The 434892-nt window shown below is 67.3% G+C and carries 363 protein-coding genes, 12 tRNA genes, 1 other RNA gene and 6 pseudogenes (1 of these 382 only partly in view); 140 read left to right on the forward strand and 242 right to left on the reverse strand.

Translation table 11 applies throughout. The features are described 5' to 3' along the window. The 4 genes from E0E18_RS05390 to E0E18_RS05405 form a co-directional block, all read right to left on the reverse strand. Positions 1 to 175, reverse strand: partial view of a TetR/AcrR family transcriptional regulator gene (locus tag E0E18_RS05390; RefSeq protein ID WP_066583785.1) — the 5' portion only. Its footprint begins 464 nt before the window's first position; the window shows 175 of its 639 coding nt (coding positions 1-175); its start codon is at positions 173 to 175; its stop codon lies off the left edge, out of view. An 18-nt stretch (positions 176 to 193) separates the two neighbouring features. Beyond that, positions 194 to 1948: an ABC transporter ATP-binding protein gene (locus E0E18_RS05395; protein ID WP_130839617.1), complete on the reverse strand. Its 1755-nt coding sequence runs from the start codon at positions 1946 to 1948 to the stop codon at positions 194 to 196. Further along, positions 1945 to 3696 (reverse strand): ABC transporter ATP-binding protein, encoded by a 1752-nt coding sequence (locus E0E18_RS05400; protein WP_130839620.1) that lies wholly within the window; start codon positions 3694 to 3696, stop codon positions 1945 to 1947. Before E0E18_RS05400 ends, E0E18_RS05395 begins: the two co-directional genes overlap by 4 nt. Before the next feature lie 169 nt (positions 3697 to 3865). After that, a complete protein-coding gene (locus tag E0E18_RS05405; protein ID WP_130839623.1) occupies positions 3866 to 5203 on the reverse strand; it encodes an adenosine deaminase in 1338 nt (445 codons plus the stop codon). A gap of 36 nt (positions 5204 to 5239) precedes the next feature. Here E0E18_RS05405 and E0E18_RS05410 point away from each other — a divergent pair, with 36 nt between their 5' ends. Beyond that, positions 5240 to 6649, forward strand: a complete 1410-nt coding sequence (locus tag E0E18_RS05410) for a D-alanyl-D-alanine carboxypeptidase family protein (RefSeq protein ID WP_130839625.1) — start codon at positions 5240 to 5242, stop codon at positions 6647 to 6649. Between the two features lie 66 nt (positions 6650 to 6715). Here E0E18_RS05410 and yhjD read toward each other — a convergent pair whose 3' ends face one another. The 3 genes from yhjD to E0E18_RS05425 all read right to left on the reverse strand — a co-directional run bounded on the left by yhjD (position 6716) and on the right by E0E18_RS05425 (position 10023). Beyond that, complete coding sequence (gene yhjD, locus E0E18_RS05415) at positions 6716 to 7870, reverse strand: inner membrane protein YhjD (RefSeq protein WP_227871193.1); 1155 nt, start codon at positions 7868 to 7870, stop codon at positions 6716 to 6718. Positions 7871 to 8044: 174 nt separating this feature from the next. After that, positions 8045 to 9082 (reverse strand): tryptophan--tRNA ligase, encoded by a 1038-nt coding sequence (gene trpS, locus E0E18_RS05420; RefSeq protein WP_130839627.1) that lies wholly within the window; start codon positions 9080 to 9082, stop codon positions 8045 to 8047. A gap of 11 nt (positions 9083 to 9093) precedes the next feature. After that, a complete protein-coding gene (locus E0E18_RS05425) occupies positions 9094 to 10023 on the reverse strand; it encodes a LysR family transcriptional regulator (protein WP_066583804.1) in 930 nt (309 codons plus the stop codon). Between the two features lie 96 nt (positions 10024 to 10119). Between E0E18_RS05425 and E0E18_RS05430 the strand changes: the two genes are divergently transcribed. Further along, complete coding sequence (locus E0E18_RS05430; RefSeq protein ID WP_237559641.1) at positions 10120 to 11097, forward strand: SLAC1 family transporter; 978 nt, start codon at positions 10120 to 10122, stop codon at positions 11095 to 11097. Between the two features lie 11 nt (positions 11098 to 11108). On the opposite strand, the gene E0E18_RS05435 is transcribed toward E0E18_RS05430, so the two are convergent. Beyond that, positions 11109 to 12083 carry an exodeoxyribonuclease III gene (locus E0E18_RS05435; RefSeq protein WP_130839629.1) on the reverse strand — a complete coding sequence of 325 codons (975 nt, stop codon included), beginning with the start codon at positions 12081 to 12083 and terminating at the stop codon, positions 11109 to 11111. Between the two features lie 134 nt (positions 12084 to 12217). Beyond that, the gene (locus E0E18_RS05440) at positions 12218 to 13474 is read right to left on the reverse strand and encodes an MFS transporter (protein WP_066583813.1); all 1257 of its coding nucleotides are present in this window, start codon (positions 13472 to 13474) and stop codon (positions 12218 to 12220) included. A 383-nt stretch (positions 13475 to 13857) separates the two neighbouring features. Here E0E18_RS05440 and E0E18_RS05445 point away from each other — a divergent pair, with 383 nt between their 5' ends. From E0E18_RS05445 to E0E18_RS05470, 6 genes are all read left to right on the forward strand, one after another. Then, positions 13858 to 16119, forward strand: a complete 2262-nt coding sequence (locus E0E18_RS05445; protein WP_130839631.1) for an NADP-dependent isocitrate dehydrogenase — start codon at positions 13858 to 13860, stop codon at positions 16117 to 16119. A gap of 281 nt (positions 16120 to 16400) precedes the next feature. Then, complete coding sequence (locus E0E18_RS05450; protein WP_130839633.1) at positions 16401 to 17186, forward strand: ABC transporter ATP-binding protein; 786 nt, start codon at positions 16401 to 16403, stop codon at positions 17184 to 17186. A gap of 118 nt (positions 17187 to 17304) precedes the next feature. Continuing rightward, positions 17305 to 18471 carry a SufD family Fe-S cluster assembly protein gene (locus tag E0E18_RS05455; protein ID WP_078057062.1) on the forward strand — a complete coding sequence of 389 codons (1167 nt, stop codon included), beginning with the start codon at positions 17305 to 17307 and terminating at the stop codon, positions 18469 to 18471. A gap of 171 nt (positions 18472 to 18642) precedes the next feature. Beyond that, positions 18643 to 19983, forward strand: coding sequence for an O-acetylhomoserine/O-acetylserine sulfhydrylase (locus E0E18_RS05460; protein WP_110481085.1), 1341 nt, complete (start codon positions 18643 to 18645; stop codon positions 19981 to 19983). 9 nt (positions 19984 to 19992) lie between these two features. Then, positions 19993 to 21156, forward strand: a complete 1164-nt coding sequence (metX, locus tag E0E18_RS05465; RefSeq protein ID WP_130839635.1) for a homoserine O-acetyltransferase MetX — start codon at positions 19993 to 19995, stop codon at positions 21154 to 21156. A 99-nt stretch (positions 21157 to 21255) separates the two neighbouring features. Continuing rightward, a tRNA-Leu gene (locus E0E18_RS05470) sits at positions 21256 to 21341 on the forward strand. Between the two features lie 65 nt (positions 21342 to 21406). Here E0E18_RS05470 and E0E18_RS05475 read toward each other — a convergent pair. From E0E18_RS05475 to E0E18_RS05520, 10 genes are all read right to left on the reverse strand, one after another. Continuing rightward, positions 21407 to 22402, reverse strand: coding sequence for a sulfate/molybdate ABC transporter ATP-binding protein (locus E0E18_RS05475; protein ID WP_130839638.1), 996 nt, complete (start codon positions 22400 to 22402; stop codon positions 21407 to 21409). Beyond that, positions 22399 to 23208 carry a sulfate ABC transporter permease gene (locus E0E18_RS05480; protein WP_066583832.1) on the reverse strand — a complete coding sequence of 270 codons (810 nt, stop codon included), beginning with the start codon at positions 23206 to 23208 and terminating at the stop codon, positions 22399 to 22401. Before E0E18_RS05480 ends, E0E18_RS05475 begins: the two co-directional genes overlap by 4 nt. Further along, positions 23205 to 24014, reverse strand: a complete 810-nt coding sequence (gene cysT, locus E0E18_RS05485) for a sulfate ABC transporter permease subunit CysT (protein ID WP_130839640.1) — start codon at positions 24012 to 24014, stop codon at positions 23205 to 23207. Before cysT ends, E0E18_RS05480 begins: the two co-directional genes overlap by 4 nt. Then, positions 24011 to 25168: an extracellular solute-binding protein gene (locus E0E18_RS05490; RefSeq protein ID WP_110481083.1), complete on the reverse strand. Its 1158-nt coding sequence runs from the start codon at positions 25166 to 25168 to the stop codon at positions 24011 to 24013. The genes cysT and E0E18_RS05490 overlap by 4 nt, the downstream gene beginning before the upstream one ends. A 192-nt stretch (positions 25169 to 25360) precedes the next feature. Further along, a complete protein-coding gene (locus E0E18_RS05495) occupies positions 25361 to 25735 on the reverse strand; it encodes a DUF3017 domain-containing protein (RefSeq protein ID WP_078057063.1) in 375 nt (124 codons plus the stop codon). Positions 25736 to 25748: 13 nt separating this feature from the next. After that, positions 25749 to 26606 carry a bifunctional methylenetetrahydrofolate dehydrogenase/methenyltetrahydrofolate cyclohydrolase gene (locus E0E18_RS05500; RefSeq protein ID WP_110482435.1) on the reverse strand — a complete coding sequence of 286 codons (858 nt, stop codon included), beginning with the start codon at positions 26604 to 26606 and terminating at the stop codon, positions 25749 to 25751. A 48-nt stretch (positions 26607 to 26654) separates the two neighbouring features. Next, on the reverse strand, positions 26655 to 27143 hold the full coding sequence (locus E0E18_RS05505; protein ID WP_066583845.1) for a tRNA (cytidine(34)-2'-O)-methyltransferase: 489 nt from the start codon (positions 27141 to 27143) through the stop codon (positions 26655 to 26657). A gap of 1 nt (position 27144) precedes the next feature. Next, entirely contained in the window at positions 27145 to 28593 is a 1449-nt protein-coding gene (locus E0E18_RS05510) for a M18 family aminopeptidase (protein WP_130839642.1), read from the reverse strand. 77 nt (positions 28594 to 28670) lie between these two features. Beyond that, entirely contained in the window at positions 28671 to 30482 is a 1812-nt protein-coding gene (locus tag E0E18_RS05515) for an alpha/beta hydrolase family protein (RefSeq protein WP_130839644.1), read from the reverse strand. A gap of 10 nt (positions 30483 to 30492) precedes the next feature. Continuing rightward, the gene (locus E0E18_RS05520) at positions 30493 to 31956 is read right to left on the reverse strand and encodes a circularly permuted type 2 ATP-grasp protein (RefSeq protein WP_130839646.1); all 1464 of its coding nucleotides are present in this window, start codon (positions 31954 to 31956) and stop codon (positions 30493 to 30495) included. 144 nt (positions 31957 to 32100) lie between these two features. Between E0E18_RS05520 and E0E18_RS05525 the strand changes: the two genes are divergently transcribed. Together E0E18_RS05525 and E0E18_RS05530 are read left to right on the forward strand one after the other, a co-directional pair. After that, positions 32101 to 33501, forward strand: coding sequence for a C1 family peptidase (locus tag E0E18_RS05525; RefSeq protein ID WP_130839648.1), 1401 nt, complete (start codon positions 32101 to 32103; stop codon positions 33499 to 33501). Further along, a complete protein-coding gene (locus tag E0E18_RS05530) occupies positions 33498 to 34991 on the forward strand; it encodes a C1 family peptidase (protein WP_130839650.1) in 1494 nt (497 codons plus the stop codon). The genes E0E18_RS05525 and E0E18_RS05530 overlap by 4 nt, the downstream gene beginning before the upstream one ends. Before the next feature lie 38 nt (positions 34992 to 35029). Here E0E18_RS05530 and E0E18_RS05535 read toward each other — a convergent pair whose 3' ends face one another. Continuing rightward, positions 35030 to 36106, reverse strand: coding sequence for a CE1 family esterase (locus E0E18_RS05535; RefSeq protein ID WP_066583849.1), 1077 nt, complete (start codon positions 36104 to 36106; stop codon positions 35030 to 35032). A 101-nt stretch (positions 36107 to 36207) separates the two neighbouring features. Between E0E18_RS05535 and E0E18_RS05540 the strand changes: the two genes are divergently transcribed. After that, positions 36208 to 37707: a lipase family protein gene (locus E0E18_RS05540; protein ID WP_130839652.1), complete on the forward strand. Its 1500-nt coding sequence runs from the start codon at positions 36208 to 36210 to the stop codon at positions 37705 to 37707. A 167-nt stretch (positions 37708 to 37874) separates the two neighbouring features. Beyond that, positions 37875 to 38825 (forward strand): MinD/ParA family ATP-binding protein, encoded by a 951-nt coding sequence (locus tag E0E18_RS05545; RefSeq protein ID WP_130839655.1) that lies wholly within the window; start codon positions 37875 to 37877, stop codon positions 38823 to 38825. A gap of 36 nt (positions 38826 to 38861) precedes the next feature. Here the strand turns inward: E0E18_RS05545 and E0E18_RS05550 are convergent, their stop codons facing one another. Continuing rightward, complete coding sequence (locus tag E0E18_RS05550) at positions 38862 to 42161, reverse strand: error-prone DNA polymerase (RefSeq protein ID WP_130839657.1); 3300 nt, start codon at positions 42159 to 42161, stop codon at positions 38862 to 38864. Positions 42162 to 42274: 113 nt separating this feature from the next. Between E0E18_RS05550 and E0E18_RS05555 the strand changes: the two genes are divergently transcribed. From E0E18_RS05555 to E0E18_RS05570, 4 genes are all read left to right on the forward strand, one after another. Further along, positions 42275 to 42880 carry a helix-turn-helix domain-containing protein gene (locus E0E18_RS05555; protein WP_110481078.1) on the forward strand — a complete coding sequence of 202 codons (606 nt, stop codon included), beginning with the start codon at positions 42275 to 42277 and terminating at the stop codon, positions 42878 to 42880. A gap of 105 nt (positions 42881 to 42985) precedes the next feature. Next, entirely contained in the window at positions 42986 to 43876 is an 891-nt protein-coding gene (locus E0E18_RS05560; RefSeq protein ID WP_130839659.1) for a MetQ/NlpA family ABC transporter substrate-binding protein, read from the forward strand. A gap of 2 nt (positions 43877 to 43878) precedes the next feature. Then, positions 43879 to 44952 carry a methionine ABC transporter ATP-binding protein gene (locus E0E18_RS05565; RefSeq protein ID WP_130839662.1) on the forward strand — a complete coding sequence of 358 codons (1074 nt, stop codon included), beginning with the start codon at positions 43879 to 43881 and terminating at the stop codon, positions 44950 to 44952. Then, the gene (locus tag E0E18_RS05570) at positions 44949 to 45659 is read left to right on the forward strand and encodes a methionine ABC transporter permease (RefSeq protein WP_066583867.1); all 711 of its coding nucleotides are present in this window, start codon (positions 44949 to 44951) and stop codon (positions 45657 to 45659) included. Before E0E18_RS05565 ends, E0E18_RS05570 begins: the two co-directional genes overlap by 4 nt. Before the next feature lie 100 nt (positions 45660 to 45759). Here the strand turns inward: E0E18_RS05570 and E0E18_RS05575 are convergent, their stop codons facing one another. The 7 genes from E0E18_RS05575 to guaB form a co-directional block, all read right to left on the reverse strand. Then, positions 45760 to 46761, reverse strand: coding sequence for a sucrase ferredoxin (locus E0E18_RS05575; RefSeq protein WP_130839664.1), 1002 nt, complete (start codon positions 46759 to 46761; stop codon positions 45760 to 45762). Positions 46762 to 46770: 9 nt separating this feature from the next. Continuing rightward, the gene (locus E0E18_RS05580; RefSeq protein WP_130839666.1) at positions 46771 to 48375 is read right to left on the reverse strand and encodes a Y-family DNA polymerase; all 1605 of its coding nucleotides are present in this window, start codon (positions 48373 to 48375) and stop codon (positions 46771 to 46773) included. Positions 48376 to 48452: 77 nt separating this feature from the next. Beyond that, complete coding sequence (locus tag E0E18_RS05585) at positions 48453 to 49229, reverse strand: hypothetical protein (RefSeq protein ID WP_237559794.1); 777 nt, start codon at positions 49227 to 49229, stop codon at positions 48453 to 48455. Between the two features lie 251 nt (positions 49230 to 49480). Beyond that, positions 49481 to 51070: a glutamine-hydrolyzing GMP synthase gene (guaA, locus tag E0E18_RS05590; protein ID WP_130839669.1), complete on the reverse strand. Its 1590-nt coding sequence runs from the start codon at positions 51068 to 51070 to the stop codon at positions 49481 to 49483. A gap of 95 nt (positions 51071 to 51165) precedes the next feature. Further along, positions 51166 to 53073, reverse strand: a complete 1908-nt coding sequence (locus tag E0E18_RS05595; protein ID WP_227871190.1) for an amino acid transporter — start codon at positions 53071 to 53073, stop codon at positions 51166 to 51168. A 126-nt stretch (positions 53074 to 53199) separates the two neighbouring features. Further along, positions 53200 to 54357: a GuaB3 family IMP dehydrogenase-related protein gene (locus E0E18_RS05600; protein ID WP_066583874.1), complete on the reverse strand. Its 1158-nt coding sequence runs from the start codon at positions 54355 to 54357 to the stop codon at positions 53200 to 53202. A gap of 35 nt (positions 54358 to 54392) precedes the next feature. Further along, entirely contained in the window at positions 54393 to 55922 is a 1530-nt protein-coding gene (guaB, locus tag E0E18_RS05605) for an IMP dehydrogenase (RefSeq protein WP_066585961.1), read from the reverse strand. A gap of 168 nt (positions 55923 to 56090) precedes the next feature. On the opposite strand from guaB, the gene E0E18_RS05610 reads away from it, so the two are divergent. Next, a complete protein-coding gene (locus E0E18_RS05610) occupies positions 56091 to 56510 on the forward strand; it encodes a DUF5319 domain-containing protein (RefSeq protein WP_419866042.1) in 420 nt (139 codons plus the stop codon). Positions 56511 to 56532: 22 nt separating this feature from the next. Here the strand turns inward: E0E18_RS05610 and E0E18_RS05615 are convergent, their stop codons facing one another. Next, positions 56533 to 57537 carry a hypothetical protein gene (locus E0E18_RS05615; protein ID WP_130839671.1) on the reverse strand — a complete coding sequence of 335 codons (1005 nt, stop codon included), beginning with the start codon at positions 57535 to 57537 and terminating at the stop codon, positions 56533 to 56535. Continuing rightward, positions 57534 to 58133: an RNA polymerase sigma factor ShbA gene (gene shbA, locus E0E18_RS05620; protein WP_066583885.1), complete on the reverse strand. Its 600-nt coding sequence runs from the start codon at positions 58131 to 58133 to the stop codon at positions 57534 to 57536. The genes E0E18_RS05615 and shbA overlap by 4 nt, the downstream gene beginning before the upstream one ends. Before the next feature lie 446 nt (positions 58134 to 58579). Between shbA and E0E18_RS05625 the strand changes: the two genes are divergently transcribed. Next, positions 58580 to 58897 (forward strand): WhiB family transcriptional regulator, encoded by a 318-nt coding sequence (locus tag E0E18_RS05625; RefSeq protein ID WP_066583888.1) that lies wholly within the window; start codon positions 58580 to 58582, stop codon positions 58895 to 58897. A gap of 201 nt (positions 58898 to 59098) precedes the next feature. Here E0E18_RS05625 and groL read toward each other — a convergent pair whose 3' ends face one another. The 6 genes from groL to glmS all read right to left on the reverse strand — a co-directional run bounded on the left by groL (position 59099) and on the right by glmS (position 67539). Continuing rightward, positions 59099 to 60715, reverse strand: coding sequence for a chaperonin GroEL (groL, locus tag E0E18_RS05630; RefSeq protein WP_130839673.1), 1617 nt, complete (start codon positions 60713 to 60715; stop codon positions 59099 to 59101). Between the two features lie 7 nt (positions 60716 to 60722). Further along, a complete protein-coding gene (groES, locus tag E0E18_RS05635) occupies positions 60723 to 61022 on the reverse strand; it encodes a co-chaperone GroES (RefSeq protein WP_066585967.1) in 300 nt (99 codons plus the stop codon). A 123-nt stretch (positions 61023 to 61145) separates the two neighbouring features. Further along, positions 61146 to 63635 carry a tRNA (adenosine(37)-N6)-threonylcarbamoyltransferase complex transferase subunit TsaD gene (tsaD, locus tag E0E18_RS05640; RefSeq protein ID WP_130839675.1) on the reverse strand — a complete coding sequence of 830 codons (2490 nt, stop codon included), beginning with the start codon at positions 63633 to 63635 and terminating at the stop codon, positions 61146 to 61148. Positions 63636 to 63914: 279 nt separating this feature from the next. Next, entirely contained in the window at positions 63915 to 64481 is a 567-nt protein-coding gene (locus tag E0E18_RS05645) for a tRNA (adenosine(37)-N6)-threonylcarbamoyltransferase complex ATPase subunit type 1 TsaE (protein ID WP_237559642.1), read from the reverse strand. Positions 64482 to 64488: 7 nt separating this feature from the next. Continuing rightward, entirely contained in the window at positions 64489 to 65595 is a 1107-nt protein-coding gene (gene alr / locus E0E18_RS05650; protein WP_130839677.1) for an alanine racemase, read from the reverse strand. 60 nt (positions 65596 to 65655) lie between these two features. Then, positions 65656 to 67539, reverse strand: a complete 1884-nt coding sequence (gene glmS, locus E0E18_RS05655; protein WP_066585970.1) for a glutamine--fructose-6-phosphate transaminase (isomerizing) — start codon at positions 67537 to 67539, stop codon at positions 65656 to 65658. A 274-nt stretch (positions 67540 to 67813) separates the two neighbouring features. Between glmS and E0E18_RS05660 the strand changes: the two genes are divergently transcribed. Then, on the forward strand, positions 67814 to 68758 hold the full coding sequence (locus tag E0E18_RS05660; protein ID WP_237559643.1) for a dienelactone hydrolase family protein: 945 nt from the start codon (positions 67814 to 67816) through the stop codon (positions 68756 to 68758). A 131-nt stretch (positions 68759 to 68889) separates the two neighbouring features. Here E0E18_RS05660 and E0E18_RS05665 read toward each other — a convergent pair whose 3' ends face one another. The 11 genes from E0E18_RS05665 to E0E18_RS05715 form a co-directional block, all read right to left on the reverse strand. Next, positions 68890 to 69219, reverse strand: coding sequence for a hypothetical protein (locus E0E18_RS05665; protein WP_130839682.1), 330 nt, complete (start codon positions 69217 to 69219; stop codon positions 68890 to 68892). Further along, the gene (locus E0E18_RS05670) at positions 69213 to 70316 is read right to left on the reverse strand and encodes a hypothetical protein (RefSeq protein ID WP_130839685.1); all 1104 of its coding nucleotides are present in this window, start codon (positions 70314 to 70316) and stop codon (positions 69213 to 69215) included. Before E0E18_RS05670 ends, E0E18_RS05665 begins: the two co-directional genes overlap by 7 nt. Before the next feature lie 89 nt (positions 70317 to 70405). Further along, positions 70406 to 70726 carry a hypothetical protein gene (locus tag E0E18_RS05675; RefSeq protein WP_110481067.1) on the reverse strand — a complete coding sequence of 107 codons (321 nt, stop codon included), beginning with the start codon at positions 70724 to 70726 and terminating at the stop codon, positions 70406 to 70408. Positions 70727 to 70851: 125 nt separating this feature from the next. Further along, positions 70852 to 72198 (reverse strand): phosphoglucosamine mutase, encoded by a 1347-nt coding sequence (glmM, locus tag E0E18_RS05680; protein WP_066583908.1) that lies wholly within the window; start codon positions 72196 to 72198, stop codon positions 70852 to 70854. A gap of 274 nt (positions 72199 to 72472) precedes the next feature. Then, the gene (rpsI, locus tag E0E18_RS05685) at positions 72473 to 72985 is read right to left on the reverse strand and encodes a 30S ribosomal protein S9 (protein ID WP_066583910.1); all 513 of its coding nucleotides are present in this window, start codon (positions 72983 to 72985) and stop codon (positions 72473 to 72475) included. Next, complete coding sequence (rplM, locus tag E0E18_RS05690) at positions 72982 to 73425, reverse strand: 50S ribosomal protein L13 (RefSeq protein ID WP_066583912.1); 444 nt, start codon at positions 73423 to 73425, stop codon at positions 72982 to 72984. Before rplM ends, rpsI begins: the two co-directional genes overlap by 4 nt. 181 nt (positions 73426 to 73606) lie before the next feature. Beyond that, positions 73607 to 73888, reverse strand: coding sequence for a WXG100 family type VII secretion target (locus tag E0E18_RS05695; protein ID WP_110481066.1), 282 nt, complete (start codon positions 73886 to 73888; stop codon positions 73607 to 73609). Positions 73889 to 73937: 49 nt separating this feature from the next. Further along, entirely contained in the window at positions 73938 to 74222 is a 285-nt protein-coding gene (locus tag E0E18_RS05700) for a WXG100 family type VII secretion target (protein ID WP_078057072.1), read from the reverse strand. Positions 74223 to 74346: 124 nt separating this feature from the next. Further along, positions 74347 to 75141: a FadR/GntR family transcriptional regulator gene (locus tag E0E18_RS05705; protein WP_078057073.1), complete on the reverse strand. Its 795-nt coding sequence runs from the start codon at positions 75139 to 75141 to the stop codon at positions 74347 to 74349. Positions 75142 to 75198: 57 nt separating this feature from the next. Next, a complete protein-coding gene (locus E0E18_RS05710) occupies positions 75199 to 76587 on the reverse strand; it encodes a type VII secretion-associated protein (RefSeq protein WP_130839687.1) in 1389 nt (462 codons plus the stop codon). Next, positions 76580 to 80017 (reverse strand): FtsK/SpoIIIE domain-containing protein, encoded by a 3438-nt coding sequence (locus E0E18_RS05715; RefSeq protein ID WP_130839689.1) that lies wholly within the window; start codon positions 80015 to 80017, stop codon positions 76580 to 76582. The genes E0E18_RS05710 and E0E18_RS05715 overlap by 8 nt, the downstream gene beginning before the upstream one ends. A gap of 250 nt (positions 80018 to 80267) precedes the next feature. Between E0E18_RS05715 and E0E18_RS05720 the strand changes: the two genes are divergently transcribed. Continuing rightward, entirely contained in the window at positions 80268 to 81623 is a 1356-nt protein-coding gene (locus E0E18_RS05720) for an EsaB/YukD family protein (RefSeq protein ID WP_130839691.1), read from the forward strand. Positions 81624 to 81661: 38 nt separating this feature from the next. Continuing rightward, entirely contained in the window at positions 81662 to 82804 is a 1143-nt protein-coding gene (locus E0E18_RS05725) for a S8 family serine peptidase (protein ID WP_237559644.1), read from the forward strand. A 3-nt stretch (positions 82805 to 82807) separates the two neighbouring features. Here the strand turns inward: E0E18_RS05725 and eccB are convergent, their stop codons facing one another. After that, positions 82808 to 84007, reverse strand: coding sequence for a type VII secretion protein EccB (eccB, locus tag E0E18_RS05730; RefSeq protein ID WP_130839695.1), 1200 nt, complete (start codon positions 84005 to 84007; stop codon positions 82808 to 82810). A gap of 179 nt (positions 84008 to 84186) precedes the next feature. Between eccB and E0E18_RS05735 the strand changes: the two genes are divergently transcribed. Together E0E18_RS05735 and E0E18_RS05740 are read left to right on the forward strand one after the other, a co-directional pair. Further along, a complete protein-coding gene (locus E0E18_RS05735; protein WP_237559645.1) occupies positions 84187 to 84972 on the forward strand; it encodes a hypothetical protein in 786 nt (261 codons plus the stop codon). Between the two features lie 44 nt (positions 84973 to 85016). Further along, complete coding sequence (locus E0E18_RS05740; protein ID WP_130839700.1) at positions 85017 to 86015, forward strand: arsenic resistance protein; 999 nt, start codon at positions 85017 to 85019, stop codon at positions 86013 to 86015. 15 nt (positions 86016 to 86030) lie between these two features. Here E0E18_RS05740 and E0E18_RS05745 read toward each other — a convergent pair whose 3' ends face one another. After that, positions 86031 to 87917: a siderophore-interacting protein gene (locus E0E18_RS05745; RefSeq protein WP_130839702.1), complete on the reverse strand. Its 1887-nt coding sequence runs from the start codon at positions 87915 to 87917 to the stop codon at positions 86031 to 86033. Positions 87918 to 88187: 270 nt separating this feature from the next. Here E0E18_RS05745 and E0E18_RS05750 point away from each other — a divergent pair, with 270 nt between their 5' ends. Further along, positions 88188 to 88958 (forward strand): helix-turn-helix transcriptional regulator, encoded by a 771-nt coding sequence (locus E0E18_RS05750; RefSeq protein ID WP_130839704.1) that lies wholly within the window; start codon positions 88188 to 88190, stop codon positions 88956 to 88958. 94 nt (positions 88959 to 89052) lie between these two features. Here E0E18_RS05750 and E0E18_RS05755 read toward each other — a convergent pair whose 3' ends face one another. The 17 genes from E0E18_RS05755 to rpsH all read right to left on the reverse strand — a co-directional run bounded on the left by E0E18_RS05755 (position 89053) and on the right by rpsH (position 100382). Continuing rightward, complete coding sequence (locus E0E18_RS05755; protein WP_187119882.1) at positions 89053 to 89895, reverse strand: tRNA pseudouridine synthase A; 843 nt, start codon at positions 89893 to 89895, stop codon at positions 89053 to 89055. Between the two features lie 77 nt (positions 89896 to 89972). Beyond that, on the reverse strand, positions 89973 to 90791 hold the full coding sequence (locus E0E18_RS05760; protein ID WP_227871186.1) for a hypothetical protein: 819 nt from the start codon (positions 90789 to 90791) through the stop codon (positions 89973 to 89975). A 104-nt stretch (positions 90792 to 90895) separates the two neighbouring features. After that, a complete protein-coding gene (gene rplQ / locus E0E18_RS05765) occupies positions 90896 to 91450 on the reverse strand; it encodes a 50S ribosomal protein L17 (RefSeq protein WP_066584168.1) in 555 nt (184 codons plus the stop codon). Positions 91451 to 91552: 102 nt separating this feature from the next. Next, the gene (locus E0E18_RS05770; protein ID WP_110481054.1) at positions 91553 to 92566 is read right to left on the reverse strand and encodes a DNA-directed RNA polymerase subunit alpha; all 1014 of its coding nucleotides are present in this window, start codon (positions 92564 to 92566) and stop codon (positions 91553 to 91555) included. A gap of 73 nt (positions 92567 to 92639) precedes the next feature. After that, entirely contained in the window at positions 92640 to 93245 is a 606-nt protein-coding gene (rpsD, locus tag E0E18_RS05775; RefSeq protein ID WP_066584173.1) for a 30S ribosomal protein S4, read from the reverse strand. 21 nt (positions 93246 to 93266) lie between these two features. After that, positions 93267 to 93671 (reverse strand): 30S ribosomal protein S11, encoded by a 405-nt coding sequence (gene rpsK, locus E0E18_RS05780; protein WP_066584182.1) that lies wholly within the window; start codon positions 93669 to 93671, stop codon positions 93267 to 93269. Positions 93672 to 93674: 3 nt separating this feature from the next. Beyond that, the gene (gene rpsM, locus E0E18_RS05785) at positions 93675 to 94043 is read right to left on the reverse strand and encodes a 30S ribosomal protein S13 (protein ID WP_066584184.1); all 369 of its coding nucleotides are present in this window, start codon (positions 94041 to 94043) and stop codon (positions 93675 to 93677) included. Positions 94044 to 94250: 207 nt separating this feature from the next. Next, positions 94251 to 94472, reverse strand: a complete 222-nt coding sequence (gene infA, locus E0E18_RS05790) for a translation initiation factor IF-1 (RefSeq protein WP_014010831.1) — start codon at positions 94470 to 94472, stop codon at positions 94251 to 94253. A gap of 209 nt (positions 94473 to 94681) precedes the next feature. After that, entirely contained in the window at positions 94682 to 95476 is a 795-nt protein-coding gene (map, locus tag E0E18_RS05795; protein WP_110481053.1) for a type I methionyl aminopeptidase, read from the reverse strand. A gap of 7 nt (positions 95477 to 95483) precedes the next feature. Beyond that, positions 95484 to 96029 carry an adenylate kinase gene (locus tag E0E18_RS05800; RefSeq protein WP_066584189.1) on the reverse strand — a complete coding sequence of 182 codons (546 nt, stop codon included), beginning with the start codon at positions 96027 to 96029 and terminating at the stop codon, positions 95484 to 95486. Then, positions 96026 to 97357, reverse strand: coding sequence for a preprotein translocase subunit SecY (secY, locus tag E0E18_RS05805; protein ID WP_066584192.1), 1332 nt, complete (start codon positions 97355 to 97357; stop codon positions 96026 to 96028). Before secY ends, E0E18_RS05800 begins: the two co-directional genes overlap by 4 nt. A gap of 374 nt (positions 97358 to 97731) precedes the next feature. Further along, positions 97732 to 98178, reverse strand: a complete 447-nt coding sequence (rplO, locus tag E0E18_RS05810) for a 50S ribosomal protein L15 (RefSeq protein WP_066584194.1) — start codon at positions 98176 to 98178, stop codon at positions 97732 to 97734. Positions 98179 to 98182: 4 nt separating this feature from the next. Then, a complete protein-coding gene (rpmD, locus tag E0E18_RS05815; protein WP_066584197.1) occupies positions 98183 to 98368 on the reverse strand; it encodes a 50S ribosomal protein L30 in 186 nt (61 codons plus the stop codon). 2 nt (positions 98369 to 98370) lie between these two features. Beyond that, a complete protein-coding gene (gene rpsE / locus E0E18_RS05820; protein ID WP_066584199.1) occupies positions 98371 to 98991 on the reverse strand; it encodes a 30S ribosomal protein S5 in 621 nt (206 codons plus the stop codon). Between the two features lie 40 nt (positions 98992 to 99031). Beyond that, complete coding sequence (rplR, locus tag E0E18_RS05825) at positions 99032 to 99433, reverse strand: 50S ribosomal protein L18 (protein WP_066584201.1); 402 nt, start codon at positions 99431 to 99433, stop codon at positions 99032 to 99034. Further along, positions 99433 to 99969 (reverse strand): 50S ribosomal protein L6, encoded by a 537-nt coding sequence (gene rplF, locus E0E18_RS05830; protein WP_066584203.1) that lies wholly within the window; start codon positions 99967 to 99969, stop codon positions 99433 to 99435. Before rplF ends, rplR begins: the two co-directional genes overlap by 1 nt. A 14-nt stretch (positions 99970 to 99983) precedes the next feature. Continuing rightward, positions 99984 to 100382, reverse strand: coding sequence for a 30S ribosomal protein S8 (gene rpsH / locus E0E18_RS05835; protein ID WP_066584205.1), 399 nt, complete (start codon positions 100380 to 100382; stop codon positions 99984 to 99986). Between the two features lie 420 nt (positions 100383 to 100802). Here rpsH and purF point away from each other — a divergent pair, with 420 nt between their 5' ends. From purF to E0E18_RS05865, 6 genes are all read left to right on the forward strand, one after another. Then, complete coding sequence (gene purF / locus E0E18_RS05840; protein ID WP_130839706.1) at positions 100803 to 102296, forward strand: amidophosphoribosyltransferase; 1494 nt, start codon at positions 100803 to 100805, stop codon at positions 102294 to 102296. A 108-nt stretch (positions 102297 to 102404) separates the two neighbouring features. Further along, positions 102405 to 103127, forward strand: coding sequence for a nucleosidase (locus tag E0E18_RS05845; RefSeq protein ID WP_237559647.1), 723 nt, complete (start codon positions 102405 to 102407; stop codon positions 103125 to 103127). Positions 103128 to 103178: 51 nt separating this feature from the next. Beyond that, positions 103179 to 104345, forward strand: coding sequence for a heme/hemin ABC transporter substrate-binding protein (locus E0E18_RS05850; RefSeq protein WP_130839709.1), 1167 nt, complete (start codon positions 103179 to 103181; stop codon positions 104343 to 104345). A gap of 28 nt (positions 104346 to 104373) precedes the next feature. Further along, positions 104374 to 104670 (forward strand): DUF6457 domain-containing protein, encoded by a 297-nt coding sequence (locus tag E0E18_RS05855; RefSeq protein ID WP_066584209.1) that lies wholly within the window; start codon positions 104374 to 104376, stop codon positions 104668 to 104670. A 69-nt stretch (positions 104671 to 104739) separates the two neighbouring features. Then, complete coding sequence (locus E0E18_RS05860) at positions 104740 to 107070, forward strand: FdhF/YdeP family oxidoreductase (RefSeq protein ID WP_161972244.1); 2331 nt, start codon at positions 104740 to 104742, stop codon at positions 107068 to 107070. A gap of 24 nt (positions 107071 to 107094) precedes the next feature. Then, complete coding sequence (locus E0E18_RS05865; protein WP_130839713.1) at positions 107095 to 108141, forward strand: formate dehydrogenase accessory sulfurtransferase FdhD; 1047 nt, start codon at positions 107095 to 107097, stop codon at positions 108139 to 108141. 102 nt (positions 108142 to 108243) lie between these two features. Here E0E18_RS05865 and E0E18_RS05870 read toward each other — a convergent pair whose 3' ends face one another. From E0E18_RS05870 to moaC, 4 genes and pseudogenes are all read right to left on the reverse strand, one after another. Continuing rightward, a complete protein-coding gene (locus E0E18_RS05870; protein ID WP_227871185.1) occupies positions 108244 to 109419 on the reverse strand; it encodes a ThiF family adenylyltransferase in 1176 nt (391 codons plus the stop codon). After that, positions 109419 to 109898 (reverse strand): molybdenum cofactor biosynthesis protein MoaE, encoded by a 480-nt coding sequence (locus E0E18_RS05875; RefSeq protein WP_066584220.1) that lies wholly within the window; start codon positions 109896 to 109898, stop codon positions 109419 to 109421. Before E0E18_RS05875 ends, E0E18_RS05870 begins: the two co-directional genes overlap by 1 nt. Next, the gene (locus E0E18_RS05880; RefSeq protein ID WP_066584222.1) at positions 109891 to 110370 is read right to left on the reverse strand and encodes a MogA/MoaB family molybdenum cofactor biosynthesis protein; all 480 of its coding nucleotides are present in this window, start codon (positions 110368 to 110370) and stop codon (positions 109891 to 109893) included. The genes E0E18_RS05875 and E0E18_RS05880 overlap by 8 nt, the downstream gene beginning before the upstream one ends. Before the next feature lie 98 nt (positions 110371 to 110468). After that, positions 110469 to 110918 (reverse strand): annotated as a pseudogene (moaC, locus tag E0E18_RS05885) (cyclic pyranopterin monophosphate synthase MoaC); the annotation flags it as partial. Between the two features lie 337 nt (positions 110919 to 111255). Here moaC and E0E18_RS05890 point away from each other — a divergent pair. From E0E18_RS05890 to E0E18_RS05905, 4 genes are all read left to right on the forward strand, one after another. Continuing rightward, positions 111256 to 111534, forward strand: coding sequence for a MoaD/ThiS family protein (locus E0E18_RS05890; protein WP_130839715.1), 279 nt, complete (start codon positions 111256 to 111258; stop codon positions 111532 to 111534). A 132-nt stretch (positions 111535 to 111666) separates the two neighbouring features. Beyond that, positions 111667 to 112020, forward strand: coding sequence for an RNase H family protein (locus tag E0E18_RS14320; protein ID WP_272914258.1), 354 nt, complete (start codon positions 111667 to 111669; stop codon positions 112018 to 112020). After that, entirely contained in the window at positions 112017 to 112418 is a 402-nt protein-coding gene (locus tag E0E18_RS05900) for a glycosyltransferase family protein (RefSeq protein ID WP_130839720.1), read from the forward strand. Before E0E18_RS14320 ends, E0E18_RS05900 begins: the two co-directional genes overlap by 4 nt. A gap of 3 nt (positions 112419 to 112421) precedes the next feature. Next, positions 112422 to 113762, forward strand: a complete 1341-nt coding sequence (locus E0E18_RS05905; RefSeq protein WP_237559648.1) for a molybdopterin molybdotransferase MoeA — start codon at positions 112422 to 112424, stop codon at positions 113760 to 113762. A 17-nt stretch (positions 113763 to 113779) separates the two neighbouring features. Here the strand turns inward: E0E18_RS05905 and E0E18_RS05910 are convergent, their stop codons facing one another. The 5 genes from E0E18_RS05910 to modA all read right to left on the reverse strand — a co-directional run bounded on the left by E0E18_RS05910 (position 113780) and on the right by modA (position 118614). Beyond that, positions 113780 to 114592 carry a formate/nitrite transporter family protein gene (locus tag E0E18_RS05910; RefSeq protein ID WP_066586006.1) on the reverse strand — a complete coding sequence of 271 codons (813 nt, stop codon included), beginning with the start codon at positions 114590 to 114592 and terminating at the stop codon, positions 113780 to 113782. A gap of 80 nt (positions 114593 to 114672) precedes the next feature. Further along, positions 114673 to 115602: a LysR family transcriptional regulator gene (locus E0E18_RS05915; RefSeq protein ID WP_130839722.1), complete on the reverse strand. Its 930-nt coding sequence runs from the start codon at positions 115600 to 115602 to the stop codon at positions 114673 to 114675. A 74-nt stretch (positions 115603 to 115676) separates the two neighbouring features. After that, the gene (locus E0E18_RS05920; RefSeq protein ID WP_130839724.1) at positions 115677 to 116885 is read right to left on the reverse strand and encodes a molybdopterin molybdotransferase MoeA; all 1209 of its coding nucleotides are present in this window, start codon (positions 116883 to 116885) and stop codon (positions 115677 to 115679) included. Between the two features lie 4 nt (positions 116886 to 116889). Beyond that, positions 116890 to 117723, reverse strand: a complete 834-nt coding sequence (locus E0E18_RS05925; RefSeq protein ID WP_130839726.1) for a molybdate ABC transporter permease subunit — start codon at positions 117721 to 117723, stop codon at positions 116890 to 116892. Positions 117724 to 117744: 21 nt separating this feature from the next. Then, positions 117745 to 118614 (reverse strand): molybdate ABC transporter substrate-binding protein, encoded by an 870-nt coding sequence (gene modA, locus E0E18_RS05930; protein WP_130839728.1) that lies wholly within the window; start codon positions 118612 to 118614, stop codon positions 117745 to 117747. Positions 118615 to 118851: 237 nt separating this feature from the next. On the opposite strand from modA, the gene moaA reads away from it, so the two are divergent. Continuing rightward, positions 118852 to 119934: a GTP 3',8-cyclase MoaA gene (gene moaA / locus E0E18_RS05935; RefSeq protein WP_130839731.1), complete on the forward strand. Its 1083-nt coding sequence runs from the start codon at positions 118852 to 118854 to the stop codon at positions 119932 to 119934. Between the two features lie 145 nt (positions 119935 to 120079). Beyond that, positions 120080 to 120370: a hypothetical protein gene (locus tag E0E18_RS05940; RefSeq protein ID WP_130839733.1), complete on the forward strand. Its 291-nt coding sequence runs from the start codon at positions 120080 to 120082 to the stop codon at positions 120368 to 120370. Positions 120371 to 120376: 6 nt separating this feature from the next. On the opposite strand, the gene E0E18_RS05945 is transcribed toward E0E18_RS05940, so the two are convergent. After that, positions 120377 to 121828: an MFS transporter gene (locus tag E0E18_RS05945; RefSeq protein ID WP_237559649.1), complete on the reverse strand. Its 1452-nt coding sequence runs from the start codon at positions 121826 to 121828 to the stop codon at positions 120377 to 120379. 290 nt (positions 121829 to 122118) lie between these two features. On the opposite strand from E0E18_RS05945, the gene E0E18_RS05950 reads away from it, so the two are divergent. From E0E18_RS05950 to E0E18_RS05970, 5 genes are all read left to right on the forward strand, one after another. Next, on the forward strand, positions 122119 to 125919 hold the full coding sequence (locus E0E18_RS05950) for a bifunctional nitrate reductase/sulfite reductase flavoprotein subunit alpha (protein ID WP_130839735.1): 3801 nt from the start codon (positions 122119 to 122121) through the stop codon (positions 125917 to 125919). A gap of 231 nt (positions 125920 to 126150) precedes the next feature. Then, positions 126151 to 128757, forward strand: a complete 2607-nt coding sequence (nirB, locus tag E0E18_RS05955) for a nitrite reductase large subunit NirB (RefSeq protein WP_130839737.1) — start codon at positions 126151 to 126153, stop codon at positions 128755 to 128757. Between the two features lie 188 nt (positions 128758 to 128945). Beyond that, complete coding sequence (locus tag E0E18_RS05960) at positions 128946 to 129368, forward strand: nitrite reductase (NAD(P)H) small subunit (protein ID WP_066584268.1); 423 nt, start codon at positions 128946 to 128948, stop codon at positions 129366 to 129368. Positions 129369 to 129553: 185 nt separating this feature from the next. After that, a complete protein-coding gene (locus tag E0E18_RS05965) occupies positions 129554 to 130393 on the forward strand; it encodes a precorrin-2 dehydrogenase/sirohydrochlorin ferrochelatase family protein (RefSeq protein WP_130839739.1) in 840 nt (279 codons plus the stop codon). Then, positions 130390 to 131577 (forward strand): uroporphyrinogen-III synthase, encoded by a 1188-nt coding sequence (locus tag E0E18_RS05970; RefSeq protein WP_066584282.1) that lies wholly within the window; start codon positions 130390 to 130392, stop codon positions 131575 to 131577. The genes E0E18_RS05965 and E0E18_RS05970 overlap by 4 nt, the downstream gene beginning before the upstream one ends. Before the next feature lie 158 nt (positions 131578 to 131735). On the opposite strand, the gene E0E18_RS05975 is transcribed toward E0E18_RS05970, so the two are convergent. The 4 genes from E0E18_RS05975 to rplN form a co-directional block, all read right to left on the reverse strand. Further along, on the reverse strand, positions 131736 to 132749 hold the full coding sequence (locus E0E18_RS05975; protein WP_130839741.1) for an SGNH/GDSL hydrolase family protein: 1014 nt from the start codon (positions 132747 to 132749) through the stop codon (positions 131736 to 131738). A 597-nt stretch (positions 132750 to 133346) separates the two neighbouring features. Beyond that, positions 133347 to 133916, reverse strand: a complete 570-nt coding sequence (gene rplE, locus E0E18_RS05980) for a 50S ribosomal protein L5 (RefSeq protein WP_130839743.1) — start codon at positions 133914 to 133916, stop codon at positions 133347 to 133349. Further along, entirely contained in the window at positions 133916 to 134230 is a 315-nt protein-coding gene (rplX, locus tag E0E18_RS05985) for a 50S ribosomal protein L24 (protein WP_066584301.1), read from the reverse strand. The genes rplE and rplX overlap by 1 nt, the downstream gene beginning before the upstream one ends. Positions 134231 to 134233: 3 nt before the next feature. Then, positions 134234 to 134608: a 50S ribosomal protein L14 gene (rplN, locus tag E0E18_RS05990; protein WP_066584307.1), complete on the reverse strand. Its 375-nt coding sequence runs from the start codon at positions 134606 to 134608 to the stop codon at positions 134234 to 134236. 355 nt (positions 134609 to 134963) lie between these two features. On the opposite strand from rplN, the gene E0E18_RS05995 reads away from it, so the two are divergent. Genes E0E18_RS05995 through E0E18_RS06010 form a run of 4 tightly spaced genes read left to right on the forward strand, consistent with a single transcriptional unit; the run spans position 134964 to position 138984 of the window. Further along, positions 134964 to 136064 (forward strand): FecCD family ABC transporter permease, encoded by a 1101-nt coding sequence (locus E0E18_RS05995; protein ID WP_078057083.1) that lies wholly within the window; start codon positions 134964 to 134966, stop codon positions 136062 to 136064. Continuing rightward, positions 136061 to 137173 carry a FecCD family ABC transporter permease gene (locus E0E18_RS06000; protein WP_202616700.1) on the forward strand — a complete coding sequence of 371 codons (1113 nt, stop codon included), beginning with the start codon at positions 136061 to 136063 and terminating at the stop codon, positions 137171 to 137173. Before E0E18_RS05995 ends, E0E18_RS06000 begins: the two co-directional genes overlap by 4 nt. Continuing rightward, positions 137170 to 138084, forward strand: a complete 915-nt coding sequence (locus tag E0E18_RS06005; RefSeq protein ID WP_130839746.1) for an ABC transporter ATP-binding protein — start codon at positions 137170 to 137172, stop codon at positions 138082 to 138084. The genes E0E18_RS06000 and E0E18_RS06005 overlap by 4 nt, the downstream gene beginning before the upstream one ends. A 3-nt stretch (positions 138085 to 138087) precedes the next feature. Then, entirely contained in the window at positions 138088 to 138984 is an 897-nt protein-coding gene (locus E0E18_RS06010; RefSeq protein ID WP_110481034.1) for a siderophore-interacting protein, read from the forward strand. A gap of 74 nt (positions 138985 to 139058) precedes the next feature. Here E0E18_RS06010 and E0E18_RS06015 read toward each other — a convergent pair whose 3' ends face one another. Beyond that, a complete protein-coding gene (locus E0E18_RS06015; RefSeq protein ID WP_130839748.1) occupies positions 139059 to 140300 on the reverse strand; it encodes an MFS transporter in 1242 nt (413 codons plus the stop codon). An 87-nt stretch (positions 140301 to 140387) separates the two neighbouring features. Beyond that, complete coding sequence (locus E0E18_RS06020; protein ID WP_161972245.1) at positions 140388 to 141452, reverse strand: esterase-like activity of phytase family protein; 1065 nt, start codon at positions 141450 to 141452, stop codon at positions 140388 to 140390. A 247-nt stretch (positions 141453 to 141699) separates the two neighbouring features. On the opposite strand from E0E18_RS06020, the gene E0E18_RS06025 reads away from it, so the two are divergent. The 6 genes from E0E18_RS06025 to E0E18_RS06050 all read left to right on the forward strand — a co-directional run bounded on the left by E0E18_RS06025 (position 141700) and on the right by E0E18_RS06050 (position 148696). Then, the gene (locus tag E0E18_RS06025; protein ID WP_130839752.1) at positions 141700 to 143130 is read left to right on the forward strand and encodes an FAD-dependent oxidoreductase; all 1431 of its coding nucleotides are present in this window, start codon (positions 141700 to 141702) and stop codon (positions 143128 to 143130) included. Continuing rightward, complete coding sequence (locus E0E18_RS06030; protein WP_066586022.1) at positions 143127 to 144530, forward strand: LLM class flavin-dependent oxidoreductase; 1404 nt, start codon at positions 143127 to 143129, stop codon at positions 144528 to 144530. The genes E0E18_RS06025 and E0E18_RS06030 overlap by 4 nt, the downstream gene beginning before the upstream one ends. Beyond that, entirely contained in the window at positions 144527 to 145714 is a 1188-nt protein-coding gene (locus tag E0E18_RS06035) for an acyl-CoA dehydrogenase family protein (protein ID WP_110481031.1), read from the forward strand. Before E0E18_RS06030 ends, E0E18_RS06035 begins: the two co-directional genes overlap by 4 nt. Positions 145715 to 145779: 65 nt before the next feature. Further along, on the forward strand, positions 145780 to 146355 hold the full coding sequence (locus tag E0E18_RS06040; protein ID WP_130839754.1) for a flavin reductase family protein: 576 nt from the start codon (positions 145780 to 145782) through the stop codon (positions 146353 to 146355). Further along, positions 146355 to 147449 (forward strand): dimethylsulfone monooxygenase SfnG, encoded by a 1095-nt coding sequence (sfnG, locus tag E0E18_RS06045; protein WP_130839756.1) that lies wholly within the window; start codon positions 146355 to 146357, stop codon positions 147447 to 147449. Before E0E18_RS06040 ends, sfnG begins: the two co-directional genes overlap by 1 nt. Positions 147450 to 147547: 98 nt before the next feature. Next, on the forward strand, positions 147548 to 148696 hold the full coding sequence (locus tag E0E18_RS06050; protein ID WP_237559650.1) for an acyl-CoA dehydrogenase family protein: 1149 nt from the start codon (positions 147548 to 147550) through the stop codon (positions 148694 to 148696). A gap of 109 nt (positions 148697 to 148805) precedes the next feature. Here E0E18_RS06050 and E0E18_RS06055 read toward each other — a convergent pair whose 3' ends face one another. Further along, the gene (locus tag E0E18_RS06055; protein WP_130839760.1) at positions 148806 to 149543 is read right to left on the reverse strand and encodes a GNAT family N-acetyltransferase; all 738 of its coding nucleotides are present in this window, start codon (positions 149541 to 149543) and stop codon (positions 148806 to 148808) included. Between the two features lie 109 nt (positions 149544 to 149652). On the opposite strand from E0E18_RS06055, the gene E0E18_RS06060 reads away from it, so the two are divergent. Both E0E18_RS06060 and E0E18_RS06065 read left to right on the forward strand, forming a co-directional pair. Next, positions 149653 to 151056 carry a SidA/IucD/PvdA family monooxygenase gene (locus E0E18_RS06060; protein ID WP_110481027.1) on the forward strand — a complete coding sequence of 468 codons (1404 nt, stop codon included), beginning with the start codon at positions 149653 to 149655 and terminating at the stop codon, positions 151054 to 151056. Beyond that, positions 151053 to 152765 carry an amino acid adenylation domain-containing protein gene (locus E0E18_RS06065; RefSeq protein WP_066584331.1) on the forward strand — a complete coding sequence of 571 codons (1713 nt, stop codon included), beginning with the start codon at positions 151053 to 151055 and terminating at the stop codon, positions 152763 to 152765. The genes E0E18_RS06060 and E0E18_RS06065 overlap by 4 nt, the downstream gene beginning before the upstream one ends. 57 nt (positions 152766 to 152822) lie before the next feature. Here the strand turns inward: E0E18_RS06065 and E0E18_RS06070 are convergent, their stop codons facing one another. Beyond that, complete coding sequence (locus E0E18_RS06070; RefSeq protein ID WP_161972246.1) at positions 152823 to 153179, reverse strand: phosphopantetheine-binding protein; 357 nt, start codon at positions 153177 to 153179, stop codon at positions 152823 to 152825. A gap of 103 nt (positions 153180 to 153282) precedes the next feature. Between E0E18_RS06070 and E0E18_RS06075 the strand changes: the two genes are divergently transcribed. Next, entirely contained in the window at positions 153283 to 160581 is a 7299-nt protein-coding gene (locus E0E18_RS06075) for a condensation domain-containing protein (RefSeq protein ID WP_130839764.1), read from the forward strand. Further along, a complete protein-coding gene (locus tag E0E18_RS06080) occupies positions 160578 to 162266 on the forward strand; it encodes a (2,3-dihydroxybenzoyl)adenylate synthase (RefSeq protein WP_237559651.1) in 1689 nt (562 codons plus the stop codon). The genes E0E18_RS06075 and E0E18_RS06080 overlap by 4 nt, the downstream gene beginning before the upstream one ends. Before the next feature lie 209 nt (positions 162267 to 162475). Here the strand turns inward: E0E18_RS06080 and rpsQ are convergent, their stop codons facing one another. The 12 genes from rpsQ to E0E18_RS13855 all read right to left on the reverse strand — a co-directional run bounded on the left by rpsQ (position 162476) and on the right by E0E18_RS13855 (position 168035). Then, positions 162476 to 162757: a 30S ribosomal protein S17 gene (gene rpsQ / locus E0E18_RS06085; RefSeq protein WP_066584335.1), complete on the reverse strand. Its 282-nt coding sequence runs from the start codon at positions 162755 to 162757 to the stop codon at positions 162476 to 162478. Next, positions 162754 to 162987, reverse strand: coding sequence for a 50S ribosomal protein L29 (gene rpmC, locus E0E18_RS06090; RefSeq protein ID WP_014010886.1), 234 nt, complete (start codon positions 162985 to 162987; stop codon positions 162754 to 162756). Before rpmC ends, rpsQ begins: the two co-directional genes overlap by 4 nt. Then, positions 162987 to 163403, reverse strand: a complete 417-nt coding sequence (rplP, locus tag E0E18_RS06095; RefSeq protein ID WP_066584337.1) for a 50S ribosomal protein L16 — start codon at positions 163401 to 163403, stop codon at positions 162987 to 162989. The genes rpmC and rplP overlap by 1 nt, the downstream gene beginning before the upstream one ends. Positions 163404 to 163406: 3 nt before the next feature. Continuing rightward, positions 163407 to 164153, reverse strand: a complete 747-nt coding sequence (gene rpsC, locus E0E18_RS06100) for a 30S ribosomal protein S3 (protein WP_110481022.1) — start codon at positions 164151 to 164153, stop codon at positions 163407 to 163409. After that, a complete protein-coding gene (gene rplV, locus E0E18_RS06105) occupies positions 164153 to 164515 on the reverse strand; it encodes a 50S ribosomal protein L22 (RefSeq protein ID WP_066584349.1) in 363 nt (120 codons plus the stop codon). Before rplV ends, rpsC begins: the two co-directional genes overlap by 1 nt. 2 nt (positions 164516 to 164517) lie before the next feature. Further along, entirely contained in the window at positions 164518 to 164796 is a 279-nt protein-coding gene (rpsS, locus tag E0E18_RS06110; RefSeq protein WP_066584351.1) for a 30S ribosomal protein S19, read from the reverse strand. A 15-nt stretch (positions 164797 to 164811) separates the two neighbouring features. Next, positions 164812 to 165654: a 50S ribosomal protein L2 gene (rplB, locus tag E0E18_RS06115; RefSeq protein ID WP_066584354.1), complete on the reverse strand. Its 843-nt coding sequence runs from the start codon at positions 165652 to 165654 to the stop codon at positions 164812 to 164814. Between the two features lie 38 nt (positions 165655 to 165692). After that, a complete protein-coding gene (gene rplW / locus E0E18_RS06120) occupies positions 165693 to 165998 on the reverse strand; it encodes a 50S ribosomal protein L23 (protein ID WP_066584360.1) in 306 nt (101 codons plus the stop codon). Then, positions 165995 to 166645 (reverse strand): 50S ribosomal protein L4, encoded by a 651-nt coding sequence (rplD, locus tag E0E18_RS06125; protein WP_066584363.1) that lies wholly within the window; start codon positions 166643 to 166645, stop codon positions 165995 to 165997. Before rplD ends, rplW begins: the two co-directional genes overlap by 4 nt. Beyond that, a complete protein-coding gene (gene rplC / locus E0E18_RS06130; protein ID WP_066584369.1) occupies positions 166642 to 167298 on the reverse strand; it encodes a 50S ribosomal protein L3 in 657 nt (218 codons plus the stop codon). Before rplC ends, rplD begins: the two co-directional genes overlap by 4 nt. Positions 167299 to 167337: 39 nt before the next feature. Further along, positions 167338 to 167643, reverse strand: coding sequence for a 30S ribosomal protein S10 (gene rpsJ / locus E0E18_RS06135; protein WP_010120790.1), 306 nt, complete (start codon positions 167641 to 167643; stop codon positions 167338 to 167340). 224 nt (positions 167644 to 167867) lie between these two features. Continuing rightward, positions 167868 to 168035, reverse strand: a complete 168-nt coding sequence (locus E0E18_RS13855) for a hypothetical protein (RefSeq protein ID WP_161972247.1) — start codon at positions 168033 to 168035, stop codon at positions 167868 to 167870. A gap of 425 nt (positions 168036 to 168460) precedes the next feature. On the opposite strand from E0E18_RS13855, the gene E0E18_RS06140 reads away from it, so the two are divergent. Genes E0E18_RS06140 through E0E18_RS06165 form a run of 6 tightly spaced genes read left to right on the forward strand, consistent with a single transcriptional unit; the run spans position 168461 to position 171913 of the window. After that, complete coding sequence (locus E0E18_RS06140) at positions 168461 to 168970, forward strand: Asp23/Gls24 family envelope stress response protein (RefSeq protein ID WP_130839766.1); 510 nt, start codon at positions 168461 to 168463, stop codon at positions 168968 to 168970. A 9-nt stretch (positions 168971 to 168979) separates the two neighbouring features. Beyond that, positions 168980 to 169468 carry a hypothetical protein gene (locus E0E18_RS06145; RefSeq protein WP_066584374.1) on the forward strand — a complete coding sequence of 163 codons (489 nt, stop codon included), beginning with the start codon at positions 168980 to 168982 and terminating at the stop codon, positions 169466 to 169468. Further along, positions 169465 to 169653 carry a hypothetical protein gene (locus E0E18_RS06150; RefSeq protein WP_066584380.1) on the forward strand — a complete coding sequence of 63 codons (189 nt, stop codon included), beginning with the start codon at positions 169465 to 169467 and terminating at the stop codon, positions 169651 to 169653. The genes E0E18_RS06145 and E0E18_RS06150 overlap by 4 nt, the downstream gene beginning before the upstream one ends. A gap of 6 nt (positions 169654 to 169659) precedes the next feature. Beyond that, the gene (locus E0E18_RS06155) at positions 169660 to 170715 is read left to right on the forward strand and encodes an Asp23/Gls24 family envelope stress response protein (protein ID WP_130839768.1); all 1056 of its coding nucleotides are present in this window, start codon (positions 169660 to 169662) and stop codon (positions 170713 to 170715) included. Further along, positions 170712 to 171353, forward strand: coding sequence for a DUF6286 domain-containing protein (locus tag E0E18_RS06160; RefSeq protein ID WP_227871180.1), 642 nt, complete (start codon positions 170712 to 170714; stop codon positions 171351 to 171353). Before E0E18_RS06155 ends, E0E18_RS06160 begins: the two co-directional genes overlap by 4 nt. Beyond that, complete coding sequence (locus E0E18_RS06165; protein ID WP_130839770.1) at positions 171350 to 171913, forward strand: hypothetical protein; 564 nt, start codon at positions 171350 to 171352, stop codon at positions 171911 to 171913. Before E0E18_RS06160 ends, E0E18_RS06165 begins: the two co-directional genes overlap by 4 nt. Positions 171914 to 172092: 179 nt before the next feature. On the opposite strand, the gene tuf is transcribed toward E0E18_RS06165, so the two are convergent. The 9 genes from tuf to rplJ all read right to left on the reverse strand — a co-directional run bounded on the left by tuf (position 172093) and on the right by rplJ (position 187127). Further along, positions 172093 to 173283: an elongation factor Tu gene (tuf, locus tag E0E18_RS06170; protein WP_130839775.1), complete on the reverse strand. Its 1191-nt coding sequence runs from the start codon at positions 173281 to 173283 to the stop codon at positions 172093 to 172095. 376 nt (positions 173284 to 173659) lie between these two features. Next, entirely contained in the window at positions 173660 to 175786 is a 2127-nt protein-coding gene (fusA, locus tag E0E18_RS06175) for an elongation factor G (RefSeq protein ID WP_130839777.1), read from the reverse strand. A 23-nt stretch (positions 175787 to 175809) separates the two neighbouring features. Further along, a complete protein-coding gene (gene rpsG, locus E0E18_RS06180) occupies positions 175810 to 176280 on the reverse strand; it encodes a 30S ribosomal protein S7 (protein WP_066584397.1) in 471 nt (156 codons plus the stop codon). Between the two features lie 3 nt (positions 176281 to 176283). Beyond that, positions 176284 to 176655 carry a 30S ribosomal protein S12 gene (gene rpsL / locus E0E18_RS06185; protein WP_014010904.1) on the reverse strand — a complete coding sequence of 124 codons (372 nt, stop codon included), beginning with the start codon at positions 176653 to 176655 and terminating at the stop codon, positions 176284 to 176286. A gap of 464 nt (positions 176656 to 177119) precedes the next feature. Next, positions 177120 to 181091, reverse strand: coding sequence for a DNA-directed RNA polymerase subunit beta' (locus E0E18_RS06190; RefSeq protein WP_110481019.1), 3972 nt, complete (start codon positions 181089 to 181091; stop codon positions 177120 to 177122). 104 nt (positions 181092 to 181195) lie between these two features. Continuing rightward, positions 181196 to 184705, reverse strand: a complete 3510-nt coding sequence (gene rpoB / locus E0E18_RS06195; protein WP_066584404.1) for a DNA-directed RNA polymerase subunit beta — start codon at positions 184703 to 184705, stop codon at positions 181196 to 181198. A gap of 288 nt (positions 184706 to 184993) precedes the next feature. Further along, positions 184994 to 186052 carry a cell envelope lipid trafficking protein PgfA gene (pgfA, locus tag E0E18_RS06200; RefSeq protein ID WP_237559652.1) on the reverse strand — a complete coding sequence of 353 codons (1059 nt, stop codon included), beginning with the start codon at positions 186050 to 186052 and terminating at the stop codon, positions 184994 to 184996. 94 nt (positions 186053 to 186146) lie between these two features. Further along, the gene (gene rplL, locus E0E18_RS06205; RefSeq protein WP_110481017.1) at positions 186147 to 186527 is read right to left on the reverse strand and encodes a 50S ribosomal protein L7/L12; all 381 of its coding nucleotides are present in this window, start codon (positions 186525 to 186527) and stop codon (positions 186147 to 186149) included. Positions 186528 to 186608: 81 nt separating this feature from the next. Continuing rightward, complete coding sequence (rplJ, locus tag E0E18_RS06210; protein WP_130839781.1) at positions 186609 to 187127, reverse strand: 50S ribosomal protein L10; 519 nt, start codon at positions 187125 to 187127, stop codon at positions 186609 to 186611. Positions 187128 to 187482: 355 nt separating this feature from the next. Between rplJ and E0E18_RS06215 the strand changes: the two genes are divergently transcribed. Continuing rightward, a complete protein-coding gene (locus tag E0E18_RS06215; protein ID WP_130839783.1) occupies positions 187483 to 188553 on the forward strand; it encodes an esterase/lipase family protein in 1071 nt (356 codons plus the stop codon). A 74-nt stretch (positions 188554 to 188627) separates the two neighbouring features. Here the strand turns inward: E0E18_RS06215 and rplA are convergent, their stop codons facing one another. The 9 genes from rplA to E0E18_RS06260 all read right to left on the reverse strand — a co-directional run bounded on the left by rplA (position 188628) and on the right by E0E18_RS06260 (position 193311). Continuing rightward, positions 188628 to 189332, reverse strand: a complete 705-nt coding sequence (rplA, locus tag E0E18_RS06220; RefSeq protein WP_066584423.1) for a 50S ribosomal protein L1 — start codon at positions 189330 to 189332, stop codon at positions 188628 to 188630. A gap of 116 nt (positions 189333 to 189448) precedes the next feature. Next, positions 189449 to 189892, reverse strand: coding sequence for a 50S ribosomal protein L11 (gene rplK / locus E0E18_RS06225; protein WP_066584425.1), 444 nt, complete (start codon positions 189890 to 189892; stop codon positions 189449 to 189451). A gap of 157 nt (positions 189893 to 190049) precedes the next feature. Beyond that, positions 190050 to 190859, reverse strand: a complete 810-nt coding sequence (nusG, locus tag E0E18_RS06230; protein WP_110481015.1) for a transcription termination/antitermination protein NusG — start codon at positions 190857 to 190859, stop codon at positions 190050 to 190052. Positions 190860 to 190983: 124 nt separating this feature from the next. Then, positions 190984 to 191298 carry a preprotein translocase subunit SecE gene (gene secE / locus E0E18_RS06235; RefSeq protein WP_078057090.1) on the reverse strand — a complete coding sequence of 105 codons (315 nt, stop codon included), beginning with the start codon at positions 191296 to 191298 and terminating at the stop codon, positions 190984 to 190986. 82 nt (positions 191299 to 191380) lie between these two features. Further along, positions 191381 to 191453, reverse strand: a tRNA-Trp gene (locus E0E18_RS06240). 164 nt (positions 191454 to 191617) lie between these two features. Next, positions 191618 to 191694: transfer RNA gene (locus E0E18_RS06245), tRNA-Met, on the reverse strand. A gap of 19 nt (positions 191695 to 191713) precedes the next feature. Beyond that, positions 191714 to 191789 (reverse strand) — tRNA-Thr (locus E0E18_RS06250). A gap of 256 nt (positions 191790 to 192045) precedes the next feature. Continuing rightward, positions 192046 to 192127: transfer RNA gene (locus E0E18_RS06255), tRNA-Tyr, on the reverse strand. Between the two features lie 143 nt (positions 192128 to 192270). Further along, on the reverse strand, positions 192271 to 193311 hold the full coding sequence (locus E0E18_RS06260) for a polyprenyl synthetase family protein (protein ID WP_066584431.1): 1041 nt from the start codon (positions 193309 to 193311) through the stop codon (positions 192271 to 192273). Positions 193312 to 193430: 119 nt separating this feature from the next. On the opposite strand from E0E18_RS06260, the gene E0E18_RS06265 reads away from it, so the two are divergent. Then, entirely contained in the window at positions 193431 to 194816 is a 1386-nt protein-coding gene (locus tag E0E18_RS06265) for a geranylgeranyl reductase family protein (RefSeq protein WP_130839785.1), read from the forward strand. A 118-nt stretch (positions 194817 to 194934) separates the two neighbouring features. Here the strand turns inward: E0E18_RS06265 and E0E18_RS06270 are convergent, their stop codons facing one another. The 5 genes and pseudogenes from E0E18_RS06270 to E0E18_RS06285 all read right to left on the reverse strand — a co-directional run bounded on the left by E0E18_RS06270 (position 194935) and on the right by E0E18_RS06285 (position 199307). After that, complete coding sequence (locus E0E18_RS06270; protein ID WP_130839787.1) at positions 194935 to 195624, reverse strand: demethylmenaquinone methyltransferase; 690 nt, start codon at positions 195622 to 195624, stop codon at positions 194935 to 194937. Positions 195625 to 195635: 11 nt separating this feature from the next. After that, positions 195636 to 196235 (reverse strand): DUF3592 domain-containing protein, encoded by a 600-nt coding sequence (locus E0E18_RS14150; protein ID WP_237559654.1) that lies wholly within the window; start codon positions 196233 to 196235, stop codon positions 195636 to 195638. After that, positions 196232 to 197284: a hypothetical protein gene (locus tag E0E18_RS14450; protein ID WP_419866065.1), complete on the reverse strand. Its 1053-nt coding sequence runs from the start codon at positions 197282 to 197284 to the stop codon at positions 196232 to 196234. The genes E0E18_RS14150 and E0E18_RS14450 overlap by 4 nt, the downstream gene beginning before the upstream one ends. A 556-nt stretch (positions 197285 to 197840) precedes the next feature. Further along, a pseudogene (locus tag E0E18_RS14455) lies at positions 197841 to 198191 on the reverse strand (thiamine pyrophosphate-binding protein); the annotation flags it as partial. A 45-nt stretch (positions 198192 to 198236) separates the two neighbouring features. Continuing rightward, positions 198237 to 199307, reverse strand: coding sequence for an o-succinylbenzoate synthase (locus tag E0E18_RS06285; protein ID WP_066584449.1), 1071 nt, complete (start codon positions 199305 to 199307; stop codon positions 198237 to 198239). Positions 199308 to 199329: 22 nt separating this feature from the next. Between E0E18_RS06285 and E0E18_RS06290 the strand changes: the two genes are divergently transcribed. From E0E18_RS06290 to E0E18_RS06315, 6 genes are all read left to right on the forward strand, one after another. Next, positions 199330 to 200280, forward strand: a complete 951-nt coding sequence (locus E0E18_RS06290) for a 1,4-dihydroxy-2-naphthoyl-CoA synthase (RefSeq protein ID WP_066584451.1) — start codon at positions 199330 to 199332, stop codon at positions 200278 to 200280. Between the two features lie 345 nt (positions 200281 to 200625). After that, on the forward strand, positions 200626 to 201972 hold the full coding sequence (locus E0E18_RS06295; RefSeq protein ID WP_161972248.1) for an inorganic phosphate transporter: 1347 nt from the start codon (positions 200626 to 200628) through the stop codon (positions 201970 to 201972). A 3-nt stretch (positions 201973 to 201975) separates the two neighbouring features. Continuing rightward, a complete protein-coding gene (locus tag E0E18_RS06300) occupies positions 201976 to 202260 on the forward strand; it encodes a hypothetical protein (protein ID WP_066584458.1) in 285 nt (94 codons plus the stop codon). A 286-nt stretch (positions 202261 to 202546) separates the two neighbouring features. Further along, positions 202547 to 202828, forward strand: coding sequence for a hypothetical protein (locus tag E0E18_RS06305; protein ID WP_066584461.1), 282 nt, complete (start codon positions 202547 to 202549; stop codon positions 202826 to 202828). Positions 202829 to 202890: 62 nt separating this feature from the next. Continuing rightward, positions 202891 to 204267, forward strand: a complete 1377-nt coding sequence (locus E0E18_RS06310; protein WP_237559655.1) for an AMP-binding protein — start codon at positions 202891 to 202893, stop codon at positions 204265 to 204267. 23 nt (positions 204268 to 204290) lie between these two features. Further along, positions 204291 to 205190, forward strand: coding sequence for a 1,4-dihydroxy-2-naphthoate polyprenyltransferase (locus E0E18_RS06315; protein WP_130839792.1), 900 nt, complete (start codon positions 204291 to 204293; stop codon positions 205188 to 205190). Positions 205191 to 205233: 43 nt separating this feature from the next. Here the strand turns inward: E0E18_RS06315 and E0E18_RS06320 are convergent, their stop codons facing one another. After that, a complete protein-coding gene (locus E0E18_RS06320) occupies positions 205234 to 205635 on the reverse strand; it encodes a DUF4229 domain-containing protein (protein WP_227871174.1) in 402 nt (133 codons plus the stop codon). A 118-nt stretch (positions 205636 to 205753) separates the two neighbouring features. On the opposite strand from E0E18_RS06320, the gene E0E18_RS06325 reads away from it, so the two are divergent. Further along, positions 205754 to 206149, forward strand: a complete 396-nt coding sequence (locus E0E18_RS06325) for a hypothetical protein (RefSeq protein ID WP_130839795.1) — start codon at positions 205754 to 205756, stop codon at positions 206147 to 206149. Positions 206150 to 206208: 59 nt separating this feature from the next. Here E0E18_RS06325 and rfbA read toward each other — a convergent pair whose 3' ends face one another. From rfbA to E0E18_RS06440, 23 genes are all read right to left on the reverse strand, one after another. Further along, on the reverse strand, positions 206209 to 207084 hold the full coding sequence (gene rfbA, locus E0E18_RS06330) for a glucose-1-phosphate thymidylyltransferase RfbA (RefSeq protein WP_130839797.1): 876 nt from the start codon (positions 207082 to 207084) through the stop codon (positions 206209 to 206211). Beyond that, positions 207084 to 207830, reverse strand: a complete 747-nt coding sequence (locus tag E0E18_RS06335; protein WP_078057220.1) for a dTDP-4-dehydrorhamnose 3,5-epimerase family protein — start codon at positions 207828 to 207830, stop codon at positions 207084 to 207086. Before E0E18_RS06335 ends, rfbA begins: the two co-directional genes overlap by 1 nt. A 37-nt stretch (positions 207831 to 207867) precedes the next feature. Next, positions 207868 to 208947 (reverse strand): dTDP-glucose 4,6-dehydratase, encoded by a 1080-nt coding sequence (gene rfbB, locus E0E18_RS06340; RefSeq protein ID WP_066584471.1) that lies wholly within the window; start codon positions 208945 to 208947, stop codon positions 207868 to 207870. Beyond that, positions 208947 to 210056 (reverse strand): c-type cytochrome biogenesis protein CcsB, encoded by a 1110-nt coding sequence (gene ccsB, locus E0E18_RS06345; RefSeq protein ID WP_110481011.1) that lies wholly within the window; start codon positions 210054 to 210056, stop codon positions 208947 to 208949. Before ccsB ends, rfbB begins: the two co-directional genes overlap by 1 nt. Before the next feature lie 199 nt (positions 210057 to 210255). Then, a complete protein-coding gene (gene resB, locus E0E18_RS06350) occupies positions 210256 to 211983 on the reverse strand; it encodes a cytochrome c biogenesis protein ResB (RefSeq protein ID WP_130839799.1) in 1728 nt (575 codons plus the stop codon). Between the two features lie 94 nt (positions 211984 to 212077). Next, positions 212078 to 212866, reverse strand: a complete 789-nt coding sequence (locus E0E18_RS06355; protein WP_110481010.1) for a cytochrome c biogenesis CcdA family protein — start codon at positions 212864 to 212866, stop codon at positions 212078 to 212080. 24 nt (positions 212867 to 212890) lie between these two features. Further along, positions 212891 to 213493, reverse strand: coding sequence for a TlpA family protein disulfide reductase (locus tag E0E18_RS06360; protein ID WP_078057092.1), 603 nt, complete (start codon positions 213491 to 213493; stop codon positions 212891 to 212893). A gap of 1 nt (position 213494) precedes the next feature. Further along, the gene (locus E0E18_RS06365; protein WP_066584479.1) at positions 213495 to 214121 is read right to left on the reverse strand and encodes a histidine phosphatase family protein; all 627 of its coding nucleotides are present in this window, start codon (positions 214119 to 214121) and stop codon (positions 213495 to 213497) included. A 63-nt stretch (positions 214122 to 214184) separates the two neighbouring features. Continuing rightward, positions 214185 to 215309, reverse strand: coding sequence for an iron-siderophore ABC transporter substrate-binding protein (locus E0E18_RS06370; RefSeq protein ID WP_110481009.1), 1125 nt, complete (start codon positions 215307 to 215309; stop codon positions 214185 to 214187). A gap of 42 nt (positions 215310 to 215351) precedes the next feature. Next, positions 215352 to 216668 (reverse strand): glutamate-1-semialdehyde 2,1-aminomutase, encoded by a 1317-nt coding sequence (hemL, locus tag E0E18_RS06375; protein WP_419866043.1) that lies wholly within the window; start codon positions 216666 to 216668, stop codon positions 215352 to 215354. A 142-nt stretch (positions 216669 to 216810) separates the two neighbouring features. Then, positions 216811 to 219549, reverse strand: coding sequence for a heavy metal translocating P-type ATPase (locus E0E18_RS06380; protein WP_237559656.1), 2739 nt, complete (start codon positions 219547 to 219549; stop codon positions 216811 to 216813). After that, positions 219546 to 220004 carry a hypothetical protein gene (locus tag E0E18_RS06385; protein ID WP_110481008.1) on the reverse strand — a complete coding sequence of 153 codons (459 nt, stop codon included), beginning with the start codon at positions 220002 to 220004 and terminating at the stop codon, positions 219546 to 219548. Before E0E18_RS06385 ends, E0E18_RS06380 begins: the two co-directional genes overlap by 4 nt. A gap of 2 nt (positions 220005 to 220006) precedes the next feature. Then, positions 220007 to 220687 carry a hypothetical protein gene (locus E0E18_RS06390; RefSeq protein WP_237559657.1) on the reverse strand — a complete coding sequence of 227 codons (681 nt, stop codon included), beginning with the start codon at positions 220685 to 220687 and terminating at the stop codon, positions 220007 to 220009. Positions 220688 to 220870: 183 nt separating this feature from the next. Then, positions 220871 to 221971: a porphobilinogen synthase gene (gene hemB, locus E0E18_RS06395; RefSeq protein WP_110481007.1), complete on the reverse strand. Its 1101-nt coding sequence runs from the start codon at positions 221969 to 221971 to the stop codon at positions 220871 to 220873. A gap of 40 nt (positions 221972 to 222011) precedes the next feature. Next, the gene (locus tag E0E18_RS06400) at positions 222012 to 223904 is read right to left on the reverse strand and encodes a uroporphyrinogen-III synthase (RefSeq protein ID WP_130839801.1); all 1893 of its coding nucleotides are present in this window, start codon (positions 223902 to 223904) and stop codon (positions 222012 to 222014) included. A 216-nt stretch (positions 223905 to 224120) separates the two neighbouring features. Further along, positions 224121 to 225182, reverse strand: a complete 1062-nt coding sequence (hemC, locus tag E0E18_RS06405) for a hydroxymethylbilane synthase (RefSeq protein WP_130839803.1) — start codon at positions 225180 to 225182, stop codon at positions 224121 to 224123. After that, positions 225179 to 226591, reverse strand: coding sequence for a glutamyl-tRNA reductase (locus tag E0E18_RS06410; protein WP_066584507.1), 1413 nt, complete (start codon positions 226589 to 226591; stop codon positions 225179 to 225181). Before E0E18_RS06410 ends, hemC begins: the two co-directional genes overlap by 4 nt. A gap of 177 nt (positions 226592 to 226768) precedes the next feature. Continuing rightward, entirely contained in the window at positions 226769 to 227062 is a 294-nt protein-coding gene (locus tag E0E18_RS06415) for a glutaredoxin family protein (protein ID WP_130839805.1), read from the reverse strand. Positions 227063 to 227226: 164 nt separating this feature from the next. Then, positions 227227 to 227328 carry a 30S ribosomal protein bS22 gene (locus tag E0E18_RS06420; RefSeq protein ID WP_003855542.1) on the reverse strand — a complete coding sequence of 34 codons (102 nt, stop codon included), beginning with the start codon at positions 227326 to 227328 and terminating at the stop codon, positions 227227 to 227229. A gap of 270 nt (positions 227329 to 227598) precedes the next feature. Continuing rightward, entirely contained in the window at positions 227599 to 227799 is a 201-nt protein-coding gene (locus tag E0E18_RS06425) for a helix-turn-helix domain-containing protein (RefSeq protein ID WP_066584510.1), read from the reverse strand. A gap of 245 nt (positions 227800 to 228044) precedes the next feature. After that, on the reverse strand, positions 228045 to 228890 hold the full coding sequence (gene proC, locus E0E18_RS06430; RefSeq protein ID WP_130839807.1) for a pyrroline-5-carboxylate reductase: 846 nt from the start codon (positions 228888 to 228890) through the stop codon (positions 228045 to 228047). A 71-nt stretch (positions 228891 to 228961) separates the two neighbouring features. Then, the gene (locus E0E18_RS06435; protein WP_110481003.1) at positions 228962 to 229933 is read right to left on the reverse strand and encodes a hypothetical protein; all 972 of its coding nucleotides are present in this window, start codon (positions 229931 to 229933) and stop codon (positions 228962 to 228964) included. Between the two features lie 215 nt (positions 229934 to 230148). Then, entirely contained in the window at positions 230149 to 231102 is a 954-nt protein-coding gene (locus E0E18_RS06440; protein ID WP_066584515.1) for a Ppx/GppA family phosphatase, read from the reverse strand. A 75-nt stretch (positions 231103 to 231177) separates the two neighbouring features. On the opposite strand from E0E18_RS06440, the gene E0E18_RS06445 reads away from it, so the two are divergent. Next, positions 231178 to 232167, forward strand: a complete 990-nt coding sequence (locus E0E18_RS06445; RefSeq protein ID WP_110481001.1) for a DUF3109 family protein — start codon at positions 231178 to 231180, stop codon at positions 232165 to 232167. Positions 232168 to 232234: 67 nt separating this feature from the next. Here the strand turns inward: E0E18_RS06445 and E0E18_RS06450 are convergent, their stop codons facing one another. The 6 genes from E0E18_RS06450 to E0E18_RS06475 form a co-directional block, all read right to left on the reverse strand. Further along, on the reverse strand, positions 232235 to 232951 hold the full coding sequence (locus E0E18_RS06450; protein ID WP_066584521.1) for a response regulator transcription factor: 717 nt from the start codon (positions 232949 to 232951) through the stop codon (positions 232235 to 232237). 119 nt (positions 232952 to 233070) lie between these two features. Next, complete coding sequence (locus E0E18_RS06455) at positions 233071 to 234441, reverse strand: sensor histidine kinase (protein WP_130839809.1); 1371 nt, start codon at positions 234439 to 234441, stop codon at positions 233071 to 233073. A gap of 15 nt (positions 234442 to 234456) precedes the next feature. Further along, positions 234457 to 235212 (reverse strand): phosphoglyceromutase, encoded by a 756-nt coding sequence (locus tag E0E18_RS06460; protein ID WP_110480999.1) that lies wholly within the window; start codon positions 235210 to 235212, stop codon positions 234457 to 234459. A gap of 138 nt (positions 235213 to 235350) precedes the next feature. Further along, positions 235351 to 235989, reverse strand: coding sequence for a type III secretion system chaperone family protein (locus tag E0E18_RS06465; protein ID WP_202616701.1), 639 nt, complete (start codon positions 235987 to 235989; stop codon positions 235351 to 235353). 112 nt (positions 235990 to 236101) lie between these two features. Further along, the gene (gene mshA / locus E0E18_RS06470; RefSeq protein WP_130839812.1) at positions 236102 to 237442 is read right to left on the reverse strand and encodes a D-inositol-3-phosphate glycosyltransferase; all 1341 of its coding nucleotides are present in this window, start codon (positions 237440 to 237442) and stop codon (positions 236102 to 236104) included. Positions 237443 to 237467: 25 nt separating this feature from the next. Beyond that, positions 237468 to 238730 (reverse strand): UDP-N-acetylmuramate dehydrogenase, encoded by a 1263-nt coding sequence (locus E0E18_RS06475; protein WP_419866044.1) that lies wholly within the window; start codon positions 238728 to 238730, stop codon positions 237468 to 237470. 158 nt (positions 238731 to 238888) lie between these two features. Here E0E18_RS06475 and E0E18_RS06480 point away from each other — a divergent pair, with 158 nt between their 5' ends. Together E0E18_RS06480 and E0E18_RS06485 are read left to right on the forward strand one after the other, a co-directional pair. Continuing rightward, positions 238889 to 239389, forward strand: coding sequence for a DUF2505 domain-containing protein (locus tag E0E18_RS06480; protein WP_066584541.1), 501 nt, complete (start codon positions 238889 to 238891; stop codon positions 239387 to 239389). A gap of 127 nt (positions 239390 to 239516) precedes the next feature. Then, the gene (locus E0E18_RS06485) at positions 239517 to 240416 is read left to right on the forward strand and encodes an LmeA family phospholipid-binding protein (RefSeq protein ID WP_237559658.1); all 900 of its coding nucleotides are present in this window, start codon (positions 239517 to 239519) and stop codon (positions 240414 to 240416) included. Positions 240417 to 240479: 63 nt separating this feature from the next. Here E0E18_RS06485 and deoC read toward each other — a convergent pair whose 3' ends face one another. The 10 genes from deoC to E0E18_RS06535 all read right to left on the reverse strand — a co-directional run bounded on the left by deoC (position 240480) and on the right by E0E18_RS06535 (position 253212). Beyond that, positions 240480 to 241142, reverse strand: a complete 663-nt coding sequence (gene deoC, locus E0E18_RS06490) for a deoxyribose-phosphate aldolase (protein ID WP_130841258.1) — start codon at positions 241140 to 241142, stop codon at positions 240480 to 240482. Positions 241143 to 241189: 47 nt separating this feature from the next. After that, entirely contained in the window at positions 241190 to 241495 is a 306-nt protein-coding gene (locus tag E0E18_RS06495; RefSeq protein WP_066584543.1) for a DUF2516 family protein, read from the reverse strand. Between the two features lie 39 nt (positions 241496 to 241534). Then, entirely contained in the window at positions 241535 to 242836 is a 1302-nt protein-coding gene (locus tag E0E18_RS06500; protein WP_066584545.1) for a DUF445 domain-containing protein, read from the reverse strand. Between the two features lie 151 nt (positions 242837 to 242987). After that, positions 242988 to 243326, reverse strand: coding sequence for a hypothetical protein (locus E0E18_RS06505; protein WP_066584548.1), 339 nt, complete (start codon positions 243324 to 243326; stop codon positions 242988 to 242990). Between the two features lie 154 nt (positions 243327 to 243480). After that, positions 243481 to 244230 (reverse strand): succinate dehydrogenase/fumarate reductase iron-sulfur subunit, encoded by a 750-nt coding sequence (locus tag E0E18_RS06510; protein WP_066584552.1) that lies wholly within the window; start codon positions 244228 to 244230, stop codon positions 243481 to 243483. Then, positions 244230 to 246263 carry a fumarate reductase/succinate dehydrogenase flavoprotein subunit gene (locus E0E18_RS06515; protein WP_110480993.1) on the reverse strand — a complete coding sequence of 678 codons (2034 nt, stop codon included), beginning with the start codon at positions 246261 to 246263 and terminating at the stop codon, positions 244230 to 244232. The genes E0E18_RS06510 and E0E18_RS06515 overlap by 1 nt, the downstream gene beginning before the upstream one ends. A gap of 29 nt (positions 246264 to 246292) precedes the next feature. After that, positions 246293 to 247033 carry a succinate dehydrogenase cytochrome b subunit gene (locus tag E0E18_RS06520; RefSeq protein WP_066584557.1) on the reverse strand — a complete coding sequence of 247 codons (741 nt, stop codon included), beginning with the start codon at positions 247031 to 247033 and terminating at the stop codon, positions 246293 to 246295. Between the two features lie 227 nt (positions 247034 to 247260). Continuing rightward, the gene (locus E0E18_RS06525) at positions 247261 to 250005 is read right to left on the reverse strand and encodes a glycoside hydrolase family 65 protein (protein ID WP_130839814.1); all 2745 of its coding nucleotides are present in this window, start codon (positions 250003 to 250005) and stop codon (positions 247261 to 247263) included. Continuing rightward, positions 249998 to 250825 carry an HAD family hydrolase gene (locus E0E18_RS06530; protein WP_130839816.1) on the reverse strand — a complete coding sequence of 276 codons (828 nt, stop codon included), beginning with the start codon at positions 250823 to 250825 and terminating at the stop codon, positions 249998 to 250000. Before E0E18_RS06530 ends, E0E18_RS06525 begins: the two co-directional genes overlap by 8 nt. Before the next feature lie 182 nt (positions 250826 to 251007). Beyond that, entirely contained in the window at positions 251008 to 253212 is a 2205-nt protein-coding gene (locus tag E0E18_RS06535) for a malate synthase G (protein ID WP_110480990.1), read from the reverse strand. Positions 253213 to 253648: 436 nt separating this feature from the next. On the opposite strand from E0E18_RS06535, the gene aceA reads away from it, so the two are divergent. Beyond that, positions 253649 to 254941, forward strand: a complete 1293-nt coding sequence (aceA, locus tag E0E18_RS06540; protein WP_110480989.1) for an isocitrate lyase — start codon at positions 253649 to 253651, stop codon at positions 254939 to 254941. A 183-nt stretch (positions 254942 to 255124) separates the two neighbouring features. Here aceA and E0E18_RS06545 read toward each other — a convergent pair whose 3' ends face one another. Both E0E18_RS06545 and lpdA read right to left on the reverse strand, forming a co-directional pair. Beyond that, positions 255125 to 256276, reverse strand: a complete 1152-nt coding sequence (locus tag E0E18_RS06545; RefSeq protein WP_237559659.1) for a hypothetical protein — start codon at positions 256274 to 256276, stop codon at positions 255125 to 255127. Between the two features lie 54 nt (positions 256277 to 256330). Further along, positions 256331 to 257755 carry a dihydrolipoyl dehydrogenase gene (gene lpdA / locus E0E18_RS06550; protein ID WP_110480988.1) on the reverse strand — a complete coding sequence of 475 codons (1425 nt, stop codon included), beginning with the start codon at positions 257753 to 257755 and terminating at the stop codon, positions 256331 to 256333. A 490-nt stretch (positions 257756 to 258245) separates the two neighbouring features. On the opposite strand from lpdA, the gene E0E18_RS06555 reads away from it, so the two are divergent. Together E0E18_RS06555 and E0E18_RS06560 are read left to right on the forward strand one after the other, a co-directional pair. Next, entirely contained in the window at positions 258246 to 259589 is a 1344-nt protein-coding gene (locus E0E18_RS06555; protein ID WP_066589794.1) for an alpha/beta hydrolase, read from the forward strand. Between the two features lie 83 nt (positions 259590 to 259672). Next, positions 259673 to 260881 carry a hypothetical protein gene (locus tag E0E18_RS06560; protein WP_237559660.1) on the forward strand — a complete coding sequence of 403 codons (1209 nt, stop codon included), beginning with the start codon at positions 259673 to 259675 and terminating at the stop codon, positions 260879 to 260881. On the opposite strand, the gene E0E18_RS06565 is transcribed toward E0E18_RS06560, so the two are convergent. Continuing rightward, positions 260868 to 262163, reverse strand: coding sequence for an MFS transporter (locus tag E0E18_RS06565; RefSeq protein WP_130839821.1), 1296 nt, complete (start codon positions 262161 to 262163; stop codon positions 260868 to 260870). The genes E0E18_RS06560 and E0E18_RS06565 overlap by 14 nt on opposite strands. Before the next feature lie 98 nt (positions 262164 to 262261). Between E0E18_RS06565 and E0E18_RS06570 the strand changes: the two genes are divergently transcribed. Beyond that, positions 262262 to 264478 carry an acyl-CoA dehydrogenase family protein gene (locus E0E18_RS06570; RefSeq protein ID WP_130839823.1) on the forward strand — a complete coding sequence of 739 codons (2217 nt, stop codon included), beginning with the start codon at positions 262262 to 262264 and terminating at the stop codon, positions 264476 to 264478. Next, positions 264475 to 264906 carry a YccF domain-containing protein gene (locus E0E18_RS06575; RefSeq protein ID WP_130839825.1) on the forward strand — a complete coding sequence of 144 codons (432 nt, stop codon included), beginning with the start codon at positions 264475 to 264477 and terminating at the stop codon, positions 264904 to 264906. The genes E0E18_RS06570 and E0E18_RS06575 overlap by 4 nt, the downstream gene beginning before the upstream one ends. 80 nt (positions 264907 to 264986) lie before the next feature. On the opposite strand, the gene E0E18_RS06580 is transcribed toward E0E18_RS06575, so the two are convergent. The 4 genes from E0E18_RS06580 to E0E18_RS06595 form a co-directional block, all read right to left on the reverse strand. Continuing rightward, a complete protein-coding gene (locus E0E18_RS06580) occupies positions 264987 to 265586 on the reverse strand; it encodes a TIGR03086 family metal-binding protein (protein ID WP_130839827.1) in 600 nt (199 codons plus the stop codon). Between the two features lie 129 nt (positions 265587 to 265715). After that, on the reverse strand, positions 265716 to 265964 hold the full coding sequence (locus E0E18_RS06585) for a hypothetical protein (RefSeq protein ID WP_066588000.1): 249 nt from the start codon (positions 265962 to 265964) through the stop codon (positions 265716 to 265718). Between the two features lie 216 nt (positions 265965 to 266180). Next, a tRNA-Thr gene (locus tag E0E18_RS06590) sits at positions 266181 to 266256 on the reverse strand. A 151-nt stretch (positions 266257 to 266407) separates the two neighbouring features. After that, positions 266408 to 267742: a DNA polymerase III subunit delta' gene (locus E0E18_RS06595; protein WP_130839830.1), complete on the reverse strand. Its 1335-nt coding sequence runs from the start codon at positions 267740 to 267742 to the stop codon at positions 266408 to 266410. Positions 267743 to 267821: 79 nt separating this feature from the next. On the opposite strand from E0E18_RS06595, the gene E0E18_RS06600 reads away from it, so the two are divergent. After that, positions 267822 to 269474, forward strand: coding sequence for an adenylate/guanylate cyclase domain-containing protein (locus E0E18_RS06600; RefSeq protein WP_130839832.1), 1653 nt, complete (start codon positions 267822 to 267824; stop codon positions 269472 to 269474). 28 nt (positions 269475 to 269502) lie between these two features. On the opposite strand, the gene E0E18_RS06605 is transcribed toward E0E18_RS06600, so the two are convergent. After that, positions 269503 to 270780: an Nramp family divalent metal transporter gene (locus E0E18_RS06605; protein WP_272914259.1), complete on the reverse strand. Its 1278-nt coding sequence runs from the start codon at positions 270778 to 270780 to the stop codon at positions 269503 to 269505. A 237-nt stretch (positions 270781 to 271017) separates the two neighbouring features. Between E0E18_RS06605 and E0E18_RS06610 the strand changes: the two genes are divergently transcribed. Beyond that, the gene (locus E0E18_RS06610) at positions 271018 to 272337 is read left to right on the forward strand and encodes an acid phosphatase (RefSeq protein WP_202616702.1); all 1320 of its coding nucleotides are present in this window, start codon (positions 271018 to 271020) and stop codon (positions 272335 to 272337) included. Between the two features lie 5 nt (positions 272338 to 272342). Beyond that, complete coding sequence (locus E0E18_RS06615; RefSeq protein WP_130839834.1) at positions 272343 to 274031, forward strand: alkaline phosphatase D family protein; 1689 nt, start codon at positions 272343 to 272345, stop codon at positions 274029 to 274031. Between the two features lie 50 nt (positions 274032 to 274081). Here the strand turns inward: E0E18_RS06615 and topA are convergent, their stop codons facing one another. Together topA and E0E18_RS06625 are read right to left on the reverse strand one after the other, a co-directional pair. After that, positions 274082 to 277060: a type I DNA topoisomerase gene (gene topA, locus E0E18_RS06620; RefSeq protein WP_130839836.1), complete on the reverse strand. Its 2979-nt coding sequence runs from the start codon at positions 277058 to 277060 to the stop codon at positions 274082 to 274084. Between the two features lie 229 nt (positions 277061 to 277289). Continuing rightward, complete coding sequence (locus E0E18_RS06625; protein ID WP_066588036.1) at positions 277290 to 277931, reverse strand: NAD(P)-dependent oxidoreductase; 642 nt, start codon at positions 277929 to 277931, stop codon at positions 277290 to 277292. Between the two features lie 207 nt (positions 277932 to 278138). Here E0E18_RS06625 and E0E18_RS06630 point away from each other — a divergent pair, with 207 nt between their 5' ends. Next, complete coding sequence (locus E0E18_RS06630) at positions 278139 to 278507, forward strand: winged helix-turn-helix transcriptional regulator (RefSeq protein ID WP_130839839.1); 369 nt, start codon at positions 278139 to 278141, stop codon at positions 278505 to 278507. Positions 278508 to 278754: 247 nt separating this feature from the next. Here the strand turns inward: E0E18_RS06630 and E0E18_RS06635 are convergent, their stop codons facing one another. Next, positions 278755 to 278958, reverse strand: coding sequence for a cold-shock protein (locus E0E18_RS06635; RefSeq protein WP_010120999.1), 204 nt, complete (start codon positions 278956 to 278958; stop codon positions 278755 to 278757). A gap of 283 nt (positions 278959 to 279241) precedes the next feature. On the opposite strand from E0E18_RS06635, the gene E0E18_RS06640 reads away from it, so the two are divergent. Continuing rightward, positions 279242 to 281845, forward strand: a complete 2604-nt coding sequence (locus E0E18_RS06640; protein WP_237559661.1) for a DEAD/DEAH box helicase — start codon at positions 279242 to 279244, stop codon at positions 281843 to 281845. Between the two features lie 57 nt (positions 281846 to 281902). Here E0E18_RS06640 and E0E18_RS06645 read toward each other — a convergent pair whose 3' ends face one another. The 6 genes from E0E18_RS06645 to E0E18_RS06670 form a co-directional block, all read right to left on the reverse strand. Next, a complete protein-coding gene (locus E0E18_RS06645) occupies positions 281903 to 282295 on the reverse strand; it encodes an Rv3654c family TadE-like protein (protein WP_078057499.1) in 393 nt (130 codons plus the stop codon). Positions 282296 to 282300: 5 nt separating this feature from the next. Further along, positions 282301 to 282690, reverse strand: a complete 390-nt coding sequence (locus E0E18_RS06650) for a hypothetical protein (protein WP_237559662.1) — start codon at positions 282688 to 282690, stop codon at positions 282301 to 282303. Positions 282691 to 282709: 19 nt separating this feature from the next. Beyond that, positions 282710 to 283066 carry a DUF4244 domain-containing protein gene (locus E0E18_RS14460; RefSeq protein WP_419866045.1) on the reverse strand — a complete coding sequence of 119 codons (357 nt, stop codon included), beginning with the start codon at positions 283064 to 283066 and terminating at the stop codon, positions 282710 to 282712. Positions 283067 to 283224: 158 nt separating this feature from the next. Beyond that, positions 283225 to 284490 (reverse strand): hypothetical protein, encoded by a 1266-nt coding sequence (locus tag E0E18_RS06660; RefSeq protein WP_237559663.1) that lies wholly within the window; start codon positions 284488 to 284490, stop codon positions 283225 to 283227. Continuing rightward, positions 284478 to 285716: a TadA family conjugal transfer-associated ATPase gene (locus tag E0E18_RS06665; protein WP_237559664.1), complete on the reverse strand. Its 1239-nt coding sequence runs from the start codon at positions 285714 to 285716 to the stop codon at positions 284478 to 284480. Before E0E18_RS06665 ends, E0E18_RS06660 begins: the two co-directional genes overlap by 13 nt. A 29-nt stretch (positions 285717 to 285745) precedes the next feature. Beyond that, positions 285746 to 286813: a CpaE-like family protein gene (locus E0E18_RS06670; protein WP_237559665.1), complete on the reverse strand. Its 1068-nt coding sequence runs from the start codon at positions 286811 to 286813 to the stop codon at positions 285746 to 285748. 166 nt (positions 286814 to 286979) lie between these two features. Between E0E18_RS06670 and E0E18_RS06675 the strand changes: the two genes are divergently transcribed. From E0E18_RS06675 to E0E18_RS06685, 3 genes are all read left to right on the forward strand, one after another. Further along, positions 286980 to 287870 (forward strand): HAD family hydrolase, encoded by an 891-nt coding sequence (locus E0E18_RS06675; RefSeq protein WP_237559666.1) that lies wholly within the window; start codon positions 286980 to 286982, stop codon positions 287868 to 287870. 162 nt (positions 287871 to 288032) lie between these two features. Next, positions 288033 to 288548: a phage holin family protein gene (locus E0E18_RS06680; RefSeq protein WP_130839843.1), complete on the forward strand. Its 516-nt coding sequence runs from the start codon at positions 288033 to 288035 to the stop codon at positions 288546 to 288548. A 25-nt stretch (positions 288549 to 288573) separates the two neighbouring features. After that, positions 288574 to 289473 (forward strand): alpha/beta fold hydrolase, encoded by a 900-nt coding sequence (locus E0E18_RS06685; RefSeq protein WP_130839846.1) that lies wholly within the window; start codon positions 288574 to 288576, stop codon positions 289471 to 289473. Between the two features lie 15 nt (positions 289474 to 289488). Here the strand turns inward: E0E18_RS06685 and E0E18_RS06690 are convergent, their stop codons facing one another. From E0E18_RS06690 to nth, 4 genes are read right to left on the reverse strand one after another with little or no spacing between them, the layout of a single operon-like run. Further along, positions 289489 to 290694 (reverse strand): MarP family serine protease, encoded by a 1206-nt coding sequence (locus E0E18_RS06690; protein ID WP_130839848.1) that lies wholly within the window; start codon positions 290692 to 290694, stop codon positions 289489 to 289491. Beyond that, on the reverse strand, positions 290691 to 291545 hold the full coding sequence (locus E0E18_RS06695; protein WP_078057363.1) for an NUDIX hydrolase: 855 nt from the start codon (positions 291543 to 291545) through the stop codon (positions 290691 to 290693). The genes E0E18_RS06690 and E0E18_RS06695 overlap by 4 nt, the downstream gene beginning before the upstream one ends. Before the next feature lie 57 nt (positions 291546 to 291602). Further along, positions 291603 to 292298 carry a TlpA family protein disulfide reductase gene (locus E0E18_RS06700; protein WP_130839851.1) on the reverse strand — a complete coding sequence of 232 codons (696 nt, stop codon included), beginning with the start codon at positions 292296 to 292298 and terminating at the stop codon, positions 291603 to 291605. Next, on the reverse strand, positions 292295 to 292996 hold the full coding sequence (gene nth, locus E0E18_RS06705) for an endonuclease III (RefSeq protein ID WP_110480973.1): 702 nt from the start codon (positions 292994 to 292996) through the stop codon (positions 292295 to 292297). Before nth ends, E0E18_RS06700 begins: the two co-directional genes overlap by 4 nt. A 190-nt stretch (positions 292997 to 293186) precedes the next feature. Here nth and glxR point away from each other — a divergent pair, with 190 nt between their 5' ends. Together glxR and E0E18_RS06720 are read left to right on the forward strand one after the other, a co-directional pair. Then, a complete protein-coding gene (glxR, locus tag E0E18_RS06710) occupies positions 293187 to 293870 on the forward strand; it encodes a CRP-like cAMP-activated global transcriptional regulator GlxR (RefSeq protein ID WP_066588060.1) in 684 nt (227 codons plus the stop codon). A gap of 425 nt (positions 293871 to 294295) precedes the next feature. Beyond that, positions 294296 to 297487: an FAD/NAD(P)-binding protein gene (locus E0E18_RS06720; protein ID WP_130839855.1), complete on the forward strand. Its 3192-nt coding sequence runs from the start codon at positions 294296 to 294298 to the stop codon at positions 297485 to 297487. A gap of 69 nt (positions 297488 to 297556) precedes the next feature. On the opposite strand, the gene E0E18_RS06725 is transcribed toward E0E18_RS06720, so the two are convergent. The 4 genes from E0E18_RS06725 to E0E18_RS06735 all read right to left on the reverse strand — a co-directional run bounded on the left by E0E18_RS06725 (position 297557) and on the right by E0E18_RS06735 (position 299715). Next, positions 297557 to 298393, reverse strand: coding sequence for an MBL fold metallo-hydrolase (locus tag E0E18_RS06725; protein ID WP_066589822.1), 837 nt, complete (start codon positions 298391 to 298393; stop codon positions 297557 to 297559). Between the two features lie 141 nt (positions 298394 to 298534). Further along, on the reverse strand, positions 298535 to 298999 hold the full coding sequence (locus E0E18_RS06730) for a RidA family protein (protein WP_130839857.1): 465 nt from the start codon (positions 298997 to 298999) through the stop codon (positions 298535 to 298537). 2 nt (positions 299000 to 299001) lie between these two features. Further along, on the reverse strand, positions 299002 to 299154 hold the full coding sequence (locus E0E18_RS13985; RefSeq protein ID WP_174217089.1) for a Sp36 family protein: 153 nt from the start codon (positions 299152 to 299154) through the stop codon (positions 299002 to 299004). 138 nt (positions 299155 to 299292) lie between these two features. Continuing rightward, entirely contained in the window at positions 299293 to 299715 is a 423-nt protein-coding gene (locus E0E18_RS06735; protein WP_066588070.1) for a WhiB family transcriptional regulator, read from the reverse strand. Positions 299716 to 300201: 486 nt separating this feature from the next. On the opposite strand from E0E18_RS06735, the gene E0E18_RS06740 reads away from it, so the two are divergent. From E0E18_RS06740 to E0E18_RS06750, 3 genes are all read left to right on the forward strand, one after another. Continuing rightward, entirely contained in the window at positions 300202 to 302322 is a 2121-nt protein-coding gene (locus E0E18_RS06740) for a transglycosylase domain-containing protein (RefSeq protein WP_130839859.1), read from the forward strand. Between the two features lie 84 nt (positions 302323 to 302406). After that, positions 302407 to 303366, forward strand: a complete 960-nt coding sequence (locus tag E0E18_RS06745) for a metallophosphoesterase (RefSeq protein WP_237559667.1) — start codon at positions 302407 to 302409, stop codon at positions 303364 to 303366. A gap of 117 nt (positions 303367 to 303483) precedes the next feature. Beyond that, positions 303484 to 303557, forward strand: a tRNA-Pro gene (locus tag E0E18_RS06750). A 120-nt stretch (positions 303558 to 303677) separates the two neighbouring features. Here E0E18_RS06750 and E0E18_RS06755 read toward each other — a convergent pair. Both E0E18_RS06755 and E0E18_RS06760 read right to left on the reverse strand, forming a co-directional pair. Further along, positions 303678 to 304802, reverse strand: a complete 1125-nt coding sequence (locus E0E18_RS06755) for an HtaA protein (protein WP_237559668.1) — start codon at positions 304800 to 304802, stop codon at positions 303678 to 303680. Between the two features lie 111 nt (positions 304803 to 304913). Further along, positions 304914 to 305765 (reverse strand): aldo/keto reductase, encoded by an 852-nt coding sequence (locus tag E0E18_RS06760; RefSeq protein WP_066589828.1) that lies wholly within the window; start codon positions 305763 to 305765, stop codon positions 304914 to 304916. 399 nt (positions 305766 to 306164) lie between these two features. On the opposite strand from E0E18_RS06760, the gene E0E18_RS06765 reads away from it, so the two are divergent. From E0E18_RS06765 to E0E18_RS06790, 6 genes are read left to right on the forward strand one after another with little or no spacing between them, the layout of a single operon-like run. Beyond that, entirely contained in the window at positions 306165 to 309332 is a 3168-nt protein-coding gene (locus tag E0E18_RS06765) for a DUF4040 family protein (RefSeq protein ID WP_237559669.1), read from the forward strand. Beyond that, positions 309329 to 309754 (forward strand): cation:proton antiporter subunit C, encoded by a 426-nt coding sequence (locus E0E18_RS06770; protein WP_110480969.1) that lies wholly within the window; start codon positions 309329 to 309331, stop codon positions 309752 to 309754. Before E0E18_RS06765 ends, E0E18_RS06770 begins: the two co-directional genes overlap by 4 nt. Continuing rightward, entirely contained in the window at positions 309754 to 311442 is a 1689-nt protein-coding gene (locus E0E18_RS06775; RefSeq protein ID WP_130839861.1) for a monovalent cation/H+ antiporter subunit D family protein, read from the forward strand. The genes E0E18_RS06770 and E0E18_RS06775 overlap by 1 nt, the downstream gene beginning before the upstream one ends. Beyond that, positions 311442 to 312683 (forward strand): Na+/H+ antiporter subunit E, encoded by a 1242-nt coding sequence (locus tag E0E18_RS06780; protein WP_130839863.1) that lies wholly within the window; start codon positions 311442 to 311444, stop codon positions 312681 to 312683. Before E0E18_RS06775 ends, E0E18_RS06780 begins: the two co-directional genes overlap by 1 nt. Beyond that, positions 312680 to 312958 (forward strand): monovalent cation/H+ antiporter complex subunit F, encoded by a 279-nt coding sequence (locus tag E0E18_RS06785; protein WP_066588078.1) that lies wholly within the window; start codon positions 312680 to 312682, stop codon positions 312956 to 312958. The genes E0E18_RS06780 and E0E18_RS06785 overlap by 4 nt, the downstream gene beginning before the upstream one ends. Positions 312959 to 312963: 5 nt before the next feature. Further along, complete coding sequence (locus tag E0E18_RS06790) at positions 312964 to 313395, forward strand: Na+/H+ antiporter subunit G (RefSeq protein WP_066588080.1); 432 nt, start codon at positions 312964 to 312966, stop codon at positions 313393 to 313395. 87 nt (positions 313396 to 313482) lie between these two features. Here E0E18_RS06790 and E0E18_RS06795 read toward each other — a convergent pair whose 3' ends face one another. After that, positions 313483 to 315132, reverse strand: a complete 1650-nt coding sequence (locus E0E18_RS06795) for a catalase (RefSeq protein ID WP_237559670.1) — start codon at positions 315130 to 315132, stop codon at positions 313483 to 313485. A gap of 143 nt (positions 315133 to 315275) precedes the next feature. Here E0E18_RS06795 and E0E18_RS06800 point away from each other — a divergent pair, with 143 nt between their 5' ends. Beyond that, positions 315276 to 315956 (forward strand): RNA polymerase sigma factor, encoded by a 681-nt coding sequence (locus E0E18_RS06800; RefSeq protein WP_130839865.1) that lies wholly within the window; start codon positions 315276 to 315278, stop codon positions 315954 to 315956. Between the two features lie 103 nt (positions 315957 to 316059). Here E0E18_RS06800 and E0E18_RS06805 read toward each other — a convergent pair whose 3' ends face one another. Then, on the reverse strand, positions 316060 to 316422 hold the full coding sequence (locus tag E0E18_RS06805; protein ID WP_066588082.1) for a VOC family protein: 363 nt from the start codon (positions 316420 to 316422) through the stop codon (positions 316060 to 316062). A 167-nt stretch (positions 316423 to 316589) separates the two neighbouring features. After that, positions 316590 to 318374 carry an FAD-dependent oxidoreductase gene (locus E0E18_RS06810; protein WP_130839867.1) on the reverse strand — a complete coding sequence of 595 codons (1785 nt, stop codon included), beginning with the start codon at positions 318372 to 318374 and terminating at the stop codon, positions 316590 to 316592. Positions 318375 to 318461: 87 nt separating this feature from the next. Here E0E18_RS06810 and E0E18_RS06815 point away from each other — a divergent pair, with 87 nt between their 5' ends. Beyond that, complete coding sequence (locus E0E18_RS06815; protein WP_066588086.1) at positions 318462 to 319547, forward strand: ferrochelatase; 1086 nt, start codon at positions 318462 to 318464, stop codon at positions 319545 to 319547. A 96-nt stretch (positions 319548 to 319643) separates the two neighbouring features. On the opposite strand, the gene E0E18_RS06820 is transcribed toward E0E18_RS06815, so the two are convergent. From E0E18_RS06820 to E0E18_RS06830, 3 genes are all read right to left on the reverse strand, one after another. Continuing rightward, complete coding sequence (locus tag E0E18_RS06820) at positions 319644 to 320681, reverse strand: aspartate-semialdehyde dehydrogenase (protein ID WP_130839869.1); 1038 nt, start codon at positions 320679 to 320681, stop codon at positions 319644 to 319646. Between the two features lie 12 nt (positions 320682 to 320693). Then, on the reverse strand, positions 320694 to 321968 hold the full coding sequence (locus E0E18_RS06825) for an aspartate kinase (protein ID WP_066588097.1): 1275 nt from the start codon (positions 321966 to 321968) through the stop codon (positions 320694 to 320696). Positions 321969 to 322160: 192 nt separating this feature from the next. Then, positions 322161 to 324233: a siderophore-interacting protein gene (locus tag E0E18_RS06830; protein WP_130839871.1), complete on the reverse strand. Its 2073-nt coding sequence runs from the start codon at positions 324231 to 324233 to the stop codon at positions 322161 to 322163. Positions 324234 to 324360: 127 nt separating this feature from the next. Here E0E18_RS06830 and fepB (E0E18_RS06835) point away from each other — a divergent pair, with 127 nt between their 5' ends. The 3 genes from fepB (E0E18_RS06835) (at position 324361) to E0E18_RS06845 (ending at position 327799) form a co-directional block, all read left to right on the forward strand. Next, a complete protein-coding gene (fepB, locus tag E0E18_RS06835; protein ID WP_130839873.1) occupies positions 324361 to 325458 on the forward strand; it encodes a Fe2+-enterobactin ABC transporter substrate-binding protein in 1098 nt (365 codons plus the stop codon). Between the two features lie 255 nt (positions 325459 to 325713). After that, positions 325714 to 326832 (forward strand): Fe2+-enterobactin ABC transporter substrate-binding protein, encoded by a 1119-nt coding sequence (gene fepB, locus E0E18_RS06840; RefSeq protein WP_066588104.1) that lies wholly within the window; start codon positions 325714 to 325716, stop codon positions 326830 to 326832. Between the two features lie 112 nt (positions 326833 to 326944). Beyond that, positions 326945 to 327799: a DMT family transporter gene (locus tag E0E18_RS06845; protein WP_130841287.1), complete on the forward strand. Its 855-nt coding sequence runs from the start codon at positions 326945 to 326947 to the stop codon at positions 327797 to 327799. A 47-nt stretch (positions 327800 to 327846) separates the two neighbouring features. On the opposite strand, the gene E0E18_RS06850 is transcribed toward E0E18_RS06845, so the two are convergent. Beyond that, positions 327847 to 329127 carry a glycosyltransferase family protein gene (locus E0E18_RS06850; protein WP_237559671.1) on the reverse strand — a complete coding sequence of 427 codons (1281 nt, stop codon included), beginning with the start codon at positions 329125 to 329127 and terminating at the stop codon, positions 327847 to 327849. Positions 329128 to 329638: 511 nt separating this feature from the next. Here E0E18_RS06850 and leuA point away from each other — a divergent pair. From leuA to trpS (E0E18_RS06885), 7 genes are all read left to right on the forward strand, one after another. Then, the gene (gene leuA / locus E0E18_RS06855; protein ID WP_066588115.1) at positions 329639 to 331468 is read left to right on the forward strand and encodes a 2-isopropylmalate synthase; all 1830 of its coding nucleotides are present in this window, start codon (positions 329639 to 329641) and stop codon (positions 331466 to 331468) included. 235 nt (positions 331469 to 331703) lie between these two features. Then, on the forward strand, positions 331704 to 333035 hold the full coding sequence (locus E0E18_RS06860) for an FAD-dependent oxidoreductase (RefSeq protein ID WP_237559672.1): 1332 nt from the start codon (positions 331704 to 331706) through the stop codon (positions 333033 to 333035). Between the two features lie 12 nt (positions 333036 to 333047). Further along, on the forward strand, positions 333048 to 334577 hold the full coding sequence (locus tag E0E18_RS06865; protein ID WP_130839880.1) for an aspartate ammonia-lyase: 1530 nt from the start codon (positions 333048 to 333050) through the stop codon (positions 334575 to 334577). A gap of 33 nt (positions 334578 to 334610) precedes the next feature. After that, complete coding sequence (locus E0E18_RS06870; protein WP_130839882.1) at positions 334611 to 336524, forward strand: DNA polymerase III subunit epsilon; 1914 nt, start codon at positions 334611 to 334613, stop codon at positions 336522 to 336524. Positions 336525 to 336535: 11 nt separating this feature from the next. Further along, positions 336536 to 337831, forward strand: a complete 1296-nt coding sequence (locus tag E0E18_RS06875) for a MurT ligase domain-containing protein (RefSeq protein ID WP_130839884.1) — start codon at positions 336536 to 336538, stop codon at positions 337829 to 337831. Next, positions 337824 to 338666, forward strand: a complete 843-nt coding sequence (locus tag E0E18_RS06880; RefSeq protein ID WP_130839886.1) for a type 1 glutamine amidotransferase — start codon at positions 337824 to 337826, stop codon at positions 338664 to 338666. The genes E0E18_RS06875 and E0E18_RS06880 overlap by 8 nt, the downstream gene beginning before the upstream one ends. Positions 338667 to 338854: 188 nt before the next feature. Next, entirely contained in the window at positions 338855 to 339937 is a 1083-nt protein-coding gene (trpS, locus tag E0E18_RS06885; RefSeq protein ID WP_066588130.1) for a tryptophan--tRNA ligase, read from the forward strand. Between the two features lie 613 nt (positions 339938 to 340550). On the opposite strand, the gene acpS is transcribed toward trpS (E0E18_RS06885), so the two are convergent. The 12 genes from acpS to ffs all read right to left on the reverse strand — a co-directional run bounded on the left by acpS (position 340551) and on the right by ffs (position 361799). Further along, positions 340551 to 341045 carry a holo-ACP synthase AcpS gene (acpS, locus tag E0E18_RS06890; protein ID WP_110482401.1) on the reverse strand — a complete coding sequence of 165 codons (495 nt, stop codon included), beginning with the start codon at positions 341043 to 341045 and terminating at the stop codon, positions 340551 to 340553. Positions 341046 to 341095: 50 nt separating this feature from the next. Further along, positions 341096 to 350506, reverse strand: a complete 9411-nt coding sequence (locus tag E0E18_RS06895) for a type I polyketide synthase (protein WP_130839888.1) — start codon at positions 350504 to 350506, stop codon at positions 341096 to 341098. A 57-nt stretch (positions 350507 to 350563) separates the two neighbouring features. Further along, entirely contained in the window at positions 350564 to 352102 is a 1539-nt protein-coding gene (locus E0E18_RS06900; RefSeq protein WP_130839890.1) for an acyl-CoA carboxylase subunit beta, read from the reverse strand. Continuing rightward, complete coding sequence (locus E0E18_RS06905) at positions 352103 to 354037, reverse strand: acetyl/propionyl/methylcrotonyl-CoA carboxylase subunit alpha (protein WP_066588157.1); 1935 nt, start codon at positions 354035 to 354037, stop codon at positions 352103 to 352105. Positions 354038 to 354440: 403 nt separating this feature from the next. Beyond that, complete coding sequence (locus E0E18_RS06910) at positions 354441 to 354851, reverse strand: DoxX family protein (protein WP_078057371.1); 411 nt, start codon at positions 354849 to 354851, stop codon at positions 354441 to 354443. Then, positions 354824 to 355408 (reverse strand): HutD family protein, encoded by a 585-nt coding sequence (locus tag E0E18_RS06915; RefSeq protein WP_237559674.1) that lies wholly within the window; start codon positions 355406 to 355408, stop codon positions 354824 to 354826. The genes E0E18_RS06910 and E0E18_RS06915 overlap by 28 nt, the downstream gene beginning before the upstream one ends. Before the next feature lie 51 nt (positions 355409 to 355459). Beyond that, positions 355460 to 356104 (reverse strand): recombination mediator RecR, encoded by a 645-nt coding sequence (recR, locus tag E0E18_RS06920; RefSeq protein WP_066588167.1) that lies wholly within the window; start codon positions 356102 to 356104, stop codon positions 355460 to 355462. Positions 356105 to 356114: 10 nt separating this feature from the next. After that, positions 356115 to 356429 carry a YbaB/EbfC family nucleoid-associated protein gene (locus E0E18_RS06925; protein WP_066588170.1) on the reverse strand — a complete coding sequence of 105 codons (315 nt, stop codon included), beginning with the start codon at positions 356427 to 356429 and terminating at the stop codon, positions 356115 to 356117. 80 nt (positions 356430 to 356509) lie between these two features. Continuing rightward, positions 356510 to 359389, reverse strand: coding sequence for a DNA polymerase III subunit gamma and tau (locus E0E18_RS06930; RefSeq protein WP_130839894.1), 2880 nt, complete (start codon positions 359387 to 359389; stop codon positions 356510 to 356512). 110 nt (positions 359390 to 359499) lie between these two features. Further along, the gene (locus E0E18_RS06935; RefSeq protein WP_130839896.1) at positions 359500 to 360165 is read right to left on the reverse strand and encodes a hypothetical protein; all 666 of its coding nucleotides are present in this window, start codon (positions 360163 to 360165) and stop codon (positions 359500 to 359502) included. A 10-nt stretch (positions 360166 to 360175) separates the two neighbouring features. Next, positions 360176 to 361489, reverse strand: coding sequence for an aspartate aminotransferase type Ic (locus E0E18_RS06940; protein WP_110480953.1), 1314 nt, complete (start codon positions 361487 to 361489; stop codon positions 360176 to 360178). A gap of 213 nt (positions 361490 to 361702) precedes the next feature. Next, an RNA gene (ffs, locus tag E0E18_RS06945) (signal recognition particle sRNA small type) lies at positions 361703 to 361799 on the reverse strand. A 258-nt stretch (positions 361800 to 362057) separates the two neighbouring features. On the opposite strand from ffs, the gene E0E18_RS06950 reads away from it, so the two are divergent. After that, positions 362058 to 362146: transfer RNA gene (locus E0E18_RS06950), tRNA-Ser, on the forward strand. Positions 362147 to 363301: 1155 nt separating this feature from the next. Beyond that, positions 363302 to 364186, forward strand: a complete 885-nt coding sequence (locus E0E18_RS06955) for a GDSL-type esterase/lipase family protein (RefSeq protein ID WP_078057372.1) — start codon at positions 363302 to 363304, stop codon at positions 364184 to 364186. A gap of 73 nt (positions 364187 to 364259) precedes the next feature. Here E0E18_RS06955 and E0E18_RS06960 read toward each other — a convergent pair whose 3' ends face one another. From E0E18_RS06960 to E0E18_RS06990, 7 genes are all read right to left on the reverse strand, one after another. Continuing rightward, the gene (locus tag E0E18_RS06960) at positions 364260 to 366335 is read right to left on the reverse strand and encodes an NAD(+) synthase (protein WP_130839899.1); all 2076 of its coding nucleotides are present in this window, start codon (positions 366333 to 366335) and stop codon (positions 364260 to 364262) included. 63 nt (positions 366336 to 366398) lie between these two features. Continuing rightward, the gene (locus E0E18_RS06965; RefSeq protein WP_130839901.1) at positions 366399 to 367985 is read right to left on the reverse strand and encodes a carboxylesterase/lipase family protein; all 1587 of its coding nucleotides are present in this window, start codon (positions 367983 to 367985) and stop codon (positions 366399 to 366401) included. Between the two features lie 84 nt (positions 367986 to 368069). Beyond that, entirely contained in the window at positions 368070 to 368882 is an 813-nt protein-coding gene (locus E0E18_RS06970; RefSeq protein WP_066588190.1) for an ABC transporter ATP-binding protein, read from the reverse strand. Continuing rightward, positions 368879 to 369847: a FecCD family ABC transporter permease gene (locus E0E18_RS06975; RefSeq protein WP_227871243.1), complete on the reverse strand. Its 969-nt coding sequence runs from the start codon at positions 369845 to 369847 to the stop codon at positions 368879 to 368881. The genes E0E18_RS06970 and E0E18_RS06975 overlap by 4 nt, the downstream gene beginning before the upstream one ends. A 122-nt stretch (positions 369848 to 369969) precedes the next feature. Continuing rightward, complete coding sequence (locus E0E18_RS06980; protein ID WP_227871157.1) at positions 369970 to 371043, reverse strand: FecCD family ABC transporter permease; 1074 nt, start codon at positions 371041 to 371043, stop codon at positions 369970 to 369972. Between the two features lie 27 nt (positions 371044 to 371070). Then, positions 371071 to 372102, reverse strand: coding sequence for an iron-siderophore ABC transporter substrate-binding protein (locus tag E0E18_RS06985; protein ID WP_066589847.1), 1032 nt, complete (start codon positions 372100 to 372102; stop codon positions 371071 to 371073). A 192-nt stretch (positions 372103 to 372294) separates the two neighbouring features. Next, the gene (locus E0E18_RS06990; RefSeq protein WP_066588198.1) at positions 372295 to 373116 is read right to left on the reverse strand and encodes a helix-turn-helix domain-containing protein; all 822 of its coding nucleotides are present in this window, start codon (positions 373114 to 373116) and stop codon (positions 372295 to 372297) included. Between the two features lie 98 nt (positions 373117 to 373214). Between E0E18_RS06990 and E0E18_RS06995 the strand changes: the two genes are divergently transcribed. The 3 genes from E0E18_RS06995 to E0E18_RS07005 all read left to right on the forward strand — a co-directional run bounded on the left by E0E18_RS06995 (position 373215) and on the right by E0E18_RS07005 (position 375749). Next, positions 373215 to 374264, forward strand: coding sequence for an ABC transporter substrate-binding protein (locus E0E18_RS06995; RefSeq protein ID WP_227871156.1), 1050 nt, complete (start codon positions 373215 to 373217; stop codon positions 374262 to 374264). Positions 374265 to 374317: 53 nt separating this feature from the next. Further along, complete coding sequence (locus tag E0E18_RS07000; protein WP_066588200.1) at positions 374318 to 375088, forward strand: siderophore-interacting protein; 771 nt, start codon at positions 374318 to 374320, stop codon at positions 375086 to 375088. A gap of 64 nt (positions 375089 to 375152) precedes the next feature. Next, complete coding sequence (locus tag E0E18_RS07005) at positions 375153 to 375749, forward strand: TetR/AcrR family transcriptional regulator (protein WP_110480949.1); 597 nt, start codon at positions 375153 to 375155, stop codon at positions 375747 to 375749. 7 nt (positions 375750 to 375756) lie between these two features. Here the strand turns inward: E0E18_RS07005 and E0E18_RS07010 are convergent, their stop codons facing one another. Further along, on the reverse strand, positions 375757 to 376617 hold the full coding sequence (locus tag E0E18_RS07010; protein WP_130839903.1) for a siderophore-interacting protein: 861 nt from the start codon (positions 376615 to 376617) through the stop codon (positions 375757 to 375759). Between the two features lie 80 nt (positions 376618 to 376697). On the opposite strand from E0E18_RS07010, the gene E0E18_RS07015 reads away from it, so the two are divergent. Next, positions 376698 to 377552 carry a crotonase/enoyl-CoA hydratase family protein gene (locus tag E0E18_RS07015; protein WP_110480947.1) on the forward strand — a complete coding sequence of 285 codons (855 nt, stop codon included), beginning with the start codon at positions 376698 to 376700 and terminating at the stop codon, positions 377550 to 377552. 48 nt (positions 377553 to 377600) lie between these two features. On the opposite strand, the gene gluQRS is transcribed toward E0E18_RS07015, so the two are convergent. Next, positions 377601 to 378539 carry a tRNA glutamyl-Q(34) synthetase GluQRS gene (gene gluQRS / locus E0E18_RS07020; protein ID WP_130839905.1) on the reverse strand — a complete coding sequence of 313 codons (939 nt, stop codon included), beginning with the start codon at positions 378537 to 378539 and terminating at the stop codon, positions 377601 to 377603. A gap of 155 nt (positions 378540 to 378694) precedes the next feature. Here gluQRS and E0E18_RS07025 point away from each other — a divergent pair, with 155 nt between their 5' ends. Together E0E18_RS07025 and E0E18_RS07030 are read left to right on the forward strand one after the other, a co-directional pair. Then, entirely contained in the window at positions 378695 to 379444 is a 750-nt protein-coding gene (locus E0E18_RS07025; protein WP_130839907.1) for a PadR family transcriptional regulator, read from the forward strand. Between the two features lie 56 nt (positions 379445 to 379500). Then, entirely contained in the window at positions 379501 to 381189 is a 1689-nt protein-coding gene (locus E0E18_RS07030) for an ABC1 kinase family protein (RefSeq protein WP_130839909.1), read from the forward strand. On the opposite strand, the gene E0E18_RS07035 is transcribed toward E0E18_RS07030, so the two are convergent. Continuing rightward, positions 381125 to 382024 carry an MOSC domain-containing protein gene (locus E0E18_RS07035; protein WP_130839911.1) on the reverse strand — a complete coding sequence of 300 codons (900 nt, stop codon included), beginning with the start codon at positions 382022 to 382024 and terminating at the stop codon, positions 381125 to 381127. The two genes, E0E18_RS07030 and E0E18_RS07035, sit on opposite strands and share 65 nt — an antisense overlap. Before the next feature lie 99 nt (positions 382025 to 382123). On the opposite strand from E0E18_RS07035, the gene tgt reads away from it, so the two are divergent. Then, on the forward strand, positions 382124 to 383431 hold the full coding sequence (gene tgt / locus E0E18_RS07040; RefSeq protein ID WP_130839913.1) for a tRNA guanosine(34) transglycosylase Tgt: 1308 nt from the start codon (positions 382124 to 382126) through the stop codon (positions 383429 to 383431). Between the two features lie 22 nt (positions 383432 to 383453). On the opposite strand, the gene E0E18_RS07045 is transcribed toward tgt, so the two are convergent. The 3 genes from E0E18_RS07045 to E0E18_RS13860 form a co-directional block, all read right to left on the reverse strand. Continuing rightward, the gene (locus E0E18_RS07045; RefSeq protein ID WP_130839915.1) at positions 383454 to 385943 is read right to left on the reverse strand and encodes an MMPL family transporter; all 2490 of its coding nucleotides are present in this window, start codon (positions 385941 to 385943) and stop codon (positions 383454 to 383456) included. 82 nt (positions 385944 to 386025) lie between these two features. Then, the gene (locus tag E0E18_RS07050) at positions 386026 to 388143 is read right to left on the reverse strand and encodes an acyltransferase family protein (RefSeq protein ID WP_130839917.1); all 2118 of its coding nucleotides are present in this window, start codon (positions 388141 to 388143) and stop codon (positions 386026 to 386028) included. Positions 388144 to 388441: 298 nt separating this feature from the next. Next, a complete protein-coding gene (locus E0E18_RS13860) occupies positions 388442 to 388885 on the reverse strand; it encodes a hypothetical protein (protein WP_161972249.1) in 444 nt (147 codons plus the stop codon). Here E0E18_RS13860 and E0E18_RS07060 point away from each other — a divergent pair. Beyond that, positions 388850 to 389527: pseudogene (locus tag E0E18_RS07060) on the forward strand (SDR family oxidoreductase); the annotation flags it as partial. The gene E0E18_RS13860 and the pseudogene E0E18_RS07060 sit on opposite strands and share 36 nt — an antisense overlap. 114 nt (positions 389528 to 389641) lie before the next feature. On the opposite strand, the gene E0E18_RS07065 reads toward E0E18_RS07060, so the two are convergent. From E0E18_RS07065 to E0E18_RS07080, 4 genes are all read right to left on the reverse strand, one after another. Beyond that, a tRNA-Ser gene (locus tag E0E18_RS07065) sits at positions 389642 to 389728 on the reverse strand. Between the two features lie 39 nt (positions 389729 to 389767). Beyond that, a complete protein-coding gene (locus tag E0E18_RS13990; protein ID WP_110480942.1) occupies positions 389768 to 390010 on the reverse strand; it encodes a hypothetical protein in 243 nt (80 codons plus the stop codon). A 39-nt stretch (positions 390011 to 390049) separates the two neighbouring features. Further along, positions 390050 to 390487 carry a nucleoside deaminase gene (locus tag E0E18_RS07075; protein ID WP_130841289.1) on the reverse strand — a complete coding sequence of 146 codons (438 nt, stop codon included), beginning with the start codon at positions 390485 to 390487 and terminating at the stop codon, positions 390050 to 390052. A gap of 73 nt (positions 390488 to 390560) precedes the next feature. Further along, on the reverse strand, positions 390561 to 391094 hold the full coding sequence (locus E0E18_RS07080; protein ID WP_110480941.1) for a tRNA adenosine deaminase-associated protein: 534 nt from the start codon (positions 391092 to 391094) through the stop codon (positions 390561 to 390563). Between the two features lie 125 nt (positions 391095 to 391219). Here E0E18_RS07080 and E0E18_RS07085 point away from each other — a divergent pair, with 125 nt between their 5' ends. After that, the gene (locus E0E18_RS07085; RefSeq protein ID WP_130841291.1) at positions 391220 to 392257 is read left to right on the forward strand and encodes a prephenate dehydrogenase; all 1038 of its coding nucleotides are present in this window, start codon (positions 391220 to 391222) and stop codon (positions 392255 to 392257) included. Positions 392258 to 392331: 74 nt separating this feature from the next. On the opposite strand, the gene E0E18_RS07090 is transcribed toward E0E18_RS07085, so the two are convergent. The 4 genes from E0E18_RS07090 to E0E18_RS07105 form a co-directional block, all read right to left on the reverse strand. Next, positions 392332 to 393420: a serine hydrolase gene (locus E0E18_RS07090; protein ID WP_237559675.1), complete on the reverse strand. Its 1089-nt coding sequence runs from the start codon at positions 393418 to 393420 to the stop codon at positions 392332 to 392334. 41 nt (positions 393421 to 393461) lie between these two features. After that, a complete protein-coding gene (locus E0E18_RS07095; protein ID WP_237559676.1) occupies positions 393462 to 394493 on the reverse strand; it encodes a hypothetical protein in 1032 nt (343 codons plus the stop codon). Further along, on the reverse strand, positions 394477 to 395316 hold the full coding sequence (locus E0E18_RS07100; protein ID WP_130839921.1) for a hypothetical protein: 840 nt from the start codon (positions 395314 to 395316) through the stop codon (positions 394477 to 394479). Before E0E18_RS07100 ends, E0E18_RS07095 begins: the two co-directional genes overlap by 17 nt. 116 nt (positions 395317 to 395432) lie before the next feature. Continuing rightward, complete coding sequence (locus E0E18_RS07105; RefSeq protein ID WP_130839923.1) at positions 395433 to 396041, reverse strand: hypothetical protein; 609 nt, start codon at positions 396039 to 396041, stop codon at positions 395433 to 395435. A gap of 209 nt (positions 396042 to 396250) precedes the next feature. Between E0E18_RS07105 and E0E18_RS07110 the strand changes: the two genes are divergently transcribed. Both E0E18_RS07110 and E0E18_RS07115 read left to right on the forward strand, forming a co-directional pair. Continuing rightward, on the forward strand, positions 396251 to 397393 hold the full coding sequence (locus E0E18_RS07110; RefSeq protein WP_237559677.1) for a sensor histidine kinase: 1143 nt from the start codon (positions 396251 to 396253) through the stop codon (positions 397391 to 397393). Between the two features lie 57 nt (positions 397394 to 397450). After that, positions 397451 to 398116: a response regulator gene (locus E0E18_RS07115; RefSeq protein ID WP_066588266.1), complete on the forward strand. Its 666-nt coding sequence runs from the start codon at positions 397451 to 397453 to the stop codon at positions 398114 to 398116. A gap of 26 nt (positions 398117 to 398142) precedes the next feature. Here the strand turns inward: E0E18_RS07115 and E0E18_RS07120 are convergent, their stop codons facing one another. Further along, positions 398143 to 399612, reverse strand: a complete 1470-nt coding sequence (locus tag E0E18_RS07120; protein WP_227871151.1) for a condensation domain-containing protein — start codon at positions 399610 to 399612, stop codon at positions 398143 to 398145. Positions 399613 to 399667: 55 nt separating this feature from the next. Here E0E18_RS07120 and E0E18_RS07125 point away from each other — a divergent pair, with 55 nt between their 5' ends. Then, positions 399668 to 400537 carry an alpha/beta fold hydrolase gene (locus tag E0E18_RS07125; protein ID WP_110480936.1) on the forward strand — a complete coding sequence of 290 codons (870 nt, stop codon included), beginning with the start codon at positions 399668 to 399670 and terminating at the stop codon, positions 400535 to 400537. A gap of 159 nt (positions 400538 to 400696) precedes the next feature. Here E0E18_RS07125 and E0E18_RS07130 read toward each other — a convergent pair. The 4 genes from E0E18_RS07130 to E0E18_RS07145 form a co-directional block, all read right to left on the reverse strand. Beyond that, positions 400697 to 400769, reverse strand: a tRNA-Arg gene (locus E0E18_RS07130). Positions 400770 to 400937: 168 nt separating this feature from the next. Continuing rightward, the gene (locus E0E18_RS07135; RefSeq protein WP_130839927.1) at positions 400938 to 401756 is read right to left on the reverse strand and encodes an SDR family oxidoreductase; all 819 of its coding nucleotides are present in this window, start codon (positions 401754 to 401756) and stop codon (positions 400938 to 400940) included. A gap of 75 nt (positions 401757 to 401831) precedes the next feature. After that, positions 401832 to 401904 (reverse strand) — tRNA-Arg (locus tag E0E18_RS07140). A gap of 176 nt (positions 401905 to 402080) precedes the next feature. Next, positions 402081 to 402172, reverse strand: a tRNA-Ser gene (locus E0E18_RS07145). 88 nt (positions 402173 to 402260) lie between these two features. Between E0E18_RS07145 and E0E18_RS07150 the strand changes: the two genes are divergently transcribed. Together E0E18_RS07150 and E0E18_RS07155 are read left to right on the forward strand one after the other, a co-directional pair. Next, complete coding sequence (locus E0E18_RS07150) at positions 402261 to 403427, forward strand: aminotransferase class I/II-fold pyridoxal phosphate-dependent enzyme (protein WP_110480926.1); 1167 nt, start codon at positions 402261 to 402263, stop codon at positions 403425 to 403427. A gap of 34 nt (positions 403428 to 403461) precedes the next feature. After that, a complete protein-coding gene (locus tag E0E18_RS07155) occupies positions 403462 to 404070 on the forward strand; it encodes a hypothetical protein (RefSeq protein ID WP_066588306.1) in 609 nt (202 codons plus the stop codon). 57 nt (positions 404071 to 404127) lie between these two features. Here the strand turns inward: E0E18_RS07155 and E0E18_RS07160 are convergent, their stop codons facing one another. The 3 genes from E0E18_RS07160 to E0E18_RS07170 all read right to left on the reverse strand — a co-directional run bounded on the left by E0E18_RS07160 (position 404128) and on the right by E0E18_RS07170 (position 407968). Then, positions 404128 to 404916, reverse strand: coding sequence for a septum formation family protein (locus E0E18_RS07160; protein WP_130839929.1), 789 nt, complete (start codon positions 404914 to 404916; stop codon positions 404128 to 404130). A 49-nt stretch (positions 404917 to 404965) separates the two neighbouring features. After that, complete coding sequence (locus tag E0E18_RS07165) at positions 404966 to 406342, reverse strand: class I SAM-dependent methyltransferase (protein WP_130839931.1); 1377 nt, start codon at positions 406340 to 406342, stop codon at positions 404966 to 404968. 105 nt (positions 406343 to 406447) lie between these two features. Next, the gene (locus tag E0E18_RS07170; RefSeq protein WP_066588308.1) at positions 406448 to 407968 is read right to left on the reverse strand and encodes an FAD-binding oxidoreductase; all 1521 of its coding nucleotides are present in this window, start codon (positions 407966 to 407968) and stop codon (positions 406448 to 406450) included. A gap of 40 nt (positions 407969 to 408008) precedes the next feature. Between E0E18_RS07170 and E0E18_RS07175 the strand changes: the two genes are divergently transcribed. The 4 genes from E0E18_RS07175 (at position 408009) to xdhC (ending at position 415612) form a co-directional block, all read left to right on the forward strand. Then, a complete protein-coding gene (locus E0E18_RS07175) occupies positions 408009 to 410621 on the forward strand; it encodes an ATP-dependent RNA helicase (protein ID WP_130841295.1) in 2613 nt (870 codons plus the stop codon). A gap of 175 nt (positions 410622 to 410796) precedes the next feature. Continuing rightward, on the forward strand, positions 410797 to 412344 hold the full coding sequence (locus tag E0E18_RS07180; protein ID WP_237559679.1) for a xanthine dehydrogenase small subunit: 1548 nt from the start codon (positions 410797 to 410799) through the stop codon (positions 412342 to 412344). Further along, positions 412341 to 414791, forward strand: coding sequence for a xanthine dehydrogenase molybdopterin binding subunit (gene xdhB, locus E0E18_RS07185; protein ID WP_130839933.1), 2451 nt, complete (start codon positions 412341 to 412343; stop codon positions 414789 to 414791). The genes E0E18_RS07180 and xdhB overlap by 4 nt, the downstream gene beginning before the upstream one ends. Further along, positions 414788 to 415612, forward strand: coding sequence for a xanthine dehydrogenase accessory protein XdhC (gene xdhC, locus E0E18_RS07190; RefSeq protein WP_130839935.1), 825 nt, complete (start codon positions 414788 to 414790; stop codon positions 415610 to 415612). The genes xdhB and xdhC overlap by 4 nt, the downstream gene beginning before the upstream one ends. An 11-nt stretch (positions 415613 to 415623) precedes the next feature. Here xdhC and E0E18_RS07195 read toward each other — a convergent pair whose 3' ends face one another. Together E0E18_RS07195 and E0E18_RS07200 are read right to left on the reverse strand one after the other, a co-directional pair. Beyond that, on the reverse strand, positions 415624 to 416034 hold the full coding sequence (locus tag E0E18_RS07195) for a DUF488 domain-containing protein (protein ID WP_130839937.1): 411 nt from the start codon (positions 416032 to 416034) through the stop codon (positions 415624 to 415626). Positions 416035 to 416078: 44 nt separating this feature from the next. Then, complete coding sequence (locus tag E0E18_RS07200; RefSeq protein WP_337189539.1) at positions 416079 to 417026, reverse strand: NAD(P)H-dependent flavin oxidoreductase; 948 nt, start codon at positions 417024 to 417026, stop codon at positions 416079 to 416081. A 342-nt stretch (positions 417027 to 417368) separates the two neighbouring features. On the opposite strand from E0E18_RS07200, the gene E0E18_RS07205 reads away from it, so the two are divergent. Further along, the gene (locus E0E18_RS07205; protein ID WP_066588331.1) at positions 417369 to 417689 is read left to right on the forward strand and encodes a hypothetical protein; all 321 of its coding nucleotides are present in this window, start codon (positions 417369 to 417371) and stop codon (positions 417687 to 417689) included. 45 nt (positions 417690 to 417734) lie between these two features. On the opposite strand, the gene E0E18_RS07210 is transcribed toward E0E18_RS07205, so the two are convergent. Further along, the gene (locus E0E18_RS07210) at positions 417735 to 418250 is read right to left on the reverse strand and encodes a flavodoxin family protein (protein ID WP_130839941.1); all 516 of its coding nucleotides are present in this window, start codon (positions 418248 to 418250) and stop codon (positions 417735 to 417737) included. Positions 418251 to 418612: 362 nt separating this feature from the next. On the opposite strand from E0E18_RS07210, the pseudogene E0E18_RS14155 reads away from it, so the two are divergent. Then, positions 418613 to 419812: pseudogene (locus E0E18_RS14155) on the forward strand (IS3 family transposase); the annotation flags it as partial. 106 nt (positions 419813 to 419918) lie between these two features. On the opposite strand, the gene E0E18_RS07225 reads toward E0E18_RS14155, so the two are convergent. Continuing rightward, positions 419919 to 420185, reverse strand: a complete 267-nt coding sequence (locus tag E0E18_RS07225; protein ID WP_130839945.1) for a hypothetical protein — start codon at positions 420183 to 420185, stop codon at positions 419919 to 419921. 5 nt (positions 420186 to 420190) lie between these two features. Next, a complete protein-coding gene (locus E0E18_RS07230; protein ID WP_130839947.1) occupies positions 420191 to 420823 on the reverse strand; it encodes a recombinase family protein in 633 nt (210 codons plus the stop codon). A gap of 528 nt (positions 420824 to 421351) precedes the next feature. Here E0E18_RS07230 and E0E18_RS07235 point away from each other — a divergent pair. From E0E18_RS07235 to E0E18_RS07255, 6 genes and pseudogenes are all read left to right on the forward strand, one after another. After that, positions 421352 to 422332, forward strand: a complete 981-nt coding sequence (locus E0E18_RS07235; RefSeq protein ID WP_130839949.1) for an LGFP repeat-containing protein — start codon at positions 421352 to 421354, stop codon at positions 422330 to 422332. Then, positions 422293 to 422385: pseudogene (locus E0E18_RS14565) on the forward strand (IS6 family transposase); the annotation flags it as partial. The gene E0E18_RS07235 and the pseudogene E0E18_RS14565, both read left to right, overlap by 40 nt. Positions 422386 to 422430: 45 nt before the next feature. Next, a complete protein-coding gene (locus E0E18_RS07240; protein WP_130839952.1) occupies positions 422431 to 423153 on the forward strand; it encodes an IS6 family transposase in 723 nt (240 codons plus the stop codon). 421 nt (positions 423154 to 423574) lie between these two features. Beyond that, the gene (locus tag E0E18_RS07245; RefSeq protein WP_130839954.1) at positions 423575 to 424300 is read left to right on the forward strand and encodes a sporulation delaying protein family toxin; all 726 of its coding nucleotides are present in this window, start codon (positions 423575 to 423577) and stop codon (positions 424298 to 424300) included. A gap of 25 nt (positions 424301 to 424325) precedes the next feature. Continuing rightward, positions 424326 to 424865, forward strand: coding sequence for an SdpA family antimicrobial peptide system protein (locus tag E0E18_RS14465; RefSeq protein ID WP_419866059.1), 540 nt, complete (start codon positions 424326 to 424328; stop codon positions 424863 to 424865). Then, positions 424862 to 425833 carry a sporulation-delaying protein SdpB family protein gene (locus E0E18_RS07255; protein ID WP_130839959.1) on the forward strand — a complete coding sequence of 324 codons (972 nt, stop codon included), beginning with the start codon at positions 424862 to 424864 and terminating at the stop codon, positions 425831 to 425833. The genes E0E18_RS14465 and E0E18_RS07255 overlap by 4 nt, the downstream gene beginning before the upstream one ends. Positions 425834 to 427123: 1290 nt before the next feature. Here the strand turns inward: E0E18_RS07255 and E0E18_RS07260 are convergent. Further along, a complete protein-coding gene (locus E0E18_RS07260; protein WP_130839961.1) occupies positions 427124 to 428635 on the reverse strand; it encodes a phytoene desaturase family protein in 1512 nt (503 codons plus the stop codon). A 929-nt stretch (positions 428636 to 429564) separates the two neighbouring features. Next, positions 429565 to 430287 carry an IS6 family transposase gene (locus E0E18_RS07265; RefSeq protein WP_130839963.1) on the reverse strand — a complete coding sequence of 241 codons (723 nt, stop codon included), beginning with the start codon at positions 430285 to 430287 and terminating at the stop codon, positions 429565 to 429567. Between the two features lie 41 nt (positions 430288 to 430328). Here E0E18_RS07265 and E0E18_RS07270 point away from each other — a divergent pair. Further along, positions 430329 to 430445 (forward strand): annotated as a pseudogene (locus E0E18_RS07270) (IS6 family transposase); the annotation flags it as partial. Positions 430446 to 430748: 303 nt separating this feature from the next. Here the strand turns inward: E0E18_RS07270 and E0E18_RS14470 are convergent. Next, complete coding sequence (locus tag E0E18_RS14470) at positions 430749 to 431654, reverse strand: helix-turn-helix transcriptional regulator (protein WP_419866046.1); 906 nt, start codon at positions 431652 to 431654, stop codon at positions 430749 to 430751. A 20-nt stretch (positions 431655 to 431674) separates the two neighbouring features. On the opposite strand from E0E18_RS14470, the gene E0E18_RS07280 reads away from it, so the two are divergent. Next, positions 431675 to 433945: an excinuclease ABC subunit UvrA gene (locus tag E0E18_RS07280; RefSeq protein WP_130839965.1), complete on the forward strand. Its 2271-nt coding sequence runs from the start codon at positions 431675 to 431677 to the stop codon at positions 433943 to 433945. Positions 433946 to 434108: 163 nt separating this feature from the next. Beyond that, positions 434109 to 434892: IS256 family transposase (locus tag E0E18_RS07285; RefSeq protein WP_130841304.1), on the forward strand; the 784-nt coding region annotated here is incomplete at its 3' end.

Here is a 434892-nt window from a genome sequence, read left to right on the forward strand (position 1 = left end):
CGTCACGGGAGTCGAAACGGCGGTAGACGGCGGAGGTGACCACCCCGATCTTCGTCGCCACCTCGGCAAGGGTGAAATCAGCTATCCCGGCGTCCAGCGCCGCATCAATGACATCATCCCTGGTGAATGAGGGTTTCGGTCCCGTCTTCTTTCCTGCTGTTCTGCCGGTTCCCATGGGCACACCCTATCGTGGCTACCGTTCGACCAGTCGCCATCCCCGGGCATCGTGCAGCCGACTCCAGAACCTGGTGTAGGTCCCCCCGGAGGCGAGGAGCTCCTCGTGGGTCCCCTCCGCCTCGATGGTCCCGTCCGCGGAGAGAAGGACGATCTTGTCCGCGCGGGAGATGGTGTCCAGCCGGTGGGCGACGACAAGTACGGTCGCCTCCCTGCGCAGCTGCTCGACCGAGGCGACGATGTGTGCCTCGTTCTCCACGTCGAGGGCCGAGGTGGCCTCGTCGAGCAGAACTGTCGGTGCCTTCTTCAGCAGTGCCCGGGCAATGGCGACGCGCTGCCTCTCACCGCCGGACAGTGCCCTGCCACCCTCACCCACTCTGGTGGACCAGCCGTCGGGAAGCCTTTCTGCAATGTCCGTCACCCCGGCCAGGTCGGCAGCGTGGCGGATCTCCGCGGCCGGGGCGTCCGGACGTCCCACGGCAATATTGGCCTCCAGGGTGTCGTCGAAGAGATAGACGTCCTGGAAGACCATGGACAGTTGTGACATGAGCTGGGTGGTGGTCTGCCGGGTGACAGGGACACCACCGACAAGCACCTCGCCGGCGTCGGTGTCGTAGAACCGTGAAATCAGTTTCTCCACCGTAGTCTTGCCTGACCCTGAAGGACCGACCAGAGCGACCATGGTTCCCGAGGGCACGGTGAACGAGATATCGCGGAGCACCGGGGTGTCCCCGTAGCCGAAAGTGACGTCGCGCAGCTCAATCGAGCCCGTATCGTCCAGCTCGGCCGCCTGTTCAGGCTCAGGCAGAGGTTCGGCGGTGAGAACCTCGTCAATGCTGTCGAGGAGGGGGCGCCGGGTCTCCAGCCCCATGGCACTCTGGGTGATGGAACTGAGCGTGGAGGTGAACTGCAGTGCCAGGCCGATGAACGCGAGCGCGGGAACAGGGTCCAGGGCACCGGAGACTGCGAGCGAGCCTGTGGCCGCGATCAGCGCGACGATCACTCCCTGGGTCACGGCTCCGGAGAGCATCATGCCCAGGATCTCGCTCCACATCGAGCGTTTCTTCGATCTGAGAGCGTTGTCCATGGCCTCCGTGAGCGGGACGAAGTTCTCGCTGCGTCCACAGGAACGAAGCGCCCCCTGGCACTGGGCGTACTCCACGATACGGTTAGCGAGAGTCTCCTCGTCCGGTTCGTGCATCCTGTCCCCGTGCCTGGCCAGCGCGGTCGAGCACAAGGTGATGAGGATGAACACGGGAACGGAGAGGGTGAGGACGAGTCCGAGCAGCGGATTCCAGAACCAGGCTGCGACGATGACGACCACTGCGGTGGCGAGTTTCTGCACCAGGGGCCCGATCATGTGCGCGAAGATCTCACCGGTGGTCATCAGCTCCGCCGAGACCATCCGGGACAACCGTCCCGCCAACGGGCGTGCGAACCATCCCAGCGGCTGCCTGGACACCCTGTCCCCGACCAACCGGTGGATACTACGCAGGAAGTCCAGGGCGACCGCGTAGTTCAGCTTGTTCATCAGGAAGTTGCATCCCACGCTGCACAGGGACAGGACGGCTAAGACGATCAGCCAACCGCCCGTGGACAGCCCCCACCATGCTTCGTCCGCGGCGAGCGACGAGATGGCCGGAAGTACTGCAGCCAGCGCCAGACCCTCGATCAGCCCTGCCACGGCGCTGACGCCCAGAGCGGGAATCATGGCCTTCGGTTCGGACACCATCCGGCTCATCCGGGGGACAATGTCAGTCAACGGGAGTTTCATGCGTTCACCTCGGTGTCTGTGATGCGTCCGTCGGCGACGCGGATGATGCGGTCCACCCCGGCGACAGCTTCAGGACGGTGGGCGATGACCAGGACGGTCCGCCCTTCGGCGAGCGCCGACAGTGCCTGCTGGATCTCGTACTGGGACTCAGGGTCGGTCAGCGCGGTGGCTTCGTCGAGGATGAGGACCGGGGCGTCCACCAGCAGGGCCCGGGCGATGGCGATGCGCTGGGCCTGGCCGCCCGACAGGCCCGTGTCCGATCCGTAGATCGTGTCGAAACCGTCGGGAAGCGCCTCGATCTCGTCGAGGACATGGGCCGCGCGGGCTGCCGCCCGGACCTGCTCGTCGGTGGCGTCCGGCCTGCCGAGTGCGATGTTGTCCCGGATACTCACGGACACCAGCTGCGGGTCCTGGAGCACGAAGCCCACCCGGGAATAAAGGTCGGCGATGTTTCGAACAGGGACTCCCCCGATGCTCACGGATCCGGAGTCCAGGTCGTCGAACCGGGCCAGGAGAGTGGCGATGGTTGACTTACCCGAACCGGACGCACCGACCAGAGCGGTGACCTTCCCTTCCGGAAGAGTGAAGCTCACGTCATCGACGGCAGGTTCCCGGGAACCGGGATAGGTGTAGGTGACATGGTCGAAGACGACATCTCCCGATGCGGGGACTCTCCTCTCACCCTCCTCCGCATCCTCCAGGACAGGGGTCTCCAGCAGCCCGAGCAGGCGCAGTGCCGCCGCACCGGCGATCTGGCGTGACCAGGTCGCACTCATCATGGTTTCCAGGGAATAGGGGACGAGCAGCGCTATCAGCGTTGTGGCCAGGACATCCGCTGCCCCGACCTGCCCGCCGTGGACGAGCAGCATACCTCCACCGAGGTTGACGAGAAGGATCAGGGGAATCGCCAGGAAAGACTGACCAAGTGCAGACACCCGGATCAGCGGTTGACACCAGCGCCAGTAGAAGTCGTAGAACTCGTCCGCCGACCGCTGGTAGGCACTGTGGGCACGACCGACCCTGCCGAACGCCTTGACCACGGAGATCCCGGTGACGAACTCGACCATCCGTGCCGAGACGTCACCGAGCTTCCGGTCCATCTCGACGGTCTTCTCCCCCATCCCCTTCATGGTCACCGACATCGCGCCCATGTACAGGGGAATCACCGCGACCGACAGAAGCCCCAGCCGCCAGTCCACCACGAAGGCGTACACCATCAGCGCGAGAGGCATGACGATCGCACTGGTGCCGTCCACCGGCTGATGTGCGATCAGGTAGTGGACGGTACCGATGTCATCCTGGAGGCCTTTCCTGACCCTGCCGGAGTTCGTGGAGGTGAACCAGCTGAGCGGGACCTTCGAGAACCGCCTGACCATACGGAGCCTGATGTGGTGGCCGAGCGCGATATCCGCGAAATGGGTGATACCCAGGGCCAGGAAGTAGGCGACGAGCCGGCCGGTGAAAGTCCCGACGAGGATGAGAAGCCAGCGGTTCACGGCATCCTCGTCCACACGGTCACCTTCCCCGCCGGCCTCGATGAGCAGGGCCCCGATCTTCACCAGTGCAACGTAGGGGAACACGGCCAGGACCGCAGAGACCACGGAGAGCAGACGCCCTGCCAACAGCCTTCCGGAGACGGGTCGCAGCAGCTCCTTGAGCGCGGCCGCCCCCGCCTTCTGTTCCTGCCGGTTGTCCTCCACCGTCGGCGCCGCCGGCTCCGGAGCCGGGTCTTCTGTGTGACCGGACATGGTCCTCCTCAAAGGGTTGCGGTACCTAACCGAGAATCCCAGTCACAATAGATCGTCGCTGGCCTCCCCGCAATACCCGAGACCCCTGTCCACCCCTCCGCCGTGCCCTCTGCGGTTCCGGGACGTCGCTACGGCACCACGACCGTCGACGTCCGGCCCCTGAGACCTGCTACCGTCCGGCGTCCGCCCCGCCGTCACTGCCGGCATCCCCGTCAGCATCCCCGTCACCGTCATCGAAACTGAGCCCCAGCTGCTCAAGCTCCGCCCTGAGGTTCTCCATCGACAGCTCGACCTCCTCTGCCCCCACCCCGTGAGAGTGCACGTGCTCCCCGTGCAGGGCATCGATCCCCGCGGCCGCGGCCGCGGCCGACCCCTCGTCGACGGCGAGATCCATCGCGTCACCCAACTCGGCGTAACCGGGGTAGATGACCTCCCTTTCCAGAGACTCACGCAAGGGCTGGTCACAGAACGCGTTCTCCAGGGCATTCGTCGTCAGTTCCAGCAGCTGCCAGTACTCCAGGTCGAAGGCCTCGGCGAGCTTGACCATCTCACCACTCATCGTGCACCCGGAGACCAACCGGTTGTCGGTGTTGACAGTGCAGGTGAAACCCAGCTCATAGAGCAGGTTGAACGGGTGGTCCTCCACAGAGTCGCAGACCCCGGTCTGGGTGTTGGAGGTCGGGCAGATCTCGAGTGGGATTCTCCTGTCACGGACGAACTTGGCGACCTTACCGAGCTCCAGGCCGGACATCTCCGCCTCAATGTCCTCGTAGATTCGGACTCCGTGACCGATGCGCACGGCACCCTGCCGGAGCCCGTCCGCGACAGACTCCACACCCGCAGCCTCGCCCGCGTGCACGGTGACCGGGATGAGACTGCTGCGCAGCAGGTCGAAAGCCGCCACATGGTTCGACGGGGGGAAACCGTCCTCCGCGCCGGCGATGTCGAACCCCACGACGTAACCCTCCCCCGGGCTGTGTTCGCCGTAGTTGTCGACGAGCAGCTGGGCGATCTCCAGGGCACGGTCGGCGTGACGCATCGCGCACAGCAGCAGTCTCGCGTGGATCCGGTGACCCGCCTCCGCGGCAGCCCTCTCCCCCTCCTTGGCACCCTGGACCGTCGCCTCGACGACCTCCTGCAGGGTCAGGCCACCTGCGAGATGCTGTTCGGGGGCATAGCGCAGCTCGGCGTAGCACACACCGTCGGCGGCGAGATCCTCGACAGCCTCCCGGGTCACCCTGACCAGGGCGTCCCTCGTCTGCATCACAGCGGTGGTGTGGTCGAAAGTGGTCAGGTAGGTCGGCAGGTCCCCGGAGTTCGCGGCATCGAAGAACCACTGCTCAAGTTCACCGGGGTCAGTGGTCGGCAGACCATCGTAGCCTGTCTCGGCGGCAAGCTCGACAATGGTCCGGGGACGCAGCCCACCGTCCAGATGATCGTGGAGCACGACCTTCGGCAGGGTGCGGACGATCTCGGGATCGACAGAGGAGTACGAGGGTTCAGTCATGGTCCCCCACGATACCGCCGGTATGCTGATCCCACGATGAACACTCCCCGGCTCCCCCGCCGACACTCCCGCACCGGCCCGACCCCGCTGGCCGTCGGAACGGGGACCGTGCTGGCTTTTCTGTCCCTGGCTGCCGTGCCCGCCGTCATTCCCGGCACTGTGCCGTACCTTGTTCCCGCAGCCGTGGCGGAGACCGGTCTCAACGGGATGCCCAGGGAGGCGTGGCTTCCCCTGACCGTCGACGCAGGGACACCTCTGCCCCGCGACCATGCCCTGTGGACCGACGACTGCCGCTACGATCTCAGACTGCCCAGGGCGTTCGACCGTGACGCCGCCCGGACCGCGGACACACCCCCGGTGGTCACGGTGCAACGTCCCGGACCCGGAGGTCCCGGCATGGAGAGCTGCGGAGCCGTCGCCGCCACCGGGGTGGACCTCCCGGGACGACTGAGTATCGGCAGCTACGTCCTCTACGACGTCGACACCGGTGACGTCCTCGCGTCCAAGGACCCCTACGGCCTGTACCGCCCCGCCTCGGTCATCAAGATCCTGCTGGTCATGGTCGCCTTCGACGAACTCGACCCGGACCAGACCGTGCCGGTCACCGGGGAGATGGCGAACGTGGACGGGTCAAAGGTCGGCGTGGGCCCCGGCGGCAGGTACACCGCACGGCAGCTGCTGCAGGGACTGGTGATGAACTCCGGCAACGATGCCGCACTCGCCCTGGCCGGAGCCCTGGGAGGAGAGGACGCCACCGTCACGAAGATGCAGGCACTCGCCAATTCCCTGGGCACCCGGGCCACCCGCGTGACCACCGTCGACGGACTGGACACACCCGAGAGCCAGACCACCGCCTACGATCTGGCCCTGGTCTACCGCGCCGCATTTCTCCGGGAAGACGTCCGCACCCTCCTCGGTACACGGCAGGCGACGTTCCCCGGGTTCGGAGAAAACCCCGCCTTCCAGATCTCCAGCGACAACGGACTCCTCCACGACTATCCCGGCACCATCGGCGGCAAGACCGGATTCACCGACAATGCCCGGCACACCTATGCCGCCGCGGTCTCCCGGGACGGCCGGACCTACGGGGTGGTGATGCTGAACGCGACACTGGCCGCAGGACGACCGTGGGTACAGGCGGAGGGATTCTTCGACGCCGCCTTCAGCGCCGCAGAGAAAGGCACAGGGTCAGGCACAGAGTCAGGCACAGTCGGACAATTGTCCGGTCCGGACAGCGGAGGTTCCCCGCCAGAGGTATCCGCTGCCACCTCGTCAGGCGCAGATCCCACCCCGGGATTTCCGCCGGCCCCGGGCACCTCCGCAGGAGGGTGGGCCGACACCGGGACTGCGGTGGCAGCCGTCGTCGGGGCGGTCCTCGTCACGGGAATGGCGGCAATCACGGGGCTCCGGTGGATGCGGCGGCGACGGATCCGCGCGGACGACTGAACCGGCCGGGGCCCACGCGGGTACGTAAAGCGTGAAGGTCCCGCAGTCAGGCAGCCCCCGGCGTCCTCACTTCCTGCGGGACAGGCCGGCAAGAAAGCGTCCCACCTTCACCACCGTGCCACCGAGAAGGACCCCCGCCACGGCACCGACACCGACCAGTCCGGCCCTGCGGACGGCATCCTCCTCGCCCTGCTGCCGCACCGCACGTGCGCGCACCTCGATCACGGCCGGTTCCGGGGCGTCCGGAACCTCCTCGGCGAGAGCCTCCGGCGTGGTCGCGATCCAGGCGGAGCAGTACAGGGTGATACGCCACAGCAGGTACATCAGGACCATCACCCCGATCACCGGACCGAAAGCAGCACCTGCAGGATTCGACATCGTCGTGTTGAAGAACACCGTGGCGAACTGCTTGAAGATCTCCAAGGCCACAGCACCGATCACCGCCCCGCGCGCCGCCGCCTTCCGCGGGACATGGACCCGGGGGAAGAATGCGAGCATCCAGAACATCACGACCCAGTTGGCGACCAGGGCGATGAGCAAAGCGATGAACCATACGACGACCCTGATACCGGTGACGTGCTCAAGGTTGAGAACCTCGATGATCCGCCAGGTGAACCCGCCGGAACCCACAGCGGTCACTGCGAAAGCGATGACAAGGGCGAGCAGAAGACCGACCAGCCCCACGAGGTCGCTGATCTTGCCTTTCAGGAAATTGTCCGCGTTCAGCGGAGCCTTCCAGACAGAGGAGATCCCGGCACGCAGGTTGCCGATCCAGCCCAGACCGGTCCACAGGGACAGCACGATACCGATACTGAAGAGGCTTCCGCGCTGAGAGATCGCCTGGTTGAGAATGTCGGTGAGAGTGTCCCCCAGACTGCCGGACACCGAATTCCGGATCCGGTCGATGATATCGTCCAGAAGATCACCGTTGCCCGCCAGAACCGTGGCGATCGTGGCGAAAACGACCATGAGCAGCGGGAACAGGGAGAGCACGGAGAAGTAGGTGATACCTGCCGCGTAGTGGTTGCCTCCCTGGTCCCCGTAGCGCTCGTTCATGTGCATCAGGTGGTCGAACCAGGGCCACCTGTCGCGGAGCTTCTCCACCGGGGAAGGACCACTGCCGTTGTCCCCACTGTCTCCTCCCCCGCTGCGGGACACCGTGTTCCGGGAATCGCCCTCACCGGTCTTTCGGTCGTCGGTCTTCGTCGTAGTGGCGGCCATCGGATGTCCTCACGGTCGTCGGGTAGGTTGCTGAAGCGTCACACCCACATTAGGTGCCGGCGCCGCTTTTCGACGGATGTCCCGCATCTCGTCGCGTCGACGTCTTGGTCCGGCACCTGCCTGTACCGGCCCACAACCGTGCCGTCTGCACCTCACGGCCGGCCTCGTATCCCCTTACCGCAGCAGACCCATCCGCTCGTAGACTTTCGCGACCAGCGGCTCGGCGACTGCCTTAGCCTTGTTCGCACCCCGGTCGAGGATGCGCTGCAGCTCCGCGGGGTCAGCCATGTACCCGTCGTACCGGGCTTTCAACGGGGTGGTGAAAGCTTCGAGAGCGTCCGCGGTGTCCGCCTTCAGTGCACCGTATCGCGCCCCTGAAGCCTGGTAACCCTCCACGATCTCATCGATTGTTCGGCCGGTCAGCGCGGACTGGATGACAAGAAGGTTGGACACACCGGGCTTGGCGTCCCTGTCGTACCTGATCTCGTCGTCATTGTCCGTCACAGCGGACCGGATCCTCTTCGCGGAGGTTTTCGGCGGGTCGAGCAGGTTGACGATGCCTTTCGGGTTCGTCCCCGACTTGCTCATCTTCGCCGTCGGTTCCTGCAGGTCGTAGATCTTCGCGGCACCGGAGGGAATGAATCCCTCGGGCACCACGAAGGTTTCCCCGTACCGGGCGTTGAACCGCTCCGCGAGGTTGCGGGTGAGCTCCAGGTGCTGTCTCTGGTCTTCCCCGACCGGAACCAGCTGGGGGCTGTACAGGAGGATGTCCGCGGCCATGAGCATCGGGTACATGAACAGTCCTGCGGAGGTCCGCTCAGCGCCGCGTCTGGCAGACTTGTCCTTGAACTGGGTCATACGTGACGCCTCGCCGAAGCCGGTGAGACAGGTCAGCACCCATGCCAGTTCCGCATGCTGCGGAACCTGCGACTGCACGAATATGGTCGACTTCTCCGGGTCGATGCCGAGGGCGAGCAACTGGGCGACACCTGCCGTCGTCCTGGCACGCAGAGCCTCCGGGTCCTGGTCGACAGTGATGGCGTGGAGGTTGGGGATGAAGTAGAAGGCGTCGTAGTCGTTCTGCAGTCCGATCCACTGCTTCACCGCCCCCAGGTAGTTCCCGAGGTGGTAGGAGTCTGCGGTGGGCTGGATTCCGGACAGGACACGCTGCACAGCGCCACTGGTGTCCGCGCTGACGACATCATCACTCATGGGCGGCCATTCTACAGGCCGGGAACAGTCGCTCCGCCGACTCCCTCCCGCGCGATGTCGAGCAGGGCTGCGGCGTCCCTGTCAAGGTTGCCGTGACGGGGAAACACCGCCCTGATCAGCCTCCGGAAGGTCACGTCCCGGACCGGCACCCGCACCAGCTCACCCGTCCTGAGTTCCCGGGACACCGCCCGCGCCGCGATCACCGTCGGTTCACCCATCCCGGTCACCGCCGCCCTCTGCGCCGACAGTGACCCGAAGACCCCGGCAGGTTCGGCGACTGTCCCGAGGACGCCCTCGACAACGTCCCGGGAGCCGGAGCCGCGCTCACGCATGATCAGGGGGGTTCGCCGCAGTTCTGCGGCGGTGACACCCACCCCGGTCCGTGCATCCCTGTGCGCCCAGGGATGTGAGGCAGGGACCACGAGAACAAGATCGTCGACGCCGACCACCGCCGAATCCAGGCCGTGGCTCACCGTGGTGCCCTCGACGAATCCCAGGGGGCATTCGCCGTCGGCGACGGCGTCCCCCACCGCCGCCGAGTTACAGGGGTGGAGAAGCACCCTGACCTGGGGGTTCTGTCGGTGGAACCGGGCAGCCCACGAGGGGAAGTACAGTTCGGCGACCGTGTTGGACACGGCGACGGTCAGGGAACGGGCGGCGTCTGGTCTGGCGGCCCCGGCGACCACCCGGGAGAAGGTCCCCGCGGCGTCAAGGTAGCTGTGGGCGGCGTCGAGTACGGTTCGTCCCCTTTCGGTCGGTTCGGAGCCTCCGATTCCCCGCCGGAACACCTTCACCCCGAGGGTCTTCTCCGCGGACGCCACCCGTGCACTGACCGTCTGCTGGCTGAAGCCGAGGGCCCGCGCGGCGGAGGCGATACTGCGGTGCTCGTCTACTGCGATGAGCGTCACCAGTTGGTCGACCGGGGGGACATTGGGGTACATACCGGCATTGTATCCCCGGTCACAAAGCTCTCCTGTACCTCCGACAGCAGATCTCGTTACCCCAGGTCAACGCATATCTGTCCTAGCGTCGAACGCATGTCGTCACGGCACAGACTCACCCCGGCAGGCCCGGTAGACTCCACCACACCGAACTCCGGTCCCACACGGATGCCACGACCGGCCACGGAAACCGCACCACCTCTGCCCGGTCCCGGAGCAGCCTGGGGCGGTGCGGTCATGGGCCTGTCCGTCACCGCTTCCCTGCTCGGCGTCCACGTCTCCACCGGTGTCGGTACCGCGGTCACCGCAGTCGCCGCAGTGGTCTTCATCTCCCTGGTGACCGGGACAGTCCGAGCGCCGATGTTCGATGACGTACCAGCCTGGTCGATGATGACGATGGGGGTGCTGGCCCTGGGGTCCGCGGCAGACACCAACCTCGGGTGGGCCGGTACGCACGCCGCAACCTGGATGATCGGTTCCGCCGCCGCACTCGTCGTCTTCGCCGTCCAGTGCACCCGTCTGGTCCGCAGGAAGGTCTCCGCAGTTTTTCCGGGAGTCCTGCCGCTGGTCACCCCGATGGTCGCGGCGACGAACGCCGCACAACTCGGTCACCCCCTCCCAGGCTCGGTCTTCTTCTTCGCCTCGCTGCTCACCGCCCTGCCCGCCTTCGCCCGGGTCTATAACTCGGCAGGGCGCAGACCTGCCACCGGGCTCGCCGCAACGGCGTGGATACCATTGGGGGTGGTCGGGCAGAGCTCTGCCGCGGCACTGCTGCTCACCGACGGCCGTACCGTCGGTGTGGTCTACGCCGTGGCGATCCTGTGTCTCGGGGTCCCGGCCGGGATCTGGGCGATCGTGAACCACTGGGGTGCGCTGCGGCACCTGCCGGCAGCGAACCCGTCCTGGTGGGCGGCGACCTTCCCGGTCGGCACCTGCAGCCTGGGCACCCACACACTGGCCGCCGCCACCGGGGAGGGGTGGATTGACGTGGTCAGTGCCGTCCTTCTCGTCCTGCTGTGCATCCACGTGGTGGCGGCCACCGCAGGTGTCGCCTTTCGTCTGGTACTGCAGTAGGGCACCTCACCCTACCGGTACTCCGCCATCACCGGAGAGTGGTCGCTCCACCGCAGGTCGTAGTCCGGGGCCTTGTCGACCCATGCCCGGACCGCCCGCTCCATCAGTGGTGCGGTGGCCGCCTGGTAGTCGATGCGCCAGCCGGCCCCGGTGTCGAAGGCCTTGCCTCTCCAGGTCCACCACGAGTACGGTCCCTCGGTCTGCTCCGGGTGCAGTCTGCGCAGGACGTCGAACCACCGGGGGTCCCGGGCAGGGCCGGCGGTGAGCCGGGCGCGGGCGACCTCTGACGGGGTGTAGTCCACCGCCCCGGCGAATGCCCCGACCGGGCCCGCCGGATTGCCGGTGCGGCCGGAGTCCGTGGCGTCCCCGATCTGGCTCACGGCATCAGGGTAGGTGCCGAAGACCGAGTCCATGAACGCCCGCTCATCCGGCAGGAATCCCGACTTCTTACGGTTGGGACGCCAGTTCTTCAGGTCCGCCCGACGGTGGCAGATGTTCCAGTCGCCGCCGACGACCATCTGGTCGCCCGTGGACGCGCACTCGTCGAGCCAGAGACCCATCACGTCGAGGAAGCGGTACTTCTCGTCCTGTCTGACGGTGTTCTCCGTCCCGGACGGGAGGTACACGCTGGCCACCGTGATGCCCGCGGTCCGCGCCTGGATCCACCTGCCGGAGTCCCGGAATTCCCCGGCACCGGGTACGTCACCGAAACCGATGCGGACGTCGGTGATCGCGTGGCGGGAGAGAACTGCCACCCCCGCGCGTCCCTTCGCCGCGGCCTCCGCCTGGACGAGGTTCCAACCGGACGCCAGGGCCGGCGCCAGGGCCTCCTCCGTCTGGGCTTCGCTGGCGCGGACTTCCTGGAGCAGGACCACGTCGGCCGGAGTCTCCTCCAGCCAGGGCAGCATCCCGTGGTTGTTCTCGTTGCGGTGCTTGACGGCGGCTCGGATGCCGTTGACGTTGACGGTGGCGACAGTGAGGCTCATGGAGCACAACCATAACGCCACCCCGGACGCCGCGGCCGGCACCTCCCGGTGCGGGCTTCCCGCACAGACCTCCGTAAGCAGCCCGTGTTACCGGTTTCACTCCTGGGTACCGGTTTCACTCCTGGGTACCGGTTTCACTCCTGCGCGGCATGCCGCCGGTAGAGCAGGTGCGCCGGTATGAACACGGCAAGCCCCGCCAGGGCCAGACCGGCACCAGCCAACGCCGGCGCGGAATAGGAGTAGCCGTGGTCGATCACCAGGCCGCCGATGGCGGCACCCGAGGCGTTGGCGATGTTGAAGGCCGACTGGTTCATCGCCGCGGCCAGGTTCTGGGCCCTGCCGGCGACTTCCATGAACCTCGTCTGCATCACGATGACGAGAATTCCGCCACCCACCGACACCAGTCCGAAGAGCAGGATCGCCAGCGGAGCCACGGTGCTGCCGAAGTAGAAGGCCACGAGCATGCACGCCATGACGAGGAAGGCGAAGACGATAGACCGGTCGATGTTACGGTCCGCCAGTCTGCCACCCACCATGTTTCCGACGACCATTCCGATGCCGTACACCATCAGCACGAACCACATCATGTTCTCCGGGTAGCCCGCACGGTCCGTCATCGTCCAGGAGATGTAGGTGTACACGCAGAACATTCCGCCGAATCCGACGGCCCCGGACAGGAGGGTGAGCCAGACCTGGGAGTTGACGAGGGCCCCGGCCTCGGTCGCCGGCCTGGTCACGGGCATGAGTGTCATGTGGGGCATGGACACCCACAGTCCGACGAGGGTGGCCAGACCGATCAACGCGACGACGCCGTAGGCCGCCGACCAGCCGAGCACGGATCCTGTCCACTGGGCTGCCGGCACCCCGATCACCGTTGCGGTGGCCAGGCCCAGTGATATCCGTGCTATCGCCTGACCCCGGCGTCCCGGTTCCGCCATGGACGCCGCGATGAGATTCGCCACCGCGAAGTAGGCGCCGTGGGGGAAGCCCGCGATGAACCGCGACACCATGAGAAGTCCGTAGGAGTGTGCGAACATGCTGAGTCCGTTGCCGACGGTGAACGCGACCATGAGCAGGATGATGAGCCGGCGGCGCGGTATGTGACCGGTCAGGGTGGTTATCAGCGGCGCGCCGACGACCACCCCCATGGCGTAGGCGGTGACGACGTGGCCGGCCTGGGCCTCGGTGATCCCGAAGTCGTCGGCGATGTAGCTGAGCAGGCCCATGGAGACGAACTCGGTGGTCCCGATCCCGAAGCCGCCGAGGGCCAGGGCGGCCATCGCCACCGGGCGTCTCCTGCGCCCCATTTCGGTCTGCCGGGGCATGGGACGTCGTTGCGGATGAGGTAGACGGAGAGGGGTACGGTGCAGTGAAGCCATCGAATCAAGCATTCTTTCATCACCTTTTTAGGGTGTCGGGCGGGGCGGGGAACCTGGTTCCGGGTTCCTCTCCTCTGTTCGGGGCAGTCCGGTGAAGCACCTATGCGACCACGGACGGCGCCGGACCGCAAACTCTGGAACACCACATGTGACCGGCGTATCACCGCTCGGCCGTCATCGCATTCCGGGCACTGTGACCTGCATGACAGTCCCCTTCGCCTTCCCGGCACTGCCACACCCTCGACACGTGGATGACACTGCTTTGCCGTATCATCGTCCACGTAGATTCCGGCGACACCGCGCGCCGCAGAATGACGAGACGACTACACCGGACGTGCACCGAAGACCGTGTCGGCGACCGTCCACAGCGAGAAGACATAAGGGAGTACCTGCCCATGGCCAGAATCATCTACACACGTACCGACGAGGCACCGCTCCTGGCGACCTATTCTCTACTGCCTGTCATCCAGGCTTTCACCGGCACCGCCGGCGTCGAGGTCGAGACCCGTGACATCTCACTCGCCGCACGCATCCTCGCCGCATTCTCCGATCTCCTCCCGGAGGACCAGCGTGTTCCCGACACTCTCGCGGAACTGGAGCAGATCACCCGGTCCCCCGAGGCCAACATCATCAAGCTCCCGAACATCTCGGCGTCCGTCCCGCAGCTCAAGGCCGCAGTCGCCGAACTGCAGGCCGACGGTTACGCACTCCCCGACTACCCGGACGAGCCGGTCACCGACGAGGAGAAGGACGCCCGGGCCCGCTATGACTCGGTGAAGGGGTCGGCGGTCAACCCGGTCCTGCGCGAAGGCAACTCCGACCGTCGTGCCCCCAGGGCCGTCAAGAACTTCGCCCGCAAGCACCCGCACCACATGGGCGCCTGGAGCAGTGACTCGAAGACGAACGTCGCCACCATGTCCGAGGGTGACTTCCGCCACAACGAGAAATCCGTGATCATCGACGGAGACGACACCCTCCAGATCCGTCTCGTCACCTCCGACGGCAGCGTCACCGTGCTCAAGGAGTCCCTCCCGGTCCTGGACAAGGAGATCGTGGACGCCACGGTGCTGCACGCCGCAGCGCTCGACGGTTTCCTCGCGGCCCAGGTCCAGCGCGCCAGGGAGGAGGGCGTCCTGTTCTCCGCCCACCTCAAGGCCACGATGATGAAGGTCTCTGACCCGATCATCTTCGGCCACGTCGTCCGCGCGTTCTTCGCGGACGTCTTCGACCGCTACGGTGACACGCTCCTGCCCCGCGGCCTCAACGGGGAGAACGGACTCGCCGCGATCCTCTCCGGTCTCGACAACCTGGAGGACAAGGCGCTCGCTGAAGAGATCCGCGCCGCCTTCGAGAAGGGCTTCGCCGAAGGACCGGCCATCGCGATGGTCAACTCCGAGAAGGGCATCACCAACCTGCACGTACCCTCCGACGTCATCGTCGACGCCTCGATGCCCGCCATGATCCGCACCTCCGGGCACATGTGGAACAGGGACAACCAGGAGCAGGACACCCTCGCCGTCATCCCGGACTCCTCCTACGCGGGTGTCTACCAGGTCGTCATCGACGACTGCCGCCGCAACGGCGCCTTCGATCCCACGACGATGGGCACCGTCCCCAACGTGGGTCTCATGGCACAGAAGGCCGAGGAGTACGGCTCCCACGACAAGACCTTCAGGATTCCCGCCGACGGCACCGTCGAGGTCGTCAACAGTGCCGGCGAGGTCCTCATGTCCCACACGGTCGCCACCGGTGACATCTGGCGCGCCTGCCAGGCCAAGGACATCCCCGTCCGCGACTGGGTGAAGCTCGCGGTCACCCGGGCCCGTGCCACCGGTGACCCGGCCGTGTTCTGGCTGGACCCGACCCGCGCCCACGACCGCAACATCCGCAGCAAGGTCGAGGAGTACCTCGGGGACACCGATCTCGTCGGAGACACCGAGGGCCTGGACATCCGGATCCTCTCCCCCGAGGAGGCGTGCCAGCTGTCCGTGGACCGCATCCGCGCCGGGAAGAACACCATCTCGGTCACCGGCAATGTGCTGCGTGACTACCTGACCGACCTCTTCCCGATCATGGAGCTGGGGACCAGCGCGAAGATGCTGTCCATCGTTCCCCTGATCGCAGGTGGTGGACTGTTCGAGACCGGTGCGGGCGGATCCGCCCCCAAGCACGTCCAGCAGCTCATCGAGGAGGACTACCTGCGGTGGGATTCGCTGGGCGAGTTCCTCGCACTGGCTGAGTCGCTGCGCAAGCTCGGCGAGACCGACGACAATCCCCGGACCCCGATCCTCGCCGACGCCCTGGACGCCGCCACCGAGAGGGTCCTCAACGAGGACAAGTCCCCGGCCCGCAGGATCGGTGACATCGACAACCGTGGCAGTCACTACTACCTGGCGTCCTTCTGGGCCAGGAATCTCGCCGACCAGACCACTGACCCGGAGCTGGCCGAGATCTTCACCCCGGTCGCCGAAGCTCTGGAGAGCAACCTGGAGACAATCAAGACCGAGATGCGTGGCTGCCAGGGCCATCCGGTCGACCTGGGAGGCTACTACCTTCCGGACGACGAGAAGACCTCGGCGGTGATGCGTCCGTCAGGCACGTTCAACGACATCATCGACGGTCTGGCCGCCCGCCGCAGGGAGCTCGCCGGCAGCTGAGTCCGACCGGCACACCCGTCGAGGTGACAGCGCGCCCCGGGGTCCGGGACCAGGAGACTGGTCGCGGACCCCGGGGCATTTCCCTGTCCTGCGGCAGGGGCACCGACAACAGGCGTCAACAGTATTCACGGTTTTCCGTAACTACCCTCCATGCGGGGGTGTCAGACGTCCACCGTGGCAGTGGGCGGGGGTAAACGATCGTATGATCAGGGGTGAAGGGCATTCCGCCCGGACAGTACCCACACCACACCCCACCAACTGAAAGCCGGGTGTCCGTCACCATGACCAACTCCCAGACAGACCGCCAGACCAACGCCGCCGAGACCCCGCGGGAAGCCCCTCTCCTCGAGCTCAGAGGCGTCGACATCGCGGCCGTCGCCGACGACGGCGCGGAGACCACCATCTGCCACGACGTCACCCTCACCGTCAACGAGGGTGAGCGTCACATCCTGCTCGGCCCCAACGGTTCCGGGAAGTCCACGCTCCTCGCCGGGATAATCGGGCTCCACCCGTTCCGGATCACCTCGGGCACCGCCACCCTCCGCGGCGAGGACATCACCACCATGGAGCTGGAGGAACGCGCCCGGGCGGGCATCGGCCTGGCCTTCCAGCGTCCGCCCGCACTGGCCGGCGTGTCCGTCGAAAGACTGGCCGCAGCGGTCGGGGCCTCCGACAGGCTGGAGTCCGTGTCCTCGGCTCTGGGCCTCGACCATCTCGACGACCGTGACGTCAACTGCGGTTTCTCCGGAGGGGAGGCGAAACGTTTCGAGGTCATGAAGCTTGAGCTGCAGGGACCTCAGCTGTGCCTCTTCGACGAGCCGGAGTCCGGAGTCGACCTGGAGCAGGTCAACGTCGTCGGTCGGGCGGTCAACGATCTGCTCAGCTCCACCGATGACCGGGGCCGCCGCCGGGCCGGGCTGATCATCACCCACACCGGGTTCATCCTCGACAGTCTCGACGCCACTGAAGCGCATCTCATGGTCGACGGCACGATCGTCAGTTCCGGGGACCCCCGGGAGATGTTCGACCGCATCCGTACCGACGGCTACCACCATGAGCCTCAGTGAGCGTCCCTGAAGGCGCCTCCACCACCTGACAGTCACCGCCCGACAGTCACCGCCTGACAGTCACCACCGGGGCCCGCACCGGGTCCCACCGATCATCCACCGAAAGGACGCGATCGTCATGACCGCCCCCGCCACCACACCCACCACCGCGGACACCGGAACGACCGCCGCCGAATTCTCCGCCACCGTCGGCCCGGATGCCGCGGGCCCTGAACTCCTCGCCCAGGTCGGGTGGGAGGACCCTGCCCGTCGCTCGTCCACCACAGTGGTGCTCGACCACGGATACTCGACCATGGACTCCAGTGACCCGGACGTCATCGTCCTCCCCCTGGCGGAGGCACTGACCACCTATCCGTGGGTGCAGGACCTGATGTGGAGCCTGATCAGTCCCGACGACGACGACACCCTGCGCCGGGCATTCGAGTCGACCAGGACACCTCTGGGCACGTTCACCTGGGTCAGAGACAATGCGCGGGTCGAACTGCCCCGCCAGTCCTTCACCGTCATGACGGTGCCCCAGGAACGGCAGTTCGTCCACGACATCACCGTGATCGGCCGGAACGCCGAGGTGGACTCGGTGTCCGGTTCCGCTGTCGCCCCGGGACTGACCCGCGGCACCCATGTCTCCGTCGGTGAAACGTTCATCGGGGAGGGAGCGCGCCTGCGCAGCGTGGATGTCGACCGCTGGGGCCCGGAGATGACCGTGTACACCTACGACCGCACCAGGGTCGGCGAGGGCGCGGTGCTGAGTTCGGTGTCTGTCGCCGTCTCCGCCCTGAAGAAGGCCCGGTCCAGTTCCGTGACGGAACTGGGGAAGGACGCCAGGTGCACCTCCCACAGCATCGTGTTCGCGCCTGAGGGTACTGACCGGGGCATGGAGGACCTCACCGTCATGACCGGCCCCGGAGCCCAGGCCGAAATGGTGGCCAGGATGGTCAGTGACGGAGGTCGCATCCGCAATGCGTCCACACTGACGTCGACGGCGCCGGATGTCAGGGGATTCCTGGAGTGCGACGGCCTGCTTCTCCGCGACGGGGGCGGCATCAACTCGGTGCCTTCCCTGGACGCGAGGGTCGCGAGGGCACAGCTGTCGCACGAGGCGTCGGTCGGCATGATCGACGACGAGAAGCTCGACTACCTCAAGGCCCTCGGCATGGACGAGGACGCCGCCAGGGACCTCATCGTGCAGGGCTTCCTCAACCTCGAAGATGACCGTATCCCGGCCTCGGTCCGCGACCGGGTCACGGAGCTCGTTTCCGCCGCCCGCGGTGCAGAGAAGTTGTGACACTGTCCGGCAACTCACTGGTGAACAGCTTGGTCTACCCCCTTCACCACTTCTGAACAGGGATAATACGAAGAACTAGACCGAGCTGTTTGCCATTTTCCCGCACCGTCCACTACTGTTCTGTCCCAGCGAAACATCACGTTCCCGAACCTGATCCTGAAGGGGCAGTACATGACCACCAAGTACGACAACAGCGACGTCTCCAACTGGGGATTCGCCTCCCGCGCCATCCACGCCGGCCAGACCGTGGACTCCGACACCGGTGCCCGTAACCAGCCGATCTACCTCACGGCCTCCTACGTGTTCAACTCCGCCGAGCACGCCAAGCAGCGTTTCGCCCTCGAGGACCTCGGCCCCGTGTACGGACGTCTGACCAACCCCACCCAGGAAGCCCTGGAGAACCGGATCAACTCACTGGAGGGCGGCGTCCACGCCGTGGCCTTCGCCTCCGGACAGGCCGCCGAGACTGCGGCGTTCCTCAACCTCGCTGACGCCGGTGACCACATCGTCACCTCCGCCCGGCTCTACGGCGGCACCGAGACCCTGTTCGCCGTCACCCTCGCCCGTCTCGGCATCGAGGTCACCTTCGTCGAGGACCCGGACAACATCGACGCCTGGCAGGCGGCCGTCCGTCCGAACACCAAGGCCTTCTACGGTGAGACCTTCGCCAACCCGCAGGCCGACGTCCTCGACATCCCCGCTGTCGCCGAGGTCGCGCACAGGAACAACGTCCCCCTGATCGTCGACAACACTCTGGCAACCGCCGCCCTGGTCCGTCCCCTCGAGCTGGGCGCCGACGTTGTCGTGGCGTCCCTGACGAAGTTCTACACCGGCAACAGCTCAGGCCTCGGCGGCATCCTCGTCGACGGCGGCAAGTTCGACTGGACCGTCGAGCGCGACGGCAAGCCGGTCTTCCCGCACTTCGTGACCCCGGACCCCGCCTACCACGGCCTGAAGTACGCTGATCTCGGTGAGCCTGCCTTCGGCCTCAAGGCCCGTGTCGGTCTGCTCCGCGACACCGGCGCAACGCTCTCCCCCTTCAACGCCTGGGCCACCATCCAGGGCCTGGACACCCTGGCGCTGCGCGTCCGCCGTCACAACGAGAACGCCAGGGCGGTCGCGGAGTTCCTCGACGCCAACCCCGCCGTCGCCAAGGTCAACTACGCCGGCCTGCCCTCCTCCCCCTGGTACGCCGTGAAGGAGAAGCTGGGACTGGAGTTCACCGGTTCGGTGCTCTCCTTCGACCTCGCCGTCGACGACGCCTGGTCTGACGAGGCCCAGGACAAGGCCTGGACGTTCATCGACGCCCTCAAGCTGCACTCCGACCTCGCCAACGTCGGTGACGTCCGCTCCCTGGTCGTCCACCCCGCCACCACCACCCACTCCCAGTCTGACCAGCACGGGCTGGAGAGGGCCGGCATCAACCGGGCAACCGTCCGGCTGTCCGTCGGTATCGAGGACGTCGACGACATCATCGCCGACCTCAAGCTCGGCTTCGCCGCACTGGCGTAGGGCGGCACAGTGACCGCCGACCCCGCCCTGCTCCCGGAAGCGTACAGCTCCACGACACTGTCGATCGGAGATTTCACGACCGAGGCCGGCATCGACATTCCGGGAGCACAGCTGAGACTGTTCGCCTTCTACGACCCGGCGGACGCCCGGGCGGACCACACGGGCTCCGACAGTCCCCTGTCCCCGGCCGACGTCGTCGACCGCCCGGTGATCCTCATCGAGCACGCACTCACCGGGGACGGCAACGCCGTCGACTGGTGGCCGGGCATCATCGGTCCGGGCCTTGCCCTGGACACCACCCGGTACCTCGTGCTGTGCGCCAACTGTCTCGGCGGCTGTCAGGGGTCCACCGGCCCGTCCTCCGAACATCCTGACGGAGGACGGTGGGGTTCACGTTTCCCGGCGCTGTCCATCCGCGACCTGGTGGTCGCGGAGAAGCAGCTGCTTGTCGACGTCCTCGGCATTGAACGGCTCCGGGCCGTCATCGGCGCGTCCATGGGTGGTGCGCGGGTGCTCGAATGGTCGCTGATGTACCCGGGCATGGTCGAGGCGGCACTGCCCGTCGCCGTGTCCGCCCGCGCCTCTGCCTGGCAGATCGGTATGCAGTCGGCACAGATCCGGTTCATCACCACCGATCCGGACTGGCAGGGCGGCGACTACCACGGCACCGGTCGTATCCCCGCCCGTGGACTGGGGCAGGCCCGCCGTATCGCACACCTGACGTACCGGGGCGAGCTCGAGTTCGACGAGCGCTTCGGTACCGACCCCCAGGAGGGCGAGAATCCCTACGGTCCGTACTGGTCCCCGGACCAGCGGTTCTCCGTCGAGAGCTACCTTGACCGACAGGCGGAGAAGCTCGTCGGGAGATTCGACGCCGGCAGTTACGTCATCCTCACCGACGCACTCAACCGGCATGATGTCGGACGTGGCAGGGGCGGCATGAACAGGGCCCTGGGTTCCTCGGAGGTTCCGACGATGGTGGCCGGCGTGGACACCGACATCCTCTACCCCTACCACCAGCAGGAGCATCTCTCCCGGAATCTCGGTGACTTCATCGGACTGTCGAAGATCACCTCCCCTACCGGGCATGACGGATTCCTCACGGAGACCCGTCAGATGAGCCTGATCCTCGAGAAGTTCCTGACCAAGGCGGAGCTCCTGGCCCGCCGCTGACACCGTCGCCGGGGGCAGGTTACAGACTTGCCATTCCGGCGGCGGCCGCGGTAGGCTAACCGGGTCTTCAGCGCAGTTCAACGCTGAATGTCCATCCATGTCCGGGTGGCGGAATGGCAGACGCGCTAGCTTGAGGTGCTAGTGTCCTATTAACGGACGTGGGGGTTCAAGTCCCCCTCCGGACACAGTGAGCGGTTCACGAACCGCACCGGCCGGAGGTCACAGACCCGAGAGAGTCTGTGACCTCCGGCTAGGCTCCGTGTCCCAGTTCGGTGGCCCGGGCGTAGAGGTGCGAACCTGCGCTGTCCTCGGACAGTCCGAGGGCGTTGGCGTCCCCCCTGGTGATCTGCGCGGTGAACGGCACACCTGTCACGGCGTCCTTCAGTTCGACCCGCACCTCGAACCCCAGCACGGCGACACGGTCGATGACTGCCTCCCGGACGGCGGTGGCGGGCACTTCATTGCCGGGTACGGCGAGATCCGAGGTCAGGCCGAGCCGGATGTCGTGCGGTCGCACCGTCTGCCCGTCCAGTTCGGTGACGTGGCCGAGGAAGGACTGCACGAACGGTGTCGCCGGCCGGTCGTAGAGTTCGGCGGGTGTCCCGGTCTGTTCGATGTGTCCGGCGGAGAGGACGGCGATGCGGTCCGCGACGTCGAGGGCCTCCTCCTGGTCGTGGGTGACCAGGACCGTGGTCACGGTGAACTCCTCGTGCATGTGACGCAGCCAGGTCCTCAGGTCCTCCCGGACCTTGGCGTCCAATGCACCGAAAGGTTCGTCGAGGAGAAGGACGCCCGGATTCGGCGCCAGAGCCCGGGCCAGGGCCATTCTCTGGCGTTGGCCACCGGACAGTTGGGCGGGATAGCGGGTCTGGTAGCCCGCCAGTCCGACAATCTCGAGGAGCTCGTCGACCCGGGCGGTGATCTCGGCCTTGGGTCGTCTGCGCACCGTCAGGCCGAAGGCGACATTGTCCCGCACCGTCATGTGTTTGAATGCGGCATAGTGCTGGAAGACGAAACCGATACCACGGTCCTGGGGGCTGAGGCGGGTGACGTCACGGCCGTCGATGGTGACGGTCCCGGAATCGGGAGTCTCCAGACCTGCGATGGTGCGCAGCAGGGTGGACTTGCCGGATCCTGACGGGCCGAGGAGGGCGGTGAGGGATCCTTCCGGTATCTCGACGGAGACATCGTCGAGGGCCCTGAAGTCACCGTAGCGTTTCACTGCGTGGGACACGGAGATGGTCATCGGTTCACCTTCTGCTGCTTCTGGAGTGCGGTCATGATGACCAGGACAATGACGGCGACGGCCATGAGGAGGGTGGCCGCCGAGTAGGCGCCGTAGACGTTGTGGTCGTCGATGTAGCGGGAGTGGACCAGCAGGGTGAGTGTCTGCCCGCCTCCGGCGAACCCGGAGGCGACCATGATCACGGCACCGAACTCCCCGAGGGACCGGGCGACGGTCAGTGCCACACCGTAGGACAGCCCCCACCGGATCGAGGGAAGGGTGATCCGCCGGAATGTCTGCCACCGGGACGCTCCCAGGGTGGCGGCTGCCTGCTCCTGGTCCGTGCCGATCTCGTGGAGAACCGGCTCGACCTCCCGGACGATGAACGGCAGGGTGACGAAGATGGTCGCCAGGACCATGCCGGGCAGGCCGAAGATGACCTGGAACCCTGTCGACTCGATTCCGCCGAACCAGCCCCCGTGACCCCACAGGAGGATCAGGGACACCCCCACGATCACCGGGGACACGGAGAAGGGCAGGTCGACGACGGCCTGGATGATGTTCCTGCCGGGCAGGTTTCCGCGGACCAGCCCGAGTGAGACGACGATCCCGAAGATCACGTTGAGAGGTACGACGATGATCACGATGAGCAGTGAGGTCTTGAGTGCCGAGATCGCCGCCGGGGTGGTGATCCACGCCCAGAACTGGTCGAGTCCCGGAGACAGGGCGCGCCACAGGATGGTGCCCACCGGGAGGACGACGAGGACGCCTATCCACGCCAGTGCGAGGATCCGGAGGGTGAGGACAGTTCTGCGTGACAGCGTCATATGCGCTGCTCCTTCCGTGATTTCGCTTCACCGGCGAACCGGAGTCCCAGCAGCACCAGGAAGGTGACGGCAAGGAGCACGACGGAGACCGCTGCCGCGGCATGGGGGACGTCGGACTCGATCTGCTCCTGGATGTACTGGGAGGCCACCTGGGTCTCGCCTGGGATGTTGCCTCCGATGAGGACTACCGACCCGAATTCTCCGAGTGCCCGTGCGAAGGCGAGGCCGGTACCGGAGAGGATCGCCGGGACCAGGGCCGGCAGAATGATGCGACGGAAGATGGTGGCGTTGTTCGCGCCGAGTGAGGCCGCAGCCTCCTCGACATCACCGTCGAGTTCCATGAGAACCGGCTGGACCGCACGGACGACGAAGGGGAGGCAGACGAAGGCGAGGGCGATGACCAGTGCCGGTCGGGTCGCGTTGAGTGTGATGTGCAGGGGACTGTCCGGGCCGTAGAGGCTGAGCAGCACCAGGGAGGCGACGATGGTCGGCAGTGCGAAGGGCAGGTCGATCAGGGCGTCGACGACCTTCTTTCCCGGGAAGTCGTCCCGGACCAGGACCCATGCCACCAGGGTTCCGGTGACGGCGCTGATGACGCCGACCACCGCGGAGACGACGATGGTGACCCGCAGGGCGTCCAGGGATCCGGTGGCGGTCACCGCTTCCCGGAAACCGGACCATCCCTCACCGAACGCCTGGGTGGTCAGGGCAGCCAGCGGGAGGAGGACGATGACGGACAGCCACAGTACCGCTGTGCCCATGCTGAGCTTCGAGGCCTGTGCAGGCCGGCTGAGTACGGTTGTCATGACTGCCCTCCGTATATCCCGGTGACCGCGCCGTCGGTGCCGAAGAGCACGGCGTCGACGAGAGGCCAGCCCTTCTTCGCGTTCTCACCGGTGGCGAGGTCGGGGAAGAGACCGGTGAACTGTTCGGAGAGGTCGTCGATGCTCCACACGTTGCGGGTGGGACGGAAGGCGTCACGCTGGTCGGCGGGCAGCGAGTCGATCACCGGTGTCGTCCCGGAGAAGAGGTCGGGTCCGGGGCGGAAGCCCTGGGACGCCCACCGGGTTTCGGCGTCCGGACTGAACAGGTAGTCGCGGAACGCCGTGGCCGCGGCGTCGTCACCGACCTTGTCCCCGGTGACGACGGCGACCGGGTTCTCGATCCGGAAGGTGTCGGTGGGGTTGAGGTAGGTGATGTCGTCACCGTCGCGGGCGAGCAGGATCGCCTCGTTCTCGTAGGACAGCAGGACGTCGCCCTGACCCTGTTCGAAGGCGCTGGTGGCTTCCCTGCCGGACTTGGGCCGGACATGGATGTGCCCGGTGACCAGTTCCGTGACCTTCTCCAGGGCGGTGGCGTGGGCGGCTGCGGCATCTCCGCGGTTGTCCTCGAGCGCCTGGAAGTACCACCCTGCGTAGGGTGCCAGGAGGTTCCATTTCGCCGACCCTGAGCTCGCGGGGTTGGGGGTGATGATCTCGATTCCCGGGGCGAGGAGGTCGTCCCAGTTGGTGAGGTTCTTCGGGTTGCCGGCTCGGGTGACGAAGGAGACCACGGAGCCGAAGGGGACCGACCGGCCTGATTCATCGCCGGGGATGTCCTTCTTCCAGTTCTCGTCGACGAGGCCGGCCTTCACCAGCCGGGTGATGTCGGGTTCCAGGGAGAAGTTCACCAGGTCGGCGGGCACGTGCCGGGCGACTTTACGGGACTGGTCGCCGGAGGCTCCGTAGGATTCGGCGAATCCGGTGTCCCGACCTTCGTCGGTCTGGCGGTAGCCGGCGATCACCGCTTCGAATCCCGGTTTGGGCACCGAGTAGGCCACCAGGTTGACCCGGTGGGACCCGGAGGAGACGTCAGTGCCGTCCGGGTCGTCCGTGGTTCCGCCGGGCAGCGCGAAGATGACGCCGAGGGCGACGACCCCGAGCCCGGCGAGCACCACCCCCGGACCTGTCCCTGTGTTCATCCGTTCTCCTGCGGGTTGATCGACCGGAAACTCAGACAGACTGCTCTGTCTATAACAGGTTGACACGTTATCCCCGGCCCCGGCGCAGGCCCGGGTATTCGGAAGTACGTGAATGAAATACTTGACACAGGACGCCACGGCACTCACTGAAATGCCGCGGCCCACCTCCCCCGGCCGTGACCGACTGCCCCCTCAGCTCCCCAGTGAGTCGATCGACAGCGCCGTGAAAGCCAACAGGACGCCCACAATCACACAGAACCAGGAGTCGAACTTCCTCGAACGGACGGCGAAGACCCCCAGGATCCGGGAATCGACCCACCACCGGATCAGCCCCAGCCACACCATCCCCGCCCCCACCGCCACCGTCCCCTTGCGCCAGTGGTCGGTGAAGATGAGCACGGCCCCGGCCGTCACCACCACCAGGAACAGCACCACCGACAGCATCTGGAGGTTCCGTGTGACCCTCGAGGGCGGAGTCGCGGCGTCATGCGGATTCGCCAGCAGCTCACGACGTTCGGCGTCGCTCAGCGGCACCACGTCAGCCTGGTCGTCCGTCCCGGAAGCCACCTGGTTCTCCCCGCTACGCCAGACCTGCGAGCCGCTCAGCGCGCTCGACAACGTTACGCACCAGGAAAGCCCTCGTCAGAGGACCGACACCCCCCGGATTGGGAGCGACAGCACCGGCGACCTCCCACACGTCGGGGTGCACGTCCCCCGCGAGCCTGCCGTCGACCCTGGACACCCCGACGTCAAGCACCGCCGCCCCCGGCTTCACCATGTCAGCGGTGAGCATGTGCGCCCGGCCCGCGGCGGCGACGATAATGTCGGCGTCACGGGTCTCCCGGGCGAGATCCCTCGTCCCGGTGTGGCACAGAACCGTCGTCGCATTCTCGGTCCGACGGGTCAGCATCAGTCCGATGGGCCTGCCCACCGTCACGCCCCGGCCGATGACCACGGCCTTCGCCCCGTCGATCTGCACCCCGAACCGGCGCAGCAGCGAGATCGCACCGTTGGGGGTGCAGGGCAGCGGCGCGGGTTCATTGAGGACCAGTTTGCCCAGGTTCACCGGGTGCAGACCGTCGGCGTCCTTGGCGGGGTCGATGCGCTCCAGCACCTCGTTCTCGTTGAGGTGACCCGGAAGCGGCAGCTGGACGATGTACCCGGTACAGGCCGGGTCTGCGTTGAGCTCGTCGATGACCCCGAGAAGTTCCTCCCTGGTCACGTCGGCGGGAAGATCCTTCCGGATGCTGTTGACCCCGATCTGCTCGCAGTCACGGTGCTTCATCTTCACGTACGACCGGGAGGCCGGGTCGTCCCCGACCAGCACCGTCGCCAGCCCGGGAGTCACACCCCGTTCCTTCAGCGCGGCCACCCTGGTGGTGAGATCGGCGAAGATCTCGTCCCGGTACAGTTTTCCGTCCAGCTTCATCGCAGTCACGGCGTCCATCCTATCCGCCGCAGACACCGTGGGAAGAGCCGGACCTGCTCACACCGCCCCCGGGAACCCCGCCTGCCGCCACGCCTCGTGGGCGGCGACAGCGGCCGCGTTGGACAGGTTCATGCTGCGCCGCCCCGGCAGCATGGGAATCCGCACCTGCATGGTCACCCGGGGATCCTCGAGTGCGGCGTCCTCCAGGCCCGTCGGCTCCGTACCGAACATGAGCACATCCCCCGGCTCGTACCTGACATCGGTGTACCAGGTCCGCGCCCGGGTCGTGAACGCGTAGACGTGCCGTGCCCCGTGGCGGAGGAGGTGGCGCAGGGCGGCGTCCCGGTCGTCGTGGAGGGTGACCGACGCCAGGTCGTGGTAGTCCAGCCCGGCGCGGCGCACATGCCGGTCACTGAAGTCGAACCCCAGCGGGCCCGCCAGGTGCAGTGCCGCACCCGTCCCGGCGCACATGCGGATCGCGTTGCCCGTGTTCGGGGGGATCACAGGCTGGTCGAACAGAACCCGGCAGAACGGGGTACCGGGCATCTCACATCCTCCAGAAGGCGCGGAGTGCGTCCGTGAACCAGACAAGGTCCCTCACCCCGGCCATCTCCCGGGCCGAGTGCATCGACAGCAGGGGAATCCCCACGTCAACGGTGGGGATCCCGAGCCGGGTGGCCGTCACAGGTCCGATCGTGGAACCGCAGGGGACGTCATTGCTGGAGGCGAAGACCTGGCACGGCACACCGGCAGCCGCACAGGCCCTACGCCACAGTGCCGCAGTCACCGCGTCCGTCGCATACCTCTGGTCGGCGTTGACCTTGAGCACCGGACCCGAGTTCATCACCGGGTGGTTGAGCGCGTCGTACCGGCCGACATAGTTCGGGTGGACGCTGTGTGCCGCATCTGCCGACACACAGACCGAACGTGCGTACATCGCCCGGGTCAGATCGGTCGATGCCCCGAGACCTGCGGCGATGCGGACCAGCACATCCTCCAGGACCGGGCCGGCGGCACCGGACGCCGACGCTGACCCGACCTCCTCGTGGTCGAAGGCCGCGAACACACGGATGTCTGCGCCTCCTGTCCCGCGGTCCTCTCCCCCGCCGCCGGACGCCACGGTCAGTAACTCCGACGACCCCGACGACTCCGACGACTCCGACGAGCCCGTCGACCCCGGAGACCTCAGGGCTTCCAGACCGGCGAAGACACTGCTGAGGTTGTCCATCCGGCCGGCGGCGATGAAGTCGGACTCCGCACCGAAGATCTCACCGTGCTGGGCGTCGACGGTGATGAGGTCGTGGGAGACGATGTCCTGTGCCGTCACCTCCGTCCGTGTTCCTCCCGCCGTCCCTTCGCCCCGGTCGACAGCGGCCCGGGCGACGACATCGAGGACCGTGGGAGTGTCCGCCCCCACCGCGAGGACCGGCTGCATGTGTCGCTGACGGTCGAGGGTCAGACCGGTGTTGACGCTGCGGTCCAGGTGCACGGCCAGATGCGGGACCCGCAGGACCGGGCCGGTCGCCACGAGCAGTTCCCGTCCGTCGGCCAGGACTATCCTTCCGGCGATACGCAGTTCACGGTCCAGCCAGGACGGCAGTATCGCACCGCCGTAGATCTCCACGGCAGCCTGACGCCACCCCGCAGGACCTGCCAGGTCACCGACCGGCTTGAGCTTCAGCCCGGGAGAGTCCGTGTGCGCCCCCACAATCCGGAAACCGGACGTGGCGGGGGCCGCCCCCCCCGGGATCTGCCAGGCCACCACTGCCCCGCCCCGGACGATGAAGTGACCTCCCGGTGCCACCGCACCGGTGCCCCCGTCACCGTTCCACGGCGTCCTCTCGTCTTCACGGGTGAATCCCGTCTGCTCCAGACGTCGGGCCACCTCCGCGGCGGCGTGGTAGCTGGACGGCGACGCGGCGATGAAGTCGGTGAACCGGCGGGCGAAGGCCACGGCGGAATCAGACGGCACAGAGTCGGGCGAGGGAGAGGTCATGTCCCCCAGTTAACCACCGGTGCGGACACGTCGGCCCCACCCACCTTCCGGGCCCGCCCGGTGTACCGTCCCCCGGCTCAGTCGGCCACCCCGTGCCGCCGCAGCCACCCGACCATGGCCTCGGCAATGCGCTGACGGTTCACCTCACGGACGAAGACGTGACCCTCGTCCTCCAGTTCCAGGGCCTGTGTGAGAACCCCACGGTCGTCCAGGGCGGCCTTCATCTGCCGGTACTCGCTCGGCGGGACGTTCGTGTCGTGGAGACCGTGGATGAACAGGACCGGCGTCCTCACCTCCCCACCGTCAAGGACCCGGCGCAGGGGTGAGACGGACCGCAGCAGTTCACCGTCCTGGATCGGGTACCCGTACTTCGGATACGCGGCGGAGGCGATCCACGGTTCGGTGTTCCGGTAGAAGGTCTCCAGGTCGCTCATCCCGCAGGCACAGACCGCGGCGCGGAACAGGTCCGGAAACCAGGTGACCGCGATGTTGACCAGGTAGCCGCCGTAGGAACGACCACTGACGGCCAACCGCGCCGGGTCAGCGAAACCGGCGTCCACCAGGAAATTCGCCGAGTCCTCCAGGTCCCTAATCCCGGAGAACCTGCCGTACCTGTTGTCTGCGTGCTGAAAGACCCGGCCACTGCCGGACGACCCCCGGATGTTCGGGGTGAACACACTGACCCCTGCCGAGATCACCGCACGCAGCACATCATGGTGCTCGGGCCTGGACTGCCCCTCCGGACCACCGTGGAAGTGCACGAGCGTCGGCTGCGGACCCGCGGCGGTGCCCCCGTCGGCGCCGGCCGCCCGGTACAGCCAGCCGGACAGTTCCACCCCGTCGCGTGCCGTGTAGTGCACCAGCTCCGGTTCACCGGGACGGGCCCCGGAACCGCCCTCCCCCGCCACAGCGGTCGAATGACCGGTACGGGTGTCCACCAGGTGCACCGTCGGAGGTGACCCGGGGCTCTCCACCGTCAGCGCCAGCACCGACCCGTCGTCGGTGAGTCTCGGCCCGCGGGCGACGAGGCCGGGGAGCGGGACCGCACGCCGGACCAGCACCCGCTGGTCCCGGTCGAGCTGCAGGAGTTCCAGGGAGGACCTGCCGGACCTGTTCCACAGGACCGCGGCGGTCGCCTCGTCCCTGCTGACACAGAACTCGTCGACGTCAGCCTCACGGTGGGCGATGAGGTCCCGGCTGCGCATCACACCGTTTTTCGCGTGGACCCGCAGCACCCGTCGCCGGTCACTGTGGTGGTCACTGCACACCAGCAGCACCGGCTCACCGTCACTGCGGGGAGGGAGGATGCAGCCGGCGTCCGTCGTCGCTCCGGGCTGGGGGGGCAGCAGAGGACGCCACGAGCCGTCCGGCCCGATGAGCAGCAGTTCACGGTTGGCCCGGGGCCCCACCCTCATCAACGCGTGTCCGGCGTTCGCCGCGACGAGCTTCCCGTCCACCCGTCGGTCGATGACCTGCGTGGACCCGTCGTCCGGGGAGACCAGACGCCCCTCGGCCATACCGTCGTCACGGACCGCGTCGACCGCCAGCACACCGGAGTTCCATTCCACCAGGGACGTCTTGGCGTCCGAGATGTCGCGCAGCAGGACCGCGGAATCGTCACCGGGATCGGTGGACACCAGCCAGATCTCGGTGCGTTCGGTCCCGCTCGCAGCGATTTCCACGGCCAGCCAGTGGGCGTGCGGGGAGTACCTCACCGCCACCGCCGGTCCGTCGGTGGGGATCCTCACGGGACGAGCCGGCCCCAGGACCCCGTCGACCAGCGGTGCCTGCATGGCCACGGGGAGACCGTCGGGGACGGCGTCATCCCGGAGAACGAACGCGAGTGCCGAACCGTCCGGGGCGATGTCGACGGCGGTGGTGTGCTTCACGCCCTGCAGGCTACCCGACCGGGGCGGCGCGGCCGACGGCACCGTCGGTGCTGCCGGGGTCGTCGGAGACTCCGGAACCCACGGACAGTTCCTCCGGTGAGGACGCCACAATCCAGGTGTCCCGTCCCCCGCCGCCCCGGGAGGAGTTGACGATCAGCGACCCCGCCCGGGCCACCCGGGTGAGCCCCGCCGGCACGGTCGAGGCCCCCGAACCGGTGAGAAGACTGAACATCCGCAGGTCCACGTGCCGACGGGTACCGTCGAGCGCCGGGAGGGTCGACAGTTCCACCCGTTCCTGGGCGATGAACGCCTCAGGTCTGGCGAGGATCTCCGCCCTCCGCTCCGCCAGGCGGGCACCACTGCATTCGGGCCCGATGGTGATACCGGCCCCTCCGTAACCGTCGACAGGTTTGACGACGAGTTCGTCCAGACGGTCCAGAACCTCCATCCGCTGCGAAGGATCCGCGCACAGCCAGGTCGGCACCTGCCCCAGCCGGGGCTCCTCGCCCAGGTAGAAACGCACCATCTCCGGAACCGAGGCGTAGACCGCCTTGTCGTCGGCCAGCCCGTTGCCCGGCGCATTCGCCATGCCCACCGTGCCCGCGGCAAGGGGCCCACCGATCCCCGGCACCCCTTCCGCCAGCCGGTTCTCCTCGACCCGCAGGTAGATCACGTCGACCCGCTTTCCCGAGGCAAGATCGACCACGACCGGCACTCCCCCGTCCTGTTCGACCCGCAGCAGGTCACAGGTCCTGATGTGGAATCCGCCCGCCTCGGCGACCGCCCGCTGCTCCGCCCTCGTCGGGTCGTGGTCACCTTCGGAGACGATGACGACATGGCGGGACGCCGCGTCGGGTCCGGACGGCAGATCCGGATGAGGTGGTGGCGCGGCGTCCTCCACTGTCGCGCAGAACATCTCCAGGGCACCGGTCACGGGCCGCAACCGGTCCCGGACCCCGGCCAGGAGCTCCGGCCAGTGGTCACGGGTCACAGACCTGGCCGCCAGTGCGAAGGTCAGACCGGAGGGCATGCGGACATTGTCCTCCAGCACCGCCCACCTGCCCCGGTCGTCGCAGACCAGGTCCGCACCGGCGACACGGGTGCGCACAAGGCCTGCGGGGAAGCTGCGTCCGAGGGGGGTGTACCCCGGTGACCGGGCGATGATTGCGGCGTCCATGCGACCGGCCCGGACGATGGCGGCGTCCTCCGGGGAATCCACGGTGTAGACGTCGTCGAGAAAGCGGTCGAGGGCGCGGGTCCGCTGTTCCACCCCGCGGGCGAGCCGGTCCCACGTCGCTGCTCCGATGACGCGGGGCACGGGTTCGATGTCGAAGACTTCGTGACCGTGCAGTTTCCCGTCGGCGTCCTTGACCCCGAAGGTGACGCCGCGGGCGACGAGGTCGGAGTCTGCGGCGCGGCGACGGGACGTCACGTCCGAGGGGTCCAGGGTGTCGATGATCTCCAGGGGCTCCATCTGCCCAGGGTAGACCGAGGTTCTCCGATCCGCAGCGCAGCCGGGGAACCGGACCGGGGAACCTGACGGGTGTCCGGCAGGGACGGCGGCCGGAACCTCCACCGCGTCCGTCCACCGCGTCCGTCCACCGCGTATAACAGACTCATGCCTGATTTCACCCTCACCTCCGGCGTACTCGCCGGGCTGCGCAGTGCGGCCGACGACCCCGCTCTACGGATCGCCACCAATGCCGTCACCTCGACCGACGTGGACGGTGTCACCCTCAACCGGGCCGCGGTCACCTCGGTCGACCCGACGACCGAGGTGAAACTCGACTCACTTTCGGTGACCGACCAGAAGCAGTCCGGCCGGTGCTGGATGTTCGCCGGCCTCAACGTGTTCCGGCACCGTATCGCCGGGTCACTGGGCACCTCGGACTTCGAGTTCTCCGAGACCCACCTCCAGTTCCACGACAAACTGGAGAAGTCCTACCGGACACTGCGCAGACTTGACGAACTGTTCCGCTCCGGTGTCACCGACCTCGACGACCGGCTCGTCGCCGCTCTGCTGGCCCACCCCGCCGACGACGGCGGCCAGTGGAACTACCTGGTGAACCTGATCGGGAAGTACGGGGTGATGCCGAAGCAGGCCATGGGTGAGACCTACGCCTCCGGCCTGACCCGGCAGCTCGACTCCGCCCTGTCGACCACGGTGAGGGCCACCGCCTGGAAGCTGCGGGAGGCTGCACTCGGCGGGGCCGGGGCATCGTCCACCGAACCCCTGGTCCGTGCGGGAATGCGGGACGTCCACCGGGTCATCTCCGTCCACCTGGGAGTTCCCCCGGCCACCTTCACGTGGAAGTACCGGGACAAGGACGGGGAGTTCCACGACGAGGGCACCCTCACCCCGCTGCAGTTCCGCGACCGGGTCCTGGGAGACGACCTCACCGGAGGTCTGGACAACTACATCAGTGTCGTCAACGACCCCCGCGGGGAGAATCCCTACGGCGCGGCCTACACCGTCGCCGAAGAGACGAACATGTGGGGCACCCCGGACTTCTCCTACGTCAACGCCGACATCTCCGACCTGCGACGGATCGCGAGGGCGTCCCTGGACGCCGGGGAACCGGTGTGGTTCGCCTGCGACGTCAACAGGCAGTTCGCCGCGGCCCTGGGAATCTGGGACAGGGACCTGTATGAACGGGACGCCCTGTACGGCACCGACTCTTCCCGGGGAACCGGATCGTCGAAGGCGGAGCAGATGCGCAGCCGGGAGTCCCTGCTCACCCACGGTATGGTCCTCACCGGACACGACCCCGCCGCGGGTACCTGGAGGGTGGAGAACTCCTGGGGGACGAAGAGTCACGGTGAGCACGCGAAACTCGCCGGAGCCGGTTCGATGAAGGGCTACGGGACGATGACTGACGCCTGGTTCGACGACAACGTCTTCCAGATCGTCGCACACCGCAGGTTCATCACCACCGCCACCGGCGACGACCTCCCCGGCCTGTCCGCACTGGACCGTGGTGACACCACCGTCCTCCCGGTCTGGGACGCGATGGCATGACCGTGACCACAGACGCGACAGGCAGCAGGAGCACCACAGACACCGGAGACACCGGAGACTCCGGAGACAAGGAGAGCAGCGTGACAGTCACCGACACCGCCGGCACCACCGGCACAGTCACCACCGGCCCGGCCGGCATCAGCCCGGAATTCCTCGACGGGCTCAACAGCTCCGTGGAAGCCGATCCTGCATGGCGGACCGCACGTAACGCCGCGACCGCGACGGACATCAGCAAGATCACCCTCGACCGCAGCATTCTGGCGTCCACTGACCCCACCACCTCGGTTAAGGTCGACACGTGGTCGGTGACCGACCAGATGCGTTCCGGCCGGTGCTGGATTTTCGCGGGCCTGAACTCGCTGCGCGGGAACATCATCGCCGACACCGGGGTGAAGGACCTGGAACTGTCCCAGGCATGGCTGCACTACTGGGACAAGCTGGAGAAGGCCAACTACTTCTTCACCGCGATGGTGGAACTCGCCGACAGGCCGACTGACGACCGTACGGTCCAGCACCTCCTCGACCATCCCGCCGAGGACGGGGGCCAGTGGAACATGTTCGTCGCGCTGGTCGAGAAGTACGGTGTGGTGCCGAAGTACGCCATGCCCGAGACCTGGTCGTCGTCGCACACCGCGAAGATGAACCGTGACATCGCCACAGCCACTCGGACCGGTGCGCTCCGTATCCGCGAGACCGTCAACACCGGAGCCGGGGACGCCGAGGTCAGCCGTGTCCACCGTGAGGCCCTGGGGTCTGTGCACCGGATCCTCACCGCCCACCTCGGTGTCCCCCCCGAGGAGTTTGTCTGGCAGTACCGCGACTCCGACGGTGAGTTCCACCGGGAGGGCACCGTCACCCCGCTGCAGTTCGCGCGGCGTTACCTGCCGGACGATCTCGGGGAGTACGTGTGTCTCGTCAACGACCCCCGGGACTCGTCTCCCTACGGCGAACTGTTCACGGTGGATTACCTGGGCAATGTTGTCGGAGCTGATCCGGTGACCTACCTCAACGTGCCCCCGGAGGTTCTCCGGACGGTGGCGGTGGACGCCCTGGGAGACGGCAGGCCGGTGTGGTTCGGTTGCGACACGGCCGCCCAGTGTGACCGTGAGCGGGGGGTGTGGGACGCCCGGCTGCACGACTACACCGGTTTCTACGGGGTGGAACTGGGTACGGACGCGATGGACAAGCAGCAGCGTCTGCTCACCGGGGAGTCGCTGATGACCCACGCCATGGTCTTCACCGGTGTCGACCTGGATGAGGCGGGAAACCCGGTAAAATGGAGGGTGGAGAACTCCTGGGGGTCGAAGAACGCCGACAAGGGCTTCTGGACGATGAACGACTCCTGGTTCGGCGAGTACGTCTTCGCGCTCGCCGTCCACCGCGACCGGCTGCCTGAGGAATACCGGTCAGTGCTTGACAGTGGCACTGACGGGGCCCCTGCCCCGCACGTCCTGCCCGCCTGGGACCCCATGGGGGCACTGGCGGACTGACCTCCCGAGAAGACCGGCACAGAAGTACCGGGCTTTCCTCACCCCTGGAGCCGGTGGGAGCTGACGAACGCCCAGACCTCGGTCGTGGCGTCCAGCGAGTAACTGGTGGCCCGGGCGGCGTTGCTCGCCGCCCTTCTGCTGCCTGCCTCTGCACCGCCGGACGTGCCCGTGGCGTCCCCCGGCCAGGTATGTCCGCCGTCGCCGACGCGCAGGTGGACGACGTCACGGTCCCCGTCACACATGGGCCACTGGACCCTGCGGACGTCATCGGCGAGCGCGGTGGTCACCGGGTCCGGCGCACATCCGTTCCGGTCCGCGACCACCTCGGCGCGCTCCCGGGCCGGCTGGTAGACCGTCCCGTGCCGGCTGCCTCCGTTGTAGCCGATGACCGGGTCCTGTACACCGTGGATCTCGAGGAACGAGGTGGACGGCGTCCTGCAGTCCTTCCCTGTCCCCGGGTAGTATGCGCCGGCGACCGACGCCACCGCGGCGAAGGTCTCCGGCATCCGGCAGGCCAGCTTGGCCACGAAACCGCCCCCGTTCGACATGCCCGTCGCGTAGATACGCGAAGAGTCCACGTTGTAGGTGCTGTTCAACGCGGCGAGCATGTCACGGGTGAACCTGAGGTCATCACCGTCGGAGGTCTGCGAGTACGGTGCACCCTCCCAGGTGTTGCCCACCCCCTGCATGAACACGACTATCGCCGGCAGGTCGTCGAGGCGGGAGAAGGTTCGCATCTCCGAAGGGGTCTGTCCGTACCCCGGATATGCGAGGAGGACCGGGGTCGGGGTCCCCGGGTGGTAGTCCTCCGGCAGGGCCAGTATCGCCGACCGAGTCACACCCGCACTGTCCACTGTCACCCGTCCGGTCTCCCCGGGGGCGGGGCCGGTGAGTAGCTCACCCTTCCCGAGGTCGGCGGACACGGAAGCGGTGTTGTCGACAGCCGTCCGTGCCACCGTGCCGTGCCGGTAGGCTTCGAGAACCTCCGGTGCCTCACCGACCGCGGCACGGGAGGAGTAGACCGCGACACCGGCTGTCACCGCGAGCGCGACGACAGTGCCGGTGAGACGCAGACGATTCTTCCGGTGTGGGGTGGTCGGGTCAGCGTGTCGCACTCCCCCGTTCTATAGGCTCCAGGGACGGGGGTCAATGTGGCGTACATCAAAATGTTGATTATGAGGACAATGTTGTTTGGAAAGGTATATCGTCTTGGTCCATGACGTTTCTCCGATTCCGATCTGCCCCGGGTCACACCGGTACCCTCACCCGGGTTCTCGCCCGCCGTCACCCACGCCGGTCGGCACACCTGCACACGCACCGCTCCCCGACCGCTCCGCCGGTCCTGACCACCGCGCTCGCGGTGGCCACCGCACTCGCCGTGACAGTCTCGACCGTCACCCCCGCCACCGCCGGGGACGCCGGGGACGCCACGGTTCCCGGCGTCCCCCCGTCGCTCACAGCTTCCGACCCGACCATCGCGCTGCCCGCGGACGACCCGTTCTACACTCCGCCGGACCGGATCCCGGCAACCCCCGGATCCCTGATCCGCAGCCAGTTCGCCCCCCAGCTCCTCGACGCCTTCGACACCGGTGACGCCCCCGGCAGGGCGGACCGGATCCTGTACACCTCCACCACCCAGGACGGGGTGAAGGTCGCCACCAGCGGGGTGGTTCTCCAGCCCTCCGGGAAGTGGAACGGTCCCGGCCCGACCCCCACCGTCGTCTTCGCTCCGGGGACCCGCGGTGCAGGAGACCACTGCGCCCCGTCCCGTTCCGGTGCCCTGCTCGCCGGGGTCGGGACGGACAACGGAACCCTGAACCTCAACATCAACTACGAGTACCCTTTCCACGCCCTGGCTTCCGCACTGGGCTACCGGGTCGTCGTCGTCGACCTCATCGGCCTCGGAACCCCCGGTCAGCACACCTACGTCAACCACACCGAGGAAGGTCACGCCGTACTCGACGGTGCACGCGCAGGACTGGAGTTCGCCGGAGCACCGGCGGACTCACCCGTGGCGTTCTTCGGGTATTCCCAGGGCGGCGGTGCCGCGGCAGGGGCCGCCGAACTCGCGGCGTCCTATGCGCCGGAACTGAATGTGCGTGGCACGTTCGCCGGAGCTCCCCCCGGAAGGCTCGACACCGTCGCCGGGGCCGTCGACGGCAATCTCATCGCGGGTGTGCTCGGCTACGCCCTCAACGGCGTGTGGGCCCGACACCCGGAACTGGTCTCCCTGAAGGACGAGTACTTCAACGAGGAGGGCCACCGCTACGTCTCCTCCACGGCAGACGAGTGCATCATCACCTCAGTGCTCAACTGGGGTCTGCGGGACTCGCGCACTCTGACCCGGGACGGCAGGTCGTTCCCGGAGATCATCCGGGAGGATCCGCGCCTGCGCGACGTGCTGTCCGACACGAACCTGCGGCTGGGTTCACGCAGGCCCGCCTCCCCGGTTCTCATCGTCAACGGCAGAAACGATGACACGATCCCCTGGAGCCAGGCCCGGGACACTGCCGCCGACTACTGCTCGCTGGGAGCCACCGTGCAGTTCACCACGGAGGAGACCGCCTCGCTTCTCCCCCGCTCGGCGATCAACCATGCTGTGCCGTTGCTCACTCAGGCGGGCACGGCGTTCCGGTACATCAACGACCGGTTCAACAATGTCCCCGCCCCCTCCAACTGCGGGGAACTGACGGAGTCTGCCGGGTCCGTGGACTGAGTCCGTGGACTGACGGCCCGGCGGCGGGCCGGGGCTGCAGGGTCGGCGGTGGGCCGGCCTGTCGGACCGGCTTGTCGGACCGGATTGTCGGGGCCCGCAGGACCTCTGCCCCTGCCCGGGGGGTCTGAGCCTTCCGCCGTCGCGGACGGTACTGTACGGTCGTGCCCATGAACGGGGGAAATGACTGGGGAGAACTGGGACCGGATGATCTGCGGGGGGCGGTGGAAGCTGCGCCTCCGGGGGGATGGCGTCGTGTCGTGCACCGGCTGTCACGTGGGAGGGTGAATCCCGGCGAATCCCCACGGCAGGCGGCGGAGCGCGGGCTCCTCGACAGGATCAGGACGCCGCTGCGCGGCGACCACAGGATCGCCGTGATGAGCCTGAAAGGTGGTGTGGGCAAGACCACCACCACTGTCACTCTCGGCGGGGTCTTCGCCTCACTGCGCGGTGACCGGGTCGTCGCGGTGGACGCCAACCCGGACCTGGGGACACTGGCACGCAGGGTGGGGGAACCCCCGGACGCCCCGACCGTCAGGGATCTGCTGGCCGTGCCCGACTTCTCCCGTTACCCACAGGTGAAGGCGTGCGCCAGTCAGTCCTCCAGCAGGCTCGAGGTCATCGGGTCGGACCGTGACCCGGCGGTGTCGGAGGCGTTCAGTGAGGACGACTACCGCCGCGCCGTCGACATCCTCCAGCACCACTACAACATCATTCTCACCGACTGCGGCACAGGACTTCTCCACAGTGCGATGGCCGGGGTACTGGACCTGGCGCACACCCTGGTCCTGGTCACCTCCCCCGCCCTCGACGGGGTGCAGTCTGCGGAGGCCACCCTCGACTGGCTGGAAGCCCACGGGCGAGGTGCTCTTGCTGCGAATGCTGTGGTCGTGGTCTCCGGCGCCCGCCCCGGGCAGGCTGCGGTGGATCCGGCGCTGCTTGTCAGTCATTTCGGTTCCCGGACCAGGGCGGTGTGCCCGGTCCCCTTTGACCGCCACCTGTCCGAGGGGGCGGTGGTGGATCTCGCCAGGTTGAGGCCCGCGACCCTGCTGGCGTACCGGGAACTGGCGGCGACCGTGGCGGAGGACTTCACTTCCTGGCACCGCCACGCCGCCGTCTGAGGGCACCCCGTTTCCCGCTACCGGCGCCCTCACCTGTCACCGGAAGTCCCGGGAGCGTCCTGCCAGCACCTCGGCGGTCTCCAGCGCCGACAACTGGTCCGCGCGGACTGTCGCCGCCCCGTTCGCGTTCTCCACGATGCCCCGGACCATCAGCATCCCCGCCCCGGAAGCCACCGCCCTGCGTGCCCGCCACAGTCCCGGGGAGACCATCACGTTGACCAGACCTGTCTCGTCCTCCAGACCGAGGAAAGTCACCCCACCCGCCGTCGCGGGCCGCTGACGGTGGGTCACCACTCCGGCGACGAGGATGCGCCGCCCGTCCTCCACCGACAGCAGGGATTCCGCCGGAACCACCGGAAAGGGTCCGGGCCAGGCGTCGAGTGTCCTGCGCAGCAGTCGGACGGGGTGACCGTCAGTGGTCACCCCTGTTTCGGCGATGTCCGCGGCCGCCAGTTCAAGGGCACTCATGCCGGGCAGCGCCGGTGTGGAGACCACGGAGATGCCGGGGAGCATCCCGGGTCTTTCCGTGGCCGCCTGGCCCGCCGCCCACCCCGCCCGGCGACGCGTCAGCCCCAACGAGTCGCAGGCTCCTGCACGTGCCAGCGCCTCACCCTGGTCGCCCCCGAGCCCGGCCTCCCTGGACAGGTCCGCCGCCGTGCGGAACCGCCCCACCTTTCTCCTCGCCTCCACCAGCGCTTCAGCAACCCCGGTACCGATGCCGCGGACGGAGGTGAGCCCCGGGCGGATGCCGCGGACGAGGGCACCGGGCTCCCCCTCCTGTCCCCGGCCGTCAGCGTCACGGACCGTCTCGACCGTCGCCCCGACGCCCGAGAAGTTCACCTCGACGGGCAGGACGGGGACACCGTGGCGTCGGGCGTCGGCGATGAGTGACTGAGGGGAGTAGAAGCCCATGGGCTGGGCGCGCAGCAGTGCCACACAGAACTCCGCCGGATAGTGGTACTTGAACCATGCGGAGAAGTACACCAGTGAGGCGAAGGACTGGGCGTGGGACTCCGGGAAACCGTAGGAGGCGAAGGCGACGACTTTCTTCCACAGACTGTCGGCCACCTCCCCGGTCAACCCGTGGAGCCGCTCTGCCCCGGAGAGGAACCGTGAACGCATCCGCTCCATCTTCTGCGGTGAGCGTTTCGACCCCATGGCCCGGCGGAGACTGTCCGCCTCGGCGGCGCTGAATCCGGCGACGACCACCGCGATCTGCATGAGCTGCTCCTGGAACAGGGGGACGCCCAGGGTCCTCCTGAGCACCGGTTCCAGACAGGGGTGGTCGTAGGTGACGGGTTCCTCACCGTTCCTGCGTCGTATGTAGGGGTGCACGGACCCTCCCTGGATCGGCCCCGGACGGATGAGCGACACCTCGACGACCAGGTCGTAGAAGGTCCGTGGCCTCAGCCGGGGAAGTGTCGCGAGCTGGGCACGGGACTCCACCTGGAAGACGCCCACGGCGTCCGCCCTGGCGAGCATGGCGTAGACCTCCGGGTCGGTGGGAGCGAGCTGCCACAGTTCGATCCTCTTGCCGGTGGTCTCCTCCACCAGGTCGACACAGTGGTGCAGTGCCTCGAGCATGCCGAGTCCCAGCAGATCGAACTTCACCAGTCCGACTGCCGCGCAGTCGTCCTTGTCCCACTGCACCACCGAGCGGTCCGCCCGGCGCGCCCACTCCACCGGGACGACATCGGAGACAGGGCGGTCACAGATCACCATTCCACCGGAGTGGATGCCGAGGTGGCGAGGTTGTCCGAGCAGCCGGGAGGCCAGGTCCGTGACCGGCGCCGGCGGGTCCTCCACCCCCCGGGACCAGGCGTCCACCCGTCCAGGGTCGTGTCCCAGGGCGCGCGCGGCATCCCTCAACGCACCTTTACGCCGGTAGGTGATGACATTGGCGACCTGGGCGGCGTAGTCCCTGCCGTACCTGTCGTAGACGTACTGGATCACCTCCTCACGTCGGGTGGACTCGATGTCCAGGTCGATGTCCGGAGGACCGTCCCGCTCCGGGGAGAGGAACCGCTCGAACAGCAGGTCCGCTGCGACGGCGTCGACGTTGGTGATGCCGAGGGCGAAGCAGACGGCGGAGTTGGCCGCCGAACCACGACCCTGGCAGAAGATCCCCGATCTGCGGCAGAAGTCGACGATGTCGTGGACGATGAGGAAATACCCCGGGAAGTCGAGCTGCTCGATGATGGCCAGCTCATGGTCGATGACTTCCCGGGCCCGCGGGTTGGTCTCCTGCGGGCCGTACCGTCGGTCCGCTCCTCTGCGGGTCAGTTCCCTCAGCCACTCCATGTCACTCCAGCCGTCGGGGACGTCGGCGTGGGGCAGGCCGGGAGCGACAAGGTTGAGCGTGAAGGCGCATCCTGCGGCTATCTCCGCACTCCTGACCACGGCGTCCCTCAGCCAGGTGCAGTCACCTGCGGCGTCCAGCATCTCCTCCCCCGACCGCAGCCACGGCCCGCCGAGCGGGTGGGTTACCGGGGATGCGGCGGTGACGTCGGTCCTGCCGTTCAACGCGGCCTTCGCCCCCGCCAGCCGGGAGGACGCCGGGGTCGGGCAGGTCACGGCACCGCTCACCGTCTCCCTGACACCGTGTGCCTGTGCCAGCCCGTGGAGGGCCAGGTTCCGGTCGACGTCCTCCGGGCTCATGGTGAGCTGCAGTTCGATGACACAGCACTCCGCTCCGAAGGCCTCGATGATGTCCGTCACCCCGGCTCCGCTGTCCAGGTGACCGTGGTCGATGAGCACGGTCCAGTGGCCGCCGGCGGCGTCAGCCAGTTCCGACAGTCCCGGGTAGGTGACGGTGGCTTTGTCACGGTGCCCGCCCGGGCCGAGTCTGGCCCGGGTGATCACGTGGGACAGTCTGCGGTACCCCTCCGGTCCCCGGCAGAGCACGGTCAACGGTGCCGACCCCGGACCGTTGACACTGAGCTCCGCTCCGAAGACCGTGGCGGGGCCGCAGCCGGTCCGGGAGATGTACCCGGCGGCCGCGGTGGCGAAACGGGCGGCACCGTACAGGCCGTCCCTGTCGACCAGTGCCAGGGCGGTGAGGCCGAGGGACGCCGCGGTGGCGACCATCTCCTCCGGGTCTCCTGCACCGCGGAGGAAATTGTAGGATCCTGCGGCGTGGAGTTCTGCGAAAGGCACCGGTGCTGCCGCACCGGTGTTCCGGCGGGCAGGGCCGGTCAGGTCGGCGGACACGTCGGAGTTCCAGAGGGTGTCGCGTCCGCTCTCCCCCACGCCGACGGCATGCAGTGGTCCGGCGTCCTTCCCCGAGAGCAGTCTCTCCAGACGTGACCAGTTGAGCGGACCACCACGACTGAACATATGTTCGAATATAGCATATGTGCGGAAGCCTTGGCGCGAACCGCTTCTCCCGGCGCTGCCGGAGATACGGGAACGGGGGACAGGAAGAGAGGAAAGCAACTAGGGTTGCCGGAATGGCACAACAGCACCGCACCGACCACCTGCTGGACCGTGTGGGACCCCGCCTCCGGGCGACCCGCACCGCCCGCGGGCTCACCCTCGCCGACGTCTCCGAGGGCACCGGGATCTCACGCAGCACCCTGTCCCGGCTCGAATCCGGGAAACGTCGCCCCTCCCTCGACCTTCTCCTCCCCCTCGCCGAACTCTTCCGGGTCTCCCTCGACGACCTCGTCGGCTCACCCGGGACCGGGGACCCGAGGATCGACATCCGGCCACTCACCCGTGGCGGAGTGGTCCACCTCGACCTGGGAGGGGAGGGACCGGTCTCGGCACACAAGACGGTGATCCCCGGGACCCGTCGCCCGCAGGACCGGGTTCCGGACATGCGGTCCCACCCGGGACGGGAGTGGATCTACGTCCTCGCCGGCACCCTGAGACTGGTCCTCGACGGCCATGAATACACGGTGGAGCCCGGGGAATCCGCGGAGTTCGACTGCACCCTTCCCCACTGGTTCGGCGCCGGCGGCCCGCAGGCCGTGGAATACCTCGGCCTCAGCAGTCGCAGCGGCGAACGGGTGCACCTGAACGCCACCGTGCCGGACCCCTCAGAATCAGCGTGAAAGGAACTCGACTAGACAGAGCGGTCCGTTAAACGGTAGTACTACTACAATCATCCGGACACTTCCGGATCTGACGTCCAGGCACCACCCAGCACAGGAGAATCCATGCATATCCGCCGTACCCCGCTGTTCCGCAAGGCCGCAGCCGTCGCAGTCACCCTCGGTCTCGTCGCCGGCATCACCGCCTGCGCCTCAGACGGATCCGACGACGACGTCATCACCATCGGCTCCACCGAAGCGGACAAGAGCCAGTGGAAGGTCTTCCAGGAGAAGGCCAAGGCAGCAGGTCTCAACGTGGAGGTCAAGGGGTTCACGGACTACAACATCCCGAACAACGCCCTGTCCGAGGGCGAACTGGACGTCAACCAGTTCCAGCACCTGCTCTTCCTGGCCGACTACAACGTGAACTCCGACGCCGATCTCGTCCCCTTCGGCGCCACCGAGATCTTCCCGCTCGGCCTGTACTTCAAGGACGGCAGCACCGTCGCCGACGTGGAGAAGGCCGGGGAAGTTGTCATACCCAATGACTCGACGAACCAGGGCCGTGCAATCAATGTCCTGGTCCAGGCAGGACTCGTCACCCTGAACAAGGACGGTCTGCTCACCCCCACCCCAGCTGACGTGGACGCCGCGAAATCCAAGGTCAAGATCACCGCAGTTGACGCATCCCAGACCGTCGCCGGGTACCAGGACGGCAAGCCTGCCGTCATCAACAACAACTTCCTCGAGGGCGCGGGAGTGACCGCCCAGGAAGCCGTCTTCAAGGATGACCCGTCCAAGCCCGAAGCACAGCCCTACATCAACGTGTGGGTCACCACTGCGGACCGGAAAGACGACGAGAACTACCGGAAGCTCGTCGAGATCTTCCACGACCCGGAGGTTCAGGAGGCGGTCCAGAACGACACAAACGGTTCAGCTGTCGAGGTGAACAACTCCGCCGAGGAACTCCAGCAGATCCTGACTGACACCGAAGCCAAGATCAAGGAACAGAACTGACCATGAGCGACGCCGTGGCCACACCCCCGGACACTGCCGCAGCCCGGACCGGCACATCCGTCGAGTTCCGGCACGTCAACAAGACCTTCCGCCAGGGAAAGAAACAGATCGTCGCTCTCGACGACGTCTCCATCGACATCCCCGGCGGGTCGATCGTCGGCATCATCGGCTACTCCGGTGCCGGCAAATCGACCCTGGTCCGCCAGATCAACGGACTGGACGTCCCCGACAGCGGCGAGATTCTCCTTGACGGGAAGAACATCGTCGGATACTCGGAGCGGCAGCTGCGGGACATCCGCCGCGACATCGGCATGATCTTCCAGCAGTTCAACCTGCTGACCTCCCGCACAGTTGCAGGCAACGTCGCCTACCCGCTGAAACTGCAGGGAATCTCCCGTCAGGACCGGGAGACACGGGTCGCGGAACTCCTCGAGTTCGTCGGACTGGCGGACAAGGGGAAGTCATGGCCTGAACAGCTCTCCGGCGGGCAGAAGCAGCGCGTGGGCATCGCCCGTGCCCTGGCCACGAACCCCTCCCTGCTCCTGGCGGATGAGGCGACCTCCGCACTCGACCCCTCCACGACCCGCGAGGTTCTGGAACTGCTGCGCAAGGTCAACGAGGAGTTCGGGATCACCATCGTCGTCATCACCCACGAGATGGAGGTCGTGCGCACCATCGCGGACACTGTTGTGGTGATGCAGCAGGGCAAGGTTGTCGAGAAGGGCAGCGTCTACGAGGTCTTCTCTTCACCGAAGACCGACGTCGCCGCCAACTTCGTGGCCACCTCACTGCGCAACACCCCGGACCTCATCGAGGCATCCGACCTCAACACCGGGGTGGGTCGCCTGTTCACCGTCACGATGAAGGAGGGGGCAGGGTTCTTCCACGCCGTGTCCGAAGCTGAGCGTGCCGGCGTGAGCGTCAACATCGTCCACGGCGGTGTGACAACGCTGCAGCAGCACTCCTTCGGCCGTCTCACCGTGCGGATGACCGCCACGGACGACGCCGGAGAACGGGCAGTCGACGAGTTCCACCGCTCCCTGTCCACCACGACCGAGATCGAGGAGATCCGATGACCGGCACAGACACCTCCGGTGTCCTCGACACCCTCATCCTCGCCAAGGACACCGACTGGGACTACCTCAGCCCCATCTTCCGGGACGCCATCGGGCAGACGCTCTACATGGCGATCTGGGGACTGGTCGGCGGTGGCCTGGCCGGTCTCGTCATCGGTCTCCTGCTCTACACGACCCGCAGCGGCGGGGTGCTGGCCAACCGCCCGGTGTTCTGGATCCTCAATCTGCTGGTCAACATCGTCCGTCCGGTCCCCTTCATCATCCTGCTGACCGCCCTGGGACCACTGACGAAGATCGTCGTCGGCACGATCCTCGGGATCAACGCCGCCACGTTCGCCATCATCATCGCAGCAGCCTTCGGCGCCGCCAGGATTGTCGAGCAGAACCTTGTCGGCATCGACCCGGGGGTCATCGAAGCTGCCCGTGCGATGGGCGCGTCACCGCTGCGGATCATCTTCACGGTGATCATCCCTGAAGCGTTGGGCCCACTGATCCTTGGCGCGACATTCATGTTCATCGCCATCGTCGACATGTCCGCGATGGCCGGTTACGTCGGTGCCGGCGGACTGGGCGACTTCGCCATCCAGTACGGTTACCGCGCCTTCGACAACAACGTCACCTACGTCACCCTGGTCGCGATCATCATCATCGTCCAGGTTGCCCAGCTCTTCGGCAACTGGCTGGCCCGGAAGATCATGCGCCGCTAGGTGCGTCAGTCTTCCCCGGAGATGTTCTCCGGGCCGGGGCTTTTCCGGGATTGATCCCGCTCCTGCCCCCCATTCAGAACAGCTCAGACGCCCGGCGGAGTCACCGCCGGGCGTTGTTGTCGTCCACGTCGCCGGCAACTGAGACAGCCACCCAGGACTTCCCTTCCTTCGGCCTGTCACCACAGGAGGAGACGACAGGGTAACACCTCTGTGATTCCAGGGTGACCGACCAGGTGCGTGCCTGCCCGCCACTGTCCGGCACAGCAGGTCTGGTCACGTGCACCACCTTCGTCGCCGCGCGTCCTCCGCTCTTCCCGGCCGAGGACGACTGTGGACTGTCCGGACCCGGTTCGACGACCAGTTCACCCGGGGCGGCGGGGCGTCCGGCGTCTCTGAGGACTTCGGCGACAGCGAGCTCCGCGACCTGACCCGGAGCTCCCAGGGTTCCCCGTCCCCGGTTCCCCTCGACCGGCAGTTCACCGGCGAGGACGGTGGCGAACATGTCCACGGCCCGGTCGGCGTCGAGGGTCCCGAAGGAGTAGTTCCACGGCAGAAGGATCATCGACGGAGCGAAGCGGTGTCCTTTCGTGTGTGAGGACTCCCAGACCAGCCCGGGGAACTTCCGTGCCAGTGCCGCCGCCGTCGGGCGTCCTTTCACCGCACAGCACCGGTCCCTCCTGCCGTGGGTGCAGACGAGCAGCAGAGGGTCACTGACTTTCTCCGCCCCGGGGGTGTGACCCGGTGTGGAGAGATCAACCTGCGTCAGCTCCTCCGGACCTGCCAGCTCCATCTTCTCCAGCACCGGCACCGCTGTGGAGGCGTCTGCGATGAAGAGTGTGACACTGCCGTGGTCCTTCTGCCCCTCCCGTCCGGGCCTGCGGATGAACTGCAGCTGTGCCCTGTTCGCCTTGAGCCAGCTCTTGATCTGTGCGGAGAGCTCTGCCCCCAGTGCTTCACCGTCGAGGATGTCCCTGCCCCAGCCTCGTGGATGCTCCAGTGCGAGGGTACGGGCCCCGGTTCTGGCTGTCCCCGGCAGGGGTTCCCGGGTCTGGTCGGAGCACAGTGCGGGGATTCCTGACCGCGGGTTTCGCGTTGTGGACATATCTGCACTCTAGTAGCTCGCCTCGATGATCCACTCACTTCCCCGACAGCGCAGAAGATGCGCCGCCGGCTCGTCGGTGGCGACCTGCAGCCGCGCGCACCGGTCCGCCTCCTGCGGGTTCCACCACCGCTCGTCGACAGGCCAGGGACCCGCCCAGCCGGTGACGGCACAGTCCCGGTCCCGGACGCGCAGCACTGCAGGCGGCGAACTCACGGCACCACGCCCGGTGACGACAATGTCCCGGCCGTCCACCCCGAGCAGGCGGACCGGTGTCTCTGCAACAAGTCCCGGCAGAGGGGCGGGAAGCTCCCCCTCCCACCTGCGTGTGGGCAGTGAGCGGATCTCCTCCGGATCCTCCTCCCCGTACGGTACGGTGACCACCCTGCCGACAACCCCGTGACCTCCCCGGAGAACCGGCCGCAGGACCGCCCGGGTGCCGATGAGTGCCTGGGCTCTGGCGGCGGCGGCACGCGCGGACCGGAGACCGTCGTCGGTCCCTCCCCACAACGGCTCGGCGATGCTTCCTGCAGGAACACACTCCACCGGGGTGAGCGTCACCGCACGTACCCCGTAGAGTCCCTCTCCCCCTTCTTCTGCCCCGTCATCTCCGGCAGACAGGATGCCGGGAATCTCTCCTGCGCGGGTACGGCCCCGGGAAAGACCCCGGGTCAGCCAGCCCTCCAGCTGCCACCGCACCCTCTGTGCCGTGTCCTCCTCGGTCAGCGGTTCCCTGCACCGCCAGAGTCTCTCCACCGTGTGTGGCCCGGTCCAGCCTGGAGGCGGGGCGAGGACAGCGGTGACCGCCAGACGCAGGCAGGCAGTTCCGGTGTCCGCGAGCGAGGAATGCAGTCCGGCGGCGGCCCGACGGGCGAGAAAGGCGGCCGTCTCCGTGGAACACACCGGCTCCTCCGGCTCCACCGTCACCCGGGGAGGGCCGGAGACGTGCACGGGTGACACGGTCCTTTCCGGCTCCCCTGCGGCGGCACGGTGCCAGGCCGCGGCCACTGCCCCGAATCTTCCGACGACATCCCGTCGGGGAAGGGCCGCGAAATCCGCCAGAGTCCGGATCCCCAGACCGGAGAGGGTCTCCACCATGGCCACGGGCGCCCCGAGCACCGGTTCCGAGACCAGTACACCGAGCGGCAGTCCCGCAAGCCAGGACGCTGACCCTCCCCGAGGGACGTTCACCCCCTCAGCTGCCGCCCATACGGCTGTGACCAGTTCGTCCGCCACCCCGGCGAGACAGTCCGCCCCGGCGCGGGCGGCAGCGTCCACCAGCAGTTCCACGGCCCGGCTCTCCGAACCGTAGTAGCGGGTCAGGGACCGGGCAGGGACCGCGACCAGTCCCGGCCGCAGGGTCTCGACCGAAGCAGTGACCTGCTCCAACCCGGCGAGAACCTCCTCATGCGCCGCCCCTTCGGCACTCCGGTCGACGTCCCCGATGTTCAGCGAGGGGCAGATACCCAGGGCATGACGGGCCTTCATCCCGGTGACCACGCCGCTGCGCCGGGCGGCACCGTTGGCTGCGATGATCCGGTGGTCTTCCACGACCGCAGCCGGCGCGAGCAGGTCCCATCCCCTGGCACACGCGGCCACGTACACCTGCCAGTCCATGAACCGCAGGACAATGGTCCGGTTCCCGGGGCCTGTCACAGAGCCGGGACCGGTACCGCGACCTCTCCCCTGTACGTTCACTGCGCCCTCTCCAGCACTCCGGGTTCCTGCACTCCGGGTTCCTGCACTCCGGGTTCCTGTACTCCGGGTTCCTGCACTCCGGACAGTGCCTCATCCTGGACACCGGTCCGCTGTGCCGGGGTACCGACGCACTCCCGGAACGTCACGGGCGGCTGCCCCTGTCCGTGGGCGCTGCCGGACACCGTGACCCCACGGATCCGGCCGGACCCCCGTCCCAGTCCGGTCACCCCGTCGATCCTCCAGTCCAGATGGAGCCTGGCACCCGGCCATCCCCCACAGACCACCAGGGCACACCGGCTTCGCCGCAGCCTCGCCTCCACCGGGCGTGCCGCTGTCGGGGTGACAGGCATTTCCGTGCGGTGCACAACCAGGTCGAGCCCGTCGACGAGGGTTCCCAGCACTGCTCCGGTGTGGGGGGCCGGGTCCGGTACGACCACGGTCCGGTCCAGGTCTCCTCCGGCAGCTGCGACCGCGGCCAGTGCCAGACGGGGCCAGCCGACGACAGCCGCACATCCGCCTGCCGCGGTCACCGCAGAGACCAGTTCCACCAGGGCGGTGGGGCAGGCGGTCACGTCGGTGACAGCACCGCGTGGCAGGCCGCCCCTGACAAGGTGACGGCCCAGCCACTGCGGTACCACCAGTGAATCCTGCTCCTGCAGGGGGGCGACGGCGGGTGCCGGGGCGACCCCCTGCCCTCCCCCGGCGATGAGCGTGATACGACGACGCAGGTCATCGACCACATCAGCGATCGGAGAGGTTCCGTAGTCGGACATTGCAGCCACGGAGAAGACCTCCCTTCATCCCTGTTGAACTGGTGTTTCACGTCCCCTTTTTCTACACCGGGAACCGGAGGGGAGCGTCCCGACTCTCCCCAGTTATCAAACACCTGTTCTATAATATGGTCAAGCTGTCTCCTCCGGCTGTCTGTCGTTCCCCGGCACGGAACCGGAAAGACCCGGCCGGAGACGTCCTGCAGTGCAGAGACGATCCGACCGGGCCTCACCCCGGACGACGCCGGGAGGCGTCACTCCCACTCGATGGTTCCCGGCGGCTTGCTTGTCACGTCCAGGACGACACGGTTGATCTCAGCGACCTCGTTGGTGATCCGGGTGGAGATACGCTCCAGCGTGTCATAGGGGACGCGGGTCCAGTCGGCGGTCATGGCGTCCTCACTGGTCACCGGCCGCAGCACCACAGGATGCCCGTAGGTACGGCCGTCGCCCTGTACGCCCACGGAACGGACGTCGGCGAGCAGGACGACAGGGCACTGCCAGATCGTGTCGTCCAGCCCCGCAGCTGTGAGCTCCTCACGTGCCACGGCGTCCGCCGCCCGCAGGATCTCCAGCCGCTCAGCGGTGACCTCACCGATGATGCGGATCCCCAGACCCGGGCCGGGGAACGGCTGACGGTTCACGATGACCTCGGGCAACCCCAGCTCACGCCCCACCGCACGGACCTCGTCCTTGAACAGCAGACGCAACGGCTCGACGAGGGTGAACTCGACATCGTCCGGCAGTCCGCCGACATTGTGGTGGCTCTTGATGTTCGCGGTACCGGAGCCACCGCCGGACTCCACGACATCCGGGTACAGGGTCCCCTGCACGAGGAAGTCGACGCTGGAACCCTCGGGGGCGTCGGCGAGCACACCGGCGACAGCACGCTCAAAGGAGCGGATGAACTCCGCGCCGATGGCTTTGCGCTTGGCCTCCGGGTCAGTCACCCCCGCCAGCTTCGACAGGAACGCCTCCCGCTCATCCACGGTGACGAGCCTGGCTCCGGTGGCGGCGACAAAGTCATGCTCGACCTGCTCCCGCTCTCCCTGCCGCAGCAGACCGTGGTCGACGAAGACACAGGTCAGACGGTCTCCGATGGCGCGCTGGACGATGGCGGCGGCGACAGCGGAATCCACACCGCCGGACAGGCCGCAGATCGCACGGCCGGTCGGACCGACCTGCTCACGGACAGATTCGATGAGCTGCTCGGCGATGTTCCCGGCGGTCCACGTGGGCTCCAGGCCCGCGATGTCATAGAGGAAGCGGGTGAGGACCTCCTGGCCGTGCGGTGAATGCAGCACCTCCGGGTGGTACTGCACCCCCGCCATCTGCTTCGCCACACATTCGAAGGCCGCGACCGGGGCACCCGCGGAATGCGCGGTGACCTCGAAGCCTTCGGGAGCCTCCGAGACCGCGTCCCCGTGGCTCATCCAGACCTTGTGGGTCTTCTCGAAACCGGAGTGCAGTCTCCCGCCGTCGACGGTGACGTCGGTACGGCCGTACTCACGGTCACCGGTACGGGAGACCGTCCCCCCGAGGGCGTGCGTCATGGCCTGGAAGCCGTAGCAGATACCGAATACGGGGACGCCGAGATCCAGCAGCCCCGGCTGCAGGGCGGGGGCACCGTCGGAGTAGACGGAGGAAGGCCCTCCCGAGAGAATGAGCGCCGCGGGATTCTTCGCGGCGATCTCCTCGGCGGACATGGTGTGCGGGACAACCTCGGAGTAGATCCGGGCTTCACGGACGCGACGGGCGATGAGCTGCGCGTACTGGGCACCGAAGTCCACCACGAGAACCGGACGGGGACTGCCCGGGGAACCGGGATTCTGCGAGTGTGTCACGCCGCTCACCTTACCTGACGCCCGCCCGCCGCCCGCGCGGGCTCCCTCCCGACGGTGGACCGGCCGGTGGACCGGCCGACAACCTGGGCGGCGGACTACCCGACATGGACCCGGGGACGCCGGGATTCGTCCGGCTCCGCCCTGCGAAGGATCTCCCGTGTCACCGCCGCATTCTCACCCCGTCCGACGGCCAGGAAACGCAGCATCTCCCGTACCGGCGAACCTGAACCCCACCCGAAGTAGAGGTCCGGGACAACCCCGGTGAACTCCCGGATGTCCAGGGCGAGCGCCGCGACAGCGTTGGGCACCGCCGTGGCCGCGACCCGCAGCACCGGCACACCGTCGACAGAACTCCCGCTGACCTCCAACGGCCGGGAGAAGGCGCTGGGGTCGCGGACAGTGATCTCCAGGAAGACCAGCGGACGGTCGTCGACCAGCCGGTTGACACTGCGCACCTGCCGGTCGCAGCGACCGTAGCCGCCGTCACCGCCGTCATGGGTCACCGCGTGAGGGACCAGCCGCAGCTCCCCGGAACCGGCGACCGTGGCACGCAGGATATTCTCCGCGGCGCGGTCGTAGCGGACCTCGTTGCCCCGCAGCTCCAGGGACCGGCCCACCCGGGACACCGCGGAGACCAGGAGGATACCGAGGATGAACCACACCGCCACCCGGACGCCGTCCGGACGCTCAAGGACATTGGCCACCAGGGTGTACCCCAGGACCACCGCGACCACGGAGAACAGGCCCCGGAGCCGACGTTGGCCCGCGCGTGAGGCGGACAGGGTCACCGCCACCGCTCCCGAGGTCAGCAGGACCAGGACCCCGGTAGCGTACGCACCCGACTGGGCGTCGACGTCCGCCCGGAAGACCAGAACCAGGACCACCGCCACAGCGCTGAGCACCACCACCATGGGGCGCGACCTGCGGGCCCACTCCGGGGCCATGCCGAACGCAGGAAGATACCTGGGGATGAGTGCGAGCAGCCCCGCCATCGCCGACGCCCCGGCGAACCAGAGGACCGCGATGGTCGCGGTGTCGTAGACATTGCCCACCACGTCTCCGTACTGTTCATGCGCCAGCCAGGCCAGTGCCCTGCCGTTGGCGTCCCCTCCTGCGGCCAACTGCTCACCGGGCACCAGCATCGTCACGCACAGGGACGAGGCGATGAGGAAGGCGCTCATGACAAGGGCGCTGACGAGCACGAGCCGCCGTCCGAGCCGGATCCGGGACTCCCGGGGACGGTCCGGGTCCGTCGGACGGATCAACGGCATCACCGACACACCGGTCTCGAATCCGGACAGTCCCAGCGCAAGCTTCGGGAAGACGATCACGGCGACAGCGATCATCGCCCAGGGAGACGAATGACCCGCCTGCAGTGCACCGGTCCAGTCCGCGACATGGCCGGGTTCAGTGACGATCCGCCACAGCCCGCCGACCAGCACCGCAGCAGTCAGCCCCAGGTAGACGGTCACCAGCACCACGGAGACCCTCACGGCCTCGCGGAAGCCCCTGAGGAACACGGCCGCCAGGGCGGCGACGAGTGCGAGACTCACCGGTATGACCCACGGATCCGAGGAACTGCTCAGCAGATGGGTCGCCGCGTCCGACGCCGACAGTGACACAGTGATCATGAAGTCGCAGGCGGCGAAGCCCAGGAGAACCAGGATGAGCAGTTTCCCCTTCCACCCCGTGACCATGCGCGCCAGCATGCCGATCGAACCGAGTCCGTCCGGCGACTCCCTGGCTATGCGCCGGTAGACCGGGACAGCCCCGCACACCGTGACGACAACCAGGATGACAGTGGCGACCGGGGCGAGCGCGCCGGCGGCCGCGACGGCGATGCCGGGTTGGTAGCCGAGGGTCGAGAAGTAGTCCACACCGGACAGGCAGAGCACCTGCCACCAGGGATGACGACTGTCCCTGGCGGGGGTACGGAGAGGCCCGGGATTCTGCGCCGTGAAGGCGTCGAGGCGCATGGGTGACGCGCCCTGTGCATTCTGCATGAGCGGAAAAAGTACGCCGCTCACGGTCACCGGACAAGATACCGGAGACAGTGAGCGGCATAAACAACCGAAAGGTGGAGGGCACCGCCCTGAAGAACGATCGTGACCTGCAGGAAGAAGGTCAGATCAACGGACGACCAGAGGTGCTTTCTGGAAGCTCTTGAGGTCGGTGTACCCGCACTTGGCCATGGAGCGGCGCAGACCGCCGACAAGATTCTCCTCACCGTAGGGGTTGTCCGTCGGGCCGAAGAGGAGCTTCTCCAGCGGAACGGTCTCACGGGTCAGCGAACCGTAGGCACCGGAGACCGAGTCCACCTCCCCGCGGGGCAGCTGGGGGTGGGCGGCGACAGAAGGCCAGAAGAATCCCTGACCACCCGAGTTCTCCGCGGACGCCAGGGGTGCACCGAGCGCGACCGCGTCCGCACCACAGGCGATGGCCTTGGCGATGTCACCGGAGGACATCAGCTGGGAGTCGGCGATGACGTGGACGTACCGCCCGCCCGTCTCGTCGAGGTAGTCCAGCCGGGCGGCCGCGGCGTCCGCCACAGCGGTGGCCATCGGCACATCGATCCCCAGGGTGGTGACGTTCGTCGTCGTGCCCGCACCGACGATGACACCGGCCACACCCGTGCGCATCAGGTGCATGGCGGTGGTGTAGTCCACCACACCGCCGGCGATGACCGGTGCGTCCAGTGAACCGACGAACTCCCGCAGGTCCAGGGGTTCACCGTCAGAGTAGACATGCTGGGCGGAGATCAGTGTGCCCTGGATGACCAGCAGGTCGAGGCCTGCCCGGATCAGCGCGGGCGCCAGTTCACGGGCGTTCTGCGGCGAAACCCTCACACCGAAGGTGACCCCGGAGTCCCGGACCCGGGCGATCCGCTCCGCCAGCAGCCCGTTGTCGACGGGGGCGGCATGCAGCTCCTGCAGAACCGCCTGCGCCGCGAAACCCGGCTCCGGCAGACCCAGGGGATCATCTCCCCCGGCGGCGGCACGGACCTTGGCCAGTGCCCCCTCAAGATCCGGCTGACGACCCCACAGGCCTTCGGCGTTGATGACGGGGAGACCACCGAGCCTGCCGAACTCCACGGCGAGCTCCGGGGTGACCACGGCGTCCGAGGGGTGGGTCATCACGGGGATGTCGAAGCGGTAGGCGTCGATCTTCCAGGTGGTGTCGACGTCATGGGACGAGCGGGTGCGACGGGAGGGGACGATGTCGACCTGGTCGAGTCCGAAGACCCGTCGGGCCGACCGACCCATTCCGATACTGACCTGATCCTGCATGTGTGTGTTCCTTCCCGAGCGCTCCGGGGACCGGTCTAGCGCTGGTAGTAGTTCGGTGCCTCGACGGTCATGGTGATGTCGTGCGGATGGGACTCGCGCAGCCCTGCTCCGGTGATCTGCACGAAGTGCGCGTCGTTGAGCTCGTCGATGGTGTGGGAACCGGTGTAGCCCATCGCCGCACGCAGCCCACCGACCATCTGGTAGACGATCCCGTCGACGTTGCCGCGGAAGGGGATCCGTCCCTCGATCCCCTCCGGAACCAGCTTCTCCTCGTTCTTCACGTCGGCCTGGAAGTACCTGTCCTTGGAGTAGGAACGCTGTTCCCCGTGCAGTCCACGGCCCTTCATCGCCCCGAGGGACCCCATACCCCGGTACATCTTGTACTGCTTACCGTTGACCACGGTGATCTCACCCGGGGCTTCCGTGGTCCCGGCGAGAAGTGAGCCCAGCATGACCGACGAGGCACCCGCGGCGAGGGCCTTGGCGATGTCCCCGGAGTACTGCATTCCTCCGTCGGCGATGATCGGGACACCAGCCCTGCGGGCAGGGACGGCCGCCTCCAGGATCGCGGTGATCTGCGGTGCCCCGACGCCGGCGACGACACGGGTCGTGCAGATCGAGCCCGGCCCGATACCGACCTTGATCGCGTCAGCGCCCGCCTCGATCATCGCCTCGGCCGCACCCCGGGTGGCGAGATTGCCGCCGATGACGTCGATCCGGTCACCGAACTCCTTCTTCACCCGCGCGACCATCTCCAGGACGCCGGTGTTGTGGGCGTGTGCGGTGTCCACGACCAGGGCGTCGACCCCGGCGTCCACCAGTGCACCTGCACGCCGCCAGGAATCCTCACCGGTTCCGATGGAGGCGCCGCACAGCAGCCGTCCCGAGCCGTCCTTTGCCGCGTCCGGGAACTTCTCACGCTTCGCGAAGTCCTTCACGGTGATCAGGCCGGTGAGCTTCCCCGCCCCGTTGACGATCGGAAGCTTCTCTACCTTGTTCTCACGCAGCAGGCGCAGGGCGGCGTCGGCGGAGACGCCCTCCTGGGCGACCACGAGCGGCATCGGGGTCATGACATCGGCGACCTTCACGGAGAAATCCTCCTCGAAGCGCATGTCACGGTTGGTGCAGATGCCGACGAGCATGCCGTCACCGTCGACGACCGGAAGCCCGGAGATACGGTACCTGGCGCACAGGGCGTCCACCTCGGCGATGGTCATCGACGGGGTGCAGGTCACGGGGTCGGAGACCATGCCGGCCTCACTGCGCTTGACGATCTCGACCTGCTCGGCCTGGTCCTCCACCGAAAGATTGCGGTGGAGGATACCCATTCCCCCCTGCCGTGCCATGGCCACTGCCATCCGACCTTCGGTGACGGTGTCCATCGCCGCTGAAATAATCGGCACGTTCAGCGTGATGTTCCTGGTCAGCCTGGTCTTCGTCACCACATTGGAGGGGATGACGTCAGACGCCGCGGGAAGAAGAAGGACGTCGTCGAAGGTCAGGCCGACAAGTTCCACCTTCCTCGGGTCGTCGCCTCCGGTGGTCACGTACTGAACGTCGCTCATGCCCTTGAGATCCTCCTGCATCCGTGGATACCGCCCTTGTCTGGGTCGTGTGCACCCGATGTCGCGCGCCGGTCCAGCGCGACCGTGTACGGATCAGGATAACCCCCCGCCGCCGGTGGGCCGACATCAGCGCCGACATCCCGGCTGCGGACCTGTACGGTGGAGTACGTGAACTTCGATGACGCCCTGATGCCGCCGGACCCTTTCGCCGGGGACCCGAACGACCCGGCATCGTTCCTCGAAACGGACGACGACGGTCCTGCGGGACCGGTCTCCGAGGAGGAACGCCTCATGCTGCAGGAGGACCTGGCGAATATCCGACGGTTCCGTACCCTGCTGGAGCCCCGGGGGGTACGGGGGATCTCGATGCTCTGCGAGGACTGCGACGAGCTCCACTACTACGACTGGCCGATCATCACGGCGAACATCACCACCATGCTCAACGGGGACACGGTCCCCGTCCACGAGCCCGGCGCCGACCCGGACCCGGACTTCTACGTGTCCTGGGAATACTGCGCCGGCTATGCGGACGCCGTCGACTGGATGAACCGGGGACGCCGGGGACACAACCCGCGGTTCGGGCACTGAGACCTGCGGGCCGGAGGCCCGGTCAGAGGTACGGGATCCGCAGCCCTGCCGCCTGCTGCACGGCAGGTTCCGGCAGTCCCGGTGCACCGTCAGCGCCGGGGACCACCGGCTCTGCCGAAGGATCCGCCGGGCCGGCGGGTGCGGTGGTCGGCTGCGGTTCCCCGGTACCGTCCGGGGAGGTCGTCACGGTGGGATCATCCGTGTCCGTCGGGTCGGTCCCCGGATCCGTCGTGGGCTCCGCGGACGGGGTGGTTTCGGTGGGCTCCGCCTGACCTGACGTCTGCCCGGGGAGCTCTCCCGGGTCCTCCGGAAGTCCGACCGGTGAACCGTCAGCCGCACCGGCGGGCTCCGACACAGGTGCGGTGGTCGTGGTGGTGGCGGACTTCCGCGCCGTAGAGGTTCCCCGGGAGCTGCCGGCGTCGCCGTCGGAGGTGGGTGTGCCGGACGTCTCCTCCGGTCCGGTCACCTCACTGTGCCCGGGGATACCCGGAATCGCACCGTGGTAGGCGGCGACTCCGAAACCGCCCACAGCTATCGCTGCAGCGACACCGCCGGCGATCACCATGCCGGTGACGGACAGTCCGCCTGCGGCTGCGGCTCTTCCGGTCAGTCCCAGACCCCGGCGTCCCTGCCGGTGACGTCCGGTCGCCGTGGCGAGCGGGACGACATCTGCCTCCTCTTCGGGGGACACTGCGGCCTCCGGACCCGGGACGCGCGCGGGGACGGGAAAGATTTCGGTGGCGGTGTCGTCACCGGACGCCGTGTCCGGCAGCACCGAGGTGACATCCGGCGGGAGCACGGGGTGGAGCCGGGCGGCGCGGTCAAGCTCACCCCTGGCAGCAGCGAGGAGTCCGAGGAGCCTGTCGCCGTCCTCCGGTACTACGCCGGCGGCGATGTCGTCGATGAGCCGGTCGACTGCGTGAAGGGCCGCGGTGTCCTCGCCGAATCCGGGTTCCGACACCCGGGTCCCCTCCCCCGGTTCGGGCACAGAGGATTCGCCGAACTGGTCCGGGTACCGGTCGCTCATCGCTGTGTCCTCACATCCTCGTGCCCGCTGTCCCGTTCCTCGAGTACCGAGCGCATCTTGGCCAGGGCCCGGAACTGTGCGACGCGCACAGCACCAGCCGTCGAACCGACGATTGCTGCGGTCTCTTCGGCGGAATATCCGCCGAAGACTCTGAGGGTCACGATCCTGCGTGCCTTCTCGCCCAGCACATCGAGGAGTTCGGAGACTTCGTTACACGCACTGCCCTCAATTGTGAGGGATTCCGGAGTGTCGGTAGTCACTTCACTGTCCGGCACGTCGTCAGTGGGAACGGAGAGGTCGCGGCTCTGGGAACGGCGGGCGTCGACGATCTTGTTCGCGGCTATACGGTACACGAACGCCATGAACGGACGACCCTCCTCCCGGTATCCCGGCAGCGCCCGGGCGACGGCGAGGCAGATCTCCTGCGCAAGGTCCTCCGGAGTCGGGTACCGGGTGGGCTGGACCCGGAGCCGGCAGTATCGCAGCACCTGGGGATGGACGACATTGATGACCTGCTGGACCGCAGACCGGTCCCCTGCCACGGCGGCGGGAACCAACCGGGACAGCTGCTCGTCAGTGTCGTCAGTCGTCTTCATCGTCCCGTCTTCGTCAGTTTCCTGCCGGCCTTCTCCGGCGCCTGCCCTGGTACCCGCTCCGGTATATGGATGTGTCGGTCCAGACCTCTCCAGACCGATCCAGACCGATCCAAGTACCGGGCCATTCGGAAATTACCACAGGTCCGACCGCCGTCCCGCACTGATCGAACGGTGTTCGAAATACATTCATGTTGTAGCAGCATCTCTACTTCACCCCCTTACGGGGGTTCTTTTTCCCGGTTCACCCTGCCGTCGGCAACTTTCTCCCCTAATGTCTGTTCCCGGGAGAAATACGGGACGAACAGGGGATCCACGTTCCGGGACACACGGACAGAACATTCGACATCTGCCGCACAAAAGGCTGTTACCTGGCGTTCACGACCGCAGGCGATGCTGTGGTCAACGGATCACAAGACGGTGATCCACTGTCACGAGGAGAACACAGCATGCCGCAGCCGAGCCAGCTTCCGGGTCCGACAGCCGATTTCTGGGAGTGGCAGCTCCACGGCTCATGCCGAGGTGCAGACTCCTCGGTGTTCTTCCATCCCGACGGGGAGCGGGGACGCGCACGTGCCATGCGCGAGCACCGCGCCAAGGCCATCTGCCGGGAGTGCCCGGTACTGGAGAAGTGCCGCGACCACGCCCTGGCCGTCGGTGAGGTCTACGGCATCTGGGGCGGGATGAGCGAGTCCGAGCGGGCCACCGTCGACCGCCGTAACCGTGCCGCCAGAATCAGCCGCACCGCCACCAGGGTCTCCGCGTAGGATCCACAGGACTCCCGCGAAACGGGTCGGTGTCTGCCGTCAGGACACCTGCGCGTCCCCGGACCCGCCGGAACCCCGGCGGCAGACACCGGAACAACACACGAGGGGCCCGGTTCCGTGAACGGAACCGGGCCCCTCGTCGAACAGTCCGGGACAGCTGTCCCCGAGAATCTGCCGGGGAAAACCTGCCCGGGAAAACGGTCAGTGCTGGTGGCCGTGGCCGGCTGCCGACGGAGCGGCCTTCTCCGGCTTCTCCACGACAGCGGTCTCGGTGGTAAGCACCATCCGTGCCACCGAGGTCGCGTTGACCACGGCGGAGTGGGTGACCTTCACCGGGTCGATGATCCCCTGTGCGACGAGGTCGCCGTACTCCCCGGTGGCGGCGTTGAAGCCCTCACCGTTGGGCAGGTCGGAGATCCGCGAGACGACGACGGCACCGTCAAGTCCGGCGTTCTCCGCGATCCAGTACGCCGGACGACGCAGGGCACGGGCCAGGGCCTTGACCCCGAGAGCCTGGTCACCGTCGAAGGAACCGGCGAAGTCCTCGAGTTCCGCGGCGATCTGCACCAGGACGGAACCGCCACCGGCGATGACGCCCTCCTGGGCGGCGGCGCGTGCGGCGTTGATGGCGTCCTCGATGCGCAGCTTGCGCTCGTTGACCTCGGTCTCCGTCGCACCTCCGGCGCGGATGACGGCAACGCCGCCGGACAGCTTCGCGAGACGCTCCTCGAGCTTCTCACGGTCCCAGGTTGAGTCGGTGCGCTCGATGTCGGCACGGATCTGGTTGCGCCGCGCCTCGAGCGCCTCGGCCGTGCCGGCACCGTCGACGATGACGGTCTCGTCCTTGGTGACCGTGATCCGTCGGGCGGTACCCAGCTGGTCGAGGGTCACGTCGGCGAGGTTTCCACCGACCTCCTTGTCGACCACGGTGCCTCCGGTGACGACGGCGAGGTCGTCCATGAAGGCCTTCCTGCGGTCACCGAAGTACGGGGCCTTGACCGCGACTACCTTGATCGACTTCCGGATCGAGTTCACCACCAGCATCTGCAGCGGTTCACCCTCGACGTCCTCGGCGACGATGAACAGCTGCTTGCCGGACTTGGCGACCTGCTCGAGAACCGGAAGGAAGTCCGGCAGCGAGCTGATCTTCTCCCTCACGAGGAGGACGAGGGCGTTCTCCAGGACCGCGTGGCCGGTCTCCTCTTCGGTGACGAAGTAGGGGGACAGGTAGCCCTTGTCGAAGGAGACACCCTCGGTGACGACGAGTTCGTCGGCGACCGACTGCGACTCCTCGACGGTGAGCACGCCGTCCCTGCCGACCTTCTCCATCGCCTCGGCGACCTTCCCACCGATCTCAGCGTCGCGCGAGGAGACGGTGGCGACATTGGCGATCGAGGAGCTGTCCGCCACCGGGGTGGCGCGCTCGCGGAGCAGTTCGAGGGCCTTGTCGGCGGCCGCGGAAATGCCTTTGTTGAGCTCCAGCGGGTTACCCCCGGCGGCGACTATCCGCAGTCCTTCGTTGATCAGTGCCCGGGCCAGCAGGGTGGCCGTCGTGGTGCCGTCACCGGCGATGTCGTTCGTCTTGATGGCGACCGACTTCACCAGCTGGGCCCCGAGGTTCTCGAAAGGATCCTCGAGATCGATGTCCCGGGCGATGGTGACGCCGTCATTGGTGACGGTCGGGCCACCGAAGGCCTTCTGCAGCACGACGTTCCGGCCCTTGGGGCCGAGGGTGACGCGCACGGAATCCGCCAGCGTGTCGACACCGCGCTGGAGACCTTCCCTGGCCTCCTGGTCAAATGCGATGAGTTTCGACATGGGGCTCCTACTTCTCGATGACGGCGAGGATGTCGCGCTGGCTGAGGAGCAGGTACTCCTCGCCGTCGTACTTCAGCTCGGTACCGCCGTAACGGGAGAAGACGACGGTGTCGCCCTCCTTGACGTCCATCGGAATACGGTCGTCGTCATCGGCCCAGCGGCCCGGACCGACGGCCACGACGGTGGCCTCCTGCGGCTTCTCCTTGGCGGAGTCGGGGATGACCAGACCGGATGCGGTGGTGGTCTCAGCCTCGACGATCTGGACGAGAACCCGGTCCTCGAGCGGCTTGATGTTGACGTTGGCCACGATGAATACCTCCGTGTATTCGGTTCGGATGAAGAGCATGTGCCGGTTGGTGCCTGCACAGCCGTCGTCGCGGGTGAACAACTGTGTGTCAATCAACCAACTGGCACTCTACCCCTCCAAGTGCTAGCCCTCAACCCTTTCGACTGCCAGACTGTCCGCCCGCCCCGGCGCCACGGCGGGCCGCACAAGCGGAACCTCGACATCCAGGGACGGGTCCGTGGCCGCACCCAGGCCACTGGGGGCCGCACCCGCCCTGATCAGATGGGCGGCCAGCGTCGCCGTCATCACCCCGTTGTCGGTGCACAGGGCAGGTTCGGGCACGTGCAGGGTGATCCCGGCGTCCGCACACCGCTGCGCCGCAAGTTCCCTCAACCTCCGGTTCGCCGACACACCACCACCGAGCAGCAGCACCCGGGCACCGGTGTCACGGCACGCCCGCACGGCCCTGGCGGTGAGCACGTCGACCACCGCCTCCTGGAAGGACGCACACAGATCCTGCACAGGCACGGTCTCCCCGCGACGTCCCGCCTGCTCCACATACCGTGCCACCGCGGTCTTGAGACCGGAGAAGGAGAAGTCGTACTCCTGCCCGGACGTCCGGGACAGTCCCCGTGGGAACCTGACAGCCTCCGGGTCGCCCCCTGAGGCCAGCCTGTCGATGACCGGACCGCCCGGATACCCGAGCCCGAGGAGCCTGGCCACCTTGTCATAGGCCTCCCCCGCCGCATCATCGAGAGTCGAGCCGAGCTCCTTCATCGGCCGGCCCGTTCCCCGGACCTCGAGAATCTGCGTGTGCCCGCCGCTGACCAGCAGTGCCACCGCATGCGCAAGATCACCGGGCACACCGGCGTCATGTCCGGGGTCACCGGTGTGCAGCGTGTCCACCGCAACATGCCCTCCCAGGTGGTTGACCCCGTAGAAGGGAACCCCCCACGCCGCGGCGCACGCCTTCGCCGCCGCCGCACCGACGAGCAGGGCCCCGGCCAGGCCCGGCCCCACTGTCGCGGCCACGGCGTCCGGCCGGGTCCTCCCTGTCGCAGCCTCCAGGTCCGCCCTCGCAGCCTGCAGGGTCGGGACGAATGCCTCCAGATGCGCCCTCGACGCGATCTCCGGGACCACCCCACCGAACCTCGCATGCTGTTCCATCGACGAGGCGACCCGGTTGCTCACCATCGTGACCGTGCCGTCCGAACCCAGTTCGACAATCCCGACACCCGTCTCGTCACAGGAACTCTCCACACCCAGGACCGTCAGCACGCCCCCGTCCGGGACAACAGGCGCGACGTCATCCCGGAGAGCTGCCGCGTTGCCGTCCACCCCGGAGGACGCCGACCTTCCCGGGACCTCACGGGTCCCGCGGGCCGGACGCCGCATCGTGTACGCGTCCGCTCCCGAGGGCTGGTAATACCCCTTCCTGACGCCCGTGACCTCGAACCCGTAGCGACGGTACAGTCCCACCGCAGGAGCATTGTCGGTACGGACCTCCAGGAAAACCGGGCCGCCGTGGCGGTCAGCCAACTCCATCAGCGGGTCCATGAGCAGCACCGACCAACCGTGGCCGCGGGCAGGAGGGGCGAGCGCGATGGTGTGGATCTCGAACTCCGGGTCAGACAGGGGCCCCGTCATCGCCATTCCCGCGAACCCCAGCAGCTCACCCTCCCGGAACAGTCCGATGTACCTGGTGTGCCCTGCGGTGATCTCCGAGCGGAAGGCATCGGCGGACCAGGGTGAGTCGCCCTCGAAACTGAGCGCCTCGATCCCGGCGCACGCCTCGGCGTCCTCCACCGTCAACGCGGTGACGACCGGGGTGCCGACCGCCTCATCCAGATCCACCCCGCTGAAGTCCAGGGCCTCGGAAACGGGCCTGCGCACCGGCACCACCGCATCCGGACGTCGCAGGTAGAGAGCACGAAGAGGGGTGCCGGGACGCGTCAGCCCAGCTGCGGTGACGCGGTGGAGCGCGGCGGCGACCAGTCCCTCCGGCGTCGGATAAGCGTCACTGTCCACGCAGTTCCAGCCCTCCGGAACCGCGACCTTCCCTCCGGCGACCTCCCGGGTCACTGCAGCAGTCGCCGACGGATGTTCTGCGGTGAGGACGCCGGGTGGAGTGACCGCCGGACCCTCGACCGTCCGCCCGGAACGGGTGTCCACCACCGACCAGTACCACTCCCGGCGACGGGCGTCACTGACGACGAGGACGGTCGGGTCAGCCGCTCCGACCGCAACCGGGCCCACCACTCCCCCCGAAGCAACGGCGACATGACTCTCCACTCCGTGCCCCGGCACCGAAAGTGCCTCCCCGAAAGCCGCCGCCGTCGCCATCCCCACCCTCAGCCCGGTGAAGGGGCCCGGGCCCGTACCGACCACGACGGCATCCAGGTCGGCCGGAGACAGGCCGGCCTCGGCGAGACACTCGACGATACCGGGGGTGAGAATCTCCATATGCCCCCGAGGACTGTGGACGCAACGCTGCGCAAGGGTGCGCAGCTCCCCCTGACGGCTCCCCGAAACGGCCCCCGTCCCACTCCTGCTCCCGGCCGTGTCCGGGGCCGGGACGTCGACCACCCCGGCGACGACATAGGAGGTGGAGGTGTCTACCGCGAGAACATGCATGGGGACGAAGTCTAGTCTGCGGCGGCGGCGAGATAGAACCGCCGGCCAGTCGCGTCCACTCCCCCGAACCTTGCTGAAGATAAGGCGGAACCCCGCCGCACTCTCCATTTGCGGCGGGGTTCCTGTTGGATACACCCCTCACAGTGATCCAAGGCCCATTATGCACGCCCCCTCCCTGACACGCAACAGTCATCGGAGGAAAACCTGTGTTCTGTAATGTTCAGGGGTGAAACCGGGGGTGGCGAGCACGGGCAGACGCGGCACAGAGCCGGCACGCGCTCAGCTGGACCAGGCCCACCGGAGAATCCGGGGGGGCTCCTCCGCCAGATCCCCCACACCCGGACCCTCCTCTGGGTCGGACCGCAGGATCTCCACGTCGATCACACGGGACGACAGTGCCTCCACCACGCCCCGACCCCATTCCGCGACGAGTACCCGGTCACTGAGATCATCGTCGATGTCCAGGGACTCCAGCATGTCCAGCACAGTCTCACGAGGAAGGTCCGCGCCCTGCGGCCCCACCGCCGTGTCCACGGCGTCACCGAGGAGCCGGTAGGCGTCCATGGGCAGCATGCCGGTCCCCGCCGACCCGTCCGGCCTGATACCCGGCCGGTGCTCCCGGACCACGGTGAAGGTCGGGGAACGGACCTTGCCCGCAGCCCCGAGACCACGGGCGATCCCCTGGGTGAACGTGGTCTTGCCCGCGCCCAACGGGCCGGTCAGCACCACCACACTTCCCGGCTCCAGGACAGAACCGAGGTCCTCCCCCAGACTCCGCATGTCGGCAGCCGACTGCGCCGTCACCTCCCCCGAAGGTCCGGTGAAGTCGGCGCGCAGATCATTCACGGCAGAATCACTCCTGCACCGGAACTGTCCTCCGCGCCACCCTGGGTCCGCGCGGCATGGTGAGAATCTCGTAGTCGATCGTGTCCGCGGCGTCCGCGATCTCCCGGACAGGGCGTCCTCCCTCACCGAAGATCACCGCCCAGTCACCGGGGCGCACCCTGCTGCCCGGGCCGTCGGTGTCCGCAGCGGGGCCCAGGTCGATGACGATCTGGTCCATGCACACCCGGCCGATCTGCGGGAACCACGTGCCGTTGACCGTCACCCCGAACTTCCCGGACAAGGCCCTGGGAAGACCGTCGGCATATCCGAGTGCGACCACTGCCGTCCTGGTGTCCACCGGGGCGGTCCAGTGGTGCCCGTAGCTGACGCCCTCACCTGCTGCGACAAGCCGGGTGGTCACCACCCTCGCGCGTAGTGTCATGGCGGGCCGGAGGTCGACTCCACTGGGGATCGCGCACGGGTCCACCCCGTACATCCCCACGCCAGGACGCACCATCTCATGGCGCAGATCCACCCGGGACAGTGCCGCAGGAGTGTTGGCGATATGGTTCACCGGCACGTCCAGGCCACGGGCCCGACACTCCTCGATCCGCGCAGAGAACCGCCGCTCCTGCAGGTCGGTGACCGGTGAGATCGGGTCATCGGCACTGGCAAGGTGAGAAAACAGTCCGGTGACCTCGATCTTTCCCGAATCCACGGCAGCGTCCGCGCGATCGAGGGCAGTCGGCCACTCCGCAGGGCTGATACCGGACCGGGACAGGCCGGTATCCACCATCAGTCCGACCTTCACTGTTCTGCCGGCGGCCGTCGCCGCAGCAACGACCGAATCGAGGTGCGCCACCGAGGGAATCCCGAAGGTGATGTCACGTGCGACAGCGTCACCGAGATCCTCGCCCTCCGCCAACCAGATCCATGCGGTGACCGGTGCTGCGACGCCGGCGTCACGCAGTGCCACAGCTTCGCCGAGGGTCGCGACACCGAGAGCGGACGCGCCGGCGTCCACGGCAGTACGCGCGATGTCGACCATTCCGTGGTTGTACCCGTCCGCCTTGACGACAGCCATCAGGCCCGCCGGGGCGACATGTGCGGCGAGTGTCCGCACGTTGTGGGCCACCGCCCCGAGATCGACGACAGTTTCTGCGAGAACGTGGGTGTTCGTGGTTCCGTTCCTTACCTATTCGACCGTGACCGATTTGGCCAGGTTACGGGGCTTGTCAATGTCGGTGTTACCACACTGCCGGGCGATCTCGGCGGAGAGGAACTGCAGAGGCACCGTCGACAGCAGCGGCTGCAGCAGAGTTCCGGACGCCGGGATCTCCAGCAGGAAGTTCGCGTAGGGCCGCACAGACTCGTCGCCCTCCTCCGCGATGACGATCGTCCGCGCGCCCCGTGCCCGGATCTCCTGGATGTTCGTCACGATCTTCGAGTGCAGGATCTCCCTGCCCTGCGGCGACGGAACCACGACGACGACCGGGAGGTCCTCCTCGATCAGGGCGATCGGGCCGTGCTTGAGTTCCCCGGCAGGGAAACCCTCCGCGTGGATGTAGGCCAGCTCCTTGAGCTTCAGCGCACCTTCCAGGGCGACCGGATAGCCGACGTGCCTGCCGAGGAAGAGCATCGTCGGAATAGGTCCGAGCTCCTCGGCAAGCTCGTGGATCTGGCCCTTGAGGCCGAGAACCCGCTCGATCTTCGCGGGGATCTCCTCCAGCTGGTCGAAGATCGACTCGATCTCGTCCGGGTACTTCGTGCCGCGGGCCTGGGCGAGCGCGAGACCGACAATGTAATTCGCGGCGATCTGCGCGAGGAAGGCCTTCGTGGACGCCACGCCGATCTCCGGGCCCGCGTGCGTGTAGAGCACGGCGTCCGACTCCCTCGGAATCTGGGAGCCGTTGGTGTTGCACACCGCCAGTACCCGGGCTCCCTGGGTCTTCGCGTGCCGCACAGCTTCGAGAGTGTCGGCGGTCTCACCGGACTGGGAGACCGCGACGACGAGTGTCTGCTTGTCCAGGACCGGATCCCGGTACCGGAACTCGCTGGCGACCTCGATCTCGACAGGTAGTCTCACCCAGTGCTCGATCGCGTACTTCGCCAGCAGGCCGGAATGGTAGGCGGAACCGCAGGCGACGACGAAGACCTTGTCGACCTGCCGGAGGTCGTCGTCGGAGAGACGCTGCTCGTCGAGAATGACCCGGCCGTCGACGAAGTGGCCGGCCAGGGTGTCACGGATGGCTGCGGGCTGCTCGAAGATCTCCTTCATCATGAAGGAGTCGAACCCGCCCTTCTCCGCGGCGGCCAGATCCCAGTCGATGGTGAACGGACGTCCCTCGGCGGGGGTCCCGTCGAAGTCCATCACCCGGTAGGAGTCCCTGGTGATCACGACAACGTTGTCCTGACCGAGCTCGACAGCCTGACGGGTGTGCGCGATGAATGCCGCCACATCGGAGCCGAGGAACATCTCGTCGTCGCCGACACCGATGATCAGCGGGGTGGACCGCCTGCCGGCGATGATCTTCCCCGGCTCATCGACATGGGTAAACAGGAGGGTGAACGCGCCTTCCAGTCGCCTCAGGACCGACAGGGCGGACGCCTCGAAATCACCTGCGGTAGGGCCTGCGTTGTATGCCAGCGCCAGGAGATGGGCGGCAACCTCGGAGTCCGTCTCGCTGGTCAGTTCGATACCGGCGGCCTCAATCTCGGCACGGAGTTCGGCGAAGTTCTCGATGATGCCGTTGTGGACGATCGCGGCCTTGCCGTCGAAAGAGACGTGGGGGTGAGCGTTGACGTCGTTCGGTCGTCCGTGGGTCGCCCATCGGGTGTGACCGATGCAGGTCGACCCGGCGAACCGGGAACTGTCTCCGCCACCGTCGGCGGCTATCTGGTCCAGCAGGTTCGCCAACTTGCCGGCCTTCTTCTCCACCACAAGCTCACCGGGTCGGACGACCGCGATCCCTGCGGAGTCGTATCCCCGGTACTCCATCCGCGCCAGTGCGTCCAGACCGATGTCAAGGGCACTGACGTTGCGTGCCGCGTCTCCGACGTAACCAACGATTCCACACATGCGCACTACCCTACCGAGAGCGACGCCGCGGGGTTACTCCGGTGTGCCCGGAGACGTCCCGACCACGGTGCTCCACCGTCACAGTAGGTCGGTGGGCGCTGTCCGGCCCGGGCGGGGGAGGTACGGAGCAGAGAGCGGGGACGCCCGGGGCGGAGGAAGTCGTCGGCGTCGGCCGGGCTGACGCTGAACGAAAGCCGGGGAATGCCGCCGCAGGTCGCAGCGATCCCGGGTTGCCGCAGGACCGGCAGGGGCCTGTTCCCCTACTATTGGGAACGTGGCTGTCAAAGTGAAGAATCTCGTCGATCAACTGGGCAGACCGGGCCCCTACGATGTGAAAGTGGGTGACCTGGGTGTGACCGGCCTGCCCGGCAGGATCTACGTGCCGGTGGAGGGTTCCGGTGGCGCAGGCCGTGTCGGACGCCGTGGCCGTATCTCTGTTCCGGGTCTGGTATTCGGACATGACTGGTGCACCGGGGTGGACGCCTACCATGTGACACTTCGTCATCTCGCCAGCTGGGGTATTGCGGTCGCTGCCCCGGACACGGAGACCGGTTTCGTCACCGACCACGCCGGTTTCGCTGCAGACCTTGAGTCCTCACTGCAGGTACTCACCGGGGTGAAGTTCGGGTCGGGCACCACTGTCACAGACCCGGACCGCCTGTACCTGGCCGGACACGGCATGGGGGCCGGGGCTGCTGTGCTCACCGCAGCAGGACGGGCGCCTGCCGGGCAGGACCGGCAGAACAGACCGTCCCTGCGGGGTGTGATCGCGGTGTACCCGTCGGACACCACCCCGAGCTGTTACGGGGCAGCCCGCAGGGTGGAGACACCGGGACTGGTGCTCGACGCCGGACGCCCCGGAACCGTTCCCGCCGGAAACGCCTCCCGTCTTGCGGCGAACTGGCGGGGTCCGGTGGTCTACCGCCGCATCCTCAAGGGTTCCCCCGCCGGTTTCAGCGAACCGATCCTCCGCAAGGCACTCCTGGGTGGAGCCGGCCCGGAGTTCGGAGTGCAGGATCTCCTGAGAGCACTCATGGTCGGATTCATCACCGGTGACGGTGCCCTGGACTCCTCGTTGTCCCGTGACTGCGCCACATTCCACAACCCGGAGACCGCTGTCAAGGGCACGGCCACCGCAACGCGCAGAGAATTGTTCGAGTCTCTGCCGGAATTCGGCGATCCGGTGGACAAACTGCAACAGGCGCTCCTGAAGCTCTGACCGTCAACGCCGGGAATGCGGACACCGTCGATCCGGCGTACGTCCACCTGTTGACGTGTAGCCGTCTCCGCAGTCGCCTCCGGATGACGGGTCAGCCCACCAGGCACAGCCCGTTTTCCGGGCACCGGGTCCTATCTTCCTCCCTCGTTGAAGATCTCAGGGCCTGACAACGTTCTGCCACCACGCGGCCGCAGCTGCCCCCGGTTTCCGCTGACATCATGAAGCACAGCCCGCCCGGCCCCCGGCACCTTTTCCTGTTCGTCGACGGCGGTCCGGGCGCTGACCTGCTCCGCCAGTTTCTGCAGTATCTCCGTCTGTGCACGGAACGCGGCGAGGAACTCCTCGCTGAGTGCGTGTACCGACCCCATGTACTTCTCCACGGCGCGACGGTGACTGTCCGTGAGCTCTGCCCCGTGACTCTGCCTCTGTTCACTGCGGTACCACGCCGTCCCACTCACCATTCACCTGCCGTCTCCGGGGCTTCCGCCTGCACCCCGTCAGCGGTGACCCACACATCCGGACTCCAGCTCTCTCCCGCTCCGACGCTGCTGTCCTGCATCGACTCGCCCCTGCCCGGTTCTCCGTTCCCACCGGCCGCGTCGGCTCCCCCGACGCCTCCCCCGTCGCCTCCGGGCTCCACCCCTGCAGAGAGGACAGCCGGAACCTCCCGGGAAGGTGTGCGTCCGGTCTTGTCGAACCCCTCGACGGGGTCCACGCTGCCTGTCCCACCCGTGTCCGGAGACGGTGACCCGCTCTCTGAGGTCCCGGTACCGCCCCGTTCCGACGGCTCCGATTGCTCTGACTGCTCTGGCACCCCGGCATCACCAGGGGTGGGTTGGACCGGTACCTCCGAACAGGTGGCGACCGTGTCATCCTGTTCGTCCCCGCACATCCCGCCTGCACCGTCATTGCCGTCGGTGCCGTCGGTGCCGTCGGTGCACTCTGCGACGGAGGTGCCGCAGATGTCAGCATCACCCTGTTCCCCAGGTTGCGGGCATTTTTCGGGCGCACAGGCCTCGTGCTCCGGAACCGGGCAGACCGCCTCCGCTGCGGAGCTGCAGTCACCCGCCGTAATCTCTACGACAGCCTCAAGACTGCAGTTGCGTTGCTCCAGCAGTCCGGTCACCGCGTCCACGGCACCCCTGGCAAGCTCTCCCGCCAGTTCGCAGGACAGTGGTCCCCCGGCAACCGAACCCGTGCCGGAGACTGCGCCGGACACGGAACCGATCAGCCCGCACACATTGTCCACCAGAACAGCAACGGCATCCGCGCATCCCGTGGTGATCTGTTCCATCGAAGCGCCGCAGCTCGCCAACGAACCTGCAACTCCCCGCCACGCCTGATCGACTGTCGCGAGAACATCGCCGGTCCGGCACAACTGTCGACAGGGTTCCCCCCCTGCTATCCCCTTCACGGCATCGGCAGCCTCGGTGACGAGCCCGCTGACCCCACAGTCACCGACGGCTCCCGCCTGCAGGGCCAGGTCAACGGTCCCTGACGCACTCCCTGACAGGGTGAGCGTGTCGAGCCCCCTCGTGTACTCGGAAACCTCACACATCCGATGAACCTGGGACTGTGGACACCCCGTGGCCGCCGCTGTAGCAGCCAGACTGCCCAGAGCGGTGTCGATACGCTGCTGCGCTGTGCTCACCGGAGGCCACCTCCACCGCGACCGCTCGCGGCGACGGCAGCGGAGGAGGCGTCATCTGCTGCCGATACCTGGGCCAGGGAACGGTCCACCGATTCCAGCATCCGGCCCAGGAGTGCAAGCAACCTGCGCCTCTCCTCCTGCACTGCTCCGACAGCCGCGAAAACTGTCGCCTGACGCTCTGCAAGACCGGTTCCGAACACCCCCGGGGGAATATCCGGGGAGCGGCCACCCGCTTCCGCCAGCCTCAGCGCCACCGCATCAGCGGCGGCCGCGACAGCTCTCCTCCCTCTGTCCGAATCGACATACATTCTGTCCACGGGTCTCCCTCCCCCAGTCATGTCCCGGCGGCGTCCGGCTCACCCCTGTTAGACTCCGCGGAAGACCTGCGGGTTCCCTCGGCGTCCCCACCCGGATTCCGGAACTCCCGGGAGACCGTGGCCGGTCACCCCTCCGATATCACCACGGCAGCGAGGCCACCTGCCACACGCTTGGCTTCGGCTGCCGTTGTCGCCTCGACCATCACCCGGTAGACCTGCTCCGTTCCACTGGGACGCAGCAGCACCCTTCCCGAGTCCCCCAGTTCCTTCTCCGCCGCGGCGACCGCGTCAGCGACAACCGGGGAGGAGTGAATCTTCTCCTTGTCCTCGACCGGAACATTGACGAGGGTCTGCGGAAGCACGGTCATCACAGACGCCAGTTCTTTCAGGGATTCCCCGGTCTCCGCCATGCGCGCCATGATCGACAGCCCCGTGAGGGTCCCGTCCCCGGTTGTACCGTGGGCCGGGATGACGACGTGACCCGACTGCTCTCCACCGAGAGAAAGGTCGTGGGCATTGAGTTCGGCGAGAACGTAACGATCCCCCACCCTTGTCCTCCTCAGTGCGATGCCGTGTTCCTTCATCGCCAGGGCGAGCCCGAGGTTGGACATGACCGTGGCGACAAGGGTGTTCTTCCGAAGCTCCCCCTCCTCTTTCATCGCTACAGCGAGGATCGCCATGATCTGGTCACCGTCGACGACGTTGCCCTCGGAATCGACCGCCAGGCAACGGTCGGCGTCACCGTCATGGGCCAGACCCAGATCCGCATGGTTCTCCAGAACTGCGGTGCGGAGTACGTCGATGTGCGTGGAACCGCAGTTGTCGTTGATGTTGTAGGAGTTCGGATGATTGTGGATCGCGACCACGTCCGCCCCTGCCTGTGCATAGGCCTTCGGAGCAGCATCACTGGCAGCACCGTTGGCACAGTCGACGACCACCCTGATCCCGTCGAGGGGGGCGGGCACAGACGAGGCGAGATGGAACAGGTAGCGCTCCAGACCGTCCCCGGACTCCTCGATGATCCGCCCGATCCCCGCACCTGTCGGACCGGTCTCCGGCAGCTCCAGCATCGCTGCCTCAATCTCGTCCTCGACGGTGTCGTCAAGTTTCAGCCCACCTGCCGCGAAGAACTTGATCCCGTTGTCGGGCATCGGGTTGTGGGAGGCGGAGATCATCACACCCATGTCTGCCCCGTAGTCGTCTGTGAGGAAAGCGACCGCCGGAGTCGGGAGCACGCCGACATCGAGGACGTCCACCCCCTGTGACGCCATACCTGCGGACAGTGCCGACGCCAGCATTTCGCCTGATGCCCGAGGGTCCCTGCCGATCACGGCCACCGGTCGGCGCTGTGAATTCGGGGAGGTCTCGGTGAGTACCCGCGCTGCCGCCGCCCCCAGCCGTAGTGCGAGTGTTGCGGTCAGGGTCCGGTTGGCCAGACCGCGTACCCCGTCAGTTCCGAAGAGTCTGCTCATGGGCAGCAAGTCTAGTGGGTCCGAAGCCGTTGACTGTGTTCCGGGACAGGCCGACAGGACAGGAGTCTCCTCCGGGTGACGGCGTTCACACCCGTGGCGCCGGGCAGTTCCGCCGACCGGAGCCGCCGTACATGGGCAGTGCAGGACCATTGGAAAAAGCAACGCCGTCCCGGTTCCGGACACATGGTCCGGTGCGGGACGGCGTAAGTGCGGTGGCAGTTCCGGAGAACCGGACCACCGCGAACAGCCGGTACGGGGCACAGGCCCCGCCCAGTCAGCGCTTCGAGTACTGGGGAGCGCGACGGGCCTTGTGCAGACCAGCCTTCTTGCGCTCGACGGCACGGGCGTCACGGGTGAGGAAGCCGGCCTTCTTCAGGGCAGCCCGCTCCTCCGGGTTGTACTTGTTCAGGGCACGGGCGATGGCCAGACGCATGGCGCCCGCCTGACCGGAGGGTCCGCCACCCTTGAGGTTGACCTGGAAGTCGAACTGGTTCTCACGGTCCAGGAGGACCAGAGGAGCCTTGATCAGCTGCTGGTGCAGCTTGTTCGGGAAGTAGTCCTCCAGGGTACGGCCGTTGCAGGTGAACTGGCCGGAACCGGCGACCATGCGGACGCGGACGACTGCTTCCTTGCGGCGGCCGACAGTCTGGATCGGGCCTTCGTAGAGGTCGGCGACGACCGGAGCGGCCTCGTCGAACTCCTCGACCTCGGCGACGGAGTCACCGATGGTGGCGACGAACTCCTCGCTCACGGCTTCAGCGGCCTCGTAGTTCTCGTTGTCGCTCACTGGGCCACCTTCTTGATCTCGTAGGTCTCGGGCTGCTGAGCGGCGAACGGGTGCTCTGCACCCGCGTACACGCGCAGCTTCTTCACGGACTGGCGGGAGAGACGGTTGTGCGGCATCATGCCGGTGATCGCCTCTGCCACGACACGCTCCGGGTGCAGCTCCAGGGAGCGACCCAGGGACATGGTCTTCAGTCCGCCCGGGTATCCGGAGTGGCGGTAACGGAACTCACGGTCACGCTTGTTGGCCGAGATGGCGACCTTGTCGGCGTTGATGATGATCACATTGTCGCCGCAGTCGGTGTTCGGGGCGTAGATGGCCTTGCCCTTGCCGCGCAGCAGGTTCGCTGCATGGGTGGCGAGACGACCCAGAACCACGTCAGTGGCGTCGATGACATACCACTTACGGGTGATGTCACCGCTCTTCGGGTGGAAAGTAGTCACATGGACTCCTTGTTCTTCGTGGAGCTGCCGGCCCGTGCCCTGACCGGGTGCGCCCCGGTCACGTCCGCGGCGGCCGGTTGGGACCCGCGGACCGGCCACACGAGTGCACGTCATGACGCGCACCGGTGTGACCGCAACCCTGGAAATGGTACCGGAGCTGCCGTTGAGGCCCAAATTCCGGTCAGGCCCAGCTGTTCGCCGCGCTTGTGTTGATCTGACTCATCCGCGAGTTGGCGTCCTCAACTGCCCTCGCCACAGACTGCAGCACCGTGTTGAGTTCCGCGGCCGCGTTGTCCCACCTGCGTTGGGCGTCCTGGTATGCGGCGGAGGATTCCCCCTCCCATTCCGCAGTCATCGGCGCAATATCTGATTTGAGCTGGTCAAGTGTGCTGTTGATGTTGCTGCTCGTGGTGCGAATGTCCACCGACGCCTGAGCGATGGTTGCGAAATTGTACTGGATCATTGATTGACTCCCCGTGTCTGCTGCTGTTGTTGACGACTTCCGGACGATCTCACCGGAATGCGGCGGTGTTGTCGTCCTCGACCTGCTGGAATGCCCGCGCGTTGGAGCGGATGTTCTCGGAAATGCTCACCAACGCGCTCCTCAGTTCCCGGGCAGAGTCATTCCACCTCACCATGAGGTTCGCGAACGCCGCCTGTGCCTCCCCTTTCCATACTCCCCGGAGAGAGTCGACCACCCCCTGAAGCCGGTTCAGCTCTGCGTGCACCTGCTCATTGACGTTGTCCACCTTGCCTGCAGTGGAGTGCATTACGTCAGTTGTTGTCCTGAAGCTCACGGATTCCCCCTGGATAGTTGTTCCGGATCTGCCGGGGAGGTCACAGTTTCACGACGTCCCTGCCCCGCAGCGGCCCCTGGTCGGGACCGTCCCTGCAGTTAGACTCCGCCGGTGCCCGCCAGGTTCATTCCTGTCCGGTGTCGCCTGCCCCGGGGGCACCCGCCCCGGTGATCAGCTCCTGTTCGTCACTGCACAGACCGGGCAACGCGCGGTAGGAGGTCCGTATATGCTCGCGGGCGAGTTCCGCCGCCTGCTCGCCGTTTCCGGCGGCCACCGCCTCGAGCAGTGACCTGTGCTGTTCCTGGAGCAGATCCCGCAGACCGTCCCAGTCCAGGTGGGCACGGTAGCCTTCCAGCAGAGGCGCTCTCAGGGACTCGCGTATCGCCTGTGTCATGTCTGCGAAAAGCCTGTTCCCTCCTCCTCGCGCCAGTGCGACATGGAAGCGGGTGTCGGCGTCCCCGAACTCCTCCCTGCCGATGTCCTGTCGGTCCATGACGGCCAGCTCCTCCCCCATACGGTGCAGCACTTCCGGATCACCCCGGCGCGCCGCCATTGCGGCACTCTCGACCTCCAGGATCAGTCTGGTCTGGACCACTTCCTCCAGCGCGAAATTGTTGAGCGCCACATGCAGTTTCAGGAAGCGGCTCAGTGCGACAGTCGGTGTGGCGGCGATGAATGTACCGGCCCGGGTCCCGGAACCTACATGGGATTCGAGAACTCCGTGGCTTTCCAGGACCCGGATGGCTTCACGGGCGGCGGCCCTGCTGACCCCGAGTTGTTCGGCGAGCTGGCGTTCAGGTGGCAGTGCGTCTCCGACCCCCAGTTCGCCTGACAGTATGCGGTTCTCGATCGCCTCGACCACCAGCGAATGAGTGCTGGTCCGAGGCGCGGAGCGCTCTGGGTCGGAGTGTTCATTCATGGCTCCGGTTCTACCACCCGATGACCGTTGCTCCGGATCCGACGCGTCCCCCCGTCCTCACCCCACCCTCACGGTGGCCGTGAAACGGTCGCAGACCGCAGTACGGTCTGCGGTGACATCACCGGACGCCGGACGGTACTGACATCCCACTGAGACCTGGTGGCCGTCGATCAGTCTCACCTGCCAGCGGGTCACCGACCGGCTGGTCGACTCCTCGTAGTCGACCGGTGACCGTGAGAGCACGCGAACTCCCGGCACTTTCTCAAGCGCTGTGAGCATCCGGGCGTCCAGCTGGTCCTGGGTACCCACCGGTGCCGGTTTAGCGGCCACGAGGATCCTCATGTCCGGGTCCTCCGACATCCAGATCTCCCGGTTCCTCGTGGCCTCACTGATGGTCCAACCTTCCAGTCCCACGGTGACAGGCACATCTGCGCGGGACACCCGGGGGTCGTCTCCGTGACTGCCGTGCCGGACGGGGTCATTCCATTCCCCGGGCGTGACACTTTCAGCAGACGCAGATGTCGGGACCAGTCCTTCCCCGTCCCCCCGGGGTTGTTCTCCCACTGTCGTGGAACCGACCGTTCCCGCCGGCGGCCATGTTGATCCTGCCTGTGTCTGCACACCGTCCGGTAGCGCACGGTCACCGCTGGTGGCCTGTCCGCCTGTCGCTGACACCACGCCGAAGACGCAGAGGACCAGGACCACCAGTCCTGTCATCACAGCGGCCACTGTCCGCACACGGTGTCCGGCACTCCCGTCGTCGACGCTGACATCCGGGTCTGACGGTCTGGACAGGTAAGCCGGGCGGACGTGTGCGGTGTCCCGGTCGGCGGACCTGCTGCCGGAGCGCGATCCATCGGAGACGGAGGCCTCGATTTCCTCGAGTTCGGCGCGTGCCATCGCCAGGTCCGCGGCGATTTTCACGGCGTCGGTGGGGTCCACGACCCTGGCGCGCAACCCGACCGATCTCAGGTAGGACGCCGTGACCGCTGCCTCATCTCCGACGACGATGATGTCGGTGTGGGGTTCTCCCACTCCCCAGGGGAACCTGGTCCGTGGGACAAGTGGGTTGGGACTGGTCAACTCGGGGTCGGCGGCGCGGGCCGTGAGAACCTCCGACACCAGTTCCCGCACCGCCTCCAGCCGGGTCAGCGCTATACCGGTTCTCCTCCATTCCGGTGAGTCACGAGGCACAGCACCGGGGCTGACGGCCGTGCCGTCGATGTCACCACTGACGGCCGTGCCGTCGATGTCACCACTGACGGCCGTGCCGTCGATGTCACCACTGACGGCCGTGCCGTCGATGTCACCACTGACGGTGAATCCGCTGAGCAGGTCAGTCACGGCCGATCCGTTGACCAGGATCCCTGATTCCACCAGTGCCAGTGCCCGGAAGACTGTCCCGGTCTGCGACCCTGTGGCTCCGGACGGACACTGTTCAGACATGCTCGTCCTTCCCTTCTGTTTCCGGTTCCAGTTCCGACCGCCGGTCCGCTGAACTCCGGTCTGCCCCGGGGATGTCGCCCGTTCCGGGGACGGCGATCTGCAGCTCCTCCACCGTGTTCTGTACGAGGAGTCCGCGTCCCGGTGGCCGGGGACACAGGGCCTGTCCTGCGACTGGCCCGTCCTCTCGCGGCGCGGACAACAGGATCCAGGCTGTACTGTCGCGGATGCCCTGGAACAGGGGTGTGTAGGTGCTGCGGCCCAGCACAGCGCTCCGTCTGGCGGTGACCAGATGCAGGCCGATGTCTGCGGCGTACGGGAGCAACGGGACGACTGTTTCCAGCGCCGCGGCCAGCTCCGTGGAGTGGTCCAGGTCGTCGACGACGACAATGTAGTCGGGTCCGGACCACCAGCTCCGGTTTCTCAGGGACTCCGGACTCAGCTCGGTGACGTCGCCGGGAATCCTTGCGGTGAGGACGGCCGTCACCTGCTCCAGTTCAGTGACGAAGCCCACCGGGGACCGGTATCCGGGAAGGCCTAGGAGTCCTCTTCGAACGTCGGTCACCAGCAGCTCAACCTGGTCGGAGCGGTGAAGGTTCCGGGTTGCAAGATCGGTGACCACAGTGCGCAGGGCGGTCGTCGCCCCGGAACCTGATCTCCCCGCCACAGTCAGATGAGGCAGGGTCCGCAGATCCCAGTACACCGGTCCCAGGTCGGCGCCTCCGAGCCCGAGGAGAACCCCGTCCGTACGCCTGTCATCACCGTGTCCGTCTCCCCGTCTCTCCACCGCTTCCGCAGTTTCCACCGCCTCCGAAGCCTCTGCCACCACGGCACGGTAGGTGACTGACGCCGGCAGTACCCGCATGGTTCTGACGGTGTCCCCACGGGCCGCGCTGACGCGGCGGGCGTGTTCCACGGCTTCAGCGTCCGACCACGCCATCTGTACCTGATGTCCGGTCCAGGACACACCCCTGCCCGGGGCATCCGGAAGACTGCGTTGGATGTCCCTGTGGTTGGACTCTCCCGGAGGCAACCGAAGTTCCAGCTGCCCGACGAGCAGGTCACGCAGACTAGGCCGGAAGGTCCACCGCAGTGCGGTGACGACGACATGGACACCTCTCTCCAGACCCCCTGCGACGAGTGCGGAAAGCCGCCTGTCTGCCTCCCCGAGAGCGTCGACCCCGTCCACCAGCAGTATCCGGTGGGTGACCCCTTCCGGAGGATCCTGCTCAAGCTCATCGAACATTCTGTCGACCAGATCAACCCCGACAACCGCAGCAACTTGCGGTAACCGGGCCAGACCGGCCAGTGAACCACCCGGGTCGAAGACGTAGACGACCACTCCCGGGTTGCCGAGGACGAAACCGACAGTCAACGTCCGCAGCACGGTTGTTTTCCCGGTCCCCGGTGATCCGACGACCGCCCAGTGGCGTCGTCGCAGGTCAACTTCACAGGGTTTCTGCACACCGTCGAAGGGAAGGTCTTCCAGACCGACAGGTACCGGTCGGAGATCCGGGCCCGTGCCGTCGGTTCCGGTACCCCAGGTTCGGTTTTCTCCGAGCAGCAGACTGGCCGGCAGGTCGACAGGCAACGGTTCCAGCCAGATCGGGTTGAGGTTGGGCCCCGCGAGACGGTCGATGACCAGTTCCATCACCGTTCCCGTCGATTCCTGCCCGGCCCCCAGCTCTCTGACCGGTCCCCGGTCCGCCGGAGTCTGCGGCCCGGACACATAGGCGGATCTGAAGCGTATCTGACCTGCTCCTCCCGCCGATTCGGCGAGAATCGCCTCCCCCGGGGAGGCGGGAAGCTCATAGGCTGCCGGTGAACCGATGAGAGCCCGTGACTCCGCCGCCGAGAAGGTCCGCAACGCCACCCGGTAGCTCAGGTGCGACTCCAGACCACGTAGCCTGCCTTCCTCCAGGCGTTGGCTGGCGAGGAGGAGGTGGAGGCCGAGGGAGCGTCCCAGTCTGCCGATCGCCGCGAACACCTCGGCGAACTCTGGTCTTGTAATCAGGAGTTCGGAGAATTCGTCGACCACGACCAGCAGCGACGGCATCTCCCCGGGGCTGGTGCCGTTGAAGTCCGTGGCCGTGGTCATTCCCGCCGCCCGGAGCTTCTCCTGTCGCCGGTGCATCTCGCCGAGCAGGGCGTCCTTCATCCGGTCGACGAGCAACGCCTCCTCCGAAAGGTTGGTGATCACCGCTGATGTGTGGGGCAGACGCTCCATTCCGGAGAATGCTGCCCCTCCCTTGAAGTCGACGAGCACGAAGTTCAGTTCGCTCGGCGGATGATGGTGCGCGAAGCTGGTGACCACGGACCGGAGGAACTCGGATTTCCCCGACCCGGTGGCGCCGATACACAGTCCGTGGGGGCCGATCCCGCCTTTCGCGGCTTCCCTGATGTCGAGGTAGACCGGGGCACCTCCCGACGTACCGACCGGTGCCCGTAGCTCTCCTCCGGGCAGGTCGAGCAGCGACCTCTCCTGCCGGTGACGGCACCGGGACCTGCACAACGCCGCCAGTTCCACATCGCTGAGACTGTCGGCGACGGCGAAAGGACGCCACCCGTCGACTGTCCATGCAGACAGCACCCCGTCCTCGGCGCGGAGAAGCAGACCCCCGTCGCGGGCAGCGTCCTCGGTCGCCCGGTCGGGGTGGGCTACGACGGCGCACCCCACTTCTCTGCCGGCGGCAGTGTCCTTGTTCTGTCCCACCGGCGTGGCCGGCGGTCCACCGTGCAGGAAGCAGACGGACAACGGACCATGGTGCGGCAACCAGCGGTCGTGCGGACCTGTGACAGTCACAGTGTCCTCGTCCTGCATGACCAGTGCACCCTGCACTGCCCTGACCAGCCCGGACGCGTCCTTACCGGTGACCGCCACCACAGGAAACTCGCGCAGGTCGACGGCGACCGGAGCCTCGACGGTGGCATGGCGGATCGCCAGGTCTCTCAGGGACATCGCGCACACAGGTTCAAGGTCCTCGGGCGGGGCGTCCACAGGAATGTCGAGCGGGTCGTCCGGAGCCTGGACCGCTGTCCCGATGCGCACGACCCCCGGCTCCCGGTCCGTCCCGTTGATCCTCTCGTCGTCCCCTGTGACGAAGGTCCAGAGGGCCCCAGGGTGGGGGTGCCTGGCGAGTGCCTGCTCCACCTGTTCTCTCCTGGAGCGTCGGAGCCCGTCGGAGAGAGCGTCAAGATGACGGTGGTAGCTGCGACGGGTCTCGTCGACATCCTGACCGCCCGGTTGGAACATCATCAACATGCTCCCCACGAGCATCAACGGGAAAAGGAATGTGGTCGGATTCCTCGCCATGCCAGACAGCACCATCGCCGCGACCATGCCCAGCACGGCGACAAGCATCACCGCAGGCATGAGTACGCGGAGGAAAGGCTGCCGGCTCTTCGGCAGGGACGGTGGTGGCTGGGTCTGCACCTGTGTTCCCCCTTGTCACAGATCCCCGTCGCCGGACGGTCCCCTGCACCCCTCGCGCAGCCCCCCGACGAACTTCTGACCGGAACTGTACCGGAAAAACGGCTGTACGGTAAGGGCCGGCTCGCCTACACTCGTCGTCGTACGTCGCGTCACGGGGGCCGCAGCGGATCACCGCAGGGGGTCGGGAGAAGGGGACGCGGAAGTCCGTACCGCGGTACACGTCGCGGACAGTTCAGGGGGAATATCACGGATGATCGCAGTCAGCATCACAGTTGTCACCGACGGAGGGGACGCACGGGGACGGGTCGTGGAGGCCACGGTCTCCGACGTTCTCCCGGTCGCCGAACTACTGCCGCACCTGGTGGACGCACTGCCCGGGGAGCGCTGGCGGCTCGTCGGTCCGGGAGGGGTGCTCAGACCGGAGCTCGGTCTGGGGGAGGCGGGGGTCAGACCCGGGGAACGTCTCGAACTGACGCGGGACGCTGTTCCTGCACCTCCACCGGACACGGTGGAACAGCTGAGCACTGTCATTCCTCCCAGCCCCGCGGTACATGTGGCTGCCGTGGCCGCGGCCGGGTTGACGGTAGCCCTGCCACCGCTCTGGGCGGGGACGCCGGCGTGGCACCCTCTGGAGGTCACTGAACGCGCCCGGTCCGTCTTCGACGGTACCGGCGATCCCGGGGGTGTCACTGCCACGGTCTGTACGGTCTTCACCGTCTTTGCCGCGGTGGCGGTGGCGGCGTGCAGTCTGCACGACCGTCGTCTGACCCCCGTCGCTGCACTGCTGGCCTTCGGGAGCGGGCTGCAGGTCAATGTGCTCACTGGGTGTGTTCTCGCGGCATGCGCGGTGTGGCGGTCCGGGCCGGAGCGGGTGTTCACGGTGTGTCTGGCCCTGGCGGCCGCGGTCAACTTCTGGCCGGGGGTGACTGTGTTGGCCGGGATGGTCGTCCTCGTGTTCTCCGGACAGCTCGCCCTGGGCGTGGCAGGGGTTCCCCTGCCACGCATACCGGCGACCGGACTGTTCCACGGGTCAGAACAGGCTGGGCCAGTACAGGCTGGGTCAGTGAAGGCTGGGCCCGGAGGCCACGGCGAAGCTGGCCGACACGGGATCCACGACAGATCCGACAGATCCGGCAGATCCGGTGGACGCCACGGCCAGGCCGTGGAAGAGGGTGGACCGGGGAATGACGGACACCCCACCACGGCGTCCGCCCTGACCACCCACGCCTCGCTTGTCCTGGCGGCATGCACCGTGATCTGTGCCGGCGTGTTCCAGTTGATCCCGCCGGGCTCGCGTCCGGACTGGCAGACAGTGGCGGGCGGTCTGGCCGTCGCTGCCGCCGGACTGTCCGCGCGGGGCTGCCGTCCGGTCCACGCCGTGTCCGTGACGCTCACCGCCACGCTGGTGTTCAGCTGGACGTTGATGCACTGCCCGGGTCTGTGGCCGGTGCTGGCGCCACTTCCTGTGGTGCTTCCCCTGATCCGGGTCCGGTCCCCTCTTGTCGGCCGGGTCACCGATGTCGTGGAGACGGTCGCCTTTGCTGTGGCCGTACCCCTGCTCATCTCGACGACCGGAGTCTTCGGTCTGGTCAGGGGGCTCGGATGACCAGGGGCCGGCGGAGCCGCCGATCCTGTGTCTCGGGAGTGCCCCCGGTCGGTGCTGTCGCCCTCGCCCTGACCGTGGTCACCTCTCTGGCAGTGGTGCCGACGGCGAATCCCCAGTCTGTCCGGTGTGCGGTCGCCGCCGAAGGCGGCACTCTGCCGGTGGACGTCCCCCTCCCCCACGACCGGGCCACCGGTGCCGGGGTGGCGGTGGCGGTGGTGGACACCGGGGCGTCCTCCCCGGGAGTGGTGGCCGGTGACGGCCGGGAAGGGTCGGGGGACCTGGACCACTGCGTACTCCACGGCACAGCAGTGGCGGGGGTCATAAGGTCGGTCGCTCCGGACGCGCTCGTTGTGTCGCACCGCCAGCTCACCGACCATGGTGGCGGTACCGTGGCTGGGCTCGTCGACGCACTTGACCGCGCTGTAGCGAATTCCGGAGGTCCCGGTGCACCCGGTTCTCCCCGCGTGCGGGTCGTCAACATGTCGCTGGTTGCCTGTCAGGACACCGCGGAACTGCGTCGGGCGGTCGCCGACGCGGAGAATGCGGGACTTCTGGTTGTCGCCGCAGCGGGGAACTCCGGACAGTGCGGTGCAGACCAGCAGCCCTTCCCTGCTTCTCTCCCGGGGGTCCTGGCTGTGGGCGGGGTCGAGATGCGGCACCCGGATCCGGCGACCCTGGATGATCTGGGGAGGGGACGCCGCACCGCGGAGTATTCACTCCCGGGCCCCTGGGTGGAGATCGCTGCGCCCGGCGGTCCCGTTTCCACGGTCCTGGACACCGGCGGCAGGGCCGTGTCAGTGGTAGGCGACCCTGAACCGTTCATCGGCACGAGTTTCGCCGCTCCGGTGGTGGCCGCCACAGCTGCGCTGGTGTGGCAGGTCCGGCCGGAGCTGACCCCGCAACAGGTCAGAACTCTGCTGGTGGAGTCCGCCAGTCCGGGCCCGGTGCCCGTGGTCGATCCGTCTGCTGCGGTGACCGCAGCATCCGCCGGGGAACCGGTCCGGACAGACGGGGATGCACGACCTGCTCCCGCTGTGCCTGCAACGATGCCGGCGACGACTCCCCCTCACCTGCGTGATCCGCGGGTTCCCACCGCGCTCGCACTGCTGGTCTCAGCCATTGTGGTGGGAACCGTCATCCGCCGGCGTCCCCGCGCGGTACCGGACATGCGTACACGGTGAAGTTCAGTCCGTGCCCCGCGCGCGTGCGGCTGACAGTTCCCCTCCGTCCGGCAGGGCGTCGATGACTCTCCAGGGCACGACCACAGGTAGCTCCCCGTCGCCGAGAACACCGAGAGCGTCCAGTTCTTCCTGCGAAGGCACCGAATACCGGATTCCTGATGCACTGACCAGTGCGAACCCCCGCTCGGTGGCAAGTGCCGCGGTGCCGCGGGGCCCGTCGTACAGTCCGGTGCCGGCGGAATGCTCCGCACGGGATTCTCCCAGGGACGGTCTCTCCACGAGGCGCACACCTGCACAGACCTCGCCCACCTGCCGGAACACGAGCCCGGCCGGGACATGTTCGAGCGCCCGGGCACCCGGGAGTCTCAGCACCGTACCGAGGTCTGATGCCACCGGAGGCGACGGTGACAGGGCTTCGGCGACCGCCCGGCGCGCCCCGTTGACCTCAGCCATTCCGCCGGCGGTGGCGACAAAGGCACGGTCTCCGGCGGTGACCAGGGTGCCGGGGGCGAACGGGGTATCCTGGGCGGCCGGATCCGCGCCCGCGGGCCCCGCGGGAAGGACAACGTCGGGTCCCCTGTCCAGTACGGCGACGACAGTGTCCGCGGTCTCCACCGGTACTGCGCCGAATGCACGCGCCACGGTGTCCCCCTTGTCAGGGATCAGCATCCGTCGTCCGTCGACGGCCAACCACCACCCGGACGGTGCGACGAGGATCTGGGGCCCGGCATCGACCGAGGCGTCCGTGGCTACGACGGTGTCTGCACAGTAGAACCAGTCTGTGGCGGATCCTCCGGGCACCGGTGACAGGCCCGGTACATCGGGGATACCGACCGGGGGACCGGCCGGCAGATCTGCCAGTTCCGATGCGGTGGCCTTGTCCACGTTCTCCGCGGAACCGAGCAGCAGACGTGCGGAGGCTACGTTGGTGACCGGGTGGAATCTCTCCCCGAGCCGGACATGCAGGGTTCCGGTCTCATCTGTGACCAGGAGAGCGTCTCCGACCGAGGGTGCGGGACGCAGAAGAGCCGTGAGCGCCACACCGCCTGCGACCAGGAGTGCGAGCAGGACTCCGACCCCGGTCGCACGGCGCTGGGTTCGCAGCGGGTCATGCGCCATTCGTGGGTCTCCGGTGACCAGTGCAAGTTCGGTGCGACGCAGGATGAACGAGTATCCGGACACCTGCAGACCTGTTGTTCTCATGTGTGTTCTCCCCCCCCGGCGGGTCCCCGGTGATCCCCTGACGCACCACCCCCTGACACTGCGGCACATCGTCATGTACATTCTGATCTGAAAGATACATCAGGGGAGGCTTTCAGGGGAGGCCTGCCGGGGACTGCCTCGGGGGAAGGGGTGCAGGGGTGTTGGGTACGGTGACAGCCGTGACAGCTGCGGTCGGTACAGGTGTGCTGGCGGGTCAGGGGGACAGGCGAGGGCAGGACGCCGCAACAACCGCGGAGGCACGTCCGGGGTGGGTCCATGTGCATCCGCCCCATGTGTCGCTGTGGGGGGCGCGCGGACCGGTGAGCATTGACCGGTCGCTTGTCGACAGGTTGTCCGCGGGGATGCGGTCGGAGTCGCGTCCTGTCCTGGCGACGGCTCCTCCTCCCCGGCCGGTGGGGCCGGTGCAGCGGACGTATGCGGGACTGGCGGCGTTGGGACGCCCGTCAACGCGTTGTCTGGTCGGGGTTTCCGGGCCGGGCGGGGCGCTCATGCCGTGGGCGGCGGCGGGATGTGGTCTGCTCGCCAGGGAGATTCCGGTGCTGCCGGCGGCTGCGCAGGTGGTGTCCGGGACCGTCGTCGCTGATCCGCTGCCGGGGTGGATGGTGGGGACCGACGGTGGCGGGATCCCGGTGACCGTCAATCTTCCACCGGGGTCCACGGTGGTGGTCTGCGGTGAGGGAGGCCCGGGGCTGGTGGAGACACTTCCCGCCACGGGCCGCTGTGAGGGCGGTGACGTGACCGTTGTAGACGGTACCGGGCAGCGTGTCGACGATCTGGTCTCCCGGTGGAGGGACGCCTGGCATCCCCAGTCGTGCAGGGTAGTCCTGGCACCCTCACCGACCGTCCCTGTGGGGGTGTACGCGGACGTCGTTGTCGACGTGGACGTCGGGGAACTGCGTTGCGGGCACCGGGTGACCGGGTTCCGGCCACTTCCGTTGTTCTGAGTGCCTGCTGCAGACACACTGCCTGCCCCATAGACTGTGACCCCATGCTGACCTCCCTGTCGACCACGATGGAGCGCCGTCAGGTCGGCCTGTACCTGACCGCCCTGACTGTCGGCGCTGCAGCAGGGTTGATCTCACCGGGAGTTCCGGAGGCCGCCGGACTCGTCGTGGAGCCGGTACTGGGGCTGCTGCTGTTCACCACTTTTCTTGCTGTCCCTTTCGGCAGACTGGGGGCGGCTGTCCGGGATCTGCGGTTCCTGTGTGCGGTCACGGCAGTCAATTTCCTGTGTGTCCCACCGGTGGTGTGGCTCCTGACCCGGCCCCTCTCCTGGACAGAAACGGGCATCGACCACGTCGACCACGTCGCCCTTGTCGTGGGTGTCCACCTGGTGCTGCTGGCGCCGTGCGTCGACTACGTCATCGTTTTCACGGGACTGGCGGGAGGAGCCGCTGACCGGTTGCTGACCGCCACTCCCCTGCTGATGCTCACACAGATGCTGCTGCTTCCGGTGCTGCTGGGGCTGTTCACCGGTCCAGAGGTGGTGGAAGCGCTGGATCCCGGTCCGTTCATCTCGGCGTTCCTGTGGTTGATAGTGGTGCCGATGACTGCTGCTGCGGCAACCCAGTGGCTGGCTGCGAGGCCGGGTGGTCCGGGCAGGGCAGGTCACTGCATTTCAGAGGCGGGGGGGGTGCTGACTGTGCCGTTGATGATGCTGACCCTGACGGTGGTTGTGGCGTCCCAGATCGGCGCCGTCCTCGCCCACTGGCGGGAACTGGCGGCGGTCATCCCGGTTTTCGTGGCATTTTCGGCGGTGATGCCCGTCATCGGCGCGATGGTGGGCAGGGTTGCGGGGTTGGGTGTGGCGTCACGGAGGGCCGTGGTGTTCACGGCGGTGACCCGTAATTCTCTGGTGGTCCTGCCCACGGCGCTGACGTTGCCGCCGGTGTTCTCTGCTGCGCCTCTGGTGGTGGTCACCCAGACCCTGGTCGAACTGGTGGTGATGGTGGTGATGGTCCGCGTGGTCCCGCTGCTGGTCAGGTAGGTCCGGTGGAGGTGTCTACGGTGCGAGGTGGTAGAGGGTGAGACCCCATCCGACGGTGGACTGTCCTACAACGTCCAGGCCTGCCTGACCGAAGAGGACACGGTGTGCCGCATCGGTCCGTGAGCCTCCACCGTAGAGGGTGAAGTCAAGGAGATCCTCCTCATAGTCGTGGTCGTGCGCGAGCCGTTCATCGAGAACTCTGCCGAACAGCAGCACTGTCGCACTGGTGCCGGCCGCCCGACTGAGGATGTGCACTGCATCGGCGTCAGGATACCGGGACAGTCCGCCGGTGATGAGGGTGGCGTCGACCCGGCGGGACGGCGGACTGAGCGGACTTCCCGGCTCGAAGGTGATCCGGTCATCGGCGTCAAGGTCGGGCCTGACGGCGGATGCTGAACTGATCTCGGCCGGTGTTGCGAGCACGACCACCTCCAGTTCCGGATGTCGGCGGGTGAGCGCTCCGGCGACGTCGACGGCTGCCCTGCCGGTGACACGCAGGGTGCGGATGTCCCCGAACACGGGTTCTGCCGCGAGGGGGGAGGTCGACCAGGAACTGTCCTCGGATTCTGCGGTCATCTGCTCGTTGATCAGTTCCGGGGTGGACTGCAGCAGTTCGTGGAATTCCGTGCCGAACCAACGGGGATAGTCACCGGTTCCGGTTCTGACCGCTGCGGGCAGCGCCAGCAGGCCTGCCTCTCTGCGGGAATGGACTCCCCCGAGTCTGAGCCGGTCGATGAGGGTGTCATCGTCGAGGGCCGCCCCGGCGCGGGTCAGCCGGTAGCTTCTGCCCGCAGGACCGGAAGCGGAAGCGGGGCCGGGGGACGCCGGAGTCTCCGCAGGTTCGTCCGGACCGACAGTCTCCACGAGGTCCAGTGAGCTGAGGTACCTGAGCAGCTTTCCCAGACCGACCGGGTCGGCACCTGTGGCGTCGACGAGTTCCGGCAGAGTCCGGTCCCCGGATGCGAGTGCGGGGCCGAGTCCGAGTGTGGCGGCGACACGGACAGCGATTCCCGGGAAAATCTCGGTGAGTTCGTGGAACTTCTCTGCGGAGTTCTCGGCGGTGTCGTCGACGACCTCTTCCCGCCCCCAGTAGCCGGAAATGTCCACCTGCTCACGCGGCAGACTCTTCTCCCGTCTCAGCCAGCGACGGATAGGCACGAGTGTGAGGGTTTCGGCCGCCACCCAGGCGAAGACTCTGCCGTCCCACCATTCGCAACCGGTGATGGCGTCGTAGAGCGCCGTGGTGGTCCCGGCTTCTGCCCCGTTGCGGGGCAGCCAGGTGACCTCCACCCCGACCGGGTGATCCAGTTCCTGGATGTGGTCGTCCCGGTCCACTTCGATGAACACCTGTCCGCGGGTGTCGGGGGACATCTCCTCGAGCCATCTCCCGATGGCGGGCAGAGCTGTCTCGTCACCGCCGATGAGCAGCCAGTCAGCTCCTTCAGGCTGCAGTGCGCACGCTTTGGGGCCGGCAATCTGGATCTGTTCCCCGGGTTGCACGGTGTACGCCCACCGGGTAGCTGGACCGACACCGTGCCGGACGAAGTCCACGTCGATCTCACCGTGGTCACCGGCATCGGGACGCCACTTCCGGATCGTGTAGCTCCGGTTCACCGCCAGCTCGTCGGTGGGCCAGTTGAGGACGCCGTCTGCCTGTGTGGGGGCTGGTGTCGGGGCGTCCGCGGGAAGGTCGGGGTGTCTGAGAATGAACTTGCAGTGGTCGTCGAATCCGTCGCAGTGGATCTCTTCGACGGGGTACCCGTTGGCTGCGGTGTGTGCCCTGAGCCCGGGGCCGCCGAGGGTGATCCGTCGCATCCCGGGTGTCACGTCGGCGACGCGCAGCACCTCGAGAGTGCGCGTGGTGATCGGGTGGATCGTCATGGGGCGCAGGGAGCGTGGCATGTGTCACTGTCCTTCACTGTCAAGGGCTTCTGCCGGGGCAGCTGTCGCTTTCCGTGAACGCCGTTCCGGCCGCGTCCACGTACCGCCGGTCAACGCCGGGGAGTATGCTCACTGTGGTTTACCAGCAGCTTCACGCCGTTGTTCCGGCACCCGGACTGACAGAGTAGGTTAGTCAGCAGGAACTGTGACGGGTGTGCGTAAAGTGACATCCACTGTTCCCGCCACGTCTGTCGACAATGACCACCACACCTCGACCACAGGATTTCACCGATGCCACTTCCCCGGTCGGCGGACACCGCCGCGGCGCTCGTCCACATTCCCGCCACCGATCTGGCTGAGCGCGTGCACACCGGGGAGCACCTGCTGCTCTGGCAGGTCCGGGGAGAGTCCGACTTCCGTCTCCGGACACCGACGGACAGCACAGCCGAGCACCGGCAGCTCACCGCGGGACATGCGCTCTGGCTGCCTGCCGGCGTCCTTCACTCGGTCCACGTGAACGCGAACTCGACGATGATCCCCACCTTCTACCCGGTCGCGTCGACGGCGACACGGTTGTCCGGACCCGTGGTGGTTCCGGTCGATCCGGTTCTGCAGGTGCTCATCCTCGCCCAGCTGCAGCAGACCACCACCGCCATCAGACCCCGGGCGGACATCAGCCGTCAGGTGCTCTCCCTTCTGGAGGACGCCCCGAAGATCATGGACTCGCTGCCCACGCCAACCAGTTCTCCGGCCCGCACCATCGCCGAGGCGATCAGGTTCAACCCCGGCGACGAACGCACTCTCGCTGAACTCGCAGAGTCTGTACACACTTCCCTGCGCACCGTCCAACGACAGTTCACGGCAGAGACGGGAATCAGCATCCGGCAGTGGCGGACGCGGGTCCGTCTGACGGCCGCAGCCCAGCTGCTCCGCGCCGGGGGCACCCTCGCAGCGGTCGCCAACAGGGTGGGCTACGCGGATGTCTCCTCATTCTGCCGGGCATTCAAGGCCCACCATTCCATGACGACCGGGGAATACCTGCGCAGGTACGGCAGAAACTGACGGTCGGGCCCAGTCAGGCGGTCCCGGTCAGGCGGGCCCAGTCAGGCGGACCCGGTCAGGCGGGCCCGTCCGGCACCTCACATGGCTGTGCCTCTCACACCACCGGTTCCCGCTTCACCCGGGTCTCCAGGGCCCGCGCCGCGAGCTCCCCGTCCGCGGGGTAGTCCACGGCCACGAGGTTCAGCCCGCACGCCGGAGCCACCGGCACCTGCGGGCTGCGCGAGCGTTGACCCAGCAGTTCACCGGTGAACCCCGCGTCGCGGCGTCCTTCCCCCACCGTCAGCACCGCGCCGACCAGGGAGCGCACCATGGACCAGCAGAAGGCGTCGGCTACGACGGTCGCCTCGAAGGTCTCCGGCTCCGTCCCGCTGGACACGTCCCGCCAGGTGAACTCCTGGAGGTCCCGAACCGTCGTCGAGCCTTCCCGGTACCGGCAGAAGGCGGCGAAATCGTGAAGCCCCACCAGGATGTCGGACGCCGTCTGCACTGCCCCGAGGTCGACGGTGTGACGCCACCTGGCGGTGTCCCGTACGCGCAGCGGGGACGGGCCCGTCAGAGACGTGGTGACCCGGTACCGGTAGTGACGTCGCAGCGCCGAGAACCTGGCGTCGAAACCCTTCGGCGCCTCCACAGCCCCGTGCAGCCTCACATCGGCCGGCAGGATTCTCGACAGCCGCCGCACCAGGTCCCCGGGACTCTGCAGCGAACGTTGACCGAACGACGACACCGGGACGTCGACATGTGCGACCTGGCCCTCGGCGTGCACGCCGGCGTCCGTCCTCCCCGCAACCACGAGTTCGACCGGGGTGCGCAGCACCATCGAGAGACTGTCCTCCAGGACAGCCTGGACCGTACGCAGTCCCGCCTGTGGGCCTTTCTGACGGGCCCATCCGTGGAAGTCGGTGCCGTCGTAGGCGATGTCGAGGCGCACCCTCACCGTTCCGCCGGCTGCGCGTTCAACTCGGTTCTCACGATCAACACGATCGACACGATCAACACTGCTGTCCCGTGATGTCAACGTTCGCTCTCCTCCCGCCCGAATCCGTCGAGTGATGCGCTGCTCGGCTGCCCGGCCCTGGCCTCCCTGTGCATCCTCTCCATCTCCACCACCCGGAGCCGTTCCCGGTCGGCGGCCCCGCCCAGACTGAACATGCCGAGCCCGAATACGACGGTCCACAGGGTCAACGTGTCCAGGGCGACCCGTTCGAACGCCCCGGGCATCACGTCGCGTCCGGAGAACACCAGTGTCAGCGCACCGACAATGGACAGAAACTCCATCACCCGCGTGACCGGAACATACGCCCCGTAGATCAGCGGGTGGGCGTCCCCGGTCGTCTCAGCGTGACGGGTCGCCGAATCGACGAGGACCTCCATGGCCCCCCACACCGACAGGAGGTACAGGACCAGGAAGACATCGTGCGCCACCGGGTACCTGTCCACGGTCACGACCCCGGACGCGCAGGTCATCAGTCCGGAAAACGCCAGCAGCCCGGAGGTTCCGTAGACCCCCCGGTCACCGTCCCTGCGGGCCGCGAAAACCATCACCGCTGCGGCGACGAGGACCGCGACACCCGACAGGACAACTGTCAGGGCGGTGAACCCGTGGACCGGATTACAGACGAAACGTGTTCCGTAGGAGTCCCGGAGTACGCCACACGTCGACGCGACCAGGTCAGAGGGTCGGTTGTCCATCAGGGAGAACATTCCGCGCCACCGCAGCATCCCCACAATCTGGCCGACCAGCAGCAGCACGCCGCTGACGACGAGAAGGACGCCGGCAGTTCGGTACGAGACGGGACTGTGCAGTGTTGACCGCGGAGACAGCGGGGACATTGTCCCGATTCTAGCAGCGCACGTGCGAGCGCCCGCCCCCGGTCATCCGGGGACGGGCGCACACGTACACGGAGCCCGGGCCTGAGGTCAGGCCCCGGACCGGGTCACTTCTTCTCTTCGACCTTGTCGTCGTTCTCGGCGGGAGCTTCCGCGGTCTCGGCAGCGTCCTCAGCCTCGACCTCGGCGGCCTCGGCGGCGGCGTCGGCGTCGGTGGACTCCTCAGCCTCAACCTCGGGAGCGTCCTCGACCGGCGCGGTCTTGGCGGCAGCCCTGGTCGCACGCTCTGCCTCGGTGGAGGCGAGCTCCTCGAGGACCAGCGAGATCTGGCTCACCGGAGCGTTGTCGCCACGGCGGTTCTCCAGCTTGATGATCCGGGTGTAGCCACCGGGACGACCTTCGAACTTCGGGGCGAGCTCATTGAACAGGTAGGTGACAACCGGCTTGTTCGGGATGAGCTTGAGCACGTTGCGGCGGTCGGCCACGGTGCCCTTCTTCGCCTTGGTGATGATCTTCTCGACGTACGGGCGCAGCAGCTTGGCCTTGGCGTCCGTGGTCTTGATGGCGCCGTGCTCGATGAGCTGAGCTGCCAGGTTGGCGAGAATCTTCTTCTGGTGGGAAGCAGATCCGCCTAGGCGGGCACCCTTCTTCGGGGTAGGCATAACTTCTCCTCGTGAATTTCTTGTGAGCGCTGTGCGGCGGTCAACCTGCGGGGCCGACCGACGCGGAAAGCTACTTCAGGTTCCGGGGAACCCGGTTCAGCCCTATTCGGCGATGTCCTCGCCCTCGGTGTCCAGGAACTCACCGGACTCCGGGTCGTAGCCCTCGATATCGTTGATGTCGAAGCCCTCCGGCGCGTCCTTGAGACCCAGGCCCAGCTCGGCGAGCTTGACCTTGACCTCGTTGATGGACTTCTGACCGAAGTTCCGGATGTCCAGCAGATCGGACTCGGTACGGCTGGCAAGCTCACCGACCGTGTGAATGTCCTCACGCTTGAGGCAGTTGTACGAGCGGACGGAGAAGTCGAGGTCCTCGATGGGCAGGCTGTAGGCGGCGATGTGCTCCGTCTCCTGCGGGGACGGGCCGATCTCGATACCTTCAGCCTCGGTGTTGAGCTCGCGCGCCAGGCCGAACAGCTCCACCAGGGTTCCGCCGGCGGACGCCATGGCGTCCCGGGCGGTGATGGAGTTCTTCGTCTCGACGTCGATGACCAGCTTGTCGAAGTCCGTGCGCTGTTCGACACGGGTGGCCTCGACCTTGTAGCTGACCTTGAGCACCGGGGAGTAGATCTGGTCGACAGGGATCCTGCCGATCTCCCCCGTCGTCGGGGCGGCCGGGACGTAGCCGCGACCGCGCTCGACGACGAGCTCGATGTCCAGCTTGCCCTGCTCGTTCAGGGTGGCGATGTGCAGGTCCGGGTTGTGGACCTCCACGCCGGCGGGAACGACCACGTCAGCACCGGTGACGGTACCGACGCCCTCCTTGCGGATGTACATGGTGACCGGTTCTTCAGAATCCGAGGACAGGACCAGGGACTTGATGTTCAGGATGATGTCGGAGACATCCTCCTTGACACCCGGGATGGTGGTGAACTCGTGGAGCACACCCTCGATCCGGATGGAGGTCACCGCAGCGCCCGGGATGGACGACAGCAGGGTACGGCGCAGCGAGTTGCCGAGGGTGTAGCCGAAGCCGGGCTCCAGAGGTTCGATGACGAACCTGGAACGCGACGGGCTGATGTACTCCTCGGTGAGCTGGGGGCGCTGGGAAATCAGCATCGGGGAACTTCTCCTTCTCGGCGTCCGCTATTTGACGCCGCATGAGGTGAACAGGTGAACCGGACGGTCCCTTTTACTTGGAGTAGAACTCGACGATGAGCTGCTCCTGCAGCGGAACGTCGATCTGGGCGCGCTCGGGCAGCTGGTGCACGAGGATGCGCAGGGTGGACGGCACGACCTGCAGCCAGGCCGGGACGACGGAGTCAAGCAGGTTCTCCTGGGCCTCCTCGAACCACAGCATCGACCGGGAACGGTCCCGGACGTCGATGATGTCGTACTGGGAAACCTGGTAGGAGGGCACGTTGGTCTTCTTGCCGTTCACGGTGAAGTGACCGTGGGAGACAAGCTGGCGGGCCTGGCGACGGGTACGCGCCAGCCCTGCACGGTAGACCACGTTGTCCAGCCGGGACTCCAGCAGGATGACGAGGTTGTCACCGGTCTTGCCGGGACGACGGTTCGCCTCTGCGTAGTAGCGGCGGAACTGCTTCTCCATGACGCCGTAGGTGAAGCGGGCCTTCTGCTTCTCCTGCAGCTGGGTGAGGTACTCGGACTCCTTGATGCGGCCGCGGCCGGCCTGTCCGGGCGGGTACGGGCGACGCTCGAAGGAGCGGTCTCCACCGACGAGGTCGACGCGGAGACGGCGGGACTTGCGGGTTGCGGAACCGGTGTAACGGGCCATTTCTCTTCCCTATCCTTTCTTCTAGACGCGACGACGCTTCGGCGGACGGCAGCCGTTGTGGGGCTGCGGCGTCACGTCGGAGATCGTTCCGACCTCAAGGCCGGCGGTGGACAGGGAACGGATGGCGGTCTCGCGGCCGGAGCCCGGCCCCTTGACGAAAACGTCGACCTTCTTCATGCCGTGCTCCATCGCCTTGCGGGCGGCGGACTCGGCGGCCATCTGGGCGGCGAACGGGGTGGACTTACGTGAGCCCTTGAACCCGACATGCCCGGAGGACGCCCACGAAATGACGGCGCCCTTCTCGTCCGTGATGGAGACGATGGTGTTGTTGAAGGTGGACTTGATGTACGCGGCGCCGTGCGCCACGTTCTTCTTGACGACGCGGCGGCCGGTACGGCGCGCGCCCGAGCGTGCTTTCGGGGGCATCTCTTACTTCTTCTTTCCTGCGATCGTCTTCTTCGGGCCCTTACGGGTGCGAGCATTGGTCTTGGTCCGCTGGCCACGGACGGGGAGACCGCGACGGTGGCGGAGTCCCTGGTAGCAGCCGATCTCGATCTTGCGGCGGATGTCGGCGGCGACCTCACGGCGGAGGTCACCCTCGACCTTCCAGGAGGACTCGATGACGTCCTTGAGAGCGGAGACCTGCTCGTCGGTCAGGTCCTTTGAGCGCAGGTCCGGGGAGATGCCGGTCTTCTCCAGCAGCTCGGCGGCACGGGCGGGGCCGATGCCGTAGATGTAGGTGAGTGCGATCTCCATACGCTTGTCGCGGGGGAGATCAACACCAGCAAGGCGTGCCATGTGGCAGGTTCCTTCCGGATGATTGGCGGCGGTTTGCTCCGCACACATCCCGACGTCCCACGGTGGGGTCGTCCGGGCTCCGGCCGCCGCGGCCGGAGGTGGGCCCTGTGTCAGCACCGTCGGCGACGGTCACAGGATGGTGGACGGAGGCGAATGTTCTGACTGCCGAACCAACGGCAGGAGAAAGACTGAGGATCCGCTGTCGGTCTACTTGTAGCGGTAGACGATGCGGCCGCGCGTCAGGTCGTAGGGCGACAGCTCCACGACCACACGGTCCTCGGGAAGGATACGGATGTAGTGCTGACGCATCTTGCCGGAGATGTGGGCGAGCACCTTGTGCCCGTTGTCCAGTTCCACGCGGAACATTGCGTTCGGCAGGGGCTCGACAATCTTGCCCTCGACTTCGATGGCGCCTTCCTTCTTAGCCATATCCTCCACTTTTCCAGGTCAGGGCAGCTCACCGACATCTTGCCGGGGCCGGAGCCTCACCACACGTTCTGGTTCGGACGGCGTCCACGCCTGAGAAACCGCGACCGCTGAACGATCAGGGAATCCACGTGTACACCAGAGGAAGAGCTTACGGCATGACGCCCCGGCACGCCAACCCGCCGGGGCGGCGCCGGCAGCGCGCAGGGATGTCAGTGGCGGGCGGTGAGGATGCGGGGCCCCTCCGCCGTCGCTGCCACGGTGTGCTCCCAGTGGGACGCCGGCGAGCCGTCGAGTGTCTTGACCCCCCACTCATCGGGAAGCACGTAGGAGTCCACCGTACCGAGTGCGAGCATCGGCTCGATGGCGAGTGTGGACCCTACCTCGATCAGGGGGCCCTTACCGGGGCGTCCCTCATTGGACAGGTACGGGTCCTCGTGCATCTCGTGCCCGATGCCGTGTCCACCGTAGCCGTCGACGATGAACAGAGGCACACCGAATTTCTCGGACGCCGCGGTTGTCGCGGCCTCCAGTGCCCACGAGATGTCGGTGAGGCGGTTGCCCGGGACCATGGCTCTGATCCCCTCGTAGAGCACGTACTCTGTGGCCTCGTTCAGCCTTCGTGTGTCATCGGCGAGTTCGCCGATACCGAAGGTCCAGGCGGAGTCCCCCACCCAGCCGTCAAGGGTGGCACCGCAGTCGATGGAGACCAGGTCACCGTCCTTCAGGACGGTTTCCCTGTCCGGGATACCGTGGACGATCATGTCATTGACGGAGGAACAGATGCTCCCCGGGAATCCGCCGTAACCCTTGAAGGTCGGCACCGCTCCCGCGTCCCGGATCGTGGCCTCTGCCACCGCATCAAGTTCCAGGGTTGACACTCCCGGCCCGGCGGCGGCTCTGACCGCCTGCAGGGCACGGCCGACGATTTCGCCGGCGGCCTGCATCGCGTCGAGCTCGAGCGGGGTCTTCCCCCGGATGACCTTGTGTGAACGGCGGAAGCCCACGGTGCTCCTAGCGGTCGAGGGCGTCCAGGGTGGCGGAGGAGATGTCCTCCACCGTTCCCTCGGCGTCGATGTTGACGATGATGTCGGAATAGAAGTCGATCAGCGGTGCGGTCTCCTCGCGGTAGACCTTGAGCCGGGTACGGATCGTGTCCTCGTTGTCGTCCTTACGGCCACGGGAGAGCATGCGCTCCACGACGACGTCCTCAGACACCGAGTAGTTGATGACGGCGTCCAGCTTCTCACCGGACTCGTCGAGCATACCGGCGAGGATCTCTGCCTGCTCGACCGTGCGGGGGAACCCGTCGAGGAGAAAACCGTCGGCCGCGTCATCCTGGGCCAGACGGGAGCGCACCATGTCAGCGGTGACGGAGGTGGGCACCAGCTTGCCGGCGTCGATGTAGGACTGTGCCAGCTTGCCGAGCTCGGTCTCCTTGCCGATGTTCTCGCGGAACAGGTCACCGGTGGAGATGTGCGGGACCTTCAGGGCATCCGCGAGGATGGCCGCCTGGGTACCCTTGCCCGCACCGGGCGGGCCGAGGAGAACGAGTCTCATTTGAGGAATCCTTCATAGTTGGCTTGCATGAGCTGGGACTCGATCTGCTTCACTGTCGTCAGCGCGACCGAGACCATGATCAGGATAGCTGTACCGCCGAACGCGCCGAGGCCGCTACCCCCTCCGTTGGAGGTGATACCCGCGGTCAGGGCCAGGTTCGGAATGATGGCGATGACAGCAAGGTAGACGGAACCGACAGCCAGGAGGCGGTTCATCACCCACCCCAGGTACTCGGCGGTGGGACGCCCCGGCCTGATGCCCGGGATGAACCCGCCGTACTTCTTCATGTTGTCGGCCTGGTCGTTCGGGTCGTACTGGATCGACACGTAGAAGAAGGCGAAGAAGATGATCAGCACCGCCATGATGATGATGTAGACCCAGTCCGACGGGTCGGACAGAATCCGCATGACGTCCCGGTTCCACCAGTTGTCCGACTGACCGTCGCCCCCGGACTGGATGATCTGGGTGATGAGGATCGGTACGGTGAGCAGTGATGAGGCGAAGATCACCGGGATGACTCCGGCCTGGTTGACCTTCAGCGGCAGATAGGTCGAGGTCTCCCCGTACTGGCGGCGTCCGACCATTCTCTTGGCATACTGCACGGGGATTCGGCGCTGCCCCTGTTCGACGAAGACCACGAGGACGACGAGGACAAGCATGGCCACGACCACTCCGGCGAAGACGAACCCGCCGGATTCCCGCAGGATACTCATGCCCTGCGCAGGCAGGTGGGTCGCCATGCCCGCGACGATCAGCAGGGACATGCCGTTGCCGATGCCGCGGTCGGTGATCAGCTCACCGATCCACATCACCAGCACCGCACCGGCGGTCATGATGACCACCATCGTGATGATGCCGAACATCCCGGTCCCGTCGCGCAGGACCTGCTGGCCGGAGCCGAGCAGCTGGCGGTTGTTCGCCAGCGCCACGATCCCGGAGGACTGAAGCAGTGCCAGGGCCACGGTGAGATACCGGGTGTACTCGGTCATCTTCGCCTGCCCGGACTGCCCCTCCTTCTTCAACTGCTCGAACCGGGGGATCACCACCGTGAGCAGCTGGACGATGATCGACGCCGTGATGTAGGGCATGATGCCGATCGCGAAGATGGACAGCTGGAGCAACGCCCCTCCGGAGAAGAGGTTGATCAGGCTGTACATGCTGGTCTGGCCGTCCGAAGTCAGGTTACGGACCTGCTCTGTGACTTTCGCATAGTCAACGCCGGGCGTCGGGATCTGAGAGCCGATCCGGTACAGGATGATCATCCCCAGGGTGAAGAGGATCTTCCTGCGCAGATCAGCATCCCGGAACGCCGAGAGTATGGCGGTCACATTTGCCTCCTGGCTCGAGCACGACGCGTTCCGCCGGCGCCGGTGCGTAGCGGGCGCACGCCGTGTCGATGGGTCTACTTGTGTATACGACTCCTGCTGGTCAGCCGGTGACTTCGGCACACCGTCCCAGGTGGACGCACCTGGAAGACATGACCGGACGCACATGGCCGCGGCGGAGAATGGACAACTGTAACAGGATAGCAGGGACGCCCCCGGACGCGGCGACCCGTGGGGTGTGTGGGGGCGGTCCGACAGTTCCGGGCCACACTCCGGGCCACACTCTGGGCTTCAGCCCGGCCCTCAACCCGGGCCGGACACGGAAGAACCCCGCCCTCCTGCAGTCGCAGGACGCGGGGTTCATTCCACAGTGGGGATCAGGCTTCGGTGGTCGTGCCGCCGGCTGCCTTGATCTTCTCGACAGCCGACTTCGAGAACTTGTCGGCGGTGACATTCACCGCGACGGAGATCTCACCGTCGCCGAGAACCTTGACCGGCTGCTTCGGCCGGACGAGGCCGGCGGCCACGATGTCGGCCACGGTGACGTCGCCACCGTCGGGGAATGCCTTCCCCAGGTCGGCGACGTTGACGACCTGGAAGACGACCTTCGCAGGGTTGCGGAAGCCCTTGAGCTTCGGCAGCCGCATGTGCAGCGGCATCTGTCCACCCTCGAAGGCGGCAGAGACCTGCTTACGTGCCTTGGTACCCTTGGTACCCCGACCGGCCGTCTTACCCTTGGATGCCTCACCACGACCGACACGGGTCTTTGCGGTGTTCGCACCCTTGGAGGGACGGAGGTCGTGGAGCTTGATGGGTTCGCTCATGATACTACTCCCCTGCAACTTCCTCGACCTCGACCATGTGGCGCACGGTGTTGATCTGACCGCGGACCACCGGAGTGTCCTCGCGGACGACCGAGTGTCCGATACGCTTCAGGCCGAGTGAGCGCAGCGACTCGCGCTGCTTCGGCTTGGTGGCGACTGTGCCCTTACGCTGGGTGATCTTCAGTGCCATGGTTACGCTCCCTGTCCTGCGGCACGGGCACGGAGCATCGCGGCCGGAGCGACCTCTTCGAGGGTCTTACCACGGCGTGCGGCGACCTCTTCGGGCCTGACCAGCTGCTTGAGGGCGTCCACGGTGGCGTGGACGACGTTGATGGCGTTGTCGGAGCCGAGAGACTTCGACAGCACGTCCTGGACACCGGCGCATTCAAGCACCGGACGGGCGGCACCACCGGCGATGACACCGGTACCGGGGGCTGCCGGAGCCATCCACACGACGCCGGCGGCCGCCTCACCCTGGACAGGGTGGGTGATGGTCCCGGCAATCATCGGGACGCGGAAGAAGTTCTTGCGGGCTTCCTCGGCACCCTTCTGGATCGCGGCCGGAACTTCCTTGGCCTTTCCGTAGCCGACGCCGACCATGCCCTGGCCGTCGCCGACGATCACGAGAGCGGTGAAGCTGAAACGCCGACCACCCTTGACGACCTTGGACACGCGGTTGATGGTGACGACGCGCTCGATGTACTGCGAGCGCTCGTCATCCTGGTTGCGACGGTTGCCGCCACGACGGTCGTCACGACGACCGCGGTTGTTGCTGTCGGCGGTGCGTCCGCCGTTACGATCACGTTCCGACATCACGCAGTCCTTCCGTCGGTGATAACTCTGTCAATGCGCATTAGAACTTCAGACCACCTTCACGGGCTGCCTCGGCCAGGGCCGCGACGCGGCCGTGGTACTGGTAGCCGCCGCGGTCGAAGACCACGGTCTCGATACCGGCGGCCTTGGCGCGCTCGGCGATGAGCTCGCCGACCCGGGCACCACGGGCCTTCTTGTCACCGTCGAGCGCACGGACGGAGGCTTCCATGGTGGAGGCCGCCGCCAGGGTGTGACCGGCGACATCGTCGATCAGCTGGGCGTGCATGTGACGGGAGGTGCGGTGCACGACGAGACGCGGGGTCTCGGCGGTGCCGGAGATGTGCTTGCGCAGACGTTCGTGACGGCGCTGACGCGCGATGCGACGGCGGGTGGAGATGTCCTTGCCGACCGGGAGACGCTTGTTGTCGTTGCTCTGAGACATTACTTACCCGTCTTTCCGACCTTGCGACGGATCTGCTCACCCTCGTAGCGGATGCCCTTACCCTTGTAGGGGTCGTCCTTCCGCAGACGGCGGATGTTGGCGGAGATCTGTCCGACCTGCTGCTTATCGATACCTGCGACAGAGAACTTGGTGTTCCCGTCCACCGCGAAGGTGATACCCTCCGGAGCCTCGATGAGGACCGGGTGGGAGTAGCCGAGGGCGAACTCGAGGTTCTTTCCCTTGGCCTGGACGCGGTAGCCGACCCCGAAGATCTCCATCTTCGTGACGTAGCCCTCGGTGACGCCGATGACCATGTTGTTGATCAGCGAACGTGAGAGACCGTGCAGGGAACGGTTCTTACGGTTGTCGTCAGGACGGGAGACGATGATCTCGTTCCCCTCCTGGGCGGCGGTGATAGGGGCCGGGATCTGCTGGGTCAGGGTCCCCTTGGGTCCCTTGACCTCGATGCTCTGGCCGTCGATGGTGACGGTGACGTTGGCGGGGACGGCCACGGGGGCCTTACCGATACGTGACATGTGGAGTCCTCCTTCTACCAGACGTAGGCGAGGACTTCCCCACCTACGCCCTTCTCGGTCGCCTCACGGTCGGTCAGCAGCCCCTGGGACGTGGAGATGATCGCCACGCCCAGGCCGCCGAGGACCTTCGGGAGGTTGGTGGACTTGGCGTACACACGCAGACCCGGCTTGGAGACGCGGCGGACACCGGCGATGGAACGCTCACGCGAGTTGGAGTACTTGAGCTCCAGCGTGAGCTGCCTGCCGACCTTGGCGTCCTCGACGGTGTAGTCGGCGATGTAGCCCTCCTTCTTGAGGATCTCGGCGATGTTCGCCTTGAGCTTCGAAGAGGGCATGGACACGCTGTCGTGGTACGCGTTGGACGCGTTCCTCACGCGGGACAGCATGTCCGCGATGGGATCAGTCATCGTCATGACGAAATGACCTTGTGCCTTTCTCGTCACGGTTCCCGTTTCCACCCGGGCGTCACCGCGTCCTTGTCGGCAACTTCACGCTCCCCGGACTCAGTAACCCGGATTGCTCGCTACCTGGTGACGACGCGGCCGCATGAGGGCGGAGGGCCTGCGACAAAGTGGTTGAATGCTTCTGTCCGACATGCCTCGACGGCCCCCTCACCAGGGGACCGGACGCGCAACTGGACCTGTCCACGCTAGCAACCTGGCAGAACAGGGTCAAACCGGCCCACGGCGTCCCCACCCCGACTCGGTCTCCGGACGGTCGGCGGCGTAATCTCTGGGAGTCAGTCCGGCCCGAGAACTCGCCCGCGGACGCACACCGTCCACGACGGTACCGTCCTGCGGGAGTCTCCGTCAGTGAGGAAAGCCCCAGAAACCATGTGCGGTATCGTCGGCATGATCGGCAACAGCCCGGTCAACCAGGACATCTACGACGCCCTCCTGCTCCTGCAGCACCGGGGACAGGACTCGACCGGCATGGCCACGGCCGAAGCCAGCGGTCATCTCCACCTTTTCCGCGCCCGGGGCCAGGTGCGGGAGGTGGTGCGCACCCGTGACATGAGGGCACTGCCGGGCGCGGTCGGCCTCGGTCATGTCCGGTACGCCACCAGGGGTGCAGCGTCCTCGGAGGAGGAGCAGCAGCCCTTCTACGTCAACTCCCCCTACGGCATCACCCTCGTTCACAACGGTAACCTGACGAACACCCGCGAGCTCACCGATGAACTGCGCAACCGGGACCGCCGTCACGTCAACTCCAGCAGTGACACCGAACTCCTGCTCAACGTGCTCGCCAGCGAACTCCAGGACACCACCGGCCCCACCGACCTCACCACCGACGGTATCTTCAACGCGGTCGCAGCGACCCACCACCGCATCGACGGCGCCTATGCGGTGGTCGCGATCATCGCCCACCACGGACTCCTGGCCTTCCGCGACCCCTTCGGGATCCGGCCCCTGGTCCTGGGACGCCGCCGCCCCACCCCGCAGCAGCTGGAGGAGCATCCGGACGCCCATGACGAATGGGTCGTGGCGTCCGAATCCCTCGTTCTGGAGAACGGCAACTACGAGCTTGTCCGTGAGGTCGCCCCGGGCGAAGCGGTGTTCATCACCGCGGACGGGAAACTGTACTCGCGGCAGTGCGCCGAGCACCCGGTCCTGGAACCCTGCTCCTTCGAGTACGTCTACCTCGCACGGCCGGACTCGGTGATGAACGGCATCAGTGTCTACGATTCACGGCTGCGCATGGGGGCCCGGCTCGCCAGGACGATCGCCGAGCACATGCCCGTGGAGGACGTCGACGTGGTCATGCCCATCCCCGACTCCGCCCGACCCGCGGCCATGGAGGTGGCCCGGGTCCTCGACATCGAGTACCGGGACGGCTTCTTCAAGAACCGCTATGTCGGCCGTACCTTCATCATGCCGGGCCAGGCCGTGCGCAAGAAGTCCGTCCGGCAGAAGCTCAACGCCATGTCCACCGAGTTCAGCGGCAAGCACGTCCTGCTGGTCGACGACTCCATCGTCCGGGGCACCACGAGCTCCCAGATCATCGAGATGGCCCGCGCCGCAGGTGCCAGAAAGGTGACCTTCGCCTCCGCTGCCCCGCCCATCCGGTACCCGCATGTCTACGGGATCAACATCCCCACCGAGTCCGAACTCATCGCCGCCGGCAGGACTATTCCGGAAATCTGTGAACTGCTCGGCGCCGACCACCTCATCTACCAGGAGGTCGAGGATCTGGAGGCGGCGATCCTCGACGGACAGACCGACCAGAAGCTCGACGGCCTCGACCTCAGCTGCTTCACCGGTGAGTACGTCACCGGCACTGTGACCCAGGAGTACCTCGACTGGGTCGCGGGGGCTCAGGAGAGCTGAACGGCCCGGCAACGGCGGCCCCCGGTGAACGGCGGCCCGCGGGAGACCTGACACCTGTCCGGGGGAACTCCGGTGCCGGCCGGCACACACGGTCCTAGGCTGGTCTGCGTGAACCACTCAACGCCACACAGACAGCTGCCCGCCACCGCCGCTCTGCACCACGGAGAGATCACCCCGGGGCGTCCCCTGCTGGTCGTCGCCACCGCAGGGGAGGCCGCCGAACTCACCTCCGGAGACCCCCGGTTCGACGACCTCCCCGTCCTGCTCTCCGGTATCGGCCGGATCAACGCCACCCTCGCGCTGACCGACTGCCTGCACCGCTACCTCGCCGCCGGCGGACTGCCCGCCGCGGTGATCAATCTCGGCACCGCCGGGGCACTGCGCCCGGGCCTGACCGGGGTGCACCGGATCAACCGGGTCAGACTGCACGACTTCTCCCATGCCTCGGTTGCCGCACTGACCGGTGCCGACGAGTACCCGTTGATCGACCTCGACTCCGACCTGCCCGGGGAGCGCGCCGAAATCGACACCCTCGACGGGGTCGACCGGGATGCGGCAGTGACGGTGACCCTCGCCACCGGCGACGTCTTCGTGGAGTCCGCGCCACTGCGGGACCGGCTGGCGCAGGACGCCGACCTCGTCGACATGGAGGGCTACGCGGTGGCACGGGTGGCACGGTGGTTCGGCGTCCCCGTGCAGCTGATCAAGGTCGTCAGCGATGACGCCGGTGACGCGGCGGGAACCATGTGGAGGGATGAGCTCCCCCGGCTGGCCGTCGAGATCGCGGCCCACGCCCGACAGGCCCTCTCCCCGGGCGACGGTGCGGCCTGACCGGCAGCACCACGCTTAGCCTGGCCTCACAGCCGTGATACATTCATCCCTATGAGTGTCTCGACTGCCGGCCGTCGGGCCCGGCCCGCCTTCCCCGCTGTTCTTCTGTCGTCGGTCCTCTCCACCATGCTGGCCTTCGGACTGTCCGCCTGCGGCGTCGGCGCCGGCAACAGCGGCGGCGTCGGTGACGCCCGCGAGACCAGCTTCGACACCGCCCTGGACGCACTGCCGAAGGCGGACGCCGTACCCCCTGCCGCGGACGCCCGTGACGTCTCCTTCGCCGGCTACGTCGGAGACGTCACTCCTGTCACCACCGACGCCGCCCCTGCACTGCCGGTCAACCTGACCGACGCCGACGGTGAGGACGTCACCGTCACTGACGTCTCCCGGATCGTCCCACTCGACATCTCGGGCACGATCTCCCGCACCCTGGCCGGTCTGGGTCTTCGGGACAACATCGTCGGCAGGTCCGTGTCCTCGATGGAACCGAGCCTGGCGGACCTGCCCGTGGTGACCCACGGGGGTCACTCGATCAGTGCGGAGGCGGTCCTGAACCTCGACCCCACGCTGATCATCCTCAATGACTCGATCGGCCCGGAGGACGCCGTACAGCAGATCCGGGACGCCGGCGTCCCGGTGGTGAAACTGGAGGACCCCGAGTACACGGAGGAATCGGTCAGGGAATCCATCACCACCGTCGCGGACGTCGTCGGGCTGTCCGGGGAAGGCAGGACGCTGGCGGACCGTGCGGCAGACGAGGCCGACCGCGCCCGCAGCGCCATCGGAGACCTGGCCTCTGGCGCCACCGGCGGCACTCCCCTGCGCGCCGCTTTCCTCTACGCCCGCGGGGACGGAGGGGTGTTCTACATTCTCGGCCCCGACTCCGGCACCAGTGAGCTCATCGAGGGGCTCGGGGCGGTCGACGTGGCCAAGGAGAACGGCATCACGGACATGGCTCCGGCGAACGCGGAGGCACTGGCGAAACTTGACCCCGACATCTTCGTGATGATGTCGGCGGGTCTGGAATCCACGGGCAACATCGACGGGCTGCTCGCCAGACCCGGGATCGCGCAGACGAAGGCCGGGCAGCACCGTCGGATCCTCGCGATCCCCGATTCCCAGGCACTCAGCTTCGGACCCCAGACCGGCGAAATGCTGCTGTCCGCGGCGTCCGCACTGTATGACCCGGACGCCCACCGTGAGGCCACCTCCTCGTGACGGCCCGGGCCGACATAGGCTGGACACCATGAGCGACACAACACCCGCCAAGGGTTCACCGGAAGAGATGCAGTCCGCCCACGCCTGGCTTGAAGAGGTCGCGGACCTGCTGGGGCTCGACCGTCAGGAGTCCCGGTCGTATGTGGGGGACGTCCTGAAGCTCACCTCGGCGGTGGCACACAACCGGTCCCGCCCGGCAGCCCCGGTGACAGCATTTCTCATCGGCCTGGCGGCTGGCAGGTCCGACCTGGACCCCTCCCAGATTCTCGGGGACGTCACCGCCCGCGCCGGGGACACCGGTGCGGCCGGTCGGACGGAGAAGTGAAACACCCGTTCGGCAGAAACTGATGCGTCTGACATGACGCAGGTCACACCTCCGACTACCATCGGCGACATGACGAATGTGCAGGGACTCCCACCGGTCACCGACCAGGTCAATCCGGTGGCCAACCGATTCGACCACCCGCGGGTCAGCGAGAACGAGCATGTCGCCACCGGCATCCCCGCGGTTCTCCACGCCATGCAGTACGCGGTGCCGAACCGCGCCCTGCCCTCACTGCTGACCATGAACAAGCACAAGGGGTTCGACTGCCCCGGCTGCGCGTGGCCGGAACCGGACCAGCACGACCTCAACATCGTCGAATTCTGCGAGAACGGTGCGAAAGCCGTCGCCGAGGAGACCACCCCCGTCACCGCGGGAGCAGACTTCTGGGCCAGGTACACCGTCGAGGAACTCCGCGAGAAGACGGACCACTGGCTGGGCCGACAGGGCCGGATCACCCTCCCCCTGCTCTACGACCGCGACTCCGGAGACGGACACTACAGGCCCGTGAGCTGGGAGGACGCCTTCCGTATCATCGCGGACGAACTGCGTTCCATCGAACCGGACGAGGCGGTCTTCTACACCTCCGGCAAGGCGGTCAACGAATCGGCCTACGCAGTCCAGCTGCTGGCACGACGCCTCGGCACCAACAACCTCCCGGACTGCTCGAACATGTGCCACGAGTCCACCGGCACCGCCCTGTCAGCCACCCTCGGCCTGGGCAAGGGGTCGGTGACCATCGACGACTTCCACACCACCGATCTGCTCATCTCCGTGGGACAGAATCCCGGGACCAACCACCCCCGTGCACTGACCGCATACTCCCGGTGCAAGGAGAACGGCGGCCAGATCGTCGCCGTCAACCCCATGCCCGAGGCCGGTCTCATGGCCTTCCGCGAACCGCAGGCCGTGAAGACCTACCTCGGAGCCAAGCAGAAGCTCGCCGACGACTACCTCCAGGTCCGGCTCGACGGTGACCGCGCCCTGTTCCTGGCCATCAACAAGGAACTGGTCAGACGCGACCGGGCAATCGACCACTGGTTCATCGAGACCTTCACCACCGGCTTCGAGGAACTTCGCGACCACCTCCTCTCCCTGGACGACGACGAACTCGCCGCGGCACACGGAATTCCCCGTGAACAGGTCCTCGCCACCGTCGACCGCATCGAAGCGGCACCCACCACCATCATCACCTGGACCCTCGGTGCCACCCAGCACAAGAACGCGGTCGCGACCATCCGGGAGATGACCAACACCCTCCTGCTCACCGGTCGAATCGGCAAGCCCGGCTGCGGCACCGCCCCACTGCGCGGACACTCCAACGTCCAGGGCGACCGCACCATGGGTGTCTGGGAGAAGATGCCGGAGAGTTTCCTCTCCGCCCTGGAACGTGAGTTCGGGTTCGACGTCCCCCGTGAGCACGGCTATGACACTGTCGCCTCCCTGCAGGCCATGCGGGACGGCAAGGTGAAGTTCTTCCTCTCCCTGGGCGGCAACCTCGTCCGCGTCGCCTCGGACACCTCCGTCCTGGAACGGGGCATGGAGTCCAATGAGCTGACGGTCCACCTGTCGACCAAACCCAACGGTTCCCACGCCTGGCCCGGCCGCCGCTCGCTGATTCTCCCGGTCCGGGCTCGTACCGACCTGGACATGCAGAAGTCGGGCCGGCAGTCCGTCACCGTCGAGGATTCCGCGGGCAAGGTCCACGCCTCCACCGGCAAGCGCCGTGCCCACCGGAACTCCGACCTGAAGAGTGAGGTCGACATCCTCTGCTCCATCGGCAGGGAAACTTTCGGCGACGATTTCTGGCAGCCGATGATCGACGACTACGGCGTCCTGCGCGACCACATCGCCAACACCATTCCCGGCTTCGGGAACTTCAACGAGAAGATCCTGCATCCCGGAGGTTTCTACCTTCCCAACGGGCCCCGCGAACGCCGGTTCACGACCCCCGACGGCAAGGCGCACCTCACCGTCAACGAGATCAGCCCTGTGGAACTCAAGCCGGGCGAGCTCATGATGAACACGGTCCGGACCCACGACCAGTACAACTCGACCATCTACGGCATGGACGACCGCTACCGGGGTATCCGGGGAGGACGCCGAGTTGTGCTCATCAACCCGGAAGACTGCCGGGAGCTGGGCGTCCGCGACGGGGACATGGTCGACCTCGTCTCTGAATGGTCGGACGGGGAACGACGCGCCCCGGATTTCCGGGTGGTCGAGTACGACCACTCCCGGGGCGGTTGCACCACCTACTTCCCGGAGACCAACGTTCTGATCCCCCTCGACCACTCCGCCGTCGGCTCGAACACACCGGTGTCCAAGTCCATGCCGATCCACCTCGAACCGACGGGCCGGCGCGCCGAGGACATGCCCCCGATGCCGGCAGACGAGAAGTAGGGACCGGGAGTACGCTGCACCCACATGGGCAGGTTGACGGAGAACGCACGGGTCACGAAAGTCCGGCTGCACGCCGGGGAGATCTCGGTGGACACCCGGGCAGACACCCTTGCCGTCGAGGAGCCCCTGCAGATCCGGGTCGACGGTACCGACCTCACCACCACGATGAGGACACCGGGCAATGACATCGAACTGGTCCACGGTCTCCTGCACGCCGAGGGCGTCATCACCGGACGGTCGGACATCACGGAGGCGCGCTACTGCGCCGGTGCGGTGGGGCCGATGGGCGAGAACACCTACAACACCCTCGACGTGACGCTGAGTGACGGCGACGGCGTCAGCGTCGCCGACGTGGGTGTCCCGGGTGCGGGCGTCTCAGGGTCGGGATTTTCAGGGTCGGGTACCGCCGACACAGGTGTGCGGGCAGTTCCGGCCGCGGTCGGGGCGTCCTGCCCTTCTCTGCCTGTCGGCGGAGTCACCGTCCCGCGCGGCGGCCGTGTACTGCCCGTCCGCAACCTGGTCACGAACTCCGCGTGCGGGGTGTGCGGCACGACGACCATCGATGACCTCATGAAGGAGAAGCGGTACACGCTCACCCCGGTCCACCCAACCGCCGAGCTCATCGTGGCCATGCCACGGCTGCTGGCGTCCGGGCAGAAGACCTTCCGCAGGACAGGTGGGATCCACGCGGCCGGTGCCTTCACGGCGGACGGGCGGCCGCTGGTCATCCGGGAGGATGTCGGACGCCACAACGCCGCCGACAAGGTGATCGGCGCTCTGCTGCTGGAGGACCGTCTGCCCGGTGAGGTGCGGCGACGTGCCGTCAACTCCGGACTCGGCCCGGACGGTGACCCGGACACCCCCGTGTACCTCGTCATGAGTTCGCGGGCGTCCTTCGAACTGGTGCAGAAAGCGGTGCTGGCCGGATTCTCAGGACTGGTCGCGGTCTCCGCGGCGACATCACTGGCGGTCAACATGGCCCGAGAGTCCGGGCTGCTGCTCACCGGTTTCACCAGGGACGACCGTTTCAACCTCTACAGCGGTGACCTGTCGTCACCGTCCGGAGCGTGACAGTTCCACCTGCGCCCGCAGGGCTTCGACCTCCTGTTCCAGCTGCCTGATTCGCCGGTCCCCCGGGGCATTCCGTCCCCCCACATGGTCCCGGACACCGGCCTAGCGCTGTGCGAGCCAGGCTTCGATACCTCCGGGGTAACTGACCGCGGTGATACCGCCACCGGCGAGGAGTTCGACGGCACGTGCCGAGCGCACACCGGATGCGCAGTAGACGACGAGAGGACGCCCGGACTCGCGTGCCTCACGGGCAAGTGCGGTGACCTCGTCGCCCGCAGCGGCCGTTCCCGTCCGCAGCACGGACAGGGGGACGTTCACCGCACCGGGGATGTGGACTGCCGTGTACTCGTCGGGTTCCCGGACATCCATGAGCACTGCACCGTCCAGGTCGGGCAGGCCTGCCACACCGGGCACACCGGGCTGGCCGGGCCGGTCCCTGCCGTCGGGTTCTGCACCCTCCGACGGCTCCGCCGCGAACTCCCCGGGGACAGGCGTCGGCGCGTCCTTCACGCGTTGTGCCACCGCAGGGTCCGCGGACACGGGAATGTACTCCCACCTGCCCGACAGCCCGTCGAAGTAGCCGATCTGCCCCGACAGTGGCGTCCCCACCCCCGTCAGGACCTTCACCGCCTCCAGTGCCATGGCTGTGCCGACGACCCCGACGACCGGGCCGAGGACGCCTGCAGTCGAGCAGGAAGGTACGGTGCCGGCCGGCGGCGGGGACGGGAAGACGTCCTCGTACACCGGGCCGGCGGTGCCGTCCGCCCCGGGGACGCCGAACACGGAGAGCTGGGCGTCGAAACCGAGGATCGACGCCCAGACGTGGGCGGTCCCGTGGACGGCGCAGGCGTGTGATGCTGCGTACCGTGCCGCGAAATTGTCCGTGCCGTCGACGACGACATCGGCGTCACGGAGCAGTTCCACGGCATTGCCGACGGTGAGCCTGTCCTCGACGACGTCGACCTGCACGCCGGGGTTGCGGGCGAGGATCTCCCGGCGCGCCGAACGGGCCTTGCGGTACCCGACCGCGGCGTCGGTGTGGATGACCTGGCGGTGAAGGTTGCTCAGTTCGACGGTGTCGTCGTCGATGACGGTGAGTGCGCCGACACCGGCGGCGGCGAGGTACAGCAGGGCCGGCGAGCCCAGTCCTCCCGCACCGATCACCGCGACCCGTGAGGCGGCGAGTTTCTCCTGGGCTTCCATACCGAACCCTGCGAGAGAGATCTGGCGTCGGAACCTGGGGACGTCCACCGGGGTTCCCGGGGTGCGGTCCTGCATCACAGTCCCACCCATCCGGTGGAGCCGTCGGTGTGTTCCTGTTCCTTCCAGATCGGCACCTGCGATTTCACCCTGGAGGTGAAGGACGCCAGAGCTTCGAAGGCGGGGCCGCGGTGGGCTGCCGCGACGACGACCAGGAAGGCCAGGTCCCCGATGTCCAGTGTCCCGGTACGGTGCTCCGCCCACAGCCGGATCTCGGGGAACTCGTCGACGGTCTCGGCCGCGATGCGTGCGAGCACCTCGGGCGCGGTCGGGTGGTGGGTGTAGTTGAGCCGTGTGACCCCAGAGCCGTTGTCGTGGTCGCGGACTGTTCCCTCGAAGGTGACGACGGCACCCATGGCCGGGGTGCCCGTCACTTCCCTGGCTGAGGCGATACGGTCCTCCAGCGGTGAACCGCAGACGGCGGTGTGGACGACGACACCGGTCTGTTCTGCGACATAGGCGGGGTCAGGGCCGGTTGTACTGCTGCGGTCACTCATGGTCGCCTTCTCCTTCCAGCTGGTCGATGAGGTGGCTGAGCACCGGGTCGAGCACGGCGACGCCGTCCGCCACACCGCCGGTGGAACCCGGCAGGGTCATGACGAAGGACCGGCCGACCACTCCGGCGACCCCGCCGGACAGCAGGGCGGTGGGGACGCCGGCGTCCTGCCCCCGACGCCAGACTGCGGCCGGGAGTCCGGGAAGCTCGTGGGTGAGGTGGGGCTTCACTGCGGCGACCGTGCGGTCGCCGGGGCTGATGCCCGTACCGCCGGTGGTGAGGATGACCGTGGGTGGGTCACCGGCGAAGAGGTCGCCGAGGAAGCCGGGGATGTCCCGGTCGGCGACGACGACCGGGTCCGGGGTCGTCAGGCCCCGGCCCCGCAGCCACTCGACCAGCACCGGACCGGTGCGGTCGGTGTATTCTCCGGCGGCTGCACGGGTGGAGGCGACGATGACGAGGGCGGTGGTCATGCACCCTCCCCGTGGGGGCCGCTGACCGGACCGCCGGTCGGACCGTCAGTCGGACCGTAAGCCGAACCGTCACCCCAACCGTCAGCCGGTGCATCACGGACATCCCACGACCCGGACTTTCCCCCGGACTTCGCCAGCACCCGGACATCGTCGATGACGCCGTGCCTGTCCACGGCCTTGATCATGTCGTAGACGGTGAGTGCGGCTGTGGTCACCGCGGTGAGCGCCTCCATCTCCACTCCGGTGACCCCGCGGGTCTTCACTGACGCCCGGATGCGGACCGCGTCGGCACCGTGGGTGGCGGCGTCCTCCCGCCGGAAGTCGACGGTGATCTTCCCCAGTGGCAGTGGGTGACACAGGGGGATGATCTCCGGGGTCTTCTTCGCACCCATGATCCCGGCGACGCGGGCGACGGGAAGGGCGTCACCTTTGGGCAGTCCTTCACTGTCGTCGGCGAAGACCATGTCGAGGACGTCCGGCCGGGTACGGACCCTGCCGGTGGCCACGGCGGTGCGGCTGGTCTCGTTCTTGCCGGTGACATCCACCATGTGGGCGGAACCGTCCTCACGGACGTGGGTGAGACCACCGGTCCCCCGGTCGTCAGGGGCCCCGGAGACGGTCCGGGAAACGGCCGTGCCGCCGGGCACTCCGGGATCTCCGGGATCTCCGGGCCTGCCGGGCTCTCCGGAAGTGACGTCACTGAGGGAAAGGTCTGCCGTCGGGTCTGCCATGTCAGTCGAGCCTACGCGGTCGCCACCGGCTCCGGAACACGTGGAGGCGGGTCGACCGGTCCACCCACCACCCACGCCGGTGAGCTGCACAGGGGCATGATCTGCGGGGTACCGGCCCCACGGAACTCCGGCGTCCCGCCTACACTGGACGACCATGGTTGAGATCCGTTACTTCGCCGCCGCCCGGGCCGCCCGGGGGGTCGCACGGGAGGAACTCGACGGGGCCGCTGTGCCGGCCACACTGGCGGAGCTGCTGGACATCCTCGGGGCAACGCACACCGGTGCGACTGCCGGCGGCATGACGCTCGGACAGATCTTCGACCGGTGCAGTTTCCTCGTCGACGGGCGGACGGTCACCCGTGACGCCGCGGCGTCCGTCGACCTGGGTAAAGTTGCCAGAGTCGATGTCCTTCCACCTTTCGCCGGAGGGTAGGTCCCCGTGTTCGCAGTGATCGTCGCCGGCGGCACCGGTGAACGCCTCCGGGCCTCCGCCCCCGCCCCGGTCCCCGTCAAGCCNTGGAAACGACGGGGCTGGAAGAAACGTGACGGGCGTCCTGTGCTCAATGTGGAGCTCATGCAGGCGATCGACGCCGCGCTCAAGGGCAGGCGGGTCCGGGTCGAGTGGGTCAAGGGGCACGCGGGGCATCCGTTGAATGAGGCTGCTGATCGCCGGGCGAACGCCGCGGCCACGGCGGTCCGGGGGGGGGGGGTTCCCCACGAGGGGCCCGGCCTGGGGGGGCACCCGCCGCCGGGGGCCCGGGCGGCGGGGGAGGGGACGGGCCCGGGGGGGGGCCCCCGTGGGGGGCCCCCGTCCGGGCCGGGGGGGGGGGCGCCCGGGGGGGGGGGGGCCGCGGCGGGGGCACAAGCTGCCGTGGACGCATCGTCGTCTCCGGACCCGTACCGCTGCCGGCGGACGTGACCCTGGTGCGTGAGGATCCGCCGTTGGCGGGGCCGGCGACGGGAATCGCGGCGGGTGTCGGCGCTCTGCCTCCGGACTTCACCGGCGACGTCATTGTCCTGCCCGCCGACCTGGCCCGCCCGGAGGCGGTGGTGGCGGGCCTGACCGGGCCCGGGGTGGTGTCGGCGGACGGGCACCTCCAGCCGCTGATCTTCCGGGCACCAGCCGGGCAGTTGAGGGCAGCCTGCTCCGGGAACCTCGTCGATGCCCCTGTCATGCGGATCATCAGGGCACTCGACCTCCCGGTCATCCGGATGTCTGCCGCGACCGTCGCGGATGTCGACACCTGGGAAGACGCCCTGGAGCACGGATTCACCCACCGCCGCACGCACGGGCACACGCCCGGAAAGGAAGGGTAGGTCGTGACGGAGTCACCGGACAGAATTCTGACCTGGTTCGACGCGCGGGACGCGGTGGTGTCCGCGGTCCTGTCACACGGCCGGCGCGGTACCGCCACGGTCGGGGTGGATGAGGCTGTCGGCAGGACCGTCGCGTCCCCCGTGCTCTCCCCCACTGACGTCCCCCACTACACGTCCTCGGCGATGGACGGGTACGCCGTCCGAGGTGCCGGACCGTGGAGGCTGCTCGCCGCACCGGTGGAGGGGCCCGCGGGGCGGAACATCCACCGCGCCGGCGGAACCCTGGGCCCCGGTGAGGCTCTCCCGGTGCTCACCGGTTCCCTGCTCCCCGACGGGGCGGAGGCGGTGGTCCGTCCCGAGGACGCCGAGGTCCCCTGCGACGGCAGGATCCTCCATGCCGCGCACCCGGAACCGGGCCGGGACATCCGGCCCGCCGGTCAGGAACGTTCCGCGGGGTCACTGCTCGTGGAACCGGGCACGAGGCTCACCGCCCGACATGTCGCGATGCTGTGCACCGCCGGTGTCGACACAGTGGAGGTCACACGTGGACCGCAGGTGGTCTGTGCCTTCACCGGTAACGAGGTGGTGCATTCAGGGGTCCCGGGGCCGGGTGAGGTGCGTGACGCCTTCTCCGTGTCTTTCCCCGCCCTGCTGCGGTCCTGGGGGTCGGGAGCGGTGACGACCGAGTCCGTCGCCGACGACCCGGTGGCGGTGGAGTACCTGCTGCGCCGTCCGTCGACCCTGGATGCCGACATTGTCGTGGTGACCGGGGGGTCCGGGCATTCCGGCCAGGATTTCGCACGACGTTTCATCACCCGGTCGGTCAGGGACGCGGGGGCGGACGGGCAGATCCTGTCCACCGAGGTCCGGTGCCGGCCGGGGCACCCGACGCTGCTCGCTCGACGGGGCTCCCAGCTGATCGTCGGCGCTCCCGGGAATCCTTTCGCCGCCCATGTGGCCCTGCACTCCTTCGTCGCACCCGCGGTCGCAGCATTCATCGCCGCTGGTACGGAGGGGTTTGAGGAGGGGACTGCGGACGGGACGGGAACAGCTGGTGCGGGGGTACCGGGCGCCGGCACGCCGGAGGGCCGGGACACCGTCACCCCGTCCACCCGGTTCGCCCCGGCCGCCCTGTCGACCGGGGTGTGCGCCGTGGAGCTTCCCCCACTGAACCGGGACCGGATCAGGCTGGTCCCCGCCCGGATCGGAGCCGACGGAGTCTGTTCACCTGTCGCCGGGGCGCACTCGCACATGCTCACCGGGTACGCGACCGGGGATGTCCTGCTCGTCGTCCCGGCGTCCGGGCTTGCAGCCGGTGCCGAGGTGCAGTTCCTCCGGTTGTGAGCACCGGGTGTCCCGGCTCAGTCCCGGTAGAGCCGTGCCCCCTGCGACGAGCCGTGGTTGAGCCACGAGTAGAGTCCGCCGATGATCAGTCCGCCGCCGATGAAGTTGCCCAGCAAGGCCATCCCCCAGTTGTCCAGCACATTCGACCAGGTCAACGACGGCAGGACGTCGGCGCCTGAGGCGAAGCCGTCCCCGAGGCAGAACAGGGAAAGAGTGAACAGGGAGAAGTTGGCGATGACGTGCTCCAGTCCCAGCACGACGAATGCGCCGATGACGAACTGGATGAAGAGGAACTTCCCGGCGTAGTCCTTCATTGTCAGGCCACCGAGGATGGCCACGTTCACCAGACAGTTCGCCAGGATCCCCTCTGAGAGGACGCCCCACGGTCCCTTGTGCAGTTTCCCGTCCGAGAGGGTCGCCAGCAGATGGTCCGCCCCCAGCCCGCCCATTTTCCCGGACTGTCCGAGGATCACGGCGACAAGTACGGCGCCGACCAGGTTGAGCACGACCGTCCACATGATGATGCTGACGGCACGCCCCCAGCTCAGGTGCCCGCGGACCGCGCCGAACACCATGAACATCATCGTCCCGGTCGCCAGTTCCGCCCCCACCTGGAGGATCATCGCCAGACCGATGAAGAAACACATCCCGAACACCACGGGGCCGAGTCCCGGTGCCACGTCGTTGACCGCGTCTCCGGCGACGACCGCGAAGGCGGTCCCGAGTGTGAGGTACGCTCCTGCGAGTACCGCCCGGACGCCGTAGCGCAGGGGGTCGTCAGCGAACAGTCCGGATTTCTTCCGGATCGCGGCGTCTGCCGCCGTGTTCATCGCACCGTCCGGGGAGGACGGCTTCTCGGTCTGTGCTGTACCGGTTGAAACGTCATGGTTCACGCCCAGTGACCGTACCCTCACCCCACCGGGGGATGTGAACAGGGGTCGGACGCCACAGCGTCGCCGGTCTCCTCCGCCGCCAGGTCCACGGCGGTGGCGATACCCGGTACCGGCCTGGTGTCCAGCCTGGCTACGGCTGTGCCGAGACGGACCTCGGGGTCGACCAACGGGACCCGGCACAGTCCGTCCCCCTGCCCGTCACCCTCGGGCACGACGGAGAACCACTGCCCCGTCGCGGCACATGACAGCAGTGACCCGACGGAGTCCGCGTCGACCACCGGCGTCACCGTCACCCCACTGTCCTGCACGGCCCGGTCGAACTCCTCACGGGCGAGCATCCGGGGCGACAGCAGAGCGACCGGCAGACGGGAGAGTTCACTGCCGGTGATGCGGGACGGCACCTGCCCGAACTCACGCTGAAACGCGTGTCCGGTGCCCACCACGGAGAATCGCACCGTGCCCAGGGCGGTGACGTGCAGGCCCCGCACCCCTCCGGGGGCTGTGTGGATGATTCCTGCATCCAGCTGGTGGGACCTGAGGTCCTCGATGATCTCCTCACTGCGGACCCCGGACCGGATGTCGAACCGGACACCCGGGTGTCTCCGGCCGAGTCTGGCGAGCACCTCGGCGGCCCACCCCGAGCCGGCCGGGACGACCCCCACCCGCAGAACTGTGACAAGCTGACCGCGGGCCGCTGCCAGATCCTCCTCCAGATGTCGCTGGTCCGCGGTGATCCGGCGGGCGTACCCGAGGACGAGTTCGCCCTCCGGGGTCAGACCCTGGAACGACGAGCGGCTCCGGTTCACCAGCGGAGTACCGACCTCTGCCTCGAGTTTCCGGACGGCCTCGGACAGTGTCGACGTCGTGACGTAGCAGGACGCCGCCGCCCGGCCGAAATGCCGTTCGCGGGCCAGCGCCTCGAAGTATGCGAGCTGGGTCAGGAGCATGGGCTACACGCTACATTCCGGCCGGGCACACCGGCCCACGCACACCGGCCCAGTCACAGCGGCTGGCGGCAGGGTCACAGTCCGAGAACGGTGACCACGTCACCGGGTCGCGGAGGCGGGCCCGCCGGCACGTGCAGGAGACAGTCCGCGGCCACCGACTGTGCCAGCAGGTGGGATCCGGCCCCTCCCACCGGCCGGACCCGCACCACGCCGTCGACGACCGTGCGGACCGCCCTGTGGTAGCAGTCCCGCTCCGGAAGCCCTGACACCGGGGCGTCCAGGACCGCGGTCGCGGCCTCCGGGGCCACCCCGCACACCGGGGCGACGAAGAGGCGGAAACTCACGGCGGTGGAGACCGGGTTGCCCGGCAGACACACCACCGGGGTGCCGTCGAAGGACGCCAGACCCTGCGGGCCTCCCGGCTGCTGGGCGACATGCCCGAACCAGGCGTCCGGCCCGTCGGAGAGCAGCTGCCGCACCACCTCGAACCGCCCGTGACTGATCCCCCCGCTGGTGACGACCAGGTCAGGCCCGTGACGGCGGACCGCCGCCCGCAGCAGGACGCCGAAGGCCACCGGATCATCGGTGGTGCGCACATGTCCGGCGACCGTGATCCGGTGGCGGGCACACAGGGCCTCGAGCATCGGACCGTTGGCGTCCCTGATCATCGCCACGCCGGATCCCGCACCCCCTCCGTCGCCGACCTCGTCACCACCGGTGCAGATGAGGACCCGGGCGGGCCTGCGCACCGGCAGACGGGTGATCCCCTGCGCCGCGCACACCCCGACGGTGCGGGCGTTGACGACATGACCGGCCCGCAGCAGCACCGACCCGGCGGCGATGTCCGATCCGCGGGGCCGGATGAACCTGCCCCCCACCGTCGGCGGTACCGTCACGGTCCCCACGCCGAACTCTCCGGGGACGCAGTCCTCCACCGGCACGACCGCGGCAGTGCCGGCGGGAAGTTTCGCACCGGTCATCACAGGCACCACGGCGTCCTCCACCCCGGCGGGGACGACCAGGCCCGGGTCCGCCCCCGCCGCAACGGTCGGCCCCACACCGAAAGTCCCCCCGCCCAGATGCGCCGTCCCGAGGGCGTAGCCGTCCATCTGGGAGTTGTCGAACCGGGGCGAGTCCTCCGTGGCGGGGACGTCCGCGGCGAGCGGCAGTCCGACGGCTGACGCGACAGGCATGTCCACCACCGGCGTCAACCTCGCGGGGTCGAGCAGTGCGCGGACGGCGTCCACATGTTCACGCGTGGTTCTGGTGCGGCCTTTCTCCATGGTCTCAGCGTCTCCGTCCCAGCAGGGTGGTCGTGGCGATCCCGCCGACAACCAGCACATAGATGCCGAGAAGCAGGATGCAGGCGCCCAGGGCCTGGTCCATGTCGTTGGAACTCAGACCGAGTTCGATGAGAAGGGGGATCGTCCTGGTCTCCCCTGCGACGTTACCCGCGAAGGTGAGGGTTGCGCCGTACTCGGACAGGGCCCTGGCGAACCCCAGGACGGTGCCTGCCGCGATCCCCGGGCCCGCCAGCGGTACCGTGATCCGGCCGAGGACCTGCCAACGCGAGGCGCCGTCGACACGTGCGGCCTCCTGGACGACAGCGGGAACAGCCCGCAACGAGGTGACCGTGGTGGAGACGAAGAAGGGGAGGGAGACGAAAACCTGCACGACGATGACTGCGAGCGGGGTGAAGGCGACCCGGACGCCGGCGACCGTGTCCAGCCATTCTCCGATCAGTCCGTGCCGTCCCCACAGGAACACCAGCGACAGCCCCGACACCACCGGGGACAGGACCAGTGGCGCGTAGACGACCAGGGTCACCGCGTCGCCGAGTGGGGGACGCCGGCGGATCAGCTCGACCAGCCAGAGGCTCAACGGAAGTCCGAGGACGATACACAGGACGGTCGACACTGCCGCGGTCGTCAGCGACAGTCCGAAAGCCTCCACTGCCCCGGCACCGGTGACCAGTTCCACCGCGCGGGCCCACGGAATGTTCAGCAGGAGTGCGACCAGCGGCCCGAGCAGGAACAGCACCGCGACGAACGCCACGACGACGAGGGCCGCAGGCACCGCTGTCGCAGCCCGGGGCCCGTCACCGGAACGGTTGTCCTTCATCGCCGTGACACAGTCCCGTCGCTACGCGGCACCGAAACCGTAGCCGGCGAGGATACTGCGGGCGCGGTCGGTCGTCAACCAGTCGAGGAACTCCTGTGCGGTCCGGTTCTGCGAGCCCCCGGTGGTCAGGGCCGCCGGGTAGCGGTTGTCCTCGATTCCGGGGATGTCGAAGGTCTCGACCTTCCCCTGGTCCGGGCGGAGGTTCTTCTGCAGTGCCTGGGCGTCGGTGGAGTAGATGAACCCGGCGTCGACGTCCCCTGCCGAGACTTTCGTGGACACGTCGGAGACATTGGCCTCTTCCGTGGGGGACTCCAGGGTCACCCCGGCGGAGTCGAGGTAGCGGTGCGCCAGCGTGCCGCAGGGCACCCCGTCGGCGCACAGGGCGATGCGCAGCTCACGGTCCGTCTTCAGGTCGTCGAGCGAGGTGAGTGAACCGGGGTTCCCGGGGGCGGTGGCCAGCACCAGCCGGTTGGTGGCGACGACGACCGGGTCGGCGTCCCGGAACTCGTCGAGCTTCCGGGCCTCCGCCATGTTTTCCTCGTCGGCACTGATGAACAGGTCGGCTTCCGCGCCCTGCCCGATCTGCTGCACCAGCTTGGACGATCCGGCGTAGTTCCAGGTGATCCGGGCTCCGGGGTGCCCGTCGGCGACGAAGGCGGCGGCGAGTTCGTCGCCGACGTTCTTCAATGACGCAGCGGCGAAGACGGTGACGGCGGCGTCCTCCTGACCGTCCTGACCGTCCTGTGCCGCGGACGCCGGGCTCGTGCCGCTGCTGTCACGCTGCGAGTTCGTGCAGCCTGACAGCAGCAGGACGACAGCGGCGCACAGTGCGACGACGACGGCGGCGGTTCGTGGCAGACGGACGGATCTGAACGCGACGGATCTGAACATGGGAGGCCCTCCGGATGTCATCTCGGGAAACTGACTGGAAAATTCGCTCCCGTTGTCGCTTTCGCGGCCGGGGGTTACAGTGGCCTACTGTATCCGCAGGGCGGGACGAGTTCCCGTCGGACCCACCGGTCAGACCCCCTGACCAGCGAACGGAGACGCCTGACGACCGTTCGGCGCAACCGGAGACCACGGCCGTGCACCACCGGTGCCCGCCAGAGAAGGGAGAGTGACTTCCCCGTGACCACAGTTCTCCCGACCCCTGTCCCGCCGGCGACCGGCGCCCCGGCCCGGCAGCTGTCCGACCGGTGGGGACGGGTCGCCGACGATCTCCGGATCTCCCTGATCGACAAGTGCAACCTGCGCTGCACCTACTGCATGCCCGCAGAAGGCATGACCTGGCTGAAGAAGGACGCCCTGCTCACCGCCGACGAGGCCGTGAGGATCGCCGACATCGGCGTCCGGGTGTTCGGCGTCCGCGACGTCCGCTTCACCGGCGGAGAACCGCTGGTCCGCCGCGACCTGGCCGACATCATCGCCGGTTTCCGCTCACTGCACCCCGATGTTCCGGTGTCCCTCACCACCAACGGCATCAACCTCGACAAGCGCGTCGACGAACTCGTCGCCGCCGGACTGACCCGGGTCAACGTCTCCCTCGACACGGTCGACAGGGAGGTCTTCGCCCGGGTGACCCGGCGCGACCGTCTCCCCCAGGTCATCCGGGGTCTGGCGGCGGCCAAGGCTGCGGGCCTCGACCCGGTGAAGGTCAATGCCGTGCTCATGCGGGGGGTCAACGACACCGGCGCCGCCGACCTGCTCGCCTGGTGTCTCGAGCGCGGCTACCAGCTGAGGTTCATCGAACAGATGCCCCTGGACGCGGACCACAACTGGGCCCGCCGCAACCTCATCTCCGGTGCCGAGGTGCGTGGAAGGCTGTCGGAGCGGTTCGACCTGACCCCCGATCCTGCACCCCGGGGATCGGCACCCGCCCAGCTGTGGGAGGTTCGGGAGAAGACCACCGCCGGGCAGGACGCCCCGGTCCTCGGCAAGGTCGGCGTCATCGCCTCGGTAACAGAGTCCTTCTGTGCGTCATGTTCACGTACCCGTGTCACCGCCGACGGCCGGGTTCGCAGCTGCCTGTTCTCCAGACAGGAGACCGACCTGCTGTCGGTCATGCGCTCCGGTGCCTCTGACCGGGAGATCGCCGACGTGTGGGCGGGCGCCATGCGGCTGAAGCCACGGGCCTACGGATCCGACGGGGTGACGCTGGACGATCCCGGATACGTGCAACCGGAGCGGACGATGAGCGCCATCGGCGGATAGCCGGCGGCGCCCTGCCGGCGCTGCGGTCTGCCGGCGGCGCCCTGCCGGTGCTGCGGTCTGCGTGCCCGTGGGCCTGCTCCGACTGCGGAGAGGAGTGTGTCCCACCGGTTGCACGCCCCCGGGCACCGACGTAAGACTGGGGTGCATGACCACACCGTCTGCCCCACTGCCCCCCGAACTGCGTGGAATCGTCTCGGACTACATCGACGCGACGACAGCTGCGGCGGACTCGACCACGGACGCCGCGCTCGTGCTCGACGACGACGCCCATCTGATCACCGCACACCTGTCCGGTGACTGGGACGACGAGGACCGTGCCCACCGGGGCCGGGCCCACCAGACGATCATGACCCTCCTCGACACGGCCACGGACCGGGATCTTGCCGCGGTACGGGACGAACTCACCGCCGCCGCGGAACTGCTGCTCACCCGGTGAGACCGGTCAGACATTCTCCGCGGCGAATCGGGTCCCGGGCCGGTGGTACACCGCCCAGGTGACGCCCGCCATCACCAGGTAGGCCGCGGCGAACACCCAGAACGCGGTGCTGAAACTGCCCGTCGCGTTCTTGGACAGGTTCAGCACCTGCGGGATGACGAAGCCCCCGAAACCACCGACCGCACCGATGTACCCCAGGGCCGCCGCACTCTTGCGTTCATGGCCGACCGGATCGTCGGCGGGTACGGACAGCTCGAAGACTGTGGGGATCATCCGGTAGACGGACCCGTTGGCCAGTCCGGTGAGGGTGAACAGAACCAGGAAGAGCACCAGATACACGGCGAAGCTGATGCTGTCGAGGGTGAGCACCATCACCGTGGTGACCAGGGCCATGCAGAGGAAGACGACGATGCTGACCTTCGCCCCGCCCACCCGGTCGGCGAGCCTTCCCCCGTAGGGCCGGGACAGGGATCCGACCAGCGGCCCGAGGAAGGCCAGGGTCAGACTGGCTCCGAGGACCGTGAAGGAGGAGAAGTCGGGGAACTGGTTCTTGATCAGTGTGGGGAACACCGAACCGAAGCCCATGAAGGATCCGAAGGCACCGACGTAGAGGAAGGAGATGATCCACAGGTGCTTCTCCTTCAGCGCCGAGAGGGACCCGCGGATGTCGTTCCTGGCGTCGGCGATGTTGTGCATGTACCGGTGGGCACCCCAGGCCGCCACGAGGATCAGTGGAATCCAGATCAGCCCGGCCATCGGAAGGTTGGGGTCGAAGGTCCCGAACGCGAAGACCGAGACAGCGACCGGGATGACGAGCTGCGCGACGGCGACACCGAGATTGCCTCCGGCGGCGTTGATGCCGAGAGCCTGCCCCTTCTCCGACTTCGGGTAGAAGAAGGTGATGTTCGACATGGAGCTGGCGAAGTTACCTCCCCCGAGTCCCGCCGTGGCGGCGATGACGAAAAGCAGCCACACCGGAGGGTTGCCCGCCGCCAACGCCAGTGTCGTGGACACCGTGGGAATGAGCAGGAGCAGGGCGGAGATGACTGTCCAGTTCCTCCCGCCGAACACCGGGACGGTGAAACTGTAGGGGATCCTGGCGGCCGCGCCGATGAGCGGCGGCAGGGACACCAGCCAGAACTGCTGGGACGATGTCAGGTCGATGCCTGCCCGGGGAAGGAAGATGACGGTGACCGACCACATCTGCCACACCGCGAAACCGAGGAACTCACAGAACACGGACCAGATGAGGTTCTGTCTGGCGGTTGGACGCCCCGGCCCGTTCCAGAAGTCGGGGTCCTCGGGACGCCAGTCGGTGATCCACCGTCCCCCGGAGACCTCGAGGTCCGGTCGGGACGTGCCTCCGGCACCGGGCCGGATAGTGGCACGGGCAGTGGCACGGGCACTGGCACGGGTGCTGTTGGCGGTACTGGGCGGGACTCGGGATGACACAGCCACGGGAGACTCCTGTCTGAGAGGGAGATGATGACGGTTTCTGATGACGATTTCCAGGTATAGGCAGTCACCGACACCGCAGGAAACTCGGAAACAGGAACTTCACCGCAGGTAGGACAGTGTTTCCTGGGTTTGACACCCGGGTGCGGCACAGATGTCGACCTCCGCACACCGGCGCCGGTCTCCGGGTGCGGCGCCTCTCGCCGGACACCGTGGGGCAGTGAGATCCTTTTCCCGTCCCGGTAACCCGGACCAGACCGCACCGCAACACCGGCGACTTAGCGTCCGGGTACATGAGCGCAACCAGAACAGTGGACACCGTCTGCGGATACTGCGGGGTCGGCTGCGGACTGACCCTCGACATCGACGCGCACGGCGTCCTCACCTCACGGGGCACACCGGACCATCCCGCCAACCACGGCAGGTTGTGCACCAAGGGAACCACCACCGCGGATCTGTTGCGCGCCGGCGGCAGGCAGACCACGGCCCTCCTGCACGGTCGACCGGTCAGCACCGACGAGGCCGTCTCGGAGATCGCCGCCCGTTTCACCGACATCAGACGCGCCCACGGTGACGACGCCGTGGCCCTCTACGTGTCCGGACAGATGTCCACCGAGGCCCAGTACCTCGCCAACAAGCTGGCCAAAGGTCACTTCCGCACCAACCTCATCGAGTCCAACTCGCGGCTGTGCATGGCCAGCGCCGCCACCGGATACAAACAGTCACTCGGTGCCGACGGGCCTCCCGGCTCCTACGACGACATCGACCACGCCGACGTGTTCCTCGTCGCAGGCGCGAACATGGCGGACTGTCACCCCGTCCTTTTCCTGAGACTCATGGACAGGGTCAGACAGGGGGCGAAACTCATCGTCGTGGACCCCCGCCGTACCGCCACGGCAAAGAAGGCCGACCTCCACCTGGCCGTGCGCCCCGGCACGGACATGGCCCTGCTCAACGGCCTGCTCAGACTGGTCGTGGACGCCGGGGACACCGACCGGGCCTTCATCGACGAGTTCACCGACGGGTGGGAGGACATGGCCGGGATCCTGGCCGACTATCCGGCGGACACCGTCTCGGAGATCACCGGGGTGCCCGTCGAGGATCTGCGGACCGCGGCGTCCTGGATCGGCGGGACCCGGAAGTTCGTGAGCCTGTGGACCATGGGGCTCAACCAGTCCGTCCACGGCACCTGGCACACCACCGCCCTGTGCAACCTCCATCTGGCGACCGGGGCAATCTGCCGTACCGGTGCCGGGCCCTTCTCCCTGACCGGGCAACCCAACGCCATGGGTGGTCGGGAGATGGGGTACATGGGCCCCGGTCTGCCGGGCCAGCGGACAGTACTCGATCCCGGGGACCGTGCCGAGGTGGAGAGGATCTGGCAGCTGCCGCCGGGCACCCTGCACACCAGGCTGGGGGGCGGGACCGTCGACCTGTTCCGTACCCTGGACAGTGGAGACGTCAGGGCGGTGTGGGTGATCTGCACCAACCCTGCCGCGTCGGTGGCCAACCGCGACCGCGTCACCGCCGCCCTCGACGCCGCCGACTACGTTGTCGTCCAGGACGCCTACGCCGGAACGGAGACGGCCGCACACGCCGATGCGGTCCTGCCCGCGGCGATGTGGTCGGAGACCCCCGGGGTGATGGTCAACTCCGAACGGGGCCTGACCCTGACCCGGCCGGTGGCCGACCCCCCTGGGGAGGCTCTCGCGGACTGGGAGCTGATCTGCCGTGTCGCACGTGAGATGGGGTTCCCCGGTTTCGACTTCTCCTGCGCCGCGGAGGTGTTCGACGAGATCAGGAAGTTCCACAATCCCCGTACCGGGTGGGATCTGCGGGGCGTGGACCACCGCCGCCTGTCCGACGGGCCGGTGCAGTGGCCCGCCGCACCGGGGTGCGGTCCCCGTAATCCGGTGCGTTACCTCAACAACGGTGTCAGCCAGCGCCTCCACGTCACCCCCGACGGCAGGGTCCCCCGGCTGGCCTTCCCCACCCCGGACCGGCGGGCGCGGTTCATCCCCCGTCCCTTCCTTCCCCTGCACGAGGAGCCGGACGCCGACTTCCCCTTCATACTGACCACCGGGCGGCTCCCTCACCAGTGGCACACGATGACCAAGACCGGGAGGGTGTCGAAGCTCATGAAGCTCAACCCCTCCAGTTTTGTGCAGGTCAGCAATGTCGACGCCGGATCGGCAGGTATCTGCGACGGGGATCTGGTGGAGGTCACCTCTCGCAGGGGGAAGGTGTCCGCCCGGGCGCTGGTCTCCGACGACACCGCCCCGGGGACCCTCTTCATCCCGATGCACTACCGGGACACCCCGGTCAACACGGTGACCAGTGACGCCGTGGACCCGGAGTCCCTCCAGCCGGCGTTCAAGGCCTGCGCCGTGTCGGTGAAGGTCATCGAGACTGCCCCGGCACCGGGCGGGGGCAGGCAGGACGCCACGGAACCCGGTGCCAGGTCCGGGCAGGACGGCGATGCGGATGACGGAGCTGTGACGGTGGTGTGGGCCTCCCAGACCGGAACCGTCGAGGACCATGTCCCCGCGGTGGTCTCCGCACTGTCCGCGGCGGGGATCCCGGCGCGGGCACGCTGCGCGGAGTCGGTCGGTGTCCGTGACCTCGCCGGAACTGTCCTGTTCATCGTCTCCTCCACCGGTGACGGCGAGGCCCCCGACAATGCCACCGCCCTGTGGGACCTGCTCACCTCCGCTGACCATGACCTGTCGTCCACCCGGTACTCCGTCCTCGGTTTCGGTGACTCCTCCTACGCCGATTTCTGCGGCTTCGCCCGACGCCTCGACACGCGGCTCGCCGAGCTCGGCGCAGAGGCGACAGTGCCGAGGGCGTCCTGCGAACCGGATTTCGAGACCACAGCGTCAGAGTGGGTGGCCCGGGTCATCGGGGCGCTGGGCGGGGACGCCGGGGCGGTGACCTCCACCGGTCCCCGGGCCACCGGTGCGGCCACGACCACCGGTGCGGCCACGACCGCCGGGACAGGACAGTGGTCCAGGAGGAACCCGCTGACCACCAGGTTGAGCGCGTCAACGAGACTGACCGCAGGGACACTGGAGGAGACCGGGCGGGAGGTCCGCAGGTACACCTTCGACCTGCCACCTGGAACACTCACCTACAGTGTCGGGGACGCCCTCGGGATCTGGCCGCGCAACGACCCTTCCGTCGTCGCGGAGTTCCTCGCCCGTACCGGCATGACCCCGACCCCGGACCTGGTGGAGTCACTCACCGGCGAACTGGACATCACCTCGGTGTCACCACAGGCACTGAGGTTGATCGACAGACACTGTCCCGCTGCCGGGCTGGGGGCTCTGGCCGGTGACGCGCAGGCACTCCGGACGTTCTCCCACGGACGTCAGCTCTGCGACGTCCTGGCGTCCTTCCCCGTCACGGCCGGTGACGCAGAGTGGCTGGAAGCGCTGCCGGCCCTGCGCCCCCGGCTCTACTCCATCTCCTCGTCACCGTTGACGGACCCGGGCAAGGTGGAGGTCACCGTGTCGACCGTCGGGTTCACCTCCACCGGCGGCTACCGCCGCGGCGTGTGCTCCGGGTGGCTTGCCGGACTCTCACCCGGTGACCCGGTCCGTCTGTTCATTTCGCCGAACCGCAGGTTCTGTCCACCGGAGCGTCCCGACGCGCCGATGATCATGATCGGTCCAGGTACCGGTGTCGCCCCGTTCCGCGGCTTCCTCCACGAACGCCGCGGCTCGGGTGCCACCGGGAAGAACTGGCTGTTCTACGGGGAACGCCACGAGGCCACGGACTTCCTCTACCGGGACGAGTTCACCACGATGAACCGTGACGGTACGCTGACCAGGTTGTCGACCGCGTTCTCCCGGGACCAGGCGGAGAAGGTCTACGTCCAGGACAGGATGCGGGACCAGGGCCGTGACCTGTGGGAGTGGATCGACCGCGGCGCCCACGTCTACGTCTGCGGGGACGCCGCGCGGATGGCACGGGACGTCGACAGGACCCTGCGCCGCATCATCGCTGAACAGGGCGGGATGGGCGAGGGTGAGGCCGGGGAGTTCGTCGCCCGCATGTCCGCCGAGCACCGCTACGTCCGTGACGTCTACTGACGGTCACGCGTGCCTGCGGCGACGTGTACCCCCCAGCAAGGTGCACCCAGCAAGGTGCACCCAGCAGGGTGCCCGGAGAGGTGCACCGGACCGGGCCCGACATTTCCGTCCCGGGCACCGTGTTTCGGGGCTGTGTCGGAGTTCCCGCACCCCTCCCCCCGCCGTGAACCGACCGTAAAACACTGCTCTCATCTGTGCCGTTCCTGATCTGAGAAGCCTAGCGTCCCAGACATGACCACAGCTGAGACGACTTCCCCGGTGAACCCGCACACAAACCCCCGGACCGTCATCGTCGGATTCGGGATGGTGGGTCACCGCACCGCCACCGAACTGCTCGACCGGGATCCCACGGCGCACGTCACCGTGATCTCCGGGGAACGGTGCCACGCCTACGACCGGGTGGCGCTGTCCAGCTACGTCGGCAGCTGGGACCGGGAGCTCCTCGAGCTTCCGCCGCTGCCTGACCTGCCGGGACAGGTCGAGGTCCTGCACACCCGCGCCACCGGAATCGACCGCACCTCGCAGACCGTGACCTGTGAAGACTCCCGCACCGTGGAGTACGACAACCTGGTGCTCGCCACCGGTTCCTACGCCTGGGTCCCCCCGGTGCCCGGTCATGAACTCCCCGGGTGCACCGTCTACCGGACCATCGACGACATCGACGACATCCGCCGCATGGTGGAGGACGCCCGGGCCCGGGGACTCTCCCCCCGCGGCGCGGTGATCGGCGGCGGACTGCTCGGACTCGAGGCAGCCAACGCCCTGCGGCTGCTCGGGGCAGAAGCCCACATCATCGAACGTTCGCCCCGGCTCATGCCGTTGCAGGTCGACCCGGACGGCGGCGTCCTGCTGGCGGAGAAGGTCCGGGACCTGGGCGTCCGGGTCCACGTCAACACCGCCACCGACCTCATCTCCGATGAGGGGGGACGCCTCGCCCTGACCCTGTCACCCTCCGCCTCCGCGCAGGATTTCCCCGACGCCGCCCCACCTGTCACCCCGCTCACTGTCGACGTGGTGGTCTTCTCCACCGGAGTCCGCCCCATCGACACCCTCGCCGACGCCGCCGTACCTGAACCCCTGCCCCGGGGACCCCGAGGCGGTTTCCTCGTCGACAGGATGTGCCGCACACCCGACCCTCACATCAGCGCCGTGGGAGAGTGCGCCGCCGTCGACGGCATGTGTTACGGACTTGTCGCCCCCGGCTACTCGACCGCGGAAATCGTCGCAGACCGGCTCACCGGCAGACAACCCGAACCGTTCCGCGACCCCGACATGTCCACCAAACTCAAACTCCTCGGCGTCGACGTCGCGAGCTTCGGCGACGCCCACGCCACCACCGAAGGTGCCCGCCCCCTCACCGTCAATGACCCTGTGGGCGGCATCTACGGCAAGCTTGTCATGGACAGTACAGGGTCGGTGCTGCTCGGTGGCGTCCTGGTCGGTGACTGCTCCTCCTACGCCATGCTGCGTCCCATGGTCGGCTCCCCCCTGTCCGACCCGCTGACCTTCATCACCCCGGCCGGCGACGGGGCCCCCGCCGGAGTGGGGGTGGCGGCTCTCCCGGACGACGCACAGATCTGCTCCTGCAACAACGTCACCAAGCGCGACATCCGCAGTGCGGTCAGCGACGGTGCCTGCTCCGTCGCCGACCTGAAGACCTGCACCCGGGCCGGCACCAGCTGCGGATCCTGCGTAGGACTGCTGTCACAGCTGCTGGACGCCGAAGGCGTGGAACAGTCCAAGGCCCTGTGCGAACACTTCCCCCAGTCGCGGGCCGAACTGTTCGAATGCGCGGCCGCCACCCGGATCAGGGACTTCCCCCGCTTCATCCGGCGTTTCGGTACAGGCCACGGTTGTGAGATCTGCAAGCCGACAATGGCCTCCATCTTCGCCATCCTCGACTCCTCACACCATGTCCTCGACGACGGCCACGCGGCTCTGCAGGACACCAACGACCGCTTCCTCGCCAACATCCAGCGCAACGGTTCCTACTCGGTCGTGCCCCGGATGCCGGGAGGGCAGGTCACCCCGGAGCAGCTCATCGTCATCGGTGAGATCGCCCGCGACTTCGACCTGTACCTCAAGGTCACCGGGGCCCAGCGCCTCGACCTGTTCGGCGCCCGGGTCGAACAGCTGCCCGCGATCTGGCGACGGCTGGTGGACGCCGGCATGGAGTCCGGACAGGCGTACGGCAAATCCCTGCGCGCTGTGAAGAGCTGCGTCGGCACGGACTGGTGCCGCTACGGTCAGCAGGACTCGGTGAGGATGGCCGTCGACCTGGAACTGCGGTACCGGGGCCTGCGCAGTCCACACAAACTGAAGATGGGTGTGTCCGGGTGTGCGCGGGAGTGCGCCGAGGCGAGGGCCAAGGACGTGGGCGTCATCGCCACCGAGCACGGGTGGAACCTCTACGTCGGCGGGAACGGTGGAGCCACCCCACGGCACGCCGAACTCCTGGCCGCCGACCTCGACGAAATCACCCTGGTGCGGTACATCGACCGGTTTCTCGGGTTCTACGTCCGCACCGCCGACAGGCTGCAGCGCACCGCCGCCTGGATCGAGGCGACCGAGGGCGGACTCGACCACATCCGTGACGTGGTCTGCGAGGATTCCCTCGGCATCGCAGCAGACCTCGAGGCGTTCATGGCCAGGCATGTGGCGGACTACACCGACGAATGGAGGGCAGTCCTGGACGACCCGGAGAAGCTGCGTCGATTCGTCTCCTTCGTCAACGCACCGGAGTCCCCTGACCCCACTGTCAGATTCGGTGAGCAGGACGGCCGCAAGGTCCCGCTGCCGCTTCCCGGCCTGCCGCCGCTGGCCCGGAAGTCCGCCTAAGCGCCCCGACGACGCGCCTGCCCGTGACCCCGGATCCACCCCTCCCGCCTCGACCCCACCTATCCTCTTCGTCGGCAGCGTCAGATGTGTATAAGAGCCACCCCCCCCCCGCACCAGCCCGGTACGCGACCACAGACCACGACCACAGGCAACGACCACAGGCAACGACCACAGAGAAGAGCCTCCCCATGACCACTGCACCTGCCACCGACCGTAGCGTCACCGTGTGCCTCCTCGACGACCTGGAGGACAATCTCGGTGCGGCTGTCCTGCTCGACGACGGGACACAGGTCGCACTGTTCCGGATACCTGCCCCGGGACGCCGACGTGCCGGCAGAACCACCGGTGACGACAGTTCCCCCGGCAGCAGCGACCTCCCCACCGTCTACGCGGTGTCCAACATCGACCCGTACACGGGTGCGGCGGTGATCAGCCGGGGTATCGTCGGCGAGCACCACGGGGAGTGCACCGTGGCGTCCCCCCTGCTCAAGCAACGCTTCGTGCTCAGCGACGGACGTTCCCTCGAGGATCCCGACCATCACCTGGAGACATTCACGGTGACTGTCACCGACGGCACCGACAGCCCTCGACGGGTGGTCCTGGTCCGCTGACACCGGCGAGCCCCCGACGGAAATCTCACACCGCCGTCGCCACGGTTGTGCGGAGTCTGTCGCCGTTCCGTAGCGCAGGTGACCGGGCAGTGTAATCCGGGGTCCCTACCGTCGTAGTCGACGACCCACAGCGACTACCCCTCACTGCAGACCGCACTGCGGTTCAACGACCCCGGAGGAACACCGTGACTTTCCTGATGACCGGACTCGACGTCCGGGACAGACTTGTCGTCCTGGTCGGCGGTGGTGACGTCACCGCCCGACGTGCCGAACGTCTCCTCGGCGAGGGGGCGGTCCTGCGCATCATCGCCCCGGAGATCACCACCCGCACGGCAGCACTCGTCCGGGCCGGGTCCCCCGGGTCCCCTGGGTCCCCCGGAGACCACGGGGCATGCCGCACACTCCGGGGACGCCCTCCCCTTTCACCCGGACGATCCGGGTGCACCGTCACATGGATTCCCCGCGGCTTCCGGGAGTCCGACCTCGCCGGGGCGTGGCTGGTCCACACCGCAACCGGTGATCCGCAGGTCGACGAGATGGTGGACCGGGCCTGCCGCGAGCGCCGGATATGGTGCGTGGACGCCGCGAGCGCCCCACGTGGATCTGCCCGAATCGCTGCGACGGTCAGCCGGGCCGGGGTGAGCATCGGAACCCTGTCCTCCGGGGAACCCGATCCCCGACGTACAGCCGGCGTCAGTCACCGCATCCGGGACCTGCTGGACAAGGGTCTGCTGCCGACGGCACCGGTGCGTCGGTCGGGCTCCGCCGGGGACCGCTCCGGCAGCACCGAGGTGACACAGGTCGGTCAGGCCGCTAGCGTCCAGGCTGTGAACCCTCACCTCCGTCACCCCGCCGCAGTACCTCCGGCAGTGCCCGGGCCCGGAGGCCCCGCACAACCCCGGGAATCCGCCGAACCCGGGGTGCCCGGGGTGCCCACAACTCCTGCGCTGCACGCACGCCCGGGTCGGATGCCTGAGGTCCCGGACCTGCTCCGCGTGCCGGATACCCGGGGGGTGGCGGTGTGACCGGCGCCCGCCAGCTCTCCCATGCCCTTGACGGTTGCCGGATCCTGTTGCCGGTCGACCGACGTTCCGGGGAGTTCGCCTCCGCCCTTGAACGGCACGGTGCCGAGACCACGGTGGCACCGTCACTGACCATCACCCCCCATTTCGATGACGCCGAGCTTCTCGACGAGACCCACCGACTTATCGCGGATCCGCCCGACAAGGTCGTTGTGACCACCGGTGTCGGCTTTCGTGGCTGGATGGACGCCGCCGAGCAGGACGGCACACAGGACCAGCTGATCGAGGCCCTGGGCCGCGCGCAGATTCTGGTCAGAGGTCCGAAGGCCCGCGGGGCTGTACAGCAGGTCGGGCTGGACATCGACTGGGTCGCCGAATCCGAGACCTCCGCGGAGATCATCGAGTTCCTGCTGGCCGAGGGCGTCCGGGGGATGCGGGTGGTCATCCAGCACCACGGGGAGGGCGATCCTGCGATGGAGAGAACCCTCGAGGACGCCGGGGCCCGGGTGCGCGGTCTGGTCGTCTACCGCTGGGGGCCGCCGCCGGACCCCGAACTGGTCGCGAGGACCACCGGCATGGTCGCCTCAGGTTCGGTTGACGCGGTCCTGTTCACCTCGGCACCGGGGGCACGGGCCTGGCTCCGGACGGCGGAGAAGATCGGAACTCTTCCCGCGGTCCGTCAGATGGCCGGTGAGCGAACCATGTTCGGTGCGGTGGGTCCGATCACGGCGTCCCCGCTCCGGGCCCGGGGCATGGAGGTTGTCGTCCCCGAGAGATTCCGGCTCGGCGCTCTCGTGCGGGAGACGGTGCAGCAGCTCGCCGGACCTGAGACCGCCACCCCCACTGCCTACGGACCGTTGCATGTGCGTACCGGTGGAGCGCTTCTTGACGGTGCCTTCCACGCCCTGGGAAGGTCCGGTTCCGATGTCCTGAGGATTCTCGCGGCCCGTCCCGGCCGGGTGATGTCACGGTCGGAGATCGCCGAGGAGCTGTCGTCGGGCATCCACGGTGGACGTCCCGAGGGATGGGGCGACGGTCCGACGACTGAGCGGGCGGTGGAGGTCACGGTCGCCAGGGTCCGCAGTGCAGTCGGCGAGCCGGACCTGATCCAGACCGTGTACAAGCGTGGCTACCGTCTGGCCATGGACAGGGACGATCTCGCCGCCGTCCGTCCGCGCGGGGCGTGACCTGTTACTCCCCCGCACGCCCTCGGCTACAGAGAACACCGCCGTCAGCCCCTTGTGAGGGCCGGCGGCGGTGTCATTCAGCGCGTCGCGGACTTCCCCTCCCCGCTCCCCCTGGTGACCGGGGAAGCTGACCGGGGAAACTGGTCGGGAAGCCGGTGCTAGCGGTTGTAGACCTGCTGGGCGAAGATCTTGCCCATCGCCTCGGAACCGGTGAAGGTCGGGTGGTTCGGCATGGTGCTCACCTGCGTGTCGACGACGCCGACGGTGTAGCGTTCCGCCGGAACAGGGTTACACGGACCGTGACCGATGGTGGCCTGGTACATGTCGACGAAGCCCAGTCCGTTGACGTCGGCGGCGTGCTTGATGTTGTCACGCAGGGACTCCTGGATGTGCTTCGCACCCGGGACCGTGACCTTGGCGGTGATCTCGGGGAAGTCGGGGACGGTGACGCCGGGCAGGTAGCGCTCGATCACGGCGGGGGACACGTTCGCGAAGCAGATGTCGTCGCCGTTGGCGAGTTCCGGGTAGGACAGCAGCGTGACCTTGGCACCGGGCGCGACCGTCTCGACACGCTGCTTGACGTAGGCCATCATCGCGTCGAAGACCGGGGTGGTGGGCTGGGAACCGAAGACCAGTCCGGCGGTGTCGATCCACTGGAAGGTGTCCATCCCGCCGTACATGAGCGCGACGTCCTTGGTGCCGGGGCCGATGTCACCGTAGAAGATGGCGGACTCCAGGTAGGCGACCAGCTGGACCAGCGGCGCCCCGCCCATGCCGTTGCAGGACCAGTCGCCGAGGCTGACATTGGCCTGACGTGCCGCGACCTTGGGCCAGTTGTCCATGTCGGTGGAGCAGTTGAAGGTCCAGGGCAGCTGGCCCGGCTCTTCGCCCCGGGACCCGTTCTTTCCGGCGATCGCGGTGAAGGAGTCACCGAAGGTGACGAGCTGCTTGGGGCCGCTTCCCTGCAGCGGATTGGTGAAGCTGACCGGAGGAGCGTACCGGCTGATCTGCTCGAGCAGCTGTTCGGGCGTCGTCGGCACCGGAATGTCGGCGGGGGCGGGGGCAGGGGCCGGAGCGGGGTCAGCGACAGCAGGGCCGGAACCGAGACCGAGGCTGAGTGCGGCGGCCGCGGCGACAGCTGCGGCGCTCACAGAGCGGAAGAGCTTCTTCATATCGTTGTTGACCTTAATCCTGAAGCGTCGTTGTCATGGTGAGACAGTCCGGGCAGGTCGCTGGCTCGGCCCGGGTCTGCGGCCGGCAGCGGCGCAGAAGCCTCATCATGTATATCTATCACAGTTGTCGGGCGTTACGTCCAGACCGGAGAAAAATCCCCCCGCCCGCATCTGTGCAGTTGAGAGCGGGTTCAGTACAGTCGCCTCCCGGAGCGGAACGCCTGCTCATGCGCCGGTGGGACGCCCGGACCAACCCGGGACGCAGCTGTCCTTCACCTCATGACATGCCGGCGTTCACCACCACGTCACTCCCGTGCACCAGACTCTTCATCACAGCCGGGGACTCCGGACTGTGATGCAGAACTCTCTGGTAACACCAGTCACATTAGCATCATGCTTAACATGTGCAACAGGGATTATCTGAGAGCCCCTTACATCCACCCCTCTTCCGGCATATCCGGCGTCTACCCGTTCCGGCCGGGGACACACGGGCCCCGACGGAAGCGGACACACGAAAACCCCGCACCGGGAAACCGGTGCGGGGTCAGGGTCCAGGCACTCCGGAGCCGATCGAGCCGGCTCCGCGAGATCCCTGTGCTAGTCGTGGTGCTCCGCGGTCTTGAACGGGAAGCCGAGCTTCCTCAGCAGGGCACGGCCCTCATCATCGTTCGTGGCGGTGGGCACCACAGTGATGTTCATGCCACGCGGTCGGTCGATGGAGTCCACGTCGACCTCGTAGAACATGGACTGCTCGGAGAGACCGAAGGTGTAGTTGCCGTGTCCGTCGAACTGGCGGTCGGACAGACCACGGAAGTCCCGGATTCGGGGCAGAGCCACCGTCAGCAGACGGTCCAGGAACTCCCACATACGGTCGCCACGCAGCGTGACGCGGGCACCGATGGGCATTCCCTCACGCAGCTTGAAGTTCGAGATGGCCTTCTTGGCCACCCTGATCTGCGGCTTCTGACCGGTGATGAGGGTCAGGTCACGGATCGCACCGTTGATCAGCTTGGAGTCACGGGCAGCTTCGCCGACACCCATGTTGACGACGACCTTGGTGACACCGGGGATCTGCATGACGTTGTCGAAGTGGAACTCGGTGCTGAGTTCGTCGCGGATCTCGGACTTGTAGCGGGCCTTGAGGCGCGGAGTGTAGTTCTCGCTCATCAGATATCCTTCCCGTTCCGTCGCGAGATGCGGATCTTCTTGCCGTTCTCGTCGAAACGGTAGCCGACACGGGTCGGGTTCCCGTCGGAGTCGAGGACCATCACGTTGGACACGTGAATGGGAGCCTCCTGGGTCACGATGCCGCCGGACTCGGCACCGCGCTCCGGAGCAGAGTTCACGACATGCTTCTTGATGCGGTTCACACCTTCGACAAGCACCTTGTCACGGGCCGGGTAGGCCTCGATGACGCGGCCCTTGGCACCCTTGTCGGGGCCGGAGATGACGAGGACGTTGTCGCCCTTACGGATCTTCATGGGTCAGAGCACCTCCGGAGCGAGAGAGACGATGCGCATGAAACGCTTGTCGCGCAGCTCGCGGGCCACAGGGCCGAAGATGCGGGTACCGCGCGGGTCGGTGTTGTCGGCGCCCTTGATCAGGACAGCGGCGTTCTCGTCAAAGCGGATGTAGGAGCCGTCCGGACGACGGGTCTCCTTCTTCGCGCGGACGATGACGGCCTTGACGATGTCGCCGGCCTTCACTGCGCCGCCGGGGGCAGCTTCCTTGACGGTTCCGACGACAATGTCACCGATACCGCCGGAACGTCGGGTGGATCCGCCGAGCACGCGGATGACCAGGATTTCCCGGGCACCGGTGTTGTCGGCGACCCGCAGACGTGATTCCTGCTGGATCACTTCGAGTCTCCTTGTAGACCTAGTGGTTCTGTGCGCGTGTGGATTTCCGTCCCGCACGCACCGGTCCGTGCCTTCGACGTGGCTCCTCCACAGCGGAGTCCCGGAGGTCTCCGTTCCGTTACGGCACCCCCCGACGGAGGGACCACCGTCCACGGCACGGACACAACGGGCCGGAGCTGCGGGACCACAGGCAACCGCCCAAGTATGCCACCACCCCACCGTCGGCACCAAAACGTTGCACCGGCCCCCGCACCAGAGTTCCTGCAGGGCCGTAGACTGCAGCGGTGATTGCACCCGTAATCACCGCTACGTAAGGTTAACCTGTCCTGCCGTCGACGAAAGAACCTGCGAACCCATGACAACCGGTACCACCACCGGGGATGTCCCGCCCGGGACGACAGCCCCGGGACCCGGCGGCCTCAGCGCCACCGCGGCTCTGCACCGCCGACGACTAGCCGGTCTGGCCGTACTGACCGTGCTGCTGGTCGTCGGTTTCGTGCTCAGCCTCGCCCTCGGATCGAGAAACATCCCGCTCTCAGACATCTGGGGTCTGCTCAAGCAGGTTCCGGGCACTCTCGGCGCCACCGACATCGAGAACACCGACCTCCAGGTCATCGTCGAGTACCGGTGGCCCCGGACCCTGATCGGCATCATCGTCGGCGCCGCCCTGGGTGTCGCCGGCGCCCTGATACAGGGCCACACACGTAACCCGCTGGCAGACCCCGGAATCCTCGGTATCGCCTCCGGTGCGGCACTTGCCGTCGTCATCTCCTTCGCCGTGTTCAACGTCTCGGGGACCTGGGCGACCTCCCTCTGGGCGTTCGGAGGCTCCTGCCTGGCCACCGTAGCGGTGTTCGCTCTGGCATCTTTCTCCGGAGGCAACGTCAACCCGATGACTCTCATCCTCGGAGGCGCCGCCATGAATGCGGTCCTCCAGGCCATCATCTCGGCGTTCGTCCTCACCGACAGCAACAACCTCGACAGAATGAGGTTCTGGACCGTCGGTTCCATCGCCGGACGGGACATGAGCGTCTTCTGGACCGCCCTTCCCGTGGTCCTCATCGGTCTGCTGCTCGCCTTCATGACCGGTCCCACACTCAACCTGCTCAACCTGGGTGACGACGTCGCCACGGCACTCGGCGTCAACACCGGTCGGGCCCGGGTGCTCGGCATGGTCATCATCGCACTGCTGGCCGCGGCCGCTACCGCAGCCGCAGGCCCGGTGAGCTTCCTCGGTCTGGTGATTCCCCACCTGGTGCGCTCCGTCACCGGCCCGGACTACCGCTGGATTCTCCCCTATTCCGCGCTCGGAGGCGCCGTCCTGCTCATCTACGCCGACGTGCTCGGCCGCATCATCACCCGTCCCGGGGAACTTGAGGTCGGCATCGTCCTCGCCTTCGTCGGCGCACCGATCTTCATCTGGATGATCACGAGGAGAAAGGTGGTGGAACTGTGAGCGACACCCGCACCCGCGGTCTGTACCGCTACGTCTCGGACGCCACTGTCCCCGCCCGACCCGCCTTCCGGATCGGTCCGATCTCCACTGTCTGGAGGCCGCGGCAGTTCTTCGCCACCGTCAGCCTCATCATTGTCCTGCTCGTCCTCGGTGCAGTGTCCCTCGGACTGGGTGACTACCCGATCAGTCCCCTGCGTGTGGCCGAGATTGTCGCGACCAACGGTGGAACCCGGATCGAGCACCTCGTCGTCTTCGACTGGCGTATGCCGCGCACTCTCACCGCCGTTCTCGTCGGATCCGCCCTGGGTATCTCGGGGGCACTGACACAGTCCGTGACCCGCAATGCGCTGGCCAGTCCCGATATTCTCGGCATCACCACCGGCGCCTCGGCTGCGGCGGTCGCCGTCATCGTGCTCGGGGGCGGTTCGACCGGGGTCGTCGGATGGCTCTCCGAGATCGGTATTCCCCTGGCCGCGCTGGTCGGCGCCTTCCTCACCGGCGCCGTGATCTGGATGCTCGCCTACCGTCGCGGTATCGACCCGTTCCGTCTCGTCCTCGCCGGTATCGTCATCTCCGCCCTGTTGTCCGCGGTCATCAACTACCTCATGACCCGGGCGGACCTGAACGACGCCACCAGCGCACAGATGTGGCTCGCCGGTTCACTCAACTCCGCCGACTGGTCCCGCGCCCGTCCGGTTCTCGCGGTAATCGTGCTGCTCACACCGTTCTTCGTCTGGATCACCTTCCAGCTCTTCGCGAACGTGCTCGGCCCCGACGTCGCCAGAGGTCTCGGCCAGAACGTCACCGTCGTGCAGGCCCTGCTCCTGGTCCTGTCGGTTATTCTCGCGGCGATGGCTGTTGCCGCGGCCGGCCCGATCGGGTTCGTCGCCTTCGTCTCTCCCCAGATCGCCCGGCTCATCTGCGGCCGTGACACGCCGCCGGTGGTGGCGTCCGGACTGTTCGGGGCGTCCCTGCTGCTGGCAGCGGACGTGATCACACAGACCTGGCTGCCCGTCGAACTGCCCGTCGGCCTGCTGACCTCCGCCGTCGGCGGCCTCTTCCTCATCTACCTGCTCATCAAGACCAACCGGAAGACGACGACCTCATGACCAACATCCCCCGCCCCGACAACTCTTCCTCCACCACGGCCGTCCCGGCGACCGCAGACGCCGCAAACGCCGCAGACCCCACCGCCGGTGGGGACCTGCCCGCCCACGCCCACGCCCTGACGGTGTCCTCGCTCAAGGTCGGATATACGCCGGACAACCCGGTCATCACCGATCTGTCCGTCCACATCCCCGGAGGAAGAGTCACCACGGTCATCGGACCCAACGGCTGCGGCAAGTCCACGTTCCTGCGCGCCGTCGGCCGTCTCATCCCCTCCCAGGCCGGCACAGTCACCCTCGGAGCGACGGACATCAGCTCGATGAGGCGCAAGGACATCGCCAGGACCATCGGGGTACTCCCCCAGGCGCCGATCGCCCCTCCCGGGCTCATCGTCTCCGACCTCGTCTCGCGGGGACGCCACCCCCACCAGTCCTGGATCAGGCAGTGGTCCTCCTCCGACGAGAAGGAGGTCATGGCAGCCCTGGAGATGACGGACGTCGCAGACCTTGCTGACCGGCCCGTGGACTCCCTGTCGGGCGGTCAACGGCAGCGGGTGTGGATCTCCATGGTGCTCGCCCAGCACACCGAGATCCTCTTCCTCGACGAGCCCACGACCTACCTTGACCTCGCACACTCCATCGAGGTCCTGGACCTCGTCAACCGTCTGCGGCGTGAACTCGACCGCACGGTGGTGATGGTGCTTCACGACCTCAACCTGGCAATCCGCTACTCCGACAACCTCGTCGTCATGCGCGACGGAGACCTCATCGCCACCGGTACACCAGAGTCGGTGATCACCCCGGAACTTCTCATGGACGTCTTCGACCTCGACGCCACCGTCATCGAGGACCCGGTCGTCGGCGGTCCCCTCATTGTCCCCAACGACCCGCACGGGCTCAGGAACAGGAGCTGACCGGTGACGACAATCCCATCCTCCGCCGTCGCCGACACCGCCCTGCGCACCCATCCCGGCCGGGATCTCGCCGGCCCCGGGCGACTGGTACCCGTGTCCGTCACCGCAGTCACCCAGGTGGCACCCTCGCTCAGGAGGGTCACCCTGCAGGGCCCCGGACTTGCCTCACTCGTTCTCACCGGCCCTGACGAGTACTTCGGACTGCTCATGCCCGAACCCGGGGCCACGGTCCCTCCGTTGGAGACCGGTGGCATGAACATCCGTGCCGCCGTCGCGGCCCTGCCCGAGGAAAGCCGCCCGGGTCTGCGCTGGTACACGGTCCGCCATTTCCGGCAGGAGGTACACCGGAACGACGGTGGAACCGTCGGTGAGATAGACCTGGATGTCGTCATGCACGACGACCACCCCGGGCCCGGGGCCCGGTGGATCGCCGACGCCACCGTCGGAGACAGTGCAGCCGTCTGGCTGTGCAACGCCATCTGGATCCGTCATGCCGAACGACCCCTGTTCGTCGCAGACGCCTCCGCGGTCCCCGCCCTCCGCGCGATCCTGGAGTTCACCGAGGACCACCATCCTGACGACCTCTCCCTCTACCACGTCAGAGTCGTCGCCCACACCCCTGATGAACTGGAACCCGGACTGGCGGAAGAGTGGGGTGAACGGGTCGGCTCCCTGTCGATCGTCTACGCCTCTCCCGGCATGGAGGCAGAGGCGGTGTGTGCGGCCCTGCGCCGTGACCGCGGGGCAGGGCACCCGGCCGCGTCGCCCGAGTACGTGTGGGCGTCCGGGGAGGCGGGGATGACCAAGGCAGTGCGGGGAGTCGCCGTCGACGAGTGGGACGTGGACCGTGACTTCGTCGACTGGGTCGCTTACTGGATCGAGGGACGCCCCCGCCCGTAGGCCGTAGGCGTCCGGACTGACCGGGACAACGCCGGTCAGGGCCGGTCAGGGCCGGTCAGGGCCGGTCAGGGCCCTCAGTGACCTGCCAACTCCCGCCAGTGGGTGTCCGTCAGCTCGTCGTCGATGACGGTCTGCTTCCCGGCCCGGATCCCGGCGGCACCCATGACCACAGAAATCACCGCCAGTGCGACGAGAATGCCGTCCCACGAACCGACCTGTTCATGGACCACCCCGAGCAGGAACGGGCCCACCCCGGCGATGAAGTACCCCACAGGCTGGACGAACCCGGACAGTCGCGCCGTGACCAACGGCGCCCTCGACCGGGCAGGAATCAGCGCAATGGCGGTGGGGAAGCAGCAGCCCCCGATCCCCAGCAGAACCGACCACAGCAACGGAACCGTCGACGGGGCCACCCACAGCCCCACGTACCCCGCAGCAGTGACCGCGGCAAAGACGGCGGGGAAAGGCCGCAGGTCCCTCACACGCTCAATGACCACGGGCATGAACAGGCCACCGACGATATTCAACGCACCGATGACAGACAGTCCGATACTGGCGGTGGAGGAACTGACGCCGTTGTCCGTGTAGATCTTCGGCAACCACCCCATCTGGATGTAGGCGTTCATGGCCTGGAGTCCGAAGAAGAGCATGAGGAACCGGGCCGTCGGGGAACGCCACAGGGAGGTCTCCTTCAGTTTCGTGGCAGTCTCGGCGTCAGCCACAACCTCGGACGGGCCCGCCCCGGGAACGTCGCGCCCCACCTTCGGAAGCACCACCGCCCAGACCAGTACCTGGACCACCGCGAGCACCGTCCACACCGCCAGGGCCCACCGCCACGCATCTCCACCGGAGAACCACATCGCAGACAGCGGCCCCAGTGCCCCCGAAGCGCCCAGCCCCACGGAATAGAGTGTCATCAGTACCACGGCGTGGCGTCCCCCGTGGCTTTTCACCCACGCCGGAAGCAGGACGTTCCCCAGTGCGATTCCGCCGACCACACATGCGGTGAGCACGAGGAACAGGGAGATGTCACCCACCCAGGGCCGCAGCGCGAGACCCACCAGGGTCAGCACCATTCCGCCGAACAGGGCCCGGCTCAGTCCCACCCGGGTGGCCAGGGGCACCGCCGCAAGTCCCATGACCCCGAAGAGGATCCCCGGCATCGCCGTGATCGCCCCCGCCAACGAGCCGGACGCACCGAAGGTGTCGAGAACGGCGTCGAGCACCGGCCCCAGCGAGGCTATTCCGGCACGGAGATTCACCGCGGCGGCGACAACCGCCGTGACAAGAAGAAGGAAAGTGAGGTTCTTACGCACCCGACCAACCTACTCTGAGACGTCGACACCGGTCGCGGCAACCGCTTCCCGGTGACCGGTGTCAGAAAAGACTGTCCGAAAAGACTGTCAGAACCGACTGTCAGGGGCGCCGAGGAGGAGAGAGTGGACCACCGCCCGCTGCGTACCCTCCGGCGGTGCACTGAAGTTGTCGTCTGTGCCCGCATAGAGAACCCGGCGCCCGTCCTGCCCACGGGGACCCCACGCCAGGGCCTCCACATTGCCGACACGACCGGCACCGAAGAGGACGCCCAGGTCGGCGACAGGTCGGCGGACGAGCACCCGGTCACCGCCGGCGTCCGTCTTCCAGTCCGTGCGCCACAGCACGGCGGAGTTCCCCTCACCCGCCGAGTAGCCGCGTTCCAGCACCAGAAGACTGCCCTGCGGTCCGTCAAGAATTTCGGAGATACCCCGCCCCGGCCATTCGAAGACGGTCGGGCCGTCCTGCCCGTGAACGGTGACGACAGGATGACTGCGGCCCGCCGGGGCCGCTTCCGTGGCAGTGACCACCGACACCCCACCGCCCTCCTGCGGGACGACGGCCAGCCCCTCCAGGCCCTGCGCCGGACGGGTCCCATCCGGAACCGGCAGAGTGTACCGGGCACGACCGGACCTGTCCGCGACCGTGACCGTGGCGGACCTCTCCGCCGACCAGACCATCCCTGAAACAGGGCCGGGGCCGGTACGGAGGAGACGGATACTCTCCGGTTCAACTGTGCCGGGACGGTAGGGAACGCCCGCGGAGTCGGTGAGTACCACCGGGGTGCCCACCGTACCGGTCACCGGATCCAGCGGGTATGCGCGGACCGGTCCGCGGTTTCCCGGATCATCACTGACCGCGAGACAGGTCACCGCCGTGTCCCCGGAAGTGTCCCAGAAAGTGTCCCCGGAAGTGTCACAGTCGAATCCGGACAGTCCGCCGACCGGTACACGCCCGTAGATTCCCTCACGGGTCTTCGGTGACGCGGAGATCTCCACACTGCCCAGGGCAGTCACGTTCCCGGTGACCCCTCCCGGGCCCGGTTGCCGCGGAGTGTCACCCCGCAGCGCCGCGAGCTGGGACACCCCACCGGTGACCGGTACGAGGAGCAGGGACACCACGACCGCCACCGTAGCCACGACGGCGGTGGACACCCCGGTGAGGGAAGGGGCGCCACGTTCACCTGGGGCGCACCCCTGCGAACCTGTCGGCGTCCTCCACCGTCTCCCCTGCATTCCCTGCCACCCTCTTCCTTCCCCTGCTGTCCCCTGTTCTCCCCGACCGTTCCCGACCGTTCCGACCGTCACCCCACCCTACGTTCCGCGCGCTCCGGCGTCCTTTTATTTCACTGTGCTCCGATACATGGCCGACCCGACAGACCGACTGGTCTACTTGTGGACCATGACCACAGATACCCCAGACCAGCACCAGACCAGTCACGGACCGGGCACAGACCTCCCCCGGCGCAGCATCGCCGTCATCGGCGCCGGTCTCGCCGGAGCCGGAGCGGCTCTCGCCCTCACCCGGGCCGGGTTCCGGGTCGACCTCTACTCCGACCGCACCCGGGACGCACTGCTCAACGACGTCCCAGCCACCGGCACGGCAATCCTCTTCGGAGCATCGAGACAAGCCGACGCGGAGATCATCGACGACCTCTACGCCGGTGTCCCCACAGCCCACTTCGGCGCCAGCGCCGCCGGACTGGCGAACCCGGACAGCAGCACCGGTGTCGACAGTTTCCCGGCGTCCTACAACTACGAGGCACAGTCCGTCGACGCCAGACTCCGCGCCGATGACCGGATCGCCGAGTTCCAGCGGCTCGCCGACACCGGAGACACCCCCGGCAGCCGCTTCCACGTCGGCACTGTCACACCCGCCGACCTCGACCGGATCGCCGCCGAACACGACCTGACACTCGTCGCCACCGGAAAAGGAGGACTCGGCGACGCCTTCGCCACCGACAACGAACGGACCCCCTACACCGAACCTCAGCGCTACCTGCTCACCGTCACCACCACCGGGCTGCCCGCAGACCACGTCTTCACCGGCAGAACCGGTTCCGGCCGGCTCACCGACAGCTCCGGACGCCCCGTCAACAACGCCCTGCTGTCCCTCCACGAGGAGGGGGAGGTCTTCGTCGGACCGTACCTCCACAAGGACCTCGCCCGTTCGACCGACGGGCAGGACGCCTGGGTCCTGCTCGCCTGGGCCAGGCCCGGAACGGACACGGAGGCAGCATTCCGTTCCGCCACCGACTCCGCCTCCGCACTGCGTGTCCTGCAGGAGCTCCACCACCGGGTACTCCCGGACGTCGCCGGAGACCTCGACCGGCTCAGGACCATCCCGTCGGACCCGCACTCCTGGCTGAAAGGTGCCGTCACCCCCCGGGTGAGGCGTCCCGTCGGGTTCACCGACGGCGGCCACCTGCTCGCGGCACTCGGCGACACCGCCGTCGCCGTTGATCCGATCGCCGGCCAGGGGGCGCAGCTCGGCGACCGGCAGGTCGCCGGACTGGTGCGCGGGCTCACCGCCGCAGCCTCCGCCGGACGCGACTGGGACGCCGACCTGCTCACCGAACTGTTCGAACAGCACTGGTCGGACCACGCCGCCGCGGGAGTTGCCGTGACCTCCCTCTTCCTCGGAGATCCGCTGTACACCGACGTCGCCGGAGCCTTCTTCGGCGGTGCCGCCACCGACCCCGCCTACGCCACCGCGCTGTTCTCCCTGTTCTCCGAACCGGCCCCCGCACTGACCCTGCGCACCGCACAGGACGTCGCCGACCTGGCCGGAACATTCCGCGTCTCCCCGGCGTCCTCGGAGGTTCCTGCATGACCCGCCGCATCAGGTTCAACGCCTTCGACATGAGCTGTGTCGTCCACCAGTCCCCGGGTCTGTGGCGTCACCCCGAGGACCAGTCCCACCGTTACACCGACCTGCGCTACTGGACCGACCTGGCGCAGCTGCTGGAGCGCGGGATCTTCGACGGCATCTTCATCGCCGATGTCCTCGGACTCTACGACATCTACGGCAGTTCCCCCGACCAGGCGCTCCGCTCCGGGGCACAGGTACCGGTCACTGACCCGCTTCCCCTGGTCAGCGCGATGGCTGCGGTCACGGACAACCTGGGGTTCGGACTGACCACCGGCACCGCCTTCGAGCACCCGTTCCCCTTCGCCCGCCGGATCAGCACCCTCGACCACCTCACCGACGGCCGGCTCGGATGGAACGTCGTCACGGGATACCTCCCCTCCGCCGCAGAGAACCTGCAGTCCCGGGGACAGCTCGACACTTTCGACCACGACGCCCGCTACGACCACGCCGACGAGTACCTGGAAGTCCTCTACAAACTCTGGGAAGGCTCCTGGGAGGATGACGCCGTGATCGCCGACCCGTTGACCGGGGTGTACACGGACCCGTCGAAAGTCCACCCGGTCAACCACCACGGGGCCCGGTACACGGTCCCGGGAATCCACGTCACCGAGCCCTCCCCGCAGCGGACGCCGGTGATCTTCCAGGCCGGGGCGTCCTCACGTGGCAGCGCCTTCGCCGCGACCCACGCCGAAGCTGTGTTTGTCGCGGCCCCCACCCGGGAGAAGCTCGCCGCGGTCGTCAACACCCTCACCACGAAGCTGGAGGAGGCCGGAAGATCCCGCTCTGACGTGGTGATCTACGCGTTGCTGACCGTCATCACCGGTGCCACCGAGGAGGAGGCACAGGCCAAGGCCGCAGAGTACCGCAGCTATGTCGACCCGGAGGGTGCGCTGGCACTGATGTCAGGGTGGATGGGCGTCGACTTCTCCCGTTTCGACCTGGACGACCCTGTCGCCGGGATCGAGTCGAACGCGATCCAGTCGGCCGTGGCGGCCTTTCAGCGTTCCGCCGGGGAGGACGGCCGCGAGTGGACGGTCCGAGAACTCGCCGAGTTCGGCGGTATCGGAGGTACCGGTCCGGTGGTCGTCGGTTCCGGCGAATCGGTCGCCGACCAGCTGGAGGAGTGGGTCGACGCCACCGGTGTCGACGGTTTCAACCTCGCCTACGCGGTCACCCCGGGTACTTTCCGCGACATTGTGGAGTACGTCGTCCCGGTTCTCCAGGCCCGGGGCGAATACCCGGAGGAGTACACCCCGGGAACGCTGCGCCGGAAACTCTTCGGCTCAGACCGGGTCCCCGACAACCACCCGGCCGCCGCCTACCGTACCGCCGTCCCCGCCCAGTCAGGAGAAACCCTGTGACCACCGTATCCCCCACCCCGACAGACTCCGATCTCACCGACCGCTTCCGCCCGGTGTTCGAGGGCATCGCCCTGGGCGCCGCCGACCGCGACCGCAACCGTGAACTGCCCCGGGAACAGATCCGGCAGCTGAGGGACGCCGGGTTCACCGCCCTGCGTGTCCCGGTGGAACTGGGGGGTCTCGGGGCGACCGTACGACAGAGCTTCGCCCTCCTCACCGACCTCGCCGCCGCCGACTCCAACCTCACCCAGGCACTGCGCGTGCACTTCTTCACCGTCGAAGGCTTCATCTCCTCCGGTGACGAGGCGGGACTGCGCAGCGTCGCCGGGGGGAAGATCTTCGGCAACGCCATCTCCGAGAAGGGGACAGGGGCGGTGGAGCGCTACCAGACCCGGCTCACCCCGGGACCGGACGGCGGCTACCTGCTCAACGGCACGAAGTTCTACTCCACCGGCACCCTCTACGCTGACGTGGTCAGTGTGGCTGCCGACCTCGACGGACAACGCGCCACGGTGCTGGTCGACGCCGATGCCGAGGGGGTGCACCAGTTCGACGACTGGGACGGGTTCGGGCAACGTCTCACGGGCTCGGGCACCACCGTCTTCGACGACGTGTCCGTACCCGCTTCCGCCGTGACCGTGGGCGGCTACGGGGATGCGGGGCATGTCCCGGACACCGCCTATCTGCAGCTGTTCCATCTCGCCGCACTGGCCGGCATCGCCCGGCGCGCCGCGGACGACGGACGTGACAGGGTGGCCACCCGGGAGCGGACCTACAGTCACGCCTCCGCCGACCTGCCACGCGAGGATCCTCTGGTGCAGGCCGTGCTGGGCCGGGCGTATTCCGCTGCCTCGGTGGCCCGCGCCTCGGTCCTGGCGGTGGCCGACGCGGTGGCTGTGGCTCTGGCGTCACCCGACGACACAGCGGCTGTGGACGCCGCGGAACTCGCCGCAGCGGAGGCCCAGGTCGTGCTGGTCCCGCTGGTGCTCTCAGCGGTCTCGGAGGTGTTCGAGACCGGTGGATCATCGGTGGTCTCCGAGAAGCTGGACTTGGACCGGCACTGGCGTAACGCCAGGACCCTTGGTGTGCACAATCCTGTGGTGTACAAGCAGCGTGCGGTGGGCGAGTTCCATCTCACCGGGGAGGGCCTGCCTTTCGCCTGGAGTGCCGGAGTACGTCGCTGACCCTTCCATTCAGGGGTTTGGCGAACCCTGGCGGCAGTCACAGACCGAGTGGTCTACTCGTGGTCATGACAACGACAACCACACAAACCGCCCGAACCGACAGCACGACCGGCACGACCCTGACCGGTGTAGCTGCGCCGACAGCACCGGAACTCTCCGCCGCCCCGCTCTCCCCCACCGAACTCCGCGCCGCCTGGGCGTCCATCCCCACACCGATCACCACCGTCGCCGCCGTCGTGGACGGCGCTCCGGTCGGGCTCATCGTCGGATCATATGTCGGTCTTTCCCTCGAACCGGCTCTCGTCGCGGTGAGTATCCAGAAGAGTTCACGGTCGTGGCCCCTGATCCGCCGCGCAGAACACATCGGGGTCTCCGTGCTCACCACCGACCACGCGCCGCTGGTCCGGCAGCTCGCCGGCCCGCAGGACGACAGGTTCACCGGGATCGGGTGGGAGGACGACCGCGGGGCGGTCCTGCTCGAGGACGCCGTGGTCCACCTCACCGGACAGATCACCGAGGAACTCGAGACCGGTGACCACGTCACCGCCATACTCCAGGTCGACCGGGTCATCTCCCGTGCCCCGTCCGCCGCGCCGCTGGTCTTCCACGGCTCCCAGGTGTCGAGCGTGGGAGGGATCTGATGTCCACCGCACGCGTCACCGACAACATCAGCTTCGCCTACTGGGTACCCAACGTCTCCGGCGGTCTGGTCGTCTCGGACATCGAGCAGACCACCGACTGGGGCATCGACTACAACCGGCGTCTCGCGCGCACCGCTGAGCAGGTCGGCTTCGACTACGCACTCACCCAGGTCCGGTATCTCGGCTCCTACGGTGCAGAGTCTCAGCATGAATCAGTGAGTTTCTCCCTGGCACTGCTGGAAGCCACCGAAAGGCTCAGGGTCATCGCCGCCGTACACCCCGGTCTCTGGCATCCTGCGGTCCTGGCCAACCTGGCGACCACGGCCGGTGAACTCTATGACGGTCGTTTCGCACTCAACGTCGTGTCCGGCTGGCTTCGCGAGGAGTTCCGGAAGTTCGGGGAGCCCTGGCTGGAACACGATGAACGCTACCGCCGTTCGGCGGAGTTCCTCCAGGTTCTCCGGGCAATTTTCTCCGGCGACCATGCGGAGTTCTCCGGTGACTTCTACCGTCTCCACGACTATTCGGTCAGTCCCCGACCGACGACCGCCCCCGAACTGTTCCAGGGGGGAAACTCCAGCGCCGCCCAGGTCAACGGGGGACGCTACGCCGACTGGTACTTCCTCAACGGTGCCCCGGTCGATGAACTTGCCGACCAGATCGCCCAGGTCCGCCGCCATGCCGAGCAGGCCGGCAGGGAGACGAAGATCGGGGTGAACGCCTTCGTCATCCTCGACGACTCCGAGGCCGGAGCCCATGCAAGGCTGCGTGAGATCATCGACCGGGCCGACCGGGACGCAGTCGAAGGCTTCGCGGAATCCGTGCGCCAGGCCGGACAGTCCTCCTCCGACGGCAAGGGAATGTGGGCCAACTCCTCTTTCGAGGATCTTGTGCAGTACAACGACGGTTTCCGCACCGGTCTGATCGGGACGGCGGAACAGATCACCGACAGGATCAGTGAGTTGCGTGAGATCGGGGTGGACCTGGTACTGACCGGGTACCTGAACTTCCAGGAGGAGCTGGAACGCTTCGGCCGGGAGATCATCGCTCCTCTCCGAGCCTCGGAAACCCCCGTCCCCTCCCCGGTCCCGTGACGGTGCGCACAGCGCCGGATCCACGTCATCACCCCAGTGGCACGACCGGCACAAACGGCACAGCCGATCCCGTCGACGGGGCTCGCTCTGTGGCCGAGGTGGTCGACGCAGCCGGTCCCGGTGCTGACCGGGCAGAGGTCGTGGCCGGGGCGGTGAAGGCGTTGAAGACCTCAGGCCTGCTCGCCGCCACGGTACCCCGACGTCTCGGAGGACCCGGCGCGCCACCTTCCCGTATCGCCGAAGCTCTCCGCGTCCTGGCGTCCGCGGACGGCTCTCTGGCACAGATCCCCCAGTCCCACTTCACGTTCAGCCGGTGGCTGTTCGACGGTGAGCATCCGGAGAGTGAACAGTACTGGGCGGACAGGCTGATCTCGGGGACACTGGTCGCCAACGCCCAGGCAGAGCGTGACCCTGTCACCGTCGGCGACACCGTCGACGGGGTGAAGGTGTTCTGCACCGGGTCACCGTACGCCGACGTCCTCGCGGTGACCGGTCGTCCGGCGGCGGAGACCGCCCCGGCGGACGGACAGACGGTTGCGGTCTTCGTCGAAGCTGATGCCCCGGGAGTGACGGTACACCACGACTGGGACGCCCTGGGCCAGCGTTACACAGGCTCCGGCACGGTGTCCTTCCACAGGGTGCCGGTCCCCTCCGGGCGGGCGTACACATTCGGGCGTGCTCTCGCCCTGCCCGGCTACGGGGCGTTCGCACAGCTCCTCCACGCGGCAATTGACGTCGGTGTGGCCGGGGCCGCACTCGACGCCGCCCTCGCACTCGTCACAGGCAGCCGCACCGGTCCCGGCGCCCGGCCCGTACATCGACAGCCGGGGGCCCTGCAGTCACCCTCCGCTGGACAGGAGGACGCCGACCCCGACGATCTGACCGCCCACCTGGCCGGTGAGCTTGTCGCGCGGCGTTTCGCCGCCGAAGCAGTCGTCGAGAAGGCCGGACGTTCCCTCGACGCACTGTGGGCGGCTGACGACCCCTCCCCCGATCTGCGCACCCGGGTCGCCCTGCAGACCGCCGCCGCGAAGGTGACGACCGGCGAACTCACCGTGGATCTGGCGTCCCGGGTCTACGAACTGACCGGAACCCGCGGGGCCGCGGTCCACGGGGAGAACGGACTCGACCGGTACTGGAGGGACCTGCGCACCCACACCCTGCATGAACGGCGGCGGGACAAACTTGCCGTCCTGGGTCGTGAGGCTCTCACGGGCAGGTCCCCCGTGCTCGGCCCCCAGTTGTGACGGCAGCTACGGTGCCGGTGTTCCGGGGCCTCGCGTCCCGGCGGGGTCAGCTGCGGCCGCCCCTCCGGGTCAGGGGAGGCCCGAAGCGGGAAATCCTCAGGTTCCCCTCTCAGTCCTCCCTGTCGTACAAGCGGTTCTCAGCCACTTCTCCGCGCACCGGCCAGAGGAACAGGCGGACACGGCGGTCCGCGCGCTGCTGCCACTCCCCTGCGTCCACTGCCCCGAAGGCCCGCAGTCCGTGGTGGACACGCCCGTTGGAGGCGTCCGGTTCAACGATCACCAGCCGGCACAGGGGGTCGGCGTCAACCAGCGCCTGGGTCAGCCCGAGCAGGAACGGGCCGAAGATTCCCCTGCTCGTCAGCGAGGCGTCCCCGACTGCCACATGCCAGCCGAAATCATGCGGGTCAGAGCGGTAGATCTTGCCGATTTCGTCCCGGTGGGGACGGTAGATCTCCATGTATCCGACATCTCTGCCGTTGTAGGAGACGATGACGGGCACAGAGTAGGTGGTCGACAGTTTCGCCCGCCAGTCCGCGGCCCAACGCTCCGGCTCCCAGGGCTGCTCCCAGGCCGCCTCCAGCTCAGGGGTCTTCATCCACCTGCTGACCATCTCGGCGTCACGGTCCGGGTCGGCGGTCCGGACGGCGAAGCTGTCGTCCAGGCCGTAACCGAGGGTTTCCGGCACAGGAGGGGGATCCGGAAGGAACTCTGACTCAGGAATATCTGTGCGCAACCTGTGCAGGACGCTGAGATCCACAGTTCCGTTGTCGCCGGGGACGAGACCGTCGTCTCCGGATCCGGCCGCACCGGGGCCGGTCACAGGACCCGGGATTTGATTGTCGGTCACAAGAATTCACTTTCTCTGTACATAAGTGATCCTACCCTTTGATCAGGGTGGTCAGCACAGGGTAGCCTGTCCGTCGTCATCCGCAAAGCCGTCAGGAGTTCGCCCTACCGTGAAGTCACTCGCCATCCTCGGTGCCGGCCCGAAGGCCGTCGCCGTGCAGGCCAAGGCGCACGCACTGCGCCGTCTCGGGCTGCCTTCCCCCGACATCACCGTCATCGACTACCAGGGCATCGGCGGTAACTGGAGGTCCGGTGGAGGCTGGACCGACGGTCGCCATCAGCTCGGAACCTCACCCACCAAGGACGTGGGATTCCCCTACCGCACGCGGATCGCCGCTGCAGCGGACACCGACCCTCTCAACCGTGCCGTCGACCGTGAGCTCATGTCGGTGTCGTGGCCGGCCTTCCTGGTGGCCACCGACCGTTACGCCGCATGGGTCGACCGGGGGCATCCCGCCCCCCGCCACTACCTCTGGGCCGACTACCTGCGCTGGGCGGCCGTGAACACCGGAATGGACCTCGTCAACGGACAGGTCACCAGGATCGGTCTGAGAAACGCCCGACGCACCGGACGTCGCGACGCCGACGGATGGTCACTCTCGGTGGATCTGGCGGACGGGTCAACCACCCGGATCACCGCCGACGCCCTGCTCGTGACCGGACCCGGCCGCTCCGACCGGCGCATCGCACCACTTCCGACCGTGATGTCCGTCTCCGGCTTCTGGTCCGCCGTCGGATCCGGCAGTCTTCCCGCCGCCAGCCGGGTCGCCGTCATCGGCGGAGGGGAGACCGCGGCGTCGGTGACCGACGAGATCATCCGTCACACCGTCGTGGACATCTCCGTGATCTCCCCCACGGCGACCATCTTCTCCCGCGGGGAGGGGGTGTTCGAGAACGAGATCTACACGGACCCGCGCAAGTGGGTCGAGCTCGACGAGGACGCCCGCCGTGACGTGATCGCACGGTGCGACCGTGGAGTGTTCTCCGGCCGGGTCCAGACCAGTCTCATGGCCGAGGACCGGGTCAGTCACCTGCGAGGACGCGTCCTCTCCGTCAATGACCACCACGGCTCGGCGGCAGTCCACGTCGCCCGCAGTCTTCCCGGGGGGCAGGTCGCGGAGCACACCGAGATCTTCGATCTCGTCATCGATGCCCGGGGGAACTCCCCGCTGTGGTTCACCCGCATGATGGACGACAGGGTCGTCGCCTCGCTGATCTCCGCCTGCGGTGGTCCTGTGACCACCGCCGCCGTCGAGGACCGGATCACCCCCGACCTGAGCCTGGGCGGTATGCGGCCCACCCTGTTCCTGCCCGCCCTCGCAGGCTTCCGACAGGGACCCGGTTTCGCGAACCTGAGCTGCCTCGGCGAACTGTCCGACCGTGTCCTCGCCGGTCTCGGCGTCAGCCCGGCACAGCCCCCCGCCGCCGGCCCGGCACAGCCCCCCGCCGCCGGCGGAGTGCCGACGGACCTGTCGACCGGCACCTTCCCCTCCTCCGAAAGGATCACCCAGTGAGCGCCCCTAGTCCCGTCTACACCGGTCGCCGCGACGACCTGCGCTTCGGCCCGGCACACCCGGTCGAACCCGGGACCCTCGACGAACTTCTCGCCCGGACCGCCGCCCGGGTCCCGGAACAGACGGCGGTCGTCGGCGACGGCGGTCCGCTCACCTTCGCGGAGGTCGACCGTCGCGCCACCGCCGTGGCCCGCTATCTGAGGGACCGGGGCATCGGAACCGGTGACAGGGTCGTCGTCGTGGCCAACCGCTGCGGCTGGATGTCCGCCGTCGTCACCGGAATCATCCGCGCGGGCGCGGTGTACGTCCCCGTCGATGCGTCCTACCCTGCGGAGAGGGTCAGCTTCATCTTCTCCGACTGTGAACCGGCCGCCGCATTCGCCCTCGGGGGCGCCTCCCTGCCGGAGGACCTCGCCGAGAGACTGACGAAGTCGGGGGTTGTCACAGCGACCGTCACGGACGATTCCCCCCTGGGCAGGGCCCTCATCGACGGTTCCGCCGACCCCGCATGGTCCACCGTCGGCACTTTCACCCGCGCCGAGCAGTCCCGTCCGCTCACCGGGGAGGACCCCTGCTACATCATCTACACCTCAGGTACCACGGGGACGCCGAAGGGTGCGGTGAACACCCACCGGGGTGTCAGTGCACACATGCAGTGGATGGGACGGGCCCTGACAAGTGTCGGTGACACCACCACCCCCATCCGTATGCTCCAGAAGGCCCCGGTCAGCTTCGACGTGGGCGTCGGGGAACTCATCGGCCCGCTGGCCACCGGTGGTGCCGTCGTCGTCCCGCCACCGGACTGGTGGCCCGGGGACGTCGACGCCCTGGTGAAGATGATCGCCGGATATGACGTCACAGTCATGTCGATGGTCCCCTCGTTGATGCGGGTACTCTTCGACGTCCTCGACGACCTCGGGGTCCCGCTGTCCACCTTCTCCAACATCCGTCACATGATCTTCGGCGGTGAGGCGGTGCCCGCCGACATCGTCCGACGCTCCCTCGACGAGATCGGCTGCCGGGTCTACGGACTCTACGGCCCCACCGAGACCGCCATGGACGTCACCTGGGTGGAGTACACCCACGACCTGGTCGGAGCCTCCGACTTCGACGACACCGCCAGCCTGCTCGGACTTCCCGAGGACAACGTGGCCTGCTACGTGGTGACCGAGGAAGGAACGGAGGTGGCCCCGGATGACGGGGACATCCCCGGCGAGCTCTGCCTGGCCGGACCGCAGGTCGGCCTGGGCTACCTCAACCGGCCGCAGCAGACCGCCGCGGCGTTCGTCCCCTCCCTGCACCCGGAAGTTGACGGTGGGCGGATGTACCGGACCGGCGACATCGTCGCCTGGACGACCGTGGGAGGACGCCGCGTGCTGAAGTTCCTCGGCCGTATCGGCGACCAGGTCAAGATCAGGGGCAACCGCGTCGAGCTCGGTGAGGTCGAAGCGCACCTGCGGGACCTGCCCGGTGTCCGGCAGGCCGCCGCCGTCGCCGTCGACCAGGACGGTTCCCGGGCACTGGTCGCCTTCGTCGTCGCCGAAGAGGACGCCACCCCTGACGTCACCGCACTGGCCGCGCAGCTCGGCGGTACCGTGCCCGAGTACATGGTGCCGTCGCAGATCTCGGTCATCACGGAACTGCCCGTGAACGCCAACGGCAAACTGGACCGGAGAGCGCTCGCAGATCTGGTCCAGAACCCCGGGTGATCCGCAGCACCGTCCGTCGACCTGCCGGCCCGGCCGGTGCCCGCCGGTCTGCCGGGCTCAGTCCCCCAGATCCTCCCCCAGATCCTCCAGGAGTTCACGCCAGGCGGACAGTGAACTGTCCTCGGCGAGGTCGGCGAAATCCGCCCGGTACCCCTGTTCGCGGAGGAAGGAGACTACCTCGACCAGCCGGACCGAATCCAGTCCCTGGTCCATGAGCTCCTCCTCCGGGTCGATCTCGGAGACCCCGATGTTCATCAGCCCGGCAACTTTCGCGGTGAGCCGATCCATCACGGCGTCCAGCTCCGCTGGGCCCGCCCCCGGAGTCCCCGCACCGGCCGGAACTGCACCCCCGGCGTCCCCGGTCGTCCCGGTCGTCCCGGTCGTCCCGACTGTCCTGTCGTCCTGTTCAGACATAGTTCCCTTCTCCATCCAGTTCTCTGCGTGCACGCGGACGTACCGCGCGCACTCTACCATCCGGATCAGCTAAGCCTCACCAGACCTGAAAGGTCACCAGACCGTGTCTTCACCCGCACACCTCGAACTCGGAGCCGCCCAGCGCGGCATCTGGAACGCCCAGTTGCTCGACCCCGCATCCCCGTACTACGTCGTCGGTGAGGTCCTGGAACTGGAGGGACTGACCCCCGGAGCAGACGGAAGGTCACCCGTCGACATCCTGGCGGAGGCGGTCCGGCTGACCGTCGACGAATCGGAGACACTGCGACTGCGTTTCACGGACACCCCGGACGGGCCACGCCAGTACGTCGACGACACCCCCGCACCGCTCCCCGAGGTCCGGGACCTGTCAGACGCACCCGACCCGCGACTGCTGGCCTCGGCCGTGATCGACGCGGAGAAGGCGTCCTGCGGGGAACACTGGTGCACGATGACCGGTGGACAACTGCACCGGTACCTCATCCTCGACCTCGGCTGGACCGGAGGTGACCCGGACAGGGGCCGCACCGTGTGGTGCATCCAGCTCTACCACCACATCATCGTCGACGGGTACAGTGCCGCCCTGCTCACCCGTCGTACCGCCGTCCACTACACAGAGCTTGCCGGAGGACGCCCCGCGCGCCGGAACAGGTTCTCCCCGGTCGCCGACATTGTCGCGGCAGACCGCGACTACACCACTGACGAGGGCCCCTCCGGCCGTGACGCCGACCGTGCCTTCTGGCACGACTATCTCACCCCCGCCCCGGACACCACCGGGAGGGAGGACCACGTCCACGGAGCCGGCACGTCATCGACCACCACCACACTCCGGATCACCGCGGCGGAGATGGACGCCCTGCGCACCCGAGCCCAGTCTCAGGGACTGGTCTGGTCCGACCTGGTCATGGCCGCGTACGGGGCGTGGCTGCGCAAATTCGGCCTCATCCCTTCCGTCCCTTCCGTCAGCTCCACCGGTTCTGACGCCGAAGCCCTGCTGGCGATGCCGATGATGGCCCGGACCAGCGGAGTGCTGCGCCGTACCCCGGCGATGCTGGTGAACATGCTTCCGGTCCGCTTCCCCGTCCGAGGTGACGCCACCCTCGACGAGGTCGCCGCCGAGGCCGGGGCCGCGCTCGACACCGTCCGGCCCCACCAGCGTTTCCCCGGCTCTGAGCTGGCCCGGGACCTCGGACACCCTGCCGTCCTGCACGGCATCGGGATGAATCTCAAGACCTTCGACTTCTCCCTCTACTTCAACGGCACGGTCGGCGTCCTGCGCAACATTGCCGGCGGTCCTCCCGAGGACCTCGTCCTCGTGGTCACCCCCGCCGCCGACGGTGGCACGGACATCGCCTTCGAGACCGATCCACGCAGTGTGGACGCCCCGACGGCACTCCGGCGTCTCCGGGACATCCACGCCCTGCTCTTCGACGTCCCCGGGTCGACCCCTCTGTCACAGATCCGACTCCGGGACGCAGAGACGTGGGCACGGACCGCGGCCGCGCGTGCCGGTGAACCGCTCCCCCGACCGGTTCCCGGACTCGACGGGAGGATCGACTCCCTGGCCTCCCGGGACGGCTGGGAGGATGAGACCCGTCCCCTGCTCGTCTCCGACGACGGGGCCACGGAACTCACCGCGGCGCAGACCGCTGCCCGGGTCGCCGCCCTGGCCCGCACTCTGTCGGCGGACACGCCCCCGGGCTCGGTCATCGCACTGGACCTTCCGAAGTCCCCGGAACTGGCGGTGGCCGTCCTCGCCGTGTGGAGGGCACACCGGGCCTTCGTCATCCTGGACCGGGAGCATCCGCAGGCCCGGCGCGCCAGGATCCTCACCGACTCCGGGGCCGTCGCCGTCCTCGGGGAGTCCGCCGTCCTGCGGCCCACCGGGGTCCGCGCCCCCTCCGCCGACGACGTCGAGGTCCCTGACCTGGCCTATCTCCTGTACACCTCCGGGACGACCGGTACGCCCAAGGGGGTGCAGATCACCAGGTCCGCCGTCGAGGCACTGCTGGCCGGTCATTCGGTGCACCTGTGGAAGGACGCCTGGTCCCGCTCCGTCGACGGCAGGCTCGATGTCGCGCACACGGCGTCCTTCTCCTTCGACGCCGCACTCGACCAGCTGGCATGGATCTTCACCGGGGCCACCGTCCACCTCTACGACAGGGACACCGTCGGGGACCCCGCCGCGATGCGGGCCGCACTGCTGCGCGACCGTATCTCGGTGCTCGACGCCACCCCTTCACTGGCCGGGGCGCTCATCGACTCCGGTGCCCTGGGAAGTGCACTGGAAAGCTCGGACGTGTCGACGGTGATCCTGGGAGGAGAGGCTGTACCGCAGTCACTGTGGGACCGCCTGGTGTCGGTCGGCGGGGACTCCGGCGCACGTCCGGGCCGGTTCGGTGCCTGGAACGTCTACGGTCCCACCGAATCCACCGTCGACGCCCTCATGGCCCGGGTCGCCCCCGGTCCGGTGAACATCGGCCGCGCCGTGCCCGGTACCGTCGCCGAGATCCTCGACGTCGACGGTGAACCCGTCCCTGACAACGAGACCGGTGAACTGTACCTGTCCGGTCCCCAGACCGCTGTGGGCTACCGGGGGATGCCGGAACGGACCGCCGAGGTCTTCGACACCGTCCGTCCTGCCCGACCGGACCCGGACGGCTCTCAGGAGGGGAAGGACGCCACGGGCGGGGTGCGCCGCTACCGTACCGGCGACCTCGTCCGGTGGGTTCCCGGCCGAGGCGGTTCGGAGGACTCCGGGGCGACCCTGTTCCTCGGCCGGGCGGACGACCAGCTGGAGATCCGCGGACACCGGGTGGAACCCGGGGAGGTTGAGGCAGCCCTTCTCGCACTGCCCGAGGTCACCGCGGCGGCGGTGGGAACCTTCGGTGAGCCTGGCGCGCTGCGGCTGGTCGCCCATGTCTGCCTCACCCGGGAGGCGTCCTCCCAGGTGCCCCCGTTCGACGTCCGTTCCGCTGTCGCCGCCACGGTGCCCTCCCACCTGGTCCCGACGAGGGTGCGGGTCCATGACAGGCTTCCCCTCACCGTCGGCGGAAAAGTCGACCGGCGGGCACTGGAGGAGTGGGAGGCCCTGAACGGCAGTGCCGGTGGTGCGGCAGGTCCCGCCGGTACCCCTGCTGCTGACGCCCCCGGCCTCCCCGCCGACCCCGGTCCCGGAGACACCGTGGAACCTGCAGGTGCGGGTCCTGTGCTCGCCGATGTCCTCGCCCCGCTGCTCGGTCTCTCCGACGCGGCGCAGGTTCCCCTCGACCGCGACTTCATCTCCCTCGGCGGCGACAGCATCGCCGCCCTCACCGCCTCCGGAAGACTACGGATGCGCGGCTACGCGGTGCCCGCCAGGGAGTTCCTCACCGGGACCCTGCTCTCGGACATCGCCACGTCCGCGGAACCTGTCACACCCGCCGGAGCCCTGTCCGCCCCCACCTCCGGTGCTGTCTCCGGGACACGCCCGGCCGGAGAGGCCGGCGGCGGTACCGCCGTCGCCACGGGGGCACTGCCGACCGTGCCGCTCCCCGCTGACACCGCCCTGTGCGGCACCCTCCACGGAATCGACCCGGAACTGGGCCTGCCCGGAGGTCGTGCCGGACTCCTCGCCGCGGTGCAGAACATGATGACCACCCACGGGGCACTGCGGGCCGTCTTCGACCCCACCGGCGACGACGGCCCCCGGTTCATTGTCCCGCGGACCCCGCTGACCGTCCCCGACGCTGTCATCTGCGAAGCCCCGGCCGGCCCCGGACAGGACGCCGCGCTCACCGCGGCACTGCAGCCGGAACGTGGACTCGTGTGGCAGATCACCCCACCGGACGCCGAGGGTGAGGTACGGGTCTGCGTCCACCGTGGCGTCCTCGACCCCGGTGCAGCGGACATCTTCCTCGGGGAACTGCACCGGGCGCTCACCGGACTGCCGCTGCAGCCCTCCCCCGGCTCGTGGCGGGCAGCCGCACAACTCCCGGTGCGGGTCGCCCCTGTCACCGGGTCGGCCGCGTCACCGCTGGTCTTCGACCTTCCTGATCCGGAGGCTCTCACCGAACTGCTCCCGGAGCAGTACGGGACGGGTGTCGGGGAAGTTCTCACCGCGCTCGCCTCCCTTGCCACCGGGGCCCCGGTGGGCCTGCGTGACAGGCCGTCCGCTGCCCGGGGCGTCCTCGGTTCCCTGACCCGGACCCGGGTCGTCCCTGCAGCGGCAGGAGCCTCCGACCTGGACGGACGGGAAGGAAAATCAGACAGGGCGAAGTCTGTCCTCCTCGGGGTCAAGGAGGCCTTCAGAACCGGGCGACCGGCTGAGGACACCCCCGCGCTCACAGTGTCGTCCGTCCCGGGAAGCCTGCTGCCCGCCGGGCGGGTACTGCTCACCGCAGGTGCACCCCACCTGCTCGTCAGCACCGGAACCGGGGACGCCCCCGACACGGGGCAGACGACGGTGCTCACCGCCAGGCTCTACCAGGGCTCCCCCGAACTCGTGGAACGACTCACCGGGGCCGCTGTCGCCCTGGCCGTCCTCGCCCGGACAGGTCAGGGGGGCTGCAGCCCCTCCGACCTGGTGCACCTGCCGCCGAACCTCCGGCCGGTCAGCCGGGACCTCATCGACCTCTGGGAGGGTACGCACGGCCCCCTGGCCGATGTCCTCCCCCTGTCCCCCCTGCAGGAAGGACTCCTCTACCACGCGGTCGCGGGAGGGGACGGGTACGTCCTCTCCGCCGGTATCGACCTCGCGGGGGAGGTCGACGTGGACCGTCTCCACGACGCGTTCCGGGCGGTCCTCCGCCGCCACGGTCTGTTGCGCGCCCGCATCGACTCCGACTCCCTCGACGAACCGGTGCAGCTCATCCCCCGCCGGGTCACACTGCCCTGGCGGACGGTGGCCTTCTCCCACCTGCCCGCGGACGCCGCCGCAGGAGCCGTGAAGGACCGGTTGCGGGCCATGGCTGCCCGCAGGATCGATCTCGCCACCGGTCCGCTCGTCGCGGCAGCGCTCATTCTTCTCCCCCGGCAGCCCCTCCCCGACAGCAGGCCCGGAAACAGCGCCGGCCAGCCTGCCGGCCCCAGCGCAGGCCCCGGTGCAGGCCCTGGTGCCGGGGCGGCCGGCGCGGCCGGCGCCTCCTCCGCGGTACCGGAGCAGGACCTGCTCACCGCGTCCGCCTGTCTCGTCCTCGGCAACCACCACCTGCTCACCGACGGATGGTCCACCCCGGTCATGGTCCGCGACCTCCTGGCCCTCTACCACGGTGACCCCCTCCCGGAGACCGCCCCGTACTCCGACTACCTCGACTGGCTCGCGTCCAGGGAAGACTCCGGGGAAACGGCCGCCGACGAGGACGCCTGGCGTGAACGCCTCGCCGGTCTCGACCACGGCACCCTGATCCGCGACATCGCCCCGGCCACCCCTGACGACCTCGAAAGGGCAGGCAGGGTCACCGGAGAGTCCGTCGACGAACTGACCGTCCCCGACTCCCTCGCGGCCAGGGCACGGCACGCCGGAGTGACCGTGAACACCCTCCTGCAGACGGCCTGGTCCCTGACGCTGGCTGCGCTGACCGGTGCGGACGACATCGTCTCCGGGACCACGGTCTCCGGGCGTCCCACCCAGCTGCCCGGTATCGAGGACACTGTCGGACTGTTCATCAACACACTGCCTGCACGGGTCACCCTCGACCACTCGCAAACCCTCACCGACACACTCCGCAACGTCGGACGTATCCAGGCCAGGATGACCGCACACGACCAGGTACCGCTCAGCCGGATCGAGCAGCTCGCCGGTGCCGGTGCACTGTTCGACTCCCTCGTCGTCGTCGACAACTTCCCCTCCCTGCCGCCGGTCACCGGAGAACAACTGTCCCGGGGCAGGATCGGGGTCACCGACGTGCAGGTCGACGGCATGACCAGTTTCCCGGTGTCAGTGGTCTCACCGCCGGCGGCCCCGGGTGAACCGGTGCGCGTGGTCCTGGCCCACCGCCCCGATCTGGTGGACTCCCGTTTCGTCGACGCGGCACGGACAGTCCTGACCCGGGTACTCGGCTACTTCGCGGACGCCGGTGCCGGGAGCGCCGGGAGCACCGGAGAGGTCACGGAGGCGGCGGAGCCCACCGTCGGCGATGTTCTCGCCGGGCTTCCCCGGTGGACACGGGAGGACGCCACCACCGCACCTGCCCCCGCCCGCTCCACGCTTCCCGCGCACACCACAGCCGTCACCTCCCACTCCGGTGGCCGCCCGGCCGCCGACGGTACCGCCGACGGTACCGCCGACGTGCCTGACCCGGGCGAAGTCAGCTCGACCGTCGCCCGCGTCATGGCGTCCCTCCTGAAGAAGGACCACGTCGGTGAGCACGACAACTTCTTCGACATCGGCGGCCATTCCCTCCTCGCCATGCGACTGCTGGGCAGACTGCGACGGGAGGGGCTCGAGAACGTCACCATCCAGGACATCGTGGAGACCGGTTCACCGGCTGCCCTGGCAGCACGACTGAGCGGGGGCGGGAGCAGTCAGATCCTGCCCCTCGGCCCGGGAACCCGGACACCCCTGTTCGCCGTCCATCCCGGCGGAGGTTTCGCCCTGCCTTTCCGTGGCCTCGCCGACCGGCTTTCGGCCGAGGACGTCCCCGTCACCGGCCTGCAGCTCCCCGACCCCCACCCGGAGGTCACCGATCTCTCCGAACTCGCCTCCGGCTACGTCGACTCCGTCATGCAGGTGCAGGACCACGGCCCCTACCGGCTGCTCGGTTACTCTTTCGGCGGTGTCCTCGCCCAGGCGATGACGGCCGAACTTCTCCGCCGGGGTGAACAGGTCTCCTGGCTCGGGATCATGGACGCCTACCCCGCCGGTCACGGTCCCGTCACCCGGAGCACGGCAGACGCGGTGAACGCGGCGAACGCGGCAGGCACGGCAGACGTGGCAGACGCGGCAGACGCGGCAGGCCGGGGCGGCAACCTCACCGCCGCCCAGATCGCCGCTGTGGCCGGGGTTCCCGACATCGACGACCTCCCCGGGGGCGCAGAGGCCGCCGACGCGGTCACCCGCACCCTGGGCACGAACCTCGCCTACTGCGACGGTCTGCTTCGCTCGGCATCACCCGTCGACCTCTCGGGATTCACGGGCGTGGTGCAGCTCATCGTCGCCACCCGTGCCGACCCCCGGGTCGCAGGACTCCACGGAGCACCCGGTGGCTGGGATCCGGCCACCGCCTGGGCCGGTGTCTGGGATCCGGCCACCGCCTGGGCCGGTGTCTGGGATCCGGCCACCGCCTGGGCCGGTGTCCTGGACACTCCTCCCCGCGTCCTCGAACTCGACCTCACCCACGCCGGACTGGCCACCGATGCCGGCTGGGACGCCTCGACCCCCTCGATTCTGAAAGGACTGCAGTGAACCCGAACCCGTCGACTGTTCCCGGGACTGATTCCCCCGCCGACCCCCGTAACGCCCTGGAGGCGGCGACTGATCCCGGCGTCCTCGCCAACGGCATCCCCGTACAGGACGCCGAACGCTACCGGTCCTGTGGTGCCTGGACCGGGGACACGCACTGGAAACTCTTCCGACGTGCCGTCGACGCGTGGCCCGGACGGCCCGCCGCCGTCGACCGTCACCGCAGCGTGACCTGGGCCGAACTCGACGACGGTGTGTCGCGGGCAGCCGCAGTCCTCGCCGACGCCGGGGTGGGCCGCGGTGACGGCGTCATCATCCAGCTGCCGAACTGCGTCGCCTACCTCGAGGCCGTGTTCGCCCTCTGGCGGATCGGTGCGGTCCCCGTGTTCTCCCCCCCCGCGCCCGGCTCCTCCGAGATCCTCCATTCCGCGTCCCCCGCGCCGGCCCGCCACTACCTATCCACAGCCCGGCCCGACCGCCATCTCAGCCGGGTACACGCCACCGTGGCCGCCAGGACGGACATCACCGGCATCTACGTCGACACCTGGGCCGAAGACCCCTGGAACTCCGGTGACCTGCACGCCGACGACCTCGCCGTCCCCGCGCCCGCCGAAGTACCCGCCGACGAGCTTGCCTTCCTCCAGCTCTCGGGCGGGACGACCGGGGTACCCAAGCAGATCCCCCGCACCCACGACGACTACCTCTACTCCGTCCGCGCCTCCCTGGAGGTCTGCGACCTCCACCACGGCGACGTGCTTCTCGTCGCACTGCCGGCGTCCCACAACTTCACGATGAGTTCCCCCGGCATCCTCGGCGCAGTGCACGTCGGGGCGACAGTGGTCTTCTCCCCCGACCCCATGCCCACCGAGGTGCTACCCCTCATCGCCGAACACCGGGTCACCCACCTGGCCCTGGTCCCTCCTGCGCTGATCAGCCTGCTGAACTTCCCCGACCGTGACGACCATGACCTCTCCACTGTCCGCACAGTGTGGGTGGGAGGGGCGAAACTGTCTGAGGCGGCGGCACGCCGGGTCACCCCGGAACTGGGATGGAAGCTCCAGCAGGTGTTCGGGATGGCTGAGGGCCTGGTCAACTACACCCCGTTGGACGCCACGGTCGAGGAGACCGTCTCCACACAGGGCCGGCCCATGAGCCCGTGGGACGAGATCCGGGTCGTCGACGACCATGACGAGGACGTCCCCGAGGGTACGCCCGGCAACCTGCTGACCCGCGGACCCTACACCATCCGGAGGTACCACCGCGCCCCCGAGGTCAACGCCAGGTCATTCACCCCCGACGGGTTCTACCGCACCGGGGACATCGTCGTGTTCAAAGACGGTTGCCTCACCGTCGTCGGCAGAGCGAAAGACCAGATCAACCGGGGTGGGGAGAAGATTGCGCCGGAAGCTGTCGAGAATGCGCTGCTGACCCACCCCGCCGTGCACGACGTCTCCGTCGTCGGCGCCCCGGACGAGGTACTCGGAGAAAAGATCCACGCCTTCATCATTCCCCGGCCTGAGTTCCGTGCGGACCCGCACGCCGCGGGCCTGACCGCGACAAAACTGCGGAAGTTCGTCAGGGCTGCCGGCCTCGCCAGCTTCGCCGTGCCTGACATCATCGACATTGTCGACAGTTTCCCGTTGACGGGTGTGGGAAAGGTGTCGAAGAAGCAGCAGCAGACCCGCTGACACGCGCTCAGTGCCCGGACATCCGGCGCCGGTCAACAGCGGGCCGGTACGTGGTGGGGCGGGGCACGGCCCTGCCCACGTCCGCCGGATATGCCGAAGGTCCCCGCCCCGGAACTCTCCCGGGACGGGGACCTGTGACACGGTGCGGGGCCTGCCGGCCACCGCAGAGAACCAGCCGGGCCCTGCCGGGCCGGCTTGTCCTGTACGGCCTACTTGGCCTTCTCGACGATTTCGACGAGACGGAAGTGCTTGTCCTTGGACAGCGGCCGGGTCTCTTCGATGCGGACCAGGTCGCCGATACCGGCGACGTTGTCCTCGTCGTGCGCCTTCACCTTGGTGTTGGTACGCATGATCTTGCCGTAGAGGGCGTGCTTCTTACGGTCCTCGAGCTCGACGACGATGGTCTTGCTCATCTTGTCGGACACGACGTAGCCGGTCCGGACCTTGCGGGCACCCTTGGTGTTCTGGTTGGTCACGTTGGTCTCACTCATGCTGCGTCACCCTCCGGAGCGGTGGACAGGCCCAGCTCGCGCTCACGGAGCACGGTGTAGATCCGGGCGATGTCGCGCTTGACGGTGCCGAGGCGACGGTTGTTGGTCAGCTGACCGGTGGCGTTCTGGAAGCGCAGGTTGAACAGCTCCTCCTTCGCCTCCTTCAGCTTGGTGGTCAGCTCATCGTTGCTGAGGTCACGGAGCTCGTGGGCCGGTGTACCGGTAGCCATCAGAACTGATCCTCCTTCTTCACGATTCGCACCTTGCAGGGGAGCTTGTTGCCCGCACGACGGAGCGCCTCGAGGGCAACTTCCTCACTCGGGTAGCTCATCTCGAACAGGATACGGCCGGGCTTGACGTTCGCGACCCACTTCTCCACGGGGCCCTTACCCGAACCCATACGCACGCCGAGCGGCTTCTGGGTCAGGGGGCGGTCCGGGAAGATGTTGATCCACACCTTGCCACCACGCTTGACGTGGCGGTTGATGGCGATACGGGCAGCCTCGATCTGGCGGTTGGTGATGTACGTCGGCTCCAGGGCCTGCAGGCCGTAGTCGCCGAAGGTCACGCGGTTGCCGCCCTTGGACACACCGGAACGGTGCGGCCGGTGCTGGCGGCGGAACTTTACCCGCTTGGGGATAAGCATGGGTTAACCCTCCTGCTTCTGGTCGGCACGCGGACGCCGAGCTCCTCCGCGACGCGGACGCTCGCGACGGTTGCCGCGGGCACCGCGGTCCTCGCGGGCGTTGAGCAGGGACTCGCGGCGGCCACCGACGACGTCGCCCTTGTAGATCCAGACCTTCACGCCGATGCGGCCGAAGGTGGTGTGGGCTTCAAAAGTACCGTAGTCGATCTCGGCCCGCAGCGTGTGGAGCGGGACGCGACCTTCGTGGTACCGCTCGGTGCGGCCCATCTCGGCACCGCCGAGACGACCCGAGCAGACAACCTTGATGCCCTTGACCTGGGGCTGACGCATGGCGGACTGGATCGCCTTGCGCATTGCCCGGCGGAAGGCCACGCGGTTGCTCAGCTGCTCAGCGATGGACTGGGCCACGAGCTGGGCGTTGGCGTCAATGTTCTTGACTTCGAGGATGTTGAGCTGCACCTGCTTACCGGTGAGCTTCTCCAGACGGCCACGGATCCGGTCCGCCTCGGCGCCGCGGCGTCCGATGACGATGCCCGGGCGGGCGGTGTGGATGTCCACGCGGACCCGGTCGCGGGTGCGCTCGATGACGACGTCGGCGATGCCGGCGCGATCGAGGCCCTTGGACAGGAACTCGCGGATCTTGATGTCCTCGGCGAGGTAGTCAGCGTACTGCTTGTCGGCGTACCAGCGGGAGCGCCACTCGGAAGTGATACCCAGCCGGAGGCCGTGGGGGTGAATCTTCTGGCCCACTACTGAGCACTTCCCTTCTGGCTCTCGACAACCACGGTGATGTGGCTGGTGCGCTTGCGGATCTGGAAGGCCCGACCCTGGGCGCGGGGCTGGAACCGCTTGAGCGTCGGTCCTTCGTCGGCGAAAGCCTCGGAGACGACGAGCGTGCGGGGGTCCAGGCCGAAGTTGTTCTCGGCGTTCGCGGCGGCGGATGCGACAACCTTCGCGACCGGCTCAGAGGCCGACTGCGGGGCGTAGCGCAGGATCGCCAGCGCGTCCTCCACGGACTTGCCGCGGATGGTGTCGATGACGCGACGTGCCTTCATCGGGGTGACCCGGACGAACTTGGCGGTGGCGCGTGCGGAATTGATGGTGTCGGACATGACTATCGCCGACCCTTCTTGTCGTCCTTGATGTGACCCTTGAAGGTCTTGGTCGGGGCGAACTCGCCCAACTTGTGACCGACCATCGAGTCGTCGATGAACACCGGGACATGCTTCCGACCGTCGTGGACGGCGAAAGTGTGGCCGATGAAATCGGGGAGAATGGTCGAACGGCGCGACCAGGTCTTGATGACCTTCTTGGTGCCGGCGTCGTTCTGGGCGTCCACCTTCGCGAGGAGGTGTTCGTCCACGAACGGGCCCTTTTTGAGGCTGCGTGGCATTCTCAACTACCTCCTTTAGCGCTTCTTGTTCTTGTTGGCACGGCGACGGCGGACGATCAGCTTGTCGCTCGGACGGTTGGGCTTGCGGGTACGGCCCTCCGGCTGGCCCCACGGGGAGACGGGGTGGCGGCCACCTGAGGTCTTGCCCTCACCACCACCGTGCGGGTGGTCGACCGGGTTCATCACGACACCGCGGACGGTCGGGCGGACGCCCTTCCAGCGCATACGACCGGCCTTGCCCCAGCGGATGTTGATCTGGTCGGCGTTACCGACCTCACCGACGGTGGCACGGCAACGGATGTCGACGCGACGGATCTCGGAGGACGGCATACGCAGGATCGCGTACGGGCCTTCCTTACCGAGCAGCTGGATGCTGACACCGGCGGACCGGGCGAGCTTGGCGCCGCCGCCCGGCTTGAGCTCCACGTTGTGGATCGTGGTACCGGTCGGGATGTTGCGCAGGGGAAGGTTGTTCCCCGGCTTGATGTCGGCCTGTGCCCCGGTCTCGACGACAGCGCCCTGCTTCAGACCCTTCGGAGCGATGATGTAACGCTTCTCACCGTCGGCGAAGTGCAGCAGCGCGATGTTCGCGGTGCGGTTCGGGTCGTACTCGATGTGCGCGACCTTGGCGGGCACGCCGTCCTTGTCGACACGACGGAAGTCGATGACGCGGTAACGGCGCTTGTGACCGCCACCCTTGTGACGGGTGGTGATGTGACCGTGCACGTTACGGCCACCGGTCTTGGACAGCGGGCGCAGCAGAGACTTCTCCGGGGTCGAACGAGTGATCTCGTCGAACTCGGACACGGAACTCTGGCGGCGACCCGGCGTAGTCGGCTTGTACTTGCGAATAGCCATACTTCTGCTCTCTCTTTACCTGTCGGTGACGACTGCCCTCAGGCGGTCGCACCACCGAAGATGTCGATGGGCTCGCTGCCGGCGACCAGGGTGACCATGGCGCGCTTGGTGGCCTTGCGCCGCCCGAAACCGGTGCGGGAACGCTTACGCTTTCCCGGACGGTTCAGAGTGTTGACGCTGGCGACCTTCACACCGAAGATCTCCTCGACGGCAATCTTGATCTGGGTCTTGTTGGAATCGGGCCTCACCAGGAACGTGTACACGTTCTGCTCCATGAGACCGTAGGACTTCTCGGAGACGACGGGGGCGATGATGATGTCCCGGGGATCGGCGACAGTGCTCACTTTGCCTCCTCCTTCCTGCTGGACTGCTCGACGAAGGTGTTGAGAGCCTCGACAGAGAAGATGACGTCGTCCGCGTTGAGGACGTCGTAGGTGTTCAACTGGTCGGCCGCCAGAGCGTGGACACCGGAGAGGTTGTTCACGGACTTCCAGGCGGTGACGTCGTCACGGCCGAGAACCACGAGGACGGACCTGCGGTCAGTGAGCCGCTCGATGAACGTACGTGCCGACTTCGTTGACGGGGTCTGGCCTGCGACCAGCTCCTCGACGAGGTGGATCCGCTCGTTGCGGACACGGTCGGTGAGGGCTCCGCGCAGCGCGGCGGCCTTCATCTTCTTCGGGGTCCGCTGGTCGTAGTCACGCGGCTGCGGACCGTGGACCGTGCCACCACCGGTGAAGTGGGGGGCGCGGGTGGAACCCTGGCGGGCACGACCGGTGCCCTTCTGACGGAACGGCTTCCTGCCGCCACCGGAGACCATGCCACGCGTCTTGGTGGCGTGGGTACCCTGTCGCTTCGCGGCGAGCTGGGCCACGACGACCTGGTGCATCAGCGGCACGGACGGCTCGACGTCGAAGATCGACGCCGGAAGCTCGACGGTGCCGTTGGTGGATCCGTCAGCGGTGTGGACGTTGAGGGTCAGATTGCTCATGCGTGTGCACCGCCCTTCACTGCGGTCTTGACGGTCACGATGCCGCCGTTGATTCCGGGAATCGCACCCTTGATCAGGAGCAGGTTGGACTCGGCGTCCACCCGGGCGATCCTGAGGTTCTGCAGGGTGACTCGCTCGTTGCCCATCCGGCCGGCCATCCGGGTGCCCTTGAAGACACGACCGGGGGTGGCGCAGGCGCCGATGCCGCCGACACGGCGGTGGGCGGCCTGGTTACCGTGGGAGGCACCCTGGCCGGCGAAGCCGTGGCGCTTCATTGCGCCGGCGTAGCCCTTGCCCTTCGAGGTGCCGGTGACGTCCACGTAGGTGACGTCGGAGAAGAGCTCGGCGGTGATGTCCTGGCCGACCTCGTAGGCGGACGCGTCGTCGACGCGGAACTCCACCATGTGACGGCGCGGGGTGACTCCGGCCTTCTTGTAGTGACCGGCCTGCGGCTTCTTGACCTTGCGAGGGTCAATGTCGCCGAAGGCGATCTGGACGGCTTCGTAGCCGTCAGTGTCCTTGGTGCGCACCTGGGTGACGACACAGGGCCCAGCCTCGACGACGGTGACCGGAACGACCCGGTTGTCCTCGTCGAAGATCTGGGTCATGCCGAGCTTCTTGCCCAGGATGCCCTTGATCTCGTTTTCGCTCATTATTCTGCTCCGCTGCTCAGTTCCGACTCAAGCCCAGGGTTACTGGATGTTCACGTCGACGCTGGCCGGAAGATCGATGCGCATCAGGGCGTCAACGGTCTTCGGCGTCGGGTCGAGAATGTCGATGAGCCGCTTGTGGGTGCGCATCTCGAAGTGCTCGCGAGAATCCTTGTACTTGTGCGGCGAACGGATGACGCAGTACACGTTCTTCTCGGTGGGCAGAGGCACAGGGCCGACCACGCGGGCACCCGTGCGGGTGACCGTCTCGACGATCTTCTTGGCAGAAGCGTCGATTGCCTCGTGGTCATAGGCCTTGAGCCTGATGCGGATCTTCTGTCCCGCCACGCTAGTCCTCTTCCTCGTTCCCCGTTCCATGACGGGTCGGTGTCCTTGTCCCGGCCCGATGGCGTGGGAACTTTCAATTTTCTTGGTTAACGCTGTCCGGCTGATGAAGCTGGCACAGACGCCAGTGTCTTCATGACCGCACTGGTTCCGACGTCTGGCCCGGTCGACGGAGGGGAGGCAAATCACCGCTGCACCGTCGTGCCGGACGACGGTCATGAACCGAGTCATCCGAGGAAGAGCCCCATGATCTGGCGTACGGGACCCTCGCTTAACTGCCGCTGTTTATTTGCCATGCCCCACTCCGGCTCCCGCAGGACGACCACCGACGAATCGACGACCGTGACCCTGCTTCGGAACCCGTGGACGGTCGTGGGACCGCCTCCGTGGTTCATGATCACTTCACCATCACCCCCGTCTTGCCCCCGGAAGCGAGTTCCGGGCACGCAGGAGGCATGTCAAAGCAACGTCGATGATTTAACCACGTCGCCTGCGCACAGGACAAATCCTGCACGCGACCGGTTCCGCGCGGTCCACCCGGTGCCGGATCACCTCCGCGACACCGCCTCTGTACAACAGAGATCCGGGACCCGGACCGCAGCACCGATCACAGGACAGATCACGCGAAGGATCACAGGGGCGATCACAGGTCCTGTCAGGAGACCGGCGGACTCCTGCCCGGGCGTTTTCGGGATCTCCACCGGTGAGAACGTCTACCATGGGTCGGGAACACCCGGGCCCGGACAGGAGAACCTGACGGCCCGTTGCCCCATCCGACCAGCAACCGTCCCGCATCACCGAACCTGGAAAGGACTCGCCCATGACCAGCAATGTCCCCGAAAGCACCACGAAGACGGACACCGGGGCGGACGCCACCGGCGGCACCTCCCCCGCTGTCCCGGAGAGCACCGGCTCCGACCTCGTGACCGACCACGGTCGCACCTCCGTCGCCGACGTGGTGGTCTCCAAGATTGCCGGCATGGCCGCCCGGGAGGTCACCGGGGTCCATGATCTCGGTGGCTCCACCGCACGTGCACTGGGAGCACTTCGCGAGCGCATTCCCGGTGGTCGGGTCAATGTCCAGCAGGGCATCTCGGTGGAGGTCGGCGAACGCCAGGCGGCCGTCGACATCTCCATCGTCGCCGAATACGGTGTGGCCATCCACGAACTTGCCGAGGCGATCCGCCGCAACATCATCATCTCCGTCGAAGAGATGACCGGACTCGAGGTGACCGAGGTCAACGTCACTGTTCACGACGTGCACCTGCCCGGTGACGACGAGGAGGACGATCCGGAGCCTGTCGCCGAGAAGAACCCGCGCGTCCAGTAGGGACACACCATGACCCACTCCTCCAGGTCCGCCGGGTCTTCCGGATCATCCGGTTCATCCGGATCCTTCCGGGACGATCCTGAGTATCTCCGCGCGCGTCGCCGGATCATCCGGGACAACCACCCCGATGTGGGCGGGTCGGACGAGGCACTCATCGCTGCACTCGCTGACCTTGACGAGCGCTGGAGCCGCCGTGTCCGGCACCGTGCGGAGCTCGGGGACATCCGGCTTCCGGGATTCATCCCGGACGATGTCGCCCGTCAGGCCACAGACCTGGCCGAGCAGTACACCGATGAAGTCCTGAGACGTGCCGGGGAAATGCAGGAGCGTGCACGACGTGTGGTGGAGGCCCAGACTCCCCGGCTCCGGAAGCTCAGACGGGAAGCCGGCAGAACCGCCGGCACTGTCGTCCGCTCGGTCCAGGAGCACCTGCCCCGACGGTTCCCGGGGGCGCGAAGGTACACCTCGACCGGAACCAACAGAACGGAGAAGAAATGAAGTATGCGACAGTTCTCGGCGTGCTCTTCGGTTTCCTGCTTGCAGTGGGGGCACTGTGGGCGGGCGTCACCGGATTCCTCGTCGTCGCCGTCCTGTGCACCGTCGGCGGAGTCGTCGGAGCACATCTCGAAGGCATCATCGACCTGCGGGCCGTCTTCAGCTCAGGGCACCGCGGACGCGGGTGACCGGCCGTGTCTGACTCCCCCGTGACCGTCGACGACCGTGTGGTCCGAGCCTATGCGATGCAGGCGGCGCTGAGCGTCCCCGGCGTCATCGACCACGCGTCCGGGATCAACAGGATCACCGGTCGTCATCTTCCCCGGGCCGACGTGCGGTGGAACGCAGCCAGGACAGGTGTCTGGGTGGACATCCAGATCGCCGTCGTCTGGCCGGCACCGGTGGTGGATGTCGCCGCCACCGTGCGCGCGACCGTGTCCACCTGGATCACCGCGGCCGTCGGAGTGGACGCCGCCGTAGTCAACGTCGACGTCGCCGCGGTCGTCCCCGTTCCGGGACAACGCGTCACCGGCGGGGACCTTGACCGGGTGAAACCCGCACCGCACCTCACACCCGTCACCGCCGTCCCACCTGCCGTCTCGACACCGCAGGTCAACAGGGCCGTCGTCAACCCACTGCGACCTGCAGCACCGGTCCGCCCCCGTCCTGTCCGGGTGCGCGCAGGTCGCCCGGTCCGTCCGGAGCATGTCCCGGTACCTCCGCCTCCGCAACTGCGCCCTGTCGGTACGCCCGTACCACCCACGGTTCTGGGAGTGCCGGTACCTCCACCGCACCTGCCGGTGCCCGTCACTGTCCCCTACCATGGCGCGTTGGCACCGGTGACGGTGAGTCCGCGACCACCGGTACAGATCCCGGAGACCCCGGCCACCCCCCGACCGACGCCCGTCATCACCGTGCACCGACCGCCCCGGTCACCGGATGTTCCCCCGCACCGCCCCGTACTGCACGATATCCCCACTCCCCCGGGGCCGCGGATAGAGAACGTTCCCACCCCCGACGGCCTTCCTGTGTCCAACATACCCACACCGGAAGGACTGCCTGTGACTGTCTTTCCCCAGGTGACGCGGCGCGGTCTCACGCCGGTCACGGTCAATCATCCCCCACTCACCCCGGTCACCGTCAACCGCAGGAGTAGGACGGGCAGGAGGGGCGCAGTGGATGCCGGCGATCGCGGAGACACCCCGGGTCCCGGCGCAGCACAGGCGTCCCAGCAAGGAGATCAACCGTGAGCCGCACCGAGATCACTGACACAGGAACCCGACCGTCGTCCACTGACCGGGCGGTCACGGACAACCGGGACACTCCCCCTTCTGCCGACCCGGCTCCCCGTCCCGCGGCGTCCCCCCGTGCCCGGTGGCTGACCATGCTGCTCGGTCTTCTGCTCGTCGCTGCCGGGGCAGCTGCCGTCCACGATCTGCTCGTCGTCCGCGGATCGCTCTCGGACAGCCAGTGGCTCACCCCGGCGTACACGTGGATCGCCGACCTGCACTACGCACCCTGGATCCTTCCTGCGTCCGTTGTCAGCGCCGTACTGGCGCTGCTGCTGCTGGTCGCTGCCTTTCGGCCACGCACCCGGACCCATCTCTCGTTCGCGGGAGATTCGGCACTCCATGCGCGTCCCGTGGACATCGCCCGTCTCAGTACCGCCGCAGCTGAACGGGCGCGGGGCGTACTCAGGGCCTCGACGGTGGCGACCAGGAAGAAGATCACGGTCACCGTCACGAGTGCGGCCCGGGACACCGCTGACAGGGACGCCGTGACCACCGCCGTCACCCGGGAGGTCGGAAACGTCGCCTCTCTACTCGACCCGACGCCCACCGTCACCGTGAAAATCACCTCACCCACCACCGGAGGAGACAAGAGATGAACAGAGGCAGGGCCGCCTTCGACAGACTGGTCATTTTCATCGTCGCGCTTGTTTTCGCGTTCCTCGCGGTATGGGGTATCGGAACGGCAGCGGGGGCGCCGTTCGCCTCACGCATCTCCGACCACGCCGACAGGGACTTCTGGCGGGAGCTGCCGCTCCGGGACAATTACGACGACATTCTGCGTATCGCCGCCGTCGTCCTCGTCACCGTCGGACTGCTGCTCATACTCGTCAACGTCGGACGCCGCAGGCTCGGCCGGATCACCTCCCCATTGTCCGACCCCTCGGGGGAACTACGCCTCCACCCCGCAGACCTGGGGTCCGCCGTCGCCCAGACCTTCGAGAACCGGCCGGACGTCACCTCGGCCACCTTCCGCGCCCTGCGGGACCGTGCCACGGACGTCATCGAGATCCGTGTCCGGTCCGCGGCGGAAACAGACATCACCGCACTACGGGACGCCTGTCGCCTGGCCGCGGCCGACATCCGCGCTGCTTTCCCGGACCAGGACATACGGCCGCGTTTCCTGCTTCAGGTCGAACAGGTCCGGCACCGGAACTGACCCCCTCAGCGGGGCCTCCCGGTGAGTCCGACCCTTCCCCCGGCTGTGAAGCTACGGCAAACCCCCGCCCGTCCCTCTGAAAGGGACGGACGGGGGTTCCCACGTCCTGCCATGCCGGTGCTACCGGCGATCACCCGCCGACAGTCCGGAAACCCCGGACTGTGCAGGTGGAGCAGAAACTAGTCGTTGATCTTGGTCACACGACCGGCACCGACGGTGCGTCCACCCTCACGGATGGCGAACCGCAGACCCTCGTCCATGGCGACCGGCTGGATGAGCTCGACGGCCATCTCGACATTGTCGCCCGGCATGACCATGTCAGTGCCCTCAGGCAGCTTGACGACACCGGTCACGTCGGTGGTCCGGAAGTAGAACTGCGGACGGTAGTTGTCGAAGAACGGGGTGTGGCGGCCGCCCTCGTCCTTGGACAGGACGTAGACGGAACCCTCGAAGCTCTTGTGGGGGGTGTAGGCGCCCGGCTTGGCGACGACCTGGCCGCGCTCGACATCCTCACGCTTCAGACCACGCAGCAGCAGAGCGGCGTTGTCGCCGGCCTCAGCGGTGTCCAGAAGCTTGTTGAACATCTCGATGGAGGTGACAGTGGTCTTCTGGGCCTTCTCGCGGATGCCCAGGATCTCGACCTCCTCGTTGATGTTCAGGACGCCACGCTCCACACGACCGGTGACCACGGTACCGCGGCCGGTGATGGTGAAGATGTCCTCGATCGGCATGAGGAACGGCTTGTCGGTCTCGCGCACCGGATCCGGGATGGAGTCGTCGCAGGCCTGCATGAGGTCGAGGATCGACTGGGTCCACTTGGGATCGCCCTCGAGAGCCTTCAGGGCGGAGATGCGGATGATCGGGGCGTCCTCGTCGTACTCCTGCTCGGCGAGGAGCTCCCGGACCTCCATCTCGACGAGCTCGATGAGCTCCTCGTCATCAACCATGTCGCACTTGTTCAGGGCGACGAGGATGTAGGGAACGCCGACCTGGCGGGCCAGGAGCACGTGCTCACGGGTCTGCGGCATCGGGCCGTCGGTGGCGGCGACCACGAGGATGGCACCGTCCATCTGAGCCGCACCGGTGATCATGTTCTTGATGTAGTCGGCGTGACCCGGGGCGTCCACGTGGGCGTAGTGGCGCTTCTCGGTCTGGTACTCCACGTGGGAGATGTTGATCGTGATACCGCGCTCACGCTCCTCCGGCGCCTTGTCGATGGCGTCGAAGGCGAAGGCCTTGTTGAGGTCCGGGTAGGTGTCAGCCAGAACCTTGGTGATGGCGGCGGTCGTGGTGGTCTTGCCGTGGTCGACGTGACCGATCGTGCCGATGTTAACGTGGGGCTTCGTACGCTCGAACTTAGCCTTCGCCACTTTTGTCCTCCTGGACTTCTCGGTGGCCACGACTCTCGCGACCACTTGACTGAAACTCCCGCTACAGGGGTGCACCGCCGGTTGCGGTGATCTGTTCCGGGCCTTACTAGTGCCGGTTACAGCATCTGACAGTGTGCTGTCGGGCGGATTACACCCGGCCCTTCCGACCGAACCGAGGTCGGTCCCACCGGACACACTGCGGCTGGGTAACGGCCAGCACCCAGCATCCTAACGCACTTCCCCCGACGGTGAAAAACGGGGTGGACGTGAGGTATACGGAGTGCAGGCCCCTACCCCCCCGCGGACCCGACGGCGGCGGAAAACCGCGCCCGACCGGTCCACGGGAGACAAGGTGACAGGACAACGTGACAGTATGTCAGGCGTTGCCGTTGCGCTCGGCGATGATCTCCTGCGCCACGGAGGAGGGGACCTCTCCGTAGGAGTCGAAGATCATCGTGTAGTTCGCGCGACCCTGGGTCTTCGACCGCAGGTCACCGACATACCCGAACATTTCGGACATCGGAACCTTGCCCTTGACGATCTTGGCGCCCGAACGGTCCTCCATCGCGGAGATCCGACCGCGACGGGAGTTGATGTCGCCGATGACCTCACCCATGAACTCCTCGGGTGTGGTGACCTCGACAGCCATCAACGGCTCGAGCAGGACCGGCTTCGCCTTGGCGACAGCGGCCTTGAGAGCCTGGGAACCGGCGATCTTGAACGCCATCTCGGAGGAGTCGACCTCGTGGTAGGCGCCGTCGATGAGCGTCGCCTCGATGTCGACCAGCGGGAACCCTGCCAGGTAGCCGTACTGCATGGCGTCCTGGATACCGGCATCCACCGACGGGATGTACTCGCGGGGGATGCGGCCACCGGTCACAGCGTTGGTGAACTTGTAGTTCGGGTTCTCACCCTCCTCAAGCTCCTCGGGATCCGGGTTGTACGGGGCGATCCCGATGATCACCTTCGCGAACTGGCCGGAACCACCGGTCTGCTTCTTGTGGGTGTACTCGACCTTGTCGACAGCCTTACGGATCGTCTCACGGTAGGCCACCTGGGGGGCGCCGACGTTAGCCTCCACCTTGAACTCACGCTTCATCCGGTCGACGAAAACGTCGAGGTGCAGCTCGCCCATGCCACCGATGATGGTCTGGCCGGTCTCCTCGTCGAGTTCGACGGTGAAGGTCGGATCCTCCTCGGTGAGGCGCTGAATGGCCACACCGAGCTTCTCCTGGTCAGACTTCGTCTTCGGCTCGATGGACACCTTGATCACCGGATCCGGGAAGTCCATGGACTCCAGCTGGATCGGGTTCTGGATGTCGCACAGGGTGTCACCCGTGGTGGTCTCCTTCAGACCGATGAAGGCGTAGATGTTGCCTGCATGGGCCTTGTCGACCGGGTTCTCCTTGTTGGCGTGCATCTGGAAGAGCTTCCCGATGCGCTCCTTCTTGCCCGTGACGGCGTTGAGGACCTGCTCACCGGGCTCGACGCAACCGGAGTAGACACGCACGAAGGTGAGCTTGCCGAAGAACGGGTGGGCGGCGATCTTGAAGGCGAGCGCGGAGAACGGCTCGTCGTCAGAGGGCTTCCGGGTGAGGATCTCGTCCTCGTGGCCGGGCTTGTGGCCCTCGATCGCCTCGACGTCCAGCGGGGACGGGAGGAAATCGACGACGGCGTCCAGAACCGGCTGGATACCCTTGTTGTGGTACGCGGTACCACAGAACACCGGGTAGATTTCCGACGCGATGGTCATCTTCCGGATGGCGGCCTTGATCTCCTCGAGGGAGAGCTCCTCACCGGCGAAGTACTTCTCCATGAGCCCTTCATCGGACTCGGCGACCGTCTCGAGCAGCTTCTCGCGGTACTCGGCGGCCCGGTCGGCGAGATCGGCGGGGATCTCCTCGATGGTCGGCTCAGCACCGACCTCGACCTTGCCGCGCCAGGTGATGGCCTTCATCTGCAGGAGGTCGACGACGCCGTCGAAATCATCCTCGGCACCGATAGGCAGCTGCATGACCAGCGGCTTCGCACCCAGCCGGTCGATGATGGTCTGCACGGTGAAGTAGAAGTCCGCACCGAGCTTGTCCATCTTGTTGACGAAGCAGATGCGCGGGACGTCGTACTTGTCCGCCTGGCGCCACACCTGTTCCGACTGGGGCTCCACGCCCTCCTTGCCGTCGAAGACGGCGACAGCGCCGTCAAGGACACGCAGGGAGCGCTCAACCTCGACGGTGAAGTCGACGTGACCGGGAGTGTCGATGATGTTGATCTGGTTGCTGTTCCAGAAACAGGTGACGGCGGCGGAGGTGATGGTGATACCACGCTCCTTCTCCTGCTCCATCCAGTCGGTGGTGGAGGCTCCGTCGTGAGTCTCTCCGACCTTGCGGTTGATACCGGTGTAGAAGAGAATGCGCTCGGTGGTCGTGGTCTTACCGGCATCGATGTGGGCCATGATGCCGATGTTGCGGACCTTGCTGAGATCCTTCTGCACTTCCTGTGCCACTGTGGTTCCTTAAGGTCTGTGTGTTACCAGCGGTAGTGGGCGAAGGCGCGGTTGGCCTCGGCCATCTTGTGGGTGTCCTCACGACGCTTGACGGAGGCACCGAGACCGTTGGACGCGTCCAGGATTTCGTTGGCCAGACGCTCAGTCATGGTGTTCTCGCGACGCTGACGGGTGAAGGTCACCAGCCACCGCAGTGCGAGGGTGGTGGCACGACCCGGGCGGACCTCGACCGGGACCTGGTAGGTGGCACCACCGACGCGACGGGAGCGGACCTCGAGGGCCGGCTTCACGTTGTCGAGTGCCTTCTTGAGGGTGAGGACCGGATCAGTGCCGGTCTTCTCCCGGCAGGTCTCCAGAGCGCCGTAGACGATGCGCTCGGCAGTGGACTTCTTGCCGTCCAGCAGAATCTTGTTGACCAGCTGGGACACGATGACGTCGTCGTACACCGGATCCTTGACGATCGGGCGTGCGGGGGCGGGACCCTTACGAGGCATGCTCTACTTCTCCTTCTTCGCGCCGTAGCGGGAACGGGCCTGCTTGCGGTCCTTGACACCCTGGGTGTCGAGGGAACCGCGGACGATCTTGTAGCGGACACCCGGGAGGTCCTTCACACGACCACCGCGGACAAGCACCATGGAGTGCTCCTGGAGGTTGTGGCCCTCACCGGGGATGTAGGCGGAGACCTCGATACCCGAGGTCAGCCGGACACGCGCAACCTTACGGAGCGCGGAGTTCGGCTTCTTGGGGGTCGTGGTGTACACGCGGGTGCACACACCCCGGCGCTGCGGGGAACCCTTCAGGGCGGCGGTGGCCACCTTCGCCGTCTTGTCGTGGCGGCCCTTACGGACCAGCTGCTGGATTGTAGGCATGAACCGACTTTCTTGTTCTGTTCAGTACTTCGGTCGACGGTGCCGTCGACACTGCCGGCCAACGAGACCTCTCCCCGGAACCTCGGCGCACTTTATTTTAAACGTGCCGAAACCCCTCAGCCGCTCTCGCTGGCCTACGGGGTGAGTTTCATCCTGCTGAATTTTCTCGGCGATCCAGGGATCGCACCGCCTCCCGGCGGCCGGATGGTCCTGATATACGGGGACTGAGTGCCGACACTACCGCATCACACGTACGCAGCCAAATCAGGACTGAACCGTCCCGGCTGCCGGCGTCCCCCTGCCCGACGAGACGCACTGCTGACAATGTGGCTGTGCAGACTGTGCAGGGAAACGAAAAGGAGGTGCCCGCACGGTGAGAAGTTCCTCACCGCACGGACACCCCCTCACGGATGACCGGACGACACCGGGAGCGGCCTCAGAGCCCTCACCCCGGTGACACGGGATCAGTTCATGTCGATGTCGTCCAGCGGCACCGCGGCACCGGTGAAGTCACCGAAACCGTCGTCGCCGTAGAAGCCGGAGCCGTAGCTGTCAGGCATCTGGAACGCCGCGGCACGGGCCTCGGCAGTCGGTTCCACGGAGATGTTCCGGTACTTCGCGATACCCGTACCGGCCGGGATCAGCTTACCGATGATCACGTTCTCCTTGAGACCGATGAGCTTGTCGGACCGCTTGTTGATTGCGGCGTCCGTCAGAACCCTCGTCGTCTCCTGGAAGGAGGCGGCCGACAGCCACGAGTCGGTTGCCAGTGAAGCCTTCGTGATACCCATGATCTCCGCGCGCACCTCGACCGGACGCCCGCCCGCCTGCACGGCAGCCTTGGACGCGGCGACCGCGTCGGCGTGATCGACGAGAGAACCGGGCAGGTACTCCGTCGAACCGGAGTCGATGACCGTCACGCGACGGAGCATCTGACGGACGATGATCTCGATGTGCTTGTCGTGGATGGCCACACCCTGGTCGCGGTAGACCTTCTGCACCTCGTTGATGAGGTGCTGCTGCACACCGCGACGACCGAGGACCCGGAGGACCTCATGCGGGTCGGCGGAACCCTTGAGCAGCTGCTGACCGACCGAGACGTGGTCACCCTGCCTGATCTGGCGCTCGAAGTCACCGACCTTGATGACGGCGAGACCCTGACGCTTCGACAGCTTCTCGTACACGACCTCGTCGGAACCGTCGTCGGGGACGATGGTGAGGGTGTAGAAGTTGTCGTCGTCCTCGATACGCACGGTACCGTCCACGGACGCGATCGGCGCCTTTGCCTTCGGCACACGGGCCTCGAACAGTTCCTGCACACGGGGCAGACCACCGGTGATGTCACCGCCGACACCGCCCTGGTGGAAGGTACGCATGGTCAGCTGGGTGCCGGGCTCACCGATGGACTGGGCGGCCACGATACCGACGGCCTCTCCGATGTCGACCTTCTTGCCGGACGCCATGGAACGGCCGTAGCAGGTCGCACAGACACCGGTCGAGGTCTCACAGGTCATGACGGACCGAAGCTTGACTTCACGCACACCGGCCGCGACAAGCCGGTCGATCTCCGGGTCGCCGAGGTCGACACCTGCAGGAATGATGACCTCGCCGGCGTCGTTGACGGCGTCCGCAGCCAGGAACCTGCCCTGTACCGCGGTCTCGACGAACTCCGCCCGGCGGAAGGAGCCAGTCTCTTCACCCTCGGCGTCCAGCACCGGGGCTGCCAGAGGCATGGTGACCCCGCGTCTGGTGCCGCAGTCGTCCTCGCGGACGATCACGTCCTGGGCGACGTCGACGAGACGCCTGGTCAGGTAACCGGAGTCTGCGGTACGCAGGGCGGTGTCGGCCAGGCCCTTACGGGAACCGTGGGAGTTGTTGAAGTACTCGAGCACCGACAGGCCCTCACGGAAGGAGGTCTTGATCGGGCGGGTGATGTAGTCACCCCGCGAGTTCGTGACCATGCCCTTCATACCGGCCAGCGTCCAGATCTGACGCATGTTGCCGGCCGCGCCGGACTTCACGATCATCGGGATCGGGTTGTCGTCCGGGTAGAGCTTCTCCACAGACTCACCGACGAAGTCCGTGGCTTCCTTCCACAGGTCCACGAGGGAGTTGTAGCGCTCGGCGGCGTTGATCTTGCCCCGCGCCATCTTCTTCTCGATGACCCTCGCCCGGGCCTCGTACTTGTCGAGGATCTCCTTCTTGTTCGGCAGGACCAGCACGTCGTGCATGGTGATGGTCACACCGGACCGCGTGGCCCAGTAGAAGCCGGCGTCCTTCAGCTTGTCCACCGTCTGTGCAACAGTGATCATCGGATAGCGGGCGGCCAGGTCGTTGATGATCGCGGCCTGCGGCTTCTTCGCCATCACACCGTCGACGAACGGGTAGTTCCACGGCAGCAGCTCATTGAACAGCACACGTCCCAGAGTGGTGTGCGCGGTCCACGTGTCGCCCTTCTTCCAGCCGTCAGGGAACTGCTCCGCCTCAATCTCCGGGGTCGGACGCAGGTGGCTGATGCGCACCTGGATAGGTGCCTGGAGTCCGAGGACGCCGCGGTCGCGGGCCATGATCGCCTCGGCGAGGGAAGTGTAGACACCTCTGGCCGGACCGTTCTCGTCCGCCGGGGTGTACCTGCCCTGCCCCCCGAGCTCGTCGGGCTTCTTCTCCAGGGTCAGGAAGTACAGACCGGTGACCATGTCCAGACGGGGCATGGCCAGCGGCTTTCCGGACGCCGGGGAGAGGATGTTGTTCGAGGCGAGCATGAGGATGCGCGCCTCGGCCTGCGCTTCGTCGGACAGCGGCAGGTGCACGGCCATCTGGTCACCGTCGAAGTCGGCGTTGAAGGCTTCACAGGCCAGCGGGTGCAGCTGGATCGCCTTGCCCTCGACGAGGATCGGCTCGAACGCCTGGATACCCAGGCGGTGCAGAGTCGGTGCACGGTTGAGCATCACCGGGTGCTCGGAGATGGCGTCCTCGAGGACGTCCCACACCTCCGGACGCTGACGCTCCACCATGCGCTTGGCGGACTTGATGTTCTGCGCGTACTGCTTCTCGACCAGCCGCTTCATCACGAAGGGCTTGAACAGCTCCAGCGCCATCTGCTTCGGCAGACCGCACTGGTGCAGCTTCAGCTGCGGACCCACGATGATCACGGAACGACCGGAGTAGTCGACACGCTTGCCGAGCAGGTTCTGACGGAACCGGCCCTGCTTGCCCTTCAGCAGGTCAGACAGCGACTTCAGCGGCCGGTTACCCGGCCCGGTGACCGGGCGGCCACGACGGCCGTTGTCGAACAGGGCGTCAACGGACTCCTGCAGCATGCGCTTCTCGTTGTTCACGATGATCTCGGGGGCACCGAGATCCAGCATGCGCTTGAGGCGGTTGTTGCGGTTGATGACGCGACGGTAGAGGTCGTTGAGGTCCGAGGTCGCGAAACGGCCGCCGTCCAGCTGGACCATCGGACGCAGCTCCGGCGGAATCACCGGGACAGCGTCGAGGACCATGCCGGCAGGATCGTTGCCCGAACGCAGGAACGCGGCGACGACCTTCAGCCGCTTCAGGGCACGGAGCTTCTTCTGCCCCTTGCCGGAGCGGATCGTCTCACGGAGCTTCTCCGCTTCGGCCTCGAGGTCGAAGGACCGGATCAGGGTCTGGATGGCTTCCGCGCCCATACCGCCGGTGAAGTAGTCCTCGTAACGGTCGACAAGTTCGTTGTAGATGCCCTCGTCGACGATCATCTGCTTCGGTGCGAGCTTGACGAAGGTGTTCCAGATCTCGTCGAGGCGGGCGACCTCACGCTCCGCACGCTCACGGATGTGACGCATTTCCCGCTCAGCGGCGGTCTGCACCTTACGCTTGGCGTCGGCCTTGGCGCCGGCGGCCTCGAGCTCTGCCAGGTCGGCCTCGAGCTTCTCGGAACGCTCGGCCAGTTCGGCGTCGCGGTCGTTCTCGACCTCCTTCTTCTCGAGGAGCATCTCAGCCTCGAGGGTGGACTGGTCGTTGTGACGACCTTCCTCGTCCACCGAGGTGATGATGTTCGCCGCGAAGTAGATGATCTTCTCGAGATCCTTCGGAGCCAGGTCCAGAAGGTAGCCGAGGCGCGAGGGCACGCCCTTGAAGTACCAGATGTGGGTGACCGGCGCGGCCAGCTCGATGTGGCCCATACGCTCACGACGGACCTTGGACTTCGTCACCTCGACGCCGCAGCGCTCACAGATGATGCCCTTGTAGCGGACACGCTTGTACTTGCCGCAGGCACACTCCCAGTCCCTGGTCGGGCCGAAGATGCGCTCGCAGAACAGGCCGTCCTTCTCGGGCTTCAGGGTGCGGTAGTTGATCGTCTCGGGCTTCTTGACCTCGCCGTGGGACCAACGACGGATGTCGTCGGCGGTGGCGAGACCGATGCGGAGCTCGTCAAAGAAGTTGACGTCCAGCACGTGGACTCCCTTTCCCCTCCGGTGTACGGAGGGCGGTAGTGCGGTGAAAAGTGGGAAGGTGTCTGGGGGTCCCGTCGGCGGGGCGGCGGGACCGGGGCTGGGAGCTAGATCGCGTCGCTCTCGGCGTCAGGACGCTCGTCCCGGGACAGGTTGATCCCGAGAGCAGCATTCGCGTGGTCGAGTTCGTCGTCGTCGGTCGAGCTCAGCTCCATCGGAGTTCCGTCAGCCGCGAGAACCTCGACGTTGAGGCACAGGGACTGCAGCTCCTTGAGGAGGACCTTGAAAGACTCCGGGATACCCGGATCCGGGATATTCTCGCCCTTCACGATCGCCTCGTACACCTTCACGCGGCCGACGACGTCATCGGACTTGATGGTGAGAAGCTCCTGGAGGGTGTAGGCCGCACCGTACGCCTGCATGGCCCACACCTCCATCTCACCGAACCTCTGGCCACCGAACTGTGCCTTACCACCGAGCGGCTGCTGGGTGATCATGGAGTACGGACCGGTCGAACGGGCGTGGATCTTCTCGTCGACGAGGTGGTGCAGCTTCAGCATGTACATGTAACCGACCGAGATCGGGTACGGGTACGGCTCGCCGGAACGGCCGTCGATGAGCACGGCCTTGCCGAACTCGTCGGTCAGTGCCATGCCGTCGGAGTTGGGACGGACCGAACGCAGCAGACCGGACAGCTCCTCGTTCTCGGCACCGTCGAACACGGGTGTCGCCACGAGGGACTCCGGCGGAACATCGTAAAGCTCCTCCGGAAGGGTCTCCAGCATCGCACGGACCTTCGGGTCCTCGGACTGGGTGTCGACCTTCCAGCCGTTCTTCGCCAGCCAACCGAGGTGGGTCTCCAGGACCTGACCGATGTTCATACGACGCGGCACACCGTGGGTGTTGAGAATGATGTCGATCGGGGTACCGTCCGGCAGGAAGGGCATGTCCTCTGCCGGCAGGATCTTGCCGACGACGCCCTTGTTGCCGTGGCGTCCCGCCATCTTGTCGCCGTCCTGGATCTTGCGCTTCTGGGCGACGTAGACGCGGACCATCTGGTTGACGCCGGGGGCGAGATCGTCGTCGTCCTCGCGGGAGAACACGCGGACGCCGATGACCTTGCCGGTCTCACCGTGGGGAACCTTCATGGAGGTGTCACGGACCTCGCGGGCCTTCTCACCGAAGATCGCGCGCAGCAGCCGCTCCTCCGGGGTCAGCTCGGTCTCACCCTTCGGGGTGACCTTGCCGACCAGGATGTCGCCGTCGCGGACGTCGGCGCCGATGCGGACGATACCCCGGTCGTCGAGGTCCGCGAGCACGTCGTCACCGACATTGGGGATGTCACGGGTGATCTCCTCGGGACCGAGCTTGGTGTCCCGGGCATCGATCTCATGCTCCTCGATGTGGATGGAGGTGAGGAGGTCCTCCTCCACCATCCGCTGGTTGAGGATGATGGCGTCCTCGTAGTTGTGACCCTCCCACGGCATGAAGGCGACGAGGAGGTTGCGTCCGAGGGACATCTCCCCGTTGTGGGTGCCGGGACCGTCGGCGATGGCCTGACCTGCCTCGACTCGCTGGCCCTGGTCGACCAGGGGCTTCTGGTTGTAGCAGGTGCCCTGGTTGGTGCGCTCGAACTTGCGCAGCATGTAGGTGTCACGCACGCCGTCATCGTCCATCACGGTGATGTAGTCGGCGGAGACGTACTCGACGACACCGGCCTTCGGGGTGATGACGACATCACCGGCGTCGTAGGCGGAGCGGAGCTCCATACCGGTTCCGACGTACGGGGCCTCGGAGCGGAGCAGCGGCACGGCCTGCTTCTGCATGTTCGCACCCATGAGGGCACGGTTGGCGTCGTCGTGCTCCAGGAAGGGAATCATGGCGGTACCCACGGAGACCATCTGCCGCGGGGAGACGTCCATGTAGTCCACCTCGCCGGCGGGAACGACCTCGACGTCACCGCCGCGCAGACGGACCTCGATCTCGTCGTCGACGAAACGGCCCTCGGAGTCCACCGCGGTCTTCGCCTGCGCGATGATGTGACGGTCCTCCTCGTCAGCGGTGAGGTAGTCCACCTGGTCGGTGATCACACCGTCGACGACCCTGCGGTACGGGGTCTCGATGAATCCGAAGGGGTTGACCCGCGCGTAGGTGGCGAGGTTGCCGATCAGGCCGATGTTCGGCCCCTCAGGGGTCTCGATCGGGCACATACGGCCGTAGTGGGACGCGTGGACGTCACGGACCTCGAGGCCCGCGCGTTCACGGGACAGGCCGCCGGGACCCAGCGCCGACAGACGCCGCTTGTGCGTCAGGCCGGACAGTGAGTTGTTCTGGTCCATGAACTGCGACAGCTGCGAGGTGCCGAAGAACTCACGGATCGCGGCGGAGACCGGGCGGACGTTGATCAGGGAAGTCGGGGTGATCGACTCGGCGTCCTGGGTCGTCATCCGCTCGCGGACGACGCGCTCCATGCGGGACAGTCCCACCCGGATCTGGTTCTGGATCAGCTCACCGACGGTACGCAGACGCCGGTTGCCGAAGTGGTCGATGTCGTCGACACCGAGCGGGATCTCCACCCCGTCGGGCGAGGTCATGGACTTCTCGCCGGCGTGCAGGCGCACCAGGTACTCGATGGTGGTGAGGATGTCCTGCTCGGTGAGGGTCATGGCACCGGTGTCGCCGTCGAAGCCGAGCTTCCGGTTCACCTTGTACCGGCCCACCTTGGCCAGGTCGTAGCGCTTGGCCTTGAAGAAGCTGTTCTCGAGCAGTGCCTGGGCGGAGTCACGTGTGGGTGACTCACCCGGGCGCTGCTTACGGTAGATCTCCAGCAGGGCTTCGTCGGTGTTGGCGACGCCGTCCTTCTCGAGGGTGGACATCATGATCTCGGAGAAACCGAAACGCTCGGTGATCTCTTCGGTGGTCAGGCCGAGTGCCTTGAGCAGGACGGTGACGGGCTGACGACGCTTGCGGTCGATACGGACGCCGACGGTGTCACGCTTGTCGACGTCGAACTCGAGCCATGCACCACGGGACGGGATGACCTTCACCGCGTGCAGGGGACGCTCCGTGGACGGGTCGATGGACTCGTCGAAGTAGACGCCCGGGGAACGGACGAGCTGCGAGACGACGACACGTTCCGTGCCGTTGATGATGAACGTGCCCTTGTCGGTCATCATCGGGAAATCACCGATGAAGACGGTCTGGCTCTTGATCTCACCGGACAGCGCATTGGTGAACTCCGCGGTCACGTACAGCGGCGCGGAGTAGTTGATGTCCTTGTCCTTGCACTCGTCGATCGTGTTCTTCACGTCGTCGAAGCGGGGCTCGGACAGGGTCAGGGACATGTTCTCGGAGTAGTCCTCGATCGGGGACAGTTCGTCGAGGATGTCCTCGAGACCGCTCGTGACGCGGGTCCCCTCCTCTGCCTCTGCCTGCCGGCGGGCACGCCACTCGGGCGTGCCGACGAGCCAGGCGAAGGACTCTCTCTGAACGTCGAGAAGACCGGGTACCTCGATCGGGGCATCGATCTTCGCGAAGGAGTAACGATGTGAAGCCCCGGGGATTCCGGCCGTGGAACTGGTCTGGCGGGAGACTGCCAAGATGGGTCCTTCCAGCACCTCACGTGTCCGCCGGGACTGACGTCGCGACGGGGCACGGTTGCTTGAGCGTACGGTCTGTGATGGTCTGTGAGGGACTGACGTCCCGTCGGGTCTGCGGGCAGCGGGAGTCAACCCGCAGGCAGAGACAACTGATGGACCTTGTCAAGTGGTGTTTTCACAAGCATCACCCGCCAAGGTCGTCGGTGTTCTCCGCAGAACCGCCGGAAGTCAGTCCAGCGCAAACGTCAACCCTATATCACATGCGCGCGAAAGTCCACCCGCCCCGGTCTGCCCGGTCCCCTCCGGTCAGTCCCCGCTCCCCCGTCCCCGCGGGCCCCCTGCCCGTTCGTCTCTCCGCTGCGGTCGGAGAGCCGCAATTCCTGCAGCGACAGTCACGATAGCACCGATCGCCGCCAGCGCAATACCCCACGCCCCGACGTGTCGCTCCCCGCCCACCGACACCGCCTGTTCCAGCAGCGCCGTCCTCTCGTCCCCGGGCGTCTCACCGTGCATGTCCAGAAGCAGCCCGGTCTCGGTGCCGTCCGCGGCCGCGTAGTAGTCGTGGAGGTCCTCCCGCACCGAGACGATGAGACCGCTCGACGGCTCCACAGTGATCTCGCGGGTACCGCTGCGGTGGAGGGTGGAGACAGTCGAGGTCGCCGGAGCGGTCTCCCTGCCCTCGGCGTCCCTGCGCACAGGTGTGACGACAGTGCTGGTCAAGCGCGCATACCCGGGGTGGGCGGTCAGTACCGGTTCCGCCGTCATCTCCTGGCGGTACACGTAGACCCGGTGGCCGTCGACCTCGTCCTCCCTGCTGAAGGACGCCGGGACCGCCCGCCTCAGCAGCGGATCGAAGTAGCGGTAGTCGCGCTTCTCAGGGTCGGCGGGAAACTTCAGCCACTGCCCCTCCACGGTCGCGTCCTGCGCCGGAGACCCCAGTGTCTCCGCGACCTTGGTGTCCCCCTCCCCCACGGCCTCCCCGGTCCGGCGGTCCACACGCATGGTCCAGACCTCGGCGTCCAGCAGCCCGGCCTGGTCCCCGAACGACTTCGCCATGTCGTCACGCAGGGTCGAGACACCCACGGTCGCCGCCGCTTCGTCACCGTCGACCGGCTCGCCGAAGGTCACCGCGAAGTTCCGGGACACTTCCCCGGTGACAGTCTCCGGGTCCCGGTCACCGGCACCCGCCAGATAGGCCCTGCCGATGGTGGCCGCCGGGTCCGTCACCGACAGGGACGTCTCGGCGAGATCCAGCGGCACCGGACCCCTGGCGTCCACGAACCGCGGAAGGAGCAGTCCCACCGCCAGGAGGACACAGCCCAGGCCGAGAACGAGCACTGCGGTGATACGGGACTTCGGGAGCATGCGGACCATCGTATATGCGACAACCCCCGCCTCCGCACTCGTGGTGCGGTGGACGGGGGTCGGAGGGGTACGGCGGAGCCGTTCCCGTGCAGAGCTACTTCAGGGTGACCTTGGCGCCGGCCTCTTCGAGCTTGGTCTTGGCGGCCTCGGCGTCATCCTTGTTGGCGCCCTCGAGGATGGCCTTGGGAGCGGACTCGACGAGCTCCTTGGCCTCCTTCAGACCCAGGCCGGAGACGATCTCGCGGACGACCTTGATGACGCCGATCTTCTTGGCGCCGGCGTCCTCGAGCACGACGTCGAACTCGTCCTTCTCTTCCTCGGCGGCGGCAGCGGGGCCGGCGGCGACAGCGACGGCGGCCGGAGCGGCGGCGGTGACGTCGAAGGTGTCCTCGAAGAGCTTGACGAACTCAGAGAGCTCGATGAGGGTCATTTCCTTGAAAGCCTCGAGGAGCTCGTCGTTGGTGAACTTAGCCATGATGGCTTCCTTTCGTTCATGTGACCCGCCGGTCGGCGGGGCAGTGGGGTGTGGAACAGGTCTTCTGCCGAAGGACGCCGCTTACGCGGCCTCCTTCTTCTCCTGGAGCGCGGCAGCGAGCCGTGCGACCTGGGAAGCCGGGGCGTTGAACAGCTGCGCGGCCTTGGTGAGGGAGCCCTGCAGGGCGCCCGCCAGCTTGGCCAGGGTGGTCTCGCGGTTGTCCAGCTCGGCGATTGCCTCAACCTGGGCGGCGGACAGCGTGTTGCCGTCCATGTTGCCGCCCTTGATCACGAAGCTCTTGTGCTCGCCACCGAAGGCCTTCATGGCCTTGGCGGCGTCGACAGCCTCGCCACGGACGAACGCGATAGCGGTCGGTCCGGTCAGCTGCTCATCGTCGAGCTCCACGCCGGCCTGCTTCGCGGCCAGCCTGATCATGGTGTTCTTGGCGACGGAGTAGGTCACGTCGGCACCCAGCGCCTTGCGCAGCTCGGTGGTCTCGGCGACCGTCAGTCCGCGGTACTCGGTGAGGATCGCGGCGGACGCGTCCTCGAAACGTGCGGTGAGCTCCGCCACGGACTCGGTGTTCTTCGCGTTTGCCATACTCTCGCCTCCTTCCTGATGTCTGTCAGTGTCGTGACCGCCGGGCCACCGGAACGACGACGCGCCCCGTGCCGCAGAGGCACGGGGCGCGTCGGAGGTCGTCTTCCCCGGGCGTGACCCGGCTGACCGACCTGACGTTCCTCGTGTTTCTCCTGCGCGGGCCGCCATCACTGTCGATGGTCCTTCGCCGCTGTCCCCTGGGGGACGGCGGTGACCGACGGTCTTCGGTGAAACTTGAACGTCCGCGGGTGTACCCCGCGGTCAAACTTCGTGCTGAACTCTAGACCCTCCGGGCCGGAAGTCAAAATTGCGGCATCACGCCCCCGACATCCGGTCGTACGGTATGGTGCGGAAAATGAAATCGTCGACCCGGACAACCACCGGCGCACACACCGACGCCGGATCACACAGTTTCCTGCGCGCCTTCCTCCAGTCCCGACGACATCCGGGACTGATGCCCCGGGGGATCAACGACTGGGACACCCCGCTGGACCCCGACGGACCCGGATCAGTCCCGGTCATCCTCATCCACGGCACCTGGATGAACAGCTACTGCACATGGTCCGGACTGGTACCGGAACTGCTCGCCGCCGGCCACCGGGTCTTCGCCCTCGACTACGGGCGTGACCCCTCATGCCTCCTCGGAAGGTCACCGGCCTGTTTCGGCAATGCCGCGCTCCTGGACTCTGCCCCTGAGGTCGCGGAATTCATCGACTCCGTCCTGGAGCGGACCGGTGCCCGCCAGGTCGACCTGGTCGGTCACTCCCAGGGGGTGGCCCAGGCCAGGCTCTACCTCACCGATTTCGGTGGGGCCGGTAGACCCGGCGACGGCGTCGCGCCGAAAGTACGGCGACTCGTCGGATTCGCGGCGTCCCATCACGGCACCACCGCCTCCGGGGTCGGGACCCTGGGAAAGACGCTCCTCGCACGCGGATGGTACGCACCCCTGCGCAGGATCCTGGGACGGTGTGCCGAAGACCAGATGACAGGCTCCGCCACCATGGCCCACATCAACCGCGACGGCGACACCGTCCCCGGTGTCGACTACACCATGATCTGCTCACGTTACGACGAGGTCGTCACCCCGTGGCGGACCCAGCAGATGGACGCCGGAGAGGGAGCGGTGGTTCGCAACATCCTCGTCCAGGACGAGGGCAACGGGCGGGACTTCAGCGAACATCTCGCGCTGCTCTACTCGCCCCGTGCCCTCGACATCGCGCTGGAGGCACTCGACCACGGCCCCGAGGGGGACTACCGCAGACGTCGTCCGACGGTCAGGGGCGCCGTGGTACCGCTGTGGGGGGCGGTCGGGAAACGGAGGAAAGCGGCGTCCTCCACCGTCTCCGCCACCGCCCCTGCGGGCACAGGGGCGACTGCCGCCGGAAACTCCCCCGCGGACGCGGAAAGCCCCGCCCTGCGTCAGTGAACGCGGACGGGGCCTGTCGGAGAAGCAGTCAGGTCAGACCGGAGCCTGGCCGGAGCCGGGCCGACCGGGCAGAACTACTCTGCGTACGCCTTGACCACGGTCGGGTCCACGGGGATGCCCGGACCGGAGGTCGTGGAGACGGTGATCTTCTTCAGGTAGATGCCCTTCGACGCGGAGGGCTTCAGGCGGAGAAGCTCGTCGACGAGGGCGCCGTAGTTCTCTGCCAGTGCCTTCTCGGAGAAGGACGCCTTGCCGATGACGGCGTGCAGGTTCGCAGCCTTGTCGACGCGGAAGGAGATCTTGCCGCCCTTGATCTCGGTGACGGCCTTGGCGACGTCGGTGGTGACGGTGCCGGTCTTGGGGTTCGGCATCAGACCACGCGGGCCGAGGACGCGTGCCACACGGCCGACCTTGGCCATCTGGTCCGGGGTCGCGATGGCGGCGTCGAAGTCCGTCCAGCCGCCCTGGATCTTCTCGATCAGCTCAGCGGTTCCGACGGCGTCGGCCCCGGCCTCCTCCGCGGCGGTGGCGTTCGGGCCCTCGGCGAAGACGATGACCCGGACATTCTTGCCGGTGCCGTTGGGGAGGGAGACGGTACCGCGGACCAGCTGGTCAGCCTTGCGGGGATCGACTCCCAGGCGGACAGCGACGTCGACGGTGGCGTCGAAATTGCTGGAGGAGGTCTCCTTGGCCAGCTTCGCTGCCTCGAGAGGACGGTAGAGACGATCGGAGTCGATCTTCTCGGCGGCGGCCTTGTAGGCCTTCGAGTTCTTGCTCATTTCAGGTTCCAATCAGTGTGGACGGGAATGTGGTGCGGGCCGGAGCGGGCCCTGCCACGGTGACGGTCCTGTGGCCCACCTGCATGGTGGACCACCGGACGTGACCGGAGACGGCCTTACTTGGCCGGGATTCCGGTGACGACGATGCCCATGGAGCGGGCGGTGCCGGCGATGATGCGGGCGCCGTTCTCCAGGTCGTTGGCGTTGATGTCCTCGAACTTGGTCTGGGCGATCTCACGGCACTGCTCCCAGGTGACCTCACCGACCTTGTCGGTGTGGGGGACGCCGGATCCCTTCTGGATGCCGGCTGCCTTGAGGAGCAGCTTGGCGGCCGGAGGGGTCTTCAGCTTGAAGTCGAAGCTGCGGTCCTCGTAGACGGTGATCTCCACCGGCACGACGTTGCCGCGCTGCGACTCGGTCGCCGCATTGTAGGCCTTGCAGAACTCCATGATGTTGACGCCGTGCGCACCGAGCGCCGGGCCGACCGGAGGAGCCGGGTTCGCGGCACCTGCCTGGATCTGCAGCTTGATCAGGCCTGTGACCTTCTTCTTCTTCGCCATGTTGCACCTCTTCACGTGGTATCAGACTCAGCGTGTCCGGTCGTGGCGACGACGGGACGGTCTGACCGGATGCCGGATTGTGTACCGGCCACCGGGTGGGAATGTCATGTCATGCCGACTGCACGGTCTCTGAACCGTGCAGGCAACCTGCCAGATCTTAGTTGAGCTTCTCCACCTGATCAAACTCCAGCTCCACGGGGGTCTCGCGACCGAAGATGGACACCAGTGCCTTGAGCTTGCTGTTGGCCGCGTCGATCTCCGAGATGGTCGCCGACACAGAGGCGAACGGTCCGGAGAGCACGGTCACCGACTCCCCCACCTCGTAGTCGACCTCGACCTGGTTGGCGGCCGGGGTCGGTGCCATGGCGACACCCGTGGACGAGACGTCCACACCGGACGCGGAATCGGTCCCGGCGTCCGGGGAGACCGTCGCGGTCTCCGGGGGGAGAAGGAACTTGGCGACCTCGCGGATACGCACCGGGGTCGGTTCACCGGCATTGCCGACGAAGGACGTCACACCCGGGGTGTCACGGATGACGGACCAGGAAGGGTCGTCGAGTTCCACGCGGACCAGCACGTAGCCGGGCAGGAGCTTCTGCTTGACCTGCTTACGCTTGCCGTCCTTGACCTGGGTGACCTCCTCGATCGGTACGACCACCTCGTGGATCTGCTGGTCGACCCCGAGGGTCTGCGCCCTCATCTCGAGGTTCGTCTTCACCTTGTTCTCGTAACCGGAGTAGCACTGGATGATGTACCACTGGCCGGGCAGCTTCTTGAGGGCCCGCATGAACTCCCGGAGCCGGGTCTTGTACGCCTCGAGGGCGGCGTCCTCGGGACTGACCTCGGCCTCTTCTCCCTCCGGTGAGGACTGCAGTTCCGTCACGGACTGCTGGACGTCCTCCTGCGCGGCTGCCGCGAGACCCTCCGCGCTGAGCTTCTCGGCCGAAGCCTCGTTCTGCTCACTCATGGCTTGCTCCTTTCGACATTCTGCGGGGGCGTGTGCGACCACCTGCCGGTCAACGGTCCCGCATGAAAAATCCGCCTCGCCGGAGTGGCGGAGGCGGTCGTGATCTGCGCCGATTCTAGCACGGTCAGAAGCCGAAGATGAACTCCACGCCCTCGTGGGTGAGGAAGTCGACGGAAGCGCACAGCGCGACCATGATGACGAGGAAGATCACCGTGATGATGACCGAGGAGACCATTTCCCGGCCGGTGGGCCAGATGACCTTCTTCATCTCCCTGCCCACCGAACTGACGTAGGCGACCGGTCCGCGGGAGCCGCGGGCGTCTGCGTCATCGGTGGCCCTGGAGGATGCGACCCTGTCGGTCCTCCCCTGCTCTGCACCGGTGATCTGCCGCTTACCGGCAGGCCGCAGACGGGTGTTGGTGGTGTTCTCGTCGGACACGGGCGGTGCTCCTTAACGTAGTAGTCCCCGACCCAGGTTAGCCGATCATGTTCTTCGGCGTCCCCCGGGCCGGGGATCAGTGCAGGGGCGACAGGACTTGAACCTGCAACCTGCGGTTTTGGAGACCGCTGCTCTGCCAATTGAGCCACGCCCCTAGACGGTGCCACTCACTCCTGCCGGGGTGAGCACCCGGAAAGTGTAGCAGTAGCCCGGGCGGGAGGACAAATGGTCCGGCGCACACGGACTCCTGCCCCGGGCCCGGACAGAGCAAAGCCCCGCGGCCGTCTGTGACGGACGCGGGGCGTTCCCCGGCCAGATCTGGTAGCGATGCGGAGGATCGAACTCCGGACCTCACGATTATGAGTCGTGCGCTCTAACCATCTGAGCTACACCGCCACGGTCATCGCAAAATGACTGGAGCCCCCTGACAGAATCGAACTGTCGACCTTTTCCTTACCATGGAAACGCTCTGCCGACTGAGCTAAGGGGGCATGCTCACAGACACCCGGCATATGCCGCTCGTCTGAAGCCTGGGATAGCATAACCAGCTGCTCCACAGTACACCAAATCCACAGGTCACGGCAGAGAACGGCAGAGAACGGCAGAGAACGACGCGCGAGGAGCCCGGCGCAACTCCGGACAGCCCGGCACAGCCTGACCAGACCCGGCACCGCCTAAGCGACCGCAGACGAAAAACCGCCTCCCGGAAAACTTCCGGAAGGCGGTTGTTCCTGGTGTCTCAACCAGTGCCAGGTAGAGGATTCGAACCTCTGAAGGCAATGCCGGCGGATTTACAGTCCGCTCCCTTTGGCCGCTCGGGCAACCTGGCAAGCACTTGTCGTTGCGCCGGATACGTTACTACGAACCCTGTAGTCCTCCGCAAACCTGCAGGTAACGACCTACAAATCAGAGAATGAGAGGACCCGTCCGGCAGGGACGGCAGGGACTGCCCCGCCCACTCCGGTGTCCCCGCTAACCCAGCCGCTCCAGCGAGAAGTCCATGAGCCTGCGCAGTGCGGTCGTGACGGCCCCCTCAGGCAGCCGGGACAGTTCCGCCTCCCCGCGCCTGCGGTAGTGCTCCACGTCCGCCAGAGAGCGCTCACGGCCCTGCGACGCCCGGATGAGCTCCAGCGCCTCGTCGACGAGAGCGTCCTCCGTCACCGGGCCGGTGAGGATCTCCCGCAGCCGGGCACCTCCCGCACTGTCCTCCTTCAGCGCGTAGAGCACCGGCAGGGTGAACACGCCCTCCCGCAGGTCGGTGCCGGGGGTCTTCCCCGACTCCTCCGGGTCGGACCACACGTCGATGATGTCGTCGACGATCTGGAAGACCTGTCCGAGGTTGCGGCCGAAGTTGAACAGCGCGTCCCGGGTGTCCTCCGTGGCCCCGCCGTGCAGGGCTCCGAGGAACCCGGCCGAGGCGATGAGCACCCCGGTCTTCTCCTGGATCACGGTCATGTAGTGCTCCACCGGATCCTCGTCGGGCGGGCAGCCGACGGTCTCGCGCATCTGACCGGTGACGAGTTCGCCGAACGTCTCGGAGAAGTGCCTGACCGTGTCGGTGCCGAGGTCCGCCATGATCGAGGACGCCACCGCGAAGATGTAGTCGCCTGCGAGAATCGCCACCGAGTTGTCCCACCGTGCGTTCGCGCTCGGTGCGCCCCGTCTGCGGTCCGCCTCGTCCATCACGTCGTCGTGGTACAGGGTGGCGAGGTGGGTCAGTTCGACGACCACGGCGGCGTTGATGACCTGCCCGGGCGCCGGTGCCGGGGCGCCGTCACCCGCGGAACCCGCACTGTCGCCGTAGCGTGACGCCAGCAGCGCGAACATGGGGCGGAACCTCTTGCCGCCGGCGAGAGCCAGATGCCGCACCTTGTCGGTGAGGAAGCTCTCCCCCGTCGACAGGGATGTCTGGAGGGTCGACTCGACACGGGCCATCCCTTCCGTGATGAAGTCGTTGAGGGCAGCGTCCCCCAGATCCAACCCCATCTGTTCACCGGAGTTAGTACGTGCCATGAATTCCGTAGCCTCTGTCCGTCGTCCGTCAGTCACCGTGCCGCCCGCGCACGGTCGCACACTGAGGAACAACCATATCCCAGCGGAGCCCGGTGTTCCTATACCGCGGTGCCTGCCGCATGCGACAATGGTCCGCTGTGAACACCACCCCCCTTCCGTCCGACTGCAGCCTCCTTGTCATCGGCGGGGGCCCCGCCGGATCAGCGGTGGCGGCCTCCGCGGCTCTCGCCGGGATGGACGTCACTGTTGTCGACATGCAGGAGTTCCCCCGGGACAAGACCTGCGGTGACGGCCTGACCCCTCGCGCCGTCCACGCGCTGACCAGGCTGTGGGGAGGTGACCCCGGCGAACCGTCGCCCCGCACCGGCTCTCCGGGGATTCTCTCCGGCCGCCCCGAGATCCGGGGACTGGCTCTGCACGGTTTCGGCGGTTCGGTCCGCACCCCCTGGCCCGACCACCCGTCCTTCCCTCCCCGGGGTTCCGCGGTACCCCGCACCACCCTGGACGCGGCCCTGCTCGACTTCGCGGCCGCATGCGGGGCCCGGGTCGTCACCGGGTGGAAGGCGGTGGACGTCTCACATGTCGGGGCGTCCACCGCCGGAACTGTCGGCTCGGTGACCTTCCGTTCCACGGAACGTGACAGGAAGGAGACCTGCACGGTGCGCTGCGACACCCTCGTGCTCGCCGAAGGGGTGCGCAGCGGTGTCGCCCGGCTGCTGGGTGTGCGGTGGCTCCGGGGTCTGGTCCACGGCGTCGCCGCCCGCTCGTACTGTCCCACCCCGTACGGTGACGAGCCGTGGATCCACTCCCACCTGGAACTGAGGGACGCCGAGGGGGTCGCGCAGCCCGGTTACGGCTGGATCTTCCCCCTGGGACCGGAGGAGGACGGGGAGGGGACGCGTGGAGTCAACCTGGGCTGCGGTGCCCTGTCGACCTCGCGGCGTCCTGCCAAGGTCAACGTGAAGAAACTGCTCGGCGAGTACGCGGACCTGGTCCGCGGGGAGTGGGAGCTCGGTGAGCCGCGGGAGGTCACCTCCGCCCTGCTGCCCATGGGCGGGGCGGTGACCCGGGTGTCCGGGGTAAACTGGGCGGCGGTCGGGGACACCGCGGCCCTGGTCAACCCCCTCAACGGTGAGGGGATCGACTACGCCCTCGAGTCCGCCCAGGATCTTGTCGAACTGCTGCCGGACGCCGCGGCCTCCCCCGACGGGCTGCGTCACATCTGGCCCGCCCACCTGCGCCGGCAGTACGGTGACGCCTTCTCCCTGGCGCGGCGTCTGTCGACCCTGCTGACGATGCCGGGACTGCTGTCTGCCGTGGGTCCTCTGGGGATGCGCGGTCCGCTCTCCGACCGGATGATGGCTGCGGCGACACGGCTCATGGGTAACCTTGTCACCCCTGCCGACCGTGATCTCACCGCCCGGGTGTGGCTGGCCGCCGGCCGGCTGTCCGTCGGCCATGACCGGTACCGTCACCCTGATTCCCGGCCTTTGTTCGGCGTGTGACGCCCGGCAGGGGACGGGGTCCGGATCCGGGCGTCAGCCCCGTGTGTCAGACCCTGATGTCAGGACCTGGCGTCAGGACCCAGTCACAGTGGAGTCCCCCGACAGGTCCTCCTCTGCCTCACAGGGGTTTAGTCGCACTGTGCAGCGCGGTGATGCCGAGGGTGAGGTTCTGCCAGCCGCAGTCCTGCCAGCCGTTGTCATTGATGATTCCGGCGAGGGACTCCTGGTCCGGCCAGGCACGGATCGACTCGGCGAGGTAGACGTAGGCCTCGGCGTTCGAGGACACCGCCCTGGCCACCACCGGCAGGGCCCGCATGAGGTACTCCTTGTAGACCGTGGAGAACACGGGGACGACAGGGGTGGAGAACTCGCAGACGGTCAGGCGTCCGCCCGGTCTTGTGACCCGGGCCATCTCCCTGAGACCGGCGGCCGGATCGACGATGTTCCGCAGTCCGAAGCTGATGGTCACCGCGTCGAAGGTGTCGTCGGGGAAGGGCAGCTCCATGGCGTCACCGCACACCTTGGGCACGTCCCGGTCGGCCCCGGCGGCGAGCATCCCCTGCGAGAAGTCACAGGCGACACACCATGCCCCGGACTCGGCAAGCTCGACGGTGGACACCGCGGTACCGGCCGCAAGGTCGAGGACGACATCTCCCGGGGCCAGCCCGAGGCGGCGTCTGGTGCGTCTGCGCCACAACCGGTCCTGCCCGAAGGACAGGACGGTGTTGGTGAGGTCGTAGTTCTTGCCGACGGCGTCGAACATCGTGGCGACGTCGTGCGGGTCTTTCTCCAGGCTGGCTCGCGACATGTCAGCCCACTCTAGTGCCCGGACGGGGCAGACCCCTCTTCCCTGCCCGCTACCCTGCCCTCCTCCCGCAGCCCTGCACTGCCCGCCTCCCGCAGTTCTGCACTTCCCTCCTCCCGCAGTTCTGCACTTCCCCGCCTGAACGACCGGCCCACACCTGCCAGGAGCGCGCCAGCGACGACGGTGCACACCAGCCAGGTCGAGGCGGCGGGCAGCAGGGACAGTGTCCACCCCCGTCCCGCGACCTTGACGTTGTCCGGGTCGTCGCGCCGGTACTCCACCTTGACCCGGTCACCGGCCTCCAGTCCCCCCGGATACTTCAGTCCGGTCCCCGGTGAGTGGTAGTTCCCCTCCGCGTCGGGGAACCGTACCAGGGTCTTCTTCCCGGTGGAGACCACCTCGGCGGTGGCGGTCCCCCGGTCGGAGGAGATCCTCCAGTCGTCGACAGCTGCGGTGACGACAAGAGAGACACAGATGACGCACGCGATCAGGTAGACGGTGACCAGGATCTGGACGAGACGGCGTCGGACGGTCTCCCCGGTCAGACGGGGCATGTCGAGCAGGACAGCCGGCGGGTTCCTCCACCGGCCCACAGTCCGTCCACGACGGGTCATCCCGGTTCCCCCGCTGTCGTCCTGTCCCTCAGGGTCGCGTGGAGTGCCGCCCGTCCGGACCTCTGTACCACTGCCTCGATGACGAGGAACCCCTCCGTATATCCCTCGGCGTGTTCGTCCAGCGCCACGGTCAGTTCATCCAGTGACTCCACCCGGCGGTGTGCGACCCCGTGGCCGGCGCACAGTGCCCCGAGGTCGACCCCGGTCGGGGTGCCGAAGACTCTGTCGAAGGCGTCGGTACCGTCGTCGAAGTTGCGCAGTCCGGGGCGTCCCGCCTCCAGTCCCTCGAAGATGGCACCGCCGTTGTCGTTGGGGACCACGACCACGAGGTTGTCGGGGCGGGGTTCGGAGGGGCCCACGGTGAACCCGTTCATGTCGTGAAGGACGGTGAGGTCGCCCATCAGTGCGACGGTGCGCGGGGCGCGGACCAGGTCGGGCTGCTCGGCGGCATGGGCCAGTGCCACCCCGGCCGCGGTGGACACGGTGCCGTCGATTCCTGCGGCTCCCCGGTTCGCGACCGCCCAGACACCGGGGAAGGGCAGGCCTGTCAGTGAAGCGTCCCTGACCGCCGAGGACGCCCCGAGCACCAGGGCGTCACCGTCGCGGAGAGCGTCGGTGACGGCGGCTGCGACATGCAGCCCGGTGAAGCCCTCACCCGCCACGAGATCGCGGACCACGGCGACAGCGACGTCGCTCGCCGCCCGGCAGGTCTTCACCCACCCCGTGGGGTGGGTGCCGGTGAGTGAGACACTCCGTCCCCACTCGCGCACGGTTCCGGCGACGTCGGGAACCAGGTCGCGGTCGGTGAGCGCGATGACGCGGATGTCCGGGTCGGCGAGCAGTGAGGCGAACCCGCGGTGCAGGGTGGGGCGTCCCACCAGCACGATCTGCTGCGGGTGCAGGTCGGCTGTCCGCCCGTCCTCCGCCCGGACTGTGCCGCTGAACAGTCCCGCTGCGGCGGGATGGACAGGTGTCGCCGGCGCGGGTGCGGTGGGCTCGGCCAGCGTCGGTACGTCGGCGAGGATGTCGAGCATGCGGGTGGCCCACACCCGGTCCCGGACGTCCCCGACGACGACGAGGGTGCGCAGCGACAGGTCGACGGTGACGACCGGGGTCTCCGGCAGGACCGCGCGAGGGGGTGCCGAGGNCTCGGTATCCGGGGCCGATGCCGGAAAAATCTCCGGGGGAGGAGGATCGCCCTCCCCGGGGGGGAGGAGGGGGGGGGCGGCCGGCGGCGCGCCACGGGGCGTCCCGGGCGTCCTCCGCCCGACCGGTGGTGACGCGGGCGGCGGCGTCCTGCATCTCTTCGGCCGCCATGAGGGCGGCGAGGGAGACGTCGGCGGTCGACCCCGGTACAAGAGGTTCGACGAACGGTATGTTGACCTGCACTCCCCCGGCGCGGACACCGCCTCCGAACAGGTCGAGGGCCGCGGTCACCGCCCGGTCGACCGTGGTGCGGATCTCCCGGTGGTCTCCGGCGGACACCTCATGACGCAGCGCGGTCCCGAGTGATGAGGAGGAGACGGCGTGGACACCGAAGATCCCGGCCTGCGCGATGGTCTGGTTGGCCCCTGTGCCCTGGTAGCTGTCCGGCCGGTCGGCGGAGAGGATGAGCAGGGGAACCCCCGAGGCCGTGGCCTCCACCATCGCCGGCAGGCAGTTCGCCACGGCAGTGCCGGAGGTCATGACCACCGGCACCACCCGTCCGGACCGGCGTGCCATGCCGAGGGCGAGGAAGGACGCCGAACGTTCGTCCGTGCGCACGTGCAGACGCAGGTGACCGGTCCGGTCCGCCTCGGCGAATGCGAGGGCCAGCGCCGCGGAGCGGGAGCCCGGGCAGACGACGGCCTCACGGACCCCTGCCCGGACGAGTTCATCGACCAGTACCGCGGCGACGGTCGTCGAGGAGGCGAGGATTCCCCGGTCTGTACCGGATCGTTCGTCAGTCACCCCCACGACGCTACCCGTCGCCGGATGCGCCGGGGGTTGCCGGGGCAGGTGTCAGTCCCGGTTCCCCCACCGGTCCGCGAGCACCGCATAGGACGCCGCGAGCCGTGAGAACCACCAGTCCCGGCGCGTGGCCGGGGACCCCAGTTCATCGAGCCTGGCCTGTTCCGGCTCCACCCGTGTGACGGTCATGTGACCGTCGATGATCTGCCGTGGCGCGCAGACGTCCACGGCATAGAGTGAGCCGGTCGCCAGGCCGGCCGCCTGGGGGAGCACCTGCATGTCCTCGTCGTCGGTGTGGTCGGGCAGGCTTGCCGCCGCCAGCAGTCCGGCGTACATGCCCACCGCGGACTCCAGTGCCGAGGACACGGTCACGGCCACACCGTAGTGTCCGACCTCCCGGGCGATCTCCCGGACGTGGTCTACCCCGCCGAGCGGGGCGGCCTTGAGCACCGCCACGTCGCATGCCCCTGCCTGGACCACGGCGAGCGGGTCGGACGCCCGGCGTATCAGCTCGTCGGCGGCGATGCGCACCATCATCCCCCGTGATCCGAGCCGTCGCCGGAGTTCGGCGAGTTCCTCCACGGTCGCGCAGGGCTGTTCCATGTAGTCCAGCGGGCCTCCGCCACGCGAGGGGTCTGTCAGGGCGACTGCCGCGTCGAAGGCCTCTTCGACGCTCCACCGTGCGTTGGCGTCCACCCTCACGGCGATGCCGGGCCGGGCCTCGCGGACCGCCCTGACCCGTGCCACGTCGTCGGCCAGTGTCTGGCCGCTCTGTGCCACCTTCACTTTCACGGTGGTGCACCCCGGGTACCTGTCGAGGAGGGCCGGGACAGTCTCGGGGTCCGCGGCGACGTCGACGGCCGGGACGGTGGCGTTGACGGCCACGGTCTGTGCTGTCGGTGCGGGCAGTGAGGGGGAGTTCCATCCGAGAAGGAGTGCCGACCTGAGCCACAGTGAGGACTCCTCCGGCCCGTACTCGGTGAACGGTGACCATTCCACCCACCCGTCGGGGGCGTCGACGAGCATCATCTCCCTTTCGGTGACGCCGCGGAACGGAACCCTCAGCGGGCATGTCACCACGTGGGCGCGGTCGGTGATCTCGGTAAGGGAAGGAAGCTGCATGCCCACAGCCTACGATGGGCCCATGACTGATCAGAACAACCCGTTCAGACCCGAGCTGTGGCGCGAGGTCCCGGGATTCGACTTCGACGACATCACCTACCACCGTCATGTCGGCGAGGGGCGTGCGAACGGTATCGTCCGTATCGCCTTCGACCGGCCTGAGGTGCGCAACGCCTTCCGTCCCCACACCGTCGACGAGCTCTACCGGGCTCTCGACCATGCCCGCCGCTCCCCGGACGTGGGCACGGTTCTTCTCACAGGAAACGGTCCCAGTCCGAAGGACGGTGGGTGGGCTTTCTGTTCCGGCGGTGACCAGCGGATCCGTGGCCGTTCGGGGTACCAGTACGCGAGCACGCACGATTCTGACGTGGAGCATGCGGATGCGTCGTCGGTCGATGAGGCGAGGGCCAGGGTCGAGGGCGGGCGTCTGCACATTCTCGAGGTACAGAGACTGATCCGCACCATGCCGAAGGTGGTGATCTGCCTGGTCAACGGATGGGCCGCCGGGGGCGGTCACAGCCTGCACGTGGTGTGCGACCTGACCCTGGCCTCCCGGGAGCACGGGAAGTTCAAGCAGACGGACGCGGACGTGGGGTCCTTCGACGCCGGGTACGGGTCGGCCTACCTGGCCCGGCAGGTCGGTCAGAAGTACGCACGGGAGATCTTCTTCCTCGGACGGACCTACTCGGCCGAGCGGATGATGGAGATGGGCGCGGTCAACGAGGTGGTGGACCACGCTGATCTGGAGGACACGGCTGTCGAGTGGGCACGGGCGATCAACACGAAGTCCCCGACAGCCCAGCGGATGCTGAAGTTCGCCTTCAATCTCGCCGATGACGGCCTGACGGGCCAGCAGGTCTTCGCCGGTGAGGCGACGAGGCTGGCGTACATGACCGATGAGGCGGTGGAGGGCCGCGACGCCTTCCTCGAGAAGCGCGAGCCGCGGTGGGACGATTTCCCGTACTACTACTGACCCGTTTCTCTTCCCCTGCCTGACCGGTCTACCGGTCGACACAGACCCCGGGACAGGGCGGGGGTCCCCGTCGACCCGCAACCGTCCCTGCCACCAGTCTGCGGGTACTGAGTGAACCTGAGATGAACACGGCGTGGCTTCGGGGGGAATTTTTCCGTGAAAGTGGAAACCGCTGACCTGCGGAAACTTTGTGGGCTACCCCCACTGTCGTAACGACCAGCGGAATAATGCCCGGTTCCCGTGGCCGTGACCTGCAGATACACCGTCAGGTGCCCGTTCCCCGGCAGCAACGTTTCCACACGGTTAACTACGCCACCCCCGACTACCCCCGCTTGCGGGGTGACAATGGAGTTTCCGACTCAGGGGAGGGATTCTTCTTGGGTGACTACTGAAGTACTCATCCTGATCCTCGTGGTCGGCACAGCCCTCGCCTTCGACTTCACCAACGGATTCCATGACACGGCCAACGCGATGGCCACCTCCATCGCGACCGGCGCACTGAAGCCCAAGGTCGCGGTAGCCCTCGCCGGCGGACTCAACCTGGTCGGAGCCTTCCTCTCCGTCGAGGTGGCGAAGACGGTCGCCAAGGGGATCGTCGACCTCGACGCATTCGACCTCGACAATGTCGTCGACGCCGACAAGCTTCTCCTCGTGGTCTTCTCCGGACTGATCGGGGGAATCCTCTGGAACCTCATCACGTGGCTGTTCGGACTGCCGTCAAGCTCCTCGCACGCCCTGTTCGGCGGTCTCATCGGCGCCGCGATCGGAGCTCTGGGTTTCTCCGGTGTCGAGTGGGGCGGAGTTCTCGACAAGATCGTCATCCCCGCTCTCGCCGCCCCGGTCATCGCCGGGCTGGTATCCGCCATCGGAACGTACGGTATCTACCGGTCCACCCGACGTACCCGGGAAACCGAGAGGGACAACCTCTTCCGCCACGGCCAGATCGCCTCGGCGTCACTGGTGGCCCTCGCACACGGCACGTCTGACGCCCAGAAGACCATGGGCGTGATCTTCCTCGCACTCGTGGCCTCCGGTCACCTGGATGCCGCAGCAGACATGCCCTTCTGGGTCACCGCCTGCTGCGCCCTCGCCATCGCCGCCGGCACCTACTCCGGGGGCTGGAGGGTGATCAGGACCCTCGGAAAAGGCCTGGTGGAAATCTCCTCGCCGCAGGGCATGGCGGCCGAGGCGTCCTCCGCAGCCATCATCCTCACCTCCGCACACTTCGGTATGGCCCTGTCCACGACGCACGTGTCCACCGGTTCAATTCTCGGTACCGGCCTCGGCCGTCCCGGCGCGGAGGTGCGCTGGGGGGTCGCCGGTCGCATGGTCATCGCGTGGGTGACCACGATCCCTGTCGCAGCGCTCGTCTCCTACGTCATCTGGCAGGTCTCCCACGGCACCGCGGCCCTGACCAGTACGGCCGGGGGTGCGCTGACCGCCTTCATCATTCTCGTGGCGGCCGTCACGGCGATCTTCGCGAGGGCACGCAGGCAGCCCGTCCACGCGGACAACGTCAACGCAGACTGGGACGAGCACGGGCTCACTCCCCCCGCTGAAGCGCCCGCCTCCCCCGACCTCGCGACCTCTGCTGCGATGGCCCTCTCCGGATCCAGCGCCGGGGTCAACGATCCCGCCCACTTCGTCGACACCACTGTCGGCGCTGACAACCACCACCGTAAGGACAGGTAGGTCATGGAACTCCTCAGCGATCTCTTCCAGGTCACCCTGGTCGGTATCATCCTCGGTGCCGGTCTCCCGATTCTCTTCGGACTCGCCATACGGTTCAGCGTGCCCGCCCAGGGACTCGAAGGTCATCCCAGCGAGCACATCCCCGCCTGGCAGCGCGCTCTGGCCGGCCTGCTCTTCCTCATCATCATCGCAGCCGTGGTCCTGGGCCTGCTGTGGATCACCCAGGGGCGGCTCTACGACACCTTCGGCTGGGACATCTTCGGGACCGGCGGCACCAGCGGCCACTGACAGCCGTCGAGGCCGTCGTCGACACGGTCGTCGAGGCGGGCAACAGAGGTCACACCACAGAGATCACACGGTACCCGGCAGTCACGTACAGTCCGCTACAGTCCGCGTAAACCGGTCCCGGAGCACTTCCACGGGACCGGTTCTCAGCGTTCCAGCACTCAGGAAACGCCGGTGTGCTGGCTTTTTCTGTCTAATGCTTGACGTTTCCCACTATAGGCCCTACCCTCGATAGATCAACATCCACCGATCACGAGCTTTACTGCCGTCAGTGCGGAAGGAGTAGTTCATGTACAACCCGCTGACCAAGTTCCTCGACTGGTACCTGTCCCCGGTCCAGGGGATCTCCGAAACGACAGCACAGACAGGCCTGGGCGTCCTCCCGTCCCGCACGGAACCGACCGACGCCTCCACCGACATCGTCGCCCGGCTCATCGAATCCGGGCACACCCCGGCCACCGGCGAAGATGTCCTGCAGGAGTTCACCGCAGTCCACGACCGTCACCCCTCCCCGTTCGAGGAACTGGCAGTCCTGGACTATGTCGGCAGCTTCGGCCTGCTCGCCAACTGACACGCCACATAGACAGCCGCTGAACCGACCGCTGAACCAGCGACGGAGTACGGTCAGGGACCGTGCGTTCCACCGACCAGGTCCCCCTCGAAGCGGTCACCGTCGCCACCACCCGCGCCGGCGTTGACCGGGTACTGCCCGCCTACCGTGGTTTCCTCCGGGGAAGCCGGTCGATCCTCCCCGTCGCCCCCGGGCCCGACGGGCGCAGGCTCTGCACTCTGATGGCTGCCGGGGACGAAGACGCCCCCGTCTCCCCGGGAACCCTCGTGGCGTGCACGTCCGGATCCACAGGGACCCCCAAGGGCGCGATGCTGCAGACACACGGCGTCCTCGCGGCTGTCACAGCCTCCGCGGACTACATCCGCGACCGTACCGGCGCAGACCCCGGCCCCTGGCTGCTCGCCCTGCCCGCCCACCACATCGCCGGCACCATGGTCATCCTGCGGAGCCTGGAGGCAGGTCATGTCCCCGAGGTCATGGACCTCACCCGCGGACACTTCACCTCGGAAGGCTTCGTCGACGCCACCCGTCGACTCGTCTCCCGTCACCCCGACCTCCCTCGGTACACCTCCCTGGTCCCGACCCAGCTGGCACGGCTCGTCGACGCCGTACCCGGCAGTGTTTCCGGCAGTGTTTCCGGCAGTGTTTCCGGTAATGTTTCCGGCACAACTGCAGGGGACGCCGTCGATGCGCTGCGCAGTTACGCCGCAGTCCTCGTCGGAGGCGGTGCGGCACCAGAGGCGCTCGTCAGACGGTGCCGCAGACTCGGCGTCACCCTCATGCTCACCTACGGCTCCTCGGAGACCGCCGGCGGCGTGGTCTACGACGGGGAGCCGCTTCCGGGGTACAGCGTCCGGATCAGCACAGACGCCGGTGACCGCAGCAGCGGACGCATAGAGTTGACCGGCCCCTCCGTTGCAGAGGGCTACCGTCAGACGTCCTCACTGCCAGCGGAAGCGACCGCCGACGCCTTCCCCCGACCCGGGACCTTCCGCACCTCCGATCTCGGTTCGCTGACGGGCGGCGTCCTCACCGTCCGCGGGCGGGCGGACGGTGCCGTCAACAGTGCCGGGCTGAAGATCCTCCCGGAAGAGGTCGAGAAGGCCCTCGCCGGTGCCGGATACTCCGCCTGCGCCGGCGGCGTCCCCGACGATGAATGGGGTGAATCCGTCGCCGCCCTGGTACAGGACCCCACCGTCCCCGCCGGAACGGACCTGACCACCGGCGTCCGCGCCACGCTGAAGAACACGGGCACACCTGCCCACCTCATTCCACGTCACAGCTACTCCTTCCCGGACATCCCGGTCACCGGTCCCGGCAAACCTGACCGGGTGGCGGTGACAGAGATACTGCGGGACCTCGCTGCGGGACCGCGCTCCGGGAGCACGCTCCGGGCTGCGGGAACCTTCCGTCCCGACCGTGGATGGCAGCGGGGCTGACAGTGCTGACTACAGTGAGCACCATGGCTGACCGACCCTCCACCGCCACTGACACCGCCACCGCCTCTGACTGGCTCACCGGCGCACGCCCCCACACCTGGGCCAACGCTGTCGCCCCGGTACTCGCCGGCACCGGGGCCGCCGCCTGGGACGACGGGGCGTCCTGGTGGAAGGCCGTTCTCGCCGGCATTGTGGCCATGGCGCTGATCATCGGCGTGAACTACGCCAACGACTACTCCGACGGGATCCGCGGGACCGACGACGACCGCACCGGCCCGCTGCGCCTCACCGGATCAGGCCTGGTCCCCCCGACCAGGGTGAAGAAAGCGGCGCTCCTCTGTTTCGCGGTCGCCGGCGTGGCCGGTGTGATCCTGTCGCTGGTGTCCAGCTGGTGGCTGATCCTCATCGGAGCACTGTGCATCGTGTCCGCCTGGTTCTACACCGGCGGGAAGAACCCCTACGGCTACCGGGGTCTGGGAGAGGTCTCCGTCTTCGTCTTCTTCGGACTCGTCGCCGTCCTCGGCACCGAATTCACCCAGTCCGGTAAAGTGTCCTGGGTGGGGCTCGCCCTGGCGGTGGGAATCGGGTCACTGTCCGCGTCCGTGAACCTGACGAACAATCTGCGGGACATTCCGACCGATTCAGCCGCAGGTAAGACCACCCTCGCCGTGCTTCTCGGCGACAGAGGCACCCGTAAGCTCTACGTGGGGCTGCTCATCGTCTCCGTGGTGATGACGCTGGTGCTGGCCGGAGCAGGGGTCGCTGCCCTCATCGGACTGATCGCCGTGCCGCTGCTCATCGTCGCAGCACTGCCGGTGGTGCAGGGGGCGACCGGCAGGGACCTCATTCCGGTACTCGGGCTCACCGGTCGGGCGATGCTGGTGTGGTCGGTCGCGATGTTCGTCGCAATGCTGCTGGTCTGACCCGGCTCCACACTGCCGGCACGCTGTCAGGACCCGGAACCGGTCAGTCCAGACGTTCCTCCAGCTGTGCACGCATCTCCGCCCTGTGCTTCTGACGTCCGGCATCCCAGACGGCGATCTGCGCGTTCACCCGCTGCCTCAGTCCCCTGAACACGAACATCGAGAGCGGGAAGGCGATGATCAGTGCCAGCAGCGCGCTGATCGCCAGGGGGAAGGACTGTCCCATACCCAGCAGGATGGCGACGGACTGGATCACCACCGTCAGGACCACGAACAGCAGGAGGCGGGCCAGACCGTAGAGCAGAATGTCCCGCCAAGGCCTCCGCGCCGGAGAGTCGTCTGCCGCTCCGGAACTGCCGGCGGCCGCCTGAACTGTGTCAGAGACGTCGGCAGGGCGGTCACTGCCGGCGGTCGGGGCGGATTCTGCACGGTCGTTCTCATTCACGACTGCCACTGTACGTTCGACGTGGCGTCCTTCCCAATCCCGGTAAGCCCCTCCCCCGCCACTGTTCCCGGTAGGGTGGAGGGTCACATCGACCAGCATTTCAAGGAGGGTCCCCACCGTGGGCCGGCTCATCATCCTCATTCTCGTGATCGTCACCGTGGTCGTTCTGTGGCGGGCTTTCGGCCCCGGATCGGCCGCCCGGGCAGCGAAAGGTCGTGACCGGGTCGGCGGAACAGAACACAGGCAGGTCGCCGGTCCGGAGGACGACCCTGACTTCCTCTGGGAGATCAGGAAGCGGCGGTTCAAGGAGCAGCGGGAGAAGGAACGCCTGGCAGCCGAAGAGCTCCGCAGTGCCGAGGCCCGTGCGAGGGACGCCGAACGACGGGCCGCCGAGGCGGAACAGAAGGCACGGGACGCCGAGAAGAACACCCGTCCCCGGCAGGACGAGACACTGCGGGACAGGCATGACTCTGACGGGGAGTCGTCCGGGGAGACCGGCAGATCCGGGGCCTGACCCCCGGTCAGCCGGTCCGGATTCCGGAGGCTCAGTTCCGGCACTCCGGTTCCGGCGATTCAGCGGTCCTTGCCTCGTCGCAGCAGTCCACGCAGATAGTCCGCGTAGGCGGAACCACCGTGGGCGTCCGCCTGAGAGGCCAGTATGTCATCCCCGATGAACCCCATCCGCCAGCCCACCTCTTCAGGGCATCCGATCTTCAGCCCCTGACGTTCTTCGATGGTGCGCACGAAGTCCCCCGCCGCCATGAGATTGTCGACCGTCCCCGTGTCCAGCCAGGCGGTCCCCCGGGGGAGAATCTCGACCTGCAGTTCTCCCCTTTCGAGGTAGGCCCGGTTGACGTCGGTGATCTCCAGCTCCCCCCGCTCCGAGGGCACCAGCCCACGGGCGATGTCCACGACATCCGGTGCATAGAAGTACAGACCTGGCACCGCGTAGTTCGACCGTGGATGAACAGGCTTTTCCTCGAGAGATGTCGCCGTTCCCGCGGAATTGAAGTCCACGACACCGTAGGCGGTCGGATCAGAGACCCAGTACGCGAAGATCGCCCCGCCGCGCACGTCATGGAAACGGCGCAGCTGGGAGCCCAGGCCGGCACCGTAGAAGATGTTGTCGCCCAACACCAGGGCGACGGACTCGTCGCCGATGAAATCCGCCCCGAGGATGAATGCCTCAGCCAGGCCGTTCGGAGCCTCCTGCACGGCGTACTCCAGTGACACCCCGAACTGGGAACCGTCGCCCAGCAGGCGCCGGAACTGTCCGTTGTCCTGGACCGTGGTGACCACGAGAATCTCACGGATCCCAGCGAGCATGAGGGTCGTCAACGGGTAGTAGATCATCGGCTTGTCGTACACAGGCACAAGCTGCTTGGACACGCCGAAGGTGATGGGACGCAACCTGGAACCGGTACCTCCGGCAAGGATGATTCCTCTCATCACTCGCCCTCCCAGTCCTCTGCCTCAGCATTGGCCAGCTCCCACCCGTGACGCATCTCCTGCTCCCAGCCACGGCACTCGGAGTACAACGGCAGCGTCGCCTCCACCTCGTGCAGGCCCGGCGCGGCACGGTCCTTGTCCGACAGGACGAGAGACTCCGGGTCCAGCCCGGCCACCGACCAGTCGATGCCCAGGCCGGGGTCGGTCGGGCAGACACCGTGCTCGGCCCCGGGATTGTACCCCTCCGAGACCAGGTAGCAGACGGTGGCGGGACCGGCCCCTGCCGGGACCACGAACCCGTGCCCGACCCCCACCGGCAGGAAAAGTCCGCGACGGTTCACGTCGGAGAGCTCTACGACGATGTGGCGTCCGAACGTGGGGGAACCCCGACGGAGGTCCACGATGACGTCGAGGATCCTTCCTGCCACGCAGGTGACGAACTTCGCCTGTCCCGGGGGAACGTCGGCGTAGTGGATGCCCCTGACCACCCCCTCCCGGGAGGTGGAGAGGTTCGCCTGCGGAATGACGAAAGGATATCCGAGGATGTCGGTCATCTCGTCCCCCCGGAACCATTCCAGGAAAGTGCCCCGGTCGTCCGGGAAGATCCGGGGGGTTCGGACCCAGGTGCCGGGAAGAGGAAGGTCCCGGACACCTGGCCCGTCCGGCACAGCGACGACGCTGCCACGCAGGCTGGCAGGAACCGGGTCAGAAGCCGGGTCAGGCAGGGAATCAGGCTGGACGCTCATGGTCACCGAGTCTAGCCGCCCTCCGGACGCCGGACTGTCAGCCCAGGACTTCCTCACGGTCACGGTAGGCGGACTCGGCGTCCTTCCTGCTGGTCTCCCACCAGCCCCGGTGGTCGCGGTACCACCGGACGGTGGCGGCGAGCCCCTCCGGAAAATCGGTGTACCGGGGCGTCCACCCCAGTTCCCGGACCGAAGACGGGTCGACGGCGTAACGCAGATCATGCCCCGGCCGGTCCGTGACGCGTACGAAGTCATCGGCAGGACGCCCGAAGAGGACATTCAACGCGCGGACACAGTCCACATTTGAACGCTCACCGTCAGCCCCGATGAGATAGGTCCCACCGGAGACCCCACGGTCCAGGACCGCCCAGACGGCGTCATTGTGGTCGTCGACATGTATCCAGTCGCGGACGTTCTCACCGCTCCCGTACACCCTCGGGCTCTCCCCCTCGATCAGACCGGTGATCTGCCGCGGCAGGAACTTCTCCGGATGCTGCCTGGGACCGTAGTTGTTGGAACAGTTGGAGATCGTCGCACTCAGTCCGTGACTGCGCACGAAGGCCCTCACCAGATGGTCCGCCGAAGCCTTCGACGCCGAGTACACCGATGACGGCCGGTAGGGTGAGTCCACGGTGAAACGGTCCTCCGCCCCCGGCAGGCCCGAACCCCGCAACGGCAGGTCACCGAAAACCTCGTCCGTGGACACATGGTGGAGGTGAACTCCGTGGCGGACGCACGCCTCCGCCAGCACCGCGGTGCCCTCCGTGTTGGTGTGCACGAAACGCAGGGGGTCCCGTAGGGCGTTGTCGTTGTGGCTCTCCGCGGCGAAATGGACCACCGCCGCTTCACCGCGGTCCGCGGAGGACGCCAGCTCCCGGATCAACCTGTCGACCAGGTCAACGTCACAGACGGAACCCTCGACCACGGTGACCCCGTGGTCCTGCAGTCCGGCCAGGTTGGCGGGATTCGCAGCATAGGTCATCGCATCGAGAACGGTGACCTCCACCTCCGGACGGGTTCCGACGGTGCGGTGGACGAAGTTCGAGCCGATGAAGCCTGCCCCGCCGGTCACCAGTACGCGGGTGATCCGGCGGAGCCGTCGGGGGGACGCCACCATCAGTTCAGGCCGGCGTAGGAGTGCAGACCGGAGACGACGATGTTGATGAAGAAGAGGTTGAAGACCATCGTCGCGAAAGCCAGGACATTGATCCACGCCGCAGGAAGGCCACGCATGCCCGGGGTCGCGCGGGCGTGCAGGTAGGCGGCGTAGAGGATCCAGGTGATCAGGGAGACGGTCTCCTTGGGGTCCCAGCCCCAGAAACGTCCCCAGGCCGCGTGGGCCCAGATCGCACCGAAGACAACCCCCAGCCCGAAGACCGGGAGCGTCCAGATCGCTGACCGGTAGGCCAGGGCGTCCAGCTTGGAGGCGTCCGGGAGCGGCGAGACCATCTTGCCGAGGATACCGTGCTCCTTCCCCTTCGGCTGGGCGCGCCGCAGCACGTAGAGCAGGGACGCCATACCGGAGACCAGCCCGATCGAACCACCGAGGGACACGGTCGTGACGTGGATGTAGTACCAGTTCGACTTCAGGGAGGGAACAACCGGGGCCACGTCAGCGTAGAGCTCGGTGCCGGCGTAGAACAGCAGCATGATGATGGGGGTCAGGATCCAGGGCCACATCACCCTCATGGCCTTGCGCCTCAGGACGACGCAGGCGATGAGGATCGCCATACCGGTGACGATGGTCACGTACTCGAACAGGTTCCCCCAGGGGAAACGCTGGGCCGCGATACCCCGGGTCACGATGAAGAGCACGTGCACCGCCGCGGTCAGCCAGATCAGGGTCTGGGTCATCCCGCCCCACTGGTCGGCCCTGCGGAACTTCGCCTTGATCGCCTCGACCTGGAAGGTCTTCGGCAGATCCGACTCACTCATGGAGCCTGTGGCGATGCCGGAGACGTCGTTCTTCTCGTCCTTCTCGTCGACCGGGCTGTCGACGTCACTGCCACCGGCACCGACACTGACCCTGGTCTTCTGCGCCGAGGTCTTCTCCGCCGAGGCCGCCTTCGCGGCACCGAGGATGCGGGACCGTTCCCGACGGGCCTCCGTCGCCGAACGCAACATGCCGTAGTACATGAGTGAGACAGCGAGGCTGATCAGGTACAGCACGACCGCGGTCTTGAAGGCGAGATCAGAGAACTCTGCCATCCCCTGGTTGACGTACATCCGTCGGTTCCTCCGTTGGGGTCCGTGCCCGTAGCCGCAGTAAGGCGGCCTGAGGCTGTGTCAGTGCTCCACGCTACCGCCGACTGCACCGGACAACCAAGACGGAGGGGCCGGACAGGACACGGGGCCGGCCCGGGGCAAGCCCAGGGCGGGACACAGAGCCGGTCACAGGGTGGGAGCCCCCGCGCTCAGCCGGTGGTCAGCGGGAGCCGGTGTCCCCGTCACCGCTCTTTCCGTCGCGGTGGTCGCTGATCTCACCGTCCCGACGTTCCCTGGCCAGCTCCCTGTCGAGCTCGTCCTCCCAGTCCTCCCAGCCTGCGTCCGTCTGGTCGAACTCCTCGTCGAGTTCCTCCTCGTCCAGATGCAGGAGTTCCTCGGAGACACGGTTGAACTCACGACCCCAGCCGGCAGAGTCGGTCCGCGCCAGGCCGGCGATCTCCAGGGTCGAGGTACCGTCGCCGTTGTCGGTGACCCGCACCCAGAACCGGCGACGCTTGATCGTCAGTGACCCGACCAGCCCTGCGAGCATGAGCAGTGCGAAGAAGAGCACCCAGACTTCACTCCGGTCACGACTGACCTGGAGGTTGACGAACTCCTTGGCACCGTCGAAGGAGATCTGTGTGCCGTCGTCGAGGGTCACGGACTCCCCCTGCATGAGGTTCACCCTGTCAAGCTTCTGCAGGGAACCGTTGTGCAGCTGGGTCTGGGAGAGACTGAAGATGTCCTGGCCGGTTCCGGAGTCCAGCCCGGTGTCACCACGGTAGATGTCGATGGCGACCGCAGGGTTCTCCATGGCCGGGAAACTGGAGGACAGCAGGGCGTCATTCTCCCCGGAGAACTGCGCGGTCGGCGCGAAGAGTCCCTGGATGGCCAGCTGGTGCTGACGTCGGTCCAGCAGGTCCGGGTACATTCCCGCGGGCGGATCCATCTTCACCGCTCCGGAGGAGAGGAAGTAGGTGAGATCGTCCGGGCGGAACTGGATCGTCTCCGTCCTTTTCTCCCCGTTGGGCCAGGTCACCGTGAATGTGGGGGCGTAGCCGTGACCCTGCAGGTACACGCGGTCACCGTCGATGGTCAGCGGATGGTTGACCCGCAGCGTGGTGTGGTCCCACTCCTCGGTCGGTTTCATGGCGTCCTGCCCGGAGGCGTAGTCGATGTCGGAGGAGAAGTCCGTCGCCTGGCCGGAGGGAAGATACTCGGCATTGAAGTTCTTGACGTTGACACAGAAGGGCGTCAACGTGGTGCCGTCGAAGGTCGGACCGTTGCGCAGGGAGTCGAAGTTCGCCACGGCGGTGTTGCAGAACTGGGAGTTGTCCGTCCCCGCGATCACGATGACCTGACCCTCGTAGTAGACCATCCGTCCGACCAGCACGGAAACCAGGATGCCGACCAGGGACAGGTGGAAGACCAGGTTGGAGGCCTCCCGGAGGTAGCCCTTCTCCGCGGAATAGGACCACTTCCCCGCCCTGTCCTCCTCAGGCTCGGTCGCACCACCCTGCCACCTGCTGAAACGGGCGGCGATCTCGGACCGGGCCTGGTCGGCCGGTACGTCGACCGTCCCGGAGACGTAGTTGGGCATCCTGTCGAGGCGCCTCGGCGCCGCCGGAGGACGCTTACGCAGGGCCTTCCAGTGGTCGATCGACCGTGGCAGGATGCAGCCGATCAGGGAGATGAACAGGAGGACGTAGATCGCCGCGAACCAGGTTGAGCCGAAGACGTCGAACAGGCCGAGCCTGTCGTAGATCCGGGCGATCCGGCCGTTGGCGGCGAGATACTCCTCGACGTTACCGGCGTTGAGGGAACGTTGCGGGAGCAGCGCCCCGGGGATCGCGCCGAGCGCCAGGAGGAACAGCAGCACCAGTGCCGTCCGCATCTTCGTCAGCCACTGCCACGCCTTCTTCGGCCATCGGAGGATACTGCGGAGCATGGGGACCTTTCGTGGACTGCCGGAGTCACCGGCGGGGACAGTGCGGAAGTCTAGATTCTGAAACTGTGAACGCCCCTCGGGCGTCGGCCGGGAGTCACACCGGCAGGGTCGTGTCGGATATCAGCCACTGGCGGATCCAGTCGACGAACAGTGCCCATTGCCCGGTGACCAGCAGAATTCCGACGAGTACGAGAAGTGCGCCGCCGACGATCTGGATCGTCCGGGAATGACGCCGCAGCCATCCCACGCCACGGAGAGCCTTCGCGGACCCCAGGGCGACAAGGATGAAGGGGACGCCGAGGCCGAGACAGTAGGCGACGATGAGCACGACACCCCTCGCTGCGGTCATGCCCTGGGTACCGGCGGACACGGAGATGATCGCGGCCAGGGTCGGCCCCAGGCACGGCGTCCACCCGAGGGCGAAGACCGCGCCGAGCAGCGGTGCGCCTGCCAGGGTCGACCAGCGGCGCGGCGCCATGCGGGTGTCGGTCTGCAGCGGTCGGATGAAGCCCATGAAGATCACCCCCATGAGAATCGTCACCACCCCGCCGACCCTCATCAGCAGCTCCTGGTTGAGCTGGATGGCCCGGATGGCCCCGAAGACCGTCGCCGTGGCCAGGCAGAAGACGACGGTGAAGCCCGCGACGAAGAGCAGTGCCGCACCGCCGGCGCGTCCCCTCCGCTTGGTCACCACGGTGCCCTCAGCGGTGTACTCCGCCTCCGCACCGACGACGCCGGCGAGGTAGGAGACATACCCGGGCACCAGCGGGATCACGCACGGAGAGGCGAAGGAGACCAGTCCCGCCGCGAGCGCGGCGAGCATGCCCAGCAGCAGGGGGCCGGAGGTCACGGCATCGGCGAAAGCTGTCCCGAGGTCACTCATCGTCGTCCGTCCGTTCCACCGTCATCAGCCGAGCAGAGGTTCCACAGCCGACCAGAGGTCGTCCGCGGTGATCTCCCGGAGGAACACCTTGGCCGGACGGTGCTGCCGGTCCAGGACGATCGTGGTGGGGATGACGGACGCGGGGAGTCCGCCGAGCGCGAGGGCGGACTTGAACGGCGGGTCGTAGATGGACGGGTAGGTCAACCCGTTGTCCTCGTGGAAGTCCTGGGCCTTCTCCCGCACCGAATCCCGGACATTGATGCCGAGGATCGTTCCCCGGCCGTCCTTCTCCAGCTTCTCCTGGACGGTCTGCAGGTCGTCCGATTCACTGCGGCAGGGGCCGCACCACTGGCCCCAGGCGTTCAGGACCACGACCTCGTCCTTGAAGTCGTCGAGGCTGATCGTCTTCCCCGGGTCCATGAGGGAATCCCCGCTCAGGTCACCGACAGGCTCACGGTCCGCCTCGTCATAGGTGATCACGGTCTGACCGCCCGGCGAGACGAACTGGAAGGTTCCGCCGACGGCGACGGCGTCCGTCCCCGCGGTGCTGTCCTCACCGCAGGCCACGGCTCCGCAGAGCACACCGGCTGCGACAGTTGCCGCCGTGACGGTCCTCAGGATGCGCATCTCAGATCTCCTGCGCGGGTTCGGAGTAGACCATGTCGGTGAGTTCGTCCCCGTCGAAGACCAGGGAGGTCACCGAAGCGAGTTCGCATCGTCGTGACGCCGGGCTGTGCTGCAACGGCAGCCCCCGGACATCCCTCTGGACACAGACCACGGGAAGCTGGTGGGAGACGCAGACCGCCTCGTGCCCTTCGGCGGCGCGCCTGGCACGGTCGACAGCCGACCACATACGGTCGAGGATCCGGCTGTAGGGCTCACCCCAGCTCGGCACCGACGGATCCTTCAGCAGGGGCCAGAGGCGGGGATTCCACAGTGCCGAGCGCGGACCTTTGATGTGGAGCCCTTCCAGCCGGTTCCCCGCCTCGATGAGGTCCTCGTCGGTGACCAGTTCCAGGGGGGCGGTCGTCCTGCCGGCGTTGAGTGCCCCGATCACCGGCTCCACGGTCTCCTGGGCGCGTTGCAGAGGTGAGGCCGCGACATAGGTGATGTCGTGGTCGGCGAGGTCGGCGGCGACCGCCGCCGCCATCTGCCGGCCCCTCACGCTGAGGTGCCAGCCGGGGAGGCGGCCGTAGAGGATCCGGTCCGGATTGTGGACCTCGCCGTGGCGGACGAGGTGGACGATCGTGCTCATGGGTTTTCAGCGTACCTGTCATGGTGCTGACGGCATAAGCGCACGGTCATGCCGTGCCCGGGATCACGCGGCGGCGGACAGGGCGTCCCGGATCATGGGGACGTAGCGGTCGATCGACCACGGCACGGTCAGCGGGTTGATGATCGAGGACGCCGTGACAAAAGAGTTGTCCGTCGGGGCTACCACGGCGCCCTTCCGGATCGCCGGCACGGCACCGTAGGTGGGCACATCCTCCATCTCTGCCCGGTTCGCAGGATCCGAGTAGAAGGTGAAGATCACGTCCACGTCATCGAGGATGTCAGCGTTCTCCAGGGAGAATGTGGCGGAATCGGTGCCCTCTTTCTCCCGGGACTTCATCTGCTCGACCACCGGGGCGACCCGCAGGCCGAGGTTCTCCACCATCGCGGCCCGCTGCTCCGAGGGGAGGAAGACCCCGAGCTCCCCGGCGGGGCCCTGGTTGTAGATGAAGGCGAAGTCGTGTTGGGCGAACTCCGGGTGAGCTGAACGGACCTCGGCGAACCGGCCCTCGATCCCGTCGATGAGCCCGGCTGCCTTCTCCTTCTCCCCCAGGGCTGTGGCAACCGTCGTGATCTGGTCCTTCCAGTCGATCGTCCAGGGCTTCTCCGGGTACGCCACCGTGGGGGCGAGGGCGCTGAGGGCGGCGTACTGTTCTTCGGTGATTCCGGACCAGGGGGCGAGGATGACGTCCGGGTCCAGGGCGGCGACCTCCTCCGGTGAAACTCCGGAGTCACCGGCGTCGATCAGTCGGGGCCATTCGTCCTCGGGTACCTGCTTTTTCTCCAGCTCCTCCCTGATCCACGGGAGCTGGCCGGAGTCGTCGGCGCCCCACTCGTATTCCTCGGTGCCCACCGGGATGACTCCGAGAGCGACCGCTGTCTCTGCCGAACCCTGCCCGAGGGTGACGACGCGTTCAGGTTTCTCGGTGATCTCCGCTGTTCCGAGGGCGTGGGTGACGGTGACAGGTTCGAAGTCGGCTCCTGCGGCGGAGGTGGCGTCCCCGTCCCCGTCAGTTCCGCAGGCCACCAGTCCTGCGGCGAGGACGGTCGCGGTGAGTACTCCGGTTGCGCGTCGCAGGTGCGACCACAGGCTGGCACCAGTCCCGGCGGTCGCGGGGGCGTGGTCCGCGGCAGGGCGGGCTGGTCTCCTGTTGAAGATCGGTTCAGTCATGTTGCCCTACCCTACACAGGACGGCCACCGTCCCGGACGCGTCTACGGTCTGCGGGCTGCGGCGGCAGCCTTCGCAGCAGGGCCCAGTGCAGTCTCAATCCGGGCGAAGTCGTCGTCGGTGAGTGCGGTGGAGACGAACCAGGTCTCGAAGACGCTCGGCGGAGCGTACACCCCGGCGTCCAGCAGCGCGTGGAAGAACGGTGCGTAACGGAAGGTGTCCGCGGCCTGCATGTCGTCGAAGTTCCTCCCCTGACCTTCGGCGAAACGGACAGACAGCATCGACTCCGCCCGCTGGATGTGGTGGACCACCCCTTCCGCCGACAGTGCCGCGGAAATCAACGACGACAGCCTGTCCGCGTTCGCGTTCAGGGTCCGGTAGACACCCTCGTCGGCGAGCTGCAGTGACGCCAGCCCCGAAGCCATCGCCACCGGGTTCCCTGACAGGGTACCCGCCTGGTACACCGGCCCGACCGGAGCGAGCATGTCCATGATCTCCGCCCGTCCACCGAAAGCAGCGGCGGGCATCCCGCCGGAGACGACCTTGCCGAAGGTCGTGAGGTCGCCTGCCACCCCGTCAACCCCGAACCATCCCTGACGCGAGGTACGGAAACCGGTCATGACCTCGTCGACGATCAGAAGTGCCCCGTCAGAGTGCGCGATATCCCTCAGAGCTGCGTTGAATCCCGGGTCCGGACGGACCGACCCCATGTTCCCGGCGGACGCCTCGGTGATCACCGCGGCGAACTCGCCGGGATGCTCCGCGAAGGCGGCACGCACGGCGTCGAGGTCGTTGTAGGGCACGGCGACGGTCTCGGCGGCGGCCGCGGCGGTGATACCCGGCGAATCCGGCAGCCCCAGGGTCGCCACCCCGGAACCGGCCGAAACGAGAAGCGAATCGACATGTCCGTGGTAGCACCCGATGAACTTCAGGATCCGGTCACGACCGGTGTAGCCGCGGGCCAGACGGACGGCGGACATGGTCGCCTCGGTACCGGAGTTGACCATCCTGATCTTCTCCACGCTGGTCCTGCCGATGATCTCCTCGGCGAGGGCGATCTCCCCGAGGGTGGGCGCCCCGTAGGAGACACCCTTCGACACGGCCTCCTGCACCGCGTCAACCACGACCGGGTGGGCATGACCGTGGATCATCGGCCCCCAGGAACACACCAGGTCGACGTAGTCGTTGCCGTCGATGTCGGTGAGCCGGGACCCCGACGCCGAGGCAATGAACGGGGCGGTGCCCCCGACCGAGCCGAAAGCACGGACCGGGGAGTTGACACCCCCGGGGATGACCCGACGCGCCTCCTGCATCGCTTCGGTGCTGGCCGCCAGATTCTTCTCGGTGTGTTCACTCATCACGTCGACCAGCATAACGCCGGCCGGTCGGGTTCCGCCCCCGCAGGGCACCCCGCGGTATTCCGGGGACGCCCGGGGCTGCAGCTCCTGGTTCCGCTGGGTCTGTCCGCTGTGTCTGTCCTCTGGGTCTGTCCGCTGCAGCAGGCTACTCCGTCTGCCAGGGCAGGAGATTCTCACCTGCCCACGACCGGAACCTGACCCACCGGGGACGCCAGTCCGCGTTGACAGTCGTCCGTGTGGTGTAGTCACGGTGGGTGATACGGGCGGAACGCCACTCGATCAACAGCGAAGACAGCAGCATCGGCACCGTGGCGACGAGGGGGTTGAGCAGCCCGGTGACGCTGAGCAGCAGGGCTGCGATGTTGTAGCCCCAGGACAGCCAGAGGTTCCAGTCGACGGTCGCCCGGACATGCCGGACAAGGTTGATGACCTCCGGGATCGCGGAAATGTCCTCCCTGATGATGACGACGTCACTCTCCGCGTTGTCGATGCGGTCCGCCGACCCCATGAGCATGCCCACGTCGGCGACCCGGAGACAGTCGAGGACGTCCTGGTCACCCACCATCGCCACCTTCGCCCCCTGGGCATGGACGCTGCGGACGGTCGCCGCCTTCCTCCCCGGGGCGATACCGGCGAGCACAGTGGAGATACCGATCATGTCCGCCATGCGCCGGGCCACCGGGTAGGTGTCACGCGCGATCATGGTGGTCTCGATGTCCATCTCCTCGAGAGTCTCCACCGCGGCTGCGGCGTCCCCCTTGACCTGGTCGGACACGTTGATCACGCCCCGTGCCCGGTCCTTCCAGCTGACCACCAGCGGAGTTCCGCCGCTCACCGCGGCGTTGGCGAGAGCAGGGTCGGAGAGTTCCGACAGGTCCCGGGGACGCCACAGTGCGACCGGAAGGTGACGTGTGGCGGTCTCGCCGGTCTTCGGGTCCTTGACCGGAATCTCGACAGTGGAGGTGAACGACCCGAACTCGTCGACGACGACCGGTCCGGTCTCCAGCCAGTGTGGTACCGAGTCTCCCCCGGTGCCCGCGTCGCGTGCCTCCCTGTCAGCCCGGACGATCGCCCGCGACACCGCGTGGTTCGATTCCAGCGACAGTGCCCCGGCAACACGGAGCACCAGCTCAGGGTTCTCCCCCTTCGCCGCGGTGATACCGGTCACGGTCATAGGCCCGTGTGTGAGAGTTCCGTTGCGGTTGAAGATGACCGTGTCGACGTCCGCGAGCTGGTGGATGGTGTTCGCGTTGCGCAGCAGGGTTCCCCCCGCCGCCGCACGCGCCAGGCCGAGGCGCAGGGCCAGCGTCGTGGACACCGCGAGAGCCAGCGGGGCCACAGAGATCAGCACCGCAAGTGCTGCGGCGACGGCCGAGGCCGGGGAGTCGGTGACGAGGAGCCAGACGGCGGCGGCGCCCACGGCGACGACAACCGCCCAGGGGACGAGCAGTGACGCCGACCTGGTGGCGAGCTGGTCGAGGCGGTTCTCGTCACGCTCGGCCGCGGCGATCCACCTGTTGACTGCGGCGAGGCGGGTCCGCGACCCGGTACGTTCCACCCGGATCTTCAGGGTGTCACCGCAGTTACGTGCACCGGCGTACACGGGTGAGTTCACCGTGACCTCGATCCGGCGGTCGCGCCCTCCGAACGGCCCGGCGTCCACCATCGCCCGGCCTCCGACCACCTCTCCGTCTGAGGGGACTATTCCACCCGGGGGGACGAGAATGTCGTCGCCCACCCGGATCTCGCCGACGGTGATGGCCGACTTGACCGGCTTGCCACGGCGGTCGTTGCGGACCACGGTGACGGTGTCCGAACCGGGCAGTCTGAGAGTCCCCAGGGCCAGTGAGGACCTGAGACGTGTCCGCCGGGAGGCCAGTCGTCCGAGCAGGAGCAGGATCGTCACACCGCAGGCGACGTCGAGGAAGACGGACCCGTTACCCGAGTCGTGGTAACCCGCCGTCCAGCCGGGACTGTTCCGCCATCCCGCGTCCCCTACGTCGCTGACCAGCATCGTCACCAGCGAGTAGATGAAGGACACCAGGATCGCCACCGATGACGCCGTGTCCAGGGCGGACATGCCCCGGCGCAGGCCGGCGAGCATGGCGCGGTGGAAGGGCCAGGCGCACCAGGTGACCACGGGAAGCGACAGTGCCAGGCAGAGCCACTGCCAGCGGTCGAACTGCCAGCCCGGCATATGCTGCAGCACCACGACCGGCAGCCCCAGCACAACAGCCACAATGAGCCGGGGGATGGTGATGAGGTCCCGGGCCGTGTACAGGACCTCCGTCGCCGCAGAAGACTGAGAGCCTCCGGTACCGGCACCGTACCCGCGTCTGCGCAGGCGCTTCTCACGCCGGATGTCGGCGTAGGTGGTGGCGTGGCGCTCCCTCTCCTGAAAACTCCGGGGGCGCTGACGGGAACGCCGGGCGCGCCGCATCCGGCGCCGACGTTCACTGATGTTCAGCCGCTCCGCACGACGGCGCAGGGACGCCGTGGTCAGCCAGGCGTCCACCCCCATACCCGCCATGAGGTCACGCAGCACGTCGGGGGAAAGATCGTCGGGGGCGGTGACCCAGGCCATCGACGTGGAGTACACCACCCGGGCCTGTACCCCGGGCACGGCACAGAGCGCCGCCTCCACCTGTCCTGCCTCCACCGCGGACTCCAGTCCGGACAGATGCCAGGTGAACGACGTCAGGGGGCCGGCGGATTCCTGGGCGTCGTCCGCCCGGTCCTCTGCACCGGAGCCGCTGTGACGGTCGAGCAGGCCAGCCGCCCGGGCCGCGTCACGAGCCTCCTCGATCGCCCGGGAGGCCGCGGAGACCTGACCGGTACCCCGGTGTCCGCCGTGGACCTCCCGGTGCTCGTTGCCGCCGGTCACCACGTCCCCCTCCCCGGGCGGAAGTGGAAACGCACGGCCGGTCGGTACACCGCGAGCACAGCTCCGGCGAGAATGAACGCCAGCAACGGCTGCACCGGTCCACCTATGCCCAACGCCCAGATTCCGAGCGCGGTGAGTGCCGCGACGCCGGCGGCCACCGCGGTGACCGTCCGTCGTCGCGGATCCCCCAGGAGCAGTCCCGGGCTCGCGACACTGAGAACCACCGCTGCCAGGATCTCGATGCCTCCCGTCCACCGCAGGGCGGTCACCACGGCGTCGATGACCCGCCGCTGTTCCGGACCCGGGTCCGTGGGAGGCTCGGCGGTCCACATCAGTATCCCGCTGAGCAGCAGACCGACGGCGCCGAGGACGACGAGGACGAATCCGGTGCGGACCAGACGCGGAGCCTTCCGCCACGGCCCTGCCGCCTGCGAGGCGGGCTGTGTGGTGGACACTGTCAGCGCCCCTTCCTTCCGGAACCGCCGGAGGTGCCGTCACCGTCGTCGCGACGGTCCCGCCGACTGTTCTTCCGCTCTTCCTGGCGCTGTTTCCTCAGGTCAGCCGACCTTCGGTCGAGTGCAGCGGTGAACTCGGCCAGCTCTTTCTCCCCCGGCAGACCGAACCAGTCACGGTTCTCGGGCCGGGACATCAGCCACCAGCCGACGGGCGCGAGAACTCCCGAGACAATGGTCCCCGCCCCGATCAGCACGATGAGTACCACCGACCCTGTCTCCGGTGCTCCGGCGAAAGTCTGCATGAGTGCGGTCATCGCCAGGTAGACCGAACCCAGGCTGAGGAAGAGCCGGGACCGGTAGCCGCCGCGCCCGGCACGCGAGATCAGCCACACGCAGACCACGACGGACAGCAGGGTCAGCAGGAACTGGGCGACCGCGTAGCCGGTCACCAGTTCGCCGACGGTGACTCCCGCGGGAAGTTCCATGTCCCGGGTCTGCAGGGTGACCTGGCGGTTCAGTGCACGCCGGTCGGTGAGGTTCAGTACCAGCTGCAGGATTCCGGTGAGAAGCTGCAGCCCTGAGACGGCGTACCAGATCTTCACGCCGTCACGCACCTGCTCCGGGGCGTCCTTCACTGACGGGGCAAGGCCGTCGGGACGTCCGATCTTCGGCGGTTCGGGCATCCCGCCAGGACCGGGCCGGCCCGCCGGGTAACCGGGGAACCCGGGGGGACCGGCCGGCGGCGGGGGGTCGGTTCGTCGCGGGGAACTGTGGGGTGCGTTCATGTCGGTCTCCAGCCTAGCCGTAGCACGGACGTCCCGCGTCGCCACCGGTGTCTGCACGGCGGACGGTCCCCGGGGACGGTCCTACCCCTTGAGCAGTCGGGCGGCCTCTGTGGCCCAGTAGGTCAGGATGATGTCCGCACCGGCCCGACGGATCCCCGTGAGTGAATCGAGGATCGCCGGTTCACGGGCGATCCACCCGTTGTCGGCCGCCGCGGTGATCATCGCGTACTCGCCGGAGACCTGGTACGCCGCGACAGGGACCGTCGAGTGGTCGGCAACCTGACGCAGTACATCGAGGTACGGCATGGCAGGCTTCACCATCACCATGTCCGCGCCCTCACTGATGTCGAGGTCGACCTCCATGAGCGCTTCACGGGCATTGCGCGGATCCTGCTGGTAGGTCTTCCTGTCGCCCTGCAGCGTCGACTGGACGGCCTCGCGGAAGGGACCGTAGAAAGCTCCGGCGTACTTCGCGGAGTAGGCGAGGATGCTGACGTCGCTGAATCCTTCGGCGTCGAGGGCGGCGCGGATCACCCGGATCTGACCGTCCATCATCCCGGACGGGCTGACGACGTGCGCGCCGGCGCGGGCCTGGCTCACCGCCATGGCCGCGTAGAGCGGAAGCGTGGCGTCATTGTCCACCACCGTGTTGCCGTGGCTGTCGGTGGCCAGGACACCGCAGTGACCGTGGTCGGTGAACTCGTCGAGACAGGTGTCCGCGATGACGAGGAGGTCGTCGCCGAACTCCCGGCGCAGAGCCGCCACACCCCTGTTGAGGATCCCGTCGGACGCCCAGGCCTGCGACCCCGTGGCGTCCTTGTGCCCGGGGGCGGGGACGCCGAAGACGTCCAGAGCCCCGACGCCCGCGGCCACCGCCTCCTCCGCCGCCCTGAGAAGGGACGCCTCGGTGTGCTGGTACACGCCGGGCATGGAACTTATCTCCCGGGGGGAGTCGATACCCTCGGCGATGAACACCGGGAGGACGAACTGGGCCGGGTCGAGGTGCGTCTCAGCGACGAAATCGCGCATCACCCGGCTGGAACGCAGGCGGCGGGGGCGGCGCACCGGTGCAGGTACGCCGTAGGTGTCGGTCGGGGTAGTGCCGGGCAGTGCCCCGAAAACTTCTCCGGGAACGTCTCCGGAGCCGGAACCGGCAACGGACGTGGTCGAGAACTCAGTCATGGTGCCGATGGTACGCCCGGGGCCCGGGTCGGGACTCGGGTCACTGACCGTTGTGCGGCGTGCGCCGGCGACGACGCCGCTTACGCGGGGGCGGCAGCTGATCGGCCGCGCGCAGGGCCGCGACGTGCTCGGCCAGGGCATCGACCAGTTCCGGTACTCCGGCGACCTCAGGCATCACGTCGACCCGCAGTCCGTGCTCCTCGGCGGTCCTCGCGGCCACCGGTCCGATGCAGGCGATGATCGTCCTGGTGTGCGGCTTGCCGGCGATACCGACGAGGTTCTTCACCGTCGACGAGGAGGTGAAGCACACCGCGTCGAAACCACCGGACTTGATCATGTCGCGGATCTCCTGACTTGGCGGGGCGGCACGCACCGTGCGGTATGCCACCACGTCCTCGACGGACCAGCCGAGGTCGATGAGACCGTCGACGAGGGTGTCCGTGGCGATGTCCGCGCGGGGAAGCAGGACCCGGTCCACGGGGTCGAGGTCGGCATCGTAGGGAGGGAAGACGTCGACGAGCCCGGCGGCGTTGCGGGCGTTGGCCCTGGGCAGCAGTTCGGGGGTGATCCCGAGGTCGCGGACCGCCTGGGCGGTCTTCTCACCGACCGCGGCGACAGACACCCCTGCCAGGGCCCTGGCGTCCAGGCCGAACTCGCGGAGCTTCTCCCACACGGCCTTCACCGCGTTGACGGAGGTGAAGACGATCCACTGGTAACGTCCGTCGATCAGTCCCTTGACCGCCCGCTCCATCTGGGCCGGACTGCGGGGCGGTTCCATGGAGATCGTCGGGACCTCGATGGGGATCGCACCGTGGGAGGCCAGCCGGGTGCTCATCGGCCCGGCCTGCGCCTTCGCGCGAGGCACCAGGACATTCCACCCGTACAGGGCCCGGTTCTCCCACCACGAGTACTTCGATCTGCCGGATGCAGCGGTCCCGAGGGTGACGACGAGTTCCTCAGGCATCTCCCCCTCCTTGGCCAGCGGTCCGGAGGCGGCGACGACGGACTTGAGGGTGTCGAGGGTGACGTCCCAGGATTTCTGGCGCCGGGTGGTGGCATGCACCGTGACGGTCGCCGGGGTGGTTCCGGGTACCCCGTGCCCTTTCAGCTCCCGGGCAACGGGGGCCAGGTCGGTGGGGACAACAGTGACGATCAGCGGTTTCGGTGCGGCGGCGACGGCTGCCCAGTCCACTCCCGTGAGACCGCCGCGGAGATCTACGGCGGTGTAGCCGTCACCGGTGGGGATGCCGTTGTACGCGGGCAGGGCGGAGGCTCCGGTCATTCCCGGGATGACCTCGAACTCGGCGCCCAGCGCGGCCACCTCCCTCAGTTCGCGGAGGACGGCCGGGTTGTCGACGGGGTTACCTGCGACGAGCCGCACCACATTCTCCCCGTTGCGCACCCTGGCGACCATGTCCGCCGCCAGGGCGTGCGCACCGACATCCGGGACGGTGAGGTCCGGACCGTTGCAGCCGCTGCGTGAGGCGGGGACGTCCGGAAGCGTGGCGGTCGTCGGTTCTCCGGCGGCGGAGGACACGGCGGCCTGCTCCGGTGCGGGTCCGGTGGCCGACCCTGTGCCGGTGCCGGCGCCGGTATCAGGCCCGGTCACCACGCCGGATCCGGGGGCGGTGAGCACGATCTCCGCGGCGGTGAGTGCCGTGGGGCGGGGAGGACGCCGACGGCTGCCGGACTCCTTCGCCGCCTCGGCTTCTGCACGCCACTGTTTCTCCGCCCGTTCACGCTTCTCGGCGGACACGGGTTCGGCGGCGGCGATGAGGGTGCGGACGGACTCGGGTACAGCTGGATCGACCCACGCATGCACCGTGTGCTCGAGGATTTCGCGGGCCCGCACGGTCAGGAGTTCAGGGTTGCCCGGACCGGCGCCGACGAAGAGCACTCGTCCGTTTCCGTGGGCATTACCGGCAGAGGTCATCGGGGTCTTTCTCGTTGGAGCTCCCGGACCGGACGGCTGTTCCGGCCGGTGGGAAAGGGAAGATGGGGGTTGCGGGGAGGNCAGGAGAGCGAAGTGGATGCGGGCAACAGGCAAGGGGCGGTGGAGGAGGTAAGTGGTGTTTTTTTGACAAGCAGAAGACGGCATACGAGATGGGAGTCCGTCTCGTGGGCTCGGAGATGTGTATAGGAGACAGGGTCACAACGGCCCGGCTGTGGCGATCACTGAGGCTGCCCCCGCCTCAAGTAGTCGGGTGCCGAGTGTCCTGCCCAGTTCTGCCGCGGCATGCTGCGGGTCAGGGTGAACCACGCCCTCCCCGGCGTCTGTGCCGTCGTCCTCACCGCCACCGTGAGCATCTCCGGGGCCTGCGCCGGTGGCGTCCACCGGGCCGGAGATCGTACGGACCAGGCTGGTGGACCCGTCCAGGGCGAACACTCCGGCCTGCAGGGTCAGGACGCCGTCCTCCAGGGTGGAGAAGGCACCCACCGGGGCGGTGCACCCCGCCTCGAGGGTGGCCAGCACCGCTCTCTCGGCGACGGCCCTGGCGTGGGACACCGGGCCGTCGAGGTGGCGGACCGCCTCAACTGCGGCGGCGTCGTCTGCCCGTACCTCCACGCACAGTGCGCCCTGTGCGGGCGCCGGCATGATGTCGGTGACGGAGACGGTCTCGGCCGCGCGGTCCAGACGCCCGACCCGCTCCAGTCCGGCGCGGGCGAGAACGACGGCAGCGAGATCCTCCGGACCGTCGCCGACCCGGCTCATCCGGGTGTCGATGTTTCCGCGCAGTCCCACGCATTCCACGTCCGGGCGCAGTGCACGGATCTGTGACACCCTCCGGGGTGCCCCGGTGCCTACCCTGGCTCCCCGGGGCAGTTCCCGCAGCGTCAGGTCACCGTTGCTGACGAGAACCTCCCGCGGGTCGACCCGGGGCGGGACGACGGCGATGAAGCGGGGGTCAGGAGCGGTGGGCAGGTCCTTGAACGAGTGGACTGCGACGTCGCACTCTCCCGCCGCCAGCGCGTTGCGCAGGGTTTCGGTGAACACACCGACGCCGATGCGGGCGACAGGTGTCTGTGCTTTCTGGGAGGCGTCTCCCGGGGTGTGAACGAAGTGGAGTTCGGCGGGTGTTCCCCGGTCGATCAGGGCGTCCCGCACTGTTCCCGCCTGCGTGGAGGCGAGGGTCGACGCCCGGGTACCGACGAGGAAGGTGCGCCCGGCGGAACGGCCGGGACGGGGCCCGGTCAGGTTGCCGGCGGTCATGAGGCCTCTCCGGTGATCATGTTACCGATGCGGGCGAGGCCTGCGTCACCGGGTTCCACCGACCGTGAGACCGGTGCCGAGGAACCGGCGGGGAGATTGAACAGCACGGCGAGTGCTTCAGCGTAGTTCACACTCCCGCCGGCGCTGCTGAGCTTCTTGACCTGCACGGTCGGGGTGTGGAGGATCTTGTCCACCACGCGGCGGACGGTCCGGGTGACCTCGGCGCGTTCCTGGTCGGTCATTCCGGGGGTCCGGCGCATCAGCTGGCCGAGTTCGTCGTCGATGACGTCGGACGCCCGCTGACGCAGTGCCTTGACCGTGGGGACGACAGACTGTACCCGGACCTGTTCGAGGTATTCGTCCAGTTCCTCGCGGACGACCTGACGTGCGGCGTCCTCGTCCCGGGTACCTTCCCCGGCGAGGGTGGTCAATTCCTCGATGTTCAGCAGACGGATGTTCACGTCTGCCCTGTCCGCACCGGATCCTTCCTCGCTGACCACGGAATCGTCGATGTCGCGGGGCATCGACAGGTCGACGAGCACCATGTCGTGCGGTCGCACGGTCTGCGCGGCCCGGACATCCTCCCCCGTGATGACGGTGCCGACGGCACCGGTGGCCGAGACCACGAGATCCACGTCCTGCAGAACGCCGGGGATCCCGGACAGCGGTACAGCGGAGGCGGACACGCCGGCCTGCCGGGCGTGGTCGGCCAGATTTTCGGCGCGGCTGAGCGTCCGGTTCGCCACCGTGACGTGTGACACGCCGGCCCTGCCGAGCCAGGTGGACGCCAGGGACGCCATCGCCCCTGCCCCCACGACCAGGGCACGGCGTCCCGTCATGTCGGGGACGCCGAGTTCCTCCACCGCGTGGCCGAGGGCGAAACTCACCATCGATGACCCGGCGACATCCACCTCGGTCTCGGTGTGCACCCTCTTGCCGGTACGCAGGGCCCGCTGGGTGAGCTCGTGCAGGGCACTGCCCACGGTGCCGTTGTCGTCCGCAGTGTGGTACGCGTTCCGCAGCTGGCCGATGACCTGCTGCTCCCCCACGACCATCGAGTCCAGACCGGAGGCCACGGTGAGCATGTGCTCGGCAGCCTTGTCGGCGTACCTCACGTAGAGGTAGGGCTCCAGGTCGGTGGCGGGGATACCGGCATGGTCGGCGACGGTCTCGACCACATGGTCCAGTGCGGGGTGGAAGGCGGTGGTGGCCACGTAGAACTCCATGCGGTTGCAGGTGGAGAGTACGAGTGCCTCGGTGACACAGTCACCGTCGAGCAGGTCATGCTCCAGCGCGGCCAGGTCCGTGGCGGCGGCGGACGCCTTCTCCAGCACCGGCACGGGTGCAGATCGGAAGGAGAGCCCGACAAGGAGGACCGCTGCGGGCCCGGTCATACCCAGTCCGGCCATGGGCGTTCCGCCTCCTGTGTTCGCGATGCGCGGCTCGAGTGCGTCACCGTCGTCGGCGGGGCCGACGACGGGGACAGGTTGTCAACGGGTATATACGGTATCTGTTGGAAGCCCCCACGTCCAAAGCGCAGGGGTGGGCGATATGACCTGCCGGCCGCACACCCGCCGGTACCCCGGTCAGCTGCCGGTGACTGTACCGGGCACGGTTCCGGATGCACTCCGGGCACGGGTCACCGCCTCCACCAGTTCTTCATCGTCGATCTCCCAGCAGGCGACCTCCTCGTCGTCGACGAGGACGACCGGGACCCGGTCCCCGAACTCGACGGCCAGTGCCGCCTCGGAGTCCACGTCCACGACCTCGAGCAGGACACCGAGCTGTCCGCAGAGCGGAGTGATCTGCCCACGCACTCTGGCGCAGGATCCGCAGGTGCTCCGCACGAGGAGGGTGACGGTGACATCGGCTTCATTCACACTGCCGAGACTAGTCCGTTCCCGTCGACGACGGTGTTTCCGGTGTCAACGGTGTCCGACTGCACGCACAGATCCTGCTGACATACAGAGGCGTGGCCCCGGTGCACACCGGGGCCACGCCTCTGTACTGGTCGGAGAAGGCACCGCCGCAGCGGCGCTCTCCCCTACTTGCCGAGTTTCCGGCGCTGAACGCGGGTACGGCGAAGCATCTTGCGGTGCTTCTTCTTCGACATGCGCTTGCGGCGCTTCTTGATGACAGAACCCATAGGTCCTCCTCGTCAATGCTTCGGTAACGGACAACTTGTGGTCGGTACCCGGCCACCTGTTCACGGACGTTCCCACAGGGGGGACAGCCACAGCCGGCCGGTAGCGGCAAGGACCAATCCGAGACCGAACCGACACGAATGGCTTCCAGTCTATCGTCCCCACGTGCCGCGAAACAAAAGACCCCTTCTTCCACGGGCGTCACAGCCGTTGTGGGGAAGGGGTCCGGTGGCGCGGGAGCGCACGAGGATCAGCAGGGTACCGTCGAGAATTCAGCCGACCTGGTCCGCATTGTAGATCGACGAGCCGAGGTAGTCCTCGACCGCCTGTTCATGCACGCGGAAAGACCGACCCACCCGCACCGCCGGCAGTTCACCGGCGTGAACGAGCCGGTAGACGGTCATCTTCGACACCCGCATCAGGTCTGCGACCTCCGCGACCGTCAGGAATGTGCCGTTGCCGTTACTAGCCATACTGTTCCATCCTCACGACGGCTCCGTGCGCTGCAGGCTTCCCCTCCTGCAGAGCGAAACACACGGAGCGTTGGGACCATACTAGCGTTATCACTGTGACTGGTGCGATACGACGGGATGAATGACACCCGTGGGACACCCGTTCCGGGCATATGCCGGTGACACCCCGATGTCGCGGGGGTGACATCCTCCACCCCTGCCCCCCTGCCGGTGCGCGCTCCGCCGTCAGACACGGCACCGCCTGCTCAGTCCTCCTCGACGGCCGGCCTGCCCAGCTCCGCGGAGCGACGTGCACAGGCCTCCGTCGCCCGGTAGAAGGCGGCACGCAGTCCGTTCTCCTCCAGCGCCCGGACCGCTGCGGCGGTGGTGCCGCCGGGACTGGTGACGTTGCCCCTCAGCTCCGCCGCCGAGCTTCCGCCCTCTACGAGCATCGCGGCGGCACCTTCGACGGTGGCGTTCGCGAGCCGGGTGGCGACATCCCTCGTCAGACCGAGATGGACGCCCGCCTCCACCAACGCCTCGGACACCAGGAAAATGTACGCGGGCCCGGAACCCGAGACCGCAGTCACGGCGTCCATGTCCTTCTCTGCCACGATCACCGCGGTTCCCACCGCCCCGAGCAGGTCCCTGACAGCCTCCACCTGCTCCCGGCGGGCGAACCTTCCGCCGGCGACAGCGCTCATACCTTTGCCGACGAGCATCGGGGGGTTCGCCATGACACGGACGACCGGCACCCCGGCCGCCAGGGCGTTCTCCATGGACGCCAGTGTCACTCCTGCCGCCACAGACACCACCACGGTCTCCGAGTCATTGGAGTCCAGGGTCGCGGAGATTTCCTCGAGGACCGTGGACACCGCATAGGGTTTCACCGCGATGACCACGATGTCCGCTTCCGTGACAGCCTCGGTGGCGTCGTCGGTGGTCGCCACCCCGTAGGTGTCGTGGAGATGGTTGAGGCGGGACTCGTGGTGGTCGACGACCGTCACGTCCTGCGGGCTGATGTCCGCCGCGGCTCCGGTCCTGTCCGCGACAAGGCCCGATGCCAGGGCCTCGCCGATGTTCCCGCCGCCGATGATTGCGATTCTGGTCATACCCCCCAGAGTGCCAGGCCCGGCCGTCGTGCAGCCACCCGGGGCGGCTTCTGCATCCGTTCCGGACAGTGTCAGAGCGCGAGAATGAGCCGCGGTCCCACTGTCAGCGCCAGGCCGACGACGAAGGTCAGCACCAGCAGCAGGGTGTCACGGTGCCGGAGGAGGGCATGCACCACTCCGACACAGACGAAGGTGACCACCAGTGCCATCGCGAGCACCAGCGCGGTACCGAGACGGTCCCACAGCACGGTGAACCCGAAGAAGATCAGGACGCCGACGACGACGGCGAACAGTGCCTGACCGATCATCGCCGGCCAGGAGATCGTGTCGTCCTCGTATTCGACTACCTCGTCCTCGGCCACCGTCACGGGAACGGCCGTGGAATCCGCCGCAGGCTGACCTGCCGACGGATCGGTGTCCTCCTCCGGCCCGGCGGTCTCTGCCACTTCAGCCACCTCAGCGGCCGCGGTGGTGACCGGAGCGTCCGGAATGTCCCCGGTGACCGCCGTGTCCGACTGCGCCGCCGTGGCCGCCGCATCCCCGGCATCTTCCCCGGCATCGGCGTCCTGCGGGGTACCGTCAGCCGGAGCGTCCTCAGAAACCGGCTCCTGAGACTCCTCCGGGGACTCTTCCTGAGACTCTTCCGGGGCCTCGGCCGGGACCTGTGCGGCAGGTGCGGGGCTTTCCAGCAGGGAGTCGGGGACGACAGCCTGGACCACGGTGGGCTGCTGGTCGTACTCGCCGACGCGCTGCACCGGGGCAGAGCCGTCGGACCCCTCGGGAGCGGCGGTCCCTGAACGCGGCACCGGCAGCACCGGGTCCGCCTCGTGTCCCCCGTGGATACGGGTCGCGTCGCCGGAGCTCCCGGATCCCTGCGCCTCGTCACCGTCGACCCTGACGACGGGGATGGACCCGGTCAACTCCGATACGGAGATGCCCCCCTCATCGAGGTTGCGACGTCGACGGGGCCGGTCGGAGGCGTTCTTCCCACCGGCCTTTGCATTGCGGGCCAGAAGCTCCGCGACCGTCAACTTCTCACTCATCCTTGATTCCCATCAGTCTCAGGTCACCTGCGCACCGGTGTGCGTACCCGGTCCAGGCTCGTGTTACAGGTTCATCACTCTACAGACGTCGTCAGTCAACTCACATCACACCGGCCACTGCAGCAGGCACAGCCCCGGTTGCCACAGAGGTCCACACAGGTCCACACAGGTCACTGTACTTCACGACCGATACCTCCGCGGCCGCGGAGACACGGTCACCCGTCGACCATGAAACCGGAGACACCGTCTCCGGCGTCCGCCCGCCGCAGGATCACTCCTTCCCGGAGTGCCCAGGGACACATCTGAAGCTGTTCGATTCCCAGGTGCCGCATCGCAGCCTCGGCGACGAGAGCGCCGGCGACGATCTGGTGCGACCTGTCGGCGCTGACCCCTTCAAGTTCGGCACGGTCCGCCGCGGTCATCCGTGAGATGAACGCCGTCAGCTGGCGTAGGCCGGGTCTGGTCAGAACGCGGCGCACACGGGGACCTGCTGAACTGGGCGCCGCACCTGTCAGTCTCGCCAGCATGCGGAAAGTCTTCGAGGTTCCGACCGCGAGATCCACCGGTCCGGCGTCCCTCAACTTCTTCGCTGGGGCGTCCAGCGTGTCGTCGATGTACTCCGCGAGTTCCCGGATCTCCCGTCGGCTCGGCGGGTCTGTCTCGAACCAGTCATGGGTGAGCCTGCCGGCACCGAGGTTCACGGACTCGGCCACATCCGGCATTTCATTGACTCCCACGGACATCTCGAGGGACCCGCCACCGATGTCGAGGTCGCAGATGCGGCCGGCCGACCAGCCGTACCACCGACGGACGGCGAGGAAAGTCAGTCTGGCCTCGGACGGTCCGGAGAGGATGTTGAGGCGTACCCCGGTCTCGTTCTCCACGGTGTCCAGGACCTTCTCGGAGTTGCTCGCCGACCGCAGCGCGGACGTCGCGAACGGAAGCAGCTCATCGCAGTGGAACTGTTCGGCCATCTCCCGGGCCAGACCGACTCCCTTGATGAGCTTCTTCGACCCTTTTCCGGTGATGGCACCGTCCTTGTCGAGGTACTCGACCAGGCGCATCGGGGTCTTCCAGTTGCTCATCGGTGTCGGAGGGCCGCCGGGGGCCATGTCCACCACCACGAGGTGGACCGTGTTACTTCCCACATCTAGGACGCCTAATCGCACAGCTTCCAGGATAGCGGGACCGGTGGACCACCGCTGTCATCCGGGTGACACCGACCCCGGCCTAGAGTGGTATCCGTGACTGATCCGGCCCGTCTGCTCGCCACCGGCTACCCTGAGGGCACTCCCGCCGACCTTTCCGTCCGAGACGGACACGAAATGCCGGCGGACCATCCCCGGGAATGGCTCGAGTTCATCGACCCCGCCGACCCGGAACACATCATCCAGGTCGACCTGACGTGGTTGACCTCCACCTACCGTTGCAGGTTCGGCACCGGCACCTGCCGCGGGATCGACACGGCGAACCCGGATGTCGGCTGCTGCGTGCACGGCGCATTCCTCACCGACGAGGACGACCACGGTGCGCTCACGGAGATCGCCCGCCAGCTCACGGACGAGGACTGGCAGCTGCGACGGGAGGTCCTCGCACTCGCCGACAGAGACGCCGACAGAGGCGCCGACACAGACCCTGGAGACACTGAAAGGGACGGCGACTCCACGGGCGATCCCGGCCCAGAGCCCTGGCTGGTGTGGGATGAACTCGACGACGAGGAGACCGGGGAGCCCGAACCCGCCCTCAAGACCCGGGTCATCCGCGGCGCCTGTGTCTTCGCCAACCGGGCCGGATTCCCCGGGGGTGCCGGCTGTGCGCTCCACGGGTGGGCGCTACGCCACGGGGTGCCGCTCACCGTGGCCAAGCCTGAGGTGTGCTGGCAGCTGCCGCTTCGCCGACTGGAGGAGCGGGAGACCAGGCCGGACGGGGTGGAGATGGTCAGGACGACAGTGACCGAGTACACCCGGAGGGGCTGGGGCCCCGGCGGTGAGGACTTCGACTGGTACTGCACCTCCGACCCCGCATGCCACAGCGGGTCGACCGGCCTGTGGGAGTCCTGCGCCGAGGAGCTGCGGGAACTCATCGGCCCGGAGGCCTATGAGGTTGTGGCGGAACACTGCCGGGTCCGGCAGTCGCTGATCAGCTCCACGGCAGTGGGGGCCGGGCTGTCACCGTCGGGACTGCCGCTGCTGACCATCCATCCGGCGACGGTCGCCGCGCACGCCGGACGGTGAGAATGTGCCGGCGGCGCCACTGTCCGGCGCGTCCTGTACGGAACCATCTCGCCGGCGACGCCGCAGGTCAGGCGAACTTGTAACCCAGGCCCCGGACGGTGAGGAGCTGCACCGGATGGGAGGGGTCCTCCTCGATCTTGCCCCGCAGCCTCTTGACGTGGACGTCGAGGGTCTTCGTGTCCCCGACGTAGTCCGATCCCCACACCCTGTCTATGAGCTGGGCCCGGGTCAGCACCCGACCTGCGTTGCTCAGCAGGTATTCGAGCAGGTCGAACTCTTTCAGCGGCAGTGAGATCTCCTCACCCGCCACTGTCACGGTGTGCCGGTCGACGTCCATGGTGACCCGTCCCGCCCGCAGGACGGTCGAACCGCTGTCGTCGGAGGCACCTTCCCCTCCCCGCCGCAGGACCGCGCGGATTCTGGCGATGAGTTCTCTGGCGGAGTACGGCTTGGTGACGTAGTCGTCGGCTCCGAGTTCCAGTCCCACGACCTTGTCTATTTCACTGTCCCGCGCGGTGACCATGATCACGGGCACCGGGGAGACTGTGCGCAGTTGCCTGCACACCTCTGTGCCGGACATGCCGGGGAGCATCAGGTCAAGCAGGACGATGTCCACCGGCCCGGACGGGTGCCCCGGTCCCGCAGCCGCAGTGTAGACCTCCAGAGCTGTCGGTCCGTCAGCGGCGGTCGTCACCACGAAGCCTTCCCGCTCGAGAAGAAATGCCAGAGGTTCGGACAGTGACTCTTCGTCTTCGACGATGAGTACGTGCGGCGTGCTGTTCACGGTCGTCGAGTCTAGGCGTCGCTCAGGGGGCGTCGCGGCAGGTCGCTGGGGGTTCACCCTGTCTTCTCCGTAACTTCCCGGTAAATTCTCTGTGACTTTGCCCGAACGTCTCCACGAGTTCATCTGCCCGTCACCTCCGGGTCGTCGGGCCGGTCGTCGGGTCGGTCGGCAGGCCGGTCTCCGGTGTTGCTCACGGCGTCTCCGGAAGGTTCCGGGCCCGGGGTGGAGTCCACCGTCCCGTCATCGACGAGATCGGCGGAGGTCAGTTTCTCCGGGGTCGGGACCTCGTCGGGTTCATCTGCCGCCTCACCGTGGTACACGGGGAACTCCAGTGCGAACGTGGAACCGGTACCGGGACGCGACCACAGGGACACATTGCCGCCGTGGTTGATCACCGTGTGCTTGACCAACGACAGTCCAAGCCCCGTACCCCCGGTACTCCGCGACCGTGCCTGGTCCACCCGGTAGAACCGTTCGAAGACCCGCTCCTGGTCACGCGGTGCGATCCCGATGCCGTGGTCGGTGACCCTGATCACCACGGATTCACCTTTGACTGCCCTGGTCACCGAGACCGGGGTCTCCTCCGGGGAGTAGTTCACCGCATTGGTGATGAGGTTCGACACCGCCGACACAAGCAGTGACTCGTCACCGAGCAACCGCGCCCCCGAGGGGGCGTCGGTCTTCAGCTCGATGCCGTGCATCTCCGCGATGGCCCGCGACCGTGCCACCGCGGCATCGATGACGTCATCCACCTCCACGGGACGGGGATCCGGCAGGGACTCCGCACCCTGGAGCTTCGACAGGGTTATCAGTTCGCTGATCATCGTGGACATCCGGACGGTCTCCTTCTGCAGCTTCTCCGCGAAATAGGAGACGGACGCCGGATCATCCTCTGCCTCGACCAGTGCCTCCACAAGCAGTGAAATCGCCCCGACCGGGGTCTTCAGCTCGTGGGAGACATTGGCGACGAAGTCCCGCCGGGCGGACTCCATCCTCACGTTCTCGGAGTTGTCCCAGGCATAGACCACCACAAAGCGGTCGTCCGCGGAGGTGAGCTGGCGAACCCTGCACAGGACCGAGAACAGTGGACGGTCCCGGGGACCCGTCGACTCGGGACGGTAGACGAGTTCCCGGGGTTCACTGTCGTCGAATACCCGCTCCGCCAGGCGCCACACCTGCGGTGACAGTGCACGGTCCTCCACCACACCGAGTTCCCCGGCAGCACGGTTCGCCAGGACAAGGTCCTGCCGGGTGTCGACCACGGCGACACCGGTGGGGGCGGTGTCGAGGGCGAAGTGCATGACCTGGGCCACCGTGGACAACTGGTTGTGTGCGATCCCCTCGGCGATGCGCCGGGCGTTGTCCTGTCTGGCGTGTTCGCGTGCCCGGTGGCGGGCACGCCGACGGACGAGGGCCACGGCCAGTGCCGCCAGGGCGGTCACGACGATGCCGATCAGGGCACCGACGACCAGTGCCGATGTCGTCCCCACGTCCCCCCTCCCCGACTACTTTCCGCCCTGGGCGGCGACAGCGGCGGCACCTGCGGCCGCGGCGTCAGGATCCAGGTACTCCCCACCCGGGTTGGTCACCGTCCCGTCCGGGTCGAACCGGTACACCAGCGGGATGCCGGTGGGGATGTTCAGCCCGGCAATGTCCTCGTCGGAAATCTTGTCGAGGTGTTTCACCAGGGCGCGCAGGGAGTTTCCGTGTGCGGCCACGAGGACCGTCTCCCCGGCCTCCAGGCGGGGGAGGATCTCCACCGTGAAGTAGGGAACGAACCGCTTCACCACGTCGAGCAGGCACTCGGTACGCGGCGGGTTCTCCAGACCGGCGTAGCGGGGGTCACCTGCCTGGGAGTACTCCGACTTGTCGTCGAGTTCCGGCGGCGGAGTGTCATAGCTGCGCCGCCACGCCATGAACTGGTCCTCCCCGTACTTCTCCTTGGTCTCCGCCTTGTTGAGTCCCTGGAGTGCACCGTAGTGACGCTCGTTGAGCCTCCAGTCGCGGACCACCGGGATCCACAACCGGTCGGCGGTGTCGAGTGCGATGTGCGCGGTAGTGATGGCGCGACGCAGCAGAGAGGTGTACAGGACCTGCGGTTCCAGACCTGCATCTGCGATGAGACGTCCGGCGTTGCGGGCCTCCTCCCGGCCCTGGTCCGTCAGATCGACGTCGACCCATCCTGTGAACTGGTTGGAGGCGTTCCACTGACTCTGGCCGTGGCGCAGCAGAATCAGGGTGCCGTTGCTCGAATCACTCATGGGCCCTATTGTGCCACGCCAGACCGCGGGTGCAGAGGCGGGTGCCCACGCGTCCGGGCGGTCGAGTCCGTGGTCTCCCCGACACCAGGGACACAACCGGAGCCCGACCGCTGTCACCGAAAGGGGACCGGACGCCTGCTAGGACGACGGTGGAACCGGCGCTCCCCGGCCGGGAACCGGGACGGAGGCCCCGTCCTCCACCGTGGCGTCCTCCCCCTGCTCCCCCGGCCCCTGCTCCCCCGGCCTCTGCTGCCCCTGCCCGTTCCCGGCACCGTCAGACGGACGCAGCTTCCCGAACGCCTGCAGGTTCCGGGTCGACTCACCACGCTTGAGACGCCACTCCCACTCCCTGCGGATAGAGCTCTCGAACCCTGTCTCGAGGATCCGGTTGAAGTCTCCGTCCGCCAGCTCCAGCACGGTGCCGAGGATCACCTGCACGTCGTCTGGGGTGAGCGCGTCGGTGAACTGGCCCGCCAGGTAGATGTCGGAGTTGTTGTCCAGGGTGTAGTGGACACCGAAGGTCTTCCGGTTGTGCTGCAGAAGCAGCCGGTAGACCTCCGCCTCGTTCTCCTCGACGGCGCGGCAGACGAAAGCCTCCACCCTCACCCCGTTGTCCTGGGGGATGAACAGGGTGTTCGTCTTCAGTCTCCGCTCCCCCGGCAACGCGACCAACGCTATGCCGTTGGAGACCGTGTACCCGGTTCCCCCGCGCTCCGGGTCACCGTCCGGACCTCCGAGCGCGGCATCCAGCAGGTCCGTCAACTGTGCGAGTTCCATACCCCCGAATCTACCCCGGGACCGGGCCCGCCACCGGCGTTCCCCGCAGGACCCCGCGCAGACCCCTGCCTGCCCCTGAGCGGACCCCTGCCGGCCCTGGAGCGGACCCGGATCACAGGGGACCCTGCGGTACCCCGTGGGCGGCACGGAACGGTGAATCCACGACCCCGTCCCCGAGAACCTCCGTGTACACGTCGAGCAGCTTCTCGACCGTCGAGTCCCAGGAATAGGTCAACGCGTGGGCGGGAGCCGCGGCACCCATTGCGATACGCAGCTTGTCGTCGAGGACCAGCTCCTCCAGTGCCTTCGCCCACACTTCCGGGTCATGGCCGTCGACAAGCAGACCGCTCGTCCCCTCAGCCACGGTGAGGGGCAGCCCACCGACCCTGGCGGCGACGACCGGCGTCCCCGACGACTGGGCCTCCAGGGCCACCAGCCCGAAGGATTCGTTGTAGCTGGGGACCGCGATGATGTCCGCCGCCTGGTACACGGTCACGAGTTCCTCGGGAGGGCGCGGCGACAGGAAGCGCACGTACCCCGACACCCCCAGTGACGCCGCGAGATCGTGGAGTTCGTCAGGCCTCTCCAGACCCGTTCCCGACGGTCCACCGCAGATGACGACACGGATGTTCTGCTCCGGATGACGACGGATGAGCTCCGCCGCCGCGCGCAGGAGCACATGGGGACCCTTGAGCGCCTGCAGTCGCCCGATGAAGGCGATGACCTTGGCTCGCAGCGGAATGCCGAGTTCGCGGCGGGCACGTTCGGTGGCACGGTCAGATCCCGGAGTGAACCTGCCGACATCCACCCCCGGGGCGATGACCGAGATACGCCGGGGGTCGGCGTCGTAGGCCTCCACAATGGCCGCTGACTCGTCCTCCGTGTTCACGATGATCCGGTCGGCGTTGTCCACGATCTGCTGCTCACAGATGCGCCGGGACTCCGGTTCAGGGGTGTCCCCCTCCGCCAGCCCGAGGTTCTTCACCGCGGCCCAGGTGTGTGCGGTGTGCACCAGCGGCACCCCCCACAGGTCGCGCAGCAGCCAACCGACCTGCCCGGACAGCCAGTAGTGCGAGTGGATGAGATCATAGGCTCCCGCACCCGTACGCCCGCAGGTCGTGCGTTGACCCGCCCCGCCCCCGGCACTGCCCTGCGCCTCGGACCGGACGAACGCGATGACCGATCCGGTGAACGCCGCCAGCTGGGTGGGCAGTGACTCCTTCGGCAGTCCCTCGAAGGGGCCCGAGACACAGTTGATGACCCGGAACCCCGGTTCAACCTCGACTACCTCCCCCTGGGACGCCCTGGTCGCCCTGGTGAACACGTCGACCTGCGCCCCGTGGGAAGCAAGATGGGAGGCGACGTTACGGATGTAGACGTTCATGCCCCCGGCGTCCCCGATCCCGGGCTGTTCCAGGGGTGAGGTGTGCATGGAGATCATCGCGACGCGCATGACCGCCCATGTTACGTCCGGGGAGCTACTCCGGCAGTGTCACACCGACCCACACGGGTTCGGGGACGAGACTCACACCGAAGGCCTCGCGGACCCCGTCACGCACCGCCACCGCAAGAGCGACGATGTCGCTGCAGGACGCCCCGCCCCGGTTCGTCAGCGCGAGAGTGTGTTTCGTCGACAGTCCCGCCCTCCCGGTGCCGCCCTGCGCGGCCGGGACCTGCCACCCTTTCGGGAAACCGGCGTGTTCTATCAGCCAGGCGGCGGAGAACTTGAACGCGGGTGCGGCCTCACCGCCGTCAGTCCCGCCGGCCCCGCCGTCACGGGGACCGGAGGGAACCGTGACCGGGTAACAGGGCATCGACCCGGCCACCGCGGCCCCGCACCGGGCCGTGACCTTCGCTGCCACGGCGTCCCTGGCGTCCTCCCCCTCCACCACAGGATTGGTGAAGAACGACCCCGCCGACCAGGTGTCATGGTCGGCCGGGTCGAGGACCATGCCCTTGCCGCGCCGCAGCTCCAGGACCGCCTCCCTGACATTCCTGACAGGACGCCGCGGAGCAGTCTCCTTCTCGCTGACGCCCAGTCGGCGGGCCAGCTCGCCGAAGCGCAGGGGGGCGGAGAGACCGTCGGTCGTCAGGCGGAACTCCACAGCGGTGACGACACCACGGGCGGTGAACTTCAGGTTCGAGTACCGGTACGCCAGGTCGAGGGAGCCCGGTTCCACCCAGGCCAGTTCACCGGTGGACCTGTCCAGCAGCTGGACACGGTGGAGACAGCGCGAGACCTCGGCACCGTACGCACCGATGTTCTGCACCGGGGCGGCGCCGACGGTGCCGGGGATGCCGGAGAGACACTCAAGGCCGCCGTAACCGGCGTCACCCTGGGCCACGGTCCAGGCCACGAGATCGTCCCATACCGTCCCGGCGGCGGCTCTGACGACAACCTCACCCGCGGCGTCCACTCCGACGACGGACGGTGGCGTGCCGGCCACCGGCACCACAGCGACGAGACCGGAGACATCGTCACCGACGACAAGATTCGAACCACCACCGACGACAAGCAGCGGCACTCCTGCCCGGTCCAGCCCGCGGACCGTCCGGGCCAGAGCGGTGGAGGTCGCACACTCCAGGGTTGCCGCCGGACTCCCGCCGACCCGCAGGGTCGTCATCTCGGAGAATGCCCTGTCTCGCAGGGACACTCCGTCAACGTCACGGGCCAGCGACACGGCCAGCGACAGGGCCGGCGACTCGGACGGGGACACGGGAAGGGACACGGGAAGGGACACGGACGGGGACCGGGCCGGTACACCGGCAGGTGACCCGGGTGAGACGGTCGGGTCTGGCACATCCGGCACCGTGTGACCGTGACCGGTCACCTCCGGTGAGGGGGCGGGACGGGGACTGGGGTCAGCGGAACTCACCCCGCTTACCGTAGTCTGTTCGCATGACTACTCACATCGAAACCTCGGCCACGGTCAATGCACCGGTCGAGAAGGTGTTCGCAGCCCTCAGCGACCGTGCGTACTGGGAGTACGACGCCGCCAATCTCTCCGATGAACCCGGACAGGTCGCCGAGTTCTCTGCGGACGGTGGAGTCGACGTCACCCTCTACGAGGTCCTCCCCACAGACGCCCTGCCCGAGGCGGTCCGGTCCATGGTGTCCCAGAACCTCAAGCTCAAGCGGGTCATCCACTTCGGCGAACTCACCGACGACGTCTCCAACGGCGACATGAGCGCCGAGATCAAGGGCGCCCCCGTGAAGTTCACTGCCGAGCTCACCCTCGTCGGCGAGAACGGTGCGACCACCCTGGAGGCCGAATCCGACGTCGACGTCAAGATCCCCATGATCGGCGCCGTCATCGAGCCCAAGGTTGCTGACGCGGTGAAGTCCATCCTCATCAACGAGGCCGCCCTCATCGAGAAGTGGATCGCGGAGCAGGCCTGACCACTCCCGCACCACTCTCCCGTGACTCCCCGTCACTCCCCCGGAGCCGGCGGAACAGTGCGCACTGCCGGGGTGCTGACAACCCCGCTGTGGAAATGCAGGGTCCCTGTGGGTCACACTGGTAGGTGTGAGCCATCACCAGAATCAACCCGCCAGCACCCGTCGGCCCGGACGCGCACTGAAGATCACCGTCACGGTGGTCCTCCTGGTCGTCCTCCTGCTCGTGGCAGCAGAAGTCGGCCTGCGCGCGTACATGAAGAGCCAGATAGCCGACAGGGTGGAGAACTCCGCCACCGCCCAGGGCATCCAGCTCACCGGAACGCCGTCGGTGAGCATCGACCGTTCTCCCCTGCTGCTCGGTCTGGTACGGGGGAAGGTCCCCGGCCTCACCGTCGACATCCCCTCCAGTCTCTCCGTGGACTACGAGGACAGTGACCGCTCCCGGCCGGTCATCACCGGCCAGCCGGCGGCGACCGTCACCGCCAGGGACGTCGACGCCACCGGTGACGACCCCCTCGTCGGGGAGTTCACCGTCAGTTCGCTGCTCCCCCCGGAGTACCTCCTCGCGGTGATCCAGAAGTCCGCGGCAGAGTCCGGCACAGCCACCGGAGCGGGGGATGCGGCAGGCCTGATGGGAGGCCTGCTGCAGGTCACCGCAGTGACACCCGACGCGGACTCCGGTGTGCTCGACATCGAGATCAGTGGCGGACTGGCGACGGTGTCGATGAGCCCGACCGTGACCGACGGCGCGCTCAGTTTCGACGTCGCCGACGTCAAGATCTTCGGACTCAGTCTCCCGGAGGAACTCACCGCAGGACTTGCGGACTCACTCCGCCAGTCGGTGACCTCCACCGACCGCCTCTCGATCACGGACGCGGTGGTCGACGCCGGAGGCCTGAACGTCCGCCTGAGCGGCAACGACCTGCGGATCAACGACATCACCTCAGAAGTCGACGGCATCACCGTCGGAGCCGTCACCCCTGGTGGGACCGGGACCGGGACCGACGGAACTCCGGCGGCCGTCTGATCCCTCAGTCCCGGTCTGACCCCTCATCCGGTCAACGCCGTCCTGCACCCCCTGCCGTCCGGGTCAGTTCAGGGGGGCTCCGGCGAGAACCGCCTCCGGCGCGGACACCCCCAGGCGGGTGGCACCCGCGCCGATCATCGCCACCGCGGTCCCCCAGTCGCGGATTCCCCCGGACGCCTTCACCCCGAGCCCCGGCCGCCCCGGACGTGCCCCGACCTCGTCGGCCATGATCCTGACCGCCTCCACCGTCGCGCCCCCCGCCGGGTGGAACCCGGTCGAAGTCTTCACGAAATCCGCCCCCGCCGTCGCGGCCGCCCGACATGCCGTCCTGAGCTGTTCCTCGTCAAGAAGTGCAGACTCCACGATCACCTTCAGCACCACCGGAGCCGGGACCGCCTCCCTGACGCAGACGATCTCGGAGACGAGGGCGTTCACGTCGCCAGCCAGGGCGGCGGCCACGTCGATGACCATGTCAACCTCGTCCGCGCCCGCCGACACCGCCAGTCGTGCCTCGCTGGCCTTCACCAGCGGATGGTGCTTGCCTGAGGGGAAGCCCGCCACCGTCGCGACCCGCAGCTGCGCTGCATCCGCCCCGCGGAACTCGCGCAGGGGAAGCATCGACGGAGACACGCACACCGCCCCGCAGCCCAGACGTACGGCGTCCTCCACCAGCACGGCAACGTCCCTGCGGGACGCCTCCGGTCGCAGGAGCGTGGCGTCCGTCATCGCCGCAACCTGGGCCCGGGAAAGGTCCCCGGACGCCCGGACGCCACTCACTGCGCGTTCCCCAGTACCTCACGGATCGACGGGCGCACGTCCTGCCAGTAGACTCCGACAACCACCGCACCGATGATCCAGATGAACTGGACGTTCAGGGGGACCAGCAGCACAATTCCTGCGGCCGACCCTGCCAGGGCCAGGATCCAGTTCGTCTTCTTCCGGTCGATGACGTAGAAGGCGTCCTCCCTGGTCATGGCCGCCTGGACGGCACCGACCACGGCCAGCACGACGACAAGGGCCTGTATGACCAGCTCCAGGATCGCGAGAGCCTGGAAGCCGTATATGACGGGATTGTCCATGGTCGCCGAGTCTACCGTCCACACCCCGCAGCCGCGTCCTCAGAGCATCCCGAAGACAAGCTCGGACAAGGTGTAGATCGCCAGGCCGGCCAGAGCCCCGACCACCGTACCGTTGACCCGGATGAACTGGAGATCCTTGCCCACCATCAGTTCGATGCGGTCACTGGCCTCGTCCGCGTCCCAGCGCTCCACAGTCTCGCCGATGATCCCGGTGACCTCCCCCGCATAGTTCTCGGCAAGGTAGGACGCCGCGCCCACGATCCGGCGGTCCAGGTCCTCCCGCAGTTCCCGTTCGGTGCGCACTCTGGTGGCGAACGCCGTCACCCAGGCGACGATCCTGCGTCTCAGCAGCGACTCCGGGTCCCGGGCCATGTCCGTCAACGTTGAGCGCAGGCTCTCCCACAGGTTCGCGGGCAGGGCACGGACAGGAGCCGAACCGAGAATGTCGCCCTTGAGGTCCTCGACCCTGCGGATCATCGCCGGATCATCCTGCAGGTCCTGCGACAGCTGCAGCAGGAATCTGCGGATGGCATGCCTGGCCTCGTGGTCAGGGTCCTCCCGGACGTCCCGGGTGAAGGCGACGAGCTCCCGGTGGACTCTGTCTCCGACAAGATCCCGGACGAACTGCGGCGCCCAGGTGGGTGTCCTCTCGTCCAGCAGCCGCGCCACGAGATCGCCACTGCCCGTGGCCTTCTCGTCGAGCCACACCACCACCGCGTCCACGGCCGGTTCCACTTTCCCGTCCTCGATGAGCTGCTGGAGGGCCCTGCCCAGAGGGGGACCCCATTCCGGCTCGGCGGCACGGTCGATGACCAGGGTGCGGATGAGCTGTTCCGCCTCCGCAGCGTCAATGCCGTTGACGACCAGGTCGACGAGGCGTGCCGCCTCGGCTCCTGTGCGTTCCGCACCTCCCCGGTCGAGAACCCACCCGGCGGCACGTTCCGGGATCCGGGCGTCCTCCAGTTTCCTGGCGATGAGGGTCGCGTTGAGGAAGTTCTCCCCGACAAATTCGCTGAGAGACCTTCCGACCTGGTCCTTCTTCTGCTTGATGATGGCCGTGTGCGGGACGGGGATTCCGAGGGGATGGCGGAACAGAGCGGTCACGGCGAACCAGTCCGCCAGCGCACCGACCATCCCTGCCTCCGATGCGGCGCGCAGGTAGCCCGTCCAGGCCCCGTCCCTGCCCGTCGCCTCCGTCCACCTGCAGAACAGGTAGACCAGGGTGGCGAAGACAAGAAGTCCGGTGGCGACGGCCTTGTGGCGGCGGAGATCCCGACGGCGTTCGGCCTCGACTTCAGGCGACGGGCCGGGGACGGGCAGCGGTGCGGTGGGCGTGGTCACCGCTCCAGTATCCCATCCCCGCTGACGGTGCCGTGACAGCAGGACGCCCCGTGCTCCGCGTCAACGGCGGAGAACGGGGCGAACTGCACTGAAACCACTGGAGGAGGTGCCGACCTGCCGGGTGTCCACCCGGCGGCCCGACGTGTGGCTGTCAGATACGGCCGGTGGCTTTCTGGTACCGGTGGTACGGTGTCCGTCCCACGTGGATCAGGTAGGAGCCGAGGGCGAAGAGGAAGACAGCCGCGATGATTCCGACGGTACCGATCACGTTGCCGTGCTCAGCCATCGGCGAGGTCGTGTCCGCCCCTGCGGCGAACCCGTAGACGAAAGTGCCGAAACCGGCGACAGAGGACAGGAGGATTCCCATCCCGATCCAGGTTGCCGCCCGGTGCAGTGACGAGTACGGGGAGTCCCAGCTGGACGGGACGAAGCCGGGGAGGTAACCGAGATCCTTGTCGGTGACATCGACGCTGGTGCCGTGAGCAGACATTGTTTCCTCTTTCATCTGTGTTGACTACTGGTGAGTGTAGAACACTCCCGGTCCCGCCACCGAAGCGGAGAGGAGACACCGGGATCTCCTCCCCCTGCCCGGGTGTGGCAGACAGTCGACGACGACCCGGTGGTCCCTGTTCGACCCGGTGGGCCTAGTCGTCCTTGCCCCGGAGCGCGGCGCGGGCACGTTCCTTGGTGATCGCCGCCACCGCGGTCAGGGGGATGCCGGCAGGGCAGACGTCCGCACACTCGCCGTAGAGGGAGCAGGGACCGAAGGTCTGCTCGATCTCGTCCACCATGTTGCGGGCACGGCGTCCCCGTTCCATCCGGCCCATCGGGGACAGGGTGAGGTGCACGAGCTTGGCGCCGGTGAACAGGTGGGCCGCACCGTTGGGGCACGCGGCGACACAGGCACCGCAGCCGATGCACGCTGCATGGTCGAGTGCCAGCTCGGCATCGTGGTGGTTGACCAGCAGATGGTCGGCGTCCGGGGCGGTGCCGGCCATGATGGAGACGAATCCGCCCTTCTCCATCACCCGGTCCAGCGCGGAGCGGTCGACGACCATGTCCTTGATCACCGGGTATGCCGCGGAGCGGAGGGGTTCGAGCTTGAGGGTGTCACCGTCGTTGAAGCTGAACAGCCGCTGCTGACAGGCCGGCTTGTTCTTGTCGGGGCCGTGGGGACGGCCGTTGACGAGGAGCCCGCAGGTTCCGCAGATGCCTTCACGGCAGTCGGAGGCGAAGGCGAAGGGTTCCTTGCCCGCCTCCACGTACCCGGAGTTCACGTGGTCGAGAAGCTCCAGGATGGACATGGATTCAACGGCGTCGGGGACGTCCACGGACTCGAAGTGTCCCTGGGAGTTGCGGTCCGCCTGCCGCCAGATTTCAAGATGCAGTTTCATTACTTGTAGTTCCTTGTCATCAGCGGGATGCGGTCGAAGTACAGGGGCTCGGAGTGCCTGATGAACTTCTCCTCACCGGCCGGTTCCCATGCGGACACGAAGCACCAGTTGTCGTCGTCGCGCTTCGCCTCGCCTTCCTCGTCGAGGTGGTCCTCCCGGTAGTGGGCACCACAGGACTCGTCACGGTCCAGGGCGTCCACGCACATCAGTTCACCGAGGTTGAGGTAGTCGGCGACGCGGACGGCGTACTCGAGCTGCTGGTTCATCTCATAGCGGCCACCAGGCACGAAGACGTTCTCCCAGAAGTCCCGGCGTACCGCCCGGATCTCCTCGATACCCTCCTGCATGTCCTTGACGTTGCGGGCGACACCACAGCAGCGGTAGAGGATCTCACCGAGCTGACGGTGGTAGTACTCCGCGCCGTGCGGGTTCGGTCCACGGATGTTGAGGATGCGGTCCAGCCGCTCCTCGGCCCTGCGCAGCGCGGCCTTGGCGGCCTCCGACTCCGGATCCGGCACATCGGTACCGAGCAACGGTGCGAGGTAGTTGGGGATGGTGAACGGCAGGGTGAACCAGCCTTCCACCGACGAGGACAGCAGGGAGTTGGCACCGAGCCGGTTGGCACCGTGGTACATCCAGGAGGACTCACCGGAGCAGAAGAGTCCGGGGATGGAGGTCATCTCGTGGAAGTCGGTCCACAGCCCACCCATGGTGTAGTGGCAGGTCGGGGCGATGCGCATCGGCGTCTTGTAGGCGTTGTCGCCGATGGCTTCCTCGTACATCTGGATGAGGTTGGAGTAACGCTCCCTGATGACGTCCTCGCCGAGGTTCTTGATGGCGTGGGTGAGGTCCAGGTACACGGAGTTGTGCTTCGGTCCGACACCGTATCCGGCGTTGATCTGCTGCGCATTGGCACGGGACGCGATGTCGCGGGGCACCAGGTTGCCGAAGGCCGGGTACCGGCGCTCGAGGAAGTAGTCACGCTCGTCCTCGGGGATCGTCATCGGATCCCGGTCGTCGCCCTTCTTCTTCGGGGTCCAGATCCGACCGTCATTGCGCAGAGACTCCGACATGAGGATGGTCTTCGACTGCCAGTCGGAGTTGACCGGCAGTCCCGTCGGGTGGAACTGCACGAACGACGGGGACGCCATGTAGGCGCCCTGCTCGTAGGCACGCATGATCGCGCTGGCGTTGGAGTTCTTCGCCAGGGTGGACATGTGGTAGACGTTGCCGTACCCGCCGGTGGCGAGAACGGTCACGTGACCAGTGTGCACGCTGAGTTCGCCGGTGATGATGTTGCGGGTGACGATGCCCTTGCAGACCCCGTCCTCGACGATGACGTCCTGGACGTCGGAGTGGGTGAAGATCTCCACGTGTCCGGCGCCGATCTGACGGTACAGTGCCGAGGTCGTCGCCAGCTGCAGCTGCTGTCCGGTCTGGCCGCGGGTGTAGAAGGTGCGGGAGACCTGCACACCACCGAAGGACCTGTTCGCCAGCGTTCCGCCGTACTCACGGGAGAACGGGGCGCCGATGGCGTTCATGTGGTCGATGACCTTCGGGGACTCCATGGCCAGACGCCAGCAGTCATTCTCCCGGCAGCGGTAGTCCCCTCCCTTCACCGTGTCCTTGGTGTGGTTGTAGGTCGAGTCGTTGTCCAGCCGCTTGGCGCGCGAGGAGTTCACGCCACCCTGCGCGGCGATGGAGTGCGCGCGGCGGGGGCTGTCGTGGTACGTGAACACCTTCACGTCGTAGCCGAGTTCACCCAGTGCCGCCGCGGCGGCTCCGCCGGCAAGTCCGGTGCCGACGATGAGGACCCTGAACTTCGCACGGTTCAGGGGGGAGACCAGCTTGAAGTGCTCTTTGTCGTACTGCCACTGCTGCTGCTGTGACACCTCGTGCGGGGCATTGTCACCGATGACCTTGCCGACCTGGACGCCGGGGACCTTCGACTCGGGGGCCTGGAAGGCTTTCAGGGCCTCGGCGTAGTCGAAGTCCTCGGTCTGGTTGTGCGGGTGGGGCTTGCTTGTACCCATAAGTGTTCTCTTCTCCTAGTCCGGATCCGCTAGCTGCCGAAGCCGCACAGGACGGCCACAGGGATCGAGATGTTGCCGATCATGACTACCGCCGGGAGCAGGTACGAGATCCACAGGACGACCTGCCGGGTACGGTGACCGGTGATGCCCAGATCCGACGAGGCCAGCCAGATCCCGTGCGTGGCGTGCAGGAAGAGCACGATCATGCAGAGGATGTAGAAGACGGCGACGAGGGGACGCTCGAAGGAGGCGACCAGGTTGTTGTACGCCGCACCGTGCTCGAAGGAGTCACTGGCGACACCCTTGCCGATGGTGAGGTCGAGAATGTGGAAGATGATGAATAGCAGCAGGACGGTACCGGTGCCCAGCATCGAACCGGCGGTGAAGGTGTTGAGGTTCTTCACCTTGCCGTAGCGGCGGTTCTCACCCCTGGACTGCTTGGACCGCATCTTCAGCACCACTGCGCAGTAGACGTGCAGTACCAGGCAGACGATGAGGACCACCCGCAGGATCCACAGGATGGTCTCGTGGGGGAAGACCGGCTCCCCCATCCGGCGCAGGAAAGCAGCGTACTCGTCGAAGTGTTCCTCACCGGTGTAAACCTTGAGGTTTCCCACCATGTGGAACAGGACGAAAAGGACGAAGACGATGCCAGTCACGGCCATCGTCAACTTCATCGCCCAGGACGGGAAATCCGGCTTCTCCCGCAGCGGTCTAATGTTCAGCTTCCCGTGCTCCAGTGCGACGGGATCATCGTATTTAACAGTCATGGCACCTCCAGTGTCAGTGACACTGTACGACTGCCAGAGTGGCAAACACTAACCGGACCCCATCCGGGTGAAGAAGATCACATCCATCCGGGGTCCCTGCCACATCGGACCGTGAGTGCGCAGGTCAGGGGTGCATTCGGCACCGTTGCGAGGTGAGGTTCGCCTGTCCTGACCGTGGCATCCTCCCGCAGAACGTCGCACGCCGCAGCAATTTAGTTATATCTAAATCACTTATCGACGGTGACGATGTCCTGGACGACATCTGTGGCGATACCGGCCTCCACGAGTCCCTGCTCATCGGCGACGAGGGTGGTCTCACCCTCCACCCGGACAGGGCGGGTGCCGACGACCACCTCCTTTCCCATGACCGTGACGGGACCGACCAGACCTTCCCCACCGTCGACGATCTGCAGCTCCACGGCGTCCTCCTCCACGGTCACCCGGACCTGGTACCCCTGCAACGTCACATTGAACTCCAGCGACTCCCAGCCCTCGGGAAGACGGGGGTCGATGCTGAAACGGCCGTAGTCGTCGCGGAAACCGCCGAACCCGAACACCAGGGCACTCCACACTCCCCCGCAGGAGGCGATGTGCACTCCGTCGGCACTGTTGCCGTGCAGGTTCTCGAGGTCGAGGAACAGTCCCCGGAGGAAGAAGTCCATCGCCGTCTCCCGGAACCCCAGCTCCGCGGCCACGATCGACTGCACGACTGCCGACAGTGAGGAGTCGCCCGTGGTAAGCCGGTCGTAGTACGCGTAGTCCCTCTTCTTGATCTCCGCGGGGACGTCGTCACCCTGGAGGAACAGACCTAGCACCACATCGGCCTGCTTGAGCACCTGGTACCGGTAGATGGTCAGCGGATGGTAGTGCAGCAGGAGCGGACGCTTGGGCCCCACCGCCGGATCGTCGAGGTTCCACAGCTGGCGGTTGAGGAACTGGTCGTCCTGCGGGTGGATCTGCATCCCCTCGTCGAAGGGGATGTACATCGCCTTCGCCGCCCTGTCCCACAGGTCCAGTTCGTCGATGGACAGGCCGGAACGGTCGGAGAGTTCCTGGAACGCCTCCGGCCTCTCCCGGCGCATCTGGAGGGCCACGTCCGCCGCGGCACGCAGGTTGTACCGCGCCATGACGTTCGTGTAGAAGTTGTTGTTCACCACGGTGGTGTACTCGTCGGGGCCGGTCACCGAGTGGATCTGGAACTTCTCCCCTGTCGGGTCGAAGAAGCCCAGGGACATGAAGAACCGGGCGGTACCGACGAGGATGTCCACGCCCTCCGACAGGAGGAACTCAGAGTCACCGGTCGCGTAGACGTACTTCATCAGGGCGTAGGCGATGTCCGCGTCGATGTGGTACTGCGCGGTACCTGCGGCGTAGTAGGCACTCGACTCGTGCCCGTTGATCGTGCGCCAGGGGAACAGGACGCCGTCGTGTGAGAGCTCCCGGGCCCGCTCGGTGGCCTGGGGCAGCATGAGGTAGCGGAACCGCAGTGCATTGCGCGAGAACTGCGGGCTCGTGTAGGTCAGGAACGGAAGCGCATAGACCTCCGTATCCCAGAAGTAGTGGCCCCCGTAGCCGGAACCGGTGAGTCCCTTGGCGGGAATCCCCTGTGTCTCGGCCCGGGCGGACGCCTGGATCAGCTGGAAGAGGTTCCACCGGACAGCCTGCTGCAGTTCCGGATGGCCGGACACCCGCACGTCCGAACGCCGCCAGAACCGGCCGAGCCACTCCGCCTGATTCGCCATCAGCGTCCGGTACCCCACCTGACGTGCCCGGTTGATGGTCCGCGCACACCGGAAGGCCAGTTCCTCGGCCGACACATGCCGCGAGGAATGGTAGGAGACGAACTTCTCCAGCCGCATCCGCAGACCCCGTGTGCCGTCGACGTGGTACACCACCCGTGCGACATCGTCACGCATCTCGGTGTGGATCTCCACCCCGCCGACCGCGTCCGAGGACGCCGGAACCCCGGAACCGCCTGTGCCCTGCGCCTGAGTCACGTCGAGGACATGGTCCATGCTCACCGCCACGGTCATGCCCGAGTTCGTCACCCGGTACCCCAGGGTGACCCGCTGGTCCTCCGAACTCGCCCGGTAGGTGGGCTGGAAGACCCTCCCCCCGATCTTCTCCGCCTTGCGCGGGTCGGCTCCCCGGTTGACGTCGGCGGCGGCCCGCGCCCGGGCCCGGTCGTCCGCCCCCGAGGACGCCGCGTAGGTGTCGAGGATGCTGGAGAACTCGTCCTCGCCGTCCTGACGGTTGAGGATCTGCGAGGAGATCACCACCGCAGCATCCGAGTCCAGCAGTTCGACCTCGATGCTCATGAGCGCGAGATGCCGTTCCTGGAAGGACACCATCCGGTCGGTGACCACACGGACCCGTTTGCCGGCCTGGGTCCGCCAGATGAAACTGCGTCGTTCCACCCCCTCGCGGAAGTCGACCGTGCGTCCGTAGTCCTCCACCTCGGCGACACCGAGGCGGAGTGGTTCGTCGTCGATGTAGAGACGCATGGCCTTGGCGTCCGGCACCTGGACGATCGTCTGACCTTCGCGGGCGAAACCGTAGGCGTCCTCGGCGTGCTCGATGTTCCACGTCTCGTGGACGCCGTTGATGAAGGTCCCGTGCTCGTGCGAGTCCCGGCCCTCAGGCGGATTGCCACGCATCCCGAGGTAGCCGTTCGACAGCGCGAAGAGAGTCTCTGACTGCCCGAGTTCATCGTCCGTCCGGGCCGGCCGGGTCTCGTGCCAGGCCCACTCATCGACAGGGTGGACGCCACGGTCGATCTGCGTCAACGGATCGACCCCGTCCATGTGCACGTCGGTGCGGTACCCCGGAGGGAAATAGTCTGAGGGATCGGCGGGGCCCGAGCCTGAGCTGCCGGCCCCGGCGGGCCGGGTGGCAACCGAGGCGACGCGCCGCCGCTGGGCCAGAAATGCCTCAAGTCTGTCGTCCGCTCCGGTGGAGCCGTGGTCAGTCATCGATGTTCCCTTCGCTCGGATCGACGTTCAGCGTACCGACCCGCCCGACGAGCTCGTCGAGGTCCGTGACGACAAGATCCGCACCCGCCTCCAGCAGAGCGCGGGCGCCGGCGCCCCGGTCCACCCCGAGCACCAGTCCGAACCCTCCTGCTGCACCCGCCGCCACCCCGGAGGTGGCGTCCTCGACGACCACCGCACGGGAGTTGTCCGTGTCCAGCAGGGACGCCCCGTAGCTGTAGGTGTCCGGGGCGGGTTTGCCGGGCAGTCCCTCCCTGCCAGCCCGGACACCGTCGACGACAACTTCGAAGCGGTCGAGGAGACCTGCCGACCTCAGCACGGGAACCGCGTTGCGGGAGGAGCTCACCACCGCCAGCCTGGTGCCCGTCCCGGCGAGGGCGTCAAGCAGTGCGACAGATCCCGGATACGCGCTGATCCCCTCCCCGAGCAGTCCGAGGAAACGGTCGTTCTTCAGCAGCCCCAGTCCGGTGACCGTGGCGTCCTGCGGCGTGTCCTCCCCCGGTCCACCTCCCGCGGCGGCCCACCTCGGGTCCCCGCGGTCCACCGGCAGGCTGATCCCCCGGGACGCCAGTAGTGCGGCGACACCTTCCGTCCTCGGACGTCCGTCGAGGAAGTCGAAGTAGTCCTGCTCGGTGTACGGGGGGACGCCCCTGTCCGCGAAGTATCTGGTGAACACCTCGGACCAGGCCTGACGGTGCAGGTCAGCGGTAGGTGTGATCACACCGTCAAGGTCGAAGAGCACCGCTGCATAGGCGGCGAGGTCTGGCAGGGGACTCCGGTCTGTCCGGGTGCGGTCCGTCATTCCCCCATCGTAGGGCCACACCCGACCCGATGCGCGCCGGACACGACGGGCGACGGCCGGGCCTGCACGGTGGCGGTGTGTGCCGCCCGTGGCACCTCCACGGCTGCCACCCCGGCACCCCCCGGCACCCCCCGGTCATGCCCTCCCCGGGTCAGGCATCCTGCCTACGGCGAACCCCCCTGTCAGGCGATTCCGTGGAGCTCCTTGAACTCACGGCGCCGGGCGTGGAGGATCGGCTCGGTGTACCCGGAGGGCTGTGACGCCCCCAGCAGCACGAGGTCGCGGGCCGCCTTCCAGGCCACGGAGTTCTCGTAGTCCGGTGCCATGTCACGGTAGGCGGGGTCACCGGCGTTCTGCCTGTCGACCACCTGCGCCATCCGCTTGAAGGCCTCGATAACCTGGTCCTCGGTGACCACGCCGTGCTTCAGCCAGTTGGCCAGCAGCTGAGAGTTGATCCGGCAGGTGGCGCGGTCCTCCATGAGGTCGATGTCGTGGATGTCCGGCACCTTGGAGCATCCGACGCCCTGCTCGACCCAGCGCACGACGTACCCCAGGATCGACTGGCAGTTGTCGTCGAGCTCTTCCTGGATCTCCTCCGGGGTCCACACGGCCTCACCCTCGCCGACCTTCGCGGCTGCGACCGGGACCGTGAGGATCCCGGGCAGGGAGTCACGACGTCCCTCTGTCATCAGCTTCTCCTGGACCGCGAAGACGTCGACGAGGTGGTAATGGGTGGCGTGCAGGGTGGCCCCGGTCGGTGAGGGCACCCATGCCGTGGACGCCCCCTGTTCCGGCTGGGAGATCTTCTGCTCGAGCATCTCCGCCATCAGATCGGTCTTGGCCCACATGCCCTTGCCGATCTGCGCCTTCCCGGACAGGCCGTGGGCCAGCCCGGCGTCGACGTTGTTGTGCTCGTAGGAGTCCATGAACAGGGACGCCTTCAGCTTCGGCTTGCGGAACATCGGCCCGGCGAGCAGCGAGGTGTGGATCTCGTCCCCGGTACGGTCCATGAACCCGGTGTTGATGAACGCCACCCGGTCCGCGATGGCCTCGATACAGGCGTCCAGGTTCACCGACGTCCGCCGCTCCTCGTCCATCAGCCCCACCTTGAGGGTGAACCGGGGCAGGCCGAGGAGATCTTCGACATCGGCGAACAGGTCATTGGTGAAGGCGGACTCCTCCGGACCGTGCTGCTTCGGCTTGACGATGTAGATGGACCCTTCCCTGGAGTTCCTGCGGGGGTTCTCCGGGTCGAGACCGGGGATCGCGCAGGCGGCCGTGATGACGGCGTCCATGATCCCCTCGAAGACCTCTTCGCCGTCGTCGTCGAGGACGGCCGGGTTGGTCATCAGGTGGCCGACGTTGCGGCAGAGCATGGTCGACCGACCGTGAAGCCGGAGTTCGGAACCGTCGCGCGCGGTGAAGTAGCGGTCGTCGTTCTGCTTCCTGGTGAACGTCTTCCCGTTCTTGGTGACCTCTTCGGACAGGGTGCCCAGGTTCAGCCCCAGCCAGTTGCGGTAGCCGAGGACCTTGTCGGTGGCGTCCACCGCGGCGATGGAGTCCTCGAAGTCCATGATGGCGGTGACCGCGGCCTCCAGGACGATGTCCTTGACACCTGCCCTGTCGGTGGCTCCGACCGGTGACTCCGGATCGATCTGGATGTCGATGTGGAGCCCGTTGTGCCGGAGCAGGATCGAGGAGGGGGACGCCGTGTCCCCGGAGTGCCCCACGTAGACCTCGGGCTGCCGGAGGTGCACCTCGTTTCCGTCGATGACGGCGGTCAACTGTCCGGAGGAGATGTCGTAGCGGTCGACGTCGGCGTGAGATCCGGTCTCCAGCGGCACCGCCTCGTCGAGGAACCTGCGTCCCCAGGCGATGACCTTGTCTCCGCGGACCTTGTTGTAGCCCCTTCCCGGTTCTGCTCCCCCGTCCTCCGGGATCGCGTCGGTCCCGTAGAGGGCGTCGTAGAGGGAACCCCAGCGGGCGTTCGCGGCGTTGATCGCGAAGCGTGCGTTGAGGATCGGGACGACCAGCTGCGGGCCTGCGGTGGTGGCGAACTCGGCGTCCACGTTACGGGTGCGGATCTGGAAGTCACCCGGGTCGTCGACGAGGTAGCCGATCTCCTTCAGGAATGCGGTGTACTTCTCCGGGTCCTGCTTGCCCGGGTTCTCGCGGTACCACTGGTCCAGACGTGCCTGGAGGTCGTCACGCTCGGCGAGAAGTTCGCGGTTGCGCGGGGTGTACCTGGCCACGATCGCGCCGAAACCGTCCCAGAAGCTGTCCCGGTCGACCCCGGTGTGCGGCAGAACCTCACCGTTGACGAAGTCGTACAGGGTCTTGGCGACCCTGAGACCCCCGGCGGTGACGCGCTCTGTCTGCTGTGTCATTGAGAACTCCTTCGTTCACATGTCGACTTGTCCGCAATACAGTCACCACCCTAGGTGAGCCACATCACGGAAGGGAGCGAACGGTGTCCCGGACGACGCCGTTTCACCCCCGTCCGTCCCCCGTACCGGACACCCGAACGCTGATTCACTTCAGTCTGACAGTAGCGCCTTACGTGACGCAGGTCGCACGTTGTCGCTGCAAGACGCCTTTTTGACCACCTAGTGGGACAATGCTTCCCATTCTGAGAGACGTAATAAAACAGAACGATCGTACTACCCCCGCCGTGTGCTGGATCACGTCTTTGCTTTGACTAGGTCTTTTCCCTCTGTATCCTCGTCCCCAGCAGATCCGGCCGGGGAGCAGCCGCCCCCGGGGTAGCCGGAATCAGCGTTGTTACCGCCATCCTCCACCACTTAAAGGGAGTGTGTTTAGCACATGTCGAACGTCGGACAGCCGCGTACCGCCGCCGAGATCCAGAAGGACTGGGACGAGAACCCCCGTTGGGCCAACGTCCAGCGCGACTACACCGCCGAGCAGGTTGCCGAGCTCCAGGGCACCGTTGTCGAGGAGCACACCCTCGCCCGTCGTGGGGCCGAGATCCTGTGGGACGCCGTCAACGAGCCCGGCGACGGCTACATCAACGCCCTCGGTGCCCTCACCGGTAACCAGGCCGTCCAGCAGGTCCGCGCCGGCCTGAAGGCCGTCTACCTCTCCGGCTGGCAGGTCGCCGGCGACGCCAACCTCGCAGCACAGACCTACCCCGACCAGTCCCTGTACCCGGCGAACTCCGTCCCCGCCGTGGTCCGCCGCATCAACAACGCCCTCTCCCGCGCCGACGAGATCGCCCGCATCGAAGGTGACACCTCCGTCGACAACTGGATCGTCCCGATCGTCGCCGACGGCGAAGCCGGCTTCGGTGGCGCCCTCAACGTCTACGAACTGCAGAAGGCCATGATCACCGCCGGCGCCTCCGGCACCCACTGGGAGGACCAGCTGGCCTCCGAGAAGAAGTGCGGTCACCTGGGCGGCAAGGTGCTGATCCCCACCCAGCAGCACATCCGCACCCTCAACTCCGCCCGCCTCGCAGCGGACGTCTCCAACACCCCGACCGTCGTCATCGCCCGTACCGACGCCGAGGCAGCCACCCTGCTGACCACCGACGTCGACGAGCGTGACCACGAGTTCCTCACCGGCGAGCGGTCCGCAGAGGGCTACTACTACGTGAAGAACGGCATCGAGCCCTGCATCTCCCGTGCCAAGTCCTTCGCCCCCTACGCCGACCTGATCTGGATGGAGACCGGCACCCCGGATCTCGAGCTCGCCAAGAAGTTCGCCGAGGGCGTCCGCTCCGAGTTCCCGGACCAGCTGCTGTCCTACAACTGCTCCCCCTCCTTCAAGTGGTCCGCCCACCTGGACTCCGAGGAGATCGCCAAGTTCCAGAACGAGCTCGGTGCCATGGGCTTCAAGTTCCAGTTCATCACCCTGGCCGGCTTCCACGCCCTGAACTACTCCATGTTCGACCTGGCCTACGGCTACGCCCGCAACCAGATGAGCGCCTTCGTCGACCTGCAGAACCGCGAGTTCACCGCCGCCGAGGAGCGTGGCTTCACCGCCGTCAAGCACCAGCGCGAGGTCGGCGCCGGCTACTTCGACCGCATCGCCACCACCGTCGACCCCAACTCCTCCACCACCGCCCTCAAGGGCTCCACCGAGGAGAAGCAGTTCTAGCTTCCACACCGGAGGGACATGCACGACGTCCCTGACATTCCGCGAAAAGGGCCGGCTGACCTTCAGGGTCAGCCGGCCCTTCTCCCGTCCGTCCCCGACCCTCCCCGTCCGTCCCCGGTTGTCAGCGGACGGTCGCCGTAGCCACCGTAGCCGCCGCAGGTGCTGTCACCGGGGACGCCGGGATCACCGGGGACGCCGCCGGACGTGGAGGCGGGAGGGCGGCTTGTCCTCGTAGAGACCGGTGATCTGACGGCGCAGGTGCTCACGACGGTTGTACGTGGCCTCCCTGATCGCGTCGTCACTGTCGAAACTCGACCCGATCGCCCCGGCCATCGTGCCCAGAGACGCCGTCATCCACGCAAGTTTCGCATAGCCCCAGGGGAAGGGCTCATCGTGGACCTGCATGCGGAAGTAGTTGACGTCCACGATGACCAGCGACATCACCAGCAGCACCAGAAACACCGTGGCGTAGATCATCGAGGCCGCGACGAGCACTGTCCCCACCGTCGCCCAGTTGTCCATCCGGGCACGCCACCTGGCGACGGAATCAGGTTCCCTGTCCGGCCACCGGTTCCACAGTCCGTTGTGGTAGATCAGCCAGAACGTCAGCGCGCCCACCGAGGCCATGCTGATCACTGCCATCCGCAGGATCGTGACGGCATGGGACATCTGCCACATCGAACCGTAGAAGATGCCGTAGGCGCCGGTGGCGACGGCGACCGCCAGGCAGCCGGTGAGCACCTTGTACAGCTGGCCCGGCCGGTTGCCGGCGATCATGCCGAGGAGCAGGCGGATGCCACGGCCGTGTCCGTCGATGACCCTGGTGACGTCGGCGTCGACGTCACCACCCTCGATGTCCCCGCCCTCCGAGACTCTCTCGCGTACCCCGGCACCCGCGGGCCTGCCCTTCAGCAGTCTCCCCAGTTCCTGGCGCAGCCCTTCCTGACAGCGCAGAAGGCCGAACGCCGGCAGGCAGAGCATTGTCGCCCTTCCGTGGTACACGGTCTGACTGATGACCGGACGCCGCGTCGTCAACGGGAGATCAGTGACGTAGATCAGCCGGTCCCAGCCGTAACTGTCGAGAATCCCCGGGGCGGTGTCCGCCAGGCGGACACTGCCGTCCAACCGCATCGGCAGGGTGGCCGTGCGGACCTGGACCAGGGGACCTCCCCCGTCCCCGGACCGGCCCCCCGGACCGTACAGATCATCGGGCGGGACGCCGAGCCGTGCGAGAGCGTTCAGCACCCGCTTCCCCGGCAGCCCGCGGTCGACCATCACCCCGATAACTCCGGATCCGGTCTCCCCGTCACCGTCGGCGAGCGCGCCATCTGACATGGCTGAGATCGTACCCGTCCGCACTCCCGTACGGGAGTGCGGCCCGCCCGCAGACTACAGGTTGATCATATGACCCATGACACCCTCGGCGGCCTCCTTCACGGCCTCCGACAGGGTCGGGTGGGTGTGCACGTTGCGACCGATCTCCTCCGCGGTGAGGTCGAACCTCTGGGCGAGGGTGAGCTCGGGAAGAAGCTCCGAGACATCGGGGCCGACCATGTGGGCGCCGATGAGCTCGCCGTATTCGGCGTCCGCGATGATCTTGACGAAACCTACTCCCTCGTTGAGGCCCTGCGCCTTACCGTTGGCACTGTAGGGGAAGGTCGCGACCTTGATCTCACGGCCGGATTCCTCGGCGCGGGCACGCGCGGCGTCCTCCGTGTAGCCGAAGGAGGCGACCTGCGGGCTGCAGAACGTGGCACGGGGCATGTTCATGTAGTCGCCCAGCTCCTGGGTCTCGGCTCCCGCGATGGTCTCCGCGGCGACGACCCCCTGAGCCTCCGCGACGTGGGCGAGCTGCAGCTTCGCCGTGACATCACCGATCGAGTAGATGTGCGGGACACTGGTCCGCATGTGCTCGTCGATGGCGATCGCCCCCCGCCCGGTGAGCTCGACCCCCGTATTCTCCAGACCGAAGCCCTGCGTCCGAGGGGCGAAACCGATGGAGACCATCACACGGTCTGCGTGGATGGTCTCCGAGGCGGAACCGTCGGCGGCCTCGATGTCGACCTCGACACCCCTGTCCCCGCCGAGGTCACGGACAGCGGTGGTCTTGTGACCGGTCTTCAGGGTGACACCGAGCTTCCTGTACTGCTTGGCGATCTCCTTGGAGACGTCCCTGTCCTCGTTGGGCAGGACGCGGTCCATGAACTCCACGATGGTGATGTCGACGCCGAAGTTGGCCAGCACGTAGGCGAACTCCATGCCGATCGCACCGGCACCGATGATGACCATCGACTTCGGGGCGTTCTCATCGAGGATCTGTTCCTCGAAGGAGACGATGTTGCCGCCGATGGTCACACCGGGCAGGGACTTGACGACCGAGCCGGTGGCGATGATCGCGTTGTCGAAGGTGAGTGTCTTACCGGCGTCCGCGCCGTCGGAGATCTCGACGGTGTGGTCGTCGGTGAACGTTCCGAGACCGTTGATCTCGGTAATGCCGTTCTTCTTCATCAGGAAGTGGACGCCCTTGACGATGCCCGCAGACACTTTCCGCGAGCGTTTGTGCGCGACGGTGTAGTCCATGCTGATGTTCTCACCCGTGATGCCGAAAGCTCGGGCGTCATGGGTCAGGATATGTGCGATGTCCGCGTTGCGGATCAGCGCCTTGGACGGGATACACCCGACGTTCAGGCACACCCCGCCCCAGTACTGTTTCTCGACCACGGCGGTCTTCAGGCCCAGCTGGGCCGCACGGATCGCGGCCACGTACCCACCGGGGCCCGCGCCGACAACTACTACGTCATAATGTTCAGCCACGGAACCGATGATACGTCCTTGTGCCGGAAATATCGTCCCGGGCACCGGCCTGACGGTCAGCGTCGGCCACGGGGTCCGTCAGCTTCCGATGACGAGCACCGGGGCCAGGAAGCTCAGCACGTCGTTGATGATCCCCCCTAAAGCTGAGTTGACGGCAACGACGAACTGGTCGACGGGTGAGAGATTCATGGTGGTGTGCTCCTGTGTCTGACAGTCTGCGGACCCGGCACGGGCCGGGTCACGGTCCGGGGCGCGAAGTGGTTCACGCAGCCCGGCGGATCGGATCGGTACGGGCCGGTTCCGGTCGACCAGCGCACACTACTGTGCACCTGGCCGTGGAACTCGACCGGAATGGACGGTACACGACCCGCCGGAACCGGGGGTGACGACGGGGAACAGCGTCCACGGGCCCTCCCGCCACGGCGGCGTGCATGTTAGTGTGTTCCACGTTCCAACCACCTCACAACGAATGACGAATCACGAGGTCCTGATGCCCGACAACACCACACCGCTCAAGCGACGTTCTCTCAGGATCGCCGCAACAGCACTGGCCGCGACCCTCCCGGTGTGGGCGGTGACCGCCGGACCGGGGGGAGTTGTCCCCACTGCCGCCGCCCAACCCGGGCAGGAGGCCTCCGCCAGCGCTGAACCAGCGGTCGTCGACGGTCCCTTCGACAGCCGCGAGGCAGCCGAGAAGACGAACTACGTCCCTGCCGAGGAGGCCGCGTGGCGCAACCACGTGTACTCCGACACCGGGAGGCTCGACAAGATGGAGGAGTACAAGGTCCATTCCCCCTCCATGAACAGGGACATTCCGGTCGTCGTCATCAGGGCCGACAATGATGTCGTCAATCCTCCCACCCTCTACCTCCTCAACGGTGCCGACGGCGGTACCGGCCTGGCGAACTGGCTGGAACAGACCACCGCCGCCGACTTCTACGGCAACCGTGTCGGCTCGGTGAACGTCGTCATCCCCATGTCCGGTGCCTTCTCCTACTACACCGACTGGGAGCAGCCCTCGGCCCTGGCCGGAGGCGGGGTCCAGAAGTGGGAGACCTTCCTCACCGGCGAGCTGCCCGGCCCGATGGAGAAGAAGCTGGGTACGACCAACCAGCACCGCGCCATCGTCGGAATGTCGATGTCGGCGTCCTCGGTACTCGTGTACGCCGAGCAGCACCAGAACCTCTATGACGCGGTCGCGTCCTACTCTGGCTGCCCCGCCACCTCAGGTGCCGCAGCCTCCACCGTGGATGTCGTCCTGGACCGCGGGAACGCGACCTACGAGGAGATGTGGGGCGACCGCAACGGGGAGACCGCCAGAAGGAACGACGCGCTACTCAACGTCGACAAACTGAGCGGTCAGAAGAACATCTACATTTCGTCCAGCTCCGGCCTCATGGGTGAACACGACGTGCCCTCCGGTGACCGTCTGCGCGGCAACCCCGTCGGCTCCGTGACCCCCGCCGTGGAAGGCGGCGCGATCGAGGCCGTGTCCAACGTCTGCACCCACGCCTTCAAGGCCGCCGCCGACAAGGCGGGAATCGACTCGGACAGGAACAACATCAACTGGAACTTCCGTGACACCGGAACCCACCAGTGGGGTTACTGGCAGGACGACATGTTCCTCTCCTGGCCCACCCTCGCCGCCGGCCTCGGCCTCGACACCGGGGAAGCCGAGAAGAAGGCCAGGCAGGCGGCTGAAGACTACCTCGCGGCCAACCCCGGTGTCGGGGCAGCGGGGTCTGTCCCCCTGCTCATCGACACCTGGAACAACGCCTGGGAGAAGACCTACGGTGACGGGGCAGACGGGAACGGCGAAGGGGCCGGAGCCTGACCGGAGTCACCGGGCGGCCGCCGTCGACGACCCGGGCAGCGGAGCCGGCACGGTTTGCCGGCCGGGCCCTGTCAGCGGCGACCGTGGTCGTCGCCCTCTCCGGCTATGTCGTGATCGTCGTCGCCGGACGGGCACTGGACACCGCCGACTACGAACGTTTCACTGTCTACTGGGGTCTCTTCTTCACCTGCACGGGAATACTCGACGGGCTTCTCCATGAGACCACCCGTGCCGTGGCAGCGCGACGGGTCTCCGGGGCAACCGTCATCCCGGCCGGCCCCGGCAAGCCCGCCCGCCCCCTGCATGTCGCGGCCCAGGCAGCGCTCGCCACAGCCGCTCTCGGGCTCGTCGCTTCCCTGCTGCCGGTGCCGACGATCACCCGGGACCCCGGGGGTACCGGCACTGTCCTGTTCGCACTCGGCCTGGCGTCATACACCGTCCAGGCCGCCGTCTGCGGCATACTCTCGGCCACCGGCCGGTGGAGAGCCTACGCCCGGCTCATCGGGGTCGACAGCGCAGTCCGGGTGGTGCTCGCAGTCGCGGCCTGGGCGGCCGGACTGCAACTCACCGCATTTCTGCTGGTGACCGTCATCGGAGCCGTGAGCTGGACAGGAATACTGTTCACCGGTCGCTCCGGAGTGCGGACCCTGACACAGGCCGTCGCCGATGTCACGACCGGCCGGTTCCTCCGGCGCACCGGGACGGCGATGCTCGCCTCAGGGGCAGGTGCACTGCTCATCACCGGGTTCCCGGTGCTGCTCACCGCCACCTCCGGGGACGCCGCCCCCGGTTCACTCGCCGCCCTGATCACCGCGGTCACCCTGACCAGGGCCCCTCTGCTCGTGCCCCTGCAACGGTTCACCCCGGCGCTCATAGTGCACTTCGCCCGCCGGAAGGACCGGCCGGTCCGTGCCCTGTGGCGTCCGCTGGCGGCCTGCGCGGGTGCCGCAGCCGGTGGCGGGCTGCTCGCCCTGTGGACGGGGGTCCCACTGGCCTCCCTGTTCCTGCCACCGGAACTCGTCACCGGTGCCGGGGTCTACGCTGTCCTGACCTGCGCCTCGGGGGCACTCGCCGTCCTGACCGTCACCGGCACCTCCGTACTGACCCGGGAGCAGCACGGTGCCTACCTCGCAGGCTGGGCGGTGGCCACCGTCACGGCCGCGGCACTCCTCCTGACCGTGGCGGACCCTGTCACAGGGACAGCGCTGGCACTCGGCGTGGCGCCGCTGGCAGGAGCCGTGGTCCACCTGGCGGCACCCGCGCTCATCCCCTCCCGTATCAGGCCTTCGTGACCTCCACGGCAGGCCCGTTGTCCACGGGCAGATTCCGCCGCGAGAAGACGGTGACGACGACCAGGCACAGTACCGACATGACGATCCCGAACCCCAGCATTTCCGGGTAGGTGAAACTGTCGGACAGTTCCGTGAGGATCATCGGGAAGAAGAACCCGATGTACGTCAACGTGTAGTAGACGGCGGTCAGGCCACCGAGGTCGTCCGGACCGGCGATGCGCTGGACCTCGGTCAGCCCGGACACCAGGCACAGCCCGTACCCGCATCCGAGGATCACCGCGACAACGACAGTGTTCCAGATCGCGATACTGCCGGAGGAGGCGGTCGCCACGACCATTCCGACAACGACAATGCACAGTCCGCTGATCGGCCCTCGCGCACTGGAGGTGGTGTTGATCCTCGGACCGAACCTCTGGATGGCGAACCCGCAGCCCAGCGCGATGACGGTGAGCAGGGCGGAGAAGGCGATCGGCGCGGAGACCTGGGACTGGACGAGTCGGGGCATGATCGCGTACGAGACACCGGCGGCGCCGAAGACCCAGGGTGCCATCGGCGCGACGACGGTGAGGAAGCGGGGATGCCGGGCAGTGGGTGTGAGCAGGTCGGACCAGAAAGAACCGCGGACCCTCAGGTGGGCGGACTGACGGGTCTCCGGGACCGAGAGTATCCCCGCCGTGGCGAAGACCGACAGGACGACATGGACGATGTAGGGCAACTGACCGGGAATGGGCCCCCATTCCGCGAGAACACCAGCCAGGCCGGCCCCCAGGCCGAACCCTGCGGTCATCGACATGGTCGCACGCTGAGCTCCCGAGGACGGGCCGGCACCCGGGTCGAAGGGGGCGACGGACAGCTCCTTCACCCACGCTCCACCCGCCGACATGACGATGCCGACAGCCAGACCGGCGAGGACACGGCCCGTGAAAATGGACCACTCCGTGGTTTCACCGGCGGCGATGAACACGCTGCCGAGAAGAGCTATCAGCGGGGCCGGGAGCATGACCGGTTTGCGCCCGTACCGGTCGGACAGTGGACCGCAGACCAGCAGGCCGGCGACGATACCCACCGCGTAGGAGACGAGCAGTGAATCGACGAAGACGTCACTGAACACCGCCTCGTGACGGTAGAAGACCAGCATCGGGGTGGCCTCGTTGCCTCCCCACGCCACACTGAAGACGGCGAAGGCGACGAAGAGCCAGGCTTTCGAGTCCCTGCCCGTGTTTCTGCCCCTGCCTGTCTTCTTCGTCGTCGACACCGGTTGATCCGGTTCTTCCTGAGTCATGTCGTTCATCCTAGACTCCGCCCCCACCTGCATCGCAATGTGGTCAGACCTTAGTGGGGGGCGTTGTCGGAACTCCGGCTCCGATACCATCGGCTGGTATGCCACCCCCCGACACCACAGGACTGACCCGCCGCACCAGAGGAGCCCCGGGAGACTCCCCCCGCAGACTCAGCCCCCCTGACGACACCGAACAACCTTCCGGTTCCGGTACCGCAGCCGGGACCGCATCCCGGGCCACCTCCGAAGTCACCGCCGAACTCAGAGCCGTCCTCGACGGCCCCTTCGCCGCGGCACGTGACTCCGCCAGAGCCCTGACCGAACAGAAGCACTTCCGCCCCGACGCCACCCTCACCCTCGACGAGGCACGCGAAAGGACCTTCGCACAACTCCACGACATCCTCGGCACCGGAGCTCCCCGCGGGGCCTTCCGGACCGCCCACGGCGGCACCGGAGACATCGGCACAACCCTCGCCGCGATCGAGACCGTCGGAGGAGCCGACCTCTCCCTCATGGTCAAGGCGGGAGTCCAGTGGGGCCTGTGGGGCGGAGCGGTGGAGAATCTCGGCACCGAACGCCACATTCCCCTGATCAGGGACATCATGGAGCTTCGTGTCCCCGGCTCCTTCGCGATGACTGAACGCGGACACGGCTCCGACGTCCAGGCACTGCAGACGACCGCCGTGTACGACAGGGTCACCCGGGAATTCGTGATCAACACCCCCACGCCCATGGCGGAGAAGTGGTACATCGGCAACGCGGCCAGGCACGCGACCAAAGCAGCGGTCTTCTGCCAGCTCTACACCCCCGCCGGAGACTACGAACCGGAGGACGCCACCGATCCCACCGTCGTCACAGGTGGCGTCCCCGCGTCCTGGGGCCCCTCCCACGGCGTGCACTGCATCATCGTCGGACTCCGGGACCACGACGGTGGCGTCCTCCCCGGGGTACACATCGGCGACCACGGTCACAAGGGCGGACTTCCCGGCGTCGACAACGGGACAATCAGATTCGACCACGTGCGGGTACCTGCGGAGAACCTGCTCAACCGCTTCGCCGACGTCTCCCCCGACGGCACCTACTCCTCACCCGTCGAATCCGACGGGGCACGGTTCTTCACCATGCTGGGAGCCCTGGTCCGCGGCAGAATCACCGTCGGAGCGTCCGCCGGGGCAGCAGCCCGCACCGCCCTGACGATCGCCACCGGTTACGCCAACAGGCGCCGCCAGTTCGCCCCCCACGACTCACTGCCGGAGACCAGACTCATCGGACACCGGCAGCACCGGCTGCGCCTCATCCCGCTCATCGCCCGTTCCTACGCACTCCAGACCGCGACCAACCAGCTCATCACCAGACTGGCCGAACTGGAGTCCACCGTGCCGGACCGCACAGCCATGACCGATGACCAGGCAGTGGACCAGCGCGAACTCGAGGCCCACGCCGCAGCGCTCAAAGCCGTGAACACCTCCCACGCCACCCGCACCATCCAGGAATGCCGCGAAGCCTGCGGCGGAGCCGGATACATGGCGGAGAACCTCCTCACCTCCTTCAAGGCCGACTCCGACGTCTTCACCACCTTCGAAGGCGACAACGTGGTCATGCTGCAGCTGGCAGCCAAGGAACTCCTCACCGGATTCTCCCGCGAGATGAGCGGACTCGGCCCCCTCGACCTGGTCCGCTTCGGCCTCGACAGTTTCGGGACACTGCTGAAGAGACGCACCGCCGCAGGAACCGTCATCCAGAACCTCGTCGACTCCGTCTCCGACCGCGAGACAACCTCCCTGTTCGACCCCGCCTACCAGATCGAACTCCTCACCGAAAGGGAGGACCGGCTGCTGATGAGTCTCATCCGCAGGATCAGACCGGCCCGGAAAATGGACGTCGCGGACGCCGCAGCCCTCGTCGACAGCACCCAGGACCACATGGTCGCCTGCGCCCTCGCGCACGTGGACCGCATCGTCCTCGAAAGTCTCCTCGAAGCAGAGTCCGGCATGGAGGAAGGCCAGGCCAAGAGAATCATGGAACAGGTCCGCGACGTCTACGTGCTCGACATCATCCACTCCGCCGGCAGCTGGTACCAGGAACAGAACATCCTCACCGGCACCCGCACCAAAGCCGCCCGGGCAGCGCTCAACGACCTCGTCGACTCCCTCGGACCGTGGTCACAGGTACTGGTGGACGCCTTCGCCGTACCCGCCACCGTCCTCGACATCCCCCTGCTCCAGGACGTCGACGACCCCTCCACGCTGACATACCGGTCCGACACCTGTCCGGCCGCCGGAATGCCCCCTGCCGGAGAACCGGAGACGACACCGTGAGACTGCTGCTCAACATCATCTGGCTCGTCCTGTCCGGATTCTGGCTGTTCTGCGCCTACGTGCTCGCCGGAATCATCGCCTGCGTCTTCATCGTGACCATCCCGTTCGGGGTGGCGTCCTTCCGCATCGCCGGGTACGTGCTCTGGCCCTTCGGCCGGGACGTCGTCGACGCCCCGGGAGCGGGAGTGGCCTCCGGAGTCGGCAACATCATCTGGTTCCTCGTCGCCGGTGTATGGCTGGCGGTCGGGCACGTGGTCACCGCGGCCGCGCTCGCGGTGACAGTCATCGGACTGCCCCTGGCCTGGGCGAACCTCAAGCTGATCCCGGTGACCTGCTTCCCCTTCGGCAAGCGCGTCGTGCGTGCCGGAGACCCCGCACGCGCGCCCGTGCACTACCCGGGGGGCATGTCGACTCCACAGGCCCGGTGACGCGCGGGCAGGTGAACAGCCCCGGCAAGGACCGGACAGGGGAACCGGCCGGTCAGGGCCTGCTGATCAGGACCTGCCGGTCAGGGCCTGCCGGCAGAACCCTGCCGGTCAAGGCCGAAAGCCGGGTCGCGACCCACATACGCCATGAGACGGATCGTGGGGGTGGCGTCCTCCGGAGCCTCGACAGGAGGACCGAAACCACCCCCCGCCTGAAGCTGATCACCCAGTGAGCGCAGACCGGCGAGATTCCTCTCCGCGAAATCGGGGTCCAGCTCCACATCACGGCCCTGGGACCTGGCGAGATCCCAGGTGTGCATGAAGATGTCCGGGATGAAGAACGCGGTCGCGTTACGGGACAACGGCTGCCCCGGCACCGGCCCCCGGGACACCGTCCGCTGAGCGACCTCCGGGTCGTCGAGAGCATCCTGGACAATTGCCGCGAACTGACGCCAGGCTGCGGCAGGATCCGAGTACTTGTCCTCCTGCAGGTCCACAGGCACCCCGACATCCTCCAACGCCGGAGTGAACCAGCTGATCAGATGCCCCACCAGGTCACGGGCCTTCCACTTCGCACAGGGAGTCTGGGAGTCCCACCCCTCCCCGGTGACCCCGGTGGCCTGCGCGGTGAAACCCTCGGCAACCTCACGGAACCGGTCGGCAGGTGCAGTGGACAGAGCCATGGTTGACCTCCTCGGTGACGGATACAGCTCGGTACCGAGACTACTCCGGGGCCTGCTCCGGGAAGTGCTCCGGGAACCTCCCCGGGCAGCCCGGAGGGACCGGGACGGGTGCAGCCGGAATACAGGGAGTCAGGACGCCTTCTCCGGGGTCAGCTCGACAATGGTGAACTCGTCCCCGGTACCCTGACCGGACCGGTGCTCGACAGCCAGCTCGGCGGTACGGCGCAGCTGATGGGAGGCGTCAAACTCCCACGGCTCGGAAGGCCCCTCGCGTCGCAGGACAGCAAAGCGGTCACTGTGCTGTTCCTCACCTGCCACGACAACCTTCGCGCCGGTCTCCGGGTCGGTGTAGCTGTACTGGTTGCCGATGTCGGACATGTGGTGGCTCCTGGGATTCTGGTGGGCGGTGAATACAGATCACCCGAGAGAGTACCCGGTACCCCCGGGCGACCGGGCCGAAACCGCAGGACGGGTGTCGCGGACCTCACTTCCCCACCCACACCACACCCTCACCCGTCTGCAGCACCAGAACCCCGGACACAGGAGTACCCCGGACAGAACCGTGGTTTACACAGTGTTCTACCTGGGGTTACGTGGAGCCGCTTGCGAGAATCGAACTCGCGACCTTCTCATTACGAGTGAGACGCTCTACCGACTGAGCTAAAGCGGCACGATCGGTAATCCTAACGGACACCACACAGCACCGGCAAACCAGGGGCACACAGTCCCCGCTCCTGCGCCGGTACCTGCCGGAACCTGCCGGAACCGGACGTCCACCCGCCGTCCCCTGTCTTCGGTTCCCTCAGGTCCGGCGGAGACCCTCACACCTGCCCGCAGCACTCCCGGAGCCGGCCGACCATGGCATTCAGCGCCACTTCGGGTTTGACGTTGCGGCGCAGCGTCTCCCGGCACCGGGTCACCGCATCGATGCACTGCACCAGGGCCTCGGGCGTGTTGCGGCGGGCCAGTTCCCGCGACACCTTCTGCTGGTCCGGGTGGAGAAAACCGCCGACCGGAACCGGTGGGGCGTCCTGCGGGGCAGGGGGGCCTGCCCCGGACTCCCCGACAACTCCCGGAGTGACTGCCCCGGCGGCGATCATCATGGCGTCCCGGTAGAGTCCGGCGATGTCGATGAGTGCCAGATCCAGGGAGTCCCGCAGCATCCTCGTACGCCGGTTCTTCTGCTGCTTCTCAAGTTCCTTCACCTGCCCGGCAGATCCGACCTGGGCTCTGGCGACACCCCTGCCTTTCGCCCCCATGCCCAGGGAACTCTCGAGCTCCTCCAGTTCCCGGGCGTCCCGTTCCTCTGAAGACGCTGCTGCTTCCAGGGTCGCGGTCTTCACCAGTTCCGCGGTGAACCTGTACCCCTCCCCTGAACGGTAGATCAGGCCGGGCAGTTTCAACGCCGTGGCGCGTTTGGTCCGGGCCGCCTCATCGGAGGCCAGGTGACGTGCACGCCCGATGTGCCCTCCGGAAACTTCCGCGGCCCAGTGCGCCTGCTCTTCCGTCAGGCCGAGCCGGGGATCTGCCCGGAGCACCAACTCCACCTCGTGTTCCGACGGCGTCGGAACGTAGATGTGCCGGCACCTGGACCGCAGGGTGATGGAGATGTCCTCCGGGTCGGTCGAGGGCGCACACAGCAGGAACACCGTGTGGGCTGGCGGCTCTTCCACACTCTTGAGCAGGGCGTTGGCTCCGGAGTCCCCGAGACGGTCAGCGTCCTCCACGATGACCACACGCCACCGAGCCACCGACGGCAGTACTGCCGAGGTGCGGATGATGTCCCGGACATCGTCCACCGGAATCGTGACACCGTCGGTCCTGATCCACGAGATGTCCGGGTGCGTTCCCGCCGCGGCCGACCTGCACTGGTCACACTCCCCGCACCCGGCGATCTCCGGATTCTCGCACACCAGTGCGGTGGCGAACGCTCTGGCCGCCACGGAACGCCCGGAACCGGGTGGCCCGGTGAACAGCCAGGAATGGGTCATCGCGGCGTCATTGACCGCTTCGTCGGACACCCCGAACCGGTCCCGGTCCCGGTCCCGGACCCTGGCGCGGGCGGAGCGGACCGCGTCCCGCAGGGGGCCGCTGACGTGCGGACTCAGCGCGGAACGGGCGAACACGTCGGCGGCGGGAGTGACCGGAGCTGACATGACCGTCAGTCTAGACGGGTCACGGTCAGGCAGGTGCTGCGGGGACACCCGTCCTCCCGCTCCGATAGGCTGGACAACCATGCGGCGACTAGCACGGTACCTACGGTGGGCATGGGGCACGAGCTGGCCCCTTTATGCCCTGTCTGTACTGGTCGTCAACGTTTTCGGCGCTCTCGCCGTCGCCACGTTCCTGCGTTTCCTCGTCCCGCTGCCCGGCGCCAGGGAATTCCTGTCGGTGAGTACACTCACGGCGTCCCTCTACGTGGGCTACTTCGGGTTCGCGATCATTGTGGGTGTCGGCATGACCCTGTACTTCTTCACACCCGTTCTCGGCTGGGAACGGGCCCCCGACAGCTACGACCCGACCATGATCAGGCGTCTCGTCCTACGGATACCCGGCTTCCAGGCGCTGCTGGGAGCGGTGCTCTGGCTCGTGGGCGTGGTGATGTTCACCGTTGTCGCCATGGCTGAGGTGTCCCGGAGCTGGGCGCTCACCGTGGCCGTGACCGCGATCCTGGGCGGGGCGATGGTGGTGCTGCTGACCTACATGGTCGCCGAGCGCATGGTCCGTCCGGTCGCCGCCCGCGCCCTGAAACCTGAACTGGGGTCAGAGGGCAGGATCGCACCGTTGTCCCGGCAGATCACCTTCGTGTGGATCCTCACGTCCGCCGTCCCGGTGATCGGGGTGGTGCTCATGGTGGTGGCCCAGGCCAGCGGGTTCTTCGGAGGGGATGCCACCGAGATCCTCCCCGGTGTACTGGCGTTGAGCCTGACGGAGCTTTTCACCGGGTTCTCCGGAACCCGGCTCATGACCATGACCGTCGTCGATCCGATCCGTGAGCTGCAGGTGGCCATGAACCGCGCCCGCAGGGGGGACAATGACGCCAAAGTGCGGATCTACGACAGTTCCGAGATCGGGGTTCTGCAGGCCGGCTTCAACGAGATGATGACGGGTTTGAGGGAACGGGAGCGGGTCCGGGAGCTCTTCGGCCGTTATGTCGGGGACGAGGTCGCCCGGCGGGCCCTGGAGGAGAAGCCGACGCTGGGCGGCGAGAACCGCCAGGTCGGGGTCCTCTTCGTCGATGTCGTGGGTTCCACCGGGTTCGCGGTGTCCCGGGAGCCGCAGGAGGTCGTCCGCGCACTGAACCGCTTCTTCGACATCGTGGTGGAGGTCGTGCACCGTAACCGGGGAATCATCAACAAGTTCGAAGGTGACGCCGCGCTCGCGGTGTTCGGTGCCCCGCTGCCGTTGGACGACATCGCCGGCCACACCCTCGCCGCAGCCCGTGAGCTGAAGACAGAACTGACCGAACAGGAGCTTCCCGCCGGCATCGGCGCCGCCGTCGGGCCCGTCGTCGCAGGACACATCGGGGCGAAGAACAGGTTCGAGTACACGGTCATCGGAGACGCCGTGAACGCCGCGGCCCGCCTCACCGACGTGGCCAAGGAAACACCGGGGCGCGTCCTGACCACCGCGGGCACAGTGCGTCAGGCCAACGAGGCCGAGCAGGCGCGGTGGACGATGCTGAAATCGGTGGAACTACGGGGACGCCGCGAAATGACCCAGCTGGCACGTCCCATCCGGCCGACGATGGCGGAAAGGGAAGCGGAGCGCGCGGCAGAACGCGAGGCGGAAAAAGTAGCGGAGCGTGAGGCGGAACAGACTCCGCAGCAGACTCCGCAGAGCCCCGCCGCCGGGTCAACTGCAGCAGCGACCGGAACCGACCGGTGACCCCGCCGGGGAGTCACCCCGGCCGCTGCTAGCCCTGCCCGGTCACGGTCAACCAGATGAGCACCACATTGAGCGCGATAATGACGGTCGCGAAGAACCAGCCGACCAGTGTCAGCCCCCGGGCGTTGACGTAACGCCCCATGAGTGAACGCTTCGCGGTCAGCGCCACCAGAGGCACCAGCGCGAAGGGGATACCCACCGACAGGACGACCTGACTGATCACCAGGGCCCAGGTGGGGTCAATGCCCAGTGCCAGGACCGCCAGTCCCGGAATCATCGTGACCAGGCGGCGCAGCAGGATCGGGATGCGGATCTTCAGCAGGTCCCTCATGACCATGTCGCCGGCATAGCAGCCCACCGAGGTCGACGCCAGACCCGATGCCAGCAGACCGATGGCGAACAGTGCCCCGATGACCGGACCGAGAGCATCGGTCACGGCGGCATGGGCGCCCTCGATCGAGTCCGTACCCTCCACACCACGCAACGCCTGGGCCGCGAGACACAGCATCGCGATGTTGACCGTACCCGCCAGGCAGAGTGCCCCGAACACGTCGATCCTCGTGGCCTTGAGGTGCCTGCGCATCGACGCCTCCGTGCCCGGGTTGAAGCTCCGGTCACGGACCAGACCCGAGTGCAGGTAGACGGCGTGCGGCATGACGGTGGCGCCGAGCATGGACGCCGCGAGAATCACCGAGTGCGTCCCCTGGAACCGGGGGACGATCCCCTCGACCATCTCACCGACCGACAGGCCGGTGACGAACAGGCCCGACAGGAAGCCGACAGTGATGATGACGAGGAAGCCGACGATGATCGCCTCGAAGGTGCGCTGCCTCTTCCTGCCCTGGAAGGCCAGCAGTCCCAGAGACACTGCGCCGACGATGAAACCACCGAGCAGCTGGGGGATTCCGAACAGCAGGTGGAGGGCGACAGCGCCGCCGATCACCTCGGCGATGTCCGTCGCCGCGGCGATGATCTCCGCCTGCCCCCAGTAGGCGAGGCGTCCCGCACGGGACCTGCTGCGACGGGCGTCGAACCAGTCCGAGATATTTGCGGTCAGACTCCTGCCGGTGACAAGGCCGAGCTTCGCGGACAGGTACTGGACGACCATGGCCATGATGTTCGCGGCCACCAGCACCCACAGCAACATGTACCCGTACTCGGCACCTGCCGAGAGGTTGGCGGCGACGTTACCGGGATCGACGTAGGCGATGGCGGCGACGAACGCCGGCCCGAGGATGCCTATGATCCGGGGTTTCTTCTTCTCTCCGCCTGCGGGCCCGTCCGGCCGCGTAGCGGTCTGCGCCACCGTGGTTCCCACGGTCTTGTCCGCAGCCTGTCCCGCATCCTGCACTGACACTGTTCTCCACCTGTCATCAGAGAGTTCAATTATGTGAACATCATCGTAGGACCGCTCGAAAACAGGGTCAAACGATGGGTCACAGCTGTCGCAACAGTCGAGCACCGCGTCGTATTGATATAAATTCACCACAAGTTCACTCTGGGGCCACTGTCCCGGTGTCTGCGCCGCTTAGCCTGACCGCACGTGAAGACCCGCAGACTACTTCCCGCGCGACCCGTCGCAGCGGTGCTCATCGCCTCCCTGACATCCGCCACCATCATCCTTCCCCAGGCCGCCGCCGCCCCGGCAGCGGACAGGTCACCTGTCGACCAGCTCACCGGCCAGGTCCGTGACCTTCAGTCCCAGTTCCTTCCGTCCACACTGCCGGCGGTCCAGCACCCCGGCGCTCCCGTCCCCCAGCCGTTCGGGCCGGACGCCTACGTCGGATACATCTCGGACATCAGCTCCTACCCGGGAGGAACCTACTACCAGGTGGTCGACGGTTTCAACGATCTGCGCGACAACCACCCGGAAATCATCACCGAGAACCTCGACACCGTGGTCAGGATCAACAACACCGCCTCCCCGGACCGCGTGGCCCGGGCACAGGCGGATGCCAGGGTCGACGACGGCGATCTCCTCGCCGGATTCTCCGACGCTTTCGGAACCACCCTCGCCCCCCTGGTCCGCACCGCCATCGAAGAGAACCGGCTGCCGAAGACCAGGGCGCTCCTCGACTCCGGCTATTTCTCCCGCGCCCAGGGAATCGCGGCGTCCACCCTGGTGGAGAAGGAGATCTTCGACAATCCCCGCCCCTTCGAGGTCGCCCCGGACCGGATCGTGCACCACAACGACGATTCCGGCGAAGACTACTACGAACTCGGTGGTTCGGCGTCCTTCCCCTCCGGACACACCAACCAGGCGGTCCTGGTGACCACCCTGCTCGCCGCGGTCCTTCCGGAACTGGCCCCCCAGCTCGTCGCCCGTGGATCTGACGCCGGCGAGAGCCGGGTGGTCATGGGCGTGCACTACCCGTTGGACGTCATCGGCGGGCGCATGACCGGCACTGCCGCGGCAGCCGACCGCTGGAACGACCTGAAAATGCGGGACGCACTGACCCAGGCAGGTCAGGAGATCCGTGCCGAACTCGAGTGGAGGCTCGGCCGGCCGCTGTCCGAGGCTGTGGCAGCACAGGACGCCGCCGGCGGCAGCTACCGGAGCGACGACGAAGCGGCCCGGACCTACGCGGAACAGGGAACGTACGGCTTCCCCACCGTGTACGCCACGGACGTACCCGTGACCGTCCCGCAGGCTGCCCCGGACCTGCTGATCAACCGCTTCCCCACGCTCACCTGGGAACAGCGTGCCACGGTCATCGCAACCACCGCCCTTCCGTCAGGGTATCCCCTCGACGACCAGGGTCCTGACGGGTCGTGGCAGCGCATCAACCTCGCCGCCGCGTACTCCGCACAGGTCGACGTCAACGCCGACGGTTCGCTCACAGTCAACGGCAGGAAGGCCTGAGACCGGTGTCCCCCTACTCCCGTCGCAGCTTCCTCACCGGCGCCACCGCTCTCTGCGTCCTCACCTACGCGGCCGGCACGGTCAACCTCGTGTCCGCGAACGTGCAGGGCGCCACCGGTTTCCTCCATTCCGTCGCCTCCGGCGACCCTCTCCCGGACGCCGTGGTCCTGTGGACCCGCGTCACCCCCTCCCCTGACGCCGTACCCGGCTCCGGGCTCGGATCCCCGGTCACCGTCAGGTGGGAGGTGTCGACCTCCCCCGGGTTCACCGACACCGTGAACTCCGGTGAGGTGACCACCGACGCCTCCGCGGACCACACGGTGAAGGTGGACGCCACGGGCCTGGAGCCCTCCACCGACTACTTCTACCGCTTCACCGTCGTCGACGGGCCCGCCACCGGTACCGTCTCCCGCACCGGTCGTGCCAGGACCGCCCCGGCCGTCGGAGCTGACCCGGGGAGCCTCAGGTTCGGTGTCTGCTCGTGCGCGAACTACGAGGCCGGGTACTTCCGCGCCTACCGGGAGATGGCCGACCGGGACGACCTCGAGTTCACCCTGCACCTCGGGGATTTCACCTACGAGTACGCCACCGGGGAGTACGGGGCGATGCACGAGACGACCGTGCGCCGCGTCCAGCCCGCCAACCGGACCACCTCCCTCTCCGACTACCGGATCCGGCAGGGCCACTACCACAGGGACGCCGACCTGGCGGACCTGCTCGCAGCCCGCCCGCTCATCGCGATCTGGGACGACCACGAGTTCGCCGACAACACGTGGAGGGACGGTGCCACCGGCAACTCCATCGAACCCGGGGACGACTTCGCCGCGATGAAGGCCGCCGCCACCCAGGCCTACCTGGAGTGGATGCCGTTGCGCGGCGTCCCCGCCCAGAGGCATCTCCGGTTCGGTACCCTCGCCGAACTGATCATCCCGGACCTGCGCTCCTACCGTGACGAGCAGCAGGAGATCCCGGCGGCGTGGAGAGGTTCCGCGGATCCTGCGCGGACCATGATGGGACGCTCCCAGTTCGACTGGTTCGCCGACGTCCTCACCACGTCCGACACCCGCTGGCAGCTCATAGGCAACGAGGTGATGTTCGCCCCGATGACCCTGCCTGACTCACTCGACCCCCGCATCCACGACTGGCTCGTGGAGAAGACAGGGATCCCCGCGGACGGCCTGGCACTCAACGCCGACCAGTGGGACGGGTACATGGCTGAACGCCAGCGGATCATCGACCTGATCGTCGGAGACGGCTCCGTCCCGGCCCGCGGCGGCGTGGTGTTCCTCACCGGAGACATCCACTCGTCCTGGGCTGCGGACATTCCCGCCAACGCCGGTGACTGGCGTCTGGGCCGGAACACCCGTGCCGCCGCGACGGAATTCGTGACCCCGTCAGTGACGGCGGCCAGCGCCTTCGACGGGATCGCCACCTCCCCTGCCCTCGACGCACCCGTCGCCGCGGTGCTCAGTGCCGGTGAGCAGATCCTCAGGCAGGTCGACAACTGGTTCCGGTACGTCGACCTCTCCCGTCACGGGTACATGGCCGTGGACGTGGACGCGAACCGTGTCCAGGTCGACTGGCACCACGGCGACGTACTGACCCCGGACGCCCCTCTGGCATGGTCGACGAGCTACCAGGCGGTCCACGGTTCTCCCGGGGCACGCCCGGTGGGAGCGCCGCTTCCGAGGTGAGCCGGCGCGGGGACGCGGGCGGGAATGCCACGCGCGGTAGTGGTTGTGGTCTACCTCTCCGCCGTGGACTTCCTGACCGTCTTCTTGACTGTCTTCTTCGCCGTCTTCTTCGCAGGGGACGCCTTACGCGAAGACTTCGCCGACTTCTTTGCCGGCCCCCCCTCTGCGGCCTCCTTCGCCCTCCGCTCACTGAGCAGTTCGTTGGCCCTGGCATCGGTCATGGTCTCGGGTGTGTCGCCCCGACGCAGAGACGCATTCGTCGTCCCGTCGGTCACGTAGGGGCCGAAGCGTCCCTCCTTCACCGTCATCGGCTTACCGGAGACATCATTGTCCCCCAGCTGCTTCAGCGGCGGCTTCGCCGCGGCGCGCCCACGACGCTTCGGTTCGGCGTAGATCCGCCGTGCCTCTTCGAGGGTGACCGTGAAGACCTGGTCCTCACTGGCGAGGGAACGGGAATCGTTGCCCTTCTTCAGGTAGGGGCCGAACCTGCCGTTCTGCGCCAGGATCATCTCACCGTCTGACGGGTCGACACCCACCTCGCGGGGAAGGGACATGACCTTCAGGGCGTCCTCGAGGGTCACCGTTGCCGGGTCCATGGACGACAGCAGTGACGCAGTCTTCGGCTTCAGGGTCTCCTCGAGGATCTCCCTGATCCGACGTTCCTTCCTGTTCTGTGCCGTCTTCGTCTCTCTGCTGAGGGGTTTCTTGCCCTCGGCGGCGCGCGCGGCGTCCTCGGCGTCCCGTTCCGCGTCGATGACTTTCTCCGCCTCGGCGACGACCCTGGCCTCTTCGTCGTCGGTGACCTTCTCGGTCACATAGGGGCCGTACCGTCCCTCGCGGACGACGATGACCCGGCCGTTAGCCGGGTTGACGCCCAGTTCCCGTCCACCCTGCGGGGTGGAGAAGAGCTTCTCCGCGATCTCCGGGGTCAGTTCGTCCGGAAGGAGCGACTCCGGCAGGTTCGCGCGCTGCACGGTCGGTTCGCCTCCCTCGGTCGTCGGGGGAACGATTCTCTCCAGGTAAGCCCCGTAGCGTCCCACCCGCACGACCACCGGGACGCCGGCGGCGTCGTCGAACAGGTGCAGTGAGTTGACCTTACGGGCGTCGATCTGCTCGAGGTTGTCGGCCACGAGATGCTTGAGACCGCCCAGGCGGGCGACAGTTTCCGCCGGAGCGTCGGAGGCGGACGTGTCCCCGAAGTAGAACCCCTGTAACCAGTGGGACCTGTTCTCCTCACCGCGGGCGATCTCGTCGAGTTCGTCCTCCATCGACGAGGTGAACTCGTAGTCGACGAGGGAACCGAAGTTGTCTTCGAGCAGCCCGACCACGGCAAAAGCAGTCCAGCTGGGTACCAGAGCCGAACCCCGGGAGACCACATATCCGCGGTCCTTGATCGTCTTGATGATCGAGGCGTAGGTGGAGGGTCGGCCGATTCCGAGCTCCTCCATGGTCTTGACCAGGGAGGCTTCGGTGTATCGTGCCGGCGGCTGGGTCTCATGGCCCTTGGCCTCGACCGCCGCGGCATCCAGGGCGTCACCCACGGCGAGCACGGGCAGGGCTTTCTCGGCGTTGTCCGCGACATCCCGGCCGTCGGCGTTGCGGGTGGACTCCACATAGGCTTTCAGGAATCCGGGGAAGGTGATCGTACGTCCGCTGGCCTGCAGGTCGACGTTCTCCCCGGAGGATGCGGTGCCCGAGACCGTCACCTTCATCGAGGTTCCCCGGGCGTCAGCCATCTGTGAGGCGACGGTGCGCTGCCAGATCAGCTCGTAGAGTCTGAACTCTTCGGCGTCCAGCTGGGAGGCGAGTGCCCCGGGGGTGGCGAAGGTCTCACCGGCCGGGCGGATGGCCTCGTGTGCCTCCTGGGAGTTCTTCACCTTGCGGGTGTACTGCCGGGGAGAATCTGCCACATAGGCGGGACCGTAGAGCTCGGCGGCCTGCTGCCGGGCCGCGGCGATGCCCGAGGCGGAGAGGGTCGTCGAGTCGGTACGCATGTAGGTGATGTGACCGTTCTCGTAGAGCCTTTGCGCGATCCGCATCGTGCGCTCCGAGGTGAAGTGCAGCTTCCTGCCCGCCTCCTGCTGGAGGGTGGACGTCATGAACGGTGCGTAGGGACGCCGTGTGTACGGCTTCTCCTCCACGTCAGACACTGCCATGGTGGCACCGGTCAGGGCGTCAGCAAGAGCACGGGCACGGGCCTCGTCGAGCACTGTGACATTCTGCCGGGACCTGCTTGTCCGCAGTTTCCCGTCCTCACCGAAGTCCCGGCCTCTGGCGACTCTCGCACCGTCCACGGCGACCAGGTCGGCATCGAAGGTACGGGGATTTCCGCCCGCGGCGTCGGAAGCCCCACGGTCCCCGCGGTCAAGCGTCGCGGTCAGGTCCCAGTAGCCGGCCCTGACGAAGGCCATACGCTCACGCTCACGGCGGACGATGACCCGCGTGGCGACGGACTGCACCCGGCCCGCCGACAGCCGCGGCATGACCTTCTTCCACAACACCGGTGAGATCTCGTACCCGTAGAGGCGGTCCAGGACCCGTCGGGTCTCCTGGGCGTCCACCAGGTCGAGATCAAGCTCACGGGTGTTCTCCGCGGCTTCACGGATAGCTTCCGGGGTGATCTCGTGGAAGACCATCCGGCGGACCGGAACCTTCGGCTTGAGCACTTCGAGGAGATGCCAGGCAATGGCCTCCCCCTCACGGTCGGGGTCGGTGGCCAGCAGAAGTTCGTCGGCCTGCCTGAGCTTCGCCCTGAGGTCGGCGACCTTCTTCTTCTTGTCCGCACTGACGAGGTAGAGCGGCTGGAAGTCGTGCTCGACGTTCACGCCGAGACGTGCCCACGGTTCCTTCTTGTACTTCGCGGGAACATCGGCGGCCCCCCGGGGCAGGTCACGGATATGTCCGACGGACGCCTCGACGATATATCCGTCGCCGAGGTAGCGCTGGATCTTCTTCGCTTTCGTGGCGGACTCCACGATCACGAGCTTCCTGCCGCTACCGCCCGTACCCGCACTATCCTGCGCTGCCATCCGGTCCGTCCTACCTTCATACCTCGAAACCAGTCTCGACGTGCGACCATACACGGACCACCGGACAGGTGTGTGTTTCCCTCCGTTGTAGCGGGGGGAAGTCGTACCGTCCCCCGCCACCGCGGATGCCGCCGGTACACGGACCGTCCAACGACGGTTGTGCCTGTGGCGGGGAGCCCTTGCCCGACATCGGGAGGACGGTCAGAAGCGTGCCGGCAGGGCCTGTCGGTCAGGCGTTGGCGACGGTGAAACGTGCACGCCGGTGAGCCGGCTTCTCCAGCTCGTCGACCGCTGCCCTGGCGAAGGTACCGGCGGTCACGAAGTCACCGGCAGGCTGGTCGTCACCGAGGTTGTAGGACTCGGTGGGCTCACCCGGGGCGATCTGGGGCGCCGGGGCGAGCATGGTCCAGTCGAGGTCACGGGCGGACCCCTGCCAGAGCTCCAGGATCCTGGCGAAGCTCTCCGCTTCGGCCTTGTACGCGGCGGGGAAGTCGGGGGTGTCCTTGAGCATCGTGCCGTCCGGGGTACGGGTGGCTCCTGCCCCTCCGACAATGAAGATGCGGGCGGTGATCTTCGCCCCTGCGAAGGCTGCGACGATGCGCGAATGGGCGTCGATGATGGGCTGGACCGAGCTTCCGTCACGCGGACCGGGCACGGAGAACACGATGATGTCCGTGGCGCGGGCCTTCTCCACGACGTCTCCGGTGTCGGCGATGTCACCGGTGACATAGGTGACGCCGGGGACCGGGTTCTTCACATGATCCGGGTTTCCCCTGGTCACTCCGGTGACGGTGAACCCACGGGAAGCTGCTTCGGCGGTGATGGCGGACCCGACCATGCCGGTGGATCCGTAGACGGTGACGGTGCTCATGAACTGACCTTTCGTGACGGTGTGCGACAACGACGGCGCCTGCCGGCACCGTACCTGACCTGAAGGGACCGGTTCGGCGGTCCCGGGCCACGACCCGTAACGGGTGTCGTCGTGGTTACGCAACCGACCATACCCTTGTAACTTACCAATGTAAAGTGTGTATACGGTGTTGTTCCGGCGGCCGCTGCCGGTGCTAGTCTGATTCACATGTCCACAGCAGTCCCCCCATCACCTTCCTGGAATCCGGCCGCGCGCAACTGCCCGAGCCGAGTCCTCTTCACCACCGTCGGCGACAGGTGGAACATGCTGATACTTCTGGCCCTCGAGGACGACAACCGGCGTTTCGGAGACCTCAAGAAGCACGTGGACGGCATCTCCGACAAGGTGCTGACACAGCGCCTCGGCGTCCTCACCTCCGACGGACTGGTCGAACGGACCGCCTACCCCGAAATTCCCCCCCGGGTCGTCTACCGGCTGACCGACCTGGGCCGTTCCGCACTCACCCCGGTACACGCCATGTTCACCTGGACAGTCGAACACATGGATTCGGTCGTCGCCTGGCAGGAACAGCACTGACCCGACCGACCTCGGCAAATTCCGGGGCAAACTCCGGGGCAGGTTCCGGGGCAGGTTCCGGACGCCGGTGGCGGCATTGCCGCCCAGCACAGGAAGACTGACCGCCGCGACCGCAGCGGGGACATCCTGAGACACGACACCGCCCCCCACCGGACGTATCCGGTGGGGGGCGGTGTCTTCGAACGGTTCCGGCAGAGCAGAACCGGTCTCCGAGACCCGGGGGGACCCTTTCAGGCCCCGGAGGGTCTTAGAGAGCGGTGACCTGCTGAGCCTGCGGGCCCTTGGCGCCCTCGCCGATCTCGAACTCAACCTGCTGGTTCTCCTCGAGGGTACGGAAGCCGTTGCCCTGGATCTCGGAGTAGTGGACGAAGACGTCAGCGCCACCATCGTTCGGTGCGATGAAGCCGTAGCCCTTTTCAGCGTTGAACCACTTGACGGTTCCCTGTGCCATGTTCTTACCTTCTTCAGATTCGGTGATCGACATCTCCACGTTCTTTTACGGAGACACCGGGCCGATGCATAGACCACCGGAGTGGAGGTCCGTCCGCATTCAAGACAACTCCCGCGAACGTTTCGCCTACTGACTCGGCGAAGAACCGGTGGAACAGCGAGCAAAGCGACGCACAGAAACTGTGACCGCCCACCAGTGTTCCACGTTTTGCGCCGGACCACCACACCGACCCCGAAAAAGTCTCCGACAGGTCCCTCTACCCCCTGTCCTAGACTCGACCCACATGACCGCAACCAGCACCACCGGGAGCACCCCGGGCGAGCCCGACGGGACCAGTCCAGGAACCCCGGAAACGCACGCTGACCACGTCACAGACGCCGGGACGCCGTCGGCGACCACATACGGGGCCGAGATTCTTGAGGCACTGCTCCCGCTCGCCCGCAGCGGCACACCACGGTCCGGCAGCCGGTCCACCGACAGCGAACAGCACTGCGGCGCCGCGGCGTCCGGGGGTGGAGGGGACGGAGGGGACGGAGAAACCGTACTCACACATGTCCGTACCGAACCTGCCAGAAAATCGGAACCCGTCGCCTGGCCCGCGTGGGTCGACCCGGACGTGGTCCGCCACCTCACCGACGAGGGCGTCAACCGCCCCTGGTCCCACCAGGTCGCCACCGCCGACACGGCACGCCAGGGACACGACGTGGTGGTCGCCACCGGTACCGCATCAGGAAAATCCCTCGGATACCAGCTCGCGGTCATCGACGCCCTGATCCACGATCCGAGGGCGACCTGCCTCTACCTGGCACCCACCAAGGCTCTGGCACAGGACCAGCGTGCCGCGATGTCACGGCTCGTGGCGTCCTGCCCTGCACTCCGGGACGTCACGGTCGCAACCTACGACGGTGACACACCGGGTGAGGCCCGACGCCTCATCCGCGAAGAGTCGCGGATGATCATCTCCAACCCGGACATGGTCCACGCCTCGGTCCTGGGCAACAACTCGCGCTGGACCCGGCTGCTGCGCAACCTCCGCTACCTCGTCATCGACGAATGCCACGTCTACCGGGGCGTGTTCGGCGCACATGTGTCACTGGTACTGCGCCGGCTGCTGCGACTGGCGGCCCGGGCCGGTGCACATCCCACCGTCATCCTCGCCTCCGCGACAACCGCCGACCCCTCCGGACACGCGCAAAGGCTCACCGGACGACCCGCGGTCGCGGTCACCGGCGACGGCTCACCCCGTGGGGAACGCACGGTTGCGCTCTGGGAACCGGGATTCCTCCCCGACACCGTCGGCGAGCACGGTGCCCCGGTCCGACGCGCGGCGACGACCGAAGCCGCGGCAATCATGGCACGCACCATCGCCGAAGGCGCCCGAACCCTGACCTTCGTGCGTTCCCGGCGCGGTGCCGAGATCACCGCCCTGGCGTGCGCAGACGATCTCACCGCCCTGGGACACCCCGACCGGGCACGTCGCATCGCCGCCTACCGTGCCGGCTACACCCCCGAAGCCCGCCGCGAGCTGGAGCACCGTCTCGACGACGGGGACCTGCTCGGGATGGCGGCCACGAGTGCACTGGAGCTCGGAATCGACGTCGGCGGCCTGGATGTCGTGGTGAGCTGCGGATTCCCCGGCACCGTGGCGAGTTTCCGCCAGCAGGCGGGCCGGGCGGGACGCCGTGGTCAGGGCTGTCTCGTGGTGATGGTCGCCTCCGACAACCCCCTGGACACCTACCTGGTGCACCACCCCTCCGACCTGCTCGACCGGCCGGTCGAAGCCTCGGTGTTCGATCCGACCAACCCGTACATCCTGGCCGATCATGTACTCTGCGCGGCCGCGGAGGCACCGTTGACCTCAGATGAGGTCTCCGCGTTCGGCGGCGACATCGACGCCACCACCGTGGTCAGGGACCTCACGTCCCGGGGACTGCTGCGCCGCCGGCCGCGGGGATTCTTCGCCGACGTGGACGCCGCGACGGGTGTCCACGCCCGGGTCAGTATCAGGGGCGGTTCGGGGGAGCAGGTTCTCATCGTCGACGTCACGACCGGGGCGGTGCTCGGCACCGTAGACGCGGCACGGGCGATATCCGAGGTCCACGACGGGGCGGTGTACGTGCACCAGGGTGAGTCGTATGTGGTCGACGAGCTCAACCTGGAGGGGTCGGTGGCGGCGGTCCATCCGGAGTCACCGGAGTGGTACACCCGGGCCATGGAGACCACGGACATCCGGGTGAAGGGGGTCAACCGGACCTGTGAGATCGGCGGCACCGGCTCCACACCTTCGGGAATCTGGCTGGCGGACGTGTCAGTACAGGTCAGTCACCAGGTCACCGGTTATCAGCGACGCACCTCCTCGGGAGAGGTACTGCAGACCGTGCCGTTGGACTGTGCCCCTCAACTACTCGACACCCGCGCCGCGGCCTACACGGTGGATCCCGGCGTGTTGCTGGACCTGGGTATCGAGGAGCCCCTGTGGCCGGGGACACTCCACGCCGCCGAACATGCGGCCATCGGTCTGCTGCCACTGCTGGCGACCTGCGACCGGTGGGACATCGGAGGGGTCTCCACAGTCCTGCACGCTGACACGGGGCTTCCGACGGTGTTCGTCTACGACGGCTATGCGGGGGGAGCGGGTTTCGCCGAAGCCGGGTTCGACCGGTTTCCGCAGTGGATGAGAATGACAGCCGAAGCGGTGGAATCCTGTTCCTGCGAGTCCGGTTGCCCGTCATGCGTACAGTCTCCGAAGTGCGGGAACGGGAATGATCCCCTGTACAAGAAGGGCGCGGCTGTGCTGCTGCGGGCCCTCGCGGACTCGGCGGAATCAGCAGAACCGGCTGTACTCCCCCCGACCGTTCCCGACGGTCCGGAAGATGGTCCGGTGTAGAGCTGACCACCGCAGCGACGGACAGAGCTGACCGGTACATCGGCCCACCTGACCCGGTCAAGGCCCTGCGACCGCCGTGGCGGAAGCCTGCCCGACCGTCACCACGACGAGTACCCCCTCCGAGCCCGCGGTCCCGCCGGGAGCGTCCGGACCACCGCCGGTGACTGCACGGCAGTCGGACAGGTCGGCCCCGTTCTCTTCTGCGACAGATGCGGCCCGGGCACAGGCGTCGGCAGTACCCGTCACCAGCTGGACCGTGGCTGCGGACAGGGCGACCAGGTCGGCCGCAGCCACAGCCCGGTGCTGTTCGACAAGCCCCGAGGTCCGGAAGCCCACCAGCGCAGCCAGCGCGATCACACCGAGTATCACGCCCACCCCGGCAACTGTCGCGGAACCGTCGTCTCCTGCGCGACTCTGCTGTGCCTCCCCGCCCTCTACTGCCCTGTCCACACGCCTCACCGGCCGGTGACCCCCGTGGGAACTCCCGGGGCCGGCACAACAGGTTCCGGCACGGTCACGGCAGTTGCGGTGAGGTTGAACAGTCTGCCGGGCCGGGTCACCCGCACGGTGACAGTGTCGGTGACCGTCACCGATGCCCTGGCCTGACTGTCGACCTTCCCGACGAGATCGGCCACCACAGCTTCCGCGTTCGCCGGGTCGAGGGAAGCGGCACGCGCCGCATCCCGGGCAAGGTCGACAGCACCGAGATAGGACGCCACGGTCACCACCCCTGCCACCACCATCCCGACCACAGCGGTGAGAGCGGTGAACACGACAGCCGCTTCAACGGTGACGTACCCCTCCTCCCCCTCCTCCCCCTCTCCGCGGTTCTCCGGCTTCTTCATCTTGACCCTCGGAGGCCTGTCACTTCGTGTCGAGAGCACGTTCGAATATCCCGGTCAGAGCCGCCTCGACGGAGTCGGACGTCACAACAACGTAGAGCAGTGCCCCCAGTGCGGCCGCGGCCACACACCCCAGGGCGTATTCGATGGTGCTCATCCCCCGGTCATCACCTGACAGTGCCAGCAGGCGGTCGATGAGGCCGGTTCTTCCGGCCACTTCCCCCTGTGACTCCATTGTCCCGACAGCGGCGTCCACCGTGGTACCGCCCCTCCTGTCCTGCACTCTCTCCTGCAGAGTCCCCCTTTCCCTCTCATGAGCCTCCGGCATCCCGGGTGAGTTTCCTGTTACTTCGGCCAGTTCTGCAGTTTTCTCGGACATGGTCATGTCCCCTTTCTGTGAGTGTTTGTCTTCTGTGTTTGTCTTCTGTGTTTTCTGCTGTGCGTATCTGGTGCGTGTCAGTTGGATGTCGCCGGGCAGCGTTGCGTCCGCACTGCGCCCACGCACCTGCGGTGGTGGAATGACCCGGGGCCGGCAGCTCATATACCTGCGAAGCCCACCACCAGCGGAATCAGTCCCACCAGGACAAACGCGGGAAGGAAGCAGAGGGTCAGCGGAGCTGCGACGACGACGAGGACCCTTTCCGCCCCCGCGCGTGACGCGTCCGCCGAATCCTGCCGCAACCTCACTGCCTGCGCTTTCACGCCTTCAGCCAGCCGTCCTCCGTGACGTGCCCCCGCACCGGCGAGCCGTGCAACAGCTCCGAGCTGAGGATCGTCGTGGAGAGGCTTCCACGCGTCCGCACCGGCACCCAGCATCAGCAGTGCCGCCACTGTGCGGACTGCAGAGACCGTGCCACCGGTTGTTCCCCTCTGTTCCGCCGGGTCCCGGCCTCCGCAGTCGATCGCTGAACCCCATGCGACGGCGATGGGAAGCCCGGTGGTCAGTCCTTCAGCGAACAGATCGAGCAGCCGTGCAGCCTCGGTCGGTGACAGCCCACGGTGCCCGGAGGGGCCCGCTCTCCTGCCCACACCGCCGAGAACGGTGACGGTGAGGGACTCCGTCCACAGTGCCCCTGCACATCCGAGCAGGACACCGCCGACCAGGAGAATGACCCCGAGGACGTTTCCGGTGAGGAATGCGACGGGCCTCAGACCCATCGACTGCCCCAGCCCCAACGCGCCCAGCGGCAGAAGCAGAAGAATGGTCTCGGTCACCCGTGCCCCCGCCAGTGCACTGGATGTATTGCCCAGATGAGTCAGCCTCGCCTCCAGATCGGCTCCGAGGCTTCCCATCATCGCCCCGAGAGCAGTGCCGTGGCGTCGGGACGAAGACCACACGGCCAACATCCGACGTACCCCCTCCTCAGGGACCGTGGTGTCCGCACCTCCCGGGCGTCCCCTGTTCCCCCGGTTTCCGCGCAGTCGTCCACACTTCCGGAAGCACCCTCTGTCCTGATCCCCTGCGACCTGCCCCACGACCGGACCGGACGGGTCCGGGCCCTGCCCGGGTACCGCCCCCAGACGGATTCTTCTGATCTCCAGTCCCAGCCGGTCGATCAGTTCCCTGCTGCCGGGACGTCCGGCATCCGGTGAAGTCGACACAGACTCAAGCGCGTGCTCTGCAGCAGTCACCGGAGTCGCACCGACATCGAGCTCGCGGGCGAACGCGCCCACGAACTCCCGCAGGATACGGGTGTGTCTGCGTTCCACGGACAATCTCCGTACCCTGCCTCCGATGAGCCTGGCCGTCAGCCCCACCGGGGCTGCCACCCCCACAGACGCCAGAACTGTCACCGTGTCCACTGCAGTTCCCCTTCCGCGGTGAGATCCTGCGCAGGGTTCCAACCTTTGTGCGCATCCCATACCGTCTCCACACTCAGCCCCCCGCCCCCGGGGAGGAAGCGTCCGATCTGGGAGACCCTGCGTCCGACCGCTGTCCGTTCCACGTGGACGACCACCCCGATTCCGTCGATCACCTGCCGCGCCACCGCTGACTCCGCGAGCCCCGCCAGTGACCCCAGCGCCGTCAACCTTCCGGGAACTGAACTGACGCTGTTGGCGTGGACCGTTCCGGCACTTCCGGCATGGCCGCTGTTGAACGCGAGCAGCAGCTCCGCGATCTCCGCACCCCGGATCTCCCCGACCACCACCCGGTCGGGCCGCATGCGCAGGCTCTGACGCACAAGGGTCCGTACGTCGATCTCTCCGGCACCGTCCACGCCTGCGACCCTGGTACGCAGACCCACCACGTGGGGGTGGTCCGGCATCAGTTCCGGGGTGTCCTCCACCAGCAGGATCCTCTGGTCACCCGGGACCTCCGCCAGCAGAGCTGCGAGCAGTGTGGTCTTACCGGCACCGGTCCCGCCGCTGAGCAGCAGACTGCACCGGTCACGTACCAGGGTCCTGAGCAGCCTCCCGATCTCCGGGGGAAACATTCCCGCGCGCCGGAGTGCCTCAAGGTTGCGGTGGGAGGTGCTGAGCGCACGCAGGCTCACACAGGTTCCCTGGCCTGAGAGCTGGTCCAGGACCGCGTGGACCCTGACCGCCTGCGCCACCACACCAGGTGGAAGGGCGGTGAGCACCCCGTCCGCGAACGGCCGGGCGTCATCGAGACGGACTCCGCACGCGGCGGCGAGCCTGACGGCGATCTCCCGGCAACGGACGGGGTCCGTGATCCACAGGTCAGTGGCCTCCAGTCCTTCTCCCCGGTCCACCCACACAGGTCCCGGCCCGTTGAGGAGTACATCGGTGACGGCAGAGTCCGCCAACGGAACCGCCAGCTCACCGAGCCCCGAGAACTCCCGTGCCAGTGCCCGGACATCATCCACCTGCGCCCCTACCGCCCCATGGCGTCTCCTTCTGCGGTTCCCGTCGCCATTTCTCCGACCTCCCCCGTCTGTCAGCCGCTGCACAGACACAGCGATCTCCGCCGGGGTCGGCGTCCCCACTCCCCGTCTGGCGAGATCGTCACGGACCTCCGACAGCAGTGACTCCCGCGCCGGGTCCACCGCACCCGTGCCGCCTGCCACGCCCGTGCTGCCTGCCGTACCCACCGTATTCACCACACTTCCCCCACCAGACGGGAGGCCGCAGCTCCCGCGGTTCCTGCCCCGCTGAGAGTCGGGGTGAACTCTCCACGGTCAGTCTCGCCGACCAGGTAGGGATCATCACGCCAGTCTGTCTCGGGGGCACGTCCCATGAGCGTCAGGGCGTCATTCCACTCGAGTTCGGCCCGTGGCATCTCCCTGAGAACCACCGAGGCACCGGGCAACTGCTCAAGTACCGCCCTGGCAGCGAGCGTCCCGGGCACCGTCGCCGGCACTACCAGTACAGTCCGGTTCACCTGCATGCCCGCCTGTGACGGTGACCCGCACATCCACCTGCCGCAGTCATGGACGACCGGGCAGCCGACATCCAGCCGGGCGGGCGGGGTCCCCCTGCCGGTGAGCACGGCGACGTCCGCCGCCCACGGAAGCTCCCGGAGCGCAGGGCCGGTGAGGACGGGTGTGCCGGCGATGTCCCTCATCCTGTGTCCCGTGCTGTCTTCCAGCCCCAGCAGAAACTCAAGGTCTCCGTTACCGGATGAGTCGACCAGCAGGCTTCGTCCGTCTCCACCCAGATCCGGGTCTGCCAGCGCACCGGCGAGAGCTGCCGCGAACGTGCTCGCGCCCGCTCCTCCGACAGAGCCGTACACAGCGCACACCGGTACATCGGACGCCCCCAGGTACGCCGCAAGCTCGGGAGCCTGCGCCGGCAGCAGGTAGAAAGGCTCCGGCGAGGTGTGGGACGGATCACCGGTGACGGTGACCTGCCGGACCGAGACGCCACGGGAGACGAGGTCAGCCGCCACCTCCTGCCCGGACACCGGCGCACCGTCACGGCCACGCACAGTGCCCGTGCCGGTCACCAGAAGCACCGAGGTCACGTCACGTGGAAGGGCCAGCTCCGGCCTCCACTCCAGGTGACGCCTCCCTGTGACCGCGATGACGAGGGAGATCTCGGAGCCGAGGTCCTCCGACGACCGGTCGCCGAGGGCTGTGACGACAGGTGCGGGCGTACGGTACTGCTGCGGCCCTGACGGGCGCCGTTCGAAGCGGTCGATGAAGTTCTGCAGTGTCCCCAACATGCTGAGGGAGAGTGCCAGGGACCCGCCGACCCGGCAACCGATCTCCGCAGAGCTGTGGACAACAGCACTGAACCCGGTTCCGTGCTCTGTGGACAGTTCAGGTCGGCGACCAGCCGTCCACTCTGGTCAGGTAACGGATGTGACTGGTGGGACGTATTGTGGGGGTGTGAGGCCTGTCCCCGTAGACAGTGGAGAGCCCGCGGCAGCAACCGCAGCGTCCACTGACACCACCCCCGTACCGCTCCGCATCACCACCGACCCCGGAGTCGAACCGTCACGCGTCCTCGCCGTCTTCGACCTGGACAAGACAGTCATCGACACCTCAGCCTCGATGGCGTACCGCAAACCGCTCGCCGACCGCGGCCTGATCACCACCGGAGAAATGCTGAGGCTGCTGCTCATGCTCGGCAACTACCGGCTCGCCGGACACGACGAAAACTCACTGGAAGCCACGAAAGACATTCTCGTCGAGATGGTCCGTGGACGCCGGGCCTCCGATCTCGCGTCAGTCGCCTCTGACGCACTCCACGAGGTCATCGTCCCCTTCATCTACGCCGAAGCCCGGGACCTCATCAACGCCCACCATGCGGCGGGACACAGGGTAGCCATGATCACGGCGTCCGCCAGAATTCTCGTCACCCCCATCGCCGAAGAACTCGGGGTCGACCACCTCGTCGCCACCGAACTGGCCGTCGACGTTGACGGAACCTTCACCGGGGAAGTCCCCTTCTTCTGCCGCGGCGCAGCGAAAGTCGACAAACTGAAGGAACTTGCCGCAGAGCAGGACATCGACATGTCGGCGAGCTACGCCTACTCCGACTCCGTCACCGATCTCCCCCTGCTGGAGTCCGTGGGCCACCCCGTCCCGGTCAACCCGGACAAGGCGCTGCGGAAGGAGGCCGCGCTCCGCGGATGGGAGACGGTCACCTTCAGCAGACCCGAGCCCCTGTTCCATATCCAGGACCGCGGTATCGCCATCGCCGGCGCCTCCGCCGGAGTGGCGCTGATCGCCGCCCTGGCGACCGGCCTCGTCGTGCGTTACCGCGGCCGGGACTGACCGTCGACGGCACCTTTTCGGCGTCTTCCCGGCGTCTTCCCGGTGTCTTCCCCAGGGGTTCCCCGCCCCGGGAACCCCGCGGCATGGCAGAATGGCCCAGAGTCAGCACGTACGAGTCAGCACGTACATCGTGTATGTCAGGTAGGACAGGGAGAACACGCAGTGACCGAAAAGGACAACAAGAAGGCAGAGGGCCTCTTCAGCGACGCCGACAGCTTCACTCCCCGGGTCGACAGCATCCCGCTGACCGACGTGGACTCCGGCCGCACCCCCAGCATCGGTGAACTCGTCCGGGACGCCACCACCCAGGTCTCCACCCTGATCCGCTCCGAGACCGAACTGGCGAAGACGGAGATCGCCGGCTCCGCGAAGAAGGCGGGAATCGCCGCCGGTCTGCTGGGGGCCGCAGGGGTGATCCTGGCCTACAGTTCGTTCTTCTTCTTTTTCTTCCTCGCGGAACTGCTCGACAACTGGATGCCCCGCTGGGTCGCCTTCCTCGTCGTCTTCCTCATCATGGTCGTCCTCGTCGCTGCTCTCGCGGTGGTCGCGGTCAAGTTCATCAAGGGCGTGAAGAAGCCCGTCGCGACCATTGAGTCGGTGTCACAGCTCAAGACCGTCGTCCCGGGGCCGGGCAAGAGCGCGGCGTCCGCCTCCACGGACGCCGGGCTGTTCACCTAGGTCGGCCGGACACGGACGGATTCCAGTGACACCCGCCACCGGACCGGAGCACATCTACGTCCACACCCGCGGCATCCGGCTGCACGTCGCGGTCTCAGGACCCCGCACCGCACCTCTGGTCCTGCTCATCCACGGATTCGGTGGCGGCTGGTTCGACTGGACCGAACTGCTCCCCCGGTTCGGGGACACGGACAGCTACCGTGTCGCCGCAGTGGACCTGCGCGGATACGGCCGGTCCGACAAAACACCCCGCGGCTACGACCTGACCACCGCAGCATCGGACATGTGCGGTGTGGTCAGGGTTCTCGGTCACCCCGACGCACTCGTCGTCGGGCACGGTGAAGGCGGACTCATCGGATGGACCATGGCCGCCCACGAGCCCGAACGCGTCCGGGCACTGGTGACCCTGGCGTCCGCACATCCCCGTGTCGTCGCCCGGTCGGTGCTGCTGCATCCGGTGTCCCAGTGGCCGCGGATACGGTCCTCCCTCTTCGCCCAGCTCCCCCGGATCCCGGAACGCCTGCTGCTGCGCAACAACGCCGAAAAGGTGGCCCACGCCTTCCGGATGTCGGTCGCCCCCGGATTCCGCGACACCGACGTCTGCGCCAGGCACGCCGAACTCCGCAGGGAGGCGATGCAGGTGGACAAGGTCGCGCACCTGTCCTGCGAGTACCGTCGGTGGACCGTGCGCAGCAGGTTCCGCCCCGAGGGCGGTCATTTCGACCACACCCTCCCCAACCACACGGATGCCCCGGTGGTCTGCGTCGACGGTTCGATGGACCGTACCTACAACGCGAAGATCGCGCGGATGTCCGCCGCACACGGCGGCCGCGGTTCCCGCACAGAGGTCCTGTTCGGGGTGGGACATTTCCCCCACATCGAGGACCCCGCAGCGGTCGCCCGGATCATCCGCGACGCCGGGTGACCGTCCCCACCACGGTCACGCCACACACGCCCGGGTGTCCACGGACTCCGTGTAGGACGAGTCGTAGCCGGCGGGGTCGCCCAGATGGTCAAGGACCTCAGCCTTCGACAGGGCGTAGCCTGTCTCGGAATCCCCCACAGCCGCGCCGAAGACCAGCCCTATGACCTGACCGGAGGCGTTGAGCACGGGGCCGCCGGAGTTGCCCTGCACCACCGTGCCACGTAGCGTGTACGCCTCCCGGTCCACCCGGGTGTCGGCGTAGATGTCGGGACCCGAGACCGTGAACAGGTCACGCACCCGCGCCGGTGTCGCCTTGAAGGGTCCTCCCAGCGGGAACCCCATCACGATGGCGTCGTCGTTCGGCTTCGCAGGGTCGGGGGCCCAGGCCAGTGGGGCCAGACCGGTGTCGTCGGTGACACGCAGCAGCGCCACATCCTCCTGCGGGTTGTAGTACACCACGGAGGCGTCGAACTCCCCGTTGACCGTGTCGATACCCACCACGTCGGTACCCGCGACAACGTGGGCGTTGGTCATCACGGTGTCCGGTGACACCAGGAACCCGGAGCCCTGCAGGACCCTCCTGCACTGCTCGGCCTGTCCGACGACCCTCACGACGGAGGGGCGTGCGGCCTCCACCGCGGGGGACGCCGCCAGACCGGAGTCCGGGGCGTTGACGTCGACCACCGGGACATCGGCGAAAGGATCGGTGACGGCGGGGAAACCCGAGTCGCTGAACAGAGTCGCCGCTCTGTTCGGCAGCGCCTCCAGCCATTCCGGGGACACCGAACTCACGCCCCGCAGGATCTTCGATCCGCGGACGGAAGCACCCAGGTCACCGGAGTTGTTGCCCGCGACCGGGACGACGACCATCCAGATCACCACCAGCGTGGTGACTACCTGGACCACCGCGCCGAAGGCGGAGTCGACCCGCAGCATGCTGCGGGTGCGGATCCCGTCCCGGAGCTTCAGGCCCGCCCACGATCCGAGTGAGTAACCGGCCACCACACCTACTGCGACGACGGCCACCGCGACGAAGAACCTGGCGGACTCCCCGTCCACCAGGTCCAGCGCCTCCGGCAGGAGATCCAGGGCGAGCCAGCCTCCTCCGAGGACGCCGACGAGGGACAGCAGCGCCGAGATCCCTCCCTGGCGCCAGCCGGTGAGCAGTGCGCCGAGCGCGGCCAGCGCCAGCAGTGCGTCAACGATCGTCGAACCGGTCACAGCAGATCCTCCGGGGTCAGGGTTTCACCGTTACGCGACTGCGCCAGGGCGTCGAAGAGGTCCAGGACCGGGGCGGTCGCAGTCCACGGCTGCTCCCATTCCCCCATCTTCAGCAGTCCGTCGACCAGGGCTCCGGTGAAGCCCCACAGCAGGTAGCCGTCCACGTCGAATGCCGGGGTGCGCCAGCCGCGGGTCCCGGGGATCCCGAGGTACATCCGTTTCGCCGGGTCCGAGAGCTCCGACAGGGGGACACTACGCACCCAGTCGCTTTCCGCGGTGGCGGGAGCCACGGGGACAGGACGCCGCCACCAGCCGATGACCGGCACCACGGCATGGTTGGTGCGGTCGATGTACAGGGGGTCGAGAACTGCCAGGGGTGTGACCCCTGAGGGGTCGAGACCGGTTTCCTCGGTCGCTTCCCGCAGCGCGGTGGCCACAGGGTCGGCGTCCACGCTCTCACGGTGTCCGCCGGGGAAGGCGAGCTGGCCGGAGTGGCTGCGCAGGGTCGGGGTCCGGTGGGTGAGCATCACAGTGGGGTCCTGCCCCTGTTCGCGCCCGAGAAGGACGAGGACCGCCGACGGACGCGGTGGTGTGCCGTCCGGGCCGAGTTCGGGCACCGTGGAGGAACCGCCGACGGGCAGGCCCGGGGTGGCACGGTCGGTGGAGGTTCGTCGCGCCCGTCCGACCAGGGGCCTGAGCCAGTCCGGCAGAGGACCCGGCAGGTCGGGCTGGCGGCGTCCACCGGCCAACCAGTCGCCGAGGGGGACGCCGCCCCCGCGGACCCGCTCATCCGGTGTCCTGTCGTCCGGTGTCCTGTCGTCCGGCGTCCTGGACTGTGGTGTGGAAGTCATGGGGACGCCAGTCTAGCCCAACGGCCGGTCAACCCTGCCGGCACCGGAACCGGGGGGTCACGCCGCGCCTGCCATCAGTTCCTCGAGTTCCTCCACCGACCGGATCTCCCCGGGGTGGAACGCCGCCCGGGTGCCGTCGGCACGGTAGACGACTGAGACGGGAATCACCTCGGGCAGTTCGGCGGCGGCGGTGAAGACACCGGTGCTGTCCTGGAACGCGGGCAGCCGGACATCGAGTTCCTCCAGCAGATCGGCACCCGCCTGGCCCTGCCCGTTCTCGTGGACGCCGACGATGTTCCACTCGGGATGCTTCTCTGCCGCGTCCTGCAGCACGGGGAGCTCCGCACGGCAGGGCTGGCACCACCAGGCCCACACGTTGACCAGGGTCGGTTTCCCGGCCAGGGCGGCGGCCATCGATGTCCGGGCCTCACCTCCGCCGGTGGTCAGGCAGGGCAGGACCACGTCGGCGAGTTCGGAGTCCACCGGGTCGGTGCCGTCACCGGCGGGGCAGGCCGTGCGCCGGTCTGCGGCGATGTCGTAGCGGGTGCCGGTGGCGTCCACCGGGGCGTCCGGGGCCTCCGACTCCGCGACCGGCGTCCCCGGCTGGCCGGCCGACGGTGACACCGGGGACGCGTCCTGCACCGGGGATCCTGTTCCACCTCCGGACAGGGACAGCACCAGAGGGACGGCCGCCACACCGAGTCCGACGAGCACGACGACGACGAGGAGGAGTGTGCGGGCCCTGTCGCTCACGCCGTCACCAGCTTTCCGGCGTCCGCGACGTCCAGGGGGCCGGCCGTCCCGGCGGAGGGGCACAGCCGTGCCAGGACGCACACCCCGCAGGCGGCGCGGCGGGAATGACAGACGCGACGTCCGTGGAATATCAGCCGGTGGGAGAACATCGTCCACTCCTTCTTCTCGACCATGGCGGTGATCTCCCGCTCAACTGCCACCGGATCGGTCTGCTCCGTGAGTCCGAGGCGTCGGACAAGACGTCCGACATGGGTGTCCACCGGGAATCCTGGCACACCGAAAGCGTTGCCCAGTATCACGTTGGCGGTCTTACGCCCCACACCCGGAAGCGCGACAAGTTCCTCCATGGTGCGGGGAACTTCACCTCCGTACCTTTCGGTGAGGACGGCACCGGCCCTGATGAGGTTGGACGCCTTGTTGCGGAAGAACCCGGTGGGCCGGATCAGCGCCTCGAGAGCTGCGGGTGACGCCCCTGCATAGGCCGCCGCGTCCGGGTAGGCGGCGAACAGTGCCGGGGTGACCTGGTTGACCCGCCTGTCGGTGCACTGGGCAGAAAGTACCGTGGCGACCAGCAGTTCCAGCGGGTTCGTGAAGTTGAGCTCACAGTGTGCGTCCGGGTACTCCTCTGCCAGGAGACGGTTGATCCGGCGGGTACGACGGGTACGCGCCAGGGGAGTTTCAGGCTTACTGGCCGACATGAGCGACCAGCCTAGTCGTTGACCCTGTGCTGTACCCTGTGACACGGTCGGTGCCTGTGCGCCCCCCAGTTCCCCCCGCACGGCAGCGCACGCTGTACTCTGTGCGGTAAACCATGACGCCGGGCCGTTGTGACCAACCTGTCACAGCCGACGTCCACGGCAGCGCAGCTTTACAGGAGTCTAACAGGCAATGGGCGAAGTACACGAGATCCTCTCCCGCGCAGGCATCTTCCAGGGAGTCGAAGCAGCGGCGGTCAACACTCTGATCGAGCAGCTGGATTCGACGACTTTCCCCCGCGGCACCACGATCTTCGACGAGGGGGAACCCGGTGACCGCCTCTACATCATCATCTCCGGCAAGGTGAAGTTGGCCCGGCACGCCCCCGACGGCCGCGAGAATCTGCTGACCATCATGGGACCCTCCGACATGTTCGGCGAGCTCTCCATCTTCGATCCCGGCCCCCGCACCTCGGCGGCGGTGTGCGTCACCGAGGTCGCCACCGCGACGATGGACTCCCGCATGCTCCATGACTGGATCCGGGCGCACCCGGAGATCTCCGAACAGCTGCTGCGTGTCCTGGCGCGGCGTCTGCGCCGCACGAACAACGCCCTGGCCGACCTCATCTTCACGGATGTCCCCGGCCGGGTGGCCAAGGCACTCCTGCAGCTCGCCAACCGTTTCGGCGTGCAGGAGGGTGGCGCACTGCGCGTGCACCACGATCTCACCCAGGAGGAGATCGCCCAGCTGGTCGGAGCGTCCAGGGAAACGGTGAACAAAGCCCTCGCAGAGTTCGCCCACCGGGGCTGGATCCGCCTTGAGGGCAAGTCTGTCCTGATCTCGGACACGGAACGTCTCGCCAAGCGCGCCAGGTGACAGTCCGCTCCTCACTGACCCTCAGGCGTTTTCCGCACTCTCTGACGATTACGCCGCGCCCCGGGTACGGAACTGCTAGTTTCGGACCTGATGCAGGATCACCTGCAAGAATTGAGGGCCAGGCGCATGAGGTCACCACACNTCAGTGCGCCGAGAGCTGTGGCCGGTGCCCGGCTGACCGCCCGGCGTGAGGGTTTTCTCCCCGGCGCCTCCGGAGGAGCGGTTGTTGCCGCGTTCATGGCCCTGCGGTCGGCGATACGACCGGGCGAGGACGCCGTCCTCGTCTTCCACGATTTCGGCAACGCCTACCTCGAGACCCTCTACGACGATGACTGGGTCAGAACCCACATCGCCGAACCGGGTGACCTCCCGGATCTGGACGGTTCGACGTCCGGCGTCTCCGGGGATTCTCCGGGGGCTGTCCTGTGACCGCCCCCGGAACTGTCAGGGTGGCCGTGGTCGGTGCAGGACCGCGGGGGTTGTGGGCGGTGGAAGAGTTGACGGCACAGGCCGCCGCCCACCGGGTGCCGGTCTCGGTCGAGGTGTGGGACCCCTCCCCTGCCGGGGCCGGCTCAGCCTACGGTCCGGGGCAGCCGGACCACTGGACGATGAACGTGTCCTCCTCGATCGTCCGCACGGCCGCCGGTTCCTTCGACGGGTGGCGTCGGTCCCGTGGGGAGGCCCTGCCTCTTGACCCGTTTCCGCCGCGATCCCTCGTGGGCGAGTTCTTCGCCTGGTCCTGGCGGGTTCTTCTCTCCGGACTTCCCCGGGGCTGTACGGTCCGCCATGTCCGGGACAGGGTCACCTCGGTGGAGCCTGCTGACGGGGGTGACGGCTCCGACGGGTGGTCGCTGACATGTGGTGACGGTGTGCACCTGTACGACGAGGTTCTGCTTGCCACGGGTCATGCGGCCCGGTGGCCCGGAATGCTTCCCCGGGATGCCCGTACCTGCGGCGTCTATCCTCCCGGGGAGCTCTCCGCGGTCGCCCCGGGGTCGCGCACGGTGGTGCGGGGTACGGCTCTGACGTTCATCGACGCCGCCCTGGAACTCACGGTGGGCCGGGGCGGCTCCTTCGTCCCCGCCGCTGACGTCGGGCCGGGTGTCCGGGCCGGTTCCGGTGGCCGTCACGACCTGGTCTACGTGCGTTCCGGACGGGAGCCGGCCGCCATTGTTCCCATGGGCAGGAGGGGACAGTTCATGGAGGTGAAACCTGACCCCCGGCTGCCCTTGGCGTCTGTTTCCGCGGAGGACGCCCTGACCGCCGGCCGGGCACGGGCACGGATCTGCGGGGATCTGGCGGAGCTCCGGGAGGTGGTCGCGGACTATGCCGTGGTCCTGCTGGACCGGGTCCGGGGTACGGGGTCGCACGATGAGGTCACCGCGGTCCTCGACGGGACAGACGGGGACGATGGACCGTCCGGGGGGTCTCGGACGCAGTCCCGGCAGGCGGTGGAGGAACTGCGCAGGTCGCGCGATATCGCGGTCGGTGATCTTCCCCCCGGGCCCGCATGGGCGGTCGGACAGGCGTTCCGACAGCTCTACCCGGCCGTCGTGGACCGGGTCGCAGACACCACCCGCCCTGAACTCACCGGATTCCGCACTCTGGCAGCAACCCTGGAGCGTGTGGCCTTCGGCCCCACCCCCGGCAACGCATCGAGACTGCTCGCCCTCATCGACGAGGGCATCGTCGACTGCGGGTGTCTCACCGGAATTGTGGCACCGGAGGGCACAGACAAGACTACAGGCAGGGGCGCAGACAGAGATGCGGGCAGGGATGCAGACCACGTGGTGGACGCCGTGCTCGCGCCCCCCGGGGTCACCCGGGGCTCCCTTGTCGACTGCCTTGTAGACGGCCCTGTCGACGGCCCTGTCGACGGCCCTGTCGACGGCCCTGCTCGGCGGACCTCGCCTGCCTGCACCACCGGTGGCCGCAGGGCACCCGGTGAATCCGGCTCCACGGTCCTGCCCCCGGACGGCAGTGTCCCCGGATACACCCACCTCACCGTGGTGGGCAGGGACGTCGAGCCCCGACGTCCCGGTGCGGACACACTGTCGCGTCGGCTCCACGACGTCATCCCGCGGTGGGCTCAGCGGGTCATCCGGGACCACGGGCGAACCACGGTCAAGGACACCCGTGCCCACGCCACCGTACCGTTGACGGGAAGGCTGGAGCCCTGGATGGTTGAACTCCTCGAGGACCCGGACACGGTCAGCTCGCTCCTGGACGACCACGGTTCCCCGGTCAATGTCCACCACACTGCCCCGGTCCTGAGAAATGCCGGGGAGCTTGTCGGGGCCGGCCGGGACTGCGGGGTGGACGTCCGGGTGTTCCTGGCGCGTAAAGCCAACAAGATCCTCACCGCGGTGGACACCGCCGCTGCCGCCGGACACGGCATCGACGTCGCCGGTGACAGGGAACTGAGACAGGTGCTGGCACGGGGGGTGCCCGGGGAACGTGTGATCCTCAGCGCTGCCGTGAAGCCGTTGGAGCTCATCGACGCGGCGGTCAGGGCCGGTGTCACCGTCTCGGCGGACACTCCCGCGGAGGCGGAGCGGGTTCGGCGGGCGGCGATCTCGGCCGGTGTGACCGCCCGGGTGGCTCCCCGGATCGCCCCCGACCCGTCGACGCTGCCGGCGACCCGCTTCGGGGCGTCCCCGCACGAGTGGATCCGCTGGATGGAGGACACCGGTTCCGGCTGTGGCGGGGACTCCCTCACGGTCTGCGGAATTCACGTGCACCTGCACGGCTACTCTGCCGCGGACAGGAGGACTGCCCTGGGACAGGCACTCACGGTCGTGGACGCCGCCGGAGAACTCGGTCACCGTCCGGAGTTCGTCGACCTCGGAGGCGGGGTGCCGATGAGCTACCTGGACGACGCGGAGCAGTGGGAGGCCTTCCTCAGGGAGCGGGCGCGCGTCGCCGTCCGGGACAGCGGGATGCCTGCGGACGAGGGCTTCACGTGGAAGGATGATCCGCTGCGCACCATCTATCCTTTCCATCAGGGCCCGGTCCGGGGCGGATGGCTCCGTGACCTGCTCACCGGACCTGTGGCGGTCGGGGATGTCACGGCGACGGCCGCGGACGCCCTGACCGGAAGGGGACTGCGGCTGCACCTGGAACCGGGGAGGTCCGTCCTCGACGGAGTCGGGATGACCCTGGCCAGGGTCGCATTCCTCAAGGAGCGCAGTGACGGGGTGCCGTTGATCGGGCTGGAGATGAACCGGACCCAGTGCCGGACAACCTCCGACGATTTCCTGGCTGACCCTGTTCTCGTACGCTGCGGGCCGGGTACGGGCCGGACCGGGGCCCGCAGCGGCTTTCTCGTCGGCGCGTACTGCATCGAGGACGAGGTCATCCTCCGACGCCGGGTGACATTCCCGGACGGGGTGGAGGTGGGCGATGTCGTGGCCCTGCCGAACACCGGCGGGTACTACATGCACATCCTGGAGAGTGCGTCACACCAGATCCCGTTGGCTGTGAATCTGGTCACCGCAGAATCCACCGGGGTCCCCGGGGCCCACGGGACGGGGGGACGCGTATCACGCGGTCGGGGCGCAGATCAGGGAACCGTGTTTCCCCCGCTCCGGTTCGTCGTCGACCCCGTCGACCGCTGAGCCTGCAGAACTCCGGCCGGCCGGTTCAGGGCCAACCGGTTTCTGCCGGCCGGCTTCTGCCGGTGACCGTCAGTTCGTGGGCAGACCGAGGTAGCGCAGTGTCACCCGGGTGGACTGCTTCGCCGCCGACCGCAGTACCGGGTCGACATCGGTGTATATCGCGTCGACGATCTGTCCGACCGTGGCGTCCTCCCCCAGTTCCTTCACTGCGGCGGTGACCTGGGCGATCCTCTGTTCACGACGGTCGATGTACTTCTCCACGACCTCCGCGGCATCGGCACGGTCGGGGCCGTGACCGGGCAGCAGACGGACGCCGTGACTGCGCTTCTCGAGTTTCCGGAGGGAGTCGAGGTAGTCCCCCAGATCACCGCTGGTCTCGGAGATCATCGTGGTGTGCCGCCCGGCGAGGGTGTCACCGCTGATGATTCCTTCGACATCGTCGTCTGTTCCCGCGGCGCCACCTGCACCGTGCACGAAGAAGCAGACCGAGTCACCGGTGTGCCCGGGGGTCGCGACGACCTCGATGGTGGGGGTGAGACCGTCGACGCGGATCAGCTCACCGTCTGTGAGCACCTCCCCGCCGGCGCAGTAGCGCGGATCCAGGGCCCGTACCGGCGCCCCGGTGAGCTGACGGAACCTGGCGGCACCGTCAGCGTGGTCGCCGTGATGGTGGGTCAGGAGGATGAGCGCGACTTTCGCTCCCCCCGCCTCGGCCCTGGACTGGAGCACATTGAGATGCCCCTCATCCTGCGGACCCGGATCGACGACGACGGCCGCCCGGTCTCCCGGAGCCCGGATAATCCATGAATTGGTGCCTTCGAGAGCGGTGTAGCTGGGATTGTCACACAGCACCACTCCGACCGAGTGGGTGACGGGACGCAACTGGCTGTAAGCGGGATGCTCCATGAATCCGATCCTACTGTCATCAACCACCCCACCGCCCCCGGGCCGGGGGTGGTGGGTGGAGCAGCGGCGCAGGTCCCGCGCCGGTGCCCGGACGGCCGCGCAGTGGCGCGGGAGCGTGTGGAAGGGGGGCTGCCACCGACCTCAGTCGGCGACGCGGACGATGAGCTCGATCTCCACCGGACTGCCGAGCGGCAGTTCTGCGACCCCCACCGCGCTGCGCGCATGGGCGCCGGCGTCACCGAAGATCTCCCCGAGAAGTTCGGAGGCCCCGTTGACGACGCCGGGCTGCCCACCGAATCCGGGAGCAGAGGCGACGAATCCGACGACCTTGACCACCTGGACGACCGAGTCGAGGCCGACGAGGGCGTCCACGGCTGCCAGGGCGTTGAGGGTGGCGGTACGGGCGTAGTCGCGGGCCCGGTCGGGGGAGACCGCGGCGTCCTGACCGACGGAACCGGTGGCGGGGAGTTCCCCGTCGACGAAGGGGAGCTGGCCGGAGGTGAGGACAAGGTCGCCGCTGCGCAGGGCCGGCACGTAGGCGGCGACAGGTGCGGCAACCGCGGGCAGGGTGATGTCCAGTTCGGACAGGCGTGCGGTGGCGGTCATCCCTACTTCTCCTTCTTGAGGTAGGCGATGTGCTGCTCACCGGTCGGCCCGGGGAGGACGGTGACGAGTTCCCAGCCGTCATCTCCCCAGGTGTCGAGGATCTGCTTGGTGGCGTGGGTGAGAAGCGGAACGGTGGCGTATTCCCAGGAAGTCATGGGGCAAGAATACTGCACCGTCGGGAGGAGCCGGGCGGACCGTCTCGCCCGGGCAGGACCTCGGAACCGGGGTCCCCGTAATCAGGCGCGGAAAGTCAGGCGCCGGGATATCGGGCGCGGGAAACCGGGCGTGGCAGATCAGGCACTGCGGCTGTCCTCGTCAGCGGGGTTGAGCTGCCCGGCGAAGAAGTCTGCCCAGCTGGTGATCTCGGGGTGCCTGCGCAGCAGGGCCCGGCGCTGACGCTCGGTCATGCCGCCCCAGACACCGAATTCCACGTTGTTGTCGAGGGCGTCGGCCCGGCACTGCAGGACGACGGGACAGTGGCGGCAGATGGCGACAGCCTTGCGTTGGGCTGCTCCCCGGACGAAGAGTTCTTCGGGGTCCACGTTCCGGCAGTGTGCCTGCGTGACCCATTCGCCGCGGTTGGAGAAGGACTCCCGGGTGGTCACCTGCTGCGCTGTCCGTCGGAGTACACCACTGTCTGCCCTGCGGGTGTCGGAGCCGGTCTGGTCGGCGGTGCGGGTCACACCGTCGGAGGCTGTGCGGAGCGGAGCAGTCATCGGAGAGACCTCCCTGTGAGAGTCGGTTAAGGCTGTCCGGCACCCCGTCTGGCGGCTTTCTGGGCCGTCGGCGGCTCGCTGCCGGAAACTAGATGTAAGTCTATTCACACAGATTTAGAAGTGTCTAATAGCTCACATCCCCCTCCATTGTGGGACACGTCACGCTTCGGGACATCAATGTGCCGGCGCCGATATTGTGACTGCCACCACATACTTTGCCCGAATCGTCAACCCCCCCGCTCCTTTTCGCCTCGTTACCGCAGGTCATCCGCATTACGCCCCCTCCGTCCCCGGACGTGGAAGCCCGGACCGACAGCTCCTTACCGCACCCGACACCGGAGCCGTCAGAGTTCCGTCCATGATCCCCGAAACGTCTACCCCCGGGACTACCCCCGTTGTCGGATGATGAACCCCGTCCCCGGCCCACCTTTTCCCTCGGGCACCGGACCCGCCACCCGAGGGCCTCGTCCGGATACTGTGTCCTACATGACCGGACCCCACAAGACTGGAAAAGCGGCACCCGGGTCCCCCTTCCCCGGCCTGCCGGGGCTGCTGGCCGCAGTCCTGCTCACCGCGGTCGTCCTCACCCTCGCCGCCGTACCACTCATCGGCGGCGCCGGGGTGGCGACCGTGGCAGCGGACGAGACCCTCAGTTCCGACCTGGAGGACATCGACGCCAACAGGTCACTGCCGCTGGTGTCCACCGTCACCGACCGTGAGGGGAACGTGCTGGCCAGGTTCTACAATCAACGCCGCTACCAGGTCGGTTCCGACCAGATCTCACAGCACGTCAAGGACGCCGTCGTCGCCGTGGAGGACCGCAGGTTCCTCGACCACGACGGGGTCGACGTCCGGGGGACCCTGCGGGCACTCGCCGCGAACGTGGCAGGAGGAGGAGTCGAACAGGGAGCGTCCACGATCGACCAGCAGTACGTGAAGAACTACCTCCTGCTCATCGACGCCGAAGACGACACCGACCGGGACGCCGCGACGGAGACCTCGGTGACCCGGAAACTCCGCGAGATGAAGCTCGCGGTGGACCTCGACAGGAACTATTCAAAGGACGAGATCCTCACCCGTTACCTCAACCTCATCTCGTTCGGGCGCGGTGCCTACGGCATCGAGGCGGCGGCCCGCACCTACTTCGGGACTTCCGCCGCCGAACTCGATGTCCCGCGGGCGGCCCTGCTCGCCGGCATGGTGCAGTCCACCACCGCACTCGACCCCTACGACCATCCGGACGCCGCCCTGGAGCGCAGGAACATCGTCCTCGACTCCATGGTCTCCACCGGGGTCCTCTCCCCCTCCGACAGGGATGCGGCGGCCTCCGCACCACTCGGAGTCTCCGAGACCCCCTCGACCGAACCCTCCGGATGCATCAGCGCGGACGACGCCGGGTTCTTCTGCGACTACGTGCTGGACTACCTCGGCAGTCACGGTATCGACGAGGCCGTGCTCTCCGAAGGCGGCTACACGGTGAAGACCACCCTCGACCCCGCCGTCCAGGACGCTGCAGTTGCCGCGGTCAGACAGCAGGCTGCCCCGGACGCCGAGGGGGTCTCGGTGGCCTCCGACTTCATCGCCCCCACCGACGACGGTCACGAGGTGGTCGCCATGGCGTCCTCACGCCGTTACGGGCTTGACGAGGACGCCGGACAGACGGTCCTCCCGCTCACCCACTCGACAGTGGGGAACGGGGCAGGGTCCGTGTTCAAGATCTTCGCCGCCGCGCAGGCGCTGTCGGAGGGCGTCATCGGTCTGGATGACACGGTCAGGGTCCCCGCACGGGTCGAGGTCAGCGGAATGGGTGAAGGAGGGGCCGAAGGCTGTCCCCCCGGAAAGTACTGCGTGGAGAACTCCGGTCCCTACCGTTCCACGATGACCCTCCGGGAGGCGCTGGCCACCAGCCCCAACACCCCCTTCATCGAACTCGCGCAGAAGGTCGGTGTGGGATCCATGGTCGACCTGGCGGTGAAGCTGGGTCTGAGGTCCTACGCCGAACCGGGCAGCTTCGACGCCGACACCTCCGTCGTCGACGCCGTCACCGCGACCGGGATGGGGTCGTTCGTGCTCGGACCTCTGGCGGTCGACCCCTTGGAACTCGCCAACGTCTCCGCGAGCCTGGCAGACCACGGCCGGTGGTGCCCGCCGACCCCCGTGCTCAAGGTCACCGACCGCTCCGGAAAGGACGTCACACCTGAGGTGGGAGGATGCGAACAGGTCCTCGACCGGAAGGCCGCCGACGCGCTGGCCGTCGGACTGGGCGGGGACGCCGGTGACGGGACCGCGGCGGCCGCGGCCCGCAGCGCCGGGTGGTCCGGACCGGTCTCTGCGAAGACCGGGACGACGGAGTCGAATCAGTCGGCGGCCTTCCTCGGATTCATTCCGGGACTTGCCGGGGCCACATACGCCTTCAACGACGGCGGTTCCGTGCAGCAGTTGTGCAGTTCCCCGTTGCGGCAGTGCGCGTCCGGTGACCTCTTCGGTGGCGGTGAACCGGCGCGTGCGTTCTTCACCACACTGACGGCCACCGCCGGCCTCTACGGCGGCGGGGCTCTGCCGGAGGTGGACAGGTCGTTCCTCCACGGACGGGATTCCCGGCTCTGACACCGGCACCGCCGCAGTAACGGACCTACCTGTGGATACCGGCAGGTGGAGGGTCTTTTCCGGCGCCCCGGTTACACTGGTCCGGTGACCAATTCAGCACTGCGTACCGCGCTCACCGCCGGTGGAGTCCTCGCCGCAGCGGGCCTGACCACCGCGGCAGGGGGTTTCCTCGGGACCCGGGACTTCGCACTCAGGGAGGTGACCGCCCCGGTCCTCGAGTCCGGGACCTTCGACAGGTTGAGCAGGTTCCACGGCGACGGCCGCCCCGCCGGACGCCGGGAGTTCACCATCCTGCATGTCTCGGACCTGCACATGCTCGCCCACCAGAAGATGAAGCAGCGGTGGGTGTCGGCGCTCGGGGTCCTGGAGCCGGACCTGGTGGTCAACACCGGCGACAACCTCGGAGAGCGCGAGGCGGTTCCCGGGGTCCTGCAGGCGCTCGACCCCCTGCTCCGGCGCCCGGGGGTGTTCGTGTTCGGCAGCAACGACTACTACGCCCCCCACCCGGTCAATCCGGTGAACTATCTCCTGGGCAGGAAGAACCCTCCGGGTGACACGGCCCTGCCGTGGCAGGACATGCGGGCGGCCTTCCTCGAGCACGGCTGGGAGGACGCCACCCACCGCCGCATCGATTTCACGGTGGACGGGCTGAGGCTGGCCGTCGGCGGTGTCGACGACCCGCATCTCGACCGAGACGACTACCCGGCGCTGGGCGGGGGGCCCAACCCCGGTGCGGACCTGGCGCTGGGCCTGTCCCACTCCCCGGAGCCCCGTGTCCTCGACCAGTTCGCCGCAGACGGGTACCAGCTGACCATGAGCGGCCACACCCACGGCGGGCAGCTCTGCCTGCCCGGAGGGCATGCTGTCGTCACCAACTGCGGTATCGACCGTTCCCGGGTCTCGGGCCTGTCCCGGTGGACCGAAAGGATGTGGCTGCACGTCTCCAGTGGGCTCGGGACGTCGAAGTACGTGCCCTTCCGGGTGTTCTGCCGCCCCTCGGCGACTCTTCTCCACGTGGTGGAGAGGCCTTCGGTACCCGCCTGACGGCACGCCGACGGTACCGGGAATGACCTGCAGCTTTGCTCAGCAGGTCCGGGCAGTCTATAGTTTGTCCTCGTTGCGACACAGCCGCCTGTCACGGGCGACGGTGCCGTTCCAGACCGGGGTATGGCGCAGCTTGGCAGCGCGCTTCGTTCGGGACGAAGAGGTCGTGGGTTCAAATCCCGCTACCCCGACAGCCACAGAGAAACCCTCCGACCTGTTCACCGGGTCGGAGGGTTTTCTGCGTCACCGCGCAGCCGGCGGACGGACGCCCGCAGAGCGGTGCCCGGCGGTCAGCCTGCGGTGCCCTGCGGTCAGCCCGCGGTGCCCACCTGCCCCAGGTTCACCGGGCCGAGGAAGAGGTCTGTCGTACCGTTGTTGTCGACGAGGACGCCCAGCACGCGACGGGTCACGGCGTCGTCGGAGGAGTTGTAGGAGTCAGACACTTCTGCGGTGAGAAGCCGGGTCCCGTCCTCCCGGGTCTCGATCCACGGATCTCTGACCACCACATCCGCCAGCGAGAACCTGGCGGTCGCATGGACTGTGCCCCGGTACCGGACCACGTTTCCGTCGGCACCGTCATCCTCCACCCGGGAGTAGGAGACCCTGCCGTCGTCGTGGACCTGTGCACCGTCTCGCGGGACAAGTTTGCCGCCGGCAGTCGTCGCCACCTCCTCGACCATCCCGGCGTCCAGCACGAGGTCGGCCGTCGGTGCTGCGGGCGTGTTCGGTCCGGGCTCCGGCGAGAACGGGAGGGGGACGAACAGTTCCTCGGCGGCGTTGACCGAGCCTGCAGCCGGGTAGACGTACACCCCGAAGTTGTCCCCGGGGGTCTGCTCCGGGGGATCGACGACGATTCGCGCGGTGAAGGTGCCGTCCTCGTTCATGCGCTGGGATTCGCGGGCGATCGGCGTCCTCATGTCCAGCGGTGCGGTGGGCAGGGCCTGCAGGGAGGAGTCCGGGAGAACCCAGGCCAGCTCGTCGTGGGGGTGGGTGCGGGCCTCCCCCGGGGCACCTTCGGAGGGGCGCCACTGATCGCCGAAACCGGAGTAGAGCACGTAGACACCGTTGGGCACCCCGGGTGCCACCGGCATGATGAAACCTCCCCGGTTGGCTTCCGGCGAAAAGCCGGTGCCGTGGACGAGGAGGACGTCACCTCGGTGGGCCACCGAGGTCTCCGTTACCGGCGTGCCGTCCTCGAAGGTGACACTCACCGAGGGGTTCTCTGCCACGGGTGGGAAGAGGGAGTCCGGGACGGTGGGGAGGGTAGCCGCAGAGGCCGTGGCTCCGGCGCCGGGTGCGACGAGACCGGGGACGAGAAGGGCGGACACTGTCAGGACGGACGCTGTCAGGACGGCGCCGGCACGACGGGTACACCGGAGGGAGTTCAGAACACGGGGATGGCGGGCGGCACGTGCCCGGCGCTGAGGAAACGTCATGGAATGAGCATAGCCTCAGCTTGGATGTTTCACCTGTGGTCTGCGACCGCTCCTCCGGTGTGCCCCTTCCCGGGGGTGGAACCCGCCCGGGGCAGGGGCGGGAGACCGGGGTCAGAACTCTTCGTAGACCGCCGGGTCCTGGTCGTTCAGCCGACCGTCGGGGCGTCCCAGTGCGGTGATCGCCGCGATCTCCGCGTCAGTGAGCTCCAGCTGCAGGGATTCGAGGTTCTCCTGCTGACGTGCCCGGGAGGACGCCTTGGGGATGGCCACGGCCCCGAGGGCCCGGTGCCAGGCCAGGATGACCTGCCCGGGGGTGGCGTCATGGGCTGCTGCGGCGGCGCGCACCGGTTCCGAGTCCAGAGAGGTCCCGCGGCCCAGCGGGCTCCAGGACTCTGTGATGATGCCGTGTCCGGTGTTCCAGGCCAGGGCTCCTTCCGGGGCGCCGGCCAGCGGTTCGTTCTGGGGGAAGGAGGGGTGCAGTTCAATCTGGTTGACCTCGGGCAGAACCCCGGTCTCATCCTCGAGCCGGCTGAGGTGCTCCGGCAGGAAGTTGCAGACGCCGATGTGTCTGACGAGTCCACGGTCACGGGCTTCAATGAGCGCCTTCCACGCCTCGACGTAGAGTCCCTGTCCGGGATTGGGCCAGTGGATGAGGTAGAGGTCCACCGGACCGATGCCGGCACGCCACACACTTTCGGCGACCGTGTCGAGGGCGTCCTCCCGGCGCTGGTACCGGCCGGGAAGCTTGGTGGTGTAGATCACCTCGTCGCGGGAGACGGTACCTGCGGTGACGGCGTCACGGATCCCGGCACCGACGGTCCCCTCGTTCTCGTAGTTGTAGGCGGCGTCGATGAGCCGGTAGCCGAGTTCCAGGGCGGTGGTCACCGAAGAACGTCCTTCTTCCCCGCGGAGCTTGTACGTGCCGAATCCCAGGGAGGGCAGTGTCAGTGGTTCAGAAGTCATGGTGGCCATGGTAGGACCACTTCCCCCACCTGTGCAGGGCTCAGCGTGGGTCAGTTCACCGGCACACTCTCGATGCTTCACCGTCCACCACCTGTGACCTGCAGCGCAGGAGTGGCGCCCCGCCTGTTACAGTAGAGCACGCATCTGTTCACTCTCAGGTTCATGCCGTTCACTTCGCCGCCAGGGCGGACGCCTGTGCGATATCCGGGCCGGTCTCCGGCCCGACATCCTCCGGGCTTCCCTCCGGACCTCCCGCCGGAGTCCCACTGACGTCCACCGACGTCCACCGGCACGTAACGGCAGTATCCACCGTCCCCGGGAGATGTCACGCAGGTAACTGAAGTTTCCGTACATTAGACCCAGCAGACCCCAGTCAAACAGTGAGGTGGCCCGCAGACCGTGACGAGCATTGTCCTCATCCCCGTCATTCTCGCCGTGGCCCTCGTCCTCGCCCCCGTTCTGGTCCGTGTACTCGACCGGAACGCGGGCTGGCCGTTGGCCGCCCTGTTCACGGCACTCGCAGTCTGGATCCTCGCGGATCCCGCGCTCGCCGGTGCCGTGAACGACCATGGACAGGTGACCTGGTCGACGACCTGGTTACCCGACGTCCTGCCCGGCGGAGGAGACATCTCCTTCTCCCTCCGGCTCGACGGCCTGTCCCTGTTCTTCGTGCTTCTCGCGCTCCTCATCGGCGCGGCCGTCTTCGCCTACTCCACCCGCTACCTGCACCGCGGGGACGGGGCGATGAGTTTCTACGTGCTCATGACCGGCTTCATGGCCTCCGTCGTGCTGCTCTTCCTCGCCGACGACGTCGCACTCCTGTTCATCGGGTGGGAACTTGTGTCCCTGGCGTCCTTCTTCCTCATCGCCCGGGCAGGACACACCGGCGAACCCGGCGCGATGCGGACCCTCCTGCTGACCTTCACCGGAGGCCTGAGCCTCCTTGTCGCCCTGGGAATCTCCGTCGCGGCCACCGGGACCACCAGCCTTTCCGGGATCATCGCCTCCGACGTCTGGGGGCGGGACGCCGTGCTCACCGGCGTCGTGGCCACCCTGACCGCGCTGGCCGGATTCTCCAAGGCAGCGCAGTTCCCCTTCCACGCCTGGCTCCCGGAGGCGATGGCCGCGATCACACCCGTCTCCGCCTTCCTCCATGCCGCAGCCGTGGTCAAGGCCGGCGTGTACCTGCTGCTCCGCTTCTCCGGGGCCTTCCACGACGTCACCGTCTGGAACCTCCTGCTCATCATCTCCGGTATGTTCACCGCGGTCATTGCCGCCGTATTCGCCGTCCAGAAGCCCGACCTGAAGAAGCTCACCGCCTACTCCACGGTCTCCCAGCTGGGCTGGATCGTCGCGACGATCGGTGTCGGCACACCCGCCGCCCTCGCCGCCGCGGTACTGCACACCGCCGCACACGCCCTGTTCAAGTCCTCGCTGTTCATGGTCATCGGCGTTCTCGACCACCAGGCCGGCTCCCGAGACCTGCGCGACCTGGGGGTCCTCTGGCGCAGGATGCCCTTCACCTTCGCCGGCGCAGTCATAGCCGCCGCCTGCATGGCGGGGATCCCCCCGACCCTCGGCTTCGTGTCCAAGGAAGGCATGCTCGCGGCCTTCGAGGAGGCGCCGCTGGGCACCGCGGGACAGACCGTGCTGCTTGCCACCGCCGCGGTGGGGGCCCTCGCCACACTCCTGTACTCCGCGAAGTACGTCTTCGGTGCCTTCATCGACGGGCGCCCCGTCGACTCCGACGGCACCGAACGTGTGCCCTCCCCGTCAACGAAGCCGGACGCCGAGGTCCGTGAGGCCTCACCGGTGTTCTGGATCCCGGCAGTGCTCCCGGCGGTCGCCTCCCTGCCCGCGGTGGTCATGCTGTCAGCCTGGGACGGTCCCCTGGACACCGTCGTCGCCGCTACCGGGGCGGGGGCACCCCACTCACACCTGTCACTGTGGCACGGCTGGACCGTGCCGCTGTGGATCACCTGCGGAGTCATTGTCGTCGGCGTCCTCCTGCTGTTCCGGCGGCGGCAGATCTTCGCCGCGGCAGAGTCCCGGCACCTGCTGCCGTTCACCGGGGCCGGTTTCATCTCACTGACCGTGCAACTGGCGAACAGGTGGGGACGCCTGGCCAATCTGCCGGGGAGTTCACTGAACCCGAACCGGCATCTCATCTGGATCTTCGCGATGGTGCTGGTGCTCGCCGGCGCCGCCTTCCTCGACGAGGAGGGCCTGCGGCAGCTGGGTTCCCTGCCCCCCCGGGTGGACGGCATAGACCAGATCGGTGACCTCGTCGGCCTCGCAATGGTGCTGCCGGTGGTCATCGCGATCATCTCCACCCGGTCCAGGTTCGGCTCGGTGATCCTCGTCGGTGTCGCCGGTGCCGCGGTCTCCTGGATCATGCTGACCCTCGGCGCCCCGGACGTGGCGTTGACCAACCTGATGGTCGAGTTCGTGGTCACCGTGTTCTTCATGCTCGTCGTCCGGCACCAGCCCCGCCTCTACCTGCGCGAGGGGGAGAACCGGGCGAAGTTCTCGGTGGTGGCGGCCACGGTCGTCGGCATCGTGGTCTTCGTCGGCTCCTGGCTGCTCGTCGGACGCCACGGCCGGCCGGAACTGGCGATGTGGTACCTGGAGAACGGCCCGGAGGAGACCGGGGCGAACAACATCGTCGCCTCGATCATCGTCGAGTTCCGTGGCTTCGACACCCTGGGCGAACTGTGCGTGCTCGGCATGGCGGGCCTGGTGGTCGCCGCGGTCGTAGGGTCGGTGCCCCGGTCCCCCGTGCCCGGCTACGGCCCGGGTTCGACCTCCGAACTGTTCCGCCGGAAGACCACCGGTAAGGCGACCGCCCGGTTCGCTGACGTTCACAACGTTCCGGAGCTCGCCCCCTTCTACTCCCGTTACCTGCGCAGCACCTACCTCAACTCGATGCTCGGACGGGTGGTGATGTGGCCCATGGCGGCCGTTCTCGTGCTCTACTCGGCTGCAGTGTTCTGGCGTGGCCACCAGTCGCCGGGTGGCGGATTCCTCGCCGCACTCGTCCTCGCCCTCGGCATCGTCTTCTGGTACCTCGTGCAACCTTCCTCCCGGACCGTCGGGGCACCGGAGATCGGCTACCGCATCATCGGGGCCGGTATGCTCCTCGCCCTGGGGACCGGACTGGTCGGCTACCTCGCGCCCGAGGGTGCCGGTTTCCTCACACCGTTGCACGGTGAATTCGCCGGTCAACATCTCACGACCTCTCTGGTCTTCGACGCCGGCGTGTACCTTGCGGTGATCGGGACCGTGATGACCGTGGTGAACATGCTCGGCGGCCGGGGCCGACCCGGCGCGGACCCGGACCGTTCGCATAAGGCGGACCCGGTCGAGACCGGTGACACACCGGCTCCCCTTCCCGCCACCGCAGCATCCCCGGTCGCGGTGAACTTCGGCGGCTCCGCCGTGCCGCTCAATCCCGGGGAGGTCCGGCGCGCCGAAGAGGCCGGGCACGACAGGGGGACCGGAGAGACCGGAGCGACCCGAGACACCGGAGAGACCGCGGACGCCGCGGGGAAGGAGAAGGACCAGTGATCATCTCCGCTGTCATCGCGATCCTCATCGCCGGCGGTGTCTACCTCGTCATGCAGCGGGGCATGGTGCGCATCATCATCGGAACGACCCTGATGAGCCACGGCGTCAACCTCCTGCTGCTGGCGACCGGAGTGGGCGCCTGGCGGGACGACCCCGTCGCCGACCGCACCCCGGTCGCGGACGCCGCGGACCCGCTCCCCCAGGCCTTCGTCCTCACCGCCATCGTCATCTCCATGGCCGCCACCGCGGTCATGCTCGCCATGGCCGCCCTCGGACGCGACGACGACACCACCTCCGCCGAGGACATGGAGCGCGCCCAGCGCGAGTTCCGCTCCCTCGAGACCAGGGGCAGGGCCGCCCACCACATCAACGAGCAGTCCGCCCAGGCCCGTCGGCGCCGGCTGCGCGAGGAGGAGTACTGATGGACTTTCCCCCGACCCTCCTCCCCTTCTTCGTCGTCGTCCCGCTGGTCGCGTCGGCGGTCGCCGCCCTGCTGCCGTGGTCCGCGGCCAGGCGCGGCCTCGCCCTGCTGGTTCCGGCCGCCGGAATTGCCGGCGGTGGCGTCCTGCTGGCGGCGGTGTCCGGGCCCGGTGGACAGGCCGGCACCGGCGTCATCGCCACCGGTATCGGCCAGTTCGTCGGCGGAGTGTCCATACCCCTCGTGGCGGACACGCTGTCGGCGCTGATGATCATGACGACCTCGGTCGTCGCCCTGGCGGCGAACTGGTTCGCCGAGGTGGTGGGTGAGAACCGGGTCAGATTCTTCCCCTCCATGACCCTCATGCTTCTCGGAGGTGTGTGGGGGGCACTGCTGACCGCCGACCTGTTCAACCTCTTCGTGTTCATCGAGATCATGCTCATGCCGTCCTTCGGGCTGCTGACGATGACCGGTACCTGGGCGCGGCTGTCAGCAGGCCGGACGTTCATCCTCGTCAACCTGGTGACCTCCATGTGTCTGCTCGCCGGGGTGGGCCTGGTGTACGGGGTCGTGGGGACGACCAACCTCGCCGCCCTGGCCGGGGCGGCCGGACCCCGGGCCTCTGAAGCCGGCTTCGACGACGGAGTCTTCGGGACCCAGTGGCAGCTGTGGCTCGCCCTGGGAATGGTGCTCATCGCCCTGTGCGTGAAATCAGGGTCGACCCCGGTGCACACCTGGCTGCCCCGTGCCTACGGGTTCACCTCCCCGACGGTGATGGCACTGTTCTCCGGTCTCCACACGAAGGTCGGCGTGTATGCCGTGCTGCGTGTGTACATGACGGTCTTCGACGGTGACCAGCGGTGGGCCCAGGTGATCCTCGGCTTCGCGGTGGCGGGCATGCTCATCGGCAGTTTCGCCGGGCTCGGCGAGACCACACTGCGTGGCGTCATCGCGTACCAGATGGTCAACGGGATCCCTTTCATCCTCATCGCACTGGCCTTCCTGTCCGGCAATGCCGGGCTGATGCTGTCCGCGGCCGTGTTCTACATGCTGCACCACATGGTCAGCGCGGCCGCGATGATTCTCGCCGCGGGTGCTGTCGAGGAGACCTACGGAACCGGCCGGCTGCGCCGCCTGTCCGGGCTGATGCGTCGGGACCCCCTGGTCTCCACCGTCTTCGCCGCCGCGGCACTGTCCCTCGCAGGACTGCCCCCGTTCTCCGGACTGTGGGGGAAACTGCTGATCGTGCTGGGTATCAGCGCCGACTCCGGGTGGAAGGTGTGGGTGGGCCTGGCGGCGGTCGTCGTCGCCTCGGTCGGTGCCCTGCTGAGCCTCCTGTACGCCTGGCGCAAGACGTTCTGGGGCAGGCCGATGGACCCCCAGGACATGGATCCGTCCCTCGCCGTCAGCGGCAGGATGACCCTCCCCTCGGCCGCGCTCATGGCCGTCAGCGTGGTGATGTTCGTCGCCGTCGGGCCGGTCACCGGGTGGACCAGGGACGCTGCGGCCGGTCTGATCGACACCACCGGCTATGTCAGGGCGGTCCTGGGCGACCCGGAGGAGGCGGTGGGAGTTGTCCTCCCACCGGAGGAGCTTCTCGCCCCCTACGATCCCTCCGCCCCCACGACCTCCGACGACACCCCGCCGGCAGAAACCCCTCAAGTCGACACTCCTCAAGGAGGTGACCGGTGATGGCGCTCCGCTCCCCCGGTTCCCTGTTCAGGTCCGCCGTGCACGTGGTGACGTACTGCGGCTGGCTCGTCGGCCAGATTGTCAGGGAATCGCTGATCATGGCCAAGGACACCTTCACCACCGGCCGCAACATCGCCCCGGTGATCATCTACTATCCGCTGCGCGTCACCAAGGAGACCGATGTCGCGGCGTTCATCGCATCCATCACCATGACACCGGGCACCCTCGCCCTGGGGATCACCGGGCCGAAGGAGGTCGACGATGACGCCGCGTCCGGGAAGTTCAACCCGCGGGACATCGGTGCCACCGGGCCGAAGGAGTTCCGCACCCACGGTCTGCCCCGGGTCCAACGTTTCCTCGCCGTCCACGCGATGTACGGCGCGGACCCCCAGGAGCTCATCCATTCCCTGGCGGTGATGGAGGCGAAGCTTGCTCCCGAGGTCAAGCGCAGAACTCCGGAGTTCGATGTCGAGCACCTGGTCGAACGCGGTGTCCCCGGCCCACGCGGCTACCGGGGCACCCACGGTGGACGTGCCAGCGAAGACAGTGTGTTTGCGGTGGAGAAGGTCGACTCGACCCCTCATGCCACCGCATTCGTCGCGGCGATCATGCGTGCCGAGGATGAGCTTGATGTCGCCGACCTTCCGGACCTGTCCAAGGCGGAGCGGGAGAAGATCGCCCGGGAGCACGCGGAGAAGATGGCGGCGAAGCGGAAGCTGGAGCAGAAGCGGCGGCGGGAGGCCCGTGCCGCACTCGCTGCGCTGGGAGAGGAGGACGCCAGCATCTACGAACGCGCCGCAGAAGGTCTCGGTCTGACGTCGGGCCTGACCCGGTCCCGCGACGGGGCCCCCACCTCCGACGCCGCACCCGGTTCCGGCGCCACCGGGAGCAGTACCGGGGATGGCCGGGAGGGAGGTCCGGACCGGTCGGAGACCGGAGACGGCGCCTACTCCGGAACGGGGAAAGGCTCCGGCAGGACGGCCCGGAAGCGCCGATCCGGTGTTCCCGCGAACTCGTCCCTCATCAACGCTCTCGAGGTACGGGCCCGGTTGCCGCTGCCGCGTCTCAACATCGGTCGCCGGCCCGCGGCACCTGCACCGCCTCCGGAGAAGGACTCCGGAGGAGACCGTCCCGGCACCGCCAACGGCGACGGCGACGGCACCGCCAACGGCGACGCCGGGACCGGCACTGACACCGGGATCAGGAACGGGAAAGACAGGAAGAAGGAGGAGGACCAGTGACCCCGACCCATCTGCTGTGGATCTTCGCGGGAATCTCCGCGGTGATCGTCGGCATCTCCATGCTCGTCGTGCTCTGGAGAGCGGTGACGACAGGGAACGACGCCCGGCGGGCGGTTCTCGCCGACATCATCTTCGTCACCGTTATCGCGGGTTTCCTCGTGTACACCCTGTTCGAGAGATCATCGATCGTCTATGACGTGGTTCTCATCGCCGGTCTCGGCGGTGCCATCAGCACCATCTCCTATGCACGGGTCCTCACCCGGGGACGACGGTGAGTGAGATGGGTGCATTCACCGGTTCCGTCACCGGTTCCCTGTCAGTCCTCGCCGCCGAAGCACCGGTCATGCGCGAATACCATGAACTGACCTGGTGGGGGGCTGTGGTCGTCGGTCTGCTGGCGGTCGCAGGATCCCTGTTCATCCTTGTCTCCGCTGTGGCGATGTACCTGGCCCCGGACGCCCTCAGTCAGGTCAACATGCTGGGCCCTGCCATGGGTATGGGACTGCCGCTGCTGATCATCGCGCACCTGGTCAACTCGTGGCTCACCGAGGGGTTCGCACTGGGACAGCTGCTCGAGGCCGTCGGGGCGATCGGAGCTCTGCTCATCGTCCAGGCGGTCGGTTCGTGGGTGATGGGCCGTGCCCTGCACGCCACACACTGGGACCACACTGTCCCGTTGTCCGGAGGGGAACGGGAACCGGGGAAAGGGTGACAGGCCCCCGCCTGTCACCCTGTCATCGGACACCTGCGGCCCGCTCTTCACGGACCTCGGTCTCCGACCCCCCTGTGCCCGGCATCGTCAGCTGTTGCTGAGCTCCGTGTAGATCTCCCGGACACGGTCCCGCAGGTTCTCGTCCACTTTCCCCCAGTAGACCCAGCACTGACCCTCGACCTGCTCCGAGACGCCCTGCATGGCGCGGGCGATGTTGCCGGCGAGCCGTTCGCGGGCGGCGTCGTCCAGCACCTCACGGACCAGCTGGCCGGCCTGAACGAAATCGTCGTCCTCCGGGTGCCGGACGTAGGCTCCCCGGGTCAGGTCACCGCCGTAGTTCTCGTCGAACAGTCCCAGGTCGTCAGCCGGCCCGGTGGCGGATTCCGCGCCCCGTCCGAAACCGTACTTCGAGGTGCCCGGTTCCACGCCTGCCTCCACGACACCGGATCCGTCGGAGACGTCGGCCACGCCTTCCTCACGTTCGTAGCGGTTCGGCGAGTAGAGCGGCGTGCCTGCCGGCGGGAACTCGTAGGCCGCGGCGCCGTCCTTGGCGGTGTAGAAGTTCCTGTCCTCGACCACCGGCCGGTTCACCGGCAGCTGGAAGTAGTTCACCCCCAGGCGGTAACGCTGGGTGTCCGCGTAGGCGAAGGTACGGGCCATGAGCATCTTGTCCGGGGAGAACCCGATGCCGGGAACGATGTTGGAGGGAGCGAACGCGGCCTGCTCGATCTGGGCGAAGAAGTTCTCCGGGTTCCGGTTCAGGGTGAAATGGCCCACCGGAATCAGCGGGTAGTCCTTCTGGGACCAGGTCTTGGTGAGGTCGAAGGGGTTCCAGCGGTAGCCCGGGGCTTCGTCGAGGGGCATGATCTGCACCTTGAAGTCCCAGGTCGGGTAGTCGCCCCGTTCGATGGCCTCGTACAGGTCGGCGCGGGTGTGGTCGAAGTCGCCGGAACCGACGATTCTTCCTGCTTCTTCGTCGGTGAAGTACTCCCATCCCTGGCGGGTCTTGAAGTGGTACTTCACCCAGAAGCGTTCACCGGAAGCGTTGATCCACTGGTAGGTGTGGGAGCTGAAGCCGTCCATGTGGCGGGCGTCCCGCGGGATACCGCGGTCGCCCATCAGGTAGGTGACCTGGTGCGCGGACTCCGGACTGCGGGTCCAGAAGTCCCACTGCATGTCCGGGCTGCGCAGCCCGTTGGTGAGCCGCTTCTGGGAGCGGATGAAGTCGGGGAACTTCATTCCGTCCCGGAGGAAGAACACGGGGGTGTTGTTGCCCACGAGGTCGTAGTTTCCCTGCCTGGTGTAGAACTTCAGCGAGAATCCGCGGACGTCACGGACGGTGTCGGGGAAGCCCTGCTCACCGGCGACGGTGGAGAAGCGGGCGAGCATCGGGGTGACGCGCCCGGGCTGGAACAGGTCCGCCTTCGTGTACCTGGAGACGTCTTCCGTGACGGTGAGCTCGCCGAATGCGCCGGTGCCCTTGGCGTGGACATTGCGCTCCGGGATGCGCTCACGGTTGAAGTGGGCGTGCTTCTCGAGCAGGTGGGTGTCCGTCAGTGCGAGGGGCCCCTGCTCCCCCACGGTCACCGAGTGCTCCTCGGTCCGGACCGGTGCTCCGTTGACGTTGGTGGAGTGGCCCGAGTAAGGGCATACACCCCGGGTTGCGATTTCTTCGGGTCCGGTGGAACCGGATGCTCCGGCCCGGTCTTCAGGGGTGGTGCGGTCGTTGACAGTCATGGTGTCCTCCAGTCAGGTGGATCAGTGGAACTCCGTCAACACCGGTTATACACGATTTGATCGTTTCTGTCGATCAGTCGCAACTTATTACCTATGGTTTACCTATCATACGGGGGGTGTGTGACCACCCGGGTGCTACAGTTATGCGCGTGCGTGAACACTTCTCCCGGCAACGCCGGTCGGCCACCTCCGGACACGGTTCCGACGATGCCGCCGTCACCGATCTCGCACTGAGGGCCGGGGCCGGGGACAGGCAGGCACTCTCCGCGTTCATCGAGGCCACACACGGTGACGTCTGGCGGCTCCTCGCCCATCTCGCGGACACCGACCGCGCCGACGACCTCACCCAGGAGACCTATCTCCGCGTCCTCGGCGCACTCCCCCGCTTTGCCGCACGGTCCTCCGCACGGACCTGGATCCTGTCCCTGGCCCGCAGAGTGTGGGTCGACAGTGTGCGACATGACATGGCCCGGCCGCGGAAGTCCGTCGAAGAATGGGAGGACGCCGCGGGTCAGACCCCCTCGTCCGACACCGCCGGCGACCAGGCGTGGGCCGAGCTCGTGGATGCCCGGGCAATGCTCGACAACCTGTCCACGGAACGGCGCGAAGCGCTCGTACTCACCCAGATTCTCGGCTACTCCTACGCCGAGGCCGCCGACATCTGTGACGTGAGAGTCGGCACGATCCGCTCCCGTGTCGCCCGGGCCCGCGCCGACCTCCTCGAGGCACAGAAGAACGCGCGTCGGACCGGCCCGGGGACCGCGGGCAGCCAGGTGTCTTCCCGCGGCAGCGGAGACACTGGCGGCCACCTCCACCTCGCCTGACCGGGTCCCCCGGTCCGCCCGGCGAAGCTCAGCAGGGCCGGGCACGACCGGGCCGGGGAGAGTCCCGGTCACCCGGGGCAACTCCGGTGGCGTCGAGGGTGGTCTAGCGGTGCAGTGACCGGTAGAACACGATGCCGTTGCCCGCGTTGTCGTAGACGACAGCGCGGCGCTCATGGGCGTCATCGTGGGCCTCCTGGACAACTGCTCCGCCGTTGGCGTCGACGAGAGCGGCGTCCCGGTCCGGATCGTCGCTCTTGATGCCCACGACGACCTTTCCGGGGATGGGGTGGTCGATGGAGGTACTCAGGGCCAGGGTCACCTGCCCCGCATCAAGTGCGGCGAAGTGACTGCCGTCCCTGAACTTGAGCGGGAAACCGAGCACCTCGGTGTAGAACTTCAGCGACTCGTCGATGTCTTCGGTGGACAGGAAAATGAACTTCAGTTCGCGGCTAGGCTCGTCGGCCATGGTCGTCTCCTCGGGAATGTCGGGATGTACGGTGACTGTCTTCTGGTTCAGGCACGTGCCGGTTCACTGTGGTGACACGTGCACCGTCCACGCTACCGCGCGCGGGGACGCGGCGTCAGACCCCGGCAGCCCCTGAATCAAACCCTCCGACCGGCACCCGTGCGTTGTCAGCGGCTGCGCTGCCCGTCCGACCACGTACGGTAACCGCCGGTGAGGTTGTACACCCGGGTGAAACCCTCTCCCCGGAGCAGTGACTCGGCCACATGACCACGCTGACCGACCTGACAGAACACCACTGTCGGACGAGGTCCCTGCGTCCCCTCACTCAGCTCCCGTAGCTCGTCGAGGCGTCCCCGGAGCTCGTCCAGCGGAATGTTGACCGCTGAAGGTACCGAACCGGACGCGAACTCTCCGGGGGTGCGCACGTCGACAAGTACGGCGTCGGTGAGATCCTCCGGGGCGGTACCTGTGACGATCTTGTCGACATCCTCCCATGTCACCAGCTCGGTGCGGCCGGTGCGCAGGTTGTCCGCGACATATCCGAGCATGTTGACCGGATCCTTGGCGGAACCGAACTGGGGGGCGTACGCCAGTTCAAGGTCCGCCAGGTCGGGGGCTGACCGACCTGACTGCATGGCCGTGGCGATGACGTCGATGCGCTTGTCCGCCCCCGCACCTCCGACGATCTGTGCTCCGAGGATCCTGTCGGTGAGGTCTTCTCCCCTGAACGCACCGGACCCGACCGTCATCTTCACTGAGAGGGTCTGTGACCCCGGGTAGTAGCCGGCATGGTCGGAGGGATGGGTGGCGATGACCCGGTGGGGTACGCCGGCGGCGACCAGCTTCTTCTGCGACCATCCGGTGGACGCCACCTGCAGTCCGAACACCCCCATGACCGAGGTGCCGAAAGTGTCCGGCATCTCCCTGCTCCGGGAACGGCCGGCCCCCGGTGCCCCTGCCGACCCGGCGACATCCTCCGCGCCGGCAGTCTGGTCGGCAGTCTGGTCGGCGATGATGTCGGCGACGTACCGGCCGTCACGGTTCGCGGTCTGCGCCAGCGGAACGACCACCGGATCGCCGGTGAGAAAGTCGGGGGCGGCCACCGCGTCCCCCACGGCATAGACGTCGGGGGCGGAGGTACACCAGTGACGGTCCACGACGAGTGCCCCGCGGGGGGGGGTCCCCAGCCCCGCCTCGACGGCGAAGGCGGTGGCCGGCCGGACGCCTGCGGCCATGATCACGGCAGCGGCGGGGAGACTGGTGCCGTCCTCCAGGGTGACGTCGTCGGCGCCGACTGCGGTGACCCCGGCCGAGGTGAGGACGCGGACGCCGTGGTCACGCAGGTGCTGTTCCACGATCGAAGCCATCTCGGGGTCGAGGGGCCCCATGATCTGGTTGCCGTGTTCGACCACGGTGACCTCCAGGCCGCGGTGCACCAGGTTTTCGGCGACCTCGATCCCGATGAATCCTCCGCCGGCCACCACGACAGGTGCCCCGTGCGGAAGTGAGCTGACCTCGGCGTGGATCCGGTCGGTGTCCTCGACGGTACGCAGGACCAGTGCCCGCCCGATGCCGGGGATCTCGGGCACGAACGGGGCCGCACCGGGGGCCAGGAGGAGGGAGTCGTAGCGGACGGTCCGGCGCCGGCCTGTGGTCAGGTCAACGACCTCGACCTCGTGGGCGTCGGCGTGCAGCGCCGTGACCTCGGTGTTGACGAGGACGTCGAGGTTGAAGCGCCGGTGGAGGGATTCCGGGGTCTGGAGCAGGAGCTGTTCCCGCCCCCGGATCACGCCTCCGATGTAGTAGGGCAGTCCGCAGTTGGCGAAGGAGACGTGCCCGGACTTCTCGATGACGGTGATTCTGGCGTGTTCGTCGCGGCGCCGGAGTCTTGTCGCGGCGGACATTCCTCCGGCGACGCCTCCGACGATGACGGTGTGGTGTGGTTCTCTCATGCCCACACCATACCCCCCGGGGTATATGAAGTCATGGCGCTTCCACGATTACCTGCTCCCGGCACCCCCGCGGGTAGGCTGTCCTTCATGGCTTCAGAGTCTCCACAGGTGCCGCACCGGGCACTGCTTCTCCTGTCTTTCGGCGGCCCCGGTTCCACCGAGGACGTCATACCTTTCCTCGAGAACGTCACCCGCGGGCGGGGCGTCCCCCGCGAACGGCTCGCCGAGGTCGGGGAGCACTACTTCGCGATGGACGGCAGGAGCCCCATCACCGAGCAGAACCTTCGCATCATCGACGATCTGAAGTCGCTGATCGCGGAACGGCTGGCCCCTGCGGGCATTGACCTGCCCGTCTACTTCGGAAACCGCAACTGGCACCCCTTCGTCGAGGACACGGTCGCGCAGATGTCCCGGGACGGCATCACTGAGGCTCTGGTCCTGGCCACCTCCGCGTGGGGCGGCTACTCGGGGCATGTCCAGTATCTCGAGGACATCGCCCGCGCCGAAGAATCCTGTCGGGAAGCGGGTCTCACCCCGCCGGCGATGACGAAGATCCGTCCCTTCCACGACCATCCGCTGTTCCTCGACGCATTCGCCCGTCTCATCGACGAAACCCGTGCGAAAGTCCCGGACGCGGGGGAAGAGGGCATACGCCTGCTGTTCACCGCGCACTCCGTGCCGGTGAGCGCCGACGAGGCATCCTCCGCCGACAACATGCACCGCTACTCCGGACAGGTGCTCACCGCCGCACGAGAGATCCGCGAACGTTCCTCCTTCGCCGTCGACGGCGCTGACGGAACCGATGTGGAACTGGTGTGGCAGTCGCGTTCGGGACCTCCCCACATCCCGTGGCTGGAGCCGGACATCTGCGATCATCTGCAGGCGACCATCGCAGGAGAGGGGGCCGCCAGCTTCTCCGGGGAGTTCGTCCCCGGCGGCGACCGGCGCCCGGTGCTGCTGTGTCCGGTCGGTTTCATCACCGACCACATGGAGGTGATCTGGGACCTCGACACCGAAGCCAGAGCGACGGCCGAGGAACTCGGCGTCCCCCTGGTCAGGGTCCCCACCCCCGGTTTCGAGCCCGAGTTCACCCGCATGGTCCTCGACCTCGTTCACGAGCACTGGCCCGACATCCCGGGTGAGGAGGAGACCTCCGACATCGCCGCACGGTGACTGTCGGGGGTTCCTGACCGGTCGATGACGACCCGTGGAGGGCACCGGCACGTCGGCAGGGACACGGTGCCCGGGACCGGAGCAGCAGCTCCGCAGTCAGGCCCGGAGCAGCAGCTCCGCGATCTGGATCGTGTTGAGCGCGGCACCCTTACGCAGGTTGTCCCCGGCGACGACGAGGACGAGTCCCCTGTCACCGTCGACCGACTGGTCCTGACGGATCCTGCCCACCAGTGAATCGTCGGTACCCGCGGCCGCGAGCGGGGTCGGCACGTCCACCACGGTGACACCCGGGGCGTCCTCCAGCAGTGACTTCGCCTCCCCGGGGGTGACGGGGGACGAGAATTCCGCGTGGACCGTCATCGTGTGCCCGGTGAACACCGGGACACGGACGCAGGTCCCTGCGACCCGGAGATCCGGGATATGGAGGATCTTGCGGGACTCGTTGCGCAGCTTCTGTTCTTCATCGGTCTCCAGGGAACCGTCGTCGACCAGGTTCCCCGCGAAGGGCAGGGCGTTGAAGGCGATCGGCGCCACATAGGGTCCGAAATCCTCCGCGACGAGAGCTGATCCGTCGGTGGTCAGTTCCTCCAGAATGCCGGTGTTCGCACGGACCTGGTCCGCCAGTGCCCTGACCCCGGCGAGACCGGAACCGGAGACCGCCTGGTAGCTGGAGACGTGCAGCCTGGTCAGTCCTGCCTGCCGGTGAAGGGCACCGAGGACAGGCATAGCGGCCATGGTGGTGCAGTTGGGGTTGGCGATGATCCCCTTCGGGACCCGGTGGACGTCGTCCGGGTTGACCTCGGAGACGATCAGCGGGACATCAGGGTCCTTACGCCAGGCCGAGGAATTGTCCACCACGGTCGCCCCCGCCTCCGCGAAGCGCGGCGCATGCTCGCGGGAGGTCCCTCCACCTGCGGAGAACAGTGCGATGTCGATTCCTCGGAGATCCTCGGTCGAAGTGGCTGCAATGTCCTCCACGACGACGGACTCACCCCTGAAAGCGATGGTGGTACCGGCAGACCGGGAGGACGCGAAGAAGCGGACCTTGTCGGCCGGGAAACTCCGCTCCTCGAGGATTGAACGCATGACTCGGCCGACCTGTCCGGTCGCGCCGACGACGGCGAGAGTGGTCACGGGGATTCCTTTCTACCTGCCGGTACCGGCATGGACGACGGCCTCGGTGTCTCCTCCGAGCTGGAAGCGCTCGTGGATGGCAGCCACAGCCTTGTCGAGTTCGGTGTCACGGATGAGCACGGAAATACGGATCTCGGAGGTGGAGATCAGCTCGATGTTTATTCCTGCGTCGCGCAGGGCCTCGCAGAAGTCGGCGGTGACGCCCGGATGCGACTTCATCCCGGCACCGACGAGGGACACCTTGCCGACCTGGTCGTCGAAGAGGATCTGGCCGAACTTCTGGTCCTCCTCGGTACCCTGCAGACCCTTGAGCAGCTCCACCGCGCGGGGGGCGTCCGCCCGGGGGCAGGTGAAGGTGATGTCCGTCAGGTTGTCCGAGACACTCGAGACATTCTGGAGCACCATGTCGATGTTGATCTCGGCGTCCGCCAGGGCGCGGAAGACGCGTGCCGCCTCGCCGGGCCTGTCGGGGATGCCGAGAACGGTGACCTTGGCTTCGGAACGGTCATGGGCGACACCGGTAAGGACTGCTTCTTCCACTGGAATATCCTCCACAGACCCCGACACGACAGTGCCGGGCTCGTTGCTGAATGATGAACGGACGTGAATCGGAACGTTGAAGGCACGGGCGTACTCGACACACCGCAGCATGAGAATCTTGGCACCCACGGCTGCCATCTCCAGCATCTCCTCGAAGGAGATGTGGTCCAATTTCTGGGCGTTGTGCACGATCCGGGGGTCGGCGGTGTAGACGCCGTCGACGTCCGAGTAGATCTCGCAGACATCGGCGCCGAGAGCAGCCGCCAGAGCGACCGCGGTCGTGTCTGACCCGCCGCGACCCAGCGTGGTCACGTCCCTGGTCTCACGATTGACCCCCTGGAACCCCGCGACGAGACAGATCCGGCCCTCGTCCAACGCCTCCCGGACCCTGCCCGGGGTGACGTCAACGATGCGGGCGTTACCGTGACGCTCCGTGGTGATCACACCGGCCTGCGACCCGGTGAAGGACTGCGCCTCGGCACCGAAAGAGTTGATCGCCATCGCCACGAGGGCGTTGGAGATGCGTTCACCGGCGGTGAGGAGCATGTCCATCTCGCGCCCCGGGGGAACCGGGTTGACCTGGGCGGCAAGATCGAGGAGCTCATCGGTGGTGTCCCCCATGGCGGAACAGACGACGACAACGTCATTGCCCGCCTTCTTGGTCTCCACGATGCGCTGGGCGACCCTACGGATACGCTCGGCATTCTCCAGGGACGAGCCACCGTACTTCTGGACGATCAGGGCCACTGTTGTCTACTCCACTTCCCGTTGTCGCGGATGCCGCCGCGTACGGTCACGCCACCGACGGCGCGAAAACTGTCAGACCGCCTCAGCGTACCTGAACAGTGTAAGGCCCGGGTAACAGAGGTCTGTGACCCGCCGACCGAGCTGACCGCACTGTCCCGGGGACAGGGCTCGGGGAGTCAGAGCTTCAGAGCTTCAGAGCTTCAGAGTCACCACGGCATGGCTTCCCCACCCGACGGGAAGATCGGCGACCCCGGTCAGCCCGGCGGAGGCGACAGCTGCGGACACGTCCCGGGCAGTGGGGACGGCTCGTGCGTCGAGAAGCTGACGGGTGAGGTCCTCGGCGTAGTCGTGGTCCTCGTCCCCGGTTTCCGCCAGCAGGCGGGTGACCACGACGACACGCGGCGACACCGCCGCCGCGGACTCCAGCAGGGCGGGAACCTCGCCCGGAGAGACCAGGGCATAGGGGTCGACGACGACGACCGCCCCGACCCTGCCCTCCGGGCCGACAGGCAGAGCGGGGATCACGGGAGGCTGCGGGACAGCCGTCAGGTCCCAGGCGGCGACTGTCAGCCGGTCCCGACGCGACGGTCCGACCTCCGCAGTGAGCCGGTCGGCGCCGACCCCGGTGTCAAGGACGACAACCTGCAGGTCCGGATGGTGACGCAGCAGCTCGTCGGCGTACACCGCTGCGCCGGTCCCCTCCCCCGCCCCTGCGACGGCGACGGAGGCGAGCCCCTGTCCGGAGGTGAGCCTGTCGGCGAGCCGGCCGAAACCCTGCGCCAGAGCCGGTGCGACCCACTGGGACCGGGTGGCCTCGGCGTCCGCCAGACCGGCGACGACAGCGGGATCGGCTTCCCGGAGCTGCGTCCAGGTCTTCCCCGTGTCCCCGACGGCCACCGGTCCTGCGGTGCGCAACCCCTCGACAAGATGCAGCCAGACCAGGGGGCGCAGGGATTCAGGGCCGGTGAGACGGGAGACCGGTCCCTCCGGGTCGGCGAGTTCGCGGCCCAGGGAGGTGAGCCGGACACCGGTCGTCGAGGCTGCGTCAACGGGTACGTCACCGTCGGTGCGATCAACCTTGACCGCCCCTCCTGCATGCTCTCCTGCACGGCCGGCAGCATCTCCCCCGGGACCGCCCTCGGGCACATCCAGCTCCACCAGTCCCAGTGAACCCAGGTACCGGAGGAACCGAAGCAACAGTGCCGCGTCCACGCCGAGGACAGGGGCGAGGACGGCCGGAGTCACCACGGGTGACCCGGCTCCGGCCTCCGTCCTCTCAGAGGAACCGCCGGGGGCGGTGCGACCGGACTCTCCCGCGGCGTCCACAGCCTCGAACACGCCGAGCTGCGCGGCCGCGCGCAGCGCCAGACCCGGGGTGATGTCCGCCATCTCGTAGAGCTGCATCAACGGGGCCACACTTGACGTTCCGGCGCCGTCAGCTCCGGTGGAGTCGTTGCGACGCCAGTAGCCGGTGATCTGCACGTGTTCCCTCGGAACCCCCGACCTGCGGGCGAAGGCGCGGATCTTCTTCAGCCGGCCTGCCTCTCCGGCAGCCCAGATGAACGGGGTACCTGAGGGAAGTCTGTTTCCCGCCCGGCCAAGCCGCAGGATCTCGTCGGTGAAGTCCCCTCCCTCGTCCCGGACCACCCAGTGCATGTCGAGGGCGGCCCCGGTGCTGATCTCCTGGATGTCGGCGCGCGAAGGCACTTCGACGACCGCCGTGACCGGATGGCCGGCCGGGCACTCCTCGAGACAACGGCCTATCGCCGGGAGCGCGGTCTCGTCACCGATGAGCAGCAGCCAGTCAGTGTGGGAGGGGTGGGAACCGCAGTTCTTCGGCCCTGCGACATACACGAGGTCACCGGGCTGCGCTTCTGCGGACCAGCTCTCGGCGAGCCCGGCACCGTGTCTCGCGAAATCGATGACCAGCTCCCCGTACCGGCCGGCGTCCGGGGTCCACTTCCGGACCGTGTACGTCCGGAAAAGGTCGTTGACCTGTTCAGTCCACTCCAGACGACCGTCCCCGAGGGAGCGGGGCCGGGGACGTCCACCGGTGTCGGGGTCAGGCAGGATCAGCCGGACGTCATCGTCGAAACCGTCACTGACCAGAGCGGGGACTTCTTCGCCGTCTCTGATGTGGGTGAGCAGCCCGGGGCCGCCGAAAGTGATCCGGCGCATGGAAGGGGTGACGTCCTCGACCCGCAGCACCTCCAGTTCACGCAGGGAGATGGGGTAGATGTCGGTGTCACGGCTGATGCGGGGCACGGGGCGTCCTTTCGGTTGTTCACTACGGGGCAAGGCTAGCATTGGCTTGGCTCGCGGAAGGTGATCCGGTATCTGCCGGCCCACCCCGCGCTTCTGATCTGACGTGCTACCCCGGAGGAAGCAAAGTATGTTCAAGAAAGATCTGCGTCCCAGGCTGCGCCCCAGGCTGCGCGGCATTCTCGCCACCGCCACGGCGGTGGCCCTGACCACCGGACTTGCGGCCTGTTCGGACAACACCGGAGACGGTACCGGCGAATCATCATCAGGGGACGGTTCCTGGCCCCGCACCGTCTCCTCGCTGGCAGTGAAGAACCACCATCTGGACTGCACGAACCAGCTGGACATCTCCACCTGTGCCACTGAGGATGTGGTGATCCCTGCCCAGCCGCAGCGCATCGTCTCCACCGCCGTGGGACTGACAGGAACTCTCCTGGCGGTGGACGCTCCGGTCACCGCGACAGGCGGGGCCACCCGCGGGTCCACCGCAGACAATGACGAGGGGGTCTTCAACCAGTGGGCCGACGAAGCACGGGAGAAGGGGGGGGGGAGCCTGTGGCAGCTCAGCCCTGACCTAGAGAAGATCGTCAACGCTGACCCGGATCTCATCCTCGTCGCCGCCAACGGTCAGGACTCCGCCGTAACCGGCATCGAGAAGATCCAGGCCATCGGCGTCCCTGTGGTCGTCATCGACTACGTCAACATGGACTGGAAGGAGCTCACCACAGAGATCGGTGAGATCACCGGAAGGGAGGCAGACGCCGCCGCCCGGATAAGCGAGTTCGACCAACGGGTCGACGAAGTGAAGAACAACATCAATGATCCGGAGCAGCCGGTCAGCCTGGTCCTTCCCAGCGCCGACAAGAGCGGTAACGCGAACTACATGACAGCCGAGTCGCCGCAGGGACGGGTTGCCGCCCAACTCGGATGGGACCTCACCGTTCCCGACGACGTGGCCCGCTCCGACGGCCCCTTCGCCGGTCGAACCGATGTCAGGCAGGTCACCGCTGAAAACCAGGACAAGGCCTTCGTCGGGCACACGGTGCTCGCCATTGACTCCGGTATCGGAGAAGACCCCGCAGAGTATCTCAAGAGCCTTCCGATACTCAACGGCACCTACGCCGTGCAGAACGACCGCGTGTACACGATGCCGCCGGAACTGTTCCGCATGGACTACTACAGCGCGATGATGATGCTCAACCGCGTCGATGAACTGTTCGTGAAGTAGCTCCCCCACCGTCGGACACCTCCCGCCGGGGGCGTCCGGGATCCGGTCGCTCCGGTGCCGGGAGACCCGAACTCCCGCAACGGTGCGGCACAGAGATTTTTCTGATGAATATTTTACTTAGAGGATGCTATCAAAATTCTGAACATTCCACCTGGTGGTACCGGTAAGGCCAGTCTTTCTTTACTCTGGACCGCGCGTGCCTTTCGGGGAAGCGCACCAGTACAGTCCGATCCACGAGAAAGAGAGTCCGCGACAATGAACTTCCGTACCCTCCCGCTCCGACGGAACAGGCCCGCACGGGCCGTCGTCGCAGCCGCAGCTGCATCCGTCCTCACGCTGGGACTCGCCGCCTGTTCCGGCGACGATTCCGGAGAGTCCGGAACCTCGGCGTCCCAGACCGGGACGACCGGTGCCGCCGGTGGCACGGAAACCGGGGACGCCTCAGACGACCAGGGAACCTGGCCCCGGTCCGTCGACTCCGTCGTCGTCAGCAACGGCAAAGCCACGAAAGAGACCGAGAAGGTCGAGATCCCGGCGAAGCCGGAGAAGATCGTCTCCACCGCCGTCACACTGACCGGTTCCCTCCTGGCCGTCGACGCCCCCGTCGTGGCCTCGGGCGGGGCGAATGTCGGCCCCACCTCGGACGACAAGGGATTCTTCACGCAGTGGGCAGGGGAAGCCGACGACAGAGGCGTCAAAGCCCTCTGGCAGCTCGAGCCTGACCTGCAGAAGGTCGCGGCAGAGGACCCCGATCTCATTCTCGTGTCGGCCAGCGGCGCAGACACCGCCACCGCACAGTACGAGGAGCTGAAGAAGATCGGCGTCCCCGTGGTCGTCCTCGACTACTCCGACAAGACCTGGGGCGACATCACCACCAGCATCGGCGAGATCACCGGCCACGAAGCCGAGGCAGCCGACGCGATCCAGAGCTACGACGACCGGGTCAGGGAGGTCACCGAGAAGATCGAGAAGCCGGAACAGCCGGTCAACGTGGTCATCCCCGCCCAGGAAGGTGCGGTCAACTTCTTCACCGCCGAATCCGCGCAGGGTGAGATCGTCAAGGACCTCGGCTGGGACCTCGACGTCCCCGGTGACGGGGTCGCCCGCACCGACGGCAGCTACGCCGGACGCACCGACGTCCGTCAGGTCACCGCGGAGAACGCCGACAAGGGGCTCGTCGGCAAAACTGTCCTGGGAATCAACGTCGACGGCAAGGAACCGGTCATCGACAAGCTGAAGGCAGTCCCGAACCTGGCCGGCACCTACGCCGTCAGCAACGACAGGGTCTTCGAACTCGCCCCGTCCGCCTTCCGCATCGACTACTTCAGTGCGATGGACATCCTCGACCAGATCGAGGACTACTTCGCCAAGTAGAAATGCGGCGGCAGGGGGAAGAGAAGGAGAGTTGACGGGGCAGTGACATGCATCCGATCTGCCACGTAACTCTCCGTCGGGGGCCCCGGTCAGATAACCTGGCTCCCTGATGATGCACAGCAACGCGCTCGCTGTCGTCTTCGCCCTGCTCTCCGCCCTCACCATCGCCTGGGGCACCGTCCTGAGGCACCAGACTGCGGAGCAGACCTCCGGCGACCCGGACGACGCACACCGCTCCCCACTGCTCGCCGCCGTCATGCGGCCGAAGTGGTGGGGAGGACTTCTGTGCGCGGCGACGGGGTACGCACTGCAGATCGTCGCCCTCGGCTTCGGGACGCTCCTGGTCGTCCAGCCGATCCTCGTGCTGTCACTGATGTTCACCCTGCCCCTTTCCGCGAAGTTTGACGGCCGCCGGGTCTCACGCCCGGAGATGTTCTGGGCCGGCCTGCTCACCGTCGCTGTCGGCGTCCTCGTGGTCATGGGCCGACCCCTTCCCGGGCGCTCGGTCCCGGACCTGGACGCCTGGATCATCGCCCTCGGCGTGGGTGTCGTGGGCCTCGCCGCGGTGTGCTGGGCCGCGGGGCGCCGACCCGACAACCAGAAGGCACTGCTGCTGGGGCTGGTCACCGGAGCGGTGATGGGGTACGTCGCCGTGCTCTCCAAGGCGGTGGTGGACATCTTCACCACCGACGGCGTCCACGGCCTGGTGACCAGCTGGGAGATCTACGGACTCATCATTGGCGCGACGGTCGGGACGGGAATCCAGCAGCTCAGTTTCAATGCCGGGGCGTTGAAGAACTCCCTGCCGGCGATGACCATCGCCGAGCCCGTGGTCGCGTTCATCCTCGGCTACACCCTGCTCGGCGAGAAGTTCCAGGTCCACGGAACCGGCTGGCTGGTGATGGCTGCCGCGCTGGCGGCGATGATCGTCGGCACGGTGGTGCTGTCACGTCGCGGCGTCGACTGAGGCAGGCGGTACCTCAACCTGGATGTCCTCATCGTGCATGTCTCCGGCTATATCGCGTAGGCGAAGTCCACGAGCATCGCCGCGGAAACCAGCGTGCCGGCCACACACCAGGTGACGCCGACGACCACCGGAACCCCTGCCAACCACGGGCGTCGCACAGCTCCGGACCGCACCGCGCGGACACCGCGGACCACCGCAGGCAGAAGAAGGAAGAGCACCGGGATGAGCAGCAGACGCGGCCGGGAGTGCATTATTCCGTCCGACCCGAGCGTCATCCCTGCGACTGCCACGGCCGGAAGCCACAGCTGCCAGGGGATCGTCCCGGTCAGCAGCGGCCACAGGGAGACCGCACACAGCACGGCCACGAGGATCATCGACCACCCTGATATGGCGTATCCCGGCATGGTCCCGTCGTCGACGCCGTGGGAGAAGATGTTCAACGGTCTGGTGGTCACCCATTCCCAGGTGGCCACGCCGAAGTCGAAGCCGGAGTGCCAGCCTCGTTCCTGGGCGGCGAAATAGCCGCCGATCTCCGCGGTCTGTCGGTTGGCCCAGATGATGTAGCCGGCGGTCCCGAGAGCCCCGATCACCGGCGCGGCACAGGCACGCTCGACCCGGCCGGCGGTGTCCGCTCCCCGCCCGGCGCGCCACCAGTGCCACAGCTCCACGACGGCGGCGACAAAGAGGGTGAGCACGAGCACCACGGCGGTGATGCGGGTCAGGCCCGCCAGGAACACCAGGACACCCGCCGTGAGGTGGCGCCCCCGCAGCAGCATGTACACCGTCCAGACCGACAGTGCGGTGAAGAGGGACTCTGAGTACGGCATGACATAGACCACGGCCATCGGCGCCCCCAGCGCCAGGACCCCTGCCGACGCTGTCAGCAGTCCTTCGGTGACCGGGCCCGCCGGTGTCACGGTGGCGTCGTCCTGTCGTCCCCGCATCCCCCGTACCCGGGGCCACAGGACGTCCACGGCGAGGCGTCCGAGCCCCCAGACCATGAGGAAGGACGCCACGACCGACACTCCGACCGCCGCTCCGGAAGTGATCTCGGCGCCGGTCAGGAACCTGACCGGCGCGGCGACCGTCCGGACGAGGAAGGGGTAGCCGGGAAAGAACGCCACCGACTGCCACTGGATCGGCTCCCCTCCCGGCTGGCCGGCAGTGCCCATGGAGAATCCTGAGTAGCCGTGGCGTGATATCAGGGTCATCCACTGGGAGTCCCACTGCATCAGCACCTCCGTCAGGGACATTCCCCGGCGGGAGCCGGCGATCTGCATGGAGAGGAACTGCACCGTCTGCAGCAGGGCCGTGGTGGCGAGCGCCACGACCGGGACCACGGGGATACGGCGGGGGCTGCCCGTCTCCTTTACACATCCCCGAGGCCACCAGACGGACTCCCACCCCGTATGGCGGCTTTTTCCTGAAAAAAAAAAAATAAACATCTCCGACCCCACGAGACTAAGCCGAGTATCGTATGCCGTCTTCTGCTTGACAAGAAAAAAACAGCAGCGACATACGACTCTGGTANTCGTGGCGGGGCTGGTGGCGGGGCGGGCTCCCGGGGCGTGGCTGTTCATCGCCCCTGAGGTTAGCGAAGCCTCGCAGGAATCCCCCCGGATATGGTGTGTCATATGGGCCGTGTCACACTCTTCGGCGCCGATGGGTTAGAGTGGTCGCCGTGAACACGTTCCGCGGTCAGCTTCTTCTTCTCTGCCGCGGCGGGGTCAGGGTGTAATACCGACCGGCTCCCCGTCGCGGGGTTGAGTTGCGCCGGTCGGTGTCGAGAGTTTTCCACCGAGACGCACCGCCAGCGTCAGACCTGATCAGGAGCACACCGTGACCCCCACCGATTCGTTCATCTCCGCCCCGGCCCACATCGACACCCCGGCCGGTGAGATCCCGGCCGACCAGCCGTCCTGGAACCGGCAGCGTCCCTCACAGATGCCGGTCCACCGTTACCAGCCGCACTTCACCGAGGTGGAGGACTTCCGGCTGCCGGACCGTACCTGGCCGGACAAGGTCATCGACAGGGCCCCCCAGTGGTGCGCGGTCGACCTGCGTGACGGCAACCAGGCATTGATCGACCCGATGAGCCCGGAGCGTAAGCGCCGCATGTTCGACCTGCTGCTGCGCATGGGATTCAAGGAGATCGAGGTAGGTTTCCCGTCCGCCTCACAGACGGACTTCGATTTCGTCCGCGAGATCATCGAGAAGAACATGATCCCCGACGACGTCACCATCCAGGTCCTGGTCCAGGCCCGTGAGCATCTGATCCGTCGGACCTTCGAGGCCTGCGAAGGTGCGAAGAACGTCATCGTCCACTTCTACAACTCCACGTCGATCCTGCAGCGCCGGGTGGTGTTCAGGAAGGAGAAGCCGGCGATCAAGAAGTTGGCGACTGACGCCGCGACGCTGATCAGGGAGATCGCTGCGGACTACCCGGACACCAACTGGCGCTGGGAGTACTCTCCGGAGTCCTTCACCGGCACCGAGGTGGCTTTCGCCAAGGAGGTCTGTGACGCGGTGACCGCGATCATGGAACCCACCCCGGACCATCCGATGATCATCAACCTGCCCTCCACGGTGGAGATGACCACCCCCAACGTCTACGCGGACACCATCGAGTGGATGGACCGCAACATCGACCGTCGTGACTCGGTGATCCTGTCCCTGCACCCGCACAATGACCGCGGGACCGCGGTGGCCACCGCGGAGCTGGGGTACATGGCGGGTGCCGACCGTATCGAGGGTTGCCTGTTCGGCAACGGTGAGCGGACCGGGAACGTCGACCTGGTGACCCTGGGGCTGAACATGTTCACCCAGGGGGTCGACCCCCAGATCGACTTCTCCGATATCGAGGAGATTCGCCGTACGGTCGAGTACTGCAACCAGCTGGAGGTGCCGGAGAGGCACCCGTACGGTGGTGACCTGGTGTTCACCGCTTTCTCGGGTTCCCACCAGGACGCCATCAACAAGGGCCTCGACGTGATGGCGGAGTCTGCGTGGCCCGGCCACCACGCCAACGAGATCTCCGACGGACAGTTCCGTGCCGTGCAGTGGGCCGTCCCCTACCTGCCCATCGACCCCAAGGATGTCGGCCGCAGCTACGAGGCGGTCATCCGGGTGAACTCCCAGTCCGGCAAGGGCGGGGTGGCCTACATCATGAAGACCGACCACGGCCTGGAACTGCCGCGGCCGATGCAGGTCGAGTTCTCCTCTGTCGTGCAGTCCGTCACCGACGCCGAGGGCGGTGAGGTCAATTCCAAGGCGATGTGGGACATCTTTTCCGGGGAGTATCTGGACCGGACCGCTCCGTTGGAGCAGATCTCGGTGACCGTGGACGGCCCGCAGACTGAAGGTTCCGAGACCAAGGTCACCGCGGAGGTGGAGTGGAACGGTGCCCACCGCACCATCCAGGGTCACGGCAACGGTCCCCTGGCCGCCTACGCGAACGCCCTGGAATCGTTGGGGGTCGACTTCGAGGTGCAGGAGTACAGCCAGCATGCCCGCACGGCCGGCGACGATGCCGAGGCCGCCGCGTATGTGCTGGCCGAGGTCGACGGTCAGAAGGTGTGGGGCGTGGGTATCGCGGGTTCGATCACCTATGCGTCGCTGAAAGCGATGACCTCGGCGGTCAACCGGGCGTATTCGCAGCCCGTCGCCTGATCCTGTCTGACGCCGGCCCGGTTCCTTCCACGGAACCGGGCCTTCGTCATCCTTCCGGACACTTACGGACACTTCCGGATGCTTCCGGATGCTTCCGGATGCTTCCGGCAGGTTAAAAGTCCCGTCCCCTCTGGCGGTCCGCCACCACCGGGTGTTTACTGTCATGCATCAGCACATCATACTAGTAAACACATGGTGTGCCGGACACATCCCCGCCCAGGAACAAGGATCATCCGTGAGCGACAGCCCCACCGACCGTAACCCGGAAACCCCCGCCACCCGCACCGGCCTGCAGGCAGACGTGATCGTCATCGGTGCCGGACTCTCCGGCTCCGCCGTGGCCAGGGCCCTGTCCGCAGGACAGGGCCCCGCACACTCCGTCATCGTCGTCGACCGTGACATTCCCGCCTCCGCAGAAGCCAGTTCACACGGCTCCGCCCGCATCTTCCGGTACTCCTACCCCGACCCTCTCTACACCTCTCTCGTCGTCGAATCCCGGAAAGGCTGGGACGACCTCGAGCAGCAGACGGGCAGGCGCCTCATCACCCCATCCGGTTCCCTCGACTTCGGCACCGTCCGAGACCCCGCCGCCCTCGCCCGGGTGCTCTCCGACGCCGGAGTGGAGCACGAACTGCTCACCGTCTCCGAGGCGTCGGACCGGTGGCCCGGGATCGTCTTCGACACGACAGGCGACGGGGACGACTCCACGGCGTCCTCCCCCGTCCTCTGGCACCCGGGGGCCGGGGTCATCGACGCTGAATCGACCGTCCACGCCCAGCTGGACCTGGCCCGCAGAACCGGGGACACCCTCGTCCTCGACCACTGGGAGGCCGCCTCGGTCCGCCGCCGCACCGGTGCTGCCGGGTACACCGTCACCTCCACCACCGGAGACGTTCTGGAGGCCGGACAGGTCGTCATCGCCGCCGGAGGATGGGTCGCGGACATCACCGCAGCCGCCGACCTCCCTTCCGCATTCCTCCACCGCCTGCCGGTACCCCGGGTCAGCCAGGAGAACGCCTACCACTTCCCCTACCGGGACAGCAGAGACTGCGGCCGCACACCAGAGGACGCCGGGACGACCTGGCCCACCTTCATCCAGAAATCCCGGGACACCAGGGTCTACAGCCTCCCCGGAGGGCGGGACGCCGGATGGCGGGGCCAGAAGATCGCGGAGTACAACGCCGGTCGGAAAATGAGGTCGGCGTCCCTGCAGGACGGCCGCATCGACCCGGAGAACCGCCGACGGATGACCGGCTACGTGACACGCCACCTGCCCGGCCTTGTCCCGGAGCCCTACGCCGAAACCACCTGCCTGTTCACCAATCTTCCGGGCGAGAACTTCCTCATCGACCGGGCGGACGGCATCACCGTCGTCTCGCCCTGCTCCGGCCACGGAGCGAAGTTCGCCCCCCTCATCGGAGAGCTCGCGGCCGGACTCGTCACCGGCACGGGTACCGTCCCCGACCTCTTCCGCGTCCCGGGCCATACACCGGGCCACACCCCGGGTCATACACCGCAGCACACCGCCGACGTCACCACCGCCGACACCCCGGCGCACCACTCCTGAGAGGACCACACCATGACCGTCACCCGTACCGCCGCCCACCCTGCCACCGACCCGGCCGTCCGCACCGCCACCCACCCCGCCACCGGCCCTGCCACCGCAGCACCGGAGACCTCCGCCCGGCGCGGTCACCGCACCGAACGTGACCTCCTCGGAACCGTCGAGGTCCCCGACGACCGGTACTGGGGTGTCCACACCGGCCGGGCTCTCGTGAACTTCCCGGTCTCCGCCACCGCCGTCGGTGACTGCCCCCCTCTCGTCAGGGCACTGGCAGTGCTCAAGGAAGCCGCCGCCGTCGTCAACGCCCGTCACGGACTGGTCGAACCCCAGGTCAGGGACGCCGTCGTCGCCGCGTGCAGGAAGCTGCGCGGCGGTGCCTTCGACGACCGTCTGCGTGAGCTCTTCCCGTTGAGCATGATCCAGGGCGGGGCAGGCACCTCGACCAATATGAACGCCAACGAGGTCATCGCCAATATCGCACTGGAACACCTCGGCCTTCCCAGGGGAAGGTATGACGTGGTCGACCCCCACAATGACGTCAACTGCTCCCAGTCCACCAACGACGTCTACCCCTCGGCCGTGAAGATCGCCCTGACCTCCCTCGTCGACGAAGCCGTGAAAGAGCTGCGACTCACCGCCGACGCCTGGGACCGCCGCGCCGCCGAGTTCAGTGGCGTGCTCAAGCTGGGACGGACCCAGCTGCAGGACGCCGTGCCCATGACCCTCGGCCGCGAGTTCGCCGCCTTCGCCCGTCTCGCCCGGGAGGACGCCGACGCCCTCCTCTCCACCACTGCGGGACTGCGCACACTCAACATCGGCGGCACCGCCATCGGAACCGGTCTCAACGCCCCCGAGGGCTACACCGCCGAAATGATCGCGGAGATCACCGGACTCACCGGACTGGAGGTACGCCGCGCCCCGGATCTCGTCGCCGCAACCCCCGATGTCGGAGCATTCGTCGACCTGTCCGCGAGACTGAAGAGGGCGGCACTGAACACCTCGAAAGTCTGCCACGACCTGCGACTGCTCTCCAGTGGACCAGGATCAGGGATGGGGGACATCGCCCTACCTGCGGTGCAGGCCGGTTCATCGATCATGCCGGGGAAGGTCAACCCCGTGATCCCGGAGGTCGTCAACCAGGTCGCCTTCGAGATCACCGGTTTCGACATGACTGTGTCGATGGCCGCGGACAACGGTCAGCTGCAGCTCAACGCCTTCGAACCGGTGATCGCCCATGTCCTGTTCCAGGGGCTGGAGCATCTCACCCGCGCTCTGGAGACACTGCGCGTACGCTGCATCGACGGCATCACCTGCGACGCTTCCCGTGCGGAACGTCTGCGCGACAGGGTGTGGTCCTCGGCGTCCCTGGCCACGGCCCTGTCGCCCTGGATCGGCTACGGCCGGGCGACGGAGGTGGCCGGGGAGGTCGCCAGAACCGGACGCAGTGTTCCCGAGGTGGTCCGCGACTCCGGTCTCATGACCGCGGAGGAGCTGTCGGCGGCACTGCCTGAACTGTCGCCGGGGCGGCTCACCGCCGGTGCTTAGGACGGCCGACACACCGGACCGTATGATGGCTCCATGACTTCCACCGGCCCGGACAACGAGACAACCGGGAACTCCGGGACGACCGGGGCGTCCGCTTCCTCCTCTTCCGGCCGGTCCCGTCGACGTAGACGCCGCCAGGTCCACCGGCGGGCGGCACCACCGTCCACCCGTGTCCTCGAACAGGCCGACGGCACCCGCGGAACCGGTGACCCTGCGCGCAGAGGTGACAGATCCCCCGCAGACCGTCCGTCCCGCGACCGCCCGACCCGGCTCCCCAAGACCTTCCACGGGGACATTCCCGATGCCGGGGCCGCCCCGTTCATCTCCCTCACCATCGCGACCTCGGGAATCCACCCCACCACCTCACGGCTCGTCGGAGTCGCCGCAGTACTCTACGACGCCGAGGGGAACACGGTGCCCTTCACCGGGAACCGTCCCGCCTGCAGTGATGTCGGCAGAGATGTAGCCGGTGATGTCGCGGCCGGCGGAGCCGGCACGGCGGACACGGCGGCCGTGCCCGCCGACGGCACTGTCGAACTCACGGGTGTGGTGCAGCAGATCAACCCCGGGGAGGACCCGGGGCCGTGGCACCTCCACGGTTACACCGAAGCTGACCTGGGACAGGCGCCCGGTTTCGCGACTGTGGCCCCCCTGCTGTACACCCTGCTCGACGGGCGGACACTCATCTGCCATGGCACTGCCGTGACCTGGGGTTTCATCGTGCAGGAGTTTCGTCGAGCGCAGCGGGCCGCCAACCGGTCCGGGGCCCAGTCCGGGGGCAGGGGGCGCCGGCGCAGTACCCGGCGTCCCCGCAGGATCAACGTCCCGGTCCCTGAACGCATCGTCGACACCCTCGCCACCGCCAGACGTCAGTCAGTTCCCGTGGAGGATCCACGACTGCGCAGCATTGCCGGGTACTACCGGGACCACGAAGGGCTCGAACTCCCGGTGTCCGCACTGCCGGCACTCGGCGCCGCGGCGTCCGAGGCAAGGTCGGACACCGGTGCCGACGAGCTTCTGCTCGCCGACGCCCGCATCCTCATGCCTCTGCATCTTGTCCAGGAAGATCTCGCGGACGCCGGGCGCGGTACCATCCAGTCCTCCGTGCCCGCCGACCTCACCGCCGACCGTTTCGGCCTGCAGCGTTCCGCCGTCCGGGTGGACGCCACGACCGCTCCCCGACCGTTCGGTAACCCCGGGGTGCCGGAGTCCACGCATCCCGGTTCCCTGGTCGAGGGCATGGAATTCGTCGTCAGCCCTGACGTGGCCACCGACCCGGACGTGCTCATCTCCGCGGGACTGCGTGAGGGCCTCGTCTACAGCGAGAAACTGAACCGGACCTCCAGCCTCGTGGTGTGCAACGCGAACCATGCACTGCGGGGCAAGGCTATGCACGCACACAGGAAGAACATTCCCCTGTTCAGCGACGAAGAGTTCCTCGCCGCACTGGAGGATGTCGCGCCCGGTTCCACGACTCTGGAGGACCCTGATCCACGACCTGCGACACCGCGCATACCCGCCCCGCAGCGCGGTGGTCACGGCCGCGGCAGGAACAGGAAGGGCGGCGGGAAGCCCCGTGACATGAAGAAACAGGGCGCGAAGAAGCAGGGCGGCAGGGTGTCCGGCGGGCAGGGCGGCAAGTCTGCAGGGCAGGCGTCCCCGAAGACCACCGCAGAATCCCCGGAGGGCGGCCCCTCCCGGGACGGAGCCGTGAAGAAGAACCGTAAGCGGTCACGCAACCGCGGCCGTCGCCGTGGTGCGGCGGGTTCCCGCGGGGCCGGCTCCACCCGGAGTGACAACGGACAGCAGAACCGGCAGGACCGGCAGGACCGGAAAGACCGCCCGGCACAGGGTGGTGCGACCGGGCCCGAACCGGACCGGTCGGCGCCCCGGCGTCGCCGGCGCTCCGGAGCAGACCGACAGACCAAGCCTGACCAGCAGAGATAGGAAGGATTCCGATGGGACTGCGTACCTCACTCGCTGTCCGTGCCGCTGACGTGGCCACCTGGGCGTCCAGGAAGGCCGGCCGGGGCAACGGAGGAATGATCGGCGGCCTGGTCGCCGACTTCATCGACCCGAAACTGATGGAACGTCTCGGACGGGGGCGTCCCTGTGCGATCGTCACCGGCACCAACGGCAAATCCACGACAACGCGGATGCTCGCCGAAGCGGTCCGCAGCATCGGCACCGTGTGCACCAACGACGGTGGCGACAACATGGACGCCGGAGTCATCTCCGCACTCCTGGCGGGGCGGGACGCCGACCGAATCATCCTCGAGGTCGATGAACTCCATGTCCCGCACATCGCCGCGAAACTGGAGTGCAGTGTTCTTGTCCTCCTCAACCTCTCCCGCGACCAGCTCGACCGTGTCGGTGAGATCAACAGGATCGAACAGGTCCTCCGTGAGTACGTCAACTCCCGCCCCGACCTGACTGTCGTGGCCAACTGCGATGACGTACAGGTCACTTCCGTGGCCTGGGACTGCCCCAACGTCGTGTGGGTGTCTGCCGGGGTCGGCTTCACCGGCGATTCCACGAGCTGCCCCCGGACCGGCGGTGCTGTGGGCAGGACGCAGAAACCGGACGGGACCCCGGGCTGGTACGCGGTGAAGCCCCTGCCGGACGGCAGTGAGTTCCGGCGCCCCACCCCGACCTGGTCGGTCGATGCGGAGGGTCTCCACACCCCCGGCGGGACCCGGGACCTGTCCCTGACCCTGCCCGGTAACGCGAACCGGGGAAATGCGGCTCAGGCGGTCGCCGCCGCGGTCGCTCTGGGAGTCGGTGAACCCGACGCGGTCGCCGCGGCGGAACGTGTGGACAATGTCGCTGGTCGGTACTCCACCGTCATGTACGCGGGCCGGGAGGTCCACCTGCTGCTGGCGAAGAATCCGGCCGGCTGGCAGGAGGCACTGTCGATGGTTGACCGCAGTGCCGACGGCCTCGTCATCGCCGTGAACGGTCAGGTCGCCGACGGAACCGACCTGTCCTGGCTCTGGGACGTGGTCTTCGAGAACTTCGGTTCCCTGAAGGTCGTCGCCTCCGGGGAACGCTCCGCTGACCTGGCGGTACGCCTCGGCTATGCGGGAGTGGAGCACGTCACCGTCCCCGACATGCTCGAGGCGGTCCGCGCCTGCCCACCGGGGCGGGTCGAGGTCCTCGCCAACTACACCGCGTTCCGGGACCTCAACAAGGCACTGAGCAGAGATCCCGGCAAATCGCCGGACAGGAGCAACCAGGGAGGACGCCATGAGTGACCTGACGATCGGACTTGTGCTCCCTGATGTTCTCGGAACCTACGGAGACGACGGGAACGCCCTGGTTCTGAGACAACGCGCCCGGATGCGTGGCATCGACGCCGAAATCCACCGCATCCTGCTCGGGGAACCCGTCCCGGAGGGACTCGACGTGTACACGGTCGGCGGTGGTGAGGACGTCGCCCAGATCCTCGCCGCCGAACACCTCATCGCCGACGGGGGCATCACCCGGGCAGTCACGGCGGGACGCCCCGTCCTGGCGATCTGCGCCGGCCTGCAGGTCTTCGGCCGGTCCTTCCGTGCCTCCGGCCGGACCGTCGAGGGTCTCGGACTGATCGACGCGACGACCTCCTCCCTGCAGAAGAGGATGATCGGCGAACTCAGGTCCACGCCCGTGGCCCCGGAAACCGGTGGCACGGGACAGGGCACGGACCCGGAGAACACGGAACCGAAGAACGCGGACCTGCATGAACTGACGGACACCCTCACCGGATTCGCGAACCACCAGGGGGCCACGATCCTCGGACCAGACGCCGCACCGCTGGGTCGGGTCATCCACGGCACAGGCAACACCGACGCCCACGGAGCGTTGCACGCCGGACTCACCCCGGAGCAGGCGAAGGTCGAGGTGTACCACGAGGGAGCGGTACAGGGACCAGTGATCGCGACATACATGCACGGCCCCGTGCTGGCCCGCAACCCGCAGCTGGCGGACCTGCTGCTGGCCCGCGCCGTGGGATGTGCCCCTTCCGAACTGCCGCCCATGACCGGAGCTTTCGCCGACCAGCTGTCAGGGGAAGTGGCCCGACTGCGCTCCGAGAGGCTGAGAGCGTAAGGTGAGTTCCGTGAGTTCATCCTGCACCGGCGCATCCTGCCGGCCCCGCGCATGGTGGTGGCTGTCCTAGACAGGCAGCTGCCGGATGACCCGTATTTTTCGACGCCGCCTCCACACGAGGGCGGCGTCCTTCTTTCTGTCAGGTGCCGCCCGCCCCGTGGAGACATGACCTCCCAGGAGAAGACCACATGACGAACAACGCCTCCCTCACCGCAGCCCGCCGACGCAGCGACCGCCTGCGGCAGCTCATCGACAGCACGGACCCGGCCGATGCCCCGGCCCGGGGCAGGCTCCGCGTCCTCACCGGCGACCGACCGACCGGTGCACTGCACATCGGGCACTACCTCGGCACCGTCCGCAGCCGGGTGGAACTGCAGGACAAAGGCATCGACACCTTCCTGCTCATCGCCGACTACCAGGTCATCACCGACCGCGACTCGCTCGGTGACCTGCAGGGAAACGTCCGGGGCGTCCTCGCCGACTATCTCGCAGCCGGCATAGACCCGGCGAGGACGACGATCTTCGCACACTCGGCGGTACCGGCGGCGAACCAGCTCATGCTGCCGTTCCTGTCCCTGGTCACCGAGGCGGAACTGCACCGCAACCCGACAGTGAAAGACGAGCTCGCGGCCACAGACGGCCGGGCGATGTCGGGACTGCTGCTCACCTATCCGGTGCACCAGGCCTGTGACATCCTGTTCTGCCACGGCAACGTCGTGCCCGTGGGCCAGGACCAGCTGCCGCACATCGAGCAGGCACGCGTCATCGCCCGCCGGTTCAACGAGCGCTACGCCGGCGGTGAGCAGGTGTTCACCGAGCCGGAGGCACTGCTGACCGACGCCCCGATGATCACCGGCACGGACGGCCGGAAAATGAGCAAGTCCCGGGGCAACACGGTGCCCCTGGGAGCGACCGCGGACGAGACGGCGAAGATCCTGCGCCGCGCGGTGACCGACGCTGAACGCAGAATCACCTTCGAGCCGGAACGCCGCCCCGAGGTCGCGAACCTGCTCACCGTCGCCGCCGGCTTCACCGGCAGGGACCCCCGCGACATCGCCGAGGAGATCGGTGACGCCGGGGCCGGCGAACTCAAACGGGTGGTCACCGAGGCAGTCAACGATCACCTCGCGGGGCATCGCGCGCGACGCGCTGAACTGCTGGCCGACCCCGGCTACCTCATGTCGGTGCTGCGGGAGGGCAATGAGCGGGCCAACGAGGTCGCGGACGCCACGCTGACCCGGGTGCGCGAGGTGATGGGGATGTTGTACTGAGGTCCCCGGGGTACCTCACGTGGGAGACTGTCCGGCCGTGACGGTCGCCGCGTCACCTCCGAGTCGCCTCCGCGTCACCTTCGCGGTGACGGTGCTCTGTCAGCTGCACCTGACCAGGCACTGTCGTCGGTCACTGTCACCGGTGTGCCTCCTTCATTTTTCGGGAACGGCACTCTGCACAGGACAGCACGTCAGGCAGGGGTGACAGGCAGGGCGACGGAGCGGAATAGGCACTTCAACGAGCATATTGAACATCGTCACGACAGTATTTCTGTTCGGGAGCTCGGGAGCTGAACCTGGCCCAGGATGGCGCAGGGGCCTCGGGCCCGGGACAGACAGGAGTGGGAACAGCGTCCGCAGGTTTTGTCAGGCGTCCGCGGGTTGTGTCGGTTAAGCCGAAAATACGACACAACCTGCGGACGTCTGACACAACCTGCGGACGCAAGACGGGGTTCAGATGCCCCGACGCTGACTGACCAGTGGACATACCAGGGAATGTGGCGGAAAGACGGCGGGAAAGCGGAGAGAGACAACGAAGAGCCGCACACCGCGCGGGACCAGATGCAACCGGTCGGCCACACCCCGGTCCACACCCGGGTACAGGGTGCTGACGCTACACCCGCCACTCCCCGACCACGAACGCCTGGGCGACAGGCCCGTCATGCGACAGGCTCAGCTGCCACACCGCGTGACCGGAACCGTCGGCACCACCGAACCGGGCGGTCAGCGCGCCGTTCACCCGGGCCTCCAGCACCGGCGCCAGCCGGATGTACGGCCGACCCCAGCGGTCCTTGACCACCTCGATCTGCGACCAGTCCATCTGTGCGCCCGGAATCTCGTCTCCGGCGTCGGCCAGCGTCCAGGCCTTGTAGAAGGCCTCCTTCGCCGCCCACCGGGCCGCGAGGTGCTGCGCGAGGTTCCCGCTGGTCTTCGCCAGACGAGCGCACTCCCGACGCTCCGCCCCGGTGAAGGACCGGGCGAATGTCGAGCCGGGCTGGTCGAGCTGCTCGGCGAACGAGGGGATGTCGACCACGTCGACACCGATGCCCAGCACGAACGGCCTGGTCGGCGCCGGATCCACCGGCTCCTTCCTGCCGCGCGCGCTCATCTGCGCACTCTCCGGGGAGGATGCGGGGCGCACCCCGTTTACCGGGTCACTCACCGGAACAGTCCGTCCTCTCCGGCGCGGGCGGCCGGGTCGAGCAGCATGGCCGGCTCGACCTCGTCGATGTCGGCGTCCTCGGCGAAGCGACGGTGGTCGATCTCCTCGAAGAGTGCCTTGTGTCCGAGCATCCCGGCCTCACGGCGTCGGACACCGGCCCGCAGCCGTTCAGAGGCCCGCGCCACCCACTGTTCGGCGGCGTCGGCACCGAGCTGCTGTTCGACGGCGATCCGGAAGGCCTCCGGGTGCACCAGCGCAAGCAGGGCGGAGACGTGACCGAAGCCCAGCGAGGTGAGCAGTCCGGCCTTGACCGTCCGGGACAGCTTCAGGGGTTCCCGCAGCCACACCAGGTCCGGGGAGGACGCCATCTCCGGGTCGACGCAGTCCAGCGAACGGTTCGCCGGGATGGTCGAGGTCCGGAACATGTCGTTCAGGCCGGCCGTCTGGAAGACAGCTGCACCACCCTTGGCGTGTCCGGTGAGGGTCTTCTGCGACACCACGTAGAGGGGGTTGCCCTCCGTACGGCCCAGCGCGCGGGCCAGCCGGGTGTGCAGCTTCGACTCGTTCGGGTCGTTGGCGTTGGTGGAGGTGTCGTGCTTGGAGACCACGGCAATGTCATCCGCCGTGACTCCCAGCGACGCCAGGTCACGTGCCAACCGGGAGTTCTTCCCTCCCCTGCCCGCGGCCAGGGCACCCTGCCCCGGAGCGGGGATCGAGGTGTGCGCACCGTCGGCGTAGGACGCCGCGAAGCCGACCACCGACTGGACCGGCAGACCCATCTCGACGGCGACGGAACCGCGTGCCAGCAGGATCGTTCCACCGCCCTGGGCTTCGACGAAGCCGCCGCGGCGGCGGTCGTTGGCCCGGGAGTAGAAGCGCTCGTTGATGCCCTTGGCCGCCATCTTGTCGGAGTCCGCGGTCGCGTTCATGTTGGCGAACCCGGTGACGGATTCGACGGAGATGTCGTCGGTCGCTCCTGCGACGACGAAGTCCGCCTTGCCGAGCATGATCTTGTCCACGCCCTCCTCCACGGATACCGCGGCGGTGGCGCAGGCCCCGACCGGGTGGATCATCGCACCATAGCCGCCGATGTAGGACTGCATGGTGTGCGCGGCGACCACGTTGGGCAGGGTCTCCTGGAGGATGTCCGAGGGGATGTCCTCCTCAAGGAACCTGTCGACGAAGAGTTTCCGCATCGAGGTCATGCCGCCGAATCCGGTGCCCTGGGTCATGGCCACGTCCGAGGGGTGCACGGCCTGCAGGATCTCTGCTGGTGTGAAGCCTGCGGAGAGGTAGGCGTCCACCGCGGTGACCAGGTTCCACACCGCGATCCGGTCCACGGATTCGATCATGGACGCCGGGATCCCCCAGCGTGCGGGATCGAAGTCGGTGGGGAACTGGCCTCCGACCTTGCGGGCCAGCGTGGCACGGCGCGGCACCCTGGCACGTGCACCCGGAAGGCGGGTGACGGACCATTCGCCGGTCTCCGGGTCATGGTTGGCCCGGGTGAACGCCGGGTCGTTGTCGACGAAGGACGCCGCGTCTTCGGCGGTGTCCACGGTGAAGGTCACCTCCTGGTCGAGGAAGATCTCCACGGCCTGGGGGGTGTGGAGGTCGTCGACGGCGACGTCGTCGACGAAGGTGCGGACTCCTGCCCGCGCCACGACCTCGTCCCGGTAGCGGGTGTAGATCTCCTCCTCCGGGACGATGTTGCCCTCGACGTCGTACCATCCGGCGACGGGAGTGTCGTTCCAGGTCAGAAGCCCGGTCATCCAGGCAAGTTCGAGGACGCCGGCGGCGGAGAGGTCCACCGAACCGTCGGCCCTGATACCCAGTTCGGCTTCGAAGCGGGTGCGTCCGGAACCCCAGGCGCTGACTTCGCCGAGACCGACGACGACCACCATGTCCTCGAGACTGCGGGTGACTTCGCCCCAGTTGTCGTCGGTGGCGGCATGGTCGGCTCCGACAGGCTGACGGACCCGGACCGGGGACGGCAGGGCGTCGACGGTGGCGCTGGCGGGGGTTTCGTCGCCGGTGTCCTGTGCGTCGCGGGCGGCGTCGGCGAGCGCCTTCTCCCGGAGTTCCACGAGGTTGATCTTCCCGAGGCCTCCGGTGAGGTCGGCGTCGACCGGGCCGTCGAGGGCGCGGGTGCGGACCTCGTCGGAGCACAGGGCGAGCAGTTCCCCGGCAATCTCCGCCGGCGTCCATACGTGGACACCTGCCTCGACCGCGGCGTCGACCAGCGGGTCGTTGCCGCCCATGAGTCCGGTACCCGAGACCCAGCCGATCCGGGGGTGGGCGATGGTGACACGCTGACCCCAGGGCTCGTTGAACCACTTGTTGCAGACGGCGTCGAAGGCGGCCTTCACCTCACCGTAGGCACCGTCGCCGCCGAAGGTTCCGCGGTTGGGCGAACCCGGCAGGATGACATGCAGGCGGTGCGCCAGGTCAGCATCGTGTCCGATGCGGGACAGGGCGGTGAAGGACCGTTCGACACTCCACAGCAGCAGTCGGGCCTGGATCTCGGCGTCGCTCCCGGCGTCCTCGACGGTCCCGGAGACGGTCGGGGCGGCGAAGGGGAGGAAGAGGTCGGGCACCAGGGCAGGTTTGACGAGCTTCTGGTCGGAGCCGACGGTCTCGGTCTGCTCGGAGCCGATCCACTCCACCAGGGCGTCAATGTCACGGTAGGAGGAGAGGTTCGCCGGGACCAGCCAGACGGCGGCGGACGCGGTGGCATGCTCACGGTAGAGCTTCTTGACGAACTCCAGCCGTGCCGAACTGATGCGGGAGGCGGTCATGACCACGGTCGCGCCCTCGCTGAGCAGGTCGCCGACCACTCCCCCGGCGATGGAGGCGGGGGTGACGCCGGTGACGACGGCGACCTTGCCCGCGAACCTGCCGGTGTCGGTGGAGCGCGCCTCCTCCGCGATCGCGCGGAAGCGGGCGGCGAGGTCGGTGTCCCCGTTCCTGTCTGCGGCGTCTGCCCGGTAGCCTGCGTGGACGGCCACGGTCTCACCGGTGCCGCGGAAGGTCACCGTGTCGGCGAGTTCCTCACCGTTGGCCAGTCTGGCGATGTCCTCGCGGGCGGTGGCCCAACGGTCATCGACGAGCACGGCCCGGCGGGCGTCGAAGACCGGGGCGACAGTGGACGGCCAGTTGGCACCGAGTTCGGCGGAGACCGCCTCCAGGACGGCGGCCGTCTCGTCCGCGTCAGGGTCGGACAGTGGTGCGGAGGTGGGGACGTCGATGCCGAGGGCGTCGAGGATGTGTCGGGCGGTGGTGGCCAGGACGCCTTCCTCACCGGTGACCTCGGCGGCGAAGGCGTCGAGTGCGGCGGAGTCCACGGTCCCGCCTCCTGCGGAACCGCCGGCGGAGGGCTTGGCCACCGGGATACCGTGGGCCGTGCCGACCTGGGTCACGGCCTCGTCGATGATGGCGTTGACGTCGTTCATCGTGGTGGCGGAGGTGGGCAGGGTCGCGAGGTCCCCGCCACGGGAGGACGCCCCTTCCCTGGATCCGAGGAGGATCTGTGCGATGGTGTGGTCGACCCAGCCGGGGCCGAGCTCCCAGGTTCCGGTGAGGCGTTCCTCCACGGTGGAGACCTTGGCACCTGCGGCTCCGAAGAGCTTGCGCAGACGGTCCTTCACCGCTTCGCCGAGGACGGGGCCGAAGGCACTGTAGTTGTGTGCCGCGGCATCCACGGTCGCGGAGAGGGTGTCCACGTCAGCTTCGGCGGCACCTTCGACACTGGACAGACCCAGCTCAGCGGAGATGTCCATGAGCAGCTGGTTGAGCCTGCTGGACACACCGTTGGTCAGGGTTCCCGTGGTGTCTGCCCCGCCGATCTGGTCCGGGCGCAGCTTGTTCGCGTACGCCAGAAGAGTGCGGATCGCGTCGGAGGCCCGGTAGGGCAGGTCTGCGGGACGTTCGACCGCGCCTGCAGGGGCGGCCGGGGCCGTCGGCAGGTCGGCGGCCTGCGTGACCGGGGCGGGCAACGGTTCCGGTGCCGACTCCGAGGGAGCTGCCGGGGACGGTTCAGCCGCGGCGAGCACGGGGTCTCCGACGGGTTCCCGGCCGGCTGTCGGCTCCTCCGGGTATGCCGGCGCGTCGATGGTCTGCTGGTCAGTGTGGTAGACGAGCTTCTCGTCACGCTGGACGTTGCGCACGGCGACGTCTGCGGCGGAGAAGCGCGGCAGCTTCAGGGTCTTGGTGGCCAGGTTGGCCAGGGTCGGTGAAGCTCCGAGACCGATCTCGACGACTTCGTCGATGTCGAGGCGGTCGGGGGCGAAGAGGAGGTCCTGGGTCTCGATCCAGCGGACCGGGGACGCGAACTGCCAGCACAGCAGCTCGATGAACAGGGTGCGGGCGGTCTTCGCCCGGGCGGCGTCGTCGGCGACCGCGGCGTCCCAGTTGTCGAGCAGGTCACGGGCAGGTTCGGAGGGGACGACGTCGAGGATGGAGCGGACGAAGTCCTCGGTGAGTTCGAAAGGCCGGGCCACGAGGTTCGGGATGTAACGTCCCTCGAGGATCGGGTAGTTGATGAGTTCCGGCAGCAGGTCGTCGAGCTTCTCCCGGAAGTCGGGGACTCCCGGGTGCAGGACACGGGAGTGGAAGGGCACGTCGATGCCGGGGACCAGCATGAAGGAGCCACGACCACCGTGTTCTGCGGTACGTCGGGCGGCGTCGGCTTCGAGTGCCTTCAGTCCTGCGACGGTGCCGGCGACGGAGTACTGCTCGCCCGCGAGGTTGAAGTTCACGATCTCCAGGAACTCGCCGGAGGCCCGGGCGACAGACTCGACGTATTCGACGACGTGGTCGTCGTCGATGCCGAACTGGTTCGGCCGCAGGGCACCCATGCGGTAGTTGGAGCGCCCCGCGCTGTCGCGCGGGATGAGGTGGTGCATGGTGGAACCGCGGTGGAAGACGACCTCCAGGACAGTCTCCAGGTCGATGGTCCCGGCGTAGGCGGACAGGGCGGTGTACTCGCCGAGGGAGTGTCCGGCGTAGTAGGCGTCCGCCACCAGGGCGCCGGCCTCCCTCAGCCGTGCCGTCTGTGCCAGGGCCAGGGTCGCCAGGGCGACCTGGGTGAACTGGGTGAGATACAGGACACCGTCAGGATGGTGGTAGGTCACCCCGTTGGCGGTGAGGTCGGTCGGGTTGTCCCGTACGACGGTGAGGATGGAGAAACCGAGGGCTTCCCGGGTGTGCCGGTCGGCACGGTCCCAGACGTCGGCGGCCGCCTTCGAGGCGGCGCGTTCGTCAAGGCCCATTCCCTTGGCCTGGATGCCCTGGCCCGGGTAGACGTAGGCGGTGACGGGGGCGGCGGTGACAGCTGTGCCCTGGGACACGAGTTCGTCGCCGATCCGGCAGGTGACGTCGAGGAGGAGGCCGCCACCGGCGACCCTGCCGACACGTTCGACCTGGATGTCCACCGGGTCGCCCAGCTGGACGAGGCCGAACATGCGGTAGGTCCAGCCGAGGATCCGGTGTCCGGTTCCGGCGGCGGAGGCGGCGTGCTGGGCGGTGGCGGACAGCCACATGCCGTGGACGAGAGGGGCCTGCAGGCCTGCGACGCGGGCGGCGACATGGCTGGTGTGGATCGGGTTGAAGTCCCCGGAGACCCAGGCGAACGGGGTCATCTCCTGCGGGGCGTTGACACGGGTACGCAGCAGGGTCGAGCGCGGGGTGTCGGTGATCTCCCGGTCGATTCCTCCGGCGGGAGCGGGGTCGGCCGGAGGTGTCGTGCCGAAGGCACGGCCCCGGATGGCGAACCGTTCCGTCTGCCGGCCGAGCAGTGTCCCGTCGGAGTCGCGCATGTCATGGTGGACGGTGACGACCCGCCCTGAAGAGGACTCCTCGATTCCCGCGGCCCAGCTGGTCACGGTGACGGCCAGTCCGCGGCCTCCTGCTGCGACCGCGTCTGCCGCGCGAGCCTGCAGTTCCTCGGCGGGAACTTCGAGGGCGACGGAGTGGTCGAGGTGGACGGCATTGAGCAGTCCCTCGATCACGGGATAGTCATCGACGGTGGCGGAACCCAGGGCCGCGTAGATCGCCGGCCAACAGGTGCCCAGCAGGGCGTCGGGGACGATGGTGGCACGCTCGTCGGAGCGGGAACCCGACCCTGTCGTAGACAGGTCGGGCAGGGCTGCCCCGGTGACGCCGGCGTGCTCGGCGCCGAGGGTCGGGGTGAGGTGGAAGACGTAGTCGAAGGTACCGAAGGGGGTCCCGTCGGTTTCCGAGCCCTCGTTCTTCACCGGCATGTGCTCGATGCTGTCACCGGTGACGGACACATTGCCGACACCGGCAGTGCCGGCGAGGAGCCCGTACATGGTCTCAGGGAGCTTCTCCTCGTCGACGACGGGCAGTGCACCGGTGGTCACGGCGTCGGTGAGGATCAGGGGGACGGGCAGGCGGCGGACGGCGTGGACCTCAGAGTCCCCTTCTCCGGCGGCGGTCCCGTCCCAGAAGGTGTCGAGATGGAGGTCGACGGTGACCTTGACGGTGCCGTCGGAGCCCTCACCGGTTCCGTCGTCGGTGACGATGAGCTCGTAGCGGTCCTCGTCGATGATGTGGGCCGGGTTGTCCATGAGGTGCCCGGTCCAGGAGATGTACGGGGCGGATTTCAGGAAGGACGCCACGTCGTCGGCGTCGGAGATCCGCGACCATGCTCTGGTGACCTCGGCGGGGGCGTCGTCGAGGGCGTGGCGTCCCGTGGTCGTCGAGCCACCGGTGATGCGGTCCCGGCAGGCCGCCTCGAAGCGGCCCAGGATGGAGGCGACGGGTTCGTCGACCGTAGTGATCCCGGAGACGGACACCGGGCCGGGAATGATCCGGCACTGGTCGGCGGTGTAGCGCGAATCCTGCGACTGCCACAGGCAGTCCTTGCCCCACCAGGCGAGGAGGTCCTCGTCGATGGCGGGGACGAAGCCCACCGGCTTCGGGAACTTCCTGCACAGGACGAGGAACCAGGCGGTGTCGAGCGGGGTGAGGGTGTCGGTCTCGGCGGCGGGGTACGCCGCCACGAGTGCCTTGACGGCCTTGTCCGGGTCGGCGGCGTCCTGTTCAGTCGGGAACAGGGTCACGACCTCGCCGTGGTCGACGTCGGACAGCCGGGCCTCGACACGCTGCAGCAGCAGGTGGAAGCGGGACAGCCAGGACGGGTCGACCCAGGGGAATGACAGTTCCGCGAAGCGGCGGACGACCTGTGCGTAGGTCATCTCCTCGAGTTCGCCGAAGTAGGGCTTGGCGGTCTTGTTCAGGGCTGCGATGATCTCGTCGCGGCGGGCGTTGACGGCCTCGAGGTTGGACCCGATCTCCTGGATCAGGCGCATGCACTTCGCGGCGGAGTTGTCGATCTCGTGGATGTCGGCACGCAGGTGGGACAGGCCTGAGGTGGAACCCCCGGCCGTGTGGCCCGGGGCGATCCAGCCGCCGTTGGGGGCGGTCGCCGCGGACCCGGTGCTGTCGGCGACACCAGGCGTGTCGACGAGGAGCTGCTTGATCTCCGGGGTGGTCTTGGCCTCCTTGGCGGTCATGGCGGCGGTGCCGACGAGGACGCCGTCGACCGGCATTGCGGGCAGTCCGAGTGCTTCGGACCATCCGCCTGTGAGGTAGTCTGCCGCCCTCTCGGGGGTACCGATGCCGCCGCCGACACAGAGCACCACGTTGGGCTGCCGGCGGATCTCCGCGTAGGTGGCGGTGAGCAGGTCGTCGAGGTTCTCCCAGGAGTGGTGGCCGCCGGCGTGACCGTCCTCGACCTGGAGGATGATGCTGGTGCCGGTGTCCTCGATCTGGCGGGCGATCGCCAGTCCGGCGCGGATCTGCGCGACGGTGCCGGGTTTGAAGGCGATGTAGGAGAATCCTGACCTTCGGAGCGCTCCGATGACCTCAGGGGCTTCGTCCGGTTCGGGGATACCTGCGGAGATGACCACGCCGTCGAACGGGGCGCCCGATTCCCGGGCCCTGGACACGACCCTCTGGGTACCGAAGTGCAGGTTCCAGAGGTAGCGGTCCATGAACATGGCGTTGAACTGGACGGCCCGGCCCGGGTCGAGCAGGCCCTTGAGTTTGGTCAGGTTCTTGTCGAAGACTTCGGCGGTCACCTGCCCGCCGCCTGCCATCTCCGCCCAGTATCCGGCGTTGGCCGCGGCGGCGACGATCTCGGGGTCCACGGTGGTCGGTGTCATCCCGGCCAGGAGGATCGGGGACCGCCCGGTCAGCCGGGTGAACTTCGTCTCGACGGTGCGCCCGGTGGGAAGGTCGAGCAGCCGGGGTGCGAACCGGGACCAGTCGACGGTCCGCGCAGGGTCCTCCCCGGGAGCTGCCAGGGTGTCGATGTCGTTCAGGGTGCCGGCGCGAACGAGTCCGGCACCGGAGCCTTCCACCAGGCCTGCGGAGATTCTGGTGACCGTGTCACCGGGGCCGAGGTCGAGGAACCAGGATGTGCCGGACGCCAGGGAACCGGTGATTCCGTCGACCCAGTCGACGTGGTCGGTGAGCACGGCACGGGCCAGGTCACCGGCACCGGTGAGGCCGCATTTCTCCGCCCATTCGACGGCCTGGGCGACGGCCGGTTCCATCATCTCGTGGTGGAAGGGCACGGTGACGTCGAGGTACTCGGTGACAGGAGACAGAGGTGCCCCGCCACGGGTCTTCGCCGCGAGCTCCGCGGCGTCCTTCTCCGCGAGGACGGCGATGGTCTTCTCGACGACGCCGAGGTCCTCGGGAGTGCCGGAGAGGATGAACCGGCGGTGGCCGTTGCGGATCGCGATCCGGGCTCCGGTGCCGACGCCTCCGGCGGCTTCCGCCACTTCGGCGAGTGCAGCGTCGAGGGTTGCGCGGTCGAGTCCACGCACCGAGAGCATGGGGGTGGCTTCACCTGCGGACACTCCGAGGGCACGGGTGGCACGTGAGGCTGCTGCCCCGATGAGCCTGGCGACGGCGATGATTCGTGCGGCGTGTCCGTTGTCTCCGGCGGATTCTCCTGCCCGACTGTCGACCAGGGCGGCACCGAGGACGCCCTGGGAGTGGCCGAGGGCGGTGGCCCTGCTTTCTGCGACGGCTGCCACGGCGTCGTAGCCGGCGTTCTTCAGGGCGACGACCTGTCCGAGCTGGGTGAGTGCGATACCCGGTACGGAGAGGGCGGCGGGGACCGGTCCCCCGGCACCGTCGCCGATGAGCCGTTCGAAGGTGAGGGCACCGGCGGTCGCGGCGGTCAGCCGGGCTGCGACGGGGGCGAGGATTGTGTCGGATTCCGCCAGGACGGCCCTGACGGTGTCGGCGAGGGCGGGGTCCTCGGAGACGGCGGTCAGTCCGGCGCGCCACGGGGTGGCCTGGCCGCCGAAGAGCAGGGTGACCTTCTCCTCGGACTCGGAGTTGAGCCGGGAGAGGAAGCTGGTGTGGGTCATGATGTCCTTTTCAGAGGGTCAGTGACGGGGGATTGTCTGTTGTGGTGACGGGTCCCGTCACAGGGGCCCGTTGGAGTGGAACTTGAACCGGTTGAGGTCGCGGTGCTTGGTGCGCAGTGCCCGCAGTGCCGCGGCGATGGTGTCGCGGGTGTCGATCGGCTGGACGATGCCGTCGAGCTCGCCGGTCTCCACCGAGAAGTTCGGGTTGATGTTCTCTGCCGCGTAGTCGTCGGCGAGCTTCCGGGCGACATCGACGCGCTCCTCTTCGGGGGCGGCGGCGATGTCCCGGCGGTTGAGGATGTTGACCGCGCCGTCGGCACCCATCACCGCGATCTCCGCCCTGGGCCAGGCGTAGGCGTAGTCCGCGCCGATGCCCTTCGAACCCATGACGATGTAGGCACCGCCGTAGGATTTGCGGGTGATGACGGTGATCATCGGGACCGTGGCGTTGCCGTAGGCGTAGATGACCTTCGCACCCCGGCGGATGATTCCTGCGCGCTCCTGTTCGGCTCCGGGAAGGTAGCCGGGGACGTCGACGAGTGTGATGACGGGGAGTCCGAAGGCGTCACAGCAGCGTACGAAACGTGCTGCCTTCTCGGAGGCTTCGACGTCGAGGGTGCCCGCATTGTGCATCGGCTGGTTGGCGACGACGCCGACGGGTCGGCCCTCGATGCAGGCGAAACCGATCACGATCGATTTCGCCCAGTGCTCCTGGACCTCCACGAACTCGCCGTGGTCGACGAGCGCCTCGATGACCTCCACGACGTCGTAGGGCATACGTGGGTCGTCGGGGATGATGTCCCCCACCCCCATCGCGGACTCGACGTCCTCGGGTGTGGCCGTGTACGCGTAGCAGGCCTGCTCGTCGTTGCAGTTCTGGGGAAGGTAGTCCAGCAGGCTGCGGGCGTAGTCGATGGCGTCCTCCTCGTCCTCGGCGAGGTAGTGCGCCACACCGGAGACGCTGTTGTGCATTTCCGCGCCACCGAGGTCGTCGAGGCTGATCTCCTCACCGGTGACCGCACGGACGACGTCAGGGCCGGTGACGAACATGTGGGCGTTCTCCCGGGTCATGATGACGAAGTCGGTCATGGCCGGCGAGTACACGGCTCCGCCGGCACAGGGTCCGAGGATGAGGGAGATCTGCGGGATGAAGCCGGAGGCGCGGCAGGAGGCGCGGAAGATGCGTCCGTACATGGACAGTCCACCGACGCCTTCCTGGATGCGGGCCCCGCCGGAGTCCAGGAGTGCGAAGCAGGGCACACCCTGCTGGACTGCGCGTTCGATGAGGTCGGTGATCTTCTCCCCCTCGACTTTGCCGAGGGTGCCTCCGCGGACGGAGAAGTCCTGGGAGTAGACGGCGACGGGGCGTCCTCCCACGGTGCCGAAACCGGTGGCGACGGCGGATCCGAGGAAGCCTGCGGCGGGGTCGCCGCCGAAGAAGCGGCCGTGCTCGACGAAGGAGCCTTCGTCGCAGAGCAGTTCGATGCGCTCGCGGGCGGTGAGCTTGCCTTTCGCGTGCTGGAACTTCTTCGCTTTCTCGTCGGCGGCGGCGGCCAGTGCGGTGTAGTCGACGGGGGTTCGCTGTGCGGTGGTCATCTACGCCTCCTCGGTGGTGTCGCTGGTGGCCTCTGCCGCGGTGTCTATGTGCAGCAGAGGGGTGCCGGCCGGGACGTTCTGCCCGATCTCGACGTCGATGGAGGTGAGGACGCCTGACGCGGGAGCGTGGATGTACTTCTCCATTTTCATGGCTTCGAGGACGATGACGACATCCCCTTCGTTGACGTGGGACCCGGGCTCGGCTCCGGTGCGTACGACGATGGCCTGCATCGGTGCAAGCAGTGCCCCCTCTGCGGTGAGGCCCTCCCCTGCGGCCGGGTTGTTCTGGGAGTCACGGTTCTTCCTGCGACGGGATCCGCGCAGGGGCTGGACGCGACGGCGTGCGGTGTTGCCCAGTTCCCCGAGCGAGTCTCCCAGTGTGTCGAGACCGGAGTGCATCATCGCGCTGAATCCGGCCAGGGAGGCGAGTCCTTCGGGCAGGGTGATCCGGTGGCGGCGTCCGTCGATCTGGGCGGTGAAGGTGCGCAGTGCTTCGGCGATGGCGCCGCCGACGCCGTCTCCGGAGGAAGTTGTGCCCGATTCTGTACCGTCGGCCTTCTTCCCGAGCTTCGCCCACTCCTGTTCGGTGAGTTCCGGGATGAACTTCGTCTCGAGCCACCGTGTCCGTACCTGCAGGTCACCGTGGTCGTTGGTGGCGTCGAAGTCCGGGTGCGCCAGGACCAGGTCGAGCAGCGGGGTGACGGTGGCGATGCCCTTGATCTCCAGTTCGCCGAGCGCGCGGCGGGCCCGGGCGACCGCGCGTTCGCGCGTAGGCCCGGTGACGATGAGCTTCGCGATCATCGAGTCGAACTCCGGGGAGACGGTGTCTCCGAGGCGTACACCGGTCTCGATGCGGACCCCGTGCCCTGCCGGCCAGGTGAGTTCACTGATCTTGCCGGCGGCCGGGGCCAGGTCGTTGGCGGGGTCCTCCGAGGTCAACCGGAGTTCGATGGAGTGTCCCCGCACCGCGGGGACCTCGGGGATGCTGCCTCCGCCGGCGACGGTGATCTGCGCCTCGACGAGATCGAGGCCGGTGACCTCCTCGGAGACGGTGTGCTCGACCTGCAGTCGGGGGTTGACCTCCAGGAAGTACAGCTCACCGTCGTCGGCGAGCATGAATTCGCAGGTGCCCAGTCCGACGTAGCCGGTGTGGTCGAACAGTGCCTTCGACCAGCGGGTGAGGGTGTCTGCCGCCCCGTCGGGGAGGAAGGGGGCAGGTGCCTCCTCGATGACTTTCTGGTTGCGTCGCTGCACGGAACAGTCCCGGGTGGTGACCACCGCGAAGTTCCCGTGGGAGTCCCTCATGCACTGGGTCTCGATGTGCCGACCGGAGGTGATGAACTTCTCGATGAAGAATTTGCCGAGGTCGCCGCCCGCCATGGCATGACCTGCGGCGAAGTTTTTCACGTCCTTCTCGTCCCGCATGACCTCGATGCCACGGCCTCCACCACCGTCGGACCGCTTGAGCACCACGGGGAAACCGTGTTCGGCGATGAACGCCTCGACCTCGGACATGTCGGAGACGGGGTCGACGGTTCCGGGGACCGGGGAGACGCCGGCCGCGACAGCGACCCGGCGTGCGCTGATCTTGTCGCCGAGCTGGCTGATGGTGTCGGCGGAGGGGCCGATCCAGGTCAGGCCCGCGTCCTCGACGGCGCGGGCCGCCTCCGGCACTTCGGAGAGGAACCCGTAGCCGGGGTGCACTGCATCGGCGCCGGCGCGTTTCGCGATGTCGATGATCTTGCTGACGTCGAGGTAGGTCTCCTGGAGGGTGGTGCCTTCCAGTGCGTAGGCCTCGTCCGCCAGCACCACGGCCGGGGACTCGATGTCCTGGTCGGAGTAGACGGCCACTGAGTGCAGGCCGAGGTCACGGGCGGTCCGGACGACTCGTGCGGCAATTTCGCCGCGGTTCGCCACGAGGATGCTGGACGGCATCGGGCTCCTTTCGGGCAGACAGAGGGATCTTGGATCGTCTGTCCTGTCGTGTTCGTGGATCAACTGCGCGGGAACGGTTCCCACGCGAACGAGGACACACGGTAGGCGTGCCCCGCCCGTGCTCGACCGGTCCCTACTGTCGCCATAACAAAAACACCCCCCGTTCAACCTGTCACGGTCACCTCACGGGAAGTCCTCGTCAGTGGCGCTGTCGCAGGATCATGGCGGTTTTGCCGCCGAACCGGCTACTTGTCTGTGAGTTACCTGTCCTACCCCCGCCCCGGAGTGGTCAGACCACACAAATGTGATCTGCGTCACTGTATCGTGACATGTTTAAAAACATACCGATGAATCGGGGTTCACCCGTCAGATCTCCCCCCTGCACACCGGACCCCCGTCCGGACTACCTGCCCTGCCCCCTCAACCGCAGCACCGACATGATCATCGGTACCTGACCGACGACGCGCACCCACCCGCCGGCGCGGAGCAGAGGTGACTTACGCGGGTCCCTCTGCCAGTCCAGTGCCATCTTCACGTTTGCCGGGAGCACGCCTGCCAGGAACAGTGCGGCGGGGACCGCCGCCTTCTCCCGCGTCCCCGGCGACGCGATCGCCGCGGCCAGCCCGAACTCGGCCACGGCGCTTCCCCAGGTCCAGTACCTGGCAGGCCCCGGAAGCTGTGCCGGCACGATGGCGTCGTAGAACCGGCGGGCCGTGAAGTGCAGGACCCCCGCCCCTCCGAAGACGGTGGCCCACACCACCGCCCGGGTCTTCGACCGGTCAACTGTCACTTCTCTGTCCCTGATGAGGCCCATGGCTTCCAGACTACGGCCACCAACCGGGTGTCCGCAGCCGATATCCGGACCTCACCCACGTCGGGGACGTAGGGGACCAGCAGGTCGTCGGAGCCGTCGAGGGCGACCGCCGCCAGGGCGTTCGGGACCGGCGTCCCGGCGTCCACAACCCGGATGTCGAGTCGTCCGGCGGCGGGACTGTCCCGGTCGACGACGAGGTTCACCGCCCTGGTGGGCACCGGAAGCACGGTCAGCTCGGTGCGGGCACCTCCGTCGAAGGTGAACGGTGTGCAGGCGGGAATGGTGTGGAGTTCACCGTCGACTGTCAGTCCGATCCCGGCGAGCGGCACGTGGACCCGGTCCTTGTCCGGCAGCCGGGAGTAGGGCCCGGGCTCGTCGAGGGACGCCATACTCAGCCTCCACCGGCCGTCGACCGGGAAGCTGCGGCTGTAGAAAAGGGAACTCTCGTCGGGTGATATGAGTTCGACCGTCGTGCCCCGGCCGTTGGCCCAGGGCACTTCCGGCAGATCGGCGGTACGGCGCAGCGTGCGCCAGCTCGTGGTTCCGGAGGTGTTCACATGGTCCAGTGTGCCCTCACAGGCATCGGTGCGCAGGTCGGACGGCCGATGTCACCGCACCGGCGTGCGTCCTTCGAAGGCCCTGGAGAGGGTCAGTTCGTCGACGAACTCGAGGTCTCCTCCCATGGGGATGCCTGATGCGAGCCGGGACACCGTCAGACCTGGAAAGTCCTTCAGGAGGCGTCCCAGGTAGGACGCCGTGGCCTCCCCTTCCGTGTTCGGGTCGGTGGCGATGATGACCTCCCCGATCACCGGAGGTTCAGGGAGGGTCCCGTCCGCGGACGGCACGTCGTCGACCCTGCCCCCGATACGTTGCACCAGAGTGGTGACGTTGAGTTCCTTGGGGCCGACGCCGTTGAGCGGGTCCAGTGCACCACCGAGGACGTGGTAGCGGCCCTTGTACTCCCCGGTTCGTTCGATGACCTGGATGTCCTTCGATTCCTCGACGACGCACACGGTGGTGGCGTCACGGGAGGAGTCCGCACAGATCCGGCAGACGTCCTCGGAGGAGATGTTGTTGCAGATCCGGCAGAAGTGCACCCCCTGCTGGAGCCGGTTCAGGGCGGAGGCGAGCCGGTCGACGTCCCGGGGATCGGCCTGGAGCAGGTGGAAGGCGATTCTCTGCGCGCTTTTCGGCCCGACCCCGGGCAGGCGGGAGAATTCGTCGATGACGTCCTGGAGAGGACCCTCGTACAAGGCGGTTCCCCTAGAATCCGAAGCCGCCGAGGCCCTGGGACAGCGGGCCCATCTTCTCCTGCGAGAGCTTCTGGAGGTTGTCGTTGGCGGCCTGGAATGCGCCGACCAGCAGGTCCTGGAGAGTGTCGACGTCTTCAGGGTCGACGACCTTCGGGTCGATGGTGACGCTCTGGACTTCACCGGCTCCGGTGATGGTGACGGTCACGAGTCCATTGCCCGCGGACCCTTCGACCGTGGACGCCACGATCTCGGCCTGGGCCTCCTGGAGCTTCTGCTGCATCTGCTGGGCCTGGGCCATGATCTGGTTCATGTCGGGCTGGGGCACTGTATGTCCTTTCAGTGGTCGTGTCGGTCGTCTTCCGGCGCGTTCGAGGTTCTTTCAGGGGACGAGTCTACCGACCCGGGTCAGCGGGTCCGCTCTGCGCCGAGATGCTTCTCGAGCAGTTCGCCCGCGATTTCCAGGGCGGACCGGTGGTCCAGGTGTCCCGGCGTCCTGTCGTCGAGCTGTGCAAGGGCCTCCTCGGCCTCAGCACGCTGGTCGTAAGGGTCGGGTCCACCGGCACCGGGATCGGCGTGGGCCGGGGCACCGGGACCGTCGTCCCAAGGTTCGGACGGTTCGTCGGGAAGCGGGATACCGTTGAAGCCGTTGTCCGCGGCCTCCTGCGCCGCCGTCCGCGTCCTTCCGGTTCTTGCCATGCGGGCTCTCCACCCGGTGAGTTCCTGCCCTTCACCGGGATCTGCGGTAGCGCTCACGGACGTCGTGCCGGTGACGGCAGGCGTCGCAGTGGCCGTCGCCTTCCGGACAGTCCCGGAGGACGCCGGGCTCCCGGACGCTGGGCCTGACGACACCGGGCCCGCAGTTTCAGGGCCCGCAGTTTCAGGGCCGGAGTTTTCAGGGCGGCCGGTGTCCTGAGCTGCCGGGGAGGTGGTCCCGGAGACCAACGGGGAGTGTCCCCGTGCCCGGGCGAGCGCGACGGACACCGGATCGACGGGGGCGGACTCCGGTGTGTGACTACCGGAACGGCCGAGCCCGGGATCTTCCGCAGCTGTCCGCACGGCTTCGTAGTCCCCGACCTGTGCCGGAGGCAGGTCTGCCACCCTCTGTGCGGGTTGATGCGGCTCCGCGCCTTCGGCGGCGGCCGCTTCAGCTTTTCCCGGCGGCTCCACAGGATCAGTGGGCTCGCCGTCGTCCCCGGGGGCCTCCGGAACCGGGGTCCGCGGTGCAGCCTGCCTGGGCACGGAACCCGACGGCCCCGGATTCACCTGGCCACCCACGACCGCCCGGACTGTGACGGGGAAGCCCGTGACCTGGCCTGCCGCTGAAGCATAGGCTTCGGCGTGGGCAGGGTCGTTGATGAAGTTGGCGAGCGCCCCGGTGTGGTGGTGGAGCACGACGACGGCTGTCCCGTCGGAGGTGGGTTCACCCGGTGACGGGGTGGCGTCACGGGCGGCGATCCACGCACTCAGGTCCGTGGCACGCACTGCTTCGAGAACATCCGCCCACCGGTTCACCGCCTCCTGAGACGGTGACAGGGCCGGGTCAGGCACGGAGGCAGGTGCCGGTTCAGTCGAGGGGGCAGCAGGGGCCGTAGTCGGTGCCTCATTGCGGGCGGTCCCGGGGACCGGAGACTCCTCCGGACCCGGGACCTCATTCCGGACCACATTCTGGGCATCATCGCGGGCCTCATTCTGGGCCTTATTCTGGGCCACGTCGGGAGTCCGGACCGGCGCAGCGTCCTCTGCCGCCCGGCGCCGGTTCCTGCGCATGATCTCCCTGGCGCGCTCTGCCTCCGTCATAAGGTCGCCGGTGGCCGAAGCTTCCACCGGAGCCTGGCCCAGAGACTGGTTCGGCGACTGGATCGGTGACTGGCCCGGAGCCGTGTCCGGAACGGAGTCCGAAACCGGGCTCGCATCCTGTTCAGCAGCCGGAGGCCGGGCCACAGTCGCCTCCCCTGCGGCCTCAGGGGTCGGGGACGCCATCACAGGCTCTGTGGGAGGAACCACCACGGCATCGCTGCCCCGGCCGTCCTGACCCTCGTCCTGCCGGCGCCGGGACTTGCGCACGTAGCGTGCAGGTCCGCCGGCGGTGCTCCCGTCACCGGGACCCGGGGCCCGGTCGTTCAGCTGGGGCGCACGCTGCCCGGACTCCAGTGCCTCGACCCGCTGGGCAAGGTTCTCCAGAGTCATCCCGGCAGCCGGCAACGCCATCCGTGCACAGAGGATCTCCAGCAGCAGCCGGGGCGAGGTTGCCCCGCGCATCTGCATCAGCCCCTCGTTGACGAGGGTCGCGCACCTGGTCAATGTCGCGGTCCCCAGTTCCTCGGCCTGGCGGGTGAGAGTCTCCCGCAGGTCGGCCGGGGCGTCCACCAGGCCCGATTCGAATGCGTCCGGAACCGCCTGGACGACCAGCAGGTCGCGGAACCTGTCGAGCAGATCGGTCGCGAACCTCCTCGGGTCATGCCCAGCATCGATGACATCGCTGACCACGGAGAACAGTCCCGCCTGGTCAGAGTCGGCGAGAGCATCGACCGCCCGGTCGATCAGTGCAGAATCGGTGACGCCCAGCAACGCAACCGCTCTCCGGTAGGTCACCCCTTCGGGTCCCGCACCCGCCAGAAGCTGGTCCATGACCGAGAGAGAGTCACGGGGAGAGCCCCCGCCGGCGCGTATGACCAGCGGGTACACGGCGTCCTCAACCTCCACACCTTCTTCACCGCAGATCTTCTCCAGAAGGCTCCGCATGGTGGGGGGTGTGAGGAGACGGAACGGGTAGTTGTGCGTCCGCGACCGGATCGTCGGCAGAAGCTTCTCCGGCTCGGTGGTCGCGAAAATGAAGATGAGGTGCTCCGGCGGTTCCTCCACGATCTTCAGGAGCGCATTGAACCCCGCCGAGGAGATCATGTGCGCCTCATCGATGATGAAGACCCGGTACCTCGACTCCGCCGGAGCATAGAAGGCCCTGTCCCTGAGCTCACGCATGTCATCGACACCGTTGTGGGTGGCAGCGTCCAGCTCCGTGACGTCAAGAGTCCCCGGCCCGCCGGGAGCCAGGGCGACGCACGAGTCACACACCCCGCAGGGCGTGGATGTCGGCCCTTCGACACAGTTCAGCGAGCGGGCCAGGATCCGCGCCGAGGAGGTCTTGCCGCAGCCGCGCGGGCCGGAGAACAGGTACGCGTGGTTGATCCTCCCGCTGTCCAGCGAGGTGCACAGCGGTACGGTCACATGTTCCTGCCCGACCACCTCGGCGAAAGTCGCCGGCCGGTACTTCCTGTAGAGAGCCACGGGCACCAGAGTACAAGGGGCACCGGAACCTCAGACGCGCACCGACCGCAGCCATGAAACCGGTCCCCCACGGAACCACTCCCCGGGACACCGGCACGTCGCGGCCGGGCTCACCGCCAGACGTCGTTGAGGTTGACCTCCGCCTCGGTCAACTGCCGCTGGACGGCACCGAGCCCCTGCCCTGTGGCCGTGGCGTACTCCGCGTCGGTGAGCATCACCAGCTGGGCGACAACCGTCATCCGGCCCGGATGAGTCCAGTCATGGTGGCCTCCCCCACCGTGACGGCCCCCGAAATCCACCTCGTGGACGTGGGGGACGCCGTCCTCCCACAGGAACGGGGGGACAAGCAGACCGTGTTTCGCCGTCATCTTCTCGTCCACGTGCCAGCCCAGGTCCGGGAGAATCAGCCCGGGCCGGGGCGGCCTCTGGTGGGGATCCTGCGCGATCATCGTGGCCGCGGCGGTGACCAGGTCCGCGGCCGCGCGGGAATGCCCTGACGTCACCGTGATCAGCTCGACCCGCAGGTCGGAACCGTCGTCCGTGACCAGACCAGGGTCGATCCTTGCCGCGTCGAGGGTGACGGCGACAGTTTCCGCAGGCTGTGCGTCCGCCGGCGCCGGTGACGCACCGCCGACCGCGCCGTCCTCGCCGGCACCGCCGACCGCGACATCAGCGACCGTGAACTCCGGGAACCCCTGGTTCACCCGCCGTGTCGTTATCCGTGGCGGCGCGGGCAGGAGGTCACCCACCCAGACTGTCGTCTCCTGGAGGTTCACGGCCCGGACCCTACTTCGACGCCGGCTGTGCTGCAGCCGACCCGGTAGCACCGACCGCTTCGGCAGCCTCCACCGCAGCGAGAAGCATGCAGGTGGCGACACCGTCCATGGCGACTTCGACCTCCTCCTGCGGAGGCAGGGACGGCGCGAGCCGCAGATTCCGGTCGTTCGGGTCATTCTTCAGCGGGAATGCGGAGCCGGCCGCGGTGAGTGCAATCCCGGCGTCCTTGGCCAGTTCCACCACCCGGCGGGCTGTTCCGTCGACGACGTCGACAGAAATGAAGTAGCCGCCTTCGGGTCGGGTCCACTCGGCCACTCCCAGGCCTCCGAGCCGGCGCTCCAGGATCTCGGTGACGGCACGGAACTTGGGGCCCAGGATCCCCGCGTGCTTCCGCATGACCGAACGCACACCGTCGGCGTCCCCGAAGTACCGCACGTGGGCGAGCTGGTTGACCTTGTTCGGCCCGATTCCACGGACCCCGGCGATCCGCCGGTACCAGGCCAGGTTCTCCTCCGAGGTGTTGAGGAAAGCCACTCCGGCTCCCGCCAGGGTGATCTTCGAGGTCGAGGACATCGCCCAGAACCGGTTGGGGTTCCCCTCCTCCGCGGCGAGGCCCACGATGTCCAGGATCTCCGGGAACTCGTCGGTCAGGGTGTGGACCGCGTAGGCGTTGTCCCAGACCACACGGAAGTCGGGGGCTGCGGTCTCCATCGCGGCCAGCTCGCGGGCGACCTCCGCGGACACGGTGAATCCGGTCGGGTTGGAGAAGACCGGGACAATCCACATCCCCTTGACCAGCGGGTCCTTGACCAGTTCGCGGACGGCGTCCATGTCAGGTCCGTCCTCGTTCATCGGGACGGTGACCATCTCGTAGCCGAACGTCTCAGTGATCGAGAAGTGACGGTCGTAGCCGGGAACCGGGCAGATCCAGCGAACCTTCTCCTCGGCCGACCAGGGACGTTCCGAATCATTGTTCCCGAAGGTGTGGGACCACGAGATGAGGTCGAACATGATGTTCAGGCTGGAGGAGTCTCCCGCGATGACCAGGTCCGCAGGAATACCGAGGACATCCGCCCACAGTTCCCGGATCTCCCGGATGCCGTCGCCGCCGCCGTAGTTGCGGACGTCGCTGCCGTCGGCAAGGGTGTGGTCGCCTTCTCCGGGTAGTGCGAGCAGGGACTCGCCCAGGTCGAGCTGTTCGGAGGAGGGCTTTCCACGGGTCAGGTTCAGGCTGAGGTTGCGGGCCTTCAGCTCCCCGTAGGACGCGGTGACCTCGTCCTTGAGAGCGAGCAGTCGGTCGGTGTTTGCTTCGGTCAGCTTCATAGTCCCGCAGGACCTCCTAGACGTTCACGGAACAGGTTGTTTCCGCCGGTTGTTTTCCGTCGGCAAGTCTAGTGTGCCGTGCCTTCCGTGTCAGTGGGGTCCCCGCCACATTCCGCATTCCCGCCCTCACTCCCGGCGCCCCGGCAACTTCCGGGCCGTTGGGCCCCCAGAAGACAGGGCCCGGCAGACAGGGCCCGGCAGATGGTCCTGAAAAATAGACGGACCCCACGCACCCGCCAGAGCCCGCTTACCCTTGCTGCATTCCTGCCCTGGGGGAGTTCGCAGGATTCACGCCACGTGAGATCCGTGGACCATGGTAGCCCAGGATCACCCGGCCGACAAAGAACCTGTGCTCCCGTTGACGTACACAGGGGGAGGACGCCGCACCCCGGACCCTGCCTCCCCACCGGAACGGCTTCCGCCGGGCACCCGGAGGACATACCCGGTGTGCCGAAACCGAGGCACTCCGGTCATGGACCAGTGGGGGACGGCACGGGACGAAACCCGGCAAAGTCGTCCCGACCTGCCACTTTGTGTCCGACTCGACCTCGTGTGTATATTTGGCGGCGGAGGATTCGACTAGCGGCCTATGTCACACGCCTGGAACGCGTGAGGGAGTCACATCCCACAGGGGTTCAAATCCCCTATCCTCCGCCATACACAAAACCCCGGTTCACTGAACCGGGGTTTTTCTTTTTCTGCGGATCCTCTTCTGCACATCCCATCAGTTGTATCTGCGCGCCAGCCCCCCCGAAGGCGGTGCTGCGACCGCCCCCGCACCCGGCCGGGCACCTACCGGAGCCGTCATCCGGCTCCGCACCCGCCGCAGTCCGCATCAGCATCAGCATCCGTATCAGCATCCGCATCAGGGTCGGCAGAGAGTGCCGGGAGAGTCGTCAAAAAGCCGGAAAGACCGAAAAATCGGGAACAATCGGGAACAATCCGGAACACAGAAGAGCCACGGTCCCCGAAAGGACCGTGGCTCCTGCGATAAAGAGTCAGAACAGAAGACTACGCACCGACGGTGATGGTGAGCAGGTCGTTGAGGAAGCTCACCGAAGAGGTGAAGCTGGGGGCAATCGTGATGGTCAGGTCGCCGAAGAACTGGGTAAGAGCAGGGAACATCTGTTCATTCCTTAAGGTAGGTGCTTTATCGTTGCGCGAGTCAGACTAACCTGACGGGCATGGTTGCACAATACTTTCAGTGTGAAAAGCGGGGGTGATTTCATCCTCTCCCGGCACTGTCAGGACGCGACAGATCCTGCCACAGAAGGGCGCAGCATAGATCACCACATCACCTGTGAACTGCAGTGACACGAACGACACCACGTCAGGGACAGGTATGCCCGGCGGCCCCCGGAAAACCCGGGGGTCACCTCAGTGAAACATTTCGGAGGCCGCGAACGTTATGCCCCTCCGACCCCTTACGGGGGTAGCTGAGTAGTCGGTGGCAACTTTTTCCCCCGACATGCACCGACGCACACTTTCCCGGTCCTCTCCTTACAGGTCCCGGGACTGCCCCCTGCGCCACAACCGCACCGGGACCGCCCTCACCGGTCCCGGACGAAACCGGACCGTCCACTGCCTGCAGATCCGGCCGGTCGACCGCCGGTTGTCGCACCGTGTGGCCGCCGGACAAGACGCTACCGTCTCCAGCCGGAACGTGCAGTATGATCCCGTATCAGTCCGGTGCCCCTGCTCCCCCCCCGTACAGGGAACACAGGGGCAGAGATCGTGGACAGTCACCGACCCGCCTGACACCGCCGGGCTTCCCGGAACTACCCGCAGTCACCCCAGAAAGCACCGCTGAGCATGCATGCACGTCATCCCCGCTCCGGCGGGACGGCCCGGAACCACCGGCACCGCCGTCCCACCGGCAGAGGAACCCGCATCGTCACGCGCAGTCTGCTCGCCCTGACCGGGATCGGTGTTGTCGTGGCGTCCGGCCTGACCATGGTCTCACTGTCGGGGGCGGCCTCGGGCGGGCACCGGAGTGTCGTGGTTTTCGGGGACTCCTACTACTCCACCCCGGACGCACCTGCCCTGCAGAGGCCCTGTGCGCAGTCCGAGCACAACTGGCCCCGCCTCGCCGAAGAACGGACCGGCGTCACAGTCCACGACTGGAGCTGTGGCGGAGCCACCTCCGCCAGTCTGCTCGACCGTGTCAAGGAGTCGCTCGTCGCAGGCGATCTCGGTCAGGACACAGGAACGGTCTTCCTGTCTGTCGGAGGAAATGACTTCGCTCACCAGGACGCCGTGCGTGGCGGAACCGTCGACGACCTGGAGGGACGCCGCGACATCGTGCTCGCCAATGTGTCGACCGCCGTCGGGATCATCCGTGCCACCGCCCCCGGTGCACGTCTGGTGATGTCCAGCTACCTGCCCAGCACTGTCGGACCCTATGTCTGCCGCACCGCCGGCCCCGTCCAGGGGGTCTCTCTGCCCGTGTACGATCCCGACCTCGACGCGGTGGAAGCGTACATCAGCGAGACGATGGCACTGGCGGCGCAGCAGCACGGGGCGGATTTCGTTGACCTGCGGGCCGCCGCGGAGGGAAACTCGACCTGCAGCCCGGTGGGTTCCAGGTTCGTCTCGGGGGAACAGGACGGTGCCGCGGACGTGCTCATGGCCTGGCACCCGACCCAGGCCGGAGCGGTGTTCATGGCGGACAGTCTCATTCCGCATTTCGCCGACTAGTCCACGCCGACGTCACCGCCTCCGCCTGCCCTGTCATGACGACCACGGTGCGACGTCCCGTGCCGCCACACACCTACAGTCCCGGATACGCGGCATCCAGCTCGGCGATCCAGGCCCGGGCGTTACCGTCCGACGGGGCACGCCAGTCGCCACGGGGTGACAGGGAACCGGCCGGGGACACCTTCGGCCCGTTCGGTATCGCCGTGCGCTTGAACTGGGCGAACCCGAAGAAGCGGGACAGGAAGGTACGCTCCCACTTCACGATCGTCGCCAGATCGTAGGAGTACCGGTCCTCGTCGGGGAAACCGGCCGGCCACTCCCCGACCCCGGCGTCCTTCCAGGCGTGCCAGGCGAGAAACGCGATCTTCGACGGACGCAGCCCCGCCAGAACATGCCACAGGGTGAAATCGTGCAGGGCGTAGGGGCCGATCGCAGATTCGGTGGACTGCACCTTTCCGTCAGCCCCCGGCGGCACGAGCTCGGGACTGATCTCCGTGTCAAGGACAGACCGGAGAACCTCCACAGTTGCGGCGTCCACCCCCTCCCCCTCGGAGATGACCCACCGGATCAGGTGCTGCATCAGGGTTTTCGGCACACCGGAGTTCACCCCGTAGTGGCTCATCTGGTCCCCGACACCGTAGGTGCACCAGCCCAACGCGATCTCCGAGAGGTCACCGGTGCCCACCACGATCCCGCCGTGGAAGTTGGCCAGCCTGAAGAGATAGTCCGTACGCAGCCCTGCCTGGACATTCTCGAAGGTGACGTCATACACCGGCTCACCGTCACCGAACGGGTGGTGCATCTTCTGCAGCATTTCGGTGGCGGCCGGGCGGATGTCGACGGTCTCCACAGTCGCACCGACCGCTTCCGCGAGAGCCAGGGCGTTGGACCTGGTGTGCTCACTGGTGGCGAACCCGGGCATCGTGTAGGCGAGGATGTCGGACCGGGGGCGTCCTGCCCGGTCCATGGCCCGGGCGACGACCAGCAGGGCGTGGGTGGAGTCCAGTCCCCCGGAGACGCCGATGACAGGCCTCGGATCCCCGATCGCCGACAGTCTCTGGACCAGTCCCGAGACCTGGATGTTGAAGGCCTCGTAGCAGTCCTGTGCCAGTCGTGCCGGGTCGCCGGGGACGAAGGGGAACCGGGCGAGGTCACGACGCAGCCCGATCTCGTTCACCGGGGGGTCGAGGGTGAATTCGACGGTACGCCACCGGTCCCTGCCCCCTCTGCCCTCTCCGTCCGTGTCGGTGAGGGTGCGCCGGTTGTCGTCGAAAGTTCCCTGGTGCAGGCGTGCCTGACGGATACCGTCAAGGTCGACGTCAGCGACGGACCACCGGGGGCCGTCGGGGAAACGTTCCGTCTCCCGCAACAGGACGCCACGTTCGTACACCATCGTCAGCCCGTCCCAGGAGACATCGTTGGTGGACTCCCCCTGCCCGGCAGCGGCGTAGACGTAGGCGGCCTGGCAGCGCAGTGAGGCGCTGGACGCGAGGAGGTGCCGGTCGTCCGCCCGACGCTGGGTGATCGGCGAGCCGGAGAGGTTGAACAGGACCGTGGCACCGGCCAGGGCGGCGCGGGCGCTCGGCGGCACAGGAACCCACATGTCCTCGCAGATTTCGACGTGGAAGGTCAGACCGTCGACGTCTGCGGCGGTGAACAGCAGGTCGGTGCCGAACAGGGCCCTGTCGTCGCCGACGCGGACGGACTCACCCCGGATGTCGTCACCCGGCGCGTACCAGCGGCGTTCGTGGAACTCCCTGTAGGTGGGAAGATTCGACTTCGGAACGACACCGAGAATCTCGCCGCGGTGGATGACGACGGCGCAGTTGTACAGGCGGTTGCGCCACGCCAGCGGTGCTCCGACGACGAGGACGGGCATCAGGTCGACGGATGCTGCGACCAGGGTTTCGACGGCAGCGGTGACAGCGTCAGACACGACATCCTGGAGGACAAGGTCATCGATGGCGTAACCGGTGAGACAGAGCTCGGGGAAGACGGCGACGGCGACGTGGTCGTCGTGGAGTTCGCGGGCCGCGGCGACGATGGTGCGGGCATTCGTCGCCGGGTCGGCGACAGCGACAGGGACGGTTACCGCGGCGACGCGGGCGAAACCGTGGGCGTACGCCCCGGCAGAGGGCTGATCAGGCATGCCCCCAGTCTGCCAGGCCGGCGGTGCACCGGCGCATCCTCACCGCAGCTGCGGGTTCCCCGGTCACCGGACCCCGGCCAGTCCGGCGGCGAAGTCCCAGGCCTGCGGGTCGAGGTGACTTCCGCCGGCGTCGTAGACACGGGCCTGGAGGACCCCGGCGTCCTCGACGGAGGGCCAGTCGGGGTTCTCCCCACGGATGAACCGCACCCAGTCACCGTGCATGGCGTCGGCCAGCTGCCGTGGTACCCCGGTGCCGGAGGCGGTCATGACCCCGGGGGCGTCGGTGACGTCGAAGGAGAAGGGGATGTCCGAGCAGTGGGGGGACAGTCCGGCGGGGCCGGTCCGGCCGTCGAACTCGTAGAGCCAGGTTCCTGCACCGGCGACGTCGGCACCGCGTCTCGCGTCTGCCACCCGGACGATACCGACCCCGAACTGCAGTGCCGACAGCACCAGACTCAACGCGAACTGTCCGCCCGTGACCGCGACACGGTCCTCCAGCCGGTCGAGTGACGGCTGCGGGACCCCGGCCGCACGGAGGTCGGCGAACACCTTCTCCACCGGTACCGGGGTCGGGACCGGGAACTCGGTGGGGGTGCCTCCCACCAGCAGCGGAACCTGCACCCCGTGACCGTCGACGGCGGCGGTGGCCACCGCCGCCGGGAAGAGCTCACCGTCCACCGCCGGCGCCCAGATCATCGTGGGTGTCACCGGGCCACCGCGACGCAGTGCGGAGACCGTCGCGGTGACGTGGGGGGGGGTGGGAGGATCGAACATGCTGTCCCCGCCGTACGCGGCACCGGAGCGTTCGACGTCCAGGATCTGTTCCGGGGAGAGCGACCCCCACCCTGCGGGGGTGCAGGGGATGCCGAGGGTGCCGGCCAGGGTGCGGGACGCCCGGATGACCTCCGCCGCGGGGATGTCGTTGACCGCCGGGGACTGGGCTGTCGCACGGTGGAAGAGGCCCTGTGCACGCGGGACGGCCAGCAGGTCCAGTACCGAGGTCCCACCGGCGCTCTGGCCTCCGAGGGTGATTCTGGAAGGGTCTCCCCCGAATCCGGCGATATTGTCCCGGACCCACTCCAGTGCCGCGATCTGGTCCAGCAGTCCCCGGTTGAGTCCGCCTTCCTCCTCGCTGCCACTCCAGCCGAAGCCCTCGAAACCAAGCCGGTAGGAGACGTTGACGGTGACGATCCCGTCCCGGTTGAAGGAACGGCCGTCGTACCAGGGGCTCGAGGGGGTGCCGGAGATGTAGGCGCCCCCGTGGATCCACACGAACACCGGCAGCCGGGCCTCCCGGTCGCCCGGGGCCGGGGTGAACACGTTGAGGTTGAGGATCTCGTCGCCGGGGATCACGGGTTCCGGAATGGTGGGGTGGTCCGAGAAAGGCCGGCGTTGGGGCGTCGGCCCGGGCCGTGTCGCCTCGAGGGTCCCCGACCAGGGACGGTGCGGCGCCGGCGGGGCGAAGCGGAGATCCCCCACCGGGGCCGCCGCGTAGGGGACACCGAGGTAGGCTGCGGACTCTCCACGCCACAGTCCCCGGACCCTGCCTGCGGTGGTGGTCACCTCGGGTGCCGGGCCCTGTGCCCTGCTGCTGGCGGAGGGGTCGGCACGGTCGGAGGGGTCGTGGCTGTCATATGTGGTGTCGGTCATGCCACCAGTGTGTCAGTATGTCCCGGTCCGGGCAGGATGACGCTCGGATCCACCGGCCCGGGGCACCCGGTCCGGTGGACCGGTTCAGAGCACCCGGTGGCGTCCTATGGGCAGTACCAGCGGTGCACCGGACACCGGGTCGGTGATGATCCGTGACCGCAGGCCGAAGACCTTCTCCACACGTTCCTCGGTGAAGACCTCCGCCGGTGTGCCGACAGCCTCCACCAGACCGTCGGCGATCATCACGATCTCGTCGCAGTAGCGTGCCGCGAGGTTGAGGTCGTGGAGCACCATGACGATGGTGATCCCCGAGGTCTCGTTGAGGTCGGTGAGCAGGTCGAGCACCTCCACCTGGTGTGACACGTCCAGGTAGGTGGTGGGCTCGTCGAGCAGGAGGATGTCGGTCTGCTGTGCCAGCGCCATGGCGATCCACACCCGTTGACGCTGGCCTCCGGAAAGCTCGTCGACGGCCCGGTCCGCCAGTTCCGAGGTTCTCGTCCGGTCGAGGGCGAAGGCGACCGCCTCATCGTCCTCGCGGCTCCAGCGGGACATGATGCCCTGGTGCGGGTGGCGTCCCCGTCCCACCAGGTCGGCGACGGTGATGCCCTCCGGTGCGACGGGGGACTGGGGCAGCAGTCCGAGGGTGCGGGCCAGTTCCTTGGGCGGGACACTGTGGACGTCCCTGCCGTCGAGGAGCACCCGGCCCGTGGTCGGTCTGAGCAGTCTGGACATCGATCTCAGGAGGGTGGATTTGCCGCAGGCGTTCGCGCCGATGATGCCGGTGACCCGCCCCGGGGTGACGCTCAGGTCGATGCCACGGATGACGGGGCGTCCCCCGTACCCCAGTGACAGGTTCTCGGCGGTCAACGAGTGTCCGGTCCCGGTTCGTGGTGTCACAGTGATCCTCCTGCACGGTTGGTCCGGATGATGAGGTAGATGAGGTACGGGGCACCGAGCACCCCGGTGACCACTCCGACCGGGTAGCGGGTGTCGAAGGCGAACTGGCCGCAGAAGTCGGCGACGAGGACGAGCAGTGCCCCGACGAGCGCCGCCGGTATGAGAAGGGAGGTACCGGGGCCGGCGAGTCGTCCGGCGACGGGGCCGGACAGGAAGGCGACGAAAGCGACCGGTCCGGCGGCGGCGGTGGCGAAGGCGATGAGTCCGACTGCCGCGACAACGATGACCAGCCGGGTCCGCGACACCCGGACTCCGAGTGCGGCGGCCGTGTCGTCACCCAGCTGGGTCGTGGACAGGTCCCGGGACTGGCTGAGCAGCACGGGGACGAAGATGACGACGGCGACGGCGACCAGTGTCACGTCCGTCCAGGTCGCACTGTTGAGACTGCCGGTGAGCCAGCGCATCGCCTCCTGGGTGTTCCAGCTGTCGGCCCGCGACAGTTCCCAGTTGATGCACGCGGTGAGCATCGCCGCGACACCGATCCCGATGAGGATCAGTCTGGTTCCTGCAACCCCGCCTTTCCAGGACAGGGCGAAGACCAGCAGGGCGACGGCGAGGGCTGCGACGATGGCGAGCGCGGAGACCGCGGCCCCGCCCAACGAGAGACTGACGATGGAGAACACCGCCGCCGCCGACGCGCCCGAGCTGATGCCGATGATGTCGGGGCTCGCCAGGGGGTTGCGGAGCATGGTCTGGAAGACGACACCGCCGAGACCGAAGGAGAATCCGCAGATCAGGCCCAGCGTCGCCCGTGGAAGACGGAGGCGTCCGACAGTGAAGGACGCCCCGGACACCTGTTCGCCGGTGATGACGCGCCACACGTCGGACGGCGGGTAGAAGGTCCGTCCGAAGACCAGGGAACAGCACCACACCGCGACGACGAGAATGACGAGGACCGTGACCACCGTCCACCAGCGGCGGCTGCGGGCACGCCGGTCACGCCGTACTGCGGCGACGGTGGCGGGATGTGCGGGTGACGGGCTGCCGTCACCGGCTGTTCCCGGTCCGGAAGCAGTTTCTGGCGTTGTCACAGGGCGCGCACCTTCCTGCGTCGGACTATCGCAATGAACACAGGTGCACCGACCAGGGCGGTGAGGATACCGACCTCGAGTTCGGCGGGCCTGGCGACGATTCTCCCGAGGATGTCGGCGCCGGTGAGAAGCGCTGCCCCGGCGACCGCGGAAAACGGTATGAGCCAGCGGTGGTCCACCCCGACGAGGAGGCGGCAGGCGTGAGGGACCACCAGGCCGACGAACCCCACGGGTCCGGTCACCGCCGTGGAGGCCCCGCAGAGTACCACCGCTCCGACGGCGGCGGACAGGCGGGTGAGCCACACTTTCTCGCCGAGTCCGGTGGCGAGTTCGTCGCCGAGGGCGAGGGAGTTCAGTCCTCGGGCGGACAACAGGCACACGACGAATCCGATGACGAGGAACGGTGCGACGAGCCGGATGGAGTCCCAGGTGCCTCCTCCGACTCCGCCGATCTCCCAGTCTCTTGCGAGGTCCACGATGTCTGCACGGGTAAGGGTGACGGCGCTGATGAACGAGGTGAGCGCCGCTGCGGTGGCAGATCCGGCGAGAGCCAGCTTCAGGGGGGTGGCTCCGCCGTGTCCGAGGGATCCGATGACGTAGACGAACACCGCGGTGACCGCGGCACCGGCGAGCGCCAGCCAGATGTAGTCGGAGGCCCTGGTCATGCTCAGGTAGGTGATTCCCAGGACCACGGCGAGGGACGCCCCGGTGTTGATCCCGAGGATCCCCGGGTCTGCCAGGGGGTTCCGTGTCACTCCCTGCATGACGGCCCCGGTCACGCCGAGGGCGGCGCCGGTGATCACGGCGAGGACGGTGCGCGGGATTCGTTTGGCGACTGCGCCGCGGTCGATGCCTTCGGTGGACCCCCCGTAGGCGGCGATGATGTCACCGAGTCCGACGTGCCGGGACCCCACGGCCGTGGAGAGCACCACGATGACGAGGAGGACGCCGACCCCGACGAGGAGCCAGGCGGTCCTCTTCAACGCCCGGTGACGCAGGCCTGCGGCGGTGCCCGCCGAGGCGGTGCCTCCTGCCGGGGCGGTGTCTGCTGCTGGGGTGGCGCTCGTCATCGTGGTGTCGGTGTCCCGGTCGGAATCCTAGGCTGCGTTCTGCTCGGTGGCGTCCTGCGATGCGTCCTGTGCGGAGGCCTTCTGTGCGGCGGCGTCGAGGACGTCGACGTACTGGTCGAGAATGTAGGGAAGGCCGAGGGGGGTGGGGTTGGCGGCGGTGCCCAGCTCATCGTCTCCGAGGAGGACGACGGCGTCGTTCCTGATCGCGGGGATCTGGCCGAGCACGGGGTCCCTGCGGATGGTGTCGATCATGGCCTGGTCACCGTAGGTGACGATGATGTCGACGTCGGAGAGGGTGTCCGCCTGTTCCGCGCTGATGGTGCCGGAGAATTCGTTGTTGGCGTCCCCGAACTTCTGGATGGCGTCCGGGGTGACCATGCCGAGGTCGTTGAAGAACTGGGGGCGGGTGTCGTGGTTGGTGTAGAAGGTGACCTGGCTGAGGTCACTCGGGTCGACGTGGGTGAGGAACATGGTCTTCTTGCCCTTGATGGCGGGGTGGGCGTCCGCGGCCTCGGTGATCTTCTTCTCAAGGTCGGCGATGAGGGCGCGGCCCTCCTCCTCCTTGCCGATGGCCTTGGACTCGATCTCGATGTTCTCGCGCCACGGGGTTCCCCAGGCGACCTGGTCCTTCGGGAAGGCGACGGTGGGGGCGATCTCGGAGAGCCGGTCGTACTGCTCCTGGTCCAGTCCGGAGTAGCCGGCGAGGATCACGTCGGGGTGGGTGTCGGAGACAGCCTCGTAGTCGATGCCGTCGGTTTCGTCGAAGAGGACGGGGGCCTCGACGTCGCCGCCGGCGCCGGCACCGAGTTCGTCGAGCTTCTCCTGCACCCAGGGCAGGACGTCGGAGCCGCCGAAGTTGGCCTTCGCCATGCCGACGGGGACGACGCCGAGGGCGAGGGGCACCTCCTGGTTCTCGAAGTTGACGGTGGCGACGCGTCCGGGGTCGGCGGGAACTTCGGTGGTACCGAACGCGTGCTCGATGGTGATCGTGTCACCGCTGTCGGAGCTCTCGTCGGAGGAGCAGGCGGCGAGGGACAGGCCGAGGACGGCCGCGATCATCAGGACGAGGGGGCGGAGGACCCGCCGGAACCCGGACTTCGGGCTGATCAGGGTGGACACAGGAAACCTTTCAGAGGTGGATGACTCTCGAAACTTTCCTCAAGGTAGTGCAGCCTTGCCTGTGGGGCAATCACGTAAGAATGACATACTTTTTCGCAGTTCGGACAAATCGCTGATCAGAGCGAGCAGATGTCACCGACCGCCGGTGTGGAACTGGCCCGGAGTTGTGCCGGTCACCCTCCGGAACGCCGTGGTGAAGGAGCTCGCCGAGCTGTATCCCACGATCCGGGCCACCTCGGCGATGCCTTTGTCACCACCGAGCAGGGTCACCGCGTACTGCACCCTGGCTGCGGTGATCCACCGCGAGAAACTCAGACCCGTCTCCGATTCGAACGCCCGGGTGACGGTGCGGGTGCTCACCCCCAGCTGCCGCGCCCACTCCCGCAGGGTCCTCCCGTCACCGGGGTTGGCGCGCACCGCCTCCACGACCGGGGCCAGCAGAGGCGCGGAGGGCACCCGCAGAACCAGGCCGTTGTCCGACGGGCGCAGCACGTCGAAGATCATCTGCTCCGTCGTCCGGTGCTCCGTGAGGTCCAGGTCCTCGGTCACCAGTCTCTCGAGGAGCAGGCGCAGCAGGTCCGTCAGGTCGACCGCGACCGGTCCAGCGGCCAGCGGCGGGGTGTCGGCGGCGAAGTGGACGGCCATCTGCCGCGATCCGGCGGGGGTGCTGCCCGAGTGCGGCGTCCCCGCGGGGATCCAGAGACCGACTGTGCGTGTCACGGTCCACACCCTCCGGCCCGTCACGGCGTGCCCCGCCCCGAACTCGTTCCAGATCAGTTCGTGGGTCGGGTGGGAATGCTCACCCCACCAGGTGTCGCGTTCGTGGTCTTCCTCGTTGCCGAAGACCCGGACAGGGAACCTGAGGGCGCCTGCCGGATACATGGGCAGGTAGCGGGCATCGACGGACCCGTCCGGACCTGGGACGGTACGGGCCCCGGCAGCGTGTGCGGTCACATCGTCCAACAGTAGCGGACAATCCGGACATCTACTCCGGTCACTTAGGTGAGGTTCACCATTGCCTTTTACGGCCATTCCTCACTAATATGCGGCGCATGCCATCACCCACCACGGCGGCACCGCACCGCCCGCCCGCCACCGTCCTCGTCCTCCTGGTATCCGGAGCCCTGTGCGGGACCCTCGTGGCCTGTTCCCCGGAGCAGAGCTCCTCCCCCGGCACAACCACGGCGTCCTCGTCCGCCTCCACGTCCCCGGTCACCGTCACCCACGCCATGGGGACCACCACCATCCCCGCCGACCCGGGCAGGATCGTCAGCTTCTCCTCCGCCTTCACCGACGCCTTCTCCGCGCTGGGCCGACCGGTGGACGTGGAGTACCGCTCCGACTTCTACGCGGACGCCGCGCCATGGGAACCGACGGACGTCCCGGAGTCCCGCACCTACCCGCTGGGACAGGTTCCCGACGTCGAGGACGTCGCCGCAGCCGACCCCGACGTCATCTTCGCCGGCTACCTGCCCGACCAGGCCACCTACGACAGACTGAACAAGATCGCACCGACCATCGCCGCCGTCGGTGGCTCGACCCAGACGGACAGCTGGAGGGACGCCACGACCGTCGCCGGACAGGTCCTGGGAAAGACAGCCGAGGCGGAGAAGCTCATCGGGGACGCGGACGCGGCATTCGACGCCACGACCTCCAAATATCCGGCACTCGACGGAGCCACCGGGGCATTCGGCCAGATCAGTGGGCAGGGCCTCGCCGTGGTCACCGGTGACACCGACCCCGCCAACGAGTTCCTCTCCCGGCTGGGCATCGTCATCCCCGACAACATCCGCAGGGCCTCGTCCGACGGCTCCCGCGCCTTCATCTCCGAAGAGAACACCGACCTGCTCGACACCGACCTGCTGCTGATGTGGCCCGTCGGAATCACAGAGGCCGACGTCCCGACCAAGGTCCGGGGGTGGGATGACCTCAGGTCCGTGAAGAACGGTTCCGCATTCCTCGCGGACAACACCTCGGCGCAGTCCCTGGGCACGCCGACGATCCTGTCGATCAGCTGGTCACTGGACAAACTCGACCCCGTCTTCGCCGCCGTCGAACAGGCGGCGTCCACCCCGTCCACCCCGGCCGGTGCCGGGAACTGAACACACAGACCGGACAGACCGGACAGACCTGACACAGAAAGAGAACACCTGACATGGGCAAGGGACTGGGTGGAGTGGTCCTCCGCGCATTCGGCGCGAAGGAACACCAGATCACCGTCACAGACAGACAGCAGGTCACCGACAACCTCATCCGCGTGCACTTCCATTCGGACACACTGCTCAACCCGTCCGGGGAGGAACCCGGCAACTGGATGCGCGCCTGGTTCCCCGACCCTTCGGGCAACGGGAAAGAACACCAGCGCGGGTACACCTACGTCGACGTGGACGCCGCGGCAGGCAACTTCGCGGTGGACTTCGTCATCCACGAACCCGCCGGACCGGCGAGCACCTGGGCGAGGAACGCACGCCCGGGCGAGACACTGGGGGCGCACCGCCTCGGCGAAGACCCCTTCCACCCGGAAGCGGAGATCGACGGCGTCGGACTGCCTGAGGGCTTCCTCTTCCTCGGCGACCTGGCCTCGTATCCGGCGGTCAACCAGATGGCGCTCGCGGCCCGGGAGGCCCGCCCGGACGCCCCGGTCGAGGTGATCCTGGAACGCCACTCCCCCGCCGACGAACAGTCACCGCTGCCCGCCGGCCCCGGCATCACCGCACGGTGGGTGGACCCGGTCGGCGAAGGCGAGTCACTGTACCGGGAGATCAGGGACCGGGACTGGAACGGGTGGTACATCTGGGCCGCCGCCGAACAGCAGGTCACCAAGCGGGTCAGGGCATTCCTGAGGAAGGAGGCCGGCCTGCCGAAAGCGGCCGCGCACACCCAGGCCTACTGGGTCCGGGGAAAGAGGATGGGGACCGACAGATGATCCGCAGGTGACAGTGCGGCAGGAGTCTCCGGCAGTACCGGGTGGTCCGGATAGAATCGGTGACATGCCTGTCAGACGTAAGTCGGTGGGGCGTCCGGCACGGACCTCACTGTCCGCACTGCTGGATGCCGCCGTGGAGCTCGGTCTCGACCGTTTCACACTCAGCGCCGTGGCGAAGCGCACCGGCATCGCCGAGGCGACGGTGTACAACTACGTGTCCGGCCGCGACGAGCTCTACCGTCTCGCCTGCGACCGACTGTTCGCGGGGGTGACGTTGGAGACCGACCCTGCGGTGGATTCCGGCAGCTGGACGGACTACATCGACAATGTCAGCGAGCAGGCCGTCACTCTCGCCGCAGCGCACCCCGGGCTCACCGAGTACCTGTTCTACGGTCCCCTGGGGCCTGAGACGGTCCGGATCTACCGGACGATCGTCGACGAAACCATGCGACGCTGTCCCGTCCTCGACGCGAACACGGCGTACTTCGTGGCGTCCCGGAGTTTCCTCGCGGCGCTGACACTGGCGTCCCACCCCCGCTACCACGGTGCCGGAAGGTGGCTGAGGCAGGCGCTGACGGCCGGCATCGACACCAGGATCGCGGCAGGTGACCTGCCCGAACTCCCCGGCGACTGGACGGACGTGCTCGAAGACCTGCGTTAGTCCCCTGTCAGTCCCGGTCCCCCAGCGAGATCCGTTCGGCCAGTCCCGGGTCGGAGACGTCCTCCCCGGCCGCCATCGCCTCCCGGAACTTCACCATCTCCTCCTCGTCCTTGCGGGTGCTGTCGACGTCCCTGGTCCAGTACGCCCGGGCGAGCAGGTCGTCACGCGCCACCGACCACCCGTCACGGAGGACACCGCGCAGATGACGCACCGTCGTCGTCTCCGCGGCGATCCACCCCTGCACCCTGCCGGCGCCAGAACCCGGAAGGTGACCCGAAAGGTGCGGCAGTGTCCCTGCGGTGACCTCCGCGAGATCATCCACGACCAGCAGGTCCACACCGTCCCGCCGGGGCAGCAGGGTGGCGTCCTCCGGGTGGTTCACGGAGACGACCACGTCGGCGGGCATGCCCGCGGGCAGTGATTCGACGACTGCCGCGGCTGCGGGGATTCCGGCGGGATCGGCCAGGAGCACCACCCGGTCCACCTCCCCGGCACCCGCGGGCAGTGCCCACTCGCACCGCATCCCGGTCGCACCGACCCGCTCCCCCGGCCGCAGTCCGGACAACCACTCCGCGAGGACGCCGTGGTCGTGCCGGGCGATGTCCACGTCGATCTCCCCGGGGCCGGGACGGTACCGCCGTACCGTGACGGCCCGGAGCACCGTCATGTCCGGGAGCAGCAGCTTCATCGCGTCGGCGGGCAGCTGTTCGGTGTAGGCCGCCAGTTCCCCGTCGGACGGTCCCTCCTCTGCCAGGGTGACCCGGACGTAGCCGGGGGACAGGTCCTCCACCACTCTGACGGTCAGCTGCGGGGATATGACGGGACGCCGCACCGTGGCGGAGCGGATGAGCGACTTGATGGTCTCCATGTCCCCAGGGGTACCCACCGGGAACCGCGGTGTCCACCGACTCTCCCCCCTGACTCCCCCGCCTCGGTTAGCGTTGGCCCATGACCACCACCGGCCCTGAGGGGCTTCCCACCCTGACCTTCACCGACGACCCGGACACCGGCGCCCGCCTGGCGCACGTGAGGCTGAACCGGCCGGAGAAACTGAACTCGCTGACCCTCGGCGTCCTCGGTGAGCTTGTCTCCGTGGCGGGCAGGATCCGGGCCGACCGCACGGTCCGCGCCGTGGTGCTCTCAGGTGAGGGCCGCTCCTTCTGCTCCGGGCTCGACTTCGCCTCGGCTCTCGGCGATCCTCGGGCACTGGCGGCGAATTTCCTGCCCCGCCCGTGGAAGGGGACCAACGTCTTCCAGGAGGCGTGCTGGGCTTTCCGGCGGCTGCCCGTACCGGTCATCGCCGCCGTCCACGGCCACTGCCTCGGTGGCGGCCTGCAGTTGGCCATGGCCGCGGACTGGCGGATCACCACCGCCGAGGCCCGGTGGAGCATCCTGGAATCGAAGTGGGGACTGGTCCCTGACATGACCGGGATGCAGTCGCTGTCGCAGCAGCTGCGGGCCGACGTACTCAAGAGACTGACGATGACCGGGGAAATTCTCGACGGTGCGACGGCGGTGGAGTACGGCCTGGCGAGCGAGGTCGTGGACGGGTCGGACGCCCCGGTCGACGCCCCGGTCGACGCCGCAGTCACGCTGGCAGGCAGGATCGCGACACGGTCCCCGGACGCCGTGGCCTACGGGAAGCGGCTCGTCGACGAGACCTGGAACCGTGGGCCCCGGGCGACGTTCGCATGTGAACGGTTGCGGCAGTTCAGGCTGCTGGTGGCGTCCAACACCGCTGTCGCGCGCAGGGCGGCGGCCCGGCACACCACGGCTGTCTTCACCCGGCGCAACGTGCGGTGACCGCCGGGTGCACTCCGCGGGACCGGGGCCCCGTTCAGGGACCGCGGGTCAGGGGCCCCGCCACACCACCGGCTCCCGGGAGAGCAGACGAGGATCCTCCAGGGCGTCCGGCCCGAGCGAGTCCTCGATCCACCGGCGGGCCACCGCGGCTCTCTGGGCCGGAGTGTCTCCGGGCAGCTGCCGCAGAGTCACCGCCCCGTCGCGCTTCGCCAGCCGCTTCCCGGTCGGGCCGAGGACCAGGGGCACGTGGACGTACTCCACTTCAGGCAGACCGAGCAGGTGTGCGAGGTACGCCTGCCGTGACGCCGAGGCGAGCAGGTCGTCACCACGGACAACCTGGTCCACCCCTGACCGGGCGTCGTCGACCACGACAGCCAGGTTGTAGGCGTAGCCGGACTCCGCAGGATTCTCATGCACCGTGACCAGGCCGCCCCGACGGAGAATGAAGTCGTCCACCTCGCCGGTGTACCCGGGCGAACCGTCCCCGGTGTCGACCGCGAACACCTCACGTGCGGTCCACCGGGCGACCCGGGACCGTAGCCGCAGGGCGGGCACCCGCCCCGCGGCGGCGAGGTCACGCCGCCGGCGTTCTCTCTCGGCGTCGGTGAGGTCACGGCAGGTGCCCGGATAACGGTCCGGGGCGGTGTGGGGGGCCCGGGACGCCTCCCGGATGTCACGACGCGAGCAGTAGCACTCGTAGACGAGGCCCCGCCCCGATAACTCCGCCAGGGCTGCAGCGTAGTCGTCGATACAGTCGGATTCGTGGACGATCTCCCCGTCGAAGTGCACTCCGACGGCCTCCAGGTCCCCGATCTGACGTTGCGCCGCCTCCTCCGAAGACCTTCCCCGGTCGATGTCGTCCACCCTCAGGACAAATCCCCGGCCTGTGACCCGTGCCCACAGTTCCGCGATCACCGCGGTACGGAGATTTCCCAGGTGGAGATCACCGCTGGGGCTCGGTGCGAAGCGCCCGTTGCCGTGAGTCATGGTTCACAGGGTAGCTGTCCGGTCCGACGCGTACCGTGGCAGGTGTGACGACCACCGTGGACTCACCACCCTGCTGACCATCACACCGGTGCCGCGCACCGGTACATCAGCCGGAACTGACCACCAGACCACACACAACAGGAAAGGCTCCGACCATGGCATACACCGACAACGGCAGAGACTCCACCGATCCCCGGGACTACAGCAGACTGTGGGAGACACTCCGGGGACTCCGGGACGATTTCGCCGCCCACCGGCCCCGGCTGGAGATCTCCGGCGACGACACCGCCGACCACGACGTCCGGGAAGCTGTTCTGCGGGTACTGACAGAGAAGCCGGCCACCGGTGCAGCTGTGATCCGCACGGTGACGGAACGGTCCACCGACGGATGGGTGCCCCCGGCCGCCGAGGTCTACCCCACCCTCCAGCTGCTCGTCGACGAAGGCTTGGCGACGGTCAGCGAGGACAACGGGCGCCGTACCTTCACCCTGACCGAGGACGGCCGTGAGGAGGCCGCCGGACTGGACTCCGACGCCGACGACAGTTCCGACACGGACTGGTCGGAGCTCTTCGCACCGCTCACCCGGCTCGCGGACGCCTCCCCGTTCGGGGGGACCTTCACCCGGAACTTCAGCGACCTCCCGAAAGCGGGACTGAAACTGGGCCAGGCGGTCCGCCAGGTCCTCGTCAGCGGCGACCGCGACCACATCGACAGGGTCACCGCACTGCTCGACGAGACCCGACGGAAGATCTACGGGATTCTCGCGGAGGAGCCCGCGGCGTCGCCGGAAAAGCCGGCGGACGGTCCCGCTGAAGATTCGGGCGAGGATTCCGGACAGACCCCGGGGACGCCGTCGACGGACGACGGCACCTCCGGTGACCCGGCGGCCCCGACCGCGGAGTGAGTGCACCCGGTCACCGCCGCCTGCGGTCCCGGTACCGACGGATCACCTTTTTCGGCATGTCGGTCATCCTGCAGGTGTGGTGGTTCGACATCGTCCTGCCACGGACAGGTCTCCGCGAATGGAGCAGACGGGGCCAGACGCGGCGCCTGACCCGGTCGGCTGTACGGTTCCGTCGCCTCGCCACCGATCTGGGCGGCCTGATGATCAAGGTCGGCCAGTTCCTGTCGACCCGTATCGACATGCTCCCGCCGCAGGTCACCGATGAGCTGGCGACACTGCAGGATTCCGTGCCCGCCGCCGACTTCGCCGAGGTCCGGGTATGTGCGGAAGAGGAACTCGGCATGCCTCTGTCTCGGGCGTTCGCGTCCTTCGGAACGGAACCGATCGCGGCAGCGTCCCTGGGACAGGCGTACCGCGCACGACTGGCCCCTGCCCTCGCGGCCGAAACAGGTTTCGCCGACGTCGTCGTCAAAGTCCAGCGCCCGGGGATCGCCGATGTCGTCGACGTCGATCTCTCCGCCCTGAGGAGAATCGCCGGATGGCTGTCCCGGGTACCGTTCATCGCCCAGCGCGCAGACGTTCCGGCACTGGTCGAGGAGTTTGCGCGCACCAGCTACGAAGAGATCGACTACCTGCACGAGGCCGGGGAGGCCGACCGGTTCCGGAAGGAGTTCGCCGACGCCGCGCCCGGCAGGACCCACCCTTCCCGGGCCCCGGAGGTCGTGTGGGAGCGCAGCACCCGGCGCGTCCTCACCCTCCAGGACGTCACGGCCGTGAAGATCAGTGACACCGCGATGCTCAGGGCCCTGGGAACCGAGCCGTCGGATGTCGCCGCAGCTCTCGCCGAATCAATGTTCACCCAGCTGTTCACCACGGGCCATTTCCACGCGGACCCCCATCCCGGCAACATCTTCGTCACCCCCGGGCTGTCACGCGGGGAGTTCTCCCTGACTTTCATCGACTTCGGGATGACCGGCACAGTCGACGACACCCTCCGTGAGGGCCTCCGCCGACTCGTCATCGCCGTGGGGCTGCGTGACGGTGAGGGCATGGTCGCGGCCATGGAGTCCCTGGGCGTCCTGCTCCCCACCGCGGACTCGGATTCCCTCGCGGAGGCGATGACCGAACTCTTCGACAGGTTCGGTGGTATGGCGGTCACCGATCTCCAGCACGTCGACCGCGCGGAACTCGAGGAGTTCGCCCACAGATTCCGGGACATCATCCGGTCGATGCCCTTCCAGTTGCCGGAGAACTTCCTGCTCATCATGCGCGCGGTCTCGATGATGTCGGGACTGTGCTCCACCCTGGACAACAGTTTCAACATCTGGGAGTCCGTGACCCCCTTCGCCGCCCGTCTCATCCGTGAGCAGGCCGGGGACTCCGCCCGCGACGTCGCCGAACGGGCGGTCCGCACAGCGGCCGGCACGGCGAAGACCGTCGTCGCTCTCCCCGGACGCCTCGACCATGTCATCGGCGTGGTCGAGAGCGGTGACCTGTCGGTGAAGACCCCCCAGGTCGAACACCAGCTCAAAAGGCTGGAACGGGCCGCCGTGCGGGTCGTCGCCGCCCTCATCTTCGTGGGACTGGTGATCTCGGGGGCTGTTCTGCGCAGCTCCGCGGACACGGGAGGCCCGTTCGGCGCCGACGACTGGAGCACCGGGGCGAACGTGGTGGGGATCGTCATGATGGCATCTTCGGCTCTCCCCCTCCTCTACTCCCTGTTCGGGGGTCGTGGACTTCGCTGACCCGGTCCCCGGGGCGCACGGTTCCCCCGGTACCGCAGACGGAACCGACCTCACCGGGTCCCTGCGACCCGTACGGCAGCATGAGGACCCCCAGAGTCGGCTCCCGCTGGCCCAGGTCCCGGGTCAGCACCTTCAACAGGTTGACGTCCCGGACCCCGGAGTCAGGGTTCGCCGTGACTGCCGCGCACCGCACGATCGGCTTCTGCGCCGTCAGCAGGACCTCCCCGACCCTGACCGTGGTCCCGGACTCCGCCCACTCCAGTTCCTGCCACGGGTCCAGACCGTTGACCACGATATTCGACCGGAAACGACGGTCATCGACGTCCACCCCGGGGCTGACCCGGTCCGCGGTGCCGCCCAGGTCCCGCACCGACGCCTCGCCGTGCAGTGAGACGAAGCCCCGCGGTCGGTCCTGGAACCTGGCGTGGACTCCGTCGCCGACGAGTTCCAGGGGAAGCCGCCCCGGCCGACGCAGCCGGCGGGCGTCAGGGCCGGAGAGGACACGGTCGGTGACCGCGTCGCACAGTTCACGGCGTCCTTCCCTGTCAAGGCCGGCGGAGACCAGCACGGCCCCGTCCTCGCAGACGGTCAGCACCGTTCCGTCGAAGGTGACCCGCAGGCGGGCGAGGGAGGGGAAGTCCTGCAGGCACAGCCCTTTCGCCTTCGGCCAGTAGTCCAGGCCGTCCCTGCTCTCCGGTGTGGCGTCGTCGGCGAACCGGAACGCCAGAACCCGGTCCCCGGCCACCCTGCCGTCCGGCTGGATGACGAGTTCGTCGACCGGTTCCGGGGTGAAACCTTTCACGGGGTAACGGTAAAGTGCTGTGACCTGCGGCATACCGGTCAATGTACCCGGTCAGCGCCCCGCTGGCCCGGCCGCGGTCGACAGGCCGGCGGGGAACAGGATTCCGGCGGACGGCAGATACACTGGTCCACCATGACTGACTCTGCGGACCCGGTGGCGTCCCTGCCCTCCGACACCACCTTCGACCCGGGAATCCGGATCGGGACCACCGACGGCAAACCCTCCCACGGCCGGACCGGTGTGATCCACACCCCGCACGGTGACATCCACACCCCGGCGTTCATCCCCGTCGCGACGAAAGCCACCGTGAAGACCCTCACCCCCGAGCAGGTGCGGTCCACCGGTGCCGAAGCGATTCTCTCCAACGCCTACCACCTCTACCTTCAACCGGGTGAGGACATCGTCGAAGAGGCCGGAGGGCTCGCCGAGTTCGAGAACTGGCACGGTCCGACGTACACCGATTCGGGCGGATTCCAGGTGATGAGCCTCGGCGTGGGCTTCAAGAAGGTACTGGCCATGGATGTCGCCAACCTGACCGAGGGGGACATCCGGGCGGCGAAGAAGGAGAGGATGGCCCTCGTCGACGAGGACGGCGTGGACTTCAGGAGCATCATCGACGGCTCCTCCCACCGGTTCACCCCGGAGAAGTCGATGCAGATCCAGCACAGTCTCGGAGCCGACATCATGTTCGCCTTCGACGAGCTCACGACCCTGGTCGACACGAGGCGCTACCAGGAGGAGTCCGTGGCCCGGACCCACAGATGGGCGCAGCGGTGCCTGGCCGAGCACGACCGTCTGACGACGCTGCGCTCCGACCGTCCCCGACAGTCACTGTGGGGGGTGGTCCAGGGGGCACAGTACGAGGACCTGCGCAGACAGGCCGCACGCGGCCTGGTCGAACTGTCCCGACAGGCAGAGGAGGAGGGACGCCGCGGTTTCGGGGGCTTCGGTATCGGTGGTGCCCTGGAGAAGGAGAACCTGGGTACGATCACGGGGTGGGTCTGCGATGAACTGCCGGAGGACAGGCCGCGCCACATGCTGGGGATCTCGGAACCGGACGACCTCTTCACCGCGGTCGCCGCGGGGGCGGACACCTTCGACTGTGTCGCCCCGACCCGGCTGGGGCGCCGCGGTGGTGTCTACACCCTCGACGGCCGTCTCAACCTCGTCGCCGCCCGCCACCGGCGCGACTTCATCCCCATCCACACGGAGACCGGCGGGTACGTCAACGCGAACTACACCCGGGCCTACATCCACCACCTGCTCAAGGCCCACGAGTTCCTCGCCGGAACCCTGTGCACCCTGCACAACATCAATTTCATGATGACGCTGACCCGCAACATCCGACGTTCTGTCGAGGAGGGGCGCTTCGAGGAGTACCGGGACGAGTTCCTCGGCCGGTACTACGCCGGCAGGGCCCCGGAACTGCGCGGACGGTGAGAGCGGCCGAGACCGGTAGGGGTCACATTCTGCTGATCTTCCCTGACTCGTAGGCCTTCTCCAGTTTCTCGCCCTCCACGTCGAAGGTCGGAAGTACGCGGTCCAGCCACTTCGGCATGTACCAGGTGGCCCGGCCGGTGATGAACATGAGCGCCGGCACCAGTGTCATCCGGATGAGGAAGGCGTCGAAGAGGACGCCGGCCCCCAGTGCGAACCCGAACACCTTGATGAACGGCAGCGGCTGGGCGATGAAGGACACGAACACGGCGATCATGATCAGTGCTGCCGCCGTCACCACGCGGGCTCCCAGCGAGAACCCCCGGACCACGGAGTCTTCGACGGCGTTGAACCTGCCCGCCTCCCCCGTGGCCACCGCGCGGTGGGAGTGTTTCGTCCATCTCTCCCGCATCCGGGAGAGGATGAACACCTCGTAGTCCATCGCCAGTCCGAAGGTCACGCCGATGAGGAAGATCGGCATGAAGCTGATCAGGGGTCCGGGAGAGTCGATGAGACCCCACAGGCCCTCCTGCCAGAACAGAACGGTGACGCCGAAAGCTGCACCGATGGACAGCAGGAATCCTGCCGCGGCGACCACCGGCACCAGCAGGGACCGGAAAACCATGAGGAGCAGGATCAACGCGAGTCCGACGACGAGTGCCAGGTAGACGGGCATCGCCCCTTCGAGTCGGTCGGTGACGTCCTGCTGGATGGGTGTGAATCCGGTCAGTCCGGTGTCTACGCCGGTCTCGTCCTCGATCCGGGTCTGTTCACTGCGCAGCTGGCCGATGAGCTGGACCGTCTGTTCGTCGGTCGGCCCGGTTGTCGGGGTGACGAGGATCTGCGCGGTGGTACCGTCCTCCGAGGTGGCGATCAGCTGGGAGTGTTTCACACCGACATTGTTGGACAGGCGGTCCTTGACGGTGACGAATGCGGCCTGGGCGGGGTCCACACCGGAGGAGACCAGTGGTTTCAGTGACTCGGAGTCCGCCCGTACGCCGGAGGCGTCCACGAGGACCAGGAGCGGGGAGTTCCGGCCCGGACCGAACCCGTCCTCGATCAGTTCCGCGGACCTGCGCTGAGTGGTCGACTCCGGTGAGGTCATGTCCGAGGGGAGTGTGAGGTGGAGTCCACGCGCCGGGAGGGTGAGCAGGACGAGAACGACCACGACGAGGACGACGAACAGTCCGGGTGCCCGGTGGACGAGTGTGACCCAGCGGGTACCGAGGGTCGGGGCGGCCGTCTCCCCCGCACGAGGACGCCCCGGGTCTCCGCTGCTGCCGACAGTGCCGGTGACAGTGCCGGACTCCTGCTTCCGGTGCCGGCCTCCCGGTACCGGTACGGCTCCGGTGACTGAACCGGCGGCAGAAGCGGCGGCGGCACCGGCGGCGGCGTCTCTGCGGAACACCCGGTCCCCGCCGAAGCCGAGGAGTGCCGGCAGGAGCGTGAGCGCCACCAGAACGGCGATGAGGACGATCGCGGCGGCGGCCAGACCCATGTAGGTCAGAAACTCGATGTTCGCCAGCGCCAGGCCGACGAGGGCGACAATGACGGTGAAGCCCGCGAACACGACCGCGGATCCGGCGGTACCGGTCGACAGTCCGACCGCGTCCGGTCGCGACCGGCCGTGCCTCAGCTCGTCACGGTAGCGACTCATGATGAACAGTGCGTAGTCGATGCCGACTGCCAGCCCGATCATGATCCCCAGCACCGGGGTGATGTTGTTCAGTTGTACGAAAGCGGTGGCCCCGGTGATGCCCAGAGCGCCGAGAGCCACCCCGATCACGGCTGTGACCAGTGGCAGTCCTGCGGCGAGGAGGGAGCCGAAGGTGATGACGAGGACGATGAACGCCACCACCACTCCGATGAGTTCGCTGATCGGTTCGATCCGGATGGGGTCGCCGAAGCCGGCTCCTCCTGCCTCCGCCTGCAGGCCGGCGTCCCGGGCGATGTCCAGTGCCGCGTTGACCGCCTCCTTGTCTTCGGTGGTCACGTCCGCGGGAAGGTCGACATCGAAGGAGAAGCTGGTCGTCCCGGTCGTCCCGTCAGCACTGACGAGTGCCACGTTCGCGGCGTCCTCTTCGGCGACCTCCCGGGAAAGCCCTGACTGCGTCTCCTGTTCGATCAGCATCCTGGTCTGGGCGTCGTTGAGGGCCACGGGGTTGCCCAGCGACTCTGCCGCACCGAGGTCCCTCACGTTGTCCCGGACCGCCTGGACTGAGGCGTCCACGGCGGCGGAGACCTCGGGGTCGGTGAGTGTCCTGCCCTCGGGCGCCTTGTAGACGAGGGTCACTCCCGCATCCATCATCGGGTTCTTCGTTCCCGGGAACTTGTCCAGCAGCATCTGTGTGGCGTGCTGGGAGGGGACGCCGTCGATCGAGAAGAGGTCGTTGTACCCCTTCTGCACCGCAGCTGAAGCACCGCCGACGACCACGAGTATCCCCACCCACACCGCGAGGACGAATCTGCGGTGGAGGTAGGACCAGCGACCGAGGTGGAAGAGGAACGTTGCCATGGGCGACCATCCTAGGTGAAGCTGCTGGGAGGTACTCCGCGCAGACCCTGCGACCGGGACGCCTGTCCGACCTACCCGACTGCTACTCTGCTGTCCCGGCGTCCGCCGCTTCCCCGGCGCTTCCCGCGCTTCCCGCACTTCCGGCGGAGGTCACCACGGTCCCTCCCGGCACCGGGTCGACGACCCCGACCGGGAAGGCGTTGGCGAGGGCGGCAGCGAACAGTCGGGCGCGGGCCGCGTTCCCCTCGGCGTTGTAGTGGACGTCGTCACCGTCGAGGAACCATTCCATGTGTCCGGCGACATCAGACGCCCAGTCCCACACGACGACGTCCGGGTAGTCTTTCGCCACTCTTTCGAGAACCTCGTTGAACTTGACCATGTTGGCGTCGTTCCAGTGACCGGTGTCCAGGCGCGTCTTCGCCGTGGACCACATGACCCTCTGCCCTCTGAGCTGGTCGAGCATCATCCGGATCCTCGTCTCCTCGTCATAGGTGGCGCCGGCGGAGATGTTCGCGGCATCGTTGACGCCGGTGGCGATGACCCAGCAGGTGCCCTCCGGCTGTCCCTGCGCGAGCAGCTCGGCGACGGAGTCCACCGCAGACGGGTAGTCCTCGAAACCTTCGGTGGTGTTGCGCCCGCCGAAGACGCTCGTCACCACGTCGACCGCCCCGTACTCCAGGTAACGGTTCTCACCGGAGTCCGCCGGGTCGGGGAGCATGTCCGGATCGAAGATCCCCAGTGATGTCGAGTCCCCGACATGGATCACCCGGGTGCAGGCGGTCGCGGTGGCGGCCGCCCCTGCTCCGGGCGCGGAGCCCGCGGCGGGGTCGGAGGGGGCGCCGGGTTTCGCGGCACCTGACCCGTCGAGTTCCATCCTCATGCCGGGACCGTGACTTCCCGACACCGTCGCCCCGTCCGGATCTGCGACTACGGCAGGCGCGCCGATGACGACCACGGCGGAGAGGACCACTGCAGCCCCCGCTCCTGCGTAACTCTGCAGACTGACCCGGGCACGCACCGGGGCGTCCCCGGTCTCCGGTCGCATACCGCTGCCGCCCCCGTCGTGGACCGGGGTGCTCGACCGTCGCTGCGCCCACCACTGCTTCACCGGACCGACGACCCCGTGACGGCGGATGGGATCCTCAAGGTACCTCCAGCTCAGCGCAGACAACAGGACCGAGATGACGGCCACCAGGCCGGCGGAGAGCGCGAGCCGGTCACTGAGCCACGCTGAGGGGAGGAAGGCGATGACCGGCATGTGCCAGAGGTAGATGCCGTAGGAGCGTTCGCCGAGCCACCGCATCGGCAGGCAGCCGAAGACCCGGGACCACAGACCCGTGGGACGGGACACGGCGAGCACGGCACAGACGGCCGCCACAGTCAACAGAGCGGTTCCCCCGTGGTACAGGAACATGCTGTCCCGGTCGACCAGGACGACCATGGCGACGATCCCCGTCACACCTGCGGCTCCCAGTAGCACGGAGGCGGGGCCGTCCGGGGTGGTGGACTTTCCTGCGGCGCGGCGGGAGGACAGCCATACCGCCAGTGCTGCGCCGAGTAGCAGGCCCCCGGCGCGGGTGTCGGTTCCCTCGTACACGCGGGTGTTGTCCGCCCCCGGAACGGCGAGAACCCACATGAGTGCGAAGGACGCCACGGCGACCAGGACGGTGGCGACGGCGACGGGTCCCCTTCTGCCCCGCAAGATGAACAGCATGACGAGCAGCAGCAACGGCCACACCAGGTAGAACTGTTCCTCCACGGACAGGGACCACATGTGGTCGAGGGCACCCGGCCCGGCGAAGTTGTCGAAGTAGGAGCTGCCGGCGAGGATCGTGTGCCAGTTGTTGACGTACAACAGGGTGGACAGTGCCTCACCGGCGCGTGTGGTGAGGGATCCGCGGTCCAGGGCTGCGGTGAGGATGAGGGTGGCCACGACTGTGGCGATCATGGCCGGGGCCAGGCGGCGAAACCTGCGCAACCAGAATGTCTTCAGCCCGAGACCGCCGTGCCGGTCCCAGGAACGCATGAGGTTCGAGGTGATGAGGTATCCGGACAGCGTGAAAAAGACCCCCACCCCCAGCAGTCCACCGGGGAAGCCCGGGACACCGAGGTGGTAGAGGATCACCACGGTGACCGCGAGTGTGCGCAGCCCGTCCAACCCCGGGACATACGTGGTCCCCTTGTCCACCGGTTTCGGCACGCCGAACCGCCCTACCTTTCCGCATCTGCCGTCACCGGCCGTCTTCTGCCGTGCTCCGCCGCCCCCGGGTACGTGCAGTACCTGAGACTTCCACGGCTTCACATCATTTTTCCCCGGCCAAACATAGCACCATGGGAAGAAGTCTCCACGGTGAACCCGAGGATCTGCTCATGTTTTCCGCCGGAAGCGCCCGCCGGGCACCCCCGTGACACCCCTTGTATCTCCGCCCGTGCCTGTACCGTGCATGTCCCGTGCCTGTCCCGTGCCTGTCCCCGTCACTGTTCCCGAACTGAGGCGGTCACACTTCCGGGCGGCCGGCGTCCTTCAGCTTTTTCAGCCATTCGAGGAAGAGCCGCGTCTCTGCCGTCCCGAGAATCTCAGGGTGGGCGGCCGCCGTCTCCGCCACCGTCGCCGCGGCCAGATCCTCCCCTTCCCTCCCCTCCCCCGTGATGGCCCGGACCACCCCTTCACGCACTGCCGCAGACAGGTCCGGGTCAGGTGTGTCGAGGATGATCTGGCGCAGTGTGACACCGATGTTCGTCGCCAGGATGTGGGCGGCCGCCTGCTCCGGGGAGACTGCCAGCCTCCCCTGCTCCGCAGCTTCTGCGGTCAGTGACCTCAGCGCTTCCCAGGGACCGGACTGTGCCGCCGGAGAATAGCCCGGCTGAACTTTTCCGTACATCAGCGCGTAGAAGCCGGGATTGGCCAGTCCGCCGCCGCCGGCGCGAACGTGGTGATCCACTACAACTCCGGGTCCAGCCGGGCCGAGGCAGAGGAGACCCTCGCCGCGGTGGAGGCACAGGGCGTCCGGGCAGGGCTGCTGCAGGGCGACCTCACCTCCGCCGCAAACGTCGAGGCCCTGTTCGACGAGGCTGAGAAGATACTCGGCACGATCGACGTCGCGGTCAACACCGTCGGGAAAGTCCTGCGCAAACCGATCATCGAGACCACCGAGGAGGAGTACGACTCGATGTTCGACATCAACTCCAAGGCCGCCTACTTCTTCATCCGCGAGGCAGGCAGACACCTCGCGGACGACGGAAAGATCATCACCGCCGTCACGTCACTGCTGGCAGCCTTCACCGACGGGTACTCCACCTACGCCGGCGGCAAAGCCCCTGTGGAGCACTTCACCCGCGCAGCAGCCAAGGAGTTCGCGGACCGCGGAATCTCCGTGAACGCAGTGGCTCCGGGGCCGATGTACACCCCCTTCTTCTACGACCAGGAGACACCGGAACGCGTGGAGTTCCACAGGTCACAGGCCATGGGTAACCAGCTGACCCAGATCGAGGACATCGCCCCGATCATCCGCTTCCTGGCCACCGACGGGTGGTGGATCACCGGCCAGACCATCTTCGCCAACGGCGGATACACCACCCGCTGACGTCCGCTGGAGTCCGCTGAGGCCTTTCGACCCCGCGGGACCTGTCCTGTCCCGGAGTCACGCCGGGCGCGGAAACGGAGGAACCCCCGGCACACGGTGCCGGGGGTTCTGCTGCGGTGGCGGAGGGATTTGAACCCCCGGTCGTTGTTACACGACACTCGCTTTCGAGGCGAGTACCTTCGGCCGCTCGGACACGCCACCGCGGAAAAGGCTACATCACCGCACGGGCGGAACGGAAATCTACTTCCCGGTCAGCTTGTCGAGACCGCTGTGCAGGGCGTCCTTGACCTTGTCACCCTTGTCACCCTTCGCCACCTTGTCGATGGCCTCACCGGCCTTGCTCTCGATGGTCTCCCGGTTGTCGGAGACGGCGTTCCTGGCCTTGTCCGCGAACTTCTTCAGGTCGTCGATACCCATGGTGTATCCCTTCCAGGTCAGTGGAGTGCCGGAACGGTCCCGGCGTGCCCTGCCGAGAATACACAACACCTCACCTGCACACCCGGCGGGAACGCGGGTCAGAACTCACCCGTCGGACCGCCTCGGGGAGAAGAACGTGCGGAGAAGTCGGCCACACTCGTCGTCCAGGACCCCTCCCCGGACCTCGACCCGGTGCAGCGGAGACTCACGGGCCACGTCGAACACCGAACCGCAGGCACCGGTGCGCGGCTCCCACGCCCCGAACACCACCGCAGCGGTCCTCGCCCCCACCAGTGCTCCGGCGCACATGGCGCAGGGCTCCAGGGTGACCACGAGGGTGCAGCCCGTCAGTCGCCACGAGTCACCGTGGACCGCGGCGGCCGCGCGCAGTGCCAGGATCTCGGCGTGCGCGGTGGGGTCGGCGTCCGCTTCGCGACGGTTGGTCGCGGCGGCCAGTTCCCTGCCGTCCGGGCCGAAGACCACCGCCCCCACCGGCACGTCACCCCGGGGGGTGGACGCCGCGACCTCCAGAGCCCTGGCCATCCACATCCTGTCCCGGAGAACCGACTGTTCCACAGGAAGTCCACTGCCGACCACCTGCCGGCCGGTGCCCGTGTCAGTCATCGGTGAATTCGGAGAGCTCACCGTCGTAGAGGTCGGCGAGTTCGTCACCGAAGCCGAGCTCTTCTGCGATGGTGAGCAGCTGGCGGGAGGCGTAGATGTCGGGGTCGTCGAAGAGCACGGACAGTGACTGTTCCCCGACACCGAGGTCAGCGAGGATCCCGAAGTCACCTTCGGGCCAGGGCGCGTCGGGATCGTCGGCGTCCTCGATCTCTTCGTCGGAAGGTGCGTCCACCCCGAGTTCGTCGAGGATGTCGGACGCCAGGCGCACCCCGTCGACCTCGGGGTCGTCCTCGTCCTCGAGGGCGACGGTGGAGTCCCCCAGCAGGAGGCGGGCACCACCCGGCGCGGGGCGGACCAGCACAGACCAGTCGTCGTCGACACTGACCATGCCGAGCAGCACCCCCTCGGCGCGCATGGCCCGCAGTTCCGAGATCAGCGGGGCGAGCCCCTCCGGCACCGACCGTTGGACCACGCGCAGATGCCAGACACCGTCGGTCAGGTGCGCTGCGACAACGAAACCACTCATGCCCGCAACGGTAGTCGGCTTTGTGCCACACTTGGTAGGTGACTTCACCGAGCTCTGTCCCCTCCTCCGGCCCCGCACCGTCCCCGTCCCCCGCGGCCCCGCACGGCCCGGGCAGGTCGGGGCCGGTGTGCGTGCTCGGACTGGGGCTCATCGGCGGCAGTCTGCTCCGTGATCTGACGGCCGCCGGGATTCCCGCGTTCGGCTGGAACCGGTCACCGGAGACGGTCACCGCGGCCTCCGACGAGGGCTACGACGTCTCGGGGGACCTGCCGGCAACCCTGTCCCGCGCCGAGAGGGAGGACGCCCTGGTCGTCCTGGGGGTGCCCGTACCCGCCCTGCCGGACATGCTCGCCGCGGTGGCCCGCCACGCACCTTCGTGCGGGATCACCGACGTGACCTCGGTCAAGGGCGAGGTCCTGCGACTGGTGGGCCGGTACGGACTGTCCGGGAGGTTCGTCGGCGGTCACCCGATGGCGGGTACCGCCGACTCCGGCTGGGACGCCACGACCGAGGGACTGTTCCGTGACGCGGTGTGGGTGGTCACCACCGACGGCGCCGCCGGAGAGGACGCCACCGGGTACACCGCAGGTGAGAGTACCGGAGAGAGCGCCGGCGGTCCCGCCCCCGCCGACGTGGAACCGTGGCTGCGGGTCTGGCGTCGGGTGATCGACATGGCTGTGGCTGTCGGTGCGGCGGTGATTCCCGCCCGCGCCCGCAAACATGACAAGGCTGTCGCCCGTGTCTCCCACCTGACCCATGTCCTCGCCGAGGCCCTGGCAGTCACCGCGGACCAGGGTGGGGCACTGTCGTTGTCCCTGGCGGCGTCGAGCTTCCGGGACGCCACCCGGGTCGCCGGCACCGAACCGGGTCTGGTCCGGGCAATGTGCGAGAACAACAGGGACGCCCTGGTCACCGCACTCGACGAGACGATCGAGCTGCTCAACGGGGCACGGAGGGATCTCGCTGACCCTGACCATGACATCAGCGGACTTGTCGAGGCCGGTCACGATGCCCGGCTGCGGTACGAGGCCCGTGCGGGCCGGTCCGGGTCGGGGCAGGCCAACCGCCCGTTCATCCTCCTGCGCCCCGGGACACCCGGCTGGCTCGACCAGCTGCACTACGCCGAGAGTATCGGGGCCCAGATCGGGCTGCTGGAGGTCTGATCCCAGACACCTGCGGCCGGCCCAGTGCCGGCCCAGCGCCGGTCAGTACCAGCTCAGTGCCGGCCCAGCGCCGGTCAGGTCTGGTCGACCGGAGCGGCGGTGGATGCCGCCGGAACTGAGTCCGGGACCTGGCACTCGGCTTTTCCCCCGAGCCCGGGAAGCTCGGCGATGAGCGGTTCCATCGCTTCAGCGAGGGCTCCGGACGCCTGACGGGCTGTGGCGTCACTGCCGTCCCGTGACAGGACCGCGACAGCGAGGGGCACCTGGCTGCCCCGCTCACCGACGAGCCCGAACTCACGCAACAGGTAGTTCCCGTCCGGTTCGCCACCCCATCCGCCCTTGAACCGTGCCCCGGGCAGGAGGCCGAGGCCCCGGCGGTGCTCGGGCACGACCTGTCCCATCTGATCGAGCACAGGTGCTGAACCGTCGAGGCACGCCAGACGGTTGGCGAAGATGACCTGGTTGTCGAGACTCCAGTGGACGTCCCCGAATCCGCCGTAGTCTTCCCGGCCACGGTCACCTTCGGCGTCTGTGGGGTCACCGGCCTCCCGGAAGACGGCGTCCACCGCGGCGGAGGACTGTTCGTCGGTGCCCAGGGTCTGCCAGAGCCGCAGCGCGGCGTCATTGTCGGACATACCCAGTGCCAGCCGGAGATCCTCGGCGAGGTCGGCACCGTCACTGTCTTCCGCACTGTCGCCCGGACTGTCTTCGAGGGACTTCTGCACGGCGGCGAGAGCGACAGGCACCTTGACCGTCGACCATGCCCGGAGATCCTGTACAGCCCCGACATGGACCACCCCGCCTCCGGCGCGGAGACTGACCCCGACGGAGACGTCGTACCTTTTCTCCACGTCAGCGACCAGGGTGACGATCCTGGTGGTGACGGACTCCGCCTGGTCGTCGCTGGTCGGTCGGGCGGCCTGCGCCGCCGCACTCTGCAGCGCCGCCTGCGGCGGGGTCCCTGACCGGGAGTTGTCCGGGGAGTCGCGCAGAGCGGAGACGAAGACCGCGACACTGAGTATCAGCAGGAGGATGGCACCGAGGACCCACAGGCCGACCCGGTCTGCACCGGCGGATTCCGTGCCTGCAGGATCCGGGGTCCCCCGGAATTCGGCGTCCGGCTCCTCCCCGTCGCGGAGGTGATGTTCTTTCCTGCTGCCCACCCCCATGACCATAGAGCATGTGTGCGGGAAGCGACGAAAGGTCAGCAGGCGGTGCCGCTCACCCCGTGCGCGCCGGCGAGGACGCCGCTGATCCGGTCGACGAGGGTGTCCAGTGCGGCCGACCCCGACGCATAGCTTCCGTCGGCGGACACCACTTCTAGGGCGACGGGGACGAGGGTGCCATCGGCACCCGGCACGAGACCGAACTGCCTGACCTGGTAGGCGCCGGACAGGTCCGGCCCCCATCCGCCCTTGAACACGGCACCGGGAATTCTCCCGAGACCGTAGTCCTGTCCCGCCGAGATCTGTCCCATGGCAGTGAGCACCGGTCCTGCCCCGGCGAGGCACTGCAGTCCGGCAGCGAAGCGCGCCTGCGCCTGCGTGGTCCACACTGTCTGTCCGAAGGAGGTCAACCCGGGCCGGGTGACCGTGGTCTGCACACGGGTGGTGGTGTCACCGCCGTCGCGGAGCACGGCTTCGGTGGCTGCACCTGCGGCGGCAGGGTCACCCAGTGAGTCCCACAGTGCCTGGGCCGCCGCATTGTCGGAGGCGGTGATCGCCGACGTGACGTTCGCGCGGACGGTGGCGTCATCCGACAGGGATGTGCCGTCGGCGACGGCCCGAAGGGCGGCGACCGCGACCGGGACCTTGCTGGTCGACCAGGCGACGGGTCCCGGGGCCGCGAGTGTGCCCTCCAGTTCTCCCCCGGTGACGGGGACACCGTTGTCGAGGTAGGTCAGTGAGTACGGGACCCCGATGTCCACGACCGGGCCGGGGGCTGTGTCCGCAGGGACTGTGGAGGACGCCGCCCCCGGCGTCCCTGCGACGGTGGGGGCCGGGGCGGATCCGGTGACTGTGACGACAGTCGCCTGCCCGGCGTCCTGCGGGGCTGTTTCTCCGCCCCGGTCGCTGTCCGGGGTACCGATGACACAGCCTGTCAGGGTGGCCAGGGTGACTGCTGCGAGGGACGCCGACAGGACCGTGGTGCGGGCAGGGTTGTTGGACCGGGTGCGGGCGGGTGCCGGATCGGCCGCCGGGCCCGCCGGCCGGCTATGTTCAGGCGATGTAGACATTGGCGTTGTTTCCCCCGGTGCAGTGGACGTAACTGCCCGTGTCCGTGCAGGTCATCGTGTAGGTCAGCTGGGTAGTGGGACTGTAGGCGTTGACGGTCTGGTCGGTGTCACGGTCGGCGAGGTAGGCCTGGACGTAGGCGTCGCGGACGGCGAGAGCGAAATCGTCCGTGGTCGGCCCCGACTTCCAGATCGAGTTGAAGTCGCCGGTGGGGGCACCGCTGAGCGCTGCGGCGTTGACTGCGGTGACCCCGGAGGGCAGGGAGGGCCGGGTGGGCCGTGCCCCGGAACCACCGGCCGTGGAACTGTCGTCCGTTCCCCGGCCCTGCCCGCCACCGGAGCCCGGGTCCTGTGTGCCGCCTGATTCTCCCGGCGGTGGCACAACCACTGTGGTGACCGCCGTACCGTCTGACTGCCCGGACCCGCCGGAGCCGAAGAGACTGTCCCACCGCATCGCGAGGATCGTTCCCACCGCCGCGAGCAGCAGGACGACCAGGACCGCCACCACGATCCACGGTCCCCGGCTCTTCTGCCCTTCCGCACCTGTCACGGGCACCGGTCCGCCGTACCACGGTGCGCCTCCGGTCACGGGGCCGCCGTCCTGCCGACCGGGATCCTGGTACGGGATCTGCTGATCCCACTGGCCCGCACCCGCCTGACCCGCACCAGACTGGCCGGCACCCGCCTGGCGGAAAGGATTGTCGGTGAACTCCCGGTCCGGCCCGGACGGGGCGGACCCCGGGGTGACCGGCGGGAACATCCGGGTGGCGTCATCCATACCGTGGTCCGGGTCCTCCGGCGGGGTATGTCCCCAGCCCTGGGTCATGTCGGCACCTTTCCTGAGTTCTTTTGTTCTCCTGGGCATTCTCCTGAGCAGTTCCTCAGTCTAGGACACTGCCGGACGCATCAGGAGGTGACAGGCTGGGAAAGTGCCCCGGCAGGTCATGACCACGGGAAGTTCTCGGCGACGGGGACACCGTCCCCCTGACGCCAGCTGTTCGCGGTGACGACGGCGTCCGCGACCTCGGCCGCCACCCGGCATCCTGCCCGGGACACCGGTCCACCTCCGCAGGAGGAGACCATCCTCGCGGCGAGCTGGCGGTCAAGGGCGGGACGTACCCCCGCAGGTACGGTCTCCCCTCTGTCTGCCGCGAGCCGGAGCAGGTCGTACCCCAGGTCGTGGGTGAGGCACGCCGGGGTGAAGGACGCCGGCAGCGGCACGGGGGACGAACAGTCCCCCTCCGGGTCCGCGGGCATGCCGTCGACGGTCACGGGGACATACCCGAGGGCGTCGACCGTCCCCTCCGGAAGAGCTGCGATCCACGCCGCCGCACCGGCAGGAGCACCCCCGACGGTAACCGCAGCCAGATCCTGTGCCGCCGCGACGACACTGCCCGACGGCGCTGCGTCCTCATATCCCGGCGTCCCCACCACCTGGGGCGGGTCCGCCACGGCCGTCTCCGCAGACCCCGCCCCGGCGGCACTGCCTCCCAGGGCGGAGACGAGGAGGACGAGCAGACGGCCGAGGACCATGTTCCGGTGAATTCGCATGGTCCGGCACAGTAGGAATGACGGACCTGCCGGCGGATCCCCCTCCGAGGGGATTCTCACCGGCCCTACCCCGTCCCCCGACCACCGCACGAATCCCTCTCAGGGGGGATGTGTCCGTCACCGGACCGTCCTAGTGTCTGGAGACCATGCCCCCCACCGCACGTCGACCCCTCAGGCCCCTCAGGCCCCTCAGATCTCTCAAGTCGCTGGTGTCGTCACGTCCGGCGGGGGTACCCGCACCTGCGGTCCTGCTCACCGTGGTGCTGTTCGCCGTCGCCTGGCCCACGTTCCACCTCACCCACTCCCTGACCCCCGTCCTGGTTCCGGTGCTCTGCGCGACCGGTACCTGGCCGGTTCTCACCATGCACCGGAGACCCACGACCTCGTGGGCGGTGGTGGCGGCGTCCTGCCTGGTCTGTGTACCCCTGCACGACAGTCCCGGATTCGCCCTCGGATGGCCGGTCACGTTCCATCTGGCGTTGGCCGCGACCCTGGCGGCGGTGGTTCTGCAGGCCGACACAGTGCGGGTCTTCGCGGCCGTGGCCACGTCCACCCTCCTCATGCTCGCCAACCCGTCCCCCGTGGTTGTCGGGTGGGTCGTCGGAGTTCTCCTGTGGTCGGTTTTCTTCGTGCTGCTGCGGTGGCTTCTCGTCTCCCGCCGGCAGGTACGGGCGGAGACAGCGCGTGCCTCCGAGCAGTCCCGCCTGCGGGTCACCGCAGAGGAGAGGAACAGACTGGTCAGGGACCTCCATGATGTCGTCGCACACCAGATGTCGATGATCGTCGTCCAGGCACAGTCCGCGCCCTACCGGCTCCAGGGGGTGACCCCGGCGATCCACGCCGAATTCGACTCGGTCGCCGGCACCGCCCGTGAAGCCCTCAACCAGGTGCGGGAACTCCTCGGTGTGCTGCGCAGTGACGCCGCGACCGGGGCGACGACCCCGGTCGGTGCGGACCAGATCGAACCGGTGCTCACCGCCGCCCGACGGGCGGGGATGGACCTCACCTGGTCTGTCACCGGAGATCTCGGGCGACTTGACGGCACGACCGGAATCATCCTGCAGAGGGTGGTCCAGGAAAGCCTGTCGAACGCGTCCCGGCATGCCCCCGGTGCCACGGTGCTGGTCCGGATCACCGTCGACGATGACACGGCCACCGTCGTCACCGACAACGGTCCGGGTGTGGACGGTGCACCGGCCGTGCCCGAACACGGCGGGGGGACGGGGATCGCCGGTATGGCGGCGCGGGTGCAGGCGGTGGGGGGTACCTTCACCGCGGTTCCCGCCACCGACGGCGGGTTCACCGTCACCGCGGCGGTACCGGTGCATGTGCGGTCCCGGAAGACCCGGTGATAAGAAGACACGGTGGGAACAGGAGACACGGTGGGCACTGACGGTAGGTTGGGTTCCGTGGGCATCACCGTCACTGTCGTCGACGACCAGGCCATGGTCCGTCAGGGGTTCGCGGCACTTCTCGGTGCACAGCCGGACATCACTGTCGTCGGGGACGCCGCCGACGGTGCCGCCGCCGTGGAACAGGTCACCCGCCTCCACCCGGACGTGGTGTTCATGGACGTCCGCATGCCGGTGATGGACGGCCTGGAAGCCGCCCGCCGCATCCTCGCCTCCGGGCTGGACCCGGCACCGAGAATCGTCATGCTCACCACCTTCGACCTCGACGACTACGTCTTCGAGGCACTCCGGGCAGGATGCAGCGGATTCATGCTCAAGGACGCCCCGGCCGGGGAACTGGTACGCGCCGCACGCCTCGCCGTGTCCGGGGAAGCACTGCTCGCCCCCACAGTGACGAAGAGGCTCATCGCCGACGCCCTCGCGGCAGACCCCGTCAGACGGGACAGGACGCCACGGTCACGTCGTACCCTGGCCACCCTCACGCCGCGGGAACGGGAGATCCTCGAACAGATCGCCACGGGACGGTCCAACCAGGAGATCGCCGAGGTGCTGTTCATCTCCGAGGAGACCGTGAAGACTCATGTCCGGCGCGTCCTGCAGAAACTGTCGCTGCGCGACCGGGTGCAGGCGGTTGTCTTCGCCTACGAGAACGGGGTGGTGTGACGGGGCAGGAGTCAACGGTCTCCGGCTCAGAGAAGAAGCCCGTCGGTCCCGGGAACTGTCTCGGTGGTGGCCCCGGGAACTGTCCCGGTGGCGTCCTCCCTCCCGCCGGACGCACCGACCGACGGTTCCACCAGTGCCCGCAGCCTCTCGACGACCAGACGTGACCAGGAGCCCACAGTCTCGCAGGCCTCCGGAGTCTGCGGATAGCGCACCCGCAGGCGCATACCGTCGGAGTTGAGCACGAACCAGGCCATCACCCCGTCGGTCCTGATCCACGCCGACACATGCTGGGGGTGTGCCTCCGCAGGCACCTGAACCGGCAGACGGCGGTTGTCCAGCCACGACAGTGCGAACATTCCCGGTGTCTTCGGCATACCGCCCCAGGGTCGCAGCAGGGGTTCCAGGGGGTGGGAGCCCAGGCCGATGGCGTCGGAGACTGCGGCATCGCAGTCGAGCGGGTCGGCGGAGTCGCATTCGAGGACCGAGTTGGTGATGAACCAGCCCACCGAGTCCGCCCATTTCCTGCGGTCACCCTCCGGGCCCCGACGGGAATGGACCGGGAACACCGCGCGCAACGGCCCGGCGTCCATGAGATGGTTGACCTGCACCAGGACGCTGACGGCCAGCGGCAGCAGACGGACGCCGGCGTCATGGGCAACCGACTCCAGGGCGGCGACCCCGTCGGCGTCCAGCACGTCCACCACCTCGACGACCTCGTCGCGGGGGGCGGAGACGTCACCGAGGGTCAACGGGAACCTGGGCATCAGCCCTCCCCCGTCCGCCATGATCCGGGCCCAACGGTTACGCACCTCGTCGGGGGCGGTGGGCCTCCGCTCCAGTTCCCGGGTGTGGTCAGCAAAAGAAGGGACGCTCGGCCTGAGCCGCACCGGACTGTCGGCGGACAGTTCTGTGGACCGTCCCACCCCCGCTTCTTCACCGACCCCGAGGAAGGCGAGCATGTCGCGGACGAGCACCAGCAGGGACCAGGCGTCACCGTGGCAGTGGTCGAGTCCGATCACCGCGGTGCGGGTCCCGTCGTCGTGTGCCACCACGGTCATCCGGTACGAGGGAAGCCCGAAGGGTTCACACGTGGCGTCAAAGAGTTCACGCAGGACCTTCCGGGGGTCCTCTGACCCGTCACCGACCCGGCGCCACTGTCCACCTGTGACGATGATGTCGTGTGTGCGTACCAGTGTCGGAGAACCCGGCGGGGCGCTGCGCGAGGCCGGATCCTGGGTCAGTACCGTGCGCAACGTACCGTGCCGGTCGATGACCCTGCGCCAGGCGTCACCGATTCTGCCCAGCCCCACCGGTGGAATACAGAAGGAGACCGCCAGCCAGGAACCCGGGCGCGTACCGGCACCTGCGTGCATGCTCTGGTCGAATGATGCGGCATGACCGTCGGGGTGCGCCCCCGGTGCGGGGGCGACCGTCGTCTCGAACACATGAACCTGTCCTGCAGAAATGTCCATACGGGCTACAGTTGTGAGTCTCATGCCCCGCAATCTAGGCAGACGGGGTTACGGCGGTATTTCCGGGAAGGGACAAACCATGGGTGGCACGGGCGGAACGATCGAGGCGACCGACGCAGTTGACGCGACAGCGGGTTACATCGACGGACTCGCCTACGATGCGTGGGGGCCGGCGAACGGAATCCCGGTCGTCCAGCTGCACGGACTGACATCCAGCCGCGCCCGTGACGTGGTCCTTCACCTGGACCTCACCGCGGGGCAGGACCACCTGCGCGTCCTGCGCTACGACGCTCGTGGACACGGGCATTCTCTCGGAGCGAGGATCCCGGCCCTGTACCACTGGACCTCCCTGGCACGTGACCTCGGCAAAATGGTGCATTTCTTCGACGAGACAGGGCCGGACGGCCGGACCGTCACCCCGGCGGTGCATGCGGTGGGGCAGTCCATGGGCTCGGCGACGATTCTCACTGCGGCGGCATCCGACCCCGCCACCGCCCGTGAGCGTTTCGCCTCTCTGGTGCTGGGAATCCCTCCTACCGTGTGGGAGTGGCGCGGTGACCGGGCCGCCATCTACGAGGCGAACGCCAAGTTCGTCGAAGAGCACGGTCTGGCGGCGTTCGCCGAGACCACCCGGGCGGAACCGGTGCCTCCGACCAGGGCCGCCGACGTGCCGTTCACCTGGCCCGACATCGACCAGTCACTGCTGCCGTCGGTGTACCGGGGGGCCGCGGGCAATGACCTGCCACCGCGCGAACGGATCGCAGAGCTGGGCCGTACGGGGATTCCGGTGTTCATGCTCGGCTGGGGGGAGGACAAAGGCCATCCGCTGGCGGTCATGGAGGAACTGAAGAAGCTGCTGCCGCAGGCGAGGACGACAGTGGCCCGGACCCCGGAGGATGTCGCGGAGTGGCCCGGCCTGATCGGACAGTTCATCCGGGAGCATGCGTGAGCCTGCCGGGGTTACCGGGCGCTTTCACAGTGCCTGCACCGGACGCGCCCGGACAGTCCACATCCCGGGGACAACTCGGTGCGGACAACGAAAAACCGGAGGTCACCAACTCTTTCGAATTGGTGACCTCCGGCCCTGCAGTTCGTGAACTGCACAGCGTGCGCCCGGAGGGATTCGAACCCCCAACCTTCTGATCCGTAGTCAGATGCTCTATCCGTTGAGCTACGGGCGCTTTCCTGTTGTTGCCGGATCGCCCTGCAACGAGGACATAGCTTACACAGCGACCCGGCGCATCACAAAGAGGCAGCTCAGTACGGGTTATCCCGCGTTCTCCGGCGCCATGCCGGGAAGGTCAGGGCCCGCCCGGGCCGGTCAGGTCGGGTCCCAGGTCAGTCCCAGGTCAGGTGAGTCTGCTGACCAGCCACAGCGGAGCGACCCGGAGCAGGAGCGCCACGCCCCTCCACGGAAGGACCGGGACGAACGCCCTTCGTCGGCGTTTCTCCACCGCAGTCATGATCGCGCGCACTCCGGTCTGCGTGGAGACCATGAACGGTGGCCGCCGTCCCCCGGCCGGACTGTCACCGGCCGGACTGTCACCGGCCGAGGCCCCGCCGGTGATCCCTGCGGTCATCTCCGACTCGATGAAGCCCGGCAGCACCACCGTCACATCGACCGGCAGCCGTGAACGCAGGAACTCACTCTGCAGGCCCTCCCCCAGGTTCGCGACGAACGCTTTCGTCGCTCCGTAGGTGGTCACCGCACCGCGGTTGCCCCGCACCGCCGACACCGAGGACACCAGGACGAGGTGTCCTCTCCCCTGTTCCCGGAAGATCTCGGTGGCCGCCTCCGCCTGTGCGAGGGCTCCGAGGACATTGGTGACGGCGGTCTCCCGGTTGGCTTCAGGGAAACCGGACCCGATTTTCCTCCCCTTTCCCAGGCCCGCATTGACCACGACCCTGTCGAGGTGTCCCGCGTCGGTGTCGGCGGTTCTGAAGACTCTGCGCACGGCGTCGGCATCGGTGACGTCGAGGGCGTAGGTCCGCACCGTGACCGTGGGGAAGGACGCCGTGATCTCCGCGGCGAGGGCGTCAAGCCGGTCGGTCCTGCGGGCACACAGTGCGAGATCGTGTCCGAGCGCAGCGGACTGGCGGGCGATCTCAGCTCCGATCCCGGAGCTCGCCCCCGTAATGAGAGTGGTGAAAGTCACGTGGGTGGGCACGGGTCCGAACCTAACAGAAGTACCCCGTGTCCGGAGGCTGTTCGCCGGGTCCGGTCACGGGGTACAAGAAAAGCGTGCGTCCGGAGGGATTCGAACCCCCAACCTTCTGATCCGTAGTCAGATGCTCTATCCGTTGAGCTACGGGCGCCCGCTGTTTCCAGCGACTTCAGTCTCCCCGGCACACCACCAGACGGAATACGTCACCCTGCCCCGGGGTACACCACACACCCCGTATAGCGGGACAGGGGCCACAGTGTCCGGAACTCACCACAAGATCCGGACGGCACACTGACGCATCCTCACGAAAGCCGTGGGAAACTGAAGTGGCGGAGACGAGAGGATTTGAACCTCCGGTCCTCGGTTAAGAGGACAACTCATTAGCAGTGAGTCCCATTCGGCCGCTCTGGCACGTCTCCACGCCGTCGCACTCACGCAACGGCTTTTGTCACCCTACATCAGCCCCCGCGGGGCCGACAAACCTGCACGGAGACTAGGCTGTTGACCATGATAAGGCCTGCTCTGTCCACCCTCCCGTCCTACGTCGCCGGCCGCAGTGACCCGCAGGGGGTGAAGCTGTCCAGCAACGAGAGCTGTCGGGGGCCGCTGCCCGGTGTGGTCGACGCCGCAGCACACGCTCTCGCAGAGTCCAACCGGTACCCGGACATGGCGGCCCTCGAGCTCCGCGCCTCAATCGCACGGTGGCTCGACGACGACTCCGCCCTCAGCCTCACCGCCGAGAACGTCGCCGTCGGTGCGGGGTCCTCCGCTCTCATCCAGCAGGCCGTCCTGGCGTGTTGCCGGGGTGGTGACAACACTGCCGCAGACAGCTCCGCAGAGAGCGCCGGACAGGGCGCTGCACAGGATGACAGACAGGGCTCCGGCGACTGTGCTCCGGTGGCGGACCAGGTCATCTACCCGTGGCGCAGTTTCGAGGCCTACCCGATCTTCGCCAAGGTGGCGGGTGCCGAGGCCGTGGAGATCCCCCTGACTCCGGACCTGCGCAACGATCTTCCCGCGATGTCCGCCGCCGTGACCGACCGCACCCGGCTGGTCATCGTCTGCAACCCGAACAACCCGACGTCGACCACCGTGTCCCGGACAGAGCTCGAGGAGTTCATCGACTCGATCCCCGACGACGTCCACATCCTGCTCGACGAGGCGTACTACGAGTACGTCCGTGACGAGTCCTCCCCGGACGGTCTGAGTCTGCTGGACAGGCACCCCGGTCTGGCGGTCGCGCGGACGTTCTCCAAGGCGTTCGGGCTGGCCGGTCTGCGGGTCGGTTACGTCATCGGACGCCCCGGGTTCATTGACGCGCTTAACAAGGTCTGCATCCCGTTCAGCAACAATGCCGTGGCCCAGGCCGCCGCGGTCGCGAGTATCGCCGCCCGGGAGGAACTGCTCGGCCGCACCGACGAGACCGCCGTTCAGCGTGAGCGGGTTCTGGCGCGTCTGCCTGAGTCCCTGCGTGGGCAGGCCGAGGCGAACTTCGTGTGGCTTCCGCTGGGTGACCGTGCCCGGGAGCTCACCGACGCAATGGCGGCCTGCCACGTGGCGGTCCGTTGTTTCGACGGCGAGGGTGTGCGCATCACCGTGACCGACGAGGCGGAGACGGATCTGCTGCTCAGCGTGCTCGATGTCGTGGACATCGACAAGTTCGCACGTCCTTAACAGTGGTGTAACCCGGGGGGCGGACCATTCGTACATGGACACACCGACCTTCTCCCCCCTGTTCGCGACCCGTCCCGCCTCCACCCCGGCGGTCCACGATCTCGCCGGGTTCAACGCCGCGCCCGCCGAGCAGCTCACCACACTGCTGACGTTCATGACCGCCTGCCGGGAACTTGCCCGCACCATCGTGGTGGGAAGACCGTACCTGCGGGACGGGGACGTCTACAACGCGGCGGCGAGGTCGCTCCACACTCTGCCGACCCCGCTGATCAAGGGGATCGTGGACGTGCACCGCCCCATCGACCGGGTGCCCCTGATCGAGGACGCCGCGAACGCGGGATCGTTGAGCGCAGACCAGATCGCCGAACTGCGCGAGGCGGCACTGGGATATGCGGCGGTCCAGGGACACCTGTTCATCGCCGACCCTGAGGTGTGGGGTTCCCCCGAGGCCGTCGCAATGATCCCAGTGTCCGACCCGCAGGCGGTTCCCCCGGTCGAGGAGGTCTACACCCGACTTCTCGCTGACGTGGACCGGCGCACCGCCCTGCCACCGGCGAAGGCCTGGGAACTGACCGTGGCACACCTCGAGGAGTCCAACCGGCTCAAGCTCGAGACCCTTCTCGGAACCGGGGCCGGCGACTGACCGCAGGGTCCGCGCCACCGGGAGCATGACGGGGCCCCGGCGTCCTTCCCGGTGGAATCAGTACCCGGCGTCCTTCAACGTCCCCGGAATGTACCCCGCGGAAGGGTCGGTGACCACGCAGGTGACCGTGCGGTCCCCACGTGCCCAGCTCTCTTTCGACGGGGCGTAGGTCACGACATCGAAGACGGAGTAGGCGAAGGGGTAGCCGATGTAGTCCTCGAAGGCGTCCCCGGTGCACACGGCGGCGGTGAGCCGGTTCATCTTCTGCCCCGGGAAGAGGACTTCGTTGTCGAGCTCCCGCTGCTCGAACACCTCACCGACATGGGGCAGGTCACAGTCGGTCTTCGTCACCCCGGTCGCGGAGTCAGGGACGGTGTCGTCGAGGACGCCCGGCTCCGATGCACTCGTAGTGTCCCGGGGCTCGTCGGGGACACCGTCCCCGTCCCGGTCCCCGCCGTCGTCATTCTGCGGGGCAGAGCGGGTCGTACGTTCCTCTGTGCCGGACGGGGCCACTGTCCCTGAGCCTGCGCCCCGCACACCACGGGCAGGGGTCTCCGACGTGGTGGCGGGACCCGTGGCGTCACCGGTATCTTCCCCCGGTTCCTCCCCGGTGCCCTCTGCCGCGCCCCGGTCCCCGAGGTCAGCGACACAGTCACCGACGGTGAGCCCGAGCGTCACCGGATCCGCCTCCGTCGTCCCGGCCGCGGACGTGCCCGACGTCGGTGAGGTGGTACCGGCACCCCCGGACGGATCCGCACTGTCGTCCCCGGAACTGCACGCGGTCAGGAGCAGGGCGGTGACGGCGGCAGTGGTCAGGACACCGGCGCCCGTGAATGGCCTTGGCATGTGGCCGATTCTAGAGGCCGGCCCCGTCACACCGGGAACAGGGCGCCGGTCAGGGCCTCCACCACTGCCGTGTCGGGACGCCGGTGAACCCGTCCTCGTCCGGCTTCACCCCGAGCACCTGGTGCAGCTGGACCTTGTTGTGCTCGAAATGCCACTCGGCCCCGGCCATGTACAGTCCGAACAGGCGGGCGGTGGGCTCCCCCACCAGTGCAACGGCTTCATCCCAGTTCGCCACCAGCAGCTCACACCAGTCGTGGAGGGTGCGCTGGTAGTTGGGGCGCAGGTCCTCCTCGTGGACCACGTCGAAACCGGCGTCCTGCATGATCGTGATGATCCGGCCGGAACCTGTCAGCTCACCGTCGGGGAAGATGTACCGGTCGATGAACTGGCCGGTCTTCGTCCTGACGTTGTTCGGACGGGTGATGCAGTGGTTGAGCATTCGCCCGCCCGGACGGAGCTTCCCGTAGAGGAACGAGAAGTAGGCGCCGTAGTTCTGCACGCCGATATGCTCGAGGATTCCGATGGCGCTGACGGCGTCGAACTTCGTCTCCCGGATGTCGCGGTAGTCCATGCACCTGACCTCGGCGAGATCCTGCAGCCCCTCCTCCTCGATCTTCGCACGGCCCCACTCGTACTGCTCCTGTGACAGTGTCACACCCAGTGCCTTCACCCCGTGGCGGGCCGCGTACCTGACCATTCCACCCCAGCCACAGCCGACGTCGAGGAGCCGGTCACCCGGCTTCAGCCGCAGTTTGTCGAAGACGAGACGGTGTTTGTTGTCCTGTGCGGCGGTCAACGGAGCATTGGCGTCCCCACCTTTCGGCCAGTTCACCGGATTCCAGTCCCCGTAGGGGCCGGGGATGTTGTCGAGCCCCTCGTCCTCCGGGTAGTAGGCACAGGTGTAGGCCATCGAGTCGCCGAGGAAAAGCTCGTAGAAGTCGTTGCCGACATCGTAGTGGCGGCTCACGACCTCCTTGTCACGCTCCCGGGAATGCCTCGACAGTCCTTCGAGCAGTGCCCGCTTCCACCCTGGCAGGGTCTCCTGCGCCGGGGCGGGCTGGAACCGGAACGCCCCCAGCCGCTTCAGACTGCGCGCGATCGCAACCGTGTCGGACGCCGTGGGCCTGTGGAACTGGCCGTAGAGATGCTGCAGGTGGTCGAAGACTGCGACGGGGTGTCCCGGGTGTTCGCCGCTGACCCGCAGGCCGCCGGTGATGTACGCCCGGGCCAGACCGAGGTCACCGGGTGCGGTGACCGCGTAGGCGAGTGCATCCGGCGACGTGATGTCGAGGTGCAGCGGGGCGTCCTCCGGTCCGGCGGTGGAACCGTCGAATGCGGTGACACGGAAGGGCATCGGCGGTGCGACGCACTTCTCCACGATCTGTCCCACGGTCAGTGGGGTGAAAGCGGTGCGGCTGCTGCTCATCAGCGACTCCTCTTCATTGTCTTCTTCTGCGGTCTTATTCTGCGCTGGATCTTGCTGTGTCGTGCTGGGCCGTACTGTGCCGGGGCCCGGGTCAGGACCGTCCGCTCAGACGCCCCGGACCGTCTTCTCGTACAGTCCGGGGAACCGGCCGTCCGGGTCGTAGACGTCCTTCAGCTTTCCCGGAAGGTCACCGCCGTACAGCGCGGCGAACTGCTCAGGGGTGTAGAACGCCTCCGAGTACAGGGACTTGTGCCCGCCGAGACCGGCGACAACCCGCTCGATCTCCCGGTTGAAGGCACCCGGCGCCGCGTCAGGGCCGGTGAGGTCGGCGGGGACCGAGGACCAGAACCCCACGTTGACCCAGGTCGTCCCCGGGGTCAGCGGGTACAACGGCCAGGGACTTGATTCTGCGGTGTCCGTGTCCAGGACCCCGGTCCTGCCCACCAGTTCTCCGGCGTCCCCGGCCAGACGGATCGGGCACAACCACACCGGCTCAATCTCGCAGTGGGTGAAGAACCAGGTCAGGAACTCCGGCAGTTTGTCCGGGGTGACCTCGATATCCTGGACCACCCTCTCGCGCGGTGGACGCCCGTGGTGAGCCTCGATCCTGTCGGCGATGTCGAACCTGCGGTCAAGTCCGATGATCTTCCAGTAGAAACTGGACCTCAGCAGATCGCGGGGCCAGAGGGTACGGACCGTGGGATTCTGGGCGCCGAAAGCCCGGTTGCACCAGAACCAGTCGATGTCCCAGCGCCAGATGTAGTCGCGGACGGTCAACCTGTCGTAGCTGACCCCCCGGGGATGCTGGAGGGAACGGTAGTAGATCCGGCCGCGGGTGTAGTCGCTCACCGGGCCCGGCTCACCGGTCTGCCTGCCCAGGGTCAGGTAGGCCTCGTCGAGGCTGAACACCACCCCGTCGAGGTAGTCGACCTGCTCACCGGCGTACTGCCTGGTCTCACTGATCTCGGCGAGCGCACGCGACGCCGACTCCACGTCATCGAACCGGACATGCCGCAGAGCAACATACGGCTGCACCTTCTCGCACACGATCTTCAGCCGCACCGCGTACCCCAGCGACCCGTACGAGTTCGGGAAACCACGGTAGAGGTCGGTGTTCCGGGTCGGCGAGCAGGTGAGGATCTCACCGGTTCCGGTGAGCACGTCCATCTCCCGGACCGCCTCGTGCGGCAGGCCGTTACGGAAACTCGTGGACTCCACCCCCATCCCGGTCACCGCCCCTCCGAGAGTGATGGTCTTCAGCTGCGGGACGACCGTGGGGGCCAGGCCGTAGGGTAGGAGCGTGTCCACCAGATCCTCGTAGGTGCACATTCCCTGGACGTCCGCGGTGCAGTTCACCGGGTCAACGGCGATGACACCGTGCAGTCCCGAGACATCGAGCCCCTCAAGATCCCCGCTGCGCCCCCTGAAGAGATTGGAGGTCTTCTTCGCCAGTCTCACCCGGCGCCCCGGGGGAACAGCGGCGAAACTGTCCTTCAGCCGGCGGACGGCCCTGTCGTGCTCGAACCAGCCCACCGGAGCCAGACTGCGCTGGTCAAGTCCATTTCCTACGTGGATGCAGTCGGTCAACCTACCGGCTATGCCGACTGCGGCGTCCTTCAGGCTCATGGAGAGCAACTGTAGTCCTACCCTGGACGGCATGCCTGTGATGCCCGAACTTCCTTTCAGCGCCGGACGGCGTCCTCTCATGGAGGCCCTGTCCAGCCGCGGAACAGCTGTCGTCCAGGCACCTCCCGGAACCGGCAAGACGACACTGGCCCCCCAGTACGTGCTGGAGTTCCTCCGGGACGCCGGCAGAACCGGGCGCGTCATCGTCACCCAGCCCCGCCGCGTCGCCGCCCGCTCCTCGGCCGCCCGTATCGCGGCGCTGCGGGGGTCGAAGACCGGTGGGGAGGTCGGCTACACCGTTCGCGGTGACCGGAAAGTCTCCGCCGGCACGCTGATCGAGATGGTCACGCCGGGAGTCCTGCTGCGCCGCCTGCTCTCCGACCCGGACCTCGACGGGGTCGACGCCGTGGTCATCGACGAGATCCACGAACGCCACCTGGAATCTGACCTGGTGTTCGGCATGCTCGCCCAGCTGCGGGAACTGCGCGGCGACCTCGGTGACGACCTCGTCGTCGTCGCCATGTCCGCCACCCTCGACGCCGCACAGTTCGCCCGACTGCTCGGCGGGGCCGACGGGCCGGCACCGCTGGTCGACGTCCCCTCCCCCGTCCACCCGTTGGAGATGCACTATGCGACGTCCCGGGACTCCGTCACCAACCGGGACCGCCGGGACCGCAGCGCGGTGGAGGACCTGGTGACCGCCACCGTCCGTCGCGCCCTCGCGGAGACGGCACCCGGTGCGAACGGCACGGGCGGCACGGGCGGCACGGGCGGCACGGGCGGCACAGGAGGGGATGTGCTCGTCTTCGTGCCCACCATCCGGGGCACGCAGACGGTGGCGTCCGCACTGTCCCGGGACGGAGTGGACGCCGTCGCCCTCCACGGGCGACTGACCCCCGCCGAACAGGCACGCATAGTCAGCGACCGCAGCGGTGACGGGAACCACGGAGGCGGGGACGGACCACGTCGCGTGGTCGTGGCCACCGACGTCGCGGAATCCTCGCTGACCGTCCCCGGCGTCCGCGTGGTCGTGGACTCCTGCCTGTCACGGGTGTCCCGGCGCGACACCACCCGCGGAATGTCGGTCCTGGTCACCGAGACCGCCTCACAGGCGTCGATGACCCAGCGCGCCGGACGCGCCGGACGTGAGGGCCCGGGCACCGTATACCGGTGTCTCACCGCCGCGGAGTATTCCAGAGCCCCGGTCGCGTCCCCGCCGGCAGTCCTGACCAGTGACCTCACCGCCGCGATGCTCGACGTCGCCTGCTGGGGCTCACCGGGAGGGACAGACCTGCCGCTGCCGGACCCCTTCCCCGCCCCCGCCGCAGAAGCCGCCGCAGAAACGCTGCGGAGCCTCGGTGCCCTCGACACCTCCGGTGCGGTCACCGGGTACGGACGCCGGCTCGCGGAGATCCCTGCCGACCCCCGGCTGGCGCGGGGCGGACTCGTGGCCTCACGACGGGTCAGCACCGGCACCGTCGCCAAGGTTCTCGCCGTACTCGACGGAGGAGCCGGACCGGTCGACGACCTGACCCGGAATCTGCCGTCCGCGAAAGACCCGGTGGTCGCCAGGTTCCGCAGAATCCTGGAGGACGCCGCGACGCAGGGCGGGCGCACGGGGAGCAGCCTGCACGGTACCGACGCTGTCGCATACACCCTGGCGTGCTCCTTCCCCGGACTCATCGCCCACCGCGTCGACGACAGGGAAGACGGTGGCGGCCGAAGCAGCAGTGGCAGCCGGGGCAGCCGGGGCGCCGGACCGAATTCTCCCGGGTCCCACGGTCAGCGCTATCTCACGGTCTCCGGCACCGGCGCCGTGTGGCGCGACGCCGGGGGCACCGGGGCCCCGGAATGGATCGCCGTCGCCGACATCACCGGGGCGTCCACCCGCTCCACCGACGGCACCGGAGCAGTCATCCGCGCCGCCGTCCCGCTGACGGAATCGCTCGCCTTCGAGGCAGCGGCACCGCTACTTCACGACGAGGTGACCTGCACCTGGACTCCGGGAGGCCCTTCCGGCAGGCTCAGCGCACGTCGTGTCCGTGGGCTGGGGGCGGTGGAACTGGCGTCCACCCCCGTGTCCGTGAAGGACCTGGCCGCCGGGGAACGGGAGAAGGCGGTGCGCGCCGGGCTGGCCCGGCACGGACCGGGCGTCCTGGAGTGGTCGTCCAACGCCGCCGAACTCCGTCGACGTATCCAGTACCTGCATGACCGGCAGGTCGAAGGCTACCCGGATGTGGCGGACTCCGGCGGAGCTGTGCAGCTCACCGAGTTCGTCGTCCCCGACCTGGCGGCAGGACGCCGTCCGGACCTGGCCGGACTTCTCCGCGGACTGGTCCCGTGGAACCGGCACCTCGACACTGATGCACCGACCACTCTCACACTGCCTTCGGGCCGCACGGTCCGGTTGCGGTACCCGGACGTCGGGTCAGGTGGCCCGGTGGTCGTGGTGACGAAACTGCAGGACTGTTTCGGTCTGGAGGCGTCTCCGGAGATCGCCGGGCGTCGGGTGCAGTTCCAGCTGACCTCCCCGGCGCAACGGCCGCTGGCGGTCACCGATGACCTGGCCAGTTTCTGGGCCGGTCCCTACCACCAGGTCCGTTCGGAGATGCGGGGCCGCTACCCGAAGCACGCCTGGCCCGAGAATCCGTGAGCAGACCTGGATCACCGCTGAAACCTGCGCGAAATGCGACGGTGCAATACTCTGTCCGGTCAGAGGTGGACAGCCGGACGCTATACGGCCCGGAAGGAACTCAGAAGAGCACGATCCGATCCGGGCGCCCGGACCCAGGCGGCCGGTCCACCGAGAGTCACCAGGAGATCCACCCGTGACTACTGCACAGACAACCGAACAGTTCACTATCACCGTCAACGGAGTGACTCTCCGTGGCGGAGGAGACCGGGGCGTCCACACCAACGCGTTGGACGCCCTGCGCGACCACGGTCTCACCGGATGCAAGGAAGGCTGCGCCGAAGGCGAGTGCGGTGCCTGCGCGGTGATGGTCGCGCGCCCCGACGGTCCTTCCGGCGAGCGGACCCGCTGGGTGCCGGTCAACGCATGTCTCATCCCCGCCGCCGCACTCGACGGCCAGGAGGTCGTCACCGCCGAGGGGCTGGGGACGCCGGACTGCCTGCACCCGGTGCAGGAGGAGATGGCCCGTGCCGGCGGTTCCCAGGGCGGGTACTGCACACCGGGGTTCGTCTGTTCGGTGGCGGCCGAGGACTACCGCCCGGACCCGGAGAAGCCCTTTGACCTGCATTCCCTGTCGGGCAACCTGTGCCGTTGCACGGGTTACCGGCCGATCCGGGACGCCGCACTCGCCCTGGGCACCCCGGACATGTCCGCGGCACGGCAGGCTGTGGCCGTCATCGACGGCCGGACCGGCGCCGACACCGACCCTCTCGCCGCCCGGCGCGACCGTCCCGCCCCGGCGCCGGTGGGCACGGACGTCGTCTCGGTGACCGCGACCGGTGGCACGGCCAGGTTCCGGCGTCCGATGTCCCTCGGTGAGGCTCTCACGATCCTGCGGGACGAACCTGACGTCACCGTGGTCGCCGGTTCCACCGACCACGGCGTCCTGGTGAACATCAGGGCCCTGCGCCCCGGCAATGTCATCGCCGTGGACAGGATCCCGGAACTGCGTGGTGTCACCAGGCGCAGCACCGCCGACGGTGAGTTCATCGAGATCGGTGCCGCGCAGACACTCACCGAGATCGAGCGGGAGCTCGGGCAGGCGGTGCCGTTGCTGGGTGCACTGCTCCCGCAGTTCGCCTCCCGTCTGATCCGCAACAGTGCGACCATCGGCGGCAACCTCGGCACCGGATCCCCGATCGGGGACACTCCACCGGCGCTGCTGGCCCTGGAGGCGTCGCTGGTGCTGGCCTCCGCCGACTCGGAGCGTGTGGTTCCGTTGTCGGAGTACTTCACCGGTTACCGGCAGTCGGTGAGACGGGCCGACGAGCTCATCGCCGCGGTACGGATCCCTCTTCCGCTGTCACCGCTCACCGCATTCCACAAGATCGCCAAGCGTCGGTTCGACGACATCTCCTCGGTCGCTGTCGGATACGCGGTGACCGTGACGGACGGCACCGTGTCGAAGGCGAGGATCGGGTTGGGAGGTGTCGCCGCCACGCCGCTGCGCGCCTACGCCACCGAGAGTTTCCTCGAGGGGTCCCCGTGGTCGGCGGACACGGTCGCGGCCGCAGCGGAGATCCTGCGGTCGGAGGGCACGCCCATGTCGGACCACCGTGCCAGTGCCGCCTACCGTTCGGCGGTGCTCGGCACTTCTCTGGAACGTTTCTACGCCGAGAAGTCCGGTACGGACGGACCGGGCGGACCGGGTGACGCAGACGGGCTTCAGGAGGTGCGGTCATGAGTTCCCTGTCACAGCGTCCCGCTGACCCGGTGGTCGGCGAGTCCCACGCACACGAGTCCGCCGCCCTCCACGTCACCGGCACCGCCCTGTACACCGACGACCTGGTCAACCGTTACCCGGGTATCCTGCACGCCTGCCCGGTCGGGTCCCCGCACGCCCACGCCCGGATCACCGGACTGCGGGTGGACGCCGCTCTCGGCGTCCCCGGGGTGGTCCGGGTACTGACCTCCGCCGATGTCCCCGGGGTCAACGACGCCGGGACCAAACATGACGAGCCGCTGTTCCCCGTGGCACCGCCTGCGGACCGCCCCGGTACCCCCGGCGGGGAGGTCATGTTCGTCGGGCACGCGGTCTGCTGGGTCCTCGCCGAAAGCCTGGAGGCGGCCAGGGAAGGTGCCGCCGCGGTCGAGGTGGACTATGAACCCCTGCCGGCGGTGCTGACCCTCACCGACGCGATAGCCCGGGGGAGTTTCCACGGTGCCCGGCCCACCATGCTGCGGGGGGACGCCGCGTCCGCGCTCAGGACCGCGGCGTCCGACCCCTGTCAGCGCGTCATGTCCGGGACTTTCGAGTTCTCCGGCCAGGAGCACTTCTACCTGGAGACCCAGGCGTCCGTCGCCGTGGTCGACGAGTCGGGGCAGATCTTCATCCAGTGCTCCACCCAGCATCCCACCGAAACCCAGGACATCGTCAGTCACGTCCTCGGAATCCCGGCGAACGCGGTCACCGTGCAGTCCCTCCGGATGGGCGGTGGTTTCGGCGGCAAGGAGATGCAGCCCCACGGTTACGCGGCCGTTGCAGCACTCGGCGCGGTGCTCACCGGTCGTCCGGTGAGGGTCCGGCTTTCACGGGCCCAGGACATGGTGATGACGGGCAAGCGTCACGGTTTCCACTCCACCTGGACAGTCGGCTACACCGACGAGGGCCGGCTCACCGCCCTCGACGTGACCCTGACCGCGGACGGCGGGTGGTCGCTCGACCTGTCCGAGCCGGTGCTGGCCCGCGCGATGTGCCACATCGACAACGCCTACCGGATCCCGGACATCGCGGTCCACGGGCGTATCGCCCTGTGCCACCGGACGTCGCAGACCGCGTTCCGGGGTTTCGGCGGACCACAGGGGATGATCGTCATCGAGGACATCATGGGCAGGATCGCCCAGGACCTCGGTCTGCCTGCCCGGGAGGTCCGCCGCAGGAATTTCTACCGCAGCGGCGACCGCACCCCCTACGACATGCCGGTGCGTCACCCCGAACGCCTGGAGGCGGCCTGGGACCAGGTCCTCGACCATGCAGACGTGGTCGCCCGGGAGGCGGAGATCGAGGCCTTCAACGCCACCCACCGGGACCGGAAGCGTGCCCTGGCGATGACCCCGGTGAAGTTCGGCATCTCCTTCAACCTCACCGCGTTTAACCAGGGCGGGGCTCTGGTGCTGGTCTACAAGGACGGGTCGGTGCTGGTCAACCACGGCGGTACCGAGATGGGCCAGGGCCTGCACACGAAGATGATGCAGGTCGCGGCGACAACCCTCGGGGTTCCTCTGTCGATGGTGCGGAGTTCTCCGACACGGACCGACAAGGTCCCGAACACGTCCGCGACGGCGGCGAGTTCCGGGGCCGATCTCAACGGTGGTGCGGTGAAGGACGCCTGCGGGCAGATCATCTCCCGCCTGCGCACGGTCGCGGCCTCCCGCCTGGGGGTGAACCCCGCAGACGTCCGTTTCTCCCGCGGGAGGGTCACCGCCCTGGGCGTCCCCGGTTCCCTGACCTGGGAGGAGGTCGTCGCCACCGCCTACAGTCAGCGGGTGCAGCTGTCCGCGTCCGGTTTCTACCGGACCGAGGGACTGCACTGGGACGCCTCGGTGATGCAGGGCGAACCGTTCAAGTACTTCGCCTACGGTGTCGCCGCCGCGGAGGTGGAGGTCAGCCGTTTCGACGGTTCCTGCGCACTGCGGCGGGTCGACATCGTCCACGACGTGGGGGACTCCCTGTCCCCCCTGATAGACCTCGGCCAGATCGAGGGAGGTTTCGTCCAGGGCGCCGGCTGGCTCACCCTGGAGGACCTGCGCTGGGACGACGGTTCCCATGACGGGGACCGGGGAACCGGACGCCTGACCACCGCCGGCGCCTCGACGTACAAGATTCCGTCACTGTCCGAGCTTCCCCCGGTGTTCAACATCGAACTGCTCGACAAGGCCCATGAGGAGGGGGCGGTGTACGGGTCGAAGGCTGTCGGTGAGCCGCCGTTCATGCTCGCCTTCTCCGTCCGTGAGGCGTTGCGGCAGGCGGTCGCCGCCTTCGGTGACGCGCGAGAGCCCGGCGTCGGCAGCGGCGTCGGCGTCGGCAGAGGCACAGTGGTGGAGCTTCCCTCCCCGGCAACCCCCGAGGCGGTGTTCTGGGCGGTTCAGCGGGTGCGCGGTCTGCGTAGCCTCCAGCCGGTGTCGTCATGAGCTGGATCTCCGACGCCGCCGACCTGCGCGCCCGCCGGATTCCTTCGGTGCTGGTCACCCTCGCAGCCCGCCGGGGACACGCCCCACGTGAGGCAGGTGCGAAGATGCTCGTCACCGGGTCGGAGATCTTCGGCTCCGTCGGTGGCGGCAATCTCGAGGCCAAAGCGGTCGACCGTGCCCGCGAGATGCTCGCCGCGGCGGCGTCCGGCCCGCCGGACAGTCCCCCGTCCGGGGGCCCGGAGTTCCTGGAGTTCGCGCTCAACGAGCACGCCCCCTACGAGCACGGCCGCCAGTGCTGCGGCGGAGAGGTCACCGTGTTTCTCGAACCCCTTCCCGTCCCCCCCGCGGTGGCGGTGTTCGGCTGCGGTCATGTGGGGCTGGAACTGGCGCGCATCCTGTCCAGGCAGGACGCCGACCTGTGGTTCTGCGATTCCCGTCCCGAGGCCGTCGACGCCGTGGCCGCGGAGGTCGACGGTGCTCCGGCGTCCGTCCGCATGCGGCACAGCATGGTCCCCGAGGAGGTCGTCGACGAGCTCCCCCGGGGTTGTCATGTGGTTGTCATGACCCACGACCACGGTGAGGACCTGCACCTGTGCCAGGCCCTGCTCACCCGGGCCCGGGCTTCGGGTGACCTGGGGTCTGTCGGCCTCATCGGGTCGTCGGCGAAGTGGGCCCGGTTCCGGATGAAGCTGGGGGACGCCGGCTTCACCGACGGGGAGATCAACAGTATCCGCTGCCCCGTGGGCATTCCCGACCTGGGAGGACGCCACCCTGCAACCATCGCGGTGAGTATCGCCGCCGACCTTCTGCAGCGCATGTGACGCCCCTTATGTCACAGGACCCCGTCAAGCCAGTCCTCCAGGACCCTGGCGTGGGTGTGGACGGTGTCCCTGCCGGCGAAGAGAAGCACCACGTCCCGTTCGCTGAGAGTCTGTCTGAGCAGGGTGAGGATGTCGTCCAGTTCACCGGCGGAATGTCGCCCGTCGAGTTCGGTGCGGTAGGCGTCCCCGAACTGTTCCCAGGTCAGGGTTCCGTCGTGGAGTTGCCGGCGCAGTGTTGTCGACGGGGTCAGTTCCCGGGGCCAGCCGGTGAGCAGGAGGTCGGTCTTCTTCACCCCACGGGGCCACAGCCGGTCGACGAGGAACGTGGCGGCACCGTCGGGGACGCCTTCTGCGCCTTCTCCCCTACGGGCGTCGTACACCCGGTCGATACTGAGATGACCCTGACCGTCCCTGTCTGCCATGACCCCCACGTTACGCGCGGCAGAATGCCCTGACCGGGGAGTTGTCAGAACCTGCCCAGCAGTCTCTCCGCCTCGTCGGCGAGACGGCGGACCACGTCGCCTGCCGGTGCCTGCTGCCGTACCAGCCCCACCGACTGCCCGGCATGGAGCTTGAGCTCCCCCGCGTAGGGTCCCCCCGGTGCCCGGGCGGCGACCAGTTCCCCGTCGGTGACGGTGGCGTCATCGACGTACCGGTCGACGAAGGCGTTGCGCACCGTCCTGGTGGGCCAGAGGGTGATGTCCCAGGCCTGCTGCTCCGCACGGTCGTAGATGCCGGTCAGTACCGTCGACCCGCTCCCGGCCTTCACCGCCGCAGTGCGGAGTTCCTCGTCGCCTTCGGCCTCCGGGGACGCCAGCAGTGCGGTACCGATCCACGCCCCGTCCGCTCCGGCGGCGAGGGCTGCGGCGACACCACGGCCGGTACCGATGCCGCCGGCGACGACGACAGGCACACCCGGGGCCTGTACGGCCGTGAAGTCGAGGACCTCCTGCATCAGGGGCATCGTTCCCAGCCGTCCGGTGTGACCTCCGGCGTCGGTACCCTGGACACAGAGCACATCGACGTCAGCGGCAAGTGCCTGCCGGACCTGCAGCATGTCGTTGACCGGGGCGACAACGCTGATACCGGCCCGGTGTGCCGCGGGAACCCACGGGGCGGGGTCCCCGAAGGCGAGGGACAGGACTGTGGGGTTGGCCTCGACTGCGGCGTCGAACACCGTCGAGGTCCCGTCATTGTCCGCGGCCTCGGCGTCCAGGGCCCAGACCATCAGCCCGATGCCGAAGTTCCCCCCGGTTCCCGCGGTCTCCGCCTCACCGGTGATCCACGCGGGGGTGCTGCGTGCACCCACCCCGATCATCCCGAGGCCGCCCGCCGCACTCACCGCGGCGGCGAGACGACCGCCGGCCCTGCCCGCCATGGGTGCCCCGACAAGGGGGAGGTCCACTCCCCACAGTCTGGTGAGTCTGGTGGCGAGAACCCCCGGAGACCGGTGGGTGCCCGGGACGGTGGAGCTGCCTGGGGTGGACTGTTCCCGGCCGACCGGACCGGCGTCCTGTCCGGTAACTCGGTCGGCATCTCGGTTGACCACAGGTGGACTCCCCTTCCGGACTGACTGGACCATGACACTTTCTGGAACACGATTTCTGCGGCCACGTCGTGTGGCACGTTCTCCGGGTTCGACGTACACGTCACTGCGGGTGAGGGAACCGGCACAGGAGACCGCTCCACCGGTTCACAGCAGACCGTACGTCGGAGAAGTCTACCCGGGAAGACGCACCGCGTACCATGGCTGTCCATGGACATGTCCCTGAAAAAAGCTGAAGACGTCAACACCTCCGCACTCGTCGGACTCGGCCTCGTCGGTGGCTGGCTCACCGCCAGGGAGACCGGGATCCGGCCGCTGGGGACGATTCCCATGGTCGCGGCACTCGGTTGGGCGAACCGTTCCTGGGTCGCCAAAGGCGGCGCCCCCCTGGCGGTCGGGCTCACCGGCGCTTTCATCGGCGCTTTCGGGCTCTCCCACCCCCTGGCGAAGAAGATCGGCGCCTGGCCCTCGGTCATCGCGGTGACCACGGCGGCGGCCGGCGCCGCGCACTTCCTCTCTGACGCGAAGTAGTCTCACGTCCCCACCGGGTCAGAGAGCCCGGTTCAGTGCAACGACTCAGTCCAACGAGGCGTACCAGGCGCCGACGGTGTTCTCCGCCATCTCCCGCAACGCATGTATGTGCGGCGCCGGGTCTCCGGTGAAGCACACGGGGTCGGCGGCACGCGTCCAGCCGTATCCGGTGGTGATGGAGTCCATGGCCTTCTGCGCGCCGGTGGTGTCGTGCCCGCCACGGATCCAGTAGCTGAAGGGCACGTTGCGGGCGCTGTATCCGGGGTCACCGGTGACCTGCCTGAATGTCGAGTCGAAGTAGTGCTTGAGGGCCCCGGAGATGTAGCCGAAGTTCGCGCTCGTCCCGAAGAGAAGGGCGGACGCCGCCAGCAGTTCATCCGCGTCCGGCCGCAGGGCGTCCCGCTGCCTGACCTCCAGGTGAAGTCCGGCGGGCAGGGTGGCGTTGACCTCGGCGGCGGCGGAGCTGGCCGCGTCAACGACCTCCTCCGTCACCGAGTTCAGCAGGCCGGTGGGGCTGTGGTGGACGATGAGCAGACAGGGCCGGGCCGTTTGTCGGGACATGGCCCTGGTGTATCACACCTCAGGTAGACGGTGAGACCCACAAAACTGTCCCACCCACATCCATCGGACCCCAGGGGTGCGGACGCCACATCGAGGGCAGCCCAGAGCCGACGCCGTAGCCGTGGTCACCGAGCTCGACGCATCCCGCACTGAGGTCGCCGCCGTCCTCCGGCTCCCTGACAGTGACGGCATCGCTGTCTGCCGCAAGATCGCTGCAAGTACCTCCACCCTCGAGGTCCACTCTTGTGGCCCGAAACGAACCATGGTTCGCTCAGCAAAAGTTCTTAACGAGCTACACATGTAATGGCCCTACCTTCGTTGAGTGGACACCCGATTTAGCGGGACCCGTCTCTCACAAGGGGATGTCACCGTCACCGAGAAGACACCCCGGGAAGCGTCCCCGGAGAATCTTCAGCCCCGAGTACAGGCACGAAGCCGCCCTCCCGGTCATCGACACCGGCCGCACCATCGCCGGCGTCGCCCGAGAGCGGGGTCTCAGCCCCCAGTCCCTGGGCAGATGGGTCACCGCCGAACGAGCCGAGCAGGCCGGCGAACCCACCGGTGAACTGACCCTGGATGAACGCGCCGAGCTCAAAGCCCTACGCCGACAGGTCACGGACCTGCACACAGGCAACGAGTTCCCGGGAAAAGCAGCAGCCTTCTTCGCGAGCATTGTCAACGACCGACGAACGGTATGAACTGATGGCGGCGGAGAAGGCGAACTTCGAGGTCACCCGCATGGCCAGGCTGCTGGACGTGTCCCGTTCCGGGTTCTACGCCTGGGCTGCCGGACAGGGCGGGCTGCCATCCCCCAGACGCCGTGAGCGTGACGAACTCGACGCGAAGGTCCCGCACCGGTCTACGCCGCCTCCGATGACGCCTCTCAGGTGCTCCCGGAGTCCACGCCCAGCTCGCCCGGGAAGGCACCAACGTCGACGTCAAGACCGTCGCCTCGTCGACGCTCCGGCAGGGTCTGGAGGGCATCAGTGAAGAAGACGTTCACCCCGGTGACCACCATCCCTGGTGTGGACACCCACAAGATCCTTGCCCGGGCACACGCAGGCGAGATCAGGGTGGTCTCAACCGCGTGTGGATTTCAGACATCACGTACCTGCGCACAGGTGAGGGCTGGTTGTACCTGGCGGTGGTCACCGATGCGCATTCCCGTCGGATCCTGGGCTGGGCGATGGACTCGCATATGGGCTCGTTCCATGGTGGCCAGGGCCCTGAAAATGGCTCACACTCTGCGCGGGGAGGTTCCTGACGGGGTGGTGGTCCATGCCGACCGGGGTACCGAGCTCACCAGTGATGACATGTTCGAGGTTTGCCGGGGTCTGGAGATGGTGCAGTCAGTCGGGCGGAAGGGTGTGTGTTGGGACACTGTGATGGCTTCAGAGTGTGTGGGCGACGTTGAAGACTTCAGTACTACGACCGGAGTAAGTGGCCCACCCGGGCTGAGGCGCGGATGAAGGTCAGCGATTGGATCGAGTCCCGGTACAACCGTCGGCGGCTGCACTGAAGCGCTGGGTTACGTTCCGCCGGTGGAGCTCGACATGAATCTGCCCAACAAACCTGCTGCTGAGGAACCTGACGCAGCTCAGTCACCTGTCCACGATTTGCGGGGAAGGCCACCCAGTTCAGATAGTTCGTGCCCCCTCCATGCCGGATCTAGTCGTGGGCTACGGGCACGATGACCACGCCCGGTGCGGGTCGGGCAGTTTCGCCGAGTGCGAGTGCTCCGGCAGCACTGTATGCCTCGTCTGCGTCGTTGAGCAGTTCGTGGGCCCGGCCGGCGGTAATGTCCTTCGGGTCCGTGATGAGGCCCCTGATCAGGTCGTGGCAGACGATCTGATCGAGGACGAGGGCAACAGCACTCGACCGGTCGATCGTTCGACGATCAGCCAACTGCGCTGCAATGTCAGACAGGGTGGTCATGGTCTCTATTCCTTCGTGTCGTTGTCACTGTGGTCTGGGATCAGCACCGACAGGGGCGGGTCAAGCAGCCCCTGCGCGCGCCATCTCTTCGCAAGCCTGGACACCCACGACCGTGAAGTCCCCATGAGCTCGGCGATCTCGCGTTGGGAGTACTCCCCGGAGGCGAGCATCTCCTGCATCCGCTTCTGCTGGTAAGGGGTGAACCGTGAACGTTTACCCTGCATCTTCCCCTCAGCGCGGGCCATCTCGATACCCTCGCGGGTCCGTTGACGGATCAAGTCGGACTCGAACTCGGCGAAGATGGCCGCGAAGTAGTAGAACGCCTTGCCGACCGGGTCCTCCGGGTTATAGACGGTCGGCCCGGTCTGCAGGGTCACACCGGCGTCGGTGAGCTGGTCGGCGATGGCCGCCGCGTCAGAGATCGACCGGGCGAGCCGGTCGAGTTTCGTGACCACCAGTGTATCCCCGGCCCGGCACGCAGCGAGCGCCTGGTCCAGCCCCGGGCGTTCACGTTTGCGACCGCTGATGCCGTGATCGACGTAGATACGGTCATTGTCCACCCCGAGGTCGCGCAACTGCTTTTTCTGCGCCCGGAGGTCCTGCTTCTGTGTCGAACATCGGGCGTAGCCGATTTTCATGGTCCGGACTCCTACACGCAGCCGGCCTGGCGCGGGTTCATGTACGCGAAGATCACGGGTGAGCTCACGGCGGTCATCCTCCTGGATGGTTCTGGGACTGATTCACTCTCATCGTTCCGCCCGGAGGTAGGACACCTCTGGCTCATATGTTCGATATGGTACCGATAGAGTACCTATGCGTACATGAGTTACGCAACAGTCATCGGTACGTATCGGGACCTGGATCTGCCCCGTGCTTGGCGGGGGTTCCGTTGACGATCGCCGACAGTAAGAAACCGCTTCACTCGGGTAGTCGTTAGCGAAGTTCGTCACTGTGACAGTCACTACGCCACGCTCGCGTTGCCCCTGTTGAGGCACGCCAAGCAATCACACCCGCTCTTGTGGTCCGAGGAAAACCATGGTTCGCTCAACAACAGTTCTTAGTGAACTGCACATGTTTCGGCGGTGTCACGCTCATTGAAACCCGCCGCACCTGACGCTTCTCCCCATGCACTCACCACCAGATGCACTCACCACCAAGAGGAATCAATGCGACACAAAGCACTCAGACCGCTGCTCGCGGTTGCTGTGGCCTTAGGGTTGGGCTCGACACTGACCCCCACCCTGGCAGCACAGCCCAGCGTTGCCACCGAGTCCGAAGACTCGGCCACCGCGCGAGCAAATGCAGAACAAGAGGCGATCGACAACGCCGCCGAGGCTGCAGCGACACCCGCTCCCGGCCGGGAAGACCTCGAACCCGCCGAGCCCGGCTTCGATGACAACACCATCGACAACGATGCCGGGGCCGACTGGCACCCCACCACGGACCCCGAGGCGACGATCACCCCCGGTCAGATGCGCTCAGACACCGAGGACATTCCCGGCGGATTCACCAAAGAGGAAGCAGACCGCGCCGAAGTCCAGGAAGCCGCCGAACAGCAGGCCCAACAAGACCGTGCCACCAACCCACTGGCGCGAGCGCTAGCAGCAGCGCCGGTCAACTGCACCACCTACTGGCCCAGCCCCTACAAGGTCTGCGGAGCAATCCGCGAAAAGTACGACGCCATCGGCGGGCCCACCAGCTTCCTCACCTGGCCCAAATCCGATGAACTCGGAGTCCCCGACGGGGTCGGGCGGCGTAACGAGTTCGTCAACGGGTCCATCTACTGGCACCCCACCACCGGCGCACACCCGGTCACCACACACTTCTCCACCGTGTGGGCACGCAACGGATGGGAAGCCGGCCGCCTCGGCTACCCCACCACGGACGAGTTCGGACTGTCCGACGGTATCGGACGCAAGCAGTCATTCCAACGCGGACACATCTACGGCTCCCTCGCCGGACTGGCCAGTATCGAAGGACTCATCTACGACAAGTGGGTCGCCACCGGCGCAGAAGGCGGCCCCCTCGGATACCCCACTACCGACGAAGCAGGCACACCCGACGGTGCTGTTGCAAAGTTGGGGGCAATCGATCAGGATCGGCCCGCATGGGCATTTTCTCCGGTAGGCATTACCCCCAAGATGTGATCCTCTGGGCCGTACGGTGGTACTGCCGATACGGGGTGTCCTACCGGGATCTTNGGTGCTGTTGCAAAGTTGGGGGCAATCGATCAGGATCGGCCCGCATGGGCATTTTCTCCGGTAGGCATTACCCCCAAGATGTGATCCTCTGGGCCGTACGGTGGTACTGCCGATACGGGGTGTCCTACCGGGATCTTGAGGAGATGCTCAGCGAGCGTGGTGTGCCGGTCGATCACACCACCATCTACCGGTGGGTACAGAAGTACGGCCCAGAGCTGGACAAAAGAACCCGTTGGTACCGTCAAATCTCACCCTGGTCCTCCGATTCCTGGCGGGTTGATGAGACATACATTCCAGTCGGAGGGAAATGGTGCTACCTCTACCGGGCAGTGACCAAGGACGGCCGTAGCGTGGACTTCTACATGTCCACCCGACGTAACACGACGGCAGCGACACGGTTCCTGGGTAAAGCACTGCGCGGTGCTGGTCACCGCGGTCCTCACAACGGTCCCCGGGTGATATGTACCGACAAAGCCCCCACGTACGCTGGCGCGATCGAGAAGTTGATCACAGAGCAGAAACTGCCGAGGACGGTAGAGCATCGTCAGGTGAAGTACCTGAACAACGTGATCGAGGGCGATCACGGCCGACTCGAGCGCATCCTGGGTCCTAAAGGTGGTGGGTTCAAGACCCCGGTGTCGGCCTACAGGACACTGCAGGGCATGGAGGCGATGCATGCGCTGCGCAAGGGCCAGGGCAGAGTGTTCGCCTTCGGGCGCCCGAACGCGGATGCGGTGATCGTTGCCAAAGCCTTCGCCGGCGTCTGAGGGGCCAGTGCCACAGGGTTGGGGATCCCCACCGTGGGCAGCACTTGGGCACTGCCCGCACCACTTTGCAACAGCACCCTTTGACGAGGCCCTGGTCGGTCCCCTGGTTCGGCCAACACCAGCGTAACGATCCATGGAGCCCCAATCCTGCCCCCCTCCACAAGGCACATACGGAGCGCTGACCTCCTGAACCCTGGTCCTCTTCATAAGAAGCCGCGGGAGGCCGAGTCATGGTATTTTCATGCCAAACGAAACATAAGGTAAGCTAGTTCACGCCCTCACACCTAGCCTAGAATCCACTCCTCTCAGCACCCCTCGGACGCTTGCCGTTGCTTCAACCACCGGCAGTACACATGTACTGTCTAATCGAGCAGGCACTACCGAGGCCTCCGCGGACCGCATGGCCGCATGAAAGGCACAGATGAAGAAAACCATCGGGATAGTTGCAGCCACAACCACCCTGGCCTTGGTTGCCAGCAGCGCCACGGCCGTCGCCGACGATCGCCACCACGACCCGGAAAAGAATCCAACAACGGTGTCGGCCATGAACGGCGGGAGCTCAGGAAAAGCCTTGTACAAGGCACTGTTCTTTGGCACAGGAAAAACTGCTATTGAGATCGAAGAATCCATCTCAGACCCGACATATAGTGATGTCGTGCGCAATTTAAACGGGGAATCCGAGGTCGAACAAATATCCGAGGAAGTAGCCTCCAAGATGGAGTCCGAAGAATCGAACTTCTTTTCCCGATTTGAAGAGGAAGTGACCTCCGGTGACCCGTACAGAGTCGAGGACATTCTCGCAGAAACCTCGAATATCACGAACGATAAAATGGAGGAGTCACTCAAAGACGAGGTTGAGAACAATCCCGAACTCAGAGAACAACTCGAATCAGGCACTAACGAAACACCCGAGGTCGACACCTATCTTCTATGGGTTGCCGCAGCGGCCGCAGTGGTCGCCGTTGGTGCGGTATGGTCGGTCACTGTTCTCATCAACTATGCTGGGGCTGTGAACGTCGGCGGAGCTGTGAATGTCGCCAAGTATAAGTACCTCGCTAAGAGCCAGGAAATCGTTGGAAATAAAGACGTCAACACTAGTTCTTTCCAAGAGCGAGTATCGAAGATAACCACGGAGTTGTCAAAGTAGGTCCAAGAACTTGAAAACCGTTCACATGTTGAAAGGCCTAAGCTACATAGTTGCGGCACTTATCCCTATATCCGCGACAGTAGTTCAGGTCGACGGGAATCTCTTCTCTGACCAAAAAAGTGAAGCCAGTCAACTTAACATACGCATGGCGTATCCACAAGGTTGGAACTTCTTTACAAAACCTCCAACTGACGCCTTCTATATGGCCTACACAAAAAAAGACAGCGAATGGAGCCTTCGAACAAATGAGTCTTCGTCGCTCGAGTCCTTATTAGGAATCAGCAGAAACGTCCGGAGCCGGGGACTAGAGGTAGGACACTTAATACCACAAATAGAAGTCTCGAATGGGTGGTCTAAGTGCAATGATACGACGCTCCCGTGTCTGAATGAACTGGATCAAAAACCTTTAAGCATCGTCAATCCCGTCGACGGTGCCGATCTCTGCGGCGAAGCAGTTTTTGTCGAGCGCAACGTCACTCCACGGAGTTACAGGTCAATTACTCAAGAGCGGTATCATTCTACCAGGTCCGCACACGTAACGATAAAATGCGAGTCTGATCAATGATGCAATCTGGTGCGGTCTTAATAAACCAGCTACGACAAAATCCAATACAAGTCGCACGTTCACTGCTTGCCTTATCTACGCTTATAACTATTGCTGCAACGAGCGACAAGTCCCTTTTTCGGCTGGTTCTTGGCGCAGAGGACGTAATCCACTGCGATGGTGTAGCAAGAGTCGGAGCATACTGCATTTCGCCCTCAACCCATATAGCAACGGCCATGGGTGTGGTAATCTGCCTATGGGTAATATCCGGGATCCTACCCAGATGGTCAGCCCTCCCGCATGCTTGGTTCGCCTTTTCTCTAGACGTTGCTATTTCAATTCCAGAAGGCGGAGACCAGGTAAATCACAACCTTACCTTTCTGATTGTTGTCATATGCATACTTGATGGGAGGGGCAACGGGTGGTCGCTTAACCCTGGGGCAATTTCGATGTGGAACGAAAAAGCATCGTTATATAAGTGGGCGGTTAGCTTTTCGCTTGTTGCTATCCAAGTGCAGATTAGCATAATCTATCTACATGCGGCTCTAGGAAAAGTTGCAGTACGCGAATGGCAGGAAGGGAGCGCGTTCTACTACATTATAAACGGTCAATTCGGGCTGCCGAGGATATTTGATTCCATCGGTGCCGTTTTCTCCGCGCCAGTTCTTACTGTTGGAGTGAGCTGGGGTGTTATTGCTCTCGAGTTGATCCTCGGAATTGCTGTCTTATTGCCAAATAGGATAAGGATTTCAATAATCACCCTCGGCGTATTGTTTCATATTGGAATCATTGTTGCGATGGGACTATGGTCCTTCGGCCTGGCAATGTTTGCATGCCTGGTTATTCTGACCATCAAGCTTGATAATAACGGCTACCACTCAATTCTCCCTATCATTAAGAGAGGTCACTCGCCACACGCAAGCAACGGGAAACAACCATCCGCATATAAAAATAATGCACGCATGTCCCCGGAGCTCCAAAATGAATAAACCAGCAGTGGCCGGCGAACCTATCTGGCAACAGGACCTAGTTTTCCCGAAGGGCGTACGATGGATTACGGCCGCTTCGACCGCTGTATCTTGGGCGATTTGCATACTGCTTATCGACATCTGGATATTCTGGCTAATCCTCTTGGTTGCTTTAGGGATGACGACTATATCAGTGATTACAAGTAGGGTAACATTCTCAATATATCGCGATCGGGTCGAGCTGAAGTCACGACTAAAGGCGGTCCGAATGACAACGTGGAACCGTGAGATTCAAGACATCATGTTAACTCGGATGCAGCCTTTAGAAGACACGCCGGGTTGGGGAATATATTTTAAGAAACGATCGATCGTCTTTATGATCGAAGGTGGAGACGCTCTCGTGATAAAAAGACTCAACGGGAGGAGCCGTGTCTTTTCATTTCGGGGAGCAGGTGAGGCTTATAAGGTCATAAAAGAAGCTCACGGCGCAAAGTGGAACTAGCAATTCAGAAGGAGATCCGTCGGCGCTCAGCTCGGTATGTGTTGTAGACGGCAAGTGCGTAGTTGGTACAGTTCAGATGTAGGCTCCTGGTCGTGGATCGTCCAGGCTGCGATACACACTCTGACTCTAGAAGAATCTGTTTGTTCCGGCACTGTAGGTCGCTGGTGCCCCGCTCGAAGTTCCTCACCTGTTTCGGCTAGTCGTCTGGGTTGATGGTTGAGGTTCTGCTTGGGGCTACTTACGCAGGCGTAGTAGATGATTTGGCCGGCGATCTTCCAGGTGGGGTCTAGTGAAGTGGACGGATCTGTGTTTCCGGGGCATGCAGAGACACTCTAAGGAATCACTTGACTGGACTCGGGCATTTAAGTATCGTGAGGATCATGTAACCTACCTGGGCGGTTCGCGGACGGAAATGCATGGAACATTCCTGGCGATATGTAGCTTTCTCCTCAGATTTGTAGTTTCGGCAGCTCGGTCAGGTTGCGCTGTCCGTATTTGATGAAACGTGGACTAGTAATAGTCGGCCTGAGAATGATAGGTAATTGTATGAATATGGCAAAACGTCTTTGTGGTGGGGTGGCAGTTTTCGCCTTGGCGTCGGCTTTAGCTGCTCCCTCAGCTTCGGCTGATTCCACCTCGCCTATTAAGGTAAGTGATGTTGGTCAGGTATTATCCACAAAATCGGGCATCGGCAGCAGCTGGCCACCGGGTCCTCCCCTTTGGTTCACCCCTCCGTGTGGTTACATAGGGGCACCTTTGTGCTGGGCGGCTAAGCCGCCGGCGCTTTTCCCCTTGTGAGGTGTGGTTGTTTACCGCAAGGCTGGATGAGGTTCTGTTGCTTGTTTGTGATCTCTCAGTGCTTGTAGTGCCGCGTTCATTCCGCCCATGAAGTGCACACCCGCCCCGGGTGCTGCTGACGATGAGCACAGGTACACGCCGGGCAGTCCAGTGGAGTAGGGGTCTGGGGATAGGCGGGGACGTGCGAGCAGCTGCAGTAGGTCGTTGGCTCCGCCGGAGATGTCGCCGTTGGCGTTGTTTTGGTTGTGGGCTTCCACAGCCGTTGGGGGAGAGGCTGTCCAGTCCACGATGTGGTCCCGGAACTCTGGGGCCGAGCGCTGGATTTGGCTGGTGACCAGTTCGAAGGTTTCTGCCTTGGTTCCATCCCAGCCGGTGGGGACGTGGGCGTAAGCCCACAGGGGATTCAGCTGGCGGCCGTCGCTGGTCACGGATCGGGAGGGGTCAGCGAGATATTGTTGGCAGACCAGGGTGAAGGGGTGGTTGGGAAGGCGTCCTTCCCAACAGTCTTTTTCGGCTGCCGCGACCTGTTCGGCCGTCCCACCGAGGTGGACGGTGCCGGCACGGTGGGCGTCCGGACTAGTCCATGGGACGTCGCCGTCGAGGACGTAGTCGACCTTGGCGACTGCGGGGCCTCGTCGGAACCGTCTCCAAGCCCGCGCGATCCTGTCCGGCACGCGGTGGCCGAGGATGGTCGCTGCGGTTTCGACTGAGGTATCGAGCAGGACGATGTCGGCGTCTGCGACTTGGGCGAGGTCGGTGACTCGCTCGCCGGTGGTGACCGTGCCGCCGAGGGATCCGAGCAGACCGGTGAGGGCGTTGGCGATCGCCTGGGAACCTCCCACGGCGACCGGCCATCCGTAGTGGTGACCGGCCACGGTGAGCAGCATGCCGGCTGCTGAGGAGCCGGGAAGGTTCAACGGGGTGAATGCGTGGGCGGCGATGCCGGTGAACAGGGCGCGGGCCTGCGGGCTGCGGAACCGGCTGGCAGACCACGAGGCAGGCAGTGCGGCGTTGAGTCCGAAGCCGGCGAAGAGTAACGGGTGGCGGGGCAGGTGGAGCATCGGGCGAAGGAATTCGTCGGCGATGTCGTCGGCGCGGTCAGCGAGCGGTCCGAAGGTGGTGCGCCAAGCGCAGGCGTCCCACTCCCCGAATCCGGACGCCGTGTCTGCGGCCGCTGTGTGAAGTGTGGCGGCGTGGTGTTTGTCCAGGATGTGAACCATGTCCACCGGTGCGGTGACGAAGCGTAGCCCGTGGTCGGCCAGCCGGTCGGCGTAGCGGCGGAAGAACGGACTGGCTTGGGCCAGGGGGTGGGCGGCGGAGCAGAGGTCGTGGACCACGCCGGGGACCAGGAGCTCGGCGCTGCGGGTGCCGCCACCGACCGTGTCCTCGGCTTCCACCACCGTGACCTGCAGCCCTTCCTCCGCGAGAACCACCGCGGCGGCGAGCCCGTTGGGGCCAGAGCCAACGACGGTGGCGGTACGGGGAGTGCGGGGTACCTCGGGAAAACTCAGGCGGCGGGGCATGTATCGACTGTAGGATAAGAGTCACGCAGCGTATCGCAGTGGCCTGCTTGAGCACTCAGTGTTTTCGCAGCTTGGAAGGCCACATGACCGACACATGACCGACAGGGGAGGGTTCACTTGGACGGCAACACCCTGCACATGCATCCGCTGGCTGCAGCCTTGGCCTGGATACGGGCACTACCTGAATCTTTGTCGATGACGGATTGGCGTTGCTGTGGGGTGATCTTGTCGCGGTCGTTGTGCTGGTGGTCTTGCTGACTGTGGCCGTGGAACTGAGGGCGGCGGCGGCCCGGCGCCCAGAGTTGTGACGCACACGGGGTGCACATGAACCTCTGCACGCATGTACGCAAAAACGCAGTTCTACCTGCGGAATGACAATGGTGTAAGGTATCCCCCAAGCGCAAAGAAAGAGCGCCACCCGGGTTGCCGCCCTGGTGACGCTCGCTGACCCCACGATTACCCCTCGTGGAGAAAGCCTCACCGATGAGCATACCCACAAACGGGTCGGATGTCCCATCCTGGGACACCGACCAGGACACCACCGCCGGCCACCTCGGCCAGGTGGTCGACCCCTTCACCGGCCTCGACGCCCTCGCCGAACTGGCAGGTGGGCAGACCGTCCCTCCACAGAGCGGGGCCCGGTCCCCGCAGCGGCGCAGCGCCCTGGCCGATGCCGCCCGACTGCTCGTCGAAAACCTCGGGGCCGTGCCGACGGTGCTGTTGCAAAGTGGTGCGGGCAGTGCCCAAGTGCTGCCCACGGTGGGGATCCCCAACCCTGTGGCACTGGCCCCTCAGACGCCGGCGAAGGCTTTGGCAACGATCACCGCATCCGCGTTCGGGCGCCCGAAGGNGGTGCTGTTGCAAAGTGGTGCGGGCAGTGCCCAAGTGCTGCCCACGGTGGGGATCCCCAACCCTGTGGCACTGGCCCCTCAGACGCCGGCGAAGGCTTTGGCAACGATCACCGCATCCGCGTTCGGGCGCCCGAAGGCGAACACTCTGCCCTGGCCCTTGCGCAGCGCATGCATCGCCTCCATGCCCTGCAGTGTCCTGTAGGCCGACACCGGGGTCTTGAACCCACCACCTTTAGGACCCAGGATGCGCTTGAGTCGGCCGTGATCGCCCTCGATCACGTTGTTCAGGTACTTCACCTGACGATGCTCTACCGTCCTCGGCAGTTTCTGCTCTGTGATCAACTTCTCGATCGCGCCAGCGTACGTGGGGGCTTTGTCGGTACATATCACCCGGGGACCGTTGTGAGGACCGCGGTGACCAGCACCGCGCAGTGCTTTACCCAGGAACCGTGTCGCTGCCGTCGTGTTACGTCGGGTGGACATGTAGAAGTCCACGCTACGGCCGTCCTTGGTCACTGCCCGGTAGAGGTAGCACCATTTCCCTCCGACTGGAATGTATGTCTCATCAACCCGCCAGGAATCGGAGGACCAGGGTGAGATTTGACGGTACCAACGGGTTCTTTTGTCCAGCTCTGGGCCGTACTTCTGTACCCACCGGTAGATGGTGGTGTGATCGACCGGCACACCACGCTCGCTGAGCATCTCCTCAAGATCCCGGTAGGACACCCCGTATCGGCAGTACCACCGTACGGCCCAGAGGATCACATCTTGGGGGTAATGCCTACCGGAGAAAATGCCCATGCGGGCCGATCCTGATCGATTGCCCCCAACTTTGCAACAGCACCCTGCAGGGCATGGAGGCGATGCATGCGCTGCGCAAGGGCCAGGGCAGAGTGTTCGCCTTCGGGCGCCCGAACGCGGATGCGGTGATCGTTGCCAAAGCCTTCGCCGGCGTCTGAGGGGCCAGTGCCACAGGGTTGGGGATCCCCACCGTGGGCAGCACTTGGGCACTGCCCGCACCACTTTGCAACAGCACCTCCTGGAAGACCTACGTTTCAAGCCAGGTGACAGTGTCCCCAAACGCCGTTACTGGATCACAAACTGAGCATCTACCTTTAGGCGCAGGCCGGGCCGTGGCTCACCCCTCCACAGCCAGCACTGATGCCCCCGTCGAAGACGGTCTAACAACCTCACCCTGACAAAATCACGGACATCGGAGCGCCACACAGCAGCCAAGCATCCACGCCATATAGCTCTCAAGTTCACAGCCCAGGATTACCAGATCCACCCTGGCGATCACGCTCGGTCTCCGATAGCGAAGCGCCCCGGCGGAACCTATCAGAAGTCTTTCGCAGAGCTCGGCGAAACTCCGCTGGGCTAATCACAGTGAAGTCGATGTCGGTGAGTAGGAGTACGATGGCCATCCACTCGAACGAATCCACGAAGGCCGTATAGCGGGTGGATCGACTATCATCGATGGCCTCCAACGTGCCGTCTACGCGGTAGAGAATCGTGGCCGCGGTGAGAGGGTCAGCAGCAAGTTCTAGGACTATCTCGATGGTGGCGTCTCGACGAAACTGCTCACGCAACAGCGCTGTGACGTCCTCATGGGGCAACGGAACCGGAGTGAAACGATTCCCCGTGAGTGTCACGCCGTTGACGCGGTCCAGGCGGAACGTCCTCCAGTCCCGCCGGTCACGGTCCCAGCCGTGCAGGTACCAACGGCTGTTCAGGTGAACTAGACGAGCGGGCTCGACAGCCCGTTGGCGTGTTCCGGAACGTCCTATATGGGTGAACGTCACTTCTCGGTGCTCGTCAGCTGCGTGGGCAAGCAGCAGGACCAAGCTTCCGGGCACTCCGGGAGTACGGGTGCTGAACTCGACAGATTGTCCGAAGGAAAGGGCTGGCTGAGAGGGTTTCGGAGGCAGGCGTTTTCCGGGTGGCATTCGGTAGTACCCACCAGGCCCTGACACCCCCTCAATGCCATAGCCGAGGCCTCGAAGCTCAGCTATGTCACGTCTGAGGGTCCGCTCGGGGATGTCCAACAGGCCTGCAAGTCGGGGAGCGGGCCAAGCGGTTCCACCGTCCAGAAGGTCAAGTAGCCGTAGCATCCGCCCTGTCCGTGTAGTCATGGATTCCATTTCGTTGCGGTCATTTATTTGCCGCATTTCACCGTAGCGTGCAGGTTATGAACCTTGGCAATCACACAGCATCCATCACGATTACCGGCGCCCGGACCCACAATCTGCGCGACATTGACGTGGAGATGCCGTCCCACACACTGACCGTGGTCACCGGGGTGTCCGGGTCGGGAAAGACTTCGCTGGTCTTCAACACGATTGCGGCAGAGGCTCAACGGGCGACGGTGGCCGGATACCCTTCGTTCGTGCGCACCCGTCTGGCCCAGTACCCGCCGGCGGACGTCGACCGGATCGATGGGCTGACCTTCACCACTGTGGTCGACCAACGACGCTTCACCGGCAATGCCCGCTCGACGGTGGCCACGGCCGTGGACCTCTCGACGCCACTGCGCATGCTCTTCTCCCGGTTCGCGGTCCCGTCGGCGGGATTTTCCCCGGCATACTCACCGAATGATCCGACGGGCATGTGCCTGACCTGTGAAGGCTTAGGGACGGTGTCCGTCATCGACGAGGACGCACTGATCGACCCAGACCTTTCCCTGAACGACGGTGCCGTTCGGTTCCCGACGTTCAAACCCGGCACCTACCGGTGGAAGCGCCTGGTCAGCTCCGGCCTCTGCGATCCATCCGTGCCCTGGTCACAGCTGTCGGTGCAGGTCCGCAATGTGCTGATGCACGCCCGCGATCTCCGACTGGAGGAACCGCTACCGGGATACCCTGACCACGGACGGTTCGATGGGATCATTCCCCGCCTGCAGGATTCCTACCTGCGCAGGACGCCCTCACGGCTCACCACCGCCGAGCGTGCCGGACTCGACGCCGTGGTGAGTCACTCGACCTGCCCGGACTGTGCCGGTAGCCGGATTAACGCCGCGGCCAGAGACAGTCGCATCAACGGCCACTCCATCGCGGACTGGAGTGTCGTCCCGATATCCGACCTGCACGGGCTGGTGTCCGAAGCGAGGGAAACACTGGAGGAGAGTGCCGCACCGCTACTCGCCGACATCTCCCGCCGTGTGGATGCTCTCATCGAGGTCGGCCTGGGATACCTACACCTCGACCGGTCGTCGCCGACCTTGTCCGGCGGTGAAGCGCAGCGGGTGAAGATGGTGCGCCACCTTGGCAGCCCGCTGACCGAGGTGACCTACGTCTTCGATGAGCCGGCAGCAGGTCTTCACCCCAGTGACGTGCAGCGGCTCATCACGCTACTCAGCGGCCTGCGGGACCGGGGCAACACCGTCCTCGTCGTCGACCACAATCCGGCGGTCATCGCCGCAGCCGACCACGTCATCAGTATGGGGCCGGGCGCAGGACAATCCGGCGGTTTCGTCACCTACGCCGGCCCACCCACCGCGATGACCGAGGACGATGCCCCGGTGCTCAAACCTTCCGTCCGTACGCCGTCCGGTGCTGTGACAGTGGAGCACGCCCGCAGTAACAATCTCCGTGACCTCACGGTCACGGTTCCGACCGGCGTCCTCACCGTGGTCACCGGAGTGGCCGGCAGCGGAAAATCCTCACTGGTGACCACTGATTTCGCCGCGCAGCACCCCGAGTTCACCGTGGTGGGTCAGCAGCCGCTGCGCGGCGGTCGCCGGTCCTCACTGTTGACGGTGACCGGTGTCGCTGACGGTCTCCGGTCACTGTTCGCGGCGTCCGGTGATCTGTCGGCATCCTGGTTCTCCCGCAATGCGAAGGGAGCCTGCCCGGAGTGCCGTGGTACCGGGGAGATCACCACTGACCTGGCTTTCATGGAGGACACCCGCACGCCCTGCGAAGCCTGCGGAGGCTCCGGCTTCAACGAGCGGGCCCTGGCCGTGACAGTGGGCGGATACACCATCGCCGAGGTGGAGGCGCTGCGCCCTTCAGAGGTCGCCGAGCTGCTCGGACCGGCGGATGCTGAACGGCTGAGCTGGGTTGACCGGGTGGGTCTGGGATATCTGGCGGTCGGCCGGACACTTGACGGTCTGTCAGGCGGCGAGCGTCAGCGGCTGCTCCTGGCCCGGCATCTCGGCGGCATCAGCGAGGACGCACCGCCGCGTCTGATCCTCGATGAGCCGACGACGGGACTGCATGCCGCCGATGTCCGCCGACTGCTGGAACTGTTCGATGAGCTGGTGGACGCCGGTGGTTCACTCGTGCTCATCGAGCACAATCTGCAGGTCATCGCCCAAGCCGACCATGTCATCGATATTGGTCCGGGCGCTGGCGCGAATGGTGGCTGCGCCGTCTTCGAAGGTACTCCTGCTGAGCTGGCCCGTGCCGGCTCCCAGTCGGTCACGGGCCAGTGCTTGGCGGACGCACTCAGGCACAACTGATACGCCGTCTCATCTCGATGGTCACAATGGCAGTAGTGCCCCATAGAGTGGTGTAACTCGGTGGCCGAGCCCCTCTACGAATCCGTGTTGTGCACGGATGTAGAGCGGCCACCGTGTGATCCTTCGAGTCAACCGTCTAAAGAATCCTCGAGGAGTCATCACGATGACCGCACCCCATATTGTCGACCCTGCAGGCCTGCTTAGCCAAGCCCTCTCCGACGCGTCGCCGGATCTGATGCGCGAGCTGCTGCAGACCATGATCAACGCCCTGCTGTCCGCCGACGCCGACGCCGTCTGCGGCGCCGAATGGAACACCCGCCGTGCCGAGCGCACCAACTACCGAAACGGCTACCGCCACCGACCCCTTGACACCCGCGTCGGCACCGTCGACGTCGCCGTGCCGAAGCTGCGTCAGGGGTCCTACTTCCCCGAATGGCTTCTCGAACGCCGCAAGCGGGCCGAATCGGCACTGATCACCGTCGTCGCCGACTGCTACCTCGCCGGCGTCTCCACCCGCCGAATGGACAAGCTGGTCAAGACCCTGGGCATCGACTCACTGTCCAAAACCCAGGTCTCCCGCATGGCCGCAGACCTCGACGAGCAGGTCGCCGCGTTCCGCCACCGGCGCCTGGACGAGGCCGGACCATTCACCTTCGTCACCGCCGACGCGCTGACGATCAAGGTCCGCGAGAACAAGCAGGTCGTCAAAGCCTCGGTGCTGCTGGCCACCGGCGTCAACGGCGACGGACACCGCGAAGTCCTCGGCACGCAGGTGGCCACCAGCGAGACCACCGCGTCGTGGAACACCTTCTTCGCCGACCTGGTCGCCCGCGGCCTGGGCGGCGTGCGGTTGGTCACCTCCGATGCCCACGCCGGGCTGGTAGAGGCGATCGCGGCGAACCTGCCCGGAGCCGCGTGGCAACGCTGCCGCACCCACTACGCCGCGA

Origin of the sequence: Corynebacterium neomassiliense, assembly GCF_900626215.1 — a bacterium.
In the GTDB taxonomy this organism is placed as follows: domain Bacteria; phylum Actinomycetota; class Actinomycetes; order Mycobacteriales; family Mycobacteriaceae; genus Corynebacterium; species Corynebacterium neomassiliense.

Bases quoted from the DNA above. Each gene is read 5' to 3' on its own strand.
- E0E18_RS05395 (WP_130839617.1), bottom strand. From the start codon at position 1,948: ATGAAACTCCCGTTGACTGACATTGTCCCCCGGATGAGCCGGATGGTG.
- E0E18_RS05400 (WP_130839620.1), bottom strand. From the start codon at position 3,696: ATGTCCGGTCACACAGAAGACCCGGCTCCGGAGCCGGCGGCGCCGACG.
- E0E18_RS05405 (WP_130839623.1), bottom strand. From the start codon at position 5,203: ATGACTGAACCCTCGTACTCCTCTGTCGATCCCGAGATCGTCCGCACC.
- E0E18_RS05410 (WP_130839625.1), top strand. From the start codon at position 5,240: ATGAACACTCCCCGGCTCCCCCGCCGACACTCCCGCACCGGCCCGACC.
- yhjD (WP_227871193.1), bottom strand. From the start codon at position 7,870: ATGGCCGCCACTACGACGAAGACCGACGACCGAAAGACCGGTGAGGGC.
- trpS (WP_130839627.1), bottom strand. From the start codon at position 9,082: ATGAGTGATGATGTCGTCAGCGCGGACACCAGTGGCGCTGTGCAGCGT.
- E0E18_RS05425 (WP_066583804.1), bottom strand. From the start codon at position 10,023: ATGTACCCCAATGTCCCCCCGGTCGACCAACTGGTGACGCTCATCGCA.
- E0E18_RS05430 (WP_237559641.1), top strand. From the start codon at position 10,120: ATGTCGTCACGGCACAGACTCACCCCGGCAGGCCCGGTAGACTCCACC.
- E0E18_RS05435 (WP_130839629.1), bottom strand. From the start codon at position 12,083: ATGAGCCTCACTGTCGCCACCGTCAACGTCAACGGCATCCGAGCCGCC.
- E0E18_RS05440 (WP_066583813.1), bottom strand. From the start codon at position 13,474: ATGCTTGATTCGATGGCTTCACTGCACCGTACCCCTCTCCGTCTACCT.
- E0E18_RS05445 (WP_130839631.1), top strand. From the start codon at position 13,858: ATGGCCAGAATCATCTACACACGTACCGACGAGGCACCGCTCCTGGCG.
- E0E18_RS05450 (WP_130839633.1), top strand. From the start codon at position 16,401: ATGACCAACTCCCAGACAGACCGCCAGACCAACGCCGCCGAGACCCCG.
- E0E18_RS05455 (WP_078057062.1), top strand. From the start codon at position 17,305: ATGACCGCCCCCGCCACCACACCCACCACCGCGGACACCGGAACGACC.
- E0E18_RS05460 (WP_110481085.1), top strand. From the start codon at position 18,643: ATGACCACCAAGTACGACAACAGCGACGTCTCCAACTGGGGATTCGCC.
- E0E18_RS05475 (WP_130839638.1), bottom strand. From the start codon at position 22,402: ATGACCATCTCCGTGTCCCACGCAGTGAAACGCTACGGTGACTTCAGG.
- E0E18_RS05480 (WP_066583832.1), bottom strand. From the start codon at position 23,208: ATGACGCTGTCACGCAGAACTGTCCTCACCCTCCGGATCCTCGCACTG.
- cysT (WP_130839640.1), bottom strand. From the start codon at position 24,014: ATGACAACCGTACTCAGCCGGCCTGCACAGGCCTCGAAGCTCAGCATG.
- E0E18_RS05490 (WP_110481083.1), bottom strand. From the start codon at position 25,168: ATGAACACAGGGACAGGTCCGGGGGTGGTGCTCGCCGGGCTCGGGGTC.
- E0E18_RS05505 (WP_066583845.1), bottom strand. From the start codon at position 27,143: ATGCCCGGTACCCCGTTCTGCCGGGTTCTGTTCGACCAGCCTGTGATC.
- E0E18_RS05510 (WP_130839642.1), bottom strand. From the start codon at position 28,593: ATGACCTCTCCCTCGCCCGACTCTGTGCCGTCTGATTCCGCCGTGGCC.
- E0E18_RS05520 (WP_130839646.1), bottom strand. From the start codon at position 31,956: ATGGAGCCCCTGGAGATCATCGACACCCTGGACCCCTCGGACGTGACG.
- E0E18_RS05525 (WP_130839648.1), top strand. From the start codon at position 32,101: ATGCCTGATTTCACCCTCACCTCCGGCGTACTCGCCGGGCTGCGCAGT.
- E0E18_RS05530 (WP_130839650.1), top strand. From the start codon at position 33,498: ATGACCGTGACCACAGACGCGACAGGCAGCAGGAGCACCACAGACACC.
- E0E18_RS05540 (WP_130839652.1), top strand. From the start codon at position 36,208: ATGACGTTTCTCCGATTCCGATCTGCCCCGGGTCACACCGGTACCCTC.
- E0E18_RS05545 (WP_130839655.1), top strand. From the start codon at position 37,875: ATGAACGGGGGAAATGACTGGGGAGAACTGGGACCGGATGATCTGCGG.
- E0E18_RS05550 (WP_130839657.1), bottom strand. From the start codon at position 42,161: ATGTTCAGTCGTGGTGGTCCGCTCAACTGGTCACGTCTGGAGAGACTG.
- E0E18_RS05555 (WP_110481078.1), top strand. From the start codon at position 42,275: ATGGCACAACAGCACCGCACCGACCACCTGCTGGACCGTGTGGGACCC.
- E0E18_RS05560 (WP_130839659.1), top strand. From the start codon at position 42,986: ATGCATATCCGCCGTACCCCGCTGTTCCGCAAGGCCGCAGCCGTCGCA.
- E0E18_RS05565 (WP_130839662.1), top strand. From the start codon at position 43,879: ATGAGCGACGCCGTGGCCACACCCCCGGACACTGCCGCAGCCCGGACC.
- E0E18_RS05570 (WP_066583867.1), top strand. From the start codon at position 44,949: ATGACCGGCACAGACACCTCCGGTGTCCTCGACACCCTCATCCTCGCC.
- E0E18_RS05575 (WP_130839664.1), bottom strand. From the start codon at position 46,761: ATGTCCACAACGCGAAACCCGCGGTCAGGAATCCCCGCACTGTGCTCC.
- E0E18_RS05580 (WP_130839666.1), bottom strand. From the start codon at position 48,375: ATGGACTGGCAGGTGTACGTGGCCGCGTGTGCCAGGGGATGGGACCTG.
- E0E18_RS05585 (WP_237559794.1), bottom strand. From the start codon at position 49,229: ATGTCCGACTACGGAACCTCTCCGATCGCTGATGTGGTCGATGACCTG.
- E0E18_RS05595 (WP_227871190.1), bottom strand. From the start codon at position 53,073: ATGCAGAATGCACAGGGCGCGTCACCCATGCGCCTCGACGCCTTCACG.
- E0E18_RS05600 (WP_066583874.1), bottom strand. From the start codon at position 54,357: ATGCAGGATCAGGTCAGTATCGGAATGGGTCGGTCGGCCCGACGGGTC.
- guaB (WP_066585961.1), bottom strand. From the start codon at position 55,922: ATGAGCGACGTTCAGTACGTGACCACCGGAGGCGACGACCCGAGGAAG.
- E0E18_RS05615 (WP_130839671.1), bottom strand. From the start codon at position 57,537: ATGAGCGACCGGTACCCGGACCAGTTCGGCGAATCCTCTGTGCCCGAA.
- shbA (WP_066583885.1), bottom strand. From the start codon at position 58,133: ATGAAGACGACTGACGACACTGACGAGCAGCTGTCCCGGTTGGTTCCC.
- E0E18_RS05625 (WP_066583888.1), top strand. From the start codon at position 58,580: ATGCCGCAGCCGAGCCAGCTTCCGGGTCCGACAGCCGATTTCTGGGAG.
- groL (WP_130839673.1), bottom strand. From the start codon at position 60,715: ATGTCGAAACTCATCGCATTTGACCAGGAGGCCAGGGAAGGTCTCCAG.
- tsaD (WP_130839675.1), bottom strand. From the start codon at position 63,635: ATGCATGTTCTCGCGGTAGACACCTCCACCTCCTATGTCGTCGCCGGG.
- glmS (WP_066585970.1), bottom strand. From the start codon at position 67,539: ATGTGTGGAATCGTTGGTTACGTCGGAGACGCGGCACGCAACGTCAGT.
- E0E18_RS05665 (WP_130839682.1), bottom strand. From the start codon at position 69,219: ATGGTGAGTGGGACGGCGTGGTACCGCAGTGAACAGAGGCAGAGTCAC.
- E0E18_RS05670 (WP_130839685.1), bottom strand. From the start codon at position 70,316: ATGTGTGAGGTTTCCGAGTACACGAGGGGGCTCGACACGCTCACCCTG.
- glmM (WP_066583908.1), bottom strand. From the start codon at position 72,198: ATGAGCAGACTCTTCGGAACTGACGGGGTACGCGGTCTGGCCAACCGG.
- E0E18_RS05695 (WP_110481066.1), bottom strand. From the start codon at position 73,888: ATGATCCAGTACAATTTCGCAACCATCGCTCAGGCGTCGGTGGACATT.
- E0E18_RS05705 (WP_078057073.1), bottom strand. From the start codon at position 75,141: ATGAATGAACACTCCGACCCAGAGCGCTCCGCGCCTCGGACCAGCACT.
- E0E18_RS05710 (WP_130839687.1), bottom strand. From the start codon at position 76,587: ATGTCTGAACAGTGTCCGTCCGGAGCCACAGGGTCGCAGACCGGGACA.
- E0E18_RS05720 (WP_130839691.1), top strand. From the start codon at position 80,268: ATGATCGCAGTCAGCATCACAGTTGTCACCGACGGAGGGGACGCACGG.
- eccB (WP_130839695.1), bottom strand. From the start codon at position 84,007: ATGAGAACAACAGGTCTGCAGGTGTCCGGATACTCGTTCATCCTGCGT.
- E0E18_RS05740 (WP_130839700.1), top strand. From the start codon at position 85,017: ATGCTGACCTCCCTGTCGACCACGATGGAGCGCCGTCAGGTCGGCCTG.
- E0E18_RS05745 (WP_130839702.1), bottom strand. From the start codon at position 87,917: ATGCCACGCTCCCTGCGCCCCATGACGATCCACCCGATCACCACGCGC.
- E0E18_RS05750 (WP_130839704.1), top strand. From the start codon at position 88,188: ATGCCACTTCCCCGGTCGGCGGACACCGCCGCGGCGCTCGTCCACATT.
- E0E18_RS05760 (WP_227871186.1), bottom strand. From the start codon at position 90,791: ATGTCCCCGCTGTCTCCGCGGTCAACACTGCACAGTCCCGTCTCGTAC.
- rplQ (WP_066584168.1), bottom strand. From the start codon at position 91,450: ATGCCTACCCCGAAGAAGGGTGCCCGCCTAGGCGGATCTGCTTCCCAC.
- E0E18_RS05770 (WP_110481054.1), bottom strand. From the start codon at position 92,566: ATGCTGATTTCCCAGCGCCCCCAGCTCACCGAGGAGTACATCAGCCCG.
- rpsD (WP_066584173.1), bottom strand. From the start codon at position 93,245: ATGGCCCGTTACACCGGTTCCGCAACCCGCAAGTCCCGCCGTCTCCGC.
- rpsK (WP_066584182.1), bottom strand. From the start codon at position 93,671: ATGCCCCCGAAAGCACGCTCGGGCGCGCGCCGTACCGGCCGCCGCGTC.
- rpsM (WP_066584184.1), bottom strand. From the start codon at position 94,043: ATGGCACGCCTTGCTGGTGTTGATCTCCCCCGCGACAAGCGTATGGAG.
- infA (WP_014010831.1), bottom strand. From the start codon at position 94,472: ATGGCTAAGAAGGAAGGCGCCATCGAAGTCGAGGGCAAGATTGTCGAG.
- E0E18_RS05800 (WP_066584189.1), bottom strand. From the start codon at position 96,029: ATGAGACTCGTTCTCCTCGGCCCGCCCGGTGCGGGCAAGGGTACCCAG.
- rplO (WP_066584194.1), bottom strand. From the start codon at position 98,178: ATGAGCGAACCCATCAAGCTCCACGACCTCCGTCCCTCCAAGGGTGCG.
- rpmD (WP_066584197.1), bottom strand. From the start codon at position 98,368: ATGGCACTGAAGATCACCCAGCGTAAGGGCACAGTCGCCACCAAGCCG.
- rpsE (WP_066584199.1), bottom strand. From the start codon at position 98,991: ATGTCGGAACGTGATCGTAACGGCGGACGCACCGCCGACAGCAACAAC.
- rplR (WP_066584201.1), bottom strand. From the start codon at position 99,433: ATGTCTCAGAGCAACGACAACAAGCGTCTCCCGGTCGGCAAGGACATC.
- rplF (WP_066584203.1), bottom strand. From the start codon at position 99,969: ATGTCACGTATCGGTAAGGCCCCCGTGGCCGTCCCCGCCAACGTCACC.
- rpsH (WP_066584205.1), bottom strand. From the start codon at position 100,382: ATGACGATGACTGATCCCATCGCGGACATGCTGTCCCGCGTGAGGAAC.
- purF (WP_130839706.1), top strand. From the start codon at position 100,803: ATGTGCGGTATCGTCGGCATGATCGGCAACAGCCCGGTCAACCAGGAC.
- E0E18_RS05850 (WP_130839709.1), top strand. From the start codon at position 103,179: ATGAGTGTCTCGACTGCCGGCCGTCGGGCCCGGCCCGCCTTCCCCGCT.
- E0E18_RS05855 (WP_066584209.1), top strand. From the start codon at position 104,374: ATGAGCGACACAACACCCGCCAAGGGTTCACCGGAAGAGATGCAGTCC.
- E0E18_RS05860 (WP_161972244.1), top strand. From the start codon at position 104,740: ATGACGAATGTGCAGGGACTCCCACCGGTCACCGACCAGGTCAATCCG.
- E0E18_RS05865 (WP_130839713.1), top strand. From the start codon at position 107,095: ATGGGCAGGTTGACGGAGAACGCACGGGTCACGAAAGTCCGGCTGCAC.
- E0E18_RS05870 (WP_227871185.1), bottom strand. From the start codon at position 109,419: ATGCAGGACCGCACCCCGGGAACCCCGGTGGACGTCCCCAGGTTCCGA.
- E0E18_RS05875 (WP_066584220.1), bottom strand. From the start codon at position 109,898: ATGAGTGACCGCAGCAGTACAACCGGCCCTGACCCCGCCTATGTCGCA.
- E0E18_RS05880 (WP_066584222.1), bottom strand. From the start codon at position 110,370: ATGACCACCGCCCTCGTCATCGTCGCCTCCACCCGTGCAGCCGCCGGA.
- E0E18_RS05890 (WP_130839715.1), top strand. From the start codon at position 111,256: ATGGTTGAGATCCGTTACTTCGCCGCCGCCCGGGCCGCCCGGGGGGTC.
- E0E18_RS05910 (WP_066586006.1), bottom strand. From the start codon at position 114,592: ATGAACACGGCGGCAGACGCCGCGATCCGGAAGAAATCCGGACTGTTC.
- E0E18_RS05915 (WP_130839722.1), bottom strand. From the start codon at position 115,602: ATGCTCCTGACCCAGCTCGCATACTTCGAGGCGCTGGCCCGCGAACGG.
- E0E18_RS05920 (WP_130839724.1), bottom strand. From the start codon at position 116,885: ATGGAGAAAGGCCGCACCAGAACCACGCGTGAACATGTGGACGCCGTC.
- E0E18_RS05925 (WP_130839726.1), bottom strand. From the start codon at position 117,723: ATGAAGGACAACCGTTCCGGTGACGGGCCCCGGGCTGCGACAGCGGTG.
- modA (WP_130839728.1), bottom strand. From the start codon at position 118,614: ATGTTCAGATCCGTCGCGTTCAGATCCGTCCGTCTGCCACGAACCGCC.
- E0E18_RS05940 (WP_130839733.1), top strand. From the start codon at position 120,080: ATGACCACACCGTCTGCCCCACTGCCCCCCGAACTGCGTGGAATCGTC.
- E0E18_RS05950 (WP_130839735.1), top strand. From the start codon at position 122,119: ATGAGCGCAACCAGAACAGTGGACACCGTCTGCGGATACTGCGGGGTC.
- nirB (WP_130839737.1), top strand. From the start codon at position 126,151: ATGACCACAGCTGAGACGACTTCCCCGGTGAACCCGCACACAAACCCC.
- E0E18_RS05960 (WP_066584268.1), top strand. From the start codon at position 128,946: ATGACCACTGCACCTGCCACCGACCGTAGCGTCACCGTGTGCCTCCTC.
- E0E18_RS05975 (WP_130839741.1), bottom strand. From the start codon at position 132,749: ATGAAGAAGCTCTTCCGCTCTGTGAGCGCCGCAGCTGTCGCCGCGGCC.
- rplE (WP_130839743.1), bottom strand. From the start codon at position 133,916: ATGAGCGAGAACTACACTCCGCGCCTCAAGGCCCGCTACAAGTCCGAG.
- rplX (WP_066584301.1), bottom strand. From the start codon at position 134,230: ATGAAGATCCGTAAGGGCGACAACGTCCTCGTCATCTCCGGCCCCGAC.
- E0E18_RS05995 (WP_078057083.1), top strand. From the start codon at position 134,964: ATGACAACCGGTACCACCACCGGGGATGTCCCGCCCGGGACGACAGCC.
- E0E18_RS06005 (WP_130839746.1), top strand. From the start codon at position 137,170: ATGACCAACATCCCCCGCCCCGACAACTCTTCCTCCACCACGGCCGTC.
- E0E18_RS06025 (WP_130839752.1), top strand. From the start codon at position 141,700: ATGACCACAGATACCCCAGACCAGCACCAGACCAGTCACGGACCGGGC.
- E0E18_RS06030 (WP_066586022.1), top strand. From the start codon at position 143,127: ATGACCCGCCGCATCAGGTTCAACGCCTTCGACATGAGCTGTGTCGTC.
- E0E18_RS06040 (WP_130839754.1), top strand. From the start codon at position 145,780: ATGACAACGACAACCACACAAACCGCCCGAACCGACAGCACGACCGGC.
- sfnG (WP_130839756.1), top strand. From the start codon at position 146,355: ATGTCCACCGCACGCGTCACCGACAACATCAGCTTCGCCTACTGGGTA.
- E0E18_RS06070 (WP_161972246.1), bottom strand. From the start codon at position 153,179: ATGTCTGAACAGGACGACAGGACAGTCGGGACGACCGGGACGACCGGG.
- rpsQ (WP_066584335.1), bottom strand. From the start codon at position 162,757: ATGAGTGAGACCAACGTGACCAACCAGAACACCAAGGGTGCCCGCAAG.
- rpmC (WP_014010886.1), bottom strand. From the start codon at position 162,987: ATGGCTACCGGTACACCGGCCCACGAGCTCCGTGACCTCAGCAACGAT.
- rplP (WP_066584337.1), bottom strand. From the start codon at position 163,403: ATGCTTATCCCCAAGCGGGTAAAGTTCCGCCGCCAGCACCGGCCGCAC.
- rplV (WP_066584349.1), bottom strand. From the start codon at position 164,515: ATGTCCGACACCATCAATTCCGCACGCGCCACCGCCAAGTTCGTCCGG.
- rpsS (WP_066584351.1), bottom strand. From the start codon at position 164,796: ATGCCACGCAGCCTCAAAAAGGGCCCGTTCGTGGACGAACACCTCCTC.
- rplB (WP_066584354.1), bottom strand. From the start codon at position 165,654: ATGGCTATTCGCAAGTACAAGCCGACTACGCCGGGTCGCCGCCAGAGT.
- rplD (WP_066584363.1), bottom strand. From the start codon at position 166,645: ATGAGCAATCTGACCCTCAACGTCCACACCGCTGACGGATCCACCAAC.
- rplC (WP_066584369.1), bottom strand. From the start codon at position 167,298: ATGAGCGAAAACGAGATCAAGGGCATCCTGGGCAAGAAGCTCGGCATG.
- E0E18_RS13855 (WP_161972247.1), bottom strand. From the start codon at position 168,035: ATGAACCACGGAGGCGGTCCCACGACCGTCCACGGGTTCCGAAGCAGG.
- E0E18_RS06140 (WP_130839766.1), top strand. From the start codon at position 168,461: ATGACCAGCAATGTCCCCGAAAGCACCACGAAGACGGACACCGGGGCG.
- E0E18_RS06145 (WP_066584374.1), top strand. From the start codon at position 168,980: ATGACCCACTCCTCCAGGTCCGCCGGGTCTTCCGGATCATCCGGTTCA.
- E0E18_RS06150 (WP_066584380.1), top strand. From the start codon at position 169,465: ATGAAGTATGCGACAGTTCTCGGCGTGCTCTTCGGTTTCCTGCTTGCA.
- E0E18_RS06165 (WP_130839770.1), top strand. From the start codon at position 171,350: ATGAACAGAGGCAGGGCCGCCTTCGACAGACTGGTCATTTTCATCGTC.
- rpsG (WP_066584397.1), bottom strand. From the start codon at position 176,280: ATGCCTCGTAAGGGTCCCGCCCCCGCACGCCCGATCGTCAAGGATCCG.
- rpsL (WP_014010904.1), bottom strand. From the start codon at position 176,655: ATGCCTACAATCCAGCAGCTGGTCCGTAAGGGCCGCCACGACAAGACG.
- pgfA (WP_237559652.1), bottom strand. From the start codon at position 186,052: ATGCTCCCGAAGTCCCGTATCACCGCAGTGCTCGTTCTCGGCCTGGGC.
- rplL (WP_110481017.1), bottom strand. From the start codon at position 186,527: ATGGCTAAGTTCACCAACGACGAGCTCCTCGAGGCTTTCAAGGAAATG.
- rplJ (WP_130839781.1), bottom strand. From the start codon at position 187,127: ATGGCAAACGCGAAGAACACCGAGTCCGTGGCGGAGCTCACCGCACGT.
- E0E18_RS06215 (WP_130839783.1), top strand. From the start codon at position 187,483: ATGAAATCGTCGACCCGGACAACCACCGGCGCACACACCGACGCCGGA.
- rplA (WP_066584423.1), bottom strand. From the start codon at position 189,332: ATGAGCAAGAACTCGAAGGCCTACAAGGCCGCCGCCGAGAAGATCGAC.
- rplK (WP_066584425.1), bottom strand. From the start codon at position 189,892: ATGGCGAAGAAGAAGAAGGTCACAGGCCTGATCAAGCTGCAGATCCAG.
- nusG (WP_110481015.1), bottom strand. From the start codon at position 190,859: ATGAGTGAGCAGAACGAGGCTTCGGCCGAGAAGCTCAGCGCGGAGGGT.
- E0E18_RS06260 (WP_066584431.1), bottom strand. From the start codon at position 193,311: ATGGCACGTACTAACTCCGGTGAACAGATGGGGTTGGATCTGGGGGAC.
- E0E18_RS06265 (WP_130839785.1), top strand. From the start codon at position 193,431: ATGCGACAATGGTCCGCTGTGAACACCACCCCCCTTCCGTCCGACTGC.
- E0E18_RS06270 (WP_130839787.1), bottom strand. From the start codon at position 195,624: ATGTCGCGAGCCAGCCTGGAGAAAGACCCGCACGACGTCGCCACGATG.
- E0E18_RS14150 (WP_237559654.1), bottom strand. From the start codon at position 196,235: ATGACCCGTCGTGGACGGACTGTGGGCCGGTGGAGGAACCCGCCGGCT.
- E0E18_RS06285 (WP_066584449.1), bottom strand. From the start codon at position 199,307: ATGCAGCTTCCTTCCCTTACCGAGATCACCGACCGCGCCCACGTGGTG.
- E0E18_RS06290 (WP_066584451.1), top strand. From the start codon at position 199,330: ATGACTGATCAGAACAACCCGTTCAGACCCGAGCTGTGGCGCGAGGTC.
- E0E18_RS06295 (WP_161972248.1), top strand. From the start codon at position 200,626: ATGGAGTTTCCGACTCAGGGGAGGGATTCTTCTTGGGTGACTACTGAA.
- E0E18_RS06300 (WP_066584458.1), top strand. From the start codon at position 201,976: ATGGAACTCCTCAGCGATCTCTTCCAGGTCACCCTGGTCGGTATCATC.
- E0E18_RS06305 (WP_066584461.1), top strand. From the start codon at position 202,547: ATGTACAACCCGCTGACCAAGTTCCTCGACTGGTACCTGTCCCCGGTC.
- E0E18_RS06315 (WP_130839792.1), top strand. From the start codon at position 204,291: ATGGCTGACCGACCCTCCACCGCCACTGACACCGCCACCGCCTCTGAC.
- rfbA (WP_130839797.1), bottom strand. From the start codon at position 207,084: ATGAGAGGAATCATCCTTGCCGGAGGTACCGGTTCCAGGTTGCGTCCC.
- E0E18_RS06335 (WP_078057220.1), bottom strand. From the start codon at position 207,830: ATGAGCGTCCAGCCTGATTCCCTGCCTGACCCGGCTTCTGACCCGGTT.
- rfbB (WP_066584471.1), bottom strand. From the start codon at position 208,947: ATGGTGGCGTCCCCCCGACGGCTCCGCCGGATCACCCGCGTACTGGTG.
- ccsB (WP_110481011.1), bottom strand. From the start codon at position 210,056: ATGTACGTCAACCAGGGGATGGCAGAGTTCTCTGATCTCGCCTTCAAG.
- resB (WP_130839799.1), bottom strand. From the start codon at position 211,983: ATGCTCCGCAGTATCCTCCGATGGCCGAAGAAGGCGTGGCAGTGGCTG.
- E0E18_RS06355 (WP_110481010.1), bottom strand. From the start codon at position 212,866: ATGAGTGACCTCGGGACAGCTTTCGCCGATGCCGTGACCTCCGGCCCC.
- E0E18_RS06360 (WP_078057092.1), bottom strand. From the start codon at position 213,493: ATGCGCATCCTGAGGACCGTCACGGCGGCAACTGTCGCAGCCGGTGTG.
- E0E18_RS06365 (WP_066584479.1), bottom strand. From the start codon at position 214,121: ATGAGCACGATCGTCCACCTCGTCCGCCACGGCGAGGTCCACAATCCG.
- E0E18_RS06370 (WP_110481009.1), bottom strand. From the start codon at position 215,309: ATGACTGAACCGATCTTCAACAGGAGACCAGCCCGCCCTGCCGCGGAC.
- E0E18_RS06390 (WP_237559657.1), bottom strand. From the start codon at position 220,687: ATGCCCGAACCGCCGAAGATCGGACGTCCCGACGGCCTTGCCCCGTCA.
- hemB (WP_110481007.1), bottom strand. From the start codon at position 221,971: ATGACTGAGTTCTCGACCACGTCCGTTGCCGGTTCCGGCTCCGGAGAC.
- E0E18_RS06400 (WP_130839801.1), bottom strand. From the start codon at position 223,904: ATGACCTCTGCCGGTAATGCCCACGGAAACGGACGAGTGCTCTTCGTC.
- hemC (WP_130839803.1), bottom strand. From the start codon at position 225,182: ATGACCGCCGGCAACCTGACCGGGCCCCGTCCCGGCCGTTCCGCCGGG.
- E0E18_RS06410 (WP_066584507.1), bottom strand. From the start codon at position 226,591: ATGGCCGGACTGGGTATGACCGGGCCCGCAGCGGTCCTCCTTGTCGGG.
- E0E18_RS06420 (WP_003855542.1), bottom strand. From the start codon at position 227,328: ATGGGTTCTGTCATCAAGAAGCGCCGCAAGCGCATGTCGAAGAAGAAG.
- E0E18_RS06425 (WP_066584510.1), bottom strand. From the start codon at position 227,799: ATGGCTAGTAACGGCAACGGCACATTCCTGACGGTCGCGGAGGTCGCA.
- proC (WP_130839807.1), bottom strand. From the start codon at position 228,890: ATGACCAGAATCGCAATCATCGGCGGCGGGAACATCGGCGAGGCCCTG.
- E0E18_RS06435 (WP_110481003.1), bottom strand. From the start codon at position 229,933: ATGAGTGAGAAGTTGACGGTCGCGGAGCTTCTGGCCCGCAATGCAAAG.
- E0E18_RS06460 (WP_110480999.1), bottom strand. From the start codon at position 235,212: ATGAGTGATTCGAGCAACGGCACCCTGATTCTGCTGCGCCACGGCCAG.
- E0E18_RS06465 (WP_202616701.1), bottom strand. From the start codon at position 235,989: ATGGAACTCGCACAGTTGACGGACCTGCTGGATGCCGCGCTCGGAGGT.
- mshA (WP_130839812.1), bottom strand. From the start codon at position 237,442: ATGCGCGTCGCGATGATCTCCATGCACACCTCACCCCTGGAACAGCCC.
- E0E18_RS06480 (WP_066584541.1), top strand. From the start codon at position 238,889: ATGACTACTCACATCGAAACCTCGGCCACGGTCAATGCACCGGTCGAG.
- deoC (WP_130841258.1), bottom strand. From the start codon at position 241,142: ATGACGGACGCCACGCTCCTGCGACCGGAGGCGTCCCGCAGGGACGTT.
- E0E18_RS06495 (WP_066584543.1), bottom strand. From the start codon at position 241,495: ATGGACAATCCCGTCATATACGGCTTCCAGGCTCTCGCGATCCTGGAG.
- E0E18_RS06505 (WP_066584548.1), bottom strand. From the start codon at position 243,326: ATGTCTGCTCACGGCACCAGCGTCGATGTCACCGACAAGGATCTCGGT.
- E0E18_RS06510 (WP_066584552.1), bottom strand. From the start codon at position 244,230: ATGAAACTGCATCTTGAAATCTGGCGGCAGGCGGACCGCAACTCCCAG.
- E0E18_RS06515 (WP_110480993.1), bottom strand. From the start codon at position 246,263: ATGGGTACAAGCAAGCCCCACCCGCACAACCAGACCGAGGACTTCGAC.
- E0E18_RS06520 (WP_066584557.1), bottom strand. From the start codon at position 247,033: ATGACTGTTAAATACGATGATCCCGTCGCACTGGAGCACGGGAAGCTG.
- E0E18_RS06525 (WP_130839814.1), bottom strand. From the start codon at position 250,005: ATGACTGACCACGGCTCCACCGGAGCGGACGACAGACTTGAGGCATTT.
- E0E18_RS06530 (WP_130839816.1), bottom strand. From the start codon at position 250,825: ATGACGGACCGCACCCGGACAGACCGGAGTCCCCTGCCAGACCTCGCC.
- E0E18_RS06535 (WP_110480990.1), bottom strand. From the start codon at position 253,212: ATGACACAGCAGACAGAGCGCGTCACCGCCGGGGGTCTCAGGGTCGCC.
- aceA (WP_110480989.1), top strand. From the start codon at position 253,649: ATGTCGAACGTCGGACAGCCGCGTACCGCCGCCGAGATCCAGAAGGAC.
- E0E18_RS06545 (WP_237559659.1), bottom strand. From the start codon at position 256,276: ATGTCAGATGGCGCGCTCGCCGACGGTGACGGGGAGACCGGATCCGGA.
- E0E18_RS06555 (WP_066589794.1), top strand. From the start codon at position 258,246: ATGCCCGACAACACCACACCGCTCAAGCGACGTTCTCTCAGGATCGCC.
- E0E18_RS06565 (WP_130839821.1), bottom strand. From the start codon at position 262,163: ATGACTCAGGAAGAACCGGATCAACCGGTGTCGACGACGAAGAAGACA.
- E0E18_RS06570 (WP_130839823.1), top strand. From the start codon at position 262,262: ATGCCACCCCCCGACACCACAGGACTGACCCGCCGCACCAGAGGAGCC.
- E0E18_RS06580 (WP_130839827.1), bottom strand. From the start codon at position 265,586: ATGGCTCTGTCCACTGCACCTGCCGACCGGTTCCGTGAGGTTGCCGAG.
- E0E18_RS06585 (WP_066588000.1), bottom strand. From the start codon at position 265,964: ATGTCCGACATCGGCAACCAGTACAGCTACACCGACCCGGAGACCGGC.
- E0E18_RS06595 (WP_130839830.1), bottom strand. From the start codon at position 267,742: ATGTCAGCTCCGGTCACTCCCGCCGCCGACGTGTTCGCCCGTTCCGCG.
- E0E18_RS06600 (WP_130839832.1), top strand. From the start codon at position 267,822: ATGCGGCGACTAGCACGGTACCTACGGTGGGCATGGGGCACGAGCTGG.
- topA (WP_130839836.1), bottom strand. From the start codon at position 277,060: ATGGCAGCGCAGGATAGTGCGGGTACGGGCGGTAGCGGCAGGAAGCTC.
- E0E18_RS06625 (WP_066588036.1), bottom strand. From the start codon at position 277,931: ATGAGCACCGTCACCGTCTACGGATCCACCGGCATGGTCGGGTCCGCC.
- E0E18_RS06630 (WP_130839839.1), top strand. From the start codon at position 278,139: ATGTCCACAGCAGTCCCCCCATCACCTTCCTGGAATCCGGCCGCGCGC.
- E0E18_RS06635 (WP_010120999.1), bottom strand. From the start codon at position 278,958: ATGGCACAGGGAACCGTCAAGTGGTTCAACGCTGAAAAGGGCTACGGC.
- E0E18_RS06640 (WP_237559661.1), top strand. From the start codon at position 279,242: ATGACCGCAACCAGCACCACCGGGAGCACCCCGGGCGAGCCCGACGGG.
- E0E18_RS06650 (WP_237559662.1), bottom strand. From the start codon at position 282,690: ATGAAGAAGCCGGAGAACCGCGGAGAGGGGGAGGAGGGGGAGGAGGGG.
- E0E18_RS14460 (WP_419866045.1), bottom strand. From the start codon at position 283,066: ATGTCCGAGAAAACTGCAGAACTGGCCGAAGTAACAGGAAACTCACCC.
- E0E18_RS06670 (WP_237559665.1), bottom strand. From the start codon at position 286,813: ATGTTGGGGACACTGCAGAACTTCATCGACCGCTTCGAACGGCGCCCG.
- E0E18_RS06695 (WP_078057363.1), bottom strand. From the start codon at position 291,545: ATGACTTCCACACCACAGTCCAGGACGCCGGACGACAGGACACCGGAC.
- nth (WP_110480973.1), bottom strand. From the start codon at position 292,996: ATGTCGGCCAGTAAGCCTGAAACTCCCCTGGCGCGTACCCGTCGTACC.
- glxR (WP_066588060.1), top strand. From the start codon at position 293,187: ATGGGCGAAGTACACGAGATCCTCTCCCGCGCAGGCATCTTCCAGGGA.
- E0E18_RS06725 (WP_066589822.1), bottom strand. From the start codon at position 298,393: ATGGAGCATCCCGCTTACAGCCAGTTGCGTCCCGTCACCCACTCGGTC.
- E0E18_RS06730 (WP_130839857.1), bottom strand. From the start codon at position 298,999: ATGACCGCCACCGCACGCCTGTCCGAACTGGACATCACCCTGCCCGCG.
- E0E18_RS13985 (WP_174217089.1), bottom strand. From the start codon at position 299,154: ATGACTTCCTGGGAATACGCCACCGTTCCGCTTCTCACCCACGCCACC.
- E0E18_RS06735 (WP_066588070.1), bottom strand. From the start codon at position 299,715: ATGACTGCTCCGCTCCGCACAGCCTCCGACGGTGTGACCCGCACCGCC.
- E0E18_RS06740 (WP_130839859.1), top strand. From the start codon at position 300,202: ATGACCGGACCCCACAAGACTGGAAAAGCGGCACCCGGGTCCCCCTTC.
- E0E18_RS06755 (WP_237559668.1), bottom strand. From the start codon at position 304,802: ATGACGTTTCCTCAGCGCCGGGCACGTGCCGCCCGCCATCCCCGTGTT.
- E0E18_RS06760 (WP_066589828.1), bottom strand. From the start codon at position 305,765: ATGACTTCTGAACCACTGACACTGCCCTCCCTGGGATTCGGCACGTAC.
- E0E18_RS06775 (WP_130839861.1), top strand. From the start codon at position 309,754: ATGGACTTTCCCCCGACCCTCCTCCCCTTCTTCGTCGTCGTCCCGCTG.
- E0E18_RS06780 (WP_130839863.1), top strand. From the start codon at position 311,442: ATGGCGCTCCGCTCCCCCGGTTCCCTGTTCAGGTCCGCCGTGCACGTG.
- E0E18_RS06790 (WP_066588080.1), top strand. From the start codon at position 312,964: ATGGGTGCATTCACCGGTTCCGTCACCGGTTCCCTGTCAGTCCTCGCC.
- E0E18_RS06795 (WP_237559670.1), bottom strand. From the start codon at position 315,132: ATGACTGTCAACGACCGCACCACCCCTGAAGACCGGGCCGGAGCATCC.
- E0E18_RS06800 (WP_130839865.1), top strand. From the start codon at position 315,276: ATGCGCGTGCGTGAACACTTCTCCCGGCAACGCCGGTCGGCCACCTCC.
- E0E18_RS06805 (WP_066588082.1), bottom strand. From the start codon at position 316,422: ATGGCCGACGAGCCTAGCCGCGAACTGAAGTTCATTTTCCTGTCCACC.
- E0E18_RS06810 (WP_130839867.1), bottom strand. From the start codon at position 318,374: ATGAGAGAACCACACCACACCGTCATCGTCGGAGGCGTCGCCGGAGGA.
- E0E18_RS06815 (WP_066588086.1), top strand. From the start codon at position 318,462: ATGGCTTCAGAGTCTCCACAGGTGCCGCACCGGGCACTGCTTCTCCTG.
- fepB (WP_130839873.1), top strand. From the start codon at position 324,361: ATGTTCAAGAAAGATCTGCGTCCCAGGCTGCGCCCCAGGCTGCGCGGC.
- fepB (WP_066588104.1), top strand. From the start codon at position 325,714: ATGAACTTCCGTACCCTCCCGCTCCGACGGAACAGGCCCGCACGGGCC.
- E0E18_RS06845 (WP_130841287.1), top strand. From the start codon at position 326,945: ATGCACAGCAACGCGCTCGCTGTCGTCTTCGCCCTGCTCTCCGCCCTC.
- E0E18_RS06865 (WP_130839880.1), top strand. From the start codon at position 333,048: ATGACCGTCACCCGTACCGCCGCCCACCCTGCCACCGACCCGGCCGTC.
- E0E18_RS06870 (WP_130839882.1), top strand. From the start codon at position 334,611: ATGACTTCCACCGGCCCGGACAACGAGACAACCGGGAACTCCGGGACG.
- E0E18_RS06875 (WP_130839884.1), top strand. From the start codon at position 336,536: ATGGGACTGCGTACCTCACTCGCTGTCCGTGCCGCTGACGTGGCCACC.
- E0E18_RS06880 (WP_130839886.1), top strand. From the start codon at position 337,824: ATGAGTGACCTGACGATCGGACTTGTGCTCCCTGATGTTCTCGGAACC.
- trpS (WP_066588130.1), top strand. From the start codon at position 338,855: ATGACGAACAACGCCTCCCTCACCGCAGCCCGCCGACGCAGCGACCGC.
- acpS (WP_110482401.1), bottom strand. From the start codon at position 341,045: ATGAGCGCGCGCGGCAGGAAGGAGCCGGTGGATCCGGCGCCGACCAGG.
- E0E18_RS06895 (WP_130839888.1), bottom strand. From the start codon at position 350,506: ATGACCCACACCAGCTTCCTCTCCCGGCTCAACTCCGAGTCCGAGGAG.
- E0E18_RS06900 (WP_130839890.1), bottom strand. From the start codon at position 352,102: ATGACCACCGCACAGCGAACCCCCGTCGACTACACCGCACTGGCCGCC.
- E0E18_RS06905 (WP_066588157.1), bottom strand. From the start codon at position 354,037: ATGCCGTCCAGCATCCTCGTGGCGAACCGCGGCGAAATTGCCGCACGA.
- E0E18_RS06910 (WP_078057371.1), bottom strand. From the start codon at position 354,851: ATGGGCCTCATCAGGGACAGAGAAGTGACAGTTGACCGGTCGAAGACC.
- E0E18_RS06940 (WP_110480953.1), bottom strand. From the start codon at position 361,489: ATGAAGCTGACCGAAGCAAACACCGACCGACTGCTCGCTCTCAAGGAC.
- E0E18_RS06955 (WP_078057372.1), top strand. From the start codon at position 363,302: ATGCATGCACGTCATCCCCGCTCCGGCGGGACGGCCCGGAACCACCGG.
- E0E18_RS06960 (WP_130839899.1), bottom strand. From the start codon at position 366,335: ATGCCTGATCAGCCCTCTGCCGGGGCGTACGCCCACGGTTTCGCCCGC.
- E0E18_RS06965 (WP_130839901.1), bottom strand. From the start codon at position 367,985: ATGACCGACACCACATATGACAGCCACGACCCCTCCGACCGTGCCGAC.
- E0E18_RS06980 (WP_227871157.1), bottom strand. From the start codon at position 371,043: ATGACGAGCGCCACCCCAGCAGCAGACACCGCCCCGGCAGGAGGCACC.
- E0E18_RS06985 (WP_066589847.1), bottom strand. From the start codon at position 372,102: ATGATCGCGGCCGTCCTCGGCCTGTCCCTCGCCGCCTGCTCCTCCGAC.
- E0E18_RS06995 (WP_227871156.1), top strand. From the start codon at position 373,215: ATGCCATCACCCACCACGGCGGCACCGCACCGCCCGCCCGCCACCGTC.
- E0E18_RS07000 (WP_066588200.1), top strand. From the start codon at position 374,318: ATGGGCAAGGGACTGGGTGGAGTGGTCCTCCGCGCATTCGGCGCGAAG.
- E0E18_RS07005 (WP_110480949.1), top strand. From the start codon at position 375,153: ATGCCTGTCAGACGTAAGTCGGTGGGGCGTCCGGCACGGACCTCACTG.
- E0E18_RS07010 (WP_130839903.1), bottom strand. From the start codon at position 376,617: ATGGAGACCATCAAGTCGCTCATCCGCTCCGCCACGGTGCGGCGTCCC.
- E0E18_RS07015 (WP_110480947.1), top strand. From the start codon at position 376,698: ATGACCACCACCGGCCCTGAGGGGCTTCCCACCCTGACCTTCACCGAC.
- gluQRS (WP_130839905.1), bottom strand. From the start codon at position 378,539: ATGACTCACGGCAACGGGCGCTTCGCACCGAGCCCCAGCGGTGATCTC.
- E0E18_RS07025 (WP_130839907.1), top strand. From the start codon at position 378,695: ATGGCATACACCGACAACGGCAGAGACTCCACCGATCCCCGGGACTAC.
- E0E18_RS07030 (WP_130839909.1), top strand. From the start codon at position 379,501: ATGTCGGTCATCCTGCAGGTGTGGTGGTTCGACATCGTCCTGCCACGG.
- E0E18_RS07035 (WP_130839911.1), bottom strand. From the start codon at position 382,024: ATGCCGCAGGTCACAGCACTTTACCGTTACCCCGTGAAAGGTTTCACC.
- tgt (WP_130839913.1), top strand. From the start codon at position 382,124: ATGACTGACTCTGCGGACCCGGTGGCGTCCCTGCCCTCCGACACCACC.
- E0E18_RS07045 (WP_130839915.1), bottom strand. From the start codon at position 385,943: ATGGCAACGTTCCTCTTCCACCTCGGTCGCTGGTCCTACCTCCACCGC.
- E0E18_RS07075 (WP_130841289.1), bottom strand. From the start codon at position 390,487: ATGGCCAGGGCTCTGGAGGTCGCGGCGTCCACCCCCCGGGGTGACGTG.
- E0E18_RS07080 (WP_110480941.1), bottom strand. From the start codon at position 391,094: ATGAGTGGTTTCGTTGTCGCAGCGCACCTGACCGACGGTGTCTGGCAT.
- E0E18_RS07095 (WP_237559676.1), bottom strand. From the start codon at position 394,493: ATGTCTACATCGCCTGAACATAGCCGGCCGGCGGGCCCGGCGGCCGAT.
- E0E18_RS07100 (WP_130839921.1), bottom strand. From the start codon at position 395,316: ATGACCCAGGGCTGGGGACATACCCCGCCGGAGGACCCGGACCACGGT.
- E0E18_RS07105 (WP_130839923.1), bottom strand. From the start codon at position 396,041: ATGCGAATTCACCGGAACATGGTCCTCGGCCGTCTGCTCGTCCTCCTC.
- E0E18_RS07120 (WP_227871151.1), bottom strand. From the start codon at position 399,612: ATGAGACTCACAACTGTAGCCCGTATGGACATTTCTGCAGGACAGGTT.
- E0E18_RS07125 (WP_110480936.1), top strand. From the start codon at position 399,668: ATGGGTGGCACGGGCGGAACGATCGAGGCGACCGACGCAGTTGACGCG.
- E0E18_RS07150 (WP_110480926.1), top strand. From the start codon at position 402,261: ATGATAAGGCCTGCTCTGTCCACCCTCCCGTCCTACGTCGCCGGCCGC.
- E0E18_RS07155 (WP_066588306.1), top strand. From the start codon at position 403,462: ATGGACACACCGACCTTCTCCCCCCTGTTCGCGACCCGTCCCGCCTCC.
- E0E18_RS07160 (WP_130839929.1), bottom strand. From the start codon at position 404,916: ATGCCAAGGCCATTCACGGGCGCCGGTGTCCTGACCACTGCCGCCGTC.
- E0E18_RS07165 (WP_130839931.1), bottom strand. From the start codon at position 406,342: ATGAGCAGCAGCCGCACCGCTTTCACCCCACTGACCGTGGGACAGATC.
- E0E18_RS07170 (WP_066588308.1), bottom strand. From the start codon at position 407,968: ATGAGCCTGAAGGACGCCGCAGTCGGCATAGCCGGTAGGTTGACCGAC.
- E0E18_RS07175 (WP_130841295.1), top strand. From the start codon at position 408,009: ATGCCCGAACTTCCTTTCAGCGCCGGACGGCGTCCTCTCATGGAGGCC.
- xdhB (WP_130839933.1), top strand. From the start codon at position 412,341: ATGAGTTCCCTGTCACAGCGTCCCGCTGACCCGGTGGTCGGCGAGTCC.
- xdhC (WP_130839935.1), top strand. From the start codon at position 414,788: ATGAGCTGGATCTCCGACGCCGCCGACCTGCGCGCCCGCCGGATTCCT.
- E0E18_RS07195 (WP_130839937.1), bottom strand. From the start codon at position 416,034: ATGGCAGACAGGGACGGTCAGGGTCATCTCAGTATCGACCGGGTGTAC.
- E0E18_RS07205 (WP_066588331.1), top strand. From the start codon at position 417,369: ATGGACATGTCCCTGAAAAAAGCTGAAGACGTCAACACCTCCGCACTC.
- E0E18_RS07210 (WP_130839941.1), bottom strand. From the start codon at position 418,250: ATGTCCCGACAAACGGCCCGGCCCTGTCTGCTCATCGTCCACCACAGC.
- E0E18_RS07225 (WP_130839945.1), bottom strand. From the start codon at position 420,185: ATGACCACCCTGTCTGACATTGCAGCGCAGTTGGCTGATCGTCGAACG.
- E0E18_RS07230 (WP_130839947.1), bottom strand. From the start codon at position 420,823: ATGAAAATCGGCTACGCCCGATGTTCGACACAGAAGCAGGACCTCCGG.
- E0E18_RS07235 (WP_130839949.1), top strand. From the start codon at position 421,352: ATGCGACACAAAGCACTCAGACCGCTGCTCGCGGTTGCTGTGGCCTTA.
- E0E18_RS07240 (WP_130839952.1), top strand. From the start codon at position 422,431: ATGGGCATTTTCTCCGGTAGGCATTACCCCCAAGATGTGATCCTCTGG.
- E0E18_RS07245 (WP_130839954.1), top strand. From the start codon at position 423,575: ATGAAGAAAACCATCGGGATAGTTGCAGCCACAACCACCCTGGCCTTG.
- E0E18_RS14465 (WP_419866059.1), top strand. From the start codon at position 424,326: ATGTTGAAAGGCCTAAGCTACATAGTTGCGGCACTTATCCCTATATCC.
- E0E18_RS07255 (WP_130839959.1), top strand. From the start codon at position 424,862: ATGATGCAATCTGGTGCGGTCTTAATAAACCAGCTACGACAAAATCCA.
- E0E18_RS07260 (WP_130839961.1), bottom strand. From the start codon at position 428,635: ATGCCCCGCCGCCTGAGTTTTCCCGAGGTACCCCGCACTCCCCGTACC.
- E0E18_RS07265 (WP_130839963.1), bottom strand. From the start codon at position 430,287: ATGGGCATTTTCTCCGGTAGGCATTACCCCCAAGATGTGATCCTCTGG.
- E0E18_RS14470 (WP_419866046.1), bottom strand. From the start codon at position 431,654: ATGCGGCAAATAAATGACCGCAACGAAATGGAATCCATGACTACACGG.
- E0E18_RS07280 (WP_130839965.1), top strand. From the start codon at position 431,675: ATGAACCTTGGCAATCACACAGCATCCATCACGATTACCGGCGCCCGG.